We start from the raw sequence: 335,570 nt of genomic DNA on the forward strand, positions 1-335,570 counted from the left end.
TATTCACTTGAGAAGTCTGTGTATCTGCACCCTCGGCCATCCTTTTATAGAAATCATCAAAGGGAATGGATTCTCCCAGATCATCGGCGTATTCAACACCGTTTAAGGAAAAATGAAAACATATATAATGGATATCTCTTTGCTGAAAATGCGCCTTTGACAAATCAGCAGTTGAACAGCAGCTTAAAATAAATTTGCTCATATTCTTGTTCCTTTCTGCACTCGCGAGGCGAGTCAATGTAATAAAAACGAAATCTTCCTTTGATAAAAGTATATCAAATTTGATGCATTATCACAAATTACACGTAAAGCAGAATGAGAAAAGTCAGACAATTTCTGGAATTTGTACAGGATTTTAAAAGGATCAACCGGAAAAAAAATCCTGTCGTTGACAGGATCTGTGCGTGGTTAATGAAACATATCCTTATGCTTAAAAATAATCGTGGCGATCACGCAGGCAATCACCGCGACCAGCGTAGGAAACCACCATACCGGTACCGGCAGTCCCTTTACATTCATACCATAAAAACTGAAAATGATATTGGGGATAGCCATTACTATTGTGATAACCGTCAAAATTTTCATAACGATATTCAAATTGTTAGAAATCACTGAAGCGAAAGCATCCATTGTCCCTGATAAAATATTAGAGTAAATATTACACATTTCGATGGCCTGATGAATTTCAATCAAAACATCTTCCAATAGTTCCTGGTCTTCTTCATATAGCTTGATGAATTTTCCCCGCATGATTTTGTTTAAGGTTACTTCATCCGTTTTCAGGGAGGTTGAAAAATATACAAGTGATTTTTCAATGCCGAGCATCTGGATCAACTCTTTATTCTTCATGGATTGGTGCAGGGTGCGCTCAGTGCGGGAGGAGATGCGATCAATCTGCCGCAGGTAGATAAGGAAACGCTGTGAAATGCGCAGCAGTAATAATAATAAAAACCGTGTTTTCTGGTCGGTGCGGATGCCGCGTACCCGTCCATTGGCCATATCCTCAATATTGAGATTTTCATATAAACTGATCGTAATGACATATCCCTTCATGATGATAACACCCAGCGGCAGGGTTGTGTAAAGCAGCGTGTTTTCGTTTGCATTATCATCTTCCTCGGCACTTGGATAGTCGACGATGACAAGGGTCTGTCCCTCATCGCTGTCGATGTGTGAGCTTTCTTCTTCGTCGAGGGAGGCCTTCACAAATTCCGGAAGGACACCGATGGTATCGGTAAGATATGCGATTTCCTGTTCGGTCGGATGAACCGCATTGATCCAGCAGCCGCTCTGTGCTTCATCAATCTGCACAGTACGGTTGTCAATCGTTTTATAAAAAGTAAGCATACTTTCTCCTTTCCTCAGGAGAACGTGGCTGTTGTCTCCTGAATATCTTGTTTATTTAGCTTTGATAAGGGTTTCCCGGGCTCAGGGGACATAGCCATCACCTACTTTCTTTACCGCTTCACATTATACCATACCTCAAAGCTATTCTTTCACAAATTGATCAAAAAATTACAGTTTAGACGGAAGCGAAAGACAACTGTAAAAAACTGTCAGTTTTAAAAAATCTGAATTGACAAATGACGGCAATCGTAATATAGTTAGCATGCTAATAATTAGCAAGCTAACTATATCGGAGGTGAAGGAATGAAAACGCCTTTTAATTTTGTGATGTTTAAAACGTATCATGCCCAGCGTAATCACATACGTATGAATATGACCGATCATGGACTGTCTCCGGGGCAGCCTAAGATTCTGCGGTATTTGAATACCCATGAAGATTGTATGCTGAAGGATATCGCCGCAAACTGCGATGTTGAGCCGGCTACGGTTTCACGGATTTTGGGCAATCTGGAGGAAACCGGCATGCTGACAAAAACCGTTGGTACTCAGGATAAGCGATCCCTGCGGCTGGCGATAACAAAGAAAGGAAAAGAAGCTCTGGCATGGTGGAATATTCACTGTCAGGAGGTTGACGAGCTTTCTTTGAAGGGTTTTAGTGAAGAAGAACGGTGTGAATTTGAAAAGTATCTGGACCGCATGTATTTTAATTTAAGCGGTCGGCATTTAGAATAGGAGGCTGGTTAATATGCTGAAACGAATGTTTCCGTATATGAAAAAATATCAGAAATATTTACTGTTCAGTTGTATATGTGTCGTAGCTGAAACAATTTTTGAATTGATCATACCGTTGATCATGGCAGATATCATTGATGTAGGGGTTGCAAACCGCGATCAGCACTATATTTTGATCAAAGGGCTGCAAATGATTGTGTGTGCAATTTTATCGCTGATATTGGGAATGATGTATGCACGTTATGCGGCAACGGCAGGTCAGGGATTCGGTGCAGAGCTGCGTAAGGATGAATTTCGTAAGGTACAGAATTTTTCTTTCGCAAATACCGATCATTTTTCAACTTCATCCTTGATTACCCGTTTAACCAGCGATGTCACCATTCTGCAGACGGCCATCAGCAACGGTATCCGTCCGCTGGTACGCTCTCCGGTTATGCTGGTAACCGCCTTGATTTTATCCTTTACTATCAATGCAGAGCTGGCGGTTGTATTCTTGATTGCGATACCGGTGCTGGGGGCTGCTCTGTTTATTATCGTACGCCGCGTCGGTCCGCTTTACCGGAGTATGCAGAAAGCGATTGATTATGTCAACTCGATCATCCAGGAAACGCTGAACGCGATCCGTGTCGTAAAATCGTATGTGCGGGGTGAATATGAAAAAGAAAAGTTTGAAGGTGTGAATGATCAGCTGAAACAGACCTCTGAACGGGCTTTTCGTACTTCGGCACTCAATATGCCGCTGTTTCAGTTGGTAATGTATACAACGATCATCTGTATCATTTGGTTCGGGGGAAATCTGATTTTTGTCGGCACGATGAAGGTCGGTGAACTGACAGGTTTTCTGAGCTATGTCATGCAAATACTGAATTCTTTGATGATGATTTCCAATGTGTTTTTAATGCTGACCCGCTCACTTGCCAGCTGCTCTCGTATTATCGAGGTGCTGGATGAGGTGCCGGACATCGATGATTCAAAATCGCAGGCTTTGGAAGTGACTCAAGGAACGATCGATTTTAAACATGTTTTCTTTAAATATAAAGCGAATGCCGAGGAAGAGGTACTGACTGATATCAATTTGCATATTCCGGGCGGTTCGACGCTGGGCATTCTGGGCGGTACCGGCGCCGCAAAAACAACCCTGGTACAGCTGATTCCCCGATTATACGATGTCAGTGCCGGCGAAGTGCTGATTGACGGTCATAATGTCAAACAGTATCCGATCAAACATCTGCGTGATGCAATCGGCATGGTGCTCCAAAAGAACATCTTGTTCAGTGGCACGATCAAAGAAAATTTGCTGTGGGGTGATGAGCATGCTAGCGATGAGGATATCAAATGGGCATGTAACATAGCTGCTGTGGATGAATTTATAGGCAGCTTTCCTGAGGGCTATGATACTGATCTTGGGCAGGGCGGCGTCAATGTGTCGGGAGGACAGAAACAGCGCTTATGCATCGCGCGAGCCTTATTGAAGCGTCCAAAGGTTTTGATTTTTGATGATTCCACGAGTGCCGTTGATACCGCTACGGAAGCGTCGATTCGTGAAGGACTAGCAGGTCTTAATGATACCACCAAAATCATTATCGCTCAGCGGGTGACTTCCTTGATGCATGCCGATCAAATTGTAATTCTTGACGATGGCAATATCCATGCCATAGGCACTCATGAATCACTGCTTCGTGATGATCCGATCTATCAGGATATTTATTATTCGCAGCAGGAAGGAGCTGGTTTGTAATGGCGGCACGGCAGATTACCGGTAAAAAACCGAAGAATATGAAAAAAACCCTTTCCGCTTTTTTCTCCTATCTGGGCCGGCATAAGATAGCATTATCCTTAGTAGCGGTTATGGTAGTAATCAGTGCCGGAGCGAATCTGTGGGGCACTTACATGCTGAAACCGATTGTAAATCAATATATCATTCCCCATGATGTAACCGGCTTGATCCAAGCGGTTATCTGGATGGCGGTGGTTTATGGTATCGGGGTATTGTGTTCGCTTTTATACAATCAACTGATGGTTCACGTAGCGCAGACGATTACCAAAGAGATACGAAAAGATCTATTCGATCATATGCAGACGCTGCCGATTCGATATTTTGATTCGCACACTCACGGGGATGTGATGAGTCATTTTACCAATGACCTGGATACGATTCAGGACGCTTTAAACAACAGCTTTGCACCGCTGATTCAAAGTACCATAATGATCACCGGTACGATTATCATTATTTTCTCCTTTAACTGGCAGCTTTCCTGTATCGTCATGATCGCATTTCTGGCGATGTACCTGTTTATCCAATACAGCGGAAAAAAGTCTAAATATTATTTTAATCATCAGCAGGCGGCAATGGGCAAGCTGAATGGTTTTATCGAAGAAATGGTGGAGGGTGTCAAGGTTGTAAAAGTATTCAATCATGAATTACAAAATTTTGATGAGTTTGAAGTACGCAATGAACGGCTTCGCATGGCAGCTACTTCGGCCCTTACCTATTCCGGCCGAACAATTCCCGTAGTAGTCAGCATTTCATATTTTAACTATGCGCTTGTCGCTTGTATCGGCGGCTTCTTTGCGATCGGCGGTTTGATTGACTTAGGAAGCTTAGCCAGCTATCTGGTATTTGTCCGTCAGACGGCAATGCCGATCAACTCCTTTACCCAGCAGCTTAATTTTGTTTTGGCGGCGATGGCGGGGGCTGAGCGTATCTTTGAAATGATGGAAGAAATACCGGAAGTGGATGATGGATTGGTCACTTTGACCCGCGTTCATGAACATCCTGATGGTACAATGGAAGCATGTGAGGAATATACGGGCAAATGGGCGTGGAAGCACCCACATCCCGATGGCAGTATCGAACTGGTGCGGCTGTGCGGGGATGTGCGATTTGAAAATGTCAATTTTGGTTATGAAAGCAATCATCCCATTTTAAAGAATATCAATTTATATGCAAAACCAGGTCAAAAGATTGCCTTTGTCGGGGCGACCGGTGCGGGGAAGACAACGATTACCAATTTGATCAATCGTTTCTATGATATAAGCAGCGGAACCATTACCTATGACGGCATAGATGTTAAGCTGATTAAAAAGGATGATCTGCGGCGATCGTTATCCGTAGTGCTTCAGGATACGCATCTGTTTACCGGTACGATTGCCGATAATATTCGCTATGGCAATCTGCATGCCAGTATGGAAGATGTGGTGGAAGCAGCCAAGCTGGCGAACGCCCATTCCTTTATCAAAAGACTACCGGACGGCTATGATACCATGCTGAGCGGAGATGGCGCTAATCTTTCTCAGGGACAGCGGCAGCTTTTGGCTATCGCGAGAGCGGCCATTGCCAAACCGCCGGTTCTGATTCTGGATGAAGCAACCTCATCGGTGGATATCAGAACCGAGAAATTAATTGAAAAGGGTATGGATTCATTAATGGAGAATCGGACGGTATTTGTTATCGCGCATCGCTTGTCCACGGTACGCAATGCCAAAGCAATCATGGTGCTCGATCATGGCAAAATAATCGAACGCGGCGATCATGAGGAACTGCTGAAGCAAAAAGGACGCTACTATCAGCTCTATACCGGTCAATTTGAACTGGATTAAGAATCCGATTCGTTAATATTGGATCGTTTGACAAACATAAACTCGTCAAGCGGTCTTTTTTTATTACAAGGAATCACGAATAAGAGATTTTTGGAATGAAAGCACTATATATTCTTTTGTAGTTTCAATGCCACATTTTTCATATAAATTTCAAGCTTTATTTTATAGCTTTACATCCACGCTTTGATACAACGTATATCGTCTTTTTTTATGTTGGGAAACATATGCTTAGTTAGCAGGACTATGAAAGCATGAGGTGATATCTGTGACTGCCGTTCTCAATATTTTGAATCTACATAAGAATTATGGGAATCAGGAGGTTTTAAAAGGGATTGATGTAACGTTGGAAGCAGGAAAGATGCTGGCATTGTTAGGACCCAACGGAGCAGGGAAATCGACAACGATCGATGTGATCAGCACGTTAAGCAGCTTTTCATCCGGTACGGTTCAGGTATGCGGATTTGAACGCCCTTTTCAGGATGGTGAAATCCGTGTTCGCTTAGGTATTGTTTTTCAAAACAGCGTGCTCGATGAACGGCTCAGCATCAAAGAAAATTTATCGATTCGCTCTTCGCTGTATACATCGGTAAAACGAAAAAGCAAGATTCAAGAATTTGTGAGGCTTTGCGGTTTACAGGAACAGTTGAATCAGCCGGTTGGCACATTGTCTGGCGGTGAACGGCGCAAAGCCGACATTGCCCGAGCGCTGTTAGCATCACCGCAGCTGCTGATACTGGATGAACCGACGACAGGGCTTGATCCGCAGGCTCGCCGTCAGATATGGCAGCTGATCAAGGAGCTTCGGGATAAACAGAATTTGAGTATCCTGCTTACAACGCATTATATTGAGGAAGCAGAGCATGCAGATGATCTGGCAATCATCAGTCAAGGAAAAATTCGCATGCATACCACACCAGAGCACCTTAAGGCAATTTCGAAACGCAATCGACTGTTGCTGTATCCGCATGATACATCCTCTCTGTGCCGAAAACTGAATATTCAGCGTATTTCCTATACGATGGGCAAGGAGCAGCTCATCGTCCCATTACAAAACAGCTTTCAGGCGCTAACCATTATTCAGGCAGTGAGACCCTATTTGATCAATTTTGAAGTTCGGGAAGGAACTTTGGAGGAAGCTTACCTAGATGTGTTAGGAGGTGAAGAATATGCCGTTTCTCACACTGATCAAACGTAATTTACTGCTGTTTTTTAAGGATAAATCTGCGGTTTTCTTTTCGCTGATGGCGGTCTTTGTCGTACTCGGCTTATATATTTGTTTTCTTGGTGATTTGATGATTACCCCGCTTGAGGATTCGCTGGGGAAGGGGGCAAGGGAATTATCGGATAATTGGATCATGGCCGGAACCTTAGGCACGGTTGCTTTAACGACCACGATGAGTGCGCTTGGTCTCATGATCGAGGATCGCAGTAAATCTATCGTACGTGATTTTTATGTGTCAGCCTTGAAGCCGTTACAGATTCAGGCTGCTTATTTGGTTTCTGCTTTCTGTATCACGATGATCATCGGAGCGATTACGCTGTTGCTGGGGCAATTTTATATCGTATATTACGGCGGAGAATGGATTACCGTGAAAGCGCTGTTAAGAGTGCTTGGTGTTTTTGCTTTGGATACGCTGACCTGCGGTGCCTGCTTGGTATTTATCATGTCCTTTTTCCGTTCTGCATCTTCTTTTTCCAATGCGACGACAATTGTCGGCACACTGTCCGGTTTTCTGATGGGCATTTATATCCCGGTGGGGGCGCTTCCGCAAATGCTTCAGACGATTATAAAATGCTTTCCGCCAACCCATGGCGCGGCACTCATGCGGCAGTTCATGATGGATGATACGATAAAACGCGTTTTCAGCGGAGCGCCCCAAGCAGCTATTACCAGCTTTCAAAATCAGTTTGGCCTGCGCTTTTCCTTTTTTGACCGTGCTTATTCAGTATCAGACAGTTTGATAATCCTATTGGCAGCCTTCCTGCTTTTTGTGAGCTTCCTGTTTTTGCGCGCTCGCTGCCGAAAAAATTACCATTAGACAATCCGTTCATGAAACATTGTATATTCTGCACAATTCATTTGTTCCTTGGTAAAAAGCCGTATTTGCGGTTGGAAAATCAAGGATGTTCTTGTATAATAGGTGTAAGCGATTACATGAAAATGGAGGAGTTGCAATGGATAAGAAGTATTTGTATTTATTCTCAGAAGGCAATGGCAAGATGCGTGAATTGCTGGGCGGAAAAGGTGCGAACTTGGCTGAGATGATGAATCTTGGAATGCCGGTTCCATATGGCTTTACGGTTACGACGGAAGCCTGCAACAAGTATTATGACGATGGAGAGCGACTGAGCGATGAAATGGTGGAAGAAATCTTTGTCTACCTGAATAAGCTTGAGGAGCTTTCACAGAAAAAATTTGGGGATCCGAAAAACCCGCTGCTGGTATCAGTGCGCTCCGGTGCACGTGCCTCAATGCCGGGCATGATGGATACCATTTTAAATTTAGGACTGAATGATGAAGTGGTAGAAGGCGTTGCGGCATTAACCAATAATCCGCGTTTCGCTTATGACTCCTACCGCCGTTTTGTACAGATGTTCGCCGATGTCGTAATGGGACTGCCAAAGAGTAAGTTCGAAGAAATCATTGACGAATTCAAGGAAAAGAAACACGTTGAAATGGATACCGAGCTCGATGAGCAGGATATGCGTGAGATGACAGTTGCTTTTAAGAAATTTTATAAAGACTCACTGAAAGAAGATTTCCCGACAGATCCAAAAGAACAGCTGATCCGTGCCGTAGAAGCGGTATTCCGTTCTTGGAATAATCCGCGGGCAGATTACTACCGCAAGATGAACGATATTCCATCCAGCTGGGGAACAGCTGTCAATGTACAGATGATGGTCTTCGGCAATATGGGAAATGACTGTGGTACCGGGGTTGCCTTTACTCGCAATCCGAGTACCGGAGAAAGAAAGCTGTACGGCGAATTTTTGATGAACGCGCAGGGAGAAGATGTCGTAGCCGGCATTCGTACACCGCAGACGATCGATCATCTGAATGAGATTGCGCCGGAAGCATTCAAACAGTTCCAGGATATTTGCGGAAAACTGGAAGCACACTATAAAGATATGCAGGATATGGAATTTACGATTGAAAAAGGTAAGCTGTTCATGCTGCAGACGCGTAACGGTAAACGCACCGCTACGGCAGCGCTGAAGGTTGCCTGTGATCTGGTTGATGAAGGCATGATCTCGAAAGACGATGCATTGATGATGGTTGATCCAAAACAACTGGATTCCTTACTGCATCCGCAGTTTGATCCAAACGCGCTGAAAGCCGCTGAACCGATTGCGAAGGGTCTGCCTGCTTCTCCGGGAGCGGCCTGCGGTAAGATCGTGTTCTCCGCAGAACAGGCGATTGAAGAAGCACAGCTTGGTCATAAAGTAATTTTGGTTCGTCTGGAAACATCTCCGGAAGATATCGAGGGTATGCATGTATCACAGGGTATTCTTACGGTACGAGGCGGTATGACATCTCACGCCGCAGTTGTTGCCCGCGGCATGGGTTCCTGCTGTGTATCCGGCTGCGGTGAAATTCAAATTGATGAAGCTGCCCAGGTGATTACCGTAAAAGGCAAGAAGTATACGGCTGATGACTACCTTTCACTAGATGGTTCTACCGGTAATATTTACGGCTGTAAGATCGAGACCATTCCGGCATCCATTTCCGGTGATTTTGAACGCTTCATGAAATGGGCTGATGAAAAACGCCGCTTGGGTATCCGAACCAATGCCGATACGCCAAAAGACGCGGCTCTGGCTCTGTCGTTCGGTGCGGAAGGTATCGGTTTGGTACGTACTGAGCATATGTTCTTTGAAGGTGATCGAATCAAGGCAATGCGTGAAATGATCGTTTCAAAAACCAGCGATCAGCGTAAAAAAGCACTGTCCAAGATTTTGCCGATGCAGCAGGGTGACTTTGAAGGTATCTATGAAGCAATGCAGGGTCATCCGGTGACCATCCGTTATCTGGATCCGCCGCTGCATGAGTTCCTTCCGACTTCATCTTATGACATTGCCAATCTTGCAAAAGATATGAATATTAACCTGGATGATCTGAAAGCAGTTATCAGTTCACTCCATGAATTCAATCCGATGATGGGTCATCGCGGCTGCCGACTTGCCGTTTCTTATCCGGAAATTGCAGAGATGCAGACAACCGCTGTTATCCAGGCAGCTCTGGCAGTTAATAAAAAACATCCTGAATGGAAGATTGTTCCGGAAATCATGATTCCTTTAGTTGGTGAAAAGAATGAACTGAAATATGTAAAAGACATCGTTGTTCGCGTTGCGGATGAAATCATCGCGAAAGCAGGATCAGATATGAAATACATGGTTGGCACCATGATTGAAATTCCGCGTGCTGCGCTGCTGGCAAATGAAATTGCTGAAGAAGCAGAGTTCTTCTCCTTCGGTACCAATGATCTGACGCAGATGACCTTCGGCTTCTCTCGTGATGACGCTGGTGGTTTTCTCTCACATTACTATGACAAGAAAATTTATGAACAGGATCCATTCGCTCGTGTAGATCAGAAGGGTGTTGGTAAACTGATCGATATGGCGGTAACCTTAGGCCGTAAGCAGCGCCCGGATATCCATCTCGGCGTCTGCGGTGAGCATGGCGGAGAACCAAGTTCTATTGATTTCTTCCATCGTGTTGGTCTGGATTATGTATCCTGCAGTCCATACCGTGTACCGATTGCCCGCTTAGCTGCTGCACAAGCTGCGGTCAAGGAAAGCAGAAAATAGACTATTTCTGAAAAGGTACTAAAAAGTGTAATATAAAAGATTTTTTGGAGGTGTGATGTAAAATCACATCTCTTTTTTTATTTCCGTTTTGAATTTTGCAATTATACATGTAGTTGGTGTGAATAATAAGTATTCAAAGAATAATCAATCGGGTAATAACATGATTCATCATAAAACAATGTTGAATAGTAAAACCTGAAAGGAATACACATTCAAATGAGCAGTGATTAAAAACTGTTCTATAAATAAAAAAGCAGCAGAATATCGCTGCCTGCATGATTGTGTTTCACTGCCTTTTAAGAGATATTGCTGATAAAGTCATATAAAGCATTCTCCATATACATACGGACTTGAGTCAAGAATAGGATTATTATCAACAGAAGCCGGCAAATGTATTAAAGATACGTAAAATTAATAAGCATTCTCCGAGCAAGACATTAACTTTAATTTAACATTGATATGATATGATGAAGCAGCTAATCAAAATGGAAAGGATTGTTGAAATGAAATTATTAAAAGTATGCTTAGCGATTATTTGTATGCTTGGCTTATTAGCAGGATGTAATGATCAATCATCAAGCAATTCATCACAAAAGCTGCCTCCCAACAGTAACTCAGAAAATTCATCAAGCAAAAGCCGCAACAACAGTGAAGAATTAGGGCCAGGGGCAGATGTAGAACAAACGATGCCTGATGTTGTTAAATAGGATGAAAGGAGTATTTATATGTATGTAATAAAGAACGCTATAAAAAATATTGGCAGAAATAAAGGAAGAAATCTCATCATGGGAATGATACTCCTCGTTATGATTTTTACGATCGCCATATCTGTCATCATCAACACATCGGCAAATGCGACCGTTGCCTACTATAAAAAACAATTCGGTGCGGAAGTGATTATGGCTCGAAACAATGAAAAAATGCCCAAGGATTTGAATGATTATAGGGTTCCTTCCTTCAAAGAAATCGGTAAGTATGCTGACTCCAGTTTATTGAAAAGTTCAAAAATTTCTGGTAAGATCGCTGCTTATTTAGTAGGAGTCAACACCTTGGACAGCGATGCAGCCGGTTCAGGAAAAAGCGCGCAATCTGACGGCATGGGCGGAGCTTCAAGCAGTAGTGATAGAGTAAATAGCTTTATTGTCGCAAGCAACCAGCCTGAAATCAATGAAGAATTTTCTAAAGGATTGCGTAGCATAACGGAAGGAAGAATGTTCAAGGAGAAAAATGAGATCATCATATCACAAAAGCTTTCAAAATTTGCGGAATTAAGTATTGGTGATACCATTACAATTCGTGTAACATCTCCTTATAATGCTTCGGACTCAAAAGAAATAACGGCAAAGATCAGTGGAATCTATGCAGATCATGCACCAGAAGATGAAACAGTTGAATTTCAATCAGCGCTCACAAATCGTGGGAATGAAGTCTTTATGAGCATGGAAACTGCCATAGAAAGTGAACTTTTTGATTCTGACATGGCAGTCATTTCCGCTTCTTTTAAATTGAAAGATCCAAATGATCTAGCGAAACTGCAAACAGAATTTCATAAGAAAGGATTGCCTGAATACTTTGAATTGATTGCCGACACTACTACGTATCAAAAAATGGTAGGGCCTTTAGAAGGATTGAGCAGCATTACCCAAACCTTTACAGCTGCGCTGCTTGTTTTTGGTTCTATCGTCCTGATCATTCTTTCTAATATAGCAATCCGTGAAAGAAAGTATGAAATTGGTGTATTGCGGGCGATCGGAATGAAAAAAAGCAGAGTATCCTACGGATTGCTGAGTGAGATGCTTGTCATTACTGCAATCGCTTTGGGAATTGGATTATGCGGGGCAAGTTTAAGCAGTAGGCCAATTGCCAATGCAGTGCTTTCCTCACAGGTAGAAGAGGCAAAGGGTAATGGCAATCAAGCAATCGGTTCCCAATATGTATCGGGCACAACTACGGTCACCGTTCCTATCGATGAAATCAACACCGATCTGAGCAGTGAAGCGGTTATACAAATTGTTTTGTTCTCTGGCATTTTGGCATTCGTGTCCAGTGCGGCAGGTGTCCTGTATATTACAAGATTTGAACCAATGAAAATATTATCAGAAAGGAACTAAATTATGAGCATCTTAAGATTGGCAAATGTAAGCTATATTTATGACGGCAGTAAAAAAAGAGTATTAAAGGATATCAACGTAGAGTTTGAATGCGGTATCTTATATGGCATCATCGGAAAATCCGGTGCGGGAAAGAGTACGTTATTATCGCTGCTATCCGGACTGGATAAATGCAAGGAAGGAGCAATCATCTATAACGAAAAAAATATGAATGAGATTGATCGTGACGAATATCGCGCAAAAGGAATCGGTGTTATATTTCAGGGATATAACTTATTGACCAATGCAACCGTTTTAGATAACATCCTTTTATCGATTGATATCAGCGGAAAGAAAATCCCCAATAAGAAAGAATATGCACTGGAATTACTCGAAAAGGTCGGTATTGATAAAGAAAAGGCAATGCGCAAGGTTTTAAAATTGTCGGGTGGAGAACAACAGCGGGTAGGAATTGCCAGAGCATTATCGCATGATCCCAAAGTGATTATTGCAGATGAGCCCACAGGAAATTTGGATTCTGATACCGAAGCAAATATTATGGGAATATTAGAAAGGCTAGCACATGAAGAGGATAAGTGTGTCATTATCGTTACTCATTCAAAAGGAGCCGCAAGCTATGTTGATGAGCTATATGCATTAACTGCGGGAACATTAACCTTTGTAAGATAAAAAGAAAGGAGCAGCTATGTACGTCATTAAGAATGCGTTCAAAAATCTAATTAGAAATAAAAATAGAAATATGCTTCTTGGGATCATTATCCTTTCTATTATCTTTACAATCGCAGCTTCAATGATCATCAATAAAACTTCCGAGCAGGCCATACGCTATTATAAAGCAAAGTTTGGTGCAGAAGTGACCATGACAAATGTGTCGGGTAATAAAGAAAATCAAGTACCCTTGAGTGCAGAAAAGCTGTTATCCTTTTCTGATTCCAAGTATATTCAATCAAAGATTTATACGGCGCAGATCGCTGTGATTCCTAAAGACTTGAAAGTATTAAGCGATTCTGGTCATCAAGCAGAAGGAAGTATGGCTGCGAAGGCTTATGTCAAAGGCAGCAACGATCCGTCAGTTAATGACGCTTTTGCAAAAGGATTGAAAAAAATCACAGCGGGAGCAATGTATCAAAATAAGAATGAATGTATCATCAGTAATGAATTCGCCATGCTAAATGGGTTAAAGCCGCGGGATACGATCACCGTCATCAGCAGCATCAAGGATCAGCCAATGCCGATCACACTTAGGATCACAGGTATCTATGAAGATAAATCAATCAATCAGGAAAACGAGGTTTCCAGTTCTCTATTTCAGCCATTGAATGATATTTATACCGGTTTCAATACCGTGGCCGATTCTGAGATCTTTCAGACATACGGCACTTTGGATGTCAAAATGGCATTGAAGGATCCGAATCTGCTCGAAAAGTTTAAAGCAGAGCTGCGAACAAAGGGATTGCCTGAATATTACAGTGTCTCAGTAGATGAAGATACATATCAGAACATGGCAGCACCGATTGAGAAAATTGCCGGCATCTCCAATAAGGTTATGCTTGGTGTCTTCGGATGCGGCGGCTTGATTTTATTGCTGTTATCGCTCATGACAGTTCGAGAACGTAAATATGAAATCGGTGTATTGCGTGCCATGGGAATGAAAAAAAGCAAGGCTGCACTCGGATTATTGACGGAAAGCATTGCCATTGTAGGACTTTGTCTGGTCATGGGGCTCGGGATCGCAAAAACAGCACAGACACAGCTTTCCAAAGCTGTTATCTCCGCGCATATAACAGAGAAAACAGCGCAGAAACAAATCATCAGGGAAGTACAGCTTGGATTCAATGATTTCACGATGATAACACTGGCATCGCTGGGGCTTGTCCTGCTTTCGAGTATCAGCGGGGTTTTATTTGTAACTCGATATGAGCCGTCTAAGATTTTATCAGAACGTAACTAAAATTTATAAAATTGAATAAATTATGTTAATCTATAGTGGCAAAGACAGCTTGAGAGTGCTGTTTTCTGTAAGGAAGATAATGAGGTGATACATCATGAAGGTTCTATTGATTGAAGACAACGAAGACCTGGCAGCATCTTTGAAAAGGGGATTGGAGGAACGAGGCTATCAGATAGATGTGACATATGATGGTAATGACGGGGAGGAAAAAGCGTTTATAAGCGCTTACGATTGTATCCTGCTGGACTTGAATCTGCCGGGAAAGGATGGTTTGGATATCTTATCCTTCCTTAGAAACAATGAGATAGATACTCCGATCTTGATTATCAGTGCGAGAGATCAGGTAGAAGATAAAGTAGCAGGACTCAGTATTGGTGCCGATGATTATTTGGCAAAGCCCTTTCAAATGAGTGAATTGCACGCGAGGATACAAACCTTGATCCGTCGGTTTCACGGGCGAAGCCAACCGGTTATTCAAATCGGTGATTTGATTATTGATCCTATGAATCGATCGGTCAGCATGGATGATAAGATTGTTAATTTATCTGTAAAAGAATTCGATATTCTGGAGTATGTCGCTCAAAAATACCCAAGAACTGTCAGCACAGAAGAAATCGTAGAACATGTATATGATGAATTAGATCCACAATCATCGGTTTTGCGAGTCCATATGATCAAGCTAAGAAAGAAATTAAAGGAAGCTACGGAGCGTGATGTTTTAAAGACAAGAAGAGGAATCGGTTACTATATTTCATGCGGCAAAAACGTATAAAACAAACCGCAGCGATCATCCTATACGCGGCTTCCTTATTTATCCTTTTTATGATAGGAAATATTCATTATCAGAATCAATCCATGCAGATTATGAGGAATCAGTTTGATTTACAGGAAACAGCTAAGGATACAATTCTTAACTGGACAGCAAAAGACAAAACGACAGAAATACAGTTTGATCATGTCTATCAGGGTTATCAGTCAAATTTCTCTTACTTTCAAACATCCTTTTATGCAATGCTTTTGCTTCAGGGCTTGATCGCTACTTTTATTCTTTGGTTTTATTTACACGCATTACATAAAAAAGCGATGAAAGAAATTATCATGGATCTGAATTCCCTTGATGATCTGCTGACGATACCGGATAGTGATCTGAAAAAGGTCTATCAAAGACTGCAAGAGCGATTTGAAAATCATATAAATGATTATAAGCGATTGAATGCTTATTTATCACATGAGCAAAAAAATGCAATAGCAACCTTGCGTACACGCTTGGAGGTTGATCATCAAACACAATATCTGGCGTCATTAGATCATGTAACCGACTGCATCAATGATGTTTTAACTTTGGGTGAACATTATGATGAAGAAACAAATGTTATCGATGCCGCATTGATTTGTGCGGAAGCCTTTGATTATTATAAGGCAAACTATGCGCAACTGTCTTTTAAGTTGGCCGAGGACGATCCAACCGAGATTTTAGGAAAGAAACGATGGATTCAAAGAGCAATCCACAATTTAATTGATAATGCGATCAAATATGGTGAAGGAAAACCGATCGAAGTAAGTGTTAAGAATGAAAGAGATAGTGTTATCATCATGGTAGAGGATCACGGCATAGGAATACCGGATTCAAAGAAGGAGCAAATTTTTGATCTGAATTATCGGATCAGAGAACTGAAGTCAGACGGATATGGCATCGGGTTGAGCTTAGTAAACCATGTTTGTGATCTATGTCATGGTTATGCATATGTAGAAAGCGAGGCTGGTAAAGGAACGAGGTTTTATTTAAGCTTCCCTGCGTATAAACGTGATAGCTTGGTTTCAAATCATGAAGCATGCGGTAGATTCTAATGTACTTATATTTCTAAAATATATGGGTGAATGATACAGTACTTGAAAATGAGTGATGCCTCTTTGTTCACTCATTTTTTATAACATTCGTAATATTCATTCTCATCGTGTTTGCCGCAGCGAAAGCTTTTTTGATCGGCTGGTATGATGTGAATCGGGTTTGATGAATCGTAATATAAAGTGCATTATGGAACGGACAGTGAAGAATTTATTCTTATGAATTAAAGGAAGAATGGAGAAAATAGTTGTCGATTAATAAGAACAATTCAGTATAATAAAAGCAGTATTGATTAAAAAGGCTAAACAAGGCGATTATATAATCCGGAGGATAACAAAATGAAACAGACTGATCAAATAACGTATCAAGAGTTAGAAAGCGCATTTCAGCGTCCGGAATTTTCGGTGAATACTTTTATCCCACTGGTAATTGCATCGAACGAGGTTCGAAATAAGCTGATCCAAAACCTCATCCAGGAAACACATATCAATGTATATTATCGCAGCTATTATTTGATTGATGCAGTAAGCAGAATCGATCCGCAGCTGTTTTATGAATATTGGGATCAGCTTATTAAACTGAGTACACATAAAAATTCTTATCATCGAAGTATCTATCACTGGATTTTAGCCAATCTGATATCAGTGGATCATGAGCGAAAATTTGATGCGGTCAAGGATATGTACTTTGCCCAGATTCGCGACCAAAAAATGCTGACTGGGTTGGAAGCGGTGAAGGATATCATAAGGATCAGTGCGTATCGTCCAGACTTAGAGGAAGAAATCATCCAGCTGTTTCTCAATGAAGCAATGCTTCAGGTGTATACCGATAAACAGATTGACCGTTTTCATTATTTTTTTCTAACCTATTTCGATACTATATTGGATAAGTATAGAGATGAAAGATTATTGGATTTTGTAAGAAACTGCTGTTTTGCTAAAAACGCAAATACTGCCAAGAAGGCAAAACAGATCATGAAAAAACAAATATAAAAAAATAAAATAAATAGATATATGTCGTGGAACATACCAAAAGAAGGAAAGAAGGTGTACCATGGAGAATAATATTAAAAAAGAGCAGATGACAGCATGTGCGTATATTGAGGCAATCATTGAAAGCTGTCAACGTATGCAGGATAAATTTCAACCTGGAACATCACAGCATACACTGTTGGTGAATCGTATCCGGGCATTATCGTTGGCTGAGAAGCTAATGAGGACGGAGTCCATAGCATGTACGCAGGAAGCGCTGATTCAGGCCCTTGTTCCAATCCGTTCCATTATTCATAAAAGTGAAAAAGCATTAATGCATGGAAAAGCGGGCAGTGCCTCGGCACAACGACTGCATCGGATCGTCCATACAATGCAATTATCAGAAATGCTGATTAAAAAGAAGCTTCGGGAATTTGATCCAGCCATGTAATAAAATATGTCGGCAACAGCTGGATCGCACGAGCCTTGATACATATAACATCAATAAAGTATTTTTTTCAATGACGAGATAATTCTATCGCTTTATCATAATAATCGTTTTATTTAAGGGGAAGCTATTCATTCATATGAATTCTGTGCTATGATAATAAAAAGATATATCATTATTATAATTTTCAGCACCAACGGGCTGGCTGGAGGAGCAATCATATGGACAGCGTAAAAGATCGTTTTAAGAATATCAATGAAGGAATTTATGTAGTCGATAAAAATTTTGAAATGGTATATATGGATGAGAACTTAGCATCAGTTTATCAAGATGCTGATCCGAGTCCGTTTTGCTATAAGGTTTTAAGAAATCGCAGCACCCCTTGTCCGAATTGTCCGCTGGGGCGTTTTAAGCAAAAGAAGAGTACGGTATTGAATGAGATCATATATAATGATTTGCTGGATTGCTGGATGTATTGTACGATGATGCGTATGAATTGGCCGGCTAAGGGAGAATGTACTGTTGTCACGACGGAGCGAATCATAGACGGTGATCATAATTTATTCATGAATTTTAATCATACGATCAAGTATGAGGAATTGATTGAAATAAATCTCAGCGATCATACATATAAACTGCTTTTTGATCAGACAAAGCATTTTCCAGCTAAGCAATGCGGTGATTTTCATGAGCTTTTAACTGAAACCAGCTTGCGTTTTTTGCATTATGAAGACCGGAAGAATTTCCACGAATTTTTTGACCCGCTGACATTACGGCAACGAGTTGAAAAGCTTGGTCATATCGTTGATGATTTTCGTATCCTGCAGGATGGAGAATATCATTGGATCTCTTTTTATGTGAATTCGGTAAAGAAGGGGCGCAAGGATGAATGCTATTTGTGTTTTACGGTGAATGCCGATCGAAAATATGGAACAGTGCAGAAACAGTATGAGGAATCGCTTTTGCAGCAGCGAGATGTGTTGACCGGTCTTCAATCGGCAGCCGCGTTTCAAAAGAATGTGGAAAATCGCTTAAAGGATTCGCAGGAAGCATATGGCTTGGTTATGATCGATATTGAGCATTTTAAACTGTTCAATGATTGGTATGGTACAAAGCAGGGTGATAAGCTGCTTGTGTATATCGGGGAAAAGGTTGAAGAGAAATGCCGTGCGTATCATGGTATAGCAAGTCGCTATGGCGGTGATGAGTTTGTGATGCTGCTGCCGCGCTGCGCATGTGAGGAAGCAGAAATTGAAAAAGAAATCATTGATTGGATGCAGAACTATCAAAAGGATATCAAATTTATGCCGACGGCAGGCATCTATTTAATTGATGAAGATATTTCGGCTACATTGATGTGTGATCGTGCTGCTATGGCTTTGCATAGTGTCAAGGGCAATTACTCAAAGCGGGCTGCTTTATATCGCCCTTCCATGAAACAGAAGCTTGAAAATGAACAGGAAGTACTGTCAGGGGTGAAATCCGGACTCAGTGGTTCGGAATTTGAAGTATATTATCAGCCCCAGTGCAGTGCCCGTACCCACCGAATAATCGGTGCAGAGGCGCTGGTCCGCTGGAATCATCCGCGGAAAGGGATGGTGGCTCCGAATGAATTCATTCCGCTTTTGGAAGCAAGCGGTTTCGTTTCGAAACTGGATTATTATGTCTGGGAATCCGTGTGCAGCTTTCTGCAGCGGCGTAAAAAGGCAGGGAAGCAAATTGTACCGGTATCGGTGAATGTATCTCGAATTGATATTTATCAGTATCCAATAGCTGATGTATTTGCTTCGCTTTGCCGTAAATATGATCTTGAACCGGCTTTTTTGGAAATTGAAATCACTGAAAGTGCTTATACCGAGAACTTTGATCAGCTGATTCAGACAGTTTCTCAGCTGCGGGCGAATGGATTTACTGTTTTGATGGACGATTTTGGCAGCGGCTACTCCTCTTTGAATATGCTGAAGGATATCGAAGTTGATGTACTGAAGCTGGATATGAAATTTCTTGATTTGAACGAAAATAGTTTGCTGAAGGGCTCCAGTATATTGGAGTCGATGATTCAAATGGGAAAATGGCTGGGACTGCGATTGATTGCTGAAGGTGTGGAAACGGCCGAGCAGCTTGATAAGCTTTTGAATCTGGATTGTGAATATATGCAGGGGTATTATTTTTATCGTCCGATGCCCCAGTCAGACTTTGAATCTCTGCTGAATCAGGAGAACCTAATCGATGTGCGCGGAATTCGCGCCAAACGGCTTCCAACCATCAATTTGGAGGATCTTTTTCACAAGGATATCACCAGTGAAGCGATGCTGAATAATATTTTGGGCGGAATCGCTCTCTATGAGCTAAAGGGTGAAGATCAATTTACAATCAAAATGGTTAATGATAAATATTATCGGATGACCGGATGTAATGCCGTGGATTTGATGGAGCGAAGTGAACATATCATCAATCAGGTTCACAAGGACGATCTTGCAATCTTTAAAAAGATTTTTGCGGATGCGGAAACATCCAGCATTCGGGGAGCTGAAGGTATATTCCGCCGCTATCGTCTGAACGGTGAGATTATGTGGATGAAGCTGCATGCCTTTTTTCTAAGGAAACAGGGTGATACTAAAATATTTTATGGTTCTGTTACAGATTGCAGTGAAAAAATGCGGCTGGAAAAAGAATTTCAGATGGTACTGGATGCGATCCCCGGAAATATTGTCGAATATCGGGTTAAGGATGGAAAAACAATCAGCCGGGTCATTTGTTCTGGTTTGTCTAATCGCTTCGGTTATTCCAAAGCAGAATTTGAGGAGCTGCTGGTGAATCACTGCGGTTTTGTATATGTTCATGAGGATGATGTGGATTCAGTGAAACAAGCGATTGGCAATCCTGCCCAATGGGGTGATTATGTCAGCTGTATGTATCGAGGCATCACCAAGGACGGGAATTATATATGGTTGGAACAGCGAATAACATTGGTCGGCAGGGAAGAGGGAGAATCGGTTTATAATTCTCTGTGCACGGAAATTACCAGAGAGGTACATAGTTTATAAGTGCACATAGAATGCTTTAATTACAAAGTACATGCAGATGCAAACGTCTGCATGTTTTTTTATTATGGAAATGAAGAATTGATGGATGTTTTCACATAGGAGCGAATGGATTGGCGCATACTGAGAAGGAAAGGAGGGTGTTTATGAAAATCGGATATGCCTGTATTTGTCTCGGTGAGCCTTCAGTTAACATGCGTACTTGTATTATGAAATTCGCATCTGAACAACGGCTGTGCGATATCATAGAACATAATCTCCGTTCGCTTAAAAATATTCTTATTTATAATGAACAGCATCATATACAGATGTTTCGCATCACTTCAGATTTGATTCCATTCGGTTCAAGTCCGATTAATCAGGTAAATTGGCAAGGGCGTTATCGGGATCAGCTTCAAAAGCTCGGCTGTTATATAAAAGCGCATGGACTGCGGGTATCAATGCATCCAGGTCAATATACCGTGCTGAACTCACCGCGAAGCGATGTAGTCGATCGCTCAGTCTTGGATTTACAGTATCACTGCGATGTGCTGGATGCGATGAAATTAGACAGCACGCATAAGATCATTATTCATATCGGCGGTGTATACGGTGATAAGGATAGTGCCATTCAACGTTTCTTGACGGTATATCAAAAGCTATCAAAATCAATAAAAAATCGTTTGGTCATTGAAAACGACGATCATTATTATAATGTAGAGGATGTTTGGCAGATTTCTTTACAAACTGGAATACCGGTAGTATTTGATAATCTGCACCATCAAATACTGCCATCTCCCACAGCTTTGTCTATTGATGCTTGGATGAATCGGATAGCGGCTACCTGGCAGAAAAAAGATGGAAAACAAAAAATTCATTATAGTGAACAGGCCATCGGTAAGCGAGTAGGAGCTCATGCCGATTCTATCCATGTTCAGACATTTCAAAATTTTCTGGTTCTGCTTGAAAATCACGATGTAGACATAATGCTGGAGGTAAAGGATAAGAATTTGTCCGCATGCAAGGCTGTACAGGTTCTGTATGGGAATGAGCAATCGAAACAGGAATTATGGAAACGCTATCAGCTTTGTGTACTGGCTCATTCTCCGTATGATTATCAAAATATTATCAGACATCTTCATCAGGATTCCAACAGTCTGTTTCTTCAAAGAATCGAGCAGGCGTTTACCCATCCGCCCACAGCAGCTGCTATGACGATCACTTTCCGTCTGTTAACCCATATACTAAACGCTCACTTGGATGAGAAAGAGTTAAAACAGGTACAAAAAGCACTTGATAAATATTTTATGCATGTTTATTCGGCAGAACGTGTTTTGAAGCTGTTTTATCGATTGGCAAACGTGCATGATTGCTCGATTATCACTTCCAGCTATCTCTTTTTACATCTGGGATAAACAAAGACCCACACTTTTGAAAACAAACGCAAGGATGTATAAATCTGTGAGATCGGTGAATACTAAGGCTATCAGGAGGTAACTGAAACGATGAAGAAAAAATGGATGACAACCATGTTCGCCTGTTTATGTGCGCTCACCATGCTCAGCGGCTGCAGCTGGATGAACAAAGAAAAAGACAATGCTGAAGATGCAGCTAAGGATGTTGCGAAAAACACAGAAAAAGCCGGCGAGAAAACAAAAAACGGTTTGGATGATGTTATGAAATATTTGAAGGGTGAAGGCGTGGAAACAACCGATGTACAGAACCTGGACAATATGGATTTCGCAGCGCATGAAGGACGTTCCTTCATGTATAATGGGGCAAATGCCTATATGTATAACATCAATGCAGAAGATGAACAGATGAAGGCACTGCTGAAAGATGCAAAAGAAAAGAAAACCGTAAAGGTAAAACAGAACGGCGAAGAAAAAGAGTACAGCGCAATGGTAAATGGTAATTATCTGCTGGTCTATGACAAAGATGCCGATATGGGCAATATGCTGAAGGTATTCCCCAATTACAAATTAAGCAAATAAAAAATTGGCTGTGTGTGAGCAGCCAATTTTTTTTATTTTTAATCGAAGAATATTGCTATGAATCAGCGAATAAACGGTTCAAATGCTTTCATGTTGCGCATATCATGAGATTTTGGATCATCAAAATAGCCAAAATCAGTAATTTCCTGTCCTAAATATCCTTTGTAATGATGACGCTCAAGCGCTTGCAGATAACTTTCCAGATCTGCGTTACCATCTCCCCAGATCAAATGGCCTTCCGGTTTGTTATCGATGAAATGGGTATGAATGATGTTGTCTCCAAATACATCAAACCACTGATCGATCGTTTCATTGGCAACACTCATTGCTGTTGTGTCAATCAGTATTTTCAAACGTGGATGATTGACTTCGTCAAACATACGCTTGGCATCCTTCAAGGTAACGACCAGTTGAGATTCTGCCGGACGAAGACTTTCCATTGCCAGATGAATATCTGCTTTTTCAGCTTCTATCGCAAGCTTTGTCAGCATTTCACGAGAACGTGCCCAGGCAGTTTCTCTTTCTTCGTTCCAATAGCCCCAGCCGGAATTGATCTGCATGATTTTGCAGCCTAACATTTTGGTTACTTGAATGGCGTTCTTAAAGTATTGAAAACTCTTTTCAAACAACAGCGGGGTTTGCGCGGCTACCTGATACTGATAGGTGCAATTTTCCGGGGTGAATACCCGAACGCTCAAGCCGCGGTCTTCGATTTTTTTACGTACCGCACTTACATCTTCATATCCATCCGGTGATAGATAGAAATGAGGCGCTCCTGACCAGAGCTCAATCGATTTAAAGCCTGCTTCTTTCTGTGCATCCAAAAAATAATCCAGAGAGTAAAACAGATAATGAATATTCATCCCGGCGATTTGATCACGATCGATATATTTCATATGCATTCCTCCTTTAAGATGTATTATATCGTTATATACATAGTATCATTGAATGAAAATGATTGCAAGAATAGACTTGGCATATTTTTTGAAAGTGTATCTTTTCAATGTTACATAAATGATGTAACATAAGAGAGTAAGATAGGGTCATCGAAAGGGATGATACTATGTTAAAAGATACAACACTGGCAAGCCGTCTGCTGAGTGCGGTTTGGGATGAAAATGTCAAGAAGGCACAAGAGACCATTCAGATGGGAGCGGATCCGAATTGGATATTCAATGGCTATCCGATCCTGATTCATGCGGTATTTACCCGCAATGAGGAAATGGTAATGATGCTGATTGATGAGGGGGCTAAGCAGCAGCAGGAAGCGTTGGGCTTTGCCCTGGATCGGGGAATCGGAGAATTGGTGATGCCGCTCATGATGCTGGGAACCGTTCCCAAACCACCGGTAGTAAAAGTTGATTTTGGGCCGTATCCGTCTCGTTATGCGCCATTAGGTTATCAGCCGCGCCGCTGAAAGAAGGAAGAGTATGAATCGTACTGCATTATGTATTCAAATGTTAAATTTATTAAAGAGCAGGGGATTGATGACCCGCGAGGAATTGGCAGGGGAAATGCAGACGAATGTTCGAAATATTTCAGAATTTCGCAAAGAATTGGAAATCGCCGGTTATGCGATCGAAACGGTCAGTGGGAAATACGGCGGTTATCGCTTGGCAGAAGATACGCTGTTACAGGTACCGGCGCTGAAAGACAGTGAGAAGCGGAGCTTGCAGGAAGCAGGCCGCTACTTGCAATCACATCCGGATTTTCGCTATCAATGCGATTTTCAAAGCGCTTTAGATAAAATCAATGCAGGACTTCGTGATCAGCATCATATTTCGGATGTCTATATCAAAAATCGCGGTGCATTGAACGATCATTTACAAAAGCTGCTCGATATTTGTGAAACTGGCATTCAGCAGCAGCGTGAAGTGCTTCTTACTTATCGTTCGATGCGTGCCGACCGATTTGCAGATGTACGCATTCATCCTTATGAAATACTGAATTATCAGCAGGCCTATTACTGTCTTGGTTATTCTTTGAAAGCAAAAGATTATCGTATTTATAAGTTCAGTGAAGAGCGTATGAAGAACGCTTTGATCAGCGAGCATACATTTGTTCGGGAAAAGGATTTCAAATTGTCGGATCATATCGGCGAAAGCGGATTGATCAAGGATCGAATCCATGAGCTGGATCTCACCATATCCGCAGAGGAAGCATTGCTGATCGCCGAGCAGCCTCCGGGAATCCACTGTGAAATGGAGTGGCTGGAAAATAAAAAGCTTCATTTGCATATGTTCATGGAAGGGGATGTTGCGGTACGGATGTTTCTGCTGTCGCTGGGCAGTCATGTCATTATTCACTCACCGAAACGATGGCAAACAGAGATTCAAAATATTGCAAAAACGATGGCGGGTAAGGATTTTTAATTCCATGTAATTTACCCTTGCAACCATTTTAAATTCTAGTATAATGATAGAAGCATATAGTAACATGAAGAGGGTATTTTATGCTTGATATGAATGATCTTTACCAAAAACACAGCAACGGCATCTGGAAGAATTTCGTAACCCTGGCATGCGTTGTGATTGCAGCGTTCATCTCTGCTTTAAATATTAATACATTCGTCAATGCCGGCGGTCTGTATCCAGGCGGCTTTAATGGTTTGACGATTCTTACCCAACGAATCAGTGAGAGCTTTTTCAATGTCAGTATTCCATTCACCGTTGTCAATCTGACGCTGAATGCCGTTCCGGCTTTGATTGGATTCAAACTGGTTGGGAAGAAGTTTACTCTGTATTCTTGCTTGATGATATTTTTGACCGGTATTTTCGTTGATGCACTGCCAACGATGAGCATTACCTATGATATCCTGCTGATCGCGGTTTTCGGCGGTATGATCAACGGTGCAGCACTGGGTACAGCGCTGCGGGGAAATGCCTCCAGCGGCGGTACCGATTTCATCGCCATGGCAATATCTAAAAGATTAAATGCACCCTCATGGAACTATATTCTGGGTATGAATGCATGTATGCTGCTGGCAGCCGGTATTTTGTTCGGTTGGGACAAAGCGCTGTATTCTATTATCTTCCAGTTTTGTTCTACGCAGGTTCTGAATGCGGTTCATCTTCGGTATAAGCAAATGACGTTGTTTATCGTAACCGATATGCCGGTGGAAGTAAGTCGTGAGCTGTTGGTATTCACGCATCATGGCATCACTCGCTTTGAAGGCGTTGGCGCATACAGTAATCAGCCGCATACACTTCTGTATACGGTCATCACATCGAGCGAATTGAAGCGGGTCATACGCAGGATTCATGAAATTGATCCGAAAGCATTTGTGAATGTTACCAAAACAGTACAGGTAGATGGAAGATTCTATCAGGCACCAATAGATTAATGGAAACCAGGACGATCTGACTGATCGTCTTTTTTATAAAATAATTAATTTTCAGCATCTGACAAAAGGCTGTATACTTTTTCATTTTTTCTCTGCTATAATAAATGGTAGTTTTATTTAAGATCATTGTCTTATCGGACAGTGCTTCGTTTAAGGATGTGTTTTTGTGGAACAGAACCGTTATCGGGCCCTGGATATCATGAAATTCGTATGTGCGCTAATCGTTATCATCGTACACACTTCACCGCTTAGGCCATACAGCCATTTGGGAAATTTTATTCTGATCAATGTGTTCGGACGTTTTGCCGTGCCTTTTTTCTTTATCTGTGCCGGCTATTTTGTACATGTGAATACCTTGAAATACGGTTCGTTTTATTTTAAAAAATATATTTGGGCGCTGATACGACTTTATTTGATTTGGAGTATCGTCTATTTGCCGTTCGGCATTGACTGGGTTCGTTCCAATATGGATATTCCGATGTATCTTATGCCAGCTGCCCTGCTTGTCGGACTGTTTTACAGCGGCACGTATTTTCATCTTTGGTACATCCCGGCCCTGTTATTTTCATTGATCGTCGTGCATTGGTTCTCCCGCCGCTATCATTCTTATAAAGCGCTGCTGATCTGCGGCTTTCTGCTGCTTTGTCTGGGGGCGATGGAAACCTATTACGGCGTTATATCCAATGAATTTATTATTAAGGTATTCGATCAGTACATTAAGATTTTCTTTACGACTCGCAATGGTTTGTTTTATGGTTTATTCTATGTTGCGTGTGGTTATTATCTGGTCGGCAGTGAACGTTTGAAACGAATCGGCCATTATGGTTTGCTGACAATACTATTTTTTGGCTTAATGGTAGCAGAGGCATTCTTGTTGTATAATACCAACTCTCTTGATTTCAATTTTCTTATCATGGCAGCACCGTTTACGGTTTATCTGTTCCTGTTTTTAAAAGATCTGCCGTGTAACCTGAAACTGCCTTATCACAAATTACAGGAGTATAGCACATTGTATTATTTTACCCATGCAATGTTTTTGGTGCTGATTCCTGCATTCTTGCAGCTTTTTCATCAGGAATGGCTGTTCGATGACGGTATGTTTCGATTTATCAGCGTCATGATCTGTACTCATCTTTTATCGGCAGCTCTCTATCGTTACGGTATATATAAAAAAAATAAGAAGCGGTCAGCTTCTTACTAAAATAAATAAGCAGGTAAGGAAGGATACTGCCAAGCGCCGAGGTACCAACGAACATAATCCCTGTTTGGCGAACTCAGCCAATGCACAGTATTTATCGACTCCCTGTACGACCCATGCCTCTTTGTGACGGGGCATTTTTATCGAAATCGGCCACATGTGATGCAGGATGATATCTTCCATCAGATCATTGATCTCCATATGCAGCTGTGCATTTTGCAGGGCAATCTGCGGATGGACGACACTGTGGCGTCCTTCGATTGGCTGTTCATCATTTCGCCAATCATATAGGTATAGGTCATGAACGAGAGCTGCTCTGGCAGCACTTACATAATCCATATGGAAGCGACGACAAATCAGAAATGTGTAATAGGATACATTCAGACAATGCTGAAAACGTGATGTTTTGAAATGCTGATAGAAGCTTTTCAATTGCTTTACATCATCAATTTCCAAGATATCATGGATACAATTTAAGAATTCCTGCGCAATCGCATGATCGGCAGACTGCAGGTCAATACGTGACAAAATAGCTTTCTGCATGACATCACCTTTCTCATACATATGATTACTCTATCACATTTTATACTTATTTGAAAGTGAAAGAATATGTGAAATTAAAGACAACCTAATTCTACCTTTTTAATGGAAACTCGGCTATAATAAAATTAAATCATGAGAAAGAGGAAGATACATGCTTACCATTGATTCTATGTATATACAGGTTATGGATCCGTCGCGGGATATTTTAATCTGTTCTGATATGCCGGTACAGGGTGATGAAGACATCGAACGGATCATAAAAACGAAAATGGGGAAATGCTTTCAGAACAAAGGGTACCGTCAAGCGGTTTTTCGCAGCGATGCCAAATGGCGTAAGCAGCTTGAAAAATGGCAGCGGGAAGAATGTTCACTGCGTGATATGACCGGTTTATTGGCCGATGATATCTTTCAGAAAAAGAAGGATAACGGTTGTTATTATGCAAGCGATATATGGCTGGCTGAGGCTGTGTATGAAGAACGGCGCTATCTGGTAATTGTGGATAACGCTTATCGATACGGCATAACGCATCAAGTCTTTGCTAAGGATCAGAGCACATCTGTCGATCTGATACGCGACCATGGCTTTTACCAGGAAAATATTATGAAAGAGGATTGTGTGGTTCTGATTGAAAAAAGTGATTTGATGGTTCAAATTTTGGAACATCAGATGGATACATCCGGTCAGAAAATTGATTTGTATGCGGATAAAATCTTAATGTGTGAGGCTAAGCCCTCTTATCCGCAGAGTGTTAAAATTGTGACTGAAGCAGTGGAAACATTGGTGAAGGATTTTAATCTGAATCAGAATGAGGTGCTTCCAAAAATGAAGCAGCTGTTGGTAGACGGCACGGAGAATCAGAAGGATGTCGATGTGAAGGAAATGGCTGAGATTCTGTTTTCGCAGCCGCATGTTCAGAAGGAGTTTCATGAGAAGCTGGAAAGCGATGGGCTTCCGGCGTTCATTCCCACTGCTCAGGGTAAAGCAGTGCGTAAGGAACGAGTACAAAAGCTGAAAACGGATAATGGTATTGAAATTGCTATACCGATTGATTACATGAATCAAAGCGATTATGTAGACATCAGCCACCAGGAGGATGGCACCATTACCATCCGATTAAAAAATATTAATCATATTAAGAGCAGATAAGGAGGAACGATATGATTGCATTAGAAAGAACAAGTGTTATGAATTTAGAAAATGCCATGCGTGGAGCCCGCAACCCTTTAAACAGCTGGAATCGAACGGACAGCTCCTATGACGGGAAAGGAAACTATATTTTGGGTCCAAATGATTTAAATCTCGCTAAACGGCTTGCCCACGCAGGAAGTGATCACCGCAAGTTTATTCGTCAGATCATTGTTTCGGTAGACATTACCGGACCGCTGTATTGGTGGAAGGAATTTGACACTTATAAGGTAGGCACGGTGGCGAATTCCACTTCTACGATGCATAAAATACATGCCAAGGAATTTACGCTGGATGATTTTTCTCACGATCATATGAATGAGGAAGCGCTGGCATCCCTGCAGCAGACGGTAAATACTTTGGAATCTTTGCGCATTCAATATCTGGAAACCAAAGATAAAACAATTTGGTATTCTCTGATTCAGCTTTTGCCAAGCTCGTATAACCAGATGCGCACTTGTACGATGAATTACGAGAACCTGGTGAATATGTATCATGCCCGCCGCACACATAAGCTTGAGGAATGGCATGAAGTGTGCCGCTGGATTGAAACGCTGCCGTATGCGGCTGACTTGATTGTACAGGAAGAAAATGAATCAAAATAAAAATTGAAGCTGTGTTAAAAAAACAGCTGCCAAATGATATGTACCCAGATTTCTGGACACATATCAAAACTCGGCGGCTGCTTTTTTCTGAATTCATATTCATTTCGAACTGGCGTGTATGGCTGCATAGCTTGTGAGAGCTGAAGGCTTCATGAAATTATAAAAAGTTTTAAAGGTTCTGTATCGAATTCTGCTTCAATGTCTAATTTTTAATCAGCTCTATCTCATTTTCCAGAATCAGCATAAGTGCGTTTGCTTCAGCAAATCTTAAAATATCTGTCAATTCCTGATAAACCGAATCTGTCAGGTGCAAAGATCGGATATTTTTACTGTATGTTTTCAGTGATCCAAAGCACATCGGCTCTGCATTCAAGTCGGCGTAATCAAAAACGCAGGCTTCACTGACCGGCAAGTAGGCTTGCGGTTCCCACATGATTGCGAGCTTGCTTTTCAGCAGTCCGTCATTGACTTTTTGAAACAGCCGGTCTTCTTCAAGTGAAGCAGGATTTTTGGGAATCGGTTTTTTCTGTTCCTGATACAATAAACTTAACATCCAGGATTCGTATTGAATATCGCTGACTTCGATCGTTTTACATAGCGGTTCTTCCTCCTGCCATCCGGTTAACTCCATATTCACTTCATGAAGGGTTGACTTTAGAGCCTCCTGCCAGGCAATGCCGTTCTTTATAACCAACGCTTCTATTTCTTGAAGTTCATTCTGACTTTGATAATATCCGTGCCAGTTGCATGCATATAGTTTCATCATGTACGCTCCTTTCTTTTTTATTATAAACGAATCACCAGAAAATACGATGTATTTTCCTGCTTTTTCTGCTACAATAAGCATGGAAAGAACGGTGATACAATGGAATTTCATGAAGCAGTGGAAACAGCGCTGCGCGAGTATCAGCATATTACGGGTCTGCGCGGCTATTTGATAAAAAATGCGGGTGATCTGGATAGTGCCAGTGAGCGTAACTATTTCTGTAAGTGCTTGAAAACAAGCAATAAAGCACTGTCGATGTGCAAGGAGTGTGCGGCAGAAAACTTCCAGGAAGCGATTTCGAAGCCTGGAGAAAATATATATTGCTGTCATGCGGGGTTGATTAAATGGACCTTGCCAGTAAACCATAATCAGCAGAAGTGTGTGATCGTAATGGAAGGTGTGCTCAGTAAAAAACAGTTGGAAGAAAGTGGAGAGTGGGCAAAGTATTTGGAGAAAACTTATCATGTAGATGCGGACTTGATGGAACGGACCTTAAAATATGTGAAAGTAATGGATGAACCGGAACTGAATGCGGGAATTGCTTTGATGAAGCATCTGCTCACATATTATCTCACGTTCAGCAGGGAAACCGTTGCCAATTAAAAAAGCACCTCCGTGCTTTTATGGCTGTATAGGAAAAGATAACGGCGGTGGACAGCTGATTGTTATCTTTTTTTCATAAATAGGATGATAAAAGGTTAATTTCCACGCATGCAGTGCGAGTGAATGATCGTTTGAAGCGGAACCGTAAATCGGATCATACAGGATCGGATGTTTCAAGGAAGCCAAATGCACGCGAATTTGATGGGTGCGGCCGGTTTCCAGCCTGCATTCTACCAGACTGCTGTTATCCTGATGACGAAGTGTTCGATAATGGGTGATGGAGGCTTTACCTGATGAAGAAATTCGAAAACGATTGCTTTGATGACGATCTTTACCGATTGGCTTGTTGATCACGCCATGCTTAGGTAAGACGATTCCTTCGGTTACTGCTAAATATGTGCGATATATTTGTTTTTCCTGCATCAGTTTATCCATCAGAGGCTGAAGCAGCGTGCATTTACATACCAGCAATACCCCGCTGGTATCGCGGTCAAGCCGATGCAGGGGACGAACCGGATAATCAATTCCCTGCCGGTTGTAATAAAAGGCAATTTGATTCACCAAAGTATGATGTTGATCAGGATGATCAGGGTGTACCAGTAAATTAGCAGGTTTATTTACGGCAAGAAAAAAAGCATCTTCATAGAGCACGTCCACTTCATGATTATCTAAAAGAAAATCAATACCGGATGAGAATGCTTTGATATCCAACTGATCATGATATTGTAAGCGGGTTGTGCGTGCCGGTAATTTTCGTTGGAGCTGTATTTCATGGTTTTGAAAGAGCAGATGCTGTTTAGAACGGGAAGGTACCATATGATCCAACCATTCCTGAAGGGTATGATTTTCCCAGGCTTTATCAATGTTGATTGATATCCAGTTTTGCTTGATGACGGTTTTCATATAGAATCCTCCATTTGATGATATTTTATCATGAAATACAAACAGCAGGCAAAAACAAGAGCTTTTATGCTCTGTTCTGGCTTATCTTACGTTTGTATTCATCGAGAAAAAAGAATGTCAAAATCAATTCTGACATTCTTTTTATTTCGTTTTGTTTTTGATTTGTATTATTTTTGTGCATGTTTTCTGTTTTTATATGCTGAAAACCATAATGCACCGACCGACATAAACAATAAACTGTTAAGGATGAAAAGATGAGATGTATCACCGGTTGCCGGAGTTAGCTGAGTAGTGGAAGCATTGTTTTCGATCATATGTAAATTTAAAGTTACTTGCAAGGAGTTTTTTAAACTGTCGACAATATCAATATCATATTCATAGATGATTGGGGTTCCAATTTTATATTTGGTTACCATACCGGTTGCCGGATTCAGTTCAGCACCGCTGATAATATGAACTTTATCAAGATTAATACCGGCAAAAGCGTCTTTCATATTAAATGAATCCCCAGAAACGTTCATATCAATGCTTGAATCCTGTATGGTTACGTTACGAATAAAGTTTCCGCCGAAATTTAGCCATGCAAGGGGAGTATATGAACAATTCACAGTATTTAAATTGGTATTCTTACTTAAGTCTAAAGATTGAATGTTTGTATTGTCACAATTTAATTTAGTTAGATAGTGATTTTGGCTGATATCTAAAGCTGAGATATTGGTATGATCACATTCTAAAGTTTCTAAAACGGTATTCTTACTGGTGTTTAGAACAGTGATACCGGTGCCTGAACAATTCAAAGTTTTTAAATTTTTAAATAATTCAATTCCTTTTAAATTTTTTACCGGACTTTGATTTTGAATATTTATTTCGGTTACCTCATTGATTGTGATAAAACCGGTACCGGTTTTATCATATTGATCTGATAAATACTTTCTAAAAAAATCATCGGGAAAGTTTTCAACGGTTACCGCAGCTTTTTCTGTATCCGATAAGCGATCAATGACAAGCGTAGATGTATAGCTGCTAAAGGATGCTTCATATTGAATTTTATATTCTATTGTTAAAAGGATTGACCCATCAGCTTTAACTGTCGCATCAGTTTTATCAAAGGTTGTTATGTAAAACACTGATAATTTTTGCGTATCGATCAATTCTTTTGTTAGGAAGCTTTTAATATCTTGCGATGAAGTGGTATTAACCGGCTGATAGGAATCGAGGGAAGCCTTGATCGCCTGTTGCGCTTCTTGTGTAGTTTGAATCAGTGGTGAACTAGAGCTGGTTGCTTTGACATTCGTAATAGGTGCTGAGGTGTAAATCAGTCCGATGATCAGAAATACGGAAATCACTTTTTTTAAATGGTTTTTCATGCTTTTGTTTCCTCCTTTTTTGCATGATTTGAACATGGTTATTCAGTTCAAAAAGCAAGAATCAGTTGGTTTCAATACCGTCCAGGGCATAGCTGATTTTTTCCTGTGTGATCGGTTTCAAATTAAAATAGGATACACATTGACGATAGGCTTGTACTCCGAAATCCAGATCGGAAAACCAGATGATATTTCTGGAAGATGATTTTAAACCGGTAACAATATCTAATCCCTCGATACCGTTTTGGGCCACAATTACGACATCTGCTTCTTTTTGCCGAAGCTGTCGGCTGAATTCCAGCCAATCTTTACAGCAGCGGATTTGAATATCGCATCCTTTTTTTTGATAATAATGAAAGACAAATTCTTCAATTTGGAAACACTCTCGTTCGTGGTAGTCGCAAATGATCATTTCCATTTGAATCTTCTCCTTTCGCTTGCCGGTGCTTGATTAAAGGGTAAGCAAAAAGTGCTCTTTACGCAAGGGAGTGGCTGGATCTCGCAAGTTTTGGCAGAATCTTGATTGTTTGATGATCTATTTTCATGTAAAATTAAAGTAAGTCATATATTAGAAAGAGGGTATTGAGGATGAAAGCTGCAGTCATAGATGATCTTTCTGAATGTAGAAATGAAATTCGTGATTGTCTTCGTCAATATGTTTTTGATCATTTAATAAATGAACAATTATCCATAGATTATTTCTGCAGCGGAGAAATGTTTTTAGCTGCTTTTCAGAAACAGTCTTATGATTTGATCTTCCTGGATCAATATATGAAGGGATTATCCGGTATTGAAACAGCCCGTTCTATCCGGCAAAAGGATGAGGTTGTATCGCTGATTTTTGTTACCACCAGCCGTCATCATGCGATTGACAGCTATCAGGTTAGGGCAAGTGGTTATTTACTCAAGCCTTTTCAATATGCGGAGTTTGAAAATACGCTGTCCATGATTTCAATGAAAAAGCTGAAGCGTGCGCGATTTATTCATATGGAACGCGAAAAAATTTTATTGCGTGAGATATTATGGTGTGACATTGATGGTCATTATGTGCAAATACACACGAGTGAGCGAGGTGTTCTGCGTTATCGTTCAGCATTTGTTGAAATTTCAAAAAAGTTATTGGATTATCCGCAATTTCTTACCTGCTATAAAGGTTGTATCGTTAATCTCGATCAAGTGAAACGAATCGATGCTTCGGCATTTTTATTAACATCAGATGTATGGATTTCATATTCTAAACGAGACAGAAAAATGATCGAAGCTTATTATTATGATTATTTATTCCAAAAGGCAAGGGAGGAGGATATATAGTGAATACATTCATGATTCTGCTTTTTCCTTATCTGGATTTCATTCCCTTTGCGGTTCCGCGATATTTACTGTTTCGTGATAAACTTCGGATTTCATTTCGTTGGGTCATGATTTTGATAATCGCAATGGCAACCGTGAACGCAGCGGTCTTCTATTTCTTTAACGCAGCTGGTTATGCATTCGCTGCACAATGGACAACCGCGATCCGCTATGGATTTATGCTAATGAATCTTATCTTATCATTTGCATTGATCAAAGATAGTTTTGCGAAATTAATGTTTACCTATTTGCTTTTGTTTGCATGGTCGTTTTTTGTGTTCGGTAATGCGAATTTTATTGAAAGCCGATTCTTTTGGGAATTCTCAAATATACATCCGTATCTTATTTATAATTGTGCCCGTATGCTTATTTATGGTGTTACTTGTCCTTTTATGTTTCATTTTTTTCATCATACCGTCAGGGAAGCGATGATGATTCAAGATGATGCTTTATGGCGATATCTTTGGATTATACCGCTTTTTTCGGCAGTTTTCGGTATGCTGTATTGTTTTAATGACGATCTTTACGCTTATGCATCATGGGAATTTTTAATATCTCGGTATTTGATGCTGTTGGGATCCTGTTATGTATCCTATGTGGCATTGAAAGTGTTGAAAATTTCACAAAGCCGCATGCAGCTTGAAGAGACGTTAACCTATACTGATCGGTGTATGATGGCACAGAAAAAACAATTTGATGTGTTGGCAAAGCATATGGAGGATATGCAAAAAGCACGTCACGATCTCAGGCAGCATTTAACAGTTGTACAACACTATGTAGATACAGATGATAAAAAAGGTTTAAAAAATTATTTGGAAATGTATAAGCGGGAATTGCCGGCAGATGTCGTGGAACTTTATAGCCGCAATGACGTTATCAATGCGCTGATATGTTATTACGCGGGACTATCGCGAGATCATAAGATCCGTTTTGATGCACGGATTGATTATCCGGATACCACTTCCATATCAGAGACTGATATAACGGTATTGCTTGGTAATCTCTTGGAAAATGCAGTTGAGGCTTGTATGCGGCAACTATCAGGACAAGGCTTTATCAAGCTGCATATGAAAAGTTATAAGAAAAATGCGTTGCTGATTCTGCTTGATAACAGTTGTAATGAAACTGTAACCTTTGAGAATGGAATACCGCTTTCTTCAAAGCGTGCAGGGAAGGGAATCGGCGTTGGATCGATAAAAGACATTGCGAAACGATATCATGGCGTTGTGCGGTTCCAACAAAAGGATAATTTGTTTTGCACTTCAGTAATGATGCAGTATGACGAAAATCAATAAGAAAAGACGGTACATTTTCGAAAAAAGTGTACCTTTTTTTTGACTTTTAATAAGTGATATAAAGGATATATTTTATATAGTCATTTTAAAATGCTTTTGCAGTAGAAATTTTTTTAAGATCCTCGATAAAAAGGAAACAAAGTTTGAAAAAATAAAATGGCTTTGGACGTTTTTATTCAATTATAGTGAAATATGAGGTATAATAAAATAGTTAAAATCATATTGATAGGAGAGATTTTCATATGATCGAAAGAAGTGTTGAATCCATCATCCAAATGCTGGATGCTGATTATATTGAAAATGGCGGTTTAACGCGTATGGTGCGCGGGGTATGCATTGACAGCCGTAAGGTTGTAGAAGGAAATCTATACATACCGATCATCGGAGAACGCGTGAATGGGCATGCATATGCAGTAGCGGCGATCGAAGCCGGAGCCGCGGCGGTGCTGTGGAATCGAAGCGAACCAAATCCCCCGGCGCAAGTAACGGTGATATTGGTCGATGATACTGTGACTGCGATGCAAAATCTAGCTCATGCCTACCGCCGTTCACTGTCAGTGAAAATTGTCGGTATCACCGGAAGCAATGGCAAAACGAGTACCAAGGATATGCTGGCAGCGATGCTTTCTACAAAGTATGTAACGCAGAAAACATTGGGGAATCAAAATAATGAAATCGGGGTTCCTTTGACCCTGCTTGCCCTTTCTTCTCATACCCAGTGCGCCGTAGTAGAGATGGGAATCGAGCGTATGAAAGAAATGGAAATGCTGACTGCGATGGTAGAACCGGATATTGCTATACTGACCAATATCGGAACAGCTCATATGGTGAATATGGGATCACAAGCGAATATTGCGAAAGCAAAGCTGGAAATCACGCAGGGTATGCCCAAACAGGGCTTGCTGATTGTTCCCGATCAACGGCTTGTTGCCGATGCGATCGATGCAGCGATGAGAGAACAGCTGCGAATTCAGACCTTTGGAATTGATCCTGATTGTACGGCCTGCCTGCATGATATATATCAGAGTACCGACGGAGTATCCTTCTGCATCAACGATAATGATGATCAGTATTTTGTTGATATGCTGGGAGAAATACAGGCATATAATGCCGCTGCCGCGTATTTGGCAGCGCGCGAGCTCGGGATTCAGGATAAAGATATCGCGTTGGGGTTAACCAGAATTGAAAAGACCGGCATGCGCAATGAATTGATGCAGGTTCGAAACTGCACAATTTTGAATGATTCTTACAAATCCAATCCACAGAGTGTGATCGCCGCTTTGGATACGATGGAAGCTCTTCCTTCGGCGTATAAAATCGTATTGTTAGGCGATATGCTGGATCTTGGTAAGGAAGAAGTGATGATTCACTATCAGCTTGGTAAAGCGCTGGCAAAATACAATATTCAGGAAGTGATTACAACCGGTGATTTAGGCTGTTATATCTGTCAGGGTGCGCGAAGTGCGATGAAGCATGATAATATCCAGCATTTGTGTTCGCAGGAAGAAATTGTCACCTATCTGCGTCCCTATCTGAATATGGAATGTATGATTCTGGTAAAAGGATCGCGTGCTTTACATTTGGATGAAGTAATTACCGCATTACAGGAAGATGGGGAATAACGAATGAAAAAAATAAAATTAGCGATTATATTTGGCGGTCAGTCAAGTGAGTATCCGGTATCCTTACATTCATCGGGATCATTAATACATAACCTTGATATGGATAAATATGATGTATTATTGGTTGGCATTACCAAGGATGGCAGATGGCTTTCCTATGAGGGTGATATTGAAAGTATTGAACATGATACCTGGCAGCAAAATCCAACCTGTGAGGATATGATTTTATCGCCGGCCGCACAAGGCAAAGGCTTTTTGAAACTGCACAAAGATGGCAGTTATGAGCGTATTGAGGTAGACTGTATTTTTCCGGTGCTTCATGGAAAATACGGAGAGGACGGAACCATTCAGGGAATCTTTGAGATGTCCGGTATTCCTTATGTTGGATGCAATACGATGAGTTCTGCGATCAGTATGGATAAAGAGATGACACATATCGTATGCGGGCATGCCGGAATAGAGATGGCACCGTTTATGTGTGTAAAGAATCAATCCAATTTACATTATGATGAAATTTATGAGGAAGCTGTACGAAAAATCGGTTTGCCAATTTTTATGAAACCGGCTTGTGCAGGCAGTTCTTTCGGTATTTCGAAAGCGCATAACAAGGATGAATTTATCAATGGCCTTGTATCCGGTTTTCAATATGATCGTAAAATGATCTTGGAAAAGACAATCGATTGTTTTGAAATCGGCTGTGCTGTAATGGGAAATGAAGTATTAACGGTAGGGAGCATTGATGAAATTCAGACCGGAGCAGAATTCTTCGATTATGAAGGAAAATACAATCTGGTTGATTCAGCAATTTACTGTCCGGCCCGCATCAGCGAAGAGCATGCGGCAGCGGCGAAAGCGATGGCGGTGAAAGTGTATCAGGCGATGGACTGCAAGGGTATGGCGCGGGTTGATATGTTCATTACCAAAGAGGGCAATTTGATATTTAATGAATTAAATACCATCCCGGGATTTACAGCGACTAGCCGCTACCCGTCGATGATGAAGGATATCGGCATTGATTTCACGATGCTGATTGATAAACTGGTTGAACTGGCTTTAGAAAAATAGGAGAGTGATGATATGCTGATCAGTAAATCTCGAGCATGGTATGAAGTAGATCGAAGCGCGATCAAGCATAATGTAGAAGCAATTCGTGCTTTACTGCATGGGAATACTAAAATCATGGCAGTTGTAAAAGCAAATGCTTACGGTGCCGGAGATCTTGAGGTTTCAAAATGCATGCAGGAATGCGGTGTAGACTTTTTTGCGGTTTCTTCCGTAGATGAAGCATTGTCGCTCAGAAAAAACGGGATTCAGGAATCGCTGCTGATTTTAGGTTATACACCACCGGAGCATTTTCATTATCTAAGTGAATACCAGATCATTCAGACGCTGGTATCGCTAGATTATGCCAAAAAGCTGGATGCGTATTGTGAACAGGCCGGCGTGAAAATCCGTGCTCATGTGAAAGTGGATACCGGTATGTCAAGAATCGGTATTCGCTGTGTCAAACAGGATGATCATATAGCGGATGTGCTTGAAGCTTACCGTCTGCCGCATCTGCAGGTGGAAGGGATGTTTTCTCATTTTGCGGTATCGGATAATATCGATCAGCAGGAACACATTGATTTCACAAACGAACAGATTGCGCAGTTTGAATATGTTCGCAAGAAAATAACGGAAGCAGGCATCAAGCCCGGCATCGTACATTTGCAGAATAGCTATGGTATTATCAATTATCCCGAGCTGAGCTATGATTATGTTCGTCCGGGTATTCTGCTGCTGGGCTTTACCAGCGACTGCAAGGATCGCTTGGCACAGCCGATTGATTTGAAACCGGCGGTGTCGCTGAAAGCAAATGTTACCTTGGTGAAGACAGTGCAGCCGGGAAGCTGTGTCAGTTATGGCAGAAACTATCGGCCCAAGGAGCAGCGCCGCATTGCCACGGTATGTCTGGGTTATGCCGATGGTTATCCGCGGTTTGTATCCAATCGCGGTTCTCATGTATTGATTCATGGCGAAAAAGCACCGATCGTCGGCAATATCTGCATGGATCAGATGATGGTCGATATCACAGATTTGACATGCGATGTGCAGGAAGGTGATGTGGTTACCTTTTTCGGTGAGGATCACGGTGCATATCTGGCGATGGATGAACTATCCCACCTGGCACAAACCATCAATAACGAGACGCTTTGCTGGATAGGCGCTCGCGTACCGCGGATTTATAAATAAACCTGCGGTTTTTTCAAAGTGAGGAATACTATTATGGGGAAAAAATTACAATTTTACGGACTTGATATCACGAAATTTATTTGTGCACTGCTAGTCATAACCATACATACCGCTCCCTTTATCGAGGTGGCACCCAATGTGAATTTTTATCTGGTTCAGGTAACTGCAAGAATTGCTGTACCGTTCTTTTTCCTTGCCAGCGGTTTTCTCTTTTTCATGAAATTAAATCAGGAGGGAACATGGAAGGATGAAGAAAATCTGGATGCGTTGAAACGCTATTTGATTCGCATTGGCATTCTGTATTTGTGCTGGTCGGCAATTTACTTTTTATTTACATTTGCATCCTGGTTGAAGGATGGTTTTCAGTGGGTGATGTTAGCGCGGTATGTGCGGGATTTCATCTTTACCGGAAGCTGTTATCATCTTTGGTTTCTTCCATCGCTCATAGTAGGGATAGTGATTGCGTATTTTTTGTATTTTAAAGGTTCGCATGAGACCGCTTTGATCAGTGTTGCAGTTCTCTATATATTGGGGATGCTGATGAATGTGTATGGCAGTCTGCTGCAACAGATACCGATTGTTTCTTCTGTCTATAAAGCGTATACTGCAGTATTTGTAACCTCGCGTAACGGTTTGTTCTTCGCTCCGCTGTTTTTGCTGATGGGAGCATATTTTGCGACGACAAAAAGTATTCTGACCAAGCGTGATGCAATAATCGGATTGCTGATCAGCTTGCTGTTGCTGGGGTTGGAGGCTGCGATGCTTAGAAATTTTCATTACATGAACGATCTGACAAGTATGTATTTATTTTTGATTCCGTTTGAATTTTTTCTGTTTTCATGGGTTGTGCAGCTACAGCCCAAGGAACATAAAATATATCGCTTCCTGCGAAAGAGCTCTCTTTTGATTTATGTATCGCACATATTGTTTGTGATGATTTTGACACCGCTTTGGAAACTGCTGTTTCATACGGCAATCGGCAATCTGCCGCTGTATCTTTTGACTACGATATGCAGTTTGCTGTTTGCGGGAATTTTTATTTATGCAGCCGATACGAAACTGAAATGGCTGAAAGTATTCTATTAATGGAGAATTTATATGCTTAGAATGAACGGACTTCGGCTTACGATCGATCAGCCGGTGGAGCATTTATCTGAGAAAGTGTGTAAACAGCTGCACATCCCGCATGCTGCGCTGCTGGATTTAAGAATTGTCAAAGAATCGATTGATGCCCGCAAACGCAATGAAATCTACTTTACCTACACGGTGGATATCATGGTTGCCGATGAACGGCAGGTGCTGGCAAAGCACGGTGATCTGGTAAGATCAGTTGAGCCATATGTCTATCAGATGCCTGAACGTGGCAGGGCGATTTTGAAGCATCGACCAGTAGTTGTTGGATTTGGTCCGGCTGGGATGTTTGCGGCTTTGCTTTTGGCGCAGGCGGGACTTCGCCCGATTGTACTGGAACGCGGTGACGCGGTGGATGATCGGATTGAAAGCGTCAATCGTTTTTGGACAAAAGGCATACTGGATGCTTCCAGCAATGTACAATTTGGAGAAGGCGGTGCCGGAACGTTCAGTGATGGAAAACTAACGACCCGGGTAAAGGATTTGCGGGCTCAAAAAGTACTTACGGAGCTTGTGAATGCCGGGGCGCCGCAGCAAATACAGTATGAGGCGCATCCTCACATTGGAACTGATCGATTACGGGAAATTGTAAAAAATATCCGAAAGGAAATCCTCGCATTAGGCGGAGAAGTAAGATTTCGAGCACAATTGGATGGCATCGAACAGGATCGCCAAAGGCTCATGGGAGTATTAGTCAACCATGAGCTATTGCCTTGTGAACAGCTGATATTGGCAATCGGTCACAGTGCTAGAGACACTTTTCAAATGCTTTATGAATCACAGATTGAGATGATTGGCAAGCCGTTTGCCGTAGGAGTTCGGATCGAGCATCCGCAACATCTGATTGATGAAGCTCAGTATGGAAAATACGCCGGACACCCGCGCCTGAAAGCAGCTGAGTATCGGCTAACGCATCGCGCTGCCAACGGCCGAGGCGTTTACACGTTCTGTATGTGTCCGGGTGGCTTTGTAGTTCCAAGCGCTTCTGCTGAGGGGCAGGTTGTAGTCAACGGCATGAGTGAATATGCCCGTGATCAGACAAATGCCAATAGTGCAATGCTGGTACAGGTAAACCCAAATGATTTCGGCGTGCATCCCCTTGATGGAATCCGCTATCAGCAAGCGCTTGAACAAAAGGCTTTTATATTAGGCGGCGGGAATTATCATGCGCCGGTGCAGCTAGTCAAAGATTTTTTGAATCAACAAGCATCCACAAAACTGGGCTCCGTAAAACCAAGCTATGCAATCGGTGTTACCCCGTGCGATCTGCGGCAGCTTTTCGATCCGGCGATACAAAAGGGACTGGAGGAAGGTCTATGTGGATTTGATCGGCAGCTGAAAGGCTTTGCTATGGATGATGCGGTCATGACTGCGGTAGAAAGCCGTTCCAGCTCCCCGCTTCGCATCCTTCGTAATGATGATACCTATGAATCCTTATCTTTGAACGGTATGTATCCATGCGGGGAAGGAGCCGGCTATGCGGGAGGAATTGTATCTGCGGCGATAGACGGTATTCGCTGTGCAGAAACGATCCTAAAGAAATATGAACGATGAAGCAGGAATTTTCCTGCTTTTCTTATTTTCAGGCGTGCTATTTTCACCATGCTATGCGTAGACTGTATCGAGGTGAAGCGCATGAGTAAGCGATGTAAAATCGTTGTATACAGTATCGCAGGAGCGATCATAGCTATGATCATCGCACTGCTGATTAAGCTGCTATTTTTCAGCGGTCTGTTCATTCCTCAAATTACCTTGAATGGCAATAAAACAGAAACAGTTGAAGTCAACAGCAAATTTCATGATGAGGGTGCAGAAGCACGTTTTCGTTTTCAGGATTATTCCGATCAAATCATTAAGAAATCAAATCTGAATATTCACAAAACCGGAACCTATACGATTACTTATACCTTTGATAAATATGATAAATCGGTAAGCCGTGCAATTCAGGTAGTAGATACAACTGCGCCCAAACTGAAATTGAAAGAACCGATGAATTTACGGGTATTTGAAAACGGAACCCTTCAGGATCCCGGATATCAGGCAGTTGATAATTATGAGGGTGATATCACCGATAAAGTTATGGTGAAGAATGATGTAGATATGGAGCATACGGGAACGTATAAAATAACATACACAGTCAGCGACAGCAGCGGCAATGTTACGAAAAAGACAAGAAAGGTAGAAGTATGCGCTGATCCGACAAAGACAAAGGTATATTATAATTTTGACGATTATGACAACAAAGCGGAGGAGTGGTGGTTTAACAAATCCACTAAACATCAGCGTACAACTGCGGCCAGAGATGAAGCCTTCTTGGCGAAATATGATGCGTACTATTTAGGCAAAGATGAAAAGGTCATCTATCTGACCTTCGACGAAGGCGGCAATGATATCACGTATATTAAGGAAATCGCAGATGTTCTGAATAAAAACGATGTGAAAGCAACCTTCTTTTTAACCCGAAATTATATTAAGAACGAAGCGCCGTTTATGAACGATCTGGTGAAACATGGGCATTTGATCGCCAATCATACCTGGCATCATTACGATATGCCGCTGTTAGCTAACAGTAAGGACATCGATAAGTTTGTGCGTGAAATAACCGAGACGGAAAAGACATATATGGAGGTAACCGGCAAACCGATGGTGAAGGTATTCCGGTTTCCAAAAGGCGGTATGTCGGAACGATCCCTGCGGATTATGCAGGAGCTTGGCTATAAGACCTTCTTCTGGTCACATGCCTATTATGATTTTGCGGAAGATGTGTCCGGTGATGAATCCTATAAAACGATGATGGATCATTATCACAACGGTGCAATCTATCTGCTTCATCCGTCCAACAAAGGAAATTATGAAGCAATGGATAAATTCATAAAGGAAATGAAAAAGCTAGGTTATCGTTTTGATACGGTAGAACATGTAGGAGATTAAGAAAAGACTTCAATCAATGTGATTGGGGTCTTTTTATGATGGGAAATCATTTATGCGCAAGCGTTAATAAATGTCGAATAGTATTAATTACTTCTTCCATAGTGCCAATGGCTATTAAATTGGTCTCTATTCATTTTATTTGAAACTGTTGCAGTATTACCAGCAGTACTGTATGCAGGACTAAAATTATAACCAGTGGCTAGATTTTGAGAAAATGACCCTTGATAACGGTTATTCGTGCTGGTTTTAACATTGAAAGTTGCTTTTGAATCAACACATTGAAAAGAATCATAAGCCGTATTTTTAGCAAAGTTATGTACGATACCATTGGCATATCCGAAATCTTTATTTGTCAAAGCTTTTACAGATGTAATACCTATCATTGATACGAATAATACTAGCGAAATAAATAATTTCTTTTTCATTATTTCATCTCCCTTTTCCAAATAATGGAAACGCTTACACATCTTCGTGATAAGACAAATTAAAAGGAATTACAAGTATTTTATTTATTATGTAATATGGTAGAATTAAAAAGAAGGGGGAAAACTAAATGAAAAAGATAATTATATGTATTTTTATGTTTATTTCAATAATTGGATATTTGATATCTTTTGAAAATGTTCGAAATGTTTACCAAGATTCATTATTGCATTCTCCAGAGCAATCTGAAAAGGTTATTTCCTTTCTTTTATTTTCAAATAAGTATTCAAAAAAAATGAGGCAGAGATAGCAAATGGATTACTTACATTATGTAAAGAAAATGATGTATCCATCGTAAAAACATCTCCAGTTAATCAATACCAGATAAATAGATATGTTTTCATGTCAGAAAATTTATATAGTAAAGCAGGACTTAAATTATCAAAAAAACAGATTCATCAGTTTAATGAGAAAAAGGATTTTTTAATTACAAATGATTTGCATAAAGAGGCTGATTTATATTTTCCATATTTTCCAAATGAAAGTAATCATTATATCTATAATTATAAGAATTATGATTATGTTGATGGTACATATAACTTAATTGGGGAAAATGCAGAAAATGTATTAAGTAAATTTAAAAAGAATTTTGTAGGCCTCTTTATTGATGGAGAAAATAATAGTGTCATACCAATTAATATAAGTATATTAGATTCATCAACAATGTACTCTTTTACACAACTTGCGATAATGTTGCTTGTAATAGCGATTGTCTGTATCCTTGTGTATTTTTCTCAAATAGAGGAAAAATTGTCTATTAAGAAAATGTTTGGTTTTTCGTCATACCATTTATTGATAAAAGAAAATTGGAAACTGTTTTTAGAAGTTATAATCTGCAGCATATTGATATTTGTGATGAGTATGTTCTTTACAATACAGGAATTCAATATCTTTGTCATTCTACTGATGAAGTATTTACTTGTTTTCTTAGTTATTGAATTGGCCATGTTATTGACTATTCTATTATTTTTGTTCTATTTTTTTAAAAAAGTTCAACCTGTTCAAATATTAAAACACAAAAAGAATTTTAAAACATTATTATCTTTAAATTTGATTCTGCGAATGGTTATTGTTATCTTTGGAATTTCAATTATTGGAGAGTATTTTATACCGATGCTTACTGATGCAGATAATGTTTTATCATACAGGAAATTCTTAGAGAATTCAAATGGATACTATAAAGCGGATAATATGCAGCAATTTGAGGAAGATGTGCCGGGCTATCTTATTCTGCTTTATCAGCAAGTAAATGATTCTGGCGGCATTGGTATAGAAATGAATACATTTATTGATTGGAATACGGGAAAGGAAATTTCATATTGTAATGCAAATGAAAATTATATCAATCATATAAAACTAAAAGATGAAAAAGGGAAAACAATTCAAATAAAAAAGGGAGAATATCAAGTTTTAGCTTCTGAAAAAAATGAAGTACAGGCAAAGAAAATTATGGACAATGAAAACTTAAACGGCCGTAAAACTGGATTTCTTAAAATTGAATCAAATCAGAAAATATTTACCTTTAATAATATGTTAAATGAAAATGGTGTAGGGTACGTTATGGATCCCATCATCTTAATATCTGGATTTGTAAATCCATGGTCGGTTTATTTAAAAGAAAATCAAATTAATAAGAAAAAATATGATGAAGTAATGCAAAAGGGTGGCTTCAAAGCTACATTCGATATATATTCGGTAAATGATATGTCAAAGTTTCTTTATGATAGTTGGATCAGAAAATTGTGGCAAGAAGTAATATTGATATCCATTTCCTTTCTAGCTTTATGTGCCGTTATTACTCAATACGTCTTGGCTTACATTAGTTCATTCAAAAAGAGTATCGCCATCAAAAAAACGATGGGTTATTCACTGTTAAAGCGTTATGATAATATGATTACGATCATGAGTTTCTTCTATTTTGTAATTTGGTCCTATTGTTTTATCTGGGGAAGATCGCTTATCGAACAAGTAACCGTATTAATTATGTTTATCTTTGAATGTATATTATCCTTACTATTAGTAGCCAAAAATGAACGTAAAATTATGGCAGAGAGCCTAAAGGAGTAGATTATGAAAACTTTAGAAATTAAAAATATTTCAAAACGGTTTGGTGATCATGTGGTATTAAATGATTTGAATGCCCGATTTGAAGAAGGTACGATTACCGCTATAACCGGAGCGTCAGGTTGTGGGAAATCAACCTTATTGAATATTATTGGTTTACTAGAAAAACCAACTTCCGGACAGGTGATTTTTGAAGGTTACGGTGAAGGAAAAATCAGTGGGAATAAAACAATCAAGCTGCTGCGCTATGAGATTGCCTATCTGTTTCAAAATTATGCCTTGATTGATAATGAGAGTGTTGAAAGTAACTTGAAAATTGCTTTGGAGTATACAAAACAAAAAAAAGATAGAAATATCTTGGTGAATGCGTTAAAGCAGGTACATTTAGATGAGGATATGTTAAAGAAGAAAATCTTTACGTTATCAGGAGGAGAACAGCAGCGGGTGGCGATGGCACGAGTCATATTGAAGCCTTGCAGTGTGGTTTTGGCAGATGAACCGACCGGAAATCTGGATGAATCCAATAAAATGGAAATTTTTAAATTATTAAAACAGATGGCAGATCAGGGAAAAATTGTTATTATGGTGACGCATGATCAATTTTTGTCTGAACAATGTGATCAGAGAATCGATTTAGTAAAAGCGTAAAAGAGAACAGAAATATCTATTCTCTTTTTTATTTGATTTTATGAATTGATAAAATAGATATTCAACCGTGAAAGCATATTGGAATTACATGGTAAAAAAACTGTGTGTGTCAATAATATTTATGCTTGACTCTGCCATTGGGGGAGACTTTACAATGATGTTGATTCGCATACTATACGAAAGGAACTTCACATGTCAAAAAACAATTCTATTGTGATAAAAGGGCTGCATCAGAATAATCTGAAGGATGTTTCTTTATCAATTCCGAAAGGGAAAATTATCGTTTTTACAGGAGTATCTGGATCAGGGAAGTCCAGTATCGTATTTGATACGATAGCTGCCGAAAGTCAACGGCAGATGAATGAAACTTATAGTGCTTTTATCCGTAGCCGTCTGCCGAAATATGAGAAACCAAAGGTTGATTTTATTGATCATTTAAATGCTTCGGTGATCATTGATCAAAGCCGATTACAGGGGAATGCACGATCGACTGTAGGGACGATCAGTGATCTATATTCAGCGCTTCGCCTCCTATTTTCACGGATCGGACAGCCAACTCTCGGCAGTGCATCTGCTTTTTCCTTTAATGATCCGAAAGGCATGTGTCCGCACTGCTTTGGATTGGGAAAAGTGGTGGAGCTAGATCTAAGTACCTCTTTGGATCCTGATAAATCTATGCGCGAGGGGATGATTGATCTGCCTGCTTTTCATCCGGGTAATTGGTATTATAAGCAATATGCAGAATCAGGACTGTTTGATTTGGATAAACCGCTAAGAGATTACAGCGAAACAGAGTATAATTTGTTAATGTACGGGGCAAAGGAAAAGGGCGGCAAACAAGTTCATAAACGTATTGAGGGTATTTATAATCATATGTCACGGCTGTTGATTAATCGGGATCATGCAAGTGCATCCGATGTTTCAAAGAAGCGTTTAGCCTCCATGATTCAGCAAAGAGATTGTCCGGTATGCATGGGTAAACGGCTTCATGAAAAAGTGCTGAGATGTAAAATTAATGGATACCATATCGCGGAGTTATCTGATATGGAGTTTTTAGAACTGCGTGAGGTATTACAGCAGATCAATGATCCCAGGGCACAGACCATCCTTGACACTTTGTGTGCAGCTTTAACCAGGATGATCGAGATCGGCCTTCCGTATTTGAGCATGAACCGTGAATCCTCCACTTTATCCGGAGGTGAGGCGCAGCGTTTGAAGCTGGTACGCTATATGGGGAGCTCACTGACTGGCTTGACCTATATCTTTGATGAACCCAGCACAGGAATGCATCCGCGCGATGTTTATCGGATGACACGTCTGTTAAAGAGTTTACGCGATCGAGGCAATACTGTGTTGGTGGTCGAGCATGATAAGGATGTGATCCGCATAGCGGATGAGGTAATTGATGTCGGGCCGTTGGCTGGAGTAAACGGCGGTCAGATCACGTTTCAAGGTACCTATGAACAGCTGCTTGTCTCTCATACATTAACTGGCGATGCTATGCGGGAACTGATACCTTTGAAAACCAAGCCTCGACCTGCAATAGAATTTTTGCCGATTAAGGATGCTCATCTGCATAATTTAAAACATTTGTCTGTTGATATCCCATTACATATTCTGACCGTGGTTACCGGTGTGGCTGGATCAGGTAAGAGTACCTTGATAGGCGATGTATTTTCAAAAATGTATGCAGATCGTGTGGTCATGATTGATCAGTCGCCGATTACGGCTACCGGTCGTTCTACGCCGGCGACATTTTTAGATTTCAGTAATGATATTCGGAGGTTGATGGCAGATGCATCGCAGGCTGAAGCAGCGATGTTCTCTTTCAACAGCAAGGGTGCTTGTCCGCATTGTAATGGAAAAGGGATAGTGGTGACAGAACTAGTATTTATGGATCCGGTGACGACAGTCTGTGAAGCATGTGAAGGGAAACGATACAGTGAAGCAGCGTTATCCTATCACTATCAGGGTAAAAATATTGCGCAGATTATGGAAATGAGCGTCGAAGAAGCAATTTCTTTCTTTGCCTCTTCTGCGAAAATACAACGCAGGCTGAAATCGCTGGCAGAAGTAGGATTATCCTACTTATCCCTTGGTCAGCCGTTATCTACACTTTCCGGTGGGGAGCGGCAGCGATTGAAGCTTGCGAAGCATTTACATAGGAAAGGAACTATTTTTGTCCTGGATGAACCGACAACCGGACTTCACGCTTCGGACTGTAAAGAGATCATGAAACTGTTGGAAGGCTTTGTAAGGCAAGGAAATACAGTTATCATTATCGAGCATAATCTTGATGTGATGAAGCAGGCAGATTATATCATTGATATCGGGCCGGATGGCGGTACGGCAGGAGGAGAGGTAGTATTTACCGGTACACCGCAGGAAATGGTTGAACGTAGCAATACGATCACCGCTCAGTATTTAAAAAAGGCTTGCGGTTTGTAAAAAGCAATCCGCATGCTGACGGACTGCTTCAATGATCACCCGAATTTTTCCATGTATCGATCAGCTGCAAATAGTACTGCTTGCGATCATCCTTGAGAAAGGCCGCTTCCACTGAATTACGGCACAATTCCAGCAATTCCCGGTCGCTAAAGTACAGCTCTTTTTGTAGAATTTCATATTCCTGATCAAGCGTGCTGTCAATGATCGTCATATCGTCTGTATTCACGGTAACCAACAGCCCTTGATCAAAATATGAACGGATCGGATGATGCTTATAATTGTCGATGACTTCACATACATAATTGCTGCGCACACAGGATTCCAGCGGTATTCTCTGTTCCTTCAGCCGCAATAATAGCTTGGGATCATCAATTGCGGAAACACCGTGTCCAATGCGGCTGGCACCCATTTCAAGCGCTTCCTTAATATGTTCAACCGGGCCGTTTTCACCGGCATGAATGGTGAAAGGAATCTTAAAATGCTTTGCTTTTTCAAAGAATGGCCGATAGGCTGAGAATGGCTTGACACCTTCTGGTCCGGCGATATCAAGCGCACATACACCACGATTCAGATATTCATGGCAAAGCTGTACGGTTTCCCAATTTTCAGCATCGTTATCAAATGGAAATACCATCATACAGGTAATCAGCTGTATCTCGATTTGCGGGAATTCTTTTGATGCTTGCCGTACCCCTGACAGCACAGCTTCTATAACCTGCCGTTGGGTCAAGCCTTCTTTGATGTGCTGCTGCGGAGCGAATCGTATTTCGGCATACACCACACCTGATTCAGCTAACTGTTTAATCAAATCCTTGGTACAGAAAAACAGTGCTTCTTCATCCTGAAGCAATGCCAGCGGCAAATCAAAACAATCGAGAATCTCATGAAGACTGTGACAGTTGGGATGTACCTGCATGCGGTTTCGAAAAGCTTCATAGCCTTGTTCCAGCAGTTCTGGACGCCGGGTCTTAGCTAATTTCCATGCGGTCATGCATGGCAAAGAGCCATCCAAATGCAGGTGGAGATCGAATTTTGGAAATGAATAAGCTTTCATATAAGAATTTCCTTTCATGTGCTTGTATCAAGTATTCTGTCTTTGACAGCATTATAGCATAAAGAAAGCGGAAATTTAACGAGAGCTGTTATCAGAGGAAGCATTTTTACGTCGAATTGCTGGAAAATATAAAGGCAGAAAAAAGTAATAAAACTGCCGAGAGAGTTATCAATCATCTGCATCATCGCTGATTATCAAGAAGTGCTTGTAATTTTTTTTAGTTGTGGTAAAATATCACCAGAAAAGGTCCTTTAACATGATCCTGTGAGGTCAAGAAGGGTAAGTATCTCAATCTGCCGAACCAAGGTCCTTTTTCGTAGAGAAGGTCCTTTTTTTAAGGCCTGGAAGGAGATCAATTATGCATAAAAACAGTTTACTGCGCATTGCGGATTTATCCAAAGAAGAATTATTGGGCATCCTTGCGGATGCGGATGCTTTTGCCCATGAACAGAAAGATTGGCAGCTGCCCACACGGAAGTTGATTGCTAATCTTTTTTTTGAGCCGAGTACCCGAACGCATTATTCTTTTGAATCGGCGGAGATGCAGCTGGGTTGTCGGGTATCGGATTTTAATGCGGCATACAGCAGCGTGCAGAAAGGTGAAAGTTTGTATGATTCGGTGAAGACCTTTGAAGCGATCGGTTATGACGCGGTGGTCATACGGCATACGATGGATGAATATTTCAAAGAGCTGACCAATGTGGATATTCCAATTTTAAATGGCGGAGACGGCTGCGGCAATCACCCCACGCAATGTCTGCTTGATCTGCTTACGATTCAGCAGGAGTTTCTTAGCTTTGAGGGCTTAAAAGTCGTTATCGTCGGTGATATCGCACACAGCCGGGTTGCCAATTCCAATAAGGAAGCGCTGGATATGCTGGGAGCTGTAGCCAAATTCAGCGGACCAGATTTTTGGGTCGATCAAAATGAAAACTTCATGCCGCTTGATGAAGCCGTGGAATGGGCGGATGTGGTGATGCTGCTGCGGATTCAGCATGAGCGTCATGAAAAGCATTTACAGATGAGCAAGGAAAGTTATCTTGAAAAATACGGCTTGACGAAGGAACGGGAAGCACGGATGCAGAAGCATGCAATTATTATGCACCCAGCTCCGGTAAACCGCGGGGTAGAAATCGATGATGATTTGGTGGAATGCGATCGTTCCCGAATCTTCAAGCAGATGAGCAACGGGGTGCTGGTCCGCAAGGCAGTCATTAAGCGTGCGTTTGGATATTCATTTGATGATAAATGAATCAACAGGAGGATTTATGCAGGAAGAAAAGGGAATCATACGAGCGAATCAAAAAATTGCGGCTGATACTTATGAAATGGTAATTCAAGCTGAAATGACAAAAGCGATGGAACCCGGACAGTTTGTGGAAATCAGACTGCCGCAGTTCTCATTGCGCCGTCCGATCAGCATAGCTTCCATTAATGAAGATACTTTTACGATTGTTTATAAAGTAGTCGGGGATGGTACGGAAGCACTCAGTCATTGCCGAATTCAGGATGAACTGGATCTCTTTGGGCCAGCTGGGCATGGATTCCCGATACATGAAGAAAAGCGGGAAGTGCTGCTGATCGGAGGCGGGGTAGGTGTACCGCCGTTATATGAGGTAGCAAAGCGCTATCGTGATTTGAAAGCGGAGGTAAAGGTTGTATTGGGGTTCAATGACTCGGATGCGGTTTTTTATGAAGAGGAATTTCAGCGGCTGGGAGCAACTGTATGCATTGCGACAATGGATGGCAGCCTTGGATGTCAGGGAACGGTGATGGATGCGATTTTTGAACATAGCATTGATACTTCCTTTGTATATGCATGTGGCCCTAAGCCAATGTTAGCTGCGGTGGAAGCAAAGTATCAGGAAGGCTATATTTCTCATGAAGCACGAATGGCGTGCGGTATGGGGGCATGCATGGCTTGTGTATGTAAAGAGAACAAGCAGGATGGACATTACCGCAGAATTTGTAAAGACGGGCCGGTATTCCAGCTGCATGAGGTGATCGTATGATTGATTTAAAGGTAAAACTGCCGGGTCTTACATTAAAGAATCCGATTATCCCGGCCAGCGGCTGCTATGGATACGGCCGTGAATTTGCGGAATTATATGATTTAAGCCGCCTCGGCGGCATCGCCATTAAAAGTGCGACCGGTACGGAACGCTTCGGTAATCCGCTGCCTCGGGTGGCGGAAACACCGTCTGGCATGCTGAATGCGATCGGTTTGCAGAATCCCGGTGTCGATGTCATTATGGAAAAAGAGCTGCCGTGGCTGGCGCAGTTTGATACGGAAATTATCTCCAATGTCGGCGGCTCCAGCAAGGAGGAATATGTGGAGGTTGTGAAAAAGATTTCACAGCATCCGGTAGTAAAAGCAATCGAGCTGAACATATCCTGTCCCAATGTGAAAAATGGGGGAATGTCCTTTGGTACCGACGCGGCGATGGCGGCGGAAATAACCGCTGCAGTAAAAGCGGTATCGGCTAAGCCGGTGTATGTAAAGCTCTCACCCAATGTTACCAATATCGTAGAAATCGCAAAAGCGGTGGAAGCGGCGGGAGCGGATGGGATTGTGATGATCAATACGCTGATGGGAATGCGGCTGGATTTGAAAAGCGGGAAACCGATCTTAACAAATAAGACCGGGGGATTGAGCGGACCGGCGATCAAACCGGTTGCGATACGCATGATCTATCAGGTATATCAAGCGGTAAAAATTCCGATCATCGGGGTTGGCGGGATTGCCAGTGCTGAAGACGTGCTGGAATTCTTATATGCTGGTGCCAGTGCAGTTGAAGTTGGAATGATGAATTTTACCGATCCGTATATCTGCTTGAAGATTATTGAAAATCTTCCGAGTGTATTGAAGAAATATGGATTCAAGAGTGTAAAAGAAGCAGTTGGAAGGAGCCATAGAGATGAGTAAGACAATAGTAGCGTTGGATTTTTCTACCCGTAAAGAGGTATATGAATTTTTATTAAAGTTCCATGAACCGGTATATGTGAAGATTGGAATGGAGCTGACCTATTCCTTTGGATTTGAAATTGTTAGAGAAGTTAAGGCGATGGGTCATCAGATTTTCTTGGATCTGAAGCTACATGATATTCCTAATACAGTAAAACAGGCAATGAAAAATCTGGCCAAGCTGGATGTCGATATTGTCAATCTGCATGCGGCGGGCGGCAGTACGATGATGAAGGCTGCGATTGAAGGACTTAAGGAAGGCGCAATAAACGGTAAGCGTCCGCTCTGTATTGCGGTAACGCAGCTGACATCAACTTCTCAGGAAGCGATGAATAAGGAACTGCTCATACCGGGCAATGTGCAGGATGTGGTTATTGACTACGCAAAGCTGGCTAAGGAAAGCGGTTTGGATGGAGTTGTCTGCTCAGTTCACGAGGCTAAGGCAATTCATGAGGCATGCGGTGATGATTTCCTGACGGTGACTCCGGGCATTCGTCTGGCAGATGACAGTGCCGACGATCAAAAGCGTGTTGCTACACCGGCATATGCACGGGAACAGGGCTGTGACTATATCGTTGTGGGACGTTCTATTACCAAAAGCGCTGATCCGCTTAGCACGTATCATCAAATTGAAGCAATCATGGAGGAAGCATAATGGATACAGAAAAATTGACAGCGAAAGCATTGTTGGATATCGAAGCAGTATTTTTAAGACCCAATGATCCGTTTACTTGGGCTAGCGGCATCAAAGCACCCATTTATTGCGACAACCGTTTGATTTTATCCTATCCAAAGAAACGTGATCAGATTGTCGAGGGCTTTGTTGAACTGATCAAACGGGATTATCCGGAAGCTGAAGTACTGATGGGTACGGCAACCGCCGGTATTCCTTGGGCTGCCTGCATTGCTCAGAAGATGAATCTGCCGATGGGCTATGTAAGAAGCTCTAATAAATCACATGGCAAGGAAAATAAAATCGAGGGTCGAATTGCCAAGGGACAGAAGGTAGTTGTCATCGAGGATTTGATTTCAACCGGCGGTTCATCGAAGGGCGTGGTAGAAGCGCTGCGCGAGGCCGGTGCGGAGGTATTGGGGGTTGCTGCGATCTTTACCTATTTGTTGCCGGCAGCGAAGGCAATGTACGCGTCGATTGATGTTCCGTTCTCCACGCTCAGTAACTATGATGTACTGATCGATGTGGCAGTTGAAAATAACTATATCAAAACTGAGGATCAGGCAAAGCTGAATGCTTGGAAGCAAGACCCAAATGATGCTTCTTGGGTGAATTTATAAATGTTGATAAATTGTATATATAAACAAAGTATAAATTTCTAATTATCTTTTTATATTTTCTTAAATGCTCGTAAAGCCTTATTCTATGTGCTTTCGAGTATTTTTACTGTAGGAAGATACTTCACGTTTCTTTGCATATTTCCTCATGTCTTAGCTGTCAGAAGTGGTAAATAAGTAGTAAATTCATTTGTACTACTAAGCAACAAGACGCTCCTGTTGCTTCTCTTTATTCAAGCGTTTCATTTCTGCCATTGCAGAATCGAATGTTGCATGTGCGTAATAGTTCAGCGTCATGGCTATATTAGCATGTCCCATAATGTACTGTAATGCCTTTGGATTCATTCCTGCATTTGCATAGTTGGTACAGAATGTATGTCGCAAACTATGTGGAGTGATGTGTGGCAATTTATCCTCGTTATACTTATTGTATTTCTTAACAAGACCTTTCATCATGCCGTTGTAATCACTTGCCACTTTTGGATAGTTCTTTCTATTAAGAAAGAGGAAATCACTATATCCATCAATCTCAACACGCTTATCATTCTTTCGATTCGCTAACACTCGCTTAAATGCTTGATAGGCTTCTTCAACCATAGGAACTTGACGTTCGCCACTTTTGGTCTTTGGTGTTTCAATGTAGTACCCAATTTCAGTATCTCTCAATAGCTGATGGTCTATATTGACAAGACGATTCTCAAAATCTAAATCTGGAAGTGTCAAACCACCAAACTCTGAAATACGAAGACCTGTTTTTAAGAGTATCAGAATTTCATCATAATTTTTGCTGTAGGTTTTATCAGCTTTTGCAAAGGCTAACAGTTTTTCTTCCTGTTCTTCTGTTAGTACGGTCTTAGGGACAGTATCATCATCAAGAACTGCTTTCAGTTGAAAGTCAAATGGATTCTTCCGAACACAATCATCTTGTATAGCAATATAGAATGAAGCCTTTAAAGAACGTTTGTAGTTATTGATGGTTTGATAAGCATAACCATTTTCACTCATTCTAATAGCCCATTCTTTAGCGTCTGATGGCTTAATACTGTCAATACTTCTTACACCTAACTTGTCTTTCTTCAAAATATCCATAAGATATTTGCGTCCAGTTTCAGTGTTTTTTCTAACCTTTGGTCTTTGAGCGTTCTGTTTTGCGTAAAGCTGGCAGAGTGTCATTTTCTTTCCTACAACATCAATACCATCATGAATGTCTTTCTGTAACTCTGCGATTTTCTCTCTAAGTGAGATACAATCACGCTTTCCTGCTGGTACTCGGTCTGTAGCCACAAGTTTCCACGAGTAAACAAATTGCGGTTCTCCAAATGAATCTATATATTTGTATAAGTATCTTCCGTCTTTTCGTTGGCTCTCTCCAGTCTTTAAGATTCGACCTTTATTGTCACGTCTTTTTTCTGACATGGCATTTGCTCCTTTCCTTTATGGAAAGAGCCTTGATACGACTTAATACTATTTTATCATATACAAGACCCTTTGGCGACGCTAGATTGCGTCCAATGTATCTATAATTTTTTCAAATTGTTTTCGTTTAATCTGAATACGATTGCCATTCATAATCAGCCAATTTGCATTTTTATTTTCCTCTGCCAAGCGTCGTAGCTTGTTTTCGCCAATACGAAAATATTTTGACGCTTCTTCAATGGTTAGGGTATAACGTTCCCAAATAGGAATGTCAGTCTGCTTCATAAAATCCTCCTTTCCAAATCACTTATTTGGATTTCATAAAAGTTGTTTTACCAGCAATCGAACAGCTTTAGCAAAGCTCACGGGAGTTCCACCCCTGCATGGTTCTCATGTAGCCATACTCATTGCCTGCGACGGTTTTATCACGCTCGGACTATTGACTGTATGGGAGTATCATTATCACGATAAGAATGTCGTTGCAGGCAATCCTGCTAAAGATTGCTTCTCGGATCACTAACATGAATCGCTCGCTATCTTTATAAGATAGGTCATGGCGGTTAGTTCCGTTGGCTCTTTTCTTATCGAAACGTATTCGATTACTTTTATTCAGTTTTCAAAGAACAATGGCTCGTTAGCCTATCAAAACACATTGAAAGCTCAATATGCTTTGGTGGAATAACAAACCTCCCTGTTCGGGAAGCGTGGAATGGTTTAGCACGCTTCCACGAAAGGAGAGAGGATATTACTTAATTTCAAATGACAAAATCTTTGTAATCAGTCTGGTTTCCATTCTTCCACGTAAGACTTCATCAACGACCATACTTTGATTGCCATATTCATCTTTCATAAGTCGTAGGGAACGCTTCGTTATGTACCCTCTGTAATGATGTAGAATCTGGTTAATCGCTTCGGTATCGCCATCTGTTGCCTTTACAATGAGAGGAAAGGGAATCATAGGATATTGTGTTTTCATTCTTCAAATTCCTCCATAAACTTTTTAATTAAGGCTAGTCCACTGGTTCTATGCCGATAGACAGTAGAACGGTTCAATTTCAACAGGTCTGCAATTTCTGAATCGCTCATGTCCATAAAGTAAAACAGCAGTAGAATTTCACGTTTCTTGTCTGGCAACTCACGTAATGCTTCACTCAACAAATCATTTTCAACGCCTACTGATAACCCATTGAGTGTAAAAATCTGAAAGTCAGTTGAATAGTTATCTGTTGTCGCAAACTGGCTAACAAGATAATCGCCAACATCCGAAAAGGACACCTCACGCTTTGCAATCCTTGAAAGATAAAGCATATAATTCTTTCGCTCGTCTTCCATAGCACGTTTACAGATATAGTCAAACTGATTTTCTATTGTGGTCTGAAAAGAAGATGGTTTCATGTTTCTCACCCCCTTTCTGTCTAGGAAAGGAAGTGAGCCTTGCTCGTTTATCTCCTTTCACTCTTAGTCCCAATGTGAAAGGGGGATTTGTTGCATTACTGATAAATAAACTTTGTAAAAAAGTTCTGAATAGCCAAAAAAGCATATAAACAGATTTATTTCTCTGTTTACATGCTTCTGTTATTCTATCTATATGATTTATAAAACCACATTGGTGGACGTACTTATCTATTGCAGATAGACGACTTTTTTTGACAAGAACCCAATGTAAGGAAATTTATTGTATATGATGTACTTCATGGCGACGTTGACCTCCAACAAACCGCCATTTGGAAGTAATATACAATATTTTAACAGCGTAAATAGCACTACCATATAACGGTTTTTTTTATTGGCGTTTAGTAGTGCTTTTTATTAAATATAAACCTATAAACCATATAACACGTTTTTCTATACCTGTTTTTAATTCAGTAGGAACAATAAAATGTATAGAGGTGGTCTACTATGCGTAAAAAAGAAGATAAATATGATTTTAGAGCCTTTGGTTTAGCCATTAAAGAAGCTCGATTGAAACGAGGTTTAACTCGTGAACAAGTGGGAGCATTGATTGAAATTGACCCACGGTACTTAACTAATATTGAAAATAAAGGGCAACACCCCAGCATACAAGTTCTTTATGACCTTGTATCGTTACTTCATGTTTCCGTTGATGAATTTTTCTTACCTGCTAATAACTTGGTAAAAAGCACCCGACGATTACAGATAGAGAAATACATGGATAGCTTTACAGACAAAGAACTATCCTTAATGGAATCTTTAGCCAGCGGTATCAACGAAGCAAGAAACATCGAAGACTAATTAAAAGAATCCATACATAACGGAAAGAGCCGATAAAATGAGATTGTATTAATCTCATTTTATCGGCTCTGCGTCTTTGCGTCTGGCTCTGTAATCACAGTTACTTTGAACTGCTTTATTTCAATTAAATTTTCTTGTCTGCATTTCGGACAATAGAGGGGGAATTTTTTTAATTCAGTATCTTCCCTTATCTTTAATCGTGTTTTATTTCCACATACAGGACACAATATCCACTTGTAGTTTATAATAACTATCTCCTCCTTTACACTTTAATTCAAATCTTTATTAAAAAATATTTCATCTTATTTAACAAGAAACCATATTTATATAACAACATAAAATACACTAAGTTATTTTATTGAACATATATCGTACTTTATCTATCCGACTATTTGGACGACGGGGCTGGCAAACAGGTTCACCGGTAGTAACATGGTACCCTTTTAACTCTGTTAAACAAACACTACGTCCATTTGTAAAGAAAGTTAAATCACTACGATATTCTTGAATACACCGAGCAGGGATTTCTCCACTAAGAATGACCTCATTATTTTTCAATTGAGTGTCTACGATGTTCGCACAATATTTAGGAGCATCGTTGTATGCTCGTGAAAGATATTCCTGTGGCGCATAAATTTTAAAACTAAGATATGGCTCTAACAATTCTGTTCCAGCTTTTTTTAAGACTTGTTCCAATACAATAGGAGCAAGCATCCGAAAATCTGCTGGGGTACTAACAGGGCTATAGTATAAGCCATACTTAAAACAGATTTTACAGTCCGTCACATTCCAACCATACAATCCTTGTTCACAGCCATAGCGTATCCCCTCCATAACTGCATTTTGAAACGATTGATTTAAGTATCCAAGAGAAACCGAGCTCTCATACTGTACTCCGCTCCCTAATGGAAGCGGTGCTACAGATAGACCAATGGAAGCCCAGAAAGGATTCGGTGGAACTTCGATGTGAATGGTATACTCTGCTTTTTTTAACGGTCTTTCCATATAAATGACTGTAGGCTCTTTTATTTCTATCTCCACATGATACTTTTCTTGCAGCAGAGCACAAGTCACTTCCATTTGTACTTTCCCTAAGAAAGAAAGTATGATTTCATGTGTCGCAGAATCCACATAATATCGCAGAAGCGGGTCACTGTCGGAGATTTCTAAAAGTGCATCAAGTAACATTTCCCTTTGTTGAGGTTTGCTCGGTTCAACAGTCGTTTGCAGCAGAGGGAGGGGATTTTCAATTCTCTCTCTCTGTGGCAATAGCTTTGTATCTCCAAGAACACTATTTAACTTCAAAAACTCATTCTGCAAAATAACAATTTCCCCGGAATAAGCCTTATCGATTTTACATAATTCACCATTTATTGAAGTATACATTTCTGTAATTTTTATTTTTTCCTTTTCCGATATTCTAACCGAATCTCGCAAATGCAGTACGCCACTATAAAGACGTATATATGCAAGACGCTGTCTTTTTTCCGAATACTCAATTTTGAAAACTTTTCCGCAAAGTTCAGACTGACCTCGATGTGTTGATGAATAAAATTTATTCGTAATCACTTCTATAAGGTTATCAATCCCTATATTGTTTTTTGCACTTCCGTGATAAACAGGGAACAGGGAACAATTATGAAATCTTATGCTTTCCTCTTGTTCGAGTTCTAATGCTTCCAATAATTTCCCAGACGTATATTTCTCCAAAAGGTAATCATTTCCTTCTATTACCATATCCCATTGTTCAGATTCGGTAAAGTTCATTACACGCATATTAGGATGCAGTTCTACCTTCTGTTTGATTACAATTTCCGCAGAAAGTTTCTCTTTAATATCCTGATAAACCGTTGATAAATCAATTCCATTTTGGTCAATCTTATTGATAAAAAAGATTGTGGGAATACCTATTTTCCTAAGTGCATGAAACAATATACGAGTTTGTGCTTGTACGCCATCTTTTGCAGAAATCAGTAGAATTGCCCCATCTAATACTGATAATGAACGATATACTTCTGCTAAAAAATCCATATGTCCTGGCGTGTCTATGATGTTCACCTTAGTATTTTTCCACTGAAAAGAGGTTATCGCCGTCTGAATTGTAATTCCTCTCTGACGTTCTAAAAGCGTATTATCCGTTTTCGTTGTACCTCTGTCCACGCTTCCTAATTCTGTAATCGCTCCACTGTTATATAATAAGCTTTCTGTTAAGGTAGTTTTTCCCGCATCAACATGAGCTAAAACTCCAATATTAATAATTTTCATGTGATTTTCCTCCATTCAAAAGCCCAAAAGGGCATAAAAATCCCAGTGATAAATACTCTTATCACTGGGATTTTTATGCATAACCATAGGCATACAAAGCATACAGATATTCTCCGGATACTTTAGAATCACATGATAAAGGTATTCTTAAACTGGGTACAAAAAACTAAGCCCTCCTAAAAAAGGACATCCAATTATTTGTTCCCACTATCAAATTGACAGTTTATTTAAGAATACCTTGCCGCATATTTATTAACTCCTTTTAAATAGATACTTAAATAATAGCACGTAAGAGCATATTTGTAAAGGAATCTCCAATTTTTTATCAAAGAGAGTACGTGATTACAAAATAGCTGTAATAATGTACCAATATTTGTTATTCTATAATCTTCCAATTACTCCCGTTCTTTTCAAGTACCAAATCAAATTGAGATACCTGCGTTGCTTTGGTCTGCTGGTCGATATACTCCACTGTCAGCGATACCGTGACTTGATTATCCTTACGATTGTGAATAGGATTTACCAGTTCTTGAAAGATGTACTCTTTTCCGATTGGTTTTAATATCCCGTCATTCACATAGTAGGAAAGTTCACTGGCTGTCGCTGTAGGATAGAGCTTGAAGAACGTCGTTAAAAACTCATTGATTTCATTGGTTGTAATGGAATCAACCGTCCCCTCACTTTCAATGGCTTTTGGTTTATAACTTGATTTCTTAGGTATGTTGGTAATGGTCGGATTCTTAACCAGTACCATATTTCCAGAACCATCTACATAGACACTCACTATATAAGCAGAGTGGACGGTCTTTGTATTTTCTCCCTCTGTAATGAGCTGGTCTACACTGTAGGTTACATTAAACTCATTGTCGCCAGTTGGCTCTACCGTCCATATCTGAAATCCTCTTACAGAAGACGATACAGGAATATCTTTGCGTACTGTATCAACATTGAGAGCTTGAAGTTCATCTGTCAGATAGCCTTTTAGACTTTCCATTCGATTATCAATGGACTTATCGGATTGCTCCCATGAATAGTAGACTTTCGCAAAGTTCTCTACAAAATTTTCTACATGATGAGTATCAACGTATTCCTTTTCTATGATAGTTGTTTCGTGAATAGTATGAGTATCTATAGCTGTAAAGTGCTTGAATATCGCAAAGCTGAAACTAAGCCCTAAAAGTACCCACAAGGCAATCACAACCTTTTTATGAGGATTGACCTTATAGTAGACACGAGGTTTCTTTTCCTTTGGTATCTGTTTTTCTTTATTCTGATTTTTTCTAAATTTCATCATTAAATCTTCCTTTCTCATTGTTTGATTCGTCCTGCTCCCACTAAATGCTGTTGCCAGTAGGGGCTTGTTAAGTCGGCATAACCGATTGGGTCGCCTGCATGAAACATACGGTTATTGCCAAGGTATATCCCAACATGAGTAATATAAGAGCCAGCGTTATAGGTAGAATGAAAGAAAACCAAATCGCCAGCTTGTGCTTCCGATAGTGGGATATGCTGGGTCACATCATATTGCTGTTGTGCGGTTCGTGGTAAGTTAATTCCAGCTTTTCCATACGTCCATTGTGTCAGTCCGCTACAATCAAAAGAAGTAGTCGGGGAAGCTCCACCGTAAACGTATCGCCAGCCCTCATATTTCAGTGCTTCGTCCATGATGGCTTGTACCGTATCATCATCAAACTCTGTTGTGACAAGATACTGCGTTACCAGTTGCACATAAAACATATTGCCATAGTTGTATCGCCAGCCCCCATTGATAGGTATGGCTATGGGATTGGGGTAAGACACTTTTTCGCCACCTGAATACTCTTTTGAGAAACTTTGAGCCAGTTCAAAGGTATATTTATTTCCACGATTAGCCACATACCCTAAGAAACCACCACCATAATTGTAGGACTGGATAACCGATTCTAAATCTACACTGAGCCTTTCGCTACTGGCTAATAATTCACTGAAATACTTCACACCTTGCTTAATGGATTCTTCTGTACTCAATGAATTAGGTGGAAGACCGAGGGATTCCGAGGACTGCATAACATCTTCCGCAGTACCGCCCGATTCCACCTGTATAATCGCAAGAAGTATGTTGACATATTCTTCAACGCCATATTCTTTGGCATATTTTTCTACCATAGGCTTATGAGCCAGCACTTCTGCGGAAACATTCACACCTCCATAATGAATATTGGAAATTCCGCTGTCCTGTTCATCTGAAAATAAAATGGCAACAAACAGAAGCAGTGAGAAGACCATCAAGAATAATCCAGAACCACCAATCACTAAAGTTTTCAACTTCATGGTTTCTTACCGACTTTCTTAATGGTGGCGGTTTTGATTGGTGGTCTACTTCTTGTATTTTGTAGTGGTACTCTTTGAACAGTAGACGGACGTTCTTTTGTGATTGGACGTTGTGAAGTTCTATCTGCTGTAGTGGTTGAAGTTGCTGGCTTTTGAACGGTTTTTTCTTGAACGGTATTGCCTTGGCGTTCCACTTTTGGACTTGAAAAATCGGACTTAACTGCTGGACGCTCTTGTTTGGCTTGTTGAGATTCCTTATATGAAGTCTGAATATTAGACTGTTTTGAGGTCTGTTCATCATGATATTGTTCTTGTCTTGTAGTCGGTCTTTCATGAACAGAAGAAGCAGGCTGTTTTTTCTGTTTGACCTGTTCCATTTCAGAGCGACGCTTCGCAATGGTTTTTCGCCTTTGTTCCTGCTGTTCCTTGCGTCCACTGGCTCTGTCCGCTTTGGTTTGAGAAATACTACTGGTTAAATCACGGACATTCTCTTTTACTTTGGATTTTCCTTGATATACTGCATATCTTGCATTGGTCGGCAAATCTTTAACCTGTTCTTTCAAACCACTAGCAGTGTCTACCATTCTGTCTTTGGTATCAGCTACTGTACCGATGGTTTGACCGATACGTTTTCCAAGTGTTGATTTTTCCTTTCCGTCTGGTCGGGAGTGATCTGCTTGTGTCCTTGCAGAACTCCCCGAACCCGACTGTCCTTTTTTACCTGTAACAATGGCAGACCCAGCCCCTAGAGTAGTCATGGAACGTCCAAGTTTCCGCTGTAGACGGTGCATGTGAGCGTGCATAAGCATACGAGGTTTTCTCATCACACGACTTCCCACACTTTGAGAATCGTTACTCTGTAGAGAAAACATACTCATTAAATCGCCCAGCTTGAAGTAGATTCCTGCAAAGGTCACAATCTGTAGAAAAGCAATCAAAAAGAACGGATAACCAGCCGATAAGGTATAGAGCATGGTTGAAATACTAAATGCTGTCGTAATAATCAATGTGATTCCAGCTCGTGTCAAAATGGTATTAAAGAGCTTTGTTATGGCTCGTTTTGACATACCATCAAATGATGGAATCATGCTTAAAATAAAGCTCACAGGCAGAAACATAGCATAGATGATAAAAAGTACCTGCGAGAAAATCATGATTCCTGTTAATAGGAATACAAATATGGAAATCCCAATATTGAAGACAAATAGGAAGAAGACTGTACCTAAACGGTTAATGGTCTTTGTAATGGTTAGATTGGTATTGCTTCTGTCTTCAATTTCTTCCGCAACAATTTTTTCTCTGTCTTCGCCATTGTTGGAATCTGGGCTGGTGGAGAGCAGGCTTTCCACACGGTCAATACCGATACTTTCAATGTCTGAACTGTTGTATTGAAGCAGTAGCCACGGTTGCTGAACCTGTATGGAAAACAGGCTATCTCTGATTAAGTCCACGCTGTCCTTGCCTTGACTATCGGAATGGGGCATGACAATCTTCGTGCCAAGTGATAAACTGGCATTACTGATGTCTGATGAAAAGTCATTGATTTTTTTAATGTAGTCGGGAGCGTAGGCAATAAAGGAAGCCGATAGGATAAACACCAGCACAAAATTCATAATGGCATGAATTGCCTTTGTGGTTTCTCTCTTTATCAGTCCCGTATAGGCAACATAAACCCCAAGAACCAAAATCAAGAGTAAGAGGAATCCAACATAGAAACCCTCTGTTGAAAATCCGTTTGCACTCACACCAGCTAAGGTCTGCATATTCTTACCAATGGAATCTGCTGTAGCGGAAATGAAGTCTAAGGAATAGGCTTCCTGTACTAAGTAACCTGTCGCATTGGAAACATACAAACTGATTGTCCAAATAAAATTGGTAATGGCATATAGTCCATACATGACCTGTTTTCCAATCCCGTCCGACCAGTTCCACGGAAGCCAGCCCCAGCTATTATCCACATAAAAATCCAGTTGATAGTTTTCAAGTGGGTATCGGCTGTATTCATTTGCCACATTGACCGTATCATCTACCAAGCCCGCAGCTTGAACCACCGTTCCCAGCATGGCTAAAAGAAAAATGGCAATCACAAGTGTGAAAGCCACTGTCATTGCCACTTTACCTAGACGTTTCAGCGTCCAGTTTGATTTTATTCTGTTTACTATTGATGGTTTCACATTTACACCTCTTTTCGCACAGGTGGTCTGGTATCAAAGGCATGGAGCAGTTCTTCAAATACAGGGTGGAACTGTATCACACCGACACGACCATATAAATCACTGATAAGGCATTGCCCGTTTTCCAAATCACGCAATCGCTTCTGATTGTTTTCGTCCTCTGGGTCTACACCAAAAAAGGCTAAGGTCTTTTTAATCTCGTTAAGGTCAGTGGAACGAAATGCAAATTTTAAGCCGAGGTTATTTTTCAGTTTTTCATCTAAGAGGTCGTCTGTATTTTGGGTCACGAAATATACCCCAGCGTTCATAGCACGACCAGCCCGAACCAGCTTCATAGATAGTGTTTTTCCTTGTGCTACCTGTAAAAAGCTCCATGCTTCGTCTAAATCTACAATCTTGAAAATGCTTCGGTCTGTATGGATAAAGTCTAAAGCAAAGGTACTAATGACAATCAGCATAGCAACGGATAAAAGCTCCATAGTGGTATATTCCTCAAAGGAAGTTTCCTTGTCGGGAAGTACCAAGTCCGCAACCTGTATAATGTTCAGTTGTTTTTCTAAGCTGATAGACTGCTCCACATAACCATTACTGAATAATAAATGTGCAAAGTCATAGTCTGTAAAACTTTCGATATGGTCGGCTATACTGGTACTTAGTGGCGTATTCTCAACCCGTAATTCCTCAATCACTTTCATCAACCCTCGTACTTCACTATTGGTTACTGCACGAATGGCTTTTCTAAGGATTGGGAAGCGTTCCCCATCACGAGAGGAAATCCCCGTAAGGAATGTCAGAATATCAATAGCCAGTGATTCAGAATCTTTGGGATTTTTCATAATCACATAAGGGTCAAGTAAGCCTTTGTTTTTCTCATCAGAAGTCAGAGTGACGATATTGATTTCATGGGAAATCTCTGGCAAGGTTTCTTTCCATCTGCCACGTTCTGCTTTTGGGTCTACAATCACTGCTTGTGCCCCATAAAGCACCGCATAATAGACGATAAGGTTATTCGCAAAGGATTTACCACCACCCAGCGAACCAACAAAAGCCGACGCTAACGCATTGGTTACTGAACCCTTAACCCCTTGACTGGCAAGAGCAGGTTTCAGATAGACATTGCGTCCAGTATCTAAGCTGTAGCCAACATAAATCCCCTCATTTTCCCCCAGCATTTGAGTAGCACCAAAACCTAAACCAGCGAGGAAATCAGAGGTCACGTATTGAATATAATCATTCATATAACGCTTGCTGGCAGGTAAAAATTCTTCATGTAAGCCGAGCATATCCCCAAATGGTCGTACCAGTTTTACGCTTAAATCGTCATAAAAATCTTTCACTTCATTACAACGACGTTTGAGTTCGTCAAGATCATTTGCTGATACCCTTACCACATAAGACAGCTTGTACATAGATTCCTTGCTTTGGTCTAAATTGGTTTCCAGCTCATTCACACTTTCCAGAGCTTCCGCCACATTGGAGCTGGTTTCATTATCACTTTGCCAAGCGTGGTTATCCAAGTCTTTCAGTTCTTTCTTTTTATTGCGGACAGTAGATAGGGCTTTACGATTCGCTACAATTTCCACATTCATTGACGTATCAATCGGGAATGTAAATTGCTGTTGCTGGTAGTAGAAGATTTCAGAGGACGGGAAGTCCAGTTCTCCGACAATGCTGTTAATGGTAAAGTAAGCTACATAGACGGTTTCATCTTCCTGCTGGATTTTCAAATATCGCTGTTTTTCTTCCACCAAACAGCGAGTAGGCTTAATCAAGTCATAGTATTTAATCAGCGTTTCATTATCCAGCTTTTTCTTTGATAGATGGTACTCATACTCTTCATAGGCAGTGCCTGTCTGTCCGTAAAGGTGTTCAATCAGATAGCCGAAGTCGTCCTTATCTAACCTGCGGATTTTGAAACGACGAGAGATTTTATTTTCTAAGAGCTTTTCCATCTTCTGAAAACGCAGGATTTCATCATTACTCATACTAACAAAATCGCCCATCAGCTTATGGTTCACATCATAGACAAAATCAGACAAAGCATTTTTTGCTTCAACGGTAAGACTTTTCATAGAAAACTCCTGATCGTTGAGAAGCAACTTAAAGCCGATAAAGAAACGGTAGTTCACTTGATTTTCGCCAATCATGGATATTAAAGCGTCTGTCTGTTGGTCGATTTTGTCATAGGCAACCGCTTTGAGCTTGCCAGTGACTTCATTTTTGGAACGCTCTTGTGCAGAACGTATGCTGGATTCTGTACTGATTTGTAAAGCATGAATTTTGCCATCACGATTTTGTGCGATAAGCTGTCTGAAAGAATCATGCACTTGTATTTTCTGTTCTGGACTTAGAAATGAGTAATTGTAAGGAACAAGCTCATAGTAAGCATAACATTCCCCGTCTTTATTCCAGACGAGATTGTTTTCAATGTATTTAATTGGATATGCCATAAAATTCACTCCTAACTGCTGTAATGGCTTCTTGTGGCTGGTTTCTGCCAAGCGTTACTTTTTTTCCTGCATAGGTCAGCTTTGGTCGCAGTGCATAAGCAATGACAGACTTCAAAAATCCATAAGGCTTTTTACCATCAAAAGTTTTTGTAGACATAAACCATGTGAAAGCCACAGGAATCCCAAAGTATTTGAGAAATGCTCCCTCTATCATGGAAAGAGGGGGCAAGTTGCCAAGTATCATCACTGCAAAGAGTGACACGACAAACCATGTCATTTGCGTAAAGGTTATGGGAAACGGAAGTCTAAAATCATTGATAGAATACAGTACCTTTTCCACAGACCAGATACTGGTATAGCTTCGTATTTTCTTCATGTAATCAATCCTTTCATAAAAAATAGGGGTAGCTGATTGAGCCACCCCGTAAAATAGAAAATCTGCCAGTAGTAATGTACCGACAGATTTAATAGACGATTTCAAAAATCCCATGATTGGTTGAGATAAACGTTCCTGAAAGGTCTAAATCCCGACCATAGGCTTGATAATCAATATAGTTTTGAAGACTAGCTGGTACTTCGCCTAAAGCACCCGTTTCTTCAATGTAGTAGCGTGCCACGTCATACATATCATCACAATCGGAATGAATGATAATATCCTCTTGATGTTCGCTTAGTTCTTCAATGCTTGAAAAATGAGTGAGCAGAGCAGATAGCTCCGATTGTAATTCTTCGGGTAATTCCGATACCATTTCCCATAGTCGATTGAGTTCGCCAATGGAAGTGTATTCGTCAACCGTAAAGGGTAACTCGTAGTCATGAATGGCGTATTCCTCATATTCATCATTCAAGCCGATTTTCTCTTTGACTTCCTCAAAGTCAATGGGAAAGGTAAACCACGCACCGACCAATTCGCCCTCATTGTATTTGCCTAAATTCGCAATATAGACTTGCATATCGTCCATATATTCACGTCCTTTCTTTGTAGAGATTCAAAAATCCCTACCGCACTTCGTTTGGTGTACCATTCCTTTGCGGAACATAAGAAAACCACTTATATTCCACAAAAGAACGGTTTTATTTAAGCACCAATAATGCGATTGAATAGCTCTAGTAAAATGTCTTTTACTCCAGCAGCGTTGAAGACTAAGCCAACCGCAATAATCGCAATAATTAAAAAGCCAATCAGTTTGCTAAACTCACGCTTGAAGCCAAGATACAAGCCAATCACAACGATTGCTAAAAGCACCAGTGATTGAGCGTTTGATAGAAACCAGTTATAAAGGTTTTGTCCAAAATTCATAAAAATGTTCTCCTCTCTATATTCAATGAATTTGTATTTGAGTTATTTTTTTGTTGTTATCACGTCCTGTTCTTTTACTGACTGTTGCTTCAAAATCTGCTTGTGTCGGTCTGTCAGTTTCGCATGGTCGAGAATGTCTTTTACAACCTGCGTCTGGTTGATTTCATCAAGTTTAATCGCAACCTTTAAGGTCGGGGCAACTTGATGAGATAGCCAGTTCAGCGTCCTTTGGAAGGAGTAAGGCTCTGGTTTTGTGGTTAGTTTTAATCGTTCACGATTGTTCCCAATAAACCAAGCCCATTCTTCATTCAGTTTCCAATCAGAACGAGGTTTGGAATCGTCTTTATCTACAAAACGGATATACCGATTGATAATTTTAAAGGCGGTATGCTCTGGATTGTCATAGACGAGTAAATCACGGACTGCATAATAGGCACGCTCATTTTTCAATCGAATCTCAAAACGGTTTTTTACTTCTGCGTCTTCAATGGGAATATCATTTTTCTTGTACTGCTCGTAGTCCTTTTCATAGATACAGAAATAAACTTCACTTTGTAATGAACCGATATAGAGGGTGTTTCCCATACATTCCTTTTCCTCTTTGCGTACCAGTTCGCCACTGCGATAGCTTTTAAAACTGCGGAAGACGGAGATACATTCTTCCTGTTGGCACTTTTCAGTGAGTACAGGGATATTCAAAATCCCTGTCTTATCGTTAATGGCAAGGTCAAGGCGTTTCATCACACCGCCAGCCACCAAAACGTCCATAAAGAACTCATACCAGCTTCTTTGTTGTGCCAGAAGATAGCTTTCAAATTGTCTGCACCCACGACCTTTCAATTCCACCAGAACTCCTTTGTCCAGTTCATGGGAGCAAAGGACGAATATGTCGCCTAAAGCATAATGCTCTGAATAAGAATAGAAACCATAGTCCTCATGAAGAAAATAGGACAGTTTCAGTTGTAAGATGTTTTCGACCACCTGCTGTACGTCTGTTGTCGGAAAGCGAATCCTTACATAATCAAACAGCATTTCAAGGGGAGCGTCGGGATTGAAGCGTTCCAGAGCTTCCCAAAGGGACTGCTGTAAATCCTCTGATGGCTTGACTTTTCCTGTTTCAATATCGCTTAGATACTGCCTTGTAATACCAGTCGCAACAGCTAAACGGTTTTGAGATAGTCCATAAGCCAAGCGTTTTTCTTTTAAATGCTGTAACCAAGTTTGTTCATTCAGTAAAAATCCCTCCAATCAAAAAGGCGTATGTCAACTTTTAAAGCCCATTTGACATACGCTGAAATTTTGTAAATCCCTTGTAACCAAAGGATTTTCTAATGTTTTTTTGACTGTTTCCTGTCGATTTGTACCCCCCTGTTAGATACGGGGGGTTAAGTGCTGGCGTGGCTATTGCCACACCAGCCAGCAAGATCAGTCCACACCTGCGACTTCCGCTTCGCACGTCGCCTGCGTGGACTGTCTGCTGTTGGATAACTTTTTAATTTCCTCCAAGAAATCATATCCTTTTGGTACAAGGGGAGTATAAAACTCTGATATGACACTTGTTCCTACATCAACATAGCCACGACCTTTGATTCGCTTTAAGAAGAAATCCTTTTGTACGTCACTGCCAAACATCATGCCATAGCCCATTTCAGACATACGACCTAAAGCCACTCTGAAATTAAACTGATCACGGATTCCGTCGCCTAAATATTTTGCGTCTGGACGTTGACAAGCCAGTATTAGAAAGAAGCCAGCTTGACGACCTAACATGACAATCTGTTTCAGCTTATTCATAACTGCGGTGTTTTCTTTTGTTCCCAGCATTTCCATGAAAGCGACGTATTCATCAAAGATTAAGAAGTGTGCCGGGAGACCTAAGTAAGCATAATTTTTGCCAGTCTTATAGTTCTTCATCTGCTTCATTTCCTCACTACGTTTCATCATTTCTTCATAGAATGTTTCAATGCAAGAAAGCAAGTCTTCTTTTCTATAGTAGACATTTGCCATCACAGAACCTAAGTCCGCAAGGTCAGCATTTTTCGGGTCAAGAATATACAGTTTTGAATCTGTATGAAGCAAGGCTTCAATCAGTGTCAGTATAAAGTAAGTTTTACCGCCACCTGTACCACCAGCAATCAACATATGAGGGAGCTTATCATATTCCCACCATACGTTTTTCATTAAGCGAAGTTTACCATCTTTAGCTTCTACTTCATCAATAGAAATACGACTGGCTATGGTGTCATAGAGCAAAGTATATTCCACATAGGAATCCTTTAACTCTTTATCCGTCAGCTCACAGTACAAGCCACTCTCTAATTTCTTTTCCAAGTGTAAGAGTTGGTCTTGATATTTTCCCAGCGTGATTTCCACCCGTATCTGTATCAAGCCATTTTTAAGTCGATAATACATTTTAGGGAAGTAGGTTATCTTTTCCTTTGTACGACCAGCACTATCTTTAAAGAAACCCTCTGTTTTGACCTGTTCAGATTCATACCACTTGTTTTCAAGTATCATCTTTGCCAGTTTTTGACGGTGGTAAAGTTGTTTAACCGTATCATAGCGAACCCGTTTGAATACAAACGCTACCAGCAAGCAGATAAGAATTGCGACACTGAAACTGATAATTAAATAGGGAATGTCAATCTTATCTGCTTGTGATAGGTTAAAATCCTGCCAGTTGATCTGCTGGATTGTCTTCACATGAAACAGTCCGACAACCAGCAGGAAAACAGGCAGGAGTGACGCTATCGTAAAATGAAAGACTAAATCTTTACCAGATGGGCGAATCCTTTTACCACGCTGTTTCATGCGAAAAAGTCTCCTTTCTACCTAGCGACTATTTGTCTTGTGTCGGTTCTTTCTTTGCTTGTGGTTGAGCTTTGAATGAACTAGAATCCTTTGTCAGCACAATATCGTCTGCCTTGATATACCAGTCAACATCTGCTCCTTGATAGGTGGCAGTAGCAACGGTGTCCGCAATGGGATTGATAAGTTCCACCCGTGCGTTATAATCAAACTCTTTCAAAGGCACGCTGGCAGGAATACTTACTTGAATCATGCGTCCTTGTCCTTTGGATTTTAAGTCATAGGTACGTTCCTTGATTTCATCTGAAACCGACCCGTCTTCATTTTGGATTCTCACTTCACGACGTAGAGCAGAGAATTTCAATTCTCCAAAAGTCGTGTCTTTATCTAATACAATGCCATTTGCTAATCTCATCATTTTTCCTCTCTTTCTTTATTCTTTTATCATGTCGTCAGCATGTAAAAGGTAATTTGTAAAACCACGAGTGCCGATTTTGTAGCCCTCTGCGGTAATACGTGGATTGACTAACTTCACACGTTCCTCAAAGCCGAAATGTTTTTCGCCAGCTTCAGCAGGAAGCACCACCACAATATCATCTGCTCTTTGAACATCAGAATAGAGATTATAGCTTCTTGATAAGACAGTTAGCCGTCCGTTGATTCTTCGCTGAACGACTTTATCCTCGCCAGCAAATTCTAAATTGCCGAATGTTTTTTCCATGTTGGGAATCACAAATTTAAGTTCCATATTTTTACCTATCCTTTCTTTTTTATTGGCTGAATGAATGTTTGATGGTCTTAAAGAGTGGGGAACGACCTTTTGATTCTTGATTTTTTGTTTTCATAAGTTCACTTCCTTTCAAAATCGGGTAAAAAAATAGACACCTCATTTTTTGAAGTGTCTACCTATTAAATATTCAAATTTTATTGGAAGTATCTTTATATCTTCACTTTTCAAGGATAAATCGTCGTATCAAAGCTCATTCATAAGTAGTAAATTAGTAGTAAATTGAGTGGTTTTGACCTTGATAAAGTGTGATAAGTCCAGTTTTTATGCGGATAACTAGATTTTTATGCTATTTTTGTAATTAAAAAGAAAAGCTGAAACATATCAGCTTTTTTTCGGTTTTGGATGATACGTGTCTTAGAGACATGATATAATAGAAACAGAAAGGAGGGATGATGATGAAGCGTAAATATCTCCTGTGTTTCATTCCTCTGATACTGGCTGGGTGTTCCATGAATCCGCAAGCTTTAAAGGCGGATGCCTATCAGGAAGAACTGCTGGAAAAATATGATGAAACTAAGGCGATTGAAGTGTATAACGGCACTTACTTTGAAGCGAAATTAACGGTGATGGACGCATATGTCCGGGATAATCAAACGATGTATTTTAATTATCAGCTGTATTTAAAACCGCTTGATAATTTAAATACAAAAAAATTGACTGTACGCATGAAATTGAACGAAAAACAGGCTGCCTACTACGGCGGAACTCCCGGACAAACTGTGTTCTCAACGATTACGTATCCGATGGTGCTGAATCAAAAAACGGATGTGCCATGTCTGGAATTTAATTTCAGTGTAGATTCTTCTGGGTTTCAGGAATTATCACAAGATGAATGGAAAATCATGATGAGTGATCTGCGGGTGGAAGTCAGTTGGGGCTCACATAAAGAAATAATTCATTTTCATCCTGACGATAAACCAATGACTTATTCTGCCAACAATGGTGAATTTTTACGTAGCTTTGGTAAGATTCAATAAGGAGGAGTATCATGAAGCGATATGTAATGGCAATCGATCAGGGAACAACCAGTACCCGGGCGATGCTGTTTGATGAAGAAAGCAATGTATTAGGGATTGCCCAGCGAGAACTGGAAAACTATTATCCGCAGCCGGGATGGGTAGAACAAAATGCCAACGATATCTGGGCAACGTGTGCCGGTGTGATCTTCGAGGTGCTTGCGAAATGCGGTGTATCGGCGCAGCAAATCGCGGCAATCGGGATTACCAATCAGCGTGAAACTACGGTGATATGGGATCGTAAAACTGGGCAGCCGATCTATTTTGCAATCGTATGGCAGTCTCGTCAAAGTGATGATTACATTCAGGAAATGAAACGTGCAGGTAAGGAAAGCTTCATTCGCAAGAAAACCGGACTTTTGCTGGATCCGTATTTTTCCGCCAGTAAAATCCGCTGGATTTTGGATCATGTGGATGGAGCGCAGCAGCGTGCGGAAGCCGGTGAACTATGCTTTGGTACGATTGATAGCTGGCTGATCTGGAAGCTGACGCAAGGAAAAGTACATGTGAGCGATGTGTCCAATGCTTCCCGCACCATGCTGATGAATTTGAAAACTTTACAGTATGATCCGGAGCTTTTAAAGCTTTGGAACATTCCAGCGGCGATGCTGCCGGATATTCGAGCCACCTCCGAGGTATACGGAGTATGCGATTCGGGGCTGTTCGGGGTTGAAATTCCGATTGGCGCAGCGGTCGGTGATCAGCAGGCGGCCTTATTCGGACAAACCTGCTTTGAAGCAGGCAGTGTTAAAAATACCTACGGAACCGGCTGTTTCTTACTAATGAATACCCGTGATCAGATTATTTCATCGAAGCATGGTTTGATTACCTGTGTCGGATGGAAATTGGGACAGGAAGTGGATTATGTCTTAGAAGGCAGTGTGTTTGTCGCCGGAGCAGCGATCCAGTGGCTGCGTGATGGCTTAAAGATTATCGCAGATTCTGCAGAAACACAGAAGTGTGCAGAATCACTTTCATCCTCCGATGGGGTTTATGTAGTACCGGCTTTCACTGGATTGGGTGCGCCATATTGGAAACCGCAGGCGAAGGGAGCGATCTTTGGATTAACCAGAGGCACGACCCAGAATCACATCATCCGCGCTACCTTGGAATCGCTTGCCTATCAGACCTATGATGTGATCGAAGCGATGAAACAGGATGCCGGTGTGGAGCTCTGTGCCTTACAGGTAGACGGCGGAGCATCGCGCAATGACTATCTGTTACAGTTTCAAAGCGATCTGCTGAACTGTCGGGTTCAGCGTTCCTTGGTATCGGAAACCACTGCGCTGGGAGCTGCTTATTTAGCGGGCTTAGCAGTCGGCTACTGGCCTGATAAAGAGACCATTAAAGCGAATTATCATGTTGGCGCAGCGTTTGAGAGCAAACTGGACTTTAAGACGCGTACAAAACTCTTAAAAGGGTGGAAAGACTGCATCCATGCGCTGCTTGAAAAGTGAGCGGTATCCTCTATAAAGCGATCCCTATATCTGGAAAAAGAATGTATTGTGAATCAGTTGACAAGCATATGCTTGTTTGATAGTATAGGGAGGCAAAGGAGGAGAATGCATGAAAAAATTGATCGTTTTAGCTTTCGCGGCTATGCTGTTAACTGCCTGTGGCAGTGAATCAGAGGTGAGCGGAAAAGCGGAGTCTAAGAAAACAGAGGATGGGTCTTATGTAACCGCTGAAGTTACTAAAAAAGGTGATAAAATCACTAAGGTTTCTATTAACGAATATGATGCAAGCAAAAAGAAAATGAAGAAAGCGCTTGGCAGTGACTACGGCATGAAAGCTCAGTCAGGAATTGGCAAAGAGTGGGATGAGCAGATCAAATACCTGGAAACATATCTGAAAGATAACGGTATTGATTCTGTGAAGATCGATAAAGCTACTGGTAAAGCGACAAATGACGATGTTCTGAGCGGCTGCACCATTGCAGTATCCAAATACGTAGAAACGGCTAAAGAAGCTGCAGATTCAGCAAAATAAATTAAGTATTAATAAGGGAAAGACTGTTCGCAGTCTTTTTTTATCAGGCTTTGACGGAAAGGAAAAGCAAATCGCATAGCATTGGGAAAACCGTACATAGTAAGGGTAATGGAGGTGCAATATGCGCAAAGGAATATTGATCGGTTTGTTGCTTCTGCTGTGCGGCTGCGGCAGTAAGGAAGTTGTTAAAAAGGGTGAGGGAACGTATACAAACCAAGAAGGTGAAGTCACAACCGTTCATGTGAATTATAAAAATGATAAGCTGACAAAGGTAACGATTGATGAAACGACCGGTACGACAACAAAACGAAAATTGGGCAAGGAATATCATATGAAAGACGCCAGTGTTATCGGTAAGGAATGGGATGAACAGATGGATTATCTGCAGACGTATATCAAAGATCACGGGATTGAGGAAATTCAGCTGGATGAACAGGGCAAGGCAAAAAATGAGGATGTACTGAGCGGCTGTACGATTTCCATAGACGGATATCTAAAGGCAGTGAAAAGTGCGATGGAGCAATCGAAGGAAGCTTCAAAATAATTTATAAATGCCTGGAATCGGTCGGATAACAGGCATTTTCTTAATAAAAATGCTTCTCCAAAAGGATATTTCACATATTTAAGGTAGAAAAGAAAAGCAGAGATGATATAATAGTGGTGTTGTAAGGAGGTCTGGATGAATAAAGCAGATAAGATATGCGTGGTACTGATTATCGCTGCGTCGATACTCATTTACCTGCCGTTGTTCATCACGGATCGCATCAATGAAGGAAAAGCCAAGGAAGCGATAGTCCGTTATCGGGATCGGGAAATTTTAAAAATCGATTTAAAACAGGATAAGGTGTATCATGTATCGGGTACACTGGGCGATGTGAAGATTGAAGTCAAGGATGAGGCAATCCGGGTCGAAAAAGAAAACTCACCGTATCATTTGTGTTCCCGTCAGGGATGGGTGAAGGATGCCAGTCGTCCGATCATCTGCCTTCCCAATGATATCGTTGTCGATATTGAAGTAAAGGATGGGGCATCATCATCAGATGATGCAGTGATACGATGAGCCGCACAAAGCGCTGGATTCAGCTTGCGATGTTGAGTGCCTTAGCGATTCTGTTTCATATGATTGAAGCTATGATTCCGATTCCGCTGCCAATTCCCGGTTTTAAATTGGGGCTTGCCAATATCGTAGGACTGATCGCATTATATCGGTTTGACGGAAAGGCAATGCTTCTGGTAAATGTTCTGCGAGTGCTGATTGCATCGCTGCTCCGAGGCATTATCTTCGGCACCCCCTTCTGGCTGTCGATAACCGGTGTGCTGTTAAGCAGCTTTTTGGCAATCTGGGCAAAAAAGCATACACCGCTCAGTGTATATGGTGTAAGCATGGTTGCGAGCGTTTTTCACTGCATTGGGCAGATGATTGCAGTGACGTTTATTTATCAGCAGTACCTGATGGGGGCCTTATTGCCGCTGCTCATGGTGCTTTCGATTCCAACCGGCATCCTGATCGGATATCTTGCTGATCAGGTACAAAGACGTATCGCATAGGGTAAGGAGAGATAACAATGACAACATTCACATATAGACCAAAGGGTGTATGTTCACAGGAAATGGTTTTTGAGATTGAGGACGACCGTATCATGAATGTTAAGATCGTGGGCGGATGCCAGGGGAATTTACTGGGAATATCAAATATTATTAAGGGAAAAACATTGGAAGAGGTAATTTCATCATTTGAAGGTGTTGAATGCGGAAGCAAGAAAACATCCTGTCCTGATCAGATTGCAAGAGCGCTGCGGCAGTACAAGCAGGGAGTTTAGGATCGGGAAACGCTTGCCCATAAGGGGTAATGTATTAAAATGACTGAAAATAGGCCTTTTGGCCTATTTTTTTATAAATGTAAGGAGGGAATGTATGGAGAAGTTAAGATTTATTATGCAGTATGCGAAACCGCAGCAGAAGCGCTTGCTTACGATTTTTTTGTATGTGTTGTTGTATGCTGGTTTCATGCTGATTGCACCGCTGATTATCAGCTTTATGGTGGATTCCGCAATCAATGGTCTGCCGATTCAGTATGCCTGGCTGGAAACGGCAGTGCGATCAATCGGCGGCACAGCTTATCTGAGAGAAAATCTGTGGATCGGCGCTGTTATCATTTTCATCGTGTATGTTGTGATTGCGTTTGCACTGTATAAGCGCGGTGTAGATTGCGGTATCATCGGCGAGACCTTTGCCAAGAATATTCGCGATGCGATGTATGACCACTTGCAGAAGCTGCCGTTTTCCTACCATAAGTCGCGTGACAGCGGCGATCTGATCCAGCGAAGCACATCGGATATTGAACAGGTACGGCGTTTTTTAGGAACCCAGATATCGGAAATGATGTATGCGATTCTGATCGTTTTGGTCGCCGCCTGCATCCTGTATTCGATTCATCCGAAGCTAATGCTGCTGTCGGTCATGGTCATGCCGTTTTTGGTGCTGGCATCACTGCTGTTCTTCACCAAGGCCAAGCGGATATTTCTAAGCTGTGACTGGGCCGAGAGCGAAATGACAACAGTGCTGCAGGAAAATTTGAATGCAACCCGCGTCGTGAAAGCTTTTAACCGCGAGTTGTTTGAAATCGATAAGTTTGAAAAAGCAAATGAGAAGTTTCGTCAAAAGCTCTGTGAGCTGTTGAATGCTCTGGCGCTGTTTTGGGGCTCTACCGATTTTCTGTGTACCGGACAGATTTTGGTAATGATTTATTTTGGGATTCAGTTTGCCCAGCAGGGGACGCTCAGTGCCGGGAATTTCTTTGTTTTTCTGACCTATGAAGGCATGATTATCTGGCCGATGCGTCAGTTGGGCAGAATCATTGCCGATATGGGTAAGGTATCGGTAGCGATAACCCGCATCAAAGAGGTGCTCGATGAACCGAGCGAGGATCTGACGACCGGGCTTACGCCTGAGGTAAAAGGCCATATTGAATTTAAACATGTAAGCTTTCAATATGAAGATGGGGATGCCCATACGCTTCATGATATTAATTTCTCGATCGAGCCGAAGCAAACCGTTGCGATCATGGGGCCGACCGGATCAGGAAAATCATCGCTGGTGCATCTGCTGACGCGAATTTATGATTACAATGAAGGCTCGATTCTGGTTGACGGCGTGGAGCTTCGGACAATCTCAAAGGCTTGGATTCGCAAGCAGATCAGTATTGTGCTGCAGGAGCCGTTTCTTTTTTCCAAATCTATTTATGATAATATCGCTTTGGCAAAGCGGGGAGCCTCAGCGAGTGATGTTAAGCGGGCAGCGAAGCTGGCAAGCATTCACGATGTGATCGAAACCTTTGATCAAGGCTATGATACAGAGGTCGGCGAGCGTGGTGTTACACTGTCGGGAGGACAGAAACAGCGTATTGCGATTGCCCGAACGATTATCAATGAATCTCCGATTGTGATTTTTGATGATTCGCTTAGTGCTTTGGATACCAAAACCGATGCAAATATACAGGAAGCATTAAAAACCATCAGTGCCGATATGACGATGCTGATCATTACGCATCGTGTAAATTCAGCCCGCGGAGCAGATAAGATCATCGTCCTGGATGAGGGCAGAATAGCTCAGATCGGAACGCATGAGGAATTGGTTCATCAAGAAGGACTGTATAAAAAAATCCATGATATACAAAATGAAGGGAGGGATGAAGCATGAGCGAACGGGTCATGAAGGAACAAGAGTTTTACACCGATACAATGGATCGCAAGCTATGGGGTAAAATTATCCGGCTGCTGATGGAGCATAAGCGTCAGATGACCTGGCTTGCGGTATTCATGATCATATCTGCATTGTTGGATGTGCTGGTGCCGCTCTTAAATAAATATGCGATTGATACGTATGTGACGAATCATGAAAGCTTAAAATCGCTGCCGTTGTTTATCGGCATTTATCTGGGTGCGATCACCCTGCAGTGTCTGGATGTCTATCTGTTTTTCAGACAGGCCGGTTGGATGGAGAGCACTTTTGGTAAAAATTTGCGTGATAAAGCTTTCCGTAAGCTGCAGAATTTGTCCTTCAGTTATTTTGATAAGACCAGCAACGGCTGGTTAATGGCGCGGCTGACCGGGGATACGGCGCGCTTGGCGGAGATCATGGCCTGGTCGATCGTCGATCTGGTTTGGGGCTTTGTGGTGATGTTTGGCATCGTTATCGTCATGTTAATTGTGAACTGGCAGCTGGCACTCATTGTGTTGGTAATCGTACCGCCCCTGTATTTGATTTCATTATTTTTTCAGCGCCGCATATTAGCGGCGCATCGACAGACGCGTAAGATCAACTCACAAATAACGGCCGGCTTTGCGGAAGGTATCAACGGTGCCAAAACCACAAAGACGCTGGTGCTGGAGAATAATAACTTTGAAAGCTTTCAGGATATCACCGGAAGCATGAAGCATTATTCTATTAGGGCTGCCCGTATCAATGCGGTGTTTCAGCCTATTGTATTTTTGCTTAGTGCTATCGTTATCGGAGCTTTGCTGACGATCGGCGGTAATCAGATTCTGTTGAAGGCAATCCCTTTTGGAACGCTTACGCTGTTCATCCAATATGCGAATTTATTCTTTGATCCGCTGAAGCAGGTAGCACGGATCATGGCGGAGCTGCAAATGGCACAGGCTTCCGCGGAGCGAATTGTCGGGCTGTTGGAAGAGCCGGTTGCGATTGTTGATCGGGAAGATGTCATTGAGCGCTATGGTACTTTGATGGAGCCAAAAAGCAATCAATATGAGAAGATTGACGGTAATGTAAAGTTTGATCACCTTAACTTTCACTATTATAAAGAAGAACCGGTGTTAAAGGACTTCTGCTTGGATGTGAAAAAGGGTGAAATGATCGCTTTGGTCGGTGAGACCGGAAGTGGAAAAAGCACCATTGTCAATCTGCTGTGCCGTTTCTATGAACCGATCAGCGGTCAGATATTGATTGATGGCTTGGATTATCGAGAGCGTTCTATCGGCTGGCTTCATGCTCAGATCGGTTATGTACTTCAGTCTCCGACCTTATTCAGCGGAACGATCAAAGATAATATCCGCTATGGTAAGCTGGATGCTACAGATGAAGAAATAGAACACGTTGCCAAGGTAGTGAATGCTCATCATTTTATTATGAAGATGGATAAGGGATATGACAGTGATATCGGAGAAGCCGGAGAACGGCTTTCAACCGGTGAAAAGCAGCTGATATCCTTTGCCCGCGCGATTATCGCGGATCCCAGCATCGTCATCCTGGATGAGGCAACCAGTTCGATCGATACGCAGAGTGAACGAATTATTCAGGATGCGATCGGTAAGCTTCTGGAAGGCCGTACCAGTTTTGTCGTAGCACATCGTTTATCGACAATCGTACATGCGGACAAAATACTGGTTATGCAGTACGGAGAAATTGTTGAACAGGGTACCCATGAGGAACTGCTGGCAAAACACGGTTATTATTATGAATTGTATACCAATCAGTATCGTGAGGAGCAGCAAGGCAAGCTGCTGAAAAAGTCCTGATTGTAGGTTAAAATGATTATGTTCAGATATCATTTTGAAAGTCTGTGTGCTGATTATCCGATTGAGAGATAAAAATTGGGAAGGAAACTTAGTGTTCTTCTCAATAAAATCAGATCGATGGATGAAACAAAATTATGAGATCAAATTGATAGGGCATGGTATAATTCATGCGAGAGGTGTTAAATATGGAATGCAAAATTAATGATTTATATGAATTGCAGGAAGCACTGGATGACCGTATTTTTGAACAGCATGGTGTAACCAGAGCGGATACGATGACCCGCCGGCAATTAGCTTTGCTCGTTGAAATCAGCGAGCTGGCAAATGAAACCCGCTGTTTTAAATTCTGGTCGAACAAAGGACCGAGTGCTCAGGATGTCATCCTCGAGGAATATGCTGACGGTATTCACTTTCTGTTATCACTTGGGATCGATCTTAAAGACGATAGCGAGTCACTTTCCGCAATGGAAATTGAAGGCTCAAAGCATGAAGCTTTTTTGATGATCTACGAGCTGGCAAATGAATTCTTCAAGCATTGCTCTCTTAAGTCCTATCATACTTTGTTTGAAGCGTACTTGGGACTTGGGGTAAAATTAGGGCTTCATGCAGATATGATCCGTGAATATTATTTTAAGAAAAATCAAAAAAATCATGATCGGCAGAATGCTAACTATTGAGAGTATAAAAAGATAACATGTTATGGCTCATGTTATCTTTTTTTATTTTCTGCTATATTTAATTATTTAGTACTTGACAATACAAAGTACCGTGCGTATTATAATAGTGAGGTGAGGTGCATGAACACACAATTTAAAAAGGGCGTGCTGGAACTCATCGTACTGTTATCTGTTAACAAAAAGGACATGTACGGATATGAACTTGTATCAGAGGTCAGTAAGGTTGTAGATGTGAATGAAGGAACCATTTATCCGCTGTTGAAACGACTGACCAACGAGAAGTATTTTGAAACCTACTTGGAGGAATCCAAAGAGGGACCGCCCCGAAAGTATTATCATCTGACCATATTGGGAAGGCGATACCAGAAGGAGCTGCTCCGTGAATGGAGCACCTTCTGTAAACAGGTAAATGAATTTATTAAGGAGAGTGAAGAATATGACGAAGCAGCAGTTTATTGATGAATTGAACCGTCGTCTTCAGATCATCAGTGAGAAAGAGCGAAAAGATATTATTGATGAATATTGCAATCACATTGATATGAGAATGGCGGAGGGGAAAAGTGAAGAGGAAGCAATAGAGGATTTCGGTGATATTGATGAATTGATTTCTGATATTCTGGATGCGTATAAAATTAATACGAAAAGTATGCAGGATGAAACCTTTGAAGGAAAGATGAACCGCTTCCTGGATGATTTATTTGAAGGGCTCAAGAAAATTGTTTCCCATTTTACGTCCTTGGATATGGATGGGGTTGTTCATCTATTGTTTGAATTGTTCATAACATTGATTATTCTGGCTGTGCTTCGCTGGCCATTTGAATTAATAGCCGATCTTGGTGACAGTTTGCTGGATTCGGTTTTCGGCTTTGGCATCGGCAGCTTCTTCGGTGGATTGTGGCACGCGGTGGTAATGATTATTTTCATTGTTTTGTGTATCGTTGTGATCATTAATATTTTTGCCAAACGTGTAAGCCATTATCGGCACCGAGAACATGATGGAAAAACAGTAATCGATGATTTAAAAGAGAGTTTCTCTTTTGAACAAGCGAAGGAAAATATTCATAATATGAGCAATGAAAAAGAGGCAGAAGCGGGAGCGGCCCATGAGAAGATGTATCATGAACGACAGCCGTATGATGACAAGGATGACCGCACGACTTACCGTTATCGCGATAGCTCCGCAAATTCAGCTGTATCCATTCTTATCAAGATATTTGCGGTTCTCTGTATGATCCCTTTGATTGGCATTATGGTCGGTCTTTCGATTCTGCTGGCGATCATGGTCGTTTGCAGTGTGCAGGGCTTTACAATGGTTGGAGCTTATCTGATCGTGATCGGACTTATGATCGGTGATGGAGCGGTGATTGATCTTATCAGCAGCTTTGCCTTCAAGGGAGGGAAATAATATGAAGAAATTTCTGATTTCCATAATTGTTTCCATCGTCATGGTAACGGCCGGCGCGATGACTTTCTTTTTTGAATTGAGTGATTTTGAAATTGTTGAAGGAAAAGATTTTACACCGTATGAAGAAAGTGCAATGAAGAGCACTACACTGAATGTGAAGGATGCGCCGATCATCATTGACAGCGATGACTATCTGAATATCGAATGGCGCTATGATGACAGCATGAAGGATGAAGTAAAGATCATGACCAGTCCATATCTTTCCATGGATCGTCATAATAATTATATCAATATAAATACTCGGCACTACTCCTTCAAGGATGCGGTAAAAATCGGAGAATATATCCTGAACGGTTTGAAGAAACATGAGATTCGTATTCATGATCACGATCATTATGGTTTTACTGAGGTGATCATTATCTGTTCCAAGGACAATATGTCCAATATCGTTATCAACGATTGATGTAACAAGTTTTCAGTATATATGATAAAATATTTCAATTTTGTATTGAAATATTTTTCTTTAATGATATAATAAAGACAGATTTCAAATAAGTTGCTTATTCGGACGATGAATATAGCCATATTCATAACCTCCTTGTTCCTAATTTGTTTTGTATTGGTTCGATAAGTAACAGGCGCTTCGGCGCTTTTTTTATGGATTAGAGGTATATCTGGAAATTTTTCAGGTAAAATTAATTTGATAAGGCTAAAGTTATTCATAATTGTGATATAATATCTGATAGCTGAAAAGAAAGGTTGATCGTATGAAGAAAAAGCACGCTGCAATACTCGTATTGCTGATTGTACTCGATCAGCTGTCAAAGATTCTGGTTGACAGCAAGCTTATGCTGGGACAGAGTATAACGATTATCGATGACTTTTTTCATATTACATATGCACATAATACCGGAGCTGCTTGGAGCATGTTTGAAGGAAAAACGATATTTTTCTGTTTGATTGCCATAGCAGCGTTGGTTGTTATGTTTTATTTTTATCGAAATATGAAGCCGGAGGAAAAGCTGGTGCGCTGGGGCATCATTTTGATGATGGCCGGTACTGCTGGTAACTTGATTGACCGCTTGGTTTATCAATATGTCCGGGACTTTTTGGATTTTATTATTTTCGGTTATGATTTTCCGATCTTTAACCTTGCGGATATGGCGTTATGTATTGGGGTAGGGTTGATTATCCTCGATGTAGCGCTGGAATATTTTGAATCAATAGGAGCAATGAAACATCATGAGTGATTTTACTTGGAGCGTGGATACTGAAAAAGGTGAACGCATTGATAAATTTATTGCGAAACAGGAGCCGGATTTTTCCCGCAGCAGGCTTCAGGCTTTGATTGAAGATGGCAGTATTCTTGTCAATGGGTGTATCGTGAAAAGCAATTATAAACTGCGCGCACATGATGTAATCACTGCTGATTTAAAAGCCGATGAACCGTTGGAGGCAAAACCTGAGAATATCCCATTGGATATCATCTATGAGGACGAAGATGTAATTGTCATCAATAAGCCGAAAGGCATGGTAATTCATCCATCTGCAGGGAACCGAGAACATACCTTGGTGAATGCACTGCTGTATCATTGCCGTGATCTTTCCGGCATCAATGGTGTGCTGCGGCCGGGTATCGTTCATCGAATCGACAAGGATACGACGGGATTGATCGCGGCAGCGAAAAATGATAAAGCACATCGTTCTTTGGCAAAGCAGCTGGCTGATAAAACGATGAACCGAACATATTTGGCATTGGTCCACGGCGTGTTGGAGCATGACTATGGAACGATTGACGCACCGATCGGACGTGATGAAAAAGACCGGCAGAGGATGACCGTTACTGCTAAGAACAGCAAGAATGCAATTACTCATTTTAAAGTGATCGAGCGATTTCAGGAACATACTCTGGTAGAATGTCAGCTGGAGACCGGACGGACACATCAAATTCGCGTCCATATGCAGTATATCAAGCATCCCTTGGTAAATGATCCCAAATATGGTTATCGTAGGGATGAAGGAGGACAGATGCTGCATGCATGCGCATTGACATTTGTTCATCCTAAGACGCTGGAAGTCATGCGTTTTGAAGCACCGCTTCCGGAAGCATTTGAAAAAGTACTTGAAGAATTGCGAGCGAGGGAAGATTTATGAATTATTCAACCAATGATATTTATGTAATTCAGCTGGTAAATTATCTGGTTTCACAAGCTGATTATCAGATTGTGACCGTCCAGCAGCAGAAAAATGATATTTGGATGGTCAATGCGAAGCATGATACATATCCGGTGATCCGCTTATGCTCAGATCCAGCCGGAATCATGTATGACAAAGATTATATCCGGCAGATTCACCGGGCGATTTTAGATTTGATTCAACGGGAGGGAACGCTGCTGATCCTGAATACCGCTGAGGATCAAATTCCAGAGACTGGTGATGAGATGATTCAGGTCGTTGCGGTAACGCCTGATCATATCAGCGATGAATCAATCGAACTGTTGTACCCCAATCTTGCGGCAGCGGTTAAGAAGCCGGAAGATCCCAAACAGGAGCTGATCAAGCTTACCAGACACATCGAAGAGGTGCAGATGAAACAGCGGCGGCAGATTCTGAAAAAAGAAATCAAGCTTCCGAAAGTGACCGCGATATTGTGTGGCATCATGATCCTGTTGTTTATCATTGTCAGCTTTATCGCTGCCAACTCTCAAACGATGGTTGGCGCTACAGTGGCCATGGGCGCTCTCTACAAACAGAGCGTTATCGCCGCTTATGAATATTGGCGTATTTTCACCGCCGGATTTATTCATGCGGATATCTTTTCTTTGATTTTAAATGTCTTGATCTTAATGCAGATCGGATTTGTCTGTGAAAAATTATATAAGCCGTGGCAGTATATCTTTATTTTTGTGATATCTACTGTTGTCGGAAATTTATTTATGCTGATCGGTAATGCAAATCAGATCGCGATGGGTGCCGGTGCGGGTATTCTCGGTATCTTTGGAGCATTTATCGTAAACCTCTATGAAAATGGTACGCTGAAGCATCCGGTCATGCGCAGCATGCTGATTCGAATGGGCTTTATCTGCATGATTGATGTACTGGCTCCGGGCATCAGCATCCTTGGCTATATCGGTGGTTTGCTGGGAGGGGCATTTGTTGCCTTTTCAATCAGTGAGATACCGAAGTTCCAAACTCTGAAACATAATTTTAGAATTTCTTTTGTTATTATGTTTGCGGCGTTATCGGTTATGGTAATGCGTATCAAAACAGCTGAACCGCAGCAGCGGGTCATTGATAAACAGATCATAAAAGCGTATGATGCGATTGGATTTCATGGTTACGCCGGCTTTTTGGAGCGGCAGTATTCAGAATTCTATGCAGGAGGTATTCGATGAAACGGGAAGATGTATTAAGCTGGGATGAATATTTTATGGGACTGGCACATTTGAGTGCCAGACGTTCAAAAGACCCTTCGACTCAGGTTGGGGCGGCGATTGTATCACCGGATCGTAAGGTGGTCGGAATCGGCTACAACGGCTTTCCGATCGGCTGCAGCGATGATGAATTTCCATGGGAGCGGGAAGGCAGCTTTCAGGAAACAAAATATCCTTTTGTTGTCCATGCAGAGCTGAATGCTATTTTAAACAGCACGCGTGATTTACACGGCTGTACGATATATGTTTCTTTATTTCCGTGCAATGAGTGTGCAAAAGCGATTATTCAAAGCGGTATTGCCAGAATTGTATATGAATGTGATAAATATGCGGATCAAGATAATGTCATCGCCAGTAAAAAAATGCTGAATGCAGCAGGGGTTGAACTGGTTCAGCTTCCGTATTCTATAAAACTATCTGTTTCAAAATCCTGAAGAAAATTAAGTGATCTGATGGTTTTATATAGATGTATAGAAGAATATTTCTATATGAAAAGAAAATTAAAAGCCGGTTAAAAATGCCGGCTTTTCTTTATCAATAATGAACCATACAACCTGAGGCGTTTTTTTTAGCTTAAATATATGATAACATTAATTATATAATGGGGGTACGTTAATGAAAAAGATCGTTGTCTGTATATTTGCATGTATATCTTTAATAGGATTTGTATTATCATATGCAAATACAAGCGATATTTACAAATTATCATTATCTTTATCACCTGAACAAAACACAAATGTTGTTCGCTTTTTGTATTCACATGATGATAATCTTAATAATCACGAAAATGATTTTATAGAAAAAATGATTTATATAAATGATAGGAATAATACAACGATCATGAAAGTTTCACCGATTGATCAAACACATATTAATTATTATGCTTATTTTAAAAATGAGAATGTTTATCAGTATGCGGATCTCATTTTTACGAAACATGAAATGGATCGTTTGAATCAGAATAAATATTTTTTAATAACGAATGATCAAAATAGAAAAGCTGATTTATATTTTCCTATCTTTGCAAATGACGAAAAAGTGTATGTACATAATTTAAGGAATTACGATTCAATTGATGGACGTTATTCATTTATTGGAGCTAAGGCAAAAGATTCTTTTCTGCAACTTAAACAAAATTTTCCATCACTATCTTTTGAATTATTGAGTGAGGATGAAATTAAAATAAATAGCAATATATTGGATGCACCGCGAATACAAACATTCATTCAATTGTGTGTTATGCTTGTGATTATAGCAATTATTTGTCTATTAATGTATTATTCACAAATTCAAGAGAAGATAGCAATCAAAAAAATGTTTGGATATTCTTCAATAAATATTTTATTAAAAGAGAATAGAAAAATGATCTTTGAAGTAATGGTTGTCAATGCTTTTGTTTTTATAGTATGCTTCTTGATCTCAGTGAAGCAATTTAACATGTTTTCAACATTATTAATAAAATATCTACTTTCTTTTTTTCTATCTGAAGTTATTATGCTTTTTATAATTTTAGTATTTTTATTTTACTTTTTTAAAAAAGTTGAAATCACTAATCTGTTGAAGCATCAATTCAATTATAAAGGTTTATTAACATTAAATTTAATATTACGCAGTATGATCGTGATATTTGGCGTATCAATCATAGGAAATTATTTTAAGCCTATGATAGATGATGTTCAAGCGGTGCTTTCTTCCTTTCATTATCAACAGAACATTGAAGGTTATTATAAAGCGGATAACATGCAACAATTTGAATCAGATACAGTTGGCTATTTGCATGTTTTATACAATCAATTAAATGAATCTGGAGGAATTGGTGTGGAGACGCATTATTATGGGGATTTAGATAGGGGACACATACCTTATCTAGGAGTGAATGCAAATTATATTAACAAAATGAATATAAAAGATAACTGTAATAAAGTCCTACATATAAATGATAATGGTTATTATATTTTGGTTCCAGAAATTTATAAAAATGAGGTTAATAAATTTATTAAAAATGAACTAAGAAGTGATATTACGTGGAAAATAAAAACGATAAAAGATAATCAAGAATTTTTTACATTTGATAATTCAATCCATGAATCGGCAATGGGGTATGTTGAAAATCCATTTATAGTCGTATCTGATTTTGTGAATCCTTGGTTTGTTTATGGAACAGAAAAGCAGTTTGATAAAGATGAAATATATAAAGTACTAGTGTCAAAAGGGTATCAAGCAACTTTTGATATATATTCTGTTGATGAGACCTCCAAAGAACAATATCAGTTCACAATAAATAGATTGAAGGAGGAAATTCTTTTGATAAGCATTTCCTTTATGGCTTTATGTGCAGTAATATCCCAGTATGTAATTTCTTATATGAATGCTTTTAAGAAAGAAATTATGATTAAAAAAATGATGGGGCATAGTCTGATAAAACGTTATGATCGCATGCTGCTAATTATGACAATCTTTTATCTTGTGATTGCCGCTTATTACTTTGTATGGAATAGACCATTTATTGAGCAAATAACAGTTTTTGTGATATTCATGTTTGAATGCCTATATTCTGGATTTCTTATTGTAATTACTGAAAATAAAATAACGGCTGTAAGCCTTAAGGAGTAATCTATGGAATATATAGAAGTAAAAAATTTAGTAAAGAGGTTTGATGATCATGTTATTTTACATGATTTTAATGCTCGTTTTGAAAAAGGGACACTAACTGCGATTACTGGAGAATCAGGTTGTGGAAAATCTACATTGTTAAACATCATCGGTTTGATAGAAAAGCCTACTTCTGGTGAAATCTTGTATCAAGGATTTGAAGGATTTAAGCTCGGATCTAGGACTGTTATGAATCTTTTGCGGTATGAAATAGCTTACTTATTTCAAAATTATGCATTACTTGATAATGAGACAGTAGAAGCTAATTTAAAAATCGCCATGGAATATTCAAAAGATAAAAAAGATAGGACAGCTATTAGCCAAGCGCTTGAAAAAGTGAATCTGTCTCCTGCGATTATAACGAATAAAGTATATACGCTATCGGGAGGGGAACAGCAGCGTGTAGCTATGGCAAGAATACTTTTGAAACCCTGTACGGTTGTTTTAGCGGATGAACCTACCGGAAATTTAGATGAGGAAAATAAGGCTGAAATATTTCAACTTCTGAAATTGATGGCAGAAAGTGGAAAAATTGTAATAGTAGTTACTCATGATCAAGCTTTGGCAATTCAATGCCATAACAAAATCCACTTAGACAAGCAATGATATTCTAAAATATTGTGTAGAAAAGATATTCTGACGAATATCTTTTTATCTATCCATACCGTACCAAAAATAAGCGGATAGTATGTTGATCCCATGGTAAAATAAGAGGGACAGAAAGGTGGATGTCATGGACTGGAACCAAACCCTGCAGAGGATCGTTGATTATGTAGAACTGCATCTGCAGCGAAAGGAAGAACCGATCGATCAGGCGGAAATAGCACGGATTGCTGGATGTTCATTCAATTTTTATCAAAAAGTGTTTTCTTATATGAACAATATTAGCTTTGCTGAATATGTCCGTAACCGAAAGCTTACGCTGGCTGGCTATGATTTAAAAAGTACGGGAATGAAGGTAGTGGAAATCAGCTATAAATATGGGTATGATTCACCAACTTCCTTTTCAAAGGCGTTTCAGCTTTTTCATGGCATATCGCCAAGCATGGCAAGAAGCAGTTCCGCTCAGCTAAAAGTATATCCAAAAATGCAGCTCCATGAGAATGCAGAGTATTCATGGAAGCTGAAGCAGCTGCCGGCCTTTCGATTGATCGGAAAAAGTGTTACGGTTTCAGTAATGGATGCAGCAAAGCAAATACCAAAATTTTGGAGTGATTGTCAAAATGATGGAACCTTTTATAAGCTGACACAATTTGATCGAGGTACTATAAAGGGAATGTTTGGAGGATTTCATCATTTAGATGAAACGAAAAATCAGATCACTTATACGATGTCGGTGATTGCTGATCAAGCTGCTCCTGAAGGTTATGATGAATGGTTGATCTCAAAAAACACATGGGCGATCTTTGACTGCCGCGGACCTTTGCCGAAAGCGATACAAAATGGATGGAAATTCCTTCACGAGGAATGGCTTATGCAGTATCCATTTGGTCATGCAAACAGTCCCGAATTAGAGTGGTACAGTCGAGGAAATGTCTACGATGACGCATATCTAAGTCAAATATGGATACCGATCATCGTTGAACCATAGGAGGAATAGGAAATGGAAAAACAACTACTGGAAAGCTTTTTGGAAAGTGTGGATGAGATGAATCGTCCGTTCGTGGAACAGCTGCACACATATTTAATCAAGCATCGCTGTACCTGCGATATAAAATCTGCAAAAAGCGGTTATGTCGTATCATATCTTTCAAGCGATACAAAACGGACTCTGGCAACCTTTGTCTTTCGGAAGTCAGGGATCCGTATGCGAATCTTTGCTGATCATATTCAAGATTATCAGGAGCTGTTGGATGAACTGCCAAAATCGATGAAAAAGGATATTCAAAAAGCATCCCTATGTAAACGTCTCATCAATCCGGATGATTGTAATCCTAAATGTTCTATGGGATATACCTTTCAAATGGGGGAGGAAACATATCAAAAATGTCGCTATATGGCCTTTATGCCTAAATTGAGCAATGAAAACAATCCCTACATTCAACGGATTCTGGAAACAGAGCTGCAGTATATAAAAACCGCAGGATAAAAAAAAGACTGACCGCTTATCGTTTAGAAGAGTTTCTAACGCGGGTCAGTTTTTTTATTTGATATCTGCTATATGGATGCGGTTACGGCCGTGATTTTTTGCATAATACATCGCTTCATCTGCTTTTGCGAATAAGGTTTGGTAGGTATCATCCTTGGAGGCATATGCTATTCCTAAACTTAAGGTTAATTGAAACTGATCCTTGATCCGGATCGTCCGCGCTTTTGCTGAAATTCTCTGGGCAATGGATTCAATGGCATCCATGCGGCTTTTAGGCAGGAAGATTAAGAACTCATCACCGCCGATGCGTCCGGCAATGTCTATATCCTGAATGGAGCTTTTTAGTATTTCAGTTACCTTCAGCAGGATATCGTTTCCTTCTAAATGTCCGAAAGAATCATTTACGCGTTTAAAATTATCAATATCGGTGATCATCATGACTCCGCCATGATCTTGCTGCAAATGATCCTCGATCATCAGTTCGGTACATTTAGGATTATACAAGCGGGTCAGGGCATCCCGCTGACTCAAATTGATTAAGGAATCCATGGCGTTTTTTTCTTCGGTGATATCCCGCCAGATTCCGATAAATTTATTTGGCTTTTGATCCTCGCTGTAAATCAGCTTGCCGCTGACGCGAATCCAAGTCCAGCAGTCGTTCAGATATTTTCGGATTTCAATGCTTTCATCTGACAACTGTCCCAGTAAATAAGCTTTCAATGTACCAATATCGTCAAGATGTATTTGTCCGTTTGTTTCCAGATCATGGAAATAAGCTTCAATGCTGATCTTTTGTACAGGTTTGTGGCGATCGTAGTTTTCATGTTCATATTTCACCAAAGAATCATTCACAATATCATATTCAAACATGACGTCTGTAATATTTTCGAGAGCGATCCGATAACGCTCCTGTTCGACCTTTAACTGCATTTCCGCTTCTTTCATCGCGGTGATATCGGTAATCATACTGTTGATCTTAACTTTACCGTCGGAACCGATACTTTTCTTACCGGTATCAAGAACCCAGATCAGGGAACCATCCTTTTTTTGAATGCGGTATTCCGCTTCATAGTTCAATCCCTTTGCAAACCATTCTTCACACGATTTCAAGGCCGCCGGAAGATCGGGAGGGTACACCGCCCCGACTGCACAGCCATGACTCATTTCCATGAACTCATCATACGTATAACCGAGCATACTGCATAATCCTTCATTGACATAAAAATAGGAGAAGGTTTCATCATCGTTGCTTCCTTTTAATCCTCCGTTGATATTACTGCTGATCATATCGATGACCTCTGATTTTTCATTTAGCAGCTGATTCATATAATCCATTGTTTGTTTTCCTACAGTTTTAGGAAAGTATGGGTCTTCATGCATTTCTTCATAGATGTTGGAATTATGCAGATGGTGGATTTTCCAGAGACCGTCCTGTTTTTGCATGGTAATGCTGCAGCGCTGCGTAACCTGCAGGATCAAGCCGTCTTCCGCATTTGTCCGCAAATCGAATTTTCCCATGGTGATAGCATGATCTTCGGTTTCAAAAACCGTATCCAGATTTAAAAAGTCAAGACGACAGGAAGGAACCTCCGTTTTCCCTGCGTAAAAATACTTGCTTATCGCATCCTTGCCGATAAAATACTCATGATCACACGGACCGATCCAGGAGCAATCATCCATGAAATACCCCAAAACAGTATCAATATCGCGAGTTACGTAAAATTCAATAAATAGGCTGCGGGTCAGGTCAGCCGGAGTTTCTGGATATATGCGCATATAAAATCCGCCTCTCTACTATCACTCATATTATACATGCTTTTTGCAAAATGTGAGACAAAATCGACTTAAAGCATTAAGATTCCAAGTATTTGTAAATATATGAAAAAGACATGGTACATGACATAGAATCGTTTTAAAAGGAAGCCGGTATTTCCTCATCATGGTGCCAAAGGGCAACTTGTGCTTCATTATGCAGGCTCAACAAAAAATTATAACGAGCCATTGGATATTTTTCGTAGAGCTCTTTCAACATATCTTTCATTTCCTGCCGCTCGGTGTACCCGTCATTGGGACAGGTAGATTTCACAAAGGGAATCTGATTTACCTGCTGAGCCGTTAGGATATTTTCTTCATAACAGTACAAGAGCGGTCGGATAAAGGTGATGTTTTCACGGGTTAGATACATTTTCGGAGCGAAGGTTGCGATCCGTCCGCCATGGATCATATTCATGAACAGGGTCTCAACCGCATCGTTGCTGTGGTGGCCAAAGGCAACCTTTGTACAGTTCAGGGCTTTGGCTTCCTGTACCACTGCGCCTTTTTTCAGGGTTGAACATAAGGAGCAGGGGAGCTTATCATCCTTTTGATGAAGTTTCAGGATGCTGTATATTTTACTGTCAAACATGTGAAATTCGATACCCATTTGTTTTGTGTAAGCTTTAATTTCATCGAAATTCATATTCGGGAAACCCATTTTGATATGAATGCCGACCACTTGAAAGTTCTTGTGCTGAAATTTGCTGTACATATGCAGCGCAACGAGCAGCACCATGCTGTCCTTGCCGCCGGAAACACCTACTGCTATGCGGTCACCATCTTCGATCAGCCGATAATCGCGATCCGCATTCCGAATATCTGCCAGCACCGTTTTTAAATCCATAACACCGCCCCTTTTCTATCGGCCTATTATATCATGAATCAAGAAACAAAAGAAACCGTAATCTCCCATGATTTCCGATTTTGTTGCGTTTGTTTTGCACCCTGAAGCATGGTATAATAACAAGTACTGATTGAGGTGAATACATGGATGGAATTTTACTGGTGAAGAAGGAAGCGGGAATGACTTCGCATGACGTTGTCGATCACCTTCGCCGGATCTTACATATGAAAAAAATCGGTCATACGGGAACGCTGGATCCGGAAGCAACCGGTGTTTTAATGGTGTTGGTGGGAAAGGCATGTAAAGCTTTGCCGTATTTAGGCATGCAGGACAAACGTTATGTGGCCACGATGGAGCTTGGATACAGCACAGAAACAGAAGATATTTGGGGGGCGAAGGTTGCTGAACAAGCAATTCTTCCCATCGCTGATTTTGCGGGGCTGCTGAAGCGTTTTGTCGGCCGCCAGCAGCAGATACCGCCGATGTACAGCAGTATTAAGGTCAATGGCCGCAAGCTGTATGAATATGCCCGCAAAGGTGAATATGTAGAGCGGAAGCCTCGGGATATTGAAATTTTTGACATAAAGATGCTGGATGAAAATAAACTATGTTTTGAAGTCGCATGCTCCAGCGGAACTTATATCCGTACATTGTGCACTGATATTGCGGCAGCCAGTGGAAATTTGGGGGTGATGAGCTCTTTGGTGCGTACCGCCATCGGACCGTTCACGCTGGATATGTGTGCGACACTGGATGAGATCAAAGCCGGCAGATTTACCCTGCATTCGTTATTAAAAGCATTGTCTCATTATGAAATTCTACAGCGGCCGATGGATAGGGATGTGTTAAATGGCCGTCGAATCGTTCTAGATACCACAGCTGATGAAGTGCTGATTGCGGATGGCGATCTTGCGGTTGCGATTTATCAGCGGGAGAGTGGAAATCAGTTTCGCTGTGTAAGAGGTCTATGGTAATGAGAATCGAGACAATCTATATGCGCTCACCGATTTTGACGATTGGAAAGTTCACAGCATGTATCGGATATTTTGATGGAATTCACCGTGGTCACCAACGACTGTTGAAGCAGGTATTGGCTATCAGTAAACAGGATGGCAGCATACCGGCAATGATCACCTTTGATCCTGATCCGTGGACGGTTTTGAAGCACGCTGCGGATTTGACCCATCTGACCATGATAGAAGATCGGGTACGCATTGCCGAATCCTTTGGAATCGAATGTATGGTGATCCTGCATTTCGATGAAGCCATGGCTGACTGTGAAGTGTCCCAATTTCACGATATGCTGAAAGCGATGGGGGTATCCACGCTGGTATGCGGCTTTGATTTTCATTATGCGAAATATGGTCAGGGCAATATCAATACATTACTTTCACAATCTCTGTTTCAGGTTTCCGTTTGTGAACCGGTAATGGACGGTATGCGAAAAATCAGTTCATCACAGATCGAGGAGTTAATTCAAAACGGTCAGATTTCGCATGCAAATGAACTTCTCGGCTATGCTTATTCAATCCATGGTATCGTTGTTCAGGGCAATCAGGTAGGGCGGACAATCGGATTTCCGACTGCAAACATCGCTTTGCAGGATCCTTATGTCCTGCCTAAATCAGGGGTGTATGCCGCAATGGCAGCAGTCGATAACCAAACGTATCGCTGTATGGTCAATATCGGCCATAATCCTACTTTTAATGAACGGCGTAAGCTTTCCGTTGAGGCACATCTGTTAAATTTCCACGGAGATCTTTACGGATTGGATCTGAGATTGGAATTCTGCTGCTATCTGCGCGAGGAACAAAAATTCAAGGATAAGGCAGCGCTTGTCTGCCAGCTTCATAAAGATATTCAGGCCGTGGCAGCCTGCTTAGATGAAGGAGAATAACATATGCGGTTAAAAGTATTTGATGTCATTGATGACACCTTGTCACTGTTGGATAAGAACCAGGAACATTATCAGGATATCCGCAGAGAGGTTAAGGCCTATTTCAATCATATTTTTGAAGAGGACAATGAACGGATCGTCGATATCAATTCTCGGATCAAGACCAAGGAAAGCCTGCGGGAAAAAATTATTCGCAATCGTTTCTATATAAATTATGAAACTCCGCAGGAGATCTTGGATCATCTCAGTGATTTGATCGGTTTTATCATTGAATGCCGGTTTATCGAGGAGGAATATCTGATCTTGAAGCAGCTGCGTTTATTTTTCAACAATCGAAAGGAAGCGGATGGTTATTACTATAATGATCTTAATCCTCGAGTATTTCTGGATGTTGCATCTCAGCAGCCTCAGGTGCAAAAAAATGGTTTTGCGATTTATCGGATCGACGGTTATTACTTAGGAGAGCGCGGCCCGATTAACTTTGAGCTGCAGATCAAGGCGCTGGTGCATTCCTTTTGGGGAGAAATCGAGCACAAGCTTGTGTATAAGAATACAAATTACTATGTGTACGATGACTTTATGAAGGATATTCTGGCATCTATCAAGGCCAATCTGACGATCTTGGATCGGCAGCTGAATATCGTCTATGACCAGATGCAGGATATGTCGAAGAATGATGTCAGTATTTCTGAAACCGGTTTTGAGAAATTGATTACCAAAGCGATCAACGATCTGTTTTTGATGAAGATGAATGAATCGATCGGCTTCACCCTCAATATTAAAAATACCAGCGCGATACTGGGTCATTATATCTTTATCAAAGATATCCGCTATGACGGAGGCAATAATGATCGTATCTCGAAGCTGTTTAAGACCTTTAAAAAGCTAAACAGCGTTCAGATTGATTTTGAAAATGCCGTGGTGCTGGATGATTCTTTCCAATCGCCGGATATTTTCATTCATATTCTCGGTAATTATCTGCTGAGCGTTATCAACAGCGATTATGACTGGTTTGTGTTCTTCAAGATGCTGTTTGTTATTGAACCGGGTAACAATATGGAAGATTTCTCACTATTTTTAAACGTGATCAAGAATTATTTGGTCGATAATTATTGGCTGAATACCAGTTTCTTAAAGCTGCCGCTTGACGAGGGACAGCTGGTACATGAGGAGTGTGCAAAAATCCTAGCGCAGTCCCTTGTGGAAATTGGAACGATCAAAATCATTCACGACGATAAAATGATTCAGATCAATAAGGCATTTGTGAAATTTATCGAAGAATTGGAGACCCGTGTAATCTCCTATGATGACTTTATGCACTATCAGCAGGCTTACTATGAAGACTGGCTGAAGCAGCTTCGGATTATTATGAAATAACAGGTATGAACCATATCCTCCCAGCATACAGTGAAGTAGGCAAGGAGGATATTTTTGTATGAATAAGCAAGCACTCGCCTTTCTGACCCTGTTTTCTTTGATTCTGATGTTGTCGGTATACTATGTGACGCTGCCGGCTGATACGACAACGGTCATGAAAAATAATAAGACCAGTCAGAAAGCAGAAACCAAAAACAATGCAGATGAATTAAAAAAGAAATCGGATGAGAAAAAAGATAAGGAAATCAACAGTAATTCCGATGTGGTTTCTTCACCGGATACATCCGAACAGGAAAAGCAGGAAGCACTTAAAAAGATCGAAAGTCTGAAGGATACCAAAGAGATTGAACAGGCATTGATCGACGGCTTGAAAAAAGCGGGTTATACATCAGCGGTGGAGATCAGTGACAATACGTGCAAGGTAACGGTTTTTGATCAAAAGAATGATAAAGAAACCGCTAAAAAAGTCATGCAGTATGTGTACGATGTGACAAAGGGAAAATATTTGACAGAAGTATCGTTTAAATGATGCAATGGCTGAAAAAGTCTGTTATAATAGCAATAGAAGGTGATAATCATGGCACAGGAATATATTGCATTAAAACAGCGTAATGAAATTGGTTTAATTGCGATCAATAAATCAGTTTTTCAGACGATTGCGAAAATCGCAGTAGAAGAGGATGAGCATGTGGTGCTGCACGATGCTACACCATTTAAATATCCGATCGGCTGTAAGGTAGTCAATGATCAGTTGATTCTAACATTGGAGATCAAGGTGGACTATAAGGTGAATGTCAATGAGACATGCAGCCGTCTGCAGACGAAGATTTATGAAAGCATTGAACATATGAGTGACTATGCACCGGATGTTATTGATATCCGTGTCATTGGCTTCTTATTTGAATAGAGAAGAAAACGTTCGGAAAGGAACGTTTTTTCATATCAGAGGTACCGGCGTGGATTTGCCGGATAGAAATTGGTATAATACAACAATAGGAGGAAGTATCTATGGATCAAACAATTCAATCATTGTTTCAATTTATCAAAAATAGTCCCAGCTGCTTTCATGCGGCTATGTCAATGGCAAAGCAGTTGGAAGCAGCCGGTTATCATGAATTAAAGGAATATGACAGCTGGAGGCTGCAGCCGGGCGGCCGGTATTACATGGAGCGAAATCAGTCCAGTATTGTGGCGTTTCAGCTTCCGATGCAGGAAGCAACCCATTTTCAGATTACTGCCAGTCACAGTGATTCGCCTTCTTTCAAGCTGAAGCCGAAAGCAGAGATGGATGTATATGGTACCTATATAAAGCTGAATGTAGAAGGATATGGAGGCATGCTTTGTTCCACCTGGTTTGATCGGCCGCTGGCAATTGCCGGACGGGCAGTTATCAAGACGAAGCAGGGGATTGTAAGCCGGCTCGTTCATATCGATGAGGATCTGGTATTGATTCCCAATGTAGCGATTCATATGAACCGTAATGCCAATTCCAATATCAGCTATAATATACAAAATGATCTGTTACCGTTGTATGCGATGAAGCAGGAAGATGATGTAATGGATGTGATTGCGGCGGCCGCCGGATGTGATAAGACCGCTGTCATCAATACGGAGCTGTTCTTATACAATCGTCAGCAGGGCAGCGTTTGGGGGGCTCACAAAGAATTTATCAGTGCGCCGCAGCTGGATGATCTGGAATGTGCCTTTACCGCTTTGCAGGGATTTTTGCAGGCTAAGGCAGAACATTCAGCAGTCAATATATTCTGCTGCTTCGATAATGAAGAGGTGGGAAGCGGTACAAAGCAGGGAGCGGACTCTACCATGCTTCATGATGTGTTAGCACGGATTGCGGATGGTATGGGGATGGAAGCCGGCAAGCTGCCGCAAATGATCGCACGGTCGATCATGCTGTCAGCGGATAATGCACATAGCCTGCATCCTAATCACAGTGAACTGCATGATCCAAGCAATCCGATCTTTATGAACCGCGGTATTGTAATTAAGCACAGTGCCCGTCAGAGCTATACAACCGATGCCCTAAGCGCAGCTGTTTTTAAAGCGCTCTGTGAAAAAGTAAACGTACCGGTGCAGGAATTTGTAAACCGCAGCGATATTCCCGGCGGCGGCACCCTGGGCAGTATTTCGGCCTCCCATGTATCCATTTTGAGCTGTGATATCGGTTTGGCTCAGCTGGCAATGCATTCCGCATATGAAACTGCCGGGGTGCAGGATGTCCAGGATATGATCAAGGTGATGCGATGCTTCTATGAAACAAACATTGATCTGCGCGGTGACGCGATCAAGCTGAGATAGCTGTTATGCCGAAAACCTTGAATGATTGTCTGGTGATCGCAATATCTTCGCGGGCGCTGTTTGATATGAGCGAACCCAACCGCATTTACGAAGAAGAAGGTTTGACTGCTTACAGCAAATATCAGATTGAACACGAATCGGATGTTTTAAAACCCGGATCGGGATTTCCGCTTGTGCAAGCCTTGTTGAAGCTAAATGAGCTGATCCCGCAAAAACGGCTTGTTGAAGTAGTGATCATGTCGCATAACAGTGCCGATACCTCTTTGCGCATCTTTAATTCCATCGCTCATTACGGTTTGGATATCTCCCGTGCGGTGCTCAGCGGCGGATCATCAATATCTACTTATCTGGAAGCATTTCAGGCAGATCTGTTTTTGTCCGCTTTTGAAGCGGATGTCAACATGGCGATCAACAGCAATATTGCGGCCGGATTAATCTACACCGATCCGATTCGCTCTATGGATCAACCGATTGATCAGATCCGCATCGCATTTGACGGAGACGCTGTGCTGTTCTCGGATGAATCCGAACGCATCTATCAGGAAAAAGGATTGGAGGCGTTTGTTCGCAATGAGCAGGAAAAGGCTCAAAAGCCTTTGCCGGAAGGACCTTTTGCGAAATTTTTAAAAACTATATCAGCCCTGCAGGAGCAATTCGATCAAGATGCGTCACCGATCCGTACGGCTCTGGTAACCGCCCGCAGTGCTCCGGCACATGAACGGGTGATCAAAACTTTACGGGCATGGAATGTCCGTATCGATGAAGCGTTTTTTCTCGGCGGTTTACGAAAACAGGATGTTTTACAGGCCTTTAAACCGCATATTTTCTTTGACGATCAGGCAGTGCATGCCGATCCTGCCAGTAAAGTGGTACCCAGTGCCAGAGTACCTTATAAGAATTCATGATCTCATGAATTCTTTTCTTTTTCTTTTAAAACTTTTCTCAGAATCCTAAAAGCTTTTTGATATACTGATTGGGGAATGAGGAGATATTATGTCTTATGAATATATGATCGGACAGCTTTTCGAAGCGTCGCTATATACAATTCTTTTTTTATTAGCCGGAGTATTTTTGACAACGATCTATCTGCGAACTCATAATAAGCAAATCAACTGGCTTTACCTAGCTGGAAAATATCGATCCGTACTATTTACGGTATTTTATTATTTGCTGGTGCTCAGAATTACCTGTTTCAGCCGCATTCATTTTCAGGGTATAAATCTGCGGCTTTTCGCGTCCTATGAGGATGCGTGGTTTGGCGGCAGTTCTCATGCTTGGCAGCAGCTGCTTCTTAATATTATTATGTTTATTCCGCTGGGCATGACGTTGCCGTTTGTCCATCGTTTCTTTCGCCGATGGTATGGCTCTTTGCTTACATTGTTTGGCGGTTCGCTGCTGATTGAAACTATTCAATTTGTTTTTGAGCTGGGAGTTTTTGAAGCTGATGATCTTTTGAATAATACATTAGGCGGTATGCTTGGGTTCTGTATCGTCATGATGGTGCTTTCTGCACGGACAAAGCGCTGGAAGCCATTAGCGGGTTATACAGCATTACCGGTTATGATATTGCTTATATCTTTGTCAGCGTTCATTTTGTATTGGTCCAAACCATACGGCAATTTGACATATTCTGTCTTTCATCCCTATGCGCTCTCGCAAACGAATGTATCATATCGACATAAATTGTCTAAAAAGCAGCCGATGATCGGTATGTACCGCCTGCGTACTCCGAATCAAAAACAGATCCGGATGCTGATACGAACCCTGGAAATCAAGCTGAAGCTGCAGGATCAGCCTCTCATCAACGAAAATTCGATCCAGCAGGTGCGAGGCTATGCAAATGGACAGCTGATCATCAATAAAGAAAATGGCAGCTGGTCCTATGCTCGGATTGCCGGCGATGGTACCAATCAAGATAATAATTGGTTAATGGCGAAGCATACCGGAGAAAAACTGGGGCTTATTGATAGTGCGGCAAAACTTCAAAAACCCGAAGATTCATCGTATGCGGTATGGGTTTGGAAGTTAGATGGCACTCATAACGGGAAAAAGGGCACGCTGATGCTTTCGTGCGGTGAAAACGGAATCGTAAATTTCATTGATTATGACGTCAGTCAGTATACCTATGTACGAAAAGAAAAAGCGATTTCCCAGAATCGGGCTTTTTCAAAATTGAAACACGGAGAATTTCGCGCATCGAGTGCAATCACCGCAAAACGAATCGTCTTTAATCGTGCCGCGTTGGAGTATCAGCTGGATTCAAAAAATTATTTGCAGCCAGTCTATATCTTTTGGGGAAAGAGTGAACGAAATGAATGGGAAATTGTGATTCCGGCATTACCGTGACAGATGTGAGAAACCTCACATCTTTTTATGTGCAAAAAGTCATGAAAAGCGGGAATGTATCCATATAAAAGTATAGAATCACTGAGCACATTATGGTAAAATAAATAGGATGAACGGAGGAGTAGGAATGAACAGACATCAGCTTCGTGAATTAGCGATGACCTGCCTGTATCAGAGTTTTCTATTAAACAAGGAAATTAAACAGGTGGTTTATGATAATTGCGATCATAATGAAATCGATCCGTTTCTGTATACGGTAACGATCGATGCGATGAAATATAAAGATGTATACATTGATCAGATCAATCAGGTGCTGCGAAAGGATTGGCAGTTTGACCGTTTGGGATTTGTGGAGCAAGCAATTCTCTTAATGGCCTGCTGTGAAATTGACCTGGAAACAGCGCAGAAACCAATTGTGATCGATGAGGCGGTAACCCTGGCTAAAAAATACTGCGATGATGATACATACAAATTAATAAACGGTGTTTTGGATAAATTATGAGTTCACCGGTTTACACGGTTTCTGCCCTGGTGCGTTATATCAAGTCCGCTTTGGACAACGATATGAATCTCCAGGCTGTTTTCATTAAAGGTGAAATTTCAAATTTTACCAATCATCGCAGCGGACATTGGTATTTTACGCTAAAGGATGCAAAGGCACGAATCAGCTGTGTAATGTTCAGCAGCTATGCGTCACGCTGTCCAATCATGTTGAAGGAAGGTATGAAAGTATTGATAACCGCTTCGGTTTCCATGTACGAAGCGGCCGGATCTACCCAGCTGTATGTAACGAAAGTGCAGGCTGACGGAATTGGAGATCTGTATTTACAGCTGGAACAGACGAAAGCAAGACTTGCTAAGGAAGGGCTGTTTGATCCTATGCATAAAAAGCCGCTGCCTACTTATCCTATGTCGATCGGTATTATCACCGCAAAGACTGGGGCGGCGGTACAGGATATGCTGACGACCATTGCCCGGCGCTGGCCGTTGGCCAAGGTACAGGTTTATCCGACACTGGTGCAGGGCAGTACCGCAAGTGAACAGTTGATTCAGGTACTGCAAAGGGCTGATCAAAACGGTCATGAAGTGCTGCTGCTGGCGCGCGGCGGAGGATCCTTGGAAGACCTTTGGTGCTTTAATGATGAAGCGCTGGCACGAACTGTTTACCAGTTGAAAACAGTAGTCGTAACGGGAGTCGGTCATGAAACAGATACAACGCTAGTGGATTATGTCAGCGATGCGCGGGCACCTACACCAACTGCGGCAGCTGAGCTGATTACCCCGGATCGGCACGAAGTGCTTCAAAAGCTGACAAGCATGCGGCAGCGGATGCTGCAGGCATTGCGGGGGCTGGATCAAAAGAGTCGGAGCAGCTTGGAATCGATGAAAAACAACCGCTATTTGAAAAATCCGCTTGCTTATGCCGAACGGCAAAAGCTGCAGCTGGCAATGATGGTTAAGTCGTTGGGAGATGTAGAAAACCGGGTGGAGCGAAGCCGTCATACGCTGTCGCTGGAGGCGCGGAAGCTTGCTTATCAGGCGGCCTTGCTGTTACAGCAGACGACTCGTCGAAATGAGCGCATAGAAAAGCAGATGATCGACATTATGCAGGAGAAAACTCGTGTTTATAAAGCACAGATGGCACATCAGACGGCTTTATTAGATGCCTTCAGTCCATTGAAAATATTAAATCGCGGATACAGTATTGTGTCCAAGGAGTCTATTATACGAAGTGTGACCCAGCTTCAGCTTCGGGATGAAGTAGAAATTCGCTTTGCGGATGGCCGGGCGATCGCACAGATAGAGAACGTAAAGGAGAATGACCATGAGTGAGGAAAAGACATTTACTGATTCAATGAACCGGTTAGATGAGATAACTGCAGCTTTAGAAGCGAATGAATTGGAGCTGGAAGCGGCCATTGAATTGTTTGAAGAAGGACTGAAACTGGTCAATGACTGTGATAAGCAGCTGAAATCATTTGAGAATCGGGTGCAGGATCTTCTACAGACTTATCAGGAGGGTAGTGAATCATGAATGAATTTGAGGATTATTTAGCTACCTGTCTCGATGAACTGCCTGCTTCACCGGTGAAGGATGCAATGTATTATTCGCTGTTAGCCGGAGGCAAACGAATTCGTCCAAACCTGCTTTTTTGCGGTTTAATGGCTTATGGCCTGGACCCGAAAAAGGGATATGCGGCAGCGGCAGCGATTGAGATGATTCACACATATTCGCTTATTCACGATGATCTTCCGGCCATGGATAACGATACCTTGCGGCGCGGTAAGCCAACCTGTCATATCGCCTACGGAGAGGCAACGGCAATTCTGGCCGGTGATGCTCTGCTCACCCAGGCATTTGTGGAGGCGACAAGGGCGAGTGATGATACCAATGCGGTGACGCATATCGTTAAAGCACTAGCAGAATACAGCGGTGCGGAAGGCATGGTATTGGGACAATCCCGTGATCTGGAAGCTCAGGCGCAGCCGGCAAAAAGCATTGAAGCTTTGAAAAATATTCATTTATATAAAACCGGTAAATTATTGACATTGCCATTGCTGTTTGCCTGTCTATTGGCCGGTAAACGGCAGGACCGAGAAGCCTGGAAGCAGATTGGTCAAAACATCGGACTGGCATTTCAAATTCAGGATGATATATTTGATGTGACGGCGAGTGTGGAACTGCTTGGCAAGAGCAGCAGTGATCTTGCCAACGATAAAGCTACTTATGTGAAATTCATGGGAATTGAAGCCGCACAGGAAGAGGTGTCAAGGCTGCTGAATGAATCACGCACGATGATTAAGCAGCTGCAGCTTCATGACAAACCGCTGCTGACACTGATTGATACGATTGCAAAGCGTGAGAGCTGAAAGGAGCGTGCCTTATGAATATCTTTGATATAAAGGGGCCGGAAGATATTAAATCGTTAGATGAAACAGAACTGACGCTGATGGCGGAGGATATTCGCCAATTTTTGATTTTGAGTATTGCCAAGACCGGCGGTCATCTATCCAGCAATTTGGGGATTGTAGAGCTGACACTGGCACTACATTATGTTTTTGATTCACCGCAGGATAAGATTTTTTTTGATGTCGGACATCAAAGCTATGTCCATAAAATCTTAACCGGCAGAGTGAATGAGTTTGCCTCGCTTCGCCAGTATAAAGGAATTGCCGGGTTTCAAAAACGCGTGGAAAGTACACATGATGTTTGGGAAGCCGGTCATTCTTCTACTTCTTTATCGGCAGCCTTAGGAATGGCGGTCGCTCGTGATCTGAATCACGAAGGCTATCAGGTGATTCCGATCATCGGAGATGCGGCTTTGACCAGCGGTATGGCAATGGAAGCCCTCAATCAAATCGGCAGTGAAGGCCGAAAGATGGTAATTGTGTTTAATGACAACAATATGTCTATTTCACAGAATGTCGGAGCGATGGACGAAGCGTTCACAAGGCTGAGAACATCTAAACCGTATAATACGATCAAGACTGATCTAAAAGAGGTTTTATCAATCAATAAGGTTGGTAAATCTTTATTGGAAGGCATGCGCAATATTAAAAATGCCGTTAAGGAAAATGTTGTGGATACCTCGATTTTCGGGGAATTCAAATTGGACTATATCGGACCTGTGGACGGTCATGATCTGCATGATTTAATTCGGGTATTCAAACAGGTCAAAAATCATGAAGGCCCGATCGTTGTACATGTGATTACAAAAAAAGGAAAGGGCTATCCGTTTGCGGAAGAAGATCGCAGCGGTAAATGGCATGGGGTTTCACAGTTTGATCCGGTAACCGGAAAAAGCTTGGCGATGCTTCCGGCAGGTCATCTGTCCTGGAGTGAGGTCATTTCCAATACGTTAGTACGGCTGGCTGCGGAGAATGAGGACATTGTTGCGATAACACCGGCGATGATCGGCGGTTCCAAGCTGCAGAATTTCTTTGATGCCTATCCAAAGCGGTCCTTCGACTGCGGGATTGCGGAAGAGCATGCGATGACGTTTGCGGCCAGCTTGGCACTCAATGGGAAGCGCCCATTTTTATCGATCTATTCATCTTTCCTACAACGGGCATACGATCAGATATCACATGATGTTGCCCGGATGCATTTGCCGGTGGTTATCGGTATTGATCGTGCGGGACTGGTTGGGGAAGATGGTGAAACGCATCATGGTGTCTTTGATATAGCGATGCTTCGACCGCTTCCGAATATGGTGATTGCACAGCCGAAGGACAGCAATGAAGCGCAGCTAATGCTGGCGCTGGCATTTCATCAAGACTCACCGTTTGCGATTCGCTATCCACGGGGAAATGTTCCGTTTACACCGATCAATTTAGATGCCTGTGATATAAAAATCGGCACCTGGACAATTTGGGAGAGTGAGGAACCGAGCAAAGTAATTGTCATTTCCTATGGTCCGGATGTGGATCGGATCATTGCCAAAGCAAAAGTGAATAATAAGCATATAACCATTGTGAATGCCCGATTCTTTAAGCCGATTGACGAGGAAATGCTGGTAACGCTGATTCAGCGGAAGCTGCCGATTATTATTTATGAAACCGATATGCTGTGCGGCGGCTTATCTGATGCGATTCTTTCCTATTGTAATGATAATCAAATCACCAAGCAGTTTATTCGCATCGGTTTGGAGGATCACTTTGTAGAGCATGGTTCACTGCCGCAGCTGCGCAAAGCTGAGCATATTGATACAAATTCTTTATTTGAGGTAATATCTCAATATGATTGAACGGCTTGACAAAAGCCTGGTGGCGATTGGGCTAAGTGATACGCGTACAAATGCACAGGATGCGATTTCACAGGGTCGGATCAAGGTTAATGGTAAGATCATTACAAAACGCAGTCTGTTGATAGATACAGAAGCGGATCGGATTGAATTGGAATCGTTGGCGCAGTCCTTTGCCTCCCGGGCAGGATGGAAGCTGCATGGTGCCTTGGATCGCTTTCAGATTGATGTAAAGGATCGCGTTATCATAGATGTAGGGGCGAGCACCGGTGGTTTTACCGATGTCTGTCTGCAGCGGCATGCCCTGCTGGTCTACGCGTTGGACGTCGGACACGATCAACTGCTGGAACGTTTAAAAAAAGATCCCAGAGTGATCAATCGTGAAGGGGTGAACTGCCGGTATCTCGATGAAACCATGTTTGAAAGCAAACCGGATTTTGCCTGTATCGATGTATCATTTATATCCGTGAAGCAGATTCTTCCCAGCGTTCTAAACGTGCTGAAAGGCCATAAGGAAATGGTTGTATTGATTAAGCCGCAGTTTGAAGCGGGAAAGGCTGCGTTAAACAAACACGGCGTGATCCGCGATGCGAAAATTCATCGTCAAGTATTGCAGGATATGATTCAATTTGTCGAAGAATTGGGGCTTTATGTCCACCATCTGGCGAATAGCTCAATCATGGGAAGAGATGGAAATCGGGAATTTGTCATGCATATATCCAATATCCCTATCCAACGTAGTTTTGATATCTTTCGCATCGTTTCAGAAAAAAACGAAACATGAGGTGAGAAAAATGCTTACATCGATTTATGTTAAGAATTTTATCTTATTTGATGCTTTAACATTAACTTTTGAGAACCATATGTCGGCTTTTATCGGAGAAACCGGTGCCGGCAAGTCACTTCTGATTGACGCTATCTCCTTATTGATGGGAGAGCGCGCAAACGCTTCATTGGTGAAGCAGGGAAGAGACAAAGCGGTGATCGAAGGTGTTTTTCGCGTTGATGAAAACCGTGCAGTGCAAGCAAAGCTGGAAACGGACGGGTATGATCTGGATGAAAACCTGCTGGTTTTAACACGCGAGATTACCAATGACGGAAAAAGCATAGCTCGAATCAATCATCGCCAAACTACCGTTTCTTACTTAAAGGAGCTAGGGCTGCTTTTGTTGGACATTCATTCACAGCATGATACACAGTACTTGCTGAATAGCCGCTATCACGGCTCTTTATTGGATCGCTATTGTAATCAGGAGGAGCTGCTGAATCAGGTACAGGAGGCATACGATGTCTATAAAAAGGCAAAGGATGCTTTAGAAACTGCCCTGCATCAGGATTACAATGAAGATGATTTAGAGTTTTTACAGTATCAGCTTCAGGAGATACAGGATGTACAGCTTCAGGAAGAAGAAATTGAATCGTTGGAAAGCCAACAGAAGCAGATGATGGCATTTGAAAAAATCAATGGTCATCTGCAGGCCTCGATTGAGTCTTTGGATGGTACTCATGCGGTTATGGAACAACTCTATGAAGCATGCCGACAGCTTGATGCGTTACGGGAATTTGATGAAATTGCCGGATGTGCGGATCGCCTTTATGATACCTATTATGGTTTAGAAGAGCAGCTCCAGGAATTGAAATCAATTGCCGAGCATCAGGAATTTGATGAGCAGGTATTTAATGATATACAGGAACGGCTGTTCATCATTCATAAAATCATTCGTAAGTACGGTGGAACCGTTCGTCAGGTTCAGGAGAAGGAGCAGGAACTTGCTTCACGAATTGAGCAGATAACTCATCGCCAGGAGTATTTGGATAAGCAGCAGGCAATCGTAAAAGATGCCGAAGCAAGCTATCGTAAACTGGCAGAAAAACTATCGGTGATCCGCAAAAAACAGGCAAAGATACTGGAAACCGCAATTATGAAAGAACTTGCTGATCTTCATCTTCCGCATGCGGTATTTAAGGTCTGCTTTGAACCTGCATTCATGCGTAATGGGATTGATAAAGTGTATTTTGCGGTTGCCATGAATGCCGGATCGCCTTTAAAACCGCTTCAGCAGGTAGCTTCAGGCGGAGAGCTCTCACGGCTGATGCTTGGACTAAAGACAATCTTCACTTCGCTGCAGGGAATTGATACGGTAATTTTCGATGAAATTGATACCGGTGTCAGCGGCAGTGTTGCTTTGGCAATCGGCAGAAAAATGCAGAAACTCGGACTTAATACCCAAGTATTTTGTGTAACTCATCTAGCCCAGGTAGCAGCCTGTGCCGATAATCAATATCTGGTTGAAAAAAATCAAAGCAAGGATTCTGCCTCGACGACAATCCATGTCCTTGAAGGAGAAGAACGCATTCGTCAGCTCGCCCTGATTGCGACCGGCAGCGATTCTTCCTCATCCATTCAGGCAGCTGCCGAGCTTTATCAAACCGCACAGACTCATTAATGAACCTCCTGTCTTTTCTTCCGTGTACTCGCCTTAGTAGGCTGCGCATGGGTGGGAATACTAATAGACAGGAGGTGAATTTTTATGTGGAAACGAACAGCAGCACTGCTGTTATGTGCCGGTCTGTTCATGCCTTTGACAGTTTATGCCAATTCGGAAATTTACATCGGCGGCGACAGTGTCGGCATCGCGGTACATTATGAAGGAATTATGGTCAGCGGTACGTATACAGTTGAACAAAACGGATCATCCTATAATCCCTCCAAACAGGGATTTGTCAAAGGGGATGTGATCATAGCGGTCAATGATATTAAAGTTAAGACAATGGAAGATCTTTATCAAGAACTGTTAAAATATCAAAAGCCTGTGAATGAGATTGCGGTAACGGTAAAGCATGGTCAGAAAACGATTGACCGAACCCTAACTACAGTGTTTGATGACAAAACCCAGAGCTTTAAAAGCGGTCTGTATGTAAAAGATGAGATAACGGGAGTAGGCACCATTACCTTTTATAATCCCGTTAACGGCCAGTATGGAGCACTCGGACATGAAATCATGGATAATGACCTGAATCAGATTGCCGCGATTGCTGATGGTAAAATTTATTCATCCGAGGTTAACAGTATCACGAAGGCCCAGCCGAATGTTGCCGGAGAAAAGAATGCGACAATCAATTATAACGATCCTTTGGGCAGTGTTTCCAAGAATACCGATATTGGTATTTACGGCGCCTATAAGGATCTTCCGAAGCATGCCAAAAAGTATGAATGGGCATCGCGGGAAGCAGTGCATACAGGTAAAGCTACGATAGAAACGGTATTGAACGATCAGCAAATCAAGTCGTATGAAATCGAGATTACCAAAGTGAATAAACAGGATTCGAAGGATGTCAAAGGTATAGAGTTTACGGTTACGGATGAAAACCTGCTGGCTGCCGCCAATGGCATCGTTCAGGGAATGAGCGGATCACCGATTATCCAAGATGGTAAATTGATCGGGGCAGTCACTCATGTAGTAACTTCTAACCCGGTGAATGGTTACGGGGTTTACGCGGAATGGATGATTCAGCAAACAGAATCTTAAAATCGACTTTTTTCGACCTTCTTTCCAAATTGTGACAAGAAACGACTGGGAAGAAGGTCGCTTTTTTATTTTTTTAAAGAAAATTCTTCAAATTTTTAGAAATTTTCGACATATCTCTAGTGTTTCCGCTTACATAACCCTTATAATTAGACTCGTGGAGGTCGAAAAGATAATGAAAGAGACGATGAAGATATATTTGGTGGATGACAGCAGTGATATGATCCACAGCATGAAAGATGAGTTTAAGAAAAGCAGTATGTTTCAGGTTGTGGGGAGTGCAACGAATGGTGAACAGTGTTTAATTGAACTGCATGGAAAACACGTTGATGTTTTGGTGCTGGATCTGATCATGCCGAAGAAAGACGGTATTCAAGTGCTTCAGGAACTTCGCAGCAATCAGATTCACGCTGATCATATCATTTGCACAACCCCGTTCATTAATGAACTGATCGTTAATGAATTGGATAATTATCATGTGGATTACCTACTGATGAAGCCTTTTGAGATTTGTCAGCTGACAGATCGTCTTGCGATGATTACGGGGATGTCAATGAAAAAGACGATTGAAGGCAATATGATGAAGATCAACCTGGATGAGCATGAAAAGGAACGGGTTCAAAAATTAGAGTTGGAGCAGGATATAACGGATATTCTGCATGAGATTGGAATACCGGCACATATCAAAGGATATATGTATTTGCGTACAGCCATTTTAGAAACCTTTATGAATACGGACTATCTGGGACAGATAACGAAGGTTTTATATCCGGAGATAGCCAGACGCTATATGACTACTTCATCAAGAGTGGAAAGAGCAATTCGTCATGCGATCGAAGTAGCTTGGACACGGGGCAATATTGATGCGATCGACGACATCTTTGGTTATACGATATCTGCCAGCAAGGCAAAGCCGACCAATTCCGAGTTTATCGCAATGATCTCGGATAAACTAAGACTTGAGCATCGGATGAAAAATAAAGGTAATCTTGTCAAAAATTATCGTTGAATCACGGTAAATCACTATCTTAAATGGTAAAAATTCGTTATAATAAATACCATATGAAAAGGATGGTGGCGTATGGCCGGACGGGTTATTTTCCATATTGATCTGAATTCTTTCTATGCCAGTGCGGAAATTTTACATAATACAGCTTTGGAGGGACAACCGGTCGTGGTAGCTGGTTTATCCAGACGCAGTGTGGTATCTACGGCGAGCTATGAGGCCAGAAAATATGGGGTACACAGTGCTATGCCGTTACAAATGGCGATGGATCTGTGCCCCAATCTGGTAATTGTGCAGGGGGATTACAGCTGGTATGAGGAATTGAGTGAGCGCTTCTTTCGCTTCATTCGCACCTTCAGTCAATATGTGGAGCCGGCAAGTATCGATGAATGTTATGTCGATGTTACTGAACAAATCAGTAAATTTGATCGGCCGCTTGATCTGGCATGGCTGATCCAGAATCGATTAAAAGAGGAATTGGGCCTGCCCTGCAGTATCGGGATTGCGCCAAATAAGTTTTTGGCCAAGATGGCCAGTGATATGCGCAAGCCAATGGGTATCACCGTCCTGCGTAAACAGGAATTGTCCCGCAAGCTGTGGCCGCTTCCCATAAGTGATATGCAGGGGATCGGCACCAAAACCGCTCCGCTTTTGATTGCTAACGGTATCTCAACAATCGGTGATCTGGCAGATCCGCAGAATGAATCGAAAATCATGACGCTGATGGGGAAGCATGGCTATGAGGCGATTCAAAATGCTCGGGGAAACAGCACCAATAAGCTTTGCTATAACAGCAGTGTACAGTCAATTTCACAGTCGACGACGACTGATAAGGATATTATTGAATATGATGAAGTGAAAACAGTTCTGATCCGGCTTGCTGAGTCTTTATCACGGCGGGCAAAAGCCGAAGGCATCAAGGGATCATTGATTTCCTTATCGATTCGCTATTATGATTTTACCAATGCGGTCCGAAGCGTTTCGCTGGATCACTATACGGATGATTATCAGGTACTTCTGGAAAATGCACTGCTTCTGTTTGACCGCAACAGTATAAATAAAACGATTCGGCATTTAGGGATCGGTCTTGGTTCACTGTACAGTAAAACAAAATCGATCACCCAGCTGAATATGTTTCAAGAGCCGGCAAAACAAAAACCTGATATATTGGCGGAGCTGAACAAGCAGCTGCAGGGAGCGCCGCTGCTCTATGCCAAGGATCTGACAATGAAGAAAAAAGGCTGAAACTGTCGAGCATATTCACGACTATTCCGCCTTTTTTTTCATATACTGAACCGAGGTGGAAGCATGAGACAAAAGATGTATAACGGGTTTATCCGCAAATATCAAAACGTGTATCTGTTCATTGCTATTTTGATGGTAAGCGGCTTTCTATGCGGCATAATCTATTCCAAATTTATCAATGTGGATGATATCGCACATTTTAGTTCCTATCTCACCACAATCGATAAGGGAGTTGATAAGTATGCCTATTTTGTAAATCAGTTTCTGATGGGCATCCTGTTTGTAATCGGTGTTTTTCTGCTCGGTACATCCATTGCCGGTATTCCGATCATTTCATTTGTTGTATTCACAAAGGGTCTGCAGATCGGATTCTCCTGTGCCTTGTTTGTTTATACATATCAGCTGAAGGGGCTGGCAGGAATCTTCCTGACGCTTTTTCCGCAGGTCATATTTGATGTGCTGGCGACATTTCTCATCAGTGCGGCGGCAATACAGTTGTCGATGTATATCGTTTACAGCTGTACCAATCGCGAAAAACTGGATTTCAAACGATTGTTCAACAGTATATTAAATGATATTTTCATTGCTTTTTTAATCATTCTGGTAGCTTCCTATTTAAAATCTACAGTGGTTTTGGAGCTGATAAAAATCTTTACTAAAATGTAGAACGGTTGGAAGAGTTCCTTCAACCGTGCTATAATCGTAACAGGTGATAAACATGCTTGTTAAGGATGCCGTAGAAGATTATTTACACTATATCAGCGTAGTCGATCAAAAGAGCCTGAAAACAATTGCTTCCTATCACAATGATCTGAAGCAGTATGAATGCTTTTTGACAAATACAGCGCTGATCGATCGGATTGAGGATGTGAATTTTGCGGTGCTGCAGGAGTTTGTCGGGGAACTGGGAAAGGTGAGAAAGCCATCTACGGTGAATCATATGATCAGTACGCTGCGGACATTTCATCAATATCTTACCTTTACGTATCCGCAGATGATCGATCCCACGCTGTATCTGCATAACAGCCGAATCGGCAGCAGACTGCCGAAATATTTTAATGAAAAGGATATTATAAAGCTGTTGGATGATTTTGGTGACAGTGATCAGGAGATCTTTGATCATGCCATCCTGGAGCTGCTGTATGGCTGCGGCCTGCGAGTATCGGAATGCTGTTCGCTGACATTGAATCAGATGCATCTGGAGCAGTCCTTTCTGCGGGTAATCGGCAAAGGTGATAAGGAACGCATGGTACCGATGAATCAGCGAAGCGTTAAGATCATTCGTCAATATTTTGATCTAGTACGCTGCAATTGGGCAGTGAAGCGCTCACCATATGTATTTATCAATTCGCACGGTAAGCCGGTGACCAGACAGTATATTCATACGATGATAAAACAGAAGCTGCGAGAGGAAGGACTTGATGAATCCTTATCCGCACATAGCTTTCGCCATAGCTTTGCGACTCATCTACTAGATGGCGGAGCCGATTTAAGAGTCGTACAGGAGATGCTGGGGCATGCTGACATTGCCACGACCCAGATATATACCCACGTTCAAAACAAGCGACTGAAACAAGCATATGAGCGATTTCATCCACGTTCAGTCAAGGAGGAAGAAAAATGAAACCTTATAAACGTATATTTACGATTGTAATTGATTCCATGGGTATCGGAGCCGCCCGTGATGCTGCTGACTATCAGGACAGCGGTTGTGATACCTTAGGACATATTGATGAAAAAATGAATACCTTTCAGATTCCCAATTTACAGAAGCTGGGATTGGCAAATTTAAAACCATTGAAGCACGTTGCGCCGGTTGCGGAGCCGATTGGCTATTATACCCGTATGCAGGAAGCAAGCTGCAGTAAGGATACCATGACGGGCCACTGGGAAATGATGGGACTGCATATTACATCACCGTTTAAGACCTTTACCGACCATGGCTTTCCATCAGAATTGATCGAAGAATTGGAAAAGCGCACCGGTCATAAGATTATCGGCAACAAAGCTGCCAGCGGTACTGAAATATTGGATGAGCTTGCGGAAGAAGAAATTGCAACCGGCAAGATGATCGTGTATACTTCGGCAGATTCAGTTCTGCAGATTTGCGGCAATGAAGAAACATTTGGCCTTGCAGAGCTTTACCGCTGCTGTGAAATCGCCCGGGAGCTGACGATGAAAGAGGAATGGCGGGTTGGCCGGGTAATCGCACGTCCGTATATCGGGAAACACAAGGGTGAATTCAAACGTACGAGTAATCGCCATGATTACGCACTGAAGCCATTTGCACCAACTGTACTGAATGCCTTGAAGGATCAGCAGTATGATGTTATCAGTGTCGGAAAAATCAAAGATATTTTCGATGGCGAGGGCATTAGCGAGGCATATAAGTCTAAGAGCTCGGTTCATGGCATGGAACAAACGATTGAAATTATGGATCATGATTTTAATGGTTTATGCTTTGTGAATCTGGTTGATTTTGACGCCTTGTGGGGACATCGCCGCAATCCGATCGGCTACGGTGAAGAAATTGAACGCTTTGATGAGAAGCTCGGTACATTTCTTTCTAAAATGAAAGCAGATGATTTGTTGATAATAACTGCTGATCATGGTAATGATCCGACATATTCCGGTACTGATCACACCCGTGAGGATGTTCCATTTCTGGCATACTCTCCATCACATATCGGTCACGGTCTATTACCGGTTACTGACAGCTTTGCGACGATTGGGGCAACCATTGCGGATAATTTCAAGGTCACGATGCCGAAACTGGGCACATCCTATCTGCATCGCCTGAAATAACGATAACAGCCTGAAACGGCTGTTTTTTTTGTTTTCACCTAGTTGTATATATCATTGTTTCAAAGGATCCAAGGGGTTAAATCAATTGACAAAATACGTTGATAATTGTATTATGAAAATGTTATGTAAGGAGCGATATGAAATGTCAGATTGTAATAGTTGTCCAAGCCGTGGGAGCTGCGGCAAGGATGAAAATAGCTGCGGTGTTGTAAATAATCCCAATAATAAAATTAAATATGTAATGGCAGTGATGAGCGGTAAAGGCGGAGTAGGGAAGTCTTCCCTGACAGTAATGCTCGCCCGCTTGTTTCAGCGTTCCGGAATGCAGGTCGGTATTATGGATGCAGATATGACCGGACCGAGTATACCACGTTTACTAGCACTGGAAAAAGAGAAGGCGTATGGAACCAACGACGCAATCCAGCCGGTGATTGATAAAGACGGTATTAAAACCATGTCCTTGAATTATCTGATGGACGATGAAAATCAGCCAGTGGTATGGCGCGGACCGATCATTGCGAATGCCGTAAAACAATTTTGGACAGATGTTGTATGGGGTGAACTGGACGTTTTATTAATTGATATGCCGCCGGGTACTGGTGATGTGCCACTGACGGTTATGCAGAGTATTCCGGTGAATGGTGTACTGATGATCTCGACACCACAGCCGATGGTGTCAATGATCGTCTCCAAAGCAATCAATATGTGCAAAGAGATGAAAATCGATGTACTGGGCGTGATTGAAAATATGAGTTATATCAGCTGTCCTGACTGTGGTAAGCGCATTGAACTGCATCATCATAAGAACACCGAGCACTTCCTGAAAGAGAATGATTTGATGCTGCTCGCGGAGCTTCCTATGACGGATGTGATCGCCAATCTTCGTGATGAAGACAATTACAGTGATGCGGTGCTGAAAGAAATCGAGCAGCTGCTGAGTGAAGCAGTAGCAGTCTTAAAAGATAAGATGAATCATAAGTAAAGTGTCCCGTATGGGACTTTTTTACTGAGAAGAACCCATATGATATGTATTTTTCATATCTAAAAAAAATTACATAATCTACATTATGCGAAGTAATGTATCCTAAATTGAATTGATATCAGGAAGAGTATAAAAGTACCCTATATGATTGTATTTATGATTTTGATGCTGAATTATACAAAAGTAAAAGAAAGGAAGATGATATTCCTTTCTTTTATTACGAGTGAAATACGGATTCTGCGTATGGATAACGATTTTTAAGCTGATCTATTAAAATCGCTTCTTTGGATTTCCAATTCAACGGGATTTTTTCTTTATACCAAGGCTTGCGAACAGAAAAATAGCGAATTCGTTCTCGGGGATTTTTGATCACTTGAATTTTAACACGTTTTGAAGCAGTTTCATTTTGTGAATCACGAACCTGATACAAAACTTCATATCCTCCGACTTTGGATGTGTCAACATGACCGCTGTATGTAATTTTCTGATTTAAATTTCCATCTTCTCGATCTTCTGCAGTTACATCCTCTAAATAGTTAAATGGATCATACTGAAAAATTGTTTTGTCATAGGCATGCAGAATCGGCGGTGTATTTGCAGGCTTTGTAACCGTAACCGTCATGGTCTTGGAATCTGTCGCACCATATTTATCTGTAACTGTAAAGAGAATTGGATAAGTTCCATCCTTATTAGCTATTTCTCCGCTCTTTATGATTTTGCTTGTCAGATCCCCCTCCTCTTGATCATAGGCACTCACATAGCGCATTGGATCAAATGTTTCAACATCTTTTTCTTCAATGATGGGATGCTGATGAATGGTGATGATCGGCGGATGATTTCGAATCGCAGTTTCTATCGTCAAGGCTTTCCCGCTGTATTCGACAAAGGAGCTGGGAATCCATGCCGGAGCGATTGTCCTACCTTCCCGTACCACTCTGCGATTTCGTTCACATCCGGCTTCCTGTACGGCTAAACGGTAGTAGGTCGTATTTGCTACTCTGCGATTTTCAAATATATTTAGATATTTTGTATTATTTTCAAAAAAGAGCTGGTTTCCATATCCATAGGAACATACATTTTTTGTATAGTAGTATTTGCTTTTGTCACCCGGCAATGGTCTAACAAAAGTACCATAATAGCTTACCCGAAGCTGTGTAGCGGACAAGGCAGATATCGCCCGATATTCAAACTCCTGATTTCTATGCACAAAGGGAGCTGCGGTCGGAAAATACAGTGGTATCTGTTCTCGACGATTGATTTGTTTGGCATAGAATTCCAGAGATACCTGATATGACCGGTTCATATCCAATTCACGATACGGAATGATAGCTTTGAATCCGACATTTTTATAGTCATAATAACAGTAATCAGAAGAAACTCGGTATTCATTGTTTCCGCAGCGCCGAACTCCCTGCACCCGCATAAGCTCGGTTTGATCGATTGAAGTAAAGGATGCTTCGATCCGCTTGCGCTGCATACCATCCTCCAGAATTAAAGCAAAGGAGTGTGTACCGGAACCGGAATAATGCTGACTGTCAGCGATAAATCCCCATCCGGTAATTTCAAAACCAGTTGTACCGGCCTGGATTTGCATGACTTCATAAGGCATTTCCGTTTTTGTAATCGCTTTAACATTCACACCATATAAAAATATGGTGAAAAAACTGCATAAAAACATCATGATAAACTTCAAAATAAGCTTCATGATATCCCCTCCCCTTGTCTATACGATTCAGGAAGAATGATTCCTTATATTAATCCAGCTTCGACAATATTTCTTTTAATGTGGCTGCCGCATCATTCAAACGATCAATTTCCTGTGATGTGAGCTGATCATCCAAATATGTTAAAAAATCATGATTCTTTTTATAATAGTTATTCAAGTATATACAAGCATCTGAAGTTAACCGGATCCAAATGATCCGTCGATCGGACGCATCTTGTCTGCGTTCAATAAAATGGTGCTCATACAGCCGATCAATGAGTTTTGTGACCTGCTGCTTCGGAACCTTCAGTGTTCCGGCCAACTGACTCATCGTCATTTCCCGATGGTGTTTGATCGTTTCCAGACAATAATACGTTTCAAGACTCATTTCCTTATGCAACGATTCCTTAAAGGGTCTAACCAGCTTGGCATTCCAGGCAGGAAATACCTGCAATAGATTTTGAATGAGCGCTTCAGTTGATTTATCAGACATTAAATCATACCTTCTTTCTTCCTATAAGCTGCTTGACAGGATACTTGAATCGTGATATCCTTTTTAATTAGTAAATAAAATATGACTATCATAAAATATTAACTTGTGATCAAATTATACAATATTATGATACATGAATCAAATAAATGTAGAGAGGAGATTTGCAATTTGAAGAAAAAGATAGCAGATATAAAGATTTCCATACAAAATAAGTTTCAGTTCAGCACGCTTAGCTTTTTGTTCATTATACTTTATGTAAATATCTTTCAACTGATATTTGGGAAAGAAAACTCTATTGTCGGAGTGATTTTCACGATCATGATGTCTGCCTCGATGGTACGTGACCTGACCGGAGCGATGCTGCGTCACTTTTTCATTCAGACTGTGGTGCTTGTTTGGATGGCAATTTCTGCCTATCTGGTAACGACGCTTCCCGCTGTGCTATCCGTATTTATCAATTTCCTGACACTGGCTGTCATTTTATATGCCTATACATATGAGTATGCCCAGCACATTTATTTTCCCTATATCCTTTCATATCTGTTCTTGATTTTTCTAGGACCGATCAAATTGGTTCAACTACCGACAAGATTGCTGGCGATGCTGGCGGGTGCGGTATCCATTCTATTGTATCAGTGGATCATGGGAAGAAACCGCATCATAGAAACCGCACGTGATATCCTGTCTAAGATGATTGATGAAATTCAAAATCAAATCATTAAACAGCTACTGAATGGAACTGTGAATGATGTTGATGCGGTGAATGATAATCTGCATAAAGAGCTCAGTCAGCTCATCGCCGCAGTATACGATCGCCGAAAAAAAGCTCTGTGTATATCAGAAGCCAGCTTCTCAATGATTGATGTTGGCCGTGGTTTGGAAAGCTTATCACTGTCAATTCAGGAATATATAAAAGAGAATCCGGAAAATGAATTGGAGATCCTACAGAAATTAAATTTACAGCTTCAAGATTTTCAGCGTTACATACATCAGGAAACTGTGGAGCTTCCGGAAACAGAGGATTTGCAATGGCAAGGAGCTTCGGCTATTTTGAAACATCAGCTTCTGTATATCAGTAACCGTTTGAAACGCATGAGTGATCCTAAGCACAAAATTCATTATCGTAAAACTGCTATGACCCTGCGTACGCAGCTTCAAATCGCTCTGAATTACAGTCCGGTAAGAATTGTTTATGCTCTGCGCACAGCATGTCTTTTGGCACTTGCCGTACAAGCTGTCCAAGCGTTACATCTGACTTATGGAAAGTGGCTGTTATTTACCCTTGCTTCACTATCCCTTCCCTATGCAGATGATATTCCAGCTAAAATAAAAAAACGCTTATGTGCAACCTTGATCGGCGGATTTATCAGTCTGTTGATCTATGCCGCAATTCCCTCAATCATGGGAAGAACTGTCGCTATGATGCTCTCTGGTTATCTATCTTTTTATTTCACGGACTATCGCGATACGTTCATCTGTTCAACGATCGGTGCTTTAGGTGGGACGGTGTTATTAAATGTTTACGGTGTTGTATCGGTTGGTTATTTTGTTTTAATAAGACTTGGTTATATCCTTATGGGAATTATGATCGCTTTTATCGTGAACTGTATAATCTCACCATATACACGCAAGCAGGCCACGTATCAATTATGGAAGAAATATCATCAGGTAGTGGAACAGCTGAAATATTCCTGCACCCGTTCGCAAGTGGATGCGCAACTGTATTACAGTCTGGTAATTCAGGCCTTTATGCTGGAGACGAAGCTAAAGGAAAATACCACAAAAGCAGACTGGGCGCGAAGTCAGGAATTCCTTCGTGAATGTCAGTATACGATTCGGCATGCACATCGTCGTTTCATTAAGGGAAATCATAATTTTCTGAATTATGAAATATCCTAAAAAAGAAAAAGACTTCCTGCGGGATGTCTTTTTCATTCTCATTCGTATTCAATAAAGCTGTGCATCTGCGGGATGGTTTCAATACATTCCTCAAGCTGTATCATATAAGCGCTCGGTTTCTTGACAATATGCTCGATAATAACTTGTTCATTCTCATTATCAAGAATAATCCGGTGCTTCACCTGTTTATTATCACGGCGGATAGAAATGATCGGTAGCTTAGGATGCTTCATGATCCGCTTAAGGCTCAAACTTGTGCCGCTTGGATAATCAACCTTGGAAATATGGTGGCTTTCGATAATTTTGATATCCTTGAAGTATTTCGACAGTTCATTGATGTTTCGCTTGATCCACAGCATTCCGATTGAGAAATTGCTTGCCAGCATGCATCCGGTTTCCATTTTCAAAGATATCAGACGCAGCAGCTGTTTTTGATGATCGCTGAAGCCGGTGGTCCCGATGATGATCGGAATCCGATGTGTAAGCGCCAAAACCGCATGCTCAAAAGCTGGTTTTGCCCTGGTAAAGTCAACGACCATGTCCACTTCTTCAATCACATCTGCCAGCCGCTGTCCCTGTGCATGTATTTTTATCAGCTCATGCTGTTCAGAAAAGTGCGCGATAAACGCTTTACCCATTTTACCTGTGCTGCCACAGATTGCAATTTTCATACTATCACCAGTATAGTATATGCAGCTGTCACAAATCAGCGAAAAAAAGAAGCGAAATTTTTCCGCTTCTTATTATGAATATTTATTTTACAGCATCTTTTAATGCTTTGGCTGGCTTGAATCCCGGAGCTTTAGAAGCCGCAATCGTAATTTTTTCTTTTGTGGCAGGATTGATTCCCTGGCGTTCTGGACGCTGTTTTACTTCGAATTTTCCAAAACCGGAAATATCGACTTTTCCGCCATCGTGCAGAGTTGCCGTGATTTCTTCAAATACTGTATCGACTGCAATAGTTGCATCTTTCTTAGTAGTTCCTAATTTTTCTGCCAATGCTTCTGCTAAAGCTTTTCTATTCAAGATTTCATTCATGTTAAATTACCTCCAACTTACCTATATCATAACATCGGGGAATCCATTTTTCAAGCTTTTATAGAGTTGGATGAAAGTTTTATTCTTTTATAAATAAAAGCTTCTATTATTTAACAATCTTATAAAACGATTGCTATTACATTGCCTTTTCCTTTATTCACCAATTTTGTTAAGATATCCTGCAGACGAACTCTGGCTGCTTCAGGAATCATTGATAACTTTGCATTGAGACCATCACGAATCAGATCAGAAAGCTTGCGGCCAAAGATATCAGAATCCCAAATACTTTGATCATCCACACCAGCGTCACGCAGCAGATAATTGATGAGCTCCTCACTCTGCTCCTTACTGCCGATGATCGGTTCAAATGAGCTTTCTACGTCTACTTTGATCATGTGGATGCTTGGAGCGACAGCTTTCAGCTTGACCCCATATCGGCTTCCCTGCTTGATAACCTCAGGCTTTGAGAGCTGAATATCGTGAAGAGATGCGGAAGCAAAACCATAACCGGTTTGTTTTACCATCTGCAAAGCACTGGAAATAGCATCATATTCACGCTTTGCTTTAGCAAAATCCTGCATCAAAGCGATCATCTGCGCTTTATCCTTGATTTCCATACCGATGATTTCTTTTAGAATTTCATTGTAAAGACCCGGTTTTACCGTGATATCCACATTCACCACCCCGGCACCGGTATCAATGGTGGCGATATTGCTGGATTCGATATATTCATTTTGATCCAGTACTTCTGTAATGTTTTCAACTTCACGCAGACGGTCGACTGTAGACATGCTTTCCTGAATCGTTTCATTAAAACTCTTTTTCAGCCAGTGCTCATCATTGAGAACTGCGATCCATTCCGGCATATTGATATTAATCTCCGATACCGGAAATTCATAAAGCGCTTCCCGCAGGATACTGTGCAGATCTTCCTCACTCATGTTGTTGACAGCAATTGCTAACACCGGAACCTCATATTTATCTTTCAGCTTATCTACCACTGCCTGACAGGAAGTACTGCCGACATGTGCGGTATTGACAATGACGATAAACGGTTTACCGATTTCTTTCAATTCATCGATTACTTCTGCTTCAGCTTCAATATAGGCTTCTCTTGGCAGATCGGTGATGCTTCCATCGGTCGTCATGACAATGCCGATCGTAGAATGATCCTGTATGACCTTCTGGGTGCCGGTTTTAGCCGCCTCATTGAAGGGTATCGGATCATCGAACCACGGTGTACGCACCATACGCATACCATTTTCATCCTTATATCCTTTTGCTTCCGGTATAACATAACCAACACAGTCAACCAATCTGACATTTACAGTAAAACCATCCTCAAAATTGATTTGTGCGGCATTATTCGGCACAAATTTCGGCTCTGTTGTCATAATCGTTTTCCCTACGCCTGCCTGCGGCAGTTCATCGGTCATACGGGAACGTTCATATTCATCTTCAACATATGGAATGACGGCTTTCTCCATAAAATTCTTAATAAAGGTAGATTTACCAACTCGTACGGGACCCACAATCCCTAAGTATATATCTCCACCAGTCCGTTGTGCTATATTTTTTAAAATCTCTGTGGTATTCATATGAAATCCTCCCTTAGTCACTTTCAATGTATGTGATTTTCTTAGGGATTATGCCTAAAGGCTGAAATTTACCATGGTCTTTTGTAATGAGAATCATGTGGTGTACCGATTTTCTGTGAAAATGGTGATAAGTAAACAGAAAAATAAAAAATCGGCAGATATTTCACCGATTTATGTATGTGTTTTTATGGTCAGATTCATTGTAAATGACATATTTATTTTTGCCGTGTGATTTGCCATAGTATAATGCCCGATCAGCTTTTTTAAATAATTCCGAGTATGTGACGGCATCCTCCGGATAGCGGGAGATTCCGATACTGCAGGAAACCTCATGATTGGTTTTCGGTATACGAATCAGCTCTTTAAAAGCCCGGATTATTTCATTTGCTTTTTGATCGATCAGATAGTCCACACCGATGTCTTTTAGGAAAATGATAAACTCATCTCCGCCGAAACGGCCGATTACATCACTGCTGCGAAATAGACGGGTAATATGCTGAGCGGTCTGCAGCAGGATCGCATCTCCTTGATCGTGGCCGTATTGATCATTGATGCCCTTAAAATCATCCACATCCAGCATAAACAAAGCTCCCCTGCCCTTGTCTTTTTTTAAATATTCTTCAATTTGATTGCGGGTGGCGCGGCGGTTATACAGATTGGTTAGCGGATCGTGCTTGGCCAGCTCGGCAATTTTTTCGGTTTCCTGCTTCTGATCGTTAATATCAGAGATCATGCCGATGATACACGGTGATTCAGAAGCTTCATCGAATAAATATGTAACGTTGACACGGCACCATAAATAGGTATCATCACTGCAGCGGAAGCGTATATCAGCCTTGGCATACGGACTAGCTTGATCCAGCTTTTTGAAAAGGTTCAAGAATATACTTTGATCTGCCTCTAGGATGCAGCCGGCATCGATCATACACTGGGGAAAACTGCCCTTGGGTGGTTCGTAGCCAAATGTAGCCAGAAAATACTCAGAAACATATAAGCTTTGATCATGACAATTCCATTCAAAGATGATCTCCTTGACCTGATTCATAATCAAATCATACCGCCGCTGGGTCATAACCAGTTTTTCCTGAACGGTTTTTAAAGGTGTGATATCGGTAAATGTGCAATCTAGCACCGGCAGCTTACGGCTGTCCTGGGTGCGAAGCGCTGTAAACAGCAGCCAGCGTATTTCTCCATCCTTTGTCCGAATACGGTATTCATCAGATATGGTATCATTGTCATTTGCTTTTTCTTTCAGCCAAATCCGTTTAAAATCATCTGGATCCATGATACTCGACAGCTTATTATGCTTAAGCTTGGCAAATTCGTCGGCAGTATATCCGATGTATCGGTAAAACCCCTCGTTGGCGACTTGAACAATATGATCCTGATCGGTTGTACAGCGATAGATGCCGCACTTGATACTGCTGTATAACTGATTCAGCTCTTTATTGGCTTTGTTATATGCGGCCTGCGAACGATGCCAGAAGCGCCATAAGAAAAACAACAGCAGCAGGATGATCAGGATGATAAATCCGCCGATCGTTATTGTCTGCTGGAGAATGGCGTTAGAGTGATTGTTTATGACCTGCGCCGGAATAACTGATAAAAGATACCAGTCATTAATACCGATTGGTACATAGTTCATATCGCGATCCATGTTTTTCCAAGTATAGATAATCTCACCCTGCTTGCCCTTTTGGATGCCCTCCAGCACTTGATTCAGCGAGGTTCCATTCAAAAATGTTGAGTCATTGAAATCTTTCGAAATATCATTAAAATCAGGGTCCGCATCTAAATGATTGGAATGGATGATTACTTTACCGTTTTTCTTGGCAATGTAACCATAGCCCTTTCCTTCGAAGGTGTCCAGTGTCAGTAACGCCTGCAGCTTTTCCAGCTTATAACGACCGCTTAAGACACCGATTACTTCACTGTTGCGGAAAATTGGAACTGATATCAGCACATCGTCATTTTGACTATCGTGGAATTTCATCGGATCACTGACGATGGAAGTGCCCTTCAAAACGGTCTGAAAGAACGAATCTTTTGAAAAATCATAGGCAATGCCGCTGGTGGAGATCGTTGTTCCTTCGGGCTTTGAAATTGCCAGCATGTTGAAAGTAGAGGTATTCAGCTGGGTGCGAAGATTATCCATATTGGAGGAATCAAAGAGCTCATCACTCTCATTGGATATATAGTTGGCCATGCTTGCCAGCAGCTTTTGATCAGACTGCAATTTTTCTTTGATCAAAACAGCATTTTGTGAAGCGATCTGACTGTGCAATCGTATCACTTCCTGTTGCGTTTGTCGCTGCAGTTCTGAAGAATAGTATCGCACTAAAAAACTGACGGCAAAAAAGGCGCCGACAATGATCAATATGTCGAACAGTAAAATCAACTGATCTCTTCTTGATTGTTTAAACACGATACATAGCCTTCTTTCACCGTTTAAATGCATAAAGAAAAATAAGTGTGTGATGCTAGTCGTGTTTGATAGGGTTATTTAATGGTACCTACTTCTGCGAGTATCAATTCCTTGTTTTGTTCGGCTGCCCATTTAATACCCCAATTATTCGCAAAAATAATTAAATTGCGGCCTTTTAGATCTTTCACCCGTTTGCTGTCTGAGGTCAGATTTAAAAGATTGGGATCAAGTCCTTCGTTTTCAATCCAGCGTACGCACTGATACGGCAGGATGTCGAGTTTGATATCTACATTATACTCGCTTTTCAAACGCTGTTTCAAGACGTCAAACTGCAATACCCCGACGCCGCCGACGATGATTTCTTCCATGCCAAGATTGAGCTCCTGAAATACCTGAATCGCACCTTCCTGGGCAATTTGAGTAATTCCTTTGATAAACTGTTTCCGTTTCATTGTATCAATTTGCTGAATCCGTGCAAAATGCTCAGGCGCAAAGGTCGGGATCGGATCAAAAGAAATGGGCTTAGATGTATTGCATAAGGTATCGCCGATGGAAAATATTCCCGGATCGAAAACACCGATTACATCACCTGCATAAGCTTCCTCTACGATTTCACGATTATCAGCCATAAATTGCTGGGGCTGAGCCAGCTTGATTTTACGGCCGCCCTGCATATGATAAACTTCCATGCCCTTTTCAAAGTGTCCGGAAACAATGCGCATGAAAGCAATGCGATCCCGGTGGGCTTTGTTCATATTTGCTTGAATCTTAAAGATAAAGGCGGTGAAAGCCTCATCAAACGGACTGATTTCACCGGCACTGCTGTTTCTTGGCAACGGTGAAGTTGTCATTTTTAAAAAATGTTCCAGGAATGGTTCAACCCCAAAATTAGTCAGAGCGGAACCGAAAAAAACCGGGGACAATGCACCGCAGGAAACAGCATTCTGATCAAATTCCGTACTCGCTCCATCTAACAATTCAATTTCTTCACACAGCTGGGCGTGAAAATCATCCCCCAGTAGGTTGCGAATCTTCAAATCATTCAAGTCACCGTTGACACTGTCGACCTCTCTTTGTCCATGGTCACCGCCCTGAAAGGCCAGTACCCGCTTGTAATCGCGTTCATAAACTCCTTTGAAATCCTTACCGGAACCGATTGGCCAGTTCATGGCATACGTCGCAATGCCCAGCTCAGATTCTATATGCTCCAACAGCTCAAAGGGATCACGGGCAGCTCGATCCATTTTATTAATAAAAGTAAATACTGGTATATGGCGAAGCAGGCATACTTTAAACAGCTTCTTGGTCTGAGTCTCTACTCCCTTAGAAGCATCAATCACCATCACGGCAGAATCCGCAGCCATCAGAGTACGATAGGTATCTTCACTGAAATCCTGATGCCCGGGAGTATCCAATATATTGATACAGCAGCCTTCATACTGAAACTGCATGACACTGCTGGTTACTGAAATTCCTCGCTGCTTCTCTATTTCCATCCAGTCAGAAACCGCGTGCTTATTGGTTTTTTTTCCTTTTACTGAACCGGCCGATAAAATAGCTCCCCCATACAGCAAAAGTTTTTCTGTTAAGGTTGTTTTTCCGGCATCCGGATGGGAAATGATCGCAAAGGTGCGGCGCTTTTCTATCGCTTTCTGGTAATCGCTCATACATACCTCCATATACCTGTTTTCAGCGTTTTTAATTATACCATTATCATACCCAATTTACCACTATAAAAAAGAAGGGAAAGCTCCCTTCTTTAATTTATTTCCGGCTTTAATTCCCGGCTCATCAGATCCCGAGCACTTTCCAATGGTTCTTTATTTTCGTAAAGAACCTTGTATACTTCATCAACGATCGGCATATCAATCTGTTTTTCTTTTGCGATATCATGGATGACTTTCGCAGTTCGTACACCTTCTACCGTCTTGGTATTATGTTCCCAGAAATCCTTAGCGCTGTTTTCCTTCCCAATCTGATATCCTGCTTGAAAGTTGCGGGAATGCACACTGGTGCAGGTTACGATCAAATCTCCCATACCGGTCAGGCCCATGAAGGTTTCCAATCGTCCGCCCATAGCGGTTCCATAACGGATCATTTCAGCCAAACCACGCGTTATCAAGGCAGCTTTGGTGTTATCACCGTAGCCGATACCCGATAAGATACCGCTGGCTACCGCAATTGCATTTTTAATGGCTACACCAATTTCGCTTCCTACCTCATCATTGCCTCGGTACACGCGAAGATATTGGTTAGAAAATAAATGCTGTACTGTTTTCGCATCTGCTTCATTCAAGGAAACTGCGCAGATAGTCGTCAGCATGCGCAGCACGACCTCTTCGGCATGAGAGGGACCAATCAGTGATACCACACTGCTCAGATACTGTGCGGGAATATTCTCGCGGATTACACAGGACATACGTTCATTGGTTTCTGGATGAAATCCCTTGCTGGTATTCACGATGATGGTTTTCTTGGTAAGCTGCGGGGTAATTAGCCGGCACACATCTTCAATGGCAATTGTAGGTACCGATAAAATGATGATATCGGCATCCTTTACCACCGCGATATCATTTGTCGCTTTGATATCGTGATTTAATTCTACTTCCGGAAAATATTTTTCATTGCGGTGATGATCGCGGATATCGGCAATTTCGTGTTCGTCCTTGCCCCATATGGTCACATCAACATGATTGTCAGCCAATACCTGGGCAAGTCCGCTTCCCCAGCTACCGCTACCAATTACAACAGCTTTCATGAGTATCCCTCTACTTTCTTTCACGCGCTATAATGCGCAAGGTCGTTCCGGTGAAGTCAAAGGCTTCACGCAAAGTATTTTCGATAAATCGCTTGTAGCTGAAATGAAGCAGCTCCGGTTCATTCACAAATAAGACAAAGGTAGGCGGTGCGACTGCTACCTGGGATGCATAATAAATCTTTAATCGTCTGCCATTATGGGTTGGTGGCGGCGTCATTAACTGTGCATCCATGATTACCTCATTCAGCACGTTGGTTTGAACGCGCATGGTGGAGTAGTCATGCACTTCGTCGATCAAGGGCAGCAGCGTATGTACCCGCTGTTTCGTAAGAGCTGAAACAAATACAATGGGTGCATAGCTTAAATAGATAAATTCCTTCCGAATTTCTTTTTCAATTCGCGCCATGGTCGCATCGTCTTTCTCCACAACATCCCATTTATTGTAAACGATAATAACGGCCTTCCCTGCTTCATGGGCATAACCCGCTACGTGCTTATCCTGATCACGGATGCCGCTTTCGCCGTCGATTAAGAATAAAACAACATCACTTCGTTCAATTGCGCTCATCGCCCGCAATACCGAATATTTTTCAACATTCTCATATATCTTGCCGCGTTTGCGGATCCCCGCGGTATCAATGACAACATAATCTTTGCCATCATGGCGAAACGGAGTATCAATAGCATCTCTGGTGGTTCCCTCAATACTGCTTACGATAACCCGATCCTCATTCAGTATCGCATTCACCAAAGAGGATTTACCGACATTGGGACGACCGATCAGGCAAAATCTGGTCATTCCTTCATATTCGTCTTTTCCCTTGGCCGGGAATGCCGCGACCATCTGATCAAGGATATCTCCAATCCCGATACCATGCACACCGCTGACGGCAATAGGATCTCCAAGACCCAAGGCATAAAATTCGTATATCAAATCCTTGCGTTCACTGTTGTCAATTTTATTGACACAGAGGATAACCGGTTTTTGACTTTTTTGAAGCATCCGGGCAATCATTTCATCGTCGTGAGTCAAACCTTCGATTCCACTCACTAAAAATACAATAACATCTGCCTCATCAATTGCGATTTCTACCTGCATGCGGATCTCTTCACTGAACGGCTCATTAGCCAGCTGAATACCACCGGTGTCAATCAGACGAAAATCCTTAGTAAGCCATTCTCCTTTACCATAAATGCGATCACGGGTTACCCCTGGTACATCCTCGACAATACTTTTTCTCTCACCGATCATACGGTTAAAGATCGTTGATTTACCGACATTCGGTCTGCCAACGATCGCTGCTGTTCCATAAATCATGACACATCTCCCTTGACATGCGCTACCAGATCCATCACCGTTTTTACCACCTCATCGATACTCATTTCTGAGGTGTCGATCAAAACGGCATCTTCTGCTTGCTTCAAGGGTGAAGCAGCACGATGAGAATCCCGATAGTCTCGCTGTTCAATATCTTTAAAAACAGTTTCATAAGAAACCGGGTGTTGTTTCTGCTGATACTCCAGACAGCGCCGTTTAGCGCGAGCCTCAACACTGGCAACCATGTAAATCTTAAGCTCAGCATCCGGCAGAACGACCGTACCAATATCCCTGCCATCTAAAATATAGCCCTTTGATTTGGCAATCTCTTTCTGCATAGCCACGAGCTGCTCGCGTACCTTCGGGAATACGCTTACCTTGCTTGCGGCCGCGGATACGGCACTGTCACGAATGCTGTCACTGACATTTTCATCGTTCATATATACGTTGCCATGTTCATCAAAGGTAATTCGGATTTGTTTAATTAACTTATTTAATGATTGTTCATCATCCATGGCAATGTGACGGCGGCTCGCTTCATATCCGACACAGCGATACATTGCCCCAGTATCCAAATAAGCATAACCCAGCTGTTTAGCCAGGCGCTTGGCAATTGTACTTTTGCCGGCTGCGCTGGGACCGTCAATCGCGATGTTTATTTTCATTAAAGAAGCCCTCCTTCTTTCACCAGCCAGTAAATGACCACTCCGATCACTGCGATTAATACAAAAATCAAAGTGCAGAGAATAATATTTAAAATTCGGTTCGTTTTATCAAGACCATCATTCAGATCCGTCAATTCTCCTTCATATTCATTTAATTGAACTCGCAGCTGCTGGGTTTCTTCAACCAGCTGAGCATGTATGGAATCTGTTGGTACTTCAGCTGCTTCCATGACCGGCTGCGGTCTGTTGATTTTTTCATAAACCTGTGTTGATTCCTTAGGCTCTGCCGCCTTGGTTACGATTGGATCGTCATTGACCGGTTCTAATTTTTCTTCTTTCAGCAGTTCCTGTACCTGTTTGGCAATATCGTCACGAGAAATCGTATTGGTCTCTTCCAGCTTCTGCGCTGGCTGAGGATCCTTTATCTGTTCAACATACTGAGAACGTTTTCGTGAAACATTTTGCAGTTGGCTGAGAATATCGATTTCCGTATCCTCATTTTCCCGCGTTCCCTTGCGGATATTATACTCTTTTACCTCACTGATGAAATCATCCAGATATTCATTGGTAAATGATGAAATCGGAGTATCCAATTCATCCTGAAAATAAGCTTCACGGCGTTCTCGCTCTGGTATATGATTTTCTTCTTTTATATCCATTTTCTTAAAAACGGTAGGATCGATCGTATTTAATTTATTTGCATATGAAGAAAGCTTATCGCCTGAAACAACATCCCCGCTGGATGGGTTTTCTGATTCAATATTTTTTCGCAGATCTTCATATTTTTTTACACGTGATAATTTCTCCATAAAAAAAGCCTCCTAAACAGTTTTATTATACCAAAAATCCAAATGATTGAATATGCTTATCAAAGCTTCTTTTTTAAAAAGTGCTTTTTCACCCAAAAACAGGCATGCGGATTTTGATTTGATCCAAACTATGTTAAGATAAAACCACGAGGTGAAAAAAATGAATACTGTTGTTGAGGCTTTGATTGAAATTCCTATGGGTTCTCAGAATAAATATGAAGTAAATAAGAAAACTAATAAGATCAAATTGGATCGAGTTTTATACTCTGCGGTCTTTTATCCGGCCGAATACGGATATGTTGAAAATACTTTAGCGCTGGATGGTGATCCAATTGATATTTTGGTGTTGACATCCTATCCTACCTTTCCGGGATGCTACATCGATGCACGGATTATCGGTGGTCTGGATATGATTGATGACGGCAAGCAGGATGTGAAAATTCTGGCTGTCTGTGAAAGCGACCCACGCTATGATCACATTCATGATCTGGATGATGTCGCACCGCACATTCTGTTGGAAATTCAAAATTTCTTCAGTACATATAAAACTCTGCAGCCTGGTGAAGTTGAGGTGGGCGGATTTCTAAGCACTGAGAAAACCTTGGAATTGCTGAAAGACGCAAAGGAGCGCTGGGAAAATATGAAAAAAACGGATTGATATCCGTTTTTTTATGCTCTTCCTGAATATTTACCGTCAGAAGTATTTACCAGAATTACTTCATCCTGTTCAATGAACAGAGGAACGCGGATTTCCAAACCGCTCTCAACCTTCGCAAGCTTGGAAGCACTTGTGGCAGTATCTCCTTTAACCGCAGGCTCACATTCAACAACCTGCATCGAAACTTTATCTGGTAAGATAAGTCCCAGCACTTCGCTTTCAAACATGGACACGGTTACATTATCGTTTGGTTTCAGAAAATTCAATTCCCATTTCAGACGATCTTTATTGATCTCCAGCTGTTCATATGTCTCGTTATCCATGAAGATAAGACTATCTCCATCATCATACAGATACTGCATTTCTTTCTTGTCGATATGCGCGTTTTCAATCTTATCGCCGCCGGCAAAAGACAATTCTACGATCGCTCCGGTACGAAGGTTTTTCACCTTAGCTTTTACGATCATACCGCTGCGGGCCTGTTTGTTTTGAGATGACTCTAATACGACAAAGATATTATTATCCTGCTGGATCGTCAATCCTGGTTTTAAATCATTTGAACTAATCATGAACATTCACCTTTCTTTTTTTACACACCCTATATTTTATCGTATTTACGGCGAATGTCAATTTTTTTAGTTACAGCAGACTTTTATATCGAATGGATGATGCAAAGCTGCTTAAACAAAGGAAGGTTATCAAGTAATCATAGAATAGTTCATCTAGTGTAGTAGTGCTTCCAATGAGACTGCGGATCCATTGAAAAAGTATCAAAATCACCGCCGGAAAGACAAAATCCTTCCATTCAATTGATTTACACGTACCTTCCTGATAAAAAAACTGAATCACTAGGAGGGTCAGAAAAAATATTGGAATCAGCCATAGTGAAAAGACATCAATAAACAGCAGCAGTCTGCCCAGCAGGATCATACCGGTAAACAGACCAGTGCTGATCAACGCGGTAAGTAACATGGAATCACCTCTTAAGGTTATTGTGGCAGAGTTTTTTCCGGATATGCAGTTTTCATGATGCACATACAGATATCATCATACTCGATCCGCATTTCGGTGGATTTTCCCTGAGAACTCGTATAACGGACATCGGCGGTCAAATCTTCATAAGTAATCTCAATTTCATAATTATTCCATGATAACGATTCGGTTTTGGGATAATCAGTTTCAAATATTTCTTTTACATGATGAATAATATAAATATCAATCAAATCATCTGGTTTTCTGCTCATAATCAAGCTTTTGCTTCTCAGCATGATGGCAGCGGAAAATATGATTACGATCTGTAATAGCAAAACCGCATACATGCTGACAAAGCCCTTTTGATCAGCAGCCAAGCAGGGCCTGTTTGGTTGTTTTTTCATGAGTGTGTTTCCATCGCAGATAGATACATGTATCTTCTTTATAAAATTGTGCAGATTGAAGATTACTCGAAAATATTTCATATCCCGGACGCTTTACCAATCGATTTTGGTCTATTTGCAGAACACTCTCCTTATCCCGATACAACAAGACTAATGTTTGATCCTCTATTGCCGCTTCACTGCCTTCGGCAAAAATGCGTCGCAGCTGATGGATCATGATTCGATCACTGGTGGCATATTCTTGCTTCGGCACATGCAGCATAGCATTCAGTACACTGAATACCAACGGAGTCAAAAACGCACAAATGCTCAACGCAATGATCATTTCTATTAATGTAAATCCATCCTTATTCAGCATATATTGCTTTCAGCTCCTCTTCCTCATGGCTGATTAACTTCAGCCGCTCCACATGTGAATAGCCCTGAACAGCAGCAGCGGTAATCGAAACGGCAATCACGATACCGAGCATAAAGATACAGATTTCTATTAAGGCAAAGCCATTATTATTGAATTTGCGCATGACCGCTTCCCAGTTGAATAAGTAGCTTTCCTTTTTGTTTTCCGCTGTAACAGGTAATCGTACCAGCATGGTTGACCTTACCTGAAGGATAAATCGTAAAAATTTGTGAATCACAGCTGACGCCCTTAGGCATAGAAACATGTGAATGATTAAGAACCAGTGAGGTATTTTGAACATGAAACGTCATCGTTTGATGTGTCTGTATGGCATTCAGCTGAAGCTGTAGGTAGTGATCCTGCATTTCCATCATAAAAAAATAAAGATTTCCTTGGTGGATGCCATGACTAACGGAAATTGTTAGCAAAATCAACAGCACCATGAGCACAAGGATCATTTCAATCATAGTAAAGCCGTCAGTTGCTTTCAGCTTGTCCATTGACTATCTCGATAGCGGCGCCATTGGGGCAGCGGCGCTGTGAATCCTTTAAATAACCCTCACCAATTAGATCAGATATACTTCCAGGCTTATTCAGCGTTTCCAGTTCATACAGCAAAATTTGTGAGTTAACGACCTCCTTTAGCGCATCACAGCCCTTGTTTTGGATGATTTTTTGTTTCTGCTGAATATTGGGCAGAGTGATCAGAAAAATCAGTGCAATGATGGATAATACAATAATCATTTCCAGAATCGTAAATCCCTTTTTGTTCATAAGCTCCCCCTCTGTTTAAAAGGTATTAAGCAATTCCAACGGAATCAGCATCATGCGGTATATGCAGACAGCAACGATTCCAACAAAGCTATAGGCACTCAGGGTGATACAAGCGGTAATGCGCTTCATCCAGAAAAGCCAGCGGGCTTCCTGTAAAATCATATAGTCATTCAGCAGATCCTCCAGATTGCCGATGGCAGAACCGATTGACAAATACATAATCAGTTGGTGATCGATCAAAGGATGTTGAAGCGCATCCAACAGTTCAATGCCCGCTTCCAATTTTGTATTGATACAGGACGCGATCTCTTGTAAAACATAAGAGTGCTGATGACTGGATAAATGCTGGAAACATATTTTTGTCGATAGTCCGCTATGATGCATTTCTTTTAAATACCCACTTAGCAAAAAACTGTAATACGCAGGGACAAAGGCAACGCGATGACATCGACAGAGTATAGAATAGCGAAATGATGGCTGAAACCGCATGATCAGCAGGAATATGAAGAAAAGTAATAGAATTGCGCCAAGCAGCCAAATGCTGACAGTAACCAAGTGAATCAAAAAGGTAATGCCCGTATCTGCTGTATAATCAGCAAACCCCTGCTGCATCTGAGGAATGACATATACACAGAAAAGATAAAGCGTCAGATAAGAAAAGGTAAATAGAAACATGGGATATGCGCTTTGCTTCCAAAGCTTTTTCTGGATATCATGGCGAAAATCATAGACGCGTGAAGCACAGGCAACACTTTTTGATATCGGCAGAAAACGCATAAAGAACTGCAGCTGATCATAGAAGGTATCAGAGCAGCTGCGCTTCAGAATTTCATCCATGGACATACCGTTGCCGATTGCGGTTTCAAGAAGCAAAGGATCTTTCCCCATCATCTGTAAGGACTGATTAAAGCTGTATCCTTTGTGCAAAAGCAAACCAAAGGATTTCCATTCATTTTGACGAAGTTTCAAGATCGGCAGCTGCTTCTTTTTCTGAAATCCAGCCTTCTTTAACTGCGATTCGGATTTCTTGAAAAATATCCTGATGCTGTTGACTGACTGATTGATTTTGAAGAATCTGTTCAAGACTTTCATGTTCCAGTATTTCATAGATGCAGATTCGCTCCTTTTTTCCCTTCTTCGCAAAGAGCCGTTGGTTAGTAATGGCCGATAGCGTACCGAGCAATTCTTCACGCCTCAAGCCAAGCTCACACAGCCGTTTTACCGCTTCAGCAGCGCTCTTTGCATGAACCGTCGAGAATACCATATGACCGCTTAATGCGCACCGAAAGGCCATTTTGGCGGTCTGAGAATCTCTGATTTCACCAATCATGATCACATCGGGATCATGCCGCAGCAATTGCTTTATTCCCTCCTCATATGTGAAATTGGCTTGCTCATTGATCTGCAGCTGTAAATACTCGTCACTGTGAATTTCTATCGGATCTTCTAAGGTGATAATCTTTAATTTATGATGCGATGCAATTTCACTGAGTATCGCATGCAGTGTAGTGGTTTTCCCACTGCTGGTCGGACCGCTTAAGATAATCATGCCGCTGCGAAATCTCGTCCAGTTTATGAAGCTTCGATTTTGATGCTTATGCGGTGATAGATGGTGAATATCAATCAGTAAGTGATTGTTTAAAATACGCAGTACTCCGGTTTGAAGCTGCGGTGTCATCAATAAACTAAAACGGAAATATAAATTTTTATCCTGCAAAGATAATTGGAAATTACCGGACTGCGGCTGTGCCAAATTACCCAAATCCAGATTGGCCAGATATTTGAGATAGTGAAATAATGAGAGATCAAGCGTTGGCTCATGTAATTCAATAATGCCGCGGATTCCCCGCACACTGATTTTCAGCGTCTCTTGTTTAACTGTAAAATGCACATCTGTAGCATGATAACGCGCCGCTAATTTCAAAAGCAGTTCCAGTTTTTCTCTCATGTAACGCCCTCTTTCCTTCCCCTTTCTATACGGATAAAAGTATAGTATACCTAAAAAAAAGATATATCATAATCGACATATCTTCTAGTATAAATAAGGATTGTGAAGCAATTCTTCCTGAATGGTAGTAGCAGGTCCATGTCCCGGCAGTACAATTAGCTCGGGAGACAGTTTTTTTATAAACTGCAGCGTATGCGTCATTTTCGAATTTGATCCGCCTGGTAAATCCGTGCGGCCGATGCTCATTTGAAACAAAACATCTCCGCAGATCAGATACGGCCCCCATTCCAGCATAATACTTCCTTCGCTGTGGCCCGGTGCATCATAGACGTGAAACTGAAATGCCCCGATTTTCTGAATGCCCGGCATGATATTATTCACCTTGCTTTTCAGCGTGAACGCTTCTTTGAACATCGCGGAGCAGTTTAACGATGCATCGTAAAGCAGCGGTTCATCAAGTTCGCTAATGTAAATCGGACAGCCGTATTCTTTTGCCCAGAAATCCGCACCTTCAATGTGATCAATATGTCCATGGGTCAAAACGATGGCGTCAACAATCCCCTTCGCTGATTCGATATGTTCCCTCACCGCAGGATTCTTGCTTCCGGGATCAACAATCATTACATGATGATCTTCCCAAAGCAGATAACAGTTTGCCTGGATCGGGCCCAATACTAATGTTTCATACTTTTTCATATTTGTCTGTCAATAAAAAAGACCGCAAAGGTCTCTTCTATTTTTTCTCCTTATGTGCAGTCTTTTTGTTACAACGCGGGCAAAATTTATTGATTTGCATACGTTCTGGATGTTTACGTTTATTACGTGTTCCGATGTAGTTCTCTTCGTTACATTCTGAACATTTGAAAGTAATACGATCTCTCATAGTGTCCCTCCTCGTACATGCGTTAAGATTATATCATATAACATATGAAATTGCTAATCTTTTTTATAAAAGTATAAAATGTCTGATTAATTCGCACTTTTTGCCAAATCCGGGTAGTATTTGTAGAACTCTTTCAGGACTCTTGGCATAATATCGTTACTGCAGCTGTTTGACTGGATGTTATCACTGTAAGACGAATTCGGCGCAACACAGGCAAAAGCCAAATTAGGATTCTCATACGGTGCAAATCCAATCAAGGATGCATGGGATGCTTGAATCAGCGTACCGTTCTCATAGAACGGATTCTCGGCAGTACCGGTTTTTGCAGATACTTCATACGGCGTTGCAAGATCTGTTACACCACCGCACCAACCGGTTGACACACAGGTGCGGAACCCCAGCCGGGAACGTTCTAAATTATTATTTTTATCATTTAGCACCGACAATACCTCAGCCTTATTTTCATAAACCAATGAAGATTTATCATTGACTTCATAGGCGCCGGATACGATTCGCGGCTTCACACGCTTACCGCCGTTGGCTACTGTGGATGCGTACTGTGCTAACTGCATCGGCGTATACGTATCAAGCTGTCCGATTGCAAAGTCTAATAACAGACCTGCCTGTCGGCTTAAACCGACATAACCGGTTTCCTCCTGCGGTACATCCACACCGGTTTTTATACCGAGACCGAACATCGAATAATACCGCCGCATCAGATCAAACGTAGACAGATTCAAATTCAGCGGACCATATGGTGTATAAGTGCCACCGCCTAGCTTAATCGCGATATTGAACATATAAACATTACTGGATTTTTGGAGAGCCCCGATTTCATCCAGCGGTCCGTAATTTCGATAAGATGCTTTTTTCGTACCTCCCTGAAAATACATCGGAGCGTCATTGAATACCGTGTTTTTGGTAATTGCACCCTCATTGAGTCCCATGAATACAGTAGCACCTTTGACGATTGATCCCGGCGTATTCGCATTGAGATACGTACCGGAAGCGTACGGATATAGATTTCCGGCATCATCTGTATTGATTCCGGACATGGCGTATACTTTGCCATCCTGAGGATTCATCAGTACTACAAATGCGTTCTTATAGTATTTACGATACTGATTCGATTTTGCGTTCTGCAAAACTTCGGTGAGAATCGCATCTATGGACTTCTGCAGCTCTATGTTAATATTCAACTGCAGATCATAGCCTTTTTTCCCAGCTTTCACCTCATTGAAGGTTGCTTCGCCATCCTTATTGTATTTGATTTCCTTAACGTTACGAGTTCCGCTCAGCAAAGCTTCATACTCCTGTTCCAAGCCGCTGGTACCCACTTGATCGTTTAACGGATAGCCGAGTGCCTGGTAATGAAGCCGGTCCTGAGACTGAATCGTACCAATGTTACCCAATACATCTTTTAATGTTTTATCATACGGATATTCCCGCTTCCACCCACTGGTAACTTCAAATCCGCGAAATTCATTTTGATGTTCACTCAGATAACTGACCTGCTCATCGCTCACGTTGGACAAAATCGTTTTACTTTCATTTTCCGAAACGCTCTGCATCAGCAGCCAGGTCGGATACGCCTCCCGATAATCCTGTGGCAGATCATCAATATCGGCCTGCTTGATTCGTTTCATTTTCAGCTTATCGGCCTTTTCACTGGATATTTCACCCTTCAAAGCCTGCTGCAGCTCATTCTTTGTCAACAGATGATTTCCCTGATCTTTTTTACCGCTGCTGTCGACTGATAAAATAAGATAGAGCTTTTTCCACTCATCATCAGTTGGTTCATATTTACTTTTTCCGAATTGCTTGGTAAATTGAATTGCCAGCTCCCATTCTTCGTCATTTGATACATCCTCATTGGGATAATAGGTAATATTCATCGATTGAATCGTATTGGCAATGATTTTACCGTTGGCATCGTACATCACACCTCGCGGGGTAGAAGAAGTCTGCTTCCTCGAAGCATAGTTATCCAATTTCACTTTATATTCATCGTTTTCCCGATACTGCAGATTGACCAGTCGAAAACTGATACATCCAAATATTATTAAAATTACCAAGCCGCCGATTCGGACTCTCTGATTGATAACTTTATTCATATCCTTTGGTTTTTTCAGCACATCGGAACTGCGGCGCATTTCTTCATGATCTAGCTTTTGAAACGGATTACGAAACATGCACCTCACCTCCATACGCATTATTATAACCATTTTTTTATAAAATTACTACCTGCGATTCGGATTTCACACACTTGTATTTGTACTTCATTACAGTTTTGTTTATAATGTGGTTGAGGTGAAAAGAATGAAACGTACAGAAACAAGAGCGGTTCAGATCGGCAGCCTGCAGTTGGGCCATCAAAACCGTGTTATTATACAATCCATGTGCAATACCCGCACCAGTGATACAGCAGCCACAATATCACAAATTTTACAGCTGGAGAAGATGGGCTGTGAAATGGTTCGCTTAGCAATCATTGATGAGGACGATGCAAAGGCGATCTCTGAAATCAAGCAGCAGGTGCATATTCCACTGGTGGCAGATATTCACTATGACTATCGTATTGCGGTGCTTGCGGCAGAAAACGGTATTGATAAAATCCGCATCAATCCCGGTAATATCGGTGCAAAAGAAAATGTTGAAGCAGTTGTAAGCATCTGTAAGGAAAAGCATATACCAATCCGCATTGGCATTAACAGCGGTTCTTTGGAAAAAGACATTCATGAGCGTGACGGTAAACCGACCGCTGCGGGCATGATCGAAAGCGCTCAGCGTCATGTGAAAATTCTAACTGATTTGAATTTCCATGACATCTGTCTGTCCTTCAAGTCAAGTGATCCCAATTTGTGCATAGAAGCTTATCGACTGGCGGCAGAAACATTCCCTTACCCGCTGCATCTTGGCGTTACTGAGGCAGGAACGGTTATGACCAGTGCCGTGAAATCTACATATGCGCTGGGCACATTGCTACAGGAAGGGATCGGCGATACGATTCGGGTTTCGGTAAATGGCGATCCCTGCAAAGAAATTCCTATTGTGAAATCTATTCTGCATTGTGCCGGGCTGCTGAAACGAGTGCCTAATCTGGTAGCCTGTCCAACCTGCGGCAGAACGCAATTTGATATCGGGCCCGTCGTTGATGAAATAGAGCAGTTTTTACAAGGTATATCGGCAGATATTACGGTGGCGATCATGGGCTGTGCGGTGAATGGTCCGGGAGAAGCAAAGCATGCGGATATTGCCATTGCCGGCGGCCGCAATGAAGGCTTGCTGATCAAAAAAGGAAACATCATGGAAAAACTGCCGCAGGATCAAATGGTTTCGCGGCTGAAAACAGAAATCATAAAAATGGCAGAAGCGCAAAAAAATCAGGAAGCTTAACTCCTGATTTTTTTATCGATGATCATTGTATATCAATCAGATACATTGTCTCAAATCAAGCAGACAGCGGATTTATGAATAACTGCGCTTTTTATTCCCTTTTGATTTTATCTAACAGCTGCTCGTCAAATTGTCCGCTTTTCAGCATTGCAATTTCATATTTATAGGGAGCATGGCCTTCTACATATGGTGTCTCTAATATTTTTACTACATGCTCAACCCTTGGATTATGAACAATTTTATGTAGTGCTTCAAAACCAATTTCGCCAAATCCGATATTCGCGTGACGATCTTTACGAGCTCCTCTGATATTCTTTGAATCGTTGACATGGATGCAGGATAGGCGGGATAAGCCTATTTTCTGATCAAACTCATCTAAGATGCGATCAAAGTCGGTCAGATCAAATCCGGCATCATGTAAATGGCAGGTGTCCATGCATACACCCAAATGCTCTGCGAATTTGCAGTGATCGATCAAATAGCGGATATGGTCAAAGTGATATCCGATTTCACTGCCCTTACCGGCCATTGTTTCAATCGCAACGGTCACATGATCAGCATTTGCTAATGCCAGATCAAGCCCCTCAACGATTCGCTGCAATCCAACGTCTTCTCCCGCCTGTACATGACTTCCCGGATGAAGCACAAGGATTGTCGCCTGTAAAGCTTTTACACGATCAATTTCTTTTGTCAAAAATTCTACACCGAGATCAAAGGTTTCTGGCTTTGTACAATTTGCCAGATTGATGATATAGGGAGCATGAACAATCAGACTGCTCTTTTCAATCGCGTTATTTTCCATCAGCTGAAGCGCTTCCTCAACCTTTAGTTCACCCATCGCTTTGCGCCGGGTATTCTGCGGTGCTCCGGTATACAGCATGAGTGCATTTGCATCATAGGATAACGCTTCTTTAACTGCTCCCAATACATAGTCTGGGGCACTCATAGATACATGAGATCCAATTTTCATTAATTTTCACCCTCCTGTTTCGCCTGCTGGTACTGCTTAGCACGCTCTTTCTTCTGACGGCGAATATCATTTTGAATCAGCTGGCGCTTCGCTCTTCTGCGCATTTTTTCAATTTCCTGCTTCTGTTTTACTTTATAGCCAGGCTTCACCTTGGTTTTGCGATGCTTCACCTGCTTGGCAATTTCCGCCTGCAGCGGATCAGCTTTGCGAACCCTTCCCGATTCAAATAACGGCTTTAAATCATTCCATCGCTGATTCTTATAGGAACGATGCGCAAAGTGAATGCCTCGCTGCTTCAAATTACGGATTGCGGCTTCGTCCTGTTTCTGGTACAGCGCATAGCAAATACCGTCGTGACCGGCTCTTCCGGTACGACCGCTGCGGTGGATATAAAAATCAAGTTCACTTGGAAAGCCCAGTGATACAACATGACTGACTCCTTCAATGTCAATGCCACGGGCTGCAATATCGGTCGCTACAACAAATGATTTTCGTGAATCGGCCAGTTCCTTCATCGCCTTGTTACGTTCCCGCGGGGTCAAATCACCATGGAGCTCAATAACACCGTAATTATGGTCCCGCAATGTCTGGGCAGTTTTTGCGGCTTCCTGACGGGTATTCGCAAAAATCAGACAGATATAAGGCTGAAAGCCGGGCAGGATATCGAGTAAAGCTTCTTCATAACTCTTATGACGGCACGGTACTAATATGTGTTCAATTTGCGGCTCAAAAGAATCAGTATCCTGTATGCGGATAATTTCCGGATGTTTCATATATTTTTTCAAAAAGAGCTGAAGCTCCTGCGGAATTGTAGCGGAAAAACTCATCATTTGCAGATCCTTGCGCATTCTGCCGGCAATGGCATCCACATCCTTCAGAAAGCCGAATTCCAGTGTCATGTCCGCTTCATCAACCACCATGATTTTCGCACTGTCGACGCGAAGCGCCAGATCATTTAAAAACAGATCCTTGATTCGTCCCGGTGTACCAATGACGATATGCGGCTGTTCTTTCAGAGATTCGATCATGCGGCTCTTTTCAAGTCCGCCGATGATCAGCTTGATGCGAAGGGACGGGCAGACTTCATTCATGATCTGACAGCGCTGATACAGTTGAATCGCCAGTTCTCGGGTCGGCGCGGTTATTACTGCCTGAACCTGGCTGCTTTCAATATTGATGCGCTCCAACAGCGGGATTAAAAATGCATGTGTTTTTCCGGTTCCGGTTTTAGAAATACCGATGATATCCCGACCTTTACAGGCAGGTGGTATCACCGCTTTTTGAATTGGAGTCGGCGCTTGGAAATTGTTATGTTTAATAAAGGCTCGTGTATAATCCTTTAATTGATAATCTTGATAACTGCTCATATATTTTCACCCTTTCAAAGTGATTTCACTTAGTAACGTATTTTATTATACCATAGGTTACGATATTCAATAAGAATTAGCATACTGGAATTTTAAAAAAAAAGCAGTATAATGGAATTCATAGGACAAGGAGGCAGCCATGGAGATTATAAAAGTAACCCCCCGCGGCTACTGCAAAGGTGTCGTAAGGGCCATTTCAATGGCCAAAGAGGCGGTGCAGAAATATCCCGATACACCTATTTATGTGTTGGGAATGCTGGTTCATAACCGCTATATTGTAGATGCACTGAAACACATGGGTATTCATACGCTGGAAAGCGATACCAAAAGTAAAATACTACTGCTGGATGATATCGAAGAGGGTGTCGTGATTTTCACCGCTCACGGCATAGACCCGAAATGCATCGAAAAGGCAAAAGCAAAGGGATTAATCGTCATAGATGCTTCCTGCCCCGATGTTTTAAAAACCCAGGAGCTGGTCAAAGAAAGATTAAAACAGGGATATGAGATACTATATATCGGTAAAGCAGGTCATCCTGAGGCAACAGCCGTATGCTCATTGAGCGATCATATCCACCTGCTGACATCCCTTGCGGATCTGAAATCAGTGAAGCCGGCGGACAAGGTCTTTGTAACAAATCAAACTACCATGTCCTTTCAGGATATTGAACAGTTCTTCCGACAAATTCACAAGCGGATACCGCAAGCTGAATTTTCGCAGGAAATCTGTAATGCGACAAGAATCCGTCAAGAAGCGGTAGCAGCCCTAAAAAATATCGATCTATTATATGTAGTCGGAGATAAAGCTTCCAACAATTCAAACCGACTTGCGGAAATTGCCCAGGCAAACGACGAAATTCGACAGGTATGTCTGATTGAGAACGCCTTAGATATCGGTTTGGATCAGCTCGCGGATGTCAAGCGCGTTGCGGTTACCAGCGGCGCTTCAACCCCAACCTATCTGACCGCTCAGGTCATCACATTTCTGGAACAGCAGGAAAAGCATATTTATCCAATAATCGATATAAATAAAATGCTGTAAGAAAAAAGGAGTGCTAACTCCTTTTTCTTACGTCTGCAAGTTTATTTCGAATGCTGATCAGCTGCTGCTGATAATCAAAATACTTTGGATGATTGATTGGCATTTGCTGTAGGATGGTTTCCAGTTTCGTCAAACGAAACTGCCAATATGGCAGAAAGCTTGCCTGCTGATCCAGGCCGCATCCAAAGCAAATTTCTGCTTCACTCAGCGGTTCATGCGCGGCTGTATTCATATCGATCATCGTATAGAAATGGCCGTCCTTCACAAGCCGCTCCTGGATAATTGTAAAGTGATGATCACTGATCCACCGCCGCAGCTCTTCGACGCCGGTATTGGCTTGCAGAATAATGTGACGAAATTGATAAAGCTTTGATAAATTCTCTTCCAGAATCATTTTGATCGTATCAAATCCCATACCGGCGATAATCGCCGTATCAGCATCCTCAGGCACCTTGGAAAGACCGCCGCCAAGAATAGCAGTGATCTGATCCTGCAGTCCCTGTTCCTGAATCAATGCTTTTGCACGATCTAATGGACCAACTGCAATATCACACGCATACGCTTTGGTAATGATCTGATTTTGAACAAGAAAAGCCGGAAGCAGTGCATGGTCAGTTCCGATATCGGCCACAATGCTTCCCGGCTGGATCATATCAGCAAGCGTTTGCAGCCGAAGACTGAGTTTACTCATTATGGCTTATCCACAAAATCCTTCAAACGCTTAGAGCGAGTCGGATGCTTCAGCTTACGCAGTGCTTTTGCTTCAATCTGACGAATTCGCTCACGTGTTACGTTAAATTCTTTTCCTACTTCTTCTAATGTCCGGGTACGTCCGTCATATAATCCAAAACGCAGGCGCAGCACTTTCTCCTCACGCTCTGTAAGTCCCTGCAGCACGGTGTTAATCTCATCCTTCAGCAGCTGATTGTTGGCATATTCATCCGGAGATAATGCTTCCTTATCCTCAATAAAATCACCTAAATGGGAATCGTCTTCCTCACCGATCGGGGTTTCCAAAGAAACCGGTTCCAAAGCGATCTTCTGAATTTCTCGTACTTTCTCCGGAGAGATGTTTTCCATTTTCGCAGCAATTTCCTCTGCCGTAGGATCACGGCCCAGATCCTGAACCAGCTGACGCTGAATCCGAGTTAGTTTGTTGATGGTCTCAACCATATGGACAGGAATCCGTATCGTTCTGGCCTGATCGGCAATCGCTCTGGTGATCGCTTGACGAATCCACCAAGTTGCGTAGGTTGAAAATTTGAAGCCTTTGGTGTAATCGAATTTTTCAACTGCTTTGACCAAGCCCATATTTCCTTCCTGGATCAAATCCAGAAACAACATGCCCCGTCCAACATATTTTTTTGCGATGGAAACAACCAGACGCAGATTGGCTGCGATCAGCTTCCGCTTAGCTTCTTCATCCCCAGCCTGAATCCGTCGCGCAATCTCCGGCTCATCAGCCGGATCCAACAGATCGACCCGTCCGATCTCTTTCAGATACATTTTGACCGGATCGTTGATTTTTGTATGAGCCGCATTGGCGAAGGACTGCTCCAGTGTTTCAATATCGCTGGCAAGCGCGTTAAAATCACTGTCTTCCGTTTCCTCCTCTACGTCAATATCATCATCAAACAATTCCAGGTCGGCATTAATATGCTCAGCATCGGGAATGTTGGAATCATCTTCATCATCCGTAATGCTGATATTGTTTTGGGCGAACCACAGCAGCAGATCTTCACTCTCCTGATCGTTTAGATCCAGGTGTTCAATCGCATCATCAATATCTTTTTGATTTAAGAATCCGTTGATTTTATAAGATTCTTGCAGTTCGGTTTTTACATCATCCAAGGATTTAAATTCCATTGAGGTCTCCTTTTTTGAATTCTTATCGGTTTTCTTCATTCAGTATACCCCCTCTTTCGCGAATCAGTCGGTTTTTTTCATCCGCAAGTACAGCTTTTTGTATCGGATCGTGCATTTGTTGAATCTGATCATTCAATTTTTTGATCTTGTTGTCTATCAAACTGGATTTGCATCGTTTGATGTCATCACGGAGAACGTTCATATCGATCTCTTCCCGCGCCAGTTCCCAGTTTGCGATTTCCAACAGCAGATCCTTTACTTTTTCTTCTTTGATCAGATCAAGCAAGTCTGCCACGATCAATTCCGTATGTGTACGATAGTAATCAATTATATAAATAGCCAGTTGATTACAAGTGTCGTCTTCCATAAATCCAAGTTCATCCCGATAGATATTGCTGGCGGCGACACCGCACAGCATCTGCGACAGAATCTCATGCTGCGCCCGCAGTGCTCCGTCTTTGGGGTATGTCAGATAGTTTCTTCGGGCAGCTGCCCGCTTTCTGGGTGCATGTGATACCTGAGCTTCGTTTACTGTTTGACGCATATCGAAACCGGTCAGCTGCAACAGCCGCATATAATGATTCGCTTTTTCAAAATCATCCGGCATGGAAGCAATGGCATCCGCCATCTCCTGCGCAAATGCTTTTTTCTGCGAGTAATTTTCAAGGTTATACTTTTCACTTAGATACTGAAACAGAAAATCGATCCAGGAAATCGTCCGTTCACTCATCTTTTTCAGTTCATCCAAGCCGTATACTTCAATAATTTCATCGGGGTCGAGTCCCACTTTGTTTTCTACAATTTCAAAGCGAAACAGATTATTGATCAGCATACCGAGCTTATAGGTTGCACTCTGCCCTGCCTGGTCTCCATCATAACATATTACCACCGGCACATTCAGCCGTTTCATCAGCTTCAGCTGCGCTTTTGTACATGCAGTACCCAATGTGGCTATCGCGTTATGCATACCTGCCTTCTCAAAGGCCAGCACATCCATGGCGCCTTCTACTAAAATTGCTTTCCCGCTTTTTTTGCATTCCGGCTTGGCCCGATGATAGTTAAAGATCAAATTACCCTTTGTGTATATCTTGGTTTCCGAGGTGTTTATGTATTTCGCATCATCGTTATCTTTGATACGGCGAGCAGAGAAGCCAACCGGTTTGCCGTTTTCATCATGAATCGGAATGGTAATACGGTTGGTGAACACATCATACATGCCCATGCTTCCCATCCGTGCGACATTCGCCGCAATCAGGTCTTCATCCGCGTGCTTTTTCGCATGCAGGAAATGATAGACCTCGTTATCCGGAGGGTTATATCCAAGTTCGAATTTCTTAATGATCTCATCACTGAGCCCACGCTTATGCAGATAATCCTTTACCGGACCTGCTCGGGGTGCATCCAGCTCATAGCAGGTAAATTCAATCATATCCTGATGAATTTTATGCAGCTTGGCGGCATAGGGATCAATCGGTCTGGACGTATTTTCCAGGCGGCTATGATCAAACACAACACCGGCATAATCTGCTACTTTCGCGACAGCCTCAATAAAGCTAATCTGTTCATAACGCTGCACAAACGAAAATACATTACCCCCGGCACCGCATACAAAGCATTTAAAAATCTGTTTATCTTCATTGACGGACATAGAAGGATCATGGTCATCATGAAAAGGACAAGTACACCAATAATTCTTGCCCTTCCGCGTCAGCGGCTCGTAGCGAGATATCACATCAACGATATCCGCCTGCGATCTGATTTCATTGATTTCCTGTTCACTTAATCGCGTCAAAGAATCACCTCATTAAAAGCGGATACGTTTTGCCAGATAGTCCTGCAGCTCGTTGATAGCAACCCGTTCCTGTTCCATCGTATCGCGATGACGCACGGTTACGCAGCCATCGTTCTCTGTTTCAAAATCCACCGTGATGCAAAACGGTGTACCGATTGCATCCTGACGGCGATAGCGCTTGCCGATACTGCCGGATTCATCATATTCACATGCTCCAATAGGAGCTGCGATATGGAAGACCTCCATTGCCTTTTCGCTCAGTTTTTTGGAAAGCGGCATGATGCAGGCTTTTACCGGCGCTAAAAACGGATGGAAATGCATAACGACGCGGGTATCGTTTTCAAGCTGCTCTTCTTCATAGGCGTCACACATGAAGGCTAACATTAAACGCTCTACCCCAACCGCCGGTTCTACGCAGTAAGGGAGAAATTTCTCACCCGTTTCCTGATCGAAATATTCCAGATTTTGCTTGCTGGTATTTTGATGACAGGTTAGATCATAGTCGGTACGATCAGCGATGCCCCACAGTTCGCCCCAGCCGAAAGAGAATTTATATTCAATATCGCTGGTACCAGTTGAATAATGAGAAAGCTCTTCCTGAGTGTGTTCACGAATTCTGAGGTTTTCGGAAGCAACGCCCAGGTCAGTGAGAAATTTCATACAGAAGTTTTTATAATATTCATACCATTTCATATCTTCGCCAGGACGCGTAAAGAATTCCAGTTCCATCTGTTCAAATTCACGGGTACGGAAGATAAAGTTACCCGGCGTGATCTCATTACGGAAGCTCTTTCCGATCTGACCGATGCCGAACGGCAGTTTCCTGCGGGTTGTACGAGATACATTTTTAAAGTTCACGAACATTCCCTGAGCCGTTTCAGGACGCAGATATATAGTATTTTTGGAATCCTCGACCACTCCCTGGAAGGTTTTAAACATCAGATTAAACTGACGGATATCAGTAAAGTCATGACTGCCGCAGTCTGGACAGGCAATTTTATGTTCACGGATATACTCCATCATTTTTTCATTGGTCCAGCCCCCAGGGTTCACTTCTCCATGACTGTCATCTTCAATCAGTTTATCCGCACGATGACGGGTATGACAGTTTTTGCAATCCATCAGCGGGTCACTGAAGCCGCCGACATGGCCGCTGGCCACCCATACCTGAGGATTCATCAAAATCGCTGACTGAATGCCGACATTATTTGGACTTTCCTGGATGAATTTCTGCCACCAGGCCTTTTTGATATTGTCTTTCAACTCTACCCCAAGCGGTCCAAAATCCCAGGTATTGGATAAACCGCCGTAGATTTCCGAGCCTTGATATACAAATCCGCTGTTTTTCGCATGTGCTACAACAGTTTCAAACAATTTCTCGTTCATTTTGCATCCTTTCCGAAGAAAAAATCACCATCAGGTGATGACTTCTGTAACTTCTTAATTTTATATATAAATATACAGTATATTTATACCATTTTTGATTACGCATTGTCAATAAAAAATCCAGCTGTATGCGATGTTTTTTCAGAAAGTAAATGAAAATAAATCACAGCTGGTTCAGTACGTGAATTTTGATATATTCTTTAAAAATACTGCACTTTTCAAAGCGGCATTGCCATATTCAGAAAGCAGTGATAACAGGATATCAGCATCCTCATAATCCCATGATGCACTGTCATCGATGATCGACAGATGTTCGATTGCCGCATGATTGATCAGACGAAATTTCTTCAGCTGTTCCTTCGTGCGTTTTCGATCATCTTCACAGCGATAGCAGCTGTGACAGACAAAGCCTCCATCACAAATAGAGATGCCCTGAATATGCTCCCGGCTGCCGCAGCGTACACATCCCTCCACTTCCGGATAAATTCCCTGCATGCGCAAATGCAGAGCCAGAAATAAACAGAGCACACCATAAGGCTGCGTTCCCTTTTCCAAAGCGTCCAAGCAGGTATCTACGATTTTAAAATATTCGCTGCCCTCATCCATCGTCTGCGAAACGACAATTTCACAAATCAGCGAAGCAATCGCCGATAGCAGCAAATGTTCACGAAGGTGCCGCCGGCTTTTCAGTCCCTGTGCGGTTTTCAGCGTATACAGTGATCGCTGTTCATGAGCATTGTATAAAATGCGCGCCAAACTGTACGGCTGTATCGCACCGGCATTTTTACTGTTTCCCTTATTGGCGCCGCGGGCAATCAGGTTGATTTTTCCCTGTTCACTTAAACCGCAGATCAGCGCGTCGTGCTCACGGTACTCCTTATAACTTAAAACAAGCATATCACATTGCTCATTCATACTCGTCTTCCTTATATCCAAACTGCTGCAGCTTATTGGTGCGGTTGCGCCAGTTGTGCTCGACGCGAACATACAATTCCAAATCAACCCGCTTATGAAACAGCTTTTTCAGATCTTTCTGAGCAGCCATACGAATTGCTTTGATCATCGCTGCCTGTTTCCCGATGATGATTGCTTTTTGTGAATCACGTTCGACGATCACCAGGGCTCGGATGTAGCATTTGGTTTCCTGTTCATCAATTTCCTCACAAAGTACAGCGATGGAATGAGGTATCTCTTCTTCGGTTTTATACAAAATTTTTTCTCGGATGATCTCCTGCACCTGGAACGTCCGTCCGTGATCACTCACCTGATCCTCGGGATAAAACATGGGACCTTCTTCCAAGTACGGTAATGTTGTTTTTAGCAGCTCCTCCAGATTATCTGCCTGTAGAGCGCTGATCGGAATGATCTCCTGAAAATTGTAGCGTTTCTGCCATTCCGTAAGATTTATCAGAACTTCTTCCTTTTTCAGACGATCAATTTTGTTTAGCAGTAAAAAACATGGTGCATCACTGTTTTTGATCCTTTCCAATAGAAATTCATCACCACTGCCGAAGGGCTGCGAAGCATCCACAATCAAATACACCACATCCACGTCCTGAAGTGCGGTAAAAGCATTCTTATTCAGCGTGCGTCCCAGCTCATGGTGCGGCTTATGAACGCCCGGCGTATCAATAAAGACATACTGTGCTTCTGCGGTTGTCAGAATCCCTTGAATATTATTACGGGTTGTCTGCGGTTTGGGGGATATGATCGATACCTTTTGTTTCAGTAAGGCATTTAACAGCGTACTCTTGCCGGCATTGGGACGTCCGATGATACTGATAAAGCCAGTTTTCATACGTTCAGATCCTCCTGTCCAAACGCAAAGGGAAGCAATTCTCGAATGGTTGTATCCATCTCGGATTCTCGATTGCTTAATATGATCGGCGTTTCCTCCTCCAGCAGTTCGCTCAATACCTGCCGGCAGGAACCGCACGGTGTACCGATTCGCTCTCCATCACTGACGATCGCCAGCGCTTCAATATCCGCTTTGCGATATCCTTGCGAATATGCAGAAAAAACAGCGTTGCGCTCCGCACAGATTGAGGATCCGTACGCTGCATTTTCAATATTGGCTCCCAGTATATAATTGCCGTCCTTGGTTGCGACACAGGCTCCTACATGGTAATTGGAATAAGGCGCATAGGCATGATCCATCGCCTCAAATGCTTTCGATAACAACAATTCACGATTCATAAAATTTTTCCTCCAATAATCAATAAGCCGACCAGCAGAGCCCCGATCGAAACGATCAGCACCGCTGCTGCGGCATAGTCTTTAATTCGTTTTGATGCTTCGTTTATATGGGGTGCACTCAGATCGCACAGCCGTTCGATGGAACTGTTCACAAATTCCATGGCAATAACCAGTGCGATTACCAGGATCAATATCATCCATTCCATAACCGTAAAGCGAAACAGGATACCCGCCGCTGCCGCCAGCAATGCAAAGCCGCATTGGATACGAATACTGGAATCGTGACAAATACCGTGAAATAAGCCCTCAAAAGCATAGCGGAATTTTGCAGCCAGTCTATTTACGAACGATTTCATCCAATATCACATCCTGTAAATGGAACATCGCTTTTTCCTGTGCTTCCTCCATATGATCATAGCCCAGAAGATGCAGCATACCATGGGTAAACAGAAAACAGCATTCTCGTTCAATGCTGTGACCGTATTCTTCAGCTTGATCCCGAATCGCCTGAACATTGATAAATATGTCCCCTAACTCCTTTTCCTCGCCCATCATTTCATACGTTTCTTCAGCATCCTGCAAAGCGAAGCTGATGACATCCGTAGGATGGTCGATCTGCCGATAGTCACGGTTGATTTCATGAATTGCCTGCGGTGTAACAAAAATAATCGACAAGCTGTAATCATCAGCCAGTTTCAATACCGATTCGGCTCGTTTTGCGATTGTCTCAAAGCGGGAGGTATACTCCTCCCAGCACGCTTCCTCACTTTGATTGATGATATTGATTTCCATATATCTGCCCTCATATCTTACTTACAGTGCCATTATACCACAGTTCGTTTATGCTATCTAATTTTTATACACAACCATTTTTCAGTTTTCTTTTTTTACAAAAATGTAATTTTTCTATATAAGAATTACTTGTTTAATGGTAAAATAACATCGTATCGTAAGATTTAAGGGAGGCACATCCATGTTACCTGTCGCAACAGCAACAATGTCCTGGTCGTCCATTCACTGGGATTTGATTATCGGGGGCTTTGCCCTGTTTTTATTCGGAATCCAGTATATGGGAGACGGATTAAAGAGCATAGCCGGTGATAAATTACGCGATTACATAGACAAATATACATCAAAACCCTGGATGGGAATCATCATCGGGGCTGGTATTACTACCTTTATCCAGTCAAGTTCGGCTACCACAGCCATCGCGATCGGATTTGTAAGAGCCGGATTAATGCGCCTGGATCAGGCGATCGGTGTGATCATGGGCGCCAACATCGGTACCACGATCACCGCATTCTTAATTGGTATGAAGGTGGAAAAATTCGCTTTGTACTTTGTTTTCATCGGCGTGCTGATCGTCGTATTCTCCAAGCGCAAGAAGGTCACCTATCTCGGCGAGATTATTTTGGGTTTTGGCATCCTGTTCTTCGGCCTGAAGCTGATGGGCGAAGAATTAGGAGTCTTCGGTCAGCTGCCGCAGTTTAATGATTTTGCGGAGGTCATGGCCAAACAGCCGATCCTGGGCTTATTAGCCGGTACCTTGATGACCGGCTTGGTTCAATCCTCAAGCGCCGTGATCGGGATTACCCAGAAGCTATATGAATCCGGTGCTATAACGATGGTTGCGGCCCTGCCATTTGTATTCGGTTCCAATATTGGAACGACGATCACCGCGATCTTTGCGGCGTTAGGAGGTTCGCTTGCTTCAAAGCGGGCGGCGGGCGTTCACGTTATGTTTAACGTCTTAGGAACCCTGATTTTTATGATCTTCCTATATCCGTTCGCAAAGCTTATTACTTCGATATCAGCATCGATGAATTTAGCTCCGATGATGCAAATTGCCTTAGCGCATATCATCTTCAACGGCATCACGACGATTGCCGCCTATCCGATGATTCCATTTATGGTAAAAACCATCAAACGCATTATTCCGGGTAAAGAAACAGAACGTATTGAAGTAAAGCTGGACGATTTGGATCCTCGTCTGGTCAATTCACTGCCGGCCGGAGCGCTGGGCATCTCCAAGCAGGCCACGATCAAAATGGGAGAGCTGGCAATCGATGCGATCAAAGAGTCCCAGGAATACTTCAATACCCGCTCTGGAAAACACAACGAAGCAGCTCGGCAGTTTGAAGACGCAATCAATTCATTGGATTTAAAGATTACCAAATACCTGATGGAAATCGCTCATAACAGCTTGGGTGAACATGATATGGATCAATTTATCGATAACCTGCAGGTTATTAAAAATATCGAGCGAATCGGTGATATTACGATGAATCTGAATGAATTTTATGAGCTTGCCTATGAAGAAAAGGATAAATTCTCCAAAGGTGCCAGTGAGGATATCAACGAAATGTATGAAACGGTGCTGGAAATGGTCAACCTATCCCTGCAGTTCTTTGATACCCGGGAAGAAAACATCGTTGCGGTACTCAATGATAAAGAAAACTATTTGGATCTGATTGAAGAAAAATCCCGTCAGCGTCATTTCAAACGCATGGCAAAGGATGAATGTACAGCAGCTATCGCAGCCAGTGTTTACATCGATATTCTGAGTAATTTGGAACGTCTTGGCGATCATACCGTAAATATTATAAAAGTTATTGATAAAGATATTCCGATGCATACCAATGCAATTTAAAAGGACTTTGAAGTCCTTTTTTTATATGGATTAGTATTGGCGGCGGTTGGTCTCTTTAATGATATACAGCGGTCGATGTCTGGCCTCGGCTACATTTTTCGCAAGGTATTCACCAAAAATACCGGTGAACAACATCTGCATACCACCGATAAAAAACAGCAGACAGATGATTAGGAATACCTTATCAAATCGAAAAAACAGGATATACAATAAAATGATAAATCCCACCAGGCAGAAAATCAATCCAAAGACGGCTGCCAGCAGCAGCGGTACATTGGAAAAAGCAGTAATTCCCTCCAGCGCATATAGAAAAAGTGAGCGCATTGACCACTTACTGGTTCCCTCCTGCCGGTTCACATTTTCATAATCAATCCAGATCGTTTGAAATCCGATATAGGAAAACAATCCTTTTGAGTAACGGTTTACTTCATGGAAGGACAATAGGCTGTCAACCATCTGACGGCTCATCATGCGATAATCGCCTGCTCCATCATCCATTTTCACACAGCAGATCGCATTAATGAGCTGATAGAACTTACGCGAACAAAAATTGCGCAGGCTGCCTTCTCCGGTGCGATCCACCCGATGTGCCGCTGCACAGTCTGCTCCGCTTTCCTGCAGGCGTTCATACATTGTTTTTAAAAGCTTTGGGGGATGCTGGAGATCGGCATCCATAATTACCACATAATTCCCTCGGGAAGCTTTTAACCCGGCATACATGGCTGCTTCTTTACCGAAGTTGCGGGAGAAAGAATCATAATAGACATGGGGATCCTGATTAGACAGTTGGTGGAGAATTTCAAGCGTTCCATCGGTACTGCCGTCATTGACAAAATGAAATTCATACTGAATCGGCATATCCTGTACAACCTCGCTGACCGCGGTATAAAAATGCGGCAGTGCCGCTTCTTCATTAAAACAGGGAACCACAATGGTTACTATGTCCTTACAAGCATCAAACACATCCATCCTCCATTCATGACTAGTATGTCCGAACGCTGCTTTCTTTATCAGAATTTATAAAAAAACAGACGTTAAGTACTTCCGTCTGCATTTTAATTGATTTCTTTATCCAAAGTCGTAATGCTGTCCCTTGATCAAGAATATAGTATGTTCACATATGTTGATGATATGATCCTCACTGCGTTCGATGTTGCGAAGCATTGCTGAAATGGAGAACAGATGACGATATGTTTCAATATCCTCTTTTTCCAGCAGCTTTGTTTTCAATTCATTCAGCAGAATCTTGTTTTTGCGATCATCCTGCGGTAAAGCAAAAGCAGCTTCGACATCACGTTTTTCATAGCTCTCTAACGCATTTTCCAGCATGCTGATATTCTGTCTTTCCATTTCTACAGCATATTCACATACAGAGGAGTCAATCGCATCATGACAGATCATATAGGAAGCAATGCCTTTGGCATAGTCTCCAATGCGTTCAAGCTCGGTAGCAATTTTAATTGCGGTGATGATGCGCCGCAGATCGGATGCAACCGGGGCAAGCAGGGCCAGTGCAGATATCGCCTGATCGTTTACTTCTTCTTCCAATTTATTAATATATTCATCGGACTGTATGACTGCCAGCGCGTTGTCGCGATTATTCTCCTCAAACAATGTCATCGCCTTTTCATGCATTCTGATAACTCGGCATCCCATTTTCATAAGGGTTGCTTCCATACAGTCAAGTTCCTGATCAATTTTTACCATATCGGTACCTCCTATCCAAATCGTCCGGTGATATAGTCTTCCGTGCGCTTATCAGCCGGATTTTGAAAAATATCTTGAGTCGTATTGAATTCCACTATTTCACCTAGTAGAAAGAATGCAGTATCATCACTTACCCGTGATGCCTGCTGCATCGAATGCGTGACAATGACGATTGTATATTCCTGCTTCAGTTCCTCGATCAATTCCTCGATCTTTGCGGTAGCGATCGGATCCAAGGCGCTGGTTGGTTCATCCATCAAAATGACCTCCGGTTCCATCGCAATCGTTCTGGCGATACACAGACGCTGCTGCTGTCCGCCGGATAAAGCCATCGCACTTTCATGAAGCCGATCATGAACCTCATCCCATAGGGCTGCCTGTTTCAAAGAACGCTCTACGATCTCACTCAGCAGCTTTTTATTTTTAATGCCCTGACAACGCGGCCCATAAGCAATATTATCAAAGATGGACATCGGGAACGGATTCGGCTTCTGAAAGACCATACCGACTTTTGTCCGCAGCTCGACGACATTGACCTGACGATCAAAGATATTCTCGTTGTCCATCATCACTTTGCCCTCTATGCGGCAGCCTTCAATCAGATCATTCATTCGGTTCAGACAGCGAAGAAAGGTGGATTTACCACAGCCGCTGGGGCCGATCAGCGCAGTGACATGATGCTTACGGATATCGAGATTGAGCGATTTCAGCGCCTGCTTCGCTCCATAATATAAGTTCAGGTTTTCTACTTTAAAAATTGTTTCCATAAGTCCTCCTTAATGCCATTCCTTCTGCAGCCGGCGGCTGATCCATTTTACTCCGATATTCAGCAGGAAGACAAAGATCAATAAGATAATTGAAATTGCCGATGCCAGCTCGAAATTTGGCTGTTCTCCGCTCATGATCGACCAGATGTGCACGGCCATTGATGTACCTTGGGTGAGCAGTGTCGGAGCATCGCTGATAAAGGTTCCCATCGTATAAATGAGGGCAGCGGATTCACCAATCACCCGGCCAATGCTTAAGAGCACGCCAGACAGAATGCCCGGCACCGCACATGGTAATATGATCTTGAATATTGTCTGAGATTGATTGGCACCCAACGCCAGAGATGCATCCCGCAGATTCTGCGGTACGACCAAAAGCGCTTCTTCGGTCGCACGGATAATGGTCGGCAGCAGTATGATCGACATCGTAATGCCGCCCAGCAATACGTTGGTCGTGGTAGCGCCAAATGCCTTGGTAATCGGGAACAGCACGGTAACGCCCATCAGTCCGTAAATAATGCTCGGTACTCCGGTCAGCATCTCAATGCCGGTACGGATCAGCTGATTGACACGATTTTTTGTCGCATACTCATTCAAATAGATGGCTGCCGCAATGCCAATCGGCAGTGCAATCAGCAACGATACCAGAATCAGATATCCAGTTGCGATAATCGAACCTCGGATCCCTCCGCCGGCAGTTTTGACATATGCGGATGTCAACGTTTCAGCCGTTTGATCGAGATTCTTTACCACAGTTTCAGCATTTTCCGACAAAATTGTGCCAGTGATGCCAGCCGTACCGTTTTGATCCTCAAAGTCGATTTTTTCAAGTCGCATGCCAACCTGTAAATTCAGTTCTTTCCCCTTATTCTGTCCTGCACTCCCATCCACGACTGATGCAAATGGTGATTTCGGATCAATATATTCGATCAGCACCTGTTTTTCTTTTTCATGGGAAACATGATCCACCAGCGCAATTCCCCATCTCCTTGAGAAATAGGCCTCATGACTTAAATCATCCGGTTTTTCATATTGGGAAGCAGTATTGTGATCTGCTGAGCTCTCAACTATATAATTTTTCGACCAGTAATCATTTTTTAATAAATCCCAATTAATCAGCGAAGAACCTTTTGAAAAGGTAAAGACAAAGACCGATAATAGAATCAGCTCACAGAGCAGGCTGGCAAGATAGGTAATGCCGTTTAAGGCCATATCGCTCTTTCTGATATTGCATTTCTTCATCCGGACACCTTCCCTATCTTTTTACGAATTGCATTCAGCAGCAGATTGGACAGCAGAATAACCACCATCAGCACGATGCCTACGGAAAAGCGGATATCATAATCCAGCCCGGTTGTTTCCTTCAAACCGGACAGCATGGTACTGGTCAGCGTGCGGGTGATATCAAATGGATGAAAGGTCGGACCGAACATTTTATTGCCGGCAACCATCGCAACTGCTGTCGCTTCACCAAAAGCCCGTCCGATCCCCAGAATTGCTCCGGCAAAGATACCGGATTTCGCGCTGGTCAAAACCACCTTGAAGCGCGTTTGGGTCGGCGTAGCCCCAAGAGCCAGCGATCCCAGCTCAAGATCTCGATCAACCGCCTGAATGGCTGCTATAGATAAAGAGGTTATCGTCGGTGTGATCATAATTGCCAATAACAGAATGACCGCCAGCTGTGAACTTCCTCCAGCCGTTGATAAACCAAGACCAGCTGCCATATTCATGACCAGCTTGGTGATGACACCGGCTGCGAATACACCGTATACCACAGAAGGAATCGATGCCAGCAGTTCAATGATCGTCGTCATGAATGATGCAATCGGTTTCGGTGCAATCTTTGCGATGAACAGTGCGCTCAGCACGGATATCGGAAATGCCAGCAGCAATGCCCCAAACGATGTCAGCAGCGTATTGATAACAATATAACCGACTCCATATACACCTTGATCCTGACGCCACTGAGTTCCAAACATAAATCGAACCAGTGATACATCACCGTTAAGAAACGGCGTGATACCCTTTTGTGTTATAAAAATGACAATGATCGCAATCGCTGAGGCCGAGACCAGCGCTGCGGTAAAAAACAGTGCCTTCAATATTTTATCCCGGCGTATTTTATGTCGATTCCTTTTTTGATTTCGATATGACTTTACATTTGTTCTCACTTCATCACCTGTTTTCTATAAATTCAACAACAGCTCATATGAGCTGCTGTTTTTTTGTATGGCTTTGCTGCTACTTCACATCTTTCCAGTTTTTGATTTCACCGGTAAAGATTTGTTTGATCTGCTTTGCATTCAGTGAGGTAACCGCTGTATTCTGATTGCTGATGATCGCTACTACCGCATCGATACAGTACTGTCCGCTCATCATCGCATTCGCTGTATTTTCTTCACCCTCAAATGCTCTTGAGGCAAAGCCGATATCCGCTTTATTCGGTCCATCCTTCTCAGCTCCCAATACCCGCTTGTAGCCATCGCTGGAACCGGATTGATTCATAGCGAATTTATAATTGCCGGCCATCGGTGAGAATGCTTCCAAAGCTCCCTTTAAGGTTTTCTCTACCGAAGTGGAGCCCGCCGTTTGAATCGTGATCGCACTGTTGTCCTGATCGACAATCGGATGATTCTTTTTCAATTCAGCCCACGGCTTGCCCTTGGATTTATCAACGATACCGCCATTTTTCTCAACTACCAGCATCCCTTCCGTGGAATTTTGCATATAGTCTAAGAAAGCCGCTACCAGCTGCTCCTTAGCATCACTTCCGAAATCACCCTTGGCACGGGTTACAAATTCAAATGGACGCTGCAGCTTGTAAGTATTATCCAATACTGTATCCTGACTTGGCTTTACTCCATCATAGGCAAGCGGTGTAACCTTGTTTGCTTCAAAATCCGTCGATAATGAAACATAACCGATTCCATATTTGTCAGTACCTACCTTTGTAGCCATATCTCCGTTGGAATCCACAGTAACTGCCTTTTTCGTCAGTTTTCCCTCAAAATCATTTCCCTTTTCGAATGCTTCTCGAGTACCGCTTGATGCATCACGGGAGTAAATTTGGATCTTCCCTTCAAAATCCTTACTGCCGGTTTCTTTTCCATCATTGACACCACACCCGACTAAGAGCAGCGCCATTGCTGCGACAAGCAACTTTTTCATAATCTTTCCTCCTTGATTACGGGCATATCATATCGTTGTTTTATTACTAAAAAATGAATGTTCTGTTAAATTCCTGTTAAATCTAACCTTTATTATTTCCCTTTTAGGAAGTTTTATCAGGAAAAGCTTTTTTCGATTCAAAAAAACGGCTTCATGCAGATACTCCAAGATTAACTGTAACTTTTTCATAAATCATTCCGGATCCGCAGACATTCATTGATTTTGTCACGTTTCTTCATAGATAATATCACGGATAAATAAAGGGGTAATACATACATGAATGATAAAAACAAACGACTGGCCTTATCGCTGGTAGAAAATAAATTATTCAGCAATCCAACACTGACGTATGCACAGATCGAAAAGCGGACAGGATATTCACGCAGACAGCTGCTCCGCTTTGCCAAAAATTTAAAAATATCCGATAAGGAAACCATGCTGCGCCACGGCAATACCGGGAAACGTCCGGCGGCTTCAGCGACAACAGATGAAATACGTTTTCTGAATGAATTTAAAAAGCTGCATCCCCAGACAACCATTGCAGAGTTCAAAGCAATCTATGAAAAAGAAGTGATTGAGAATCCCGCCTATGCGAAAGAGGTTCGCAAATATCATCTTAAATCACGCAGCTACTCTTTCTTTCAGCGTTTTTATCAGGATTATCATCACCAATCTCCAGTCGTAAGCAGTAGGAATGAGGAAATGAAAAGGGTTCTCTTCAATGAAGGGAAGGAGTATGGAAGTTGTGTCTGTATATCTTCAATGCTGTATACCTGGATTCATACTGATCAAGTATGCTGTCTGCATCTATTGTATGATGAAGTCACCAATTCCTTGTTATGCGGCTGCTTTTCACTCCATGAGGAGGAAAACTGTTATCTGTCCTTGCTGAAACAGCTATTGGTACAGTATGGGATTCCGGAAAATCTAATTTTTATAGTCGCGGAAACATCAATCTGTAATAACCTTTGTGGTAAGCTGAAGCGTATCTGCAAACGCCTTGGAATGGAGCTGCTGATGAATCCAATTGATCATCGCAGCAACAAGGTCTTTGAACAGGTTGCCTGGCTTATAAAAAAGAATCCGCTGTATCTCGTAAATTCATCTTATGAGGAAATCAATCGCTATTTCAATGAAGCGTTCATTCCAGTTTATAATCGCTGCTATGCCCGTCCTACCCTGGCTGACAACGGCTTTGTACCGCTTCCTGATAATGTGGAACGCCCCTATCTGATCATGAAGTTTCTGCGTAAAACTGACCATCAGGGCAGATTATCCTTTCACAGTCAGCTCTACGAGCTTTATGATGAATACGGCAGTAATGTGAACCTGATCGATACCGAAATTGTCTTACAGGAGGATATATTTAAAAATACCTTACGTGTCTACTATGGTAAACAGAAGCTGTATCCGGTTCTCTGCATGACCGTAACCCAATAAAAAAGACAGGTTATCACCTGTCAAATGCATTTCAATTTAATATGAAAAGCGGTTCCTTGATTAACTTTGCTTTCTACCTGAATGGTTGCGCCATGGGCTTCAACAATGGATTTCACGATTGCTAAGCCAAGCCCTGAGCCACCGGTATGACGGGAACGGTCGCTGTCGACTCGATAAAAACGCTCGAAGATCCGATCAAGCTGTTGATCACTCATGCCGACGCCTTCATCCTGGATCGTTACAATGACATAATCATCATCACCCCGGGTACGAACCGTAATGGTACCGTGATCACTGTATTTAATCGCATTAGATAATAGATTTACAAGAATCTGAGAAAATTTCTGCGGATCCAAGAAGATTTGTCCACACCAGCCAAAATCCGTCTTAAGTACCAGTTTTTTCTCCTGCGCCAGCGGTTCCATAGTTTTCACGGCGGTATTCAACAGTTCTTCCAACAATACATGATGCCGGTCAAGAATCGGATCACTGATAGACATGCGGGATAATTCCAGCATATCCTTGACAATCAGATCCAACCGCATGATTTCTTTTTCAATCTGCTCCAGAAAATCTTTCTGTACCGCGTCATCATTAAAATCATCACGATTCAAAATTTCGACCATGCCGCGGATCGCTGCGATCGGCGTTTTTAATTCATGCGAAGCATCCGCAATAAAACGCTTCTGCATCTTTTCCCCAAGCAATGTCCGTGTAATATCCTGTATCAGAATCAGACAGCCGCTGAATCTGTCGTGTGACAGGATCGGCACACTGACTAATTCATAATCCCGCTCACGAATCCGTTTCTGTTTGTTTAGTTCCTTCTCAAAAATAAACGCATCTTTCAAAAACTCCTGGATGGTCTTATCAAAGCCATTCTTCAAATATGTCATTCCTTTGATATCCGTTAAAGAACCAAAGGTTTCCATACGAGTATTATATAGGACGATCTTGCCAAACTGATCAAGCATCAGAATCGGATACGGCAGTGCCTGAACCATGGTCAGCAGCTGTTTCTTCTTCATTTTGGCATCATTGGTAGTCGATCGGATCTGATTCATGAGATCCTGGCTTTCCTTTCGTCCTTCTTTTTCGATTTTCGTTTCACTGAAAAACCAGATGGCTCCGCAGCCAATCACCAATATGGTGATTAAAACATAATCATTGATTGCAAAATACGCCTGTAAGGAAATGCCGCAGATCCAGGCAGCCAGCAGCAGTAATACTTTTGTTTCGGTTTTCAATCATTCACCTCCAGTATGTAGCCTACTCCCCGTGATGAGCGTATGGCCACATCCGCCTTGCTGAGTTTGCTGCGGAGCTTAAAAATATGCACATCGACGATACGAGTATCCCCATCATAATCAAATCCCCATATATCGTTTAAAATCTGATCTCGGGACAGTACGATCCCTTGATTGCGAACCAGATATTCCAATAGATCAAATTCCTTTTTCGTACAGGTCAGCACTTCCTTATTCACGGTAATTTCCCGGCGCCGTAAAGAAATATGCACCTTCCCGGCATCTAAGCCATCCGCTTCCCGTTTGCCTAAACGCTTTACGTGTGCCTGGATACGCGCCAAAAGCTCCCGCGGTGAAAATGGTTTCGTGATATAATCATCAACCCCGGCATCAAAAGCCCGCAAAATATCGCTCTCATCATCGCGTGCTGTCAGCATGATCATAATGCTGTCAATCCCGGCACTGCGAAATTTCTGCACCAGCGTAATGCCATCCATTCCCGGCAGCATCCAATCGATGATCATCACATCGAAATGCTCCTGCATGCCTGACCGCAGCGCTTCCTCACCGTCTCTGCACTCTACGATTTCATAATCGGCACGCAATAGATCATAAGCGATGATCTTGCGAATATTTTCTTCATCCTCAATTAATAAAATTCTTACTGACATTCATTTTCCCTGCTTTCATAACGTTCAATGATTTTTTGTACCAAGGGGTTGCGCACCACATCAAGCGAAGTCAATTCCGCAAACGCTATGCCCTTGATTCCTTCCAAGATCGTTTTGGCGTCCATGAGTCCGCTGTCCTTTTTCTTGATTAAATCAATTTGTGTAATATCACCGGTTATTACAATCTTGGATTGAAAACCCATTCGGGTTAAAAACATCTTCATTTGGGCACGGGTCGTATTCTGTGCTTCATCCAAGATGATAAAAGCATTATCCAGCGTACGTCCTCTCATATATGCAAGCGGTGCAATCTCAATCACTTCTTTTTCGATCAGCCGCTCTACCCCTTCATTACCCAATACATCGTTGAGGGCATCATACAGCGGTCGTAAATACGGATCAACCTTCTCCTTTAAATCACCGGGAAGAAAACCTAAATTCTCACCGGCTTCCACTGCCGGCCGGGTCAGAATGATTTTTGATATTTCCCCTTTTTTCAATAGGGTTGCCGCATAGACCACCGCCAAGTATGTCTTGCCGGTACCGGCAACACCGGTCGCAAATACAATTGGTTCTTTTTCCATACAGCTGCACAGATAACGCTGACCCATGGTTTTGGGATAAATCAGCTTACCGCTCATCGTTCTTCCGACTGCCTTTTGATAAGTCGTGCAGAGCCGGTCTAACTGTCCGCGCATCGCGAGGGTTGCACAGTAGATGACATCGCGTTCATTTACAGCAATATCATGGCGCAGCATATCACAAAGCGCCCGAATGGTTTCCTGTATCTGTTTCCCCACCTCATTAGATGTTCCAATTACAATCAGTTCACCGTCACGCAGTGTTATCTCACATGCAAACAGATCTCTTAAAATCTGCAAGTAAGCATCGTTGGTGCCGCAAATCTGATGCAGCTCATCCATGCTGATATCTCCTAATTCAAAATGATATTTTTCACTCATGCAGTACTCCTATCTGGGTGTCGATATATCCTCATATACAGTATATAAAACACTTAGCCTTATTGTACCCGCATCTTCTTCGAATTGCAAAATATTTTCTTTCTGGATGCGATCCCCCTTCAGAAAGTTATCACTGATTTTGAGCCTTGCCTCAAACAACAGCTGATAGAAATCAAATGCCTTGGGAAGCCTGCTGCGAGGCATCGTTACATCAATTTGATTCCAGGTGTACCCATAAACTTTTCCTTTTACATAGAGCTCCTGTGGTTTCTGAAAGCTGTCCGGCATGATATTAGACACCAAAATATCACCCTTTTTAACATAATCATTGATTTTAAACATTTTATTGCCGTGCTGCAGATCAAATCCGGCTATGACCGCATCCTTACGGGCAATCAGTTCTTTATGAGATAATTCTTCGATTTCCGCAAATTCCTTTGGGGTATAATAAATCACATAACGGCTGCCCTTCTTCACGATCTCCAGCCATGCAATATCATTTTCCAGCTGTTTTTTCAGTTTTGCCTTGACATCCTTTACGCCATGATCTGTAAACGGCGGAACCTTATCCATCTTCACTAAAGTCTTACGTATCAATTCTTCACTTTCCTGTTTATCCCCGCGGATTTCCACCGCAAACACCGTTTTGGATAATCCAAACCAAAGCAGGCATGACAAAAGCAGCGCCAGTACTCGGGATGGACGACGCAGATTACGCATAAATAAGCCGATCGCTCCGGTTGTACGGCGCAGCCGAGCCGTTTCATAGACACGCTCAATATCGTGACGCTGAAACGGTGACGCATAGAAACGAAGTTGATGATGCTCCTCATGTACATCATAAATGACCCAGTCATGACGGTGTGCCATCTGTAAAAATCTGGTGAGTGATGTATGTATGACCCATTCATCTAACCCGATGATCTTCTTATTCATGAAACATCACCGCTTCAAATATTCCCCGTATTGCGATCTCATCCTTGCTCATCGCTGTGATTTCCAGCTTTTCACCGCGGATGACAACGCGCTGCTTCTTGGTCTGAATTTCAATCTGATGACTGTCAACATTTCCGATTGCCGTGTAATTTTCAATCATGATCTTATTATACTCAATGGATATCACAACATCACCTCTCTATAAAGTACGCAGAAAGATGCTGTTTTATGATGCATCCGTTATTTTATAAAACCAACAAAAAAAGCGGACATTCCGCTTTCTTATTTTCCGCGACGTGCTTTACGTGCAGCCTCTGATTTCAATTTGCGACGAACGCCCGGCTTTACGTAAAACTCTCTTTTGCGTGCCTCAGCAAGGGTTCCATTTCTTGATACTTGTCGTTTAAATCTACGTAAAGCATCATCAAGAACTTCGTTTTCTTTCAGTACAACTTTCGGCATTATTTACCCTCCCTTCTGATGCAAGCACACTTATTATATATAAGAATCTGGTAAAAAGCAATAAAAATGTAAAAAGTTTCTTTATTTAAAGGCTATTTTTCACTTTCTTTGCAAATATCAACCAAAATCTCTACTCTTTGTCCTCGGATTGCTCCTCAAAATCTTCTTCTATGCCCAGATAATAGCGGCGCAGTACATCATGTGCAGCGGCGTGATCCCCCATCCAAGCTTCGGTTCCATGAAGGCGATCCATGAATACTTCATCACCTTTACCCAAAATCAGTACCGTATCATTTACATTGGCTGACTCAATGGCCTGACGGATCGCATCATAGCGATTCTCAATAAATATACAGTTTGTATCCACGACCCCGCTTTTGATCTCATTGGCAATTTCCCGCGGATCTTCATCACGCGGATCTTCTTCCGTTAAAATGATCGAATCACAATATTTACTGCTGATTTCACCGAATACTCTGCGCTTCTTTGTATCCCGTTTGCCGGCCGAGCCAAATACCGCGATAATGCGGCGCTGCGGATCGGTAATGCTGTCAGCATACTCATATATTTTTTCAAATCCATCCGGGGTATGGGCATAATCGACGATTACATTAAATGGTTGACCTTCATCTATGCGCTCCATACGGCCGTCTACCTGCTCGATATGATCCAAGTAAGGTATCATTGCTTCTAAAGTCATACCTGACTCACACATGCCCGCAATTGCGGCCAGCAGGTTATAAATATTGTAGGATGCCATGAGATTGGTATGAATTTCATAGGTCTGACCATGAGCGGCCAGCACAAATTCACTGCCATTGGTTTTCAGCTTAATATCATCAGCCCGATAATCTGCATCATTGGCAATACCATAAGTCACGACCCGCGCATTGCATACCTGCCGCAGCTCATCATAGTAAGGATCATCGACATTCAATACACATACGCCATCCTTTTTCACCATTTCAAACAATTTCTTCTTTGCATTGAAATAATTCTCCATCGTACCGTGATAGTCAAGGTGTTCATAGGTCAGATTGGTGAAGATCGCTACATCAAAATCAACGCTCAGTACCCTTCCCTGATCTAAACCATGACTTGATACTTCCAGTGATACTGCCTGCATCCCGGCATCTACCATGTCTTTCAGCGTTTTATGAATAAATATTGCATTCGGGGTCGTATGCTCCGGCTGCAGGTCTACATCTCCATAGCGGATCGCAATGGTTCCGATATAACCGGTCGGCATATAATGGTTAAACACATCACGAATCACCGTTGTTGTGGTGGATTTTCCGTTGGTGCCGGTAACGCCGAACACCTTCAAATGACGGCTGGGGTGATCAAAGAAACGGGATGCCACCTGATTCATCGTCGTCAATACATTTTCTACCTTTATGTAAACAATATCAGCCTTGGTTTTTGCCAGTGGCTTACTGTGAACTATGCATATCGCTCCGTTTCGGATTGCCTGATCGATAAAATTATGACCGTCATTGATCATGCCCTCCAAACAAAAATACATCGCTCCCTTGCTCACATCGCGGGAATCCATGCTTAACGATTTGATATCCAGGTCTGGTGCCTGATTAAATATTTTTGACAATAACATGAGGTTCCTCCTTATTCACCGATCAGCACATCATCCGCATCCAAATCGATCAGCGTGACTTGCTTCATGGTATGTAAAGCTGTTTCATCGCCCGCTACCTTCACCGGCAGATATTCACTGGTATGACCAAACAGCCACCCTGGCTCTTTGCTTTCTTCAAGCAGTACGTCTACCGAGTGATGAATAAACTGCTGCTTATATGTATGATAGAGCGTCTTACTGAGTTCATTCAGCCGTGCCGCCCGTTGTTTCTTAGTACGGTTATCCAAATGACCGCTCATATCAGCGGCTGCGGTATGATCGCGCTTGGAATATGGGAATACATGCAGAAAAGACAGCTGCAATTGTTGAAGATTGCGGCAGGTATTTTCAAAATCCTCTTCACTTTCCTGCGGAAAACCCACGATAACATCCGTAGATATTGATATATCCGGCATCAGAGCACGGATGTGCTCCACCCGTCTTTGAAACCAATCCATACGATATGGACGATGCATCAGCTCCAGCACATGATCACTGCCGGATTGAATCGGTATATGCAGATGACGAGCCAGCTTTGGCTCCTTCGCCATATACATTAGCAGTTCATCGCTTATTTCATTCATTTCAATTGAAGAAACACGGATGCGCTCCAAACCGGAAACCTCATCTACCATTCGTTTCAGCAAGGTCAACAGATCGGTACCCAGATCCCTTCCGTAACGACCGGTATGAATACCCGACAATACGATTTCACGATGCTGATTAGCAGTCAGATTCTTCGCCACGGCGATCGCCTGATCGATTGGCAGGCTTCGCTCAGCTCCCCGAGCAAACGGAATAATGCAATAGGAACAAAACTGATTACAGCCATCCTGAATCTTCAGATAAGCACGGGTCTGACGATGAAATCGCGATATGGGAAGTGCTTCAAAGGTTCGGAGGCTGCGGACATCATGAACGATCTTTTGCGGCTTTCGATCCTGTAGGGCTGATTGAATCAGCTGGGGCAAAAGAACCTTCTGATCCGATCCGATCAAAATATCGATCTGTTCCGCTTTGGCTAAACGTTCACTGTCCACTTGGACATAACAGCCTACCACGGCAATGAAAGCATTCGGATTGAGTGCTTTTGCCTGATGAATCCGCTGCCGGCTTTTTGCTGAGGCAGTGTTGGTCACCGCACAGGTATTGATGATGTAGATATCCGCAATCTCCTTAAAGGACACCTCCCGATAACCACATTCCAATAAGCCCTGCACGTACCCTTCTGATTCATATGCATTAACTTTACAACCGAGCGTACTAACGGCAAAAGTAACCATTCACTCACTCCTTTTGCTAAACATTATACAACAAACAGGTATAGAAAGGAAGTGTATTTACATTCAACACACAGATAGAGCAGCTTCATCAAAATGGCTTCGATCCATCATCGTTAGATAAAAAATGAGTTCGTCTTTAGTATACAGCGTAAACTCTATTGCATACAAAAAATAACAGCAGGACGGCCGCTGTTATTTCTGCTTCTTATTTAATTTTATAATTTGCTTATTCAGCTTTTTTGCGAACTTTTCATTGACCAATTTTTGTTCGATCATGAATTCCATCATCGATTTGACATCCTCACTGACATAACATGAAATCAGAATTTGCAGCTTTCCGTCATCGACCTGACCGATACAGGAAGGATCAAGCGATATCGTATCAATGCATATTCCAGCTTTTACGATATATAAACGATTAACCAGCGGATGATAAAGCACGGTTCCCCGCTCGCAGGTTGCAATATAACGACAGCTGCAAAAATCACTTTGATACAGGATATCCCCATAATAATCATCAGCCACGATGATATCCTTAAAGTCAGTGCGGAAGCGGCCATATTGCTTTAAATCAAAAAGCACCATCTCATCGCGGTAAACACGATTCATACGTTCATCAAAAATCGGAATATAGATATCCTGATCGTGAAAACGAAAGCTCTTTAAGGAAGTCTTTAAGCGATCAATATCAACATTCACCTGATGCTTACGCTCCTGATAGTCCAGATCTTTCCAATAATCAAACATACTGACATAGACATTACGAAATGTATCTTCAAACTGATGCTTGTTCAGCAGACTGTAATACAAAATTTCATTTTGAAAACAAGAAAATTCATGATCATTTTTCCAGTCCAGCTGCTGTTCCTTGAGAAAACTGTGCATGGTATCCAGAAATTTCTGATATTCACTGTTTTTTATCAGCTGGGAATCAAACTGCTTATTCAGCTGTTTTAACAGTTTTTGCATAATCTTCACCTGACCTTTTACAAGCATACATAGTAACGCAAAATCATTGTGCATGCAAACATTTTATCCGCAAATGATCAATCGACGTTAATCAGTTTTCCCTCTTCCGCAAGAATGCGCAATTTTTTTATTTCAAATGGTTTTAGTCTGCGATATTGTCCCTGTGACAGATCATCAACCCTAAGAAAACCCAGTTGGGTGCGGTGCAGCCGCCGAACCTCAAAGCCCAGCGCTTCCATCATGCGCTTGATCTGGCGGTTTCGGCCTTCGTAAATTGTAAGATCAAAAGACATCTGATTTTTTTTCAGGTCCTTTTCCGTCATTTTGATTTTTGCCGGGAGCGTTTTTACTCCATCGTCCAATACGATGCCCTTTTGAATTTGCTTGATCTGAGCATTGTCCAAAATCCCATTGATCGTTAAATTATATGTTTTTGCGATATGATAACGAGGATGAATGATCATATTGGCAAATTCGCCGTCATTGGTTAACAGCAGTACACCGCTGGTATCATAATCAAGACGGCCGACAGTAAACAGCCGTTCCTTGCCTTCGATTAATGAGACAACCGTCTGCCGATGAAATTCATCCTGAGCTGTGCACATGGAGCGTTTCGGTTTATTCATCACATAATATACCTTGTTTTCCTTCTCGATGGCCTTGCCGTCCACCAAAATGACATCTCCTTTTTTTACTTTAAACCCAAGTTCCTTAACAACCTCTCCATTGACCTCAACTCTGCCTTCCACAATATATGTTTCTGCTTTGCGGCGCGATGCAATACCCGCAGCAGCAATCACTTTTTGTAAACGTTCCATACCTGCACGTCCTTTCCTGACCATTATTGTAACCTATTCTTTAGGGAAAGGAAAGCGCCGGTTTCAGGAAAAGAACATCAATGTCAAAAAGATGGCCATACCGATTCCTGCGACATCAGCCATCAGTCCGATGGCAAGTGAATTCTTGATTTTTTTGATCCCGACCGTTGAAAAATACAGCGTAATGACATAAACCGTAGTATCCGTAGACCCTTGTATGATACTGGCCATAATACCTGCCAAAGAATCGACTCCGCTGTTTTTAAAAATATCGATCAGCACGGCCAAAGAGGCACTTCCGGAAATCGGCCGAAAGAAAATCATGGGGAAAATTTCTGATGGAAGCGTTGGAATCAGACGCGCTACCGCCTGTGACAATAAGGTCATCAGTCCGCTTTCACGAAGCAATGTAATTGCACACATCATCGCAAGTAAAGCCGGATAAATGCTCAGAAATAGTGAAATGCCTTCTTTCGCTCCATCAACGAAGGCTTGATAGGCGTTCACCCGTTTCCATAGCGCACACAAAACGATCAGCAGCAGCAGTCCCGGAAGTAAGTAATCAGCGATCGCCATGATGATTCCACCACCGATCTATCGTCAGTCCGACAAAGGATGCGAAAAATGTTGAAAGGATTGCAAACGGCATGAATCCGGTGACATCCTGCGAATGGAAAGAAGCTCGTAAGGCGATCAAGGTCGTTGATAAGACGGTGACGCCGGCGGTATTTAATACTAGAAAGGTCACCATGGAACGTGTCGCTGTCTTCGGATCAGGATTGTGCTTCTGCATACCGTTCATGGCTTTCAGTCCGACCGGTGTAGCTGCCGAGCCAAGACCAAACAGATTGACGGTAATGTTCGCTGCAATATAGCCGAGCGTTTCCTTATCCTCTTTGATGTCAGGAAACAGCCAGCGCAATAACGGTGAAAACAGACGTTCCAATTTTTTCAGCAAGCCTGCCTCTTTTGCCACATTCAGCATCCCATTCCAAAAACAGGTCATACAGATCAGCGGCAGTACAAAATCGAAAGTATCCTTTCCGATGTTGATGACAACCTGATTAATCAAATCCACCTTACCGCTCACCAATCCGAAAATCAGAGCCAGTGCAATCATAAACAGCCAAATTATATCCATGGTATCACCCGCTTCCAAAAGGATTTCTCTGGTTTCTTCCGAGCTGTAATTCGATAGGTTGACGTTATGTCATTCTTACGTACCTTCACGACAAGCTTATTTTTTTTAAATTCAGCACTTGCTTCGATTTGATCCGGATGCTCTCGCGGCGTCAGTACACGAATATCCTGCTTGATTGTAAAGATATGGTTTCCGGCGTGATAGGTTCCTTTTTTCAATACCGTGATTGCCTTCATTTTTGCGAATGCTTCGGTATGCTTCTGTTCATGAAACTTGAAGTCATCGGATACACCCAAGGTTACGACCACTGTTTCCAACTGCTGATTGCTGGCGCTTGTTACCAAGGTTCTTCCAGCGTGCTTAGTGAAGCCTGTCTTGCCGCCGGTTGTAAACGGATAGTCAAACAGCAGTCGATTCTTGTTTTTCCAGCGATAATTCCATTCACTCGTATAATACTTCGATCCGCAAATCGTACGAAAGATATCATTTTTCATCGCATAGGACATCAGGATCGCCATATCATAAGCAGTTGAAATATTCCCTTCGCCTTCATCATCCAGACCGCTTGCATTATGAAAGATCGTATTTTTCATCCCGATTTTTTCTGCCTTGCGATTCATTTCCTTAACAAAAGCTTCTTCACTGCCACTGACTCTGGTTGCGATTTCAACAGCTGCATCGTTGCCGCTTCTTAGCAGCAAGCCATACAGCAGTGACTGCATAGACACTTTTTGTCCCTTTTGTAAGTAGATGCTGCTTCCGTGTGCTTTCATTACCGCATTTGACACATTCCATGTGTCACCGAGTTCATCCTGTTCAATGGCAATGATGGCTGTCATGATTTTTGATATGGAAGCCACGCTCTGCCGCTCATGCATGTTTTTTTCCTCGATGACCGTATTGTCATCGTCACCTAACACACAATAGGAATTCGCCTGAACCTCCATTGTGAACGATGTCAAACAGATTAGTAAAATGATCAGCTTTTTCATGGTATCACCCGTTTATCAGTATATGAAAGGATTCCTGTATTTCAGAATACCGTTTTGTTAAGAACCAAAGGATATTTACTTTTTCTTTAAATTTCGATCCGCAAATATTAAAAAAGCATGTGTTTTCACACATGCAGTTTGTTTTATTTGTCAAAGATAAGTTTTTGCAAGAGGAAATAACCCGCAAAAAGCAACACTGCTCCGCTCAGCATCCATAAGGTATACTGATTCAGCTGCGGGGCCGCAACCTCAAAATACACATTTGTGATCCTGCCGATCATGGCATCCGAGGGAGCCTTAAAAAGCTTGATCAACAAACTGACGCAGTAAATACCGATGCCGCTTATGGATAAAGCAATCGCACTGCTGCGCATCCATTTCATCCGTTCCCAACTGAAAATAACCAGCAGGATAATACCAACTCCCACCATCACCAAGCCCAAGCTCTGTACGGTATCAGAAGCAAACCAGGATACCAGCTCCATGAGCTTCAGCACCGAGGGTGACAGCTGTTCTCTACCGGTTTGAATCGCCTGATCATAAAGAGGCTGCAGATCAATATCCTTTAACAGAAAATCGACGAATGATTCCTGATCAGCGAGCGGAATATCTGCCGGAAGCAATTCCTTCACTTCCGTTTCATGCTTTTCCAGAATCTTCTTAATATCATGATCCAGATCCGGAACCGTACCCTGCCCATCCGCCAAAGCACTCAGAATGTTGACACTGTAATCATGAACGATCTGCTGCAGCTGCTCATCCTCTGTAATTTTATTTTTGATTTTTTGAAATTGTTCTTCCGTCTTTGCATCAAAGGTAAATTGCCGGTCAAAAATCGAGGTTAAAGTCACATCTTGAAATGCGATCTTCATCAGTCCTTTTGTCAGCATCGACTGACAGACCATATAACCGGATACAAGACATACACCGCTGATCATAAAGACTACGGCAATTATTGAAATACTTTTTTTCATTGCTTTCATAAGCATCACCAATTATATTATAACAATGATTTTCTATTTGTACTAATCCAATCGTCAAACATATACTATGAAGAGGTGATTGAGAATGGAAATCAGTCTTTGCATGATTGTAAAAAACGAAGCGGATGTATTGGCACGCTGTTTAAAAAGCGTTTCAATGCTCGTGGATGAAATCATTATTGTAGATACCGGATCAAACGACGAAACCAAAGAAATCGCCAAACAATTTACTGATCAAATTTATGATTTTACCTGGGTGGATGATTTCTCCAAAGCTCGTAATTTTGCTTTCGCTAAGGCTACTAAGGACTATCAAATGTGGCTGGATGCTGACGACATCTTCAAAGCAGCGGATCAACAGGCGTTTTTATCCATGAAGGCAGAATGGGACGATCACATTGATATGGCAATGCTGAAATACGATGTTGGATTTGATGAACAGGATCATCCCACCTTCTCTTATTATCGGGAGCGGATCATGAAACGATCAATGCATTATCAATGGGTTGATCCGATTCATGAAGTAATTCCCCAGCGTGGAGAGATTCGTTATTTCCCGATTGCCGTATCTCACAAGAAGCTCCACCCAAGTGATCCTGACCGCAATCTTCGCATCTTCCAAAAAATGCTGAGTAACGGCATTCTTCTCAACTCCCGGCAAACCTTTTACTACGCGCGTGAATTGTATTACCACAAGCAGTATGAAGCCGCAATTCCACTTTTAACGAGCGTTTTGAACGGTACGGATACCTGGCTGGAAAATCGTATTGATGCGGCTCTAGTATTGGCATCCTGCTATCAGGCATGTAACAATAGCAGCAAGGCAAAGCAAACTCTGCTCACGACCTTTTGCTATAGTACTCCACGAAGTGAAATCTGCTGTGAGCTTGGACATCTATTCTTTCATGAAAAGGACTATCAAAATGCGATATATTGGTATGAAGCAGCACGAACTCAAAAACCAAAGGTGGAAGACGGCGGATTTCATCAAATTGATACCTACGACTATATTCCCTGTCTGCAGCTTTGTGTCTGTTACGACCGTCTGCACAATCCGGACAAGGCAATCTATTACAATGAACTTGCCGGAACGATCAAGCCAAATGATCGTCGTTATCTTTACAATAAAGAATATTTTAAAAAAAAAGACCGCTGATCGGCGGTTTTCTTTAAATATCTTCGAATAAGGATTCTTCAAATTCTTCCTGCATATCCGGAAGCTCCGGTAATTCTTTCAAGCTTTCCAGCTTGAACGCATCCATAAACTCCTCTGTGATTTCATAGAGGAACGGACGTCCCGGAATTTCTGCCCTGCCGCATTCCTTGATCAATGAACGGGCAAGCAGCTTACGAATCATCATATCACACCCAACCCCACGGATTTCTTCAATTTCCGTACGCGTAATCGGCTGCTTATAAGCAATGATCGCCAGCGTTTCCAGTGCAGCCTGAGATAAGGTGGACATCCGGCTGTTTGTAAATAACTTCTCGGCATAGTCATGGATACATTCCTTTGAAACAAACTTATAAACTTCTCCAAAATGCACAAGTTCAATTCCATGCGATTCATCCAGGTATTGATCCATCAGCTGATTCAACCCGGATTCCACTGACTCACGATCACACTCGATGGAACCGATCAGCTGGTCAATCGTAAGCCCTTCATCACCGCTGAGGAACAATAAGCCCTCTAACACCGTTAATATATTATCCATACACCGCTTCACCTCTTATAATCCAAATTGTATCTTCTTCATCAACTGTAAATGTAATATCTTTATGTTTGATTAAATCCAGCACTGACAAAAAAGTAACGATGACCATGTGCAGATCGACGCAATCCTCACAGAGCTGATCAAAACTCATTTTACCTGTCCAATTTGCAAGCCGCTGCTTGATTTGAACCACTCTTTCATCCAGTGAAAGCTCCTTGATCGTCATTTTCGTTTCATACGGACGCATGATAGCCTGACGGCGAAGCACCTTATTCATCGCCTTAATGAGATCATACGGATTTCCGCTGTAATCCTCTTCTACTGTGGTTGTCGACCACTTCATCGCTTCTTCACTGATCGGCTTGCTCATCATCATCTGGCGCTTTTCATACTGATCCTGAAATTTCAACGATATTTCTTTGAAACGCTGATATTCCAATAATCGCCGTGCTAGCTTATCCCGCTGATCTTCTTCATATTCTTCTTCAATAACCACTTTTTCCCGGGGCAGCAGCTTTTTACTTTTATATTCAATAAGTCCGGATAATTCAATCAAATATTCACTGGCAATTTCCAAATGCATGGATTCCATGGCATTGATGTATGTTAAATACTGATCGGTCAGCATATTCATATCCAGATCAAACAGATCAAGCTTATTTTCTTTCACCAGATGCAGCATGAGATCCAACGGTCCTTCAAACTGATCGATCATTATCTGAAATGTCATGAAATCACCTCGGAAATCATTATATCAAAAAAAACTATGTTTTAATATATTTTTCTTATTACCTAAGATCGATACCCAAAGTTTATCATCATGAAAAACACACGTATTTCACACCGCATACTGTATGATGACCCGCATGTGAGTTTGGATAAGCATCAATAAAAAAACAGCCTAACGATTACTCGGTAAGCTGTTTTGTATCATTCATCTAAGCTTTTTTCAATTACTATTCATTTTTCGCTTGTGAGCGCTGGATCATTTGATATAACTGTTTGCTGCTCATACCGATCGAACGAAGCTGTGCAAACTCATGTTTGCGCAGCAGCATGCTGATCATCATGGTAATAACGATATTCACAGTCATCACAATCAACAAAAAGAAAGATAAAAAGAATAGGAACAGCTGAATCACATGTATGAAACTACAAAAAAGGCTTGTCTTTCCTTTGAGGAAATATCCAAGCCTATTTCATACATATCTGCTGTTTAAAAATTTATTTATCCAAATAATTATATAATGATTGCACCGTCTACAGATAATACAGTGCCGCTGATATAACTTGCTAAGTCGGAAGCTAAGAACAGGAATGCGTTCGCGATATCTTCCGGCTCGCCCAAACGCTGCATTGGGATACCCGCTGCCATGCCGGCAATCAATTTCTGATCCAAAGCCGCTACCATATCCGTTGCGATGATGCCCGGTGCTACCGCGTTTACACGAATGTGCATAGGCCCCAGTTCTCTGGCCAGTGATTTTGTCATACCGTTGATAGCAAATTTACTAGTAGGATATGCTACGCCGCTCTTTTGTGCATATAAACTGACGACCGAACTCGTATTGATGATATTTCCGCCACCGTGCTCTTTCATGCTGGGCACAACCGCACGAATCATATTTAATGCCGATGATACATTGATATCCATGACGTTATGAAAATGCTCATCGTCATACTGAAGCAAAGGCGTTGCATCCGAAACTCCAGCATTGTTGATTAATACATCTACTGATCCAAATTCCTTTTCAATTTCGGCAATTACGTCTCTAACTGCCTGAGCATCGGTTAAATCCGGATGATAGCCCTTGACCGGATAATCTGAATTCTCTTCCATCAATTTTGTCATTGCTTTGTCTACGGTTTCCTGCCGGGAACCGAACAATGCTACTTTTGCACCTTCCTTTAAAAATGCTTTTACTGCCGCAAATCCGATACCGCGGGTTCCGCCGGTTATAACAACGACTTTATCCTGCAGTGATGTAAATGTTCCACTCATTTTGAATCTCCTTTCTTTACCTTTTATATGTGAATATTATAACATGTCTATACCAAATAGGCAAAAAAAAGCCTAAATAAAAGGATAATTAAGGCTTTTTAATCTGAATGGGACTGCCAAAAAAGATTTTCTTCAGCGCTTTATAAGAAAACGGAAGAAATGGGTATAAATAAGGATACTTTACGGTTTTTGTAGACATTAGGATAAGAATATGTAAAAAGATGCCCAAACAGAAACCCTTCAATCCAAAAAGCAAAGAGAGCGCACCGATCAAAATACGAAATGCTTTATTTGCTAACGATAATTCATAGCTTGGAGTAATCAAATTACCAATATTAACAAGGGCAATCATCGCCAGTATCTCTTTGGTTGTCGCTCCTAATTCCACAGCGGTATCTCCCAGCAAAAAGACGGCAATAAATCCCATGATGCCTGATAGTACCGTCGGTGTGTGAATAAGCGCCTGACGGATCCATTCCACAACAATATCCGCAAACAGGATTTGAAAGGCAAATTCTGCCGGTTTGATTTCCAGAAGCGGAATCGCAAGCATGGTTGGGTTATGAGTCACATTGATAACGATCCAAAGCGGAATCAGATATAGCGAAAAGAAAATACCGATCAGCCGGATAATTCTGGTAAAACAAGCGATCAACGGTGTCTGCGTATATTCTTCAATCTGTTTTGTCTGTTCAAAAAAGGTTGTTGGGATAATCATGGCAGTTGGTGAATTATCAACTACCACAACCAGATAGCCCTGTAAAAGATGAATCGAACAGATATCGGGCCGCTCGGTATAGCGTACATGCGGATAGGGATTCATTGTTTTACCGTATAACTCCTCACATAAATTGCGCTCCGATAAAATTTCCGTTTCATCCAGATTTAACAAACGATTTTCAAAGTCCTGTAAAATATCCGGATCAACGAGCTTTTCAATATAGGCATACGCAATATCAGTGCGGGTTTTTACACCTTCTTTATTCAAAATAATACGCAGCCGCGGATCGCGAATCCGTCTTCTCAGCAGACCGACATTTAAAATAATGTTTTCGACAAAACCGTCATGACTGCCGCGGATGCTTTTTTCTACACTTGGCTCCGCTGTCTGCCGGGACGGATATTGTCTTGTTTCAATACAGTAATACTTCTCATCACCAGCTATGATCACTACACACTGTCCGCTTAAAATTTGTAAGATTGCTTTATGCAGATCGGTGATTGCATCGACGCTGCCTGGATAAAAAGTTACCGAGAGTCCCTTTGAACCGGTAATTACCATGCTTTCAATGATTTCCGCAATCATCTTGCTGTCGGTTAAGGATGATAGAAAGATCGCCCATGCTTCCGTCTGTTCGATATGCACATGACGAAACACGAGGTCAAAGGAAGCTGCTAATTTATCTTGAATCGCAGCGCAGCGAGAATCAAGTGTATTCATCAGCTCTTCGGTTTAAAGATAACCGCTGCTAAGAATGCGAATAAGATACCGCTGGTAATGCCGGCTGCGGTTAGATCAAACATTCCCAGGGCGATTCCGATCAAGCCGTTTTCCTGCGCAGCAGCTAATGCGCCATGAATCAACGAATGTCCAAAGCTGGTTATTGGCAAGGCTGCCCCAGCACCTCCGAAGGTCAACAGCTTGTCATATAGTCCAAATACATCAAGAGCAGCTCCCAGCACGACAAATAATGAGGTAATATGTCCGGCAGTCAATTTGGAATTATCATAAATCAACTGACCGGCCAGGGATATTCCTCCACAGACCAGAAATGCATTCACAAATGTCATCATTGCGATCCCTCTCTTTCATATACGATTGCATGAGCGATACATGGCACACTCTCCTTTTGCTGAATCGCTACTGGAGACAAAAGAGCCCCGGTCGCGATTACCATAATTCGCCGATACTTACCTTCCTCCAGTTCTTTCAAAAGCTTTGCCATCGATACACACATACTGGATGCACAGCCGCTGCCGCCACAGAAGACCGGCTGCTTTTCAATATCGTAGACCATCATGCCGCAATCAAATAGTTTATTTTGCAGATCATAGCCTTTTTGTACGAGCAAATCACACAGAAACGAAAAACCAAGCTTTGATAAATCTCCGGTAACGATCAGATCATAATCATCAAAACCGCGCTTGGTATCCTGAAAATGTGTGAGCAGTGTATCAAGTGCGGCCGGGGTCATTGCAATTCCCATATCATTCGCATCGGTATGGTTCCAATCAATGATTTTCCCGATTGTGAAGTCTGTTACCTTGATTGCAGATTTCTCGTTACTGAGAACGATCGCTCCGGCACCGGTTACGGTTAATGTCGTCGTCGGCTTTTTTTGAATGCCGTATTCATTGGGAAACCGAAATTGTCGTTCTGCCGTATTGGTATGGGAAGATGTAAAAGCCAATGCTTTTTTAGCCATTCCCTGTTCTACTAATAAAGCAGCTTCACCGATTACTAAGGACGATGTTGCACAGGCGGCATACATACCGATAAAAGGCACCTGTAGCTGACGGGCAAAATAATGGGATGAGGTCAGCTGATTGATGAGATCACCGCCGATTAAGATATCAATATCATCAATTCCCAGTTCAGCCCGGCGAAGTGCATGATCACTGGCACTTGTCAGCAGTGCCCGCTCTGCTTTTTCAAAGGTACTTTCCCCGCAGTAAGAATCATCAAAGGTCTGATCGAACAATGAACCGATCGGCCCCTCTTTTTCCAATTTTCCTCCGGCTGTTCCCCTGCCGTTTACATATACATGTTGAAAATGAAATGTTGTCATATTTAACCTCCAAACAGGACATAGCGAATCATCCCAAAGATAAAGGCAGAAGCGATTCCATAGGTTAATACAGAACCGGCCAATTTAAACATATTGCCGCCGATTCCATAAATTGGACCCTCGCTTCGGCCCTCCATCGCGCTGGCAGTTAAAGAATTGGCAAATCCAGAAATCGGAATAAACAGTCCAGCTCCGCAAATCTGCGCCATTTTATCAAACAGACCTAAGCCGGTCAGAATTGCCGTGATCAAAATAACGGTCACGATCATTGGGGCAACCGCATTCTTCTGCGAAAAACCGCAGAAATTTTCATAAAACAACATCAGCAGCTGTCCGAAGATGCCCATGCAGCCCCCGCTGATAAATGCAATGAGTGCCTGCTTTCCCTTATTTTGCTTAGGCACGTGTTTCTGTGCCGTCTGCTTTAAATTACGTTCGTTCATTTGCATACCTCCTACCCTGCTAGTATGCGCGGGAAAACGGCCTTTATCAGGATTTGACCAGAGAAATAAAAAAACCGATCCCGTAGATTCGGAATCAGTTGTTATTTTAAAAGGCGGTGCGATTATAGGAAAGCGAGGATACCGATACCGCTTCTTCATTAGAGCCGTGCAGCGATACGACAACATCATCGACACAGACTTTTACCTTATCCACGCCGGATATCGTAGCTAAGGATAAAACAAGTGTCTCGTAGGCCTCCTGCTTAGCAGCACGATCTTCACTCAAAATATTTTGATTCAGATTAACAACGAGCGTATTCCCTTCCATATAGGCTTCCTTACTCATCTGCACCTGATCGGCAAACAATGGCTGTTCAAGGCCTGAGGAAACACTGATATCAGCAAGGACTGCCTTTACCTGATCGTTTATGGATGCCTGATCAGCCTTGATACGGTTGGTTTTCGGTACATAATATACATCATTGCGTATCTGTTTCGTATAGAATACTGTGAGCGGCTGCGTATTAAACAGCTCGGTTGATGCGGTTTCAAAATTATTGATGCCCAGCGTACGATCCATATGATCGGTTATCGGTGTTTTGCCAACCGGCATTTCCGTAAGCAGTGTCCCGTCTATTGCAAATGCAACCTGTTTCACTTCTGGAAATTGAGTAGCTCCCCATACGAGCGATTCGATCACCCGCAGCTCTTCTGCTTTTTTGTAAGAAGCAAATTGCTTATTAAAATTCAGCGTTGCTTTGCCATTCTTAATATCAGCACTTTTTAATGCCGCGTTCTTTTGGAACAGCTTGCGAAAGGCTCCCTTTTCATGATTATGATTCATATAGCTCACCATTGTCTTCAGTTTATCCGGCAGCGATAAATCCGAATCTACGGGAATGCTGAGCGGTACCAGTGTCTGATCCTGATCAGGCATATAAACCTGTAACATCGGGGTACTGCCATCGGCAATCACGAGCTTCTGATCACTTTTATCCGGCAGCATAATCACGGAAAGATAGGTGATCATAGCGACTGCCGCAAAGAGAAAAACAATTTGTTTTCGATATTGCGTTACTTTTTTCATAATTCACACCTCAGTAGAGTATATGAGAAAGCAACAAAAAAAGACTAAGATGAAAGCGTTAATTCCTTAACATCATAATCTTTTTTGATAATGGTTTGAATCTGTCGATGCATCAGCTGTGCATCCTTCGTGGTATAGATCGTAACACTTCCCGGTTCATCATGCTTTACAAACGGTACCGATTTCACCACCGCCGCATCTGAATCATAAACCGGTACCTGTATGATCTGCTCGATTTGATCTTTTACGATCGGATAATGGGTACAGCCCAGTACTACAGCATCAACCTGCCCCTGATACGGCAGCAAATATTCTTCTAGGGCTTCCTGCAACGCTTCTTGACTGCCTTCGTTTTCCAGCAGCGGAACCAGCTTTACCGCTGCGACTTCATACACCTCACAGGTTGAAAGACGGCTAAGGATGGCGTCTCGGTATGCATGGGCTGCGACCGTTTTTGCTGTTGCCAGCACCAAGACCCGCTTTACATCCGATGGTAGCTCCTTCACCGTCGCATCGATAATACCGTGTAGCTTCATATGCGGATACTCTTTGATTAAGCTATCCAAGGCATTGGCACAGATCGTATTACACGCCACAATGACATCTTGGATGCCCTGTGACTGAAAATAATTCAGCAGATCACAGGCATAAGAATGAATCTCTTCCTTACTTTTATCACCGTAGGGAGCATGCTGCTGATCACCGATAAATACATAATCGTAATTCGGATAGGCATTTACACAGGCATTCAGAACCATGATCCCGCCAAGCCCCGAATCAATCATTCCCAGTCGTTTTTTCATCTTCAAATTTCATATCTTCAAACAAGATATTCTCCTTATTCATTTTCTTGGCATTGCCTTTACCAACATAACGTATCGTATACGGCTGATACAATTTGCCGGTACGTGTCTCCTTATCCTTTGGATAACGAACGATAAAACCATATTTATAGGCATTTTCCGCAAGCCATTTCGCTTGTTCTTCTTTTCCTAACGTTTCTGAATCCGGTGCTTTTCCATCTGCTTCGGCAACTGTGAAGGTCACAGTATATCCCAACTGATGTTCACTATAGCCGGGATAATCCTCATATTTCATAAACGCATCCTGCCCATAGTGCAGCAGTGCTGCTTCATAGAGCGGCTGCTGTTCCTCATAACTCACATAAGCAGATGTAACGATCATGTTTCCGCATGTCTTACCGTTTATCGAAGCAGCGCCTTCACACAGCTCCTTGAGCGGTTCGATCGCCTCCTGCCGCAGCTTCATTGAAGTACCCGTATGAGGTACGTCACTTAATAAAGCCAGATCCTTAGGTTCATAGCGAAACCACGTTCCATTTTTTGAACGCATGGTAGAAAGCTGAGAGGGATCACTGATCAATTTTTCACTGCCCATAAACCCATCTCCATTGTCATAGAAGTCCTCCAGCACAGCGTACGTATAATTACTGAGCAGCTCCGGCAATGTAGTATATGACATATTCTCCCGATACTTGTTCACAAACGTAACGATATCCTGATTTGCCGCATCCTGTGTATGCTTCGCCACATCATACCAAAGCGTATTGCGCAGCTCAAAACCCGACAGCTGGATATACGGTAAAAATTGTTCCGGCTGGATTTGCTGGGACGTCAGATAACCGATATCATCGGTACTTAATTTCTGCACGATCAGCTCTCTATCACTCTTTGAAAGCTTTGATTCATAAGGATAGCGTGCCAGCGGGTCATAATGCTGATTCATGGTGACAAAGCAGACACCGAACAAAATCAGCAGACTGCCGATAAACAGAATACGTTTCAGTTTCATTGACAAACACCTCGCTGACTATTATAACATATTTTCAGGTATGAATAAGCTAAGAAAAAGAAAAGTGAAATTCACTTTTCTTCTACAATGATAATTCCTGCAGCTTTAACAGCTCCACAACCGCCTGTGCACGTCCCTTGACGCCCAGCTTCAGCATCACATTCGATATATGGTTACGTACGGTCTTGTCACTGATCTGCATGATGGCCGCTATCTCTTTTGTACTATAATTCTGAATTAACAGATTAAATACCTGTTTTTCTCTTTGTGTCAATATTCTCTGCGTACAGATACCCCCTATACAACTGATGCTTACAGTTCATCATATGCGGAATCTGTACTTTGGTCTGGGTTATGCAGAAGATTATAAACATTTTCTGCCACCGTTTGCGGTACAACCTGGGCGATTTCCTCGATCGTAGCAGCTTTCAGCTGCTTCATCGACTTGAACTTCTTCCAGATTTCTTTTTTGCGGACATCGCCGATTCCATCGACCTCATCAAGAATCGATTTCGTCAACGCCTTGGAACGTACCCGGCGATGATAGGAAATGGCAAAACGATGCACCTCCTCCTGCATTCGGGTTAACAGAAAGAAAAGCGGTGAATCCCGGTGTATCGGAAGGATGTTACCGGCACTGTCAATCAGATTGGAGGTACGGTGATGATCGTCCTTGACCAGTCCGCAGACAGTAAGCGGTATTTCAAGCGCGTCCAGAATTTCCTTAGCGGCACTGACTTGTAAGGAGCCACCGTCCATAATCAATAGATCAGGAAAGCGTCCGTCTTCCTTCAGCAGCCGGAAATAACGCCGATAGACAACCTCTTTCATCGAATCCAGATCGCTGATATACTGACCTAATTTAAACAGGCGGTAATCCTGTTTGGACGGCTCTCCATCCTTATAGACAACCATTCCGGAAACATTAAATGTACCGGAAATGTGAGAATTATCAAAAATTTCAATACGATGTATTTCTTTTTGAAACAGGTGCGATAGCTCTCGCATTGCCTGCTCCTTTTCATTCTGCTTTCGCTCCATCAGTTCAAATTTCTGGAGGTGCGCATTTTGCGCATTCTTTTGAACCATATCAACCAACTTTTTCTTATCCCCGCGAAGCGGCTGCAGAATCTTTACTTCCAGTACTTCAGATAACTGGGTTATTCCATATTCCGATGGCAGAAGCAGTTCCTGAGGATAAGGATGCTGCTGATAATACTGAACGATAAACGAAGTAAAGGCTTCATCTGCTTCCTCATACAGCGGGGTAATCGACAGCGTACGCTCCAACATCTTGCCGCCCCGCAGGAAAAACCCCTGAATGGAGATATAGCCCTTATCGAAATAATAACCAAACACATCTCGATCCTTACGATCCTTAAAATCAATCTGTTGACGAGCCGTCACATGCTCGATCGCCTGAATCAGTTCCAGCTTCTCCTGCGCTTTTTCAAATGCCAGTTCTTCCGTTGCCTGATCCATTTCCGATTTCAGCTGATCCAGAATATCTTTGACATCACCCTTTAAAAATTTACGGATTTGCTGTGCCATCTGCTGATAAAGTGTTTCATCGACCTCCTGAATACATGGACCCAGACATTGATGCAGATGATAATACAAACACGCCTTTTTAGGAAGAGTACGACATTTACGCAACGGATATAAGCGGTTCAAAAGCCGCATCGTCTGCCATGCCGCTCCAGAATCCGGAAAAGGGCCAAAGTATTCAGCCTTTTTATCTTTGGTATTGCGCACTACCTTTAATACCGGTGCCTGCTCTTTGGTCAATTTGATATATGGATATGTTTTATCATCCATAAACATGATATTATACGGCGGAGTATGTTTTTTTATCAAATTGATTTCCAATAACAGCGCTTCTTTTTCACTTCCGGTTACAATGTATTCAAAATCATCAATATTAGATACCAATTTCTGCGTTTTATAATCATGCGCTCCGACAAAATACTGCCGTACGCGATTTTTTAATATTTTGGCTTTTCCGACATAAATGATATCTCCGGCTTCGTTTTTCATTAAATAGCAGCCGGGGAGCGCCGGCAGAATTGCCAGCTTGTCAGATACCTTTGCCATGTTGGCCATATCAGTGCTTTCCCTTCATTTTCAGGGTAACAACAGTCGCGCCGAGTCCGCCCTCACCTTCGCCGCCGATACGGAAGGCTTCCACCCGGGCATGATGCTTGAGGAATTGATGCACCCCTTTGCGCAGTGCTCCCGTGCCGTTGCCGTGAATAACGCGAACCACTGACACCTTGGCAAGGATCGCATTATCAAGATATTTGTCAATCACGGGCAGCGCCTCATCAACATACATTCCAAGCAGATTTAGTTCCAGAGGAAAGCTTTGATGGATCGCTTTTGAATAGGAAGTCTTGGTCTTTTTCATCACAGGCCGGTTAGCATGGGTCAGCTCTGATAATTTGACCTGCATTTTCAAGCCGTTGCTTAATACGGTTGCCTTTTCCTTCTGGACTGCGATAATTTCTCCAAAATAACCGTGTTTCAAAAGCTGGACATAATCACCGACCGCAAAATTTTCTTTGATTGAGGATGGTTCCGGTTCACGCTCTTTACGCAAGGCATTCAACTCGGTTTTGACCGCTGTAAGTTCATGCGGCTTCACATCCGCACTCATCGCCTTCAGCCGGGCAATGATTTCCTCACCCTCAGCCTGCGTGGATTCTATCAATTCTTCTGCATGCTGTTCGGCCTTTTCAAGAATTCGCACCCGTTCGCTTTGAAGCTTACGGCGCTCGTTATTCAATTCCAGCTGAAGCTGCAGCGCATCCGCTTTCATACGAGCCAGCTGCGTTTTGTCATGTTCTGCCTGAAGAAGAGCTTCTTCCAGCTTTTCCATGAGCCCCTCCTGATCAGTGCGGTTCGCTTCTTTATAAGCACGGGCCCGCTCGATGATCGACTCTTTCAGATGAAAGCGACGGGCAATTTCAAAGGCGTTGGACTGGCCGCTTAAACCGGCGATATAACGATATGTCGGTCGCATTGCTTCCACATCAAATTCGACACAGGACAACAAAACATCATCGCATTTTGCACCATAGGTTTTCACCTGCGAAAAGTGAGTCGTGGCAATCAGCGTACAGCCACGTTCCCGCAGTTCATCTAAAATTGCGATGGCCAGACTCTCACCTTCCTTGGGGTCAGTGCCGCTTCCAAGCTCATCCAACAGCACCAGCGATGTTCCGGTAGCGTGACGGCAGATCATCGCCAGCTTAGACAAGTGAGAAGAGAATGTCGACAGGGATTCAACAATGGACTGATCATCACCGATATCGACATAAATATCATCATAAAGCGGAATTTCCGCTTCCTCAGCCGGCAGCGGCAGTCCACACATCGTCATCGCAGCGAACAAGCCGATGGTTTTCAGCGTTACCGTCTTTCCTCCGGTATTGGAACCGGTTATTAATAAGGTACGATGCGGCAGAGCGATTTCATACGTATTGGCAACGACCTGTTCAGGGTCGATCAATGGATGCCGCGCCGCCTTTAAATAAAGACGATCCTTGTTTGACGTAATAACACCGACACATCCCTGTACTTGTTTGCCCCACTTTGCTTTCGCAAACAAAGCATCTAATACCGCACACGTATCCAGATTTGCCAAAAGCGACGCGCTGTCTTCTTTTACTAACTGAGACAGGCCAAATAAAATACGGTTTACCTCATCGTGTTCTTGACTATGCAATGACTGCAGGCGGTTATTTAGCTGTAATAAGCATTCCGGTTCCACATATGCAGTCTGACCGGATGCGCTTTCACCGTGGATGAATCCCGAAATGCTGTTTTTTTCTGATATTTTCACCAATACACAGATTCGTTCATTACGAACTGCCGTTATGGTATCGGTTAATTTCGATCCGTTTGCGGAAATGAATTTCTGTACCTGGGAAGATATTTGCGCCTGGAGTGTCTGAATAGCTCGGCGAATGCTTCTCAGATCGCTACTGGCGCCGTCTAACACCTCGTCGTTAACAGAAATACAGGATTCGATTTCGCTTGCCAGTTTACCCGTATCTGCGAACGCGGTGATCAATTCATCTAACTCCGGAGTTTCGATTTCACTTGCCTTCATATATTTGATGATTGCAGCGATTGCACGAATCCCATCGGCAATACGACGCAGTTCCGCTGCGGAAAGGGTCATATCCTTTTTTGCGATCGTGACGCTCTCACTGATATCACGAATTGCGCCAAACGGCATATCTCCATAACGGATGACCATGTTTAACGCTTCCTGCGTACGGCGCAGCTCGCGTTTTACATATAACTCATCAAAACTGGGAACCAGATTTAAAATAGCAGCGCGTCCGAGTGAAAAGGCACACTGCTTTGCCACCTGTTCAAAAATTAAGGGCAGTTCCAAAGCTTCTATCTGTTCTTTTTTCATATTAATTACCTATCACTTCATTCATAAATTCATTGATGCTCTGCTGGTCAACCCCCTGCTTTTGAAGCCAAATGCGGATCCGCAGATCATCTTCTTTTTCTACCTTGCTGTTCGGTGTCACGATCTTTTGCAGCGCTTTAAGATCTTTTGCCGAAGAACCTAAATTCTCCAAGATACCGCTTTCCGCCTGTGCTACCAGTTTGAGATAACTGTTCGCAATCACGTACTCTCCATTGGCAAATAGCGGCGTCTGCAGGACGAATACTGCAACGATCAAGATGATAAGCGTCTGTAACGCACCGAATATAAGTCCTAAAAGCTTATTGATCCCCTGTAAGATCGGCAGCGAAGATATTGTTTTAAACAGCGGCTTAGCAATCATGACAAGCAGCCAAACACACAGAAATAAAATCGCAAATACACAAACGCGATTCATTGGTTCATAAATAGAAGCCGCAATATCCGGCTGACTGATCGTAACTGCCTCGCGCGGTACAAGCTTCAATAAGGGAGCGATCCAACCAGATAAAAACCAGCTTAAAAATGCCAGAATAATCGTACTGAAACAATCCAGTAGCTTCATTAAGAAACCGCGGCGGTATCCTGACCAAAGAAACAGCAGAAGCACCGCCACTATTGCCATATTTAAAAAGAGTATAGAATGTATGGGGAATATCATAAAACGGCACCTCCGTTTCATTATTTTAAAACATTTATATAGGAAAAGCAAATCTGAAAACCACTTGAAATCAACTGCTTTATCCCATGCTTTAGATTGATGATTGTATGCCTGTTTCAAACATGGTAAAATTGGTAAGAAAGTGAGGAAGCTCATGGAAACATACACCAGCAAATTATCGTATCAGGAAATTCAGGAATTAAAAGCCCGTTATCCAAAAGCCGAGCAAGCAAAAACACCGCCCTATGCCTATTATCAGATTCGCTTGTCCGATTGCGTCATCACTGCGTATCAATCAGGAAAAGTGGTATTTCAAGGAGAAGGTGCTGCTCATCATGCCGGGGTTTTTCAACCGCAGCAGCCGACAGCCGCTCATTACCCGCAGGCTGGAAGCGATGAGGTCGGCACCGGGGATTACTTTGGTCCAATCTGTGTCTGCGCTGCCTATGTGACTAAAGAAGATGAAACATGGCTGCGGGAACTGCATATCCAGGATTCCAAGCAGATTCGCGATGAACAGATTCGCCAGCTTGCACCACAGCTGTTATCCAGACTCCCCCACAGTCTGCTGATTCTTTCCGATGAAAAATACAATGAAGTACATGAGCACTTCAATATGAATGCCATCAAGGCCCAGCTGCACAATCAAGCCTATCTGCATTTAATAAAAAAGCTACATCATCAGCCGCAGCATATCTATCTTGATCAATTCACGCCCGAACATCTGTATTACCGCTATCTGCATCATGAACCGCAGATCGTAAAAGGGATTCATTTTGAAACCAAGGCAGAAAACAAATATCTCGCTGTTGCCTGCGGCTCGATTATCGCTCGCTATGCTTTCCTGCAGAAAATGGATGATTTGTCCGCCCAATATCAATTTGAGTTTCCCAAGGGTGCCGGCAAAGGCGTTGATGAACAGGCAAAGATATTTGTTTCACTTCACGGTGCAGCAGCCTTATCCATGGTTGCTAAGCTGCATTTTGCCAATACGCAGCGAATTCTGACACAATAAAACTGGCTTGAACCAGTTTTTTTATTCTTGTTCCCAGCGTTTTATCCGATAGGATAGCGCCAAGCAGTATGCACACATATCCACTTTCGTCTTCGTAACGGCATTATAGCCGCTGCCCGGAAGCATTCCCTGATACAGAAACCCCAGCTTTGCGGCCAAGGCCATTGACGCCAGATTCCCAGGCCAGATCGTCAGCAGGACATGCTGAAGGTGATAGTTGTAATAAAGATGCTGCAGCAGTCCCTTCATGCAGGTGTGCATGATTCCCTGTTTCCAGCAGCTTCGGTTTAAGGCATAGCCCATACATGCAGTCCGCTGCCAAGGATGAATATAGTACATCGCAATCGAACCAATCGCTTTTTTAGAGCATTGATCTTCAATGATCCAACGAAGCGTTTTGTGCTGTTCATATCCATTTTGTATATCCGCGATCAGCTGCTTCATTTCATCCAGATTCTGTAGTGGGATCATGCCCTCATACTGCAAGGTTTCAGCATCACTGTAAAGTTCAAATAAATCCTCTGCATCATCTTCACGAATTTCACGCAGCAGATAATGATCGATTGCGACTTCCGGAAATTTGCGGAATACAGTCTTTAAAGATGCCATGATGTTAAACCTGTTCACTTGCCGTTTCCGGCTGCGGATGCTGCAGAATTCGTCGGGATATGATCGCAAAGGCCAGCACCGTACAGAATGTAGCAGTGAAATCAGCAATTGGCTGTGCGATAAAGATGCCATCCACACCAAGTCCGGTCACTGCCGGGATCAGATATATCAGCGGAATCAGCACGACAATTTTACGAAGCAGCGCCATGCACATGGAGATCTTAGCTTGTCCCAATGCGACAAAAGCATTCTGACAAACAATCTGTGCCCCAAAGAAAATCGTACCGAAGAAATAGATGCGCATGCATTGATCCGTCAGCTCCTGCAATTTCATATCACCGGTAAAAAGCATTGATAGCAGACTTGGTGCAAATACGCAAATTGCCCACATTACAGCCGTATAGCCAACCGCAACCTTCAGGGTCAGTCTGACCGTATCCTTTACCCGCTGATATTGTTTCGCTCCATAATTAAAGCCGACAATCGGCTGTGCTCCCTGAGTGAGTCCCATCAACGGCATCATGACAAACTGCATGATGCTGCTCATGATCACCATTGCCCCGACATATAAATCACCACCAAGCGCTTTCAGCTGAGTATTGAAAACAATGCTTACCAGGCATTCGGTGGACTGCATGATAAAGGGTGAAATACCCAGCGCAATAATATTTCCAATCAGTCGTACATCCATTTTCATACCGGATCGGCGAATATGGATCATGCCCTTATTGCCGGTCAAAAATTTCATAACCCAGATTGCTGAAACAGCCTGTGATAGAATGGTCGCCAAGGCAGCCCCGCGCACTCCCATATGAAAAATAAAGATAAAGACCGGATCCAGCACAATATTGATGATGGCACCGATTACCACTGTATACATGCCAATTTTGGCAAAGCCCTGTGCGTTGATAAAATTGTTGAGTCCCAAGGCGATCTGCACAAAAATGGTACCAATCAAGTAGATTTCCAGATATTGAACCGCATAGGTAATCGTACTTTCACTAGCACCAAAAGCCATCAAAATCGGTTCCCGTCCAATTAAAAATACCGCAGTCAATATAATCGATATTATCAAAATCATCGAGAAGCAATTCCCCAGTATTTTCTCAGCCTGTTCTTTATTCTTCGCGCCCATCTGAATGGATGCCAGCGGAGCTCCACCCATTCCGATCAACGCCGCAAAAGCAGATATCAGCATGATGATCGGAAACGCTACCCCAACGCCGGTCAGCGCTTGCGTTCCGATTCCCTCAATACGGCCGATATACATGCGGTCCACAATATTATAGAGTAGGTTTACCAGCTGTGCGGCAATCGCCGGCAGTGATAATGAAAACAGCAGTTTTCCTACACTTTGATTTAATAAACGTTCATTCTTCTGATCCAAAACAACCGCTCCTTTGCTCTTTAGGTTAATGAAACTATTATACCATAAAACCTCACATGATTCGAGTAAAAGAACGATATAAGCACACCTTTTCAAGGCTTGAAAACACGAGCTGTTATAAGTGGAATTTTCATCATTTTAAGCGATCGATGAATGCAGATTTTCGATGATGAGCATTCTTATATTTTCCAAAATGTCAAGGGTATCTTTTTAAAAAAAGAATGCTATACTAGAGTTGTCCAAAAGGTATACATTTTTCCTACACGAAGAGATAAGGGAACCCGGACGTTGTGTTTTGGTGTGAAGGCCTGCTGCGTGCAGGAATCCTAAAAATACACACAGGGTACCCACCTGTATTTACAGGGAAAGATCTCCCCTTTTGGACGTAAAAGAGCCGATGATACTTCATCGGTTTTTTTATTGTAGGAACGGCTTTGAATGCAGCCTCCAACAGAAATGAATTTTCAAGAAGTGTTATCAAACCGGCACGTTTTTCATGAATTTCTATATATTGGGAATCGTTTGTTGTATAATAAGGATATGTAAAACAACTATCTGGAGGGATATTGTATGAAAACATTTCAAAAGCTGGGGGCCTGTTTATTATGTACAAGCATGCTGCTGGGGGGATGCGGCAGCAAGAATACACACGGACTGGATGCAGACAAGCCGGTTACGTTGACCCTTTGGCACTATTATAACGGTGCGCAGAAGGATGCTTTGGATAAGCTAGTGGAAGAATTCAATACCACAGAAGGCAAGGAAAACGGTGTCATCATCGATGCAGTTGCGAAAAACAGCATCAGCAATATTGCATCGGATCTGCATGACTCTTTGGAAAAGAAACCGAGCGCTGAAGCGATGCCCAATATGTTTATGGCCTATCAGGATACTGCTCAGGAGCTGATGGATCGAAAAAAACTAGTATCGTTAGAAACCTATATGAGCAAGGATGAGCTTAAAGCATACGTTTCAGGTTTCCTGAATGACGGACGCTATTTCGGCAGTGATGAGACAAAGCTGTTTCCTGTTGCCAAGGCGAGTGAAGTCATGATCATCAATAAAAATGAATGGACAAAATTCGCAAATGCGGAGCATATTGATGAAACAGATCTGGAAACCTGGGAAGGGCTTCAAAAAACAGCTGAACGTTATTATATCTACAGTGGGGGTAAAGCGTTTTTCTCAAGAGATGCTATAGCCAACTATCTCATCACGGGAAGCAAGCAGTTTAAGGATGAATTGTTTACGCAGAAAAAGGATAAAACCGTATTCAGTGTCAGTGATGAAACAATGAGAAAGCTATGGGATAATTACTACATTCCTTTTGTTAAAGGATATTATGTGAAGAACGGCCGTTTTGCCAGTGATGATATCAAAACCAAGGATGTCATTGCGAGTGTTTCTTCCACTGCCAGCGGTACTTTCTTTCCGAAGGAAGTCATCGATGAAAACGGAAATTCCGAAGCAGTCAATTATCTGGTGCTGCCCGTTCCCGATTTCAAGGGAACCAAGGATACAGCTATTTCTCAGGGCGGCGGTATCGCAATCACCAAATCCAGCGAAGCAAAGGAATATGGAAGCATTCTGTTTTTGAAGTGGTTTACTGATTCTAAACGAAATATCAGTTTCTCTGCCCGCTCATCTTATTTACCGGTCAAGAAAGATGCCAACAATTATCAGACATGGATGAAAACAATTAAGAAATCTGATATCAAACCGACGAAGCTGTTGGAGGACATTATGAAAACCTCGATGAAAGAGGTAACCAAAGGTAATTTATATGCTTCCAAATCCTTTACTGCATCTTATGAGGCCCGCATGTATTTAGAAAATGCTATCAATGACAAGGCATCGGCTGATCAGAAGGCGGTACAGGAGCTAGTTCGCAGCGGCAAGAGCCGTGAGGAAGCACTGCAGTACTATCTGAGCGATGATAATTTTAATGCGTGGATCAAGCAGGTAAGAAATGATCTGGATACTATATTAAGAGGGTCTGCTGAATGATTCATCATCATGATCATTCTCTGTTTCAAAGGCTTCTGCTGACACTGATCATGCTGGTTACCCTGATTTCCTTGATTTTCGTAGGAGCGGTCTTTTCCAGCAATGCGCTGCGTGATCTGAAACAAAGCTCATACAATCTTTTTGATCAGCGGGTAGTCTATCGTACCAATGAGCTGCAGAAGCTGCTTGCCAGCACTGAGCTGGGCAGTGAGGATATCGCAGATATTCTGGAAAGCTGCCGGTTGCTCTATCAGCAGCAAAATACTGCTTCTGATCCAGAACTGAACGAAGCAATTCTTCAAAAGCTATTCTCGATCACTCATAAAAAAATGATAACCGGTGCCTACATTATTTTTGATAAGCAGGTTTTCCAAAGTGACAGTTACCCTGCTTTCTATCTCTATGATACCAGTCCCAGTGAGTACTTCAGCGATATGTCAGATATTTCAGCAAAATATGGTGATGCGACAATTTTGAAGCAGAACCGTTTTATTCTCGAGCATGACTGGAAACCGTCGATGCAGTTGCATGCGGATAATCGGCAGCATGATTTCTATTTTAATCCACTGAAGACAGCTCATGATAATCCCAAGCTCAGCATGGAGGAGTGTGCATATTGGGGAACGTCCAATTCCATGGATGCCGAACGCCCTGTCATTACCTATTCCATGCCGCTCATCGGCGATGATCACACAGTATATGGCGTAATCGGATTTGATCTAACACTCGATTATCTGAAAACAGTTCTACCTTACAGCGATTTGGGAAATGAAAATAAAAAAGCCTTTGTATTAGCACACACCGATGATGCTTCTGCATATCAGACAATTCTTACCAACGGTCCCGCTTATAGTGGTTATATAAAGAATGGATCGGCCTTGAAGCTGGAAAAAGATACATACGGTTATCAGCTCTCCACATCCGCTCTTGATGATCAAGTGATCGGTTCCGCCCATAAAATTCATTTATATGATACCAATACTCCATTTGAAAAGGATTCCTGGTATCTGATTGGAATGACCGACAAGGATGAGCTTTACAGTAATTATCAGGAAATTAACCGCGTATTGTTTTACGCCAGCATTTCCGCGATCATCATTGCCGGCTTCATAGCGCTTTATGCAAGCATGATCTTTACCAAGCCGATCCGACAGCTGGCAGCTCACCTGCGGCAGAGCACCAAGAGCAGTGAAGTCAAGCTGCCAAGAACAAAAATCAAGGAAATCGACGAACTCAGCAATTCTATTGAAGATTTAAGTCATCATCTGTCAGGAGCCGAATTTCGATTATCGTATGTTCTTCATACCATTGATATGCCGATCGGCGCTATCGAAGTATTTGGTGAAAAAAGCGTATTCTGCACTGAAAAAGTAGGCCATCTTTTAGGCTTTGAGCATCCTGATAAGATGGAATATTCATTTGAAGAATTCAAGCATGAGATCGATCGCTATACCCTACGGATTATATCCTATGAGCATGAGCAATTTCCGGATAAACAGCAGTCAAGCGATATGTATATCGTTCATACGATTGATCAGGATAATCAGGAAAGCTGGCATCGTTTCCTGCTCTCGCATGTTGATAAAAATCTTTTGATCGTTATCAGTGACGTCACCGCGGAAATTCATGAAAAAGAAAATTTGATTTATGAACGCGATCACGATGTATTGACACAGCTGCTGAATCGCCGGGCCTTCCGTCGTGAATGTGATCGGCTCATTGCCGATCCTTCCAAGCTTGGTGTAGCCGCGATGGTATTGTGGGATTTGGATAATCTAAAGCTGGTGAACGATACGTATGGACATGATGCCGGCGATCGCTTGATCTGTATGATTGCCAATTTATTACGTGATGCGAATAATGAACAATGTATTACCTCACGCATGGCTGGGGATGAATTCTTGCTGTTCTATCACCACTACCATTCTACTGAAGAAATACTGGATAAGGTTCAGCATCTGCATGAAAAAATCAATGAAACGGAAATTCAGTTCAGCGAACAGGATAGTATCCGTCTGAAAGTATCGGCCGGTATCGCATGGATGCCAAAAGACGCGGATGATTTCGATACATTGGTCAAATATGCGGACTTTGCGATGTATGAAGTTAAAAACTATCAAAAAGGCGGTATTCGCAGTTTCAGCAAGGATAATTATCTGCATAATAATCTGCTGTTTGACGGACGGCAGGAGCTCTTAAACATCCTGGATGAGGAGCGGGTTCAATATGCCTTCCAACCGATCGTGAATGCCCGTGACGGATCCATCCTCGGTTATGAAGCACTGATGCGTCCAATTAGTTTAATCCTGAAAACGCCGCTTGATATCATGTGGGTGGCAAGAACTCAAAAACAGCTGTACCGCGTTGAACGTATGACCTGGATTCAGGCATTAAAGCAGTTTAGTGAGCGAGTTGAAAAAGGAACCAAGCATAAAATATTCATAAACAGTATTCCAAGCATTCCTCTGCTGGAGGATATTAAGCAACAGTTGGAAGAACAGTTTCATGACTTTCTCGGCAATGTCGTTATCGAACTGTTGGAAAGTGAAGAAATTGAGGCTTCTTATATGCAGACAAAACAGGAATTCTGCAAACGCTGGAACGCGCAGACCGCTTTGGATGATTTCGGAAGCGGCTACAGCAGCGATCATCGTCTGCTCAGCAATCAGACCAACTATGTGAAAATCGATATGGAGTTTGTCCGCAATATCGCATTAGACAAAGAACGTCAGATGCTGGTTAAGAACGTTCTGGAATTTGCGCACTCCCGCGGTATTCAAGTAATTGCCGAGGGTGTAGAGTCCTATCCGGATATGAAATATTTGATCCAGAACGGCATAGATTACCTGCAGGGCTATTATCTCGGTAAACCGGAATTTGATCTGCAGGATATATCTGAGGCAGTTAAGGTACAGATACGTAAAGCACAGGTATAAAAATCGACATATTCATCATGTGGACCATTGGCAAAGTCAGCTTAACAAGCAGCTTTGTCAACGGTCTTTTTTGATACAAAAAACAGATGAATTTAAGTGCTTATAACTTAAAATCATCTGCATTTAGTAACTTCTATTATTTCTCTGAGTGTTTATTCTTGTACAATCGAAATATGCAGCTCATCCAGTTGTACCTCATCAACCGGTGTCGGTGCGTCAGACATCATGCATTTCGCATTGGCATTCTTCGGGAATGCGATGACATCGCGGATTGAATCACTTTCGGATAAAATCATGGCTACGCGGTCAAAACCGAAAGCAATACCGCCATGGGGCGGTGTACCATATTGGAATGCATCGACGAAGAAACCAAAACGCTCCTTGATGTCCGCTTCACTGAAGCCAAGAATCGCAAAGATTTTTTCCTGCATCTGCTGATCATAAATACGTAAGGAACCGCCTCCCAGTTCATAACCGTTTAAAATGATATCATAGGCATCCGCACGCACTTTTGACGGATCACTGTCCAAATATGGCACATCACTTTCTTTAGGACGGGTAAAGGGATGATGGCGGGCATAGAAACGACCATCCTCTTCGCTGTACTCAAACATTGGAAAATCAACTACCCACAAAAAGGAGAAGGTATCTTTCTTAACCAACTGCAAAACATCACGGAAATGCATGCGCAGCGCGCCTAGTACATTGCAGGTACGCTCCCAAGCATCGCTGACAATCAAAATCAGATCTTGATCATTCAAATGAAGCTTCTCAATCAGTGCCTGCTGTGTTGCAGCGTCAAAGAATTTCAGAGCACTGCCCTCCAGCTTGCAATCTTTATATTTTAAGGTTACCAGACCCTTCGCTCCATTTTTCTTAGCCAGGTCGGTAAGCTTATCAATTTCCTTGCGCGTCATGGTCGCCTGTCCCGGTACTACGATCGCTTTGATAACGCCTTGGTTGTCCAGACAGTCCTTGAATACTTTAAATTCACTGTGGGCAAAGATTTCCGAAAGATCCTGTAGCTCCATGCCAAAACGATTATCCGGTTTATCCGAACCATAACGGTTCATCGCATCTTCAAAGCTCAGCCGTAAAAATGGTGTTTCAATATCCAATCCTTTGACTTCCTTCATCACTTTTTTCATCATCGCTTCCATCATAGTCTGGATTTCCACATCATTTAAGAAGCTGGTTTCAATATCCACCTGTGTGAAATCTGTCTGCCGGTCAGCACGCAGATCCTCATCGCGAAAACAGCGGGCAAACTGATAATAGCGTTCAAAACCACTGATCATCAGCAGCTGTTTAAAGAGCTGCGGAGACTGCGGCAGCGCGTAGAAGCTGCCCGGATGCACCCTTGATGGAACCAGATAATCACGAGCACCCTCAGGCGTTGATTTTCCCAGCATCGGTGTTTCAATTTCAACAAAATCTTGACTGTCCAGAAAATTACGCATAGATCTTGCGATCTGATGGCGCATCATTAGTTTTTTCTGCATGAGCGGACGGCGCAGATCGAGATAACGATATGTTAATCGCGTATCCTCCAGCGCATCTGTTTCATCGGCAATAATCAGCGGAGTCGTTTTTGCGGAATTGATAATTTTCACAGTTTCCACTTTCACTTCAATATCGCCGGTATCCAGCTGCGGATTTTTATCCTTGCGCGCAACCACGGTACCCTGTACTTCCAAAATGTATTCATTTCTCACCGCAGCGATAGTATCAGCGTTGCTTTCATCGAATACCAGCTGTGTAATTCCGGTACGATCACGCAAATCGATAAATACTAAAGCGCCAAAATTGCGGCGTTTGGCTACCCATCCAATCAAGGTTACCGATTTCCCAACATCACCAATTCTCAATGCTCCGTTTGTATGTGTACGATTCATATACTCACCTATTCTTCCGGACGGCCTTCAAAAATGCCGTCAATGGTCTCAACCATTTTGTCAAATGCAACTGACTGCTGTTCCTTTGTTTCCAGGTTTTTAATAGTAATTAAACCGTTCGCCAATTCATCCTCACCAATCAAAACCGCAATCCGCGCGCGGCGGCGCATTACCGTTTTAAACTGTGCCTTGAATGAGCGGCTGCGATAATCCATCTCACTCTTATAGCCATTTGCTCTCAGCTCTGTGACAAGCTGAAGTGCTGTGACAGATGCCGAATCATTCAGACAAACCACATAAGCATCTAAATTGTTTTCTTCACCCAATTCGATTCCTTCGCCCTCACAAGCAAGGATCAGCCGTTCCAAACCCATTGCCCAGCCAATACCGGACATCTGCGGTCCGCCGAAATATTCTACTAAACCATCATAGCGGCCTCCGGCAAAAACCGTCGACTGAGAACCCATTTGTTCATTGACCGACACCACTTCAAAGACCGTATGGGTATAGTAATCCAAGCCACGCACGAGCCGGTCATCCACTTCATATGGAATAGCAAGGGCATCTAACCCTTCCAAAACCTTCTTAAAGTATGCTTGAGATTCCTCATTGAGATAATCTGCCATACGTGGCGCTGTTTTCATCACATCCTTATCTGCATCCAGCTTACAGTCCAGAATGCGCAGCGGATTTTGTTCATAGCGCCGCTGACAGTCTGCACACATCGCATTGATATCCTTCTTAAAATGTGCTTTCAAAGCAGTGCGATATGCATCGCGGCTCGCATCATCACCAAGCGTATTAATGAGTACCTTCATATCCTTCAGCCCCAAAGCAGATACAAAGGACCATCCCAGTGCGATTGTTTCCACATCTAATAAAGGATTTTTCGCTCCGATAACTTCTACCCCAAACTGGTGAAAGATCCGCTGACGCCCCTTCTGCGGACGCTCATGGCGAAACTGCGGACCGACATAATAAAATTTTGCCGGCAGATCGACATCTCCATACATCTTATGTTCGACAAAGCTGCGCACCACCCCAGCTGTACCTTCCGGCCGCAAGGTCAAAGAAGTACTGCTGTTAGGCAATGTAAAGGTATACATTTCCTTATTGACCATATCACTGGAATCATTTCCTCGCTTAAAGACATTGGTATGCTCAAAAATCGGGGTACGAATCTCTTCATAATCGTAAACATAACAGAACTGACGGATCATATCCTCCAGTTGATGCCACTTGCTGATATCCTCAGGCATGATATCCTGGGTTCCTCTAGGCATTTGATAACTCATAAACATTCCTCCTTATATAAAAAAAGCGCCATGCTAAGGACGCTTGTGTGCGCGGTACCACCTTAGTTCACATACTTTTTATGTGCGGCTTCATCAGATAACGGCTTTCACCGGCAGTATTTTGAGTACTGCTCCTTCAAAGTGTCCTCTCTGACTGCATATAGAAACTCACACCAGCCGTTTCCTCTCTTAAAAAATTCATCAGAAATCTCTTTTTCATCGGATATACTTTATAGTTTAAAGAATACCGAAGGAATTGTCAATAAAAAAACAGTCTTATCGTTTGACAAGGCTGTATTCTTTTCATCCAACTGACGAAAAATAGTTTTTCATAAGTGTCACCCTGTCTATCATACCATGACCCAATCCTCAATCACTATAATCGAATTGCCTCCTGATTTTTGAAAGTTTTCCAAAAGAAAAGAGGGTTACCCCTCTTTACAAAATCACTCGATCAACACTTTTGACACTTTCTACCTTGCGCAGATTGGCGATCAACGTCCGCAGATGCTCCGCATCCTTTACCGTAACCGTCATTTTTGTTGTTGCGAAAATACGATCCTCATCAACCTTAGAATCCACATGATTCAAGCCGGCTTTGCATTGGGAAACGATTGTGACGATATCACTCAGCAGGAAGTTGCGGTCGCTGGAGTGTACCAGCAATTGTACTTCGTAATTCTTTTCTTCCAGCTCTTCTTCCCAGCAGACATCAATCAGCCGCTCCTTCGTTTTAGCAATGTTTGGACAGTCCGCGCGATGAACCTTAACACCCTGCCCGGTACTGATATAACCGACTATATCATCACCAGGAACCGGTGAACAGCAAGCCGCCAGCGATACCTTGATGGAATCAATGCCGGCTACACGTATACCCGTTTTAGACGGAACTCGTTTACGGCTTTCCTGACGGTTGAACATTTTAATCAAATTCTCGTTATCGAGACTGGTAAATGTTTTATGCTTTGCCAAACGGTCGATGACCGATTGAGTTGAGATCACTTTGGTTCCGATCGCATACATAATATCGTTGTAGGTCGCAAAACTCATGGAACCGGCAATGCTTTCAATACGTTTCACATCCATCAGGGAGTGATCCAGATTACGCCGTTTCAATTCATCAGCCAGCATATCCTCTCCCTTTCGGACACCGTCGTTTCTTCGCTCCGTTTCCTGTTTCTGAAAAAATGAACGAATCTTGTTTTTCGCATGAGGTGATTTTACGATTTTCAGCCAATCTTCACTTGGGCCCGGAGACTGCTTATTGGTTCGAATTTCCACTACATCACCGGTTTTCAGCTTGGTATTCAGCGGTACGATTGCACCGTTAATTGTAGCTCCGACCATGTGATGACCAATTTCCGTATGAATGCGATATGCAAAATCAATTGGGGTTGCCCCATTGGGCAATGCAATTACTCGTCCCTTCGGGGACATGACATAAACATTAGCTTCAAAGATATCTTTCTGCAGCAGGTTCATATATTCCATAGCATCATCATTGACATCATCGCTCATGACACTGAAATCCTTGAACCAGTGCAGCTGTTCTTCAATTTCTTTTTGATGGATTTCCCTGCCGCCGTTCAGGTTTTCTTTATACCGCCAATGCGCTGCGATACCCTGTTCGGCGATATCATCCATCTCCTCGGTACGAATTTGTACTTCAAAAATATTGCCGCCATCCGCTACGATGGTCGTATGCAGCGATTGATACATATTTACTTTCGGCATCGCGATATAATCCTTAAACCGACCGGGTATCGGACGATAAGTCGCATGAATATAACCGAGAATCTCATAACAAGAGGTTTCATTATCCGTTACGATGCGGATTGCCAGCAGATCGAGGATTTCCTCAAAACGCTTCTGCTTGGTAACCATTTTTTTATAAATACTGTAAAGATGCTTAGAACGTCCAAAAATCCGGAATTTGATATGATTTTCTTCCAGCAGCGATGAAATTTCCCGTATCATCTGCTGCACCTGGGCATCACGTTCAGTTTTGCGGCGCTCAACAAGCCGCGCGATCTCATAATATTTTTCTCGTTCCAGGTACTGAAAGCAAAGATCTTCCAGCTCATTTTTAATTTCACTGATACCTAAGCGATGAGCGATCGGCGCATATACTTCCAGCGTTTCCGAAGCGATTTTCTTCTGTTTTTCCTCCGGCATATACTGCAAGGTGCGCATGTTATGAAGGCGGTCCGCCAGCTTTATCAGAATCACTCGGACATCCTTTGCCATCGCAATAAAGATTTTCCGATGATTGGCCGCCAGATATTCCTTGGCATCCTTGAATTTCAAGTTTCCGATTTTGGTAACTGCTTCAACCAGCCGATAAACCTCTTCACCAAACATGTCGATGACTTCATCCTTACCGATCTCGCAGTCTTCAATTACATCGTGCAACAATCCCGCTGCGATCGTTTTAGGACCGGTTCGAAGCTGGGATAATATATAACCTACCTGAATGGCATGAATGATGTACGGTTCACCACTGCGGCGAAACTGTCCGCTGTGATTTTTTTCAGCACAAAGATACGCTCTGGTTATCAGATCGATATTTTCTTCCTTGTGAATATACGATTTTACTTCAACCAGCAAATCGTCAAATGTCGCTACCTTTGCACTAACCATCCATCATCACCTGCCTTTCTAAGTTCGTTATCAGTATTTCAATAGTGTCAGCGTTTCAACATCCTTCAGCATTTCCCGGCCATTCAGATCCTCAAGCTCGATCAAAAACGCACATCCTACCACATCGCCGCCTAATTCACGCACGATATCGATCGTTGCTTTTACCGTTCCGCCGGTTGCGAGCAGATCATCGATGATCAGCACCTTCTGTCCTTTTTGTATGCCGTCTTTATGCATATGAAGCTCATTGCTTCCATACTCCAGATCATATTTGACACTGACGGTTTCACGGGGCAGCTTCCCCGGTTTACGCACCGGAACAAATCCGATTCCCAATTCATAAGCTACCGGACAACCGAAAATGAAACCGCGTGATTCAGGTCCGACAATTACATCCGCACCTACCTTTTTCGCAAATTCCGCCAGCTTGCAGCAGGCTTCCTGAAAGGCTTCCCCATTCGCCATCAGTGGTGTAATATCACGAAACAAAATTCCTTCCTGAGGAAAATCAGGAATATCAGCAATATAATTCGCTAAATCCATAACAAAAAACCTCCTTATAATAATTTAATTATATCAAAAAGCATACTTCTTTGCATTATCTTTATTGAATATCCTCCGCCATCAAACTGATTTTCTGATTTCCGCGAAAGGCTGAAATACTCAGGGTACCGTAGAAAATCAAATCATTCCGTTTTTTCCATAAAGGTATCTGATCGGCACAGTTGAATTTCACTACCTCCAGCTGATCATTCGACCATTTGATGTGCTTGCCCTCACGCATTGTTTTTTCCTTCATATCCGGTTTCATCCGATACGCGAATAAGGTTGGCGGAAAGCCTTCACCAAAAGGCTTCAGACGCTGCAGCTCCTGCACTTGGGAAAGTGTCAAATCTCCATCCTGCAGCGGCAGATATGACCGCACTTCTTCATCACTCACTTCCAGCCTGTCCATTTTATGATTCACAAATTTCTGCACCTGCTTCAAAGCAGCACGACTGAACCCGAGCCCGGCGGCTTTCGGATGACCGCCGTACGCATCAAACAAAGACTGTCCGTCCTGAAAAAATTCATTCAAGTTCAAATTACCATAGCTGCGAATACTTCCCCGCAAATACTCAAAGCCGCTTAAGACCATCACTGGCTTTTTGAGCTGACTGGCCAGTTTGCCGGCTACCAGCCCCGTTAATCCTTCGTGAAAGCTATCATCATGAAGCACCTGAAACAAATACTGATCATCCACCAAATGCATCGCTTTGCGAGTCATTTCTTCACTTTTAATTTTACGCAGTTCATTCAGATCACCGATCTGCTTACTGCATTTTATTATTTCATCACGATTCTGTGAAAGCAGGTAGCGCACTGTCATATTCGCATTGGCCATATCGGCGAGCCGTCCGGTTACATTGAGTTTTGGCACGACCTGAAAAGAAATCTTTGTCTCATCCCATGCTCCCATTTGATTTGCCAGTTTTTGGATCGCCATGCCTTTTCCCCGGTTCAGCGCAGCAATCCCCATGCGGACGATCGATCTGGTTTCCCGCCACAACGGCATGACATCACCAATCGCAGCAACACAGGCAAGGATCAGCATCTCCTCATCTTCTCCAATCAAGGCCCGCGATAATTCAAACGCTACCCCGGCGCCGCTTAATGTCTCAAATGGCTTGCCCATTTTCTGTGGATGAAGAAACAATGAACACTTCGGAAGCTTTCCCTCAACCGTATGATGATCGGTAATGATCAGCTCTAATCCAAGCTCTGCTGCTTTTTCAGCTGCTTCATACGCTTTTACTCCGTTATCCACTGTAAGCAGCAGTGTATAGCCTTTTTCTTTTGCCATTTCCACGGTATGCGGATGTAAACCATAGCCCTCCTTGAATCGATTCGGAATATAATAGCCGCAGATAATATTCGCTCTGCTTAAAGCATGATAAGCAATTGCGGTCGCACAGATGCCATCGGCATCATAATCTCCGCAAATTAATACCTTTTCATTGTTATCGCAGGCTGCCTTCAAGCGGTCAACCACCGCTTTTAATCCGACTGCTTCAAATGGATTGTGAAGCTTCGGCGGATTTAAAACCTCCTGCAGCTGTTCTTCGTTCAGCTGATGACTTGCCAGAACTCTCGCGCAAAGCCTGCCCATTTGAAAACGGTTTTGATATTCCTCAATATTTTTATCTTCATATGCCTGATAATTCATAATATCCCTCATTCTTTACTGTATAATACTTTATCACAATTTACATTTTCTGAATATTCAAATGCGCGGATAAAAGAAAAACTGCCATAGGCAGTATCTTACTCTTTTACTTTCATGAAATCATAAAAATCTTCCAGTTTCATCGACGATCCGATGACTACTGCCTCATGGCTTAAATACGCAACGATCTCCCCGATCGTCAGCTGCAGAATATCATCAATCGCTTCATTGATTGATACCGGTTTTTTTACCTTCCAGCTGTAACCGCGCAAGGTTGCTTCGACATAGGCTGCATTTAAAGAAGCCAGCTGTTCCCGCTGAAGCTGACAGGTTTTTAATTGAATCGCCAGTTTTACATGTTCATTATTGATCAGCTCATCAATACTCATAATATCCTCCTCAGCATCATAAACATTATTATAATCGAAAGCGGACAAAAAGTGGAGTGAAAATGTGAAAAAAACAATTATAAAATCTACCTTCTATTTAATCTTAATCTCAGTGCTTGCCAAAGCGCTCTCCTTTATGGTACGCATTATTCTAGCCCGGCGGCTGAGCATGCAGGCCATGAGCTACTATACCCTGACTTCACCGACAATGGTGTTTGTCATCACCCTGGCACAGATGGGAATTCCGGCAGCGCTAAGCAAAGTTATCGCACAGCGTGACAATGCCGGCAAGCCGTTAAAGTCCGCAATCATTTTATCCATCGTCAACAATTTGATCATCACCGCAGCATTTCTGTTCTTGATTCCCTGGCTCGCCCATACGGTACTGAAACAGGACTCGGTACAAAGTGTTCTCTATGCGATTCTGCCTTTGATTCCCATGGTCACCCTTTCTGGCCTTTTAAAAGGTTATCTGCTGGGGATCCAGCGTCATTTAGCCGCAACATCCTCGCAAATCTTTGAAGAGCTGTCACGGATTGTTTTTCTCTTTGTGATTTTCTCGATCCGTACTGATTATGATGCGATTTCCATGGCCCGCATCGCGATGCTTTCAGTTACCGTAGGAGAGATTTGTTCCAGTATCTTCATGCTGGCAAATATCCGTATAAAAAAACGGACGCTGAAAAGAGTACCGCATTTATTTACCAATCTTCATAAAAATCAATTTGATGATCTGTTAATGGTATCTATCCCCATGACCGGCAGCCGCCTTATCGGCTCATTGACATATTTTATGGAACCGATTCTGATGGTGATTGGACTCAGCGTTATCCAAAACCAATGGATGGTCCAGGCATATGGGCAGCTTAATGGATATGTGCTGCCGATTATCACAATGCCCTCCTTCATAACAATCACTCTCAGCAATGTTTTACTGCCCTCATTTACGTATCAATATGCGCGAGGAAACACTGCTCAAGCAAAAAAACTATTCAACGTCATTATCGGCTGCTGCTTCCTAATCGGCATCACCTGTTCCTTCATCTGTTACAATTACAGTGAAGCGCTGCTCCAGCTGTTTTATCACAATACCAAGGGTGCGGCCATGTTAAAACAGCTGGCCTGGCCATTTGCCTTGTATTCACTACAGCCGCCGTTAAGCAATATGCTTCATGCCTTATCCCGTTCTCATCGCGCAATGATGGATACCTTTTTTGGTTCGCTGGTGCGAATCCTATGTGTTGCCCTGTTGACTCGCTACATTCTGATTGATTCTCTGCCGCTCGCATTATGTGCGGGCATGCTGGTAACCACGCTCCTGCACTGTATCAATTTAGCAATTTCTTTCCGCAAAAGCTCAATTTGACAATAGCTCATTACGGGAATCGGTTTCCTTGCGGATCACAAACATCCCGTCTTTTTGATACAGACATAAAAACACATCCCGATAATCATCGACGCCCTCATTCGCCAGGACATGTTTAAGCCAGTCCTGGTCTTTATCAATATCTTTAAGCGCCTGTTCATCGATTATTCCATCGCTTACCAGCGGATATGGATGCTTGACCTTACATTTGTTTTTCGTGAGTACGGATAAATTACCGCTGTTTTCCAAAACCGCAAATGCTACTTCATCTGGTGTACACGCATCCTTATCACGAAGCTGCTGCATCAAATCATCAATGGTATAGCGCTCTTTACGCATCACATCCTGATTAATATGTCCGTTATGAATGATAATTGATGACTTCCCATCGATCAGATCTCTAGCCTTTTTACTCTTCAGCTGAATCCACGATATAACAATTTGCAGGATCGCCAGCGTAGCGATCGGGACGATCGATTTCAAAATACTGCCGTTGTTTTCAATCGATAATGCCAAAAGCTCAGACATTACCAAATAGATGACAATATCAAAGATACTGAGTTCTCCGACTTCTCGCTTTCCCATGATCCGAAGAGCCAGAATAATGATGAAATAACACAGACAGCATTTCCAGATCAAGTTAAAATATTCGCTCATAATAACCTCCTTCAAGCATAGCACAATCTTTTCAATCATATGATAAAGCGAGGTGACACATATGAAAGCAAAAGGCATCACCATCGCACAATCAATCGGTGCACTGCTTCTGATACCTTTATTATTCTCTCTTATTTTTGCGGCTTTATACTATTTTAACGTAATCTCTACATCGCTATTCCAAATTTTGAACTGGATATCCGGTATTCTGGGATTTGCCGCAGGCGGATTTCTATTGGGAAGAGGTATTCAAAAAAAAGCGCTGTTACACGCTTTAGGTTGTATGATATTCATTGGTATACTTGGGTTTTTCATGATGGATACACATTCTCTCATGAATATGGTACGATTGGGGTCAAAAATCTTTGCCTACCTATTGTGCAGTGTAATCGCTGCGAATGTAGCTCAATCCTCTTGATCGATCATCATATGTAAGATACAATTATCGGTCTCCCGCATACCAACATTGCCAAGATGACCGATGGCATCGATCGTGGCTTCAATACCCTTTGCCACAATACCGGTATCAGGCTGAAATACATGATGATTCATCGCCATCTTCTGAGCGATGACACCGCTGTATAAGGCTGACGCAATCTTAGCTGCACACGATGGCTTTGCCCCATCACAGACCATTCCGGATATTGAACCTAGATTATTGATGATCGTATCTTCAATCTCACAAAGCGTACCCTGATCAAGATAGGTAAAGGTTGCTACACTGGCGGTTGCGGCACAAACAGCACCGCAGTATGCGGATAAGCGGCCGATTCCGGTTTTGATGCGAACCGTTACCAGATTGGAGAACACCAGTGCCCGAAGCAGCTCCTCATAAGCTGCTTTTTTATGCCGGGCGTAAATAATTACCGGAACCGATGCGGTAATTCCTTGATTCCCACTGCCGGAATTGCTCATCACCGCTCTGGTGCAGCCATCCATGCGGGCGTCACTGGCCGCGGCTGCATAAGCGATTGCTTCATTAACCGGATCATTGGTTGTATCAAGCAGAGTTTTCCCAACTTGGGCACCATAAGCGTTGTGTATTCCCTCTTCAGCAATTTCCATATTGTAATGAATTTGTTCCTCCAACAAAGGAACGATATCAGAAATATCACCATGCTTCGCAAACTCATATATATCTTTGATATTCAGACATTTCCGATCTGTCAGCGGGGTATGAAAATCATCCTCAGCACATTGATTATTCAATAATATTTCATCATTCTTTAAAATTCTGGTAACGTTTGTATGCGTATGCTGAATCTCTACCACAACCTTATCAGAATGTCCAAACGCTTCCACCAAAATGGATAAGCCCGGTATCCCTTCCAGCAGTTCAACCGTGCAATAGCGTTCTGCCAGCAGCTTATTCATCAGCTGTACATCCTCTGGCTTCACTGCTTCTATCACTTCCAGCTTCTTTTCTGAGCATCCGGCAATCGTTCCAAGAATCGCGGCAGCCTCCACTCCCTTGGCACCGCCGGAGTTTGGCACAACAACCCCTTTCACGTTTTTAATGATATTGCCGCTGCAGGAAACCTTGATGCGCTCCGGCAGATATCCAAGCGTTTCTTTCGCAATTGCACATCCGTAAGCGATCGCAATCGGTTCCGTGCAGCCCAGCGCCAGAACCAACTCTTCCCGCAATATATTTTTATAGTTTTCTTCCTGATGTCTTTCCATATTATCCCTTCATCTCAAATAAATTGTCCTGAAAATGATAACCTAAATGCTGATAGGCTTTTTCCGTTACAATTCTGCCTCTTGGAGTCCGATTGATAAAGCCGATCTGCAGCAGATACGGTTCATATACATCCTCTAACGTCATCGGCTCTTCACCAATGCTGCTCGCAATCGCTTCCAGTCCTACCGGGCCGCCTTTGAAACGTTCAATGATACCCTTTAAATATTTATGATCGACTGCATCTAAACCCAAATGATCGACCTTCAAGCGATCGAGTGCCATCGAAGCGATATCGGATGAAATGATACCATCATTCATTACCTGCGCAAAGTCGCGCACTCGCCGAAACAGTCGATTTGCAATACGCGGAGTCCCTCGTGAACGGCGGGCAATTTCAACCACGGCGGCCGCCTCGATCGTTGTGTCCATGACCCGTGATGTTCGCCTGATAATCTGTTCCAGTTCCTCCAAATGATAAAACTGAAGCTGATTGATAATACCAAAACGATCACGCAGCGGAGCCGTCAGATCACCGGCTCGGGTAGTCGCACCCACTAATGTAAATGGCGGCAGATCCAGGCGAATCGAGCGTACTCCCGCTTCCTTGCCTACTACGATATCGATACAGTAATCCTCCATTGCCGGATACAAAATTTCTTCCACCTGTTTAGGGAGACGATGTATTTCATCGATAAACAACACATCACCTGGTTCCAAGGTTGATAGAATTGCTGCCAAGTCACCGCTTTTCTCAATGGAGGGTCCGCTGGTCGTTTTAATATTTCCGCCCATTTCATGTGCGAGTATATACGATAATGTTGTCTTACCAAGACCTGGCGGTCCATATAACAACACATGATCCAATGCTTCTCCACGCTGCTTTGCCGCTTCAATAAAAACAGCTAAATTCTGTTTTAAATCCTGCTGTCCGACATATTCCTCCAGTGTCTGCGGACGCAGACTTGCTTCTTCATCGATTATTTGTTCTTCATTCGATAACAGTCTGTCCATCCCTACACTCCTTTTCGCTTCAGCATGATACCAAGCGCAAGACGCACATATTCATCAACACTTTTCGCTTTTTCCTTTGCGAGCTCCTTTTCGACCCCGCTCAGTTCGTTTTGCTTATAGCCAAGCGCTCTCAAAGCATCCATAGCATCCGTAATATTTGAATTGCCAATTTTGCCCGTGCTTGAAGCAGCCGGCTCCTCCACTAGCTTTCCTTTCAGATCCAGCACGATTTGCTGAGCCGACTTTGCGCCGATTCCCGGCAGCTTTTTCAGCATTGCAACATCACCGGTTTCAATTGCCGCAACCATCGCGTCAGCACCGCATACACCAAGCATGTTCAAAGCTGTTTTCGGCCCCACACCTTTCACTGAGATCAGCCGCATAAAAAGTTCCATCTCCTGCTGCGTCAAGAATCCAAATAAGGTTATGGCATCTTCTCTTACGTGCTGATAAGTATACAGCATAGTCTCCTGCCCCAATCCGAGCGCCTGCGGACTTGGCACATATATCTGATAACCGATGCCTTGATTATCCACTATCACACTATCTATACGAAGACTATGGACGATTCCTTTTACAAATGCGATCATTTTATCACCGCATCCATTGTAACATAATATCACTTGAATAAAAACTGTTCATCATCAATTATAATCGGCTCTTCTGCTGGGATATGTTCACTATGTTTTTTCCTTCTCAGACTGCAGCAGTTTCAATTACTCATGAAAAAGATATGCGTTTTTAACGCATATCCATACTTACAAGTCAATTTCCAAAGACACCGGACAGTGATCACTGCCTAAAACATCACTATGAATAGAAGCCGCACGAATCTGATCCTTTAAAGCTTGTGAGGTCAGAAAATAATCAATTCTCCAACCGATATTTTTATCCCTTGCCTTAAAGCGATAGCTCCACCATGAGTAAGCGATTGTTTCAGGATGCAGGTAACGGAAAGAATCAACAAATCCTGCGTGCAGAAGATTTCTCATCTTATCGCGTTCTTCATCGCTGAAGCCCGGATTATTATGATTGCTTTTGGGATTTTTGATATCAATTTCTTCAACCGCGACGTTCATATCGCCGCAGACAATAACCGGCTTTCTCACCTCCAGTTTTTTTAAATAAGCCTGAAAGTCATCCTCCCATTTCATGCGGTATGGAAGCCGCGCCAATGCCTCTTTAGAGTTCGGGGTATAAACGTTGACCATAAAAAATTTCTCAAATTCACAGGTTATGACCCGTCCCTCATGATCATGTTCATCTATTCCGATTCCATACACGGTTTCTAACGGCTCCTGTTTTGTGAAAATTAAAGTTCCGGAATATCCTTTTTTATCTGCACTGTTCATAAACTGATGATAGCCGGGCGTATTAAGCTCCAACTGACCCGGCTGCATCTTTGTTTCCTGAATACAGAAGATATCCGCATCAATCGCTTGAAAGAATTCATAAAAGCCTTTATTCACACAGGCACGTATGCCGTTCACATTCCAAGATACAAGTTTCATCATACATTCTCCTCTATTTGAGACTATTGTATCGGAAATCAGCTAAAAAAGCCAATGAGATACATAAAAAAACAAACGTCAGAAGTCAAGAAAAAAAGCATCTGAATTTGAAAATAACCGATCCGTTAACCCGAAGGTATTACAGAACTTCTTTCTCAAATCGATGCTTTTAAAGCTTATTCAACAAATTGGAATTCAACTTTACAGATGGTCACAACATCCCCATCCTGACAGCCTGCTTCGCGAAGCGCTTCATCTATACCCATTTTACGCATTTTACGAGCAAAACGCATCGCATCCTCGTCACTGTCAATTCGACTCATCTGGAAGGTACGCTCGATGCCGTCGCCGTCCACCAGCCACTGTCCATTCCCCAGATTATGGACAAAAAACTGTGGTCTTTCTTCTTCAAACTTATATAAAACGCCGGTTGCTTCCGTATCATCTTCATTGAAGATCGGAAATTCAGGGGTTACTGCCAGCAGATCAGCAGTGCGATATAGAACCGCATCCAAACCCTCATCAATAATCGTCGTTGTCTCAAAGACATCAATATCCGGATACTTTGCTTTAAAACGTTTCAAATTTTCTGCCGCATTTTCCAAATCCATTTTGTTCGCAACGACGATCTGCGGACGTTCCATCAGCCGATACTCATATTCAGCCAATTCCTTATTGATGATTTCATAATCCTCAATCGGATCGCGGCCATCATTAGCACCCATATCGATGACGTGAATGATGACCCTGCAGCGTTCGATATGACGCAGAAACTGGTGACCCAGCCCTTTGCCTTGGGATGCTCCTTCAATGAGCCCCGGTAAATCCGCCATGACAAAACTGCGGCCATCCGGTACCTGTACCATGCCGAGATTCGGTGATATCGTCGTGAAATGATACTCCGCGATCTCCGGACGAGCCTTTGATACCACTGACAGCAGAGTTGATTTTCCTACCGAAGGAAAGCCTACCAATCCAGCATCCGCGAGCAGCTTCAATTCCACCTGTACATCTTTTTCTTCTCCCGGCTCACCGCGCTCACTGTACTGAGGAGCACTGTTGCGGCTGGATTTGAAATGGAAGTTTCCACGCCCGCCGCGGCCTGCTTTGGCGATGATTGCCTGCTGCCCAGGGCGGGTCAGATCAGCGATGATTGCGCCGGTGCCAGCATCTTTTACGATCGTTCCCTGCGGTACCTTAACAATCGTATCCGTGCCATCTGCACCATGCATCTTTTTCACTTTTCCATTACCGCCATTTTCCGCGATTACTTTTTTCTGATAACGTAAATCTAGCAGCGTCGTCTTACCGGTATCCACCTCAAAAATGACATTTCCGCCGCGTCCGCCATCACCACCGGCCGGTCCGCCCAACGGAACGTACTTCTCCCGGCGAAAGGCTGTGATGCCATCACCGCCTTTACCAGCTTTAATATGTATTTTTACCCGATCAATAAATTTCATAATAGCCTCCTTTAAAAAATAAAATCCCCAAACGGGGATTTATTTAGGCTGCCGGGTATACAGAAACTTTCTTTCTGTCTTTACCTAAGCGCTCGAATTTTACAACACCGTCCACCTTTGCGAACAATGTGTCATCTCCACCTTTACCCACGTTTGTGCCTGGGTGAATTTTCGTACCGCGCTGACGGTAAATGATTGAGCCTGCACTTGCAAACTGTCCATCAGCTAATTTTGCACCTAAACGTTTTGAATGAGAGTCACGGCCGTTCTTCGTAGAACCTACTCCCTTTTTCGATGCAAATAACTGGATATCTAATACGAATTTCATTGGTTACACCTCCTGTATTTGAATTTGGATATACTGATGATAACGCTCCTGCATGGTTTCAAGCTGAATCAGCATGGTTCTTAAAATCAGCTGAGTCTGCGCCTGATCATGACTGGATACTTCAATATGAATACATCCCTTCTGCATTTCACAGCGGCATGTATCTTTGACAAGCATATCTAAAGCATTAAGCGTTCCTACCGCAATGGAAGAAACCCCGGCACATATCAGATCCTTACCGTGTGCGGCAGAGCCTGCATGTCCCTCGATATCGATCGCATGAATCGTATCACCGCTTTGTACTACGCTCACAGTGATCATATTAAGCCTCGATAGCTTCTACTGTTAATTTTGTGTAAGGCTGACGGTGACCCTGTTTACGGCGGGTACTGCCTTTTTTACTGTTGTATTTGAAGATTGTGATCTTCTTGCCTTTACCCTGCTTTTCAACTTTTGCGCTGACTTTAACTCCCTTAACATATGGAGTACCAACACGAGTTGTACGGTTTGAGTAAACTACAACTTTGTCAAATTCAACTGTTTCACCTTCCTGAGCGTTTAATTTCTCAGTGTAAATTGTTGATCCAACTTCAACACGGATCTGTTTTCCACCTGTTTCGATTACTGCGTACATATGCGCACCTCCTTTTTTTTACCTAAGACTCGCCATACAAGGTGATGCTTTAGCATGCTTATTGCCTTGTTTGAGCGGTTGTAAGTCACAAAAGGACATACAACGTTGTCATGATACCATAAATCATATGGTACGTCAATTATTTTATCATGTTTTAAAAGCTTTGTAAAATCGAAAAGATTCCTAGTGTCATCTCATTTTTTACACATTTCCATGATTCTTCAACAACATGATAGTACGAATCGATGAACCATCCGCGCGCGGTATTGAAACGGCAATGCATTCAAGCAAAAAAATAATAAAATTCCCCTGGACAATCAAATTTTTCAGGATAACCATATCATGATTCAGAAACCCTTTTATGCTAAGTCAAATTCTCATCTGAAATTGGATCAATCACAAACGCATCTGCTTTACTGGCTGTTTGATTTGCTCATCCCCATTCATTGTGATACCCTCTTGATTCTAGTATAAAATCTCGATATAAGTTTGATGGACAACAAAAAGGATGATAAAATAAATATACTAATCAGTCTTCGGTTACTAAAAATATTGAAATTCACATAAATACGCCAATAAGGAGGTTACTTCATGGAAATTAGATATGCAACACCCGATGATGCAAAAGCGATAGCCGAAGTAGAGGCAGAATGTTTCCCTGCCGCGGAAGCGGCATCCCTCGCATCAATTAAAAATCGTTTGCAGTACTATGCAAATCACTTTTGGCTGTTGGAAGACAACGGCCGGCTAATCGGTTTCGCAAACGGAATGGTCAGTAATGAAGACCATCTGCTCGATGTAATGTTTGATCACGGGGAAATGCATGATGAAAACGGAAAGTGGCAACTGATCTTCGGATTGGATACCATTCCTGAATATCGCTGCCGCGGATGCGGTGAAGTATTATTAAACAGTGCAATCGAAGATGCCCACAAGCAGAACCGAATGGGCTTGATCCTGACCTGTAAGGAGCAGCTGATCCACTATTATGAAAAATTCGGATTTGTAAAAGAGGGCTTGTCTAATTCAACGCACGGCAAAGCTGTCTGGTACGATATGCGCTTGACGTTCTAGTTCATATCGACAACCCTACATAAAAAAGCTGAAACGAAGCTAGCTTCATGTTCGTTCAGCTTTTTATTATCTCTATTTAAACATAACCTTTTCATACTCTTACTCGAGATTTTCACTTAAAAGCGTAAAACCGATTTCATCTTCAAAAGAATAGTAAATCAGCTTATGTTCATCTGATGTATCCAATTTCCATTGTTTCTTTTTTTCCAGTGTTTCATTTATCTTCATGATTCGCTCATCAGCACTGCCAATACTTCCTGCCATATTTATTGATACATCCCTTGTAGGATACATATTGCTTGTGGAAATCTGATCCACCACCGGATCGGCATCATTCATCCACTTACATGCCGAATTCGATAAAACGATATATTGTAATTCACATGTTTCTATTTCGTAATGCTGATTCAAGGTGACTGCATATTCACTGATGACCCTAACGAAATCTAAATTTTTTTGATGGGTTCTGATGAATTGATTCTTGCTTTTTGTATAAATATAAGTATCTACAGGATATTCCTCTTTGTTATCATAAATAATAATTATAATTTGATCTGTTTTTACAGATTGAGTTGCTTCATATCGTTTACCATGTAAACCATTTAGTTTAAAATCACCAAAATCCAGCACCGCTGCGGAAGTAGCAGGAGAAGGATCCTCTTTTACATCCTTGTTCGAGTACGTACACGCGACAAGCAAGAAGGAAAAACAGATGCATACAATTTGAAAATATCGCTTACTGTTCATAATGACACACGAATTCCATTAGATGCCTTAACTGATGTAGGTACAAATGTTATGATTAACACACTCATTACAGAAATAGATCGTATGCGATATATTGTTTTCATTATGTCTCCTCCTAATAGCTTTTTTCAAGCACTTTTACATGGAATTCTATGTATCACAAGAAAACTTAAAATGGGGCAAGATCAACACACCCTTTTCTCTATATTGCTTACACATTTTCATCCCTCCTTTCACCTAACTGTTCTTCTATATAATATATTTTATCAGTATATAGAAAAGGGACAAGACTATATGCATGAATGGTTGTTTTCACGCATGAATGATCGCTTTTTTTATATGAAATGTTATTTTTTATATCATTTTTCTCAGTAAACTACTATAAAGTATAAATCTACTATTTATACGTATAACTGCCTTTCCCTCCCATTAGAAAAGATCTCTCCATTCATTTCCAACTTTTTTACGTTATCTACTTTGGAGAGATCTTATCATTTTAATGTGCTTTTTAGATTTGTTTTCTACCAATCATTTTAGATATCAAAATTAATTTCTTCAAACTTTTCCTCATTGGCTTCTTCAATCACCGGGGCTTCCCGTTTCTCAATATAACGGATACCTTTCAGTAAATAACAGCTGCTGTCAAGTGGCAGCGGAGCACTGAAGGTAGACTCACGGCTCATTAAAGAGAAATCCTTTACCTTATATTCATGAAGCTGTTCATTCATAAAGTGGATTTCATCATTGAGATCACCGATTCGAATATCCGTTACCGTGAACGGATTACTTTTTACTTTCTTACAGATCATATTTCCCTTTGCAGGTCGATTGGTGATAGATATTTCACTTAGTTTGATCCGTTTGAAAGCATGTTTGTCAGTACCAGCAATCAAAAACGATCCTTCTTTGTCATAAATCGTCGCGGCACTGATCTCATCTTCCATGAGGTTCATCGCTTTGACACCCTTTGATTTCGGCGCGGTTACCGGAACCATCGAGATCGGATAGCGGCTTACATACCCATGACGACTCGCCAATAAAATTTCATCACCGTCATAAGCAAGAAAAGCTCCGACAATTTCATCGCCAGCGGTTAAATTCATAGCTGTCATCGTTTTATTGTTTCTCGATACTTTAAAATCCGAAACCAAGGTTTTTTTGATCATTCCCAGCTTACTGACGGTTACAATATAACCGTAGGTCGCAAAATCTCGAATGACAAAAGCATCACGAATTTTCTCTTCACTGCTCATTTTCACCAGGTTATTGATGTGTGAGCCGATATCCTTCCACTTTGCTTCATCTAACTCATATACCGGAACGTATCCATAAGTACCTTGGGTGGTAAAGAACAACAGCTGATCCAAGGTACTGACCTCGCTGTATCCAATCAGCTCATCACCTTCCTTGAGGGCGGTGCGAAGGTGCTCGCTCGCACTGTAAGAACGCAAGGATACCCGCTTCACATATCCATCACGGGAAACTGTAATCATGACCTGTTCCTGATTGATCATCTGTTCTTTTTCAATCACAATTTCTTCAATTTCATGTTCGATGCGGGTCAGTCGCGGCGTTGGAAATTCCGCTTTTACGGCCTTTAGTTCCTGAATCATCACATTATGCAGAACATGATCATCTGACAGAATATCATTCAATGCCTCGATTTCATTCGCCAGCTGCGTATATTCTTCTTTCAGCTGCGTAATATCGGTTGAAGACAGACGATACAAGCGCATCGTTACGATTGCTTCTGCCTGCTCATCGCTGAATTGGAACCGTTCCATAATTCGGCGTTTAGAATCCGCCTTGTCCTTGGAAGCACGAATCAACGCAATAATTTCATCCAAAACGGATATTGCTTTCATCAAGCCTTCTAAAATGTGGCAGCGTTTTTCTTTCTTATCCAAATCATAACGGGAACGGCGCGTTATCACCTCATAGCGATGGGCAATAAAAGCGTCGAGCATCGCACATAGTCCCATTTGCTCCGGCCGTTTATTGACAATCGCAACCACGTTATAGTTATACGAAATCTGTAAATCGGTATTCTTATATAAATAATTCAGAATCAATTGTGCATCGACATCTTTTTTCACATCGATCGCAATTCGTAAACCGGTACGGTCAGATTCATCGCGGACATCCATGATGCCGTCAATACGCTTGTTTAAACGGATATCATCCATTTTCTTGACCAGATTGGATTTCACCACTTCATATGGGATTTCGGTTATGATAATCTGCTGATTGGTACGAGTTTCACTGATTTCAGCCTTGGAGCGAATCATGACTCTGCCCTTGCCGGTCAAAAACGCATCGCGGATGCCATCGATGCCCTGAACGGTTCCTCCAGTGGGAAAATCAGGCCCCTGTATGTATTCCATCAGTTCATCCAATTCACAATTCGGATTGGTGATGCGATAGATGGTTGCGTCAATTGCTTCATTCAGATTATGCGGCGGAATGTTGGTAGCATATCCTGCCGCAATCCCGGAAATACCATTGATCAATAAGTGTGGGTAACGGGCCGGCAGCACCGTCGGCTCCATTTCCGTATCATCGAAATTCGGCGCCCACTCGACCGTATCTTTATCAATATCCTCCAGCAGATTAGCCGCTATTTTACCAAGTCTGGCCTCGGTATATCGCATAGCCGCTGCTGGATCATCGTCGATCGAACCGTTATTTCCCTGCATATCAATGAGCGGTTCTCGAATCTTCCACTGCTGGGACATGCGCACCATCGCATCATATACCGAAGTATCCCCATGCGGATGATAGTTACCAATTACCAGTCCTACCGTTTTCGCAGACTTTCGATAACCCTTTTCAGCGGTGTTACCATCGCGGTACATGGCATATAAGATACGTCGCTGTACCGGTTTTAACCCATCACGGGCATCCGGTAAAGCACGATCCTGAATAATATACTTGGAATATCGACCAAAACGGTCACCCATGATATCTTCTAAAGGTGAAGGAATAATATGCTCATGCACTTCTTCTTTTACTGTCCGTTTTGCCATTATCGCTTCACCTCCATAATAAAGCTATCCTCCAGAGTGAACGATACATTATCTTCGATCCAATCACGACGGACATCCGCCTTATCACCCATCAGCACCGATACCCGGCGTTCTGCTGTCATCGCATCATCAATATTCACCTGAATCAGCGTTCGGGTCTCCGGATTCATCGTCGTTTCCCACAACTGATCTGCATTCATTTCACCTAAACCTTTGTAACGCTGTAAGCGAAAGCCCTTAGGAAAGGTTTTGCGCACTTCGTCGAGCTCCTCATCCGTCCAGGCATACTGAATCTGCCCGCCTTTTTCCAGCTTATAAAGCGGCGGCAGCGCAATGTATACCATGCCCGCTTCAATGAGTCCCCGCATATAACGGTAAAAAAAGGTAAGCAGCAGGGTCTGAATATGGGCGCCGTCAGTATCGGCATCGGTCATGATGATCACCTTATGATAGTTGGCATCCTCTGCCTGAAAGCTGGCCCCAACCCCGGCTCCCAATGCATGGATCAGCGTATTCAACTCTTCATTTTTTTCGATACTGGCAAGACTGGCTTTTTCGGTATTCAGCACTTTACCGCGCAGCGGCAGGATGGCCTGATAACGGCTGTCTCTTCCCTGTTTCGCACTGCCGCCGGCAGAATCACCTTCGACCAGATATAATTCTTTTTTACGTGCGTCCTTCGATTGAGCGCTTGCCAGCTTGCCGGACAGAATCTTCTCACTCTTTCCTTTTGATTTTCCCTTGCGGGCATCCTCACGGGCCTTGCGCGCTGCTTCTCTGGCCTGAAAAGCTCGGGACATTTTCTTAATCAGGGTCGTGGAAAGCTCTTTGTTCTCCTCCAGATAAAAATTCAATTTTTCAGTCAGCAGACTTTCCACCGCCGTTTTCGCTTCACTGGTTCCCAGCTTGCCTTTGGTCTGTCCCTCAAACTGAAGCAGATGTTCCGGTACGCCCAGCGACAATACAATGGTTAAGCCTTCCCGGACATCGCTGCCGTCAAAATTCTTATCCTTTTCCTTTAAGAGACCATTGCGGCGGGCAAAATCGTTAAAAACTTTAGTGAAAGCACTGCGGGCACCGATTTCATGCGTACCGCCGTCTTTGGTTCTTACCATATTTACAAAGGAAAACATATTCTCCTGATATTCATCGGTATACTGAAACGCGCAGTCCACCTTAATATCATTGATAATACCACTGAAGGATACCGGCTTATGAAAAACCTGCTTATCCTCATGCAAATATTCGATAAAGGCTTCCAAACCATTTTCATAACAAAATGTTTCTTCCCGCTCTTTATCCTTGCGTTCATCTTTCAAAATCAGCCGCAGCCCCTTTAATAGAAAAGCATCTTCGCGGGCTCGTTCAGCAATCATGGAATAGGAAAATTTCGTTGTGCTGAAAATTCGATCATCCGGAAGGAAACGAACCTTACTTCCAGTTTTGCTCGTTTTGCCCAGCTCCTGCAGCTTGCCAATTTTCTTTCCGCCGTCTTCAAAGCGCATCTGATACATCTTTCCAGCAATGCACACGGTAACCTCTACCCATCGTGAAAGTGCATTCACTACGCTGGCACCAACGCCATGCAGTCCTCCGCTGGTCTTATAGCCGCCCTCACTTGAGAACTTGCCGCCGGCATGCAGAACCGTAAAAATAACCTGCAGCGTACTTACTCCGCTGGCATGCTTGGCTACCGGCATTCCCCGTCCTTCATCCTCGACACAGAGCACACCATCCTTTTCAATGGTTATCTTAATCGTATCGCCATGTCCGTTCAATGCCTCATCAATGGAATTATCTACAATTTCCCACACCAAATGATGCAGTCCCCTGCTATCGGTACTTCCAATATACATGCCGGGACGCTTACGAACCGCCTCTAATCCATCCAGAATCTGTATACTACTCGCATCATACGCTTTTTCAGCCATACCATCACTCCAATTAATCACTCTTATTATTTTACCAAAACTGATTTTTTTAATCAATCAAAATTCCAAACGGTTCTAAAACTCTTTTTTCTTCCTTCGAAAAATGGTAAAATAAACCCACAGGAGTGATATTTATGTATTTTATTTACGCAATAGTAATCGGTTATTTATTAGGCTCCATTCCTTTTGCTTTAGTAATCGGAAAAGTCTTTTACCATACGGATGTCAGAGAATTCGGATCAGGCAATCTGGGGGGCAGCAATGCCGGCCGCGTGCTCGGCAAAAAGGCCGCAATCGCAACCATCACTTTAGATGTTTTAAAGGTTGTAGCGGCAGTAGCTATCAGCGCCCAGTTTGATGCGGCAGCCTCCATTTGGGCAGGGCTTGCGGCAGCAATCGGACACTGTTATCCGCTGTTTGCCGGATTTCGCGGCGGCAAAGCCGTGGCAACCATGTTCGGATTTTTACTGTCAACGGCCATATTCACCTTTCAAAGCGCCTGGTACGTGGTAATTCCTTTCTTGTTTTTTCTCGCTGTGCTGAAGCTTTCAAAAATGGTTTCCCTATCCAGCATGGTCGCCGCCGTTTCCAGTACGGTCTATATTCTCATCATGCAGCATGATCCGGCTATTACCGCTGCATCACTGCTGTTAACCCTTCTGGTAATTTATCGGCATCGTGCCAACATCGCGCGAATCCGCTCACATACGGAAAATAAGATCACATGGATGTAAAGCATCGTACTGATATGATGCCGGTTCGCATCGCCTTTTTTCTGATTGGTCTGATCCTGATTTCTTTCGGCATCAGCGTCAGTATCATTTCCAACTTTGGAGTTGGCGGATGGGATGCTTTCAATATCGGTCTCAAATATCATTTTGGATTTACAATCGGCACATGGATGAATGTCTGTGCTGCCTGCTTTATTTTAATGGGTGGAATTTTGCGTCAAGAGCGTCCCCGCTTCGAAACGTTTATCACATCGATTGTGATCGGTATCAGTGTAGATGTATGGATGATGATTTTCAAGCCGCTGCAGATCCATGACATTACCTATCAGTTTCTCGTCTTCATGAGTGCTATTGTCATTATCTCCGTCGGTGCAGGAATCTATCTGGTCAGCGAACTGCCGCCCAATCCCATTGATTACTTTATGCTGAGTCTATGCCAACGCTTCCACATCAGTATAACCAAAGCAAAAATATGCAGTGAATCATTAGGCTTGCTGCTCGGTTTTCTAAGCGGCGGACCGATCGGCCTTGGCTCCGTCATTATGATTCTCTGCTTCGGACCGGCCATTGATTTTTGTTTTCGAATCGCTGAACGCTACTATATAATGCTTACCAAAAAACGTCAGTTACAAAACGATTGACGTTTTTTTATGGATCTTACAAATGGTTTCCTTTATATTAAAAAATTGTAAGATTGATTCTCTGTATAAGCTGTTATAATAATGGTAAAGAGAGGAATGTCGGCTATGGATAAACACACACATACACGAATTAACGCAGATTGTCAGCAGGGACTTTCATCCGGACAAGTGGCAAAGCGCAAAGCGGAGGGTCTCTATAATGAACAGACTGTACAAACCACAAAAAGTTATCAGGATATTATCAAGGGGAATGTTTTCACCTTATTCAATCTGATCAATGCAATTTTAGCCGGTCTGATTATTTTTGTCGGCTCTTATAAAAATTTATTGTTTTTAGGAGTGATTATATCCAATATCGTTATCGGTATCTTTCAGGAAATACGGGCAAAGCGGACATTGGATAAGCTGTCCCTGATCACCTCGACCCAAATTCATGTTATTCGCGATGGTATGGATCAAGCTGTGCATATTGAAGATCTGGTGCTGGATGACATCATGAAGCTGGCCAGCGGCGATCAGATATGCAGTGATGCGGTTGTTTTAGAAGGCCGTCTTGAGGTAAATGAATCTCTGATAAACGGGGAATCCGATATCATTACCAAAGAGCCCGGCGACTTTCTTTACTCCGGCAGCTTTGTCATTTCCGGCAATGCGGCAGCTCGCGTGGAGCATGTCGGCAAGGAGAACTTTTCCTACACGATCATGTCTGATGCCAAAACGATGCGCCGCCACCCTTCTCAGCTGCGTGATGCGATCAATTATATCCTAAAAATCATAAGCATCATCATATTTCCGCTCGGTATCCTGCTGTTTGCCAAACAATATTTTATCTCACATTACACGATGGCACAGGCAATCGTAAGCACAACCGGTGCCTTGATCGGAATGATTCCAGAAGGCTTGGTGCTGTTAACCAGCGTTGCATTAGCGGTCGGTACCATCAATCTTGCGAAACGCAAGACCTTGGTTCAGGAGCTATACTGCATTGAAACCTTGGCTCGTGTTGATACACTATGTCTTGATAAAACCGGTACCCTGACCCAAGGAAAAATGGTTTTGGAAGAAATAATTTCACTCGGTGAGGAACCGATAGCAGAAATATTACAAAATATTGGATACTACCTGAAGGATGACAATTCCACCTTTCATGCAATCCGTGAAAAATACGGTGTCTCCTCTACCTACCGAATGTTGGAAACTCTACCCTTTTCCAGCGTAAGAAAGGTCAGCGGGGTTACTTTTGAAAATTACGGAACCTATATCTTAGGTGCTTATGAATTTATGCATGTACCCAAGAATCCTGTCTTGGAAAAGCAGATCAAGCAATACGCAGCAGGCGGCAGCCGTGTGCTGACCCTGGCCCACAGCTGCCAGGCAATTCATAATACCGATATTCCAAAGGATTTAGAGCCAATTGCATTCTTATTACTGAGTGACCCAATTCGGCCTGAAACAAAGGATACACTTGATTATTTCAAGCGCCAGGGAGTAGATTTAAAAATCATTTCTGGTGATAATCCGATAACTGTGCAGGCCATTGCTCAAAAGGCAGGCATGGAAAACTGTACATCAATCGACGCCAGTACCCTGGAAGAATCAGATATTGCGGATGCCATGAAACGATTTAACGTATTTGGCCGTGTATCACCGCAGCAGAAAAAAGCGATGGTCCTTGCGCTTCAAAAGGATAAACATATTGTTGCCATGTCAGGAGACGGAGTAAATGATGTATTGGCTTTAAAAGAAGCTGATTGTTCAATCGCCGTAGCGGGGGGCAGCGAGGCGGCAAAAAACGTTGCGAACTTGGTTCTGCTGGATGCCAATTTTGCCAATCTTCCGCATATTGTACTGGAAGGCCGTCGGGTCATCAACAATATCCAGCGGGCGGCTTCCCTATTTTTGGTAAAAACCACCTTCTCAACGGTTTTGGCTTTGGTAACACTCTTTTTAAACAGTCTATATCCATTTATGCCAATTCAGCTTACCCTAATCTCAACTCTGACTATCGGTATTCCTTCCTTCTTTCTGGCACTGGAACCAAACCATAATCGGGTAAAGGGAAACTTTTTGATCAATGTCATGTCGCGGGCCATACCCGGTGCAATTACTGTGCTTGCCAGTATCTTAGCAGTTAATATTTTCGCTGCGGTATTCCACTATCCGGAATCAGTAAAATCAACGCTCAGCGTTATTTTGACCGGTGTGAGCGGCCTCTGTGTATTGCGTCGGGTATGCGATCCATTTACTAAAAAACGCGCACTGATCTTTTACAGCATGATGTGCTTATTCATTGGATGTGTCTGCCTGTTCCCTGATATTTTCTCTCTTGTAAGGCTGGATCTCTTCACCTTTCTATGCTTGCTGGGAGGAATTATCGTTGTTCCGATCTTTATGGATGTTCTGCATCGCTTCTTTAACTCCTTTAAGAAAATCAATGCGATACTTGAGAATGCAACCAAGTAGGTAAAACAAAATTTCAAACTCATTTAAGGGCCGTTACCTACCTTATTTCAGGTAACGGCCTTTTCTTTATCCTGAATCATCCATTTTTAGTTTTTTATGCAAATACAATCTTACAAGACCTATATGTAAGCAACAATTACAGCATTCATACGATTGCTGCGTCCTGTCCGATGCAAAAAAAAGCAGCCGACATACTGTCAGATGCTTTTTCGCTTATTCACCTTTATGCATATCCCGGATAATCGCTTCAATATGATTACCGCGGTCCAAAGAATGATCAATTTTGAATTTCAGTTCTGGAACCTTTCGGATCGTCATGCGTTTCGCCAACTCACTGCGAATAAAGCCTTTGCTTCTCTCCAATGCTTTCATCCCGGCATCGGCACGCTCTTCCTTTCCAAGAAAGGACACAAAGATCGTTGCAATGGACAAATCTCCGGTGACACTTACATCAGTGATTGTGATAAAACCGATTTTGGGGTCTTTCAGCGTAAACTGAATGATCTCTGAAACATTCTTCTGAATGATACCGGCGATTTTATCTTTTTTCATCGTCATGTGAATCACTCCTATATCTTATTGTTCTACAACTTCCTGATCTTCATACGCTTCAATCACGTCATTTTCTTTGATATCGTTGAAATTTTCGATTGTCATACCGCAGTCATAACCGCTGGTAACTTCTTTTGCATCATTCTGGAATCGCTTCAATGAATTCAATTTTCCTTCATATACAACAACACCGTCTCGAATCAAACGAACCTTACAGTCTTTTTTGATACAGCCATCGGTAACCATACAGCCCGCAATCGTACCAATTTTACTAACTTTATACAGCTGACGTACTTCTGCCTGACCGATGACAACCTCTTCATAAACCGGAGCAAGCATGCCCTTCATAGCTGCTTCCATCTCTTCAATCGCTTTATAAATGATGTTGTGCAGTCTGATATCAATGCCTTCTTCTTCGGCTTTTTTGCGTACAGATGCATTCGGACGAACATTAAATCCATAGATTACCGCATTACTTGCGCTGGCCAGCATTATATCGGATTCAGTAATCGCACCGGCAGTGGAACGGATGACATTAACCTTAACCCCGGCGATATCAATACGCTCCAAAGATGCCTTAACTGCTTCCGCACTGCCCTGTACATCGGCTTTGACGATGACATTGATTTCCTGAATGTCACCTTCTTCGATCTGACGGGCCAAATCATCGAGAGTCAGGGCACTGCTTACGCTGCGCTCCTGTTCGATCCGCTTGTTCAAACGCGTTTCGGCAATCTGCCGAGCCTTTTTCTCAGAATCAAATGCCTTGAAGATATCACCGGCTACCGGAACAGAATTCAATCCGATGATTTCCACCGGTGAAGAAGGCCCAGCCTGCTTTAATTCACGGCCGTGATCATCTACCATTTTACGAACCCTGCCGAAGCTTGTACCTACGACAACCGCATCACCGGCATGCAGCGTACCATTTTGGATCAGTAACGTCGCAACCGGTCCGCGTCCTTTATCAAGCTTTGCTTCAATAACTGTTCCTGAAGCCATTTTATTTGGATTTGCACGGAAATCTTCAACTTCTGAAAGAACCAGAATGGTTTCCAGGAGCTCTGGTACACCAGTACCTACTTTAGCTGAAATCTTAGTGAAGATCGTGTTGCCTCCCCACTCTTCCGGCATCAATCCATTATCACTCATTTCGCTCATGATCCGGTCGATATTTGCCTCTGCTTTATCAATTTTATTAACAGCTACAATTACCGGAACACCGGCAGCTTTCGCATGATCGATCGCCTCTTTGGTCTGCGGCATGACCCCGTCATCGGCAGCGACAACGATAATAACGACATCGGTTACTTTCGCACCGCGAGCTCGCATTGCGGTAAAGGCCTCATGCCCAGGGGTATCCAAAAAAGTGACCTTTTTCCCTTTTACGCTGACCTGATAAGCACCGATATGCTGCGTGATTCCACCGAATTCACCTTCCGTAACATGCGCTTTACGAATCGTGTCCAAAAGCGTTGTCTTACCATGATCGACATGTCCCATGATGGTAATTACCGGAGGCCGCTCAGTTAACAGCGACGCATCTTCCTCCACATCCATCTGTTCTTCAAAATCACTCTCTTCAATAATGATTTCTTTGTGAACTTCTACATTGAATTCCATACATACAAGCTCAATCGTTTCATCATCCAGAGTGGAATTGATGGTAACCATGTTGCCCATCATAAACAACAATTTGATGATTTCACTTGCATTACGGCCGATCTTATCAGCCAGTTCTCCTACCGTCAGGGCACTGGAATACGTCATTTCCTTGACTTCTTCACGCGGTTTGCGATTCATATTCGCGTTATTGTTGGAACGGTTGTTATTCCTTCTGTTACTGCTCTTTCTACGGTTGTTGTTATTTGGTCTTGCCATATCATCACCTAGCCTTTCAAGCAAGTCTGAAGCTGCAGCGCAAACCCTTTATCCAGCACCGCAACCATCTTTCGATTGTTAGCGCCCACGGCGTTTGACAATACTTCGCTGCTCTCGATAAACACATAAGGAATCTGATAATATATGCATTTATCGATTATTTTCTTTCTCATGTTATCACCGGTATCTACGCTGATAATCACAAGTCTTGCGCGTTTGTTTTGAATACTCTTCATGACACTGTCACCCATCGCCAGCTTTCGGGCGCGGGCAGCCAGCCCCAGGATCCCCTCGACATTACTCACGTTCGATCAGTTCCTTTAATTCATCATAAACAGTCTGGGGAATTTCACATTCCAGCGCTCGTGACAACGCTTTTCGCTTCTGAGCCAATTCCAGTGCCTCCAAGCTTTTTTTTAAATAAGCACCGCGGCCGTTCATCCGTCCGGTAGTATCAATCTTAACTTCCTGCTCGGGAGTTCGAACAATTCGGATCAGCTCTTTTTTCGGGCATTGTTCCTGTGTCGCAACACATTTGCGCATTGGTATTTTACGCATTCCGGCACCTCCTGTTTATTCTTCGTAATACTCGTCGTATTCATCGAAGTCGATATCATCATTGATCCAGTCGTTTGCTTTCTCCTGGGCTTCCATACGAGCGATTTCTTCCAATTCTTCATCAGAATAAATCGGCTTCATACCATAATCCTTTTTGGTGGAATCAAAGGTAGGACGGCGATGCTCTTCGCTCTTATCCTCTTGCTTATAGCGCTTCGGACGAGCGAATTTCTCTTCCGTCTTTGCTGAAGCATTCCCGGCAAAGCGTTCCAGCTTGGATACGTATTCACGTTTCTCCTCAACCTTCAGACCTTCCTGCCGTTTTTTCTCTTTGGCGATTCTCGCCGCGCGCTCCAGTTCGGTTTCCACCTTTTCTTTTTCTGGTTCTGTAGATTCTACAGCTTCGGCTGCCGCCGGTTCTTCAACGCTGTTTGCCGCTTCCTTCTCAGCTGCTTTCGGCGCTTCTTCCTCTGGTATCGCTGTCGGCTCCATTTCATCGAAGATCGCTTCATCTAACGGTTCCGCAACATTCTTATCAGCTTCTTCAAAGGCTGCCTGCTGCGCCAGCAAACGTTCTTCCGCCTGCTTCTTCAGCATTTCACTCTGCATTTCCAAAGCGATGGTCTTCCAGTCGATACCCATTTCTGCCGCATCGCTTTCCGACTTGATATCAATTTTATTGCCAGTCAGCTTTACTGCCAAACGGGCATTTTTACCCTTTTTCCCGATTGCCAATGACAACTGATTGTCACCGACGATAACCATCAGGCCTTTGCGTTCCTGATTGGGGATAACCGCCAGAATTTCCGCCGGCGCCAAAGCATTTTTAATCAGCTCTGTTACATCCTCGCTCCATTCAAAAATATCGATTTTCTCCCCGCCGAGTTCATCAATGACAACCTGTACCCGAGATCCTCTTGGACCGATGCAGGCGCCGATCGGATCGACATTTTCATTTTTTGAATATACTGCCATTTTTGTACGTTCTCCGGCATCACGGGCAATCGCACGAATTTCGATGATTCCCTGATAGATTTCCGGTACTTCCTTTTCAAACAGCCGTTTTACCAAACTTGCATCCCCACGGGATACCAATACCTGCGCACCTTTGGTTTCACGATTGACCTCAGTGATCACCACGCGTAAGCGCTGCCCTTCATAGTAACGCTCACCGGGAATCTGGCAGGCTTTCGGCATCAATGCGAGTGTCTTGCCGATATTGACAACACAAAACTTCTCCTCGACAGATTCCACCGTACCGATGACCATTTCCTCAACCGAATCACAGTATTCATCATAGACAACCTGCTTTTCAGCTTCACGAATTTTCTGTTTCAATACGTTTTTAGCAAGAATAACCGCCGCTCTGCCCAAATTGGCAATACTGACTTCACTCTCTACCAATTCGCCCAGCTCATATTCCTGATTGATGGCCTTTGCATCCGCCAAACTGATTTCCAGTTCATCATCCTCTACGGTTTCAACAATCGTCCGCTGCTGATAAACCTTGATTTCTCCGTTTTTATCATTAACATCTACGCGCACCAAGGCATCCGGTATTTCAATCTGTTTGCGAAACGCTTTCGCCAATGCTTCCTGCAGCGCTGCAACAACGATTTCCTTGGAGAGCATCTTGTCTTGTTCAATCGCCTGCATCGCGTTCATAAAATCTTTTAACTTCATGTCATTCTTTCCTTTCCTACAGCTTCACCGCTAATCGAATCAGTGCTATATTATTTAAGGTAATCTGCAGTTCCTTTTTTCTGGTCTTATCCATATAAGCAACTGTGATGGTATCATCGTTCACTTCCAGCAGTGTTCCGTTTACTTCAAAGATACCTTTGGCAACAACATCCTTCAGCTTCACATAAACATACTCACCAACTGCCCGTTTCATTTCATCCAGGCTGCGAAGCTCTCGTTCCGCACCCGGTGAACAGACTTCCAGATAATATTCACCCGGTATCACATCTTTTTCATCAAGCAGTGCCGAGATCAGCTGTGACATTTCCGCACAGCTGTCAATATCCATCGTTCCATCCTTGCGCATTATGGAAACCTGCAGTATATGCATATTGTTTTCCTGCTTCCAGCAAAGATCGTACAGCAACAGATCATGCTTTGCCAAAAGTGCTTCAATCCAAGGCTTCATCACCATTATTTGATCCATATTTCGCTCCTTTTGCATAAGAGAAGGAGTGGGATAACCCACTCCTTGTTTCGCATACACATATAATATACCTTATTTCACCTATTTATACAAGTGTTTTTTCAAATGGGCATCACTTTTGAATCTGCATACGTGCCAGCATAACGTTTCTGGCTTTGGTCTCTAATGCATCATCAAGCGGTTCCAAATCTACTTTTCCATAGCGGCGGTATAATCCTTTTCTAAGAATCAAATCGGCAATTTCGGGATTCTTCGGCAGCAGCGGTCCATGCATATAGGTACCTAACACCTGACCATTATAGAATCCCTCCCAGCTGCTTTGAAACTGATTGCCATGCCCTTTGATCACTTTACCAAGCGGCGTTTGTACCCCGATTGTCTGACCGCCGTGATTTTCAAAGCCTACGGCCAGAAAGCTTTCTCCGTCAAGGCTGCATTCCACTGCAATATTGCCGATACAGCGTCGGGCACGATCTGGTGCTTTGGTAAAATATTCAAAGAAGCCAAGCCCCTCAATCTGCCTGCCGTCACCATCGATGTAATACTGACCGAAGAACTGATACCCGCCGCAGATCAGCAGGATAAAGGTTCCGGCATTCATTGCCTTTTGAATAGCTTGCTTGCGTCCAAGCAGATCCTGATACAGCAATCCCTGTTCACGATCCGCTCCGCCGCCGATAAATAAGATATCATACGCGGACAAATCTTTTTCCTCACCGATTCCACAGGTGTCAACCTGCAGTTTGATACCGCGTTTTTTACAGCGGTATTTCAAAACTTCGATATTCCCGCGATCACCATACAGATCCATCAAATCATGATACATCCAAATAATTGAAAGCTCCATCAGGTATTCCTCCTCAGTACCGCACGCATCGGCTGCAGTGCTGTATAGGTTGCGATCACATAAAGATGTTCCGGTTGTTTTTTAAGCTCCTGAACTGCTTCCTGCATATCCGGTTTGACTAGCAGTCTGCCTTCAAATCCGCCATATTGAAATCGCAGCGCAAGATCGTAGGCGCGAAGTCCGCTGCAGATAATCGTCCTGACATCAGCGCTCATAAGCCGCTCAAACTGTGCATCCCAAATCCAAGAAATATCGGTTCCGTCCTGATCATTGTCATTCAGGACAATCACCAGTGCTTTCGCTTCCTGATCACGCTGAATGTATTTCATCGTTTCATTCGCACCGGTAGGATTCTTTACTAAGTTCAGCAAACAATCTTTGCCGTCAAGCGAGAACATCTCCATTCTTCCATCATTCAGCGCAAAGGTCTCAAATACCTGTGCAGCATATTGACGATCAATTTGAAGTACATCCAGACACCCCAGCACCGCCATACAGTTATAAATTGAAAACAGCGCATTCTGAGGTGCTTTATATCGTACACCCGCTACCTCAAAACAGCTCTTTTCAAAATCGACAGCAGCAGCTTCCAGCTGCAGCGTCACATCACCGAAATCATGATTGGGGCAATAAAATTTTCCAATATGAGAATATTGATAAAAATGGTAGTGAAGCGCACAGTCACAAACCGGACAATACTTTCCTTCACTCGCTTCATCCGATGTATTGCTGCTCATTGCATTGCGAGCAACGCCCACCGTATAAATCGATGCCTGCTTTGCCGTCAGGGCTAACCGCATCACGTTGGGATCATCTCCATTTAAGACCAAAGTGCCGGTAAAGTCCGGAAGAACTGCTTCCAGCTTTCTAAGAATTGTTTCCATTTCTCCGGCCCGATCCAACTGATCCCGAAAGAAATTATTAATCACAAAAACATCAACTTTAACATCTGATATAACCTTTGGAACATTCAGCTCATCAACCTCGATCACCATCGCATCTGCCTTTACCCGCTTATTCAAGCCGGCATTCGCAGCGACCAGCGTCGTGATCCCCGCTTTCAAGTTATCGCCGCGACGGTTGCCAATGACCTTTAAACCACTTTTAGCCAAAGTCTCATAAATCATATTGCTGGTTGTCGTCTTGCCATTGGTTCCGGTCACCATGATCACTTTATTCGGATATGTAAAATGCTTCAGAAACTGCGGATCCAGCTTTAATGCAATACTTCCGGGCAATGATCCGCCTCGTCCCAACCGCTTCAGCATCCATCTGATAAATTTTGTGAATAGCAGCGTTAATGTTGTTCGCATAGTACCTCCATAAGCAAAAAAAGAGCCGTACGACCCTTTTTTTATGCTCTTTACTTACCTACAATCGTTTCGCCGTTGTAGCTTCCGCATCCGCACATTCTGTGAGCCTGTTTGTACTCACCGCATACCGGGCACTTTGTCAGTGTCGGTGCAGCTAATTTATAATGCGTTCTACGTTTTGCTTTTCTGGTTTTTGAATTACGTCTCTGCTGTACAGCCATGTTAGCACCTCCTGTTTATTCTTCAATCTTGAAGTCTCTCAACTTTGCTAAACGAGGATCGATTTCATCCGCTCTTTCACGCACATAATCTTCCTCTTTGACAACTTCCCAGCCCTTTCCCTTCGGATATGCCTGAATACCAGGTTTTACCGTTTTCAGCGGCACTTCCATAAGGATCAGCTGAAAGATGACAGGGAGCAATTCTACGACGTCTCCTTTGCATTCATGAACATCTTCATCTTCGGAAACTTTCACAAATGCGAAGACTTCTTCAGACGTGGTCTGAAAAGGAACTTCAACATCTTCTAATGTTATCGAACAGGGCACGATCATAACACCTTCTATGTCCAAATCGGCGTATGCGCGATCATCATCAGAATTGTAATGTAAACTTCCAGAAACTGTTACATCCCGCAATCCTCTGAGATGGGAAAGGCGATCGAATGCTTCTTTGCCGAAAGTAATCTGCTCATCAAAAGCAACAGTATTGCCTGAGGCCTTCAGCAATTCATTCTTTGACCATTTCAAAAGAATCACCTCGTTGTCTAACGGACTTATTATACATGGGAGAAATTGAATCGTCAACCACTTTATTTCCAGTGAATATCAAATAACCCCAGCTATTATAACGTTATTTGAACCGCAATATGAGTTTTTCAGCTTTTTTATTCCATCGCTTATTTAGCCGATGCGTGAAATACAATGATAATTTGTGTATATACTGCCGTTTCTATCCGTTTTTTTGATAAATACAAAGCTTTTCATAATGTGTAAACACAGCTTTGGGTCATTCATCCCTTTGCGGTTACTGCATTTTCATAAATGATATTCTGCACGTTAAGGTAAAAAATGCTTCTCCATGATCCATGAATTCTCTTCCTTTTATAGCTGCAGGATATGGTATATCCAATCGATAATATCCTGATACACCGCTTCACAATCCTGCTCATTCAAAATTTCATGACGCTTGTTGGGATACATGGTACTGTCTACATGTATATAACCACAATCCTTCATCAGCTGCACGGCTTGCTTGAAATTCTTTTTTCCGGCAGCACAGGGGTCGTCTTCCCCAGAAACAAACAGGATCGGCAATTCCCGATTCTGCATCAGCCAGCCGCTTGTATCATAGACCTTCTGCATCAAAGTAAACAGATTCTTAAACCCGTTAATAGTAAAAATGTAGCCACAAGCCGGATCACTGTCATATTTTGCTACCACGTCCTTACGGGTCGACAGCCAGCTGTTATCACTGACCGTATCCGATAATCCCTTGTTGTAGGAACCGAATGCGATGTGCTGCAGCAGCTTGCTGCGATGACGCTGACCGCAGAATACTCCGATCAGACCTGCCAATGCCTTTCCCATGCCGGCAGCTTTGTTTTCACTTGGCGATCCGCACACGATCAATCCATCGATTTCATTATCATAACGCTTTGCATAAGCGCGCACTACCAAAGAGCCCATACTGTGACCGAATAAAATCAGCGGCTGATCTTCGAAGCGTTCCTTGATATAGCGGCTGATCTGATAGGTATCCTCGACGATACTTTCTGCACCGTTCTCATAAAAATAACCCCAGTCCTCGGTATCCAAAACACTTTCGCCATGACCGCGGTGATCGTGCATGATCGCTACAAGTCCATTCGCTGCCAATTCGCTCATAAAGGGCTCATAGCGAAAGCGATGTTCCGCCATGCCGTGCACCAGCTGAATGATCCCCTTGATTTCCCCTTCTGGAACAAAGATGCTCGCCTTAAGCGGCAGCTGATCCTGACGGCTCACAATCGTTACTGTTTCCATGAAATTCTCACCTTCTGCAAATATCATATCATGTCTATTTCACAAACACAAATGTTGGTGGACTTTTTTGGAAAAGCAGTTTATCATGATTACGAAAGAGGTGCTTTCATGCATGTAACCGGAATTATCACTGAATACAATCCCTTTCATAAAGGGCATGCCTATCATATCGCCAAAACCCGTAAACAGACAAACTGTGATGTTCTGATAGCAGTGATGAGCGGCAATTTTGTCCAACGCGGAGAACCAGCTATCTACGATAAATGGCAGCGGGCTCAGGCGGCGGTTATGCACGGATGTAATCTCGTGTTAGAGCTTCCGTTTCTATATGCAACCCAGAGCGCCGAAAACTTTGCAAAGGGCGCTGTCAAGGTACTTTCTTTGGCCAATGTGCAGGATTTGGTATTTGGCAGTGAAAGCAATGATCTAAAACAGCTCAACTATCTGGCCGAGATGGATACCGCAAAACTGGAAGCTTATATGAAGAATGGATACTCTCCATCTGCCAGCTATGGAATGCTGTACGGTGACCGCGGTCCAAATGATATTCTGGGCATCAATTATATAAAAGCCGCAAAATCAGCAGGAATTCGTCCTCAAACAATTCTTCGCACCAATTCCTATCACGATGAATCACTCAATCATCCTTTTGTCTCCGCATCGGCTATTCGCAAAGCAATTCTGGAGAACCGTGATATCCAAGAACAAACGATGCTGAACACTGCACAATACGCGCATACTCTGCATTCATACTATCCGCTTATCCAAACGCTGCTGCTGACCCTTTCTCCTGAATATCTTCGTACCCTGTTCCTTATGGATGAAGGAATTGAAAACAGGCTGATCAAGGCTGCACAGGAGACTGCGGACTTAGATGAATTTCTGAACGCGTGTATCAGTCGGCGCTACACCCGTTCCCGGCTTCGCCGGACGTTAATTCACCTTCTGCATCAGACAACCAAACTACAAACCGATAATATGCCTGAATTATCGTATATTCGAATGTTAGCCTATGATGAAATAGGTAAATCATACCTCAAACAGCTTCGAAAAGATGTCATAATTGCGAGTCGGTTCAATCAGATACCGGACGGTTATCGGCAAATGGAATTAAAAGCTGCCCATGTTTATGCTTACCCATTAGCAGCGCATGATAAAAAAGCCGCATTCGCACTAGAGCTTCAGCCCCCGATTGCTTGTTTCAAGTAAAAAGATTTCCGGTTGGAAATCTTTTTTTAATCAGCGATTGGATAAAAATGATACCTTTTCCGCAATAAATTCATAATTATGATATACATTATCATCCTTTCCATTATAGGTATGGGTTTGTACTCTTCCTTTAACGGCGATGATATCCCCCATTTTACACACATTCGTTACGGTTTCCGCAATTCCTTTCCAAAGCGTCACTGCGATATAGTCAGTTTCATAATAACCATCGCTGTTTTTAAAGGAACGATCCAGCTCCATCCCGAGCGTCGCTACCTTGTTGCCATTGACCGTTTCCTTGATCGTCGGCAAATCAACTACTTTCCCTACTAATACCACTTGATTAAGCATAATGTCCCCCTTATCTATGTATCCTCTATGCTATTCCATAATTTTCCGCTTCCCTGCTCCCCATAAGCATCTCCCCCTCCCTGCTCTTTCAGACTTATTATGCCAAATTTCGACACACGCTTCAAATTCCCTAATTTGTGATATTTTCCCATTATAAGGAATTAAAAAAAGGATAATCAATGATATCTTCATCTATATCACCAATTATCCTATCTTTTATTTTTTTGGCAAAATGGTAACAACTGCTTCACGAGCTGAATCAATTTGATCCATCGCATACCATAAATCATCCAGCGTAATCTTCATCGCCATGTCCATCGTTTCAAAGAAATCGATGTGATTGAAGAAATTACGCATATACGTTACTGCAATTTCATCGAAATTGTTTAAACTTCGTACCGCTTGACCAAAATAGCGGCGTTTCAGCTGATTGAGCGTAGATTCCTGAATCCCGTTGTCACGCACTTTTTTCAGACTGCTGTGGATGAAGCTGCGGAACTGTTCAACATTATCCGTTTCATTGTAAAACATGAGAAAACCATAATCCGTTCCAAAATCCGCATCATAACCAAAATAATCATTGATGATCTTTTCATCAAGCCATTGCTGATAGTCCGGATTCAAAGAGGTAAAAGAAGCATCCAGTAAAATACGGAATGCCCACTCCAACTTCAGCCGTTCCTTCCAGTCCGCTATTCCCTCCAGTTTATAAGCAACTGCCAGCTTCGGGGTAGTTACATCCATTTCAAAGCTAAATGAAGGCCTTGCTACATCCTTTGGTTCATCATACGACTTTCTAGTTACATGTGCAACCTTGGAAAATTCGCGCTGACTTTGATCATCTCGTATTTCTTTCATTAATTGCTTTGGATCATGTCCGCTCACCCCGATCAATATCATTTTGCTGGGATGATAATTCAGGCGATAGCAATCCTGCAGCTGTTCATAAGTAATGCTGGAAACGCTTTTATCATCGCCGCCGATATCAAAACGCATCGGATGATTCACAAACAAAGAAGTGAAGGTTTCCATCAACAGCCGAGAATCACTCATCTGCTTATACATATTCAGTTCCTGAATGATGATGCCTTTTTCCTTCTCTACCGATGCTTTACTGATATGCAGGTTTTGTGCCAGTTCCAGTAAAAGGTGCAGCGGCTGGATCGGATCACCAGAGGTTGAAAAGTAATACGCAGTTTCAGTATAGGAAGTAAAAGCATTCACATTTGCCCCCATCTTTGAAAACTTGTCCATGATATCACAGGTTTCATCCTCAAACATTTTATGCTCCAGAAAATGTGCAATTCCGGCCGGAAATGTAATTTCCTTGCCTGCTTCATCAACCTGCTCCATATCCAAAGCACCCAACGGCGTCGCAATCATGAAATATGATTTTTCAAATCCCGGCTTATTCCACAAAACTACATGCAGCCCATTATCCAACGTTTCTTCAAAGTAGGTTTCCTGATACGTATCATTTGTTATTTTCTTCATGGTCATCCTCCTTTGTCAAAACATAGGTCAAAGCATGCGTGCATTTCTTCATGACCCGAACAACATCCTCTTTGGTCGTATTTTGAATAATCTTTACCAAATCTTCAATTTCAGACTGCTGTTTCAATAATGCATTCTGATAGGCTAATGAAAACAGCGAGCCCATATCGTCCTTGGTTGAACGAAGCGAATTGATAAGGAGCATCTTACTGGTTGTAAGAAGTTCCTCGTCAAATTCACCGTTCTTCATCCGATCCATTTGAATATGAATCAAATCAAGTGTTTTCTCAAGATTTTCTTTCTCAATTCCAGTCATGATGCCAAGTGCCCCGTCAAAGCTGATCAAGTTGGAGAATATTGAGTAACACAGACTGTTTTTCTCGCGTACTTCCTGAAACAACAAGGAGGGAGAATATTGGCCTAACATCGCATTCGCAACTTTAAGCTTCCAATAATCCTGATCAGTGATTTCCGTGTGTGTAAACCACAGCATCATAACGCTGGTCTGTGAAATATCGCGATATTCTTCAATGATACCTTCACGTTTACTGATTTGTGCAGCGTAATGAACCAGCTCTGACGGCTTACGGAAAGCAAATGGAAAGGCTGATTTTATGGCATTCCGCATCTGTGCTTCATCAAAATCACCGCATACAATTATTTCTATGGGAGCGGTCTGAATCATCGCTTCATATACATCGCTCACATCGCTTATCTGCATATTCGCCAGCAGCGCCGGATCCCCCAGTGCGGATATCCCCAGCGCAGTACCTTCACCGGCCAGCTGCAAGCATCGCATAACCGACCACTGTGACGGTTCATCCTTGGACCGATCCATTTTAAACTGCAGGATTTCTTTTGCTTCCTGAAACAGTTCTTGATCCAGCTTTCCCTGCTGTTTTTTGGGATGAAAAATCACTTCATGAAGAAAATCCAGCCATGTTTTCAACAGCTGATCATCCTGCACGTAACGGGGATTGATGATTTTGGATCGAATTTCCAACACCTGTGCTTTGCCATAACCCATCGTTTGCGCATTTAATGTGATTCCGTAGAGTTCATCGGCGATATCCGCCATTTTCTGCTTTGTATCATATTTTTCACAGCGATCACAGAGCATCAGTGCCAGCAGTGATCGGGCCGTAGCTTCTTTCGCTGTCAACGGATTCAAAAAACGAATGCTGCAGCCGATGTCTTTAAACTTATCCGTTTTCAATAAACGAATTTGTACACCCTCATCCATATTCATGATAAAACCTCCATTCCTTTCTAGTATGGTATATTTCCAACCGCTTACCACGTAAAATCAAAGAAAGGTCTGCTTTTTACAGACCTTATCATCTTAACGTTTGCCTGAATCGTAAATCTCACCGGAGGCTTTCGGACCGACCGACTTGCGGGCGAATAAAATCAACGCAATGATCGTCAGAATATACGGAATACAATAGAAGAATTCCGAAGGCAGAGATTTCAATCCAGGAATAAATCCAGAATATTTTGAGAGCGTCTGGGAGAAACCGAAGAATACTCCGGCCGCCAGACAGCCAAACGGTTTCCATTTGCCGAAGATAAGACATGCCATGGCAATGAATCCGACACCGTGAATAGCCAGTACCGAGAACTGAATATTCGTGGTCAAAACCATGATGCCGCCCGACAGACCACCGAGTGCACCGGAAGTCAGAACGCCGATATAACGCATCTTTTCTACCTTGATACCCATAGAAGCACTCGCTTGCGGATACTCACCGCAGGAACGCAGGTGCAGCCCGAATTTTGTTTTAAAGACAACAAACCAGGTAACCAATACCAAGAACAAGGCAATGTAGAAGGTTGGATATAAATCCGAGAAGAACAGCTTTCCGATAACCGGAATATCCTTCAGTACCGGGATGCTGATACGGGTGAAATTCTCCGTAAAGGTAGGAGTACGCTGTCCCTTGAAAATCAGCTGACACAGATAAATCGTTAATCCGGTAGAAAGCATATTCAGCGCTGTGCCGGAGATCGTCTGATCGGCTTTCAAAGCGATCGAAGCATATGCGTGAATCCAAGAATACAGACACCCGGCTACCATGCCTGCCAAAATAGATACCCAAGGGGTCAGTGCCCCAAGCGCGTCTGCGGTTAGCACCGATACGGTGGCGCCGACAAAGGCTCCAACCAGCATGATACCTTCCAAAGCGATGTTTACAACACCGCTTCGTTCAGAGAACAAACCACCCAACGCGGTAATAATAATCGGTGTGGCAATACCAAGTGCCATCGGGAACATTTCATACAACAGATTCATTGTGAAACACTCCCTTCTTTTTTCTCAAGCCGCCGTTTGGCGATACGACCAATGATTATTTTTATGCCATACTGCATGGCAACAAACAAGACGATGGAGGAAGAAATGATCTCTCCGATCTGTTTAGGCACACCGGCAATCTGCATAATCGGCTGAGCTACCTTCAGCATGCCGAACAATAACCCTGCCAGTACGATGCCGATCGCATTACATGCGCCGACCAATCCGACTGCAATCCCATCAAATCCATAGTTTTCAAATGCTGCCAGAGTACGGCCCTGATTGAATACGCCCAACGCAACAATCGTTCCCGCAAGTCCGGCAAACGCGCCCGAAATCATCATTGAGGTAATGATATTGCGATCCACCTTCAGACCAGCGTATCGAGCCCCCTCTTTATTAAAGCCGGTCGCCCGAAGACTATATCCAAAGGATGTTTTTTCGATGATAAACCAATATAGAAGTACTGATGCAATAACAATCAGAATTCCCCAGTTCAAGCGGGAATTTCCGGTTAAACCGGATAAGAAATCCGAATTCAAGGAAGCACTGGCCGGAATCATTGCCGTTTTTGATTCAGTAGAGCCCGGCAATGCTCTCACCACCCAGTTTGAGAAATACATACCGGTATAGTTCAGCATGATGCAGACAACCACCTCATGTACATTAAATTTACTCTTTAATAAACCGGGAATGAACCCCCATAAGGCTCCGGCCAACGCACCGGCAGCGACACAGGCGATCACATGCAGAACCCCTGGGAGCGGAACCATGATTGCGACAACGACGGAAGCCATTCCGCCTACCATGACCTGCCCTTCCGCACCAATATTAAACAATCCGGTACGATAAGCAAATCCTACAGACAGTCCGGTTAAAATAATCGGCATGGAGAAGACAATAAATTCTCCGAGATAACGCAGATTTAAGCCAGTCCCCATCGTCAAATTAATTCCGAAGGTCCCCCGCAGCAGCGCATTGAACAGAATCATCGGGCTGTGACCGGAAGCAATCAAGATGACAACTCCCAGCAGAATACCGATAAAGACGGCCAGCAGCGAGATCAATAAGGTATCTTTTTTACTGTTCACACGCAGCACCATCCTTTCTAAGCGAACCCGACATCAATAACCCAAGCTCATTTTCATTTGTTGCTTTGGCATCCATGACACCGTTCAGACAGCCATCGAATATAACCGCAATCCGATCGGAAACATCCAGCACTTCATCCAGCTCCAGAGAAACCATCAAAATTGCTTTTCCTTTATCCCGTTCCTCAATAATACGCTTATGTATGTATTCAATCGCCCCAACATCCAAGCCGCGAGTTGGCTGAACGACGATCAGCAGCTTCGGCGAGCGATGAATTTCACGAGCTACAATTGCCTTCTGCTGGTTACCGCCGGACATACTGCGGGTCAGCGAGTCTTTCCCTTCACCGCTGCGTACATCGAATTCTTCAATTAACACTTCTGCATTCTTATCGATTTCTTTTTCCTGAAGGATCATATTTTTGCAGAAAGGCGCTTCGTTATATTCATGAATAATGAAATTTTCTTTCAATGGGAAATCCAAGATCAAGCCGTGCTTATGGCGATCCTCCGGAATATGACCCATTCCTAAATTGCACCGTTCTTTGATGGATTTGTGTGTGATATCCTCACCATCCAGCAAAATCTGCCCAGACTCAATCGGTGACATACCGGTTAAAGCAAATACCAGCTCACTTTGACCATTCCCGTCAATTCCGGCAAGTCCAACCACTTCACCAGCTCGTACATCCAACGAGAAATCCTTTACACCCAAAACACCCTTGCTGTTTTTAACATTCAGATTCCTTATCTGCAATACGACATCACCAGGCTTAGCATCTTTTTTATCAACAGTAAAGCTGACTTCACGGCCAACCATCATCTCTGCCATCTTCTCTTCATCAGTATCTTTCACATCAACTGTACCGATGTATTTACCGCGGCGTAGAACGCTGCATTTATCTGCAACCGCTTTGATTTCCTTCAGCTTATGCGTAATCAAAAGAATACTTTTTCCCTCTTTGACCAAACGTTTCATGATTTCCATCAGATCCTCGATCTCCTGCGGTGTCAATACCGCTGTCGGTTCATCAAAGATCAGAATATCAGCGTTACGATACAGCATCTTTAAAATTTCAACACGCTGCTGCATCCCAACCGAAATATCCGAAATCAAACTATTCGGTTCCACATTCAGCCCATACAGCTCTGACAGCTCCTTAATTTTCGCAGCGGCCGATTTGGTATCAACCATACCGTGTTTGGTCGGCTCCATGCCCAGAATGATATTTTCGGTAACCGTAAAGCATTCAATTAATTTGAAATGCTGATGTACCATTCCGATTCCCAAAGCAGTTGCCACATTAGGATCCGTAATATTTACTTCTTTCTCATTAATACGAATCGTACCGGATGTCGGCTGATATAAACCGAACAGGATCGACATAAGCGTCGATTTACCAGCACCGTTTTCACCCAATAGCGCATGGATCGTTCCCTTTTCCACTTTTACCGTCACATTATCATTTGCGCGGATACCAGGAAAATCCTTAGTGATATTGAGCATTTCAACTGCGTACGTCATCATGCTCCTCCTTTATCATGTATACTTATTATACCATATTTACATATTCATGCCTATCATAGCTGATGAAAAAGCACAGTCCTTTTCCTTGTAAATTTCTCGTCAAAAAAGCAATCACAGCAAATTTGAAAAGGCTTACATAGTATACAAAATTTGAAGCGGATTGTAAATAAAAAAGCGGGATTTTCCCGCTCTTTCCTAAAAATAGGTATTCTTTATTTTGCCAATTCGTCCAGAACCTGCTGTCCTGTCATCATATTACCGTTTTTGATAATATATTTTGTGCTTACTTTCGTATCGCCCTTCTTAATAGCGGCAACTACTTCGTCCAATTTGCTGGAAATATCATCGCTCAGGTTCGGGTTCTTTTTCGGATAGCCTACACCTTCATTAGCAAGGTTAAACAGTTTGGTTTTACCGCCTTTGAATTTACCATCCAGAACTGACTTGGAAATTTGTTCGGTTGCTGAATCGACACGCTTCATCGCACTGGTCAGGATAACTGATTTTTCAGTATCTTTATCCAAACCATCTTTGTACTGGTCGCGGTCAACGCCGATAACCCATACTTTTTCACCGTTTTTAGCGCGTTCCATCGCTTCTTTAATGGCACCGTTTCCGGCATTACCTGCCGCATGATAGATAACCTTAGCGCCGGCATTATACTGTTTCTGTGCTACGGTCTGACCAGCTGCTGCATCTTCAAATGAACCAGCGTAGTCAACATAAATCTTCAAGGTAGGGTCAACAGATGCAACACCCTGTTCGAATCCGGCCTGGAATGCTCCGATTGTGTCGCCTTCCATACCACCGATAAAGCCTACAGTGTCGCCGCCTTCAGCTTTCGTCTGCATGGCTGCTGCAACACCTGCTAAGTAAGAGCTCTCTTCTGCCGCGAATACACCAGATACAACATTCTTTCCTTTTACAACGGTGTCAATTACGAAGAATTTCGTATCCGGATAGTCTTTGGAAACCTGTCCCATTGCTTTATCAAACAGGTAACCGGCAGCAACGACCAGATCGTTTCCGTCTTCAGCCATCTGACTCAGGTTTGGAACGTAGTCCGCATCGCTTTTTGATTCAACATAACTGATGCAACTCTTGTCGATCTTGTTGTCTTTTGCGAATTTTTTGATTCCTTCGTAAGAAGACTGGTTGAATGATTTGTCATCAATTCCGCCTGTGTCGGTTACAAATCCGATTTTAACCGGACATTTCTCGCTGTCGCCGCCACTGCCGCAACCTGCTAATGTAGCAGCTGCCATCAGGGAGACTAACCCAACTTTCATAAATTTGTTCATGTTTTGTTTTCCCTCCATGTTCTTTATGAAAGACCGTAAGGTCCTACCAAAATATTACAATGTTATCACATGATTGTCAACAATTCACCTAGATTATCACACATGTTTTGGTAGCGTTTTCACGACAGATCAATTCATATTGCTCCATCGCTTCTTTTGGATAGGTATGATTGCCAAATGCGGTGATTCCGGCTTCCCTTACACCGAAGGGACGATAACGAATCAGCTTATAGCGGGAGCGTCCCTGCAGATGTGACGATACATAGCGTACCGTCTTCTCATTTTCTTCATCGCGCTCAGGCAGGATGACCGTGCGAACCTCTTCCAGTTTGTCGATTTCCAACAGATAATCCAAATTTTTCAAAACCATCGCATTATCACATGCGCAAAGCTCCTGATGAAACACCGGATCAACGGCTTTGACATCCAGCATAACCCCGTCACAAACCTGCATCAGTTCAGGGAATTTACGGAAATCATGAATCCCATTGCTGTCGATCAGGCAAGTAAGGCCGAGGCGCTGCACCTTTTGAAACAGCTCCAGCAAATAATCAGCCTGATTCATGCATTCCCCGCCGCTGACCGTTATACCGCGGATAAACGGCTTTACCTGTTTGATATGCGCAACCAGATCATCCACCTCAATTTCTTTGATCTTCGGGGTGGCAAGGTTGGGGCATACATGAATACACGTATCACATTCCACACATTTCTCATCATCCCATACTACCTTGCCATCCTCAAAGGACAGTGCCTGGGCCGGGCACTGCTTCACACAAGTTCCGCAGTTTACGCATAATCGGATCGTCTCAGGATTATGACAGTATAAACATCGAAACGGACAGCTTTGAAAAAAGATGGCACAGCGGTTGCCTGGGCCATCTACATTGGAAAAATCAATAATTTTATTGATGGGAGCTTTCATCGTATACTCGACGATCCAGCGATTTTGCATTATGTTTAGCTCCATATCCAAACGACGTACAGTTATTCAGACTGGCTTCATTGTTTTCATATTTTTCAATCTCGCTGCGCTTAACCAGATAACCGGTTACGCGTACTACATCATTGTCGGCATTATACGCTGTGAAATAACGCATACCGTTTTCAAATGCACCCTTGATGATATCAAGCAATGCCGGCTGCGTATTATTCCAGGTATCATCCAATTTGAAAATGTCACCGATACCGGATACATAATGCTTATGCATGCGAGTCTCTAACGATATATGCTCAAAAAGCTGCGGCTCACATCCAATTGGAATACGCATGCCCGGAGAAATTTCCGGACCGTCACAATCAAGACCGACCTGCGCATGCAGAACATAATGGTTATGTGAATTTTCACAGTAAACACCTTCATGCGCGTTCACGATTTCATTCAATTTATCATTGATGCGTACCGCTAGATCTTCCGCTTCCTTATTGTGACCGTAGCCCTTCATTTTATCATCGATCTTTAACAGATGATTTACACATTCAGCCATACCGACAACACCGAACATGCCGGTAAAATTCTCCCGTTTTACAAATCCTTCTTTCACTAAGAAATTAGATTTGAAGAAATTGGATTCCTCGACAATATATCGGATTCGCTGATCCATATTTCGTAATAAGATCTCACAGTAATGAGGGAGCACCCGATTGATAAAATCTTCCGGATCATCCGTTTTTAACGATGCGTTGTATAAACGAATGCGCGGCAGCGTATAACCGCCGCCTCCCACATGCAGCGCATTGTAGCAGGATGCAATGCCGTACTCCCAATCATTGTCATCCGCGCGGTACATAACGTCGTTGGCAAAGCTTGGCTTTGAGGTTGCCAGCATACAGTCAATGCATGCTAACGCGAATTCATCACTGGTGCGCGCTGGATCGTAGATCAGCGTCAGATTTGGAATCGCCAACTGCATTTCCTTCGTCAAATCCAGAATGATGCGGTTGATACGGGCATCTTCCGGACCGATATTCGCGTGGACAAAAGAGTCCGTGAGCGTTTTGTCAATATGCTGTAAAAACAGCTTCATCGCCTTGCGCGTTTCAGCCTCATCCTTGTCAAACGGTGCTAACAACTGGGTAAAGTTGCCCAGCCATACCGGGAAAGAAGTAATGCTTGGTACATTCTTATACATGATCAGCAATGCATTGGTTGCCTCCCAGATATCCGTCGGCGGATCCAATTCCAGAGTCTTGCTTCCTTTTTCCATTAAAATACGATAATCCGGCAGAATATAGCGCGGGCGATACGGCGCCAACCCTTCTCCTAGATCACAAAGAATCTGTTCTTCAAGTGCTTCGACAAATTCTTTATCACGCGGCAGCGATGTATCGTATTCCTCGGCCAATCGAGCCAGGTTTAACAGCTGCTGCTGATATGTCATTGTCGGATTACTGACAATATCATGCACTCTCGTCATCTTCATCCATCCTTTCGTTTTTCATATATACCTCACGCGGTTTACTGCCGCGGGACGGTCCGATAATACCCCGTTCTTCCAAGACATCGATCAGGCGCGCTGCCCTAGAATAACCGATGCTGAATTTACGCTGAATCAAGGACGTGCTGGCCTTACGGCTCTCCACAACGAATTCCTTTACTTCATCATACAACGGATCGCTGAAATTGTCATGCATTCCGCTTCCATTATCCAAAACTTCTAACCGCACGAACGCATCATCGAATTTCGGACGTCCCTGAGCGCTTACATAATCGGTAATGGAATTCACTTCATCATCACTGACAAAGACGCCCTGTGCCCGAACTGCATTTTGTTCGCCGACCGGAATATACAGCATATCACCATTGCCCAGCAGCTTCTCTGCCCCAACTTGATCCAAGATGGTACGGGAATCCACAGCACTGGATACCGCAAAGGCGATCCGCGAAGGAATATTCGCTTTGATAATACCGGTGATCACATCAACGCTTGGCCGCTGGGTCGCTACGATCAAATGAATACCGGCTGCCCGAGCCAGCTGTGTGATCCGCTGGATACTGGACTCAACATCCTTCGCCGCAACCAGCATTAAATCCGCAAGCTCGTCGATGATCACAACCACCCATGGCATTTTGGAAAGTCCCTCTTCCGGATGCTCCTCAATATATGCATTGTATCCGCTGATATTACGAACGCCGGCTTGCGAAAATAATTCGTAGCGATTGTCCATCATATTCACAACCACCTTCAGTGCGCGTGAAGCCTCTTCTCCATCGGTGATGACCGGCCCTAAAAGATGCGGAATCTGCCGATAAGGGGTGAACTCAACTTTTTTCGGATCAACCAAAAGCAGCTTGACTTCATCCGGTTTTGCCCGCATCAAAATCGACGTGATGATGGAATTGACACAGACGCTCTTTCCGCTGCCGGTAGCACCGGCGATCAATAGATGCGGCATTTTATTCAGCTCTCCGTAAATATTGTTTCCCATCAAATCTTTACCAAGCACAAACATCAGTTTTTTATTATCATATTTAGCCGGTACGGTTCGCATGAGTTCTTTCATCATGACCGTCGTTTTTTCAATATTTGGAATTTCAATGCCGACAGCTGATTTGCCGGGGATTGGTGCTTCGATACGGATATCCTTAGCTGCCAGAGCCATTTTGATATCGTACTGAAGATTACTGATTTTATGTACTCGTACCCCCAGATCCGGCTTTACTTCAAACTTTGTAACACTCGGCCCGATGTGCGTGCCGACCAGAGTCGCCTTCACACCGAATTGATCGAGAATTTCAATCAAGCGTTTGCCTTGAGCCGAAGCAGCATTTAAATTGGCCGTACTTTTATTTCGCTTGCCAATATCATTTAATAGACTGATACGGGGCAGGCGGTAATTCTTATAATCATCCTGAAAGCTGCTGACAAAGGTATCCTTCTGACCAATCGTCTGATCGATGACAGCCTGCTTTTTTGTTTGAGATGACTCATCAGCATGCATGAGCTGCGGCTCTTTTTCCTGTGGTTTATCCAACTCCATGATGTCATCAACATCCAAAAACATAAAGCGCTGAGTACCGTCCGGTGCACTCTCTAAAGGAATATCAAATTCATCCTCCGCCGGTTCCTCATCAGCTTGGATGCGGCCAAACAGTGCGGCTCGGTGTTTCGGCTTCGGTTTTTCTTCCAGATCGATCATCTTGAATTCAGATTCCAAATTCTCCTTATCGTCCGCTTCTTCAGATTCTTCCTGAGCCTTTTTTTTCTCCCTTCGTTTTTCACGCATCTGCTGAAACGGTGAAAGCATTTTATCCTTCATTGCCGTCAGCTTTTCTATCATATTCTTATTGACCAGCACTATGATACTTAAAATAACCATGGCAAAAATAATGATATACGTGCCGGTGCGATCAAATAGGGCTGAGGTGATCGTATAAAGAATCGCTCCGATCAAGCCGCCCTGCGCCGGCAGCTCACCTTTGAAAATAGCGCCGGAATTACTCAAATAATAATTTACAACATCCATGCCCTTTAAGGCTTCATCCTTGGGGATCGCCGCCAGCAGCAGCCATGCGCAAAGCAGAACCGCAAGTCCGATCGTCTGTTTCAGCGGTAATTCCTGCAGGCTTTTTTTCAGCATCATCATAAAACTGATGATGATGACGCACGCGTAAAAGATACCGTACATATTTCCGAAAATATACTGCACGATATTCGTTGTAATCTGTCCCACCGGACCGATTTTCAACAATCCGATGATCGATAAGGCAATCAGGACCAACGCATAGATATACATGAGAATTTCATTCTCGACGGCCTGTTTATCCTTTTGATTTTTACGCGATTTGCTTTTCGCCATGAAACCCCTCCAAAGCTGTTGCTAGACGTTCATCTCCATAATAACCGGCAGGACCATCGGGCGCTTTCCGGTTTCCTTCATCAGATATTTTGAAATCTTGTCACGGGCTTCACCACGGGCGCCAAGATTATCATAGCGTTTTTCTTTTACCGCTGCCTGCACTGTCTCTTCCATCAGCCGTCCGACCTCTTTAATGATATAATCAGCATCCTTCAGATAAATCAGCCCGCGGGTCTGTACATCCGGTCCGGCAATTATTTTCTTATTTTTATAGTTTAATGCGATACCGATGATCATAACCCCATCCGTAGACAGCATTTCCCGATCTTTTAAAACGACACCGGTAACATCCCAGTTCTCCTTGCCGTCGATCAGCGTTTCTTCCAGTTCCAAATGCTGAGCGACACTTACCAAGGACTTATTCTCAAACTGTGCGATTTGACCATTGTCCAATACGACGATCTTATCCGGCTTATACCCCATCTTTGTTGCCAGATTCGCATTGGCGATCAAGTGGCGATATTCGCCCTTGATTGGAATGTAATAACGCGGCTTAAACAAATACAGCATCATTTTCAAATCTTCACTGGATGGATGCATGGAAAGCACTGTTTTTGAATTTAACGAAAAGATACGGCCGCCTTCCTTATAGATTTCATTTTCCATAATACTGGCATCCATTTCCGTTCCGCTCACCACCGGTGATGTCATAATAATCGTATCGCTGGGACGGAAGCTGACATAAGAGTCCTCATGGTTTGCGATATTGGACATGGTGCGGAATAAATTCTTGCCGCTGCCGCTGATCAATACCACAACATCTTCCATTTCATCCTTAAAATTCTGACGCATCACTTCCATCTCTCTCGGTACTTTATAATAACCCATGATTTCCATATGCTTCAGCATGTTACGCAGTTCATCATCGTGAAAAAATATCTTCTTATTGAATTTTTTCACCAAATCGATGATTTCAATCACCCGAAACAAACTCTGTCGGTATGCGGATATCAAAATTCTTCCCTGCGCCTGTTCAAATATCGGTTCAATGTACGATGTGACCCGATGATGCGGTGAAGTATGACCAGGTTGATCTGCCCCGATACTCTCACATAAAAGTGCCAAAACGCCGCGCTTTCCAATGTCTGACAGTTCATTCAGATCACATAGATACTCCTTTGAAAGCATATCATAATCAATAATAAATTCTCCGGTATAAACGACATATCCCTGATCGGTGCCGATAGCAATGCCAAAATTATCCGGCATTGCATGCGTCATGCCGAACGTGCGAACCTGTACCCCGCCGATCGTCTGTCGGCTTGTACGTTTCAGCTTATGTACCTTTACATCACGAATCTTTTCTTTTTTCAGCATATCATAAATTAAATTTGCCGTCAGTGCTCCGGAATATACCGGCGCTTTCACCTGTTTTAACAGATACGGCAAAGCAGCCATGACATCATCATGGGCATGAGTAATAAAAATTCCCTGAATACGATCCTTATTCTCAATTAAATAGCTGAAATCCGGAATGATAAATTCCACTCCCAGCGTTTCTGAATCCGGATATTTTAATCCGGCCTCAATCACAAAAATGGCCTGATTCACTTCTACAACGGTCATATTCTTACCGTTCTCGTCCAAACCACCAAGTGCAAAAATACGAACTTGGTCCATAGTTTACCTCCTAATTGATATTATCCTGATTATTTCATCTATGGTAACAGCCTGTGCTGTTTTCTAGTTAAAACTCACTGGTGTTATTATACACTGATCTTATCAAAAAAGACATAAAAAAGCAAAGAAAAAACTTGCTACAGGCATCAGTATGCAGGAACCGGTGATCTTCCGCTTTTGTGAAAGGTCTTGCTTTTTCGAAATTATGCTATAATGAAGTCAAGATCATAAAAAAAGAGGAATAGATATATGAAAAAGACAAAACTGCTTCTTTACTATTTGCTCTATCTGGTGCTTGGCGTTTTGGTCGGACTGCTTTCACCGATTTTGCTGAAGGCTACCCTCAATCAGGAAACCTTTTCTAAAACGGATGGAAATATGTTTTTTTTACTTGCTGTAAGCTTCTTAGTCAGTTGGGTTCTAGGGGTCATGATTCATGAGGCAGGACATCTGACAGCGGGACTTTTGAGTCATTACCGCTTTATATCCTATCGATTTTATTCCATAACGATCACCCATTCAAATTCCGGATGGGAATGCCGATACTATAAGATGCCGGGAACTTCCGGCCAGTGTCTGATGGAGCCAACCCTGCCCTGTGACCAGCAGCCCTGTCTGCTGTATCACGCCGGCGGCGTCCTCGCAAATCTGCTGGCAGCTGCGCTTTGCATCCTGCTGATGTATATGTTAAAGCCGCAGACCTTTTTGTTTCAAAGCATGCTCTTCATAATGATCATCTTTAACATGCTGATAGCATTCAGCAACGGCATTCCATTATCCAATCAGGGTTTAAGCAATGACGGATATAATTTTTTAACCAGCAGACGCGATAAAGAATACCGGCAGTATCTGTGCAACGCCTTAAAAATCCAAGCTAAACTCACCAAGGGAGAAGCAATGCATTCAATACCGGAATCATATTTCAAGCTGCCCGAACATTTGGATTACACCAAATATTATCATTTTGAAGCGATTCTGAACCTGATCAGCTATAAACAGAGCTGCGGTCAAATTGATGATGCCAAAGCGTTGGTGCAGTCACTTGTTCCCTATGAAGAAAAAATGGGTTATTTTCGATTCCTCTATCTCTATGAAAAGCTCTATTATCAACTGATGGATGGTGATGTTGAACAAGTTAAAGCTGCGCTTCATGAAAAAGCCGTTCGGCGATATTTGAAAAAGATGAAAAAGATGCCGCCCACGCTCCGGCTGTATATGGGTGAAGCCCTTTATCTGAATCACGATCCATTGCAGGCTGAGACCTATTATAAACAAGCCAGGGCTATGCAGCCCAAATACGCAGTACCGGGAATATGCCAGCTTGAGCTTCAGCTGATGGATGCCATGCTTCAAGATCAAAAAGGCAATCAAGCAGCTTCTGTTCAGGAATAAAAAAACACGATCATGCTAATCGTGTTTTTTATTACTTATATTATTTGTTAAGTCCTTCTGCTACCGCTACCGCTACCGCAACGCTGGCGCCAACCATCGGATTGTTGCCCATACCGATCAGCCCCATCATTTCTACGTGAGCAGGTACTGAAGAAGAGCCGGCAAACTGCGCATCGGAATGCATACGTCCCATGGTGTCGGTCATACCATAAGAAGCAGGTCCGGCAGCCATGTTGTCCGGATGCAGCGTACGGCCGGTTCCGCCGCCAGATGCAACCGAGAAGTATTTTTTGCCCTGTTCAATACATTCTTTTTTATACGTACCGGCAACCGGATGCTGGAAACGCGTTGGGTTTGTTGAATTTCCGGTGATGGATACATCAACGCCCTCACTGTGCATAACGGCAACACCTTCACGCACATCGTCAACACCATAGCAGTTAACCGCTGCTCTTTCTCCTTTTGAGTAAGCGGTTCTTGATAATACCTGTAATTCACCTGTGAAGTAATCAAATTTTGTTTCCACATAAGTAAATCCATTGATGCGGGAAATAATTTTAGCGGCATCCTTGCCCAAACCGTTCAGGATTACACGCAGCGGTTCTTTCCGTGCCTTATTGGCATTGCGGGCAATACCGATAGCACCTTCTGCCGCAGCGAAGCTTTCATGTCCGGCTAAGAACGCAAAGCATTTTGTTTCATCGCTCAGCAGCATTGCTGCCAGGTTACCGTGTCCGATACCAACCTTGCGGTCATCGGCAACACTGCCTGGGATACAGAAAGCCTGTAAGCCTTCACCCAGTGATTTCGCAACTTCATAAGCTGTTTTATCACCCTTTTTAATAGCAATCGCAGCGCCGGCGATATATGCCCAGCATGCATTCTCAAAACAGATTGGCTGAATACCTTTTACGATACCGGCAACATCTACACCGATTTCATCGCACAGCGTTTTCGCTTCTTCAATAGAAGAAATACCATATGAGTTTAAAACTTTATTGATTGTATCGATACGTCTTTCGTAACTTTCAAATAATGCCATGATCATTCCTCCTATTCGTGTCTCGGGTCGATGTATTTAACTGCATCAGCATAGCGACCATACGTTTTCTTTGCATTGTTCAGTGCTTCTTCTGGGTTTGTACCTTTTTTTACAGCATCCATAAATACACCCATATTTACATATTCATAGCCGATAATTTCATCATTTGCATCCAGCCCCAGCTGCAGGATATAGCCTTCTGCCAGATCCAGATAACGAGGACCTTTTAGCTTTGTAGAATAAACCGTACCAACCTGAGAACGAGTTCCCTTGCCCAGATCCTCAAGACCTGCACCTACCGGAAGCCCATTTTCCGAGAAGGCAGACTGACTGCGGCCATATACGATCTGCAAGAACAATTCACGCATTGCCGTATTGATCGCATCACATACCAGATCGGTATTCAATGCTTCTAACAGCGTCTTGCCGACGATCGCCTCAGAAGCCATAGCAGCCGAATGTGTCATACCGGAACATCCGATTGTTTCGATCAGCGCTTCCTCAATAATACCTTCCTTGATATTTAATGTCAGTTTGCAGGCACCCTGCTGTGGAGCACACCATCCAATACCGTGTGTCAAACCAGAGATGTCTTTGATTTCTTTAGAGTACACCCATTTTCCTTCTTCAGGAATCGGCGCACAGCCATGGCTGGCACCGCATTTTACAGTGCACATGTTTTCAACTTCTTTTGAATAAATCATGTCATTTCTCCTTTCCCGCATCGTCATGATAGATTTACCGGCTGCTGATGAAATGTTCATCACAGCCGTTTTACGGAAATGCTTACCATTTCCATAGGCATCGCATATGTGGAATTGACAATTTCTTCACAAAACGAATCCTACCTTTTGATTTTAAAGCTTTTCCTTTTTCATGTCAATGTAATACCGCCATAAAATCTTACCTCTTTCACATGTAAAGGGTTTCATTTTTGTATTCACAGAAATTTGTTTTCATTTCTTTATCTGTCAGCACCTTTCCCCCTATACATTTAAAAGAAAAAACACAGCTGAGTTCCATCAGCTGTGTTTCCTTAATCGATTATCTCTTCCCCATCCAATGACCATGTTTTTACTTTTACGATCTTTATCTTGATGATATCGCCTGGCTTGGCAGTGCTTGTTTTAAAATTCACAAGTTTATTGGCCTCAGTATAGCCAGCAAACACCGCTTTGTTTTTCTTGCTGGGGCCATCCACCAAAACATCATAGACATTGCCTAAATAGGCTTCATTGTTTAAATGGGCATAATAATTGGTTTTTGCATTCAGGCGCTGCAATCGTTCCTGCTTTACATCCAGTGGAATATTATCTTCCATCCGCGCTGCCGGTGTTCCCTCGCGCGGTGAGTAAATAAAGGTAAATGCATTATCATATTTTACATAATCTACGATATCCAGAGTATGCTGAAACTGCTCCTCGCTCTCATTTGGAAAACCGACGATGATATCAGTAGAAAAGGCAGCATTTTTCACCTTGGAACGGATATTATCCACTAACTGTTTGTATTCTTCGATCGTATAACGTCGTCCCATCAGCTTCAGAATATCGCTGTCCCCTGATTGTACCGGCAGATGAATGAATGGCATGATATTATCATAACGGGCAATGACATCGATCATTTCCTCAGAGAAATCCCAAGGGTGCGAGGTCATGAATCGAACCCGGTCAATACCGATTTTCGCAACCTCCTCCAACAAGCTGGCAAATCCATTCTCAATATGCAAATCCTTGCCATACGCATTCACATTTTGTCCTAATAAGGTAACTTCTCGATATCCCTGTTCTTTCAGAATTCTGACTTCCTCCAGAATATCCTCAACGCTGCGGGAACGCTCCTTGCCGCGGGTATAAGGAACGATGCAATAGGTACAGAATTTATCACAGCCATACATGATATTTACCCAAGCCTTGTGATTACCGAAACGGCGGACGGGAAGATTTTCGATTACTTCACCTTCCTTTGAAAATACTTCAATCGTTTTTTCCTTATTCATCATTGCCTGATAGAGCAGAATCGGCAGGCGATGTATATTATGCGTGCCAAAAATCAGATCCACATGAGGATATTTTTTCAGGAGGGTATCGACAATTTCTTCTTCCTGTGCCATGCACCCGCACAAACCAAACAGGATATCCGGATTCTGCTTCCGCAGCCGTTTTAAAGAGCCCAGTTCTCCCAGTACTTTATCCTCCGCGTTTTTCCGAATTGCGCAGGTATTCATCAGGATCAGATCAGCGGTCTCTGGACTGTCAACCGCCTGAAATTGCAGAGCTTCCAAAATGCCGGCAATGGTCTCACTATCACGCTGATTGGACTGACAGCCGTAGGTGCGTAGATAATAAGTTCTCCCAGCGCCCAGCGTTCGTGCCTCAACCGGTATTTCAAATAGACTTTTTTCAATGACGCTCTCGTGTTTGGTGCGTATTTGTGCATCCTTGAGAGAAGGCAGCGCCCAGCCTGGCTGTTTTTTCATAATCATTCTCCTTATTCTTATTTTATATACCTTAAATCAACATGTATTATTCTATAGTTTAAAAAGCTTAATGTAAAGGAAAATAGTTTTTATACGGCTCTTTCTTTTATTCAAGTGTGATACAATAGAGTCAGTAACTGTGACTTGGAGGAAGCAGAATGAAAACAGAACCGACAAAATATACCTTATCAGTAGAAATCGTATGTTTCCTGTTGCTGATCATAAGCAGTATCCTGCTCTGCGTATACTGGAATCATATTCCGGATAAGCTTGCGATGCATTATGATTTCAGCGGCAGCGTTACCCGTTATGGCAGTAAGACGGAAATTTTGATCATTCCCGCCACTGCCTGGATTTGTTATGTACTGATGAGCGTTATCGCACATTATCCGCAAATTTGGAATACGGGAGTGGACATTACAGAGACAAACCGCGAACGTGTGTATCGTACCCTTAAATCGATGCTGGTAACATTAAAGCTGGTTGTCTGTACCCTGTTTCTTTCCTATATTCCAATCATCGTTCTGCAGCTTGCCCTGCCAGGCTGGTGGATTTTTATTGTTGTTGGCATTGTTTTTCTTATCTTGGGCGGTTTTTTATTCCACTTGTATCACATAAAATAAAAAAACCAAGCTGGGCTTGGTTTACTGTGAAATAGCACTAACCGGGCAAGTTCCAACGCAAGAGCCGCAGTCGATGCAAGTACCTTCATCACATGCTGATTTTCCGTCTCCGTCCATGGACAATGCGCCTACCGGACAAACTCCCACACAAGCACCGCAGCCGATGCATGCATCTTTATCAATCGTTACTGGCATTCTAAATTCCTCCTTTTGACTGACTCTATTATAACATAAACCGTTTTCCTTGCAAGCAGAAACAAAACGAAACAGATACAATAAAGGAGGATAAAAGATACCTGTTATCACACAAATAAAAGGAGGAATTGATTATGCACAATCGCATGCTGGACAAAGGGGCTGATACAATCACCCGCATCTGTGCCCAGATTCAAGAAAATGAAGAAGTATTGATTATTACGGAAACCCGTTATGAAGCAATCAGCGATGCTATTGTACGTGCGGTGAAAAAGCTTCATGGTTTGCCGACGGTAATGATCATGGAGGCAAGAAACCGCGATGGTGAAGAACCGGATCAAATCATTGCCGCTGCCATGAAGGCATCCGATGTATTTTTATGCATCGTATCTCATTCTATCACCCATACGCACGCTGTAAAAAATGCAACTGCTGCCGGAAGCCGCGGTTTGGTGCTGACGCAGTTTCATGAAGATATGCTGATCCACGGCGGTATCACCTGTGATTTTGTGAAAGCTAAAGAAACCTGCATGGCGGTTGCTGAATGTTTGGAAAACGGTCATCACATTCACTTGGAAACCGCAGCCGGCACCAATCTTACATTGGAAGCAGAAGGCCGCCGCGGCAATGCGCTGTATGGAGTGGTTGATCCGGGCATGTTTTCTACCATTCCCACGATTGAGGCTAATGTATCACCGCTTGAATATACCGCAAATGGAGTTATCGTTGCGGATGCCAGCATCCCCTATGTCGGAATTGGGCTATTGAAGGAGCCGGTCATCTGCACCGTTGAAAAAGGCTTCATCACTGACATTCAAGGCGGTGAACAGGCGATGATCCTAAAAGAACATCTGCATAATAAGCAGGATCCCAATGTCTTCAATATTGCGGAATTGGGAATCGGTTTGAATCCCCGCAGTTCCTTTATTGGTTGGATGCTGGAGGATGAGGGTGTGTATGGTTCGGCACATATCGGTATCGGTACCAGCATCACCTTAGGCGGTACTGTAAAAGCCGCCTGTCATTATGATCTTATTATGAAAGAAGCAACAGTGAGCATTGATGGCAAAAGGATTCTCGATCATGGCTCAGTACTTGTATAGAAAAAGCAGTGAATGGAATATTTTCCTTCACTGCTTCTTTTTTATGAACATTCAGGACGTATCTGAATTCGCTCAATCGCGGTAGCCAGATTGGTCGTCTCATCAATCGTTACAATCGCACCACAGAAAATTGCTGGTCCCTCGGCAATTTTGAAACGGGTACGCTCATCAGTCGTAAATCGGGTGATGATTTCATCTACATCACGTCCGATCACGCTGCGATAAGCACCGCACATACCCAAATCGCTGATTGCCGCAGTTCCTGCTTCAATACGTTCGTCGGCAGTCTGCACATGCGTATGCGTTCCGACAACCGCAGCGACCCGTCCGGCAAAATAATAAGTAAACGCAATTTTTTCACTGGTCGTTTCTCCGTGGAAATCAACCAGATAAATATCAGCATCCTCATCCATCAAAATATCTTCCATACAGGCAAAGGGTGAATCCACAACGTTGTTCATCCACACTTCACCGCATACATTGCTGATTGCTACGCGCTTTCCCTTCACTTGCAGAATGCGGGTACTTTTGCCGTATTCCAGCGGCTCCATATTAGCCGGTCTGACCAAACGATCTGCTTCTTCAATAAAGCGAAACAGATCATCCTTGGAAAACGTATGATTTCCCATGGTGATGCAGTCAATGCCGTAAGCCAGCAGCTGCTTATAAATTTTCTGCGTAATGCCTTTGCCATGAGCGCTGTTTTCACCGTTGGCAATCACCAGATCCAGCTCATATTCTTTTCTTAGCTGCGGTATTACACGACTGACAATTTCTCTGCCGGGTGATCCGACAATATCACCGACAAATAATATTTTCATAGATATTCCCCTATTTTGCTAATTCACTGGAACGGGTTTCTCGAATTACCGTAACCTTGATTTGACCTGGATACGTCAGTTCTGCTTCGATCTTATCACGGATATCGCGCGCCAATTTATGACAGGCAACGTCATCCAATTGATCCGGAACTACCATGACCCGTACTTCACGGCCAGCCTGAATAGCATAGGAGCTTTCCACACCGTGAAAGGACTTCGTGATTTTTTCCAGATTCTCTAATCGATTGATGTAATTCTGCAGCGCTTCATAGCGAGCACCCGGGCGGGCTGCACTAAGCGTATCTGCGGCAATTACCAGATTGGAAATCAGATACTTCGGTTCCACTTCACCATGATGACACTGAATGGCGTTCAATACAACATCCTTCTCACCATGCTTTTTACAGAATTTATAGCCCAATTCGATATGACTTCCCTCGATTTCAAAATCGAGTGCCTTACCGATATCATGAAGCAGACCAGCCCGTTTTGCCAGGGTCTGATTCAATCCCAGCTCAGCTGCCATCATACCAGTTAAATTCGCTACTTCCATACAGTGCTGAAGCGCATTTTGTCCATATGAATAACGATACTTTAAGCGGCCGATCAGCTTGATGATCTCACGATCCATCTTGCCAAGTCCCAGCTTGAATACGGTATCTTCTCCGACCTTCAGCATATTCGCATTAATTTCCTTGCGGATCTTATTGACCACTTCTTCAATACGTCCTGGCTGGATCCGGCCGTCTTTAATTAAATGTTCCAGGGCCAGGCGCGCCACCTCACGGCGGATCGGATCAAAGCAGGATACCGTGATCGTTTCCGGTGTATCATCAATGATCAAATCGACGCCGGTAGCCTGTTCAATGGCCTTGATATTACGTCCTTCACGGCCGATGATCCGGCCCTTCATTTCTTCGCTAGGCAGACTTACCACGGAAACAGTACGTTCCACCGCTTCATCCTGCGACATGCGCTGAATTGATAAAGCAACGATATTGCGCGCTTTTTCATCGGCAATGCTCTTTGCTTCCTCTTCCCGTTCCTTGATGTAAGTAGCTGTTTCTGCCGCCATGCGCTCTTCCGTGATCGCAAACAATTCCTGTTTAGCCTCATTGGAAGTCATCTTCGCTACGCGCTCCAGTTCTTCTACCTGCACATCGATTTTTGCCTGTAATTCCTTTTCTTTCTGCTCCAGCTTAGTCAGTTTATCGCTCAGCTGTACATTTTTGGCTTCTATTTGATTTTCTTTTGTAGTCAAAGCCTCATCTCTGAAATTCAAATTATCTTCGCGGCGCAACAGCTTATTTTCCATATCGGTAATTTCCTGTTTACGTTCTTTAATTTCCTTTTCCGCTGCAATTTTTAATTCATGAGTTTGTGTACGGCCGTCTAGGATTGCCTGTTTCACAATCGTATCTGCTTTTGCCTCTGTCTCTTTCAAAAGCAGTGACGCCTTTTGCTGATCTTTATTTAAACCTGCTTTGGAGAGAACGATCATAACGATCACTCCAATGGCAAGACCTGCTAAGCCAGACAAAAAGATTATGATTATACTATTATTCATAATCATCCTCCATTCGTCTTATTAAGGAAATTTATATTCCCTGATAATCATAACATAATTTGCGATCTCTGCACAATCATTATTCCCATTTTATACCGATATCAATAGGTTTTTTTATCCTTTTTGACAGTACTGACATGGATTCAGCACAAAATAAAAACCGGAATTTGATCCGGTTTATGCTGGAGCAGTGAGCAATTCACGAATTTTAGCATCAATCAGCTCAACCAACTCAGGGTTGCCCTTCAGGAAAGCCTTCGCCGCTTCCCGGCCCTGTCCGATTTTCTCGCCGTTATATGAGAACCAAGCACCGCTTTTCATGATGATATCATGATCAACAGCCATATCAAGCACTTCTCCGATGTATGAAATACCCTCACCATACATAATTTCAATCGAAGCTACCTTGAACGGCGGTGCTACCTTATTTTTCACAACTTTCACATTGACTTTGTTACCGATGATTTCAGTTCCGTTTTTAATTGCTTCGGAACGGCGGATATCCAAGCGAACGGAAGCATAGAACTTCAATGCACGACCACCCGGAGTAGTTTCCGGACTGCCGTACATCACGCCTACTTTCTCACGCAGCTGATTGATGAAAATAGCCGTACATTCACTACGATTCATAACACCGGAGAGCTTACGCATCGCTTTGGACATCAAACGAGCCTGCAGCCCCACATGAGCATCGCTCATTTCGCCGTCAAGCTCGGCCTGCGGTACCAAGGCCGCAACAGAATCCACGACAACCAGATCAATGGCCCCGCTCTTAATCAGCATTTCGGTAATTTCCAGCGCCTGTTCACCACTGTCCGGCTGGGACAGAATCAGCTCATCAATATCCACCCCGAGATTTTTCGCGTAATTGGGATCAATGGCATTTTCCGCATCAATAAAGGCTGCCCGGCCGCCGCGCTTCTGCACTTCGGCAATTGCATGCAGCGCCAAGGTTGTCTTACCACTGGACTCAGGACCATAGATTTCAATGATACGACCTTTCGGATAACCGCCGATTCCCAACGCATCATCAATTTTGATGGAGCCGGAGGAGATGGCATCGATATCGACAGCAGCCCGATCCCCCAATTTCATGATGGAACCTTTCCCATACTGTTTTTCGATTTGCTTGATCGCATCATCAAGCAGCTGATTTCGTTTTACCAATTCCTTATCCTCTGCTGTTTTCTTTTCTGTAGCCATACACATTCTCCTTCCCTTTCCTATACGTATAACCCTTCAAAAATCCTATTTCTGAAGAAATTTTTTAACCTGCTCTGCCATTTCTTCCACACACTTCATGCGTATTTCATTACGAGAACCATGCATTTGCAGGGTAAAGGTGACGGCTCGATCACCATCGGCAACCGCACCGCATACCATACCGGCCGGTTTGCCTTCCAGCACATCCGGACCGGCGTTTCCGCTGACGGAAACACAGAGATCACATCCCAGCAAAACCCGGGCTTTCACTGCCATCTGCAAAGCGGTCTCCTCGGACACGACCCCATACCGTTTTATCACATCGGTATCAACCTTCACCAAATCCGTTTTCACCGCCGTCTGATAAGTAACAATGGCCCCTCGCAGCACCTTGGAGGCACCGGGCATTGAGGCGAGGGTACTGGCAAACAGTCCGGCGGTCATACTTTCACAGGAACCGATCGTATAGCCAAGTTCCTTCAGCAATGTGAATAGTTCTTCCATTATTTGCTCTCCAGAATAATATCTTTCAGCTGCATGAAATAACTGATACCGGAGATCACACTGACAATCGTTGCCAGCCATAAAAAGAAGTCAGCCATTGGAAAGCGCATCAATTCAAACGGCAGATTATTCAGCAAAAACAATAGAATCGCCGTCATCTGGGTCACTGTTTTGATCTTTCCCAACATCCCCGCGGCTACGACCACGCCCTTGGAGCTGGCATTCATTCGCAGTCCGTCAACGATGACATCGCGCCAAATCATGATCAATACCGGCACTACCGGCATGATTGAAGACGCCGCAAACAGTATCAGCATCGTATTTACCAATAATTTATCAGCGATCGGATCCATGAATTTGCCAAGTGATGTTACCAGATTATGCTTACGCGCCAGATAACCATCCAGAAAATCCGTAAAAGAAGCCAGTGCGAAAAGCACCAGCACAATAATATTTGTTAAACGAAGCGATACAAATCCGATTTGATATTCCGGAATGACAATTTGAAACTGCGCATAAGGAAAAATATAAATCAGCGCAATGACCGGCACCAAAGCGATTCGCAGCAGCGTTAATTTATTCGGTACATTCATTTTCTACTGCCCCTTTTCATCAAAATACAAATTCGCCGGACTCGGATTGCCGGTAACCGTACTGTCTAATTTCACAGCAGTACCGTTGATTTTAATTTCATGTGCAGTCATATTGCCATAACGCAGCATGATCTGGGAACCGGCCTTAAAGGCAGTCTTATAGGTTGCCGTCTCTCCACTCTTATATATTTTGGAAGCAGGCTCGCCCTGCTGAACATTATCCAGGCTCAAAGCAAACCACACATCGGACTGAAAGGTCAATTCCATTGTCAGCTCATCGCCGTCCTTTAGTCCTGAAACCTCGAAATGATAGCCATCCGTCGTCTGCTTAATGGTTACCGCGTCGGCTTTTGGCTTAGCATCGTCAGGCTTGTCCTCTTTATCCTTTTCCTCGGGCTTCGGTTTTTCAACAACCGGTGCTGAATTGTCTTTGGGTGCATCACTTTTGCCAAGCTGGGGGAAGATATAAATAACGGCCAATACCAGACACACAGCAATAACCGCTAGGATACCGATTAATGTAATCAAGGAGAAATCCGGCTTATGATGCTTTTTCACGCCCTTGATTGAAGCAGTCTGCATCGGCTTACTGATCGATTTCGCATTCTTGGCAACATTTGCTTCTATCTGTTCATGATCCTTCGCTACCTGCATCGTAAAGGTGGCGGTATAGTCATTTATCGACTCCTGAAGCATCGGTTTAATTTCATCAAAATCAATTCCCAGCACATCGCAATAGGAGCGTAAAAAATATCGAAGATAAGAAAGATCATCCTTAAAATAAGAGATATCGCCTTCTTCGATGGCATGTATATATTTAATGGTCAGACGTGTTTTTGCTGATATTTCTTCTACGGTAAACCCTTTTTCCAGACGTTTTTCTTTTAACAAGTTTCCGATTTTTTCCATAGTACACCTCATTAGAATCTATTATTTATTATTATACCAATCTAAACAGAATATGTAAATTATAAAAGGGGAAATCATATGTTTCCCCTTACTTTCACACGTTATAAGCCATGTTCTGTACTTCCCGCTCAGGAAGTGGCAGCCATTTATCTACATATTGCTATGTCCCGGAGTTCTTTTCGGTTCAATCCTCCAGGTTCCCCTACCAAATTTGGGTTTCTCGCTTGCGGGGTTTACCCGTTCCATCTGCACAGTTTCCCATGCAGCTCGTCTCTGTGGCACTTTTACAGAAGTGTTTCCTTAGTGAATCACCTTAGGATAGCTTCGGCCGTCAGGCTTTCGCCTGCCTGGACTTATCGTTTGATCCAGCGCAAACACTACCGTCATCACAGACGGTGCGAGCATGGACTTTCCTCTAGCTGATATCAGCCAGCGACTGCCAACGTGTTGTAAATATTACTGATTGCTTTTCTTGAATACTTCGTTTTCCAGCCGGGACAACCGTTTCAGGATATCCACCTGGCTGCCCTGCGGCAGTTCCCCATTAACAGCATTCTTACCTTCCAGCTCTACAATTTTAGCCTTTAAGGCATTGATCTGACGTTCATATTCATTCAAATGACTTCCCAGCTCAGCAATCGCCTCATTATACTGCTGATAATCAGCCATTACCAAATCGAGAAACTCATCCACTTCAACAGAGGAATAGCCCTTGAAATCCACATTGAACTGTTTATCCAGAATTTCTTCCACTGTCAATTTATAGCGTTTTTCCATTTCTATTTCACCTGCCACACGTATAGTATCACAAAAATCATGTGAAAAAGCAAGCGAAAAAAACGATGAACTTACGGGCATTAGTGGAAATATAAAAGAAAATTGTTTATAATAGGGAAAGGGTGATGCTATGATCGGATATCCCAATAAGAAAAGCCCTGCTATTAAGCAGAGCTCCCCTACTACTTATCAGGGGCGAGGCATGAGCTTAGAACACGATCTCAATATCAGCAATACATATTATCGAGAAGTGAAACGGGCACTGATTCATAAAAAGCCGACGCCGGTGCAGGTGGTAAGAGTGGATTATCCCAGCCGTAACTGTGCTAAAATTGTAGAGGCGTATTACAAAACGCCCAGTACAACGGATTATAATGGCATTTACCGCGGACGGGCGATTGACTTTGAAGCGAAAGAGACAAAGCAGAAAACGCTGTTTCCCATGAAGTATATTCATGAACATCAGATACATCATCTGGAACAGGTGCTGTATCACGGCGGCATTGGCTTTGTGATCATTCGCTTTATTCATTACAATGAGACGTATGTACTCGATGCCCAGATCATGATTGACTGCTATCGTGATGAAAACCGTAAATCCATCACCTATCAAGAGGTGAAAAAACAGGGTCTGTTGATTCGTGAGGGACTCACTCCTCGTCTTCGTTATTTAGATGCTGTCGACGAGCTGTATTTCAAGGAGGCTAACAACCATGAACGATAAGAAAAAAATAAAAAATGATAAGACAAAGGCACCTCGCAAGCGGATGTCAAAGCGCCGCATTCTCAACTCCGTGGTAATCGTATTTTTATCACTGGTGCTGATCGGCGGTGTGACAACCTTTTTCATTTTAAATCAGGTCATCAATGATGCTCCTGCTTTGGATGCGAGTTCTTTAAAATCCGGAGAAGCTACTCAATTATATGATAAGGATGGAAAAGCCTTTACTTCACTGGGTAATGAAAATCGAAAAAACATTAAATATGAGGATCTGCCCCAGAGTGTTATCGATGCATTTCTGTCGATCGAAGATTCCCGTTTCTTTGAACATAATGGATTTGATCTTCCCCGCTTTATGAAAGCGGCAATGGAAAACCTGTCGGCTGGTAATTTGGGACAGGGCGGCTCCACTTTGACCATGCAGCTGATTGATAACGCAATCATGACAAAGCTGGAAAAAACAGATCCGGCAACCTCATCAATAAAAAAGATCGAGCGTAAAATTCAGGAAATCTGGCTGAGCTTGAAGCTTGAAAAGGATTCTTCCAAACAAGAAATTATGGTCGATTATCTGAATAAAGTAAACTTCGGTAACGCCGCCCGCGGTATTCAGCGCGGTGCCGAATACTATTTCGGCAAGGACGTACAGGATCTGACCCTTTCTGAATCTGCCTTTTTGGCCGGGGTCATCAATGCTCCTAATACATACAACCCGTATAAGAGCGCTGTCTATAACTATACGACCAAAGATTGGACCGATCATTACCAATTGGCGGAGCAGCGCCGCAACCAAACTTTAAAGCTGATGAACTATCATGGCTTCATAACCGATGAAGAATACAAATTAGCAAAATCAACGAAGCTGGCATTCCAGCTGAACGGCGAAAAAACGTTTAACACAGATCCTTATCAGGGTTATATCGATACCGTACAAAAAGAAGTCCTAGAGTTGACAAACGGCAAGGTGGACATCAATACCGGCGGATATAAAGTATATACCGGTATGGACCTTGGAGCGCAGGAGCTGGCTGATTCTATTTTAAACGGTACCGCTGACATCAATTATCCGGATGATTCCTATTTCCAGACCGGCTTTACCCTGATGAATAATCAGACCGGTGAGATTATCGCTGTCGGAGCCGGACGTAACTATACCGGCGATGAGCGGACAAACTACGCAAATGATATGCGGCAGCCTGGTTCCAGCATCAAGCCGCTGCTGGATTATGCTCCTACCTTTGATTACCTAGGCTGGGCAACATCCATGACACTGGAAGATACGCCGATGACGTATCGCGGGACCAATATTCCATTATATAACTACAGCCGTACCAATGTCGGAGACGTGACAATGGGCGATGCGGTTGCTCACTCTCTCAACACCACGGCAATGCAGTCACTCGAAGAGCTTGTCGATAAAGTCGGGGTTGAAAAAATGCAGCAACTGATGATCGATATGGGCTTTGATAAAGATATTGTTAAGGATTTCGATCTCGGTTATTCAATCGGCGGTTCCAATATGCAGACGACAACCAAGCAAATGGCTGGTGCCTACTCCATCTTTGCCAATGGCGGTAAGTACATTACTCCGCATACGGTACGCAAAGTTGTGGATACCAAAACCGGAAAAGTGGTTGCCGAAACCGATTATGCAAATAAAACAAAACAGGTCATCTCCGGTGATGCAGCCTTCATGATGTCGGATCTGCTGAAAAACGCGGTTGACGGCAACTGGAACAACCTGCTTCAAATTCTGCGCAGCAACTATCCGGTTTATGCTAAGAGTGGTACCAGTGACTGGGGTACGGAAGGCTCTGTTTATGGAATCCCTACCGCCGCCATGAAAGATAAATGGATCTGTGCCTACACCAGCAACTATACGATAGCGACCTGGGCAGGTTATGAAAATAAAGTAAGTGATCCGGCTTCCATTAATTATGTAACCGATGCGGTGATGAATATGAACGTGCCGGGACAGATATCTCATAAGATGCTTGACTATATGTCGACCCAAACGAATCTTTCGGCGATTCAACAGCCGAGCACAGTTACAAAAATCACGCATATCAAGGGCTTGTATCCGTATACTGCCGCTCCGGAAGGAACTCCTTCGGACATGCTGATCACCGGATACATCCGTTCTAAATTTGCGAAACTGGCAAGTGCTCCAAGTGCCGATCAATTATCAGCTCCAAGCAGCTTTACCGCAAAATTGACCGACAGCACTTCCGATACATTAGAATTAAAGTTTGCGGCGTATCCGGATGCGGATAAACTAAAAGAGGGATCGCACACGAAAACCTTTACCCGCAATGGCATCAAATGGTCCGGACATGCCTTCTATGATCCGACCGATTTGTTTGGCCGTGTCATGTATAAAGTAGATGTTACGATTGACGGATCAAAAGTAGGAACCTACTCCTTCGATAAAGAATCCGCTACACAAACAATTCCGATACCTGCTGGCAAAACCGCTAAGGTCTGCGGCTATTACGGATATAAAAATACGACTAACGGACAAAGCAGTTCAGTTTGTGTGAACGTAACCAGGGATGCAGATACTGAGGAACCTGATCCTACACCAGACCCTGATCCAAATCCAAATCCGGATGACAACACCAATCAAAATGGCAAAACATTATACAATGTGTTCACCTATCTCTATAAGCGAATCAGTTAATTAAAAAACACGCAGTTTATCCATGATATGCAATCAGAATTCATATCACCGATAGCTGCTTTTTTTTACCGCAAAAGCAGAAGATTAAAAAAGGACAGATTGTTTCTGTCCCATCTATCAGCCTTTTGTCTTACGGTATGCTTCCAGTTTATCTTTCTTGCAGAAGGAGACAAACGGACAGCCTTCACACTGAGGATTTCTGGCAGTACACATATATCGTCCAAAAAAGATGAACAGATGATGCGCACGGTTCCAACGTTCACGCTTGATCTTGCGCTTCAGCTTTGTTTCCACTGTTTCTACGCTATCCTGTACTTTGGCAAGACCCAACCGTTTGGATATGCGCTCTACATGTGTATCCACAGCCAGTGCCGGGATATCAAACCAGACACTGCGAACAACATTCGCCGTTTTGCGTCCTACCCCGGAAAGCGACGTCAGATCTTTCATGCTGCTAGGCACCTCACCCTGAAAATGTTCCATTAAAGACTGAGCCAGTCCGATGATCATTCGAGATTTATTATGATAGAGGCCGATTGTTTTAATATATCCCTCCACCGCTTTTACATCTGCCATAGCCATCGTGCCTGCATCCGGGTATCGTTCAAACAGAGCTGGTGTAACCCGATTTACAGACTGATCCGTTGTTTGGGCAGATAATACCACCGCTACAATTAATTGAAAAGCATTTTGATGATACAGTTCACATTCCGCGTTTGGAAAGCGTTCCTCCAGAAGATCCAGAATTTCATCCGTTGTCATTATCGTTCCCCCCGTTCCAATTGTTCTGCGTTTAATCCCCGCCGTTTCCATTCCGCTAAGATGCGGTCAATATAATCAAGACTGCGCGTATTGTATAAATCCGCTTCCCGCAGCGCGTATTCAATCATGGCCTGTTCATACGTCTGCATCCATTCTGCAATGCGCTGCATTTCAACTGATGACAGTGGTCTTGCAAACACCGACTCGAACATATCGAACAATGATTCACTGATGGTGACAGAAGGTTTCCTTTGTTCTTCAAAAATTCCGTCGATTGAAAATTCAATCGTTCCCTGCTGATAAAGAATTTGTAAGTATCCCTTATTTACCAGGGTTGAGAGTAATTCATCCACTTCCTGATCATCAATCTTCAGCTTGGCCGCCAGCACGGCATGTGAAATAATTAAGCGGTGCTCATTCATAAAATCAATCAATAGGAGAATCATGCCCTCCTGTGCTGTCAAGGTTAATGATTCAAAACGATCCAGCAAAAAATCCCTGCGATTGACAAAACGCTGGGTCCACCATTTCTCACTCATACCGTTTCCTCCCGATAATACACCTGCTTCAAGGAATCAAAATCATAATATACCGTTTGATGCTTCCCTGTCACGATATATACGGCATTCTTATAGCCATATCCCAATGTCACCTTTGCCTCTTTCAGCTGATATGTATCTATGGCTTTTTGCATTGCTTCCTCACGTCGGTCTTTCTTGATACTGCGTTTCATCAGCAGCTTACCATCCTGATCAAACCAGTAATCGTAATTGCTGCTGTGACCACTGTAGGTCACATAATGAAAAGCATGGCGCTCTACCGCCTCAATGTTCTTATAGTCCTGCGCGATCTTAACTTTGACAGCGGCAATATCTTTTTCATATTTCTGATTCGGACCGGTGATAAATACTGATATTTCAACAATCAGCACTCCCGCCAAAATCAGCAGTAAAAGCAATGTTACAACTATATTTCGCATGCGGCTATGCATATACACACCTCAATTTCCATTTTATTATACAACATTTCACTGCATATGTATCATAAAATACTTACCTGTTTCTACCCCTAAGAAAAAAGTCCCTGACGGACTTATTCAAAATTCATTACCGCGCACTCTACAAAAGCGGCTGATCGTTTCGATGCGATATCGGCGTACTGAAGAAAATCCATATGAGAATTTTCATGGCAGGCAACGTCGGATAAAGAGCGAACCACTACAAACGGACAGTGATAATGGTTTGCAACCTGGGCGATCGCTCCGGCTTCCATTTCACAGCACATCGCTTTGGGATAAAGTCTTTGTATCCGATCCATCTGCTCACCAGCTGTAATAAAGCGATCACCACTGGCGATCAGTCCGATGAACACCTCATGCGCTTCCTCCTGAATCGCTTTTTGAACCATCTCCACCAGCTTTGCATCAGCCTTAAAATACATGCCGATACCAGTTTCACCATCAAGTGCTGATGTATCGAAATCATGCTGAACTACCTGTTCACCGATTACAATATCCAGGATATGTTCTTCCGGCCGGATTCCTCCGGCGGTTCCAATGTTGATGATTGAATCAATCGCAAAATGCTCCAGCAGTATGGTTGTGGACATCGCTGCGTAACCTTTTCCCACCCCGCTCATCATCAATACAACATCACGGCCAGCTAAGCTACCAAGCGTAAATGAAATACCGCTGATGATCTGCCGCTCGGATTTTTGCATACGCATTTCCAATGCATCTCTTTCTAGTTCCATCGCCGCAATGATTCCAATCATACTCATTTCTCCTTTTTCGCAAGATAAAAATATTTCTCTCCCGGCTGAATCCCAGGCTTTTTAAAATCGGTCATGACCTTCCAAGAAAAACCGCATTCCTCCAGCTGCTCCTTTAAAAAAGAAGGGGCAAAGACTCTCTGGATATGCTGTTCATGATGGGTAACCCCGTTTTCATCAAAAAACAGAAAGTTTTGATAGAGCCGATCCTCCTGTGCGAGAATACTCCACTCATACTGTACCTCATGCAGCGATCCCTCTTCCAGATATTCATCTTCAAATTCTTTCAGCCGATCCAATGAATGCGTATCAAAAATAAAACAGCCTCCTGGCTTCAATGCCTGGTAAGCATTATGAAAAAAAGCGTATACCTGTTCATCTTCAAGCAGATAGTTGAAGCTGTCACACAGACAGATCACACCATCATACAATTCATTCACTTCAGCCGGAGCACACATATCCTGTATCTGCCAATGAACCAGTTCACTTCCCGGTTTGGCTCGTGCGCTTTGAAGCATCGCTTCACTAATATCCCCTGCTGTGACAGCATACCCATCCTTTGCCAGGGCGATTGCCATATCACCGCTGCCGCACGCATATTCCAGAATCGATCCAGCGTTAATCTGCTTTTTGATTTCATTCTTCCAGAACAGTGTAGTTTCTTCATCACCGACCAGCTCGTCATAATAAACGGCCAGCGCCTGATACATCATAGAGCTTCTAATCGCGGAACATCGGCATACAGCTTTTCTAAGCCATAATGCTCCCGTTCCTCTTCCAAAAATACATGGACCACGACATCATGCAGATCGACCAGCACCCAGCGGCTTTCTCTTGTTCCCTCAATGGCTCGAAGATCATAGCCCGCTTCCTTTGCGCTGTCTACGACATGATCGGCCAACGCCCATACCTGTCGCTGATTGGATGCGCTCGCAATCACGACATATTCCATGTATGGATTGATCTCACGAAAATCGTATACCGTGATGCGGTTGGCCTTTTTCTCATCCAATGCATGTACTGCTTTTTTTAAAATTTCATTCATGTACTGCAATCTCCTTTTTATGCTCTTGTTCGATATATGCCTGCTGCTGTCGCTTAACTTCCTGATAGCCCAGCCTCAGGTTATGTTTACACAATTCAATTTCCCGGCTGCTGTCATAGCCGCGGCCTCGTTCCAGCTTATCCGCCGCAAACAGAATCATTGCCAGCTTAGTGGAATCACTGCCCAGCACATGCCAGCGAATTGCATACGTTATTTCACGATCATTTATTTGATAATAGCGTTTCACATAACGGGATGCAATAAAACCATGCCAGATTGCCGGAGCGCTGTTAAGCCACTGCGGTTCCATATGACGCATCCATATTCTGGCTTTTTCATAAGGCCATTCCTTACATACATCATGCAGAATACCAGCCAGATAAGCTTGTCTAGTATCCAAGCCATGAACCGCTGCCAGCTCCACACACAGCTCGGCAACCCGTTTTGAATGGGAAAAGCGTTTCTCACTCATCGTATGCGAAACGATCTCATCCATATACAAGCCATGTTCACCGATATAGCGCCGTACCGAATACGGCAGAATCGACAGCTCATTGGATCGCGCCATCGTACTGCTGATGGGCATTGGCTTCATCGTCATCTGCTGAATGGGAAAATCATGCTTGGTAATATTAGTTTGATCCCCGCGGGGATATACGCATATTGAAACAAGCCGAGCAAGTGTTTCAATATCCTTCCATTGTGCCAGCTGAGCTTCCTGATCACTTCCGATCAACCAGTAAAATGTATGCTGGGGATAACGCCGAATTAATTCCTGTACCGTATCAATCGTGTAGGAAGCACCGCCGCGCTCCAGCTCCAGCGTAGATAACCGCATATGACGGTAAGGAGCGATCGCCAAGCGGATCATCGCTGCCCGATGATGATTCTCGCTGAGAGAACGATTTTTCAAAGGCGTTTGTGCCGTAGGCATGAACCATACTTCATCCGCAAATTGCTTCCTTGCACATTTTGCGATTTGCAGATGGGCCTTATGAATCGGATCAAAGCTTCCTCCCAGTATTGCGATCCGCATATCAAAGCCCCAGTTTGTTTTTATCAGAACGGCGATACAGCACCAGCGTACGGCCGATGATCTGGACAATGTCGCTGTGCGTTGCGCTAGCCAAATCCAAAGCTGCCTCCTGTACGGAAATCGGACACGTTTTCAAAAGTGAAAGCTTTACTAGCTCGTGCGCTTCCAGCGAATCATCGAGAGTTTTGATTAAGTTTTCACGAATTCCATCTTTACCTACCTGAAACAACGCCTTTAATCCATGCGCCATACTGCGCAGTGTTTTCTTTTCTTGTTTAGTTAACATCACATCATCGCCTTTCTGCATGTCACATGGACATCCTTATGTACGTAAACTCGCAATCCCTTTACTTGACCGCTGATGCAAAACCAGCCAAGACCATGGATCACTATATCGATTTTATCTGAATGCTTGGGAAAATTGTAAGCCTTCATCTCCCGGAAGTTTTCATTTAAACTCGGTGAGAGAAGCTCATGTAAATGCTGTTCCCACAGCCCATCAGCTTTTTCCTGCTTGGATCGGTGCATCGGTAAACTATCCGCAAAATATCCGACACAGCTGACAGCCTCACAGCCGAACAGATCCAGCCGTGCCAATCCGCCCACTGACAGCGTTTGATCACCGCGCAGCTGATAGACACGGGCTTTTAAAGCCCGCTGTGGAATGACCGTTTTCAGCCATTCATCATCAACATGGGTCAACAAGCTGTCATTTCGCGTTAATCCGGGAGTATCGTAAATACAGTAATCTCCCATTGACAACTCATTGAAATCCAGGGTCGTCCCCGGATGACGTGATGTCGTCAGATGCTGATTGGGAATAAGCGCATTCAGCAAAGTGCTTTTACCGGCATTTGCCATCCCCATGATAACCACATCACGACCGTTTCGATATCGCTCAATTGCTTCCTTAACCGCATCCAATGAACCATTATAATCAGCAAACGCATGCTTCACCAGATCACCGCAAATGACAATACCATCTACCGTGAGATCATTTTCTTTTAATCGCTGAATCAAAAATCGGCTCAGCTTTTCATTTCCCAGCGTATCGGGAAGCAGATCCCGTTTGGTCGCAACCAGGATAATATCTTTTCCGCGCAGCCTTCGATTCATACCGCTGATCAAATTTGCTTCCAAGTCAAACAAATCAACAACCCACACTACCAGCGCATCCAGCTGTTCGATTTTTTCCAGTACCGCATCCGTATCAATGCCCTGTTTCATAGAAATCATGACATCATCATAATGAGTTATGCGAAAACATCGCTGACAGAAGTCCTTTTTCAAATCTGGTGTATAGCCGATCGCTCGCTTATCCGTATCCTGAAGCACTACTCCGCATCCTTTACAGCGTCTCATCATCAAATTCACCTCGTATTAACAATTCCTTATGTTCTAACAGCCGATAGATCAAGTTTTCAAACAGCCGGTTGATCTTCGTCCATTTCAGATCACGGGTCACCACCGGCTTACTGAGAATCGTATAAAAATGTGCCAGATTACCACCCAGCATATCTGTCAGCAACTGATCACCTAGAACCGCGACCTCATCCCTTGATAATTTAAAATCCTTTAGAATCTGGTGATACTGCTTCTGAAACGGCTTTTTGGCAAAGGGATAATAAGGGATTCCCAAGGGTTTCGCAAATACCTTTACCCGTTCTTCTACATTGTTGGATACCAGAGCCATCAAAATACCATGCTCCTTCATTTTTTCAACAAAAGCAAAAACAGCCTCATCCGGATCGGCAACATCATGAGGCACCAGGGTATTATCTATATCACAGACCAGCAGCTTAATATGGTGCTGCTTTAAATAGTCTGGGTTCAGCAGTTGATAACTGCTGATATATAACTTCGGATAAAACCATTTCAACAATCTTGTATTCCTCCCATTTCTATTGCCTATTTTACCATATTTAAGGGGATAAATACCAGTAACTGTATTGACAGCTTTCACATTTCTTTTATGGAATTAAAAACAGCCTTACCTCTACAGTATGGCTGTTTGAAAATGATTGAAAATCCAGCTTATAGAAATTTATCGAGCTCTCGCTCAATTTCCGGAACTTTTTTTATCCGAGGATGGTCTATGATCCTACCGCCTGCCACAACCATATCGATTGTTCGTAATGCCTTCAGATCTTCCAGTGGATTTTCCGCGGTCACGATCAAGTCAGCACATTTGCCAATCTCAATCGAACCGGTAATAGCAGCAATCCCGGCAATTTGGGCATTGATCAGCGTTGCCGTATGCAAAGCAAACGCATTGGAAACATGACAGAACTTATGATAGTAAACAAGCTCTCTCCACATATCATAATGAGTTACATACGGACATCCGGTATCCGTACCCAAGCCAACCGGTATATTATTTTTCAGACAAGCCTTCGCACATTCGATGATGCCCTCAAAAACGATATTGCCATTATACTGTTCCAGCTTTGACGCATGTGAGATTGAACGATCAAACAGCGCATATGGAAGGGCGGGAGACAGTGTCGCTACTTGACATGCATGACGTTCTTGAAACAGTTTCAGGATCGTTTCATCCGGCTTTGCCCCGTGTTCGATCGTATCTACGCCATTTTCCAAAGCAACGCGTACCCCTTCCGGACTTTCGACATGTGCCGCCACCTGTAACCCCAGCCGATGTGCTTCCTCACAGGCTGCCTTCACATATGCCGGCGGCATTTTCAATACTCCCGGTTCCCCCTTCGCTTTCGCATCCAGTACCCCTCCGGTGATCATCAGCTTTATCAAATCCGGGCGGTCATTAGCAATCTTGTTTACATATGCACGCGCTTCCTTCGGACTGTTCGCAACATAAGCCAGCGATCCAGCCATATGACCATCCGGTACTGAAATCGCATAGTTACTGGCGAGGATGCGCGGCCCAATCATCCGTCCCGATGCGATCTTATCACGGATTTTTGTATCATAATCCTTAGCCCCGCCGACCGTACGAATCGTCGTTACTCCACTCATTAATTCCATTTTCGCATACTTTTCGCAAATCTTTTTGATTGCGATCAATACAATCGGATTTTTCGCAAGTTTTTTAATGCGTTCACCATTATCCTGCCCCTCTTTCAATGGCTTTCCGCTGCCCGGCAGATGCACATGTAAATTAATCAGTCCCGGCATGAGGTATTTTCCCTTTAGATCGACAAATTCATACCCGCTGATGTCTGTCCCCTTATCAACGATATCAACGATTTTTTCATGTTCAATCAATACGATCATATCTTTTTTGGGTTCCATGTTTAGCGTGCCGTCAAGTATGATCCCATTCCCATAAGCATATTTCATTCTGATATCCTCCTAGCTTCATTATCCATATTGTAATCCCAATTCGAAAGGGTTTCAATATAACAGAACAAAGGAATTCAAATCTGAATAATCAACTATACTTTTTTGTGATAAACTATTATTTGAAAAGGAGAAGCTTATGATACCTATTAATCGTGAATATTTATTAGACATAATGAAGCAGCTAATCGATACGCCTAGTCCGGTCAGCTACAGCGAACAAATCATGCCGTTAATGGAGGCTCTGGCAAAGAATCTTGGCTATGAGCTAACCTATGACCGCAAGCACACGGCCTATATCACCCTGGATGGTGAGGATAATTCGCATACGATATGCGTTGGTGCTCACCTCGATACATTAGGACTGATCGTTCGTCATATCAACGCTGATGGAACCATTGCCACCCGCAATTTAGGCGGTATCAATTATGCCAATCTGGAGGGTGAAAGTGTTACAGTCATCACCAGAGAGAACCAAACCTTCACCGGTTTGCTCGCCTGCACCTCCCATTCTACCCATGTGTTTGACGATGCCCGCACGCTGATTCGAGATGAAAACACTGTGATCATCACTTTGGACGAACCAATCACTTGTGCGCAGGATGTGCGCAGACTTGGTATTGAACACGGTGATATCATCTGGCTGGAGCCGCATTTTCAGGTTACGAAAAGCGGTTATGTAAAATCTCGATTCATTGATGATAAAGCAGCGGTTGCGGCTGTCTTTGCCGGACTGGACTATTTGAAGCAAAATCAGTTAAAACCACATTACCGCACAATACTCGCATTTCCGATGTTTGAGGAAATCGGACACGGTGGCGCCGTTGTGCCTGATGAGGCAGAATCCTACGTAGCCCTTGACATCGGTCTGATCGGGCCTGATTATAACAGTGATGAATTCACCATTTCCATCTGCGCAAAAGATAATTATACCCCCTATGATCGTGCCCTCACCACACATCTGATCAAGCTCGCAAAGGCTGAGAAGATTCGTTATTGTGTAGATATTTTCTATCGTTACGGCACTGATGCCAGCGCTGCTCTGCGCTCCGGCAATAACCTCTATGCGGCAGCCTTCGGCATGGCTTGCTATGGAAGTCATGGAATGGAGCGCTGTCATGTTAGTGCGATTGAGAATACCGCCCGTTTATTTATATCCTATCTGCTTGATCCAATTTTCTAGGAGCGCTAAATGCTCCTTTTTTTATTGACATGATTTTTAGAATATTTACATATACATAGGTTAGGTGATCATGATGTTTACTACAATCTTTGAAGTTTTGGCCAATGCCCTGTGCTTTGTCGGATATATTCGCAGCAATTCTTTCCAGCAGCCGCTCAGCAAGGAAGATGAGGCAAAGTATCTTGCCTTGCTTCCCGAGCATGATGAAGAAGCGCGTAATATGCTGATTGAACACAACCTGCGGCTGGTTGCACACATTGTAAAAAAATACGATATTAAACGCGAGCAGACAGAAGATCTAATCAGCATTGGAACGATCGGTTTGATCAAAGCTATCGATTCCTTTAAGCCTGAAAAAGGCCATAAATTAACTACCTATGCATCACGCTGCATTGAAAATGAAATATTGATGTACCTTCGCTCCTCCAAAAATTATTTTCAGAATGTATCTTTAAATGAACCGATTGCGACGGATAAGGACGGCAGTGAAATCACCCTGATCGATGCAATCAGCGCTCCGGAGGATAAATCGGTCATTGAAAACATGATTCTTGAGGATAATATCAAAAAGCTGAAAACCTATATCTACGTATTGGATTCACGAGAACTGGAAATCATTACGAAACGCTTCGGACTATTCAATCAGCGGGAACAAACACAGCGAGAAATTGCCAAGGAGCTGCATATTTCCCGTTCCTATGTATCCAGGATTGAAAAACGCGCTTTTATGAAAATTTACCGCGAATTCAAAAAAGCTGAAAAAAAAGATGCCTAAGCATCTTTTTTCATGACCCAAGGATCATCGCAGTCAGATCCATCGGTTCAACATACTTTCCGTCCTTATAGACACGCATATTTCCGGAAGCAATCTCATCAATTAAAATAACATTCTCTCCATTATATCCGTATTCAAATTTAATATCATACAGATCTAGGCCTTTTTCTTTTAAATCATCAGCGACAATTTTAGTAATAGCCAAAGTCATGGCCTTCACTTTTTCATACTGCTCCTCATTCATGACCTGAAGAATGGCTAGTGCATCCTTGGATACGATCGGATCACCCAGATCATCATTCTTGAAGGTCATTTCCACAAAGCCGCCGGGCAGCTCAGCACCTTCCTTAATATATTCCCCATAACGACGGAAAAAGCTTCCGACAGCACGATAACGGCAGATTACTTCTAAGCCATGACCAAACGGTGTTGCTTTCAGCACTTCCATGGTTGCGTCATCAACATCAGCACTTACATAATGAGTCTTAATGCCGGCCGCATTGATTTTCTCAAAAAAATGAATACTTGTTTTGAGGTTTTCTTTACCGATACCTTCAATGCTTAAACCGACTGTATTGGCACCCGGATCAAATTTACCGTTTTCTCCGGTAACATCATCCTTGAACTTCAGCAGGCAATTGCCGTTTGGCAAAGCGTAGACCGTTTTCGTTTTACCTTCGTATACTTTTTCCATGTTATCCTCCATATGTAAAAATTTACACGCCTATTGTATCACAGGATATTCTTCAAGCATAGATTTTTTTAACCCTTGATTCGTTTTTTTTACTGTAAACGGTTACCCGAAAGAACGCATGCTTCCCCATGATTTTTTCGATCACGATTGTCAATTTGAAAGGATCGGCGCGCTGGATTCCCCTCACACCGCAGGATTTCGTTATTTAATGTATCATAGATCACCGACCAGACAGTATCTTTGCCAGCAGCTCGATCATACTGACATAAAAAGCCATGCTTACCCGATAATACCTCCCTGCCATATGCTTGAAGCGCGGACGCGGGGATGTTACGCAAAGCCTCGATTGCCGTTTCATATCGAAGATCAGAGTACCAGTCATCAATTGAGGTATTTCGTTTTTGTTTCAAGACCTTACTGTGGAAAGCATTGACCGCAGCTAAGCAATCCGGCTCCTCTAGCACGATCATGGATTCACAATCACATTCCACAACAGCACCATGCCCCGATCCATCGATCATCGTAAGCGTTTGGGCAGAAGCAATCGGCAGTAATTTCAGTTGTTCCAGCGCTTCCTTCGTACTGCGACAGCGCTCCAGCAAATATCGTACCAACATGCCCGCATTAAGTCCTGGTTTGATCATTTCCGGATAAACCGATGTCAAGCCGATCGCGAATCGCTGTTCATTCATGCCATCCTCGATTTCCACAAACGCTGTCGTATTGCCCTGAAAAGAAAAGCAATCATCTAATTGATATATTACATTCGCATACAAGTTTTCTAATGAAGTCAAAAAATCACTGTTGCGGCACAGCAGATACGCATTGTCGTTCTTCATGATCATACAAGTGCATTTATGCTTCGGCTGGATACAGTACATGCTATATAACACTGCTGTCAATGACTCATAGGTGATCCTCTGTCCGTCAGCTATTCCCTGTATTTCCGCCACCACATTAGGACAATACCGCTGATAAAACGGATCACAGGCAGCCGCGAATTTTCTTCGTTGTTCATCCAGGTCAAAGGGAACCTGCTCCAGCAGCCTGATGCCATGATCAAATATTTGCCTGCCCCATTTAAAGCCCGCTTCATAGGGCTTACCTTTCATGTGTAAATGAACCATATGTAAACACTCCTTTTTCCAGGAGTTACCGGTAACTCTAATACAACATAACCCGATAAAAATTTCCTGTCAATGCAAAATCGTATGTAAATTTAATCATATTTTTCTTTCATTTTTATCATAAAAAGCTCCCGGTTTCTAATATAAAGCAAGGTCTCAAAACCCGGTTAAAGGATTGTAAGGTTAAGAATGACGGCCCTTAACCATCCTCGAAATGATTGACCGCGGGAACCTTCTTGATACTTAAACACATCACATGAAACGGAAACTGTATCCATTCAACCTTAGATTAAATATCGATTACATAAAACATATACAATCTCAAAAATAAAATATCCAATATCAGCCCTTTACAAATTCTCATATCGTTGTATATTTATACGTAATAAAAAGGGGATTTTACTTATGAATAAACAGGAATGGATCAAAGCATTCAAGGCTGCTTTTCCATACACCGTGCCGGTTTTGACCGGATTTCTGGTGTTGGGTATGGCATATGGCATTCTGATGCAGACAAAGGGATACGGCACTGGATGGTCGGTGCTGATGAGTGCTGTCGCGTTCTGCGGCAGTATGCAATTTGTGGCAATTACTTTATTGACGGCGGTTTTTGATCCGCTGCAGGCATTTTTACTGAGTATTATGGTAAATGCCCGTCATCTTTTTTATGGTCTTTCCATGCTTTCAAAATACAAAGGTATGGGCAAAGTCCGTCCCTTCCTGATTTATACGCTGTGTGATGAAACCTTTTCAATCAGTTATGGAATCACGCCCCCAGCTGATGTTTCCCCTCGCTGCTTCTATCTCGGGATCTCGCTCATGAATTATCTGTACTGGGTGCTCGGTACCTTCCTAGGCGGAACCGTTGGTTCCTTTCTGCACTTTGACACAACCGGTCTGGATTTTGTTTTGACTGCTCTATTTCTTGTATTGTTTCTGGAACAGTTTTATAAACAGGAGAATCGCAGCACTGCAATCATGGGACTGTTCGCCTCCGCTGTCTGTCTGCTCATCTTCGGCAGTGCCAACATGGTCATTCCGTCCATGATCCTAATTTTGTTGATTCTGCTGGCTGAAAGGAAACGCATATGCAGTTGAATACAGTTGAAACACTGATAACGATCGCAGCGATTGCGTTAGGTACCATGCTTACCCGATTCCTTCCCTTTCTATTATTTCCCGATCATCATCGGCCACCCGATACCATCCGTTATTTAGGAAGAACGCTGCCGCCGGCCATGATGGGATTGCTGATTATTTACTGCCTGCGCGATGTCTCCTTTGTTTCCATGCCCTATGGCATACCCGAACTGCTTTCTATTACTGTCATCGTGGTGCTGCATTCATGGAAACGCAATGTTTTGCTGAGCATCAGCGTCGGTACTGCTTTATACATGCTCCTGCTTCACTTATTTTAAAGAAAAACATCCGGTTTTCCGGATGTTAAGCAGTAAAACTTTTATAAAACAGCTCAAGGGCTGTTTTTTCATTGATGCGCTTCAACGCTTGTAAAAACAACGGCTTATCAAAGATAGCAAAATCAATATAACAGTGTTTGGTTCCGATACCGCTGCCGATTGTCCGGGCAATTCCAAGCGGATACAACAGTTCATGCAGTTCCTTTTCAATCTGTGCATTGCGTATGGCACTGGCTTCACTCTCATCTTTGCGATCATAATAGCAGTAGCCGTATTCCCCGCCTTTATCCTGAAAATCACGACAGCTGTCCTGTTCTTGATTTTGAAGCTCTTCAAATAAAATCGGATTGCTGGTGGCAAGAATCGTAATATCCTTGCGTAGTCCCATGGCCTTTACTTCTTCATTCAGCTTGTATACGGAATAGATAACGGTTGGATCACTGTAGGAAGTCCAATCCTGATCAATGACAATATCGCAGATATCTTCATAAAAATTAGGAAGCAGAACCACATTTTCATGATCGATCGGCGCTTCCAGAATCCGCAAGGAAGCGATGCGCGCCTCCAGCTCCAGTTCCCCGATGAAAAGCTCCAGAAGATAGCGGGCAATATCATATTGACGGACTTCATCCATGCTCTTGAAGGCTTCACAATACATTTGCACATGCATTGCTTTCATATTTGTATCAATATCATAATAGATTTTAAAATCAACCGGTGTATACTGTTGACCCTTGATGTTTAAAACGGTATGCATCGCCCGCTCACTGAGCGGCTGACGAAAAGCATTGATGATCCATTCGTCCACGATTGTATGCGGTGCTTCCTTTTTCAAGCATGCGCAGATATATTGCGCGGTTTTATTCATGCCCGTATCAAAAGTCAGTTCATAAAAGCCGTTGTCAGCCAATTCTACCTCACATTTGCATCCGGCGATCAGCATTAGCTGATCATTCAAGGTATCTAAAAGCACTTTCAGCGCTTCTCGATCCTCATTGCGGATTGCTTTCTGCAGATCTTTATGTATGGCCTCAAATTCTTCCCAAAAAGCCTTTACCATCTGTTTATTTGTCATTCGCTGTCTCCTCCCTGCAACGTCTGAGCATACAGTACTGTGATATTTTGAATCCATCATGCGTAATTGTTTTTACCAGAGCAAATCCAAATCGCTCATAATATTCTACATTGGACAGCTCATGAGTTTCCAATGTAATATCCATATGCTCCTCATCAGCACGTACAATCAGCTCCTCTACCAATTTTCGTGCATAGCCCATTCTTCGGCTGTCTTGGCAGGTGCACAGCAGATCCAGATGATAATACTGCCGCATTTTAAAATCCTTTACCCAGGCGCTGGTAAACATCCCGTAACAGCGCAATGCATGAAAGGCATCCTCAAAGCTTTTAAAGCGGAAAAGCAAGCTGAGCAGTCCTGCATTCAGCCGCAGCATCGACCAGATGTATGATGCGGCATGCCATAAACGGCTGTCATACGCGATCAAAATGCTATGCACCGCCATACTGTCCGCATACATGTGACAATACGGAGCAATGGCTTTGATGTAAAGCCGAAAAAATTGAAGCATGACAGCCATTCTGGTATTTTGATTGGGAAATGCTACCTCATAAAGCCGATCCTCATAAAAACCGGCAGCAAGAAGCTCATGAAGCTCTGCTATTTCCGGCTTACTCAGCGCATAACTCATGCATCCACGCTCGCTTCCATCAGCTTCAGCATCAATGTGCTTTTTGCGCTTGACCAGATATCACTTTCTTTTTCACCATGCAGAATCAAATCCGCAAAATGAGCAATCTCATATCGGAACTCCGCTTTGTCGTGAAGCTCCTCATACAGCTCTTCCTGTCCATCCTCATAACAATAAGCGCGCTCCGCCTTCCAGAAGTCCGGCACATAAATATGGCCTTTGGTTCCATAAATCATTGCATCGTTACGGGTATCTACGCCTATTCCACCACGTACGCTGGCCATGACTCCATCCTCATAGCGAAGCAATAGCTGGGTAATTTCATCGACACCGCTTGCTCCATCGAGATGCATCGCCTTTGCTTCAACGATCTTAGCCGATCTAAGATGCATCGTATAGGCCAATGGATAACAGCCTACGTCAAACATCCCCCCGCCGCTGTATTGCTTTTGAAAGACCCAGTGATTCATATCATCATGCGGAAACAAATAGCTGTAGCTCGCTTCCATATATTTGATGTCGCCGATTCTGCCATCCTCCAGCCAGCTTTTGACATGCTTGGTAACCGGCAGAAATACGGCTTTCATCGCTTCCATTAGGACACATTTCTGTTCCTTTGCATAGGCATATGCGATTTCCGCCTGTTTATGATTCAGCATAAACGGTTTTTCACAAATCACATGCTTATGATGCTTCAATGCTTCCATTACCAAATCAAAGTGCGTATGGGGCGGGGTCGCAATATAGACCGCATCCACCTGCTCACTGGAAAACAGCGCTTCATAACTGGTAAATACAAACGGTATTTGATATTCATCCGCATAGCGCAGAGCTTTTTGTTGATCGCGGGATGCGACAGCGGCCAGCTCGGCTTGGGGAACATGACGAAGCCCCTTCACAAAACGATGTGAAATTGTTCCGGGACCAATAATTCCAAATTTTACACACTGCATGTTCGTCACCTCTCGGTAACATATTATATCATGAAAGTATCTTTTATCCTATAAAAAAGGGAACTTCAGCCGTTAACCAGCCGTTCCCTCAGTTTCTTCAATATTTTCTTTTCCAAGCGGCTCACCTGCACCTGTGAGACACCCAGTTTTTTAGCGATCTCCTCTTGCTTCAGCCCCAGTTCATAGCGATAGTATAGTAGCGTTTGATCTCGCTGATCCAGCGTTTTCATCTCCTTGCGAAGCGACATCGTCATCAGCAGCTGCTGCTCGTTGCTGGTGCCGACCTTATCCTCAAGATGGACGGCACTGCCGTCACTTTCATAAATTGGCTCATCAAAGGAATAGATAAATTGATTTGCTTCAAATGCCAGAATCACATCACTGACTTCAATCTGCATAGCATCGGCAATTTCCTGATAGGTCACTTCCCGTCCCTGCTGCTGAATCAGTTTATCCTTGACCTTCAGCATCTGCAAATAGCCCTCTTTTAAGGAACGGGATATCCGCATGCTTCCATCATCGCGGAAGAACCGCTTGATCTCACCCATGATGATCGGCACCGCATAGGTTGAAAATTTCACCTGATAGCTCATATCAAAGTTATTCAGTGCTTTCATCAAACCGATGCATCCAATCTGAAACAGATCCTCACGCGATACATTGCCGCGTGAAAACCGCTTAATGATTGCATAGATCAGCGGTGCATTCTGATTCACAAACAGTTCCTTGGCCGTTTCGTCACCTGCTTTTACTTTCGCAATCAGTTCTTCATTGCTGAGTGCTTTCATGCGTTCCGTGCAGTTTCTTTGTCATTTCCAGCTTGGTGCCCTTACCAATCCCGCTGGTGATATGGAATTCATCGGCAAAGGTATCCATAATCGTCATGCCCATACCGCTTCGTTCCAAATGCTCCTTGGTCGTAAACAGCGGCTGCATTGCCTGATCAATATCGGCAATACCACACCCTTCATCCTCAACCAGAATATGAATCGTGCGCTGATCATCATACTCCAGCTTCAGCGTGATGATTCCCTCCTGATTTTGTTCATACCCATGGATCATCGCATTCACAACCGCTTCTGCGATGATCGTTTTAATCTCCATGATCTCATCCACGCTTGGATTCAGCGGCATTAAAAAAGCAACTGCACTCGTGCGTGCAAACGCTTCATTTTCCAGTCTGCTGGGAAATGTTAATGTCATGTTATTCATAGTTTAACCCCGTTCCTTTCATGCTTCATAATCTGAAAGATACCTGACATGTGAAACAATGTCTGATTGGTTCTGGACAGATTGCAGATAATCAGCTCACTGTTCATCTTCCGCAGCTGCTTATAGCGTGCCAGCACAAAACCGATGCCGGTACTGTCCACAAAGGTAACGCCTTCAAAATCAAGCTTTACCTGCCGCGGCTTGTATTCATCGATCAAGGCTATACAGATATCCTTTAATCTGCTCACCGTCAGGTTATCCAGATCACCATAAAAATAAAAATACAGTGTTCCGTCAATATACTGATGTTTCATTGAAATCCCTCCGTTTGTTCATCTTATCATGAATTATTTCTCATATGGTCCGATTCGACAAAGGTAGAAAAAAACCGACAAAAAAAGCGCATGCCGCTGCATACGCTAAAACAGACTCTGATTCCATGACTGCATGAGAATATCCATATAGTCTAACGGCTCCACCCCATGATCCGCATACAGCTGCTCATGAATCACATAGCCGTCATCCATTTGAATCGTGATCGTAGCAATCACTTCTCCCTTCTGATAGGGAGGGTTTTCCTTAGTAATCTTTATTTCCCGACTTTTCTCTTTTGGCTCACTGCCTTTTTGAAACACATAGATCAGATCATTCTTGGTTTTTAAATTTACCTCTTTGGGTTTTCCGTTTGCGACCTTGCGTTTTTCAATCACCGTATCGGCCGGAATTAATACTCCTTGAGAAAATTGAGAAAATCCATAATCCAACATCTGCTTCGTTTCGGCATTGCGCACTTTGCTGGACGGCTCACCCATCACCACCGAAATAAGTCGAAGATTATCTTTTTTTGCGGTTACCGTAATACAGCTCAGCGCTTCCTGCGTAAATCCGGTTTTTAAGCCATCGACTCCGTCATATTGTTTTAAGAGCTTATTGGTATTGACCAGCCAAAATTTCTTGTCGCTGTCTTCTCGGATATAAGAATCATAGGTTGATGTTATTTTTAGCAGTTCATCGCCGCCTTCCTGAATTAAGGCCCTGGCAATTTTAGCCATATCCTCGGCACAAGAATAGTGCTTAGGGTCATGCAGACCGGTTGTATTGACAAAGTGGGTATTTGATAAATGCAAATCATTTGCCTTGTCGTTCATCATCTGCACAAAATGATCGTGTGTACCGCCAACCTTTTCCGCCATCGCAACCATTGCATCATTCGCACTCGCTATGCAAATGGATTTCACCATATCCTTGACGCTCATGGTTTCATTGACTTCTAAAAAAACCTGCGATCCGCCCATGGACGCCGCGAGCTCACTGGTCGTCACGGTATCATCCCACTTCAGCTTATTATCATTAAGCGCTTCAAAAATAAGCAGCAGCCCCATCATTTTTGTCATGGACGCGGGAAACAGTTTTTCCTTTTCATTCTTTTTAAAGATTTCTTTACCGCTTGTATACTCCATTAAGTATGCGCCCTTGGCACTTTTTGCCAGATCGATATCGGCCTTGGACTCGCCATGAATTGTCCATCCCATCATCGCGGTACTCATGACCAGCGCAAGCATTACCGTCAATATTTTCTTCATCTTTATCTACCTCAGTAGAGTTTATGAAGACTTTTTATCACTTATACATAAATATCCATGAATTCGACTGCTTTTTTATTTTATCGACTATCATACTGCACTGGTTTTAATATATAATTTATATGATAGATTTCATGAATGCTATTGAAAATATTAAATAAATCCTCTGCTTTCAATAAGTTATTTGTAAATTTAGCACGATAGCTGTTTTAACATATTCAGAAAAAAGCAGTCCTTATCATAGCGGACCGCTTTTGATATTTATTTGTTCAGCTGGCGTTTTTTTGTATAGAAACAGATAAAATCCAAAATAATCTGAGCTGCATACAGCGATGTTTGACCAGCATGATCGTATGGCGGAGATACCTCGGATAGATCAAATCCAACAACCTGTCCCTTACCGACAACAGCATAGATAAGATCGCTTACTTCTTCATACAGCAAGCCGCCTGGCTGTGGCGATCCCGTACCCGGACAAAGTGACGGATCTAATCCGTCAATATCCACTGTGATGTAATAGTATTTTGCTTCTGGTATTTTATTGATAATTGCTTCCATGCCTTCTTTGCGCAGCTGCGGCGTAGTGATCAGCGTACTGCCATAGGCTCTTGCTTCTTCAAAATCTTCTCTGCCACTGCTGCCGAGTCCTCTTAAACCAATCTGCATCATTTTACCAACATGCTTTAATTCTGAAGCACGGCGCATCGGCGAACTATGCGAATACTTGAATTCACCATAGGACTTTGTCCAGTCCAGATGGGCATCAAATTGAATCACGCATATATCCTCATACATGTCGAAGGCACGCATCACCGGAATGGTTGTCGTATGATCACCGCCGATGACCACCGGTACCGCGCCGGTACTGATAATTTTACGTACCGCCGATTCACAGTTATCAAAGGTTTGTTCATAGCTGCACGGAGATACATCAACATCACCGCAGTCGATGATTCGTTCACCCTGATCCATGAAATACATATCCTTCACCGGATCATATAGACCGTATAATCCGTCACAATAAATGGTTGATGCTTCTCTTACACCCCTTGGCCCAAATCGCGCGCCGCTCTTTGCGGATGCTCCGATATCATAGGGGAAGCCCAGTATCGCGATATCGTATCCTGGTTCCAGCTGATCCAAAGACGGACAGATTTCAGTCTTCATAAAGGATGAAATACCGGTAAAGGGAAGATTAAAAAAATTGCTGGGATTCGTTGTGAAATTGACGTTGGCATTCTTATTGGAGCTATTCATGTTAAACTCCTCCTTCCTAAGCTGATGATAGATATATTATAACAGAATTCTAAATATATCTGCTGGATGTTTTCCGTTATCATTCAGCCATAACCAAATTCATAGCAAGACCCTCGTTTATTTCTTGAAACTCCCAAATAATAGTTTGATTGTTTTTAGGTACAACCAACTGTTTCACAAACGGTACACAATTTTCTTCAAGGTATTTTTGTTCCAACGATTTGGTTCCATAGCGCCGAATAAAATAAGTGATGAAGGAGATCAAAATTCCGGCGATGGTACAAATCCATCCGATCCCCGGCAAAAGCGAAACAAATGCAAAGGAACCGATAATCGTTGGTAAAAATGTACTGATGAAAGCAAACCCGATGGTTGCTACCATCGCAATGCCATTTACAATTCCATTGATGACATTGAAAGCAGTAAGCCATCCTGCATAACCATATTTTGCCACATCGCTGACGATATCGCACACACATACAGAAAAAGCAAAAGCACTCATTAAACCACCGCAAAATTTCATCATTTTCGGCATTTCTTCCGAACTTTTCATAACACGTTCCCAAAACCCTTTACCTTCATTTGTCATAACATCAAGCTCTTGACTTTTCAGCGCCTGCGTGCCTTTTACAGAACCGGAACTGCTGCTGGAAAATTCTGACATCGCTTCGATGGATGTGCTATTCTTACACCAATTTCCATAAGCCTCATATCCGTTATTGAATATATCAACGATGCTGTATGAGAAGCTGAGGACTGCCGATGCCTGTTGAGAACTGCTCATTTCATCCCAGTTAACAAAGGTACTGATACTATTCCATATCATAAGACCCTGCGTAAGCATCAGCGCAGCGACACGAATTCCAATTCTAATCTTCGGGTGAGTTTTATAGAAATCATCAAGGCATTGAAATATTGTTCGATCCATTTCACCGGACACCCATATTTCAAACTCCAGTAAGGCTGCGGCAATATACGGGTAATAGTCTTCAGGTACCGTGATGATCTTATTTTTAAGCGCCTCGTCAATTGCATTCTTCAGATCCTGAAGCTCCGGCGTTAAAGTCTGCTCACCATAAATCCGTTTGATCAACTGCTTTGCCGCTAGCCCATAATATTGGTGGCGCTGATCTTCATTCATAACAATATCGGTCATGGTATCGGTCATGGTTTTATTCATCACGCAGCGATTCAATAAATGATAATATAGATCACTGCCCAGTGAAGTCAGATAGACCGTCGGCTCATCATGATCACTCATGCATAATGGACTGTTTTGAGGATTCACCATTTGTATACACTTATCCGGATACAGATAATTCAATAATATAACAAGATGCTGTAACCGCGATTGAATATCATGCGTGTACTCATCCAGCATTAGTCTGGCCAGTTCTTCATATAAAGCATAATCATGTACCTGAAACGCCCATTTCTTAGCTTCTGATAAATACGGTTTAATTTCAGGAATGCTTTGAAAATATACCATTCCATATAAGCGATCAGTCAGTTTTTGATAAGCCGGTTCATTACAAAAAGAAGTGGCCTCATGGCCATTATAATATCCATCCAATCGTTCTTTATGGAATTCTATATCTTTAATCAAATAAGAGTATTCATAATCTCCAGCCGCCAAAATAGAGCTAAGACAGGCTTCATAATAATGACCGACCAAAAGTGTTTTCACATCCGGATTCGCATCTACAAAATCAACCATTTCCTGTGTGATATCCGAACCGATATGGGGGCGGTCGGGATTTCCGATATATGTTATCTGATCATCATCGATGTAGTAAAGCATTAAATTATGCAAATAGCTGGAAAAGTTTGTATTAACTGCTTCAACATTTGGCATCGGCACCATAAATAGACTTTCTACATAAAGCGGCGTCTTTTCGTTTAGATATGTAATCCGCTGGTCGTCAAATACTGTGGGCATAGCTTCCCCTGCCGAATGAATCTGCCTGCGGATTTGCCGCTCCCGCTCACTCATCACATAGCTTCCGCTTACGCGCATACTCGCTGATTCGATAAAGCTGGCTTCCTCCGAATGCCAGGCACTGCCATACATTGACATAAGGTCATCAGCAAGTGTAACATCATAGAACGAAAAGTTTTGATATCCTTCTAATCCATCAAACATCGTTCCCTGAATATGAAGGCTATTCCCTTTCCCCTCACAAAGATGGCTATATGCTAGATTTACATTCGAATGAAGCAAGTGCAGCTCCATCGTTTCAATGAGGCTTCCGTTCTCCATGCGGCTGCCAAGACATAATTCATATTCTTGTTGCTGCTGATCATCTGTAAATGTCATGATATATTTAGAATCACATGATGCTTTAAATACATGAACTCCGGTTTGATCGAGAAGTACACCACCCAACAAACGTGAATGATTCAAAGATACAATCCGTCCACAGCGCTGATATGCCGGCTGATCCCAATAGAGGGAGTCCTCCTTGACGATCGTTGATACCGGCATTTGATCGATATAAACCGTCTGATTGATACATGCCATTGCGAATGGAACATGCTCATCATCGGAATAGATCGTTAGGTCATAGCATACATTCGAATTCCATTTCATATCAGTTTTTCCCTTCCATTTCCACAAGTATTTCTGTGATCATATGCTTAGCGGATTCACCAAGCAGAGCTTCCCATAACGAAACCTGAGTGAGCAGCTTATCAATGACCGCATGTCGTTCAGCTTCTGCCAGATCAGCGATCCTTCGCTTCAAATAAGCAAGTGTAAGCTGTGGATATGCCAGCAGGCAGGGATAACCATTTGCATAGTAAGAATGAAAGCCGTCATAAACATGAAGATCGTAGCAACAGGCATGCTTTGTATTTTCTGTGATGTGTATCCGTTCTACCACAACTTCATGCGGTTTCCCTTGATCATCAAGCTTGATAATACGATCACCTATTTTCAAAGTCTTTACTTGAAATTCCGGACAGATCATATTGGTGGCTGCCGGCTGTGGTGCACACCAGCCCCGCTGGGTCATGATCGCATGATCCAAAGACATAAACGGAATATCCTCATTGACCGCGTATAGAAATGCAACCTGATGATTTTGGACCAATTCATCAGAAAGATAGGACTCACTTCCCTGTACATTTAATATCATATCATTCTTGCTTGTGCATTCGATTGGCACACATGTCCCATTCTTCAATCGTATTAGCGTACCAGCCAGCACACAGCCACCGCTTTCCTTTTTGTAACAGCCGTTGGCATCACCCGTGCTTTTGACCCACGCAACTGCTGCTTCACCATAAAAATGTTCATCATAGGCTCGCCTCGTGATAACTTCACCGCCGCCATATGCTTGATAAGCATCATGATGAACCGTTCTACAGCTTTCACTGTAGCGCTTGACATCTTGATTCATGGTTTTATAGATTGACATATCTTTTCCCAATTCATTGACAAATAATGTTGGCCAGTCATAATCCTTCAGATATTCATCCAGTTGATATACTTTACAAAAATTCGCATCGAACATTTTCCAATTTTCAAGAACTCGATCAGCAGCTGCATCATTGTGACAGTGCAGCATCAATAATAACACTTTAAAACGCCATATTTTGGTAATATCCGATTTATACATATTAAAAAATAAACGCTGCGAGATTGCAGCCTCAAACGACGGATCAATTACATAAGGCTTCAAGCCGTAAGCATAATAGCCGGTCACGGCAATTTTTTGATAATACTGTTTGAAAACCAGTTCTTCGTTCTTACATTCACTGAATTTTGCCTTGATATCCTCCACGCTGCAATTCGTGACAATTTTTTGCACTTCCTCATAACTGCTTTTGCTGATGAGATAAGCGGTATAACGCACCGCCAGTTTCACCAAATTCTGATAATCGCTGTCGGCGGCAGATGCATATGCAATGTCAACAGCTGTTCCGCTGCCATTATAAAAAGTACTGCCGGTGCTGCAGTCAATGTATTTCAGAATGTATATCATTTCCTTACGAAATACATTTCCCAGTTCTCCTGCCCGCAAGAGTTGATTCATCAATTCACTCGTATTCATAAATCCTCCTTTTTGCTCATTTGAGTGCTGATGCTTATCGTTTGCTTTCGGCGCTCATCCGCCTTTTGCATAATTTTCCAGTTTCTTCCATTTCATTATACATGCAAATGTTGTAATTATGTTAATAATGAAAAAATTCTGTCAAAATTTAGACAGAATTTTTAATATTTATAAGATTTTTTCAATTAAAGATACAGGTTTTGCTTCTTTTTCATTGATCACAAAGGTTTGATAGAAATCTTCTATCCAATCCGGTGTCAATGTTTGATTACTATGAATAACCGCTAATGGTTCATCCAAAGAAACCTTATCTCCTACTTTCTTAGAAAGTACGATACCGACCGCGGGATCTACCGGATCTTCTTTTACCATTCTTCCTGCACCTAAGCGCATGGCTAGATTACCAAGTTCCAACGCCTTGACATCATGGACATAACCAGCCTCACGACTCTTGATTTCAATCGTCATGGCCGCGGCTGGTAAGGTTTCCGGGTGATCGATCTGGTTCACATCACCATGCTGCCATTCCACCATTTCACGCAGCTTTGCCAAAGCACTGCCGTCTTCAATCGTTTTCAGCAGCATCGCTCTTGCGGCCTCCTGATTATCCGCCAGCTTCGCCTGTTCCAGAATGACGCTGCCTGCCCCCAAGCACAGCTCCATAAAATCGCTTGGTCCTTCCCCTTTCAGGGTTGCGATTGCCTCTTTTACTTCCAGGGCATTACCGATTGCATCACCCAGCGGTTGATTCATATTGGAAATCAGTGCCCTCGTATCTTTACCCAGTTTTTTACCGATGGAAATCATGGTACTGGCGAGCTCTTCGGCAGACGCAGAATCCGGCATGAACGCGCCTTCTCCGTATTTAACATCCAACAAAATGGTATCGGAACCGGCGGCAAGCTTCTTTGACATGATACTGCTGGCAATTAACGGAATGCTATTGACTGTCGCTGTAACATCACGAAGTGCGTACAGCTTCTTATCCGCGGGTACAACTTCACCGGTCTGACCGATCAGTGCAATACCGATTTCATTAACCTGCTTGATGAATTCCGCTTCACTCAAGCCGATCTGAAAGCCGCTAATCGACTCCAGTTTATCTAATGTTCCTCCCGTATGACCGAGCCCGCGTCCTGACATCTTAGCTACCTTTGCATGACACGCCGCAACCATCGGCATCAATGACAGCGATGTTTTATCTCCCACTCCGCCGGTGGAATGCTTATCGATTTTAATACCGTCAATGCTCGATAAATCAATCACATCACCGCTGTGCAGCATTGCCGTTGTCAAAGCCGTGATCTCATCAATGCTCATCCCCTGAAAACAAATAGCCATCAACAGGGCGCTCACCTGATAATCGGGGATTTCATTCGCGACATAACCGCGAATGAAAAATTGAATTTCTTCTTCGCTCAACGCTTCCCCCTGCTTCTTTTTTTCAATGATATCTACAAAACGCATAAAAATTCCTCCTCACCGTTCAAAGGTTTTTATCTGAAAACCACGCATTGATTGACATGAAACTTGTCTCAATGCCGGATCAAGCTCGGGAAAAAAAGTATCTCCCGCGTAAGCACCGGGAATAACCGATAAATACAGGCGATCAATATACGGCATTGCCTGTTCATAAATGGATGCTCCGCCGCTTATGATCAATTCTGCTTTTGAGTTTCGATGCTCATTCAGCAGTTTAAGCAGGTTATCACAGCGTTCATCCCCTTCAAAAAGCATAAGATCGTGATGCGTCACCACAATCACTTTTCTTCCGGTTAGCTGTTTGGGCAGATGACGATACGTCGTCGCCCCCATTACCAGCGTATGTCCCATGGTTTTATCTTTAAACCATTTCATTTCATCCGAGATATGCCAAGGCATTACGCCATGACTGCCAATTATCCGATTTTCAGCCATGGCTGCGATCGCACTTATCATATCTGCTTCAATGCTGTCAGTTCAGCTTCATCCAAGTATCGCCAAGCTCCCGCATCCAGCGATTCATCCAATGTCAGTGATCCCATTGTCAAACGCTTCAAATATAGTACTTCATTATCAACTGCCTGCATCATCCGTTTGACCTGATGATATTTACCTTCTTCAATTGTCAGCAAATACACTGTTTCCTTCAGCTGTTCGATCTTGGCCGGCAGACACTGTTCACCCTGATCGATGAGGATACCGGCCTGGATGCGTTTAATTGCTGCTTCCGTTAATTCCTCACGCACATGAACTTCATACGTCTTTGCCACATGATGACGCGGTGATAAAAGACGGTGCGCCAATGCCCCATCGTTGCTGATGAGCAGCAGACCTTCCGTATCAATATCCAACCGTCCGATTGGGAAACAATCCGGCGGCAGAATATCATCAATCAAATCCATCACTGTTTCGTGAAGAGTATCCTGCGTTGCGCTGATTACGTCCCGCGGTTTATTCAGCATGATATACACCTGAGGATCATATTGCAGGATTTCATCATCGATCCGTATTTCATCACGATCCTCCTGAATATTCAAGCCTGCTTTTAAGACGATTTCACCATTTACCTGAATCCGTTTCGCACGAATCATTTTCTTTACTTCATTACGAGTAAACAAACCGCTGTTTGCTATGTACTTTTCAATTCTCATCATACGTGATGTTTCTTTCCTTTCGACCCAATATGGAAAATTGTCTGTGGCAGTTGGAAGCACCAAGTGATGCCTAAGTAAACTGCTATCGCCAAAAGTCCGCTGACTCCCAGTTCAATCAAGCCGATAATCCGGCCGGCTGTATAAGGACGAAATCCAATGAATTGTAATCCCCAAGCAACTGCCCAAATCCCCAAAACACCAATCAGCATCAATACAAATTTACGTACAGTATACATCCATCTGACATGAAATCGCGTTGACAGATGATATGCATTGATCAACAGGCAGACAAGCATCGCTGCCACAGATGACAGCACCGCTCCAGGAAATCCGAATTTTGCCAGCAAAATATAGGTAATCGAGAGCTTCACAATCGTATAGACGCCTAAACTCTGCAGATTCTTTTTACGCAGACCTCCCGCCATCATCAGGGAGTTGATAACCGGCAGCACAGTACTGAAAAATCCCTCCAGGGCAAACCAGGACAGCAAATGTGCATTTAAATCCAGATTTGTAGAACCGAACATGACATAATAGATCGGCTTTGCAAAAACAAACAGACAAAACGAAATCGGCAGCGCAAGATACAATACGCTGTCAAGGCAGTCACTGATGTGCTTTCGCACTCCACGATCATCATGAGCAGCCAAAGATCTAGTTATGTAAGGGATAATGGCAATACTGAAGCCAGGTGCCAATACCATTGGAATTGATAATAATTTATTGATGTTGGCATATACCGGTCCGGTAATATTCATAATTTCCTTTGAAGTCATCCCAAATGCGCCTAATCCAGACGGTAAAAAGAACGTGTTGATGATCATGTCACTGTATCCCAGCACAGCAGAAAGCAGGTAAGGAACAGCAATGAGTATCATTTCGCGAATCAGCTCCCGTTTATCCTCATTGGACGCTGCTGTCTGCTCAACAGCCAGCTTTTCCAATTCGGGAATTCTGGTTTTATCGCGATGGGCAAATTGGATAATGGCAAATATCGCTGCTACAGTAGTCGAGATAACACCGAAATAAACAGCCCAAATCCGTTCCTGATGAAAGACATATACAGCCAGCGCACTCATACCAAGCAGAAAAACTACGCGGCTGATCTGTTCCAGTATCTGATTGGCAGCATATATATCCATTTCATTCAGGCCCTGATAAAAGCCTCGCATCGAGCTTAATATGGCTACAAAGAATAAAGCAAACGATAAGACGATCAATACATTGCGCATCGTTGTCACATACTCTGGACCAACTACCAGTTTCGCAAAGATACCGGATGTCAATAACAAAAACAGGGTGGTAACAGCCCCGACAACGATCATCAGCCGGCTGGCAAGCCGCTTGACTAAAAGCGAGGTTCGATAGTCTCCGCGCATCATATATTTGGATACCATCGTTGCAACCGCAAACGGAAAACCGCTGATGGATATATTCAATACATAGGAATAAATATTATAGGCAGTTCCATAATAGGTTAGATTTTCTGTAGTTTGAATAATCGCATTAAACGGTACTACATAAATAATACTGATTACTTTAGAAATAAAAATACCGGCAGTGGTAATCAGCCCGCCGGCGATGATGGACTGTTTCGTTTTACTCATAATCATTCTTCTCCCGTCTCATTGCTGGTATCTTTCTCATAATTCTTATCGGTTTGAGACGTTTTCTGCTTTGCTTTTTTTTCATCATAGGAAAAATTGAAAAAAGCCTTTGAGGTATTCAGTTTAGCATAATCCTTCCAGGTTACCATGACCTGTAGGGTAAATGTATTCTTTTTAGTATAACCATTCAGCTGAATCCCTTTATGAAAACCTCGCTTGGCATTCACTTGAAAAGGTATCATATTGTATACGGCATCTTCATCATCGATAATACCTAGATTTGGCATCATATCGGTGGTATTCACTTTTGTGGAATCCACGATGATCGCCTCAATATCATACATTGCAATCTGCGGCTTATCGATCGTAACCGTATATTCATACTCGCCGTTTTTTGCTTTTGTTACATCCAGGTCATATCGAAACGGTATATTCTGTGACACGGCACCTTTATTATCCTCTACCGTCTGAATGTACTCGTTGTATTTTTCTTCCCGCTCCCGATCACTCAGCCCGCCGGCGGAACATCCAGCCGTAAGTCCTGCAATCATCAGCATAAGTAGGAATTTGCGCATGCAATCACCTCTTCGCTATTATAACACACTTTCGATTATTCCTATATGAAAAATAACGACCGTAATGGTCGTTATTTACTGCAGTTACACTGGAAGGATTTACATTCTGTCTCATGGGAAGTATTTGGCAGGATGCAGTTATCGCAGCTCACTGAAATTTTTTCTGCGCAGCAATGATTCTCTTTGTGAAACTTACAAGAATGTACGCTGCAAAGAATTTCCGTCTTATTGTTCATTGGGACACCTCCTACATCTTATTGTGGAGTCAATCCAGCGATTTATCCAAATAGACGAGGAGGGCTGAGAAACAATAAATCTGTTCATCCTCCACCGCGGTTACCGCTGTGGAAAAGCTGATGTCGATCAATTCATACGCTTGATTTTCCTGAAGAAAGGAATTGATAGCATCGGTTAAATCATCTTCATGTTCCTCATCAAATACTTTTACCTGCACCATTTCTGATCACCGTATTCATTATAAACGAGGCGTACATGCAAAGTATGTCAGATTAACGCATACCAGTGATCAAGTTCCTTTTGCATTGCTTCATCAACCGGGGTCAGCGGCAGCCGCAGCTGATTGAGACATAACCCTTCCTTTTGAAGCAGATATTTCAGCGGACCAGGACTGGCTTGTTTAAATAATAAATCAGCTAGTGCTTTAAACGCCTGATCTTGTTCATCCAAATCCACCGAAGTATCAAAGAGTGTCAGATAATTTTTCAAATCTTTCATATTAAGATGACCCATGACAGAAATAATACCGCACATTCCGGCTTCCAGCCCTTCCTTCAGATAGCCGTCCTCGCCAGAATATACCTTGAAATCAGGTCGAATGCTCTGTACCTGATGAACAATGTCCAAATCATGTGATGCCTGCTTCAAAGCTACGATTTGATCGAAATCCCCAGCCAGATGACAAAGCGTATCTCCAGTGATGGATATTCCGGTACGTCCCGGCACATTGTATACCATGATCGGCAGCTTGGTGCTGGATACAATTTTTGCATAATGTTCATAAAGTCCTTGCTGGGAAGGCTTATTGTAATACGGCGTGACGATCAATAGGCCGTCAATATTGCGATGCTCAACCTGCTTTACAAATTCACATGTCGCAGCCGTATCATTACTGCCGCAGCCAAACCAAATCTGGCCGCGACCGCGGGTACGTTCAATCACATAATCCAGAATATCTAATTTTTCCTGCATAGAAAGCGTCGGGGATTCTGCGGTGGTTCCGCATACGATAAATCCATCACAGTTTTCTTCCAATAATTTATCAATGATACGTCCCAGCGCATAAAAGTCGATATACAAATCCTCATCAAAGGGAGTTATCAGCGCGACTAATGCTTCTCGTTTCATATATGCTTCTCCTCATAACCTCTTAAAAGCGGCTGAAGCTGCACCTGTTCCATCGCAGAATCTAAGGTATCCTCTGTAAACTCCCACTTTGCTACAATACTGGTCGGTTTATTGAATGGTGAATCCTGTGCAAAGGGTATGGCATAAATGTGCTTCGTTGCCAAAAGACGCATCAGATTTACACCGGAGATTCCCAATCCGTCATTCGTCGCAATACCGATGACAATATCCTTGTTGTTGCGGATCATTGCCTTCGCTGCCAAGGTAACCGGGCTATCATAAATACCATTTGCCAATTTTGCGCATACCGTAGCCGTCATCGGCACAATACACATGATATCGTAAGCATTGGATGGACCTACTTTCTCCGCTTCAACGATTGTTGACATGACCTTATGACCACTGATGCGCTCCACCGCTTTGATGAAGTCATCACGCTCAAAAAAGCGGGTGGACAAGGTGTTGACATTTTCGGTTACAACGACCTGCACATCGTTGTTAGCAGCCAATCTCGTAAGCTGATCCAACGCATGCTGATGGTTACAGAACGATCCGCATATTCCCATTAATATATGCTTGTTTTTCATGATTTCAATTCCTCCCGTATGGTTTCCGCTATGATATTGCCGGCGCTTTTCCATGCATAGATGGCCGGCAATGCCTTTGCCTTGATCAACTGGATGCCGCACAGCATTGCATCCTTCTCATCAATCAGTGCACCGCTGGCAATATCAATGATCAGCGGCGAAGGGTTCCAGCTCTCCATAAGCCTGCGGTCAATAATTTTTGCCGGGGCTGTATTGATGATAACATCTCCGCAGCCTTCAGCTTTCCATTCATCTATTGAAATACTGTCTGGTTCCCCCTGACAGACTCGTCGAACAATTCGTGTCGGAACCTCCAGCGCTTTCAGCCACTTCACAATTTCCTTTCCGCAGGTACCATAGCCGATGACATCTACCTGACAGTCCTTAATCGATTTTGCCGTGTGATCGATTAACAGACAAAGTGTTCCCTCCGCTGTCAGAACGGCATTTTGTTCTATTAGACGAGCATGCTCCATATAGAAGTCACAGTCATACGCCAGCTCCTTGATAAATGCATTCGGCAGTCCACAGAATACCTTAGTATGGTCACCTAAGGAAGCCCAAAATGACATAGGGATTGCCAGCTGCTGACCCTTAATCGTCATGATACCTTTATCATCAGGCCCAAACATCGGCAAAACCAGCACATCCGGTATGGTTAATTTATCCATATTCGTAAATTCATTGATCAGATACGTATCATATGTTTTACAGAGATTAAAATACACCGCCTGCATTCTTTGATCACTATTTACAACGGCTATTTTCACAATGATCCTCTCCTTTTTACAGGCTATACTATGTGCAAACACCCAGAGTGTTAAAGAAAGATGCAAAAGAAAAAGGAACAGCATATTCCTGTTCCCTCATACAGCTCTGTTTCATTTCACTGTTAACGGTGTGCTTTAAACATTTGTTTTATTGTTTGATTACATAGTAATTGCGTTTTCCGCGCTTGATCAAGGTACAGCTATCAGCCAAGGCGTTTGCTTTTGTAACGATGAATTCTCCATCCTGTACCTTTATTCCGTTGACCTGAATAGAACCCTGTGCTATCCATTCTCTGGCTTCACGCTTACTGGAGGCAATCTTTGCCTGTACCATCAGCTCCAGCAGTGATAACGCATCCGGTAGTTCAATCTTTTCAAAATTGTTAAATGCATCCGCTGCTTCATCCTCACTCAACTCGAGAATATTACCTTTGAAGAATGCATCGGTTATTTTCAGTGCCTTATTCAGCTCGGCATCCCCATGCAGAAACAATACCACTTCGCGAGCCAATGCCTTTTGAGCTTCACGCTTATGCGGTTCACTTTTCACTTTTGCTTCCAGATCATCAATCGTTTCTTTGTCTAAGAAAGTCAAACGCTTTAAGTAATCGATAACTTTTTCATCCTCGGAATTTACCAGAAACTGATACATTGCGTACGGTGAGGTCATATTTCGATCAAGCCATACGGTTCCCGACTCACTCTTGCCGAATTTTGTACCGTCTGCTTTCGTGATCAATGGCATAGTCAAACCATAGCATTCAACATCGGCACCGTGCTTTTTACGAATCAGTTCCAGTCCTGAGGTGATATTCCCCCACTGATCCTGACCACCCAGCTGCAGAGTGCAGTTATGGGTTTCATATAGGTGCAAAAAATCAAGTGCCTGCAAAATCATATAAGAAAATTCGGTATAACTGATGCCGCTGTCAAGCCGGCGCTTGACTGTATCTTTATTGATCATATAGTTAATGTTGAAATGCTTGCCGTAGTCACGCAGGAAATCAATCACGGTGATATCCTTGGTCCAGTCAAGATTGTTGACCATCTCAAAACCAAAAATCGCATCAATCTGTTTACGCAGACAATCATAGTTATGCTGAAGCCGTTCCTTTGTCAGCATGGAACGTTCACCGGTCGCTTTCGGATCACCGATAAAACCGGTTGCCCCGCCGACCAGCATGATCGGGTGATGGCCATGCTCCTTTAAACGCTTTGCCATCAATAAAGATGACAGATGACCGATATGCAGACTTTCACCGGTTGGATCTGTACCGATATAAAAAGTCAGTCCTCCCTCGTTCAGCTTTGCTTCCAGTTCCGGGCTAGTCATATCATTAATCAGACCGCGCCATTTTAATTCATCAAACAATTTCATAACATTTCCTCCTAATATAAAAAAACGTCCTTATCCAAGGACGCTAAAGATAACGTGGTACCACCTTAGTTCATATCGCTTATGACATGCACTCTCACGTTGATAACGGAAACCGCTCCGATACTGCTTTTGACAGTATGCTCCAAGGTGTATTCACTGAGCTTTGCGTATCGATTCTCACCAACCATCGATTCTCTTGAACGAAAGGATTCAGCTACTCTTTCTTATCTTCACTTTAATATCTAGTATATCCTATACCAAAAAAAAGTCAACAAGATTTCCTGTTTGATCAATATTCAGGAATGACAAACAATACATTTCAACCGTTATCTGATTTCAAATCATAAAAAAGACATGATGCTTGATCATGTCTTTATCAGTGCTTATTTCGTTGACTGGCGCGGCGTATAAATGTAGCTTAATTCAATTTCTTTATCAATGACCTCATCATCCTCTTTCAGCATCTTGGTCATTACTCGCATCGCTACTGCCCCCAAATCATAATCCGGAATCTTAAATCCGGTGATCTGCGGTCTCGCCATCGCGTTATACTTACTATCAAGGATACACACCACTTCCATATCATCGGGAATCATCAGTCCGTTTTCTTTTGCGGAATTCAAAACAGCCATTGCCTGCGAATCACGATATGTGATAACCAGCTGATGTTTATGCGTTTTGAAATATTCTTTCAGATACAGATATGAAGAACGATATTCCTTAGGAATCTCAACAAAATTGTCAAAAGTCAATCCCTTATCTTCCATTGCATGCTGCAATCCATCATTCAACTGCTTCAGCATTGCCGGATTTTTACGATCCTCAATCAAAGCGATATCAGTGATACCCTTTTCAAGATACTGCGCAGCAAACTCATAGATCAATTTTGCATAGTCTACGTAAACCGATCCAATTGTTTCATCGCTCATACGGTTTCCAATTACCACGATCGGCACCTGATAGCGTGTCAGCGTATTCAGCTCATCTTTGCATAATTTATCATTGAAAATGACCACACCGTCAACACGAGACTTAATGATCGTTTCAATGATATCATTCATTTCCGTGATTCCTTCGGTCGTCGTATGCAGAACGATGTTGTATTTATAAATCTTTGCAACATCGATCAGACCATTGATGATTTGTCCGGTATAAAAGAAACTCGCCTCTGGAACAATCAATGCGATGGTCGTTGTTTTCTGCAAAGCCAGCCCCTGCGCGATTGCATTCGGTTTATAACCAAGCTTCTCAATCGCTTCCTGTACTTTTATCCGCGTATCTTCACGAACCACTTCTGACCCATTGATAACTCGGGATACAGTGGCTAGTGAAACATCCGCCTCTTTCGCGACATCGTATATTGTTATGCGTTTCATATGCGTACCTCTCTATTCTTCCGGTTTATTTTTATCATCCGGATATATGTCTGTTTTCACCTCGATAACTTCAGGTTCTTCTTCATGCTCCTCCAGCACTTTCTTTAAACTATCATATGCGCTGGATGCAATATGCAGCGTACCTCGTTTTACTTTTTTTACGGTTTCTTTCACCCGTTCATCCTCTTTCACCTGATGAACCTTTGTACTGACATCATTCATTACCTTTTGCACATTCTCGTGCTGTATGACGTCCTGAACACCGCTTGAGATTTTATTGCCGATATGTTTAGACGCAGCTTTTACGGTTTCTTTTCCGCTTTTCACTTTATCATTTTCATTCACCTCGGCCACAGCGACTTTTACTTTCTGAATCAGCAGGGCTGTCTCCAGCTTTACTTTTTCCTTATATGCCGCAACCTTATCCGGATCATGATTCTCTTTCAGCCATGCTTTAAAATCAGCAAATAATACTGTTACCTCTTCTGTAAATTCATCCAGAATTTTGCGTTTTTCCTCATTATCATGTTCATCGTCGACATGAATGATATGATATCTTGCTTCTTCTTCCATTGTTTCCGCTTCCTTCATATTCTGGTCTTCCATGCCTGATCGCCTCTTTTCTTAGTTATTCTGCTCCTGTTTCCTCATCTGCCGGATGACACGATTTTGTTTCATCCTCCTGCTTTGCCGTACGCAGCACCCAGTTTTTTATCGACGAAAAATTCTCGATGATTGCCACCAATGTAGAACGTACTACATTCTTGGACATTTCATGCACATTATCCACCGTTTCACTAAGCTCATTCAAAGTGTTCAAAGGTTTATCCAAAGCATTTAATTGTCGATTTGTGATTTTTAATGTCTCATCCGCGGTATCTGCCGCCTGCTTTGCCGACACCAGAAGCTGGATCAAACGGCGAAAAAATATAATCAGAAACACCAGCAGTATAGCGCCTAAAATCGGTAAGCATTTAGAAGCTACCGCACTGGTTAATTCCAACAGCTGATCTAAACCCATATGAACACCTCCACTATATATTACAACAGTTTGAAACCCATTACAATACTATTGAAAACTTTTTACAATGTTTTTAAATTTATAAATATCCTTGCTGCTCATAAACAAATAAACAGCCGGACCGCGCTTCGCAAGCTCACTTGCGGCTTCTTCATCTTCCTGAATAACGCGGACATTTTCCATGCGGTCGGCAAGATCTTGGATCGTAATATCAATTCCCGCTTCCTTCGCAGCATTTTTTGGAAAATGACAAAGATAAACTTCATCCGCTTCATCAAATGCCTTGGCAAATTCATCCATAAAATAAAATATACGGGAATAACGGTCCGGTTTAAAAACGGCAATTAATTTTTTATCCGGAAAGCGCGTCCTTGCTGCTTCAATCGTTAAGCGAACCGCAGTTGGATGATGAGCATAATCATCAATATAAACATTATCGCCATTCACTTCAATATTGAAACGACGCTTTACTCCCGGAAAGCTGGCAAGTGCATCCTGCAGCTGCTCAGCCGAAATACCCTCCATGATTCCAACCGCTATTGTTCCAAGAGAGTTCCATAGGAAAGGTTTCCCCACAAACGGAAGTTTAAAACTGCCAAAGAAAGAATCGTGGAGATAGACATCGTAGCTGGTTCCTTCGCTGTTTTCCACCACATTGCGCGCCTGTACATCATTTTGGTCGTGCAGTCCATAGAACAGATGATTCACATGCAGATTTAATGATCTGGTATTTTCTTCATCACCGAACAGCACGACTCCTTTTTTTACCTGATTGGCAAACTCTTCAAAAGCACTGATATAATCTTCGATATCGCGGTAATAGTCAACATGATCCAGTTCAATATTTGTGATGATCGCATAATCCGGATGATAGGCTAGAAAATGCCGCTGATACTCACAGGATTCCAATACAAAGTACCGGCTGTCCTTCGGCATTTCTCCGGTTCCGTCACCGATCAGATAACCGCTTGGGGCAATTTGCTGCATCACATGTGCCAGCAGCCCGGTCGTGGTTGTCTTGCCATGAGTGCCGGCTACGCTGATTGACGTATAGTCCCCAACCAGTTTACCCAAATATTCATGATAGCGGTAGCAGGTTACTGAGGGCATGGAACGCGCCTGCTTAACTTCTGGATGATCTTCACCAAATGCATTTCCAATAATGACTGTACTGTTTTCTTGAATATTCTTCGGATCGAAAGGATAGATTGGAATATTTCGTTCTTCCAGCGGTTTCTGAGTAAAAATATATTTATCGATATCCGAACCGGTTACCGTTTCTCCCAAATCCGCAACAATCTCTGCCAGAGATGCCATTCCGCTTCCCTTTATGCCAATAAAATGTATCATGACCTTCTTCGCTCCTTATTCTTCTTCATCGATGGCAAATACATGTTCTTCATCACTTGCTTTGATAGCTTCTTCTCCTCCGAACAAAGAGAACTGCATAACATCATCATTGTCATCGTCATCATCCTCCGCCAGCAGATCCTCCAGCGGCATATTTAATATATCCTCGTGAGATGGTTCATCCTTACTAACTGCTTCGCTATTATCTATGATGCTGCGCTTTTGAGCGGCGGTTACCGCCAATTTTTCCTTCGCCTGATCTTCCATTTCCTCTAATTCGGTTGCACCGTACATAGGGGAAATGATCGTACCCAGAGGATTTTTTTTCTTCACCCGAACAACCGGAGAATCCTGATCCATTTCCTTTCGTGCCTCAATATCTTCCTTTGTGCCGAAAATCGGTGAAATTACCGGAGAAAACTCATAATCACGTTTGGTATCCATCCGCGGTGTACTCGAAGCAACAGTACGAGGAGAATGTTTGGGCTCATCTAAATCAATAAATCGGTTTTTCTGTTTCCCATCCGATTCCGTACGTATTGATTCATTTGTCGCCTGCGGTTTGCTTACCGGTCGTTTTGCCTTTACCGGTTCTTCCTTGACCGGCTTAGCCATTGAATTTTGCTTCATCGGTTTTTTCTCTTCTTTTTTCTCAAAGACAGGTGATGAAAGACTTACCGCTTCCAAAGGTTCTTCAATCAGTTCCTCTTCCTCTTCTTCAAATAAAAACTTTAGTATATTTTTAAACATGGTGTTTCTCCCTTTCCGCAAAAAATGAAGCTCCGATCTGATAAGTGTCATCAAGAATCAAAAGGCCTTTTTGTTTTTCTTCAACTAAGCCAAGCTCCCATTCACTGCACAGCATACCATGCGATACAGCGCCTCTTAACTTACCGTCGCGAATCAATCGGCCATTCGGCATTACGGCATTATTTAAAGCCGCCGGTACATAAATTCCAGGTGCAGCATTGTGAGCACCGCAGACGATCTGAAGCACTTCCGCTCCGACATCAACCTGACAGATATGCAGATGATCGCTGTCCGGATGATCCTCCATACGGATAACATGCCCTACTACGATACGCGGGGTAAAGTCATGCTGAAGCGGTTCGAATCCCACCGCCTGCAAACCCCCATTCACGCTGGCAAGCAACTCCTCGCTCATCGGCAGATAGCCGTCCCTTCCCGGATATTCAGCTTGACTGATATTATAGCCGAGCAGTTCACCTTTCTTATTATACATAGCAGTAACATTGCCTATGGACTTTGTCGAAGCTACTGTATCTTCATCGTTTACCTTTATCAGTAACAGGCCGGGAAAAGCCCGATCATTTTTAAAAACGCGGATAATATCTTTACTTTTTTCAATACTCATTTTAAGCCTCCCAAAAACGCATCAATTTCCGCTTCGGTCTTTCGTTGTTTAGGAACAAAACGGCCGATCTCGGCTCCGTTTTTAAACGCGACAAAACTGGGAATTCCCAAAATCATCAAATCTACACACAAATCCATCCATTGATCACGATCCACATAGACAAAATGATACTGTGTATATTTCTTCAATAAATTTGGCAGAAATGGTTCCAAGAAACGACAATCCGGACACCAATCCGCCGAGAACGTGAAAACACTGATCGTCTCTCCTTGTTTAATTTCTTCAAATTGTTTCAATGATTCTAACTTTGGCATATCTGTTTTCATAATCATTTCCTCTCTTATTTCGGTGATTCCGTTTCCCGATAATCCTGATCGATCAGAAAGCCTTCTTCGGCATAGCGGCCATTCAGATAATTCAAACTATCCTTACGGTTCTGCTCCGCTTTTTTCAGCGAAAAATCAGCGACGATCTGTTTCTTATCATATTCAATAGACTGCATGATCTTCATCATTGCAGTTACTGCCGGCTTTATTTCTGCTGCGGGAATCAGCGCGTAGAAATCCACGATTGTTCCATTTAAATGAAGCAGATACTGCTTTCCATCTAAGGTCTGAATAAAAAGCTCATAGGGAAAATATTGATTATTACCATTTTTATAAATTCCCTGATACTGCATATTTCCGCTTTTATCCTTTTTCATCGTAATGCTTTGTTTTTGCTGCTTGCTCACCGACGTAAGCGATAAGCTTTTTGATTTACTAGACTGTTCTTTTTTATCTAATTCTCCATTTAAATAAAAACGGTCAATGATGATTGCCGAAGCATTGAAATTCATGATAATTTCAAACCCATCCTTACGGAAAACCTCACTAAGCGGGGTACTTTCTTTTTTTCCTACCTCGCCGGGAAGATAGTAATTATAATATTTTTTTGTCATGGTTGCGGTAGGTCTGGCATGATTCTGCGTGCTCTTTTTCAGTAAACTGCGTATTGCATCGCTGTCAATATCCACGCGGGCACAGCCGCTTAGAAGCAATAGTACAGCACTGAGAAGCAAGGCTTTTTTCATGTCATCCCTCCTTTAAAAAACTTCATATATCTTGTTTTATTATATCATTATTTTTTATGAAATAATCAATAAAATAACAAATCTGCCTATTCAGGCAGATCATGATTGTGACTTGGCACATTCCATATTGCACGATAGATTGGCTGGCCTTTTTCCATAAAGCGACGTTCGTATTCTGTAATGACATCTTCATCATGTGGTTCACGGCGAAAATCAACGCTGACATCGTAAAGCTCCCAGCCCTCTGCCGCAAATTCCAGCAGACTGTATTCAAACAGCGCGCTGTTATCTGTTTTCATAATAATTTGCCCCTTATCGCTTAAAATCCGCTCATATTTTTTCAGAAAACGGCTGTTGGACAAACGGCGCTTGGTCGTTCGTTTCTTGGGCCAGGGATCCGAGAAATTCAGATGAATGGCATCTACTTCGCCCGTTTCAAACCAGGCGTCGATCTGCTCTGCATCACCCCATATAAAGCTCATAGCTTCACTGTGCATCGATTCTTCAAACTTGCGGACGCTCAAGCCAGCCGCACTTTCATTTTTTTCGATACCGATCCAGCCGATCTGAGGATACAGAACTCCCATACCGACCCAGTAATCACCTTTGCCGCAGCCAATCTCAACATGAAGTGTTTCACAATTCAGCTGCTGTTTCCATCGTCCCGCAAGCTGAGCAGGTTCATGTGCAACCACCTCTGCCTGCATCAGCAGATTGTGAGCCCATTTCAGTTTACGCATTCTCATCGATTATGCACCTGCCAGTTTTTCCAAGGCTGCCGCATAAATACCAATAGAAAGCATCAATTCATCTAAATGAACGCCTTCGTCTTCCTGATGCGGTCCGCCAACAAAAATATCTGACGGCTTTGGATTTGGAAACTCCGGACCATACGCAACAAAATTATCGAAATTACGGGCATATGTACCGCCGCCGATAGTCATGATCGGCGTGAATTGATCTTGACTGTAAGCACGATATGTATCCTCCAGTGTTTTCACCAGCTTTGAATTCGGATCGACATACAAAGGCGCCTTGTCATTGCCAAGAGTTAAATCAAATGTCAAATTCTCTGCATCCAGCTTATCACGAATACCTTTTAAGATCGTATCCTTATCCGTATCGTTTGGATAACGGATATCAATTACGACATGTATGCCATTCTCATCCAGCTCCACGACACCTGTATTCATGGTTAAAAAGCCCATAACGGCTCCTTCTTTATAAATATCGCATGGTTTCCCCTGCCAGTCGCAAAGGGTTTCATACAGACTATTGCATGTCTTATCATGAAAAGCCGTACCGACAAAATTCAGGATATGCAACGCCGCATTGACGCCTAGATACGGCATTGCCGCATGAGCTGCCTTTCCTTCCACAAAGATATGCGCACGCTCCTGATCAAGCTGTTCTACATGACCTTTAAGCTGATTCGTATCCAAATAGAATTGAAATACACTGTTCATATGAGCATTCCAGCCGCGGATGATCGCATCTGCTTTGCCAATGACAATATTGGGACGCTCACCGGCATGTATCGATTCAATTACCGTTTTTTGTTTGCCCTTCAAATCGACCACCAAAATACCTTTTTCTCCATAGATCAATGGAAAATTCGCATCGGGTACAAATCCCATGGTCGGAATCTCTGCATGTTCTTTATAGTAATGCATACAAGCCATTCCGCTTTCTTCATCACAGCCGTAGATCAGCATAATCTTACGCTTCAAAGGAATCTTGCTGTCTTTGATCAGCTTCAACGCATAAAAGCCAGCCAGTCCCGGACCCTTGTCATCCAATACGCCGCGGCCAAACATAATGCCATTTTCAATTTCACCGCCCAGCGGATCTTTACTCCAGCCCTCACCAATCGGAACAATATCCAGATGTCCTAAGACTCCGACGCTTTCTTCCCCTTCTCCAAATTCGATCACGCCGGCATAGCCATCGATATCCTTTACCGTAAAGCCTTCCCGGCGGCCCATTTCCAGCATCGTATCCAGTGCATCCCGACAGCCTTTGCCAAACGGCATGCCTTTCGCTGCCTCTGCTTCATTCTTCAAAGAAGGAATACGGATCAGGGAACGCAGATCCTCTATAAAAGATGTTTCATATTGTTTTGCTTCATCTAACCATTTCACAGTCATCACCTCTGGTGATTATTCTACCACAAGTTATGCTTATACTCCAACGTGATTACGATATTCTTGCATGCTTTTTTCAGCCTGTACCCTTCATACCGTAAAGCATCAAATTCCTGTGCCCGCCGATATATCTCATAAGCATTCAAATTTTGCCCGTAATATATACCCACAACAATATTGATTATTATACTTATGTCACCTTCCAAATACTAAATGATTAATACTGTATGATGTGCGCTGCCAATAAAGTTATCTTCATCTTCATTCCTGTTGTATTTCTTTAGACTCATACATAATACAAGTAGATGCGGTTGAGATGTAAGCAGAGAAAAACGGATGCCGCTTGACATCCGTTTTGACTATTCTGCTGTTGGCTCACTGTCAGCAGGCTTTGTTTCTGCCTTTCCTTCGCTGCCATCTGCTTTCGTTTCTTTATGTTCACGCTTTGGTCTTTCTAAAAGCGCCTTGCGGGAAACATTGACTCTTCCCTTCTCATCAATTTCTGTAACTTTTACTTTTACAATATCACCGAGCTTCAGTACATCTTCTACTTTTTCAACTCGTTCATGAGCGATCTTAGACACATGAAGCAGTCCATCCGTTCCCGGGAACAGGTTGACAAACGCACCAAATTTTTCAATACGGACAACTTTTCCTTCGTATACTTCACCAACTTTTGCTTCTTTTGTCAAATCATCGATCATCTGAGCAGCTTTCTTAACTGCGTTCATATCCTGATGATAGATAACCACCTGACCGTCATCCTCAATATCGATCTTCACATCGTCACAGGCTGCAATAATCTGATTGATCATCTTACCATTAGGCCCGATAACATCGCGAATCTTATCTACTGGAATCATCATCTTGAAGATCTTAGGTGCAAATTCGCCTACTTCTGGACGCGGTTCGCTAATTGCATTCAGCATATTTTCCAGAATCTGCGCGCGGGCAGTCTTTGCCTGAGCCAGTGCTTCTTCAAAGATATCCTTTGTAATGCCGTTGACCTTGATATCCATCTGCAGCGCAGTAATGCCTGCCGTCGTTCCGGCTACTTTAAAGTCCATGTCGCCAAAGTGATCCTCCATGCCTTGAATATCCGTCAATACTGTGTAGCGATTGGAAGCCTCATCCATGATCAATCCCATCGCAATTCCGGCAACCGGAGCCTTGATTGGAACACCGGCTGCCATCAAAGACATCGTTCCGGCACAGATCGAAGCCTGTGAAGAAGAACCGTTGGATTCCAGCACCTCTGCAACAACACGGATCGTGTAAGGAAATTCCTCCAGCGTTGGCAATACCTGAGAAAGCGCCCGCTCGCCCAGTGCACCATGACCGATTTCTCTGCGTCCCGGTGACCCCATGCGACCGGTTTCCCCTACTGAATACGGCGGGAAGTTATAGTGATGCATGAAACGCTTTGTTTCAACCTCTGTCAGATCATCAATGATCTGATTGTCATTGATAGCACCCAAGGTCGTAACGCTCAGCACCTGCGTTTCACCACGGGTGAACAGAGCACTACCATGTGCTCTCGGCAAAATATCCACCTGTGAGTTCAATGGACGGATTTCGTCAATTTTGCGTCCGTCCGGACGAATCTTATCTTCAATGATCAGACGGCGTACTTCATCCGCTTCTATACCATGACAGATTTCTTTTACCTGTTTCAGCACTTTTGCTTTCGTGCTGTCATCTTCATATGTTTTAGCTTCGAAAACCGCAATCGCTTCTTCCGTCAGCTCGTCGATCTTATTGTAGCGTTCCAGCTTACCCTCGATCGATACCGCGGCGCGGATTTTCGCCTCAAAGCTCGTTCGAACTTCCTTATCAATTTCTTCATCAACGCTGTACAGCTTGATTTCACGTTTTTCTTTGCCGGCAGCGGCCACGATTTCCTCCTGGAACGCAACCAGTTTTTTGATATGCTCATGTCCAAACATAATCGCACCGAGCATTGCTTCTTCGCTGACTTCTTTTGCGCCGGCCTCCACCATGTTAACCGCGTATTTAGTACCGGCAACCGTTAAATGAATATCACTTCGCTCCTGCTGCTCATTGGTCGGATTGATAACATATTCTCCGTCAACGCGTCCAACGATCACGCCGGCAATCGGTCCATTAAATGGAATATCCGATACACACAGTGCCAAAGAAGCACCAAACATCGCCGTCATTTCCGGAGTACGATCCTGATCAACGGATAATACCGTATTCACGACCTGAACTTCGTTTCGGAATCCGTCAGCGAACAGCGGACGAATCGGCCGATCGATCATGCGTGCCGTTAAGGTCGCATGCTCACTCGGTCTTCCTTCACGACGCAAAAAACCGCCGGGAATCTTACCTACTGAATACAATTTTTCTTCAAACGTAACAGTCAGCGGAAAGAAATCAAGTCCTTCCTTGGCTGTTTTACTGGCAGTCGCCGCTGATAATACGACGGTATCATCATAACGTACAAGCACGGACCCTCCGGCTTGCTTTGCGATTTCTCCAGTTTCTACTGTGAGCTTCCTCCCACAGAAATCTAAACGAAATACTTGTTTAGCCAATGTCTTCACCTCATTTTACAATTTTATCTATACAATCATAGCATAATTCCCACGATAAAGAAATGATTTTCGAATCCTTTCCTAATCACTGTGATAGCCATAAAAAAACTCCCGAGCGGGAGTTCTCTTATTTACGCAGACCTAAGCGAGCGATCAGGTTCTTGTAACGTTCCAGATCATTCTCTTTTAAGTAAGCCAGCAGATTGCGGCGGCGTCCTACCATTTTCATCAGACCGCGCTGTGAATGATAGTCGTGCTTGTGTTCTTTCATGTGTTCAGTCAGACGATTGATCTGTGCAGTCAGCACTGCAACCTGTACTTCAACAGAACCAGTGTCGCCTTCCGTACGGGCATACTCTTTCATGATAGCCTGTTTTTCTTTTTTCAATAACATGTCTATTTCCTCCTATTAATTAGACCTTCCGTACCGAGTGATCGGTTGAGGATTCCTGATTCCCAGTACAAAAGCGTAATCAGTATAGCATGATACGGCATTGAAAACAAGGGATAATTTACTTGAAAGATGCTTTCTTGATCGAAGCTTTGCGGTATAATAAAAAATGAAAGAGGTGATTGTATGAAAATCGCATGGATTGGAACCGGCGTTATGGGAAAAGCGATGCTTCAGCATCTATTTGCAGCGGGACATGAGGTGTATGCCTATAACCGCACCTTGGAAAAAGCAGCTGATCTGAAAGCAAAGGGGATATCTGTATGTTCAACGATTGAAACTTGTGTAGCCCAAAAGGATGTCGTATTTACGATGGTCGGCTACCCTGAGGATGTCGAGGAAATCTATTTCGGTAAAGACGGCATTCTCACACATGCAAAACCGGGCGCTCTGCTGATCGATATGACCACATCCTCGCCGAAGCTTGCAATAAAGATTGCGGCTTCAGCCAAGGATTTTCAAGTTTTAGATGCCCCGGTATCCGGCGGAGATAGTGGAGCCCGCAACGCTGCTTTATCCATTATGGTAGGCGGTGAGAAGGAAGCCTTTTTGGCGGCCAAGCCGCTCTTTGAAACAATGGGTACCAATATTTGTTATATGGGGCCATCCGGCAGCGGACAGCACACCAAAGCAGCTAACCAGATCGCCGTAGCCGGAGCAACTGCCGCCATGAGCGAAGCTCTTTACTATACCGAGCAGGCAGGCTTAAATCCTGAGCAGGTTCTGGCTGCTATTACCAAGGGCGCAGCCGGAAGCTGGCAGTTAACCAACATGGCACCTCGGGTGTTAAAGGAAGACTTCGCGCCGGGATTCTATATCAAGCATTTCATAAAGGATATGCATATTGTGCAGGATGTTATGAATGAACATCATATTCATCTGGAAATGCTGGATACTGTCTGCTCCATGTATGAGGATATGATGGTAAACGGAATGGGCAATGAAGGTACACAATCTCTCATCAAGTATTATCAAAAAGCAAAAGAAAAGTGATCATGCCGGTATGATCATTTTTTTATGAGCCGCTTTTCCTAATTCTCTCTTTTTAATGTTAATCCAAAATATCGCTGGCGGATCCTTTATACTCATAAAAACATATGCATCTAACGTCAATAAAAAAAGCACAAAATGTGCTTTTTACAGGAATTCTAACAGTACGTCATTCAAAAAATGTAAACCGTGATCGGTTGCGCGAAGATGACGATGACATTCGTAAAGCTCCCCTTTTTTTATATTTATTTCTTTGGCCTGCTTGAACACATCATCAAACGATACGTGAAAAGCATCTTCAAAAGCCTGATATGAGAGTCCTTCCTTCAGACGAAGCCCCATCATGACCATTTCAAACATTTCATCCTTTTGGGACAGCGTGATCCAGGAAGGCTCCTGTTCTCCTTTTATATACGCATGCAAATTCTTCGGCATGTCATAGCGCTGATGATCCAGCTTTCCGCTGGCGCCGCATCCAATTCCATAGAAATCATGGTAATACCAATACTGCTTATTATGCATGCTTTCATATCCCGAACGGGCAAAACTGCTGATTTCATATTGATGAAATCCTTTATTCTCCAGTATCTGAATCGCTTTATCATACATTTCGCCTTCCAATGTCGGATCGATATTGGTAACACCCATTCGCCCGAATGCACTATGCTCTTCTATCGTCAGGGCATACAGCGAAATATGTGTGATCGGCAGGGCTGCAGCCTGTAATAAATCCGCTTCCCACATTGCCATAGTCTGGGTTGGAAGACCATAGATCAAATCGATCGAAATATTGTGTATTCCTACCTTTTTTAAATCCTGAATTGCATTTACAACATCATTTGTTCGATGACAGCGATTCATCATATGCAGTAAATCCGGATGAAAACTCTGTACGCCCATTGATATACGGTTCACGCCCGCTGTATGCATGCAGCTGATTTTATTGGCATGCAGCGATTCTACATTGACTTCAACCGTATATTCTTCCACACTTTGCCGGTAAGGCTTAAGCAGTTGAAACAGAGCTTCCAGCTGATCTGACTGTAAGCTTGTGGGAGTTCCGCCACCGATGTAAAGGGTTTTTAAATCAGTACTGGGCTGCTGTTTGGCAAGATCGAGCTTCAGCGCTTCCAGATACTGATCACTCAAGCCGCGATGATAGCCACAGCGGAAAAAATCACAATACGCACATATGGCATCACAAAATGGAATATGCACATACATTGACTGCGCCATCATCTAACCTCCTTTACAAATTTCCTATATCATCTTTCTCTTTTTCCTTTAAACGCATTCGATTATGGATGAAATAGACAAGTGCCTTGCAGGTTGGCTTCTCCAATACTCCGGTATGCAGCGATATCAGAGCAGGCTGTTCCTTATAAGCCCTTGTGATTGCCGTACGGATTGACTTTTCCACGCGGGTATACGTCGTACCGTGTTCCTTGGCTGTTTCTACCAGTATTTCTTTCATCGTTAAGCTGCAAAAAACCGGTTCACTCTTCAAATAAATCGCCGTTGTCAAATACTTGTGACCATTTAAATGAATAGGTATTCCTTTTTGTTCCAGCAGACGTCCTACAAACGTCTTGATGTTATCCTTGATCGATTCTTCATACTGCTGAGTATCACTCTCTAAAGAAACAACATTAAATATATCTTTGCACGTGTACGGTTTGATTAAAAAATTATCGATTTTATGCTTGATTGAGAAATGAACTGTCTTCCCATCTAATTCACTGTACAAAGCGATGATATGTAAATCTTTCAGCTGATCATGATTACAAAGCTCCTCCATCAGAATTTCAGCTTTTTCCAAATTGATTTCAGGATTGATAATCAAAATATCCAAATGAAGTGCCAACAGCTGATTAACGTCTTCCACAATCGTTGTAGAGGTACCTACCAGATTGCCGTTCTGGGTTTTGTTGATATTGATTAAAAATTCCTTAATCAGATCCAGATCGTCTACACATAAGAAAATATTGTTAAGCATTACCTGCGGTAAAACGATCTACTGCCTATGTACATTTTACCATTCTCCCTTCCCTATACTACATAATACATAAATTTCTTCCCAATTCGCTGCTTTCGATACCAGTTCTGTTTAACGATACCCTCAAGCGAGTAACGAGCAGTTTCATAGCATACCTCTGCAAAAGTCATATAATCCCTGATCGTATAGTAATGGTCAACCTGATTATGGGTGACATAAAAACCTGCTTGATGCTCACTTAACATCGGATACTGCTGCAGCAGTTCCTGTTTCGATAATATTCGCACGTCATCTCGCGCATTCCTACCTAATGATAACACTTGTTTTGATAAATTCAACCGTAACTTGTCAAGAAACAATAAAAGCTTATACGTAAGATCAAACTCAGCCGGACTTGAGATATTGATATCAAAAAGCTCTGAAATCGACAAAAATGATAACGGATATAGCATTTTATGGCTTCCTAACAAGAAAAGGACGAATGCATAACTGGTGACTTTATCAAAAAATTCCAATGCCACAAAAATTCGCAGAATGATGGAAATCTGATCATCAAGAAAGAAAGCAAAGTGTTTTCTTTGGATTGAATGGTCAATGCCCCATTGATCAAGGAAACGAAACAGCATCATTTCCTTATCGCCTGACAAAGCTATCTGCATCTGATTTATGAATTGATGGGCCGTGGACTGCTGACGTTCATTTAGAATACGAGTATCACATTCCCATACAACATGCTCATTACGGTGATCAAAACTGATCCCATAGAGCTGATCGGTCAGCTCATTGATACGATCGTTCACACAACTGTTTCTGGTAATATAGTACTCTTTTGCGAATGGGACAGACCAGCGAAACAACCGCCGATAATTCTCAATTTCTATCCATATCGGATCGATCATCAGCATTTGAAAATCTTGCGCGACCTCTTCTTTTCGGCAATATTTCATATCGGTGTACTTCTGAGCAGTTTCAAACATTTTCTCATCTCCTAGATCATTTTAGCAAAGTAATAGGAGAAAATGGTGATTCTCGACAAACGTTGTCAAAAGACCACAAAAAAAGCCGCTGAACGGCTTTACAAACGAATGATTTCATCACAATGCTAGATATTCAACATGGGTTACAACGATCACAGTTTTTTGTTGTAAGGTAAATGCTTTTAGAATGGCGATTACTTCATTACGATTTTCTTGATCCAGATTACCGGTTGGCTCATCGGCGAGGATAATATGAGAAGGCTTCAAAATCAAACGCGATGAAGTCGAAACATAACAAAACAACAAATAATAGTTTTTTCATATCCTTTTCTCCAAGATGAAAAGTTTAAACCAATAAAGCATCTCATTGCTTATACAACAAAAAATCCCCCATATATATTATTATATCACCAGGGGATTTTTAAGCAATTTTATTTATTCATCATCCATTGACAAAACAGCCATAAATGCTTCCTGCGGAACTTCCACAGAGCCTACGGATTTCATACGTTTTTTGCCCTCTTTTTGCTTCTCCAGCAGCTTTTTCTTACGCGAGATATCACCGCCATAACACTTAGCTAAGACATTCTTACGCAGTGCTTTGATATCCGAGCGTGCAATAATCTTACCGTTGATCGCAGCCTGAACAGGAATTTCAAACTGCTGACGAGGAATCAGTTTTTTCAGTTTTTCACAGATTGCCTTCCCGCGATGATAAGCGAAATCCCGATGGACGATTGTAGATAATGCATCCACAATATCACTGTTTAATAAAATATCCATTTTTACAAGTTTATTCGGCTGATAACCGATTAATTCATAATCAAGTGAAGCATATCCGCGGGTACAGGATTTCAGCTTATCAAAGAAATCATAAACTATTTCACCCAGTGGCAATTCATAGATGATATTCACGCGGGTATCATCCAGATATACCATATCTTTATAGAATCCGCGCTTATTTTGACAAAGCTCCATGATCGGTCCGATATATTCGGTTGGTGACATGATAGACGCTTTTACAAACGGTTCTTCGATATGATCAATCTTGGAAACATCGGGAAGCATGCTTGGATTATCAACAAGCGTCATAGACCCATCAGTCAAATAGGCATGATATACAACACTGGGCGCAGTGGCAATCAAATCAATATTATATTCCCGCTCGATCCGCTCCTGGATGACATCCATGTGCAAAAGCCCTAAAAAGCCGCAGCGAAAACCAAAGCCCAATGCCTGTGATGTTTCCGCTTCAAAATGCAGTGAAGCATCATTCAGCTGTAATTTTTCCAACGCATCACGAAGATCATTGTATTTTGCGGAATCAATCGGATACAGACCGCAGTAAACCATTGGATTTAATTGACGGTAACCGGAAAGCGGTTCAGCTGCCGGACGTTCTGCAAAAGTAATGGTATCACCGACACGAACATCTTTCACTGACTTGATGCTGGCGGCGATCCACCCTACTTCTCCGCAATGCAAAATATTCTTTTTCACTTCTTTAGGTGTATGAACCCCCAGTTCAAGCACTTCATATTCAGCTCCGGTAGCCATAAAGCGGATTTTATCTCCAATCTTCACTTCTCCTTCTTTGATGCGAACATAGGCAATGACTCCGCGGTATGCATCATACAGCGAGTCAAAAACCAGCGCCTGAAGCGGCGCTGATGCATCCCCATGCGGTGCCGGTACTTGTTTTATGATCTGTTCCAGGACATCTTCAACATGTAAACCGCTTTTCGCTGATATCAGCGGTGCCTCATCAGCCGGCAATCCGATGACATTCTCGATTTCCTGTTTTACCAGATCCGGCTGAGCACTGGGCAGATCAATTTTATTGATCACCGGCAGGATTTCCAAGTCGTTGTCTAAGGCCAAATATACATTCGCCAGGGTCTGCGCCTCAATCCCCTGTGCCGCATCTACTACTAAAACCGCTCCCTCACACGCCGCAAGAGAACGCGATACCTCATACGTGAAATCGACATGGCCCGGCGTATCGATCAGATGAAGCAAGTATGTTTCGCCATCTTTGGCTCGATAGTTCAGTTGTACCGCATTTAATTTGATGGTAATTCCCCGCTCCCGTTCAAGCTCCATAGAATCCAACAGCTGTTCCTTCATTTCACGGTTCTGCACGGTATCCGTGATTTCCAGAATCCGATCAGCCAGCGTTGATTTTCCATGGTCGATATGAGCAATGATGGAAAAATTGCGGATATGTTTCTGATCCACACGCACCACTCCTTTCACAAGTAGCATTATTATATCAAAATCAAGAAAAGAAGAAAAGCACTTTTATGTGCTTCTCCCGTTGTCCATTACTGCATGATTTTACCGATGTCATTCCGTCCGGAGCCATTAAAATACGCTTTGGCATCTACCTTATTCTTTCCTTCCAGCTGTAATTCATCCACCAGAATAAAACCATTCGATGCGGCAATGGCATATCCGCCATCCATCATACCGATCATTTCTCCAGGCTGATATGCATGCGGCTGACGTTTCATCCGTACACGATGAAATTTCATTTTTTTCTGATTCAATATCGCGTAGCCGATCGGTGCCGGGATCAAACCGCGAATATGGTTGTATACTTCTTGCACATCTTCGGTAAACGTAATCTTTTCTTCTTCCTTGGATATATTATAAGCAAAGGTTGCGGCTGCTTCATCCTGCTCGCGAAAGACGGCAGTACCATTCAGGATCAAAGGGATACATTCCATTAATAAATCAGCTCCAGCTAACGATAGCTTATCCGACAAAGAGCCGGTCGTATCCTGCGGCTCAATGATAACCTTACGTTGTGCCATAACTGCCCCAGCATCCATTTTCTTTACCATTCTCATAATGGAAATACCGCTTTCTTTATCGCCGTTTATGATCGCTTTATGAATTGGCGCCCCGCCTCGAAGCTTCGGCAATAAGGATGCATGAACATTGATACTGCCATAGACAGGGGTATTTAATACAATATCAGGAATGATCTGACCGTAGGCACAGGTTATAATCAAATCCGGATTCCAAGCCAGGATATCCGTATACTCTGTTTTAATAGAAACCGGCTGTAAAACCGGCAGCTGGTTTGCCAGTGCCAATTCCTTTACCGGTGTCATCTGCAGAAGCTGCTTGCGTCCTACTTTTTTATCTGGCTGGGATACGACCCCTACCACCTGACAATTTTCATTAAGCAACCGCTGCAGGATCGTGCAGGCAAATGCGGGCGTACCCATAAATACAATCCGTGTGGATTTTAACATAATCGCATCACCTCTGGGTGATATTATACCACATCCTCATCCGATCCAATAAAAAAAGAACCCGTTTTAAAATGCATCCGCATAAAATTAGAGATGATGCATTTTTGTTTGGATTCTATTCTGCTAAGCCGTGAAAAATATCCGATACGATAACTGTACTGGTATCTACCAGATCCACAATGAACTGAGAGGTACGCTTTGCCATACTGGAAGCGAGGTTCTCATCAATTTCATTTAAAGAACTCTTATCCACCTGTGGTTTCACCGGCTTATTTTGAGCAACACTTGATTCAAACTCCGCTATTTTATCATGAAGCTCCTCACGATCTTTTTCGTGATCATCAGATACATACGATCCAATTGCCACCAGCAGCAATATCAGACAGGCATCAGCGATAAATCTTCTCATCTGTAATCACCCCATCATTTTCTCAATCGCCTTGGCCAATACATCCAGGGAGTTGGTCACTTCTTCAAAGGTGTTCTGATCAGCCCCAACTTCAATCAAGATCATGTTCGGGCTCATCTGCTGATTATAATAAGCCTCTCTGGTCATCGGCGCTTTCATGATACCATTTACATCTTGGTTGATAATGTCAGTTAGTGTCGTTGCAATTTTCGTTGACGCAGATACATTTTTACTCAAGCCACCGATCACCGTCATCACGCGGGCATAGGATTTCCCATTGATTTCCGTAAAGCAGGCCTCTCTTGGTACACTGTCACGATGAAGATCGATAACCAGATCGAATCCGCCATAGTTGGCAAATGCGTCATTGATAAATTTATTGGATACTGCATAGCTGCTGTTATAGTCCCAGCCCTGAGAACGTCCGTAGGCAACAAAATCATTGGTTTCCACAACGACATCAATACCTGCCTTCTGCAGTTTTTCAGCCAATACCTGGGCTCCGTCCATAACCGTTTTGCCCCCCTGATATCCTTCCTGTTGATGAGTGTTATAAATATAAATCCGTTTCTTTTCCTTTTTATCTGATGCTGATATTTTTGGTGCTTCCGGAACAACTGGAGCGTCCTGATCCTGGGTAGTCTTATATTCTTTCTCCTGATCGGTTTCATTAGGAATGTTAACCGTTGAATTTTTCGTAATTACATTAAGCTGATCTTTGATAGACTGCGGCTCACTCAGTGTCCGCTGATGATAAACGAGGGAGGTCAATACTTCATTTTTACTGAGTTTATCTTTTATGGAGCCAAAAAATGGTGTCGCAAGCAAAAAGGCACTCAACGCTATCAATTTGAAAATAATCTTAAGATTTGTCCTCATAAGAAAACCCCCTCTTTCAACGATATGAAAAAAGCCGGGGGTTTATACCTAAAGTGTATCGAAGGCTGGATGGAAAAATTTATTGAGGGCAGTAGAAACAATATAGATCAAATGCTTTAATTCATCATCCATTGATTTCGGAGTAACAATCAAATCAAGGTGATTTTTCTGAGCGAGCTGTTCCAGCATCTTTTCTTTTTCATCATCCAAAGGATCCAGCGCTTCACTGAGAATAGCACCGATGCTGGTTACCGTGGCAACACCAATCGCAATTACTGGTACATGTAACGCTTCTTCATTCAGGGCATGGCGATGATTTCCTACCCCGCTGCCGGGACGGATACCGGTGTTGTTGATCTGGATAACCCGATTGATTCTGCCGGTATTACGGGTTGCCAGCGCATCAATTACAAACACGACATCAGGTTGATACTCCTCACACACACTTTTCACGATTGCTGAGGATTCCAGACCGGTTTGCCCCATGACACCGGGCTGGATTACCGCCACATTGCCGGTACCCTTCAGCATCGAATGATCTTCATTGGCATACAGATGTGCTGTTACCATGATTTCATTGGCAACCCCCGGACCCAAGGCATCTGATGTAATAAAACGATTTCCCAGACCCACAACCAATATTTTTTGAGGATTCAGTTTCATATTTTTCATCATGATCTCTAAATTCTGCTTAACCGTTTCTACCACCATGTCCCGATGATCACGGTCTAAAATATTCTGAAATTCAATTGAGACATAGTCACCCTTATCTTTTCCCAAAACATTTTCATCTTCCAATATCTTTATATAGTTTGTTTTGATATCCTGCCATACCTTTTCTATATGCTGGTATGTTTTCTCGTCTACCTGACGGGAGATCATTTCATCCGCAAAATCGCTGCGAATGTTGTAATTTCGTTTACTCATAGATTCACCTCAATGCATAGTATGGATTTTTTTCTTCATGTTATTGCATTTTAAGGTGACTTTTGATATAATTTACAAGCATATTGTGTAAACCATGAGGAGGTGTAAAAATGCCACAGATTCAGTCTCAGAAAAAGCGTGTAAAAACTAATAACAAAAGAAACTTAGCAGTTGCTGCACAGAAATCAGCTTTGAAAACTTCAATCAAAAAAGTATTAGCAGCTGTTGAAGCTAAAGATAAAGACGCTGCCGTTGCCGCTTACAACGAAGCAAGTTCGAAACTGGACAAGGCTGCCGCAAAAGGCATCCACCATAAGAACTACGCAACTCGTCAGAAATCTCGTTTAAGCAGAGCTATCAATGCATTAGGATAATCAGTTCGTAAGGACTGATTTTTTTGTATTCAATAAGATTCTTTTACGATTTGTACGGAGTATCTATAACAAAAAAAGCGAAACCATTTTCGCTTTTTTATTCATCTTCTTCCAATGGTACTTCTAAGGCTAATCCACCCAATGAGGTTTCTCTCAGCTCGATTGCTAGCTTCTTGCCGGTATACTGCATGGTATTCACAACCATATCAAACGATATAACATTATCACGCACATCCAGCAGGTTAGTAGATAAGAAGGCTGCATCCATGGAACGCAGTACCGCAACCGCATTGCGTTCAATACAAGGTATCATTACATAACCGCCTACCGGATCACAGGTTAATCCTAAATGATGTTCTATTCCCATCTCTGCCGCATATTCAATTTTATGAATTGGCAGCTGGCGGAAGTAAGCAGCCATTGCCGCGCCCATGGCACATGCAGCTCCTATTTCTGCCTGGCAGCCTCCCTGCGCGCCGGAAATTGTTGCATTCTGTTTGATCAGATTGCCGAAAATTCCTGCTATCTTTAATCCGCGAATCATCATCTCTAAGGGCATATGCAGGTCATAATGATGATAATAAAGGATAGCTGGAAGGATACCGCTGCTGCCTAATGTCGGTGCGGTCACGGTCATCCCGCCGCCGGCATTTTCTTCGCTCGCCGCATAAGCATAAGCACTCAGCAGCAGCTTCTCTTTCTCGGAAGGAATCAGCGCCGCCTTCGCCTTGCGATGCAAGGATCCGGCGGTACGCTGCAGCTTCAGCTTGCCTGGCAGAATACCTTCACTTGCAAGCCCTTGTTTTACAGTTTCCATCATCTGATGAAAAATTGCTTCCAAATAATCATCTATTTTTTCATAATGATCCACATATTCAGCTAAATCTAAATCATGACAGCTACAAAATGCCTTGATTTCAGAAAAGCTCTTCTGTGGATAAATTTCTTTTCCGTCTTCATCTTCAACCCCAATAATACGAATGGCACCGCCGCCGATTGAACAGATTGTCCACTCTCCCAGAACATTTTTCTGCAAATCAAACGCAGTAAGCTTCATTGTATTGGGATGCGGCAGTTTAACATCCTCATGATGAAATAACACTTCACAAGCAATAGGCTCCATCGTCTTCTTGATAATGGTGTCTGTTCCATGACCTTTTCCGGTTAATGCCAGCGAACCGAAAAGATCTGCCTGCATGCTTGCTGCTGCGGCAAATGCTGCCTTGAATTTTAAACATGCCCGCTGCGGACCCAATGTATGAGAAGAAGAAGGCCCTGGTCCAATTCGATATAGTTCTTTTAACGACTTCATAATCAATCTCCCTGCGTACGTAATAAAAATAATTCAAATCCCATATCTTTGTCAATTCTGCCGCCCTTGATCTGCTGATCCAGATCTGCCAAGGAGGCCAGTGTAGCCATGATTTCCTCAGCGCGCAAATTCTGTACGCTTTCCAGCGATTTTTTCACCCGGAAAGGATGTGCTCCCAGCTGTTGGGTAATCTCTCGCTCACTGCATCCCTGCATCTGCAAAGATTTCACTTGATACAGAAACCGAAATTGACTTGCCAGCATCGCTATCAAATAGATGGCATCCTTATTTAAAGCGGATAAATCCTGCCATAGATGGAACGATTGCCGAATATCCTTTTTAACGACCGCATTTACCAAATCAAATACATTATCATCTAATGGCCGCGTCACAAGTGCTGCAACATCTGCTTTTTGGATATCTTTAGATAATAGTTCAAGCTTATCCATAGCTTGCATAATTTCCCCAACATCCGCCGGCAGCCGCTTCAGAAGCTCTTGAAATGCCGCTTTGTCCATATGGATGTTTCGTTTGGCCAGCTGCTCTTTTATATAGTTTGCTTTTCCTAAATCATCCAGCTTGGAAAAGGTAAGAACCTTACAGGTTTTTTGAACAAGCTTAACGATCTTTTTCCGGCTGTCAAGCTTCGGAAATTCGCCGGTAAAAATTAATACGGTTGATTCCATAGGTGATTTTAGATACTGTTCCAATGCTTCAATCCCATCCGGCAGTTCCCCACCGCCGCTTAAAAAATCAGCATGGGCGGCAATCACCACTTTTCGCTCACCGAAAAAAGGAATGGTCTGTGCATCATCCAATACCATACCTAAGGACTGATTCATCAAATCATAGGTTGCGGTATTCATCATATCATTCCCGCTGTTTTCTTTGATCAGTAACGAAAGCGTTTTTTGAAGCAATGCACGCTCTTCTCCATATAACACATAATTCAATGTCATCACCTAGTTGTTATTATATCAAATTCATGACTTGCTGTCCTGAAAAGGTTCAAGTTTTTGAAAAAGAGTATTGATACAGCGCCACTTTCGGCAGTGTTGCGATAACTGATCTGCTGACGATTCAAGGTTTCCAGTGTCTTTGGATGGGGATGACCATAGCGGTTGTGATAGCCGCTTGATAAAACGGCCAGCATAGGATGAAGCTGGTGCAAAAAAGCCGGATCAGAACTGGTTTGACTGCCATGGTGTCCTGCCTTCAAGATATCAGCGGTCAGTTTGGGATACTGCCGCATAATTTCCTGCTCTGCAGTTCTTCCCGCATCACCAGTAAACAAATAGTAAAGTCCGCCAAGTTCAAAATAAAAAATCAAAGAATTCTCATTTTTATCCAAATACTTCTGATCATACAACAGATTCTGCATTTCAACATTGCCAATTCGCACAGTTTCATGCTTTTCTCGAATGATACGATGTATTGATATAAATTCCTTCAGCTGCTTCAATCCACCGCTGTGATCAAAATCATCATGTGATAAAATTACAGCGTCCAAATGCTGAATCCCCTTCGCCTTTAAAACCGGAAGCACAATCTGCTTTGGCAAATTACGCGTATGATGTCCGGCGATGTCAATAAGAAATGTACCCTGCCCAAACGGCAAGGTAATCAACGCTGTATCACCCTGACCGATATCAAGAAACATCACCTCCCCAAAAGGATTTAAAAATAGTTGATATTGCTGGATTACCAAGAGACCCATCAGCTTTATAGCATCCTTCCTTCTTGGCAGCTGAAGCAATTTCAGAGTATGGGATACCCAAAGAAACAGCCATAAAAGGGAAGGATAGCCCAGCACCGCAATCAACGGAAGCTGTTGCAGCCCCTGCACAAGATCATAAGTGATAGTCAGACCGATATTCTGTCCCGATAACATACTAACCCACGCCGCCAGATAATGCAGGGCAAACAGAATTCGCTGAAACTGAAAACCAATCAGTTGAATGAGATCACACTCATAAAAGTAAAGCAGCTGAACCGGCAGTAAAAGTAAGATAGATGAGAGCCATTTGGATATTTGATGATAAAAAATCCCTGATAAATGAAACAGCACCGGGAGAACCAAGCAAAGCTCCTGATAATGACTAGGATATAAGAAAAGGAAGATAAGGATACTGACCCCCAACCGATCATGAACAGATTGTTTTTTCATCAGATAATATATGATCCGAAAGATCAATATTCGTTTCAAGGCCAAAGAAAATACCGTTATTTCACCAAGCAAGGTCATTCCTGAAAGTGATAAAATGAATACCCAGAACGGATTCAGCCAATATTGAAGCAGCTTTTCCAAAATGCGGCATAAAAAACTGATATGCATACCACTGGAAGAAACCATATACGGTAGGTCTGTTTCCTCCTCCTGAATTCCATATAGTGCCTGCATCACCTTGTTTCGTATTGATTGGGGCAGCGCAGCTGCACGCCGATACAAGGAAGCACGCAGCGATGAGGATGCATCTATTACCTGATACTGCTTTACATACATACTGTAATAGATTCCCTGCCGGCGGGCCCAGCGATCAAACTGAAAACCATAAAAATTATGATTGGAGTGGATTCGCTCCCAACTTCCCTGTACTTGTATCACATCATCCATGGATACGGATTCCACATGATACAGGATCACCTTCGCTTGTCCGTGCTGGGCAATGACATAGCTTTTGCGAATATCCTTCACCTTCCAAATATCGGATACAGGTTCTTGTATATTCTGAATACCCCGCACCTGAAATGCAAGCATCATCAGAATCAAGATCCATAACGGACCCTTTTGAATGTGAACAAACCAGATAACACATAGACACGCATACAGAATTTTCAGCCATGGCTGGCTGATCATCATGCCGACCCAAATACAAAATGCCAGCTGCAGCCAATTGTCCTTTAAAGACAAATAAACGCTTTTAGCTTTTGAAATAGCTTATCACCAATCCCTTTGACCTCCATCAGCTGCTCGAGTGCTGAAAATGATTTCACCTTCCGATATTCCAAAATGCGCTTGGCAATAGCCGGACCAATACCCGGCAGCCCATCAAGAGCATCGACTCCTGCACTGTTGATTGAAATACATACTCTGTTCTGCTTTTTCGCTATGACCAAAACACTGCCGTTTTCCAGCTTTTGCGCCAGATTGATGGATGTCAGATCAGCCTCAGCAGTAGGTTTTACCTGCTTTAAAGCCTCCTCAACATTTGCATTGCGATCTAATTGTATAACTCCCGGATTTTGGACTTCCCCCTTGATTTCAATTTGAATATGATCACTTCGATATTGATTCAAGTTGACAAAGTGATATTCCTGATAGTACAACAAACCGATAATCAGCAGCATAAACAGTTTTTTCATGATGGTCACCTGTCTGTTTCTACGTGACCGGTTACAAAAATCCTAATAAAAAAGATGTATTCCTTTGAATACATCTCATTAACGAATCTCTAAAATTTTTACTTCGTACGGCTCTTCCACATTTTCAATTTCGACGGTGCTGCCCACCTTATGATCCAGCAGCGCTACCGCCAAAGGAGCAACATTGGATAACTTACCATTCAGTGGATCGGCCTCAACCGAACCAACAATCGTATATTCTTCCTCTTCATTGCTTGAAAGATCCAGGATTCTTACAGTTGATCCAAGACTCACTGTCTTAGTCGATTTTGTCAATTTTGTTTCATCGATCAGCTCTACGTTAGAAAGCATGATTTCCAGTTCACGGATACGTGCTTCAACCCGTGCCTGATGATCACGAGCAGCATCGTAGTCAGCGTTCTCACTCAAGTCACCCTGAGCACGAGCCTCCTGCAGTTCTTTAATTACTTCATTGCGTACGACATGGATCAAATGATCCTGCTCTTTAAGAAGTTCATCATAACCCTGCTGGGTTACTAATATTTTTTTCTGAGTCATTTTTTCACTCCTATCGGTCGATATTATACCACGTTTCGGTGGATTATACTACTAATTTTTGTCAGCAGCAGATCGATCGCAACCGAATTCTGACCGCCTTCCGGTATAATTACATCAGCATAGCGCTTGCTTGGTTCAACGAACTGATTGTGCATATCACGGACCCTAGTCGTATATTGTGTTACCACCGAATCAAGCGTTCTGCCGCGATCATTAACATCCCGTAATAATCGACGGATAAAGCGGATATCCGCATCTGTGTCCACAAAAACTTTAATATCACATAGATCGCGCAATTCTTCATTCTCCAGCACAAACAGTCCTTCGATTACGATAACATCACTGGAATCAATATGCTCCACATGATCGCTGCGCGTATGATGTACAAAATCATAGGTAGGCTTCTCAACACTTCCACCACTGGTCAGTGTTTTCAAATGTTCCACCAATAATTCATTATCAAAAGCAAATGGATGATCATAATTGGTTTTGATTCGTTCTTCCATCGTTTTCTGATGCTGATCCTTATAATAGTCGTCCTGTCGAATGATTACAACCGATTGTGTATTTTCAAATGCTTCCTTGAGTTGTCTGGATATAGAGGTCTTACCGGAAGCACTGCCTCCGGCAATCCCAATAATAATTGAACTGTTCATGATTTACATCCCCAAATTATATTTTTCAATATTCGCCTGATGCTCTTCATATGTTTTCGCAAAATGCATGTCGCCATTTCCATAAACGTCCGCTACAAAATACAGATAATCCGATGCTGTTGGATTCAAAGTTGCCTGAATAGCATTCTCACCGGGGTTGAGAATGGGACCGATCGGAAGTCCCTTATGGATATTGGTATTGTATGGTGAATCCAGATCATAATTGATTTCACAAGACTTCCAGTCTGTCAGCTGATCATACAGCGCATAACAAACAGTCACACTAGACCCCAGCGTCATATCCTTTTTTAAACGATTGTAGAATACACCAGCTACCAGCTTCATATCCGCTTTGGTTCTTGCCTCATATTGTACGATACTAGCCATGGTAATCAAATCATGCATGCTCTTTCCGCTGGCTTTGATTTCTTTCTTATATTTCTGATATATGACATCAAAATGATCTAAGAAAGTCTTTGTGATTTCTTCTGGGGTAGCAGATTTGTTAAAAGCATATGTTTCCGGAAAAAGATAGCCTTCCAGTTTTATCTTTGTCTGCGGATTCAAAATGCTGTCATCCAGAAATTCATATTTTTGAATCATCTTTTTTAAGTATGTATCATCATTCCAAAGCGCCGTCAGAGCATTCGCATCAATCCCCATCTTCGTATGAATTTGCGCCGCAATATCTTTTGCCCAAATACCCTCTTTGAAGGTAATCACAACCTGATCCTGTTTAGCTTTTTTGGAATCATTCAGCGTTTTTAAAATCTTTTCCGTATCCCAAGATCGGTTCAAATCAAAAAAACCTGCTTTCATATCTCCCAAACCGTGCATTTTCATATACAATTTTGTGACCGTTGTGTTCTTGATGAGCTTTTGTTCTTTTAAATTTGCAATGATCTGATCAGAGGTCTGTCCTTCACTGATTTCAAACAGAACTGTTTTATCACTTGAAGAAACCGCCTGCAAATTAACATTGTAAAAGCCGGCACAGCCGATCAGGATAAGGATTACAGCCAGTAGTGCCGCCAGCGCGATTTGATACGCTTTTTTCAATTCCTTGAACTTATTCAGCAGCTTCTTCATCTTCACTGAACGCTCCAATTACTTCTTCAATCATGGTCCACTCTTCGTCGGTCTCAACCGGCAGCAGACTGCCTTCATCGTCGTAGCGGGACGCATATACTTCCTCATCATCCAGCTTAGGGTCCGTAAATACTACATACTTACGATTATTCGCTTCATCCTCAAAGGTAAATAAAATCTGCATTTCAATTTCGTTTCCATCTTCGTCTTTTACAAATAATGTGTTTGTTTCCAACATATTTCTTTCCTCCATATAAAACAAAGGGCTGTGCGCCCTTTAGTTTCTACTGTCCAGATAACTCTGCAAGATCTGTACTGCAGCCATTTGATCAATAACCTGTTTGCGCTTCTTTCGCGATACATCGGCCTGAAGCAGGATCCGATTAGCTGCTACTGTGGTCAGACGCTCATCCCACAATACAACATCCAACCCCAATGTTTCCAGCTTCGCCTTAAATGCTATGGATATTTCACCGCGAATGCCGACATCACCGTTCATATGCTTTGGCAAGCCAAGCACCACCGTTTTAATTGCAAATTCATCAATTAATGGCTTTACTTTTTCAAATGCAGCATCATAGTCATCACTGGGAAAGCGCAGTGTTTCCACCGGACGGGCAATCAGCCCCATCACATCGCTCACGCTCACGCCAAGCGTTACGCTTCCCAAATCCAGGCCTAGAATACGCATCTATTTCTCTTCGAGGTATGCTCTCACAAGCTCCTCGATTATTTCGTAACGTTCTACGCTCTGAATGATTGAGCGAGCATTATTATGACTGGAAATGTAAGCAGGATCATTTGAAATTAAATAACCTGCCAGCTGATTTACAGAATTATAACCGCGCTCATCTAATGCTTCCTTGACAATGCGAAGAACGTGCTTGATGTTATCACGGCGCAGCTCATCAGACTTAAATGACATCGTTTCAGTAATATCTTTCATGCTATTACCTCCTTTTCGTCTTATTACTTCTTATTTTAACGTAAAAGATACGAAATTTAAAGTACTAAGCCTAGTTTATTTTTCACAATTTCCATCGCTTCATCAAGTTTTGAAGCATCTTTACCGCCGGCCTGTGCCAAATCCGGACGACCGCCGCCGTTTCCTTTGCACACCATTGCGGCTTCCTTTACCAAGTTACCGCAGTGAATACCGTTCTTAATTGCTCGCTCACCAGCACTGGCCGCAAATACAACCTTATTTTGATCGGCCATAGCCAGAAATACAACTGCATTATCCGCCTTCTGCTTCAAGGAGGCAGCCATATCTTTTAAATTCACACCCTCTTCTTTCGGCATGACTTTAACGAGCATACGGCAGCCGTTTACTTCCACCATTTCCGCGGCGATTGCTTTTGCTTCTGCTTCCATGATTTTATTACGCAACTGAGCGTTATCTTTCTTTAACTGTGTTGTTTCTGCCAGCAGCTGAGCTACCTTCTCATCTGCTTTCGCAAAACCATTCATTTTTAACATACCGGCTATTTTCTTTAACAGCTCTTCATCCTGATGAAAATCTTCATAAGCGCTGAAGCCGGTCTTTGCGGTAATGCGGCGAATGCCGGAACCGATGCTTTCTTCCGCGATGATTTTGCATAAGCCGATTTCCTGTGTATTGTTTACATGACAACCGCCGCAAAATTCTTTGGATACATCACCCATGGTTACCACACGGACAACCTCGCCGTATTTCTCATCAAAGAGTGCTGTCGCTCCACTCTTTTTCGCTTCCTCAATCGCCATCATTTCCTTGACAACCGGATAATGAGCCTCAATATACGTATTAACAATTTTCTCAATCTGCACCAATTGAGCATCATTTACCTTTTCAAAATGCGTGAAATCGAAACGCAGATATTCATCGGAAACAAAGGAACCAGCCTGCTGTATATGACTACCGACAACCTGTTTCAGGGCGCTTTGCAGCAAATGAGTACAAGAATGGTTTGCCGTAATCCGTTCACGCCGCTGCTTATCTACCTGCATGCTCAAAGTATCGTGCTCTTTCAAACTGCCGCTGCTCAGTACTACATGATGCAAATGCTGTTTATGCGGTGCTTTTTTCACGTCTTTCACATGGAGTAAGGTCTGCTTATTTTCCATCGTGCCGCTGTCCGCAATCTGTCCGCCGCTTTCTGCATAGAATACTGTCTGATTCAGGATGATGTCGCCTTCATCGTGAAGTTCCGCAACTCTGGCGCCATCCTTGAACAGGGCAATGACCTCAGCAGTTCCTTGAAGATTATCATATCCGACAAAAACGCTTTCTTCAGTAAAATCCATCAAATCTTTGGATTGAGACGCCATGGATTGAACTTCTTCACGGGCTGCTTTCGCCAGCTGGCGCTGTTTCTCCATCTCATGATCGAATCCTTCTTTATCTACGGTATAACCGGCCTCTTCAGCAATTTCAATCGTCAGCTCAAATGGAAAGCCATATGTATCATACAATTTAAAAGCTGTTTTGCCATCAATCTCAGTTCCCGGCAGCTGCTCCATAACCTCATTCAAAAGCTTTTCACCATCCGCAAGCGTGGCGTGGAAACGTTCTTCCTCTGCTTTTACCAGTTTCTGAATATAATCAATTTTCGCTTTGATATATGGATAATAGTCTTTCATAATATCATAAACTACCGGTACCAGCTGATACATGAAAGAACCGCTGATTTCCAGCTTGCGGCCAAATCGAACCGCGCGGCGAAGCACTCGGCGAAGGACGTATCCGCGGCCCTCATTGGCAAACAGTGCACCATCTGCCAAAGCAAATGTAACGGTACGAATGTGATCGGCAATAACTCGATAAGCCATTTTATATTCATCGGCATACGGATGAACTGATAATTTTTCAGTTGCCCGAATAATCGGAAGGAACAAGTCCGTATCAAAGTTGGTTTCTCCTTCCTGAACGATTGCGGTCAAACGCTCCAGCCCCATACCGGTATCGATGTTCTTCTGCGGCAATTCTTTATACAGCTTGCGATCAACACCTTCTTTACCATCATATTGTGAAAAAACAACATTCCATACTTCAATATAACGATCATTTTCCAGTTCTTCAAAAAACAATTTTTCCCCCAGACCTTCGGGATCGTATGCTTCACCGCGGTCAAAGAAAATTTCTGTATCGGGACCGCATGGTCCCTCTCCAATCTGCCAGAAATTGTCAGCCGTGCGCAAAATATGTGTTGGATCAACATGCATTTCTTCCGTCCAAATGCGATATGCTTCCGTATCATCTATATATACGGTCACATACAGCTTATCCTTAGGAAAACCGATATATTCTTCACTGGTTAAAAACTCCCAGGCGAAACGAATTGCTTCGGGCTTGAAGTAATCACCGATGGAGAAGTTGCCGAGCATTTCAAAAAATGTGTGATGCCGAGCCGTTTTACCGACGTTCTCAATATCATTGGTGCGGATTGATTTCTGCGCATTGGCGATTCTTGGAGAAGCGGGTTTCATAGAGCCATCAAAATACTTTTTCAAAGCTGCTACTCCCGCATTGATCCACAGCAAAGTGGGATCGTTATGCGGAATCAAAGATGCGCCTGGTTCAATCATGTGTCCCTGTTTTTTGAAATAATCCAAAAATAACTGTCGAATTTCGTTACCGGTCAAGTTTTTCATATAAATTTCCTCCTGAAATAAAAAAACGTCCCTGCATCCAGGAACGTAAAAATACGCGGTACCATCCTAGTTCATGAATTTCTCATGCCCTCATAAGCCTATATTTCGCAGGCCCTGCGCGCAGCTCCAAACCAGCCTCCCTGATAACCTCTGTAAGCTTTCACCAACCGCTTTTTCTCTTGGCAGAGTACTCTCAGATATTATGTTCTTCATCGCTACATATCGTGGCAATTATAGCATAACCATCCTTCTTAAAGCAATGTTATTGTTCAATTTTTTTCATTACCTCATCAAAATCATACCAGATATCCTCCCACTCTCCGATTTCATCTGATGTCTGGGCATGCAAATAGGAGCGAAAGATAATCTGGGCGATTGCCGCAAAGATCGGAGAAAGAATTACCCCGATGATGCCCAGCAGTGCTTCACTGACAAACAAAGAAATAAACGTGAGGATCGGGCGAACATCCATTGTCTTATTGAAAATCAACGGCTGAATGATGTTAGATTCCAGCTGTTGTATTAACCACACGATGAACAGCGGAAGAATCGGTATTGTGGAAAAACTCAGCGCAGAAACAATCCCGATGATGATCAGACCGATCGTTGCACCAATATATGGCCATAAATTGAATAATGCCAGAATGACGGCATACAACAAAGCATTGGGAAAATCTGCAATATACAAGACGATCCCTACGGTAACTACGATAAATAGAAGATCAATCACAGTACCAATCAGATACTGATAGATAATGGTGCTCATGGTTTTATAAAAATTGGTAAAACGATGATAATTGGGAATAAGCTTATGACATGTATAAATCCAAAATTCCAAATCCAACGAAATAAAAAAACCTGTCATATAACCGATCGCCAGCCGTGTCATGGTTCCCATACCGGAAACCAGTGAATTCCAGATAACATCGATTCCTTCGTTCATAACTGTCTCTTTCATTGCCGTGAAGCGATCCAAGGGTATATGAAGCTTTAATAACAGAGCCTCAATTTGATTCAGCCAGTCAGGCACCATTTTGGAAAGATCGGCAATCTGTTTGTATAGAATCGGAACAATAAAGACTAGCAGCAGCACGATCACAATTAAAACGATTCCATATACGATCGTTACTGACAGCTTACGCGAGAAACGCTTCTGAAAGCGATCGATGACCGGCTGAAAAAAGAATGCGATCAATATGCCGAGCAGGATCGGTATTAACGCCTCATACAAGGTGATAATACGTTCATATACACCAATTTGCTTAAGCAGCAGGACTAGAAAAAAGAGCGATAGAATCGGAAATAATGCCTGACGGGCAAACTTTGCCCATTTTACAAAATGGTCCTTCATATAGAAAAACCCCATATGGGGTTAATGGATGTCCAAATAATCACAAAGACCGTCTTCCATCGAATGCATTTTCTTCATCATTTTCCGACGGCATTTTTTCGTTTTGCGGCAGACATCATCCAGTTCATCTTCGCGGGTGTAGCCGATATACATGCCGGCTGCCAGTCCAGCGGTTAGAATTAACAGTTCTTTCTTCATATTGCTCACTCCTTATCGCTTTTAGTATGTGAGCAGCCTGAATAATTATTCGCAGAGTTCCCATAAACGCTTAACCAGTGTCGTCTGCCTTCCACTGCGGTCTTCACGGCTGATGGCCTGTTGGAAAACCGCTTTGGAACCGAGCATCACCAGTGATCGTTTTGCACGCGTAATGCCCGTATAAAGCAATCGCTTCTGTAACATAAAACCATAATCCTTCAGTACCGGCATAATGACGATCGGATATTCACTTCCCTGTGATTTATGAATGGAAATACAGTAAGCGTGTGTGATATTAGATATTTGATCAGGTCCGTAGCTCACTAATACACCGTCAAAATCAACTGTAATCATGACCTGATGATTCATTGTTTCATGGGGACTGGCAATTTCAATAATCTTGCCGATATCACCGTTATAAACATCATCATCCGGTTGGTTCTTCAACTGCAGCACCTTATCACCTTCGCGAAGAATGCGAAAGCCGCTTTTATATTCCCGCTTATCGGGATCATAGGGATTGCACATTTTCTGCAAGGCGTGATTTAAGGCATCAATACCTGCAATCCCGCCATACATAGGCGCCAGAACCTGCACATCCGTGTCAGCGTATCCTTTCATAAATGCATTTTGCACAACCTTTAATATCTGATCCTTCATATCATAATGATCGCAATGAAAAAAGGCAATATCAGATGCATGATCCAATACCTCACAGCACCCCTCGCGAACCTCATGTGCCAGCGTTACAACATCACTGCCCTCACTCTGCCGAAAGATTTTATCCAATCGTACTAAAGAAAACAGATTAGAACCGATTAAATCCTTTAATACACAGCCGGGGCCAACACTTGGAAGTTGATCCTCATCTCCGATCAGTACAATCTGTGAAATCTGCTTGGAGGCTTTCAGAAGATGATAGAAGAGCCATTGATCAACCATTGAAAACTCATCAATGATGAGTAAATCAGCAGTCAGTGGATTTTGGTCATTGACTTCAAAAGTATTGGATTCCAAATTCCATTTTAAAAGACGATGAATCGTTGTTGCATCTGCCTCTCCCAGCTCACTAAGCCGTTTAGCAGCCCGACCGGTAGGTGCACATACAGCGATTTCCGATCCTGGATAAAACTTTTTATATAATGACAGGATGCCCCGTACAATCGTTGTCTTACCAGTACCCGGTCCACCGGTCAAAATCATGAATGGAGAAGTGAAAAAGGTGCGCATTGCTTCTTTCTGCTTTGCTTCATAAGCAATGGCAAAATCCTGTTCCATGACCTTGACTTCATCATCAAAATATGATGGCAGCTCCAGCTTTTCTTCCCGATATGGAAACCCGCTTAAAAATGTCGCAATTCCTTTCTCCGCATCGTATTGATCATGATGATAAATGCGTTCGTCCTCCACCATGACCTGACGGCTGGAGATAAGGGCTTGCAGCACAGCTTCCAGATCGAACACACTCCCCAATTTTCGCTGTAAACTCTTTGATAACGCAGGATATGTCGTATAACTGTTACCAGTTGACATGGTAAGCTCCTGTATTGCAGATAAGACCATCGCACGAAGACGAAACGGATGGTCATAATCAAAATCCAGCGCTCTTCCCAGCTTGTCTGCCGTGACAAAGCCGATTCCGTCGATATCCTCGACCAATTGATAGGGATTTTCTTTAACGATCATGATGGCCTCTTCCCCATAAGCCGCCTCAATTTTCATGATATTGCGTATGGATATTCCACGCTGAGAAAAAAACGTGATTGAATCATCCAGCTGCTCATTTTCCATGACTCCCTGCACAATACTTTTCTTCTTCCGCTCGTTCATACCGATGACAGTATTCAAAATATCAGGATCCTTTTTGATGTTTTCTATACAATCACTGCCCAATGCTAATACGATCATCTCCGCGCTTTTTTTACCAATGCCCGGAAACTGCGCGCTTGAGAAGTACCGAATTAACGACTCTTCATCATTTGGCTTTGACATTTCAATATGTGCAATCTGAAATTGCATGCCATAGCGGGGATGCTCTTCATAAACACCGCTGATCTCGTACATTACATCATCCTGCAGCTTCGGCAGAACACCAGTACCGATTATTTCCTTTTCATCTACATTGTACAGGCGAAATTTGGCAACTGTATAACCGTTGGTATCATTGCGGAAAATCGTCACTATGTGTTTTGCTTTCAGCATTGTTGATTCCGCCATGAACTCACTCTCCTATAAGACAAACAGCATAGCTATGCTGTTATATACGAAATGAAGCAGGATTGCCCCATAAATACTTTCCGATTGTTCATATGCACGGCACATGAAGAAGCCAACCAGACCATAGATCAAAATGAACCACAGATCATTAAAGTCACCGGTAAAGATCGATGTATAACAATGAAGGAGCCCAAACACCAATCCCGATATAAGTGCGCACGGTAAGAACCCCCATCGTGAACGAAGTGTACGAAATACCACGCCGCGGCAGATGCATTCTTCAACAATTGGAGCGAACAACAGTGCAACTCCTACGGTAAGCAAACGCTGTTCATCCATTGACTGCGTAATCGACGTTTGATTATTGCTTGTACTCTGCTGAGTAACTAATGTAAGCAAAATACTCATACCAATGTAGATCACATAGAGCAGGATCATATTACGCGTGACAATTCGAAAAATCTGCATTGGATTTTTCGGCATATTTGCCCAAGACTCTTTCAAGAGCGGCCAAATTAAAATAATGGTTACTATAAGAACATATGCATACGTAATCAATTGAATCGGTGTGCCGACAGTGACCGCATGGGGATCCAGCATCAATGTAATTCTTGCCATAATATAAGGATAAATTAACGTATACCCTATAAAATAATGCAGCAGCAATAAACTGATACGGGTTTTTGACAACGGTGTTTTACTCCATTTTGTTATCTGCCCGTTCGCTGATACGTTTGGATAAAGAAACCTCGTGAATAAAGACATCATCAATCACGCCCCCTCCCATACAAATCTCATTCTCGTAAAAAACCGCTTCCTGACCGCAGGTAATGGATGATATCGGATCATCAAAAACAACCATGGCTGTATCATCACTCATCATCGTAACCGTGACAAAATGATCCTTTTGGCGGTACCGAAATTTAGCTGAACAATGCATAGTAGGGTTAGGATAAAGCGATCCAATCCAATTTATATGTGAGACTAAACAGCTGTCTGAATACAGCCAGTCATTTTCATCACCATTGCATACATACAGAATATTTTTTTCAACATCTTTACCTGCCACAAACCAAGGCCCAAGATTTCCGCCGATTCCAAGTCCTTTTCGCTGACCGATAGTATAATACATCACACCAATATGCTCACCAACTGTTTTTAAGGTGCAGATATCAACGATTGGACCATTCTTGGAGGGAAGATAATTCTGGAGAAATTCCCGAAAATTACGTTCGCCAATAAAACAGATACCGGTCGAATCCTTTTTTTCCGCAACCGGCAGCTTTTGTTCTTTTGCAATACTGCGAACCGCCTGTTTTTCTAAATTGCCAATGGGAAACAATGTCCGGCGCAGAGCAGTTTGAGACAACTGACATAAAAAATAGGTTTGATCTTTATTATCATCCGCACCCCTCAGCATAATGCTCTCGGTTTCATTGTGCTGTACTTGTGCATAATGACCGGTCGCAATACGATCAAAACCCAACTCATCTGCAAATTTTAAAAATGCATCAAATTTAATGTATTTATTACATAGAATGTCCGGGTTGGGTGTTCTTCCCTTTTTGTATTCTTCAAGAAACTCGGAGAAAACATAATCCCAGTATTCTTTGATAAAATCAATGCGCAGCAGCTTTAAACCAAGCGCATCAGCAACAGCCTTCGCATCCTGATAGTCCTTCTCCTGCGGACACACATCATTTTGAATGGTTGGATTTCCTTTGATGTCATTATTGGCCAAAGCATCCCAATTTCGCATAAAAGCGCAGGTTACATGATAACCCTGCTCTTTCAGTATATAAGCCGCAACGGCGGAGTCTACACCTCCGGATAAACCAAGCAAAACACGTTCTTTCATATATATCACCTTATCATTCATTATACAAGAACCGAAGCAGGAAAGGAATAAAAAAAGACTCTCAACAAAGAGAAGAGAGTCGATCACCTGGCAATGAGCTATCTTCACACGGGGCAGGCCCGGTTATTGTCGCCGCTGGAGTGCTTAACT

At 42.7% G+C, this 335,570-nt stretch carries 334 protein-coding genes, 2 other RNA genes and 3 other annotated features (1 of these 339 only partly in view); of the genes, 113 read left to right on the top strand and 223 right to left on the bottom strand.

Annotated elements, in window-relative coordinates; translation table 11 throughout:
* Window positions 1-202 carry the 5' portion of a DegV family protein gene (locus GSF08_RS06745; RefSeq protein WP_160625070.1) on the bottom strand. 686 nt of this gene lie to the left of the window's left edge, so 202 of the gene's 888 nt are visible here — the first part of the coding sequence; it begins with the start codon at window positions 200-202; its stop codon lies beyond the left edge, outside the window.
* Window positions 203-408: 206 nt separating this feature from the next.
* Window positions 409-1,347, bottom strand: coding sequence for a magnesium transporter CorA family protein (locus tag GSF08_RS06750; protein ID WP_160625071.1), 939 nt, complete (start codon window positions 1,345-1,347; stop codon window positions 409-411).
* A gap of 303 nt (window positions 1,348-1,650) precedes the next feature.
* Here GSF08_RS06750 and GSF08_RS06755 point away from each other — a divergent pair, with 303 nt between their 5' ends.
* From GSF08_RS06755 to GSF08_RS06835, 17 genes are all read left to right on the top strand, one after another.
* On the top strand, window positions 1,651-2,079 hold the full coding sequence (locus GSF08_RS06755) for a MarR family winged helix-turn-helix transcriptional regulator (RefSeq protein ID WP_160625072.1): 429 nt from the start codon (window positions 1,651-1,653) through the stop codon (window positions 2,077-2,079).
* Between the two features lie 13 nt (window positions 2,080-2,092).
* Entirely contained in the window at window positions 2,093-3,817 is a 1,725-nt protein-coding gene (locus tag GSF08_RS06760) for an ABC transporter ATP-binding protein (RefSeq protein ID WP_160625073.1), read from the top strand.
* Window positions 3,817-5,679: an ABC transporter ATP-binding protein gene (locus GSF08_RS06765; protein WP_160625074.1), complete on the top strand. Its 1,863-nt coding sequence runs from the start codon at window positions 3,817-3,819 to the stop codon at window positions 5,677-5,679. Before GSF08_RS06760 ends, GSF08_RS06765 begins: the two co-directional genes overlap by 1 nt.
* A gap of 265 nt (window positions 5,680-5,944) precedes the next feature.
* A complete protein-coding gene (locus GSF08_RS06770) occupies window positions 5,945-6,874 on the top strand; it encodes an ATP-binding cassette domain-containing protein (protein WP_160625075.1) in 930 nt (309 codons plus the stop codon).
* Window positions 6,846-7,718 carry an ABC transporter permease gene (locus GSF08_RS06775; protein WP_160625076.1) on the top strand — a complete coding sequence of 291 codons (873 nt, stop codon included), beginning with the start codon at window positions 6,846-6,848 and terminating at the stop codon, window positions 7,716-7,718. Before GSF08_RS06770 ends, GSF08_RS06775 begins: the two co-directional genes overlap by 29 nt.
* 136 nt (window positions 7,719-7,854) lie before the next feature.
* A complete protein-coding gene (gene ppdK / locus GSF08_RS06780; protein WP_160625077.1) occupies window positions 7,855-10,488 on the top strand; it encodes a pyruvate, phosphate dikinase in 2,634 nt (877 codons plus the stop codon).
* 503 nt (window positions 10,489-10,991) lie between these two features.
* Window positions 10,992-11,195, top strand: coding sequence for a hypothetical protein (locus GSF08_RS06785; RefSeq protein ID WP_160625078.1), 204 nt, complete (start codon window positions 10,992-10,994; stop codon window positions 11,193-11,195).
* 18 nt (window positions 11,196-11,213) lie between these two features.
* Window positions 11,214-12,599 carry an ABC transporter permease gene (locus tag GSF08_RS06790; RefSeq protein WP_160625079.1) on the top strand — a complete coding sequence of 462 codons (1,386 nt, stop codon included), beginning with the start codon at window positions 11,214-11,216 and terminating at the stop codon, window positions 12,597-12,599.
* Window positions 12,600-12,602: 3 nt separating this feature from the next.
* The gene (locus tag GSF08_RS06795) at window positions 12,603-13,268 is read left to right on the top strand and encodes an ATP-binding cassette domain-containing protein (protein ID WP_160625080.1); all 666 of its coding nucleotides are present in this window, start codon (window positions 12,603-12,605) and stop codon (window positions 13,266-13,268) included.
* Between the two features lie 16 nt (window positions 13,269-13,284).
* On the top strand, window positions 13,285-14,550 hold the full coding sequence (locus GSF08_RS06800) for an ABC transporter permease (RefSeq protein ID WP_160625081.1): 1,266 nt from the start codon (window positions 13,285-13,287) through the stop codon (window positions 14,548-14,550).
* Window positions 14,551-14,644: 94 nt separating this feature from the next.
* Window positions 14,645-15,322: a response regulator transcription factor gene (locus tag GSF08_RS06805; RefSeq protein ID WP_160625082.1), complete on the top strand. Its 678-nt coding sequence runs from the start codon at window positions 14,645-14,647 to the stop codon at window positions 15,320-15,322.
* Complete coding sequence (locus GSF08_RS06810) at window positions 15,304-16,398, top strand: sensor histidine kinase (protein WP_160625083.1); 1,095 nt, start codon at window positions 15,304-15,306, stop codon at window positions 16,396-16,398. Before GSF08_RS06805 ends, GSF08_RS06810 begins: the two co-directional genes overlap by 19 nt.
* Before the next feature lie 336 nt (window positions 16,399-16,734).
* Entirely contained in the window at window positions 16,735-17,388 is a 654-nt protein-coding gene (locus tag GSF08_RS06815; protein WP_249805945.1) for a hypothetical protein, read from the top strand.
* A 61-nt stretch (window positions 17,389-17,449) separates the two neighbouring features.
* Window positions 17,450-17,818 carry a hypothetical protein gene (locus GSF08_RS06820; protein WP_160625084.1) on the top strand — a complete coding sequence of 123 codons (369 nt, stop codon included), beginning with the start codon at window positions 17,450-17,452 and terminating at the stop codon, window positions 17,816-17,818.
* 218 nt (window positions 17,819-18,036) lie between these two features.
* Complete coding sequence (locus tag GSF08_RS06825; protein WP_160625085.1) at window positions 18,037-20,862, top strand: EAL domain-containing protein; 2,826 nt, start codon at window positions 18,037-18,039, stop codon at window positions 20,860-20,862.
* A 143-nt stretch (window positions 20,863-21,005) separates the two neighbouring features.
* The gene (uvsE, locus tag GSF08_RS06830; RefSeq protein ID WP_160625086.1) at window positions 21,006-22,253 is read left to right on the top strand and encodes a UV DNA damage repair endonuclease UvsE; all 1,248 of its coding nucleotides are present in this window, start codon (window positions 21,006-21,008) and stop codon (window positions 22,251-22,253) included.
* Between the two features lie 90 nt (window positions 22,254-22,343).
* Window positions 22,344-22,832, top strand: a complete 489-nt coding sequence (locus GSF08_RS06835) for a hypothetical protein (protein WP_160625087.1) — start codon at window positions 22,344-22,346, stop codon at window positions 22,830-22,832.
* A 62-nt stretch (window positions 22,833-22,894) separates the two neighbouring features.
* On the opposite strand, the gene GSF08_RS06840 is transcribed toward GSF08_RS06835, so the two are convergent.
* On the bottom strand, window positions 22,895-23,728 hold the full coding sequence (locus tag GSF08_RS06840; RefSeq protein WP_160625088.1) for a sugar phosphate isomerase/epimerase family protein: 834 nt from the start codon (window positions 23,726-23,728) through the stop codon (window positions 22,895-22,897).
* A 167-nt stretch (window positions 23,729-23,895) separates the two neighbouring features.
* On the opposite strand from GSF08_RS06840, the gene GSF08_RS06845 reads away from it, so the two are divergent.
* The 4 genes from GSF08_RS06845 (at window position 23,896) to GSF08_RS06860 (ending at window position 27,376) form a co-directional block, all read left to right on the top strand.
* Window positions 23,896-24,249 (top strand): ankyrin repeat domain-containing protein, encoded by a 354-nt coding sequence (locus GSF08_RS06845; RefSeq protein ID WP_160625089.1) that lies wholly within the window; start codon window positions 23,896-23,898, stop codon window positions 24,247-24,249.
* A 13-nt stretch (window positions 24,250-24,262) separates the two neighbouring features.
* The gene (locus GSF08_RS06850) at window positions 24,263-25,204 is read left to right on the top strand and encodes a helix-turn-helix transcriptional regulator (protein ID WP_160625090.1); all 942 of its coding nucleotides are present in this window, start codon (window positions 24,263-24,265) and stop codon (window positions 25,202-25,204) included.
* 80 nt (window positions 25,205-25,284) lie between these two features.
* Window positions 25,285-26,175: a YitT family protein gene (locus tag GSF08_RS06855; protein WP_160625091.1), complete on the top strand. Its 891-nt coding sequence runs from the start codon at window positions 25,285-25,287 to the stop codon at window positions 26,173-26,175.
* A gap of 166 nt (window positions 26,176-26,341) precedes the next feature.
* Window positions 26,342-27,376: an acyltransferase family protein gene (locus GSF08_RS06860; protein ID WP_160625092.1), complete on the top strand. Its 1,035-nt coding sequence runs from the start codon at window positions 26,342-26,344 to the stop codon at window positions 27,374-27,376.
* Here GSF08_RS06860 and GSF08_RS06865 read toward each other — a convergent pair.
* A complete protein-coding gene (locus GSF08_RS06865) occupies window positions 27,362-27,916 on the bottom strand; it encodes an HD domain-containing protein (RefSeq protein ID WP_160625093.1) in 555 nt (184 codons plus the stop codon). The two genes, GSF08_RS06860 and GSF08_RS06865, sit on opposite strands and share 15 nt — an antisense overlap.
* A gap of 151 nt (window positions 27,917-28,067) precedes the next feature.
* Between GSF08_RS06865 and GSF08_RS06870 the strand changes: the two genes are divergently transcribed.
* Both GSF08_RS06870 and GSF08_RS06875 read left to right on the top strand, forming a co-directional pair.
* Window positions 28,068-29,063: a nucleoid-associated protein gene (locus tag GSF08_RS06870; RefSeq protein WP_160625094.1), complete on the top strand. Its 996-nt coding sequence runs from the start codon at window positions 28,068-28,070 to the stop codon at window positions 29,061-29,063.
* An 11-nt stretch (window positions 29,064-29,074) separates the two neighbouring features.
* Complete coding sequence (locus GSF08_RS06875) at window positions 29,075-29,707, top strand: hypothetical protein (RefSeq protein ID WP_160625095.1); 633 nt, start codon at window positions 29,075-29,077, stop codon at window positions 29,705-29,707.
* 202 nt (window positions 29,708-29,909) lie between these two features.
* Here GSF08_RS06875 and GSF08_RS06880 read toward each other — a convergent pair whose 3' ends face one another.
* Window positions 29,910-30,473: a hypothetical protein gene (locus GSF08_RS06880; RefSeq protein WP_160625096.1), complete on the bottom strand. Its 564-nt coding sequence runs from the start codon at window positions 30,471-30,473 to the stop codon at window positions 29,910-29,912.
* A gap of 99 nt (window positions 30,474-30,572) precedes the next feature.
* On the opposite strand from GSF08_RS06880, the gene GSF08_RS06885 reads away from it, so the two are divergent.
* Window positions 30,573-31,076, top strand: coding sequence for a PocR ligand-binding domain-containing protein (locus GSF08_RS06885; RefSeq protein WP_160625097.1), 504 nt, complete (start codon window positions 30,573-30,575; stop codon window positions 31,074-31,076).
* Between the two features lie 18 nt (window positions 31,077-31,094).
* On the opposite strand, the gene GSF08_RS06890 is transcribed toward GSF08_RS06885, so the two are convergent.
* The 3 genes from GSF08_RS06890 to GSF08_RS06900 all read right to left on the bottom strand — a co-directional run bounded on the left by GSF08_RS06890 (window position 31,095) and on the right by GSF08_RS06900 (window position 33,761).
* A complete protein-coding gene (locus GSF08_RS06890; protein ID WP_160625098.1) occupies window positions 31,095-31,979 on the bottom strand; it encodes an RluA family pseudouridine synthase in 885 nt (294 codons plus the stop codon).
* A gap of 167 nt (window positions 31,980-32,146) precedes the next feature.
* On the bottom strand, window positions 32,147-33,346 hold the full coding sequence (locus GSF08_RS06895) for a leucine-rich repeat domain-containing protein (protein WP_160625099.1): 1,200 nt from the start codon (window positions 33,344-33,346) through the stop codon (window positions 32,147-32,149).
* Window positions 33,347-33,407: 61 nt separating this feature from the next.
* On the bottom strand, window positions 33,408-33,761 hold the full coding sequence (locus GSF08_RS06900) for a hypothetical protein (RefSeq protein WP_160625100.1): 354 nt from the start codon (window positions 33,759-33,761) through the stop codon (window positions 33,408-33,410).
* 170 nt (window positions 33,762-33,931) lie between these two features.
* On the opposite strand from GSF08_RS06900, the gene GSF08_RS06905 reads away from it, so the two are divergent.
* The 8 genes from GSF08_RS06905 (at window position 33,932) to GSF08_RS06940 (ending at window position 43,904) form a co-directional block, all read left to right on the top strand.
* The gene (locus GSF08_RS06905) at window positions 33,932-34,654 is read left to right on the top strand and encodes a LytR/AlgR family response regulator transcription factor (protein ID WP_160625101.1); all 723 of its coding nucleotides are present in this window, start codon (window positions 33,932-33,934) and stop codon (window positions 34,652-34,654) included.
* The gene (locus GSF08_RS11705; RefSeq protein WP_347337988.1) at window positions 34,654-35,988 is read left to right on the top strand and encodes a sensor histidine kinase; all 1,335 of its coding nucleotides are present in this window, start codon (window positions 34,654-34,656) and stop codon (window positions 35,986-35,988) included. The genes GSF08_RS06905 and GSF08_RS11705 overlap by 1 nt, the downstream gene beginning before the upstream one ends.
* 242 nt (window positions 35,989-36,230) lie before the next feature.
* A complete protein-coding gene (locus GSF08_RS06915; RefSeq protein WP_160625102.1) occupies window positions 36,231-37,610 on the top strand; it encodes a UDP-N-acetylmuramoyl-tripeptide--D-alanyl-D-alanine ligase in 1,380 nt (459 codons plus the stop codon).
* Window positions 37,611-37,613: 3 nt separating this feature from the next.
* Window positions 37,614-38,675 (top strand): D-alanine--D-alanine ligase family protein, encoded by a 1,062-nt coding sequence (locus GSF08_RS06920; RefSeq protein WP_160625103.1) that lies wholly within the window; start codon window positions 37,614-37,616, stop codon window positions 38,673-38,675.
* 12 nt (window positions 38,676-38,687) lie between these two features.
* Window positions 38,688-39,842 (top strand): alanine racemase, encoded by a 1,155-nt coding sequence (gene alr / locus GSF08_RS06925; RefSeq protein WP_160625104.1) that lies wholly within the window; start codon window positions 38,688-38,690, stop codon window positions 39,840-39,842.
* 33 nt (window positions 39,843-39,875) lie between these two features.
* On the top strand, window positions 39,876-40,928 hold the full coding sequence (locus tag GSF08_RS06930; RefSeq protein WP_160625105.1) for an acyltransferase: 1,053 nt from the start codon (window positions 39,876-39,878) through the stop codon (window positions 40,926-40,928).
* Between the two features lie 12 nt (window positions 40,929-40,940).
* Window positions 40,941-42,527: an NAD(P)/FAD-dependent oxidoreductase gene (locus GSF08_RS06935; RefSeq protein WP_160625106.1), complete on the top strand. Its 1,587-nt coding sequence runs from the start codon at window positions 40,941-40,943 to the stop codon at window positions 42,525-42,527.
* Between the two features lie 81 nt (window positions 42,528-42,608).
* A complete protein-coding gene (locus GSF08_RS06940) occupies window positions 42,609-43,904 on the top strand; it encodes an immunoglobulin-like domain-containing protein (protein ID WP_160625107.1) in 1,296 nt (431 codons plus the stop codon).
* Between the two features lie 83 nt (window positions 43,905-43,987).
* Here the strand turns inward: GSF08_RS06940 and GSF08_RS06945 are convergent, their stop codons facing one another.
* On the bottom strand, window positions 43,988-44,329 hold the full coding sequence (locus GSF08_RS06945) for a hypothetical protein (RefSeq protein ID WP_160625108.1): 342 nt from the start codon (window positions 44,327-44,329) through the stop codon (window positions 43,988-43,990).
* Between the two features lie 400 nt (window positions 44,330-44,729).
* On the opposite strand from GSF08_RS06945, the gene GSF08_RS06950 reads away from it, so the two are divergent.
* From GSF08_RS06950 to GSF08_RS06960, 3 genes are all read left to right on the top strand, one after another.
* A complete protein-coding gene (locus GSF08_RS06950) occupies window positions 44,730-46,454 on the top strand; it encodes a DUF1430 domain-containing protein (protein ID WP_160625109.1) in 1,725 nt (574 codons plus the stop codon).
* Between the two features lie 3 nt (window positions 46,455-46,457).
* Window positions 46,458-47,099 (top strand): putative bacteriocin export ABC transporter, encoded by a 642-nt coding sequence (locus tag GSF08_RS06955; RefSeq protein ID WP_160625110.1) that lies wholly within the window; start codon window positions 46,458-46,460, stop codon window positions 47,097-47,099.
* A gap of 192 nt (window positions 47,100-47,291) precedes the next feature.
* The gene (locus GSF08_RS06960) at window positions 47,292-49,547 is read left to right on the top strand and encodes an ATP-binding cassette domain-containing protein (RefSeq protein WP_160625111.1); all 2,256 of its coding nucleotides are present in this window, start codon (window positions 47,292-47,294) and stop codon (window positions 49,545-49,547) included.
* 28 nt (window positions 49,548-49,575) lie between these two features.
* Here GSF08_RS06960 and add read toward each other — a convergent pair whose 3' ends face one another.
* Window positions 49,576-50,601: an adenosine deaminase gene (gene add, locus GSF08_RS06965; protein ID WP_160625112.1), complete on the bottom strand. Its 1,026-nt coding sequence runs from the start codon at window positions 50,599-50,601 to the stop codon at window positions 49,576-49,578.
* Window positions 50,602-50,959: 358 nt separating this feature from the next.
* On the opposite strand from add, the gene GSF08_RS06970 reads away from it, so the two are divergent.
* From GSF08_RS06970 to pyrE, 5 genes are read left to right on the top strand one after another with little or no spacing between them, the layout of a single operon-like run.
* Window positions 50,960-51,853, top strand: coding sequence for an aspartate carbamoyltransferase catalytic subunit (locus tag GSF08_RS06970; RefSeq protein ID WP_160625113.1), 894 nt, complete (start codon window positions 50,960-50,962; stop codon window positions 51,851-51,853).
* Window positions 51,854-51,869: 16 nt separating this feature from the next.
* Window positions 51,870-52,613 (top strand): dihydroorotate dehydrogenase electron transfer subunit, encoded by a 744-nt coding sequence (locus GSF08_RS06975; protein ID WP_160625114.1) that lies wholly within the window; start codon window positions 51,870-51,872, stop codon window positions 52,611-52,613.
* Window positions 52,613-53,527 carry a dihydroorotate dehydrogenase gene (locus GSF08_RS06980; protein WP_160625386.1) on the top strand — a complete coding sequence of 305 codons (915 nt, stop codon included), beginning with the start codon at window positions 52,613-52,615 and terminating at the stop codon, window positions 53,525-53,527. The genes GSF08_RS06975 and GSF08_RS06980 overlap by 1 nt, the downstream gene beginning before the upstream one ends.
* Window positions 53,520-54,221: an orotidine-5'-phosphate decarboxylase gene (gene pyrF / locus GSF08_RS06985; protein ID WP_160625115.1), complete on the top strand. Its 702-nt coding sequence runs from the start codon at window positions 53,520-53,522 to the stop codon at window positions 54,219-54,221. Before GSF08_RS06980 ends, pyrF begins: the two co-directional genes overlap by 8 nt.
* Window positions 54,221-54,859 carry an orotate phosphoribosyltransferase gene (gene pyrE, locus GSF08_RS06990; protein ID WP_160625116.1) on the top strand — a complete coding sequence of 213 codons (639 nt, stop codon included), beginning with the start codon at window positions 54,221-54,223 and terminating at the stop codon, window positions 54,857-54,859. Before pyrF ends, pyrE begins: the two co-directional genes overlap by 1 nt.
* Before the next feature lie 195 nt (window positions 54,860-55,054).
* Here pyrE and GSF08_RS06995 read toward each other — a convergent pair whose 3' ends face one another.
* From GSF08_RS06995 to GSF08_RS07010, 4 genes are all read right to left on the bottom strand, one after another.
* The gene (locus GSF08_RS06995; RefSeq protein WP_001291561.1) at window positions 55,055-56,272 is read right to left on the bottom strand and encodes a tyrosine-type recombinase/integrase; all 1,218 of its coding nucleotides are present in this window, start codon (window positions 56,270-56,272) and stop codon (window positions 55,055-55,057) included.
* Window positions 56,273-56,353: 81 nt separating this feature from the next.
* Complete coding sequence (locus GSF08_RS07000) at window positions 56,354-56,557, bottom strand: excisionase (protein ID WP_000814511.1); 204 nt, start codon at window positions 56,555-56,557, stop codon at window positions 56,354-56,356.
* A 460-nt stretch (window positions 56,558-57,017) separates the two neighbouring features.
* Window positions 57,018-57,248, bottom strand: a complete 231-nt coding sequence (locus GSF08_RS07005) for a helix-turn-helix domain-containing protein (protein ID WP_000857133.1) — start codon at window positions 57,246-57,248, stop codon at window positions 57,018-57,020.
* Window positions 57,245-57,667 (bottom strand): sigma-70 family RNA polymerase sigma factor, encoded by a 423-nt coding sequence (locus tag GSF08_RS07010; RefSeq protein ID WP_000804885.1) that lies wholly within the window; start codon window positions 57,665-57,667, stop codon window positions 57,245-57,247. The genes GSF08_RS07005 and GSF08_RS07010 overlap by 4 nt, the downstream gene beginning before the upstream one ends.
* 504 nt (window positions 57,668-58,171) lie before the next feature.
* Between GSF08_RS07010 and GSF08_RS07015 the strand changes: the two genes are divergently transcribed.
* On the top strand, window positions 58,172-58,525 hold the full coding sequence (locus tag GSF08_RS07015; protein ID WP_001227347.1) for a helix-turn-helix transcriptional regulator: 354 nt from the start codon (window positions 58,172-58,174) through the stop codon (window positions 58,523-58,525).
* 59 nt (window positions 58,526-58,584) lie between these two features.
* On the opposite strand, the gene GSF08_RS07020 is transcribed toward GSF08_RS07015, so the two are convergent.
* The 14 genes from GSF08_RS07020 to GSF08_RS07090 all read right to left on the bottom strand — a co-directional run bounded on the left by GSF08_RS07020 (window position 58,585) and on the right by GSF08_RS07090 (window position 72,580).
* Window positions 58,585-58,752 carry a cysteine-rich KTR domain-containing protein gene (locus GSF08_RS07020; RefSeq protein ID WP_000336323.1) on the bottom strand — a complete coding sequence of 56 codons (168 nt, stop codon included), beginning with the start codon at window positions 58,750-58,752 and terminating at the stop codon, window positions 58,585-58,587.
* Window positions 58,753-58,870: 118 nt separating this feature from the next.
* Window positions 58,871-60,790 (bottom strand): tetracycline resistance ribosomal protection protein Tet(M), encoded by a 1,920-nt coding sequence (gene tet(M), locus GSF08_RS07025; RefSeq protein ID WP_110370588.1) that lies wholly within the window; start codon window positions 60,788-60,790, stop codon window positions 58,871-58,873.
* A 15-nt stretch (window positions 60,791-60,805) separates the two neighbouring features.
* A complete protein-coding gene (locus GSF08_RS07030; RefSeq protein ID WP_012386611.1) occupies window positions 60,806-60,892 on the bottom strand; it encodes a tetracycline resistance determinant leader peptide in 87 nt (28 codons plus the stop codon).
* Window positions 60,893-61,166: 274 nt separating this feature from the next.
* Window positions 61,167-62,102, bottom strand: coding sequence for a conjugal transfer protein (locus GSF08_RS07035; protein WP_001224320.1), 936 nt, complete (start codon window positions 62,100-62,102; stop codon window positions 61,167-61,169).
* Window positions 62,099-63,100, bottom strand: a complete 1,002-nt coding sequence (locus tag GSF08_RS07040; protein ID WP_000769868.1) for a bifunctional lytic transglycosylase/C40 family peptidase — start codon at window positions 63,098-63,100, stop codon at window positions 62,099-62,101. The genes GSF08_RS07035 and GSF08_RS07040 overlap by 4 nt, the downstream gene beginning before the upstream one ends.
* The gene (locus GSF08_RS07045; protein WP_000804748.1) at window positions 63,097-65,274 is read right to left on the bottom strand and encodes a CD3337/EF1877 family mobilome membrane protein; all 2,178 of its coding nucleotides are present in this window, start codon (window positions 65,272-65,274) and stop codon (window positions 63,097-63,099) included. The genes GSF08_RS07040 and GSF08_RS07045 overlap by 4 nt, the downstream gene beginning before the upstream one ends.
* 2 nt (window positions 65,275-65,276) lie before the next feature.
* Window positions 65,277-67,724: a conjugal transfer ATPase TcpF gene (gene tcpF, locus GSF08_RS07050; RefSeq protein ID WP_000331160.1), complete on the bottom strand. Its 2,448-nt coding sequence runs from the start codon at window positions 67,722-67,724 to the stop codon at window positions 65,277-65,279.
* Entirely contained in the window at window positions 67,708-68,100 is a 393-nt protein-coding gene (locus GSF08_RS07055; protein WP_000723888.1) for a conjugal transfer protein, read from the bottom strand. Before GSF08_RS07055 ends, tcpF begins: the two co-directional genes overlap by 17 nt.
* 88 nt (window positions 68,101-68,188) lie before the next feature.
* Window positions 68,189-68,686, bottom strand: a complete 498-nt coding sequence (locus GSF08_RS07060; protein WP_000342539.1) for an antirestriction protein ArdA — start codon at window positions 68,684-68,686, stop codon at window positions 68,189-68,191.
* Window positions 68,687-68,802: 116 nt separating this feature from the next.
* A complete protein-coding gene (locus GSF08_RS07065; RefSeq protein WP_001009056.1) occupies window positions 68,803-69,024 on the bottom strand; it encodes a hypothetical protein in 222 nt (73 codons plus the stop codon).
* 42 nt (window positions 69,025-69,066) lie between these two features.
* Window positions 69,067-70,272 carry a MobT family relaxase gene (mobT, locus tag GSF08_RS07070; protein ID WP_000398284.1) on the bottom strand — a complete coding sequence of 402 codons (1,206 nt, stop codon included), beginning with the start codon at window positions 70,270-70,272 and terminating at the stop codon, window positions 69,067-69,069.
* A gap of 177 nt (window positions 70,273-70,449) precedes the next feature.
* Window positions 70,450-71,835, bottom strand: coding sequence for an FtsK/SpoIIIE domain-containing protein (locus tag GSF08_RS07080; RefSeq protein WP_000813488.1), 1,386 nt, complete (start codon window positions 71,833-71,835; stop codon window positions 70,450-70,452).
* Between the two features lie 28 nt (window positions 71,836-71,863).
* Window positions 71,864-72,250 (bottom strand): YdcP family protein, encoded by a 387-nt coding sequence (locus GSF08_RS07085; protein ID WP_000985015.1) that lies wholly within the window; start codon window positions 72,248-72,250, stop codon window positions 71,864-71,866.
* Window positions 72,251-72,265: 15 nt separating this feature from the next.
* The gene (locus tag GSF08_RS07090; RefSeq protein WP_000420682.1) at window positions 72,266-72,580 is read right to left on the bottom strand and encodes a YdcP family protein; all 315 of its coding nucleotides are present in this window, start codon (window positions 72,578-72,580) and stop codon (window positions 72,266-72,268) included.
* A gap of 437 nt (window positions 72,581-73,017) precedes the next feature.
* On the opposite strand from GSF08_RS07090, the gene GSF08_RS07095 reads away from it, so the two are divergent.
* The 21 genes from GSF08_RS07095 to GSF08_RS07195 all read left to right on the top strand — a co-directional run bounded on the left by GSF08_RS07095 (window position 73,018) and on the right by GSF08_RS07195 (window position 91,421).
* Window positions 73,018-73,599, top strand: coding sequence for a hypothetical protein (locus GSF08_RS07095; protein WP_160625117.1), 582 nt, complete (start codon window positions 73,018-73,020; stop codon window positions 73,597-73,599).
* 11 nt (window positions 73,600-73,610) lie between these two features.
* Window positions 73,611-75,095, top strand: coding sequence for a glycerol kinase GlpK (glpK, locus tag GSF08_RS07100; RefSeq protein WP_160625118.1), 1,485 nt, complete (start codon window positions 73,611-73,613; stop codon window positions 75,093-75,095).
* 109 nt (window positions 75,096-75,204) lie between these two features.
* Window positions 75,205-75,627: a hypothetical protein gene (locus GSF08_RS07105; RefSeq protein WP_160625119.1), complete on the top strand. Its 423-nt coding sequence runs from the start codon at window positions 75,205-75,207 to the stop codon at window positions 75,625-75,627.
* Between the two features lie 121 nt (window positions 75,628-75,748).
* A complete protein-coding gene (locus GSF08_RS07110) occupies window positions 75,749-76,171 on the top strand; it encodes an FMN-binding protein (protein ID WP_160625120.1) in 423 nt (140 codons plus the stop codon).
* A 135-nt stretch (window positions 76,172-76,306) separates the two neighbouring features.
* Window positions 76,307-76,687 (top strand): NusG domain II-containing protein, encoded by a 381-nt coding sequence (locus GSF08_RS07115; protein WP_160625121.1) that lies wholly within the window; start codon window positions 76,307-76,309, stop codon window positions 76,685-76,687.
* Window positions 76,684-77,175 carry a Gx transporter family protein gene (locus GSF08_RS07120; protein WP_160625122.1) on the top strand — a complete coding sequence of 164 codons (492 nt, stop codon included), beginning with the start codon at window positions 76,684-76,686 and terminating at the stop codon, window positions 77,173-77,175. Before GSF08_RS07115 ends, GSF08_RS07120 begins: the two co-directional genes overlap by 4 nt.
* A 17-nt stretch (window positions 77,176-77,192) precedes the next feature.
* On the top strand, window positions 77,193-77,447 hold the full coding sequence (locus GSF08_RS07125; protein ID WP_160625123.1) for a TIGR03905 family TSCPD domain-containing protein: 255 nt from the start codon (window positions 77,193-77,195) through the stop codon (window positions 77,445-77,447).
* Between the two features lie 94 nt (window positions 77,448-77,541).
* The gene (locus GSF08_RS07130) at window positions 77,542-79,326 is read left to right on the top strand and encodes an ABC transporter ATP-binding protein (protein WP_160625124.1); all 1,785 of its coding nucleotides are present in this window, start codon (window positions 77,542-77,544) and stop codon (window positions 79,324-79,326) included.
* Entirely contained in the window at window positions 79,323-81,164 is a 1,842-nt protein-coding gene (locus GSF08_RS07135; protein WP_160625125.1) for an ABC transporter ATP-binding protein, read from the top strand. The genes GSF08_RS07130 and GSF08_RS07135 overlap by 4 nt, the downstream gene beginning before the upstream one ends.
* A gap of 185 nt (window positions 81,165-81,349) precedes the next feature.
* Window positions 81,350-81,841, top strand: a complete 492-nt coding sequence (locus GSF08_RS07140; RefSeq protein WP_160625126.1) for a dUTP diphosphatase — start codon at window positions 81,350-81,352, stop codon at window positions 81,839-81,841.
* A gap of 120 nt (window positions 81,842-81,961) precedes the next feature.
* Entirely contained in the window at window positions 81,962-82,300 is a 339-nt protein-coding gene (locus GSF08_RS07145; RefSeq protein WP_160625127.1) for a PadR family transcriptional regulator, read from the top strand.
* Window positions 82,278-83,246 (top strand): DUF1700 domain-containing protein, encoded by a 969-nt coding sequence (locus GSF08_RS07150; protein WP_160625128.1) that lies wholly within the window; start codon window positions 82,278-82,280, stop codon window positions 83,244-83,246. Before GSF08_RS07145 ends, GSF08_RS07150 begins: the two co-directional genes overlap by 23 nt.
* 1 nt (window position 83,247) lies before the next feature.
* Window positions 83,248-83,709: a hypothetical protein gene (locus GSF08_RS07155; RefSeq protein WP_160625129.1), complete on the top strand. Its 462-nt coding sequence runs from the start codon at window positions 83,248-83,250 to the stop codon at window positions 83,707-83,709.
* A gap of 304 nt (window positions 83,710-84,013) precedes the next feature.
* Window positions 84,014-84,496, top strand: coding sequence for a signal peptidase II (gene lspA / locus GSF08_RS07160; protein WP_160625130.1), 483 nt, complete (start codon window positions 84,014-84,016; stop codon window positions 84,494-84,496).
* Window positions 84,489-85,400, top strand: a complete 912-nt coding sequence (locus GSF08_RS07165; protein ID WP_160625131.1) for an RluA family pseudouridine synthase — start codon at window positions 84,489-84,491, stop codon at window positions 85,398-85,400. Before lspA ends, GSF08_RS07165 begins: the two co-directional genes overlap by 8 nt.
* Window positions 85,397-86,641 (top strand): rhomboid family intramembrane serine protease, encoded by a 1,245-nt coding sequence (locus GSF08_RS07170; protein ID WP_160625132.1) that lies wholly within the window; start codon window positions 85,397-85,399, stop codon window positions 86,639-86,641. Before GSF08_RS07165 ends, GSF08_RS07170 begins: the two co-directional genes overlap by 4 nt.
* On the top strand, window positions 86,638-87,114 hold the full coding sequence (locus GSF08_RS07175; RefSeq protein WP_160625133.1) for a deoxycytidylate deaminase: 477 nt from the start codon (window positions 86,638-86,640) through the stop codon (window positions 87,112-87,114). Before GSF08_RS07170 ends, GSF08_RS07175 begins: the two co-directional genes overlap by 4 nt.
* 181 nt (window positions 87,115-87,295) lie before the next feature.
* On the top strand, window positions 87,296-89,293 hold the full coding sequence (locus GSF08_RS07180; RefSeq protein ID WP_160625134.1) for a DUF1430 domain-containing protein: 1,998 nt from the start codon (window positions 87,296-87,298) through the stop codon (window positions 89,291-89,293).
* A gap of 3 nt (window positions 89,294-89,296) precedes the next feature.
* On the top strand, window positions 89,297-89,938 hold the full coding sequence (locus tag GSF08_RS07185) for a putative bacteriocin export ABC transporter (protein ID WP_160625135.1): 642 nt from the start codon (window positions 89,297-89,299) through the stop codon (window positions 89,936-89,938).
* Window positions 89,939-90,065: 127 nt separating this feature from the next.
* The gene (locus GSF08_RS07190; RefSeq protein WP_160625136.1) at window positions 90,066-90,923 is read left to right on the top strand and encodes an AraC family transcriptional regulator; all 858 of its coding nucleotides are present in this window, start codon (window positions 90,066-90,068) and stop codon (window positions 90,921-90,923) included.
* A gap of 12 nt (window positions 90,924-90,935) precedes the next feature.
* Window positions 90,936-91,421: a hypothetical protein gene (locus GSF08_RS07195; RefSeq protein ID WP_160625137.1), complete on the top strand. Its 486-nt coding sequence runs from the start codon at window positions 90,936-90,938 to the stop codon at window positions 91,419-91,421.
* Between the two features lie 54 nt (window positions 91,422-91,475).
* On the opposite strand, the gene GSF08_RS07200 is transcribed toward GSF08_RS07195, so the two are convergent.
* Window positions 91,476-93,197 carry a diguanylate cyclase domain-containing protein gene (locus GSF08_RS07200; RefSeq protein WP_160625138.1) on the bottom strand — a complete coding sequence of 574 codons (1,722 nt, stop codon included), beginning with the start codon at window positions 93,195-93,197 and terminating at the stop codon, window positions 91,476-91,478.
* Between the two features lie 136 nt (window positions 93,198-93,333).
* Window positions 93,334-94,080 carry a PP-loop family protein gene (locus GSF08_RS07205; protein WP_160625139.1) on the bottom strand — a complete coding sequence of 249 codons (747 nt, stop codon included), beginning with the start codon at window positions 94,078-94,080 and terminating at the stop codon, window positions 93,334-93,336.
* A gap of 143 nt (window positions 94,081-94,223) precedes the next feature.
* Here GSF08_RS07205 and truB point away from each other — a divergent pair, with 143 nt between their 5' ends.
* The 22 genes from truB (at window position 94,224) to GSF08_RS07315 (ending at window position 116,323) form a co-directional block, all read left to right on the top strand.
* Window positions 94,224-95,054, top strand: a complete 831-nt coding sequence (gene truB, locus GSF08_RS07210) for a tRNA pseudouridine(55) synthase TruB (protein ID WP_160625140.1) — start codon at window positions 94,224-94,226, stop codon at window positions 95,052-95,054.
* Window positions 95,054-95,977 (top strand): riboflavin biosynthesis protein RibF, encoded by a 924-nt coding sequence (ribF, locus tag GSF08_RS07215; RefSeq protein ID WP_160625141.1) that lies wholly within the window; start codon window positions 95,054-95,056, stop codon window positions 95,975-95,977. Before truB ends, ribF begins: the two co-directional genes overlap by 1 nt.
* 3 nt (window positions 95,978-95,980) lie before the next feature.
* The gene (locus GSF08_RS07220) at window positions 95,981-97,354 is read left to right on the top strand and encodes a GTP pyrophosphokinase (RefSeq protein WP_160625142.1); all 1,374 of its coding nucleotides are present in this window, start codon (window positions 95,981-95,983) and stop codon (window positions 97,352-97,354) included.
* 58 nt (window positions 97,355-97,412) lie between these two features.
* Window positions 97,413-97,883: a SpoIIIAH-like family protein gene (locus GSF08_RS07225; RefSeq protein WP_160625143.1), complete on the top strand. Its 471-nt coding sequence runs from the start codon at window positions 97,413-97,415 to the stop codon at window positions 97,881-97,883.
* A 48-nt stretch (window positions 97,884-97,931) separates the two neighbouring features.
* Window positions 97,932-98,261, top strand: a complete 330-nt coding sequence (locus tag GSF08_RS07230) for an Asp23/Gls24 family envelope stress response protein (protein ID WP_160625144.1) — start codon at window positions 97,932-97,934, stop codon at window positions 98,259-98,261.
* Between the two features lie 101 nt (window positions 98,262-98,362).
* Window positions 98,363-99,667 (top strand): M18 family aminopeptidase, encoded by a 1,305-nt coding sequence (locus GSF08_RS07235; RefSeq protein ID WP_160625145.1) that lies wholly within the window; start codon window positions 98,363-98,365, stop codon window positions 99,665-99,667.
* Window positions 99,668-99,672: 5 nt separating this feature from the next.
* Window positions 99,673-100,572 (top strand): 5'-nucleotidase, encoded by a 900-nt coding sequence (locus tag GSF08_RS07240; protein ID WP_160625146.1) that lies wholly within the window; start codon window positions 99,673-99,675, stop codon window positions 100,570-100,572.
* Window positions 100,573-100,660: 88 nt separating this feature from the next.
* Window positions 100,661-102,013 carry a VanZ family protein gene (locus GSF08_RS07245; RefSeq protein ID WP_160625147.1) on the top strand — a complete coding sequence of 451 codons (1,353 nt, stop codon included), beginning with the start codon at window positions 100,661-100,663 and terminating at the stop codon, window positions 102,011-102,013.
* A 127-nt stretch (window positions 102,014-102,140) separates the two neighbouring features.
* Entirely contained in the window at window positions 102,141-102,515 is a 375-nt protein-coding gene (gene nusB / locus GSF08_RS07250; RefSeq protein ID WP_160625148.1) for a transcription antitermination factor NusB, read from the top strand.
* Window positions 102,512-103,846: an exodeoxyribonuclease VII large subunit gene (xseA, locus tag GSF08_RS07255; protein WP_160625149.1), complete on the top strand. Its 1,335-nt coding sequence runs from the start codon at window positions 102,512-102,514 to the stop codon at window positions 103,844-103,846. The genes nusB and xseA overlap by 4 nt, the downstream gene beginning before the upstream one ends.
* Window positions 103,839-104,048 (top strand): exodeoxyribonuclease VII small subunit, encoded by a 210-nt coding sequence (gene xseB / locus GSF08_RS07260; protein WP_160625150.1) that lies wholly within the window; start codon window positions 103,839-103,841, stop codon window positions 104,046-104,048. Before xseA ends, xseB begins: the two co-directional genes overlap by 8 nt.
* On the top strand, window positions 104,045-104,884 hold the full coding sequence (locus GSF08_RS07265; protein WP_160625151.1) for a polyprenyl synthetase family protein: 840 nt from the start codon (window positions 104,045-104,047) through the stop codon (window positions 104,882-104,884). Before xseB ends, GSF08_RS07265 begins: the two co-directional genes overlap by 4 nt.
* A gap of 14 nt (window positions 104,885-104,898) precedes the next feature.
* On the top strand, window positions 104,899-106,761 hold the full coding sequence (gene dxs, locus GSF08_RS07270; protein WP_160625152.1) for a 1-deoxy-D-xylulose-5-phosphate synthase: 1,863 nt from the start codon (window positions 104,899-104,901) through the stop codon (window positions 106,759-106,761).
* Entirely contained in the window at window positions 106,754-107,542 is a 789-nt protein-coding gene (locus tag GSF08_RS07275; RefSeq protein WP_160625153.1) for a TlyA family RNA methyltransferase, read from the top strand. Before dxs ends, GSF08_RS07275 begins: the two co-directional genes overlap by 8 nt.
* Before the next feature lie 10 nt (window positions 107,543-107,552).
* The gene (gene recN, locus GSF08_RS07280) at window positions 107,553-109,205 is read left to right on the top strand and encodes a DNA repair protein RecN (RefSeq protein WP_160625154.1); all 1,653 of its coding nucleotides are present in this window, start codon (window positions 107,553-107,555) and stop codon (window positions 109,203-109,205) included.
* 84 nt (window positions 109,206-109,289) lie between these two features.
* Window positions 109,290-110,288, top strand: a complete 999-nt coding sequence (locus GSF08_RS07285) for a SpoIVB peptidase S55 domain-containing protein (RefSeq protein WP_160625155.1) — start codon at window positions 109,290-109,292, stop codon at window positions 110,286-110,288.
* A 172-nt stretch (window positions 110,289-110,460) separates the two neighbouring features.
* Complete coding sequence (spo0A, locus tag GSF08_RS07290) at window positions 110,461-111,294, top strand: sporulation transcription factor Spo0A (RefSeq protein WP_160625156.1); 834 nt, start codon at window positions 110,461-110,463, stop codon at window positions 111,292-111,294.
* 72 nt (window positions 111,295-111,366) lie between these two features.
* Complete coding sequence (gene dinB, locus GSF08_RS07295) at window positions 111,367-112,536, top strand: DNA polymerase IV (RefSeq protein ID WP_160625157.1); 1,170 nt, start codon at window positions 111,367-111,369, stop codon at window positions 112,534-112,536.
* Window positions 112,537-112,599: 63 nt separating this feature from the next.
* Window positions 112,600-113,202, top strand: coding sequence for a stage II sporulation protein M (locus GSF08_RS07300; RefSeq protein ID WP_160625158.1), 603 nt, complete (start codon window positions 112,600-112,602; stop codon window positions 113,200-113,202).
* Between the two features lie 52 nt (window positions 113,203-113,254).
* Complete coding sequence (locus GSF08_RS07305) at window positions 113,255-114,160, top strand: tyrosine recombinase (RefSeq protein ID WP_160625159.1); 906 nt, start codon at window positions 113,255-113,257, stop codon at window positions 114,158-114,160.
* Window positions 114,157-115,341 carry a phosphopentomutase gene (locus tag GSF08_RS07310; protein WP_160625160.1) on the top strand — a complete coding sequence of 395 codons (1,185 nt, stop codon included), beginning with the start codon at window positions 114,157-114,159 and terminating at the stop codon, window positions 115,339-115,341. Before GSF08_RS07305 ends, GSF08_RS07310 begins: the two co-directional genes overlap by 4 nt.
* Before the next feature lie 142 nt (window positions 115,342-115,483).
* A complete protein-coding gene (locus tag GSF08_RS07315) occupies window positions 115,484-116,323 on the top strand; it encodes an Mrp/NBP35 family ATP-binding protein (RefSeq protein ID WP_160625161.1) in 840 nt (279 codons plus the stop codon).
* A gap of 217 nt (window positions 116,324-116,540) precedes the next feature.
* Here GSF08_RS07315 and GSF08_RS07320 read toward each other — a convergent pair whose 3' ends face one another.
* On the bottom strand, window positions 116,541-118,028 hold the full coding sequence (locus GSF08_RS07320) for an immunoglobulin-like domain-containing protein (protein ID WP_160625162.1): 1,488 nt from the start codon (window positions 118,026-118,028) through the stop codon (window positions 116,541-116,543).
* Window positions 118,029-118,077: 49 nt separating this feature from the next.
* Window positions 118,078-118,521: a MarR family winged helix-turn-helix transcriptional regulator gene (locus tag GSF08_RS07325; protein WP_160625163.1), complete on the bottom strand. Its 444-nt coding sequence runs from the start codon at window positions 118,519-118,521 to the stop codon at window positions 118,078-118,080.
* A 168-nt stretch (window positions 118,522-118,689) separates the two neighbouring features.
* Between GSF08_RS07325 and GSF08_RS07330 the strand changes: the two genes are divergently transcribed.
* Window positions 118,690-120,420 (top strand): FUSC family protein, encoded by a 1,731-nt coding sequence (locus tag GSF08_RS07330; RefSeq protein WP_249805947.1) that lies wholly within the window; start codon window positions 118,690-118,692, stop codon window positions 120,418-120,420.
* Window positions 120,421-120,458: 38 nt separating this feature from the next.
* On the opposite strand, the gene GSF08_RS07335 is transcribed toward GSF08_RS07330, so the two are convergent.
* The 9 genes from GSF08_RS07335 to GSF08_RS07375 all read right to left on the bottom strand — a co-directional run bounded on the left by GSF08_RS07335 (window position 120,459) and on the right by GSF08_RS07375 (window position 131,031).
* Window positions 120,459-121,091: a dihydrodipicolinate reductase C-terminal domain-containing protein gene (locus GSF08_RS07335; protein WP_160625164.1), complete on the bottom strand. Its 633-nt coding sequence runs from the start codon at window positions 121,089-121,091 to the stop codon at window positions 120,459-120,461.
* Between the two features lie 82 nt (window positions 121,092-121,173).
* Window positions 121,174-121,458 (bottom strand): HU family DNA-binding protein, encoded by a 285-nt coding sequence (locus GSF08_RS07340; RefSeq protein ID WP_160625165.1) that lies wholly within the window; start codon window positions 121,456-121,458, stop codon window positions 121,174-121,176.
* A gap of 119 nt (window positions 121,459-121,577) precedes the next feature.
* A complete protein-coding gene (spoIVA, locus tag GSF08_RS07345) occupies window positions 121,578-123,056 on the bottom strand; it encodes a stage IV sporulation protein A (protein ID WP_160625166.1) in 1,479 nt (492 codons plus the stop codon).
* 163 nt (window positions 123,057-123,219) lie between these two features.
* Complete coding sequence (locus tag GSF08_RS07350) at window positions 123,220-125,481, bottom strand: diguanylate cyclase domain-containing protein (RefSeq protein WP_160625167.1); 2,262 nt, start codon at window positions 125,479-125,481, stop codon at window positions 123,220-123,222.
* A 74-nt stretch (window positions 125,482-125,555) separates the two neighbouring features.
* Window positions 125,556-127,148 (bottom strand): peptide chain release factor 3, encoded by a 1,593-nt coding sequence (locus GSF08_RS07355; protein ID WP_160625168.1) that lies wholly within the window; start codon window positions 127,146-127,148, stop codon window positions 125,556-125,558.
* A 92-nt stretch (window positions 127,149-127,240) separates the two neighbouring features.
* Window positions 127,241-128,239: an NAD(P)H-dependent glycerol-3-phosphate dehydrogenase gene (locus tag GSF08_RS07360; RefSeq protein ID WP_160625169.1), complete on the bottom strand. Its 999-nt coding sequence runs from the start codon at window positions 128,237-128,239 to the stop codon at window positions 127,241-127,243.
* 10 nt (window positions 128,240-128,249) lie between these two features.
* On the bottom strand, window positions 128,250-129,557 hold the full coding sequence (der, locus tag GSF08_RS07365; RefSeq protein ID WP_160625170.1) for a ribosome biogenesis GTPase Der: 1,308 nt from the start codon (window positions 129,555-129,557) through the stop codon (window positions 128,250-128,252).
* The gene (gene cmk, locus GSF08_RS07370) at window positions 129,554-130,222 is read right to left on the bottom strand and encodes a (d)CMP kinase (RefSeq protein ID WP_160625171.1); all 669 of its coding nucleotides are present in this window, start codon (window positions 130,220-130,222) and stop codon (window positions 129,554-129,556) included. Before cmk ends, der begins: the two co-directional genes overlap by 4 nt.
* A complete protein-coding gene (locus tag GSF08_RS07375) occupies window positions 130,222-131,031 on the bottom strand; it encodes a hypothetical protein (protein ID WP_160625172.1) in 810 nt (269 codons plus the stop codon). The genes cmk and GSF08_RS07375 overlap by 1 nt, the downstream gene beginning before the upstream one ends.
* Window positions 131,032-131,191: 160 nt before the next feature.
* Between GSF08_RS07375 and GSF08_RS07380 the strand changes: the two genes are divergently transcribed.
* Window positions 131,192-131,689: an inorganic diphosphatase gene (locus GSF08_RS07380; protein WP_249805954.1), complete on the top strand. Its 498-nt coding sequence runs from the start codon at window positions 131,192-131,194 to the stop codon at window positions 131,687-131,689.
* 11 nt (window positions 131,690-131,700) lie between these two features.
* Here the strand turns inward: GSF08_RS07380 and efp are convergent, their stop codons facing one another.
* From efp to GSF08_RS07440, 12 genes are all read right to left on the bottom strand, one after another.
* The gene (gene efp, locus GSF08_RS07385) at window positions 131,701-132,258 is read right to left on the bottom strand and encodes an elongation factor P (RefSeq protein ID WP_160625174.1); all 558 of its coding nucleotides are present in this window, start codon (window positions 132,256-132,258) and stop codon (window positions 131,701-131,703) included.
* Window positions 132,259-132,328: 70 nt separating this feature from the next.
* A complete protein-coding gene (locus GSF08_RS07390) occupies window positions 132,329-132,661 on the bottom strand; it encodes a hypothetical protein (protein ID WP_160625175.1) in 333 nt (110 codons plus the stop codon).
* A gap of 17 nt (window positions 132,662-132,678) precedes the next feature.
* Window positions 132,679-133,065, bottom strand: a complete 387-nt coding sequence (locus GSF08_RS07395) for a hypothetical protein (protein ID WP_160625176.1) — start codon at window positions 133,063-133,065, stop codon at window positions 132,679-132,681.
* A complete protein-coding gene (locus GSF08_RS07400; protein WP_160625177.1) occupies window positions 133,028-133,423 on the bottom strand; it encodes a prepilin-type N-terminal cleavage/methylation domain-containing protein in 396 nt (131 codons plus the stop codon). The genes GSF08_RS07395 and GSF08_RS07400 overlap by 38 nt, the downstream gene beginning before the upstream one ends.
* The gene (locus GSF08_RS07405; protein ID WP_160625178.1) at window positions 133,413-133,586 is read right to left on the bottom strand and encodes a hypothetical protein; all 174 of its coding nucleotides are present in this window, start codon (window positions 133,584-133,586) and stop codon (window positions 133,413-133,415) included. Before GSF08_RS07405 ends, GSF08_RS07400 begins: the two co-directional genes overlap by 11 nt.
* Entirely contained in the window at window positions 133,570-133,962 is a 393-nt protein-coding gene (gene comGD / locus GSF08_RS07410; protein ID WP_160625179.1) for a competence type IV pilus minor pilin ComGD, read from the bottom strand. The genes GSF08_RS07405 and comGD overlap by 17 nt, the downstream gene beginning before the upstream one ends.
* On the bottom strand, window positions 133,940-134,236 hold the full coding sequence (comGC, locus tag GSF08_RS07415) for a competence type IV pilus major pilin ComGC (protein WP_160625180.1): 297 nt from the start codon (window positions 134,234-134,236) through the stop codon (window positions 133,940-133,942). Before comGC ends, comGD begins: the two co-directional genes overlap by 23 nt.
* Before the next feature lie 15 nt (window positions 134,237-134,251).
* On the bottom strand, window positions 134,252-135,205 hold the full coding sequence (locus tag GSF08_RS07420; RefSeq protein WP_160625181.1) for a type II secretion system F family protein: 954 nt from the start codon (window positions 135,203-135,205) through the stop codon (window positions 134,252-134,254).
* Window positions 135,186-136,184: an ATPase, T2SS/T4P/T4SS family gene (locus GSF08_RS07425; protein ID WP_160625182.1), complete on the bottom strand. Its 999-nt coding sequence runs from the start codon at window positions 136,182-136,184 to the stop codon at window positions 135,186-135,188. The genes GSF08_RS07420 and GSF08_RS07425 overlap by 20 nt, the downstream gene beginning before the upstream one ends.
* A gap of 84 nt (window positions 136,185-136,268) precedes the next feature.
* Window positions 136,269-136,880, bottom strand: a complete 612-nt coding sequence (locus GSF08_RS07430) for an MBL fold metallo-hydrolase (protein ID WP_160625183.1) — start codon at window positions 136,878-136,880, stop codon at window positions 136,269-136,271.
* Between the two features lie 37 nt (window positions 136,881-136,917).
* Window positions 136,918-137,067 carry a 50S ribosomal protein L33 gene (rpmG, locus tag GSF08_RS07435; RefSeq protein WP_160625184.1) on the bottom strand — a complete coding sequence of 50 codons (150 nt, stop codon included), beginning with the start codon at window positions 137,065-137,067 and terminating at the stop codon, window positions 136,918-136,920.
* A gap of 86 nt (window positions 137,068-137,153) precedes the next feature.
* Complete coding sequence (locus tag GSF08_RS07440; RefSeq protein ID WP_160625185.1) at window positions 137,154-139,259, bottom strand: peptidoglycan D,D-transpeptidase FtsI family protein; 2,106 nt, start codon at window positions 139,257-139,259, stop codon at window positions 137,154-137,156.
* Between the two features lie 127 nt (window positions 139,260-139,386).
* Between GSF08_RS07440 and ispG the strand changes: the two genes are divergently transcribed.
* Window positions 139,387-140,463: a flavodoxin-dependent (E)-4-hydroxy-3-methylbut-2-enyl-diphosphate synthase gene (ispG, locus tag GSF08_RS07445; RefSeq protein WP_160625186.1), complete on the top strand. Its 1,077-nt coding sequence runs from the start codon at window positions 139,387-139,389 to the stop codon at window positions 140,461-140,463.
* A 91-nt stretch (window positions 140,464-140,554) separates the two neighbouring features.
* Here ispG and GSF08_RS07450 read toward each other — a convergent pair whose 3' ends face one another.
* The gene (locus GSF08_RS07450) at window positions 140,555-141,433 is read right to left on the bottom strand and encodes a deoxyribonuclease IV (protein WP_160625187.1); all 879 of its coding nucleotides are present in this window, start codon (window positions 141,431-141,433) and stop codon (window positions 140,555-140,557) included.
* Window positions 141,433-142,800 carry a DEAD/DEAH box helicase gene (locus GSF08_RS07455; protein ID WP_160625188.1) on the bottom strand — a complete coding sequence of 456 codons (1,368 nt, stop codon included), beginning with the start codon at window positions 142,798-142,800 and terminating at the stop codon, window positions 141,433-141,435. Before GSF08_RS07455 ends, GSF08_RS07450 begins: the two co-directional genes overlap by 1 nt.
* A 139-nt stretch (window positions 142,801-142,939) precedes the next feature.
* On the opposite strand from GSF08_RS07455, the gene ispH reads away from it, so the two are divergent.
* Window positions 142,940-143,842, top strand: a complete 903-nt coding sequence (gene ispH, locus GSF08_RS07460; protein ID WP_160625189.1) for a 4-hydroxy-3-methylbut-2-enyl diphosphate reductase — start codon at window positions 142,940-142,942, stop codon at window positions 143,840-143,842.
* A gap of 13 nt (window positions 143,843-143,855) precedes the next feature.
* Here the strand turns inward: ispH and GSF08_RS07465 are convergent, their stop codons facing one another.
* The 9 genes from GSF08_RS07465 to ybeY form a co-directional block, all read right to left on the bottom strand.
* Window positions 143,856-144,533 carry a tRNA (adenine(22)-N(1))-methyltransferase gene (locus GSF08_RS07465; protein ID WP_160625190.1) on the bottom strand — a complete coding sequence of 226 codons (678 nt, stop codon included), beginning with the start codon at window positions 144,531-144,533 and terminating at the stop codon, window positions 143,856-143,858.
* Complete coding sequence (rpoD, locus tag GSF08_RS07470; protein ID WP_249805956.1) at window positions 144,533-145,747, bottom strand: RNA polymerase sigma factor RpoD; 1,215 nt, start codon at window positions 145,745-145,747, stop codon at window positions 144,533-144,535. Before rpoD ends, GSF08_RS07465 begins: the two co-directional genes overlap by 1 nt.
* The gene (gene dnaG, locus GSF08_RS07475) at window positions 145,731-147,500 is read right to left on the bottom strand and encodes a DNA primase (protein WP_160625191.1); all 1,770 of its coding nucleotides are present in this window, start codon (window positions 147,498-147,500) and stop codon (window positions 145,731-145,733) included. The genes rpoD and dnaG overlap by 17 nt, the downstream gene beginning before the upstream one ends.
* Before the next feature lie 12 nt (window positions 147,501-147,512).
* Complete coding sequence (locus GSF08_RS07480) at window positions 147,513-148,886, bottom strand: glycine--tRNA ligase (RefSeq protein WP_160625192.1); 1,374 nt, start codon at window positions 148,884-148,886, stop codon at window positions 147,513-147,515.
* Between the two features lie 174 nt (window positions 148,887-149,060).
* Window positions 149,061-149,801 (bottom strand): DNA repair protein RecO, encoded by a 741-nt coding sequence (recO, locus tag GSF08_RS07485; RefSeq protein WP_160625193.1) that lies wholly within the window; start codon window positions 149,799-149,801, stop codon window positions 149,061-149,063.
* Complete coding sequence (gene era / locus GSF08_RS07490; protein ID WP_160625194.1) at window positions 149,794-150,684, bottom strand: GTPase Era; 891 nt, start codon at window positions 150,682-150,684, stop codon at window positions 149,794-149,796. The genes recO and era overlap by 8 nt, the downstream gene beginning before the upstream one ends.
* A complete protein-coding gene (gene cdd, locus GSF08_RS07495; protein WP_160625195.1) occupies window positions 150,681-151,082 on the bottom strand; it encodes a cytidine deaminase in 402 nt (133 codons plus the stop codon). Before cdd ends, era begins: the two co-directional genes overlap by 4 nt.
* Window positions 151,079-151,438 carry a diacylglycerol kinase family protein gene (locus tag GSF08_RS07500; RefSeq protein ID WP_160625196.1) on the bottom strand — a complete coding sequence of 120 codons (360 nt, stop codon included), beginning with the start codon at window positions 151,436-151,438 and terminating at the stop codon, window positions 151,079-151,081. The genes cdd and GSF08_RS07500 overlap by 4 nt, the downstream gene beginning before the upstream one ends.
* Window positions 151,419-151,874, bottom strand: a complete 456-nt coding sequence (gene ybeY / locus GSF08_RS07505; RefSeq protein ID WP_160625197.1) for an rRNA maturation RNase YbeY — start codon at window positions 151,872-151,874, stop codon at window positions 151,419-151,421. The genes GSF08_RS07500 and ybeY overlap by 20 nt, the downstream gene beginning before the upstream one ends.
* 181 nt (window positions 151,875-152,055) lie before the next feature.
* On the opposite strand from ybeY, the gene GSF08_RS07510 reads away from it, so the two are divergent.
* Complete coding sequence (locus GSF08_RS07510; RefSeq protein ID WP_160625198.1) at window positions 152,056-153,732, top strand: Na/Pi cotransporter family protein; 1,677 nt, start codon at window positions 152,056-152,058, stop codon at window positions 153,730-153,732.
* Window positions 153,733-153,762: 30 nt separating this feature from the next.
* On the opposite strand, the gene GSF08_RS07515 is transcribed toward GSF08_RS07510, so the two are convergent.
* From GSF08_RS07515 to GSF08_RS07540, 6 genes are all read right to left on the bottom strand, one after another.
* Window positions 153,763-154,695: a glycosyltransferase family 2 protein gene (locus tag GSF08_RS07515; protein WP_347337989.1), complete on the bottom strand. Its 933-nt coding sequence runs from the start codon at window positions 154,693-154,695 to the stop codon at window positions 153,763-153,765.
* Between the two features lie 105 nt (window positions 154,696-154,800).
* Window positions 154,801-155,439, bottom strand: a complete 639-nt coding sequence (gene phoU, locus GSF08_RS07520; RefSeq protein WP_160625200.1) for a phosphate signaling complex protein PhoU — start codon at window positions 155,437-155,439, stop codon at window positions 154,801-154,803.
* An 11-nt stretch (window positions 155,440-155,450) separates the two neighbouring features.
* Window positions 155,451-156,206 carry a phosphate ABC transporter ATP-binding protein PstB gene (gene pstB, locus GSF08_RS07525; RefSeq protein ID WP_160625201.1) on the bottom strand — a complete coding sequence of 252 codons (756 nt, stop codon included), beginning with the start codon at window positions 156,204-156,206 and terminating at the stop codon, window positions 155,451-155,453.
* 9 nt (window positions 156,207-156,215) lie between these two features.
* Window positions 156,216-157,448: a phosphate ABC transporter permease PstA gene (pstA, locus tag GSF08_RS07530; RefSeq protein WP_160625202.1), complete on the bottom strand. Its 1,233-nt coding sequence runs from the start codon at window positions 157,446-157,448 to the stop codon at window positions 156,216-156,218.
* Window positions 157,445-158,377: a phosphate ABC transporter permease subunit PstC gene (gene pstC / locus GSF08_RS07535; RefSeq protein ID WP_160625203.1), complete on the bottom strand. Its 933-nt coding sequence runs from the start codon at window positions 158,375-158,377 to the stop codon at window positions 157,445-157,447. The genes pstA and pstC overlap by 4 nt, the downstream gene beginning before the upstream one ends.
* A 70-nt stretch (window positions 158,378-158,447) precedes the next feature.
* A complete protein-coding gene (locus tag GSF08_RS07540) occupies window positions 158,448-159,374 on the bottom strand; it encodes a substrate-binding domain-containing protein (RefSeq protein WP_160625204.1) in 927 nt (308 codons plus the stop codon).
* 276 nt (window positions 159,375-159,650) lie between these two features.
* On the opposite strand from GSF08_RS07540, the gene GSF08_RS07545 reads away from it, so the two are divergent.
* Complete coding sequence (locus GSF08_RS07545; RefSeq protein ID WP_160625205.1) at window positions 159,651-160,814, top strand: hypothetical protein; 1,164 nt, start codon at window positions 159,651-159,653, stop codon at window positions 160,812-160,814.
* 20 nt (window positions 160,815-160,834) lie between these two features.
* On the opposite strand, the gene GSF08_RS07550 is transcribed toward GSF08_RS07545, so the two are convergent.
* From GSF08_RS07550 to GSF08_RS07615, 14 genes are all read right to left on the bottom strand, one after another.
* Window positions 160,835-162,061, bottom strand: coding sequence for a sensor histidine kinase (locus GSF08_RS07550; protein ID WP_160625206.1), 1,227 nt, complete (start codon window positions 162,059-162,061; stop codon window positions 160,835-160,837).
* On the bottom strand, window positions 162,058-162,732 hold the full coding sequence (locus GSF08_RS07555) for a response regulator transcription factor (protein ID WP_160625207.1): 675 nt from the start codon (window positions 162,730-162,732) through the stop codon (window positions 162,058-162,060). The genes GSF08_RS07550 and GSF08_RS07555 overlap by 4 nt, the downstream gene beginning before the upstream one ends.
* Window positions 162,723-163,694: a PhoH family protein gene (locus GSF08_RS07560; protein ID WP_160625208.1), complete on the bottom strand. Its 972-nt coding sequence runs from the start codon at window positions 163,692-163,694 to the stop codon at window positions 162,723-162,725. The genes GSF08_RS07555 and GSF08_RS07560 overlap by 10 nt, the downstream gene beginning before the upstream one ends.
* A gap of 9 nt (window positions 163,695-163,703) precedes the next feature.
* Entirely contained in the window at window positions 163,704-164,630 is a 927-nt protein-coding gene (locus GSF08_RS07565) for a sporulation protein YqfD (protein ID WP_160625209.1), read from the bottom strand.
* Window positions 164,623-164,817, bottom strand: coding sequence for a YabP/YqfC family sporulation protein (locus tag GSF08_RS07570; protein WP_160625210.1), 195 nt, complete (start codon window positions 164,815-164,817; stop codon window positions 164,623-164,625). Before GSF08_RS07570 ends, GSF08_RS07565 begins: the two co-directional genes overlap by 8 nt.
* 95 nt (window positions 164,818-164,912) lie before the next feature.
* Entirely contained in the window at window positions 164,913-165,092 is a 180-nt protein-coding gene (rpsU, locus tag GSF08_RS07575; protein ID WP_002609166.1) for a 30S ribosomal protein S21, read from the bottom strand.
* A gap of 130 nt (window positions 165,093-165,222) precedes the next feature.
* Entirely contained in the window at window positions 165,223-166,704 is a 1,482-nt protein-coding gene (locus GSF08_RS07580; protein WP_160625211.1) for a UDP-N-acetylmuramoyl-L-alanyl-D-glutamate--2,6-diaminopimelate ligase, read from the bottom strand.
* Window positions 166,705-166,715: 11 nt separating this feature from the next.
* On the bottom strand, window positions 166,716-168,008 hold the full coding sequence (gene mtaB, locus GSF08_RS07585) for a tRNA (N(6)-L-threonylcarbamoyladenosine(37)-C(2))-methylthiotransferase MtaB (protein WP_160625212.1): 1,293 nt from the start codon (window positions 168,006-168,008) through the stop codon (window positions 166,716-166,718).
* A 192-nt stretch (window positions 168,009-168,200) separates the two neighbouring features.
* Window positions 168,201-168,977 carry a hypothetical protein gene (locus GSF08_RS07590; RefSeq protein WP_160625213.1) on the bottom strand — a complete coding sequence of 259 codons (777 nt, stop codon included), beginning with the start codon at window positions 168,975-168,977 and terminating at the stop codon, window positions 168,201-168,203.
* A 77-nt stretch (window positions 168,978-169,054) separates the two neighbouring features.
* Window positions 169,055-169,795: a pseudouridine synthase gene (locus GSF08_RS07595; protein WP_160625214.1), complete on the bottom strand. Its 741-nt coding sequence runs from the start codon at window positions 169,793-169,795 to the stop codon at window positions 169,055-169,057.
* A 63-nt stretch (window positions 169,796-169,858) separates the two neighbouring features.
* Window positions 169,859-170,371 (bottom strand): spore maturation protein, encoded by a 513-nt coding sequence (locus GSF08_RS07600; RefSeq protein WP_160625215.1) that lies wholly within the window; start codon window positions 170,369-170,371, stop codon window positions 169,859-169,861.
* Window positions 170,358-170,936, bottom strand: a complete 579-nt coding sequence (locus GSF08_RS07605) for a nucleoside recognition domain-containing protein (protein ID WP_160625216.1) — start codon at window positions 170,934-170,936, stop codon at window positions 170,358-170,360. The genes GSF08_RS07600 and GSF08_RS07605 overlap by 14 nt, the downstream gene beginning before the upstream one ends.
* Complete coding sequence (locus GSF08_RS07610; RefSeq protein ID WP_160625217.1) at window positions 170,927-171,928, bottom strand: D-alanyl-D-alanine carboxypeptidase family protein; 1,002 nt, start codon at window positions 171,926-171,928, stop codon at window positions 170,927-170,929. Before GSF08_RS07610 ends, GSF08_RS07605 begins: the two co-directional genes overlap by 10 nt.
* Window positions 171,929-172,071: 143 nt before the next feature.
* Window positions 172,072-172,911 carry a hypothetical protein gene (locus GSF08_RS07615; RefSeq protein ID WP_160625218.1) on the bottom strand — a complete coding sequence of 280 codons (840 nt, stop codon included), beginning with the start codon at window positions 172,909-172,911 and terminating at the stop codon, window positions 172,072-172,074.
* 85 nt (window positions 172,912-172,996) lie between these two features.
* Here GSF08_RS07615 and GSF08_RS07620 point away from each other — a divergent pair, with 85 nt between their 5' ends.
* The gene (locus tag GSF08_RS07620; protein ID WP_249805957.1) at window positions 172,997-174,067 is read left to right on the top strand and encodes a tetratricopeptide repeat-containing glycosyltransferase family 2 protein; all 1,071 of its coding nucleotides are present in this window, start codon (window positions 172,997-172,999) and stop codon (window positions 174,065-174,067) included.
* Window positions 174,068-174,080: 13 nt separating this feature from the next.
* Here GSF08_RS07620 and scpB read toward each other — a convergent pair whose 3' ends face one another.
* The 15 genes from scpB to GSF08_RS07695 all read right to left on the bottom strand — a co-directional run bounded on the left by scpB (window position 174,081) and on the right by GSF08_RS07695 (window position 187,867).
* Window positions 174,081-174,626 (bottom strand): SMC-Scp complex subunit ScpB, encoded by a 546-nt coding sequence (gene scpB, locus GSF08_RS07625; protein WP_160625219.1) that lies wholly within the window; start codon window positions 174,624-174,626, stop codon window positions 174,081-174,083.
* Window positions 174,619-175,356, bottom strand: a complete 738-nt coding sequence (locus GSF08_RS07630; RefSeq protein WP_160625220.1) for a segregation and condensation protein A — start codon at window positions 175,354-175,356, stop codon at window positions 174,619-174,621. Before GSF08_RS07630 ends, scpB begins: the two co-directional genes overlap by 8 nt.
* A gap of 226 nt (window positions 175,357-175,582) precedes the next feature.
* Window positions 175,583-175,768, bottom strand: coding sequence for an FtsX-like permease family protein (locus GSF08_RS07635; protein WP_347337990.1), 186 nt, complete (start codon window positions 175,766-175,768; stop codon window positions 175,583-175,585).
* 98 nt (window positions 175,769-175,866) lie between these two features.
* Window positions 175,867-176,628, bottom strand: a complete 762-nt coding sequence (locus tag GSF08_RS07640) for an SDR family NAD(P)-dependent oxidoreductase (RefSeq protein WP_160625222.1) — start codon at window positions 176,626-176,628, stop codon at window positions 175,867-175,869.
* A gap of 88 nt (window positions 176,629-176,716) precedes the next feature.
* Window positions 176,717-178,069, bottom strand: a complete 1,353-nt coding sequence (locus GSF08_RS07645) for a spore germination protein (protein ID WP_160625223.1) — start codon at window positions 178,067-178,069, stop codon at window positions 176,717-176,719.
* Window positions 178,069-178,422 carry a SpoVA/SpoVAEb family sporulation membrane protein gene (locus tag GSF08_RS07650; RefSeq protein ID WP_347337991.1) on the bottom strand — a complete coding sequence of 118 codons (354 nt, stop codon included), beginning with the start codon at window positions 178,420-178,422 and terminating at the stop codon, window positions 178,069-178,071. Before GSF08_RS07650 ends, GSF08_RS07645 begins: the two co-directional genes overlap by 1 nt.
* Window positions 178,419-179,417, bottom strand: coding sequence for a stage V sporulation protein AD (gene spoVAD / locus GSF08_RS07655; RefSeq protein ID WP_160625224.1), 999 nt, complete (start codon window positions 179,415-179,417; stop codon window positions 178,419-178,421). Before spoVAD ends, GSF08_RS07650 begins: the two co-directional genes overlap by 4 nt.
* A gap of 2 nt (window positions 179,418-179,419) precedes the next feature.
* Window positions 179,420-179,860 (bottom strand): SpoVA/SpoVAEb family sporulation membrane protein, encoded by a 441-nt coding sequence (locus GSF08_RS07660; RefSeq protein ID WP_160625225.1) that lies wholly within the window; start codon window positions 179,858-179,860, stop codon window positions 179,420-179,422.
* Window positions 179,861-179,966: 106 nt separating this feature from the next.
* Window positions 179,967-180,947: a GerMN domain-containing protein gene (locus GSF08_RS07665; RefSeq protein ID WP_160625226.1), complete on the bottom strand. Its 981-nt coding sequence runs from the start codon at window positions 180,945-180,947 to the stop codon at window positions 179,967-179,969.
* Window positions 180,948-180,991: 44 nt separating this feature from the next.
* Window positions 180,992-181,750: a glutamate racemase gene (gene murI / locus GSF08_RS07670; protein ID WP_160625227.1), complete on the bottom strand. Its 759-nt coding sequence runs from the start codon at window positions 181,748-181,750 to the stop codon at window positions 180,992-180,994.
* On the bottom strand, window positions 181,725-182,759 hold the full coding sequence (locus GSF08_RS07675) for a M15 family metallopeptidase (RefSeq protein WP_160625228.1): 1,035 nt from the start codon (window positions 182,757-182,759) through the stop codon (window positions 181,725-181,727). Before GSF08_RS07675 ends, murI begins: the two co-directional genes overlap by 26 nt.
* A gap of 82 nt (window positions 182,760-182,841) precedes the next feature.
* The gene (locus GSF08_RS07680; protein WP_249805958.1) at window positions 182,842-183,033 is read right to left on the bottom strand and encodes a helix-turn-helix domain-containing protein; all 192 of its coding nucleotides are present in this window, start codon (window positions 183,031-183,033) and stop codon (window positions 182,842-182,844) included.
* 38 nt (window positions 183,034-183,071) lie between these two features.
* Window positions 183,072-184,862, bottom strand: coding sequence for an excinuclease ABC subunit UvrC (uvrC, locus tag GSF08_RS07685; protein WP_160625229.1), 1,791 nt, complete (start codon window positions 184,860-184,862; stop codon window positions 183,072-183,074).
* A gap of 1 nt (window position 184,863) precedes the next feature.
* Complete coding sequence (locus GSF08_RS07690) at window positions 184,864-187,188, bottom strand: endonuclease MutS2 (RefSeq protein WP_160625230.1); 2,325 nt, start codon at window positions 187,186-187,188, stop codon at window positions 184,864-184,866.
* Window position 187,189: 1 nt separating this feature from the next.
* Entirely contained in the window at window positions 187,190-187,867 is a 678-nt protein-coding gene (locus GSF08_RS07695; protein ID WP_160625231.1) for a CvpA family protein, read from the bottom strand.
* Between the two features lie 154 nt (window positions 187,868-188,021).
* On the opposite strand from GSF08_RS07695, the gene rnhC reads away from it, so the two are divergent.
* The gene (gene rnhC / locus GSF08_RS07700) at window positions 188,022-188,882 is read left to right on the top strand and encodes a ribonuclease HIII (protein ID WP_160625232.1); all 861 of its coding nucleotides are present in this window, start codon (window positions 188,022-188,024) and stop codon (window positions 188,880-188,882) included.
* 21 nt (window positions 188,883-188,903) lie between these two features.
* Here the strand turns inward: rnhC and GSF08_RS07705 are convergent, their stop codons facing one another.
* Both GSF08_RS07705 and GSF08_RS07710 read right to left on the bottom strand, forming a co-directional pair.
* A complete protein-coding gene (locus GSF08_RS07705) occupies window positions 188,904-189,491 on the bottom strand; it encodes a GNAT family N-acetyltransferase (RefSeq protein ID WP_160625233.1) in 588 nt (195 codons plus the stop codon).
* Between the two features lie 4 nt (window positions 189,492-189,495).
* On the bottom strand, window positions 189,496-190,878 hold the full coding sequence (locus tag GSF08_RS07710; RefSeq protein ID WP_160625234.1) for an MATE family efflux transporter: 1,383 nt from the start codon (window positions 190,876-190,878) through the stop codon (window positions 189,496-189,498).
* A 234-nt stretch (window positions 190,879-191,112) separates the two neighbouring features.
* Between GSF08_RS07710 and ssrS the strand changes: the two genes are divergently transcribed.
* The 3 genes from ssrS (at window position 191,113) to GSF08_RS07725 (ending at window position 195,821) form a co-directional block, all read left to right on the top strand.
* Window positions 191,113-191,267, top strand: a non-coding RNA gene (gene ssrS / locus GSF08_RS07715) — 6S RNA.
* A gap of 181 nt (window positions 191,268-191,448) precedes the next feature.
* Window positions 191,449-192,885, top strand: a complete 1,437-nt coding sequence (locus GSF08_RS07720; RefSeq protein ID WP_160625235.1) for an ABC transporter substrate-binding protein — start codon at window positions 191,449-191,451, stop codon at window positions 192,883-192,885.
* Entirely contained in the window at window positions 192,882-195,821 is a 2,940-nt protein-coding gene (locus GSF08_RS07725) for an EAL domain-containing protein (RefSeq protein WP_160625236.1), read from the top strand. The genes GSF08_RS07720 and GSF08_RS07725 overlap by 4 nt, the downstream gene beginning before the upstream one ends.
* A 152-nt stretch (window positions 195,822-195,973) precedes the next feature.
* On the opposite strand, the gene aspS is transcribed toward GSF08_RS07725, so the two are convergent.
* The 6 genes from aspS to GSF08_RS07755 form a co-directional block, all read right to left on the bottom strand.
* Complete coding sequence (gene aspS / locus GSF08_RS07730) at window positions 195,974-197,716, bottom strand: aspartate--tRNA ligase (protein WP_160625237.1); 1,743 nt, start codon at window positions 197,714-197,716, stop codon at window positions 195,974-195,976.
* An 8-nt stretch (window positions 197,717-197,724) separates the two neighbouring features.
* Window positions 197,725-199,011: a histidine--tRNA ligase gene (hisS, locus tag GSF08_RS07735; protein WP_160625238.1), complete on the bottom strand. Its 1,287-nt coding sequence runs from the start codon at window positions 199,009-199,011 to the stop codon at window positions 197,725-197,727.
* Between the two features lie 32 nt (window positions 199,012-199,043).
* Window positions 199,044-199,240 (bottom strand) — a binding site (T-box leader).
* Window positions 199,241-199,449: 209 nt separating this feature from the next.
* Window positions 199,450-201,651: a RelA/SpoT family protein gene (locus GSF08_RS07740; RefSeq protein ID WP_160625239.1), complete on the bottom strand. Its 2,202-nt coding sequence runs from the start codon at window positions 201,649-201,651 to the stop codon at window positions 199,450-199,452.
* Between the two features lie 30 nt (window positions 201,652-201,681).
* Window positions 201,682-202,194 (bottom strand): adenine phosphoribosyltransferase, encoded by a 513-nt coding sequence (locus GSF08_RS07745; protein WP_160625240.1) that lies wholly within the window; start codon window positions 202,192-202,194, stop codon window positions 201,682-201,684.
* 61 nt (window positions 202,195-202,255) lie between these two features.
* Window positions 202,256-203,857: a single-stranded-DNA-specific exonuclease RecJ gene (locus tag GSF08_RS07750; RefSeq protein WP_160625241.1), complete on the bottom strand. Its 1,602-nt coding sequence runs from the start codon at window positions 203,855-203,857 to the stop codon at window positions 202,256-202,258.
* A 98-nt stretch (window positions 203,858-203,955) separates the two neighbouring features.
* Entirely contained in the window at window positions 203,956-204,246 is a 291-nt protein-coding gene (locus tag GSF08_RS07755) for a post-transcriptional regulator (RefSeq protein WP_160625242.1), read from the bottom strand.
* 64 nt (window positions 204,247-204,310) lie between these two features.
* Here GSF08_RS07755 and GSF08_RS07760 point away from each other — a divergent pair, with 64 nt between their 5' ends.
* Window positions 204,311-205,612 carry an oligosaccharide flippase family protein gene (locus tag GSF08_RS07760; protein ID WP_160625243.1) on the top strand — a complete coding sequence of 434 codons (1,302 nt, stop codon included), beginning with the start codon at window positions 204,311-204,313 and terminating at the stop codon, window positions 205,610-205,612.
* Here GSF08_RS07760 and GSF08_RS07765 read toward each other — a convergent pair.
* On the bottom strand, window positions 205,604-206,269 hold the full coding sequence (locus GSF08_RS07765; RefSeq protein WP_160625244.1) for a DUF421 domain-containing protein: 666 nt from the start codon (window positions 206,267-206,269) through the stop codon (window positions 205,604-205,606). The genes GSF08_RS07760 and GSF08_RS07765 overlap by 9 nt on opposite strands.
* A gap of 61 nt (window positions 206,270-206,330) precedes the next feature.
* Here GSF08_RS07765 and GSF08_RS07770 point away from each other — a divergent pair, with 61 nt between their 5' ends.
* Window positions 206,331-206,687, top strand: coding sequence for a DUF3792 family protein (locus GSF08_RS07770; RefSeq protein ID WP_160625245.1), 357 nt, complete (start codon window positions 206,331-206,333; stop codon window positions 206,685-206,687).
* Here GSF08_RS07770 and GSF08_RS07775 read toward each other — a convergent pair.
* From GSF08_RS07775 to rplU, 8 genes are all read right to left on the bottom strand, one after another.
* The gene (locus tag GSF08_RS07775) at window positions 206,675-207,952 is read right to left on the bottom strand and encodes an L-cysteine desulfidase family protein (protein WP_160625246.1); all 1,278 of its coding nucleotides are present in this window, start codon (window positions 207,950-207,952) and stop codon (window positions 206,675-206,677) included. The two genes, GSF08_RS07770 and GSF08_RS07775, sit on opposite strands and share 13 nt — an antisense overlap.
* 1 nt (window position 207,953) lies before the next feature.
* Window positions 207,954-208,964: a Holliday junction branch migration DNA helicase RuvB gene (ruvB, locus tag GSF08_RS07780; RefSeq protein ID WP_160625247.1), complete on the bottom strand. Its 1,011-nt coding sequence runs from the start codon at window positions 208,962-208,964 to the stop codon at window positions 207,954-207,956.
* A 2-nt stretch (window positions 208,965-208,966) separates the two neighbouring features.
* The gene (gene ruvA / locus GSF08_RS07785; protein WP_160625248.1) at window positions 208,967-209,554 is read right to left on the bottom strand and encodes a Holliday junction branch migration protein RuvA; all 588 of its coding nucleotides are present in this window, start codon (window positions 209,552-209,554) and stop codon (window positions 208,967-208,969) included.
* A gap of 168 nt (window positions 209,555-209,722) precedes the next feature.
* Window positions 209,723-210,475, bottom strand: coding sequence for an exodeoxyribonuclease III (locus GSF08_RS07790; RefSeq protein WP_160625392.1), 753 nt, complete (start codon window positions 210,473-210,475; stop codon window positions 209,723-209,725).
* A gap of 176 nt (window positions 210,476-210,651) precedes the next feature.
* Entirely contained in the window at window positions 210,652-211,938 is a 1,287-nt protein-coding gene (gene obgE / locus GSF08_RS07795; protein ID WP_160625249.1) for a GTPase ObgE, read from the bottom strand.
* 43 nt (window positions 211,939-211,981) lie between these two features.
* Complete coding sequence (rpmA, locus tag GSF08_RS07800; protein WP_160625250.1) at window positions 211,982-212,266, bottom strand: 50S ribosomal protein L27; 285 nt, start codon at window positions 212,264-212,266, stop codon at window positions 211,982-211,984.
* Between the two features lie 3 nt (window positions 212,267-212,269).
* Window positions 212,270-212,587 carry a ribosomal-processing cysteine protease Prp gene (locus GSF08_RS07805; RefSeq protein ID WP_160625251.1) on the bottom strand — a complete coding sequence of 106 codons (318 nt, stop codon included), beginning with the start codon at window positions 212,585-212,587 and terminating at the stop codon, window positions 212,270-212,272.
* A 1-nt stretch (window position 212,588) separates the two neighbouring features.
* Window positions 212,589-212,900: a 50S ribosomal protein L21 gene (gene rplU, locus GSF08_RS07810; protein ID WP_160625252.1), complete on the bottom strand. Its 312-nt coding sequence runs from the start codon at window positions 212,898-212,900 to the stop codon at window positions 212,589-212,591.
* Between the two features lie 15 nt (window positions 212,901-212,915).
* Window positions 212,916-212,990, bottom strand: a sequence feature (ribosomal protein L21 leader region).
* Window positions 212,991-213,491: 501 nt separating this feature from the next.
* On the opposite strand from rplU, the gene GSF08_RS07815 reads away from it, so the two are divergent.
* Entirely contained in the window at window positions 213,492-213,974 is a 483-nt protein-coding gene (locus tag GSF08_RS07815; protein WP_160625253.1) for a GNAT family N-acetyltransferase, read from the top strand.
* 99 nt (window positions 213,975-214,073) lie between these two features.
* Here GSF08_RS07815 and GSF08_RS07820 read toward each other — a convergent pair whose 3' ends face one another.
* The 3 genes from GSF08_RS07820 to parE form a co-directional block, all read right to left on the bottom strand.
* Window positions 214,074-214,721 carry a hypothetical protein gene (locus tag GSF08_RS07820; protein WP_160625254.1) on the bottom strand — a complete coding sequence of 216 codons (648 nt, stop codon included), beginning with the start codon at window positions 214,719-214,721 and terminating at the stop codon, window positions 214,074-214,076.
* 533 nt (window positions 214,722-215,254) lie between these two features.
* Window positions 215,255-217,747: a DNA topoisomerase IV subunit A gene (gene parC, locus GSF08_RS07825; RefSeq protein ID WP_160625255.1), complete on the bottom strand. Its 2,493-nt coding sequence runs from the start codon at window positions 217,745-217,747 to the stop codon at window positions 215,255-215,257.
* Window positions 217,747-219,678, bottom strand: a complete 1,932-nt coding sequence (parE, locus tag GSF08_RS07830) for a DNA topoisomerase IV subunit B (protein WP_160625256.1) — start codon at window positions 219,676-219,678, stop codon at window positions 217,747-217,749. Before parE ends, parC begins: the two co-directional genes overlap by 1 nt.
* 134 nt (window positions 219,679-219,812) lie before the next feature.
* Between parE and plsY the strand changes: the two genes are divergently transcribed.
* The 3 genes from plsY to GSF08_RS07845 all read left to right on the top strand — a co-directional run bounded on the left by plsY (window position 219,813) and on the right by GSF08_RS07845 (window position 223,513).
* On the top strand, window positions 219,813-220,412 hold the full coding sequence (gene plsY / locus GSF08_RS07835; RefSeq protein ID WP_249805960.1) for a glycerol-3-phosphate 1-O-acyltransferase PlsY: 600 nt from the start codon (window positions 219,813-219,815) through the stop codon (window positions 220,410-220,412).
* Entirely contained in the window at window positions 220,403-221,050 is a 648-nt protein-coding gene (locus GSF08_RS07840) for a YczE/YyaS/YitT family protein (protein WP_160625257.1), read from the top strand. Before plsY ends, GSF08_RS07840 begins: the two co-directional genes overlap by 10 nt.
* Window positions 221,051-221,155: 105 nt before the next feature.
* On the top strand, window positions 221,156-223,513 hold the full coding sequence (locus GSF08_RS07845; protein ID WP_160625258.1) for a cation-translocating P-type ATPase: 2,358 nt from the start codon (window positions 221,156-221,158) through the stop codon (window positions 223,511-223,513).
* Between the two features lie 213 nt (window positions 223,514-223,726).
* Here GSF08_RS07845 and rbfA read toward each other — a convergent pair whose 3' ends face one another.
* The 11 genes from rbfA to GSF08_RS07900 form a co-directional block, all read right to left on the bottom strand.
* Complete coding sequence (rbfA, locus tag GSF08_RS07850; protein ID WP_160625259.1) at window positions 223,727-224,071, bottom strand: 30S ribosome-binding factor RbfA; 345 nt, start codon at window positions 224,069-224,071, stop codon at window positions 223,727-223,729.
* Between the two features lie 18 nt (window positions 224,072-224,089).
* Window positions 224,090-225,946, bottom strand: a complete 1,857-nt coding sequence (gene infB / locus GSF08_RS07855) for a translation initiation factor IF-2 (RefSeq protein WP_160625260.1) — start codon at window positions 225,944-225,946, stop codon at window positions 224,090-224,092.
* 8 nt (window positions 225,947-225,954) lie between these two features.
* Window positions 225,955-226,251: a L7Ae/L30e/S12e/Gadd45 family ribosomal protein gene (locus tag GSF08_RS07860; RefSeq protein WP_160625261.1), complete on the bottom strand. Its 297-nt coding sequence runs from the start codon at window positions 226,249-226,251 to the stop codon at window positions 225,955-225,957.
* Window positions 226,244-226,504: an RNase P modulator RnpM gene (gene rnpM / locus GSF08_RS07865; protein WP_160625262.1), complete on the bottom strand. Its 261-nt coding sequence runs from the start codon at window positions 226,502-226,504 to the stop codon at window positions 226,244-226,246. Before rnpM ends, GSF08_RS07860 begins: the two co-directional genes overlap by 8 nt.
* 15 nt (window positions 226,505-226,519) lie before the next feature.
* The gene (gene nusA / locus GSF08_RS07870; RefSeq protein WP_160625263.1) at window positions 226,520-228,187 is read right to left on the bottom strand and encodes a transcription termination factor NusA; all 1,668 of its coding nucleotides are present in this window, start codon (window positions 228,185-228,187) and stop codon (window positions 226,520-226,522) included.
* Between the two features lie 16 nt (window positions 228,188-228,203).
* The gene (locus tag GSF08_RS07875) at window positions 228,204-228,674 is read right to left on the bottom strand and encodes a ribosome maturation factor RimP (RefSeq protein ID WP_160625264.1); all 471 of its coding nucleotides are present in this window, start codon (window positions 228,672-228,674) and stop codon (window positions 228,204-228,206) included.
* A gap of 112 nt (window positions 228,675-228,786) precedes the next feature.
* Complete coding sequence (locus tag GSF08_RS07880) at window positions 228,787-229,521, bottom strand: type 1 glutamine amidotransferase (protein ID WP_160625265.1); 735 nt, start codon at window positions 229,519-229,521, stop codon at window positions 228,787-228,789.
* Complete coding sequence (locus GSF08_RS07885) at window positions 229,521-230,834, bottom strand: Mur ligase family protein (protein WP_249805963.1); 1,314 nt, start codon at window positions 230,832-230,834, stop codon at window positions 229,521-229,523. Before GSF08_RS07885 ends, GSF08_RS07880 begins: the two co-directional genes overlap by 1 nt.
* Window positions 230,835-230,884: 50 nt before the next feature.
* Window positions 230,885-231,055, bottom strand: a complete 171-nt coding sequence (gene rpmF / locus GSF08_RS07890) for a 50S ribosomal protein L32 (protein ID WP_160625266.1) — start codon at window positions 231,053-231,055, stop codon at window positions 230,885-230,887.
* Between the two features lie 15 nt (window positions 231,056-231,070).
* Window positions 231,071-231,592, bottom strand: coding sequence for a YceD family protein (locus GSF08_RS07895; protein WP_430641233.1), 522 nt, complete (start codon window positions 231,590-231,592; stop codon window positions 231,071-231,073).
* Window positions 231,593-231,937: 345 nt separating this feature from the next.
* Window positions 231,938-232,858 (bottom strand): alpha/beta fold hydrolase, encoded by a 921-nt coding sequence (locus tag GSF08_RS07900; RefSeq protein ID WP_160625268.1) that lies wholly within the window; start codon window positions 232,856-232,858, stop codon window positions 231,938-231,940.
* A 108-nt stretch (window positions 232,859-232,966) separates the two neighbouring features.
* On the opposite strand from GSF08_RS07900, the gene GSF08_RS07905 reads away from it, so the two are divergent.
* Window positions 232,967-234,067, top strand: a complete 1,101-nt coding sequence (locus GSF08_RS07905) for a tRNA(Met) cytidine acetate ligase (RefSeq protein ID WP_160625269.1) — start codon at window positions 232,967-232,969, stop codon at window positions 234,065-234,067.
* 30 nt (window positions 234,068-234,097) lie between these two features.
* On the opposite strand, the gene GSF08_RS07910 is transcribed toward GSF08_RS07905, so the two are convergent.
* From GSF08_RS07910 to GSF08_RS07960, 11 genes are all read right to left on the bottom strand, one after another.
* Window positions 234,098-234,418 carry a single-stranded DNA-binding protein gene (locus tag GSF08_RS07910; RefSeq protein WP_160625270.1) on the bottom strand — a complete coding sequence of 107 codons (321 nt, stop codon included), beginning with the start codon at window positions 234,416-234,418 and terminating at the stop codon, window positions 234,098-234,100.
* Between the two features lie 216 nt (window positions 234,419-234,634).
* Entirely contained in the window at window positions 234,635-235,912 is a 1,278-nt protein-coding gene (gene yfmH, locus GSF08_RS07915) for an EF-P 5-aminopentanol modification-associated protein YfmH (protein ID WP_160625271.1), read from the bottom strand.
* The gene (gene yfmF, locus GSF08_RS07920) at window positions 235,893-237,161 is read right to left on the bottom strand and encodes an EF-P 5-aminopentanol modification-associated protein YfmF (protein ID WP_160625272.1); all 1,269 of its coding nucleotides are present in this window, start codon (window positions 237,159-237,161) and stop codon (window positions 235,893-235,895) included. The genes yfmH and yfmF overlap by 20 nt, the downstream gene beginning before the upstream one ends.
* Window positions 237,162-237,254: 93 nt before the next feature.
* Complete coding sequence (locus GSF08_RS07925; RefSeq protein ID WP_160625273.1) at window positions 237,255-238,205, bottom strand: ABC transporter permease; 951 nt, start codon at window positions 238,203-238,205, stop codon at window positions 237,255-237,257.
* Window positions 238,202-239,296 (bottom strand): ABC transporter permease, encoded by a 1,095-nt coding sequence (locus GSF08_RS07930; protein ID WP_347337992.1) that lies wholly within the window; start codon window positions 239,294-239,296, stop codon window positions 238,202-238,204. The genes GSF08_RS07925 and GSF08_RS07930 overlap by 4 nt, the downstream gene beginning before the upstream one ends.
* Window positions 239,286-240,821, bottom strand: a complete 1,536-nt coding sequence (locus GSF08_RS07935) for an ABC transporter ATP-binding protein (RefSeq protein WP_160625395.1) — start codon at window positions 240,819-240,821, stop codon at window positions 239,286-239,288. Before GSF08_RS07935 ends, GSF08_RS07930 begins: the two co-directional genes overlap by 11 nt.
* Before the next feature lie 215 nt (window positions 240,822-241,036).
* Window positions 241,037-242,089 carry a BMP family lipoprotein gene (locus tag GSF08_RS07940; protein WP_249805964.1) on the bottom strand — a complete coding sequence of 351 codons (1,053 nt, stop codon included), beginning with the start codon at window positions 242,087-242,089 and terminating at the stop codon, window positions 241,037-241,039.
* 124 nt (window positions 242,090-242,213) lie between these two features.
* Window positions 242,214-243,080 carry a YjjW family glycine radical enzyme activase gene (locus GSF08_RS07945; RefSeq protein ID WP_249805966.1) on the bottom strand — a complete coding sequence of 289 codons (867 nt, stop codon included), beginning with the start codon at window positions 243,078-243,080 and terminating at the stop codon, window positions 242,214-242,216.
* Window positions 243,031-244,542, bottom strand: a complete 1,512-nt coding sequence (locus tag GSF08_RS07950) for a YjjI family glycine radical enzyme (RefSeq protein ID WP_160625276.1) — start codon at window positions 244,540-244,542, stop codon at window positions 243,031-243,033. The genes GSF08_RS07945 and GSF08_RS07950 overlap by 50 nt, the downstream gene beginning before the upstream one ends.
* On the bottom strand, window positions 244,526-246,925 hold the full coding sequence (locus tag GSF08_RS07955; protein ID WP_160625277.1) for a DNA translocase FtsK: 2,400 nt from the start codon (window positions 246,923-246,925) through the stop codon (window positions 244,526-244,528). Before GSF08_RS07955 ends, GSF08_RS07950 begins: the two co-directional genes overlap by 17 nt.
* 21 nt (window positions 246,926-246,946) lie before the next feature.
* A complete protein-coding gene (locus GSF08_RS07960; RefSeq protein ID WP_160625278.1) occupies window positions 246,947-248,605 on the bottom strand; it encodes a ribonuclease J in 1,659 nt (552 codons plus the stop codon).
* A 249-nt stretch (window positions 248,606-248,854) separates the two neighbouring features.
* On the opposite strand from GSF08_RS07960, the gene GSF08_RS07965 reads away from it, so the two are divergent.
* The gene (locus GSF08_RS07965) at window positions 248,855-249,997 is read left to right on the top strand and encodes a zinc metalloprotease (RefSeq protein WP_160625279.1); all 1,143 of its coding nucleotides are present in this window, start codon (window positions 248,855-248,857) and stop codon (window positions 249,995-249,997) included.
* A gap of 40 nt (window positions 249,998-250,037) precedes the next feature.
* Here GSF08_RS07965 and GSF08_RS07970 read toward each other — a convergent pair whose 3' ends face one another.
* From GSF08_RS07970 to miaB, 3 genes are all read right to left on the bottom strand, one after another.
* Entirely contained in the window at window positions 250,038-251,039 is a 1,002-nt protein-coding gene (locus GSF08_RS07970) for a GGGtGRT protein (RefSeq protein WP_160625280.1), read from the bottom strand.
* An 11-nt stretch (window positions 251,040-251,050) separates the two neighbouring features.
* Window positions 251,051-251,743 carry an iron-sulfur cluster assembly scaffold protein gene (locus GSF08_RS07975; protein WP_160625281.1) on the bottom strand — a complete coding sequence of 231 codons (693 nt, stop codon included), beginning with the start codon at window positions 251,741-251,743 and terminating at the stop codon, window positions 251,051-251,053.
* 332 nt (window positions 251,744-252,075) lie between these two features.
* Window positions 252,076-253,518 carry a tRNA (N6-isopentenyl adenosine(37)-C2)-methylthiotransferase MiaB gene (gene miaB, locus GSF08_RS07980; protein WP_160625282.1) on the bottom strand — a complete coding sequence of 481 codons (1,443 nt, stop codon included), beginning with the start codon at window positions 253,516-253,518 and terminating at the stop codon, window positions 252,076-252,078.
* 158 nt (window positions 253,519-253,676) lie between these two features.
* On the opposite strand from miaB, the gene GSF08_RS07985 reads away from it, so the two are divergent.
* Complete coding sequence (locus GSF08_RS07985) at window positions 253,677-254,141, top strand: DUF1648 domain-containing protein (protein ID WP_160625283.1); 465 nt, start codon at window positions 253,677-253,679, stop codon at window positions 254,139-254,141.
* 21 nt (window positions 254,142-254,162) lie between these two features.
* Here GSF08_RS07985 and GSF08_RS07990 read toward each other — a convergent pair whose 3' ends face one another.
* Window positions 254,163-254,447: a ferredoxin family protein gene (locus GSF08_RS07990; RefSeq protein WP_347337993.1), complete on the bottom strand. Its 285-nt coding sequence runs from the start codon at window positions 254,445-254,447 to the stop codon at window positions 254,163-254,165.
* Between the two features lie 23 nt (window positions 254,448-254,470).
* Between GSF08_RS07990 and GSF08_RS07995 the strand changes: the two genes are divergently transcribed.
* Complete coding sequence (locus GSF08_RS07995; protein WP_160625284.1) at window positions 254,471-255,439, top strand: aminopeptidase; 969 nt, start codon at window positions 254,471-254,473, stop codon at window positions 255,437-255,439.
* A gap of 41 nt (window positions 255,440-255,480) precedes the next feature.
* Here GSF08_RS07995 and GSF08_RS08000 read toward each other — a convergent pair whose 3' ends face one another.
* The 8 genes from GSF08_RS08000 to GSF08_RS08035 all read right to left on the bottom strand — a co-directional run bounded on the left by GSF08_RS08000 (window position 255,481) and on the right by GSF08_RS08035 (window position 261,813).
* Window positions 255,481-256,260, bottom strand: a complete 780-nt coding sequence (locus tag GSF08_RS08000; protein WP_160625285.1) for a TIGR00282 family metallophosphoesterase — start codon at window positions 256,258-256,260, stop codon at window positions 255,481-255,483.
* Window positions 256,261-256,270: 10 nt separating this feature from the next.
* On the bottom strand, window positions 256,271-257,827 hold the full coding sequence (gene rny / locus GSF08_RS08005) for a ribonuclease Y (protein WP_160625286.1): 1,557 nt from the start codon (window positions 257,825-257,827) through the stop codon (window positions 256,271-256,273).
* Window positions 257,828-258,004: 177 nt separating this feature from the next.
* Entirely contained in the window at window positions 258,005-259,036 is a 1,032-nt protein-coding gene (gene recA, locus GSF08_RS08010) for a recombinase RecA (protein WP_430641227.1), read from the bottom strand.
* 39 nt (window positions 259,037-259,075) lie between these two features.
* The gene (locus GSF08_RS08015; RefSeq protein ID WP_160625288.1) at window positions 259,076-259,534 is read right to left on the bottom strand and encodes a CinA family protein; all 459 of its coding nucleotides are present in this window, start codon (window positions 259,532-259,534) and stop codon (window positions 259,076-259,078) included.
* Window positions 259,534-260,127 (bottom strand): CDP-diacylglycerol--glycerol-3-phosphate 3-phosphatidyltransferase, encoded by a 594-nt coding sequence (gene pgsA, locus GSF08_RS08020; RefSeq protein ID WP_160625289.1) that lies wholly within the window; start codon window positions 260,125-260,127, stop codon window positions 259,534-259,536. The genes GSF08_RS08015 and pgsA overlap by 1 nt, the downstream gene beginning before the upstream one ends.
* A gap of 3 nt (window positions 260,128-260,130) precedes the next feature.
* Window positions 260,131-261,036: a helix-turn-helix domain-containing protein gene (locus GSF08_RS08025; protein ID WP_160625290.1), complete on the bottom strand. Its 906-nt coding sequence runs from the start codon at window positions 261,034-261,036 to the stop codon at window positions 260,131-260,133.
* A 99-nt stretch (window positions 261,037-261,135) separates the two neighbouring features.
* Window positions 261,136-261,484, bottom strand: an RNA gene (gene rnpB / locus GSF08_RS08030) — RNase P RNA component class B.
* An 8-nt stretch (window positions 261,485-261,492) separates the two neighbouring features.
* Window positions 261,493-261,813, bottom strand: coding sequence for a DivIVA domain-containing protein (locus GSF08_RS08035; protein WP_160625291.1), 321 nt, complete (start codon window positions 261,811-261,813; stop codon window positions 261,493-261,495).
* A gap of 130 nt (window positions 261,814-261,943) precedes the next feature.
* Here GSF08_RS08035 and recU point away from each other — a divergent pair, with 130 nt between their 5' ends.
* Both recU and GSF08_RS08045 read left to right on the top strand, forming a co-directional pair.
* Window positions 261,944-262,537 carry a Holliday junction resolvase RecU gene (recU, locus tag GSF08_RS08040; RefSeq protein WP_160625292.1) on the top strand — a complete coding sequence of 198 codons (594 nt, stop codon included), beginning with the start codon at window positions 261,944-261,946 and terminating at the stop codon, window positions 262,535-262,537.
* Entirely contained in the window at window positions 262,527-265,214 is a 2,688-nt protein-coding gene (locus tag GSF08_RS08045; RefSeq protein WP_160625293.1) for a transglycosylase domain-containing protein, read from the top strand. Before recU ends, GSF08_RS08045 begins: the two co-directional genes overlap by 11 nt.
* Before the next feature lie 117 nt (window positions 265,215-265,331).
* On the opposite strand, the gene nth is transcribed toward GSF08_RS08045, so the two are convergent.
* The 11 genes from nth to GSF08_RS08100 form a co-directional block, all read right to left on the bottom strand.
* Window positions 265,332-265,976 (bottom strand): endonuclease III, encoded by a 645-nt coding sequence (nth, locus tag GSF08_RS08050; RefSeq protein ID WP_160625294.1) that lies wholly within the window; start codon window positions 265,974-265,976, stop codon window positions 265,332-265,334.
* Window positions 265,976-266,515 carry a DnaD domain-containing protein gene (locus tag GSF08_RS08055; RefSeq protein WP_160625295.1) on the bottom strand — a complete coding sequence of 180 codons (540 nt, stop codon included), beginning with the start codon at window positions 266,513-266,515 and terminating at the stop codon, window positions 265,976-265,978. Before GSF08_RS08055 ends, nth begins: the two co-directional genes overlap by 1 nt.
* On the bottom strand, window positions 266,512-266,967 hold the full coding sequence (locus GSF08_RS08060) for a hypothetical protein (RefSeq protein ID WP_160625296.1): 456 nt from the start codon (window positions 266,965-266,967) through the stop codon (window positions 266,512-266,514). The genes GSF08_RS08055 and GSF08_RS08060 overlap by 4 nt, the downstream gene beginning before the upstream one ends.
* 101 nt (window positions 266,968-267,068) lie before the next feature.
* Window positions 267,069-267,749, bottom strand: coding sequence for a 5'-methylthioadenosine/adenosylhomocysteine nucleosidase (locus GSF08_RS08065; RefSeq protein WP_160625297.1), 681 nt, complete (start codon window positions 267,747-267,749; stop codon window positions 267,069-267,071).
* A gap of 2 nt (window positions 267,750-267,751) precedes the next feature.
* Window positions 267,752-268,459 carry a class I SAM-dependent DNA methyltransferase gene (locus GSF08_RS08070; protein ID WP_160625298.1) on the bottom strand — a complete coding sequence of 236 codons (708 nt, stop codon included), beginning with the start codon at window positions 268,457-268,459 and terminating at the stop codon, window positions 267,752-267,754.
* A complete protein-coding gene (rsfS, locus tag GSF08_RS08075) occupies window positions 268,456-268,791 on the bottom strand; it encodes a ribosome silencing factor (RefSeq protein WP_160625299.1) in 336 nt (111 codons plus the stop codon). The genes GSF08_RS08070 and rsfS overlap by 4 nt, the downstream gene beginning before the upstream one ends.
* On the bottom strand, window positions 268,784-269,827 hold the full coding sequence (gene nadD, locus GSF08_RS08080; protein WP_160625300.1) for a nicotinate (nicotinamide) nucleotide adenylyltransferase: 1,044 nt from the start codon (window positions 269,825-269,827) through the stop codon (window positions 268,784-268,786). The genes rsfS and nadD overlap by 8 nt, the downstream gene beginning before the upstream one ends.
* A gap of 1 nt (window position 269,828) precedes the next feature.
* The gene (yhbY, locus tag GSF08_RS08085) at window positions 269,829-270,113 is read right to left on the bottom strand and encodes a ribosome assembly RNA-binding protein YhbY (protein WP_160625301.1); all 285 of its coding nucleotides are present in this window, start codon (window positions 270,111-270,113) and stop codon (window positions 269,829-269,831) included.
* Window positions 270,113-271,192, bottom strand: coding sequence for a GTPase (locus tag GSF08_RS08090; protein ID WP_160625302.1), 1,080 nt, complete (start codon window positions 271,190-271,192; stop codon window positions 270,113-270,115). The genes yhbY and GSF08_RS08090 overlap by 1 nt, the downstream gene beginning before the upstream one ends.
* Complete coding sequence (locus GSF08_RS08095) at window positions 271,176-271,709, bottom strand: YqeG family HAD IIIA-type phosphatase (RefSeq protein WP_160625303.1); 534 nt, start codon at window positions 271,707-271,709, stop codon at window positions 271,176-271,178. Before GSF08_RS08095 ends, GSF08_RS08090 begins: the two co-directional genes overlap by 17 nt.
* 152 nt (window positions 271,710-271,861) lie before the next feature.
* Window positions 271,862-273,142: an amidohydrolase family protein gene (locus GSF08_RS08100; protein ID WP_160625304.1), complete on the bottom strand. Its 1,281-nt coding sequence runs from the start codon at window positions 273,140-273,142 to the stop codon at window positions 271,862-271,864.
* A 139-nt stretch (window positions 273,143-273,281) separates the two neighbouring features.
* Between GSF08_RS08100 and GSF08_RS08105 the strand changes: the two genes are divergently transcribed.
* Together GSF08_RS08105 and sigK are read left to right on the top strand one after the other, a co-directional pair.
* Window positions 273,282-274,325: a zinc-binding metallopeptidase family protein gene (locus GSF08_RS08105; RefSeq protein WP_160625305.1), complete on the top strand. Its 1,044-nt coding sequence runs from the start codon at window positions 273,282-273,284 to the stop codon at window positions 274,323-274,325.
* A 73-nt stretch (window positions 274,326-274,398) separates the two neighbouring features.
* The gene (gene sigK, locus GSF08_RS08110) at window positions 274,399-275,100 is read left to right on the top strand and encodes an RNA polymerase sporulation sigma factor SigK (RefSeq protein ID WP_160625306.1); all 702 of its coding nucleotides are present in this window, start codon (window positions 274,399-274,401) and stop codon (window positions 275,098-275,100) included.
* Between the two features lie 10 nt (window positions 275,101-275,110).
* Here the strand turns inward: sigK and GSF08_RS08115 are convergent, their stop codons facing one another.
* Both GSF08_RS08115 and GSF08_RS08120 read right to left on the bottom strand, forming a co-directional pair.
* Window positions 275,111-275,794 (bottom strand): phosphoribosylaminoimidazolesuccinocarboxamide synthase, encoded by a 684-nt coding sequence (locus GSF08_RS08115; protein WP_160625307.1) that lies wholly within the window; start codon window positions 275,792-275,794, stop codon window positions 275,111-275,113.
* An 89-nt stretch (window positions 275,795-275,883) separates the two neighbouring features.
* Window positions 275,884-276,921 (bottom strand): C45 family autoproteolytic acyltransferase/hydrolase, encoded by a 1,038-nt coding sequence (locus GSF08_RS08120; protein WP_160625308.1) that lies wholly within the window; start codon window positions 276,919-276,921, stop codon window positions 275,884-275,886.
* 405 nt (window positions 276,922-277,326) lie between these two features.
* On the opposite strand from GSF08_RS08120, the gene GSF08_RS08125 reads away from it, so the two are divergent.
* Window positions 277,327-278,019: an AzlC family ABC transporter permease gene (locus tag GSF08_RS08125; protein WP_160625309.1), complete on the top strand. Its 693-nt coding sequence runs from the start codon at window positions 277,327-277,329 to the stop codon at window positions 278,017-278,019.
* Window positions 278,010-278,339, top strand: coding sequence for a branched-chain amino acid transporter permease (locus GSF08_RS08130; protein WP_160625310.1), 330 nt, complete (start codon window positions 278,010-278,012; stop codon window positions 278,337-278,339). Before GSF08_RS08125 ends, GSF08_RS08130 begins: the two co-directional genes overlap by 10 nt.
* Window positions 278,340-278,364: 25 nt before the next feature.
* On the opposite strand, the gene GSF08_RS08135 is transcribed toward GSF08_RS08130, so the two are convergent.
* The 33 genes from GSF08_RS08135 to rpsO all read right to left on the bottom strand — a co-directional run bounded on the left by GSF08_RS08135 (window position 278,365) and on the right by rpsO (window position 309,313).
* A complete protein-coding gene (locus GSF08_RS08135) occupies window positions 278,365-279,414 on the bottom strand; it encodes a hypothetical protein (protein WP_160625311.1) in 1,050 nt (349 codons plus the stop codon).
* A complete protein-coding gene (locus GSF08_RS08140) occupies window positions 279,404-280,045 on the bottom strand; it encodes a GNAT family N-acetyltransferase (RefSeq protein ID WP_160625312.1) in 642 nt (213 codons plus the stop codon). The genes GSF08_RS08135 and GSF08_RS08140 overlap by 11 nt, the downstream gene beginning before the upstream one ends.
* On the bottom strand, window positions 280,042-280,998 hold the full coding sequence (locus GSF08_RS08145; RefSeq protein ID WP_160625313.1) for a Gfo/Idh/MocA family protein: 957 nt from the start codon (window positions 280,996-280,998) through the stop codon (window positions 280,042-280,044). The genes GSF08_RS08140 and GSF08_RS08145 overlap by 4 nt, the downstream gene beginning before the upstream one ends.
* Before the next feature lie 65 nt (window positions 280,999-281,063).
* Entirely contained in the window at window positions 281,064-281,786 is a 723-nt protein-coding gene (locus GSF08_RS08150) for a sigma-70 family RNA polymerase sigma factor (RefSeq protein ID WP_160625314.1), read from the bottom strand.
* Window positions 281,767-282,210 carry an anti-sigma F factor gene (gene spoIIAB / locus GSF08_RS08155; RefSeq protein ID WP_160625315.1) on the bottom strand — a complete coding sequence of 148 codons (444 nt, stop codon included), beginning with the start codon at window positions 282,208-282,210 and terminating at the stop codon, window positions 281,767-281,769. The genes GSF08_RS08150 and spoIIAB overlap by 20 nt, the downstream gene beginning before the upstream one ends.
* Window positions 282,207-282,524, bottom strand: a complete 318-nt coding sequence (locus tag GSF08_RS08160; protein ID WP_160625316.1) for an anti-sigma factor antagonist — start codon at window positions 282,522-282,524, stop codon at window positions 282,207-282,209. Before GSF08_RS08160 ends, spoIIAB begins: the two co-directional genes overlap by 4 nt.
* Window positions 282,525-282,629: 105 nt before the next feature.
* Window positions 282,630-283,793, bottom strand: a complete 1,164-nt coding sequence (locus GSF08_RS08165) for a D-alanyl-D-alanine carboxypeptidase family protein (RefSeq protein WP_160625317.1) — start codon at window positions 283,791-283,793, stop codon at window positions 282,630-282,632.
* A 261-nt stretch (window positions 283,794-284,054) separates the two neighbouring features.
* A complete protein-coding gene (gene speB, locus GSF08_RS08170; RefSeq protein ID WP_160625318.1) occupies window positions 284,055-285,050 on the bottom strand; it encodes an agmatinase in 996 nt (331 codons plus the stop codon).
* Window positions 285,051-285,129: 79 nt separating this feature from the next.
* Entirely contained in the window at window positions 285,130-287,640 is a 2,511-nt protein-coding gene (locus GSF08_RS08175; protein ID WP_160625319.1) for an MFS transporter, read from the bottom strand.
* A 1-nt stretch (window position 287,641) separates the two neighbouring features.
* Complete coding sequence (locus GSF08_RS08180) at window positions 287,642-289,105, bottom strand: hypothetical protein (protein WP_160625320.1); 1,464 nt, start codon at window positions 289,103-289,105, stop codon at window positions 287,642-287,644.
* Between the two features lie 168 nt (window positions 289,106-289,273).
* A complete protein-coding gene (locus tag GSF08_RS08185; protein WP_160625321.1) occupies window positions 289,274-290,572 on the bottom strand; it encodes a pyrimidine-nucleoside phosphorylase in 1,299 nt (432 codons plus the stop codon).
* Window positions 290,573-290,584: 12 nt separating this feature from the next.
* Entirely contained in the window at window positions 290,585-291,043 is a 459-nt protein-coding gene (locus tag GSF08_RS08190; RefSeq protein ID WP_160625322.1) for a dihydrofolate reductase, read from the bottom strand.
* The gene (locus GSF08_RS08195) at window positions 291,040-291,741 is read right to left on the bottom strand and encodes a pseudouridine synthase (RefSeq protein WP_249805968.1); all 702 of its coding nucleotides are present in this window, start codon (window positions 291,739-291,741) and stop codon (window positions 291,040-291,042) included. The genes GSF08_RS08190 and GSF08_RS08195 overlap by 4 nt, the downstream gene beginning before the upstream one ends.
* Complete coding sequence (locus GSF08_RS08200) at window positions 291,738-293,348, bottom strand: oligosaccharide flippase family protein (protein ID WP_249805970.1); 1,611 nt, start codon at window positions 293,346-293,348, stop codon at window positions 291,738-291,740. Before GSF08_RS08200 ends, GSF08_RS08195 begins: the two co-directional genes overlap by 4 nt.
* Window positions 293,349-293,350: 2 nt before the next feature.
* Window positions 293,351-293,923, bottom strand: a complete 573-nt coding sequence (locus GSF08_RS08205) for a hypothetical protein (RefSeq protein WP_160625324.1) — start codon at window positions 293,921-293,923, stop codon at window positions 293,351-293,353.
* A gap of 71 nt (window positions 293,924-293,994) precedes the next feature.
* Window positions 293,995-294,159, bottom strand: a complete 165-nt coding sequence (locus tag GSF08_RS08210; protein ID WP_160625325.1) for a DUF1540 domain-containing protein — start codon at window positions 294,157-294,159, stop codon at window positions 293,995-293,997.
* 29 nt (window positions 294,160-294,188) lie between these two features.
* Complete coding sequence (locus GSF08_RS08215) at window positions 294,189-294,380, bottom strand: sporulation protein Cse60 (protein ID WP_160625326.1); 192 nt, start codon at window positions 294,378-294,380, stop codon at window positions 294,189-294,191.
* Between the two features lie 47 nt (window positions 294,381-294,427).
* Window positions 294,428-295,288 (bottom strand): 4-hydroxy-tetrahydrodipicolinate synthase, encoded by an 861-nt coding sequence (dapA, locus tag GSF08_RS08220; RefSeq protein WP_160625327.1) that lies wholly within the window; start codon window positions 295,286-295,288, stop codon window positions 294,428-294,430.
* Entirely contained in the window at window positions 295,285-295,875 is a 591-nt protein-coding gene (locus tag GSF08_RS08225; RefSeq protein ID WP_160625328.1) for a dipicolinate synthase subunit B, read from the bottom strand. The genes dapA and GSF08_RS08225 overlap by 4 nt, the downstream gene beginning before the upstream one ends.
* Window positions 295,872-296,645, bottom strand: coding sequence for a hypothetical protein (locus tag GSF08_RS08230; RefSeq protein ID WP_160625329.1), 774 nt, complete (start codon window positions 296,643-296,645; stop codon window positions 295,872-295,874). The genes GSF08_RS08225 and GSF08_RS08230 overlap by 4 nt, the downstream gene beginning before the upstream one ends.
* Before the next feature lie 148 nt (window positions 296,646-296,793).
* A complete protein-coding gene (tyrS, locus tag GSF08_RS08235; RefSeq protein ID WP_160625330.1) occupies window positions 296,794-298,023 on the bottom strand; it encodes a tyrosine--tRNA ligase in 1,230 nt (409 codons plus the stop codon).
* Window positions 298,024-298,056: 33 nt separating this feature from the next.
* Window positions 298,057-298,263, bottom strand: a binding site (T-box leader).
* Window positions 298,264-298,406: 143 nt separating this feature from the next.
* Window positions 298,407-299,399 (bottom strand): LacI family DNA-binding transcriptional regulator, encoded by a 993-nt coding sequence (locus tag GSF08_RS08240; RefSeq protein ID WP_160625331.1) that lies wholly within the window; start codon window positions 299,397-299,399, stop codon window positions 298,407-298,409.
* Between the two features lie 12 nt (window positions 299,400-299,411).
* The gene (locus GSF08_RS08245) at window positions 299,412-300,005 is read right to left on the bottom strand and encodes a hypothetical protein (protein WP_160625332.1); all 594 of its coding nucleotides are present in this window, start codon (window positions 300,003-300,005) and stop codon (window positions 299,412-299,414) included.
* A 22-nt stretch (window positions 300,006-300,027) separates the two neighbouring features.
* Window positions 300,028-300,420, bottom strand: coding sequence for a histidine kinase (locus GSF08_RS08250; protein ID WP_160625333.1), 393 nt, complete (start codon window positions 300,418-300,420; stop codon window positions 300,028-300,030).
* Window positions 300,421-300,468: 48 nt separating this feature from the next.
* Window positions 300,469-301,770: a UDP-N-acetylmuramate--L-alanine ligase gene (gene murC / locus GSF08_RS08255; protein ID WP_160625334.1), complete on the bottom strand. Its 1,302-nt coding sequence runs from the start codon at window positions 301,768-301,770 to the stop codon at window positions 300,469-300,471.
* 15 nt (window positions 301,771-301,785) lie between these two features.
* Window positions 301,786-302,520 (bottom strand): hypothetical protein, encoded by a 735-nt coding sequence (locus GSF08_RS08260; protein WP_160625335.1) that lies wholly within the window; start codon window positions 302,518-302,520, stop codon window positions 301,786-301,788.
* On the bottom strand, window positions 302,513-303,145 hold the full coding sequence (ytpR, locus tag GSF08_RS08265; RefSeq protein ID WP_160625336.1) for a YtpR family tRNA-binding protein: 633 nt from the start codon (window positions 303,143-303,145) through the stop codon (window positions 302,513-302,515). Before ytpR ends, GSF08_RS08260 begins: the two co-directional genes overlap by 8 nt.
* A complete protein-coding gene (locus GSF08_RS08270; RefSeq protein WP_283809455.1) occupies window positions 303,142-303,471 on the bottom strand; it encodes a thioredoxin family protein in 330 nt (109 codons plus the stop codon). Before GSF08_RS08270 ends, ytpR begins: the two co-directional genes overlap by 4 nt.
* Before the next feature lie 14 nt (window positions 303,472-303,485).
* Window positions 303,486-304,217, bottom strand: coding sequence for a hypothetical protein (locus GSF08_RS08275; RefSeq protein ID WP_160625337.1), 732 nt, complete (start codon window positions 304,215-304,217; stop codon window positions 303,486-303,488).
* Between the two features lie 86 nt (window positions 304,218-304,303).
* On the bottom strand, window positions 304,304-304,963 hold the full coding sequence (gene trmB / locus GSF08_RS08280) for a tRNA (guanosine(46)-N7)-methyltransferase TrmB (RefSeq protein ID WP_160625338.1): 660 nt from the start codon (window positions 304,961-304,963) through the stop codon (window positions 304,304-304,306).
* Window positions 304,964-304,966: 3 nt separating this feature from the next.
* A complete protein-coding gene (gene pepV, locus GSF08_RS08285; RefSeq protein WP_160625339.1) occupies window positions 304,967-306,358 on the bottom strand; it encodes a dipeptidase PepV in 1,392 nt (463 codons plus the stop codon).
* A gap of 362 nt (window positions 306,359-306,720) precedes the next feature.
* The gene (gene pnp / locus GSF08_RS08290; protein WP_160625340.1) at window positions 306,721-308,919 is read right to left on the bottom strand and encodes a polyribonucleotide nucleotidyltransferase; all 2,199 of its coding nucleotides are present in this window, start codon (window positions 308,917-308,919) and stop codon (window positions 306,721-306,723) included.
* A gap of 127 nt (window positions 308,920-309,046) precedes the next feature.
* Entirely contained in the window at window positions 309,047-309,313 is a 267-nt protein-coding gene (rpsO, locus tag GSF08_RS08295; RefSeq protein ID WP_160625341.1) for a 30S ribosomal protein S15, read from the bottom strand.
* A gap of 183 nt (window positions 309,314-309,496) precedes the next feature.
* Between rpsO and GSF08_RS08300 the strand changes: the two genes are divergently transcribed.
* A complete protein-coding gene (locus tag GSF08_RS08300; RefSeq protein WP_160625342.1) occupies window positions 309,497-310,363 on the top strand; it encodes an NAD(P)-dependent oxidoreductase in 867 nt (288 codons plus the stop codon).
* A gap of 144 nt (window positions 310,364-310,507) precedes the next feature.
* Here the strand turns inward: GSF08_RS08300 and hemW are convergent, their stop codons facing one another.
* The 8 genes from hemW to gpr form a co-directional block, all read right to left on the bottom strand.
* Window positions 310,508-311,596, bottom strand: coding sequence for a radical SAM family heme chaperone HemW (hemW, locus tag GSF08_RS08305; protein WP_160625343.1), 1,089 nt, complete (start codon window positions 311,594-311,596; stop codon window positions 310,508-310,510).
* Between the two features lie 13 nt (window positions 311,597-311,609).
* Window positions 311,610-312,356 carry a sporulation initiation factor Spo0A C-terminal domain-containing protein gene (locus tag GSF08_RS08310; protein WP_160625344.1) on the bottom strand — a complete coding sequence of 249 codons (747 nt, stop codon included), beginning with the start codon at window positions 312,354-312,356 and terminating at the stop codon, window positions 311,610-311,612.
* 53 nt (window positions 312,357-312,409) lie between these two features.
* A complete protein-coding gene (locus GSF08_RS08315; protein ID WP_160625345.1) occupies window positions 312,410-313,333 on the bottom strand; it encodes a hypothetical protein in 924 nt (307 codons plus the stop codon).
* Between the two features lie 435 nt (window positions 313,334-313,768).
* The gene (lepA, locus tag GSF08_RS08320) at window positions 313,769-315,571 is read right to left on the bottom strand and encodes a translation elongation factor 4 (RefSeq protein ID WP_347337994.1); all 1,803 of its coding nucleotides are present in this window, start codon (window positions 315,569-315,571) and stop codon (window positions 313,769-313,771) included.
* 86 nt (window positions 315,572-315,657) lie between these two features.
* On the bottom strand, window positions 315,658-316,596 hold the full coding sequence (gene fmt / locus GSF08_RS08325) for a methionyl-tRNA formyltransferase (RefSeq protein WP_249805974.1): 939 nt from the start codon (window positions 316,594-316,596) through the stop codon (window positions 315,658-315,660).
* A 115-nt stretch (window positions 316,597-316,711) separates the two neighbouring features.
* The gene (locus tag GSF08_RS08330; protein ID WP_160625347.1) at window positions 316,712-317,005 is read right to left on the bottom strand and encodes a hypothetical protein; all 294 of its coding nucleotides are present in this window, start codon (window positions 317,003-317,005) and stop codon (window positions 316,712-316,714) included.
* 6 nt (window positions 317,006-317,011) lie between these two features.
* Window positions 317,012-317,884, bottom strand: a complete 873-nt coding sequence (gene spoIIP / locus GSF08_RS08335; RefSeq protein WP_160625348.1) for a stage II sporulation protein P — start codon at window positions 317,882-317,884, stop codon at window positions 317,012-317,014.
* A gap of 48 nt (window positions 317,885-317,932) precedes the next feature.
* The gene (gene gpr, locus GSF08_RS08340; protein ID WP_160625349.1) at window positions 317,933-318,811 is read right to left on the bottom strand and encodes a GPR endopeptidase; all 879 of its coding nucleotides are present in this window, start codon (window positions 318,809-318,811) and stop codon (window positions 317,933-317,935) included.
* A gap of 110 nt (window positions 318,812-318,921) precedes the next feature.
* Between gpr and rpsT the strand changes: the two genes are divergently transcribed.
* A complete protein-coding gene (gene rpsT, locus GSF08_RS08345) occupies window positions 318,922-319,185 on the top strand; it encodes a 30S ribosomal protein S20 (RefSeq protein ID WP_160625350.1) in 264 nt (87 codons plus the stop codon).
* 97 nt (window positions 319,186-319,282) lie between these two features.
* On the opposite strand, the gene GSF08_RS08350 is transcribed toward rpsT, so the two are convergent.
* The 16 genes from GSF08_RS08350 to mnmA all read right to left on the bottom strand — a co-directional run bounded on the left by GSF08_RS08350 (window position 319,283) and on the right by mnmA (window position 335,420).
* On the bottom strand, window positions 319,283-320,497 hold the full coding sequence (locus GSF08_RS08350) for an L-serine ammonia-lyase, iron-sulfur-dependent, subunit alpha (RefSeq protein ID WP_160625351.1): 1,215 nt from the start codon (window positions 320,495-320,497) through the stop codon (window positions 319,283-319,285).
* A gap of 2 nt (window positions 320,498-320,499) precedes the next feature.
* Window positions 320,500-321,456, bottom strand: a complete 957-nt coding sequence (gene holA, locus GSF08_RS08355; RefSeq protein WP_347337995.1) for a DNA polymerase III subunit delta — start codon at window positions 321,454-321,456, stop codon at window positions 320,500-320,502.
* Window positions 321,456-323,408, bottom strand: a complete 1,953-nt coding sequence (locus tag GSF08_RS08360) for a ComEC/Rec2 family competence protein (protein WP_160625353.1) — start codon at window positions 323,406-323,408, stop codon at window positions 321,456-321,458. Before GSF08_RS08360 ends, holA begins: the two co-directional genes overlap by 1 nt.
* On the bottom strand, window positions 323,399-323,860 hold the full coding sequence (locus GSF08_RS08365) for a ComEA family DNA-binding protein (RefSeq protein WP_160625354.1): 462 nt from the start codon (window positions 323,858-323,860) through the stop codon (window positions 323,399-323,401). The genes GSF08_RS08360 and GSF08_RS08365 overlap by 10 nt, the downstream gene beginning before the upstream one ends.
* A 78-nt stretch (window positions 323,861-323,938) precedes the next feature.
* Window positions 323,939-324,418, bottom strand: a complete 480-nt coding sequence (gene greA / locus GSF08_RS08370) for a transcription elongation factor GreA (RefSeq protein ID WP_160625355.1) — start codon at window positions 324,416-324,418, stop codon at window positions 323,939-323,941.
* Between the two features lie 23 nt (window positions 324,419-324,441).
* Window positions 324,442-325,074, bottom strand: a complete 633-nt coding sequence (gene udk / locus GSF08_RS08375) for a uridine kinase (protein WP_160625356.1) — start codon at window positions 325,072-325,074, stop codon at window positions 324,442-324,444.
* 3 nt (window positions 325,075-325,077) lie between these two features.
* Window positions 325,078-326,163, bottom strand: coding sequence for an endolytic transglycosylase MltG (mltG, locus tag GSF08_RS08380; protein WP_160625357.1), 1,086 nt, complete (start codon window positions 326,161-326,163; stop codon window positions 325,078-325,080).
* Window positions 326,144-326,401 (bottom strand): DUF1292 domain-containing protein, encoded by a 258-nt coding sequence (locus tag GSF08_RS08385; protein ID WP_160625358.1) that lies wholly within the window; start codon window positions 326,399-326,401, stop codon window positions 326,144-326,146. The genes mltG and GSF08_RS08385 overlap by 20 nt, the downstream gene beginning before the upstream one ends.
* Before the next feature lie 39 nt (window positions 326,402-326,440).
* Window positions 326,441-326,854, bottom strand: a complete 414-nt coding sequence (ruvX, locus tag GSF08_RS08390) for a Holliday junction resolvase RuvX (RefSeq protein WP_160625359.1) — start codon at window positions 326,852-326,854, stop codon at window positions 326,441-326,443.
* Window positions 326,855-327,109: an IreB family regulatory phosphoprotein gene (locus GSF08_RS08395; RefSeq protein WP_160625360.1), complete on the bottom strand. Its 255-nt coding sequence runs from the start codon at window positions 327,107-327,109 to the stop codon at window positions 326,855-326,857. It lies immediately after the preceding gene.
* Between the two features lie 56 nt (window positions 327,110-327,165).
* A complete protein-coding gene (alaS, locus tag GSF08_RS08400) occupies window positions 327,166-329,796 on the bottom strand; it encodes an alanine--tRNA ligase (RefSeq protein ID WP_160625361.1) in 2,631 nt (876 codons plus the stop codon).
* A gap of 262 nt (window positions 329,797-330,058) precedes the next feature.
* Window positions 330,059-331,147: an AI-2E family transporter gene (locus tag GSF08_RS08405; protein ID WP_160625362.1), complete on the bottom strand. Its 1,089-nt coding sequence runs from the start codon at window positions 331,145-331,147 to the stop codon at window positions 330,059-330,061.
* A gap of 21 nt (window positions 331,148-331,168) precedes the next feature.
* A complete protein-coding gene (locus GSF08_RS08410; RefSeq protein ID WP_160625363.1) occupies window positions 331,169-331,345 on the bottom strand; it encodes a hypothetical protein in 177 nt (58 codons plus the stop codon).
* 45 nt (window positions 331,346-331,390) lie between these two features.
* Complete coding sequence (gene recD2, locus GSF08_RS08415; protein WP_160625364.1) at window positions 331,391-333,562, bottom strand: SF1B family DNA helicase RecD2; 2,172 nt, start codon at window positions 333,560-333,562, stop codon at window positions 331,391-331,393.
* A 12-nt stretch (window positions 333,563-333,574) separates the two neighbouring features.
* Window positions 333,575-334,330: a CPBP family intramembrane glutamic endopeptidase gene (locus tag GSF08_RS08420; protein ID WP_160625365.1), complete on the bottom strand. Its 756-nt coding sequence runs from the start codon at window positions 334,328-334,330 to the stop codon at window positions 333,575-333,577.
* Entirely contained in the window at window positions 334,260-335,420 is a 1,161-nt protein-coding gene (gene mnmA / locus GSF08_RS08425; RefSeq protein ID WP_160625366.1) for a tRNA 2-thiouridine(34) synthase MnmA, read from the bottom strand. The genes GSF08_RS08420 and mnmA overlap by 71 nt, the downstream gene beginning before the upstream one ends.
* Window positions 335,421-335,570 lie beyond the last annotated feature (150 nt).

Origin of the sequence: Copranaerobaculum intestinale, assembly GCF_009831105.1 — a bacterium.
In the GTDB taxonomy this organism is placed as follows: domain Bacteria; phylum Bacillota_I; class Bacilli_A; order Erysipelotrichales; family Erysipelotrichaceae; genus Copranaerobaculum; species Copranaerobaculum intestinale.

What these genes read in the sequence shown, in the direction of transcription:
- GSF08_RS06755 (WP_160625072.1), top strand. Translation starts at nt 1,651, where the DNA reads ATGAAAACGCCTTTTAATTTTGTGATGTTTAAAACGTATCATGCCCAG.
- pgsA (WP_160625289.1), bottom strand. Translation starts at nt 260,127, where the DNA reads ATGAATGTACCGAATAAATTAACGCTGCTGCGAATCGCTTTGGTGCCG.
- cmk (WP_160625171.1), bottom strand. Translation starts at nt 130,222, where the DNA reads ATGAAAATAAACATCGCGATTGACGGTCCCAGCGCAGCCGGCAAAAGT.
- GSF08_RS07805 (WP_160625251.1), bottom strand. Translation starts at nt 212,587, where the DNA reads ATGATCACTGTGAGCGTAGTACAAAGCGGTGATACGATTCATGCGATC.
- spoIIAB (WP_160625315.1), bottom strand. Translation starts at nt 282,210, where the DNA reads ATGAATAACATGACATTAACATTTCCCAGCAGACTGGAAAATGAAGCG.
- GSF08_RS06760 (WP_160625073.1), top strand. Translation starts at nt 2,093, where the DNA reads ATGCTGAAACGAATGTTTCCGTATATGAAAAAATATCAGAAATATTTA.
- comGD (WP_160625179.1), bottom strand. Translation starts at nt 133,962, where the DNA reads ATGGACAAGCTGAAAGCAACTGACGGCTTTACTATGATTGAAATGATC.
- GSF08_RS06895 (WP_160625099.1), bottom strand. Translation starts at nt 33,346, where the DNA reads ATGAAAAACCATTTAAAAAAAGTGATTTCCGTATTTCTGATCATCGGA.
- GSF08_RS07090 (WP_000420682.1), bottom strand. Translation starts at nt 72,580, where the DNA reads ATGGAACTTAAATTTGTGATTCCCAACATGGAAAAAACATTCGGCAAT.
- GSF08_RS06835 (WP_160625087.1), top strand. Translation starts at nt 22,344, where the DNA reads ATGAAGAAAAAATGGATGACAACCATGTTCGCCTGTTTATGTGCGCTC.
- nth (WP_160625294.1), bottom strand. Translation starts at nt 265,976, where the DNA reads ATGACAACGGATGAAATTCTGGATCTTCTGGAGGAACGCTTTCCAAAC.
- GSF08_RS08000 (WP_160625285.1), bottom strand. Translation starts at nt 256,260, where the DNA reads ATGAAAATATTATTTGTCGGTGATATTGTCGGATCACCCGGCAGAGAA.
- GSF08_RS07480 (WP_160625192.1), bottom strand. Translation starts at nt 148,886, where the DNA reads ATGAACGAGAAATTGTTTGAAACTGTTGTAGCACATGCGAAAAACAGC.
- GSF08_RS07355 (WP_160625168.1), bottom strand. Translation starts at nt 127,148, where the DNA reads ATGAGCGATTACCAGAAAGCGATAGAAAAGCGCCGCACCTTTGCGATC.
- GSF08_RS07190 (WP_160625136.1), top strand. Translation starts at nt 90,066, where the DNA reads ATGGACTGGAACCAAACCCTGCAGAGGATCGTTGATTATGTAGAACTG.
- GSF08_RS08300 (WP_160625342.1), top strand. Translation starts at nt 309,497, where the DNA reads ATGAAAATCGCATGGATTGGAACCGGCGTTATGGGAAAAGCGATGCTT.
- GSF08_RS07010 (WP_000804885.1), bottom strand. Translation starts at nt 57,667, where the DNA reads ATGAAACCATCTTCTTTTCAGACCACAATAGAAAATCAGTTTGACTAT.
- rnhC (WP_160625232.1), top strand. Translation starts at nt 188,022, where the DNA reads ATGGAAACATACACCAGCAAATTATCGTATCAGGAAATTCAGGAATTA.
- GSF08_RS07950 (WP_160625276.1), bottom strand. Translation starts at nt 244,542, where the DNA reads ATGACGAGAGTGCATGATATTGTCAGTAATCCGACAATGACATATCAG.
- GSF08_RS07955 (WP_160625277.1), bottom strand. Translation starts at nt 246,925, where the DNA reads ATGGCGAAAAGCAAATCGCGTAAAAATCAAAAGGATAAACAGGCCGTC.
- GSF08_RS08365 (WP_160625354.1), bottom strand. Translation starts at nt 323,860, where the DNA reads ATGAAAAAACTGTTTATGCTGCTGATTATCGGTTTGTTGTACTATCAG.
- GSF08_RS08090 (WP_160625302.1), bottom strand. Translation starts at nt 271,192, where the DNA reads ATGATGAGACGCTGTAAAGGATGCGGAGTAGTGCTTCAGGATACGGAT.
- GSF08_RS07400 (WP_160625177.1), bottom strand. Translation starts at nt 133,423, where the DNA reads ATGCTGAATAAGGATGGATTTACATTAATAGAAATGATCATTGCGTTG.
- GSF08_RS07905 (WP_160625269.1), top strand. Translation starts at nt 232,967, where the DNA reads ATGCATGTAACCGGAATTATCACTGAATACAATCCCTTTCATAAAGGG.
- GSF08_RS08055 (WP_160625295.1), bottom strand. Translation starts at nt 266,515, where the DNA reads ATGAGTGAGAAATGGTGGACCCAGCGTTTTGTCAATCGCAGGGATTTT.
- GSF08_RS08225 (WP_160625328.1), bottom strand. Translation starts at nt 295,875, where the DNA reads ATGAAAAACAAGCATATATTAATGGGAATATGCGGATCGTTCTGTAAC.
- GSF08_RS07340 (WP_160625165.1), bottom strand. Translation starts at nt 121,458, where the DNA reads ATGAATGAAATCTTGAATAGAAAAGCTTTAGCAGAAGCATTGGCAGAA.
- GSF08_RS07060 (WP_000342539.1), bottom strand. Translation starts at nt 68,686, where the DNA reads ATGGACGATATGCAAGTCTATATTGCGAATTTAGGCAAATACAATGAG.
- scpB (WP_160625219.1), bottom strand. Translation starts at nt 174,626, where the DNA reads ATGGATAATATATTAACGGTGTTAGAGGGCTTATTGTTCCTCAGCGGT.
- GSF08_RS08410 (WP_160625363.1), bottom strand. Translation starts at nt 331,345, where the DNA reads ATGAAGAAAGAACTGTTAATTCTAACCGCTGGACTGGCAGCCGGCATG.
- mnmA (WP_160625366.1), bottom strand. Translation starts at nt 335,420, where the DNA reads ATGAAAGAACGTGTTTTGCTTGGTTTATCCGGAGGTGTAGACTCCGCC.
- GSF08_RS08245 (WP_160625332.1), bottom strand. Translation starts at nt 300,005, where the DNA reads ATGGAAGACCAGAATATGAAGGAAGCGGAAACAATGGAAGAAGAAGCA.
- GSF08_RS08405 (WP_160625362.1), bottom strand. Translation starts at nt 331,147, where the DNA reads ATGAAGGACCATTTTGTAAAATGGGCAAAGTTTGCCCGTCAGGCATTA.
- rpsU (WP_002609166.1), bottom strand. Translation starts at nt 165,092, where the DNA reads ATGCCGAAAGTTGTACTGAAAGAAAACGAAGTTCTTGATGATGCTTTA.
- GSF08_RS07095 (WP_160625117.1), top strand. Translation starts at nt 73,018, where the DNA reads ATGAAGCGTAAATATCTCCTGTGTTTCATTCCTCTGATACTGGCTGGG.
- GSF08_RS06865 (WP_160625093.1), bottom strand. Translation starts at nt 27,916, where the DNA reads ATGCAGAAAGCTATTTTGTCACGTATTGACCTGCAGTCTGCCGATCAT.
- GSF08_RS06810 (WP_160625083.1), top strand. Translation starts at nt 15,304, where the DNA reads ATGCGGCAAAAACGTATAAAACAAACCGCAGCGATCATCCTATACGCG.
- ruvB (WP_160625247.1), bottom strand. Translation starts at nt 208,964, where the DNA reads ATGGACAGACTGTTATCGAATGAAGAACAAATAATCGATGAAGAAGCA.
- aspS (WP_160625237.1), bottom strand. Translation starts at nt 197,716, where the DNA reads ATGAATCGTACACATACAAACGGAGCATTGAGAATTGGTGATGTTGGG.
- GSF08_RS08045 (WP_160625293.1), top strand. Translation starts at nt 262,527, where the DNA reads ATGAACGATAAGAAAAAAATAAAAAATGATAAGACAAAGGCACCTCGC.
- GSF08_RS07510 (WP_160625198.1), top strand. Translation starts at nt 152,056, where the DNA reads ATGTTACCTGTCGCAACAGCAACAATGTCCTGGTCGTCCATTCACTGG.
- GSF08_RS07995 (WP_160625284.1), top strand. Translation starts at nt 254,471, where the DNA reads ATGCACAATCGCATGCTGGACAAAGGGGCTGATACAATCACCCGCATC.
- rnpM (WP_160625262.1), bottom strand. Translation starts at nt 226,504, where the DNA reads ATGCGTAAAATACCAATGCGCAAATGTGTTGCGACACAGGAACAATGC.
- GSF08_RS06850 (WP_160625090.1), top strand. Translation starts at nt 24,263, where the DNA reads ATGAATCGTACTGCATTATGTATTCAAATGTTAAATTTATTAAAGAGC.
- GSF08_RS07220 (WP_160625142.1), top strand. Translation starts at nt 95,981, where the DNA reads ATGCGGTTAAAAGTATTTGATGTCATTGATGACACCTTGTCACTGTTG.
- plsY (WP_249805960.1), top strand. Translation starts at nt 219,813, where the DNA reads ATGTATTTTATTTACGCAATAGTAATCGGTTATTTATTAGGCTCCATT.
- uvsE (WP_160625086.1), top strand. Translation starts at nt 21,006, where the DNA reads ATGAAAATCGGATATGCCTGTATTTGTCTCGGTGAGCCTTCAGTTAAC.
- alaS (WP_160625361.1), bottom strand. Translation starts at nt 329,796, where the DNA reads ATGAAAAACTTGACCGGTAACGAAATTCGACAGTTATTTTTGGATTAT.
- GSF08_RS08215 (WP_160625326.1), bottom strand. Translation starts at nt 294,380, where the DNA reads ATGGTGCAGGTAAAAGTATTTGATGAGGAACATGAAGATGATTTAACC.
- recD2 (WP_160625364.1), bottom strand. Translation starts at nt 333,562, where the DNA reads ATGGCGGAATCAACAATGCTGAAAGCAAAACACATAGTGACGATTTTC.
- GSF08_RS07150 (WP_160625128.1), top strand. Translation starts at nt 82,278, where the DNA reads ATGACGAAGCAGCAGTTTATTGATGAATTGAACCGTCGTCTTCAGATC.
- GSF08_RS06840 (WP_160625088.1), bottom strand. Translation starts at nt 23,728, where the DNA reads ATGAAATATATCGATCGTGATCAAATCGCCGGGATGAATATTCATTAT.
- fmt (WP_249805974.1), bottom strand. Translation starts at nt 316,596, where the DNA reads ATGTTAAAATCCACACGGATTGTATTTATGGGTACGCCCGCATTTGCC.
- GSF08_RS07630 (WP_160625220.1), bottom strand. Translation starts at nt 175,356, where the DNA reads ATGACATTTCAGATAATGATCGATCAGTTTGAAGGACCGTTGGATCTC.
- GSF08_RS06955 (WP_160625110.1), top strand. Translation starts at nt 46,458, where the DNA reads ATGAAAACTTTAGAAATTAAAAATATTTCAAAACGGTTTGGTGATCAT.
- GSF08_RS07440 (WP_160625185.1), bottom strand. Translation starts at nt 139,259, where the DNA reads ATGTTTCGTAATCCGTTTCAAAAGCTAGATCATGAAGAAATGCGCCGC.
- GSF08_RS07965 (WP_160625279.1), top strand. Translation starts at nt 248,855, where the DNA reads ATGAAAAAGACAAAACTGCTTCTTTACTATTTGCTCTATCTGGTGCTT.
- GSF08_RS08165 (WP_160625317.1), bottom strand. Translation starts at nt 283,793, where the DNA reads ATGAAGAAAATATTGACGGTAATGCTTGCGCTGGTCATGAGTACCGCG.
- GSF08_RS06750 (WP_160625071.1), bottom strand. Translation starts at nt 1,347, where the DNA reads ATGCTTACTTTTTATAAAACGATTGACAACCGTACTGTGCAGATTGAT.
- yfmF (WP_160625272.1), bottom strand. Translation starts at nt 237,161, where the DNA reads ATGAATATGGATGAGGGTGTACAAATTCGTTTATTGAAAACGGATAAG.
- GSF08_RS07140 (WP_160625126.1), top strand. Translation starts at nt 81,350, where the DNA reads ATGGAATGCAAAATTAATGATTTATATGAATTGCAGGAAGCACTGGAT.
- yfmH (WP_160625271.1), bottom strand. Translation starts at nt 235,912, where the DNA reads ATGAAGAAAATAACAAATGATACGTATCAGGAAACCTACTTTGAAGAA.
- GSF08_RS07125 (WP_160625123.1), top strand. Translation starts at nt 77,193, where the DNA reads ATGACAACATTCACATATAGACCAAAGGGTGTATGTTCACAGGAAATG.
- GSF08_RS07645 (WP_160625223.1), bottom strand. Translation starts at nt 178,069, where the DNA reads ATGAATACACTTGATTCTCGCTGCGCTGCGATTCAAGATAAATTAGCA.
- GSF08_RS07430 (WP_160625183.1), bottom strand. Translation starts at nt 136,880, where the DNA reads ATGAAAAAGTATGAAACATTAGTATTGGGCCCGATCCAGGCAAACTGT.
- GSF08_RS07775 (WP_160625246.1), bottom strand. Translation starts at nt 207,952, where the DNA reads ATGGAAAGACATCAGGAAGAAAACTATAAAAATATATTGCGGGAAGAG.
- GSF08_RS07380 (WP_249805954.1), top strand. Translation starts at nt 131,192, where the DNA reads ATGAATACTGTTGTTGAGGCTTTGATTGAAATTCCTATGGGTTCTCAG.
- GSF08_RS07105 (WP_160625119.1), top strand. Translation starts at nt 75,205, where the DNA reads ATGAAAAAATTGATCGTTTTAGCTTTCGCGGCTATGCTGTTAACTGCC.
- GSF08_RS07815 (WP_160625253.1), top strand. Translation starts at nt 213,492, where the DNA reads ATGGAAATTAGATATGCAACACCCGATGATGCAAAAGCGATAGCCGAA.
- GSF08_RS06935 (WP_160625106.1), top strand. Translation starts at nt 40,941, where the DNA reads ATGCTTAGAATGAACGGACTTCGGCTTACGATCGATCAGCCGGTGGAG.
- GSF08_RS07375 (WP_160625172.1), bottom strand. Translation starts at nt 131,031, where the DNA reads ATGGAGAAATTATCACGTGTAAAAAAATATGAAGATCTGCGAAAAAAT.
- GSF08_RS07620 (WP_249805957.1), top strand. Translation starts at nt 172,997, where the DNA reads ATGGAAATCAGTCTTTGCATGATTGTAAAAAACGAAGCGGATGTATTG.
- nadD (WP_160625300.1), bottom strand. Translation starts at nt 269,827, where the DNA reads ATGCGGATCGCAATACTGGGAGGAAGCTTTGATCCGATTCATAAGGCC.
- GSF08_RS07235 (WP_160625145.1), top strand. Translation starts at nt 98,363, where the DNA reads ATGGATCAAACAATTCAATCATTGTTTCAATTTATCAAAAATAGTCCC.
- GSF08_RS07145 (WP_160625127.1), top strand. Translation starts at nt 81,962, where the DNA reads ATGAACACACAATTTAAAAAGGGCGTGCTGGAACTCATCGTACTGTTA.
- GSF08_RS07665 (WP_160625226.1), bottom strand. Translation starts at nt 180,947, where the DNA reads ATGAAAAAAGTAACGCAATATCGAAAACAAATTGTTTTTCTCTTTGCG.
- GSF08_RS08310 (WP_160625344.1), bottom strand. Translation starts at nt 312,356, where the DNA reads ATGCTTAACAATATTTTCTTATGTGTAGACGATCTGGATCTGATTAAG.
- GSF08_RS07945 (WP_249805966.1), bottom strand. Translation starts at nt 243,080, where the DNA reads ATGCAAAATCGCTGGATCGTCGAGTATACGATGAAAGCTCCCATCAAT.
- sigK (WP_160625306.1), top strand. Translation starts at nt 274,399, where the DNA reads ATGTTTACTACAATCTTTGAAGTTTTGGCCAATGCCCTGTGCTTTGTC.
- GSF08_RS08260 (WP_160625335.1), bottom strand. Translation starts at nt 302,520, where the DNA reads ATGTTTAAAAATATACTAAAGTTTTTATTTGAAGAAGAGGAAGAGGAA.
- GSF08_RS07675 (WP_160625228.1), bottom strand. Translation starts at nt 182,759, where the DNA reads ATGAAACTGAAACGTATTCTGTTTATCGGCAGTCTGCTGATTTTGTTC.
- GSF08_RS07065 (WP_001009056.1), bottom strand. Translation starts at nt 69,024, where the DNA reads ATGAATTTTGGACAAAACCTTTATAACTGGTTTCTATCAAACGCTCAA.
- GSF08_RS07130 (WP_160625124.1), top strand. Translation starts at nt 77,542, where the DNA reads ATGGAGAAGTTAAGATTTATTATGCAGTATGCGAAACCGCAGCAGAAG.
- GSF08_RS06975 (WP_160625114.1), top strand. Translation starts at nt 51,870, where the DNA reads ATGCAGGAAGAAAAGGGAATCATACGAGCGAATCAAAAAATTGCGGCT.
- GSF08_RS08120 (WP_160625308.1), bottom strand. Translation starts at nt 276,921, where the DNA reads ATGGTTCATTTACACATGAAAGGTAAGCCCTATGAAGCGGGCTTTAAA.
- GSF08_RS06790 (WP_160625079.1), top strand. Translation starts at nt 11,214, where the DNA reads ATGTATGTAATAAAGAACGCTATAAAAAATATTGGCAGAAATAAAGGA.
- GSF08_RS07650 (WP_347337991.1), bottom strand. Translation starts at nt 178,422, where the DNA reads ATGATGACATTTGTGAATGCATTTCTGGTCTGTGGAGGAATATCCCTG.
- rpoD (WP_249805956.1), bottom strand. Translation starts at nt 145,747, where the DNA reads ATGAAGAAAACCGATAAGAATTCAAAAAAGGAGACCTCAATGGAATTT.
- parC (WP_160625255.1), bottom strand. Translation starts at nt 217,747, where the DNA reads ATGGCAAAACGGACAGTAAAAGAAGAAGTGCATGAGCATATTATTCCT.
- GSF08_RS07035 (WP_001224320.1), bottom strand. Translation starts at nt 62,102, where the DNA reads ATGAGAAAGGAAGATTTAATGATGAAATTTAGAAAAAATCAGAATAAA.
- glpK (WP_160625118.1), top strand. Translation starts at nt 73,611, where the DNA reads ATGAAGCGATATGTAATGGCAATCGATCAGGGAACAACCAGTACCCGG.
- speB (WP_160625318.1), bottom strand. Translation starts at nt 285,050, where the DNA reads ATGAATAGCTCCAATAAGAATGCCAACGTCAATTTCACAACGAATCCC.
- GSF08_RS07085 (WP_000985015.1), bottom strand. Translation starts at nt 72,250, where the DNA reads ATGATGAGATTAGCAAATGGCATTGTATTAGATAAAGACACGACTTTT.
- spoIIP (WP_160625348.1), bottom strand. Translation starts at nt 317,884, where the DNA reads ATGAGGACAAATCTTAAGATTATTTTCAAATTGATAGCGTTGAGTGCC.
- ribF (WP_160625141.1), top strand. Translation starts at nt 95,054, where the DNA reads ATGAGAATCGAGACAATCTATATGCGCTCACCGATTTTGACGATTGGA.
- GSF08_RS07660 (WP_160625225.1), bottom strand. Translation starts at nt 179,860, where the DNA reads ATGAACGAACGTAATTTAAAGCAGACGGCACAGAAACACGTGCCTAAG.
- GSF08_RS07300 (WP_160625158.1), top strand. Translation starts at nt 112,600, where the DNA reads ATGAGACAAAAGATGTATAACGGGTTTATCCGCAAATATCAAAACGTG.
- GSF08_RS07725 (WP_160625236.1), top strand. Translation starts at nt 192,882, where the DNA reads ATGATTCATCATCATGATCATTCTCTGTTTCAAAGGCTTCTGCTGACA.
- nusA (WP_160625263.1), bottom strand. Translation starts at nt 228,187, where the DNA reads ATGAAGTTAAAAGATTTTATGAACGCGATGCAGGCGATTGAACAAGAC.
- GSF08_RS07170 (WP_160625132.1), top strand. Translation starts at nt 85,397, where the DNA reads ATGAATTATTCAACCAATGATATTTATGTAATTCAGCTGGTAAATTAT.
- GSF08_RS07185 (WP_160625135.1), top strand. Translation starts at nt 89,297, where the DNA reads ATGGAATATATAGAAGTAAAAAATTTAGTAAAGAGGTTTGATGATCAT.
- GSF08_RS07325 (WP_160625163.1), bottom strand. Translation starts at nt 118,521, where the DNA reads ATGTCTGATAAATCAACTGAAGCGCTCATTCAAAATCTATTGCAGGTA.
- nusB (WP_160625148.1), top strand. Translation starts at nt 102,141, where the DNA reads ATGAACAGACATCAGCTTCGTGAATTAGCGATGACCTGCCTGTATCAG.
- der (WP_160625170.1), bottom strand. Translation starts at nt 129,557, where the DNA reads ATGATTTATGGAACAGCAGCGATCGTTGGCAGACCGAATGTCGGTAAA.
- GSF08_RS08105 (WP_160625305.1), top strand. Translation starts at nt 273,282, where the DNA reads ATGATACCTATTAATCGTGAATATTTATTAGACATAATGAAGCAGCTA.
- GSF08_RS07000 (WP_000814511.1), bottom strand. Translation starts at nt 56,557, where the DNA reads ATGAAGCAGACTGACATTCCTATTTGGGAACGTTATACCCTAACCATT.
- rbfA (WP_160625259.1), bottom strand. Translation starts at nt 224,071, where the DNA reads ATGACGATGAAAAAAGATAAAATCGCCGGTATCATTCAGAAGAATGTT.
- GSF08_RS06785 (WP_160625078.1), top strand. Translation starts at nt 10,992, where the DNA reads ATGAAATTATTAAAAGTATGCTTAGCGATTATTTGTATGCTTGGCTTA.
- GSF08_RS07240 (WP_160625146.1), top strand. Translation starts at nt 99,673, where the DNA reads ATGCCGAAAACCTTGAATGATTGTCTGGTGATCGCAATATCTTCGCGG.
- GSF08_RS07335 (WP_160625164.1), bottom strand. Translation starts at nt 121,091, where the DNA reads ATGAAAATTGCAATCTGTGGCAGCACAGGTAAAATGGGTAAAGCGTTT.
- GSF08_RS07285 (WP_160625155.1), top strand. Translation starts at nt 109,290, where the DNA reads ATGTGGAAACGAACAGCAGCACTGCTGTTATGTGCCGGTCTGTTCATG.
- GSF08_RS06800 (WP_160625081.1), top strand. Translation starts at nt 13,285, where the DNA reads ATGTACGTCATTAAGAATGCGTTCAAAAATCTAATTAGAAATAAAAAT.
- GSF08_RS06995 (WP_001291561.1), bottom strand. Translation starts at nt 56,272, where the DNA reads ATGTCAGAAAAAAGACGTGACAATAAAGGTCGAATCTTAAAGACTGGA.
- dxs (WP_160625152.1), top strand. Translation starts at nt 104,899, where the DNA reads ATGAATATCTTTGATATAAAGGGGCCGGAAGATATTAAATCGTTAGAT.
- GSF08_RS07310 (WP_160625160.1), top strand. Translation starts at nt 114,157, where the DNA reads ATGAAACCTTATAAACGTATATTTACGATTGTAATTGATTCCATGGGT.
- hisS (WP_160625238.1), bottom strand. Translation starts at nt 199,011, where the DNA reads ATGAGTTATCAAATGCCTAGAGGAACCCAGGATATCATGCCTGAGGAT.
- GSF08_RS08385 (WP_160625358.1), bottom strand. Translation starts at nt 326,401, where the DNA reads ATGTTGGAAACAAACACATTATTTGTAAAAGACGAAGATGGAAACGAA.
- mltG (WP_160625357.1), bottom strand. Translation starts at nt 326,163, where the DNA reads ATGAAGAAGCTGCTGAATAAGTTCAAGGAATTGAAAAAAGCGTATCAA.
- GSF08_RS08130 (WP_160625310.1), top strand. Translation starts at nt 278,010, where the DNA reads ATGCAGTTGAATACAGTTGAAACACTGATAACGATCGCAGCGATTGCG.
- GSF08_RS06880 (WP_160625096.1), bottom strand. Translation starts at nt 30,473, where the DNA reads ATGATGAAACTATATGCATGCAACTGGCACGGATATTATCAAAGTCAG.
- GSF08_RS07875 (WP_160625264.1), bottom strand. Translation starts at nt 228,674, where the DNA reads ATGGATCAAATAATGGTGATGAAGCCTTGGATTGAAGCACTTTTGGCA.
- GSF08_RS06795 (WP_160625080.1), top strand. Translation starts at nt 12,603, where the DNA reads ATGAGCATCTTAAGATTGGCAAATGTAAGCTATATTTATGACGGCAGT.
- GSF08_RS08350 (WP_160625351.1), bottom strand. Translation starts at nt 320,497, where the DNA reads ATGAAGTCGTTAAAAGAACTATATCGAATTGGACCAGGGCCTTCTTCT.
- GSF08_RS08180 (WP_160625320.1), bottom strand. Translation starts at nt 289,105, where the DNA reads ATGAATACGAGTGAATTGATGAATCAACTCTTGCGGGCAGGAGAACTG.
- GSF08_RS07590 (WP_160625213.1), bottom strand. Translation starts at nt 168,977, where the DNA reads ATGCAAAAACTGTTAAAACAGCTGAATAAGCAGTTTGATTCCCAGCTG.
- rpmF (WP_160625266.1), bottom strand. Translation starts at nt 231,055, where the DNA reads ATGGCTGTACAGCAGAGACGTAATTCAAAAACCAGAAAAGCAAAACGT.
- ruvA (WP_160625248.1), bottom strand. Translation starts at nt 209,554, where the DNA reads ATGATCGCATTTGTAAAAGGAATCGTCCATAGTCTTCGTATAGATAGT.
- GSF08_RS07225 (WP_160625143.1), top strand. Translation starts at nt 97,413, where the DNA reads ATGAATAAGCAAGCACTCGCCTTTCTGACCCTGTTTTCTTTGATTCTG.
- phoU (WP_160625200.1), bottom strand. Translation starts at nt 155,439, where the DNA reads ATGGTAAAAATTGATCAGGAACTTGACTGTATGGAAGCAACCCTTATG.
- recN (WP_160625154.1), top strand. Translation starts at nt 107,553, where the DNA reads ATGCTTACATCGATTTATGTTAAGAATTTTATCTTATTTGATGCTTTA.
- obgE (WP_160625249.1), bottom strand. Translation starts at nt 211,938, where the DNA reads ATGAAATTTATTGATCGGGTAAAAATACATATTAAAGCTGGTAAAGGC.
- ybeY (WP_160625197.1), bottom strand. Translation starts at nt 151,874, where the DNA reads ATGGAAATCAATATCATCAATCAAAGTGAGGAAGCGTGCTGGGAGGAG.
- spoVAD (WP_160625224.1), bottom strand. Translation starts at nt 179,417, where the DNA reads ATGACAACATTTCATTTTCAACATGTATATGTAAACGGCAGGGGAACA.
- xseB (WP_160625150.1), top strand. Translation starts at nt 103,839, where the DNA reads ATGAGTGAGGAAAAGACATTTACTGATTCAATGAACCGGTTAGATGAG.
- GSF08_RS06825 (WP_160625085.1), top strand. Translation starts at nt 18,037, where the DNA reads ATGGACAGCGTAAAAGATCGTTTTAAGAATATCAATGAAGGAATTTAT.
- GSF08_RS06845 (WP_160625089.1), top strand. Translation starts at nt 23,896, where the DNA reads ATGTTAAAAGATACAACACTGGCAAGCCGTCTGCTGAGTGCGGTTTGG.
- GSF08_RS08035 (WP_160625291.1), bottom strand. Translation starts at nt 261,813, where the DNA reads ATGGAAAAACGCTATAAATTGACAGTGGAAGAAATTCTGGATAAACAG.
- xseA (WP_160625149.1), top strand. Translation starts at nt 102,512, where the DNA reads ATGAGTTCACCGGTTTACACGGTTTCTGCCCTGGTGCGTTATATCAAG.
- GSF08_RS07975 (WP_160625281.1), bottom strand. Translation starts at nt 251,743, where the DNA reads ATGATTTATTCAAAAGAAGTTGAAAACATGTGCACTGTAAAATGCGGT.
- GSF08_RS07640 (WP_160625222.1), bottom strand. Translation starts at nt 176,628, where the DNA reads ATGAGTGGAACATTTACATCACTGCAGGATAAAGTCGTTGTTATAACC.
- GSF08_RS07455 (WP_160625188.1), bottom strand. Translation starts at nt 142,800, where the DNA reads ATGAGCAGTTATCAAGATTATCAATTAAAGGATTATACACGAGCCTTT.
- GSF08_RS07425 (WP_160625182.1), bottom strand. Translation starts at nt 136,184, where the DNA reads ATGAGAGAAAAACTGGAACTGCTTTTGAAATTAGCGGCGCGTTATCAT.
- GSF08_RS07695 (WP_160625231.1), bottom strand. Translation starts at nt 187,867, where the DNA reads ATGATATTCCCCATACATTCTATACTCTTTTTAAATATGGCAATAGTG.
- GSF08_RS07540 (WP_160625204.1), bottom strand. Translation starts at nt 159,374, where the DNA reads ATGAAAAAGTTGCTTGTCGCAGCAATGGCGCTGCTCTTAGTCGGGTGT.
- GSF08_RS08070 (WP_160625298.1), bottom strand. Translation starts at nt 268,459, where the DNA reads ATGATGTATCAGGCGCTGGCCGTTTATTATGACGAGCTGGTCGGTGAT.
- GSF08_RS07465 (WP_160625190.1), bottom strand. Translation starts at nt 144,533, where the DNA reads ATGAGTAAACTCAGTCTTCGGCTGCAAACGCTTGCTGATATGATCCAG.
- GSF08_RS06890 (WP_160625098.1), bottom strand. Translation starts at nt 31,979, where the DNA reads ATGAAAACCGTCATCAAGCAAAACTGGATATCAATCAACATTGATAAA.
- GSF08_RS07405 (WP_160625178.1), bottom strand. Translation starts at nt 133,586, where the DNA reads ATGCGCAAATTCAATAATAATGGCTTTGCCTTAATAGAAATCTGTATC.
- GSF08_RS07935 (WP_160625395.1), bottom strand. Translation starts at nt 240,821, where the DNA reads ATGACGTACGCAGTTGAAATGCTCAATATCACTAAGGATTTTCCTGGT.
- pstA (WP_160625202.1), bottom strand. Translation starts at nt 157,448, where the DNA reads ATGAAGAAATGCAATATCAGAAAGAGCGATATGGCCTTAAACGGCATT.
- GSF08_RS07080 (WP_000813488.1), bottom strand. Translation starts at nt 71,835, where the DNA reads ATGAAACAGCGTGGTAAAAGGATTCGCCCATCTGGTAAAGATTTAGTC.
- GSF08_RS08420 (WP_160625365.1), bottom strand. Translation starts at nt 334,330, where the DNA reads ATGATGTCTTTATTCACGAGGTTTCTTTATCCAAACGTATCAGCGAAC.
- GSF08_RS07120 (WP_160625122.1), top strand. Translation starts at nt 76,684, where the DNA reads ATGAGCCGCACAAAGCGCTGGATTCAGCTTGCGATGTTGAGTGCCTTA.
- GSF08_RS06915 (WP_160625102.1), top strand. Translation starts at nt 36,231, where the DNA reads ATGATCGAAAGAAGTGTTGAATCCATCATCCAAATGCTGGATGCTGAT.
- GSF08_RS06875 (WP_160625095.1), top strand. Translation starts at nt 29,075, where the DNA reads ATGATTGCATTAGAAAGAACAAGTGTTATGAATTTAGAAAATGCCATG.
- era (WP_160625194.1), bottom strand. Translation starts at nt 150,684, where the DNA reads ATGAAAACTGGCTTTATCAGTATCATCGGACGTCCCAATGCCGGCAAG.
- GSF08_RS08200 (WP_249805970.1), bottom strand. Translation starts at nt 293,348, where the DNA reads ATGAGTAAAACGAAACAGTCCATCATCGCCGGCGGGCTGATTACCACT.
- GSF08_RS06940 (WP_160625107.1), top strand. Translation starts at nt 42,609, where the DNA reads ATGAGTAAGCGATGTAAAATCGTTGTATACAGTATCGCAGGAGCGATC.
- yhbY (WP_160625301.1), bottom strand. Translation starts at nt 270,113, where the DNA reads ATGTTAACTAAACAAGAAAAGAAAACACTGCGCAGTATGGCGCATGGA.
- GSF08_RS06960 (WP_160625111.1), top strand. Translation starts at nt 47,292, where the DNA reads ATGTCAAAAAACAATTCTATTGTGATAAAAGGGCTGCATCAGAATAAT.
- rpmA (WP_160625250.1), bottom strand. Translation starts at nt 212,266, where the DNA reads ATGAAATTCGTATTAGATATCCAGTTATTTGCATCGAAAAAGGGAGTA.
- infB (WP_160625260.1), bottom strand. Translation starts at nt 225,946, where the DNA reads ATGGCAAGACCAAATAACAACAACCGTAGAAAGAGCAGTAACAGAAGG.
- GSF08_RS07390 (WP_160625175.1), bottom strand. Translation starts at nt 132,661, where the DNA reads ATGTTACTTACCGCGTTGATCAGCACTGGTCTGTTTACCGGTATGATC.
- GSF08_RS07200 (WP_160625138.1), bottom strand. Translation starts at nt 93,197, where the DNA reads ATGCGCATATATCCAGAAACTCCGGCTGACCTGACCCGCAGCCTATTT.
- GSF08_RS07265 (WP_160625151.1), top strand. Translation starts at nt 104,045, where the DNA reads ATGAATGAATTTGAGGATTATTTAGCTACCTGTCTCGATGAACTGCCT.
- GSF08_RS08205 (WP_160625324.1), bottom strand. Translation starts at nt 293,923, where the DNA reads ATGCGCAAATTCCTACTTATGCTGATGATTGCAGGACTTACGGCTGGA.
- GSF08_RS07845 (WP_160625258.1), top strand. Translation starts at nt 221,156, where the DNA reads ATGGATAAACACACACATACACGAATTAACGCAGATTGTCAGCAGGGA.
- GSF08_RS07690 (WP_160625230.1), bottom strand. Translation starts at nt 187,188, where the DNA reads ATGAAAAAAGAACAGATAGAAGCTTTGGAACTGCCCTTAATTTTTGAA.
- ruvX (WP_160625359.1), bottom strand. Translation starts at nt 326,854, where the DNA reads ATGCGTATTCTAGGCCTGGATTTGGGAAGCGTAACGCTTGGCGTGAGC.
- GSF08_RS06775 (WP_160625076.1), top strand. Translation starts at nt 6,846, where the DNA reads ATGCCGTTTCTCACACTGATCAAACGTAATTTACTGCTGTTTTTTAAG.
- GSF08_RS07500 (WP_160625196.1), bottom strand. Translation starts at nt 151,438, where the DNA reads ATGAAATCGTTCGTAAATAGACTGGCTGCAAAATTCCGCTATGCTTTT.
- GSF08_RS06920 (WP_160625103.1), top strand. Translation starts at nt 37,614, where the DNA reads ATGAAAAAAATAAAATTAGCGATTATATTTGGCGGTCAGTCAAGTGAG.
- GSF08_RS06905 (WP_160625101.1), top strand. Translation starts at nt 33,932, where the DNA reads ATGAAAGCTGCAGTCATAGATGATCTTTCTGAATGTAGAAATGAAATT.
- GSF08_RS06945 (WP_160625108.1), bottom strand. Translation starts at nt 44,329, where the DNA reads ATGAAAAAGAAATTATTTATTTCGCTAGTATTATTCGTATCAATGATA.
- GSF08_RS06855 (WP_160625091.1), top strand. Translation starts at nt 25,285, where the DNA reads ATGCTTGATATGAATGATCTTTACCAAAAACACAGCAACGGCATCTGG.
- GSF08_RS07720 (WP_160625235.1), top strand. Translation starts at nt 191,449, where the DNA reads ATGAAAACATTTCAAAAGCTGGGGGCCTGTTTATTATGTACAAGCATG.
- GSF08_RS08115 (WP_160625307.1), bottom strand. Translation starts at nt 275,794, where the DNA reads ATGGAAAAAGTATACGAAGGTAAAACGAAAACGGTCTACGCTTTGCCA.
- GSF08_RS07600 (WP_160625215.1), bottom strand. Translation starts at nt 170,371, where the DNA reads ATGGCGATCGCTGATTACTTACTTCCGGGACTGCTGCTGCTGATCGTT.
- GSF08_RS07820 (WP_160625254.1), bottom strand. Translation starts at nt 214,721, where the DNA reads ATGAACAGTAAGCGATATTTTCAAATTGTATGCATCTGTTTTTCCTTC.
- rpsT (WP_160625350.1), top strand. Translation starts at nt 318,922, where the DNA reads ATGCCACAGATTCAGTCTCAGAAAAAGCGTGTAAAAACTAATAACAAA.
- GSF08_RS06815 (WP_249805945.1), top strand. Translation starts at nt 16,735, where the DNA reads ATGAAACAGACTGATCAAATAACGTATCAAGAGTTAGAAAGCGCATTT.
- murC (WP_160625334.1), bottom strand. Translation starts at nt 301,770, where the DNA reads ATGATACATTTTATTGGCATAAAGGGAAGCGGAATGGCATCTCTGGCA.
- GSF08_RS06900 (WP_160625100.1), bottom strand. Translation starts at nt 33,761, where the DNA reads ATGGAAATGATCATTTGCGACTACCACGAACGAGAGTGTTTCCAAATT.
- GSF08_RS07055 (WP_000723888.1), bottom strand. Translation starts at nt 68,100, where the DNA reads ATGAAGAAAATACGAAGCTATACCAGTATCTGGTCTGTGGAAAAGGTA.
- GSF08_RS07360 (WP_160625169.1), bottom strand. Translation starts at nt 128,239, where the DNA reads ATGAAAGCTGTTGTAATTGGTAGCGGTAGCTGGGGAAGCGGACTTGCC.
- GSF08_RS07985 (WP_160625283.1), top strand. Translation starts at nt 253,677, where the DNA reads ATGAAAACAGAACCGACAAAATATACCTTATCAGTAGAAATCGTATGT.
- GSF08_RS06765 (WP_160625074.1), top strand. Translation starts at nt 3,817, where the DNA reads ATGGCGGCACGGCAGATTACCGGTAAAAAACCGAAGAATATGAAAAAA.
- GSF08_RS07545 (WP_160625205.1), top strand. Translation starts at nt 159,651, where the DNA reads ATGAATGATAAAAACAAACGACTGGCCTTATCGCTGGTAGAAAATAAA.
- pyrF (WP_160625115.1), top strand. Translation starts at nt 53,520, where the DNA reads ATGAGTAAGACAATAGTAGCGTTGGATTTTTCTACCCGTAAAGAGGTA.
- GSF08_RS07740 (WP_160625239.1), bottom strand. Translation starts at nt 201,651, where the DNA reads ATGGTTAGTGCAAAGGTAGCGACATTTGACGATTTGCTGGTTGAAGTA.
- GSF08_RS07205 (WP_160625139.1), bottom strand. Translation starts at nt 94,080, where the DNA reads ATGGATTTAAAAACGGTGCTGGCAGATATTCGGAATGCGGATCGCGAT.
- GSF08_RS06870 (WP_160625094.1), top strand. Translation starts at nt 28,068, where the DNA reads ATGCTTACCATTGATTCTATGTATATACAGGTTATGGATCCGTCGCGG.
- GSF08_RS08100 (WP_160625304.1), bottom strand. Translation starts at nt 273,142, where the DNA reads ATGAAATATGCTTATGGGAATGGGATCATACTTGACGGCACGCTAAAC.
- GSF08_RS08150 (WP_160625314.1), bottom strand. Translation starts at nt 281,786, where the DNA reads ATGAAAGCACTCAGCAATGAAGAACTGATTGCGAAAGTAAAAGCAGGT.
- GSF08_RS07790 (WP_160625392.1), bottom strand. Translation starts at nt 210,475, where the DNA reads ATGAAACTTGTATCTTGGAATGTGAACGGCATACGTGCCTGTGTGAAT.
- uvrC (WP_160625229.1), bottom strand. Translation starts at nt 184,862, where the DNA reads ATGGCCAACATGGCAAAGGTATCTGACAAGCTGGCAATTCTGCCGGCG.
- GSF08_RS08025 (WP_160625290.1), bottom strand. Translation starts at nt 261,036, where the DNA reads ATGGAAAAAATCGGAAACTTGTTAAAAGAAAAACGTCTGGAAAAAGGG.
- parE (WP_160625256.1), bottom strand. Translation starts at nt 219,678, where the DNA reads ATGGCTGAAAAAGCGTATGATGCGAGTAGTATACAGATTCTGGATGGA.
- GSF08_RS08210 (WP_160625325.1), bottom strand. Translation starts at nt 294,159, where the DNA reads ATGAACAATAAGACGGAAATTCTTTGCAGCGTACATTCTTGTAAGTTT.
- GSF08_RS08275 (WP_160625337.1), bottom strand. Translation starts at nt 304,217, where the DNA reads ATGAAAAAAGCCTTGCTTCTCAGTGCTGTACTATTGCTTCTAAGCGGC.
- spo0A (WP_160625156.1), top strand. Translation starts at nt 110,461, where the DNA reads ATGAAAGAGACGATGAAGATATATTTGGTGGATGACAGCAGTGATATG.
- GSF08_RS07030 (WP_012386611.1), bottom strand. Translation starts at nt 60,892, where the DNA reads ATGCTTTGTATGCCTATGGTTATGCATAAAAATCCCAGTGATAAGAGT.
- GSF08_RS07450 (WP_160625187.1), bottom strand. Translation starts at nt 141,433, where the DNA reads ATGAAAATTGGATCTCATGTATCTATGAGTGCCCCAGACTATGTATTG.
- greA (WP_160625355.1), bottom strand. Translation starts at nt 324,418, where the DNA reads ATGACTCAGAAAAAAATATTAGTAACCCAGCAGGGTTATGATGAACTT.
- mtaB (WP_160625212.1), bottom strand. Translation starts at nt 168,008, where the DNA reads ATGGTTACTTTTGCCGTTAGTACGCTCGGTTGTAAAGTTAATGCATAT.
- GSF08_RS07840 (WP_160625257.1), top strand. Translation starts at nt 220,403, where the DNA reads ATGGATGTAAAGCATCGTACTGATATGATGCCGGTTCGCATCGCCTTT.
- recA (WP_430641227.1), bottom strand. Translation starts at nt 259,036, where the DNA reads ATGTGTATGGCTACAGAAAAGAAAACAGCAGAGGATAAGGAATTGGTA.
- GSF08_RS06805 (WP_160625082.1), top strand. Translation starts at nt 14,645, where the DNA reads ATGAAGGTTCTATTGATTGAAGACAACGAAGACCTGGCAGCATCTTTG.
- pyrE (WP_160625116.1), top strand. Translation starts at nt 54,221, where the DNA reads ATGGATACAGAAAAATTGACAGCGAAAGCATTGTTGGATATCGAAGCA.
- gpr (WP_160625349.1), bottom strand. Translation starts at nt 318,811, where the DNA reads ATGAGTAAACGAAATTACAACATTCGCAGCGATTTTGCGGATGAAATG.
- GSF08_RS07745 (WP_160625240.1), bottom strand. Translation starts at nt 202,194, where the DNA reads ATGGATTTAGCGAATTATATTGCTGATATTCCTGATTTTCCTCAGGAA.
- GSF08_RS06950 (WP_160625109.1), top strand. Translation starts at nt 44,730, where the DNA reads ATGTCAGAAAATTTATATAGTAAAGCAGGACTTAAATTATCAAAAAAA.
- GSF08_RS07940 (WP_249805964.1), bottom strand. Translation starts at nt 242,089, where the DNA reads ATGGCAGCTGCTACATTAGCAGGTTGCGGCAGTGGCGGCGACAGCGAG.
- ispG (WP_160625186.1), top strand. Translation starts at nt 139,387, where the DNA reads ATGAAACGTACAGAAACAAGAGCGGTTCAGATCGGCAGCCTGCAGTTG.
- GSF08_RS06885 (WP_160625097.1), top strand. Translation starts at nt 30,573, where the DNA reads ATGGAATTTCATGAAGCAGTGGAAACAGCGCTGCGCGAGTATCAGCAT.
- GSF08_RS07885 (WP_249805963.1), bottom strand. Translation starts at nt 230,834, where the DNA reads ATGCGAACAACATTAACGCTGCTATTCACAAAATTTATCAGATGGATG.
- recO (WP_160625193.1), bottom strand. Translation starts at nt 149,801, where the DNA reads ATGAATGAGCAATGTGATATGCTTGTTTTAAGTTATAAGGAGTACCGT.
- ytpR (WP_160625336.1), bottom strand. Translation starts at nt 303,145, where the DNA reads ATGAGTATTGAAAAAAGTAAAGATATTATCCGCGTTTTTAAAAATGAT.
- GSF08_RS07580 (WP_160625211.1), bottom strand. Translation starts at nt 166,704, where the DNA reads ATGTTATTGTCAAAAATATTTAATCAGGCACCAGACCTGGATATCAAA.
- GSF08_RS06820 (WP_160625084.1), top strand. Translation starts at nt 17,450, where the DNA reads ATGGAGAATAATATTAAAAAAGAGCAGATGACAGCATGTGCGTATATT.
- GSF08_RS08270 (WP_283809455.1), bottom strand. Translation starts at nt 303,471, where the DNA reads ATGAAAACAGATATGCCAAAGTTAGAATCATTGAAACAATTTGAAGAA.
- GSF08_RS07110 (WP_160625120.1), top strand. Translation starts at nt 75,749, where the DNA reads ATGCGCAAAGGAATATTGATCGGTTTGTTGCTTCTGCTGTGCGGCTGC.
- GSF08_RS07960 (WP_160625278.1), bottom strand. Translation starts at nt 248,605, where the DNA reads ATGGACCAAGTTCGTATTTTTGCACTTGGTGGTTTGGACGAGAACGGT.
- pstB (WP_160625201.1), bottom strand. Translation starts at nt 156,206, where the DNA reads ATGGAAACAATTTTTAAAGTAGAAAACCTGAACTTATATTATGGAGCG.
- GSF08_RS06970 (WP_160625113.1), top strand. Translation starts at nt 50,960, where the DNA reads ATGCATAAAAACAGTTTACTGCGCATTGCGGATTTATCCAAAGAAGAA.
- GSF08_RS07395 (WP_160625176.1), bottom strand. Translation starts at nt 133,065, where the DNA reads ATGAAAAAACAACCAAACAGGCCCTGCTTGGCTGCTGATCAAAAGGGC.
- comGC (WP_160625180.1), bottom strand. Translation starts at nt 134,236, where the DNA reads ATGAACAAAAAGGGATTTACGATTCTGGAAATGATTATTGTATTATCC.
- hemW (WP_160625343.1), bottom strand. Translation starts at nt 311,596, where the DNA reads ATGGCGCAGTCAATGTATGTGCATATTCCATTTTGTGATGCCATATGT.
- GSF08_RS07880 (WP_160625265.1), bottom strand. Translation starts at nt 229,521, where the DNA reads ATGGAGCTTTCAATTATTTGGATGTATCATGATTTGATGGATCTGTAT.
- GSF08_RS07155 (WP_160625129.1), top strand. Translation starts at nt 83,248, where the DNA reads ATGAAGAAATTTCTGATTTCCATAATTGTTTCCATCGTCATGGTAACG.
- tyrS (WP_160625330.1), bottom strand. Translation starts at nt 298,023, where the DNA reads ATGAAATTGTTTGATGAATTAAAATGGCGCGGTCTGATTAATGATATG.
- spoIVA (WP_160625166.1), bottom strand. Translation starts at nt 123,056, where the DNA reads ATGAATACCACAGAGATTTTAAAAAATATAGCACAACGGACTGGTGGA.
- GSF08_RS07565 (WP_160625209.1), bottom strand. Translation starts at nt 164,630, where the DNA reads ATGAATAAGAAGATCATCGGGTTAGATGAATGGGTCATACATACATCA.
- GSF08_RS07245 (WP_160625147.1), top strand. Translation starts at nt 100,661, where the DNA reads ATGTCTTATGAATATATGATCGGACAGCTTTTCGAAGCGTCGCTATAT.
- GSF08_RS07275 (WP_160625153.1), top strand. Translation starts at nt 106,754, where the DNA reads ATGATTGAACGGCTTGACAAAAGCCTGGTGGCGATTGGGCTAAGTGAT.
- GSF08_RS07560 (WP_160625208.1), bottom strand. Translation starts at nt 163,694, where the DNA reads ATGAGTGAAAAATATCATTTTGAATTAGGAGATATCAGCATGGATGAG.
- GSF08_RS07195 (WP_160625137.1), top strand. Translation starts at nt 90,936, where the DNA reads ATGGAAAAACAACTACTGGAAAGCTTTTTGGAAAGTGTGGATGAGATG.
- GSF08_RS07765 (WP_160625244.1), bottom strand. Translation starts at nt 206,269, where the DNA reads ATGAGCGAATATTTTAACTTGATCTGGAAATGCTGTCTGTGTTATTTC.
- GSF08_RS08160 (WP_160625316.1), bottom strand. Translation starts at nt 282,524, where the DNA reads ATGAAACATCAGTATATTGACGGAACACTGTATTTTTATTTTTATGGT.
- GSF08_RS07005 (WP_000857133.1), bottom strand. Translation starts at nt 57,248, where the DNA reads ATGAAAACACAATATCCTATGATTCCCTTTCCTCTCATTGTAAAGGCA.
- GSF08_RS08315 (WP_160625345.1), bottom strand. Translation starts at nt 313,333, where the DNA reads ATGTTTGAAACTGCTCAGAAGTACACCGATATGAAATATTGCCGAAAA.
- GSF08_RS08330 (WP_160625347.1), bottom strand. Translation starts at nt 317,005, where the DNA reads ATGAGAAGATTTATCGCTGATGCCTGTCTGATATTGCTGCTGGTGGCA.
- GSF08_RS07900 (WP_160625268.1), bottom strand. Translation starts at nt 232,858, where the DNA reads ATGGAAACAGTAACGATTGTGAGCCGTCAGGATCAGCTGCCGCTTAAG.
- GSF08_RS08250 (WP_160625333.1), bottom strand. Translation starts at nt 300,420, where the DNA reads ATGGGTTTAGATCAGCTGTTGGAATTAACCAGTGCGGTAGCTTCTAAA.
- murI (WP_160625227.1), bottom strand. Translation starts at nt 181,750, where the DNA reads ATGAAAAAACGACTGGGAATGATTGATTCGGGGCTTGGCGGGATCATG.
- recU (WP_160625292.1), top strand. Translation starts at nt 261,944, where the DNA reads ATGATCGGATATCCCAATAAGAAAAGCCCTGCTATTAAGCAGAGCTCC.
- rpmG (WP_160625184.1), bottom strand. Translation starts at nt 137,067, where the DNA reads ATGAGAGATCGTATTACTTTCAAATGTTCAGAATGTAACGAAGAGAAC.
- rplU (WP_160625252.1), bottom strand. Translation starts at nt 212,900, where the DNA reads ATGTACGCAGTAATCGAAACAGGTGGAAAACAGATCCGTGTTGAAGTT.
- miaB (WP_160625282.1), bottom strand. Translation starts at nt 253,518, where the DNA reads ATGAAAAAACAGCCAGGCTGGGCGCTGCCTTCTCTCAAGGATGCACAA.
- GSF08_RS07755 (WP_160625242.1), bottom strand. Translation starts at nt 204,246, where the DNA reads ATGAGTATTGATGAGCTGATCAATAATGAACATGTAAAACTGGCGATT.
- GSF08_RS07165 (WP_160625131.1), top strand. Translation starts at nt 84,489, where the DNA reads ATGAGTGATTTTACTTGGAGCGTGGATACTGAAAAAGGTGAACGCATT.
- ispH (WP_160625189.1), top strand. Translation starts at nt 142,940, where the DNA reads ATGGAGATTATAAAAGTAACCCCCCGCGGCTACTGCAAAGGTGTCGTA.
- GSF08_RS07605 (WP_160625216.1), bottom strand. Translation starts at nt 170,936, where the DNA reads ATGGATATAATTTGGCTGTTTATGATTGCACTGGCTCTGATTTTCGGA.
- trmB (WP_160625338.1), bottom strand. Translation starts at nt 304,963, where the DNA reads ATGAGAATGCGTAAACTGAAATGGGCTCACAATCTGCTGATGCAGGCA.
- add (WP_160625112.1), bottom strand. Translation starts at nt 50,601, where the DNA reads ATGAAAGCTTATTCATTTCCAAAATTCGATCTCCACCTGCATTTGGAT.
- GSF08_RS08190 (WP_160625322.1), bottom strand. Translation starts at nt 291,043, where the DNA reads ATGATAAGTGCGATCGCAGCCATGGCTGAAAATCGGATAATTGGCAGT.
- ppdK (WP_160625077.1), top strand. Translation starts at nt 7,855, where the DNA reads ATGGATAAGAAGTATTTGTATTTATTCTCAGAAGGCAATGGCAAGATG.
- GSF08_RS07040 (WP_000769868.1), bottom strand. Translation starts at nt 63,100, where the DNA reads ATGAAGTTGAAAACTTTAGTGATTGGTGGTTCTGGATTATTCTTGATG.
- GSF08_RS08065 (WP_160625297.1), bottom strand. Translation starts at nt 267,749, where the DNA reads ATGATTGGAATCATTGCGGCGATGGAACTAGAAAGAGATGCATTGGAA.
- GSF08_RS07615 (WP_160625218.1), bottom strand. Translation starts at nt 172,911, where the DNA reads ATGAAAGCAATGAAAAAAAGTATTTCAATAATTGCCGTAGTCTTTATG.
- GSF08_RS07705 (WP_160625233.1), bottom strand. Translation starts at nt 189,491, where the DNA reads ATGGCATCTTTAAAGACTGTATTCCGCAAATTTCCGGAAGTCGCAATC.
- GSF08_RS07315 (WP_160625161.1), top strand. Translation starts at nt 115,484, where the DNA reads ATGTCAGATTGTAATAGTTGTCCAAGCCGTGGGAGCTGCGGCAAGGAT.
- GSF08_RS08195 (WP_249805968.1), bottom strand. Translation starts at nt 291,741, where the DNA reads ATGATGAGAATTGAAAAGTACATAGCAAACAGCGGTTTGTTTACTCGT.
- tcpF (WP_000331160.1), bottom strand. Translation starts at nt 67,724, where the DNA reads ATGGCATATCCAATTAAATACATTGAAAACAATCTCGTCTGGAATAAA.
- GSF08_RS08015 (WP_160625288.1), bottom strand. Translation starts at nt 259,534, where the DNA reads ATGGAAGAACTATTCACATTGCTGAAGGAACTTGGCTATACGATCGGT.
- rny (WP_160625286.1), bottom strand. Translation starts at nt 257,827, where the DNA reads ATGAATAATAGTATAATCATAATCTTTTTGTCTGGCTTAGCAGGTCTT.
- udk (WP_160625356.1), bottom strand. Translation starts at nt 325,074, where the DNA reads ATGAACAGTTCAATTATTATTGGGATTGCCGGAGGCAGTGCTTCCGGT.
- GSF08_RS07230 (WP_160625144.1), top strand. Translation starts at nt 97,932, where the DNA reads ATGGCACAGGAATATATTGCATTAAAACAGCGTAATGAAATTGGTTTA.
- GSF08_RS08145 (WP_160625313.1), bottom strand. Translation starts at nt 280,998, where the DNA reads ATGCAGTGTGTAAAATTTGGAATTATTGGTCCCGGAACAATTTCACAT.
- efp (WP_160625174.1), bottom strand. Translation starts at nt 132,258, where the DNA reads ATGATTAGTTCAAATGATTTAAAACCAGGATTGACGATCCAGCAGGAT.
- holA (WP_347337995.1), bottom strand. Translation starts at nt 321,456, where the DNA reads ATGACATTGAATTATGTGTTATATGGAGAAGAGCGTGCATTGCTTCAA.
- lspA (WP_160625130.1), top strand. Translation starts at nt 84,014, where the DNA reads ATGAAGAAAAAGCACGCTGCAATACTCGTATTGCTGATTGTACTCGAT.
- GSF08_RS07015 (WP_001227347.1), top strand. Translation starts at nt 58,172, where the DNA reads ATGCGTAAAAAAGAAGATAAATATGATTTTAGAGCCTTTGGTTTAGCC.
- GSF08_RS08240 (WP_160625331.1), bottom strand. Translation starts at nt 299,399, where the DNA reads ATGAAACGCATAACAATATACGATGTCGCGAAAGAGGCGGATGTTTCA.
- alr (WP_160625104.1), top strand. Translation starts at nt 38,688, where the DNA reads ATGCTGATCAGTAAATCTCGAGCATGGTATGAAGTAGATCGAAGCGCG.
- GSF08_RS06930 (WP_160625105.1), top strand. Translation starts at nt 39,876, where the DNA reads ATGGGGAAAAAATTACAATTTTACGGACTTGATATCACGAAATTTATT.
- GSF08_RS08185 (WP_160625321.1), bottom strand. Translation starts at nt 290,572, where the DNA reads ATGCGTTTTGTAGATATCATTGAAAAAAAGAAGCAGGGGGAAGCGTTG.
- truB (WP_160625140.1), top strand. Translation starts at nt 94,224, where the DNA reads ATGGATGGAATTTTACTGGTGAAGAAGGAAGCGGGAATGACTTCGCAT.
- GSF08_RS07555 (WP_160625207.1), bottom strand. Translation starts at nt 162,732, where the DNA reads ATGTCAGTAAGAATTTTATTAATTGAGGATGAAGAAAATATTCGCAAG.
- GSF08_RS07175 (WP_160625133.1), top strand. Translation starts at nt 86,638, where the DNA reads ATGAAACGGGAAGATGTATTAAGCTGGGATGAATATTTTATGGGACTG.
- GSF08_RS07910 (WP_160625270.1), bottom strand. Translation starts at nt 234,418, where the DNA reads ATGCTTAATCAAGTGGTATTAGTAGGGAAAGTAGTTGATTTGCCGACG.
- dinB (WP_160625157.1), top strand. Translation starts at nt 111,367, where the DNA reads ATGGCCGGACGGGTTATTTTCCATATTGATCTGAATTCTTTCTATGCC.
- GSF08_RS07320 (WP_160625162.1), bottom strand. Translation starts at nt 118,028, where the DNA reads ATGAAGCTTATTTTGAAGTTTATCATGATGTTTTTATGCAGTTTTTTC.
- GSF08_RS07180 (WP_160625134.1), top strand. Translation starts at nt 87,296, where the DNA reads ATGAAAAAGATCGTTGTCTGTATATTTGCATGTATATCTTTAATAGGA.
- GSF08_RS08125 (WP_160625309.1), top strand. Translation starts at nt 277,327, where the DNA reads ATGAATAAACAGGAATGGATCAAAGCATTCAAGGCTGCTTTTCCATAC.
- GSF08_RS07610 (WP_160625217.1), bottom strand. Translation starts at nt 171,928, where the DNA reads ATGAAAAAGCTGATCATTTTACTAATCTGTTTGACATCGTTCACAATG.
- GSF08_RS07925 (WP_160625273.1), bottom strand. Translation starts at nt 238,205, where the DNA reads ATGAATCTGTTGTATGAAATGTTCCCGATGGCACTTGGTATTGCCACA.
- rpsO (WP_160625341.1), bottom strand. Translation starts at nt 309,313, where the DNA reads ATGTTATTGAAAAAAGAAAAACAGGCTATCATGAAAGAGTATGCCCGT.
- rsfS (WP_160625299.1), bottom strand. Translation starts at nt 268,791, where the DNA reads ATGAATGAAATTTTAAAAAAAGCAGTACATGCATTGGATGAGAAAAAG.
- dapA (WP_160625327.1), bottom strand. Translation starts at nt 295,288, where the DNA reads ATGAAACGAGAAGCATTAGTCGCGCTGATAACTCCCTTTGATGAGGAT.
- GSF08_RS07135 (WP_160625125.1), top strand. Translation starts at nt 79,323, where the DNA reads ATGAGCGAACGGGTCATGAAGGAACAAGAGTTTTACACCGATACAATG.
- GSF08_RS07595 (WP_160625214.1), bottom strand. Translation starts at nt 169,795, where the DNA reads ATGGAACGTTTACAAAAAGTGATTGCTGCTGCGGGTATTGCATCGCGC.
- GSF08_RS08135 (WP_160625311.1), bottom strand. Translation starts at nt 279,414, where the DNA reads ATGACAAATAAACAGATGGTAAAGGCTTTTTGGGAAGAATTTGAGGCC.
- GSF08_RS08395 (WP_160625360.1), bottom strand. Translation starts at nt 327,109, where the DNA reads ATGAAAGATATTACTGAAACGATGTCATTTAAGTCTGATGAGCTGCGC.
- GSF08_RS07770 (WP_160625245.1), top strand. Translation starts at nt 206,331, where the DNA reads ATGAAAGCAAAAGGCATCACCATCGCACAATCAATCGGTGCACTGCTT.
- GSF08_RS08140 (WP_160625312.1), bottom strand. Translation starts at nt 280,045, where the DNA reads ATGAGTTATGCGCTGAGTAAGCCGGAAATAGCAGAGCTTCATGAGCTT.
- GSF08_RS07750 (WP_160625241.1), bottom strand. Translation starts at nt 203,857, where the DNA reads ATGAATTATCAGGCATATGAAGATAAAAATATTGAGGAATATCAAAAC.
- GSF08_RS08175 (WP_160625319.1), bottom strand. Translation starts at nt 287,640, where the DNA reads ATGAAATGGAATTCGAATGTATGCTATGACCTAACGATCTATTCCGAT.
- GSF08_RS08060 (WP_160625296.1), bottom strand. Translation starts at nt 266,967, where the DNA reads ATGCATAGCCGCATGCGAAATATAGTTGTAACATTGCTTTTACTGCTG.
- GSF08_RS07970 (WP_160625280.1), bottom strand. Translation starts at nt 251,039, where the DNA reads ATGGCATTATTTGAAAGTTACGAAAGACGTATCGATACAATCAATAAA.
- GSF08_RS07115 (WP_160625121.1), top strand. Translation starts at nt 76,307, where the DNA reads ATGAATAAAGCAGATAAGATATGCGTGGTACTGATTATCGCTGCGTCG.
- GSF08_RS07305 (WP_160625159.1), top strand. Translation starts at nt 113,255, where the DNA reads ATGCTTGTTAAGGATGCCGTAGAAGATTATTTACACTATATCAGCGTA.
- cdd (WP_160625195.1), bottom strand. Translation starts at nt 151,082, where the DNA reads ATGAATCGTGAATTGTTGTTATCGAAAGCATTTGAGGCGATGGATCAT.